The 435,700-nt window shown below is 71.7% G+C and carries 462 protein-coding genes, 5 tRNA genes, 4 pseudogenes and 3 riboswitches (2 of these 474 running past the window's edge); of the genes and pseudogenes, 182 read left to right on the top strand and 289 right to left on the bottom strand.

All coding sequences use genetic code 11. From position 1 onward, the window contains the following. Positions 1-259 carry the final stretch of an acyl-CoA thioesterase gene (locus tag WFK95_RS04640; RefSeq protein WP_336669995.1) on the top strand. 545 nt of this gene lie to the left of the window's left edge, so 259 of the gene's 804 nt are visible here — the last part of the coding sequence; its start codon lies beyond the left edge, outside the window; the stop codon is at positions 257-259. A gap of 89 nt (positions 260-348) precedes the next feature. Beyond that, the gene (locus tag WFK95_RS04635; protein WP_224647041.1) at positions 349-981 is read left to right on the top strand and encodes an SAF domain-containing protein; all 633 of its coding nucleotides are present in this window, start codon (positions 349-351) and stop codon (positions 979-981) included. Positions 982-983: 2 nt separating this feature from the next. On the opposite strand, the gene WFK95_RS04630 is transcribed toward WFK95_RS04635, so the two are convergent. Both WFK95_RS04630 and WFK95_RS04625 read right to left on the bottom strand, forming a co-directional pair. Further along, on the bottom strand, positions 984-1,970 hold the full coding sequence (locus WFK95_RS04630; protein WP_336669994.1) for a PrsW family intramembrane metalloprotease: 987 nt from the start codon (positions 1,968-1,970) through the stop codon (positions 984-986). A gap of 11 nt (positions 1,971-1,981) precedes the next feature. After that, positions 1,982-2,506, bottom strand: coding sequence for a hypothetical protein (locus WFK95_RS04625; RefSeq protein ID WP_336669993.1), 525 nt, complete (start codon positions 2,504-2,506; stop codon positions 1,982-1,984). Positions 2,507-2,575: 69 nt separating this feature from the next. Here WFK95_RS04625 and mscL point away from each other — a divergent pair, with 69 nt between their 5' ends. Further along, on the top strand, positions 2,576-3,031 hold the full coding sequence (gene mscL / locus WFK95_RS04620; protein ID WP_224647046.1) for a large-conductance mechanosensitive channel protein MscL: 456 nt from the start codon (positions 2,576-2,578) through the stop codon (positions 3,029-3,031). Between the two features lie 161 nt (positions 3,032-3,192). Here mscL and WFK95_RS04615 read toward each other — a convergent pair whose 3' ends face one another. From WFK95_RS04615 to mrf, 15 genes are all read right to left on the bottom strand, one after another. Then, a complete protein-coding gene (locus tag WFK95_RS04615; RefSeq protein ID WP_336669992.1) occupies positions 3,193-3,480 on the bottom strand; it encodes a hypothetical protein in 288 nt (95 codons plus the stop codon). A gap of 196 nt (positions 3,481-3,676) precedes the next feature. Continuing rightward, the gene (locus WFK95_RS04610) at positions 3,677-4,378 is read right to left on the bottom strand and encodes an MspA family porin (protein WP_224647049.1); all 702 of its coding nucleotides are present in this window, start codon (positions 4,376-4,378) and stop codon (positions 3,677-3,679) included. Positions 4,379-4,589: 211 nt separating this feature from the next. After that, positions 4,590-5,951: a hypothetical protein gene (locus WFK95_RS04605; protein WP_336669991.1), complete on the bottom strand. Its 1,362-nt coding sequence runs from the start codon at positions 5,949-5,951 to the stop codon at positions 4,590-4,592. Between the two features lie 392 nt (positions 5,952-6,343). Continuing rightward, a complete protein-coding gene (locus WFK95_RS04600) occupies positions 6,344-7,735 on the bottom strand; it encodes a hypothetical protein (protein WP_336669990.1) in 1,392 nt (463 codons plus the stop codon). A gap of 152 nt (positions 7,736-7,887) precedes the next feature. Beyond that, positions 7,888-8,586: an MspA family porin gene (locus WFK95_RS04595; RefSeq protein WP_224647053.1), complete on the bottom strand. Its 699-nt coding sequence runs from the start codon at positions 8,584-8,586 to the stop codon at positions 7,888-7,890. 69 nt (positions 8,587-8,655) lie between these two features. After that, positions 8,656-9,315 (bottom strand): MspA family porin, encoded by a 660-nt coding sequence (locus tag WFK95_RS04590; protein WP_224647054.1) that lies wholly within the window; start codon positions 9,313-9,315, stop codon positions 8,656-8,658. 423 nt (positions 9,316-9,738) lie between these two features. After that, positions 9,739-9,984, bottom strand: coding sequence for a hypothetical protein (locus WFK95_RS04585; protein WP_224647055.1), 246 nt, complete (start codon positions 9,982-9,984; stop codon positions 9,739-9,741). Next, positions 9,984-10,592, bottom strand: a complete 609-nt coding sequence (locus tag WFK95_RS04580; RefSeq protein ID WP_224647072.1) for a MogA/MoaB family molybdenum cofactor biosynthesis protein — start codon at positions 10,590-10,592, stop codon at positions 9,984-9,986. The genes WFK95_RS04585 and WFK95_RS04580 overlap by 1 nt, the downstream gene beginning before the upstream one ends. A 14-nt stretch (positions 10,593-10,606) precedes the next feature. Next, positions 10,607-11,911, bottom strand: a complete 1,305-nt coding sequence (locus WFK95_RS04575) for a trypsin-like peptidase domain-containing protein (RefSeq protein ID WP_224647056.1) — start codon at positions 11,909-11,911, stop codon at positions 10,607-10,609. Between the two features lie 72 nt (positions 11,912-11,983). Next, positions 11,984-13,429 (bottom strand): HAMP domain-containing sensor histidine kinase, encoded by a 1,446-nt coding sequence (locus WFK95_RS04570; RefSeq protein ID WP_224647057.1) that lies wholly within the window; start codon positions 13,427-13,429, stop codon positions 11,984-11,986. Between the two features lie 94 nt (positions 13,430-13,523). After that, positions 13,524-14,210: a response regulator transcription factor gene (locus tag WFK95_RS04565; RefSeq protein ID WP_224647058.1), complete on the bottom strand. Its 687-nt coding sequence runs from the start codon at positions 14,208-14,210 to the stop codon at positions 13,524-13,526. Positions 14,211-14,290: 80 nt separating this feature from the next. Continuing rightward, on the bottom strand, positions 14,291-14,944 hold the full coding sequence (locus WFK95_RS04560; RefSeq protein WP_224647059.1) for a trimeric intracellular cation channel family protein: 654 nt from the start codon (positions 14,942-14,944) through the stop codon (positions 14,291-14,293). Between the two features lie 70 nt (positions 14,945-15,014). After that, positions 15,015-15,188: a 50S ribosomal protein L32 gene (gene rpmF / locus WFK95_RS04555; RefSeq protein ID WP_013127873.1), complete on the bottom strand. Its 174-nt coding sequence runs from the start codon at positions 15,186-15,188 to the stop codon at positions 15,015-15,017. A 74-nt stretch (positions 15,189-15,262) separates the two neighbouring features. Then, positions 15,263-15,526, bottom strand: a complete 264-nt coding sequence (locus WFK95_RS04550; RefSeq protein ID WP_224647060.1) for a type B 50S ribosomal protein L31 — start codon at positions 15,524-15,526, stop codon at positions 15,263-15,265. Continuing rightward, positions 15,523-16,740 (bottom strand): ribosome hibernation factor-recruiting GTPase MRF, encoded by a 1,218-nt coding sequence (gene mrf, locus WFK95_RS04545; RefSeq protein ID WP_224647062.1) that lies wholly within the window; start codon positions 16,738-16,740, stop codon positions 15,523-15,525. The genes WFK95_RS04550 and mrf overlap by 4 nt, the downstream gene beginning before the upstream one ends. A 46-nt stretch (positions 16,741-16,786) precedes the next feature. On the opposite strand from mrf, the gene rpmB reads away from it, so the two are divergent. The 7 genes from rpmB (at position 16,787) to WFK95_RS04510 (ending at position 21,086) form a co-directional block, all read left to right on the top strand. After that, positions 16,787-17,023, top strand: a complete 237-nt coding sequence (gene rpmB / locus WFK95_RS04540; protein WP_068574798.1) for a 50S ribosomal protein L28 — start codon at positions 16,787-16,789, stop codon at positions 17,021-17,023. Beyond that, positions 17,024-17,188: a 50S ribosomal protein L33 gene (rpmG, locus tag WFK95_RS04535; protein WP_013127877.1), complete on the top strand. Its 165-nt coding sequence runs from the start codon at positions 17,024-17,026 to the stop codon at positions 17,186-17,188. It begins immediately after the preceding gene. Beyond that, a complete protein-coding gene (gene rpsN / locus WFK95_RS04530) occupies positions 17,188-17,493 on the top strand; it encodes a 30S ribosomal protein S14 (protein WP_336669989.1) in 306 nt (101 codons plus the stop codon). The genes rpmG (WFK95_RS04535) and rpsN overlap by 1 nt, the downstream gene beginning before the upstream one ends. Continuing rightward, positions 17,493-17,723, top strand: coding sequence for a 30S ribosomal protein S18 (gene rpsR, locus WFK95_RS04525; RefSeq protein WP_224647065.1), 231 nt, complete (start codon positions 17,493-17,495; stop codon positions 17,721-17,723). The genes rpsN and rpsR overlap by 1 nt, the downstream gene beginning before the upstream one ends. Positions 17,724-18,279: 556 nt before the next feature. Continuing rightward, the gene (locus WFK95_RS04520; RefSeq protein WP_224649591.1) at positions 18,280-19,218 is read left to right on the top strand and encodes an AEC family transporter; all 939 of its coding nucleotides are present in this window, start codon (positions 18,280-18,282) and stop codon (positions 19,216-19,218) included. A 138-nt stretch (positions 19,219-19,356) separates the two neighbouring features. Next, positions 19,357-20,328: a hypothetical protein gene (locus WFK95_RS04515; RefSeq protein ID WP_336669988.1), complete on the top strand. Its 972-nt coding sequence runs from the start codon at positions 19,357-19,359 to the stop codon at positions 20,326-20,328. A 155-nt stretch (positions 20,329-20,483) separates the two neighbouring features. Further along, positions 20,484-21,086, top strand: coding sequence for a DUF1707 SHOCT-like domain-containing protein (locus WFK95_RS04510; protein WP_336669987.1), 603 nt, complete (start codon positions 20,484-20,486; stop codon positions 21,084-21,086). Here the strand turns inward: WFK95_RS04510 and WFK95_RS04505 are convergent, their stop codons facing one another. The 4 genes from WFK95_RS04505 to WFK95_RS04490 all read right to left on the bottom strand — a co-directional run bounded on the left by WFK95_RS04505 (position 21,087) and on the right by WFK95_RS04490 (position 25,958). Next, positions 21,087-23,084 carry a vWA domain-containing protein gene (locus WFK95_RS04505; protein ID WP_336669986.1) on the bottom strand — a complete coding sequence of 666 codons (1,998 nt, stop codon included), beginning with the start codon at positions 23,082-23,084 and terminating at the stop codon, positions 21,087-21,089. It lies immediately after the preceding gene. Further along, entirely contained in the window at positions 23,074-24,468 is a 1,395-nt protein-coding gene (locus tag WFK95_RS04500; RefSeq protein WP_336669985.1) for a sigma 54-interacting transcriptional regulator, read from the bottom strand. The genes WFK95_RS04505 and WFK95_RS04500 overlap by 11 nt, the downstream gene beginning before the upstream one ends. A 116-nt stretch (positions 24,469-24,584) precedes the next feature. Then, a complete protein-coding gene (locus tag WFK95_RS04495; RefSeq protein WP_336669984.1) occupies positions 24,585-25,448 on the bottom strand; it encodes an SCO6745 family protein in 864 nt (287 codons plus the stop codon). A 42-nt stretch (positions 25,449-25,490) separates the two neighbouring features. Then, positions 25,491-25,958: an SRPBCC domain-containing protein gene (locus WFK95_RS04490; protein ID WP_224649585.1), complete on the bottom strand. Its 468-nt coding sequence runs from the start codon at positions 25,956-25,958 to the stop codon at positions 25,491-25,493. Positions 25,959-25,974: 16 nt separating this feature from the next. On the opposite strand from WFK95_RS04490, the gene WFK95_RS04485 reads away from it, so the two are divergent. Further along, complete coding sequence (locus WFK95_RS04485) at positions 25,975-26,370, top strand: ArsR/SmtB family transcription factor (protein WP_336669983.1); 396 nt, start codon at positions 25,975-25,977, stop codon at positions 26,368-26,370. 469 nt (positions 26,371-26,839) lie between these two features. Here the strand turns inward: WFK95_RS04485 and WFK95_RS04480 are convergent, their stop codons facing one another. The 6 genes from WFK95_RS04480 to WFK95_RS04455 all read right to left on the bottom strand — a co-directional run bounded on the left by WFK95_RS04480 (position 26,840) and on the right by WFK95_RS04455 (position 33,590). Continuing rightward, the gene (locus tag WFK95_RS04480) at positions 26,840-27,604 is read right to left on the bottom strand and encodes a class II aldolase/adducin family protein (RefSeq protein WP_336670142.1); all 765 of its coding nucleotides are present in this window, start codon (positions 27,602-27,604) and stop codon (positions 26,840-26,842) included. A 154-nt stretch (positions 27,605-27,758) separates the two neighbouring features. Then, a complete protein-coding gene (purH, locus tag WFK95_RS04475) occupies positions 27,759-29,306 on the bottom strand; it encodes a bifunctional phosphoribosylaminoimidazolecarboxamide formyltransferase/IMP cyclohydrolase (RefSeq protein WP_336669982.1) in 1,548 nt (515 codons plus the stop codon). Continuing rightward, positions 29,303-29,917: a phosphoribosylglycinamide formyltransferase gene (purN, locus tag WFK95_RS04470; protein ID WP_336669981.1), complete on the bottom strand. Its 615-nt coding sequence runs from the start codon at positions 29,915-29,917 to the stop codon at positions 29,303-29,305. Before purN ends, purH begins: the two co-directional genes overlap by 4 nt. A gap of 79 nt (positions 29,918-29,996) precedes the next feature. Next, positions 29,997-31,445 carry a cell division protein PerM gene (locus WFK95_RS04465; protein WP_336669980.1) on the bottom strand — a complete coding sequence of 483 codons (1,449 nt, stop codon included), beginning with the start codon at positions 31,443-31,445 and terminating at the stop codon, positions 29,997-29,999. Positions 31,446-31,503: 58 nt separating this feature from the next. Continuing rightward, a complete protein-coding gene (locus WFK95_RS04460; RefSeq protein WP_336669979.1) occupies positions 31,504-32,634 on the bottom strand; it encodes a DUF5336 domain-containing protein in 1,131 nt (376 codons plus the stop codon). Between the two features lie 89 nt (positions 32,635-32,723). Beyond that, positions 32,724-33,590, bottom strand: coding sequence for a LysR family transcriptional regulator (locus WFK95_RS04455; protein WP_336669978.1), 867 nt, complete (start codon positions 33,588-33,590; stop codon positions 32,724-32,726). Positions 33,591-33,667: 77 nt separating this feature from the next. Here WFK95_RS04455 and WFK95_RS04450 point away from each other — a divergent pair, with 77 nt between their 5' ends. Continuing rightward, a complete protein-coding gene (locus WFK95_RS04450; RefSeq protein ID WP_336669977.1) occupies positions 33,668-34,882 on the top strand; it encodes an MFS transporter in 1,215 nt (404 codons plus the stop codon). Between the two features lie 81 nt (positions 34,883-34,963). Here the strand turns inward: WFK95_RS04450 and sucD are convergent, their stop codons facing one another. Together sucD and sucC are read right to left on the bottom strand one after the other, a co-directional pair. Next, entirely contained in the window at positions 34,964-35,866 is a 903-nt protein-coding gene (gene sucD, locus WFK95_RS04445) for a succinate--CoA ligase subunit alpha (RefSeq protein WP_224649577.1), read from the bottom strand. Positions 35,867-35,882: 16 nt separating this feature from the next. Then, positions 35,883-37,046, bottom strand: a complete 1,164-nt coding sequence (sucC, locus tag WFK95_RS04440; RefSeq protein ID WP_336669976.1) for an ADP-forming succinate--CoA ligase subunit beta — start codon at positions 37,044-37,046, stop codon at positions 35,883-35,885. 273 nt (positions 37,047-37,319) lie between these two features. Between sucC and WFK95_RS04435 the strand changes: the two genes are divergently transcribed. From WFK95_RS04435 to WFK95_RS04415, 5 genes are all read left to right on the top strand, one after another. Then, positions 37,320-38,105 (top strand): LppX_LprAFG lipoprotein, encoded by a 786-nt coding sequence (locus WFK95_RS04435; protein WP_336669975.1) that lies wholly within the window; start codon positions 37,320-37,322, stop codon positions 38,103-38,105. A gap of 51 nt (positions 38,106-38,156) precedes the next feature. Then, positions 38,157-38,540, top strand: a complete 384-nt coding sequence (locus WFK95_RS04430) for a DUF4189 domain-containing protein (RefSeq protein ID WP_224649565.1) — start codon at positions 38,157-38,159, stop codon at positions 38,538-38,540. Positions 38,541-38,641: 101 nt separating this feature from the next. After that, entirely contained in the window at positions 38,642-39,904 is a 1,263-nt protein-coding gene (locus WFK95_RS04425; protein WP_224649563.1) for a DUF7373 family lipoprotein, read from the top strand. Between the two features lie 33 nt (positions 39,905-39,937). Next, complete coding sequence (locus tag WFK95_RS04420) at positions 39,938-41,089, top strand: endo-1,4-beta-xylanase (protein ID WP_224649561.1); 1,152 nt, start codon at positions 39,938-39,940, stop codon at positions 41,087-41,089. Positions 41,090-41,213: 124 nt separating this feature from the next. Further along, positions 41,214-42,443, top strand: coding sequence for a DUF7373 family lipoprotein (locus tag WFK95_RS04415; RefSeq protein ID WP_224649559.1), 1,230 nt, complete (start codon positions 41,214-41,216; stop codon positions 42,441-42,443). On the opposite strand, the gene WFK95_RS04410 is transcribed toward WFK95_RS04415, so the two are convergent. From WFK95_RS04410 to WFK95_RS04375, 8 genes are all read right to left on the bottom strand, one after another. Then, a complete protein-coding gene (locus WFK95_RS04410; protein ID WP_224649557.1) occupies positions 42,444-44,306 on the bottom strand; it encodes an acetoacetate--CoA ligase in 1,863 nt (620 codons plus the stop codon). A 4-nt stretch (positions 44,307-44,310) separates the two neighbouring features. Then, a complete protein-coding gene (locus WFK95_RS04405; protein WP_336669974.1) occupies positions 44,311-45,936 on the bottom strand; it encodes an AMP-binding protein in 1,626 nt (541 codons plus the stop codon). A 21-nt stretch (positions 45,937-45,957) separates the two neighbouring features. Next, entirely contained in the window at positions 45,958-46,800 is an 843-nt protein-coding gene (locus WFK95_RS04400; protein ID WP_224649508.1) for an HpcH/HpaI aldolase/citrate lyase family protein, read from the bottom strand. Next, positions 46,801-47,304 (bottom strand): MaoC family dehydratase, encoded by a 504-nt coding sequence (locus WFK95_RS04395; protein WP_224649506.1) that lies wholly within the window; start codon positions 47,302-47,304, stop codon positions 46,801-46,803. Then, positions 47,301-48,449, bottom strand: coding sequence for an acyl-CoA dehydrogenase family protein (locus tag WFK95_RS04390; RefSeq protein ID WP_224649503.1), 1,149 nt, complete (start codon positions 48,447-48,449; stop codon positions 47,301-47,303). The genes WFK95_RS04395 and WFK95_RS04390 overlap by 4 nt, the downstream gene beginning before the upstream one ends. 1 nt (position 48,450) lies before the next feature. Next, complete coding sequence (locus WFK95_RS04385) at positions 48,451-50,457, bottom strand: ATP-binding protein (RefSeq protein WP_224649501.1); 2,007 nt, start codon at positions 50,455-50,457, stop codon at positions 48,451-48,453. A gap of 42 nt (positions 50,458-50,499) precedes the next feature. Next, positions 50,500-52,032 (bottom strand): acyl-CoA carboxylase subunit beta, encoded by a 1,533-nt coding sequence (locus tag WFK95_RS04380; protein WP_224649488.1) that lies wholly within the window; start codon positions 52,030-52,032, stop codon positions 50,500-50,502. 116 nt (positions 52,033-52,148) lie between these two features. Next, a complete protein-coding gene (locus WFK95_RS04375) occupies positions 52,149-52,763 on the bottom strand; it encodes a TetR/AcrR family transcriptional regulator (protein WP_224649486.1) in 615 nt (204 codons plus the stop codon). Positions 52,764-52,822: 59 nt separating this feature from the next. Continuing rightward, positions 52,823-52,991, top strand: a riboswitch (M-box (ykoK) riboswitch). Between the two features lie 289 nt (positions 52,992-53,280). On the opposite strand from WFK95_RS04375, the gene WFK95_RS04370 reads away from it, so the two are divergent. From WFK95_RS04370 to WFK95_RS04355, 4 genes are all read left to right on the top strand, one after another. Continuing rightward, on the top strand, positions 53,281-53,985 hold the full coding sequence (locus WFK95_RS04370; RefSeq protein WP_224649592.1) for an MgtC/SapB family protein: 705 nt from the start codon (positions 53,281-53,283) through the stop codon (positions 53,983-53,985). Continuing rightward, positions 53,982-55,736, top strand: a complete 1,755-nt coding sequence (locus tag WFK95_RS04365) for an ABC transporter permease (RefSeq protein WP_224649484.1) — start codon at positions 53,982-53,984, stop codon at positions 55,734-55,736. The genes WFK95_RS04370 and WFK95_RS04365 overlap by 4 nt, the downstream gene beginning before the upstream one ends. 27 nt (positions 55,737-55,763) lie before the next feature. Next, on the top strand, positions 55,764-57,062 hold the full coding sequence (locus WFK95_RS04360) for an ABC transporter ATP-binding protein (RefSeq protein ID WP_336669973.1): 1,299 nt from the start codon (positions 55,764-55,766) through the stop codon (positions 57,060-57,062). A gap of 195 nt (positions 57,063-57,257) precedes the next feature. After that, a complete protein-coding gene (locus WFK95_RS04355; protein WP_336669972.1) occupies positions 57,258-58,268 on the top strand; it encodes a M23 family metallopeptidase in 1,011 nt (336 codons plus the stop codon). 77 nt (positions 58,269-58,345) lie between these two features. Here the strand turns inward: WFK95_RS04355 and pcrA are convergent, their stop codons facing one another. The 4 genes from pcrA to WFK95_RS04335 form a co-directional block, all read right to left on the bottom strand. Then, positions 58,346-60,769 (bottom strand): DNA helicase PcrA, encoded by a 2,424-nt coding sequence (gene pcrA, locus WFK95_RS04350; RefSeq protein ID WP_336669971.1) that lies wholly within the window; start codon positions 60,767-60,769, stop codon positions 58,346-58,348. Positions 60,770-60,914: 145 nt separating this feature from the next. Next, a complete protein-coding gene (locus WFK95_RS04345; protein ID WP_224649026.1) occupies positions 60,915-62,696 on the bottom strand; it encodes a hypothetical protein in 1,782 nt (593 codons plus the stop codon). Between the two features lie 193 nt (positions 62,697-62,889). Next, a complete protein-coding gene (locus WFK95_RS04340; protein ID WP_336669970.1) occupies positions 62,890-64,662 on the bottom strand; it encodes a hypothetical protein in 1,773 nt (590 codons plus the stop codon). A gap of 209 nt (positions 64,663-64,871) precedes the next feature. After that, positions 64,872-66,692 carry a hypothetical protein gene (locus tag WFK95_RS04335; protein WP_224649021.1) on the bottom strand — a complete coding sequence of 607 codons (1,821 nt, stop codon included), beginning with the start codon at positions 66,690-66,692 and terminating at the stop codon, positions 64,872-64,874. A gap of 43 nt (positions 66,693-66,735) precedes the next feature. Between WFK95_RS04335 and WFK95_RS04330 the strand changes: the two genes are divergently transcribed. Then, the gene (locus tag WFK95_RS04330) at positions 66,736-67,020 is read left to right on the top strand and encodes a chorismate mutase (protein ID WP_068524189.1); all 285 of its coding nucleotides are present in this window, start codon (positions 66,736-66,738) and stop codon (positions 67,018-67,020) included. A 3-nt stretch (positions 67,021-67,023) separates the two neighbouring features. On the opposite strand, the gene WFK95_RS04325 is transcribed toward WFK95_RS04330, so the two are convergent. Continuing rightward, on the bottom strand, positions 67,024-68,151 hold the full coding sequence (locus WFK95_RS04325) for an FAD-dependent oxidoreductase (protein WP_224649009.1): 1,128 nt from the start codon (positions 68,149-68,151) through the stop codon (positions 67,024-67,026). Positions 68,152-68,224: 73 nt separating this feature from the next. On the opposite strand from WFK95_RS04325, the gene WFK95_RS04320 reads away from it, so the two are divergent. The 6 genes from WFK95_RS04320 (at position 68,225) to WFK95_RS04295 (ending at position 73,914) form a co-directional block, all read left to right on the top strand. Then, positions 68,225-68,887 (top strand): TetR/AcrR family transcriptional regulator, encoded by a 663-nt coding sequence (locus tag WFK95_RS04320; RefSeq protein WP_224649007.1) that lies wholly within the window; start codon positions 68,225-68,227, stop codon positions 68,885-68,887. A 95-nt stretch (positions 68,888-68,982) separates the two neighbouring features. Next, positions 68,983-69,780, top strand: coding sequence for a trehalose 2-sulfotransferase (gene stf0, locus WFK95_RS04315; protein WP_336669969.1), 798 nt, complete (start codon positions 68,983-68,985; stop codon positions 69,778-69,780). Then, on the top strand, positions 69,777-70,718 hold the full coding sequence (cysD, locus tag WFK95_RS04310) for a sulfate adenylyltransferase subunit CysD (RefSeq protein WP_224649002.1): 942 nt from the start codon (positions 69,777-69,779) through the stop codon (positions 70,716-70,718). Before stf0 ends, cysD begins: the two co-directional genes overlap by 4 nt. Then, positions 70,718-72,607: an adenylyl-sulfate kinase gene (gene cysC, locus WFK95_RS04305; protein WP_224648991.1), complete on the top strand. Its 1,890-nt coding sequence runs from the start codon at positions 70,718-70,720 to the stop codon at positions 72,605-72,607. Before cysD ends, cysC begins: the two co-directional genes overlap by 1 nt. Further along, complete coding sequence (locus WFK95_RS04300) at positions 72,604-73,515, top strand: formylglycine-generating enzyme family protein (protein WP_443081517.1); 912 nt, start codon at positions 72,604-72,606, stop codon at positions 73,513-73,515. Before cysC ends, WFK95_RS04300 begins: the two co-directional genes overlap by 4 nt. A gap of 18 nt (positions 73,516-73,533) precedes the next feature. After that, entirely contained in the window at positions 73,534-73,914 is a 381-nt protein-coding gene (locus WFK95_RS04295) for a PIN domain-containing protein (protein ID WP_336669968.1), read from the top strand. 22 nt (positions 73,915-73,936) lie between these two features. On the opposite strand, the gene WFK95_RS04290 is transcribed toward WFK95_RS04295, so the two are convergent. The 3 genes from WFK95_RS04290 to WFK95_RS04280 form a co-directional block, all read right to left on the bottom strand. Then, on the bottom strand, positions 73,937-75,349 hold the full coding sequence (locus WFK95_RS04290) for a carotenoid oxygenase family protein (RefSeq protein ID WP_336669967.1): 1,413 nt from the start codon (positions 75,347-75,349) through the stop codon (positions 73,937-73,939). Between the two features lie 110 nt (positions 75,350-75,459). Beyond that, a complete protein-coding gene (locus WFK95_RS04285; RefSeq protein ID WP_336669966.1) occupies positions 75,460-76,890 on the bottom strand; it encodes a sulfatase family protein in 1,431 nt (476 codons plus the stop codon). A gap of 130 nt (positions 76,891-77,020) precedes the next feature. Then, positions 77,021-78,484 carry an NAD-dependent succinate-semialdehyde dehydrogenase gene (locus WFK95_RS04280; RefSeq protein WP_336669965.1) on the bottom strand — a complete coding sequence of 488 codons (1,464 nt, stop codon included), beginning with the start codon at positions 78,482-78,484 and terminating at the stop codon, positions 77,021-77,023. Positions 78,485-78,595: 111 nt separating this feature from the next. Here WFK95_RS04280 and pgi point away from each other — a divergent pair, with 111 nt between their 5' ends. Next, entirely contained in the window at positions 78,596-80,254 is a 1,659-nt protein-coding gene (gene pgi / locus WFK95_RS04275) for a glucose-6-phosphate isomerase (RefSeq protein WP_336669964.1), read from the top strand. A gap of 63 nt (positions 80,255-80,317) precedes the next feature. Here pgi and WFK95_RS04270 read toward each other — a convergent pair whose 3' ends face one another. Then, complete coding sequence (locus WFK95_RS04270; protein WP_224648942.1) at positions 80,318-81,115, bottom strand: IclR family transcriptional regulator; 798 nt, start codon at positions 81,113-81,115, stop codon at positions 80,318-80,320. Further along, positions 81,115-82,173 carry a D-2-hydroxyacid dehydrogenase gene (locus tag WFK95_RS04265; RefSeq protein WP_336669963.1) on the bottom strand — a complete coding sequence of 353 codons (1,059 nt, stop codon included), beginning with the start codon at positions 82,171-82,173 and terminating at the stop codon, positions 81,115-81,117. The genes WFK95_RS04270 and WFK95_RS04265 overlap by 1 nt, the downstream gene beginning before the upstream one ends. A 56-nt stretch (positions 82,174-82,229) precedes the next feature. Here WFK95_RS04265 and WFK95_RS04260 point away from each other — a divergent pair, with 56 nt between their 5' ends. After that, positions 82,230-83,126 carry an NAD(P)-dependent oxidoreductase gene (locus tag WFK95_RS04260; RefSeq protein WP_224648937.1) on the top strand — a complete coding sequence of 299 codons (897 nt, stop codon included), beginning with the start codon at positions 82,230-82,232 and terminating at the stop codon, positions 83,124-83,126. A 3-nt stretch (positions 83,127-83,129) separates the two neighbouring features. Here the strand turns inward: WFK95_RS04260 and WFK95_RS04255 are convergent, their stop codons facing one another. The 3 genes from WFK95_RS04255 to yczE all read right to left on the bottom strand — a co-directional run bounded on the left by WFK95_RS04255 (position 83,130) and on the right by yczE (position 84,854). Continuing rightward, entirely contained in the window at positions 83,130-83,357 is a 228-nt protein-coding gene (locus WFK95_RS04255) for a hypothetical protein (protein WP_224648935.1), read from the bottom strand. A 130-nt stretch (positions 83,358-83,487) separates the two neighbouring features. Next, positions 83,488-84,225 (bottom strand): SDR family oxidoreductase, encoded by a 738-nt coding sequence (locus tag WFK95_RS04250; protein ID WP_224648932.1) that lies wholly within the window; start codon positions 84,223-84,225, stop codon positions 83,488-83,490. Further along, complete coding sequence (yczE, locus tag WFK95_RS04245; RefSeq protein WP_224648930.1) at positions 84,144-84,854, bottom strand: membrane protein YczE; 711 nt, start codon at positions 84,852-84,854, stop codon at positions 84,144-84,146. Before yczE ends, WFK95_RS04250 begins: the two co-directional genes overlap by 82 nt. Positions 84,855-84,915: 61 nt before the next feature. Between yczE and yczR the strand changes: the two genes are divergently transcribed. Then, on the top strand, positions 84,916-86,361 hold the full coding sequence (gene yczR, locus WFK95_RS04240) for a MocR-like transcription factor YczR (RefSeq protein ID WP_336669962.1): 1,446 nt from the start codon (positions 84,916-84,918) through the stop codon (positions 86,359-86,361). An 84-nt stretch (positions 86,362-86,445) separates the two neighbouring features. Beyond that, positions 86,446-87,066: a DoxX family protein gene (locus WFK95_RS04235; protein ID WP_224648925.1), complete on the top strand. Its 621-nt coding sequence runs from the start codon at positions 86,446-86,448 to the stop codon at positions 87,064-87,066. 183 nt (positions 87,067-87,249) lie between these two features. Here the strand turns inward: WFK95_RS04235 and efeB are convergent, their stop codons facing one another. The 3 genes from efeB to WFK95_RS04220 form a co-directional block, all read right to left on the bottom strand. After that, a complete protein-coding gene (efeB, locus tag WFK95_RS04230; RefSeq protein WP_336669961.1) occupies positions 87,250-88,497 on the bottom strand; it encodes an iron uptake transporter deferrochelatase/peroxidase subunit in 1,248 nt (415 codons plus the stop codon). Further along, the gene (efeU, locus tag WFK95_RS04225; RefSeq protein ID WP_336669960.1) at positions 88,487-90,517 is read right to left on the bottom strand and encodes an iron uptake transporter permease EfeU; all 2,031 of its coding nucleotides are present in this window, start codon (positions 90,515-90,517) and stop codon (positions 88,487-88,489) included. Before efeU ends, efeB begins: the two co-directional genes overlap by 11 nt. A 66-nt stretch (positions 90,518-90,583) precedes the next feature. Continuing rightward, positions 90,584-91,456, bottom strand: a complete 873-nt coding sequence (locus WFK95_RS04220) for a DNA-formamidopyrimidine glycosylase family protein (protein ID WP_336669959.1) — start codon at positions 91,454-91,456, stop codon at positions 90,584-90,586. Positions 91,457-91,478: 22 nt separating this feature from the next. Here WFK95_RS04220 and WFK95_RS04215 point away from each other — a divergent pair, with 22 nt between their 5' ends. Genes WFK95_RS04215 through WFK95_RS04205 form a run of 3 tightly spaced genes read left to right on the top strand, consistent with a single transcriptional unit; the run spans position 91,479 to position 93,874 of the window. Beyond that, complete coding sequence (locus WFK95_RS04215) at positions 91,479-92,231, top strand: 3'(2'),5'-bisphosphate nucleotidase CysQ (protein ID WP_224648917.1); 753 nt, start codon at positions 91,479-91,481, stop codon at positions 92,229-92,231. Between the two features lie 4 nt (positions 92,232-92,235). Further along, a complete protein-coding gene (locus tag WFK95_RS04210; RefSeq protein WP_336669958.1) occupies positions 92,236-92,901 on the top strand; it encodes a helix-turn-helix transcriptional regulator in 666 nt (221 codons plus the stop codon). Positions 92,902-92,953: 52 nt separating this feature from the next. Continuing rightward, entirely contained in the window at positions 92,954-93,874 is a 921-nt protein-coding gene (locus WFK95_RS04205; protein ID WP_336669957.1) for a sterol desaturase family protein, read from the top strand. On the opposite strand, the gene cobF is transcribed toward WFK95_RS04205, so the two are convergent. Next, positions 93,847-94,611 carry a precorrin-6A synthase (deacetylating) gene (gene cobF / locus WFK95_RS04200; protein WP_336669956.1) on the bottom strand — a complete coding sequence of 255 codons (765 nt, stop codon included), beginning with the start codon at positions 94,609-94,611 and terminating at the stop codon, positions 93,847-93,849. The genes WFK95_RS04205 and cobF overlap by 28 nt on opposite strands. Continuing rightward, complete coding sequence (locus WFK95_RS04195; protein WP_224648907.1) at positions 94,608-95,231, bottom strand: TetR/AcrR family transcriptional regulator; 624 nt, start codon at positions 95,229-95,231, stop codon at positions 94,608-94,610. The genes cobF and WFK95_RS04195 overlap by 4 nt, the downstream gene beginning before the upstream one ends. 143 nt (positions 95,232-95,374) lie before the next feature. On the opposite strand from WFK95_RS04195, the gene WFK95_RS04190 reads away from it, so the two are divergent. Next, the gene (locus tag WFK95_RS04190; RefSeq protein ID WP_224648905.1) at positions 95,375-96,469 is read left to right on the top strand and encodes a hypothetical protein; all 1,095 of its coding nucleotides are present in this window, start codon (positions 95,375-95,377) and stop codon (positions 96,467-96,469) included. Here WFK95_RS04190 and WFK95_RS04185 read toward each other — a convergent pair whose 3' ends face one another. After that, positions 96,470-97,078 carry a pyridoxamine 5'-phosphate oxidase family protein gene (locus WFK95_RS04185; RefSeq protein ID WP_224648903.1) on the bottom strand — a complete coding sequence of 203 codons (609 nt, stop codon included), beginning with the start codon at positions 97,076-97,078 and terminating at the stop codon, positions 96,470-96,472. Between the two features lie 37 nt (positions 97,079-97,115). Between WFK95_RS04185 and rnhA the strand changes: the two genes are divergently transcribed. After that, positions 97,116-97,559, top strand: a complete 444-nt coding sequence (gene rnhA, locus WFK95_RS04180) for a ribonuclease HI (protein WP_224648900.1) — start codon at positions 97,116-97,118, stop codon at positions 97,557-97,559. On the opposite strand, the gene WFK95_RS04175 is transcribed toward rnhA, so the two are convergent. Continuing rightward, entirely contained in the window at positions 97,556-97,990 is a 435-nt protein-coding gene (locus WFK95_RS04175; RefSeq protein ID WP_224648898.1) for a DUF2510 domain-containing protein, read from the bottom strand. The genes rnhA and WFK95_RS04175 overlap by 4 nt on opposite strands. A gap of 18 nt (positions 97,991-98,008) precedes the next feature. Next, positions 98,009-99,151 (bottom strand): metallophosphoesterase, encoded by a 1,143-nt coding sequence (locus WFK95_RS04170; RefSeq protein WP_336669955.1) that lies wholly within the window; start codon positions 99,149-99,151, stop codon positions 98,009-98,011. 82 nt (positions 99,152-99,233) lie between these two features. Between WFK95_RS04170 and WFK95_RS04165 the strand changes: the two genes are divergently transcribed. Then, positions 99,234-99,310: transfer RNA gene (locus WFK95_RS04165), tRNA-Arg, on the top strand. Positions 99,311-99,318: 8 nt separating this feature from the next. Here the strand turns inward: WFK95_RS04165 and WFK95_RS04160 are convergent. From WFK95_RS04160 to WFK95_RS04140, 5 genes are all read right to left on the bottom strand, one after another. Further along, positions 99,319-100,311: an ABC transporter substrate-binding protein gene (locus WFK95_RS04160; protein ID WP_224648892.1), complete on the bottom strand. Its 993-nt coding sequence runs from the start codon at positions 100,309-100,311 to the stop codon at positions 99,319-99,321. A gap of 82 nt (positions 100,312-100,393) precedes the next feature. Continuing rightward, complete coding sequence (locus WFK95_RS04155; protein WP_224648890.1) at positions 100,394-101,974, bottom strand: VWA domain-containing protein; 1,581 nt, start codon at positions 101,972-101,974, stop codon at positions 100,394-100,396. 31 nt (positions 101,975-102,005) lie between these two features. Next, positions 102,006-102,194 carry an antitoxin gene (locus tag WFK95_RS04150; RefSeq protein WP_224648888.1) on the bottom strand — a complete coding sequence of 63 codons (189 nt, stop codon included), beginning with the start codon at positions 102,192-102,194 and terminating at the stop codon, positions 102,006-102,008. Between the two features lie 10 nt (positions 102,195-102,204). Beyond that, on the bottom strand, positions 102,205-103,317 hold the full coding sequence (locus tag WFK95_RS04145; protein WP_224648875.1) for an MBL fold metallo-hydrolase: 1,113 nt from the start codon (positions 103,315-103,317) through the stop codon (positions 102,205-102,207). 2 nt (positions 103,318-103,319) lie between these two features. After that, positions 103,320-104,054, bottom strand: coding sequence for an enoyl-CoA hydratase (locus tag WFK95_RS04140; RefSeq protein ID WP_224648873.1), 735 nt, complete (start codon positions 104,052-104,054; stop codon positions 103,320-103,322). A 23-nt stretch (positions 104,055-104,077) separates the two neighbouring features. On the opposite strand from WFK95_RS04140, the gene WFK95_RS04135 reads away from it, so the two are divergent. Beyond that, positions 104,078-105,172 carry an NAD(P)-binding domain-containing protein gene (locus WFK95_RS04135; protein ID WP_336669954.1) on the top strand — a complete coding sequence of 365 codons (1,095 nt, stop codon included), beginning with the start codon at positions 104,078-104,080 and terminating at the stop codon, positions 105,170-105,172. 404 nt (positions 105,173-105,576) lie between these two features. Here the strand turns inward: WFK95_RS04135 and WFK95_RS04130 are convergent, their stop codons facing one another. Further along, positions 105,577-106,386: an aldo/keto reductase gene (locus WFK95_RS04130; RefSeq protein ID WP_224650081.1), complete on the bottom strand. Its 810-nt coding sequence runs from the start codon at positions 106,384-106,386 to the stop codon at positions 105,577-105,579. Positions 106,387-106,452: 66 nt separating this feature from the next. Here WFK95_RS04130 and WFK95_RS04125 point away from each other — a divergent pair, with 66 nt between their 5' ends. Continuing rightward, positions 106,453-107,961, top strand: coding sequence for a carboxyl transferase domain-containing protein (locus WFK95_RS04125; RefSeq protein ID WP_224650079.1), 1,509 nt, complete (start codon positions 106,453-106,455; stop codon positions 107,959-107,961). Here WFK95_RS04125 and WFK95_RS04120 read toward each other — a convergent pair whose 3' ends face one another. Further along, entirely contained in the window at positions 107,962-108,486 is a 525-nt protein-coding gene (locus tag WFK95_RS04120; protein ID WP_224650077.1) for a DUF4333 domain-containing protein, read from the bottom strand. 116 nt (positions 108,487-108,602) lie between these two features. Continuing rightward, a complete protein-coding gene (locus WFK95_RS04115) occupies positions 108,603-109,799 on the bottom strand; it encodes an Nramp family divalent metal transporter (protein WP_224650085.1) in 1,197 nt (398 codons plus the stop codon). A gap of 138 nt (positions 109,800-109,937) precedes the next feature. Here WFK95_RS04115 and WFK95_RS04110 point away from each other — a divergent pair, with 138 nt between their 5' ends. Then, a complete protein-coding gene (locus tag WFK95_RS04110) occupies positions 109,938-110,738 on the top strand; it encodes a HugZ family pyridoxamine 5'-phosphate oxidase (protein ID WP_224650074.1) in 801 nt (266 codons plus the stop codon). Between the two features lie 25 nt (positions 110,739-110,763). Here WFK95_RS04110 and WFK95_RS04105 read toward each other — a convergent pair whose 3' ends face one another. Beyond that, positions 110,764-112,416 (bottom strand): hypothetical protein, encoded by a 1,653-nt coding sequence (locus tag WFK95_RS04105; RefSeq protein ID WP_224650071.1) that lies wholly within the window; start codon positions 112,414-112,416, stop codon positions 110,764-110,766. 144 nt (positions 112,417-112,560) lie between these two features. On the opposite strand from WFK95_RS04105, the gene WFK95_RS04100 reads away from it, so the two are divergent. The 4 genes from WFK95_RS04100 to WFK95_RS04085 are packed head-to-tail and all read left to right on the top strand — an operon-like array spanning position 112,561 to position 113,904. Further along, complete coding sequence (locus WFK95_RS04100; RefSeq protein WP_224650068.1) at positions 112,561-112,809, top strand: FitA-like ribbon-helix-helix domain-containing protein; 249 nt, start codon at positions 112,561-112,563, stop codon at positions 112,807-112,809. After that, positions 112,806-113,228, top strand: a complete 423-nt coding sequence (locus WFK95_RS04095; RefSeq protein WP_224650066.1) for a type II toxin-antitoxin system VapC family toxin — start codon at positions 112,806-112,808, stop codon at positions 113,226-113,228. Before WFK95_RS04100 ends, WFK95_RS04095 begins: the two co-directional genes overlap by 4 nt. Before the next feature lie 32 nt (positions 113,229-113,260). Beyond that, a complete protein-coding gene (locus tag WFK95_RS04090) occupies positions 113,261-113,515 on the top strand; it encodes a type II toxin-antitoxin system Phd/YefM family antitoxin (RefSeq protein ID WP_224650064.1) in 255 nt (84 codons plus the stop codon). Next, positions 113,512-113,904: a type II toxin-antitoxin system VapC family toxin gene (locus WFK95_RS04085; RefSeq protein ID WP_336669953.1), complete on the top strand. Its 393-nt coding sequence runs from the start codon at positions 113,512-113,514 to the stop codon at positions 113,902-113,904. The genes WFK95_RS04090 and WFK95_RS04085 overlap by 4 nt, the downstream gene beginning before the upstream one ends. A gap of 116 nt (positions 113,905-114,020) precedes the next feature. Here WFK95_RS04085 and WFK95_RS04080 read toward each other — a convergent pair whose 3' ends face one another. The 4 genes from WFK95_RS04080 to WFK95_RS04065 all read right to left on the bottom strand — a co-directional run bounded on the left by WFK95_RS04080 (position 114,021) and on the right by WFK95_RS04065 (position 117,451). Continuing rightward, positions 114,021-114,380, bottom strand: a complete 360-nt coding sequence (locus WFK95_RS04080) for an FKBP-type peptidyl-prolyl cis-trans isomerase (protein ID WP_224650059.1) — start codon at positions 114,378-114,380, stop codon at positions 114,021-114,023. 51 nt (positions 114,381-114,431) lie between these two features. Further along, positions 114,432-115,724: a citrate synthase gene (locus WFK95_RS04075; RefSeq protein WP_224650057.1), complete on the bottom strand. Its 1,293-nt coding sequence runs from the start codon at positions 115,722-115,724 to the stop codon at positions 114,432-114,434. A gap of 87 nt (positions 115,725-115,811) precedes the next feature. Continuing rightward, complete coding sequence (locus WFK95_RS04070; RefSeq protein WP_336669952.1) at positions 115,812-116,699, bottom strand: aldose 1-epimerase family protein; 888 nt, start codon at positions 116,697-116,699, stop codon at positions 115,812-115,814. Between the two features lie 89 nt (positions 116,700-116,788). Continuing rightward, complete coding sequence (locus tag WFK95_RS04065; protein WP_224650052.1) at positions 116,789-117,451, bottom strand: TetR family transcriptional regulator; 663 nt, start codon at positions 117,449-117,451, stop codon at positions 116,789-116,791. Between the two features lie 113 nt (positions 117,452-117,564). On the opposite strand from WFK95_RS04065, the gene WFK95_RS04060 reads away from it, so the two are divergent. After that, the gene (locus tag WFK95_RS04060; protein WP_336669951.1) at positions 117,565-118,479 is read left to right on the top strand and encodes an SDR family NAD(P)-dependent oxidoreductase; all 915 of its coding nucleotides are present in this window, start codon (positions 117,565-117,567) and stop codon (positions 118,477-118,479) included. 3 nt (positions 118,480-118,482) lie between these two features. Here the strand turns inward: WFK95_RS04060 and WFK95_RS04055 are convergent, their stop codons facing one another. Beyond that, entirely contained in the window at positions 118,483-119,151 is a 669-nt protein-coding gene (locus WFK95_RS04055) for a DsbA family protein (RefSeq protein ID WP_336669950.1), read from the bottom strand. 35 nt (positions 119,152-119,186) lie between these two features. Further along, positions 119,187-120,413, bottom strand: coding sequence for an MFS transporter (locus tag WFK95_RS04050; RefSeq protein WP_224650045.1), 1,227 nt, complete (start codon positions 120,411-120,413; stop codon positions 119,187-119,189). Positions 120,414-120,478: 65 nt separating this feature from the next. On the opposite strand from WFK95_RS04050, the gene WFK95_RS04045 reads away from it, so the two are divergent. Continuing rightward, a complete protein-coding gene (locus WFK95_RS04045; protein WP_224650043.1) occupies positions 120,479-121,891 on the top strand; it encodes an amidohydrolase in 1,413 nt (470 codons plus the stop codon). Positions 121,892-121,904: 13 nt separating this feature from the next. On the opposite strand, the gene pdxH is transcribed toward WFK95_RS04045, so the two are convergent. Beyond that, complete coding sequence (gene pdxH, locus WFK95_RS04040) at positions 121,905-122,525, bottom strand: pyridoxamine 5'-phosphate oxidase (RefSeq protein ID WP_224650083.1); 621 nt, start codon at positions 122,523-122,525, stop codon at positions 121,905-121,907. Between the two features lie 46 nt (positions 122,526-122,571). On the opposite strand from pdxH, the gene WFK95_RS04035 reads away from it, so the two are divergent. From WFK95_RS04035 to WFK95_RS04010, 6 genes are all read left to right on the top strand, one after another. Then, positions 122,572-123,675 (top strand): citrate synthase 2, encoded by a 1,104-nt coding sequence (locus tag WFK95_RS04035; protein ID WP_224650029.1) that lies wholly within the window; start codon positions 122,572-122,574, stop codon positions 123,673-123,675. Between the two features lie 3 nt (positions 123,676-123,678). Continuing rightward, positions 123,679-124,803 (top strand): phosphoserine transaminase, encoded by a 1,125-nt coding sequence (gene serC / locus WFK95_RS04030; protein WP_224650027.1) that lies wholly within the window; start codon positions 123,679-123,681, stop codon positions 124,801-124,803. A 25-nt stretch (positions 124,804-124,828) separates the two neighbouring features. Next, complete coding sequence (sepH, locus tag WFK95_RS04025; RefSeq protein ID WP_224650025.1) at positions 124,829-125,623, top strand: septation protein SepH; 795 nt, start codon at positions 124,829-124,831, stop codon at positions 125,621-125,623. 3 nt (positions 125,624-125,626) lie between these two features. Beyond that, positions 125,627-126,361: a DUF6928 family protein gene (locus WFK95_RS04020; RefSeq protein ID WP_224650023.1), complete on the top strand. Its 735-nt coding sequence runs from the start codon at positions 125,627-125,629 to the stop codon at positions 126,359-126,361. 63 nt (positions 126,362-126,424) lie between these two features. Further along, on the top strand, positions 126,425-126,655 hold the full coding sequence (locus tag WFK95_RS04015; RefSeq protein ID WP_224650021.1) for a hypothetical protein: 231 nt from the start codon (positions 126,425-126,427) through the stop codon (positions 126,653-126,655). Continuing rightward, positions 126,648-127,076, top strand: a complete 429-nt coding sequence (locus tag WFK95_RS04010; protein WP_224650019.1) for a TA system VapC family ribonuclease toxin — start codon at positions 126,648-126,650, stop codon at positions 127,074-127,076. Before WFK95_RS04015 ends, WFK95_RS04010 begins: the two co-directional genes overlap by 8 nt. 229 nt (positions 127,077-127,305) lie before the next feature. Here the strand turns inward: WFK95_RS04010 and WFK95_RS04005 are convergent, their stop codons facing one another. The 3 genes from WFK95_RS04005 to WFK95_RS03995 are packed head-to-tail and all read right to left on the bottom strand — an operon-like array spanning position 127,306 to position 129,701. Continuing rightward, a complete protein-coding gene (locus WFK95_RS04005) occupies positions 127,306-128,580 on the bottom strand; it encodes an MFS transporter (RefSeq protein WP_336669949.1) in 1,275 nt (424 codons plus the stop codon). Positions 128,581-128,616: 36 nt separating this feature from the next. After that, positions 128,617-128,898, bottom strand: a complete 282-nt coding sequence (locus WFK95_RS04000; RefSeq protein WP_224650014.1) for a DUF2537 domain-containing protein — start codon at positions 128,896-128,898, stop codon at positions 128,617-128,619. Continuing rightward, positions 128,895-129,701, bottom strand: a complete 807-nt coding sequence (locus tag WFK95_RS03995) for a TrmH family RNA methyltransferase (RefSeq protein WP_336669948.1) — start codon at positions 129,699-129,701, stop codon at positions 128,895-128,897. The genes WFK95_RS04000 and WFK95_RS03995 overlap by 4 nt, the downstream gene beginning before the upstream one ends. Before the next feature lie 24 nt (positions 129,702-129,725). Between WFK95_RS03995 and WFK95_RS03990 the strand changes: the two genes are divergently transcribed. Next, positions 129,726-130,877, top strand: a complete 1,152-nt coding sequence (locus WFK95_RS03990) for a GNAT family N-acetyltransferase (protein WP_336669947.1) — start codon at positions 129,726-129,728, stop codon at positions 130,875-130,877. 100 nt (positions 130,878-130,977) lie between these two features. On the opposite strand, the gene WFK95_RS03985 is transcribed toward WFK95_RS03990, so the two are convergent. Further along, entirely contained in the window at positions 130,978-131,418 is a 441-nt protein-coding gene (locus WFK95_RS03985) for a MarR family winged helix-turn-helix transcriptional regulator (protein WP_374201354.1), read from the bottom strand. A gap of 55 nt (positions 131,419-131,473) precedes the next feature. Here WFK95_RS03985 and WFK95_RS03980 point away from each other — a divergent pair, with 55 nt between their 5' ends. Next, on the top strand, positions 131,474-131,743 hold the full coding sequence (locus WFK95_RS03980) for a DUF2530 domain-containing protein (protein WP_336669946.1): 270 nt from the start codon (positions 131,474-131,476) through the stop codon (positions 131,741-131,743). Here WFK95_RS03980 and WFK95_RS03975 read toward each other — a convergent pair. Genes WFK95_RS03975 through WFK95_RS03965 form a run of 3 tightly spaced genes read right to left on the bottom strand, consistent with a single transcriptional unit; the run spans position 131,682 to position 135,521 of the window. Then, positions 131,682-132,278: a phosphatase PAP2 family protein gene (locus WFK95_RS03975; protein WP_336669945.1), complete on the bottom strand. Its 597-nt coding sequence runs from the start codon at positions 132,276-132,278 to the stop codon at positions 131,682-131,684. The genes WFK95_RS03980 and WFK95_RS03975 overlap by 62 nt on opposite strands. Further along, positions 132,272-134,791 (bottom strand): sacsin N-terminal ATP-binding-like domain-containing protein, encoded by a 2,520-nt coding sequence (locus WFK95_RS03970; protein ID WP_336669944.1) that lies wholly within the window; start codon positions 134,789-134,791, stop codon positions 132,272-132,274. Before WFK95_RS03970 ends, WFK95_RS03975 begins: the two co-directional genes overlap by 7 nt. A 1-nt stretch (position 134,792) precedes the next feature. After that, positions 134,793-135,521, bottom strand: coding sequence for a DUF3027 domain-containing protein (locus WFK95_RS03965; RefSeq protein ID WP_224649999.1), 729 nt, complete (start codon positions 135,519-135,521; stop codon positions 134,793-134,795). A gap of 86 nt (positions 135,522-135,607) precedes the next feature. Here WFK95_RS03965 and WFK95_RS03960 point away from each other — a divergent pair, with 86 nt between their 5' ends. The 3 genes from WFK95_RS03960 to WFK95_RS03950 are packed head-to-tail and all read left to right on the top strand — an operon-like array spanning position 135,608 to position 138,068. Next, positions 135,608-137,305: an MFS transporter gene (locus WFK95_RS03960; protein WP_224649996.1), complete on the top strand. Its 1,698-nt coding sequence runs from the start codon at positions 135,608-135,610 to the stop codon at positions 137,303-137,305. Positions 137,306-137,307: 2 nt separating this feature from the next. Continuing rightward, a complete protein-coding gene (locus tag WFK95_RS03955) occupies positions 137,308-137,850 on the top strand; it encodes a DUF2771 family protein (RefSeq protein ID WP_224649994.1) in 543 nt (180 codons plus the stop codon). Next, entirely contained in the window at positions 137,847-138,068 is a 222-nt protein-coding gene (locus tag WFK95_RS03950; protein WP_224649992.1) for a hypothetical protein, read from the top strand. The genes WFK95_RS03955 and WFK95_RS03950 overlap by 4 nt, the downstream gene beginning before the upstream one ends. A gap of 3 nt (positions 138,069-138,071) precedes the next feature. On the opposite strand, the gene WFK95_RS03945 is transcribed toward WFK95_RS03950, so the two are convergent. Further along, positions 138,072-139,460, bottom strand: coding sequence for a DHA2 family efflux MFS transporter permease subunit (locus WFK95_RS03945; protein WP_336669943.1), 1,389 nt, complete (start codon positions 139,458-139,460; stop codon positions 138,072-138,074). A 35-nt stretch (positions 139,461-139,495) separates the two neighbouring features. Here WFK95_RS03945 and WFK95_RS03940 point away from each other — a divergent pair, with 35 nt between their 5' ends. Then, positions 139,496-140,110 (top strand): TetR/AcrR family transcriptional regulator, encoded by a 615-nt coding sequence (locus WFK95_RS03940; protein ID WP_336669942.1) that lies wholly within the window; start codon positions 139,496-139,498, stop codon positions 140,108-140,110. Here WFK95_RS03940 and WFK95_RS03935 read toward each other — a convergent pair. After that, positions 140,107-140,532, bottom strand: coding sequence for a cold-shock protein (locus WFK95_RS03935; RefSeq protein ID WP_308011470.1), 426 nt, complete (start codon positions 140,530-140,532; stop codon positions 140,107-140,109). The two genes, WFK95_RS03940 and WFK95_RS03935, sit on opposite strands and share 4 nt — an antisense overlap. A 78-nt stretch (positions 140,533-140,610) precedes the next feature. On the opposite strand from WFK95_RS03935, the gene WFK95_RS03930 reads away from it, so the two are divergent. The 5 genes from WFK95_RS03930 (at position 140,611) to WFK95_RS03910 (ending at position 144,184) form a co-directional block, all read left to right on the top strand. Further along, positions 140,611-140,832 carry a hypothetical protein gene (locus tag WFK95_RS03930; protein ID WP_224649984.1) on the top strand — a complete coding sequence of 74 codons (222 nt, stop codon included), beginning with the start codon at positions 140,611-140,613 and terminating at the stop codon, positions 140,830-140,832. Then, entirely contained in the window at positions 140,829-141,818 is a 990-nt protein-coding gene (gene moaA / locus WFK95_RS03925; protein ID WP_336669941.1) for a GTP 3',8-cyclase MoaA, read from the top strand. The genes WFK95_RS03930 and moaA overlap by 4 nt, the downstream gene beginning before the upstream one ends. Before the next feature lie 4 nt (positions 141,819-141,822). Next, positions 141,823-142,062 (top strand): MoaD/ThiS family protein, encoded by a 240-nt coding sequence (locus WFK95_RS03920; protein WP_336669940.1) that lies wholly within the window; start codon positions 141,823-141,825, stop codon positions 142,060-142,062. 151 nt (positions 142,063-142,213) lie between these two features. Then, positions 142,214-142,375, top strand: a riboswitch (cyclic di-AMP (ydaO/yuaA leader). Between the two features lie 10 nt (positions 142,376-142,385). Then, positions 142,386-143,060: a transglycosylase family protein gene (locus WFK95_RS03915; RefSeq protein ID WP_336669939.1), complete on the top strand. Its 675-nt coding sequence runs from the start codon at positions 142,386-142,388 to the stop codon at positions 143,058-143,060. Positions 143,061-143,263: 203 nt separating this feature from the next. After that, a complete protein-coding gene (locus WFK95_RS03910; protein ID WP_336669938.1) occupies positions 143,264-144,184 on the top strand; it encodes a hypothetical protein in 921 nt (306 codons plus the stop codon). Positions 144,185-144,309: 125 nt separating this feature from the next. On the opposite strand, the gene WFK95_RS03905 is transcribed toward WFK95_RS03910, so the two are convergent. From WFK95_RS03905 to WFK95_RS03890, 4 genes are read right to left on the bottom strand one after another with little or no spacing between them, the layout of a single operon-like run. Further along, positions 144,310-144,750 (bottom strand): molybdenum cofactor biosynthesis protein MoaE, encoded by a 441-nt coding sequence (locus tag WFK95_RS03905; RefSeq protein ID WP_336669937.1) that lies wholly within the window; start codon positions 144,748-144,750, stop codon positions 144,310-144,312. Then, a complete protein-coding gene (locus WFK95_RS03900; protein ID WP_224646929.1) occupies positions 144,743-145,243 on the bottom strand; it encodes a MogA/MoaB family molybdenum cofactor biosynthesis protein in 501 nt (166 codons plus the stop codon). Before WFK95_RS03900 ends, WFK95_RS03905 begins: the two co-directional genes overlap by 8 nt. Continuing rightward, entirely contained in the window at positions 145,236-145,670 is a 435-nt protein-coding gene (gene moaC, locus WFK95_RS03895) for a cyclic pyranopterin monophosphate synthase MoaC (RefSeq protein ID WP_336669936.1), read from the bottom strand. Before moaC ends, WFK95_RS03900 begins: the two co-directional genes overlap by 8 nt. Before the next feature lie 41 nt (positions 145,671-145,711). Further along, positions 145,712-145,906, bottom strand: coding sequence for a hypothetical protein (locus WFK95_RS03890; protein ID WP_224646928.1), 195 nt, complete (start codon positions 145,904-145,906; stop codon positions 145,712-145,714). A gap of 39 nt (positions 145,907-145,945) precedes the next feature. Here WFK95_RS03890 and WFK95_RS03885 point away from each other — a divergent pair, with 39 nt between their 5' ends. After that, entirely contained in the window at positions 145,946-148,123 is a 2,178-nt protein-coding gene (locus tag WFK95_RS03885; protein ID WP_336669935.1) for a helicase-associated domain-containing protein, read from the top strand. A gap of 1 nt (position 148,124) precedes the next feature. Here WFK95_RS03885 and WFK95_RS03880 read toward each other — a convergent pair whose 3' ends face one another. Both WFK95_RS03880 and WFK95_RS03875 read right to left on the bottom strand, forming a co-directional pair. Continuing rightward, the gene (locus WFK95_RS03880; protein ID WP_336669934.1) at positions 148,125-149,336 is read right to left on the bottom strand and encodes an RNA polymerase sigma factor; all 1,212 of its coding nucleotides are present in this window, start codon (positions 149,334-149,336) and stop codon (positions 148,125-148,127) included. After that, positions 149,333-149,695, bottom strand: coding sequence for a YciI family protein (locus WFK95_RS03875; RefSeq protein ID WP_336669933.1), 363 nt, complete (start codon positions 149,693-149,695; stop codon positions 149,333-149,335). Before WFK95_RS03875 ends, WFK95_RS03880 begins: the two co-directional genes overlap by 4 nt. 190 nt (positions 149,696-149,885) lie before the next feature. Here WFK95_RS03875 and WFK95_RS03870 point away from each other — a divergent pair, with 190 nt between their 5' ends. The 4 genes from WFK95_RS03870 to WFK95_RS03855 are packed head-to-tail and all read left to right on the top strand — an operon-like array spanning position 149,886 to position 153,285. Next, a complete protein-coding gene (locus WFK95_RS03870; protein ID WP_336669932.1) occupies positions 149,886-150,302 on the top strand; it encodes a DUF6069 family protein in 417 nt (138 codons plus the stop codon). Between the two features lie 35 nt (positions 150,303-150,337). Continuing rightward, on the top strand, positions 150,338-150,919 hold the full coding sequence (locus tag WFK95_RS03865; RefSeq protein ID WP_336669931.1) for a TetR/AcrR family transcriptional regulator: 582 nt from the start codon (positions 150,338-150,340) through the stop codon (positions 150,917-150,919). Then, the gene (locus WFK95_RS03860; protein ID WP_336669930.1) at positions 150,916-151,617 is read left to right on the top strand and encodes a YqeB family protein; all 702 of its coding nucleotides are present in this window, start codon (positions 150,916-150,918) and stop codon (positions 151,615-151,617) included. Before WFK95_RS03865 ends, WFK95_RS03860 begins: the two co-directional genes overlap by 4 nt. Further along, on the top strand, positions 151,618-153,285 hold the full coding sequence (locus WFK95_RS03855) for a DNA repair helicase XPB (RefSeq protein WP_224646915.1): 1,668 nt from the start codon (positions 151,618-151,620) through the stop codon (positions 153,283-153,285). Between the two features lies 1 nt (position 153,286). On the opposite strand, the gene WFK95_RS03850 is transcribed toward WFK95_RS03855, so the two are convergent. Then, the gene (locus WFK95_RS03850) at positions 153,287-153,838 is read right to left on the bottom strand and encodes an anthrone oxygenase family protein (RefSeq protein ID WP_224646914.1); all 552 of its coding nucleotides are present in this window, start codon (positions 153,836-153,838) and stop codon (positions 153,287-153,289) included. A 38-nt stretch (positions 153,839-153,876) separates the two neighbouring features. Between WFK95_RS03850 and WFK95_RS03845 the strand changes: the two genes are divergently transcribed. Next, entirely contained in the window at positions 153,877-154,521 is a 645-nt protein-coding gene (locus tag WFK95_RS03845) for a TetR/AcrR family transcriptional regulator (RefSeq protein ID WP_336669929.1), read from the top strand. Positions 154,522-154,530: 9 nt separating this feature from the next. On the opposite strand, the gene WFK95_RS03840 is transcribed toward WFK95_RS03845, so the two are convergent. From WFK95_RS03840 to WFK95_RS03825, 4 genes are all read right to left on the bottom strand, one after another. Continuing rightward, entirely contained in the window at positions 154,531-155,682 is a 1,152-nt protein-coding gene (locus tag WFK95_RS03840; protein ID WP_336669928.1) for an HNH endonuclease, read from the bottom strand. A 142-nt stretch (positions 155,683-155,824) separates the two neighbouring features. After that, positions 155,825-157,195, bottom strand: coding sequence for an MFS transporter (locus WFK95_RS03835; protein ID WP_336669927.1), 1,371 nt, complete (start codon positions 157,193-157,195; stop codon positions 155,825-155,827). Continuing rightward, the gene (locus WFK95_RS03830; RefSeq protein ID WP_224646910.1) at positions 157,192-157,776 is read right to left on the bottom strand and encodes a TetR/AcrR family transcriptional regulator; all 585 of its coding nucleotides are present in this window, start codon (positions 157,774-157,776) and stop codon (positions 157,192-157,194) included. The genes WFK95_RS03835 and WFK95_RS03830 overlap by 4 nt, the downstream gene beginning before the upstream one ends. A 26-nt stretch (positions 157,777-157,802) precedes the next feature. Then, positions 157,803-158,084 (bottom strand): hypothetical protein, encoded by a 282-nt coding sequence (locus tag WFK95_RS03825; protein WP_336669926.1) that lies wholly within the window; start codon positions 158,082-158,084, stop codon positions 157,803-157,805. 165 nt (positions 158,085-158,249) lie between these two features. On the opposite strand from WFK95_RS03825, the gene WFK95_RS03820 reads away from it, so the two are divergent. Beyond that, positions 158,250-158,624, top strand: coding sequence for a hypothetical protein (locus tag WFK95_RS03820; protein ID WP_336669925.1), 375 nt, complete (start codon positions 158,250-158,252; stop codon positions 158,622-158,624). A gap of 1 nt (position 158,625) precedes the next feature. On the opposite strand, the gene WFK95_RS03815 is transcribed toward WFK95_RS03820, so the two are convergent. From WFK95_RS03815 to WFK95_RS03805, 3 genes are read right to left on the bottom strand one after another with little or no spacing between them, the layout of a single operon-like run. Next, on the bottom strand, positions 158,626-159,171 hold the full coding sequence (locus tag WFK95_RS03815; RefSeq protein ID WP_336669924.1) for a hypothetical protein: 546 nt from the start codon (positions 159,169-159,171) through the stop codon (positions 158,626-158,628). Continuing rightward, positions 159,168-159,449 (bottom strand): helix-turn-helix transcriptional regulator, encoded by a 282-nt coding sequence (locus tag WFK95_RS03810; RefSeq protein WP_336669923.1) that lies wholly within the window; start codon positions 159,447-159,449, stop codon positions 159,168-159,170. Before WFK95_RS03810 ends, WFK95_RS03815 begins: the two co-directional genes overlap by 4 nt. Before the next feature lie 54 nt (positions 159,450-159,503). Further along, the gene (locus WFK95_RS03805) at positions 159,504-160,406 is read right to left on the bottom strand and encodes a LysR family transcriptional regulator (protein ID WP_336669922.1); all 903 of its coding nucleotides are present in this window, start codon (positions 160,404-160,406) and stop codon (positions 159,504-159,506) included. 109 nt (positions 160,407-160,515) lie between these two features. Between WFK95_RS03805 and WFK95_RS03800 the strand changes: the two genes are divergently transcribed. The 5 genes from WFK95_RS03800 to WFK95_RS03780 are packed head-to-tail and all read left to right on the top strand — an operon-like array spanning position 160,516 to position 164,754. Next, the gene (locus tag WFK95_RS03800) at positions 160,516-161,292 is read left to right on the top strand and encodes a 5-oxoprolinase subunit PxpA (protein WP_336669921.1); all 777 of its coding nucleotides are present in this window, start codon (positions 160,516-160,518) and stop codon (positions 161,290-161,292) included. A 30-nt stretch (positions 161,293-161,322) separates the two neighbouring features. Then, entirely contained in the window at positions 161,323-161,571 is a 249-nt protein-coding gene (locus WFK95_RS03795; RefSeq protein ID WP_211132844.1) for an acetyl-CoA carboxylase, read from the top strand. Then, positions 161,571-162,923 carry an acetyl-CoA carboxylase biotin carboxylase subunit gene (locus WFK95_RS03790; protein WP_224646899.1) on the top strand — a complete coding sequence of 451 codons (1,353 nt, stop codon included), beginning with the start codon at positions 161,571-161,573 and terminating at the stop codon, positions 162,921-162,923. Before WFK95_RS03795 ends, WFK95_RS03790 begins: the two co-directional genes overlap by 1 nt. After that, the gene (locus WFK95_RS03785; protein WP_336669920.1) at positions 162,920-163,789 is read left to right on the top strand and encodes a 5-oxoprolinase subunit B family protein; all 870 of its coding nucleotides are present in this window, start codon (positions 162,920-162,922) and stop codon (positions 163,787-163,789) included. The genes WFK95_RS03790 and WFK95_RS03785 overlap by 4 nt, the downstream gene beginning before the upstream one ends. Beyond that, positions 163,786-164,754, top strand: coding sequence for a biotin-dependent carboxyltransferase family protein (locus WFK95_RS03780; RefSeq protein ID WP_336669919.1), 969 nt, complete (start codon positions 163,786-163,788; stop codon positions 164,752-164,754). Before WFK95_RS03785 ends, WFK95_RS03780 begins: the two co-directional genes overlap by 4 nt. A 5-nt stretch (positions 164,755-164,759) precedes the next feature. On the opposite strand, the gene WFK95_RS03775 is transcribed toward WFK95_RS03780, so the two are convergent. Next, on the bottom strand, positions 164,760-165,158 hold the full coding sequence (locus WFK95_RS03775; protein WP_224646896.1) for a GlcG/HbpS family heme-binding protein: 399 nt from the start codon (positions 165,156-165,158) through the stop codon (positions 164,760-164,762). After that, a complete protein-coding gene (locus WFK95_RS03770) occupies positions 165,151-165,927 on the bottom strand; it encodes an SDR family oxidoreductase (RefSeq protein WP_336669918.1) in 777 nt (258 codons plus the stop codon). Before WFK95_RS03770 ends, WFK95_RS03775 begins: the two co-directional genes overlap by 8 nt. A 119-nt stretch (positions 165,928-166,046) precedes the next feature. Here WFK95_RS03770 and WFK95_RS03765 point away from each other — a divergent pair, with 119 nt between their 5' ends. From WFK95_RS03765 to WFK95_RS03755, 3 genes are all read left to right on the top strand, one after another. Next, entirely contained in the window at positions 166,047-166,622 is a 576-nt protein-coding gene (locus tag WFK95_RS03765; RefSeq protein WP_224646894.1) for a TetR/AcrR family transcriptional regulator, read from the top strand. Positions 166,623-166,786: 164 nt separating this feature from the next. Next, entirely contained in the window at positions 166,787-167,752 is a 966-nt protein-coding gene (locus WFK95_RS03760; RefSeq protein WP_336669917.1) for an alpha/beta hydrolase family protein, read from the top strand. A 74-nt stretch (positions 167,753-167,826) separates the two neighbouring features. Then, positions 167,827-168,339: a hypothetical protein gene (locus tag WFK95_RS03755; RefSeq protein ID WP_224646892.1), complete on the top strand. Its 513-nt coding sequence runs from the start codon at positions 167,827-167,829 to the stop codon at positions 168,337-168,339. 11 nt (positions 168,340-168,350) lie between these two features. Here WFK95_RS03755 and WFK95_RS03750 read toward each other — a convergent pair whose 3' ends face one another. The 3 genes and pseudogenes from WFK95_RS03750 to WFK95_RS03740 all read right to left on the bottom strand — a co-directional run bounded on the left by WFK95_RS03750 (position 168,351) and on the right by WFK95_RS03740 (position 171,575). After that, on the bottom strand, positions 168,351-169,229 hold the full coding sequence (locus WFK95_RS03750) for a PucR family transcriptional regulator (protein WP_336669916.1): 879 nt from the start codon (positions 169,227-169,229) through the stop codon (positions 168,351-168,353). Between the two features lie 430 nt (positions 169,230-169,659). Beyond that, positions 169,660-170,043 (bottom strand): annotated as a pseudogene (locus tag WFK95_RS24750) (GAF domain-containing protein); the annotation flags it as partial. Positions 170,044-170,261: 218 nt separating this feature from the next. Next, positions 170,262-171,575: a phytoene desaturase family protein gene (locus tag WFK95_RS03740; RefSeq protein ID WP_336669914.1), complete on the bottom strand. Its 1,314-nt coding sequence runs from the start codon at positions 171,573-171,575 to the stop codon at positions 170,262-170,264. A 38-nt stretch (positions 171,576-171,613) separates the two neighbouring features. On the opposite strand from WFK95_RS03740, the gene WFK95_RS03735 reads away from it, so the two are divergent. Then, positions 171,614-172,771 (top strand): pyridoxal phosphate-dependent aminotransferase, encoded by a 1,158-nt coding sequence (locus WFK95_RS03735; protein WP_336669913.1) that lies wholly within the window; start codon positions 171,614-171,616, stop codon positions 172,769-172,771. Between the two features lie 13 nt (positions 172,772-172,784). Here WFK95_RS03735 and WFK95_RS03730 read toward each other — a convergent pair whose 3' ends face one another. Then, entirely contained in the window at positions 172,785-173,771 is a 987-nt protein-coding gene (locus WFK95_RS03730; RefSeq protein WP_336669912.1) for an LLM class F420-dependent oxidoreductase, read from the bottom strand. Between the two features lie 61 nt (positions 173,772-173,832). Between WFK95_RS03730 and WFK95_RS03725 the strand changes: the two genes are divergently transcribed. Together WFK95_RS03725 and WFK95_RS03720 are read left to right on the top strand one after the other, a co-directional pair. Continuing rightward, on the top strand, positions 173,833-174,426 hold the full coding sequence (locus WFK95_RS03725) for an alpha-ketoglutarate-dependent dioxygenase AlkB (RefSeq protein ID WP_336669911.1): 594 nt from the start codon (positions 173,833-173,835) through the stop codon (positions 174,424-174,426). Positions 174,427-174,463: 37 nt separating this feature from the next. Further along, the gene (locus tag WFK95_RS03720; protein WP_336669910.1) at positions 174,464-175,189 is read left to right on the top strand and encodes a GntR family transcriptional regulator; all 726 of its coding nucleotides are present in this window, start codon (positions 174,464-174,466) and stop codon (positions 175,187-175,189) included. A gap of 9 nt (positions 175,190-175,198) precedes the next feature. Here WFK95_RS03720 and WFK95_RS03715 read toward each other — a convergent pair whose 3' ends face one another. Next, positions 175,199-175,903: a MerR family transcriptional regulator gene (locus WFK95_RS03715; protein WP_336669909.1), complete on the bottom strand. Its 705-nt coding sequence runs from the start codon at positions 175,901-175,903 to the stop codon at positions 175,199-175,201. A 54-nt stretch (positions 175,904-175,957) separates the two neighbouring features. Between WFK95_RS03715 and WFK95_RS03710 the strand changes: the two genes are divergently transcribed. Next, complete coding sequence (locus WFK95_RS03710) at positions 175,958-177,169, top strand: DUF418 domain-containing protein (RefSeq protein WP_336669908.1); 1,212 nt, start codon at positions 175,958-175,960, stop codon at positions 177,167-177,169. A gap of 6 nt (positions 177,170-177,175) precedes the next feature. On the opposite strand, the gene WFK95_RS03705 is transcribed toward WFK95_RS03710, so the two are convergent. Genes WFK95_RS03705 through murQ form a run of 3 tightly spaced genes read right to left on the bottom strand, consistent with a single transcriptional unit; the run spans position 177,176 to position 180,644 of the window. Next, positions 177,176-178,219, bottom strand: coding sequence for a MupG family TIM beta-alpha barrel fold protein (locus WFK95_RS03705; RefSeq protein ID WP_336669907.1), 1,044 nt, complete (start codon positions 178,217-178,219; stop codon positions 177,176-177,178). A 22-nt stretch (positions 178,220-178,241) separates the two neighbouring features. Continuing rightward, the gene (locus tag WFK95_RS03700; RefSeq protein WP_336669906.1) at positions 178,242-179,723 is read right to left on the bottom strand and encodes a PTS transporter subunit EIIC; all 1,482 of its coding nucleotides are present in this window, start codon (positions 179,721-179,723) and stop codon (positions 178,242-178,244) included. A gap of 21 nt (positions 179,724-179,744) precedes the next feature. After that, on the bottom strand, positions 179,745-180,644 hold the full coding sequence (gene murQ / locus WFK95_RS03695; protein ID WP_336669905.1) for an N-acetylmuramic acid 6-phosphate etherase: 900 nt from the start codon (positions 180,642-180,644) through the stop codon (positions 179,745-179,747). 110 nt (positions 180,645-180,754) lie between these two features. Between murQ and WFK95_RS03690 the strand changes: the two genes are divergently transcribed. Beyond that, positions 180,755-181,642, top strand: a complete 888-nt coding sequence (locus WFK95_RS03690; RefSeq protein WP_336669904.1) for a MurR/RpiR family transcriptional regulator — start codon at positions 180,755-180,757, stop codon at positions 181,640-181,642. Here WFK95_RS03690 and WFK95_RS03685 read toward each other — a convergent pair. The 4 genes from WFK95_RS03685 to WFK95_RS03670 all read right to left on the bottom strand — a co-directional run bounded on the left by WFK95_RS03685 (position 181,639) and on the right by WFK95_RS03670 (position 184,579). Further along, positions 181,639-182,469, bottom strand: coding sequence for an Abi-alpha family protein (locus WFK95_RS03685; protein ID WP_336669903.1), 831 nt, complete (start codon positions 182,467-182,469; stop codon positions 181,639-181,641). The genes WFK95_RS03690 and WFK95_RS03685 overlap by 4 nt on opposite strands. Beyond that, a complete protein-coding gene (locus WFK95_RS03680; protein ID WP_336669902.1) occupies positions 182,466-183,740 on the bottom strand; it encodes a DUF445 domain-containing protein in 1,275 nt (424 codons plus the stop codon). Before WFK95_RS03680 ends, WFK95_RS03685 begins: the two co-directional genes overlap by 4 nt. 159 nt (positions 183,741-183,899) lie before the next feature. Then, on the bottom strand, positions 183,900-184,355 hold the full coding sequence (locus WFK95_RS03675) for a PTS sugar transporter subunit IIA (protein WP_336669901.1): 456 nt from the start codon (positions 184,353-184,355) through the stop codon (positions 183,900-183,902). Next, positions 184,352-184,579, bottom strand: coding sequence for a PTS transporter subunit EIIB (locus WFK95_RS03670; protein WP_068524062.1), 228 nt, complete (start codon positions 184,577-184,579; stop codon positions 184,352-184,354). The genes WFK95_RS03675 and WFK95_RS03670 overlap by 4 nt, the downstream gene beginning before the upstream one ends. 105 nt (positions 184,580-184,684) lie before the next feature. On the opposite strand from WFK95_RS03670, the gene WFK95_RS03665 reads away from it, so the two are divergent. The 4 genes from WFK95_RS03665 to WFK95_RS03650 are packed head-to-tail and all read left to right on the top strand — an operon-like array spanning position 184,685 to position 187,780. Further along, positions 184,685-185,920 carry a PTS transporter subunit EIIC gene (locus tag WFK95_RS03665; RefSeq protein WP_336669900.1) on the top strand — a complete coding sequence of 412 codons (1,236 nt, stop codon included), beginning with the start codon at positions 184,685-184,687 and terminating at the stop codon, positions 185,918-185,920. Next, complete coding sequence (locus tag WFK95_RS03660) at positions 185,917-187,071, top strand: N-acetylglucosamine-6-phosphate deacetylase (protein WP_336669899.1); 1,155 nt, start codon at positions 185,917-185,919, stop codon at positions 187,069-187,071. Before WFK95_RS03665 ends, WFK95_RS03660 begins: the two co-directional genes overlap by 4 nt. 29 nt (positions 187,072-187,100) lie before the next feature. After that, a complete protein-coding gene (locus WFK95_RS03655) occupies positions 187,101-187,370 on the top strand; it encodes a hypothetical protein (RefSeq protein ID WP_224646866.1) in 270 nt (89 codons plus the stop codon). Next, positions 187,358-187,780: a type II toxin-antitoxin system VapC family toxin gene (locus tag WFK95_RS03650; protein WP_336669898.1), complete on the top strand. Its 423-nt coding sequence runs from the start codon at positions 187,358-187,360 to the stop codon at positions 187,778-187,780. The genes WFK95_RS03655 and WFK95_RS03650 overlap by 13 nt, the downstream gene beginning before the upstream one ends. Here WFK95_RS03650 and WFK95_RS03645 read toward each other — a convergent pair whose 3' ends face one another. Genes WFK95_RS03645 through WFK95_RS03630 form a run of 4 tightly spaced genes read right to left on the bottom strand, consistent with a single transcriptional unit; the run spans position 187,781 to position 191,499 of the window. Further along, entirely contained in the window at positions 187,781-188,611 is an 831-nt protein-coding gene (locus tag WFK95_RS03645; RefSeq protein WP_336670140.1) for a PhzF family phenazine biosynthesis protein, read from the bottom strand. A gap of 4 nt (positions 188,612-188,615) precedes the next feature. Next, positions 188,616-189,248 carry an MSMEG_1061 family FMN-dependent PPOX-type flavoprotein gene (locus tag WFK95_RS03640; protein WP_336669897.1) on the bottom strand — a complete coding sequence of 211 codons (633 nt, stop codon included), beginning with the start codon at positions 189,246-189,248 and terminating at the stop codon, positions 188,616-188,618. Positions 189,249-189,298: 50 nt separating this feature from the next. Then, positions 189,299-190,054 (bottom strand): amino acid ABC transporter ATP-binding protein, encoded by a 756-nt coding sequence (locus WFK95_RS03635; RefSeq protein ID WP_304941276.1) that lies wholly within the window; start codon positions 190,052-190,054, stop codon positions 189,299-189,301. Then, positions 190,051-191,499, bottom strand: a complete 1,449-nt coding sequence (locus tag WFK95_RS03630) for an ABC transporter substrate-binding protein/permease (RefSeq protein WP_336669896.1) — start codon at positions 191,497-191,499, stop codon at positions 190,051-190,053. Before WFK95_RS03630 ends, WFK95_RS03635 begins: the two co-directional genes overlap by 4 nt. 161 nt (positions 191,500-191,660) lie before the next feature. On the opposite strand from WFK95_RS03630, the gene WFK95_RS03625 reads away from it, so the two are divergent. From WFK95_RS03625 to WFK95_RS03610, 4 genes are read left to right on the top strand one after another with little or no spacing between them, the layout of a single operon-like run. Then, positions 191,661-192,008 carry an ArsR/SmtB family transcription factor gene (locus WFK95_RS03625; protein ID WP_336670139.1) on the top strand — a complete coding sequence of 116 codons (348 nt, stop codon included), beginning with the start codon at positions 191,661-191,663 and terminating at the stop codon, positions 192,006-192,008. Continuing rightward, positions 192,005-192,490 carry an SRPBCC family protein gene (locus WFK95_RS03620; protein WP_336669895.1) on the top strand — a complete coding sequence of 162 codons (486 nt, stop codon included), beginning with the start codon at positions 192,005-192,007 and terminating at the stop codon, positions 192,488-192,490. The genes WFK95_RS03625 and WFK95_RS03620 overlap by 4 nt, the downstream gene beginning before the upstream one ends. Before the next feature lie 16 nt (positions 192,491-192,506). Next, the gene (locus tag WFK95_RS03615; RefSeq protein ID WP_336669894.1) at positions 192,507-193,280 is read left to right on the top strand and encodes an enoyl-CoA hydratase; all 774 of its coding nucleotides are present in this window, start codon (positions 192,507-192,509) and stop codon (positions 193,278-193,280) included. 20 nt (positions 193,281-193,300) lie between these two features. Then, a complete protein-coding gene (locus WFK95_RS03610) occupies positions 193,301-194,926 on the top strand; it encodes an adenylate/guanylate cyclase domain-containing protein (protein WP_224646860.1) in 1,626 nt (541 codons plus the stop codon). Here the strand turns inward: WFK95_RS03610 and WFK95_RS03605 are convergent. From WFK95_RS03605 to WFK95_RS03595, 3 genes are read right to left on the bottom strand one after another with little or no spacing between them, the layout of a single operon-like run. Further along, the gene (locus WFK95_RS03605; protein ID WP_336669893.1) at positions 194,821-195,360 is read right to left on the bottom strand and encodes a GNAT family N-acetyltransferase; all 540 of its coding nucleotides are present in this window, start codon (positions 195,358-195,360) and stop codon (positions 194,821-194,823) included. The genes WFK95_RS03610 and WFK95_RS03605 overlap by 106 nt on opposite strands. Then, the gene (locus WFK95_RS03600; RefSeq protein WP_224646856.1) at positions 195,357-195,713 is read right to left on the bottom strand and encodes an RNA-binding S4 domain-containing protein; all 357 of its coding nucleotides are present in this window, start codon (positions 195,711-195,713) and stop codon (positions 195,357-195,359) included. Before WFK95_RS03600 ends, WFK95_RS03605 begins: the two co-directional genes overlap by 4 nt. Positions 195,714-195,715: 2 nt before the next feature. Beyond that, a complete protein-coding gene (locus tag WFK95_RS03595) occupies positions 195,716-195,928 on the bottom strand; it encodes a hypothetical protein (protein WP_068524038.1) in 213 nt (70 codons plus the stop codon). A 40-nt stretch (positions 195,929-195,968) separates the two neighbouring features. On the opposite strand from WFK95_RS03595, the gene WFK95_RS03590 reads away from it, so the two are divergent. Genes WFK95_RS03590 through WFK95_RS03580 form a run of 3 tightly spaced genes read left to right on the top strand, consistent with a single transcriptional unit; the run spans position 195,969 to position 198,507 of the window. Beyond that, positions 195,969-196,421, top strand: coding sequence for a SixA phosphatase family protein (locus WFK95_RS03590; RefSeq protein WP_224646855.1), 453 nt, complete (start codon positions 195,969-195,971; stop codon positions 196,419-196,421). Positions 196,422-196,431: 10 nt separating this feature from the next. After that, complete coding sequence (locus WFK95_RS03585) at positions 196,432-196,863, top strand: SixA phosphatase family protein (protein ID WP_224646854.1); 432 nt, start codon at positions 196,432-196,434, stop codon at positions 196,861-196,863. Between the two features lie 9 nt (positions 196,864-196,872). Beyond that, on the top strand, positions 196,873-198,507 hold the full coding sequence (locus WFK95_RS03580) for a dihydroxyacetone kinase family protein (protein WP_336669892.1): 1,635 nt from the start codon (positions 196,873-196,875) through the stop codon (positions 198,505-198,507). Between the two features lie 16 nt (positions 198,508-198,523). Here the strand turns inward: WFK95_RS03580 and mftG are convergent, their stop codons facing one another. The 7 genes from mftG to mftA are packed head-to-tail and all read right to left on the bottom strand — an operon-like array spanning position 198,524 to position 204,901. After that, positions 198,524-199,795: a mycofactocin system GMC family oxidoreductase MftG gene (mftG, locus tag WFK95_RS03575; RefSeq protein WP_336669891.1), complete on the bottom strand. Its 1,272-nt coding sequence runs from the start codon at positions 199,793-199,795 to the stop codon at positions 198,524-198,526. Between the two features lies 1 nt (position 199,796). Beyond that, a complete protein-coding gene (mftF, locus tag WFK95_RS03570) occupies positions 199,797-201,206 on the bottom strand; it encodes a mycofactocin biosynthesis glycosyltransferase MftF (RefSeq protein WP_336669890.1) in 1,410 nt (469 codons plus the stop codon). Next, a complete protein-coding gene (mftE, locus tag WFK95_RS03565; RefSeq protein ID WP_336670138.1) occupies positions 201,203-201,931 on the bottom strand; it encodes a mycofactocin biosynthesis peptidyl-dipeptidase MftE in 729 nt (242 codons plus the stop codon). Before mftE ends, mftF begins: the two co-directional genes overlap by 4 nt. After that, positions 201,928-203,145, bottom strand: coding sequence for a pre-mycofactocin synthase MftD (mftD, locus tag WFK95_RS03560; protein ID WP_336669889.1), 1,218 nt, complete (start codon positions 203,143-203,145; stop codon positions 201,928-201,930). Before mftD ends, mftE begins: the two co-directional genes overlap by 4 nt. Positions 203,146-203,163: 18 nt before the next feature. Continuing rightward, the gene (mftC, locus tag WFK95_RS03555; RefSeq protein ID WP_336669888.1) at positions 203,164-204,462 is read right to left on the bottom strand and encodes a mycofactocin radical SAM maturase; all 1,299 of its coding nucleotides are present in this window, start codon (positions 204,460-204,462) and stop codon (positions 203,164-203,166) included. Between the two features lie 5 nt (positions 204,463-204,467). Continuing rightward, positions 204,468-204,809 carry a mycofactocin biosynthesis chaperone MftB gene (mftB, locus tag WFK95_RS03550; protein WP_336669887.1) on the bottom strand — a complete coding sequence of 114 codons (342 nt, stop codon included), beginning with the start codon at positions 204,807-204,809 and terminating at the stop codon, positions 204,468-204,470. Beyond that, entirely contained in the window at positions 204,809-204,901 is a 93-nt protein-coding gene (mftA, locus tag WFK95_RS03545) for a mycofactocin precursor MftA (RefSeq protein ID WP_114515824.1), read from the bottom strand. The genes mftB and mftA overlap by 1 nt, the downstream gene beginning before the upstream one ends. A 153-nt stretch (positions 204,902-205,054) precedes the next feature. Here mftA and mftR point away from each other — a divergent pair, with 153 nt between their 5' ends. After that, entirely contained in the window at positions 205,055-205,681 is a 627-nt protein-coding gene (mftR, locus tag WFK95_RS03540; RefSeq protein ID WP_336669886.1) for a mycofactocin system transcriptional regulator, read from the top strand. Here the strand turns inward: mftR and WFK95_RS03535 are convergent. The 3 genes from WFK95_RS03535 to WFK95_RS03525 form a co-directional block, all read right to left on the bottom strand. Next, complete coding sequence (locus tag WFK95_RS03535) at positions 205,678-207,111, bottom strand: acyltransferase (RefSeq protein WP_336669885.1); 1,434 nt, start codon at positions 207,109-207,111, stop codon at positions 205,678-205,680. The two genes, mftR and WFK95_RS03535, sit on opposite strands and share 4 nt — an antisense overlap. Before the next feature lie 135 nt (positions 207,112-207,246). Then, complete coding sequence (locus WFK95_RS03530; protein ID WP_336670137.1) at positions 207,247-207,966, bottom strand: 3-hydroxybutyrate dehydrogenase; 720 nt, start codon at positions 207,964-207,966, stop codon at positions 207,247-207,249. A 5-nt stretch (positions 207,967-207,971) separates the two neighbouring features. Further along, complete coding sequence (locus tag WFK95_RS03525) at positions 207,972-209,333, bottom strand: MFS transporter (RefSeq protein ID WP_224646845.1); 1,362 nt, start codon at positions 209,331-209,333, stop codon at positions 207,972-207,974. A 121-nt stretch (positions 209,334-209,454) separates the two neighbouring features. Between WFK95_RS03525 and WFK95_RS03520 the strand changes: the two genes are divergently transcribed. Both WFK95_RS03520 and WFK95_RS03515 read left to right on the top strand, forming a co-directional pair. Then, complete coding sequence (locus WFK95_RS03520; protein WP_336669884.1) at positions 209,455-210,372, top strand: LysR family transcriptional regulator; 918 nt, start codon at positions 209,455-209,457, stop codon at positions 210,370-210,372. A gap of 38 nt (positions 210,373-210,410) precedes the next feature. After that, positions 210,411-213,644 (top strand): DEAD/DEAH box helicase, encoded by a 3,234-nt coding sequence (locus WFK95_RS03515; protein ID WP_224646841.1) that lies wholly within the window; start codon positions 210,411-210,413, stop codon positions 213,642-213,644. Between the two features lie 397 nt (positions 213,645-214,041). On the opposite strand, the gene WFK95_RS03510 is transcribed toward WFK95_RS03515, so the two are convergent. The 3 genes from WFK95_RS03510 to WFK95_RS03500 form a co-directional block, all read right to left on the bottom strand. Then, positions 214,042-214,416, bottom strand: coding sequence for a VOC family protein (locus tag WFK95_RS03510; protein WP_224646839.1), 375 nt, complete (start codon positions 214,414-214,416; stop codon positions 214,042-214,044). Between the two features lie 69 nt (positions 214,417-214,485). Beyond that, a complete protein-coding gene (locus WFK95_RS03505) occupies positions 214,486-215,073 on the bottom strand; it encodes a TIGR03086 family metal-binding protein (protein WP_224646838.1) in 588 nt (195 codons plus the stop codon). A 55-nt stretch (positions 215,074-215,128) separates the two neighbouring features. Next, positions 215,129-215,707, bottom strand: a complete 579-nt coding sequence (locus tag WFK95_RS03500; protein ID WP_224646837.1) for a TIGR03086 family metal-binding protein — start codon at positions 215,705-215,707, stop codon at positions 215,129-215,131. 63 nt (positions 215,708-215,770) lie between these two features. Between WFK95_RS03500 and WFK95_RS03495 the strand changes: the two genes are divergently transcribed. Continuing rightward, on the top strand, positions 215,771-216,688 hold the full coding sequence (locus tag WFK95_RS03495) for a helix-turn-helix transcriptional regulator (protein ID WP_224646836.1): 918 nt from the start codon (positions 215,771-215,773) through the stop codon (positions 216,686-216,688). On the opposite strand, the gene WFK95_RS03490 is transcribed toward WFK95_RS03495, so the two are convergent. The 5 genes from WFK95_RS03490 to WFK95_RS03470 all read right to left on the bottom strand — a co-directional run bounded on the left by WFK95_RS03490 (position 216,685) and on the right by WFK95_RS03470 (position 221,362). Continuing rightward, on the bottom strand, positions 216,685-217,398 hold the full coding sequence (locus tag WFK95_RS03490; RefSeq protein WP_224646835.1) for a FadR/GntR family transcriptional regulator: 714 nt from the start codon (positions 217,396-217,398) through the stop codon (positions 216,685-216,687). The two genes, WFK95_RS03495 and WFK95_RS03490, sit on opposite strands and share 4 nt — an antisense overlap. Before the next feature lie 35 nt (positions 217,399-217,433). After that, positions 217,434-218,381, bottom strand: a complete 948-nt coding sequence (locus tag WFK95_RS03485) for an aldo/keto reductase (RefSeq protein ID WP_336669883.1) — start codon at positions 218,379-218,381, stop codon at positions 217,434-217,436. A 62-nt stretch (positions 218,382-218,443) separates the two neighbouring features. Continuing rightward, on the bottom strand, positions 218,444-219,205 hold the full coding sequence (locus tag WFK95_RS03480) for an SDR family NAD(P)-dependent oxidoreductase (RefSeq protein ID WP_224646833.1): 762 nt from the start codon (positions 219,203-219,205) through the stop codon (positions 218,444-218,446). Then, a complete protein-coding gene (locus WFK95_RS03475) occupies positions 219,202-220,509 on the bottom strand; it encodes an enolase C-terminal domain-like protein (protein WP_224646832.1) in 1,308 nt (435 codons plus the stop codon). Before WFK95_RS03475 ends, WFK95_RS03480 begins: the two co-directional genes overlap by 4 nt. 1 nt (position 220,510) lies before the next feature. Continuing rightward, a complete protein-coding gene (locus WFK95_RS03470) occupies positions 220,511-221,362 on the bottom strand; it encodes a fumarylacetoacetate hydrolase family protein (protein ID WP_224646831.1) in 852 nt (283 codons plus the stop codon). A gap of 175 nt (positions 221,363-221,537) precedes the next feature. Here WFK95_RS03470 and WFK95_RS03465 point away from each other — a divergent pair, with 175 nt between their 5' ends. Next, positions 221,538-221,879, top strand: a complete 342-nt coding sequence (locus WFK95_RS03465) for an L-rhamnose mutarotase (protein ID WP_224646830.1) — start codon at positions 221,538-221,540, stop codon at positions 221,877-221,879. Next, positions 221,852-222,706 (top strand): amidohydrolase family protein, encoded by an 855-nt coding sequence (locus tag WFK95_RS03460; RefSeq protein WP_224646829.1) that lies wholly within the window; start codon positions 221,852-221,854, stop codon positions 222,704-222,706. The genes WFK95_RS03465 and WFK95_RS03460 overlap by 28 nt, the downstream gene beginning before the upstream one ends. Before the next feature lie 9 nt (positions 222,707-222,715). Here WFK95_RS03460 and WFK95_RS03455 read toward each other — a convergent pair whose 3' ends face one another. Further along, complete coding sequence (locus WFK95_RS03455; protein WP_224646828.1) at positions 222,716-223,051, bottom strand: hypothetical protein; 336 nt, start codon at positions 223,049-223,051, stop codon at positions 222,716-222,718. Positions 223,052-223,085: 34 nt separating this feature from the next. Here WFK95_RS03455 and WFK95_RS03450 point away from each other — a divergent pair, with 34 nt between their 5' ends. Beyond that, entirely contained in the window at positions 223,086-223,460 is a 375-nt protein-coding gene (locus WFK95_RS03450) for a YccF domain-containing protein (RefSeq protein WP_224646827.1), read from the top strand. A gap of 15 nt (positions 223,461-223,475) precedes the next feature. Here the strand turns inward: WFK95_RS03450 and WFK95_RS03445 are convergent, their stop codons facing one another. From WFK95_RS03445 to WFK95_RS03400, 10 genes and pseudogenes are all read right to left on the bottom strand, one after another. Then, positions 223,476-223,898 (bottom strand): DoxX family protein, encoded by a 423-nt coding sequence (locus WFK95_RS03445; protein WP_224646826.1) that lies wholly within the window; start codon positions 223,896-223,898, stop codon positions 223,476-223,478. 824 nt (positions 223,899-224,722) lie between these two features. Beyond that, positions 224,723-228,679 carry a DNA-directed RNA polymerase subunit beta' gene (locus WFK95_RS03440; RefSeq protein WP_224651958.1) on the bottom strand — a complete coding sequence of 1,319 codons (3,957 nt, stop codon included), beginning with the start codon at positions 228,677-228,679 and terminating at the stop codon, positions 224,723-224,725. 30 nt (positions 228,680-228,709) lie between these two features. Then, positions 228,710-232,260, bottom strand: a pseudogene (gene rpoB, locus WFK95_RS03435) (DNA-directed RNA polymerase subunit beta). 435 nt (positions 232,261-232,695) lie between these two features. After that, positions 232,696-233,859 (bottom strand): ABC transporter ATP-binding protein, encoded by a 1,164-nt coding sequence (locus tag WFK95_RS03430; RefSeq protein ID WP_224651962.1) that lies wholly within the window; start codon positions 233,857-233,859, stop codon positions 232,696-232,698. Between the two features lie 188 nt (positions 233,860-234,047). After that, positions 234,048-234,440, bottom strand: coding sequence for a 50S ribosomal protein L7/L12 (gene rplL / locus WFK95_RS03425; protein WP_224651964.1), 393 nt, complete (start codon positions 234,438-234,440; stop codon positions 234,048-234,050). Between the two features lie 100 nt (positions 234,441-234,540). Next, the gene (gene rplJ, locus WFK95_RS03420; RefSeq protein ID WP_224651966.1) at positions 234,541-235,071 is read right to left on the bottom strand and encodes a 50S ribosomal protein L10; all 531 of its coding nucleotides are present in this window, start codon (positions 235,069-235,071) and stop codon (positions 234,541-234,543) included. A 564-nt stretch (positions 235,072-235,635) separates the two neighbouring features. After that, a complete protein-coding gene (locus WFK95_RS03415) occupies positions 235,636-236,112 on the bottom strand; it encodes a TIGR04338 family metallohydrolase (protein WP_224651972.1) in 477 nt (158 codons plus the stop codon). Positions 236,113-236,117: 5 nt separating this feature from the next. Beyond that, a complete protein-coding gene (locus WFK95_RS03410) occupies positions 236,118-237,026 on the bottom strand; it encodes a hypothetical protein (RefSeq protein WP_224651968.1) in 909 nt (302 codons plus the stop codon). Further along, positions 237,023-237,769, bottom strand: a complete 747-nt coding sequence (locus tag WFK95_RS03405; RefSeq protein WP_336669882.1) for a hypothetical protein — start codon at positions 237,767-237,769, stop codon at positions 237,023-237,025. The genes WFK95_RS03410 and WFK95_RS03405 overlap by 4 nt, the downstream gene beginning before the upstream one ends. Then, the gene (locus tag WFK95_RS03400; protein ID WP_224652183.1) at positions 237,766-238,584 is read right to left on the bottom strand and encodes a DUF2786 domain-containing protein; all 819 of its coding nucleotides are present in this window, start codon (positions 238,582-238,584) and stop codon (positions 237,766-237,768) included. The genes WFK95_RS03405 and WFK95_RS03400 overlap by 4 nt, the downstream gene beginning before the upstream one ends. A gap of 160 nt (positions 238,585-238,744) precedes the next feature. Between WFK95_RS03400 and WFK95_RS03395 the strand changes: the two genes are divergently transcribed. Continuing rightward, positions 238,745-239,164 (top strand): hypothetical protein, encoded by a 420-nt coding sequence (locus WFK95_RS03395; RefSeq protein ID WP_224652181.1) that lies wholly within the window; start codon positions 238,745-238,747, stop codon positions 239,162-239,164. 86 nt (positions 239,165-239,250) lie between these two features. Further along, the gene (locus WFK95_RS03390; RefSeq protein WP_336669881.1) at positions 239,251-239,619 is read left to right on the top strand and encodes a hypothetical protein; all 369 of its coding nucleotides are present in this window, start codon (positions 239,251-239,253) and stop codon (positions 239,617-239,619) included. Between the two features lie 75 nt (positions 239,620-239,694). Here the strand turns inward: WFK95_RS03390 and rplA are convergent, their stop codons facing one another. The 11 genes from rplA to WFK95_RS03335 form a co-directional block, all read right to left on the bottom strand. Continuing rightward, the gene (rplA, locus tag WFK95_RS03385) at positions 239,695-240,408 is read right to left on the bottom strand and encodes a 50S ribosomal protein L1 (protein WP_224647609.1); all 714 of its coding nucleotides are present in this window, start codon (positions 240,406-240,408) and stop codon (positions 239,695-239,697) included. A 95-nt stretch (positions 240,409-240,503) separates the two neighbouring features. Then, the gene (rplK, locus tag WFK95_RS03380; protein ID WP_068523954.1) at positions 240,504-240,935 is read right to left on the bottom strand and encodes a 50S ribosomal protein L11; all 432 of its coding nucleotides are present in this window, start codon (positions 240,933-240,935) and stop codon (positions 240,504-240,506) included. 70 nt (positions 240,936-241,005) lie between these two features. After that, the gene (gene nusG, locus WFK95_RS03375) at positions 241,006-241,863 is read right to left on the bottom strand and encodes a transcription termination/antitermination protein NusG (protein WP_224647608.1); all 858 of its coding nucleotides are present in this window, start codon (positions 241,861-241,863) and stop codon (positions 241,006-241,008) included. A 42-nt stretch (positions 241,864-241,905) separates the two neighbouring features. Continuing rightward, positions 241,906-242,295: a preprotein translocase subunit SecE gene (secE, locus tag WFK95_RS03370; RefSeq protein ID WP_224647607.1), complete on the bottom strand. Its 390-nt coding sequence runs from the start codon at positions 242,293-242,295 to the stop codon at positions 241,906-241,908. A gap of 74 nt (positions 242,296-242,369) precedes the next feature. Continuing rightward, a tRNA-Trp gene (locus tag WFK95_RS03365) sits at positions 242,370-242,442 on the bottom strand. Positions 242,443-242,589: 147 nt separating this feature from the next. Further along, complete coding sequence (gene hadB / locus WFK95_RS03360) at positions 242,590-243,015, bottom strand: (3R)-hydroxyacyl-ACP dehydratase subunit HadB (RefSeq protein ID WP_068527842.1); 426 nt, start codon at positions 243,013-243,015, stop codon at positions 242,590-242,592. Beyond that, positions 243,002-243,568, bottom strand: coding sequence for a (3R)-hydroxyacyl-ACP dehydratase subunit HadA (gene hadA, locus WFK95_RS03355; protein WP_224647606.1), 567 nt, complete (start codon positions 243,566-243,568; stop codon positions 243,002-243,004). The genes hadB and hadA overlap by 14 nt, the downstream gene beginning before the upstream one ends. A gap of 94 nt (positions 243,569-243,662) precedes the next feature. Beyond that, on the bottom strand, positions 243,663-243,830 hold the full coding sequence (rpmG, locus tag WFK95_RS03350) for a 50S ribosomal protein L33 (protein WP_013125415.1): 168 nt from the start codon (positions 243,828-243,830) through the stop codon (positions 243,663-243,665). A 34-nt stretch (positions 243,831-243,864) separates the two neighbouring features. Beyond that, positions 243,865-243,938: transfer RNA gene (locus WFK95_RS03345), tRNA-Met, on the bottom strand. A gap of 32 nt (positions 243,939-243,970) precedes the next feature. Beyond that, positions 243,971-244,043 (bottom strand) — tRNA-Thr (locus tag WFK95_RS03340). Between the two features lie 134 nt (positions 244,044-244,177). Continuing rightward, a tRNA-Tyr gene (locus WFK95_RS03335) sits at positions 244,178-244,262 on the bottom strand. Between the two features lie 95 nt (positions 244,263-244,357). Here WFK95_RS03335 and WFK95_RS03330 point away from each other — a divergent pair. Beyond that, positions 244,358-244,849, top strand: coding sequence for a YajQ family cyclic di-GMP-binding protein (locus WFK95_RS03330; protein ID WP_224647611.1), 492 nt, complete (start codon positions 244,358-244,360; stop codon positions 244,847-244,849). A 245-nt stretch (positions 244,850-245,094) separates the two neighbouring features. Next, complete coding sequence (locus WFK95_RS03325; protein WP_336669880.1) at positions 245,095-246,069, top strand: type IV toxin-antitoxin system AbiEi family antitoxin domain-containing protein; 975 nt, start codon at positions 245,095-245,097, stop codon at positions 246,067-246,069. 150 nt (positions 246,070-246,219) lie between these two features. Here the strand turns inward: WFK95_RS03325 and WFK95_RS03320 are convergent, their stop codons facing one another. From WFK95_RS03320 to WFK95_RS03290, 7 genes are read right to left on the bottom strand one after another with little or no spacing between them, the layout of a single operon-like run. Then, positions 246,220-247,080, bottom strand: a complete 861-nt coding sequence (locus WFK95_RS03320) for a M48 family metalloprotease (protein ID WP_224647604.1) — start codon at positions 247,078-247,080, stop codon at positions 246,220-246,222. 11 nt (positions 247,081-247,091) lie between these two features. Next, the gene (locus WFK95_RS03315; protein WP_336669879.1) at positions 247,092-248,084 is read right to left on the bottom strand and encodes a polyprenyl synthetase family protein; all 993 of its coding nucleotides are present in this window, start codon (positions 248,082-248,084) and stop codon (positions 247,092-247,094) included. Between the two features lie 4 nt (positions 248,085-248,088). Next, positions 248,089-248,778 carry a demethylmenaquinone methyltransferase gene (locus WFK95_RS03310; protein ID WP_336669878.1) on the bottom strand — a complete coding sequence of 230 codons (690 nt, stop codon included), beginning with the start codon at positions 248,776-248,778 and terminating at the stop codon, positions 248,089-248,091. A gap of 10 nt (positions 248,779-248,788) precedes the next feature. Continuing rightward, positions 248,789-249,943 carry a glycosyltransferase family 4 protein gene (locus WFK95_RS03305; RefSeq protein ID WP_336669877.1) on the bottom strand — a complete coding sequence of 385 codons (1,155 nt, stop codon included), beginning with the start codon at positions 249,941-249,943 and terminating at the stop codon, positions 248,789-248,791. Between the two features lie 38 nt (positions 249,944-249,981). Then, positions 249,982-250,434 carry a DUF3592 domain-containing protein gene (locus WFK95_RS03300; RefSeq protein WP_336669876.1) on the bottom strand — a complete coding sequence of 151 codons (453 nt, stop codon included), beginning with the start codon at positions 250,432-250,434 and terminating at the stop codon, positions 249,982-249,984. Then, positions 250,431-252,101, bottom strand: a complete 1,671-nt coding sequence (gene menD / locus WFK95_RS03295) for a 2-succinyl-5-enolpyruvyl-6-hydroxy-3-cyclohexene-1-carboxylic-acid synthase (RefSeq protein ID WP_336669875.1) — start codon at positions 252,099-252,101, stop codon at positions 250,431-250,433. Before menD ends, WFK95_RS03300 begins: the two co-directional genes overlap by 4 nt. A gap of 21 nt (positions 252,102-252,122) precedes the next feature. Further along, positions 252,123-252,536 carry a MarR family transcriptional regulator gene (locus WFK95_RS03290; protein ID WP_336669874.1) on the bottom strand — a complete coding sequence of 138 codons (414 nt, stop codon included), beginning with the start codon at positions 252,534-252,536 and terminating at the stop codon, positions 252,123-252,125. A gap of 74 nt (positions 252,537-252,610) precedes the next feature. On the opposite strand from WFK95_RS03290, the gene WFK95_RS03285 reads away from it, so the two are divergent. After that, positions 252,611-253,696 (top strand): AbrB family transcriptional regulator, encoded by a 1,086-nt coding sequence (locus WFK95_RS03285; RefSeq protein ID WP_336669873.1) that lies wholly within the window; start codon positions 252,611-252,613, stop codon positions 253,694-253,696. Beyond that, the gene (locus WFK95_RS03280) at positions 253,693-254,958 is read left to right on the top strand and encodes a saccharopine dehydrogenase family protein (protein ID WP_336669872.1); all 1,266 of its coding nucleotides are present in this window, start codon (positions 253,693-253,695) and stop codon (positions 254,956-254,958) included. Before WFK95_RS03285 ends, WFK95_RS03280 begins: the two co-directional genes overlap by 4 nt. Positions 254,959-254,962: 4 nt before the next feature. Here WFK95_RS03280 and WFK95_RS03275 read toward each other — a convergent pair whose 3' ends face one another. Then, positions 254,963-255,223: a metal-sensitive transcriptional regulator gene (locus WFK95_RS03275; RefSeq protein WP_224647595.1), complete on the bottom strand. Its 261-nt coding sequence runs from the start codon at positions 255,221-255,223 to the stop codon at positions 254,963-254,965. Beyond that, complete coding sequence (locus WFK95_RS03270; RefSeq protein WP_224647594.1) at positions 255,220-255,612, bottom strand: DUF302 domain-containing protein; 393 nt, start codon at positions 255,610-255,612, stop codon at positions 255,220-255,222. Before WFK95_RS03270 ends, WFK95_RS03275 begins: the two co-directional genes overlap by 4 nt. Positions 255,613-255,738: 126 nt before the next feature. On the opposite strand from WFK95_RS03270, the gene WFK95_RS03265 reads away from it, so the two are divergent. Both WFK95_RS03265 and WFK95_RS03260 read left to right on the top strand, forming a co-directional pair. Further along, the gene (locus tag WFK95_RS03265) at positions 255,739-256,107 is read left to right on the top strand and encodes a carboxymuconolactone decarboxylase family protein (RefSeq protein ID WP_336669871.1); all 369 of its coding nucleotides are present in this window, start codon (positions 255,739-255,741) and stop codon (positions 256,105-256,107) included. 10 nt (positions 256,108-256,117) lie between these two features. Next, positions 256,118-256,285, top strand: coding sequence for a hypothetical protein (locus WFK95_RS03260; protein WP_224647592.1), 168 nt, complete (start codon positions 256,118-256,120; stop codon positions 256,283-256,285). 7 nt (positions 256,286-256,292) lie between these two features. Here the strand turns inward: WFK95_RS03260 and WFK95_RS03255 are convergent, their stop codons facing one another. Continuing rightward, the gene (locus WFK95_RS03255) at positions 256,293-257,723 is read right to left on the bottom strand and encodes an amidase (protein ID WP_336669870.1); all 1,431 of its coding nucleotides are present in this window, start codon (positions 257,721-257,723) and stop codon (positions 256,293-256,295) included. A gap of 108 nt (positions 257,724-257,831) precedes the next feature. On the opposite strand from WFK95_RS03255, the gene WFK95_RS03250 reads away from it, so the two are divergent. Continuing rightward, complete coding sequence (locus WFK95_RS03250) at positions 257,832-258,491, top strand: TetR/AcrR family transcriptional regulator (RefSeq protein WP_224647590.1); 660 nt, start codon at positions 257,832-257,834, stop codon at positions 258,489-258,491. A gap of 24 nt (positions 258,492-258,515) precedes the next feature. Here the strand turns inward: WFK95_RS03250 and WFK95_RS03245 are convergent, their stop codons facing one another. Continuing rightward, a complete protein-coding gene (locus WFK95_RS03245; protein WP_224647589.1) occupies positions 258,516-258,992 on the bottom strand; it encodes a hypothetical protein in 477 nt (158 codons plus the stop codon). Positions 258,993-259,089: 97 nt separating this feature from the next. Here WFK95_RS03245 and WFK95_RS03240 point away from each other — a divergent pair, with 97 nt between their 5' ends. Continuing rightward, positions 259,090-259,554 (top strand): hypothetical protein, encoded by a 465-nt coding sequence (locus tag WFK95_RS03240; RefSeq protein ID WP_336669869.1) that lies wholly within the window; start codon positions 259,090-259,092, stop codon positions 259,552-259,554. Between the two features lie 90 nt (positions 259,555-259,644). Here the strand turns inward: WFK95_RS03240 and WFK95_RS03235 are convergent, their stop codons facing one another. Next, positions 259,645-260,619 carry an o-succinylbenzoate synthase gene (locus tag WFK95_RS03235; RefSeq protein ID WP_336669868.1) on the bottom strand — a complete coding sequence of 325 codons (975 nt, stop codon included), beginning with the start codon at positions 260,617-260,619 and terminating at the stop codon, positions 259,645-259,647. Between the two features lie 24 nt (positions 260,620-260,643). On the opposite strand from WFK95_RS03235, the gene WFK95_RS03230 reads away from it, so the two are divergent. From WFK95_RS03230 to WFK95_RS03210, 5 genes are all read left to right on the top strand, one after another. After that, entirely contained in the window at positions 260,644-261,570 is a 927-nt protein-coding gene (locus WFK95_RS03230) for a 1,4-dihydroxy-2-naphthoyl-CoA synthase (protein WP_224647586.1), read from the top strand. Between the two features lie 6 nt (positions 261,571-261,576). Then, positions 261,577-261,996 carry an HIT domain-containing protein gene (locus WFK95_RS03225; protein ID WP_336669867.1) on the top strand — a complete coding sequence of 140 codons (420 nt, stop codon included), beginning with the start codon at positions 261,577-261,579 and terminating at the stop codon, positions 261,994-261,996. Between the two features lie 31 nt (positions 261,997-262,027). Further along, positions 262,028-262,477 carry an SRPBCC family protein gene (locus WFK95_RS03220; protein WP_336669866.1) on the top strand — a complete coding sequence of 150 codons (450 nt, stop codon included), beginning with the start codon at positions 262,028-262,030 and terminating at the stop codon, positions 262,475-262,477. Positions 262,478-262,651: 174 nt separating this feature from the next. Continuing rightward, positions 262,652-263,095 carry a hypothetical protein gene (locus WFK95_RS03215; RefSeq protein WP_336669865.1) on the top strand — a complete coding sequence of 148 codons (444 nt, stop codon included), beginning with the start codon at positions 262,652-262,654 and terminating at the stop codon, positions 263,093-263,095. Positions 263,096-263,135: 40 nt separating this feature from the next. Continuing rightward, positions 263,136-263,597 (top strand): hypothetical protein, encoded by a 462-nt coding sequence (locus tag WFK95_RS03210; protein WP_224647582.1) that lies wholly within the window; start codon positions 263,136-263,138, stop codon positions 263,595-263,597. Positions 263,598-263,607: 10 nt separating this feature from the next. On the opposite strand, the gene WFK95_RS03205 is transcribed toward WFK95_RS03210, so the two are convergent. Together WFK95_RS03205 and WFK95_RS03200 are read right to left on the bottom strand one after the other, a co-directional pair. Beyond that, positions 263,608-263,952 carry a VOC family protein gene (locus tag WFK95_RS03205; protein WP_224647581.1) on the bottom strand — a complete coding sequence of 115 codons (345 nt, stop codon included), beginning with the start codon at positions 263,950-263,952 and terminating at the stop codon, positions 263,608-263,610. 138 nt (positions 263,953-264,090) lie between these two features. Beyond that, positions 264,091-265,230: a BTAD domain-containing putative transcriptional regulator gene (locus WFK95_RS03200; RefSeq protein WP_224647580.1), complete on the bottom strand. Its 1,140-nt coding sequence runs from the start codon at positions 265,228-265,230 to the stop codon at positions 264,091-264,093. Between the two features lie 207 nt (positions 265,231-265,437). Between WFK95_RS03200 and WFK95_RS03195 the strand changes: the two genes are divergently transcribed. The 8 genes from WFK95_RS03195 (at position 265,438) to WFK95_RS03160 (ending at position 272,994) form a co-directional block, all read left to right on the top strand. Beyond that, positions 265,438-266,685 (top strand): inorganic phosphate transporter, encoded by a 1,248-nt coding sequence (locus WFK95_RS03195; RefSeq protein ID WP_224647579.1) that lies wholly within the window; start codon positions 265,438-265,440, stop codon positions 266,683-266,685. 12 nt (positions 266,686-266,697) lie between these two features. Then, the gene (locus tag WFK95_RS03190; protein ID WP_224647578.1) at positions 266,698-267,000 is read left to right on the top strand and encodes a hypothetical protein; all 303 of its coding nucleotides are present in this window, start codon (positions 266,698-266,700) and stop codon (positions 266,998-267,000) included. A 10-nt stretch (positions 267,001-267,010) separates the two neighbouring features. After that, positions 267,011-267,322: a DUF3349 domain-containing protein gene (locus tag WFK95_RS03185; RefSeq protein ID WP_224647577.1), complete on the top strand. Its 312-nt coding sequence runs from the start codon at positions 267,011-267,013 to the stop codon at positions 267,320-267,322. Positions 267,323-267,468: 146 nt separating this feature from the next. Then, positions 267,469-267,870, top strand: a complete 402-nt coding sequence (locus WFK95_RS03180) for a DUF3349 domain-containing protein (protein ID WP_224647576.1) — start codon at positions 267,469-267,471, stop codon at positions 267,868-267,870. Between the two features lie 9 nt (positions 267,871-267,879). Continuing rightward, positions 267,880-269,022 carry an o-succinylbenzoate--CoA ligase gene (menE, locus tag WFK95_RS03175; RefSeq protein ID WP_224647575.1) on the top strand — a complete coding sequence of 381 codons (1,143 nt, stop codon included), beginning with the start codon at positions 267,880-267,882 and terminating at the stop codon, positions 269,020-269,022. A 34-nt stretch (positions 269,023-269,056) separates the two neighbouring features. Continuing rightward, positions 269,057-270,202: a DUF3089 domain-containing protein gene (locus tag WFK95_RS03170; RefSeq protein ID WP_224647574.1), complete on the top strand. Its 1,146-nt coding sequence runs from the start codon at positions 269,057-269,059 to the stop codon at positions 270,200-270,202. Positions 270,203-270,304: 102 nt separating this feature from the next. Further along, on the top strand, positions 270,305-272,098 hold the full coding sequence (locus tag WFK95_RS03165; protein WP_224647573.1) for an acyl-CoA dehydrogenase: 1,794 nt from the start codon (positions 270,305-270,307) through the stop codon (positions 272,096-272,098). Positions 272,099-272,118: 20 nt separating this feature from the next. Then, on the top strand, positions 272,119-272,994 hold the full coding sequence (locus WFK95_RS03160; RefSeq protein WP_224647572.1) for a 1,4-dihydroxy-2-naphthoate polyprenyltransferase: 876 nt from the start codon (positions 272,119-272,121) through the stop codon (positions 272,992-272,994). 1 nt (position 272,995) lies between these two features. On the opposite strand, the gene WFK95_RS03155 is transcribed toward WFK95_RS03160, so the two are convergent. The 3 genes from WFK95_RS03155 to WFK95_RS03145 form a co-directional block, all read right to left on the bottom strand. Continuing rightward, positions 272,996-273,553, bottom strand: coding sequence for a LysR family transcriptional regulator (locus WFK95_RS03155; protein WP_224647571.1), 558 nt, complete (start codon positions 273,551-273,553; stop codon positions 272,996-272,998). A 349-nt stretch (positions 273,554-273,902) separates the two neighbouring features. Further along, positions 273,903-275,003, bottom strand: a complete 1,101-nt coding sequence (locus WFK95_RS03150; protein WP_224647570.1) for a PLP-dependent cysteine synthase family protein — start codon at positions 275,001-275,003, stop codon at positions 273,903-273,905. Then, positions 275,000-275,299 (bottom strand): DUF4229 domain-containing protein, encoded by a 300-nt coding sequence (locus WFK95_RS03145; RefSeq protein ID WP_336669864.1) that lies wholly within the window; start codon positions 275,297-275,299, stop codon positions 275,000-275,002. Before WFK95_RS03145 ends, WFK95_RS03150 begins: the two co-directional genes overlap by 4 nt. 177 nt (positions 275,300-275,476) lie before the next feature. Here WFK95_RS03145 and WFK95_RS03140 point away from each other — a divergent pair, with 177 nt between their 5' ends. After that, positions 275,477-275,638, top strand: a complete 162-nt coding sequence (locus WFK95_RS03140; protein WP_074850913.1) for a BldC family transcriptional regulator — start codon at positions 275,477-275,479, stop codon at positions 275,636-275,638. A gap of 84 nt (positions 275,639-275,722) precedes the next feature. On the opposite strand, the gene ccsB is transcribed toward WFK95_RS03140, so the two are convergent. Genes ccsB through hemL form a run of 6 tightly spaced genes read right to left on the bottom strand, consistent with a single transcriptional unit; the run spans position 275,723 to position 281,652 of the window. Continuing rightward, positions 275,723-276,721, bottom strand: a complete 999-nt coding sequence (gene ccsB, locus WFK95_RS03135) for a c-type cytochrome biogenesis protein CcsB (protein ID WP_224647610.1) — start codon at positions 276,719-276,721, stop codon at positions 275,723-275,725. A gap of 2 nt (positions 276,722-276,723) precedes the next feature. Continuing rightward, positions 276,724-278,316, bottom strand: coding sequence for a cytochrome c biogenesis protein ResB (resB, locus tag WFK95_RS03130; RefSeq protein WP_224647568.1), 1,593 nt, complete (start codon positions 278,314-278,316; stop codon positions 276,724-276,726). Further along, entirely contained in the window at positions 278,316-279,101 is a 786-nt protein-coding gene (locus WFK95_RS03125; protein WP_336669863.1) for a cytochrome c biogenesis CcdA family protein, read from the bottom strand. The genes resB and WFK95_RS03125 overlap by 1 nt, the downstream gene beginning before the upstream one ends. Beyond that, on the bottom strand, positions 279,101-279,691 hold the full coding sequence (locus WFK95_RS03120; protein WP_224647566.1) for a TlpA disulfide reductase family protein: 591 nt from the start codon (positions 279,689-279,691) through the stop codon (positions 279,101-279,103). Before WFK95_RS03120 ends, WFK95_RS03125 begins: the two co-directional genes overlap by 1 nt. Next, a complete protein-coding gene (locus tag WFK95_RS03115) occupies positions 279,688-280,317 on the bottom strand; it encodes a histidine phosphatase family protein (RefSeq protein WP_336669862.1) in 630 nt (209 codons plus the stop codon). The genes WFK95_RS03120 and WFK95_RS03115 overlap by 4 nt, the downstream gene beginning before the upstream one ends. 9 nt (positions 280,318-280,326) lie before the next feature. Next, positions 280,327-281,652 (bottom strand): glutamate-1-semialdehyde 2,1-aminomutase, encoded by a 1,326-nt coding sequence (gene hemL / locus WFK95_RS03110; RefSeq protein ID WP_336669861.1) that lies wholly within the window; start codon positions 281,650-281,652, stop codon positions 280,327-280,329. Between the two features lie 125 nt (positions 281,653-281,777). Here hemL and WFK95_RS03105 point away from each other — a divergent pair, with 125 nt between their 5' ends. Beyond that, entirely contained in the window at positions 281,778-281,981 is a 204-nt protein-coding gene (locus WFK95_RS03105; protein ID WP_336669860.1) for a CopG family transcriptional regulator, read from the top strand. Next, complete coding sequence (locus tag WFK95_RS03100; protein ID WP_336669859.1) at positions 281,978-282,346, top strand: type II toxin-antitoxin system death-on-curing family toxin; 369 nt, start codon at positions 281,978-281,980, stop codon at positions 282,344-282,346. The genes WFK95_RS03105 and WFK95_RS03100 overlap by 4 nt, the downstream gene beginning before the upstream one ends. Positions 282,347-282,392: 46 nt before the next feature. On the opposite strand, the gene WFK95_RS03095 is transcribed toward WFK95_RS03100, so the two are convergent. Further along, complete coding sequence (locus WFK95_RS03095) at positions 282,393-283,712, bottom strand: hypothetical protein (protein ID WP_336669858.1); 1,320 nt, start codon at positions 283,710-283,712, stop codon at positions 282,393-282,395. A 180-nt stretch (positions 283,713-283,892) separates the two neighbouring features. Here WFK95_RS03095 and WFK95_RS03090 point away from each other — a divergent pair, with 180 nt between their 5' ends. The 3 genes from WFK95_RS03090 (at position 283,893) to WFK95_RS03080 (ending at position 288,481) form a co-directional block, all read left to right on the top strand. Beyond that, positions 283,893-285,311: a WS/DGAT/MGAT family O-acyltransferase gene (locus WFK95_RS03090; protein ID WP_224647556.1), complete on the top strand. Its 1,419-nt coding sequence runs from the start codon at positions 283,893-283,895 to the stop codon at positions 285,309-285,311. A 2-nt stretch (positions 285,312-285,313) separates the two neighbouring features. Then, positions 285,314-286,804, top strand: coding sequence for a carboxylesterase/lipase family protein (locus WFK95_RS03085; RefSeq protein WP_336669857.1), 1,491 nt, complete (start codon positions 285,314-285,316; stop codon positions 286,802-286,804). A 102-nt stretch (positions 286,805-286,906) separates the two neighbouring features. Further along, entirely contained in the window at positions 286,907-288,481 is a 1,575-nt protein-coding gene (locus tag WFK95_RS03080; RefSeq protein WP_336669856.1) for an alkaline phosphatase D family protein, read from the top strand. Positions 288,482-288,492: 11 nt separating this feature from the next. Here the strand turns inward: WFK95_RS03080 and WFK95_RS03075 are convergent, their stop codons facing one another. Further along, a complete protein-coding gene (locus WFK95_RS03075; RefSeq protein ID WP_336669855.1) occupies positions 288,493-289,872 on the bottom strand; it encodes an aminotransferase-like domain-containing protein in 1,380 nt (459 codons plus the stop codon). Positions 289,873-289,949: 77 nt separating this feature from the next. Here WFK95_RS03075 and WFK95_RS03070 point away from each other — a divergent pair, with 77 nt between their 5' ends. The 3 genes from WFK95_RS03070 to WFK95_RS03060 all read left to right on the top strand — a co-directional run bounded on the left by WFK95_RS03070 (position 289,950) and on the right by WFK95_RS03060 (position 293,609). Then, the gene (locus tag WFK95_RS03070; RefSeq protein WP_336669854.1) at positions 289,950-290,588 is read left to right on the top strand and encodes a pyridoxamine 5'-phosphate oxidase family protein; all 639 of its coding nucleotides are present in this window, start codon (positions 289,950-289,952) and stop codon (positions 290,586-290,588) included. Positions 290,589-290,639: 51 nt separating this feature from the next. Further along, a complete protein-coding gene (locus WFK95_RS03065) occupies positions 290,640-292,613 on the top strand; it encodes an acyl-CoA dehydrogenase family protein (protein ID WP_336669853.1) in 1,974 nt (657 codons plus the stop codon). Positions 292,614-292,688: 75 nt separating this feature from the next. After that, positions 292,689-293,609 carry a tetratricopeptide repeat protein gene (locus WFK95_RS03060; RefSeq protein WP_336669852.1) on the top strand — a complete coding sequence of 307 codons (921 nt, stop codon included), beginning with the start codon at positions 292,689-292,691 and terminating at the stop codon, positions 293,607-293,609. Between the two features lies 1 nt (position 293,610). Here WFK95_RS03060 and WFK95_RS03055 read toward each other — a convergent pair whose 3' ends face one another. The 6 genes from WFK95_RS03055 to WFK95_RS03030 form a co-directional block, all read right to left on the bottom strand. Beyond that, positions 293,611-294,531 carry a MetQ/NlpA family ABC transporter substrate-binding protein gene (locus tag WFK95_RS03055; protein WP_336669851.1) on the bottom strand — a complete coding sequence of 307 codons (921 nt, stop codon included), beginning with the start codon at positions 294,529-294,531 and terminating at the stop codon, positions 293,611-293,613. Next, the gene (locus tag WFK95_RS03050) at positions 294,528-295,238 is read right to left on the bottom strand and encodes a methionine ABC transporter permease (RefSeq protein ID WP_336669850.1); all 711 of its coding nucleotides are present in this window, start codon (positions 295,236-295,238) and stop codon (positions 294,528-294,530) included. The genes WFK95_RS03055 and WFK95_RS03050 overlap by 4 nt, the downstream gene beginning before the upstream one ends. Beyond that, on the bottom strand, positions 295,235-296,230 hold the full coding sequence (locus WFK95_RS03045) for a methionine ABC transporter ATP-binding protein (RefSeq protein ID WP_336669849.1): 996 nt from the start codon (positions 296,228-296,230) through the stop codon (positions 295,235-295,237). Before WFK95_RS03045 ends, WFK95_RS03050 begins: the two co-directional genes overlap by 4 nt. A gap of 88 nt (positions 296,231-296,318) precedes the next feature. Continuing rightward, positions 296,319-297,731, bottom strand: coding sequence for a purine-cytosine permease family protein (locus tag WFK95_RS03040; RefSeq protein WP_336669848.1), 1,413 nt, complete (start codon positions 297,729-297,731; stop codon positions 296,319-296,321). A 160-nt stretch (positions 297,732-297,891) separates the two neighbouring features. Further along, complete coding sequence (locus WFK95_RS03035; RefSeq protein WP_336669847.1) at positions 297,892-298,569, bottom strand: TetR/AcrR family transcriptional regulator; 678 nt, start codon at positions 298,567-298,569, stop codon at positions 297,892-297,894. Positions 298,570-298,574: 5 nt separating this feature from the next. Beyond that, complete coding sequence (locus WFK95_RS03030; protein WP_336669846.1) at positions 298,575-300,740, bottom strand: MMPL family transporter; 2,166 nt, start codon at positions 300,738-300,740, stop codon at positions 298,575-298,577. A 237-nt stretch (positions 300,741-300,977) separates the two neighbouring features. On the opposite strand from WFK95_RS03030, the gene WFK95_RS03025 reads away from it, so the two are divergent. Then, positions 300,978-302,291 (top strand): MFS transporter, encoded by a 1,314-nt coding sequence (locus WFK95_RS03025; RefSeq protein ID WP_336669845.1) that lies wholly within the window; start codon positions 300,978-300,980, stop codon positions 302,289-302,291. An 11-nt stretch (positions 302,292-302,302) separates the two neighbouring features. Here the strand turns inward: WFK95_RS03025 and WFK95_RS03020 are convergent, their stop codons facing one another. From WFK95_RS03020 to WFK95_RS03010, 3 genes are read right to left on the bottom strand one after another with little or no spacing between them, the layout of a single operon-like run. Further along, positions 302,303-302,926, bottom strand: coding sequence for a hypothetical protein (locus WFK95_RS03020; RefSeq protein ID WP_224647529.1), 624 nt, complete (start codon positions 302,924-302,926; stop codon positions 302,303-302,305). A gap of 49 nt (positions 302,927-302,975) precedes the next feature. Then, a complete protein-coding gene (locus WFK95_RS03015; RefSeq protein ID WP_336669844.1) occupies positions 302,976-303,182 on the bottom strand; it encodes a heavy-metal-associated domain-containing protein in 207 nt (68 codons plus the stop codon). A 59-nt stretch (positions 303,183-303,241) separates the two neighbouring features. Next, positions 303,242-304,375 carry a serine hydrolase domain-containing protein gene (locus WFK95_RS03010; protein WP_336669843.1) on the bottom strand — a complete coding sequence of 378 codons (1,134 nt, stop codon included), beginning with the start codon at positions 304,373-304,375 and terminating at the stop codon, positions 303,242-303,244. 35 nt (positions 304,376-304,410) lie between these two features. Between WFK95_RS03010 and WFK95_RS03005 the strand changes: the two genes are divergently transcribed. Further along, the gene (locus WFK95_RS03005; RefSeq protein WP_336669842.1) at positions 304,411-304,887 is read left to right on the top strand and encodes an NUDIX hydrolase; all 477 of its coding nucleotides are present in this window, start codon (positions 304,411-304,413) and stop codon (positions 304,885-304,887) included. 1 nt (position 304,888) lies between these two features. On the opposite strand, the gene WFK95_RS03000 is transcribed toward WFK95_RS03005, so the two are convergent. Further along, positions 304,889-306,616: a GMC family oxidoreductase gene (locus WFK95_RS03000; protein ID WP_336669841.1), complete on the bottom strand. Its 1,728-nt coding sequence runs from the start codon at positions 306,614-306,616 to the stop codon at positions 304,889-304,891. Positions 306,617-306,749: 133 nt separating this feature from the next. Here WFK95_RS03000 and WFK95_RS02995 point away from each other — a divergent pair, with 133 nt between their 5' ends. Continuing rightward, positions 306,750-307,331, top strand: a complete 582-nt coding sequence (locus tag WFK95_RS02995) for a TetR/AcrR family transcriptional regulator (RefSeq protein ID WP_336669840.1) — start codon at positions 306,750-306,752, stop codon at positions 307,329-307,331. 3 nt (positions 307,332-307,334) lie between these two features. Here the strand turns inward: WFK95_RS02995 and WFK95_RS02990 are convergent, their stop codons facing one another. From WFK95_RS02990 to WFK95_RS02960, 7 genes are all read right to left on the bottom strand, one after another. Further along, positions 307,335-307,832, bottom strand: a complete 498-nt coding sequence (locus WFK95_RS02990; protein WP_224651922.1) for a DUF3093 family protein — start codon at positions 307,830-307,832, stop codon at positions 307,335-307,337. Next, on the bottom strand, positions 307,829-308,434 hold the full coding sequence (locus WFK95_RS02985; protein WP_336669839.1) for a hypothetical protein: 606 nt from the start codon (positions 308,432-308,434) through the stop codon (positions 307,829-307,831). The genes WFK95_RS02990 and WFK95_RS02985 overlap by 4 nt, the downstream gene beginning before the upstream one ends. Next, positions 308,410-309,402 carry a porphobilinogen synthase gene (gene hemB, locus WFK95_RS02980; protein ID WP_336669838.1) on the bottom strand — a complete coding sequence of 331 codons (993 nt, stop codon included), beginning with the start codon at positions 309,400-309,402 and terminating at the stop codon, positions 308,410-308,412. Before hemB ends, WFK95_RS02985 begins: the two co-directional genes overlap by 25 nt. 21 nt (positions 309,403-309,423) lie before the next feature. After that, entirely contained in the window at positions 309,424-311,136 is a 1,713-nt protein-coding gene (locus WFK95_RS02975) for a bifunctional uroporphyrinogen-III C-methyltransferase/uroporphyrinogen-III synthase (protein ID WP_336669837.1), read from the bottom strand. Between the two features lie 26 nt (positions 311,137-311,162). Then, on the bottom strand, positions 311,163-312,104 hold the full coding sequence (gene hemC, locus WFK95_RS02970; RefSeq protein ID WP_224651915.1) for a hydroxymethylbilane synthase: 942 nt from the start codon (positions 312,102-312,104) through the stop codon (positions 311,163-311,165). Further along, complete coding sequence (locus WFK95_RS02965; RefSeq protein WP_336669836.1) at positions 312,097-313,434, bottom strand: glutamyl-tRNA reductase; 1,338 nt, start codon at positions 313,432-313,434, stop codon at positions 312,097-312,099. The genes hemC and WFK95_RS02965 overlap by 8 nt, the downstream gene beginning before the upstream one ends. Before the next feature lie 207 nt (positions 313,435-313,641). Continuing rightward, positions 313,642-313,899: a glutaredoxin family protein gene (locus WFK95_RS02960; RefSeq protein WP_336669835.1), complete on the bottom strand. Its 258-nt coding sequence runs from the start codon at positions 313,897-313,899 to the stop codon at positions 313,642-313,644. A gap of 61 nt (positions 313,900-313,960) precedes the next feature. Between WFK95_RS02960 and WFK95_RS02955 the strand changes: the two genes are divergently transcribed. After that, entirely contained in the window at positions 313,961-314,875 is a 915-nt protein-coding gene (locus tag WFK95_RS02955; protein ID WP_336669834.1) for an HAD family hydrolase, read from the top strand. Between the two features lie 108 nt (positions 314,876-314,983). Here WFK95_RS02955 and WFK95_RS02950 read toward each other — a convergent pair whose 3' ends face one another. From WFK95_RS02950 to WFK95_RS02905, 10 genes are all read right to left on the bottom strand, one after another. Beyond that, complete coding sequence (locus WFK95_RS02950) at positions 314,984-315,907, bottom strand: hypothetical protein (RefSeq protein WP_336669833.1); 924 nt, start codon at positions 315,905-315,907, stop codon at positions 314,984-314,986. Positions 315,908-316,094: 187 nt separating this feature from the next. Further along, positions 316,095-317,162 (bottom strand): lysophospholipid acyltransferase family protein, encoded by a 1,068-nt coding sequence (locus WFK95_RS02945; protein ID WP_336669832.1) that lies wholly within the window; start codon positions 317,160-317,162, stop codon positions 316,095-316,097. Positions 317,163-317,166: 4 nt separating this feature from the next. Then, complete coding sequence (locus tag WFK95_RS02940; protein ID WP_224651910.1) at positions 317,167-318,249, bottom strand: NAD-dependent epimerase/dehydratase family protein; 1,083 nt, start codon at positions 318,247-318,249, stop codon at positions 317,167-317,169. Between the two features lie 75 nt (positions 318,250-318,324). Then, positions 318,325-318,426: a 30S ribosomal protein bS22 gene (locus tag WFK95_RS02935; RefSeq protein WP_003402602.1), complete on the bottom strand. Its 102-nt coding sequence runs from the start codon at positions 318,424-318,426 to the stop codon at positions 318,325-318,327. Positions 318,427-318,589: 163 nt separating this feature from the next. Beyond that, entirely contained in the window at positions 318,590-318,835 is a 246-nt protein-coding gene (locus WFK95_RS02930; protein WP_068523814.1) for a helix-turn-helix domain-containing protein, read from the bottom strand. 128 nt (positions 318,836-318,963) lie between these two features. Further along, complete coding sequence (gene proC / locus WFK95_RS02925) at positions 318,964-319,773, bottom strand: pyrroline-5-carboxylate reductase (RefSeq protein ID WP_224651909.1); 810 nt, start codon at positions 319,771-319,773, stop codon at positions 318,964-318,966. A gap of 23 nt (positions 319,774-319,796) precedes the next feature. Beyond that, on the bottom strand, positions 319,797-320,636 hold the full coding sequence (locus tag WFK95_RS02920; protein WP_336669831.1) for a thioesterase family protein: 840 nt from the start codon (positions 320,634-320,636) through the stop codon (positions 319,797-319,799). Between the two features lie 43 nt (positions 320,637-320,679). After that, positions 320,680-321,531 carry a sugar phosphate isomerase/epimerase family protein gene (locus tag WFK95_RS02915; protein WP_224646034.1) on the bottom strand — a complete coding sequence of 284 codons (852 nt, stop codon included), beginning with the start codon at positions 321,529-321,531 and terminating at the stop codon, positions 320,680-320,682. Positions 321,532-321,545: 14 nt separating this feature from the next. Beyond that, the gene (locus WFK95_RS02910; RefSeq protein WP_336669830.1) at positions 321,546-322,838 is read right to left on the bottom strand and encodes a hypothetical protein; all 1,293 of its coding nucleotides are present in this window, start codon (positions 322,836-322,838) and stop codon (positions 321,546-321,548) included. Between the two features lie 161 nt (positions 322,839-322,999). Next, positions 323,000-323,959 (bottom strand): Ppx/GppA phosphatase family protein, encoded by a 960-nt coding sequence (locus WFK95_RS02905; RefSeq protein WP_224646032.1) that lies wholly within the window; start codon positions 323,957-323,959, stop codon positions 323,000-323,002. Positions 323,960-324,007: 48 nt separating this feature from the next. On the opposite strand from WFK95_RS02905, the gene WFK95_RS02900 reads away from it, so the two are divergent. Beyond that, positions 324,008-324,823 carry a hypothetical protein gene (locus tag WFK95_RS02900; protein WP_224646042.1) on the top strand — a complete coding sequence of 272 codons (816 nt, stop codon included), beginning with the start codon at positions 324,008-324,010 and terminating at the stop codon, positions 324,821-324,823. On the opposite strand, the gene WFK95_RS02895 is transcribed toward WFK95_RS02900, so the two are convergent. The 7 genes from WFK95_RS02895 to WFK95_RS02865 form a co-directional block, all read right to left on the bottom strand. Further along, complete coding sequence (locus WFK95_RS02895; protein WP_336669829.1) at positions 324,820-325,506, bottom strand: sterol desaturase family protein; 687 nt, start codon at positions 325,504-325,506, stop codon at positions 324,820-324,822. The genes WFK95_RS02900 and WFK95_RS02895 overlap by 4 nt on opposite strands. Then, the gene (locus WFK95_RS02890) at positions 325,503-326,228 is read right to left on the bottom strand and encodes a FadR/GntR family transcriptional regulator (protein ID WP_224646030.1); all 726 of its coding nucleotides are present in this window, start codon (positions 326,226-326,228) and stop codon (positions 325,503-325,505) included. The genes WFK95_RS02895 and WFK95_RS02890 overlap by 4 nt, the downstream gene beginning before the upstream one ends. A gap of 90 nt (positions 326,229-326,318) precedes the next feature. Further along, positions 326,319-327,008: a response regulator transcription factor gene (locus WFK95_RS02885; RefSeq protein ID WP_224646029.1), complete on the bottom strand. Its 690-nt coding sequence runs from the start codon at positions 327,006-327,008 to the stop codon at positions 326,319-326,321. Beyond that, positions 327,005-328,201: a sensor histidine kinase gene (locus tag WFK95_RS02880; RefSeq protein ID WP_336669828.1), complete on the bottom strand. Its 1,197-nt coding sequence runs from the start codon at positions 328,199-328,201 to the stop codon at positions 327,005-327,007. The genes WFK95_RS02885 and WFK95_RS02880 overlap by 4 nt, the downstream gene beginning before the upstream one ends. 63 nt (positions 328,202-328,264) lie before the next feature. Beyond that, a complete protein-coding gene (locus WFK95_RS02875; protein ID WP_336669827.1) occupies positions 328,265-328,561 on the bottom strand; it encodes a GNAT family N-acetyltransferase in 297 nt (98 codons plus the stop codon). A gap of 98 nt (positions 328,562-328,659) precedes the next feature. Further along, positions 328,660-329,406: a phosphoglyceromutase gene (locus tag WFK95_RS02870; protein ID WP_336669826.1), complete on the bottom strand. Its 747-nt coding sequence runs from the start codon at positions 329,404-329,406 to the stop codon at positions 328,660-328,662. Further along, positions 329,403-329,972: a TetR/AcrR family transcriptional regulator gene (locus WFK95_RS02865; RefSeq protein ID WP_336669825.1), complete on the bottom strand. Its 570-nt coding sequence runs from the start codon at positions 329,970-329,972 to the stop codon at positions 329,403-329,405. The genes WFK95_RS02870 and WFK95_RS02865 overlap by 4 nt, the downstream gene beginning before the upstream one ends. 66 nt (positions 329,973-330,038) lie before the next feature. Here WFK95_RS02865 and WFK95_RS02860 point away from each other — a divergent pair, with 66 nt between their 5' ends. Continuing rightward, positions 330,039-330,881 carry a class I SAM-dependent methyltransferase gene (locus WFK95_RS02860; RefSeq protein ID WP_224646024.1) on the top strand — a complete coding sequence of 281 codons (843 nt, stop codon included), beginning with the start codon at positions 330,039-330,041 and terminating at the stop codon, positions 330,879-330,881. Here the strand turns inward: WFK95_RS02860 and ctaD are convergent. From ctaD to WFK95_RS02840, 4 genes are all read right to left on the bottom strand, one after another. Continuing rightward, positions 330,878-332,587: an aa3-type cytochrome oxidase subunit I gene (ctaD, locus tag WFK95_RS02855; protein ID WP_224646023.1), complete on the bottom strand. Its 1,710-nt coding sequence runs from the start codon at positions 332,585-332,587 to the stop codon at positions 330,878-330,880. The two genes, WFK95_RS02860 and ctaD, sit on opposite strands and share 4 nt — an antisense overlap. A 67-nt stretch (positions 332,588-332,654) precedes the next feature. Next, positions 332,655-333,068 (bottom strand): pyridoxamine 5'-phosphate oxidase family protein, encoded by a 414-nt coding sequence (locus WFK95_RS02850; RefSeq protein ID WP_224646022.1) that lies wholly within the window; start codon positions 333,066-333,068, stop codon positions 332,655-332,657. A gap of 124 nt (positions 333,069-333,192) precedes the next feature. After that, positions 333,193-333,969 (bottom strand): LLM class F420-dependent oxidoreductase, encoded by a 777-nt coding sequence (locus WFK95_RS02845; RefSeq protein ID WP_224646021.1) that lies wholly within the window; start codon positions 333,967-333,969, stop codon positions 333,193-333,195. Positions 333,970-333,983: 14 nt separating this feature from the next. Further along, positions 333,984-335,210: an MFS transporter gene (locus WFK95_RS02840; RefSeq protein ID WP_224646020.1), complete on the bottom strand. Its 1,227-nt coding sequence runs from the start codon at positions 335,208-335,210 to the stop codon at positions 333,984-333,986. Between the two features lie 71 nt (positions 335,211-335,281). On the opposite strand from WFK95_RS02840, the gene WFK95_RS02835 reads away from it, so the two are divergent. Beyond that, positions 335,282-336,181, top strand: a complete 900-nt coding sequence (locus WFK95_RS02835; RefSeq protein WP_336669824.1) for a LysR family transcriptional regulator — start codon at positions 335,282-335,284, stop codon at positions 336,179-336,181. Here WFK95_RS02835 and WFK95_RS02830 read toward each other — a convergent pair. Beyond that, the gene (locus WFK95_RS02830) at positions 336,163-336,936 is read right to left on the bottom strand and encodes a methyltransferase domain-containing protein (RefSeq protein ID WP_336669823.1); all 774 of its coding nucleotides are present in this window, start codon (positions 336,934-336,936) and stop codon (positions 336,163-336,165) included. The two genes, WFK95_RS02835 and WFK95_RS02830, sit on opposite strands and share 19 nt — an antisense overlap. A 36-nt stretch (positions 336,937-336,972) precedes the next feature. On the opposite strand from WFK95_RS02830, the gene WFK95_RS02825 reads away from it, so the two are divergent. The 5 genes from WFK95_RS02825 to WFK95_RS02805 all read left to right on the top strand — a co-directional run bounded on the left by WFK95_RS02825 (position 336,973) and on the right by WFK95_RS02805 (position 340,788). Continuing rightward, a complete protein-coding gene (locus WFK95_RS02825) occupies positions 336,973-337,770 on the top strand; it encodes an ABC transporter ATP-binding protein (RefSeq protein WP_336669822.1) in 798 nt (265 codons plus the stop codon). 292 nt (positions 337,771-338,062) lie between these two features. Further along, entirely contained in the window at positions 338,063-338,647 is a 585-nt protein-coding gene (locus WFK95_RS02820; protein ID WP_224646016.1) for a DinB family protein, read from the top strand. A gap of 75 nt (positions 338,648-338,722) precedes the next feature. Beyond that, a complete protein-coding gene (locus WFK95_RS02815; protein WP_224646015.1) occupies positions 338,723-339,256 on the top strand; it encodes a MerR family transcriptional regulator in 534 nt (177 codons plus the stop codon). 1 nt (position 339,257) lies between these two features. Beyond that, positions 339,258-340,256 carry an aldo/keto reductase gene (locus WFK95_RS02810; protein WP_224646014.1) on the top strand — a complete coding sequence of 333 codons (999 nt, stop codon included), beginning with the start codon at positions 339,258-339,260 and terminating at the stop codon, positions 340,254-340,256. Between the two features lie 121 nt (positions 340,257-340,377). Further along, complete coding sequence (locus WFK95_RS02805) at positions 340,378-340,788, top strand: hypothetical protein (protein WP_224646013.1); 411 nt, start codon at positions 340,378-340,380, stop codon at positions 340,786-340,788. Positions 340,789-340,915: 127 nt separating this feature from the next. Here WFK95_RS02805 and WFK95_RS02800 read toward each other — a convergent pair whose 3' ends face one another. Together WFK95_RS02800 and WFK95_RS02795 are read right to left on the bottom strand one after the other, a co-directional pair. Continuing rightward, on the bottom strand, positions 340,916-342,046 hold the full coding sequence (locus WFK95_RS02800; protein WP_224646012.1) for a YbfB/YjiJ family MFS transporter: 1,131 nt from the start codon (positions 342,044-342,046) through the stop codon (positions 340,916-340,918). 9 nt (positions 342,047-342,055) lie between these two features. Continuing rightward, on the bottom strand, positions 342,056-343,411 hold the full coding sequence (locus tag WFK95_RS02795) for an MFS transporter (protein WP_336669821.1): 1,356 nt from the start codon (positions 343,409-343,411) through the stop codon (positions 342,056-342,058). Between the two features lie 87 nt (positions 343,412-343,498). On the opposite strand from WFK95_RS02795, the gene WFK95_RS02790 reads away from it, so the two are divergent. Next, entirely contained in the window at positions 343,499-344,158 is a 660-nt protein-coding gene (locus WFK95_RS02790; protein ID WP_336669820.1) for a TetR/AcrR family transcriptional regulator, read from the top strand. Positions 344,159-344,162: 4 nt separating this feature from the next. On the opposite strand, the gene nagB is transcribed toward WFK95_RS02790, so the two are convergent. The 3 genes from nagB to WFK95_RS02775 form a co-directional block, all read right to left on the bottom strand. Next, the gene (gene nagB, locus WFK95_RS02785) at positions 344,163-344,942 is read right to left on the bottom strand and encodes a glucosamine-6-phosphate deaminase (RefSeq protein ID WP_224646009.1); all 780 of its coding nucleotides are present in this window, start codon (positions 344,940-344,942) and stop codon (positions 344,163-344,165) included. 66 nt (positions 344,943-345,008) lie between these two features. Further along, entirely contained in the window at positions 345,009-345,509 is a 501-nt protein-coding gene (locus WFK95_RS02780) for a hypothetical protein (protein WP_336669819.1), read from the bottom strand. Beyond that, a complete protein-coding gene (locus WFK95_RS02775) occupies positions 345,506-346,099 on the bottom strand; it encodes a hypothetical protein (RefSeq protein WP_336669818.1) in 594 nt (197 codons plus the stop codon). The genes WFK95_RS02780 and WFK95_RS02775 overlap by 4 nt, the downstream gene beginning before the upstream one ends. Positions 346,100-346,195: 96 nt before the next feature. On the opposite strand from WFK95_RS02775, the gene WFK95_RS02770 reads away from it, so the two are divergent. Next, positions 346,196-347,689, top strand: coding sequence for an MFS transporter (locus WFK95_RS02770; protein ID WP_336669817.1), 1,494 nt, complete (start codon positions 346,196-346,198; stop codon positions 347,687-347,689). On the opposite strand, the gene WFK95_RS02765 is transcribed toward WFK95_RS02770, so the two are convergent. From WFK95_RS02765 to WFK95_RS02755, 3 genes are read right to left on the bottom strand one after another with little or no spacing between them, the layout of a single operon-like run. Further along, a complete protein-coding gene (locus WFK95_RS02765) occupies positions 347,637-348,143 on the bottom strand; it encodes a YbjN domain-containing protein (protein WP_443081523.1) in 507 nt (168 codons plus the stop codon). The genes WFK95_RS02770 and WFK95_RS02765 overlap by 53 nt on opposite strands. A 5-nt stretch (positions 348,144-348,148) precedes the next feature. After that, complete coding sequence (gene mshA / locus WFK95_RS02760) at positions 348,149-349,462, bottom strand: D-inositol-3-phosphate glycosyltransferase (protein ID WP_336669815.1); 1,314 nt, start codon at positions 349,460-349,462, stop codon at positions 348,149-348,151. 24 nt (positions 349,463-349,486) lie between these two features. Continuing rightward, entirely contained in the window at positions 349,487-350,341 is an 855-nt protein-coding gene (locus WFK95_RS02755; protein ID WP_336669814.1) for an alpha/beta fold hydrolase, read from the bottom strand. Positions 350,342-350,661: 320 nt separating this feature from the next. Here WFK95_RS02755 and WFK95_RS02750 point away from each other — a divergent pair, with 320 nt between their 5' ends. After that, positions 350,662-351,633 (top strand): pirin family protein, encoded by a 972-nt coding sequence (locus WFK95_RS02750; RefSeq protein ID WP_336669813.1) that lies wholly within the window; start codon positions 350,662-350,664, stop codon positions 351,631-351,633. Positions 351,634-351,655: 22 nt separating this feature from the next. On the opposite strand, the gene WFK95_RS02745 is transcribed toward WFK95_RS02750, so the two are convergent. The 3 genes from WFK95_RS02745 to WFK95_RS02735 all read right to left on the bottom strand — a co-directional run bounded on the left by WFK95_RS02745 (position 351,656) and on the right by WFK95_RS02735 (position 354,658). Beyond that, entirely contained in the window at positions 351,656-352,396 is a 741-nt protein-coding gene (locus WFK95_RS02745; protein WP_336669812.1) for a DUF305 domain-containing protein, read from the bottom strand. Continuing rightward, positions 352,393-353,946, bottom strand: coding sequence for an LVIVD repeat-containing protein (locus WFK95_RS02740; RefSeq protein ID WP_255603045.1), 1,554 nt, complete (start codon positions 353,944-353,946; stop codon positions 352,393-352,395). Before WFK95_RS02740 ends, WFK95_RS02745 begins: the two co-directional genes overlap by 4 nt. 154 nt (positions 353,947-354,100) lie before the next feature. Beyond that, the gene (locus WFK95_RS02735; RefSeq protein WP_336669811.1) at positions 354,101-354,658 is read right to left on the bottom strand and encodes a PadR family transcriptional regulator; all 558 of its coding nucleotides are present in this window, start codon (positions 354,656-354,658) and stop codon (positions 354,101-354,103) included. A 70-nt stretch (positions 354,659-354,728) separates the two neighbouring features. Here WFK95_RS02735 and WFK95_RS02730 point away from each other — a divergent pair, with 70 nt between their 5' ends. From WFK95_RS02730 to WFK95_RS02710, 5 genes are all read left to right on the top strand, one after another. Continuing rightward, a complete protein-coding gene (locus WFK95_RS02730) occupies positions 354,729-355,148 on the top strand; it encodes a nuclear transport factor 2 family protein (RefSeq protein WP_336669810.1) in 420 nt (139 codons plus the stop codon). 107 nt (positions 355,149-355,255) lie between these two features. Then, on the top strand, positions 355,256-356,152 hold the full coding sequence (locus WFK95_RS02725) for a metal ABC transporter solute-binding protein, Zn/Mn family (RefSeq protein WP_336669809.1): 897 nt from the start codon (positions 355,256-355,258) through the stop codon (positions 356,150-356,152). Then, entirely contained in the window at positions 356,149-356,904 is a 756-nt protein-coding gene (locus WFK95_RS02720; RefSeq protein WP_224645996.1) for a metal ABC transporter ATP-binding protein, read from the top strand. Before WFK95_RS02725 ends, WFK95_RS02720 begins: the two co-directional genes overlap by 4 nt. Then, the gene (locus WFK95_RS02715) at positions 356,904-357,806 is read left to right on the top strand and encodes a metal ABC transporter permease (RefSeq protein ID WP_224645995.1); all 903 of its coding nucleotides are present in this window, start codon (positions 356,904-356,906) and stop codon (positions 357,804-357,806) included. The genes WFK95_RS02720 and WFK95_RS02715 overlap by 1 nt, the downstream gene beginning before the upstream one ends. Beyond that, positions 357,803-358,558, top strand: a complete 756-nt coding sequence (locus tag WFK95_RS02710) for a LamB/YcsF family protein (RefSeq protein WP_336669808.1) — start codon at positions 357,803-357,805, stop codon at positions 358,556-358,558. The genes WFK95_RS02715 and WFK95_RS02710 overlap by 4 nt, the downstream gene beginning before the upstream one ends. Positions 358,559-358,562: 4 nt before the next feature. Here the strand turns inward: WFK95_RS02710 and WFK95_RS02705 are convergent, their stop codons facing one another. Genes WFK95_RS02705 through cysS form a run of 3 tightly spaced genes read right to left on the bottom strand, consistent with a single transcriptional unit; the run spans position 358,563 to position 361,580 of the window. Continuing rightward, positions 358,563-359,171, bottom strand: coding sequence for a TetR/AcrR family transcriptional regulator (locus WFK95_RS02705; RefSeq protein ID WP_224645993.1), 609 nt, complete (start codon positions 359,169-359,171; stop codon positions 358,563-358,565). Between the two features lie 25 nt (positions 359,172-359,196). Then, the gene (gene rlmB / locus WFK95_RS02700; RefSeq protein WP_224645992.1) at positions 359,197-360,162 is read right to left on the bottom strand and encodes a 23S rRNA (guanosine(2251)-2'-O)-methyltransferase RlmB; all 966 of its coding nucleotides are present in this window, start codon (positions 360,160-360,162) and stop codon (positions 359,197-359,199) included. Between the two features lie 11 nt (positions 360,163-360,173). Beyond that, complete coding sequence (gene cysS / locus WFK95_RS02695) at positions 360,174-361,580, bottom strand: cysteine--tRNA ligase (protein ID WP_336669807.1); 1,407 nt, start codon at positions 361,578-361,580, stop codon at positions 360,174-360,176. 95 nt (positions 361,581-361,675) lie between these two features. Here cysS and WFK95_RS02690 point away from each other — a divergent pair, with 95 nt between their 5' ends. Next, positions 361,676-362,935, top strand: a complete 1,260-nt coding sequence (locus WFK95_RS02690; RefSeq protein ID WP_336669806.1) for a hypothetical protein — start codon at positions 361,676-361,678, stop codon at positions 362,933-362,935. A 45-nt stretch (positions 362,936-362,980) separates the two neighbouring features. After that, the gene (rarD, locus tag WFK95_RS02685; protein WP_336669805.1) at positions 362,981-363,904 is read left to right on the top strand and encodes an EamA family transporter RarD; all 924 of its coding nucleotides are present in this window, start codon (positions 362,981-362,983) and stop codon (positions 363,902-363,904) included. A gap of 445 nt (positions 363,905-364,349) precedes the next feature. On the opposite strand, the gene ispF is transcribed toward rarD, so the two are convergent. Genes ispF through WFK95_RS02670 form a run of 3 tightly spaced genes read right to left on the bottom strand, consistent with a single transcriptional unit; the run spans position 364,350 to position 365,967 of the window. Next, on the bottom strand, positions 364,350-364,823 hold the full coding sequence (ispF, locus tag WFK95_RS02680) for a 2-C-methyl-D-erythritol 2,4-cyclodiphosphate synthase (protein WP_336669804.1): 474 nt from the start codon (positions 364,821-364,823) through the stop codon (positions 364,350-364,352). Then, positions 364,820-365,482 carry a 2-C-methyl-D-erythritol 4-phosphate cytidylyltransferase gene (gene ispD / locus WFK95_RS02675; RefSeq protein ID WP_336670136.1) on the bottom strand — a complete coding sequence of 221 codons (663 nt, stop codon included), beginning with the start codon at positions 365,480-365,482 and terminating at the stop codon, positions 364,820-364,822. Before ispD ends, ispF begins: the two co-directional genes overlap by 4 nt. After that, positions 365,479-365,967 carry a CarD family transcriptional regulator gene (locus WFK95_RS02670; RefSeq protein ID WP_068523712.1) on the bottom strand — a complete coding sequence of 163 codons (489 nt, stop codon included), beginning with the start codon at positions 365,965-365,967 and terminating at the stop codon, positions 365,479-365,481. The genes ispD and WFK95_RS02670 overlap by 4 nt, the downstream gene beginning before the upstream one ends. A 282-nt stretch (positions 365,968-366,249) precedes the next feature. Between WFK95_RS02670 and WFK95_RS02665 the strand changes: the two genes are divergently transcribed. The 3 genes from WFK95_RS02665 to disA are packed head-to-tail and all read left to right on the top strand — an operon-like array spanning position 366,250 to position 369,345. Then, positions 366,250-366,843, top strand: coding sequence for a hypothetical protein (locus tag WFK95_RS02665; protein ID WP_224645989.1), 594 nt, complete (start codon positions 366,250-366,252; stop codon positions 366,841-366,843). A gap of 15 nt (positions 366,844-366,858) precedes the next feature. Continuing rightward, the gene (gene radA / locus WFK95_RS02660) at positions 366,859-368,262 is read left to right on the top strand and encodes a DNA repair protein RadA (RefSeq protein ID WP_336669803.1); all 1,404 of its coding nucleotides are present in this window, start codon (positions 366,859-366,861) and stop codon (positions 368,260-368,262) included. Between the two features lie 9 nt (positions 368,263-368,271). Further along, positions 368,272-369,345 carry a DNA integrity scanning diadenylate cyclase DisA gene (gene disA / locus WFK95_RS02655; RefSeq protein ID WP_336669802.1) on the top strand — a complete coding sequence of 358 codons (1,074 nt, stop codon included), beginning with the start codon at positions 368,272-368,274 and terminating at the stop codon, positions 369,343-369,345. Between the two features lie 21 nt (positions 369,346-369,366). Here disA and WFK95_RS02650 read toward each other — a convergent pair whose 3' ends face one another. Next, positions 369,367-370,176 carry a BsuPI-related putative proteinase inhibitor gene (locus WFK95_RS02650; protein ID WP_336669801.1) on the bottom strand — a complete coding sequence of 270 codons (810 nt, stop codon included), beginning with the start codon at positions 370,174-370,176 and terminating at the stop codon, positions 369,367-369,369. 69 nt (positions 370,177-370,245) lie between these two features. Next, a complete protein-coding gene (locus WFK95_RS02645; RefSeq protein ID WP_224645985.1) occupies positions 370,246-370,899 on the bottom strand; it encodes a carbonic anhydrase in 654 nt (217 codons plus the stop codon). A 9-nt stretch (positions 370,900-370,908) separates the two neighbouring features. On the opposite strand from WFK95_RS02645, the gene WFK95_RS02640 reads away from it, so the two are divergent. Genes WFK95_RS02640 through WFK95_RS02630 form a run of 3 tightly spaced genes read left to right on the top strand, consistent with a single transcriptional unit; the run spans position 370,909 to position 373,656 of the window. Beyond that, a complete protein-coding gene (locus tag WFK95_RS02640) occupies positions 370,909-371,829 on the top strand; it encodes an A/G-specific adenine glycosylase (RefSeq protein WP_443081515.1) in 921 nt (306 codons plus the stop codon). 47 nt (positions 371,830-371,876) lie between these two features. Beyond that, a complete protein-coding gene (locus WFK95_RS02635; protein ID WP_224645983.1) occupies positions 371,877-372,806 on the top strand; it encodes an oxygenase MpaB family protein in 930 nt (309 codons plus the stop codon). Positions 372,807-372,816: 10 nt separating this feature from the next. Next, positions 372,817-373,656 carry an SDR family NAD(P)-dependent oxidoreductase gene (locus WFK95_RS02630; RefSeq protein WP_224645982.1) on the top strand — a complete coding sequence of 280 codons (840 nt, stop codon included), beginning with the start codon at positions 372,817-372,819 and terminating at the stop codon, positions 373,654-373,656. A gap of 42 nt (positions 373,657-373,698) precedes the next feature. On the opposite strand, the gene WFK95_RS02625 is transcribed toward WFK95_RS02630, so the two are convergent. Further along, a complete protein-coding gene (locus tag WFK95_RS02625) occupies positions 373,699-374,058 on the bottom strand; it encodes a hypothetical protein (RefSeq protein ID WP_224645981.1) in 360 nt (119 codons plus the stop codon). A gap of 164 nt (positions 374,059-374,222) precedes the next feature. On the opposite strand from WFK95_RS02625, the gene WFK95_RS02620 reads away from it, so the two are divergent. Next, positions 374,223-374,930: a DsbA family oxidoreductase gene (locus WFK95_RS02620; protein WP_224645980.1), complete on the top strand. Its 708-nt coding sequence runs from the start codon at positions 374,223-374,225 to the stop codon at positions 374,928-374,930. A 21-nt stretch (positions 374,931-374,951) separates the two neighbouring features. Here WFK95_RS02620 and WFK95_RS02615 read toward each other — a convergent pair whose 3' ends face one another. From WFK95_RS02615 to WFK95_RS02600, 4 genes are all read right to left on the bottom strand, one after another. Then, positions 374,952-375,521 carry a TetR/AcrR family transcriptional regulator gene (locus tag WFK95_RS02615; RefSeq protein WP_336669799.1) on the bottom strand — a complete coding sequence of 190 codons (570 nt, stop codon included), beginning with the start codon at positions 375,519-375,521 and terminating at the stop codon, positions 374,952-374,954. Continuing rightward, positions 375,505-376,440, bottom strand: coding sequence for an SDR family oxidoreductase (locus WFK95_RS02610; RefSeq protein WP_336669798.1), 936 nt, complete (start codon positions 376,438-376,440; stop codon positions 375,505-375,507). Before WFK95_RS02610 ends, WFK95_RS02615 begins: the two co-directional genes overlap by 17 nt. Positions 376,441-376,514: 74 nt before the next feature. After that, entirely contained in the window at positions 376,515-377,306 is a 792-nt protein-coding gene (locus WFK95_RS02605) for an Fpg/Nei family DNA glycosylase (protein ID WP_336669797.1), read from the bottom strand. A gap of 3 nt (positions 377,307-377,309) precedes the next feature. Further along, a complete protein-coding gene (locus WFK95_RS02600) occupies positions 377,310-378,026 on the bottom strand; it encodes an alpha/beta fold hydrolase (protein ID WP_443081522.1) in 717 nt (238 codons plus the stop codon). Positions 378,027-378,121: 95 nt separating this feature from the next. On the opposite strand from WFK95_RS02600, the gene WFK95_RS02595 reads away from it, so the two are divergent. Together WFK95_RS02595 and WFK95_RS02590 are read left to right on the top strand one after the other, a co-directional pair. Continuing rightward, entirely contained in the window at positions 378,122-378,457 is a 336-nt protein-coding gene (locus tag WFK95_RS02595; protein ID WP_224645976.1) for an antibiotic biosynthesis monooxygenase family protein, read from the top strand. A 62-nt stretch (positions 378,458-378,519) separates the two neighbouring features. Further along, positions 378,520-378,825, top strand: coding sequence for a hypothetical protein (locus WFK95_RS02590; RefSeq protein WP_336669795.1), 306 nt, complete (start codon positions 378,520-378,522; stop codon positions 378,823-378,825). A 93-nt stretch (positions 378,826-378,918) separates the two neighbouring features. On the opposite strand, the gene hsaB is transcribed toward WFK95_RS02590, so the two are convergent. The 3 genes from hsaB to WFK95_RS02575 form a co-directional block, all read right to left on the bottom strand. Further along, complete coding sequence (gene hsaB, locus WFK95_RS02585; protein WP_336669794.1) at positions 378,919-379,470, bottom strand: 3-hydroxy-9,10-secoandrosta-1,3,5(10)-triene-9,17-dione monooxygenase reductase subunit; 552 nt, start codon at positions 379,468-379,470, stop codon at positions 378,919-378,921. 127 nt (positions 379,471-379,597) lie between these two features. Next, positions 379,598-380,401 carry a phytanoyl-CoA dioxygenase gene (locus tag WFK95_RS02580; protein WP_336669793.1) on the bottom strand — a complete coding sequence of 268 codons (804 nt, stop codon included), beginning with the start codon at positions 380,399-380,401 and terminating at the stop codon, positions 379,598-379,600. Between the two features lie 85 nt (positions 380,402-380,486). After that, positions 380,487-381,029: a hypothetical protein gene (locus WFK95_RS02575; protein ID WP_336669792.1), complete on the bottom strand. Its 543-nt coding sequence runs from the start codon at positions 381,027-381,029 to the stop codon at positions 380,487-380,489. Between the two features lie 114 nt (positions 381,030-381,143). Between WFK95_RS02575 and WFK95_RS02570 the strand changes: the two genes are divergently transcribed. Next, on the top strand, positions 381,144-381,893 hold the full coding sequence (locus WFK95_RS02570; protein ID WP_224645971.1) for a potassium channel family protein: 750 nt from the start codon (positions 381,144-381,146) through the stop codon (positions 381,891-381,893). Between the two features lie 38 nt (positions 381,894-381,931). Here the strand turns inward: WFK95_RS02570 and WFK95_RS02565 are convergent, their stop codons facing one another. The 4 genes from WFK95_RS02565 to WFK95_RS02550 all read right to left on the bottom strand — a co-directional run bounded on the left by WFK95_RS02565 (position 381,932) and on the right by WFK95_RS02550 (position 388,136). Continuing rightward, positions 381,932-384,514 carry an ATP-dependent Clp protease ATP-binding subunit gene (locus WFK95_RS02565; RefSeq protein WP_224645970.1) on the bottom strand — a complete coding sequence of 861 codons (2,583 nt, stop codon included), beginning with the start codon at positions 384,512-384,514 and terminating at the stop codon, positions 381,932-381,934. A gap of 285 nt (positions 384,515-384,799) precedes the next feature. Continuing rightward, the gene (locus WFK95_RS02560; RefSeq protein WP_224645969.1) at positions 384,800-385,144 is read right to left on the bottom strand and encodes a histone-like nucleoid-structuring protein Lsr2; all 345 of its coding nucleotides are present in this window, start codon (positions 385,142-385,144) and stop codon (positions 384,800-384,802) included. A 185-nt stretch (positions 385,145-385,329) separates the two neighbouring features. Continuing rightward, positions 385,330-387,462: a lysine--tRNA ligase gene (lysS, locus tag WFK95_RS02555; RefSeq protein WP_336669791.1), complete on the bottom strand. Its 2,133-nt coding sequence runs from the start codon at positions 387,460-387,462 to the stop codon at positions 385,330-385,332. Then, positions 387,459-388,136 carry an FMN-dependent NADH-azoreductase gene (locus WFK95_RS02550; protein WP_336669790.1) on the bottom strand — a complete coding sequence of 226 codons (678 nt, stop codon included), beginning with the start codon at positions 388,134-388,136 and terminating at the stop codon, positions 387,459-387,461. Before WFK95_RS02550 ends, lysS begins: the two co-directional genes overlap by 4 nt. 107 nt (positions 388,137-388,243) lie before the next feature. Here WFK95_RS02550 and WFK95_RS02545 point away from each other — a divergent pair, with 107 nt between their 5' ends. Further along, a complete protein-coding gene (locus tag WFK95_RS02545) occupies positions 388,244-388,849 on the top strand; it encodes a TetR/AcrR family transcriptional regulator (protein WP_336669789.1) in 606 nt (201 codons plus the stop codon). 48 nt (positions 388,850-388,897) lie between these two features. Here WFK95_RS02545 and WFK95_RS02540 read toward each other — a convergent pair whose 3' ends face one another. The 12 genes from WFK95_RS02540 to ftsH all read right to left on the bottom strand — a co-directional run bounded on the left by WFK95_RS02540 (position 388,898) and on the right by ftsH (position 399,215). Beyond that, entirely contained in the window at positions 388,898-389,272 is a 375-nt protein-coding gene (locus WFK95_RS02540) for a rhodanese-like domain-containing protein (RefSeq protein WP_224645964.1), read from the bottom strand. Positions 389,273-389,431: 159 nt separating this feature from the next. Next, positions 389,432-390,265 (bottom strand): type III pantothenate kinase, encoded by an 834-nt coding sequence (locus WFK95_RS02535; RefSeq protein ID WP_224645963.1) that lies wholly within the window; start codon positions 390,263-390,265, stop codon positions 389,432-389,434. Further along, positions 390,265-390,672: an aspartate 1-decarboxylase gene (gene panD, locus WFK95_RS02530; protein WP_336669788.1), complete on the bottom strand. Its 408-nt coding sequence runs from the start codon at positions 390,670-390,672 to the stop codon at positions 390,265-390,267. Before panD ends, WFK95_RS02535 begins: the two co-directional genes overlap by 1 nt. After that, on the bottom strand, positions 390,672-391,604 hold the full coding sequence (gene panC, locus WFK95_RS02525; protein ID WP_336669787.1) for a pantoate--beta-alanine ligase: 933 nt from the start codon (positions 391,602-391,604) through the stop codon (positions 390,672-390,674). Before panC ends, panD begins: the two co-directional genes overlap by 1 nt. After that, entirely contained in the window at positions 391,601-392,551 is a 951-nt protein-coding gene (locus WFK95_RS02520) for a Rossmann-like and DUF2520 domain-containing protein (RefSeq protein ID WP_336669786.1), read from the bottom strand. Before WFK95_RS02520 ends, panC begins: the two co-directional genes overlap by 4 nt. 109 nt (positions 392,552-392,660) lie before the next feature. Then, on the bottom strand, positions 392,661-393,893 hold the full coding sequence (locus tag WFK95_RS02515) for a DUF6779 domain-containing protein (RefSeq protein WP_336669785.1): 1,233 nt from the start codon (positions 393,891-393,893) through the stop codon (positions 392,661-392,663). Between the two features lie 36 nt (positions 393,894-393,929). Then, a complete protein-coding gene (locus WFK95_RS02510; RefSeq protein ID WP_336669784.1) occupies positions 393,930-394,457 on the bottom strand; it encodes a DUF3180 domain-containing protein in 528 nt (175 codons plus the stop codon). Continuing rightward, positions 394,454-394,942 carry a 2-amino-4-hydroxy-6-hydroxymethyldihydropteridine diphosphokinase gene (folK, locus tag WFK95_RS02505; protein ID WP_224645957.1) on the bottom strand — a complete coding sequence of 163 codons (489 nt, stop codon included), beginning with the start codon at positions 394,940-394,942 and terminating at the stop codon, positions 394,454-394,456. Before folK ends, WFK95_RS02510 begins: the two co-directional genes overlap by 4 nt. Beyond that, a complete protein-coding gene (gene folB, locus WFK95_RS02500; protein WP_336669783.1) occupies positions 394,939-395,319 on the bottom strand; it encodes a dihydroneopterin aldolase in 381 nt (126 codons plus the stop codon). The genes folK and folB overlap by 4 nt, the downstream gene beginning before the upstream one ends. A gap of 1 nt (position 395,320) precedes the next feature. Beyond that, on the bottom strand, positions 395,321-396,157 hold the full coding sequence (gene folP, locus WFK95_RS02495) for a dihydropteroate synthase (protein WP_336670135.1): 837 nt from the start codon (positions 396,155-396,157) through the stop codon (positions 395,321-395,323). Between the two features lie 26 nt (positions 396,158-396,183). Beyond that, entirely contained in the window at positions 396,184-396,780 is a 597-nt protein-coding gene (gene folE, locus WFK95_RS02490) for a GTP cyclohydrolase I FolE (protein ID WP_224645956.1), read from the bottom strand. Continuing rightward, positions 396,780-399,215 carry an ATP-dependent zinc metalloprotease FtsH gene (gene ftsH, locus WFK95_RS02485; protein ID WP_224645955.1) on the bottom strand — a complete coding sequence of 812 codons (2,436 nt, stop codon included), beginning with the start codon at positions 399,213-399,215 and terminating at the stop codon, positions 396,780-396,782. Before ftsH ends, folE begins: the two co-directional genes overlap by 1 nt. A 327-nt stretch (positions 399,216-399,542) precedes the next feature. Between ftsH and WFK95_RS02480 the strand changes: the two genes are divergently transcribed. Both WFK95_RS02480 and WFK95_RS02475 read left to right on the top strand, forming a co-directional pair. Further along, complete coding sequence (locus WFK95_RS02480; RefSeq protein ID WP_443081521.1) at positions 399,543-399,962, top strand: DUF2628 domain-containing protein; 420 nt, start codon at positions 399,543-399,545, stop codon at positions 399,960-399,962. A gap of 340 nt (positions 399,963-400,302) precedes the next feature. Further along, a complete protein-coding gene (locus WFK95_RS02475; RefSeq protein ID WP_224645953.1) occupies positions 400,303-400,863 on the top strand; it encodes a LysR family transcriptional regulator in 561 nt (186 codons plus the stop codon). Between the two features lie 22 nt (positions 400,864-400,885). Here the strand turns inward: WFK95_RS02475 and WFK95_RS02470 are convergent, their stop codons facing one another. From WFK95_RS02470 to dacB, 5 genes are read right to left on the bottom strand one after another with little or no spacing between them, the layout of a single operon-like run. Next, the gene (locus tag WFK95_RS02470; protein WP_224645952.1) at positions 400,886-402,199 is read right to left on the bottom strand and encodes an amidase; all 1,314 of its coding nucleotides are present in this window, start codon (positions 402,197-402,199) and stop codon (positions 400,886-400,888) included. After that, a complete protein-coding gene (hpt, locus tag WFK95_RS02465; protein WP_068524691.1) occupies positions 402,196-402,762 on the bottom strand; it encodes a hypoxanthine phosphoribosyltransferase in 567 nt (188 codons plus the stop codon). The genes WFK95_RS02470 and hpt overlap by 4 nt, the downstream gene beginning before the upstream one ends. After that, complete coding sequence (gene tilS / locus WFK95_RS02460) at positions 402,759-403,715, bottom strand: tRNA lysidine(34) synthetase TilS (protein ID WP_224645951.1); 957 nt, start codon at positions 403,713-403,715, stop codon at positions 402,759-402,761. The genes hpt and tilS overlap by 4 nt, the downstream gene beginning before the upstream one ends. Beyond that, positions 403,694-404,740, bottom strand: coding sequence for a zinc-dependent metalloprotease (locus WFK95_RS02455; protein ID WP_336669781.1), 1,047 nt, complete (start codon positions 404,738-404,740; stop codon positions 403,694-403,696). Before WFK95_RS02455 ends, tilS begins: the two co-directional genes overlap by 22 nt. Then, complete coding sequence (gene dacB / locus WFK95_RS02450; protein WP_336669780.1) at positions 404,731-406,101, bottom strand: D-alanyl-D-alanine carboxypeptidase/D-alanyl-D-alanine endopeptidase; 1,371 nt, start codon at positions 406,099-406,101, stop codon at positions 404,731-404,733. The genes WFK95_RS02455 and dacB overlap by 10 nt, the downstream gene beginning before the upstream one ends. 107 nt (positions 406,102-406,208) lie before the next feature. Between dacB and WFK95_RS02445 the strand changes: the two genes are divergently transcribed. Beyond that, the gene (locus tag WFK95_RS02445) at positions 406,209-406,712 is read left to right on the top strand and encodes an inorganic diphosphatase (RefSeq protein WP_068523642.1); all 504 of its coding nucleotides are present in this window, start codon (positions 406,209-406,211) and stop codon (positions 406,710-406,712) included. A gap of 68 nt (positions 406,713-406,780) precedes the next feature. Here the strand turns inward: WFK95_RS02445 and WFK95_RS02440 are convergent, their stop codons facing one another. From WFK95_RS02440 to WFK95_RS02410, 7 genes and pseudogenes are all read right to left on the bottom strand, one after another. Further along, on the bottom strand, positions 406,781-407,455 hold the full coding sequence (locus WFK95_RS02440) for a hypothetical protein (RefSeq protein WP_336669779.1): 675 nt from the start codon (positions 407,453-407,455) through the stop codon (positions 406,781-406,783). A 35-nt stretch (positions 407,456-407,490) separates the two neighbouring features. Beyond that, entirely contained in the window at positions 407,491-408,609 is a 1,119-nt protein-coding gene (locus tag WFK95_RS02435; protein WP_224646036.1) for a tRNA-ribosyltransferase family protein, read from the bottom strand. 282 nt (positions 408,610-408,891) lie between these two features. Beyond that, positions 408,892-410,553 (bottom strand): annotated as a pseudogene (locus WFK95_RS02430) (MDR family MFS transporter); the annotation flags it as partial. After that, positions 410,550-411,026 (bottom strand): MarR family winged helix-turn-helix transcriptional regulator, encoded by a 477-nt coding sequence (locus WFK95_RS02425; protein WP_224645947.1) that lies wholly within the window; start codon positions 411,024-411,026, stop codon positions 410,550-410,552. The gene WFK95_RS02425 and the pseudogene WFK95_RS02430, both read right to left, overlap by 4 nt. A 104-nt stretch (positions 411,027-411,130) precedes the next feature. Then, positions 411,131-411,613 carry a YbaK/EbsC family protein gene (locus WFK95_RS02420; protein WP_224645946.1) on the bottom strand — a complete coding sequence of 161 codons (483 nt, stop codon included), beginning with the start codon at positions 411,611-411,613 and terminating at the stop codon, positions 411,131-411,133. A 23-nt stretch (positions 411,614-411,636) separates the two neighbouring features. Further along, positions 411,637-412,023 (bottom strand): hypothetical protein, encoded by a 387-nt coding sequence (locus WFK95_RS02415; RefSeq protein ID WP_224645945.1) that lies wholly within the window; start codon positions 412,021-412,023, stop codon positions 411,637-411,639. 14 nt (positions 412,024-412,037) lie between these two features. Beyond that, positions 412,038-413,321: an aminotransferase class V-fold PLP-dependent enzyme gene (locus tag WFK95_RS02410; protein WP_336669778.1), complete on the bottom strand. Its 1,284-nt coding sequence runs from the start codon at positions 413,319-413,321 to the stop codon at positions 412,038-412,040. Positions 413,322-413,374: 53 nt separating this feature from the next. Then, positions 413,375-413,486: riboswitch (SAM riboswitch) on the bottom strand. Positions 413,487-413,570: 84 nt separating this feature from the next. Between WFK95_RS02410 and WFK95_RS02405 the strand changes: the two genes are divergently transcribed. After that, positions 413,571-414,356, top strand: coding sequence for an HAD-IIA family hydrolase (locus WFK95_RS02405; protein ID WP_161499513.1), 786 nt, complete (start codon positions 413,571-413,573; stop codon positions 414,354-414,356). Positions 414,357-414,378: 22 nt separating this feature from the next. Here WFK95_RS02405 and WFK95_RS02400 read toward each other — a convergent pair whose 3' ends face one another. Then, positions 414,379-415,545 (bottom strand): RtcB family protein, encoded by a 1,167-nt coding sequence (locus WFK95_RS02400; protein ID WP_336669777.1) that lies wholly within the window; start codon positions 415,543-415,545, stop codon positions 414,379-414,381. 242 nt (positions 415,546-415,787) lie between these two features. Here WFK95_RS02400 and WFK95_RS02395 point away from each other — a divergent pair, with 242 nt between their 5' ends. After that, complete coding sequence (locus WFK95_RS02395) at positions 415,788-416,459, top strand: copper homeostasis protein CutC (protein ID WP_336669776.1); 672 nt, start codon at positions 415,788-415,790, stop codon at positions 416,457-416,459. A 5-nt stretch (positions 416,460-416,464) separates the two neighbouring features. Here the strand turns inward: WFK95_RS02395 and WFK95_RS02390 are convergent, their stop codons facing one another. The 3 genes from WFK95_RS02390 to WFK95_RS02380 are packed head-to-tail and all read right to left on the bottom strand — an operon-like array spanning position 416,465 to position 418,557. Further along, a complete protein-coding gene (locus WFK95_RS02390; RefSeq protein ID WP_336669775.1) occupies positions 416,465-417,670 on the bottom strand; it encodes an O-succinylhomoserine sulfhydrylase in 1,206 nt (401 codons plus the stop codon). A 9-nt stretch (positions 417,671-417,679) separates the two neighbouring features. Further along, complete coding sequence (locus WFK95_RS02385) at positions 417,680-418,093, bottom strand: rhodanese-like domain-containing protein (RefSeq protein WP_336669774.1); 414 nt, start codon at positions 418,091-418,093, stop codon at positions 417,680-417,682. Further along, on the bottom strand, positions 418,090-418,557 hold the full coding sequence (locus WFK95_RS02380; protein ID WP_336669773.1) for an Rv0361 family membrane protein: 468 nt from the start codon (positions 418,555-418,557) through the stop codon (positions 418,090-418,092). Before WFK95_RS02380 ends, WFK95_RS02385 begins: the two co-directional genes overlap by 4 nt. A 145-nt stretch (positions 418,558-418,702) precedes the next feature. On the opposite strand from WFK95_RS02380, the gene WFK95_RS02375 reads away from it, so the two are divergent. After that, on the top strand, positions 418,703-420,091 hold the full coding sequence (locus WFK95_RS02375) for an FAD-dependent oxidoreductase (protein WP_224645933.1): 1,389 nt from the start codon (positions 418,703-418,705) through the stop codon (positions 420,089-420,091). 111 nt (positions 420,092-420,202) lie between these two features. On the opposite strand, the gene WFK95_RS02370 is transcribed toward WFK95_RS02375, so the two are convergent. The 3 genes from WFK95_RS02370 to WFK95_RS02360 form a co-directional block, all read right to left on the bottom strand. Then, positions 420,203-420,418: a hypothetical protein gene (locus WFK95_RS02370; RefSeq protein ID WP_336669772.1), complete on the bottom strand. Its 216-nt coding sequence runs from the start codon at positions 420,416-420,418 to the stop codon at positions 420,203-420,205. Between the two features lie 69 nt (positions 420,419-420,487). Then, positions 420,488-420,868 carry a hypothetical protein gene (locus tag WFK95_RS02365; RefSeq protein WP_336669771.1) on the bottom strand — a complete coding sequence of 127 codons (381 nt, stop codon included), beginning with the start codon at positions 420,866-420,868 and terminating at the stop codon, positions 420,488-420,490. Between the two features lie 75 nt (positions 420,869-420,943). Then, positions 420,944-421,252, bottom strand: coding sequence for a winged helix-turn-helix transcriptional regulator (locus tag WFK95_RS02360; RefSeq protein WP_224645930.1), 309 nt, complete (start codon positions 421,250-421,252; stop codon positions 420,944-420,946). An 80-nt stretch (positions 421,253-421,332) separates the two neighbouring features. Between WFK95_RS02360 and WFK95_RS02355 the strand changes: the two genes are divergently transcribed. The 3 genes and pseudogenes from WFK95_RS02355 to erm form a co-directional block, all read left to right on the top strand. Next, positions 421,333-422,046 carry an SDR family oxidoreductase gene (locus WFK95_RS02355; RefSeq protein ID WP_336669770.1) on the top strand — a complete coding sequence of 238 codons (714 nt, stop codon included), beginning with the start codon at positions 421,333-421,335 and terminating at the stop codon, positions 422,044-422,046. Positions 422,047-422,056: 10 nt separating this feature from the next. Beyond that, a complete protein-coding gene (locus tag WFK95_RS02350) occupies positions 422,057-422,779 on the top strand; it encodes a siderophore-interacting protein (RefSeq protein WP_336669769.1) in 723 nt (240 codons plus the stop codon). Between the two features lie 210 nt (positions 422,780-422,989). Next, a pseudogene (erm, locus tag WFK95_RS02345) lies at positions 422,990-423,712 on the top strand (23S ribosomal RNA methyltransferase Erm); the annotation flags it as partial. Positions 423,713-423,749: 37 nt separating this feature from the next. Here the strand turns inward: erm and purT are convergent. After that, positions 423,750-425,504 carry a formate-dependent phosphoribosylglycinamide formyltransferase gene (purT, locus tag WFK95_RS02340; RefSeq protein WP_336669768.1) on the bottom strand — a complete coding sequence of 585 codons (1,755 nt, stop codon included), beginning with the start codon at positions 425,502-425,504 and terminating at the stop codon, positions 423,750-423,752. A gap of 140 nt (positions 425,505-425,644) precedes the next feature. On the opposite strand from purT, the gene WFK95_RS02335 reads away from it, so the two are divergent. From WFK95_RS02335 to WFK95_RS02325, 3 genes are all read left to right on the top strand, one after another. Further along, positions 425,645-427,048, top strand: a complete 1,404-nt coding sequence (locus WFK95_RS02335) for a sugar porter family MFS transporter (RefSeq protein ID WP_224652148.1) — start codon at positions 425,645-425,647, stop codon at positions 427,046-427,048. A 1-nt stretch (position 427,049) separates the two neighbouring features. After that, entirely contained in the window at positions 427,050-428,000 is a 951-nt protein-coding gene (locus WFK95_RS02330) for a carbohydrate kinase family protein (protein ID WP_224652147.1), read from the top strand. A gap of 265 nt (positions 428,001-428,265) precedes the next feature. Then, on the top strand, positions 428,266-428,637 hold the full coding sequence (locus WFK95_RS02325; protein WP_336669767.1) for a hypothetical protein: 372 nt from the start codon (positions 428,266-428,268) through the stop codon (positions 428,635-428,637). Positions 428,638-428,719: 82 nt separating this feature from the next. Here the strand turns inward: WFK95_RS02325 and WFK95_RS02320 are convergent, their stop codons facing one another. Further along, complete coding sequence (locus WFK95_RS02320; protein ID WP_336669766.1) at positions 428,720-430,006, bottom strand: adenylosuccinate synthase; 1,287 nt, start codon at positions 430,004-430,006, stop codon at positions 428,720-428,722. 83 nt (positions 430,007-430,089) lie between these two features. Here WFK95_RS02320 and WFK95_RS02315 point away from each other — a divergent pair, with 83 nt between their 5' ends. Continuing rightward, positions 430,090-430,734, top strand: a complete 645-nt coding sequence (locus WFK95_RS02315) for a hypothetical protein (protein WP_224652099.1) — start codon at positions 430,090-430,092, stop codon at positions 430,732-430,734. 19 nt (positions 430,735-430,753) lie between these two features. On the opposite strand, the gene WFK95_RS02310 is transcribed toward WFK95_RS02315, so the two are convergent. Then, the gene (locus WFK95_RS02310) at positions 430,754-431,224 is read right to left on the bottom strand and encodes a MarR family winged helix-turn-helix transcriptional regulator (protein ID WP_336669765.1); all 471 of its coding nucleotides are present in this window, start codon (positions 431,222-431,224) and stop codon (positions 430,754-430,756) included. 62 nt (positions 431,225-431,286) lie between these two features. On the opposite strand from WFK95_RS02310, the gene WFK95_RS02305 reads away from it, so the two are divergent. Continuing rightward, a complete protein-coding gene (locus tag WFK95_RS02305; RefSeq protein ID WP_224652096.1) occupies positions 431,287-432,483 on the top strand; it encodes an FAD-dependent oxidoreductase in 1,197 nt (398 codons plus the stop codon). 4 nt (positions 432,484-432,487) lie between these two features. Here the strand turns inward: WFK95_RS02305 and WFK95_RS02300 are convergent, their stop codons facing one another. Beyond that, the gene (locus tag WFK95_RS02300) at positions 432,488-433,678 is read right to left on the bottom strand and encodes an FUSC family protein (RefSeq protein ID WP_224652095.1); all 1,191 of its coding nucleotides are present in this window, start codon (positions 433,676-433,678) and stop codon (positions 432,488-432,490) included. After that, the gene (locus tag WFK95_RS02295) at positions 433,638-434,057 is read right to left on the bottom strand and encodes a DUF3151 domain-containing protein (protein WP_224652094.1); all 420 of its coding nucleotides are present in this window, start codon (positions 434,055-434,057) and stop codon (positions 433,638-433,640) included. The genes WFK95_RS02300 and WFK95_RS02295 overlap by 41 nt, the downstream gene beginning before the upstream one ends. 151 nt (positions 434,058-434,208) lie before the next feature. Between WFK95_RS02295 and WFK95_RS02290 the strand changes: the two genes are divergently transcribed. Continuing rightward, on the top strand, positions 434,209-435,700 hold the 5' portion of the coding sequence (locus WFK95_RS02290) for an Rv0361 family membrane protein (protein ID WP_336669764.1). 551 nt of this gene lie beyond the right edge of the window; the window shows 1,492 of its 2,043 coding nt (coding positions 1-1,492); its start codon is at positions 434,209-434,211; its stop codon lies beyond the right edge, outside the window.

Below are 435,700 nucleotides of genomic sequence, written 5' to 3'. Positions count from 1 at the left end.
GATCTCCGACTCGTTCTTCCCGCGGATCTTCCTGCGCCGCGGCACGTACGTCCCGGCGGGCACCATCTCGCTGACGACCTACTTCCACGCGAGCCCCGCGGAACTCGAGCAGCAGTCCGACGACTACTTGCTCGCCACCGCCCGCGCGGCCCGCTTCGGGCACGGCCATTTCGATCAGTACGGCCAGGTCTGGGGCCGGAACGGCGCGCTGCTCGCGACCACGCATCAGATCGTCTACTACAAGGATCCGCAGGCCTGATCTTCAGGCGTTCTCCACAGGTTCGGGGTTATCCACAGGCGCCTCGTTTCCGACGGTGCCGGGGCGCGGCACCGTCGTAGCCTCCGGGCATGGACTCCTTGCAGCCGACCGGGGCGGAACGGATCCGGGCTGCGCTGCGGCCCGGCTGGGCACGCACGCTGACTGCCCGGCGGGCGGCCGCGGCGGCGCTGGCCGTGCTCGCGCTGATCGTGGCCGTCACCAGCCGCCCGAGTGGCCCGCAGGCGCAGGTGCTGGTGGCCGCGCGGGAGCTGGGGCCGGGCGGCCGGCTCACCGTCGAGGACCTGGCGGTGCGCACCGTGCCCGCGGAGCTCGCGCCGCAGGACGCGCTCACCGGTCCCGACGATGCCGTCGGCCGGTCGGTGACGGGGCCCGTCGGCGCGGGCGAGATCCTCACGGGCCGCCGCGTGCTCACCGACCGCACCGCCGGGTACATCCGGCCCGGATCGCGGCTGGTCCCGGTCTCGCTGCAGGACGCGGCCACGATGGACCTGCTCCGCGCGGGCGACGTGGTCGACGTGGTGGCGCAGCGCAAGGACGACTCCCCCGCGGTGCTGGCCCGCTCGGCGACGGTGGCCGTGGCCGCGGCGCCGCAGGCCACGCGGCAGCAGGCCCGCACGGCGATGCTCGCGATGTCGGAGTCGGAGGCGCACGCCGTGGCGGCCGCGGCGCTCAGTTCCCCTCTGTCGGTGGTCTTCCGGTGAGGTCAGCCGACGCGGTAGGTGAGCTCGCGGATCAGCCACGTCTGCCGCTCCCGCGCGACGTCCGCCGCGGCGGGGCCGTAGTAGTAGCGCAGGTACTGCTCGCCGGCGCGGCGCTGGGCCCGGGTGGGCAGCGTGGCGAGTTCGGCGGGCGGGGCGAGTTTCGCCGCCTCGGGCGTGGTGATGGCGCCCTGCAGCCACCGTCGCTGCTCGAGGATCATCCACCACCAGGCGCCGCCGAGCAGGGTCAGGGTGACGGCGCACTTGAGGAGGATCAGCGCGAAGGCGATCATCGGGTTGTCGCCGCTGGGCGCGTTCCACCAGAAGTGCATCAGGTAGGAGAGCGCCACTGCCAGGGCGGCCAGCGCGGGGCGGCTGCGCAGCAGCGCGAGGCCGAGCGCGAAGAAGCCGGTGTACACCCAGTGCGACTGGAAGCCGAAGAGCGCGCGGAGCAGCGTCACGGTGAGCGCGCCGGCGGCGTCGGACTGGGCGTCGCGCAGCGCGAAGGTCATCGCGTAGGTGAGGTTCTCCACCACCTGGAAGCCGAGGCCCGCGAAGGCGCCGACGGCGAAGATCTGCAGGGGCCGGCGCAGCCGGTCGCGGAACATCACCAGCAGCAAGGCGACGCCGGCGCCCTTGATCGTCTCCTCGTCGAGCGGGCCGACGAGGGCCGCGCCCCAGACGGTGGCGCCGGGATCGTCGAGGACGTCGCTCACGGCGTCGGAGGCGAAGCCGTTGATCTGCAGCGACAGGCCGCACGCGCCGATCGCTCCCCAGGCGAAGGCGAGCGCCCAGGCGCTGCGGACCTGGGCGTGGGAGCGATCGAGCGCCCAGATGATCACCGCGATCGCGGCGGCCGCGAGCACGATGATCGGCAGCGCCACGGCGATGGCGGTGCCGGACTCGGCGAGCCGCGGCACCATGTCGCGCGCGAGCACGTAGCCGCCGCACACCAGGCCGGCCGCGAACACCCACAAGGAGATCGTGGTCATCCGCGCGCGCATCAGACCTCCCGCATCGACTGGACGAGCGCGGTCAGGTCGGGCACGGCACCGTCGGGCGGGCGCAGCGTGAGCACCGTGACCAGCAGTGCGTCCCGGCCGACCACGGCGCACTCCCCCGACCGGCCGCCGCCGGTGGCGGTGCAGCTGCGGCCCGTGAAGTCGGCGCCGCGGAGCTCGCCGGTGAAGCGCGCGTCGACGCCGCCGGCTTCGAACTCGCGCAGGCGGCGCGGGGCGGCGGTGTCGAAGTCGGTCATGCCGGTTGTCAGGCGCACGGACAGCGAGCTGCCGGTGGCGTGGGTGAAGCGCGCGACGTCGGCCCGGCCGGACGGCACCTTCTCCCAGCCCGACGGTGCGCGGAAATCGACTCCGGCGTACTCGTTTCCGACGCGATAGGGCTGGTCGGCGACGGGCGTGTGCGGCGTGGGCACGGCGCGTTCGATCCCGAACCACCCCGCGGCGAGGCCGCCGACGGCCAAGATCACACCGGCCGAAACGCCCGCGTCCACTGCGCGGATTCGATTCATACGGCTAGCATAAGTCCGAAATTGCATCACGCGTCACTGGCGTTACAACCTCACGAAGGACACTCGATCATGCTCAAGGGATTCAAGGACTTCCTCCTCAAGGGCAACGTGCTGGACCTCGCGGTCGCCGTTGTCGTCGGTGCCGCGTTCACCGCGATCGTCACCGCGTTCACCGAGAACATCGTGCAGCCGCTCATCGCCTCGATCGGCGGCGGCAAGGACGTGCAGGGCCTCGCGTGGCAGATCGTCAGCGGCAACGACAAGACCATCGTCGACTTCGGCGCGGTGATCACGGCGGCGATCAACTTCATCCTCGTCGCGGCCGTCGTGTACTTCATCCTGATCCTGCCGTACGAGGCGCTCAAGAAGCGCAGCGGGAGCACCGCCGGTGAGGACGAGGTGGACGTGCTCGTCGAGATCCGCGACCTGCTCGCCGCGCAGGCCGCGCAGCCGCAGGGCGGCGCGCACTCGGTCACCGAGCTTCCGCCCACGGGCCAGTTCCCCTCGCAGAAGCCGCAGATCTAGGCCCAGCTACAACCGAAATCCGGCCTCCCCCACGCGGGGAGGCCGGCTTTCGTTTCCGGTCCGACGGTGCCGTCGGCTCTCGTTCGACTCCACGGCAACCGCATCAAACTCAGCCATCCCCAAGTCGGACCAACGAGAATCCCCTGACACATCGGGCGACGCTACTCACAGCTACCGAACTCCCAGAAGTCGAGAACGTAGTGCTTGAACGCACCGTCAACCAGGGGAGTCCACGTGCCTTCGCTGTTGGTCTCCGTAAACATGCTTACGTCGACCTTCGTGCCCGGCCACAAAGTGGTGGAAGGAGACGCCGTGGAGGCCTCCCAATGGCCAGTCACCATCTTCTTGAGAGTGCACGGGCCGCTGGCGTTCGCTGCTGGCGTTGCGCCCACACCGCCACAAACTGCCAGCACGATAGCGAGTCCCGATGAGATCAGCGCCTTCTTCATCAAACACCTCCGCAGCATGAGTAATTACCAGCGCTATCTTAGCTCTCATCTGCTCGCCTGCGATGAGATCGTGAACTCACGGTCATCGTGGTGTGCGCACTTTCAGACCAAGCGCATCTGGCATCAAGACGAAAGCCGGCCTCCCCACGCGGGGGGCCGGCTTTCGTTTCCGGTCCGACGGTGCCGTCGGCTCACATCAGCCGAGGGTGAAGCGATCGCCCCAGAGGATCACGCGGCCCTTGCTGTCGCCGACCTGGGCGCGGACGATCACGTACAGGCGGGCCTGCGCGTAGCCGGCGCAGCCGTCCACGCCGATCGTCTGGTCGCTGTAGGCGAAGCTGCCACTCGAGCCGGTGAAGTCGAAGCTGGTGGACGGTGCCGCCCAGTCCGGGTCGATCTCGTCGCCCGGCTTCGGCCAGGTCGAACGGTCGTACGTCAGCGACTGTGTACCGATCGAACCCGCCGCGAGCGAGAGGGACGCGCCGGTCGAACCCGTCACCGAGGGTTCGATCGTCGGGCCGTTGAAGCCGACCGAGGCGCCGGACGCCGCCTCGACACCGGCTTCGACGCCGGCCGTTCCGACATCGATCTGGCAGCCCACGGCGTACCCCGCCTCGATCGAGCCGCCGTCGGCATCGGCGCCGTTCACCTTGACGCTGACCGTTCCCGACACCCAGGCATTGCGCGTGGTGGGCAGTGCAACCATGCCGGGCGACAGCTTGGCGCGCTGCCCGGTGACGGAGACGGTGATCGAGCCGGATCCCGCCTTCACCGTCTGCGAGGCGTTCCGCAGCGGGATGACAGTATCGGCGCTAGCCGTAGCGGGCACGAGCAGCGCAGCGGTCACGGCGCCTGCCGTGGCGAGCGCCGCCGCAGCGAGGGAGATTCTCGGGGTCATGTACCCAGTCCTTTCGTACGCCGGCTGAGCTTCGCCGACGATTGAGAGGAAGCTACCAGCCGAAAAACGCCCAAACCGCCCGTGGAAACGCTGAGTTAACACTGACGGGAAGCTGTAACAGAATAGGCACTTTCTGAGGACTCCGGAGGGTTTCGGGCCGCAAACGACGGATCGCCCGCCCCAATCAGGGCGGGCGATCCGTCGGTCGGAGCTATTCGCCGTCGTTCGCCGTCTCGCCGCCGGTGCCGGGCTCGGCTTCGCCGGTCGAACCCGCGCTGCCGGACGGCTGCGAGTCGCCACTCCCTGTGGGCGCGGTCGGCTCCTGCGTCGTCGGCGCAGTCGGCTCCGCGGGCTTCGTCCGGTCGGGGCGGTCGAACAGGTCACGGACGGCGCCGATGAGATCGCGCCCCGTCGCCCCGTCGCCCGTCCCCGAGCCACCGGTTCCCGGGGTCGGCACAGTGGAGCCGGCCTGCGACGAGCCCTCAACCTCGGGTGCGCCCGAGCCTGAGCCGCTGAGTGTCTTGACGAGAGGCTTCGCGGGCTTGGCCCCCGTCTCGGCCGCAACGCCACCGGCCGCCGAGCGGTCGGCCGCGGCGTCGGGCAGGGTCGGCACGCCGGGAACGACGGCGCCGATCGCCTTCAGGTCGTACTCGAGGATCTGCCCCGGCAGCGCGACCACGTTCCCGGCCAGCTCGGTGAGGTAGCCCTGGATCGCCTGCGCCGCGCCGGCGAAGTCGCCCCGGAGCGCCTTCTTGTTCACGGCGTCACTCACCGCCTGGAAGATGTTCGCACTCAGCGGGACGCCGTCCTTCTCCTTCGTCTGCCCCTCCTTGAGCGGCTTACCGTCCGCACCGACGTACTCGCCGGCGTCGTTCGTCTTGTAGCCGACGGTGACGAACGCGGCGAGCCTGGCCTGGTCGAAGTTCTTCAACGGGATCCCCGCGACGGTCAGCAGGCTCCCGACGGTCGGCAGCGCGAACGGGCTCGCATCAGCCGGGGACGCGGCCGCCCGAACCGCGGTCGCGGTCGGGGCCGGCTTGGGGAAGAAAGCCCCCACGTTCAGGTTGATCAACGCCGCCGGGAGGGCGATCACCTTCGAGGCGAGCTGGGCCAGGTAGTTCTGGATCTGCGCCGCGGCGGCAGCGAAGTCACCCTTCAGCGCCACCTTGTTCACCGAATCACTGATCGCCTGGAAGATGTTCACGTTGACCGCCACGCGATTGTCGGCGACGTACTTCGCGTAGTCCGCGTCGGACTCGCCCACCGCCTTCTCCCGAAGCGGCTTATCGTTCTTGTCCACCAACTTGCCGGCGGCGTTCGTCTTGTAGCCCGTGAAGACGAACGCGGACGTCCGAATCAGCTCGAAGTTGCTGAAGGGAAGCGCGAGCACCTTGAGCGGGTCGGGCGCGAACGACTCCAGAGCGGGCAGCTCCGGCAACGCGGCGGCCTGCTGCGCGGAGACGACGGCCGCGGGCGCGGGCGCAGAGGTGGCGGCGACGGCGTTCGCGCCGACCGGGGTCGCGATGATCGCGGCCGCGGTCACCGCGGCGGCCAGCGAAGTGGTGCGCTTCATTGTTGTTAGTTCCCCTCAGTTCAATCTCAGGCGATTCCTACCTGTTCCTGAAAAATAGCACCGCACATGGGGGAAGAAATACGAAGTACGGAAAGTCGGTTGAGCTATCCATTACCAAGCAATAAAAAGAGTTCTGGCCCCTGGGAGCGATACCCACGGTGGCGGCTTTCGACATTGCACCAGCAATTCGCCGACGGTTCCGAAACCGGACAAGGAGACACCGACGTGACTCCTGCGCGAACGACTCTGTCGCGCGTCGGTGCACGTCATTCGGCTGACGAGTGACGCCCCGCCACGCGTATCCGTACCTAGCGCGCTCCGGACTACAGAAAAGCGCATCGCGCGCCCCGGGAAGCCCGAGACGCGCGATGCGCTGATGTGAAGCGGAGCGACTACTTTGCCGTCGAGCCTGCCGATGAATCCGATGCGCTCGACCCCTCCGAGGCCGAGGAGTCCGACGCGCTCGAGTCGCTGGTGGGCTTCGACTCCGCGGCCGGCTTCGACTCTGCAGCGGGCTTCGCATCCGCCGTCGGCTTCGACTCCGCAGCGGGCTTCGCATCCGCCGTCGGCTTCGAGTCGACAGTGGGCTTCGACTCCTCGACGACCGGCTTGGTCTCCGTCGGCGTCGACTCGACCGGCTTGGTCACCGTCGGCTCGGCGGCCGGCGTGGTCACCGTCGGGGTCGACTCGACCGGCTTGGTCACCGTCGGCTCCGCCGCGGGCTTCGAGGTCTCGGAGACCACCGGCTTGGCGGTCTCCACCGCGGGCTTGGCGGCCTCGGCGGTCGGCTTGGTCGTCTCCACCACCGGCTTCTGCGCGACGGCCGTCTTGTCGGCGACGGACGTCACGAGGGACTCGTCGGTGGTAGCGACCGAGGTCCGCGACACCGCATCCGACGATGTGGTGGTCGGCGCGGCGACGCCCGGGGTCAGCGAGGCGATCAGCTTGTCGATCTTGTCCGACGCCGCCTTGATCTGCGCGCCCGGGAACTCGACGATCGTGGTCACCGACTTGGACACGGCGTCGACCACGAGGTTGACGGCATCGCCGAACTTGCCCTGGAAGATCGCCTGGGGGACCGAGGTGAGCAGGCCGTAGAAGTTCTTGTAGATCGACAGTGCCGCCTGGCCGCCGGCGTACGCGGTCGCGACCGGGATGCCCAGGACGTCGAGCCCCGAGGTGATCGGGTTCGGCTTGGCGGCGGTGTCGGACGAGACCGTGGCCGCAGCCTTGGGCGCCTCGGCCGCCTTCGGGCCCGCGCCGGTGGCGATCCAGGTCAGCGAGTCCGTGACCGCCTTCTGGAACAGGCTCGGGACCGAGCCGAACTCGCCCTTGAAGATGGCCTGCGGCACGGAGGTGAGCATCTTGTACCAGATGGTGTAGACGCCCTGGCTGGTCTGCAGGACGCGGTAGACCGCCTGCACCGGAAGCCCGGCGAGGTTGAGGAGATCGGTCACCGACTTCGGCACCGTGGGCAGCTCGACAGCAGCCTGCGAGCTCGCAGCGGAAGCAGCAGCGGTGGCGCCCTGAACGGCCTCGTCGGTGACGACGACGAAGGTGCCGAGCGCGGCCGGAACGGCGGCGGCCGCATTCGCAACCGCGGGAGCCGCGGCGATGTTCTTGAGCACCGCGGCGGGGGTCGCGATCGTGCTCGCGACGGTGGCGGCCGGGGTGGCGGTGGGTGCGGAGGTCGCGGCGACGGCGCCGGAGACCGGTGCGATGGCGACGGCGGCGGCAGCCACGATCGCGGTGACGGAGGTGAGGGAGGTGGCCTTCGTGTTCATTGGTGTCAGCTTCCTTGAGGACGGATGCAGCGCCCGGGATTCATGCAGTACAAGCCGGGCGGCGCCGTGCCCGATTTGTACGTTGGTACCAATCTGTTGAGACACAGAAGGCGGTGCCCGAATGGACACCGCCTTCTAGCGTGTGGTGGCTATCAGCCCAGGGTGAAAGGCTTGCCCCAGAGGAACACCGTCGACTGCGTGTTGCCCGACTTCACCTTGACCTTGGCGAAGAAGCGGGCCTGCGCGTAGCCGGCGCAGCCGTCGACGCCGATGGTCTGCTCGGTGTACGCGAGCGAACCCGAGGAGCCCTTGAACTTGAAGCCGGTGCTCGGATCGGCCCAGTCGGGGGAGATCTCGTCACCCGGCGACGGCCAGGTGGCGCGGTCGTAGGTCAGCATCTGTGTGCCGATGCTGCCCGCGGCCAGCTTGATCGACGCACCGGTGGTGGCGGTGACCTTCGGCTGGATGGTCGGGCCGTTGAAGCCGACCGACGTGCCCGACTCGCCGGTGACGCCGGCAGTCACGCCAGCGGAGCCGACGTCCACCTGGCAGCCCACGGCGTAACCGGCGGCGATGGAGCCACCGTCGGGCTTGCCGCCGTTGATCTTCACGGAGACCAGGCCCGAGACCCACGCGTTGCGGGTGGTGGGCAGGGCGACCATGCCGGGCGAGAGCTTCGCGCTCTGGTTGGTGATGGTGACGACGACGTTCGAGTCGCCCACCTTGTTGGAGACGCTGCCGTTGGGCAGCGGGATGAAGGTGTCGGCGTTGGCCACACCTGTGGAGACGGTGCCGAGCGCCACGCCGGCCGCGGCGGCAACGACGGCGCCGCGGATCGCGATGTTCTTCATTGAAATGACATTCCTTCGGGAATCGCCGCCCCGCAGGGCGGGCAAGAGAGAGTCAGGTCGGTCGGAGAATCAGCCCAGCGAGAACGGCGCGCCGTACAGGAAGCCCTGGATACGGTTGCTGCCCTTGATCTCGACCCAGGTCACGACGCGCGCCTGCGCGTAGCCCGAGCAGTGCTTGATGTCGATGTTCTGGTCCTTGATCGACACGTTGTAGGTGCCGGCCTTGGTGAACTTGATCGAATCCGTGGAGCCGATCTGGTCGCCACGGCCGTAGCCGGTGACGCTCGAGGTCGCGCCCGGGCTCAGCGGAACAGACAGCGTGGCACCCGCGCCACCGAGGCTGGCGCTGGGGCCGCCCGAATCGAGGCCAGCGCCGGGGCCGGTGACCTTGCCCTCGACACCGATCGCGCCGGGGAACTGGCAGCCGACGATGACGCCGACGCCGAGCTTGCCCTGGATGTCCTTGGCGTCGGCGGGAGCCGAGACCGTGACGGAGCCGTTGGACGTGTACCACGCGGTGCGCGACTGCGCCGTGGCCAGCGAGCCCTGGATCGCCGACGAGTTGCCGGTCGACTTCAGGACGACGCTCCAGCCAGCGGGGGCCGGGACGGTCTTCTGACCACTGGGCAGCGGGCCGGCGTTGGCCGATCCAGCCGCGACCGAGGCAGCAGCAGCCACCGCGATCGCAACGACGCCAGCGCGCCCTGCAACCTTGCTCATCTTGCTCATTCGTTCCCCTCACCAGGAATCATGGTGTGACGCTCCGGTAGGAGCGCCGGCCGGCGACTCACCCAGCCGCCCTGCCGAATCCTGCGCTTCGTCTCAGCTCAGGATCACTATCGGTTCCCCGGAAGTCTTCGCTGACCTTCGGTTCTCGCGGAGCATATCCTCAGTTTTCCAGGTCGCGCAACGCTTTCGATCTTCGTAAATGATGAGTTCGTGAACCTTTTCATCGCGATCGCGAATCTCGTACTCATGCGTCGACCTGCACTTCTTAGGTTGCACTCACCGAAAACGGTCATCTACCTGCATGAAACTTAGGGTGGGCTTCGTCCTTAGAGTTCACTCAGATACACCAGAGCCGTAACCTGACCGTTTCACTGGGCGGGCGTGTCCTTAGTCACACTACCCAGGTTTGCGGTTTCAACGACGCTAGCCGCCGTGGTGCGGCGGGCGGTTCTCGCGATACCACCGCTCGGTCGGGTCACCGTCGGACCCGGAACGGCGAGACGCCGCGCCCGGGCGGGGCGCGGCGTCCTTCGATCCTCGGCCGGAGCCGGAATCGGGCAGATCGTCCTTGGTCTGTGAGGGCAGGACGTCCCCGAAGATCCGCGCGACATCGCGCGCGGAGTACTTCCGGGGAGCGGGGCCCTCGGGGGTGGAGCCGGGCTCGGACATCACCGGGCCTGGTCGTCGCCGCCCGCGATGTGGCGGATCACGTGGGTGGCGAGCGGCGTCAGCGTCGCCATGCCGTCGCGGATCGCCGCGCGCGAGCTGGCCAGGTTCACCACCACCGTGCTGCCGGAGACGCCGGCCAGCCCACGGGAGAGGCCCGCGTCGGTCGCGCCCGCGGCGAGCCCCGACGAGCGCAGCGCCTCGCAGATGCCGGGCAGCTTCTTGTCGAGGATCTCCTCGGTGGCCTCCGGCGTCACGTCGCGGGCGCCCACGCCCACGCCGCCGATGGTCACGGCCAGGTCGACGCCGCCGATCACCGCGGTGTTCAGCGCGTTGCGCACGTCCACCTCCTCGGCGGGGACGACGACCACGGCGTCCACCTCGAAGCCGGACTCCTCGAGCAGCTCCGTCACCAGCGAACCCACCGACTTACCCGCGCCGGACGCGCGGGAGGCGCCGGGCTGCAGGTGGTCGTCGACGACGATCACGAGGGCACGGCCGATCACCCCGGCCCCGTCGAGGGCGGCGTCATCGAGGGCCGGCACGTCCAGCACGTCGTCCTCCAGCCACTCGGCGTCCGCTGCTCGGCTCTGGCTCATCTCCGCGGTCATCTTCGACTCCTCCGTCACTTGTCCAACTTATCGAGCGTCACCTGCTTGGTCACCGGACTCGTACTACTCGGGCTATCGAGGTAGGTAACGGTCACGGTAGCCCCCGGCGGGTAGGCGCGCACGGCGCCGATCAATCCATAGCCGTCGCTGATCTGCAGCTGGTCGATCTTCGTCACCAGCGCACCCTTCGGGATGCCGGCCCGACCGAAGGCGCCCGTCGACGAGACCTCCGCCACCAGCGCGCCCGGCCGGCTCACCGAGGCCCGCGGGTCCACCGTGACGCCGACCGCAGCGTGCGTCGCCGAGCCCGACTCCATCAGCTCCTTGCTGATCCGCTGCACCTGGTTCGAGGGGATCGCGAAGCCCAGGCCGATGCTGCCGCCCTGCTGCCCCGTCAGCCTCGAGCCGCCGAGCGTCGCGATCGACGAGTTGATGCCCACCAGCCGGCCCGTCATGTCGACCAGGGCGCCACCCGAGTTGCCCGGGTTGATCGCCGCGTCGGTCTGCACCGAGTTGATCACCGTCGCCTGGTCGGAGTCCTTGCCGCTGGTCGCCACCGGGCGGTTCAGCGCCGAGACGATGCCGCTGGTCACCGTGCCCGCGAGGCCCAGCGGGGCGCCCACGGCCACGACCTCCTGGCCGACGGTCAGCTTGCCGCTGTCGGCGAAGGTCAGCGGCTTGAGGTCGCGCTTGTCCGTCTGGATCACCGCGAGATCGGTGATGGGGTCCGCGCCCACCACGGCGGCGTTGCTCACACTGCCGTCGGAGAAGGAGACCGTCAGCTTGCCGTTCCCGGCGATGACGTGGTTGTTCGTCACGATCTTGCCGTCCGCGCTGATCACCACGCCCGACCCCGACGACTCCGAGGTCCCCGCCTGGTTGTCGATCGACACCACTGCCGGCAGCACGCCCTGCGCCACGTCCTGCACCGAGCCCTTGACCACGGGCGGCGCGTCACCGCCGGACACCGTCACCGTCGGCGACGAATCGTTCCCGCCCCACACGAGGTACGCCCCGGTCACCGAGAGCAGCGACGCGATCAACGCGATCGCCACGCCCATCGCGACCAGCGCACCCATCCCGGGCCCGCGCGCGGGCGTCGTGGTCACCGCGGGCAGGACGCCCGGCCCGGGGTAGCCCGACGGTGCGCCGCCCGGCGCCGGGTAGGCGCCCGAGTACTGCTGCGTGGGCCGGTACTGGCCCTGCGCGGCGGGCTGGCCCGGCTGGCTCGCCTGGCTCTGCGCACCGGGCTGGCTCGGCTGGCCGTACTGCCCGGCCGGCTGCCCCTGCTGATAGGGATTCTGCGGACCCTCGGTCATGGAGCCCCCTCCTTCGTGTTCTTCCCCGCCAAGACTGCATACGCCTTCTGTGAAGTGCCTGTGAGCAGATTGTCACTTCCCCCGCAGCAGGCGCAGGCGGGGTTCCCGCTGCACCACCTGCGGGGCCCGGCCGCCCGCGACCGGGCTGCCGGGGATCTCGAGGCGCAGGAGCGCGCCGCCACCGTCGGCCGTGCCGACCGCGACGGAACCGCCGTGCCGCTCCACCACCTGTTTGACGATCGCGAGGCCCAGGCCGGAGCCGGGCATCGAGCGGCTCGCCATCGAGCGGTAGAAGCGTTCGAAGACCAGCTCCCGGTCCTCCTCGGGGATGCCGGGCCCGCTGTCGGCGACGCTGAGCGCCGCCCGGTCGACGCCGATCTCGGCGAGCTCGACCCGCACCACGGAACCGTCGGGCGAGAACTTCGCCGCGTTGTCCAGCACGTTCACCACCGCGCGGCCCAGGCCGCCGTGGTCGCCGTAGACGTACCAGGGCGCGCTCGTGACGTCGAAGCGGACCGTCGGGCGACGGCGCTCCACGCGCTCGACCGCCTTCTGCAGGATCTCCTCGAGGTCGACCTCCTCGTTGACGGCCTCGGGCGCGTCCTCGCGGGCGAGGTCGACGAGGTCGCCGACCAGCGTGGTCAGCTCCTCCACCTGGGCGAGGACGTCGTCGGAGAGCTCCTTCATGTCATCCTCGGGGATCGGCGGCGCGCCCGGCTGGTTCGCGGCGACGAGCAGCTCGACGTTGGTCCGCAGGCTCGTGAGCGGGGTGCGCAGCTCGTGGCCGGCGTCGGCGACGAGGCGGGCCTGCCGGTCGCGCGACTCGGCGAGGGCCTGCAGCATCGTGTTGAAGCTGGTGGTCAGCCGCGCCAGCTCGTCGCGGCCCACCACGGGGATCGGAGTGAGGTCGTCGGTGCGGGCCACCCGCTCCGCGGCCTCGGTGAGCCGCTGCACGGGTCTCAGGCCCCCGCGCGCGACGGCGGTGCCCGCGATCGCCGCGAGCACGATGCCGCACGCGCCGACCACGACGAGCACCGTGCCCAGCTCGCTGAGCAGGTTCTTCGTCGGGGTGAGGTCCTCGGCGACGATGATCGTGACGCCGTTGTCGAGGCGCCGCGCCATCACCCGGGTGTCGCCCTCGGAGCGCAGCGACTGGGCGAGCTTGCCCGAGATCACGTCGCGCTCCGGCTGCCCGATGGGGACCTGCCCCGACGGGCCCGAGTGGTACGGCGTCCCGTCGGGATAGACGACCATCGTGCGGTTGACGGACATGTCCGGCCGGAACATCAGCATCATCATCACTGTGGTGAACTGCGTGACCGGCGAGCTCATCGCCGGCGCCACTGAGTCCACCTGCTGGTGCAGCCGGTTGTCGACGTCCGCGTACATCGCCCGCTTGACCACGAAGAACGCCGACGCCGCCATGAGCGCCACCGTGATGCCCACGACGGCCGCGGCCAGCAGCGTGACGCGCCAGCGGAAACTGACGTTGCGGGTGACCGGGTTCGGGTCGCGCATGGGACGACGGTCCCGGACCTGCCGGTCGCGGGCCTCCGGGCGGGCGTGCCGCGGCAGAGGGCCGGACGTCGTCGGAACGCGCCCCGTCATCGGATCACGGCGGGGTCTCGCGCAGGACGTACCCGACGCCCCGCACGGTGTGGATCAGGCGGCTCTCCCCCTCGGCCTCCGTCTTGCGGCGCAGGTAGCCGACGTACACCTCGAGCGCGTTCCCCGAGGTCGGGAAGTCGTAGCCCCAGACCTCCTCGAGGATGCGGCTGCGGGTGAGCACCCGGCGCGGGTTGCTCATGAGCATCTCGAGCAGGCTGAACTCGGTGCGGGTGAGGCTGATGCTCCGCTCGCCGCGGAGCACCTCGCGGGTGGCCGGGTCGAGGCTGAGGTCCTCGAACTTGAGCACCTCGTTGTCGGCGCCGGCGTCGGGGGTCGCGCGGCGCAGCAGCGCCCGCATCCGGGCCAGCAGCTCCTCCAGCGCGAAGGGCTTGGGCAGGTAGTCGTCGGCGCCGGCGTCGAGTCCGCTGACCCGGTCGCTCACGGCGTCGCGGGCGGTGAGCACGAGGATCGGCAGGTCGTCGCCCGCGCTGCGCAGGCGGCGGCACACCTCCAGACCGTCGATCCGCGGCATGTTCAGGTCCAGGACCAGCGCGTCCGGGCGGTTGCTCGCGATGTGATCGAGCGCGTCCTGCCCGTCGACGGCGGTGTCCACCTGGTACCCGTTGAAGGTCAGCGAGCGGCGCAGGGACTCCCGCACCGCACGATCGTCGTCGACCACCAGAATTCGCATAGTCCACAGTCTTACCGAAGTCGTGTGTGAATTGGCTTAAGGGGTGCTTGTCGGCACTCGGCCCTGAGCGAACAACCGGTTCAGCGGCGGAAGCCCCGCCTGCACGCCTTGAGGAAGCGGCCGGCCACGTCCTCGGGGGCGACGGGCACGCGCCAGCCCTGCCACAGCGCGAGCAGGCGGAAGCCGGAGGCCAGCACCGCGCCGACCAGGAGCGCGCGGGAGTCGGTGGCGCCCCAGGAGGCGGCGAGCACCGTCGCGCCGGCGCCGGTGAGAGCCGGGATGGCGTAGAGGTCGCGCTCCTGGATGAGCAGCGGCACCTCGTTGACCAGGATGTCGCGCAGCACGCCGCCGCCGAGGGCGGTGGTGATGCCGATGAGCGCGGCGGCGAACGGGCTGGCGTCATGATGCAGGGCCGTCAGAGCGCCGGTGGCGGAGAAGACGCCCATGCCGATCGCGTCGAGCACGAGCACGGAGTTGCGGAGCCGGCCGAACTGCGGGTGGAAGACGAAGACGAACGCCGCCGCGATCGACGCGGTGGTGATGTTCTCCCAGCCCTGGAAGGAGGCGGGCGGGTGGATGCCCAGCAGCACGTCGCGGGCGACGCCGCCGCCCACGCCGGTGAGCGCCGCGAGGGTCCACACGCCGAACAGGTCGAGCCGCTTGCGGACGCCGATGAGCGCGCCGGAGGCGGCGAAGACCGCGATCCCCGCGTAGTTCAGCACCGCCAGCAGCACGTATGCCCCCTCGGATACACCTCAAGAGCGGGTCGGCACCAGGCCGACCCGCTCTTGGGGGAAAGATCAGTTAGCGGCGGTCGAGATCGACCAGGCCCAGCTTCGCGGCGCGCACGAGGCGACGCGGAACCAGGTGGGTGCGGCCGCCGACCTGCACGGCCTGCAGCTCGGGGTTGTTCGCCTTCCACTGCGAGCGGCGAGCATGCGTGTTCGCCCGCGACATACGGCGCTTCGGTACAGCCATGATTCTTCCTAACGGTCCTCGGAACAAGTCTTCGACGCGAGCCCGAGGGCTACCAACGTCACAAGCACTGAAGTCTACCGTCCCGCGGCCCGCCCGCCAAAACGTGCGTACTTCTCCTGGAACTTCTGCACCCGGCCGGCGGTGTCGACGACGCGCTGCTTGCCCGTCCACAGCGGATGCGAATCGCTGGTCACATCCACGACGATCAGCGGATACGTCTCCCCGTCGACCTCGACGGTGCGCGTCGACGTCGCCGTGCTGCGGGTGACGAAGATCTTCCCCGTCGACGAGTCCTGGAACGCGATCGGTCGGTACTCGGGGTGGATTCCCTGCTTCATCGGTTCTCCTTCTGTTCAGCCTCGGCCTCGGTGCCGGGGGTCAGGTCTTCGCACGGGTCGGCGTGCATCTCGCCGAAGGGGTCGTGCCAGCCGGCCCACGCGTCGGGGCCGGCGGCGAACTCCTCGGGGGTCAGCTCGGCCCACCGCAGGGTCTCCGCGATCTGCGCGGGGTCGGCCCCGGCCGCCAGCACCACCAGGTCGGTCCGACGGTCCCCGTACGCCTCGTCCCAGGCCGCCGACGCCATCGCCCACCGCTCGGGCGAGCCGTCGCCGCCGGCCGCGAGCCACCGTCCGGCCGCGCCGACGCGCAGGCCGGCGCCGGCGGACTCCAGCCAGAAGGCCTCGTCGGGCGTGGTGGCGAGCCAGATGCGCCCGCGGGTGTGGACGACACCGTCGAGCAGCACGTCGATCGCCTCGTGGAAGCGGCCGGGGTGCAGCGGGCGGCGGGCACTGAACTCGATCAGCCGGACGTCACCGTCGGGATCGAGGGGCGGACAGCCGGGCAGGAGCGGGCCGAAGGGCTCGATGGGCGCGCGCGGGATCGCCAGGCGCGGCAGCAGGCCGTCGAGCGGGGCGCGCTCGCGGGCGATCGGGGCGCCCGGCGCGAGGCGGCGCAGCACCGCGCGCAGCCGGGCGGGGTCGGGGCTGTCGCCGGTCACGACCAGCAGGTCCGCGCTCTGCGCGTGCCCGACGGCCAGCTGGGCGACGGTGCGCTCGTCGTCGTCCGGCACCGGGAAGCGCTCGCCGAGATCGTCCTCGCCGAGGGCGTCGTCGAGCCAGGTCGCGCCGTCGACGAAGCCGATCGTGCCGGTCACCTCGACGTCGCGCGCGGCGGGGCCGGGCACCGCGCCGACCATCTCCACGATCACGTGCTCAATGGCGTGCCGCACGGCGTCGGCCTCGAGGATCGGGTCGAGCCGCACGACGATGCGCCGGACGCCCACCCGCCGGTGCAGCGTGCGGAGCAGCGGCAGCAGGTCCTCGCGGAGCGTGCACGAGACGCAGCCGTGCGCGAGCTCGAGCAGGGCGACGCGCTCCTCGGCGGTCCCGTCGGGCCGGACGGTGGCCTCCGAGCGCACGACCAGGCCCTCCCTCAGGCCGGACAGGTCGTGATGCACGACGACGGTGCCGGGCTCGGCCAGCTCGAGCGCGCGCTCCTGCCCACCGAAGCCCGTCAGGAGCAGGACCGGAGTTCTCTTGGAAATGATTCCCATTTCCAGTACGTTACCTTATCGACAATCATTCGCAAGAAGGAGAACCATGTCCGCACACTGCCAGGTCACGGGTCGGGCGCCCGGCTTCGGCAAGCGGGTCTCGCACAGCCACGTGCGCACGAACCGCCGCTGGGACCCGAACATCCAGCGCCGCCGCTACTACGTGCCGTCGCTCGGGCGCACCGTCACGCTCCGGGTGTCCACGAAGGGCATCAAGACCATCGATCGCCGCGGCATCGACGCCGTGGTCGCCGACATCCTGTCCCGAGGGGAGAAGCTGTAAATGGCCCGCAACGAGATCCGACCGATCATCAAGCTCAAGTCCACCGCCGGCACCGGGTACACCTACGTGACCAGGAAGAACCGCCGCAACGACCCCGACCGCATGGTGCTGCGCAAGTACGACCCCGTGGTCCGGCAGCACGTCGACTTCCGGGAGGAGCGCTGATGGCCACGAAGGCGAAGATCGCCGCCAACGAGCGGCGCAAGGCCCTGGTGGCCCGGCATGCGGAGCGTCGCGCCGAGCTCAAGCGGGTCATCGCGCACCCGTCGACCCCGGCGGACGAGCGCGCGGCCGCCGTGAGCGCGCTCGCGAAGCTGCCCCGCGACAGCTCGGCGACGCGCGTCCGCAACCGCGACGCCGCCGACGGCCGCCCGCGCGGCCACCTGCGCAAGTTCGGGCTGTCCCGGGTGCGCGTGCGGCAGATGGCGCACGACGGTCAGCTGCCCGGCGTCCGGAAGTCGAGCTGGTGATGGCACGTCGACCCCTGCGCACCCCGCCCGCGCGGCGCGGCCTCGTCCGCGTGCCCGAGGGCGCGCTCGACTACAAGAACGTCACCTACCTGCGCACCTTCCTCAACGAGCGCGGCAAGCTGCGCTCCCGCGCGGTGACCCGGCTCTCGCCGCAGGACCAGCGCGCGCTCGCGCTGGCGGTGAAGAACGCCCGCGAGATGGCGCTGCTCCCCTACTCCTCGAAGAAGTAGCTCCTCACGATGTCGCGTTCTGCGGCGGTACACCTGCACCTGCACACGCGTACCGCCGCAGAACGCCGAATCGTGAGGAACACCCTCGCGGCCGGGCGCACATGCACGGGCGCCGCGTGCGTGCCGGCGAGGAGTGCAGGTGCTCCGCCGCTCTGCTCTCGGATTCTGTCCGGAATGGACAGCGCATCGCCGCGGACAGCGGACGAGTCGCCGTCGTCCCCCGCGCCGCGTCGACGTCCCCCACGCCGCAGTTCCTCCCCCACCCCACCACCGGCTTCCCGGAGGGGACCGACCGTCCCCCACGCCGCGTCGACGTCCCCCACGCCGCGGTTGCTCCCCCACCCCACCACCGGCTTCCTGTGGGGGACCGACCGTCCCCCACGCCGCGTCGACGTCCCCCATGCGGCGCCCGCGCGGCGCTGTGTCGCGACCGGGGAGGCCCGTCGAACAGCCGCGCCGGCCCTGTCCATTCCGGACAGAATCCGAGGGTCGAGCGCCGCGTGCACCGAACCCACCCGCGAGGCGGTGATAGTTCGGTCGCGTAACCTTCTGGCACGTGACTTCCGTGCTGGCAGGCTTCGCCGTGATCGCGATCATCATCGCGGCCGGGTGGCTCCTCGGCCGGTTGGAAGTCCTGGGCGAGCAGCCGGAGAAGCAACTGTCGCTGCTGGTCTTCTACCTGCTGACGCCGGCGCTCCTGCTGCACGCGCTGGCCACCACCGACGTGACCGTCCTCTTCAGCTCGCGGCTGTGGGTGAGCGCGGGGTCGGCGCTCGCGATCGCGGCGGTCTACTACGTGATCGTCCGCGTCTTCTGGCGGCGGACGATGGGCGACGCCACGATCGGCGCGCTCGCCTCGAGCTACGTGAACTCGTCGAACCTCGGCATCCCGATCGCGGTCTTCGTGCTGCACGACACCTCGTACGTGGCGCCGCTGCTGCTCTTCCAGATCCTCGTCTTCTCGACGATCGCGCTCACGATGCTCGACCTCGCCGAGGCCCGCGAACGCACGGGGCCGAAGCAGCCGCTGTGGCGCACCGTCGCGACCCCGCTGCTGAACCCGATCGTCGTCGGCGCGCTGATCGGGCTCACGATCTCCCTGACGCGGTGGCATCCGCCGGAGTGGTTGATGAGCCCGGTGAAGCTGCTCGGCGATGCCTCCGTCCCGATGGCCCTGATCGTCTTCGGGCTCTCGCTCGGCGGCGTGCGGGTGCTCCAGAAGGGCGAGGCGCCCCGCCGGGACATCGCCCTGGCGACCGTGCTCAAGATGATCGCAATGCCCGTACTGGCGTGGGCGATGGCGCGCTTCCTGTTCGGGCAGTCGGGGCACGCCCTGATGGCGCAGACGGTGACCGCCGCCCTCCCGACCGCACAGAACGTGCTGGTCTACGGCTTGCGATACAACCGTGGCGTGATCCTGGCGAGGGATTCCGGGCTTATCACAACGGCCCTGTCGATTCCGGCGATCATGCTGATCGCGGTCCTTCTCACCTGACGAATGTGACGCACGACCCGGTCACATTACGCCTGTGACCCCCGTTTCGGCTTGGGTTGACGAAACTACTCGTGGGTTAATGAACTCACGAGTAGGGCGCTGAACGGCGCACTACGAACCGAACCCAGGAGAGACCCCATGGCTCAGACCGCCGCACAGCGCGCCGTCGACCTGTTCGTCTCTGCCGTTGAGGCCCGCGGGGGCAAGGCAGAGGTGACCACGAAGGGCAGCACGACCCTCGTCACCGTGACCGCAGCCGACGGCCGTACCGAGACGCTCCGCGTGAAGGCCACCACCGGCGACGCATGGCAGGCCCGTAAGACCGAGGCCGCCGCGAAGGCCCCCGTCACCGCGTGGGCGCTCGTCGACCTGTCCGACGGTGCGCCGATCGCGCTCGCCCCGGCCGCCGACTACGCCGCGCACGTGGCGAAGCTCGCCGCCGCGTGGGAGGGCAAGAACCCGGGCAAGGCGCTGACCGCCGGCACCAACCTCGCCGTGACCGCCGACGCCGTCGCCGCGTGGGAGGACGCCTGGGCCGTTCTCGGCCTCGACGGTGCCGCGAAGCCCGCCGCCGCTGAGAAGCCCGCCGCCGCTGAGAAGCCGGCCGCCGCGAAGGCCCCGGCCAAGAAGGCCGCCGCCAAGACGGCGACCCCGGCCGCGAAGAAGGCCGCCCCGGCCAAGAAGGCGCCCGCGAAGAAGGCGCCGGCGAAGTCCGCCGCCACCAAGCCCGCCGCTGCGAAGCCGGCCGCCACCAAGCCCGCTGCTGCCAAGACTGCTGCTGCGAAGCCGGCGGCCGCCAAGACTGCTGCGTCCAAGCCGGCCGCGAAGCCCGCGGCCACCAAGCCCGCCGCGAAGAAGGCGCCGGTCAAGGCGTCCGAGGCCAAGATCACCCCGATCGCCGCGCAGAAGGACGCCGCCTCGAAGGGCAAGGCGCCCGCCTCGATCGACGCGAAGTCCTCGAAGCCCGCCGCCAAGGCGGACGCGAAGGCCGCGCCGACGGCACCGTCGAAGACGGTCGCGAAGGCCGAGGAGAAGGCCCCGAAGAAGGGCCAGCCCTCCGGGATCGCGCTGCTGCTCAAGCGCCTCCCCGTCGTGGGTCGCCTGCTCTGATGCGGCACCGAACACCTCGCTCCCCCGCGGGAGCAGCACCGTCCCCCGGTCCCTCGGACCGGGGGACGGTCGCGTTCCGGGACGAGTGCGCCCCCTGAACGGCGAAGCAGTTTTTGGGAAGCGCGACGCCGGGCGATTCGCCTAGAGTCGAGGGCATGTCCGACGAGTTGGAGCCCCTGCGCCGCGACGTCCTCCGAGCATCCGATCACGATCGCAACCGGGTGGTCGAGATGCTCTCCGAGGCCCTCGGCCTCGGGCAGCTCACGCTTCCCGAGTACGAGGACCGCTCGCACCAGGCGATCGCGGCTCGCACCTTCGCCGATCTCGACCGGCTCGTGGTGGACCTGCCCGCCGTGCAGAACCTCCCCGCGACGGCGGCCCCGGCCTACCGCGCACCGTCGACCGCGCCGGCCGGTGTGCCGCGGATGGGCGAGACCAAGTGGGCCGTGATGTCGGAGACCAAGGTGCGCGGGCCGGTCGCCGTCGGGCCCGAGCACACCGCGATCGCGTTCTGGGGCGGCGTCTCGCTGGACCTGCGGGAGGCGACGATCCTCGTCGGCGACGTGACGCTCAACGCCTACGCGGTCATGGGCGGCGTGAAGATCATCCTGCCGCGCGGCGCGAACGTTCACGTCGAGGGCGTGGGCGTGATGGGCGCCTTCGACCACAAGAATCCGCAGACGGGGGACCCCACCGGTCCCCGGATCGTGGTGAAGGGCTTCGCCTTCTGGGGCGGCGTCGAGGTGGAGATCAAATAGCTACCTGCGCTTGCGGCTGCCCAGATAGTCGCTGACCACGGCGGCGCCGAGCCCGTCCAGGTCCGGCGAGACCAGCCGCCCGCCGACGCGCCGCACCACGGCGGCGAGGAAGCGGGTCAGGCCCGGGTCGTCGCCCAGCTGGAAGACGGTGATCTGCGCGCCCTGCGCGGCAACGGCATCCAGTCCGCGCACCGTCATCGCGATGGTCCGCGGGTGCGGCGGGTAGTCGAAGAAGGGTTCGCCGTCGCGTTCGAGGTGCGCGGTGGGCTCGCCGTCGGTGACCACCAGGAGCACCGGCTGCGCGTTCGGATGCGACCGGAAATGCTGCTGCGCCAGGGCGAGCGCGTGGTGCAGGTTGGTGCCCTGCTCGTACACGCCGTCCAGCCCCGTCAGCTCCCCGACGCTCAGCGTGCGCGCGTACCGCCCGAAGCTGATGAGCGCCAGGTCGTCCCCGCGGAAGCGGGTCGAGATCAGCTGGTGCAGAGCGAGAGCCGTGCGCTTCATCGGCAGCCATCGGCCCTCCATCACCATGGAGAAGCTGGTGTCCACGAGCAGGGCGACCGCCGCGCGGCTGCGCGCCTCGGTCTCGGTGACCTCGATGTCCTTGGCGTCCAGCGTGACCGGTCCGGTCTCGCCGGAGGCGGCCTGGCGGAGCACGCCGTTGAGCACGGTGCGAGTGGCGTCCCAGGGCTCGGTGTCGCCGAAGCGCCATTCCCGGCTCGCGCCGGTGGCCTCGCCGGTGGCGCCGGCGCGGGCGGTGTTGCGCTCCCCTCCGCGGGAGGTCAGACGGTCCGCGACGTCCCGCAGGATCGACTGGCCCAGCTGCCGGATCGCCTTGGGCGACAGGCGCAGCGCTCCGTCGGGGTCCCGGGAGAAGTAGCCTTGATCCTTGAGCGCCTTCTCCAGTTCGGCGAGCGTCCGCGCGTCGGCGACGGCTTCGTCGCCGAGTTGCCGCTGCAGCGCATCCAGATCGATGTCGTCGAGCGCCGCGCCGTTGTGCTGCTGACTCAGTTGCTCGGCAAGGGATTCGAGGTCGGCGATGTCCTGCATGGCCTGCGTGGCGTCGCCGAGGCCCATGCCCTCGCCGCCCTCGAACTCCTGGCTGCCGTACCAGTCCTCGCCCGGGCGGGCGTCCATGAGCTTGCCGGTGAGGTCGCTCAGCGCCTGGGAGAGCTGGGGCGAGCCGAAGGCCGCCTGCGACAGCTCCTCCAGCTCGGCCCGCTGCTCGGGCGTGAGGCTGTTGTAGAGCCGCTGCGCGGCCGCCGAGCGCTGTGCCAGGGCGTCGATGAGCTCGTCGATGTTCCGCGGGTTCTCCGGGACGTACTGGCCGTGCTCGGCCATGAAGTCCTCGAAGTCGTCCTGCGTCGCGGTGCCGGCGTTGTGCTTGTCCAGCAGGGTGTTCAGGTCGTCGAGCATCTTCTGGATCGCCGCGCGGTCCTCGTCGGTCGCGCCCTCGAGGGCCTGCTTGATCCCGGCGAACTGCTGATCGAGGAGCTCGCGGCCGAGCAGGTCGCGGATCTCCTCGTACTTCTGCGCGGCCTCGGGAGAGCGCCACGGGTAGTCGCCCAGCTCGCGCACGGCCTGCGCCGCCGACGGCGGCAGGTTCGAGATGCGCATCTCCTGGAACCGGGCATCGTCGTCCAGCGCCCGGGCGAGCTCCTTGCGCTCCGCGAGCACCGCCTCGTCGAGCAGCTTCTGCACGTCCTCAAAGGTCTTGCCGAGGTTGTTGCGCTGCAACAACTCCTGCCGCCGGCGGTTCGCCAGTTCGGCGAGCTTGTCGAGACCGCGGCGGTTCTCGCCGCCGCGGCGCAGGTACTCCTGCAGCGCGCGGCGCGGGGAGACGCCGCTCATCACATCGCGGCCGATCTCGTCGAGCGCGTCCCGTAAATCCACCGGCGGCGCCAACGGATCGGGCCCGCCGGTGTAGCGGCGGTACCGGGCCAGGTGCCCGCGCCGTCCCTGCCGGTCGCGCCCCGCGCGCGAGGACCTATCCGCCATAGACGGTCTGGCCCTCCTCGTCGGACTCCTTGCCGATCCGCCGGGCCAGGTACAGGCCCTCGAGCGCGAACTCGGCGGCGGCGGCGCGCTCCCCCGGCGACTCGGCCTCGAGGCGGCGGTAGACCTCCGCGAGGACCGGGACCTCCGGGAGCGCGGACAGCAGCTCGGCGGCGGTCACGTCGTCACCGGTGACGATCGGCCCGCCCGCCTCGATGGCCTCCACGAGCGGCCCCAGATCGACGCCCAGCAGGTACTCGCCGATCGTCTCGGCCGTCGCGCGACGCAGCAGGTGCACGAGCGTCGCGATCTCGCGCCCCTCCTCGCCGGCCTCGAACTCGACCTTGCCGCGCAGCACGTCGGGCACCGTCATCAGGTCGACGGGGCGCGCGACGGGCAGGTCCTCGCCGCCCACGGCCGCGCGGTGCAGCGCCGCCGCGGCGATGGTCTCCTGCGCCGCGATGGCGAACCGGGCGGAGACGCCGGACCGCTGGTCGACGGCGGGCGATTCGCGCAGCTCGCGGGTGAACCGGGCCAGCACCTCGGTGAGGTACTGCGGCACGGAGGCCACGACGTCGGCCTCCTGCTCGATGACCGCGACCTCGTCCTCGAGGTCCAGCGGGTAGTGCGTGCGGATCTCGGCGCCGAAGCGGTCCTTCAGCGGGGTGATGATGCGGCCGCGGTTGGTGTAGTCCTCGGGGTTCGCGGACGCGAGGAGCAGCACGTCCAGCGGCAGGCGCAGCGTGTAGCCGCGCACCTGGATGTCGCGCTCCTCCATCACGTTCAGCATCGCGACCTGGATGCGTTCGGCCAGATCGGGCAGCTCGTTGACCGCGACGATGCCGCGGTGCGCCCGCGGGATGAGGCCGAAGTGGATGGTCTCGGGATCGCCGAGGCTGCGGCCCTGCGCGACCTTGACCGGGTCGACGTCGCCGACCAGGTCGCCGACGGACGTGTCCGGCGTCGCCAGCTTCTCGGAGTAGCGCTCGTCGCGGTGCTTCCACGCGACGGGCAGCTCGTCGCCCAGCTCCTGCGCGCGCCGGATGGAGGCGGGCGTGATCGGGTGGTACGGATGCTCGCCGAGCTCCGCACCGTCGATCACGGGCGTCCACTCGTCGAGCAGGCCGACGATGGTGCGGATCAAGCGCGTCTTGCCCTGGCCGCGCTCGCCGAGCAGGACCACGTCGTGGCCGGCCAGGAGGGCGCGCTCGAGCTGCGGGATGACGGTGTCGTTGAAGCCCTGGATGCCGTCCCAGGGATCGGTGTCGGCGCGCAGCGCGGCGAGCAGGTTGTTGCGGAGTTCGTCCTTGATTCCGCGGTAGACGTGGCCGGAGGCCTTGAGTTCGCCGAGGGTGGCGGGCAGCGTGTCGGGGCGTGCAGTGCTCACGCCGTCAACGCTACGCCGATCCGCGGCCCCCGCCCTAGCGAGTACGCCCGCAGCGAAACCGGGAATAGACGCTCGCGTCGGCGGGGTTGCCGAGGGCGGCGCCGCGGGATCGGCGGCTACTTCTTCGTCGTGCCGGGGATGACGCCCGCGTCGATCACGGCCTTGGTCAGCGGCCGGATGCGGGTGATCAGCTCCTCGGTGCCGGGCCCGAAGGCCGCCGCTGTGATGGCGTCGGTTCCGGCCTCGATGTCCAGGTAGACGCCCATGCCCTCGACGGTGAGCCGGTGCTCCTCGGCGTCGCCCTCGACCAGGCCGCGCTCGGTGAGGCGCGCGACCGCGTCGCCCCACTCCTGCTCGCTGTAGCCGCGGGTGATGCGGAAGAACCGGCGGCCCATGACGCGGCGGCGCACGTCGGGATCGGGCAGGTCGGCCTCGTGCAGGACGCCCGCCTCCAGGCCCGTCAGACCGTGCCGGATCAGCTCGGCGAGGTGGTTGTCGCCGCGCCATTCGCGGAGCACCGAGAGGTGGCGCCAGAGCGCGAGGGCCGGGTCGTCGGGGACCGTCGACGACGCCCAGGCCGCCGCGAGCGTCCGGCCGGCCAGGGGCAGGTCGGCGACGACGGTGCCGAATCCGTCGGCGAGCGCGCGCACCTCGGCCGGGTCGATCCCGGCGAGGATGGTGCGGTACTGCTCCGCGAGCATCACGTAGCGGCGCTCGTCGATCTCGGCCAGGCCGGCGTCGACGGCGACCGGCCAGGCGGCCTCGATCAGCGACGGCGCGAAGTTGTAGAAGGCCGCGGCGACGACGGCGGCGTGCGCCTCGCCGATCGGTGCGGCCCGCGCGCCCACGTAGAAGGCGTGCTGGTCGATCCCCAGGTCGCTGACCGCGTCCCGGATGCCCGGGTTGAAGTAGGCGACCACGTGGAAGGGTTCGACCGTCTCGTAGGCGGTCCGGGCGAGGGCGACGGCGTTGTCCGACATGCCCTCACCCTGTCAGGGCGGGCGCGGGATGTCGACGGTGGGCTACTTGTAGAAGCCCTCGCGCAGGTTGATGCCGTGCTCGACCCAGGCCTTCATCGCGGCGAGCATGCCGGTCCAGCCCATGCAGTTGCCGAACGCGCCCTTGGCGCCGTCCTCGGTCGCGGTCCACGCCGACTCGGTGATGGTGACGAGCGTGCGGCTGTCGTCGTCGATCGGCGCGAATTCGAAGGTCGTGGTGGTGTGGCCGTCGCCGGCGACGGCGTTCTCGGCGTCCCAGCGGATCACGATCTTCGAGTGCGGCGTCGCCTCGACGACCTGCACGGGGAAGGCTCCGGGGAAGTCGGCGAAGTCCCAGGTGACCTCGGTGTTCGGCTCCAGTCGGCCGCGGGCGCCGCCGGTGGTGAAGTACTTGGACAGCTGGTCGGGGTCGGCGACGGCCTCGTAGACCTGCGCAGTGGGGCGCGCCACGTAGCCGGAGACGGTGAAGGAGAGTTCTTTGAGTTCGGACATGTGATAAAACTACAACATGTCTGACGGTGATCGCAAGAGCGATGTCGAAACTCCCGGCGCGGCGGTGGCGGGGGCCGCGACGGGCGGCGCGGCAGCAGCGCCCGACGACGTTGCCGACGATCTGGTCTTCAAGGCGCTCGCCAACGCGACCCGTCGCCGCATGCTCGACGTGCTCAAGGAGTCGCCCCGCACCACGGGCGACCTGTGCGCGCAGTTCCCCGACCTCGACCGCACGACGGTGCTGCAGCACCTGCGCGTCCTCGAGCGCGCGGAGCTGGTGATCGGCCGCAAGGTCGGCCGCGAGCGACACCTCACGCTGGCGCCCGTCCCCATCAAGCGCATCCACGACCGCTGGATCGGCGAGTACGCCCGCGCGGCGGTGTCCCTCCTCGACGACCTCACCCGCGACTGAGTCCGGCGACGTCGACGGGGCTCGGCAGGCGCGGCGGCGGAGGTCCGGCGGGACATACGAGTCCCGTCAGCCGGCGATGCGTCTGGCGCATCCCCTCTGACCTGCGCGAACGGAGGCAAGCCATGCACCGGCCGCATACCTCGGTGCGACGCCCCTCGGGGACCGAGGGCCTACCGCGCAGCCCACCGCGGACGAAGGCCACTCAGCCGTCGCGCACCGGGGCACACCTCGCGCCTGCGCTCAGTCGAGCCCTCCACTGCCGGGGCACGACGCACGCCCGCACCAGTTATGCGGCGCTCGCATAACTCGATCGGAAATCAGCTGGTCACACCCCATGCGTGCAGCGCATGGCTGTTCGGCGGAGTTGGTCGTCTACTGCCTGATGCTCGGCGACGACGCGCTGCGGGTCGGCGTCGTCCGGCAGCACACCCGCGCCCCCGAACTCGTTCTCGACCCGCCGAGCGGCGGTCTACTCGAAGACGTCGGGCGAGGAGGCGACGGTCTGCTCCCACAGCGGGCGGAACTGGAACCAGCCGGCGATGTCGCCGCCGACCTGCGAGTGGGTCAACCGCGCCGTCGCGGGATCGATCTCCTGCGGCTCCCCCGCCGCCATCGCGAGGAGCTGCGCCTGGCAGGAGCGCTCCATCGTCACGAACCACCAGGCGGCCGAGGACACCGACCCGCCGACGGTGATGAGCCCGTGGTTCTTGAGGATCGCGGCCTTCGCGTCGCCGATCGCCGCCGCGACCCGCTTGCCCTCGAGGGTCTCGTTCACCACGCCGGCGTAGTCGTCGTAGATGCCGTGGTCCTCGTAGAAGGCGCAGGCGTCCTGGGTGAGCGGCGCCAGTGGGATGCCCAGCGACGAGAAGGCCTTGCCGTGGACGGAGTGCGCGTGGGCGGCGGCCACGGCGTCGGGCCGCGCGTCGTGCACCTGCGCGTGGATCACGAACGCGGCGCGGTTCACGGGTCGCCGGCCGTGCACGACGACACCGTTGTGGTCCACGCAGATCAGGTCGGAGACGCGGATCTGGTTGAAACTCATGCCGAACGGGTTCACCCAGAACAGGCCCGGATCCTCGGGGTCACGCGCGGTGATGTGCCCGGCCACCCCCTCGGAGAAGCCCAGCCGGCCGAAGACGCGGAAGGCCACGGCGAGGTCGCGCTTGCGCTGCTCGCGCTCCTCGTCGACGGACAGCCCCATGGACGGCAGGGGCAGCTCGGCGTTCTCGGGCATCGGCCCGACGGCGGCCTCGAGCAGCGGTAGATATTCGGCCGGAACCTGCATCGACATCTCCTCCGTGCGATCGCCGCGGGCACGACGAGGGGGCGGAAACGGCGAACGCCCCCGGGGTCAATGATTCACCCCGGAGGCGTTCGCTACGCGCGGATCAGTGGAAGAAGTGGCGTGTCCCGGTGAAGTACATCGTCACGCCTGCCTCGACGGCCGCCTGGACGACCTCCTTGTCGCGGATGGAGCCGCCCGGCTGCACGATCGCCTTCACGCCCGCGTCGATGAGGATCTGCGGGCCGTCGGGGAACGGGAAGAAGGCGTCGGACGCGGCCACCGAGCCCAGTACGCGGTCGCCCGCGCGGGTCACGGCGAGCTGCGCCGAGTCGACGCGGTTGACCTGCCCCATGCCCACGCCCACGGACGCGCCGCGGGAGGCCAGCAGGATCGCGTTCGACTTCACGGCGCGGCAGGCACGCCAAGCGAACTCGAGGTCGGCGAGGGTGGCCTCGTCGGCGGGCTCGCCCGCGGCCAGCGTCCACTCGTCGGGCGAATCGCCCGCGGCGTCGATGGCGTCGGACTGCTGCACCAGCAGGCCGCCGGTGATCTGCTTGATCTCGGTGCCCAGCACCGGCGGCTCGGCGAGCAGCACCCGGATGTTCTTCTTGCGCTGCAGCACGGCGAGCGCACCGTCGGCGTACGAGGGCGCAATGATGACCTCGGTGAAGATCTCCGAGACCTGCTCGGCCATCTCCAGGCTGACCTCGCGGTTCGCGGCGATCACGCCGCCGTAGGCGGAGACGGGGTCGCAGGCGTGCGCCTTGCGGTGCGCCTGGGCGACGTCCTTGCCGATCGCGATGCCGCACGGGTTGGCGTGCTTGATGATCGCGACGGCCGGCTCGTTGAAGTCGTAGGCGGCGCGCCAGGCGGCGTCACCGTCGGTGTAGTTGTTGTAGCTCATCTCCTTGCCGTGCAGCTGCTCCGCCTGCGCCAGCCCGGACTTCGCGCCGCCCACGTACAGCGCCGCGCCCTGGTGCGGGTTCTCGCCGTAGCGGAGCACGGCCTCGCGGGTCCAGGTGCCGCCCATCCACGACGGGAACTTCTGGTCGGGCTCGGGGGCCACGACGCTCGTCATGTACGAGGCGACGGCCACGTCGTAGTCGGCGGTGTGCCGGAAGGCCTTCGCGGCGAAGGACTTACGCTGCTCCAGCGAGAAGCCCCGGCGGGCGCTGTCGATCACGTCGCCGTAGTCGTCGGGCGAGACCACGACGGTCACCGACGGGTGGTTCTTCGCGGCGGCACGCACCATCGACGGTCCGCCGATGTCGATCTGCTCGATGCACTCGTCCTCGGAGGCGCCGGAGGCGACGGTGTCGGTGAACGGGTAGAGGTTCACCACGACCAGCTCGAACTTCTTCACGTCCAGCTCGCGCAGCTGCTCGAGGTGCTCGGGCAGGCGGGTGTCGGCCAGGATGCCGGCGTGGATCTTCGGGTGCAGGGTCTTGACGCGGCCGTCGAGGCACTCGGGGAAACCGGTGACGTCCTCGACGCGGGTCACGGCGACACCGGCGTCGGCGATGGTGCGCGCGGTCGAGCCGGTCGAGACGATCTCGACGCCCGCCTGGGCCAGGCCGGTGGCCAGCTCCACCAGGCCCGACTTGTCGTACACGCTGATGAGCGCGCGCTTGATCGGGATGTTGCTGCTCATGGAATGGTGACCTTTCGTCCATCCGTGCTGTAGCCCTGGCGGGCGACTGCGGCGACGACCTCTGTCAGAAGCCGGCGCTCAACGACCTTGATCCGTTCGTGCAGGGTCTCCTCGGTGTCCCCCGGCTGCACCGCGACCGCCTCCTGCGCGAGGATCGGTCCGGTGTCCAGCCCCGCGTCCACGAGATGCACAGTGGAGCCGGTGAGCGTGACTCCGTACTCGAGGGCGGCGGGAACGGCGTGGGCGCCCGGGAAGGCGGGCAGCAGCGCGGGGTGCGCGTTGATGACGCGGCCCCCGAACGCGGCGAGGAAGGCGGGGCCGAGGATCTTCATGAAGCCGGCCGCGACCACGAGGTGCGGCTCCAGCTCGGCGACGGCGGCCGCGAGCGCCTCATCCCACGCCGCCCGGTCCTCGTACGCCTTCAGGGGGACCTCGGCGGTGTCGATGCTCCCGGCCGCGGCGACCTCCAGCGCGCGGCAGGTGCGGTCCGCGACGACGCCGACCACGGCCCCCGGGTAGCCGGGCTCGGCCGCCGCGGCGAGCAGCGCCTCGAGCAACGAGCCGGTGCCGGACGCCAGCACGACGATCCGGGCGGGCGCGCACGGCGGCACGACCGTGGGGCTGGGCGTGGTCAGGATGCACTCCTCGCAGAGGGACGATTCGGCAACAGCCTAGCGCCGCCCCGTCGGGCTACTGCCCGAAGGTGTAGCTGTCCAGTTCCTCGATGTCTGCTATGTCGCGCTCGCGCTTCGAGGCGGCGGGCCCGGCGGCCTGGCGGGACACCGGCCGCACCTCCTCGGTGGGCTGCTCGGCGAGGGCGTCGAAGTCGCCGGTGTCGGCCGCCTCGTCCTCGGGTTCGCGCTGCTCGTCGTCGTGATCGCCGCGCTCGGCGGGCTCGATCTCCACGGTCACGCCGTCGTCGATCACGTCCGCCTCGTCGGCGTAGGTGGTGTAGCCCGACGGTGCCTCCTCCTCGGCCCGGCGCGCGGCGCGCACGGCGCGGGACTCGCCCGCCTGCTGCAGCACCAGCGCGGCGAGCACGCCGACGAGGCCGATCCAGCCGAGGGTGAAGCCGAGGACCTGGAGCAGGTCGGCGCCCGCGTAGCCGAAGCCGCCGAGCTCGCCGCCGGCGAGGAAGGCCGCGGCCGCGAAACCGGTCGCGGTGAGCGCGGCGGTCGCGGCGACGGCCGTCACCGTGGGCCCGAGGTCGAGGGAGCGGGCGGCGCACCGTCGGCCCACCTGGACCGCCACGAAGGCCGGCACCGCGAGCAGCGGCAACAGGTACCAGGGCGACGGGCCCTGGGGCAGCACCGCGAGGATCGGCACGCCGGGCGCGCGGCCGGGGACCGCCGAGAAGACGCTCATCGAGATCGGACCCAGGTCCACGGTCGCGCCGAGCGGCAGGGCTGCGGCGGCGATCACCGCGTTGGGCAGGTACAGCAGCGAGAGCAGCACCAGCGACACCATGCCGACGGCGTCGTTGCCGGAGCGGACGAGCTCGAAGACCGTCTCCCAGCGGATCACGAGACGCACCACGACGATGGCCAGGCCCACGGCGCCGAAGGTGAGCAGGGCGCGGCCCGCGAGGCGGGCGCAGTCGTCGACCCAGGAGGGGATCCGGAGGAAGCGGGCGACGTCGCGCCAGTACGCGGGCGCGAGGCCGATGAGGGCGGCCCCGAGGTGGACCGCGACGGTCGCGACGAAGGCGGTGAGCGGCGGAGGCGTGCCGATGGTGAACCGCCCGGCGGCGTCGTTGACGACGGCCAGCGCGATGGCGGTGAAGAGGGCGGGGCCGGCGATGGCGCAGAGCAGGACCGAGCGCAGATCAGCGAGCGGGCGGCCCTCGCCGCCGGCGCGGCGCGCGGCCCGGGCGACGCCCACGACCAGCGCGGCGGTGGGGATCAGGGGCAGCACGCCGAGGGTGATGTCGCTGATGGTGACCGGCACCTGGTGCACGGCCAGCCACAGTCCGGCGACGGTCGGGGCGATCGCCCCGAGCCCCGTCGACGTGGTGAGCAGGACCACCACGCCCACCAGCAGGGTGGACACGAGGGTCACGAGCGACGGCCCGAAGGCCATCACGAACAGCGGCCGGGTCTCGCTCTGGCCCGGCCCGGCGGCGCGCGCTGAGTCGATCATCTTCACCACTGTGACATCGCAGTGGCCGATGTTGTCTCAGGCGCGCCGCTGGCGGGGACTACTGCCCCTGCGGCTTGTTCTCGTCGTCCGACGAGTGCGAACCGTACTGCGGGGTGGACGGGCTGCCGAAGGCCTGCGTGCTGGCCGTGGAGGCCTGGCCGAAGGCCGTGGTCACCTCGTCGGGCGACGCCGAGGCGCCCGGGTTCGACGGTGCCGACGGGAAGCCCGTGGTGGCCGGCGCCGCGGGGGTCGACGGCGTCGAGGCCGGCGCCTGGTAGCCCGACGAGGCCGGCGCCTGGTAGCCGCCGTAGGACGGCCACTGCGACTGGGCGGCCTGCTGCTCCTGCTGCACCGGGGCGGCGGCGGGGGCCGCCGGGTTCGACGGCGCGGACGGCGCGTCGGTGGCGGCCGGAGCGACGGTGGCGGACGCGGCGGCGTCAGCGGTGGCGGTCTCCGCAGCGGCGGCCACGGCGGCCGGGTTCTTCACGATGCCCGCGTCGACGAGCACCAGCACGACGGCGGCGGCCGCGGTGAACAGCGAGAAGACCAGCGCGATCCAGTACCCGTAGACCAGGTTCTCCCAGGTGAAGAGACCGAAGAGAAGCGAGATGAAGCCCGCGACGGCGAGCGCGGCGGCCGGGGTGCGGCCCGTGTTGCCCTTCGAGATCAAGCTGAGGCCGGCGGCGACGCCCGCGGCGAGCGCGAGGGTGAGCGCCGTGAGCGGCGGGCCGGTGAAGGCGTTGACGGCACCGTCGAAGGTGCGGCCGAGGATCTCGGTGCTGGAGTCGCTGAACGTCAGGAAGCCGAGGAGGAAGGTGATCACACCCAGCGCGGCGGTGGCGATGGACAGCACGAGCGCCAGGTCGAGCGGCTTCGACGGCGCGGCCGGGGCCTGCGGGAAGCCGCCGTACTGCTGGCCGTAGCCCTGCTGCTGCGGGTAGCCCTGGCCGAAGCCCTGCTGGCCGTAGCCCTGCTGCGAGTAGTCCGGCTGCTGGCCGTAGCCGCCCTGCTGCGCCGGCTGGCCGTAGCCGCCCTGCTGCGCCGGCTGGCCGTAGCCGCCGCCCTGCTGAGCCGGCTGGCCCGGCTGCCCGTAACCCTGCTGGCCGTAGCCCTGCTGCGAGTAATCCGGCTGCTGCCCGTAGCCCCCCTGGCCCGGCTGCTGCCCGTACCCTCCACCTGAGTAGGTCATGATTCTTCTCCCCGAAGGTCGACGAGGCTCACCACGGAGCCAGTACGCCACCACCCTATACACGGAGTCCGACGTCAACGGGATTCAACTCATTGAGTGTGATGATCCATGACAGTCAACAGGGCCCTGGCCGCGGGGCTGAGCAGCTTCGAATGGACCAGCAGCTGGGAGCGGGTGGGGCCGTCGACGAGCGGCACGACGGCGAGCCCGGCACCGTCGGGCACCGTCTTCCGCGCGGCCATCCCGACGCACAGGCCCGCCGCGATGAGCTCCAGCATGGTCTCGGACCGGTCCACCTCGAAGGCGACGGTGCGCCGCACGCCCGCCCGCTCGAAGGCCTGATCGGATTCGGCGCGGCCGGCGCCGCCCGCGGGGTAGTCGGCGTACGGGCGGTGCGCGGTGGAGGCGAGGGTGAGCGGACCGTCGACCCGCTCGGCCTCGGGGACGACGAGGACGAGATGGTCGACGGCGAGCCTCCGGGCGACGACGCCCGCCGTCGAGAAGCCGTCCGGCACGCCGAGGAGCGCCAGGTCGACGGTGCCGGTGCGCACGCCCTCGATGAGGACCTCGCTCGCGCCGCTGCGCAGCCGGACGGTGGCGTCCGGGTAGGCGGCCCGGTAGGCGCGCAGGACGTCGACCACGTCGAAGACGGTGAAGGTGGGGATCATCCCGACGGTGACGGTGCCGCGGACCCCGCCGAAGGTGGCGGCCACCTCGTCGGCCGCGCGTTCGGTGGCCGCGAGCGCGGCCCGGGCCTGCGGCAGGAAGGCCTCCCCCGCGGCCGTGAGCCGGACGGACCGGTTGGTGCGGTCGAACAGGCGCGCGCCGAGTTCCTTCTCCAGCGCCGCGATGCGGTGGCTGAGCGCGGACTGCACGACGTGGCAGCGTTCGGCGGCCCGCGTGAAGTTCAGCGTCTCGGACACCGCGATCACGTACCGCAGCTGCTGCAGCTCCATCGACCATCTCCCAGACAGATCATTCCATCGAAATCATACGTTGGACTCATGATGAGCGGGAGCAGAGACTGGAAGCCATGACCACCACCGCTCCCCGCACCGCGACGTCGGCCCCCGGCCTCCTGCGCCTCATGGCCCTGGCGACGGGGCTGTCGGTGGCGGGCAACTACCTCGCGCACCCGATCCTCGGACTGCTTCAGGAGCGGCTCGGCATGTCCGAGACCGCGGCCGGGATGCTGGTCACCGCGGCGCAGGCCGGCTACGCCGTCGGGCTCGTCCTGCTGGTGCCGATGGCCGACGCGGTCCGCCGCCGCCCGCTCGCGCTCGCGCTGCTCCTGATCACGGCGGCCGCGTTGGTGGCGGCCGGGGCCGCGCCGTCGGGCGGGGTGCTGCTGGTCGCGGCGACGGTCGCCGCGATCACCTCGGTCGGCGCGCAGGTGATCGTTCCCTACGCGGCCGAGCTCGCGGGGCCGGAGCACCAGGCCCGCGCCGTCGGCATCGTGATGAGCGGGCTCGTGCTGGGCACCGTCGTGAGCCGCTTCCTCTCGGGCGTGCTGTCCGACCTCGCGGGCTGGCGCACGCCGTACCTCGTGCTCGCGGCGCTGCTCGTCGTCGTCACCGCCGCCCTGTCCCGGGCGCTCCCCCGCCGCGATCCGGGCCGGCCGGGCCTGACCCCGTCGGGCTACCGCGCGCTCCTGGTCTCGATGGCCGGGCTGGTGCGCGAGCTGCCGGTGCTGCGGCTGCGGGCGGTGCTGATCGGCCTCGCGCTCGGCTCGTTCATGGTGCAGGGCGCCGCGGTGACCTTCCTGCTCGCCGGCTCGCGCTACGGCTGGACGCCCGCCGCCATCGGCGCGATCGGGCTGCTCGGCGCCGTCGGCGCGCTCTCCGGCCCGACGATCGGGAAGTTCGTGGACCGCGGCCACGGGGCGGTGCTCACCGCGGGCGGCCTGGGCCTGCAGGCGACGGCGTGGCTGCTCATGATCCCCGCGGGCGGCGCGATCGGCCTGCCCGCCCTCATCGTGGGGCTGGCACTCATGGGTATCGGCCAGCAGGCGGCACTGAATTCGTCCCAGGCCGTGGTCTTCTCGCTCCGACCCGAGGCGCGCGGCCGCATCAACGCCGTGTTCATGGGCACGTTCTTCCTCGGCGGCACCCTGGGTTCCGCGGCGACCGCCGCGCTGTGGCCCCTCGCCGGCTGGACGGGCGCATGCCTGCTCGGCGCGGGCCTCGCCGCAGCGGCGCTGGTTCTGTACCTGGTGTTCCGGGGCGTCGAGCGCGCACCGTCGGCCTAGGCCGGGCACCGTCGGGCCGGAGAAACGGGACGACCCCGCCTCCTTGACGGGAGGCGGGGTCGTGGACCGAATGCGCTGCGGTTACAGCGACTGCAGGATCTCGCGGGCGAGAGCGGCGGTCTCGGAGGGCGTCTTGCCCACCTTGACGCCGGCGGCCTCGAGGGCCTCCTTCTTCGCGGCGGCCGTGCCCGAGGAGCCCGAGACGATGGCGCCGGCGTGGCCCATGGTCTTGCCCTCGGGAGCGGTGAAGCCGGCCACGTAGCCCACGACGGGCTTGGTGACGTTGGCCTGGATGTACGCCGCGGCGCGCTCCTCGGCGTCGCCGCCGATCTCGCCGATCATGACGATGAGCTTGGTGTTCGGGTCCTTCTCGAACGCCTCGATGGCGTCGATGTGGGTGGTGCCGATCACCGGGTCGCCGCCGATGCCGATGGCGGTGGAGAAGCCGAAATCGCGCAGCTCGTACATCATCTGGTAGGTCAGCGTGCCCGACTTCGACACGAGGCCGACGGGGCCGGTGCCGGTGATGTTGGCCGGGGTGATGCCGACGAGGGCCTCGCCCGGGGTGATGATGCCGGGGCAGTTCGGGCCGATGATGCGGGTCTTCTGGCCCTTCTCCACGTTGTAGGCCCAGGCGAACGCCGAGTCCTGCACGGGGATGCCCTCGGTGATGACCACCAGGAGCGGGATCTCGGCGTCGATGGCCTCGACGATGGCGTCCTTGGAGAACGCCGGCGGCACGAAGGCGATCGAGGTGTCGGCGCCGGTCTTCTCGATGGCCTCGGCCACGGAGCCGAAGACGGGCAGCTCGATGGCGTTGCCGTCCTTGTCGGTGTGCGAGACGGTGGTGCCCGCCTTGCGCGCGTTCACGCCGCCCACGACGTTGGTGCCGGCCTTGAGCATCAGCGCGGTGTGCTTGGTGCCCTCGCCGCCGGTGATGCCCTGGACGATGACCTTGTTGTCCTTGGTCAGGAAGATAGCCATTTTTCTGTTGTCTCCCTTACTTGTTCGCCAGCTCGGCGGCCTTGTCGGCGCCTTCGTCCATGGTCTGCGCGAGCGTCACCAGCGGGTGGTTCGCGGCGGCCAGGATCGCCCGGCCCTCCTCCACCTTGTTGCCGTCGAGGCGCACGACGAGCGGCTTGGAGGCCGAGGCGCCGAGGGTCTCGAGGGCGCCGACGATGCCGTTGGCGACCGCGTCGCACGCGGTGATGCCGCCGAAGACGTTGACGAAGACGCTCTTGACCTGCTCGTCACCGAGGATGACGTCGAGGCCGGCGGCCATCACGGCCGCGGACGCGCCGCCGCCGATGTCGAGGAAGTTGGCGGGCTTGACGCCGCCGTGGTTCTCACCGGCATAGGCGACCACGTCGAGGGTCGACATGACCAGGCCCGCACCGTTGCCGATGACGCCGACCTGACCGTCGAGCTTGACGTAGTTGAGGTCGTTCTCCTTGGCCTTGAGCTCGAGCGGGTCGGTGGACCCGGCGTCGGCGAAGGCCGCGTGATCGGGGTGGCGGAAGTCGGCGTTCTCGTCGAGCGAGACCTTGCCGTCCAGCGCGAGGATCTGGTCGTCCGGGGTGCGGACGAGCGGGTTGACCTCGACCAGGGTGGCGTCCTCGGCGACGAAGACCTCCCACAGCTTCTGGATGGTCACGGCAGCGGCGTCGAGCACCTCGGCGGGCAGCTTGCCGGCCTCGGCGATCGCGCGGGCGGTGGCCAGGTCGACGCCCTTGGTCGCGTCCACGGCGATCTTCGCCAGAGCGTCCGGGTTCTCCTCGGCGGTGACCTCGATCTCCACGCCGCCCTCGACCGAGCACATGGCCAGGTAGGTGCGGTTGGCGCGGTCGAGCAGGAAGGAGATGTAGTACTCCTCGGCGATGTCGCTCGCCTCGGCCACCAGCAGCTTCTTGACGACGTGACCCTTGATGTCCAGGCCGAGGATGTCGTTCGCGTAGCGCTCGGCGTCGTCCGGGGTGGCTGCGTACTTGACGCCGCCGGCCTTGCCGCGGCCGCCCACCTTGACCTGCGCCTTGACCATCACGGGCTTGCCGACTTCTTCGGCAATCGCGCGTGCATCGGCGACGTTGTCCGTCACGCGGCCCGGCGAGGTCGGTACGCCGTGCTTGACGAACAGTTCCTTCGCTTGGTATTCGAAGAGATCCATCAGCTCACCATCTGTCTGGTTACTCGGTCCACCCGCATTCTTCACGGGTCCGGGGTCGACTCTATGCCTCCGCGAATCCGCTCGGGCGGCGACCCTTGTTCAATGACGTATCTCACTTGACCTGCGGTTATCAGTCATCGCAACCTACCCGTCGGTAAGTTTTTGGATCGGCCCAGGCAAAGGACCCCCGAAGTCCGCTTCAGGCGGTTGCAAGCGCCGGTTAAGCCCGGCCATCGAAACTCTCCTCAGTCCTACTGAAGGAGAACCACACCCATGAAGCGCACTTCCCGCCCCGCCCTCATCGCGGCCTCGGCAGCCGTCGCGCTGAGCGTCGTGCTCACCGGCTGCTCCGACAAGGGCACGTCGACCACCGGCTCCGAGACCACCGCCGGCGCGAACGCGTCCACCACCGACGCGCCCGCCCTGCTGTCCTCCGCCGCCGCGTCGGCCAAGAAGGTCACGAGCGCCCACTTCACCGTCGCCGTGGGCGGCAAGGTGCAGGGCCTGCCCGTCAGCAAGGTCGACGGTGACCTCCAGGTCAAGCCGTCCACCCAGGCGCAGGGCACCGCGATGATCCAGCCCGGCAACGCCGAGGGCAAGTTCACCTTCATCGACGGCCGCATGTACGCCTCGCTCTACGGCGACAAGTACGCGGACTACGGCGACGGCGCGTCGATCTACGACGTCTCCGCCCTCTTCGACGAGAGCAAGGGCATCCCCAACATCCTGTCCAAGGTCACCGGCGCGAAGGTCGCCGGCACCGAGACGATCGACGGCCAGGAGACCACCAAGATCACCGGCACGGTGCCCGCGACCGAGATCGCCACGATCACCGGCTCCCGGGTCGATCCCGCGAAGAGCGTCCCCGTTCCCACGACGCTGTGGGTCCAGAGCTCCGGCGACAAGCAGCTCGTCCGCATCGAGGTCAAGCCCTCGACCGAGGGCACCATCACCCTCACGTTCTCGAAGTGGGGCGAGAAGGTGTCCGTCACCAAGCCCGACGTCGCCCCCGAGGAGACCCCCAGCAACCCGGGACCGGGCGAGAGCCTCCCCCGCTGACGACCCACTGAAACACCCTCTCCCCCCCAGAACCCCGAGAAAGGCACCACCATGAAGACGTTCACCACGAAGGCGTTCGTCGCCGCCGTCGCCACCGCGAGCATCGCGGGCGGCATCCAGGTCGCCGTCGCGACTCCCGCCGCCAACGCCGCGGTCAACTTCGGCGCCATCGCCGTCGCCAGCAACGGTGCTACGGGCCGGTCCTGGGACTACGCCAGCCCCGGCGCCGCCGAGCGGGCCGCGCTCGGCTCGTGCGGCTACGCCAGCTGCAAGGTGCTGGCCTCCTTCTCCAACGGCTGCGGTGCGGTCGCCCAGAAGCCGGGCTGGTTCCAGGGCGGCACGGGCCGCTCCATCGGCGCCGCACGGTCGAGCGCCCTCGCCCGCAACGGCGGCGGCTCGATCCTGGTCTGGCAGTGCACCTCCGGTCACCTCTGACCGGTCACATAGTGCAGGGGCGGCACCGTTTCCGACGGTGCCGCCCCCTCGCATCCACAGATCCTGGTCCGTCTATGACCGAGCATTGGGAGACTTGGGCAGTGAAGAGATCGCACCCCGTCGGGCCTCCCGACCCCCGTGTGAAGCGCCGACTCGCTGCCGTCCTCGCACTGTCGCTCGCGGCGAGTACGGGATGCACCGCGACGATCGGCGGCGAAGCGGTACCGGATCCCGCCGCGACGAAGATCGACACCGGCAACTTCCCCACCACGCCGCGAACCGTCGCCGCGGTGACGCCCGGGGACGCGTGGCAGCAGGAGGCGCTCATCATGGCGGACTCCGTGGTGGCACCGTTCGACATCCGGCCGACCCTGTCGAAGCGCGCAACCGCCATTTCCATGCTCACCGGCCCGATCACCCTAGTCGCCGGCTTCGGCGACGACGGAAGCTCGAAGTCGCTGGCACTCATTCCGACGGACAAGGTGATCGCCCTCGGCGGCTTCGGTTACCAAACGGGATTCCTCGCCACCGCTGCTGACTCCACCACCAACCCGACCGCGTTCCTCTCCATCGGGCTCCTCCGGTTCTACTCACCGGAATCCGCGACACAAGCGCTCGCCATCATGCGCGACGACAAGACAACTGCTCCGGCGGGTCTCGACGCCGTCGCCGACGCCGTCCCGGTCTCAGCCGGCGACAGAGCTGGGCTGCAACGGGTGACGGTCGCCGCCCGTCGGGGCAATCTCATCGCCCTCACCGCGGCGGCCGGGCCGACGGCCGTCGAAGCCGGCGCACTCGCGGTCGAAGCCCTCACCGCCCAGGTCGCGAAGGCCACGTCGTACCGGCAGAACGGGGTCCTGTCTCCCACCGCGGTGCCGTCGGTTCCCATGGACAAGGACGGGATCATGTCGCGCACGCTCGCAAGCCCGGCCACCGACAACGCGGTCTTCGGTCTCTCGCCACGTGTCGCCTACTTCGAGGGCTACTACTCCCGGCGCACGCGGTACATGGTCAACCTGCTGCCCGAGTGGCTGAACAGCGCCGAGGCGAACGGGATCGACCTCATCGCGGAGACGAAGTCCGCCGTGGTGATGCGCGCCCGCGACCACGACGCCGCGGTCGCCTTCGTCCGGAACAAGGGGAAGGGCGGCGGCGTCGACACGTCCGCGAACGTCTTCTACACGCCCGGCATCCCCCGCGACAACGTCCTCTGCGGCCGGGAATCGAACGCCGACAAGACCAAATACACGTGCTACCTCATCCTGGGCCGGTGGACCGTCCAGGTGCACCAGTCCACCCTGCAGCTCGCTCAGCAGGCGATCTCCGCCGAGTACCTGATCAACAAGGCCGCCGGCGAGAACTGACCGGACGCCCTCGCCCTCGGTACGCTCGCGGTAGTGACGCCCAGAACGCTGTTCCTCGGCCTGCTCGCCGTCGCCCTCACCGTGACGGGCTGCGGCAGCGCGCAGGAGCCCGCGCGACCGTCACCGTCGTCCGACGGTGCCTGCCCCCTCCCCGCGCCGGCGCTCCGGGACCTCGTCGCGGCGCAGGGCAAGACGATCGGCACGGCCTACCGCTCCATCTTCGCCGCGGGCGATCCCTGCTACGACGCGATCGCCGGGCGCGAATTCGGTTCGCTGACCACGGAGATCGGCACCATGACGAACACCGTGGCGCCGGAGGCGGGCCGGTTCGACTTCCGCGAGGCCGACGCGGTCGCGGACCTCGCGCAGCGCCACGGCCAGGACTTCCAGATCCACTCCCTGATCTGGGATCCGCTCGACCAGCAGGCGTGGGGCATCGTCCCCGAGTACGTGCGAAACCTCTCCGACCCGCAGCGGCACCGGTTCATGGCCGACCTCGTCACGCGGGTCGTGCAGCGGTACGCGGGCCGCGCGAGCGCGGTCACCGTCGTCAACGAGCCCTTCGACCAGCGCGGCGGGCTGCAGCGCAACGCCTGGTGGCGCACCACTTCCAGCGAGCGGTACATCGTGGACGCCTTCCGCGCGGCGCGGCTGGCCGCGCCGTCGATGAAGCTGTACCTCAACGAGCACAGCGCGGAGACGGTGAGCGACAAGTCGACTGCGCTGCTGGCGCTGGCGACGAGGCTGCGCGCCGAGACCGTGGAGGTGTCCGTCGATGGGCGGACCGAGCGGCGCCCGCTGCTCGACGGTGTCGGCTTCCAGGCGCACATGCTGGGCGGAGCGGATCAGCAGCCGAGCACCGACGACATGCGGAAGAACCTGCGGCGCTTCACCGACCTCGGCCTCGATATCCGGTTCACCGAGCTGGACGTCCGGATCCCCACGGACACGGGGCGCGCCGCCGAGGCCGACCTGCAGCGGCAGGCGCGCGTGTACGCGACGATGGCCGGCCTGTGCCGCGAGCTGAGCCGCTGCACCGGGATGACGGTCTGGGGCTTCACCGATCGTCGCTCGTGGATCACCGACTACCCGGACACCTTCTCCGGCTACGGCAGCGCCAACCTCCTCGACCGGAACTACGGCGCCAAGCCCGCCTGGGAGGCCCTGCGCGCCGCCTTCCGCTGACCCGGTTCCTACCTGACCTGGCCCGTTCCATCGGTACTGTTGCGATTCGAACACGATCCGCCGCTCGCCGGGCCTCCGGCCCCTCGGCCCGACATACTCGGTGTCGTCGGGTTCGGGGGCGATCATGGAAGCACGTAGCGGAACGGCGACGGCCGCCGTCGCGCTGGTCGTCGGGCTGCTCTCCGCCTGTTCGACGGTGGTCGCGGGCACGCCGGTCGCCGAGACCACCGTGTCGAAGGTGGACCCCGGGAACTTCCCGACGACGCCGCGCGCTGTCACCGCGCAGTCCGCGGCCGACGCGTGGCAGCAGGAGGGGATGATCATCGCCGACGCGGTGGTGGCGCCGTCGGACATCCGGTCGGACCTGACGGTGGCGGTATCGGACGAGCCAGAGGCCGGGGCCGGTCCGCTGCTCCGCGTGGGGCAGCTCATCGAGCGGGACAGCGCCCGCGGCATCCGGACCGGCGGGATCCCTCCCCGGATTGCAGCGAACCTGGAGCTCAACACCAGGTTCGACGCCGGGTTCGCGACCGCCGCCGGCGACTCCTCCACCGCCCCGAAGACGCAGCTCGCGGTGGCGCTCCTCCGCTTCACCACCGACGACAGCGCCGAGAAGGCCATGACGACGCTCCGGGCGGACATTCCGCCGCCCGCCGCGCTTGCGCGGATCCCCGGCGCGGTCGTGGTGTCGAGCACGACGGCGGGCGGGCTGACCAAGACGGCGGTCGCGGCGCCGGTGAACAACCTCATCTCGCTGGTCTGGGCCACCACCCGGGGCGCCGGCAGCGAGGAGCTCGCGATCAAGGGCCTCGCGGCCCAGGTCGAACGGTCGCGGACGTACGTCCCGACGGTGCGACTCTCGGGGCTCACCGTGCCGGCCGTGCCGATGGACAAGGACGGGATCATGTCGCGCACGCTGGCCTCGCAGAACGATTCCCGGACCCGGACCGCGTTCGGCTTCTCGAGCGGGTTCGAGCTCGGCGACGGCTATTACTCGCCGCGCACCCGATATCTGATGAACCGCCGCCCCGACTGGCTCGCGTCCGCGACCCGGAACGGCGTCGACCTCGTCGGGAACACGGCTCGCACGACGGTGCTGCGGGCCCGGGATCCCGCGGCCGCCAAAGCCTTCCTCTCCGAGACCCGCGCCGACCCGACCGCCACCGCGTACGACGTTCCGGGGTTCTCCCGAGACCAGGCGGGCTGCGACTCCATCACGCACCCCACTCAGCCGTACTCGTGTTACGTCACCGTCGGGCGGTGGGCGATCCAGGCGACCTCCACCTCTCTCGACCTCGCACGCCAGTCGATCTCCGCCGCGTACCTGATCAACAAGGCCGCCGGCGAAAAGTGATCACCAGGCGTGCGCGCGGCCCTGCTCCTCGTACCAGCCGAGCAGGTCCGGGTCGTCGACGGACTTGGGGTCGACGTTGACGTCGCGGCCGGCGAGCATGCCGGTCACGGGGATCTCCAGCTTCTTCCCCGTCTTGGTGTGCGGGATGCCGGGGGCGAGGATCACCTCGTCGGGCACGTGCCGCGGCGAGAGCCTCGCCCGCACATCCGCTCGGATTCGCGAAACCAACTCGTCCGTCATCTCCTTGCCCGGGACGAGGGTGAGGAACATGGGCATCCAGTACTTCGCGTCCGGCCCGTCGACGCCGACGACCATGGCCTCGGCGACCTCCGGGACGGCCTCGACGACCTCGTAGATGTCGGCCGAGCCCATCCGGATCCCGTTGCGGTTCAGGGTCGCATCGCTGCGACCGTGAATGGTGATCGACCCGCGGTCGGTCAGCTCCACCCAATCGCCGTGCCGCCACACATTCGGTGCGATGCCGTCGGTCCACTCGTGCTCGAAGTACGCCGCGCGGTACTTGGCGTCGCCCGGGTCGTTCCAGAAGTTCGTCGGCATCGACGGCATCGGCACGGTGATCACCATCTCGCCGACCTCGTCGATCAGCGGCGTCCGGTCCGGCGCCCACGCCTCCAGGGCGCAGCCCAGGTAGCGGACGGTCAGCTCGCCGGGCACGTGGGGCACCGAGGCGGTGCCGCCGCAGAAGGCGCTGCACACGTCCGTACCGCCCGACACGGAGCTCACCGGCAGTCCGGCGGCGACGTGCTCGTCGACCCAGGTGAACAGGTCCGGCGCCAGCGGCGAGCCGGTGCTGCCGATCGTCTTGAGCACCAGCGCGTGCTCGGCGCCGGGGTTCAGGCCCGCCTTGCGGGAGGCCTGCAGCTGGCCGGGGCTGGTTCCGAAGAAGGTGACCTTCTCGTCCTCGCAGACCTGCCACAACCGGTCGGCCGTCGGGGCCAGGGGGTGCCCAGAGAAGGTGACGATCGTCGCGCCCACCAGCAGGCCGGCGATCTGGTAGTTCCACATCATCCACGACAGCGCGGTGTGCCAGAAGAAGACGTCGCCCGGGCCGATCTCGTTGTGCAGGCCGATCACCTTCACGTGCTCGACGAGGATGCCGCCGTGGCCCTGCACGATGCCCTTCGGCTTGCCCGTCGTGCCCGACGAGAACAGCACCCACAGCGGGTGATCGAACGGCACCTGCACCGGGTTCAACGGCGGTGTGGAAGCCGTCGGCTCCGGCAGCTCCGTGATCACGTGCGACGCCGGGACCCCCAGCAGCCCGGCGAGTTCGGCGGTGTCCGCACGCTTGTCGACCCGCTTGTCCCCGAAGGCGTAGCCGTCGCGGGCGAAGAGCACCTTCGGCGCCAGCTGAGCCATCCGGCCGGCCGCGCCCTCCGGCGCGTAGTCCTGCCCGCAGCCGGACCAGACGGCGCCGATCGACGCCGTCGCCAGGAACGCCAGCACCGCGAAGGGCTCGTCCGGCAGGTACGCGGCGACCGTGTCGCCCACGCCCACGCCGAGCGAACGCAGCAGCTCCGCGATCGCGGACACCCGCGCGGGCAGCTCCGACCACGGGATCTCCACCCGCGCACCGTCGTCCGACAGGCCCACGATCGCGGCACCCGGGAGCGAGGAGAACCGCAGCACCCGATCGACGTAGTTCAGCTCCACCTCCGGGAACCAGCGGGCGCCGGGCATCTCCCGCGCCGCCAGCACCGGTCCGGTCCGCTCACCGAGCTCGAAGAAGTCCCACACCGCGCCCCAGAACGCCTCGGGCTCGGACACGGACCACTGGTACACGGCGTCGTAGTCCCCCGTGGGGACGCCGGCGGACTCTGCGAAGCGATCGATCGAATGCACCCCGTCAGCCTTCCAGACCGAGCAGCGTCACGGACTCTTCTCGCATCTGCACCTTGCGAATCTTTCCCGATACCGTCATAGGGAAAGCCGATACCACGTGCACGTAGCGGGGGATCTTGTGGCGGGCGATCTTCCCGTCGGCGAAGGCCTTGAGATCGTCGACGGTGAAGGAGTCCACTCCCTCCCGGAGCTGGATCCAGGCCATCAGCTCCTCGCCGTACTTCTCGTCGGGCACGCCGATCACCTGCGCGTCGAGGATGTCCGGGTGCGTGTAGAGGAACTCCTCGATCTCGCGCGGGTAGATGTTCTCGCCCCCGCGGATCACCATGTCCTTGATCCGGCCGGTGACCCGCACGTAGCCGGCCTCGTCCATGGTCGCAAGGTCGCCGGTGTGCATCCACCCGTCGGCGTCGATGGCCTCGGCGGTCTTCTCCGCGTTGTTCCAGTAGCCCTTCATCACGGAATAGCCACGGGTGCACAGCTCCCCGACCTCGCCGCGGGGCATCACGGTGCCGTCGATCGGGTCGATCACCTGGATCTCCAAGTGCGGTCCCACCCGCCCGACGGTGCCGACGCGCAGCTCGAGCGCGTCGTCGACGCGGGTCTGCGTGGACACCGGCGAGGTCTCCGTCATGCCGTAACAGATCGAGACCTCGGTCATCCCCATCCGGTCGACCACCTTGCGCATGACCTCCTCCGGGCACGGCGAGCCGGCCATGATGCCGGTGCGCAGGCTGGACAGGTCGTAGGTGTCGAAGGTCCCGAGGGCGAGCTCCGCGATGAACATCGTGGGCACGCCGTAGAGGCTGGTGCACTTCTCGGCGGCGACGGCGGCGAGCGCGTCCTCCGGCACGAAGGCGGGCCCGGGGATCACCATGGCGGCGCCGTGGGTGATGGCCGCGAGGTTGCCCATCACCATGCCGAAGCAGTGGTAGAAGGGCACGGGGATGCAGATCGAGTCCTGCTCGGTGTAGTTCAGCAGCTCACCCACGAGGAAGCCGTTGTTGAGGATGTTGCCGTGGGTCAGCGTGGCGCCCTTGGGGAATCCCGTGGTGCCCGAGGTGTACTGGATGTTGATCGGGTCGTCGGCGCGCAGCTCGTCGCCGAGATCGGCGAGGGCGTCGAGCTCGTCCTCGGTGGGCGCGGCGAGGTAGGCGTCCCACGCCGGGGTGCCGAACTCCACCACGTCGCGGAGCTCGGGGGCCTCGGGCCGGGCGGTCGCGAGCATCGCCGCGTACTCGGAGGTCTTGAAGCGGGTCATCGTGAACACGGCGACGATGCCGGACTGGTTCAGCGCGTACTCCAGCTCGCGCTGCCGGTAGGCGGGGTTGAGGTTGACCAGGATGACGCCGGCCAGCGCCGTACCGAACTGCACGACGACCCACTCCGGGGTGTTGGGCGCCCACACGCCCACGCGGTCGCCGCGGCGGATCCCGTTCCGCAGCAAGCCCGCCGCGAACGCGCGGGAGTCGGCGAGCAGCTCGTCGTAGGTCCACCGGCGGCCCGAGGGCACGTCGACGAGGGCGGTGCGCTCGCCGAACCGGTCGGTCGTCATCTCGAGCTGGGCGCCGATCGTGGCGGTGAGCAGCGCGGGCTCGGCCTCGCCGCGATCGTAGGACGGGGTGGTCATCTCTTCACTCCTACTGATTCTTCAGTCGGCCCGGGCGACGATCGCGCGGGCCTGGGCGAGCAGCGGCGCGTCGATCATCTGACCCCGCACCTGGTAGACGCCGTTGTTGCCGGCCTCGGCCTCGAGCACCTCGCGGGCCCAGGCGATCTCGTCGTCCGTGGGCCGGTAGGCCGCGCGGATCACGGCCGCCTGCGAGGGGTGGATGCAGACGGTGGCGGCGAAGCCGAGCGCCACGGCGTCCTCGGCCTCCGCCGCGAGGCCCTCGGTGTCGGCGATGTCGATGTGCACCGCGTCGAGCGCGAACTTGCCGTGCGCGGCGGCCGCGAGTCGGGTCGCCGAGCGGACGTGCCGCGGGACGTCGCGGTAGGTCGCGTCGGCGAAGCGGCTGGACCGCCCGCCCATCGCGGCCACCAGATCCTCCGCGCCCCACATGAGGCCGATGCACCGCGGATGGGCGGCGATCTCGTTGACGTTCACCGCGCCCAGGGGCGTCTCGATGAGCGCGATCACCTGCAGACCGTCGACCTGCGCCAGCTTGTCCAGCTGGTGCGCCGACTCGGTCTTCGCGAGCATGACCACACGATAGGCCGTGCGGCGCAGCGCCTCGATGTCTTCTGCGAAGTCGTAGGTGCCGAAGGCGTTCACCCGCACGATCGTCGTCGCCGGGTCGAGATCGCCCGCGATCAGGGCCTCGCGAGCCGCGGGCCGATCGTCGGCGGTGACGGCGTCCTCCAGGTCGATGATCACCGCGTCGGCGCGCTCGGCCGCCTTGGCGTACCGCTCGGGCCGGTCGGCGGGGCAGAACAGGATCGCGGGGCCGGGCGGCTGCCAGGCGGGCGCGTTCAGGTCATCGTGGTGGAACATCTACGCCCCCTCCCCCGACGGTGCCCGGCGCACCAGCGTGGACCGCTCGGCCACGGCGACGACGGCACCGTCCTGGTTGCGCGCGACGTGCCGCAGGTTGACGATGCCCTCGCCCGGCCGCGACTTCGACTCCCGCTTGCCCGTGCACAGCGTCTCCGCGTACAGGGTGTCGCCGGCGAACACCGGCGCGGGGAAGGCGATCTCGGAGAAGCCGAGGTTCGCGACGAGCGTGCCCTGGGTGAGCTGCGCGACGGACAGGCCCACCAGGGTGGAGAGCGTGTACATCGAGTTCACCAGGCGCTGGCCGCCGAAGCCGGGCTGCTGCGCCGACCAGTGCGCGTCCAGATGCAGCGCCTGGGTGTTCATGGTCAGCTTGGTGAACAGCATGTTGTCGGCCTCGGTGACGGTGACGCCGGGCCGGTGCTCGTAGAGCACGCCGTCCTCGAACTCGTCGAACCACAGGCCGCGCTGAGTGACCCGCCGCACGGGCTCCTGCTCGCTCACGAATTCAGCCCCAGCGAACGCGCGATCAGCATGAGCTGGACCTCGGTGGTGCCCTCGCCGATCTCGAGGATCTTCGAGTCGCGGTAGTGCCGCGCGACGGGGTACTCGTTCATGAAGCCGTAGCCGCCGTGGATCTGGGTGGCCATGCGCGCGTTGTCCATCGCCGCCTCGGAGGAGATCATCTTGGCGATGGCGGCCTCCTTCTTGAAGGGCTTGCCGGCCAGCATGAGCCGCGCGGCCTCGTAGTAGGCGACGCGCGAGGTGTGCGCCCGCGCCTCCATCCGCGCGATGGCGAAGGCGATCGACTGGAACTCGCCGATCGGCTTGCCGAAGGCGTTGCGCTCCTTGGCGTACTTCACCGACTCGTCGACGCAGCCCTGCGCGGCGCCGGTGGCGACGGCGGCGATGGCGATGCGGCCCTCGTCGAGGATGGAGAGGAAGTTCGCGTAGCCGCGGCCCTCCTCGCCCAGCAGGTTCTCCGTCGGCACGCGCACGTCGGAGAAGCTCAGCGGGTGCGTGTCGGAGGCGTTCCAGCCCACCTTGTTGTACGCGGGCTCCACGGTGAAGCCGGGCGTGCCGCTGGGCACGATGATGGTGGAGATCTGCTTGCGGCCGTCGGGCTTGGTGCCGGTCACGGCGGTCACCGTCACCAGGCTGGTGATGTCGGTGCCGGAGTTGGTGATGAACTGCTTGGAGCCGTTGATGACCCACTGATCGCCGTCGCGCTTGGCGGTGGTCTGGGTGCCGGAGGCGTCCGAGCCGCAGCCGGGCTCGGTGAGCCCGAAGCCGGCGAGGTTCTCACCCGCGGCCAGGGAGGGCAGGTACTTCTGCTTCTGCTCCTCGGTGCCGAACTTGTAGATCGGCATGGCGCCGAGGCCGACGCCGGCCTCCACCGTCATGGCGACCGACTGGTCGACGCGGCCGAGCTCCTCCAGCGCGAGGGCGAGGGCGAAGTAGTCGCCGCCCATGCCGCCGTACTCCTCGGGGAAGGGCAGGCCGAACAGGCCCATCTGGCCCATCTGCTTCACGACCTCGTACGGGAAGGAGTGCTCCTCGTCGTGCTTGGCCGAGACGGGCGCGACCACCTGGTTCGCGAAGTCGCGCACCGTGTCCCGCAGGTCGGCGTAGTCCTGGGTCAGTTCCATGTCAATTCTCTTCCGTTCCGGTAGCCGTGACGCTCGCGAGCACCTGGGCCGCGGTCACCTTGTCTCCTGCGCGCACCGCGATGGACACCACGCCGTCGTGCGGCGCGGTCAGCGGCTGCTCCATCTTCATCGCCTCGATGATCACCAGGGTCTCGCCCTTGGTCACCGTCTGGCCGTCCTCGACCGGGACCGCGACGACGGCGCCCGGCATGGGGCTCACGACGTCGCCGCCGTGGGCGCCGTCGCGGTCCTTCGACGTGGACTTCGCGAGCGGCAGCTCGTACGTGCCGTCCTCGCCACTGACCCAATAGGTTCCGCGGTCGAGAGCGACGGTGACCGGCGTCGAGAAGCCGTCCACCACCAGCCGCTCGCCGACGATCCGCGCCGTGCCGGAGCTGTCGAGCGTGGATCCCTCCAAGGTCCCGCGCACCGTGACCGCGTCCCCGAGTACCGAGACGTGGACCTCGCCGGTCTCCTCGGTGCCGGCGAACCGGACCACGGTGGGCTGCGCGCCCCCGATGCGCCAGCCGGTCTCCGTGCCCCACGCGCCCTCGCCACGGGATGCGGCGACCGCGGTGAGCGCCGCCGCGGCGTAGGCGCGGACCGTCGGCTCGGGGCGGGTGTAGGTGGGCGCCAGGCGATCCAGCAGCTCGGTGTCGAGCTCCCCCGAGACCACGTCGGCGTCGGCGAGGACGAACCGGCAGAAGTCGACGTTGGTGCGCAGGCCGGTGAGCTGGGTGCCGGCGAGGGCCTCGTCGAGGCGGCGCAGGGCCTGCTCGCGGTCGTCGGCGTGCACGATCACCTTGGCGAGCATGGGGTCGTAGTCGCTGCCGACGACGCTGCCGGCCTCGATGCCGGTGTCCACGCGGACGGGGCCGCGGCGGTCGCTGCGCGGATACCGCAGCGCCGTCACGGTGCCGCCCGTGGGCAGGAAGCCGGCCGCCGGGTCCTCCGCGTAGACGCGCGCCTCGACGGCGTGCCCGGTCAGCACGATGTCGTCCTGGGACAGCGCCAGCGCCTCCCCGTTGGCGACGCGGATCTGCTGCTCCACCAGGTCGACGCCGGTCACCAGCTCGGTGACGGGGTGCTCGACCTGCAGGCGGGTGTTCATCTCCATGAAGAAGAACTGATCGGGGCGCTTGGCCGAGACGATGAACTCGACGGTGCCCACGCCGGTGTAGCCGACGGAGCGCGCGGCATCGCACGCGGCGCGGCCGATCTCGGCGCGGGTGGCCTCGTCGAGCAGGGCCGACGGGGCCTCCTCGATCACCTTCTGGTGGCGGCGCTGCAGCGAGCACTCGCGCTCGCCGAGGTGGATCACGTTGCCGTGCTTGTCCGCCAGTACCTGCACCTCGATGTGGCGCGGGGTGTCGACGAAGTGCTCCATGAACAGCGTGTCGTCGCCGAAGGCGGCGGCCGCCTCGCGGCGCGCGGCGGCGACCGCGGCGGGCAGATCCGCCGGGTTCTCGACCCGGTGCATGCCCTTGCCGCCGCCGCCCGCACTGGGCTTGATGAGCACGGGGAAGCCGATGCCCTCGGCCGCGCCGATGAGGTCGGCGTCCGTCAGGCCCGGGCGGCTGATGCCGGGGACCACGGGCACGTCCCGCTCGACCACGGCGGCGCGCGCGGTGATCTTGTCGCCCATCGTCTCGATGGATTCGACGGGCGGGCCGAGGAATTCGATTCCGGCATCGGCGAGCGCCCGCGCGAAGGCGGCGTTCTCGGAGAGGAAGCCGTAGCCGGGGTGCACCGCGTCGGCGCCGGTGACGCGAGCCGCCTCGACCACCTTGTCGATGCGCAGGTAGCTCTCGGTGGCGGCCGCCGGGCCGAGGCGCACGGCCTCGTCGGCGAGCCGCACGTGCCGGGCGTCGGCGTCCGCGTCGGAGTACACCGCGACGCTGGCGATGCCGAGCGTGCGCAGCGTATCGATGACGCGGCAGGCGATCTCGCCGCGGTTCGCGATCAGGACCTTCTCGATTTTCTTGCCACGTGCCACATCAGTGCGCATGTCGGTTCCTCTTGTTTCGTGCCCTCTGCTCATGGACATGCGTCACATCCGGAAGACGCCGTAGGAGACCTCGGCCAGCGGCGTCCGGGACGCCGCCTCGAGCGCGAGGCCGAGGACGGTGCGGGTGTCGGCGGGGTCGATCACGCCGTCGTCCCACAGCCGGGCCGTGGAGTAGTAGGCCTGCGACTGCCGCTCGAACTGGTCGCGCACGCCCTGCTTGAACTCCTCCATGCCCTCCTGCTCGCGGCGGACGGAGCCGAGCGTGTCGGCGGCCTGCGGGCCGCCCATGACGGAGATCCGGGCGTTGGGCCACATCCACAGGAAACGCGGCGAGTAGGCGCGGCCGCACATCGAGTAGTTGCCGGCGCCGAAGGAGCCGCCCACGATCACGGTGAACTTGGGGACGCGGGCGCAAGCGACGGCGGTGACCATCTTGGCGCCGTGCTTGGCGATGCCGCCCTCCTCGTACTGGCGGCCCACCATGAACCCGGTGATGTTCTGCAGGAACAGCAACGGGATCCGACGCTTGTCGCACAGCTCGATGAAGTGCGCGCCCTTCTGCGCGGCCTCGGCGAAGATCACGCCGTTGTTGCCGATGATGCCCACCGGGTGGCCGTGGATCCGCGCGAAGGCGGTCACCATGGTGGTGCCGAAGAGCTCCTTGAACTCGTCGAACTCGCCGTCGTCGACGATGATCTCGATGAGCTTGCGGACGTCGTAGCCGATCTTCGGATCGGTCGGCACCACGTCGTAGAGGTCCGTCTGCGGGCGGCGGGGCGGCAGCGCCGGGCGCACCTCCCACTGCCGCTCGCCGACGGGGCCGAGGCGCCCGACGATCTGCCGGACCTTCTCCAGCGCCTCGTCGTCGGAGTCGACCAGGTGGTCGGTGACGCCGGACTTGGTGGAGTGCATGAGGCCGCCGCCCAGGTCCTCGGCGGAGACGTCCTCGCCCGTGGCGGCCTTCACCAGCGGCGGACCCGCGAGGAAGATCGTGCCCTGGTCGCGGACGATGATCGTCTCGTCGCTCATGGCCGGCACGTAGGCGCCGCCCGCGGTGGAGCTGCCGAGCACGGCGGCGATCTGCGGGATGCCCGCGGCGCTCATGGTCGCCTGGTTGTAGAAGATGCGGCCGAAGTGCTCGCGGTCGGGGAAGACCTCCTCCTGGTTGAGCAGCATGGCACCGCCCGAGTCCACGAGGTACACGCAGGGCAGCCGGTTCTGCATCGCGATCTCCTGCGCGCGCAGGTGCTTCTTCACGGTGACCGGGTAGTAGGTGCCGCCGGAGACCGTCGCGTCGTTGGCGACGATCATCACCTGCCGCCCGGAGACGGTGCCGATGCCGGCGACGGCGCCCGCGGAGGGGGCCTTGCCGTCGTACATGTCCTCGGCCGCCAGGGGCGCCACCTCGAGGAACGGGCTGCCCGTGTCCAGCAGCCGCCGGATCCGCTCGCGCACCAGCAGCTTGCCGCGGCCCTCGTGCCGGGCGCGTGCCCGCTCACCGCCGCCCTGCGCCACCCTGTCGAGCCGTTCACGCAGCTCGGCGACGTTCGCCTCGTGTTCCTCGCGGAATGTCACGCCCGCTCCTTTGGGTTATTCACCATTAACTGAAAATGAGAATATGTGAGCCCGGCCACCGTGTCCAGTCTTACCCGGGGTAGCTTCCGCGCGGCGGATTGCGCGGGTTGGTCGGGCTAGACGCCCAGAGCGGCGAGCGCCTTGTCGCGCAGCAGCGCGCGCAGCCGGGGCTGCGGCAGGGCCGGCAGGCTCGGGGCGGCGTTGATCAGGCCGAAGACGGCGTGCACGACGGCGCGGTTGTCCACCGGATCGCCGCCGAGCGCGGTGAGCGCGTCGGCCCACAGCTCCACGTACTGCCTCTGCAGCCGGCGCACCCGGCGCGCCGACTCCGGCGCGAGCGACCACATGTCGCGGTACTGCACGCGGATGAGATCCGGCTCGGAGGCGGCGAAGTCGACGTGGAAGTCGACGAGGTCGCGCAGCGCCTGCCGCGGATCGTCGGCGCGCTCCTCCGCGACCCGGCGGCCACCGTCGTACAGGTACTCGGAGATCTCCACCAGGAGGGCGGCGAGCACGTCCTGCTTGCCCGCGAAGTGGCGGTACATGGCCGGGCCGGAGACGCCCGCTGCCGCGCCGATGTCCTCGAGGCGCACGCCGGCGAAGCCGCGCTCGGCCATGAGCGCCGCCGCCGCGGCGAGCAGCTCGCGGCGGCGCGCCGCCTTCGCGCGCTCGCGCGCCGTCCCCGCCTCGAGCCCTGCCGCGCCGGACCGGCGGGTCGTCGGTACCTCCATGGCGGGCCACACTACTCGGCTTGCAGCGCTAACGACCCCGTGTCATGCTTGTTCCGCAAGGCGCCAATCGTTCGCTGAGGCTCCTTCGCGGAAACAGGCCAGCGACCCCGAACGTCGAGAGACGCCCCGGGTCAGGACAGGCGCATCCGGCTTAAGGGTGCTCCCCGATTGGCTCCCGTTCACGGGTTCACGCCGCGAAGTGCTGAAGGTCTGACGTGGAGGGGCGCACTTTCTCCACCCTCCCTCCCGGCGCGCGGAAGTCGAACCGACGGAGGTGATGCAATGCCCGACGACAGTCGTAGTCGATCGCTCGGCGCTTCCCGCATCACCGCGGGAAGCCGCTGAGCGCACCATGATCCGGGCCGGAGGCCCGCCCCGCCGACGACGCACCGTCGGCGCCCTCGCGTCGCCTCCGTCCCACTGACACCTCCACACCCCACTCCGCCGCGCTCCCCTGGGCCGCGGCGCAGTGGCGCGTGCCCGGACGAGGGGAATCACCATGCACGCCACCACGAACATCGACCAGCTCGACATCCTGCTGCGCATCGTCGCGGGCGTCGGCTTCGGCACCCTGATCGGACTCGAGCGCCAGTACCGCGCCCGCATGGCCGGCCTGCGCACCAATGCGCTGGTCTCCGTCGGCTCCGCGCTCTTCGTCGTCCTGTCCGCCTACGGATTCGAAGGCGGCGACCCCACCCGGGTCGCGGCGCAGATCGTCTCCGGCATCGGCTTCCTCGGCGGCGGCGTGATCCTGCGCGACGGCCTCACCGTGCGCGGGCTGAACACCGCCGCCACGCTGTGGTGCTCCGCCGCCGTCGGTGCGCTGTCGGGCGCGGGGATGTACGTCCCCGCCGCGATCGGCACCGTCGTCGTGATCGGGGTGAACACCGCGCTGCGCTCGGTCGGGCACGCCGTCGACCGCGCGCCCGACAACGGCAAGGAGGCGCCGAGCCGCTACGAGTTCGTCGCCGTGACGCGCGACGAGAACGAGGCGCACGTCCGCGTGATGCTGGTACAGGCCCTGAGCCGCACCGTCTTCCACCTGCAGTCGATCAGCAGCGTCGACACCGCCGACGGCAAGGTGGAGGTGCGTGCCACCCTCGCCGCCGACGGCCGCGACGACCGCGCGCTGGAGACCGCGATCAGCCAGCTCAGCATGGAGCCGTCGGTGACGGCGGTGCGCTGGGACGCCCTGCCCGAGCGCGAGGAGGAGGACCTGTGAGCACGCTGACCGCTCCCCCGCTCGGCGGCCGGCGGACCGAGCGCGACGGTCGCCGCTCGATCGTCGCCGACGTGCTCGTCGTCGCCGGCGCGGCCGCGCTGATCTGGCTGACGATCCGCGTCGGCCAGGGCATGGGCGCGCCGATCGACCTGGCGCACAGCACCGCCCGTGTCGACACGGACCCGGCGAACCTGCCCTACTACGCGCTGCGTTCCCTGCTGCGGATGTTCCTGGCGCTCGCGGCGTCGATCGTCTTCACCTTCGGCTACGCCCTGCTCGCCGCGCGGTCGCGGCGGGCCCGCGCGGTACTACTGCCGCTGCTCGACGTACTGCAGTCCGTGCCGATCCTGGGCTTCCTGTCAGTGACCGTCACCGTCTTCCTCGCGCTGTTCCCCGGGTCGACGCTCGGCCTGGAGTGCGCCGCGGTCTTCGCGATCTTCACCTCGCAGGCCTGGAACATGACCTTCGCCTTCTACCAGAGCCTGATCAGCCAGCCGCGCGAGCTCGGCGAGGCCGCCCGCGACCTGGGACTGTCGCGCTGGCAACGGTTCTGGCGGCTCGACGTGCCCGGCGGCATGATCCCGCTGGTCTGGAACGCCATGATGAGCTTCGGCGGCGGCTGGTTCTTCCTCACCGCCTCGGAGGCCGTCTCCGTGGCGGGCGACGAGTACGCCCTCCCCGGCATCGGCGCCTACGTCGCCACCGCCTCGTCCGACGGTGACCTCGCCCGCGTCGGGTGGGCGATCGCGGCGATGATCGTGGTCATCGTCGGGGTGAACCTGCTGTTCTGGAGCCCCCTGACGGCCTGGGCCGAGCGGTTCCGGCTCGAGGACTCCGCCACCGGGCGCGTCCCGCGTTCGGCGGTGCTCACCCTCCTGCACCGCTCGCACGTCACGGACGGGGTGCGCCGCGCCGCCGCCCCGGTGATCACGGGGCTGGACCGGGCCTTCGCCGTGTTCGGCCGGACCGGGACCGCGGCGCCCGCGGACCCGCGCCGCACCCGCCTCGGCGACCTGGCGTTCGGCACCGTCGTCCTGGCGGTCCTGGCGTACGGCCTGTGGCGGGCGCTCGAGGTGATCCTCCGCGACGCCGGACTCGCCGAGGTGGGGCACGTGCTGCTGCTGGGCCTGGCCACGATGGCGCGGGTCGCGGTCGTCATGGTGTTCGCGACCGTCGTCTGGGTGCCGATCGGCGTGATCATCGGCCGCAGCCCGCGCCTGACCCGCGCGCTGCAGCCCGTCGTCCAGGTGTGCGCGAGCTTCCCCGCGAACTTCCTGTTCCCCCTGGTCACCGCGGTCCTGGTGGCGTGGAACATACCGCTCGACCTGGGCGGCGTCGTGCTCATGGCGCTCGGCACGCAGTGGTACATCCTGTTCAACGTGATCGCCGCGGCCAGCGCGATCCCCGGCGACCTGCTGGAGGCGGCCGACGACATGCGGCTGCCCCGGCTGCTGACGTGGCGGTACGTGCTGCTGCCCGGCGTCTTCGCCGGATACGTCACCGGCGGGATCACCGCCGCCGGCGGCGCCTGGAACGCCTCGATCGTCGCGGAAGTCGTCTCCTACGACGGCGAGACCCACCACGCCTACGGGCTCGGCGACTACATCGCGCAGGCCACCGCGGCCACGGGACCCGACCACACCTCCCATCTCCTCCTCGGGATCGTCGTGATGTGCCTGTTCGTCGTGGGCACCAACGCCGCCCTCTGGCGCCGCCTCTACCGCACCGCCGAGCGCCGCTACTCCCTCTAGTCACCCCTTATTACTAGGAGCCGTTCCATGACCACCACGCTCGCCACCCCGCTGATCCGGCTGCAGGGCCTCACCAAGAGCTTCGAGGGCGCCCACGGCGACACCCTGACCGTGCTCGACGGCATCGACCTCACCATCGAGCACGGCGAGATCGTCGCGCTACTCGGCCGGTCCGGCTCGGGCAAGTCCACGCTGCTGCGCATCATGGCGGGGCTGATCCCCGCGACGTCCGGCACCGTCGAATCCGACGGTGCGCCGCTGTCCGGGCCCAACCCGGCCACCGCCATGGTCTTCCAGTCCTTCGCACTCATGCCCTGGCTGACCGTCCAGGACAACGTCGAGCTGGGCCTGACGGCCCGGAACGTGCCGCGCGCCGAGCGCCGCACCCGGGCGCTGGAGGCGATCGACACCATCGGCCTCGACGGCTTCGAGTCCGCGTACCCGCGGGAGCTGTCGGGCGGGATGCGGCAGCGGGTCGGCTTCGCCCGGGCGCTGGTGCGGCAGCCGGACCTCCTGCTCATGGACGAGCCCTTCTCCGCCCTCGACGTGCTGACCGCCGAGAACCTGCGCGGCGAGCTGGTGGAGCTGTGGGGCGGCGACGGCTTCCCCACCCGGAGCGTCTGCATCGTCACGCACAACATCGAGGAGGCGGTGCTCCTCGCCGACCGCGTCGTGGTGCTCGGCTCCAAGCCCGGCCGCATCGTCCACGAGACCCGGATCGACCTGCCGCGCCCGCGCACCCGCACGGCGCCGGAGTTCGAGGCGATCGTCGACCGGCTGTACGGGGCGCTGACGGGCCGCGACGCGGAGATCGAGCACGAGCCCGACCCCGTCGAGGCGACGCCCATGAGCCGGCCGCTCCCCGACGCCACCGTCGACGGCATCGCCGGCCTGCTCGAGCTCGTCGCCGCGCACGGCGACCACGCCGACCTCCCCGACCTCGCGGCGGACCTCAACTTCGAGCTCGACGACATCATGCCGCTGGTCGACGCCGCGGCCCTGCTCGGCTTCGCCGAGGTGAGCGGCAACGACATCGTGCTCACCGACATCGGTCGCACGTTCGCCTCGGTGCCGCTCACGGAGGCCAAGGAGGTCTTCGCGCGGCAGGCCGCCGAGCGGGCCCCGCTGGTGCGGACGGTGCTGCGGGCGCTGCGGACGGCGCCCGCCGGTGCGCTGCGCAGCGGCTTCTTCCTGGATCTGCTGCGGCGGGGCTTCGGCCCGGACGACGCGGAACGCCAGCTCCGGCTGGCCGTCGACTGGGGTCGGTACGGCGAACTCTACGATTACGACGCGGACGGCGGCCGGATCCTGCTGGACCAGCAATGACACATAGTGACCTGAGGCTTTGTGATCTCATTGTGACCAAGCGCACATTCGACCGAACCGCCCCCCTAGAGGTTGTCTCGCCGCAATCATTTCGTTATCGTCGACGGGACGCGGATCACGAAGCGGTCACGATGAGGACATCGTCGGATCACCACGTGGTCCGAAGTGCGGTTTTACGGTTGGAGTAGGCGAGATATGACACGGAGTCGCGAGAACCACGTGCGCTGGCAAGGCGGCACGCAGGTCCTCGATGATGAGTCGATCACCGCGATCATCCCGCTGGATGAGCTCGAGGCCCGTCTCGACGAGGCCTATTCCGAGACCTGGACCGACGCGCCGGACGACACCGGCCTGGTCTACCGCCCCTCCAGCTCCGAGGTCACGCAGGACCTCATGATCCCCGAGGTGCTGTTCACCGGGGACACCGAGCTCGACGCGCCCGAGCTGGACGAGATCGAGGACACCGCACTCCTCGGCTCGCCGGAGGCCGCCCCCGAGCTGCTCCCCACGCCGGTCCGCAAGGGCGGCAAGCACCGCGTCCCCACCGCTCCGCACGCCCTCAAGGGCCGTGCCGCCCTGCTCGCGCTCGCCGCGGGTGCCAGCGTCGCCGGCGCCGCCGTGGTCAACGCCGCCGGTAGCGAGGGCCCGTCGACCTCGCAGCAGCCGATCGTGCCGCCCGCCGCGGGCCCCGAGGCCAACGCCGGCCGTCAGGCGCCCCTGCCCGCCGCGCAGGACACCGAGCAGTTCACCGCCGGTCTCGCCGGCGGCAAGGCCCGCAAGGACGCGGACGACAAGCGCATCATCGACTCGATGCGCCCGAAGGTGACCGCACCCGTGAACGGCGCCACCCTCACCTCGAACTTCGGCACCCGCTGGGGCGCCATGCACGGCGGCCTCGACCTCGCCGCCCCGCTCGGCACCCCGCTGTTCGCGGCCGCCGACGGCGTGGTCACCGACGCCGGCCCCGCCTCGGGCTTCGGCATCTGGATCAAGATCCGCCTCACCGACGGCACCGTGCTGGTCTACGGCCACATGTACAACGTCAACGTCCAGGCCGGCCAAACGGTCAAGGCGGGCGACCTCATCAGCTGGGTCGGCAACAACGGCTACTCCACCGGCCCGCACCTGCACTTCGAGGTGCACGGCGCCGGCGGCGCGAAGCTGGACCCGCAGAGCTGGCTCGCCGAGCGCGGCGTCCGCGTCTAAGACTCCCCACACGCTGAAAGGCGCCCCGGATCACCGGGGCGCCTTTCGCGTTGTTCGGGGCGCTCGCGCCGTTCGGGCTAGAGCTTCTCCATCGGCAGGCCGCCGAAGGTCATCAGGGTGACTGTGCCCGACGAGCCGAAGTCGAAGGTCGCGCGCTCCATCGGACCCGCGCCCGTGACCGCGGTGACGGTGCCGAGCCCGAATGAGTCGTGCGAGACCCGGTCGCCCACGGCGAGCGAGAGCTTGTTCGCACGCCGCGTGGGCCTGGGCGCCCGCTTGGGGGTCCAGCCACCGTCGGACCGCTGCTCCCGCCCGCCGTACGAGCCCCCGCCCTGGCCGCCCCAGGACGGTCGGTCCTGCCCGAAGACCCCGCGCGAGCCGCCGAACTGGCTGCGCTTGGGCTCGAGGCGGCGCCACGAGATGAGGTGCTGCGGGATCTCGGCGAGGAACCGGGACTCGGGGTTCTGCATCGGATCGCCCCAGGTGGCGCGGACCATCGCGCGGGAGAGGTAGAGGCGCTCGCGGGCGCGGGTGATGCCCACGTAGGCGAGGCGCCGCTCCTCGGCGAGCTCCGCCTCGTCGCCCAGCGCGCGCATGTGCGGGAACTGCCCGTCCTCCCAGCCGGTCACGAAGACCACCGGGAACTCGAGGCCCTTCGCGGTGTGCAGGGTCATCATGGTGACGACGCCGGCCTCGCTGTCGGGCACCTGGTCGGCGTCGGCGACCAGCGAGACGCGCTCCAGGAAGGCGGCCAGGGAGCCGGGCTCCGGCGCGCCCTCGTCGACGACGACGTCGGTGAAGTCCTGCGCGGAGAACTCCCGCGCGACGCTGATCAGTTCCTCGATGTTCTCCAGGCGCGCGCCGTCCTGCGGGTCCGACGAGCCCTCCAGCTCGGCCCGGTAGCCCGTCTTCTCGACGACGGCGTCGAGCAGATCGCCGAGGTCCTGATCCTCGTCGGCCGCGGTGCGCCGCAGGTCGGCCATGAGGCCCGCGAAGGCGGCGATCGCGTTGCGCGAGCGCGGGTTCAGCATCACGACGGTGCCGTCGACCGCGTCCTCGATGGCGGTGCTGAACGTGCCCCCGCGGTTCTCGGCGTGCACGGTGAGGCAGGCCTGCGCCCGGTCGCCGATGCCGCGGCGCGGGGTGTTGACGATGCGCTGCAGGCTGACGGTGTCGTTCGGGTTGTCGATCGCGCGCAGGTACGCGACCAGGTCGCGGACCTCCTTGCGCTCGTAGAAGCGCACGCCGCCGACCACCTTGTAGGGCACGCCGTGGCGGATGAAGACCTCCTCCAGCACCCGTGCCGCGGTGTTGGTGCGGTAGAAGACCGCGACGTCGCTGTACTTGACGCCCTTGTCGGCCAGCGCGTCGATCTCCGAGACCACGAAGCTCGCCTCGTCGTGCTCGTTGTCGGCCACGTAGCCGGTGATCAGGTCACCGTCGCCCTGGTCGGTCCAGAGCTTCTTCTCGCGGCGGCCCGCGTTGCGGGAGATGACCGCGTTGGCCGCGGAGAGGATGGTCTGGGTGGAGCGGTAGTTCTGCTCCAGCAGGATGGTCTCCGCGTTCGGGAAGTCCCGCTCGAACTCCTCGATGTTGCGGATCGTGGCGCCGCGGAAGGCGTAGATCGACTGGTCCGCGTCACCCACCACGCACAGCTCGCTGGGCTCCACGCCGTCGGCGTCGGTCTCCAGGCCCACCAACTCGCGGACCAGCACGTACTGCGCGTGGTTGGTGTCCTGGTACTCGTCGACCATCACGTGCCGGAAGCGGCGGCGGTAGTACTGGGCGACGTTGGGGTGCGACTGCAGCAGCGCCACCGTCTCCCCGATGAGATCGTCGAAGTCGAAGGCGTTCGCGCCGCGCAGGCGGGCCTGGTACGTGCCGTAGACCTCGGCGACGGTGACCGCGAAGGGCTCCCCCGTCTTCGCCGCGTCCGCGGAGGCCTGCTCCGGATCGATCAGCTCGTTCTTCAGGTTGCTGATGTGGGTGGCGAGCGCCCGCGGCGCGAACTTCTTCGCGTCCAGCCCCATGTCCTTGACGATCATGGTGAGCAGGCGGCGGGAATCGTCCGCGTCGTAGATGGAGAAGTTGGAGTTCATGCCCGGCAGCAGGCCGGCCTGGGCGCGGAGGATGCGCACGCAGGTGGAGTGGAACGTGGAGACCCACATGATCTTGGCGCGGTTGCCGATGATGCCGGCGACGCGCTCCCGCATCTCCGCCGCGGCCTTGTTGGTGAAGGTGATCGCGAGGATCTGGCCGGGGTGCATGTTGCGGGCGGCCAGCAGGTAGGCGATGCGGCGCGTGAGCACCGCCGTCTTACCCGAGCCCGCGCCCGCGACGATGAGCAGCGGAGATCCCTCGTGCAACACCGCGGCGCGCTGCTGCGGATTCAGCCCCTCGAGCAGTTCCTGGCCGCGCTCCTGCCGCTCCACCTGCGCTGCTGGGCGGGAGAAGGGCTGACGCTGGCGGAGTCCGGACTGCTGCGGTGCTGGGTTACTCATCTCCCGTCCAGAGTAGCCGGGACGACCGACAGGTTTCGCAGCCGCGCGCCGGGGGCGGGCGTGGGCGCCGGGCACGAACAATCGAAGCGTTCTGCGATGTTCCGTCGCGGGGACCTCGCAGAACGCTTCGAAAGGTGTGTCGGCGTCAGGCTGCCGCGGGGGCCGCCTCCGCAGTGTCTGCGCCGGCCGACGCCTCGGCATCCGTCGTGTCTGCGCCGGTGGCGTCCTCGGATGCGGCGCCCTCGGCAGCGGCGGAGTCGTCCGTCGCCTCCTCAGCGGGGGTCTCCGCAGGCGTCTCCGCGGCCGGGGTCCCCGTCGCCGGCGCCTCGGCGGCCGGGTTCCCGGTCGCCGGGGTCCCGGTCGCCGGGGTCTCGACCGGTGCCTCGGTGGTCGGCGTACCGGCCGCCGGGGCGTCCTCGTCGGTCACCGTCGGAGTCGAGGGCTGCGCACCGCCCGTCGACGGGGCGGGCGAGGCCTCGTCGACGGTGTCCGCCACGGCCGCCTTCGCCGGCGCATCGGCCAGGGTCGTGGCGTTGCCCGCGTCGGCGGTCTTGCCGGTCAGCCCGTCGAGGAAGCCGGTCCCGACGCCCAGCAGGCCCGGGAGGAGGCCGATGGTGAACGGGTTGTCCGAGAACAGCGCGTCGCTGCCGGCGGTCAGTGTGCTCCCCAGCCCCGCCACCGCGGCGTTGATCGCCGCGATCGGGTCACCCGTGCCGAGCGCCTTCACGACGTTCTCGAGGCCGGTGAAGACCGTCGACGGCAGCACCCGAGTGGCGTTGTAGAGCCCGAGCGTCAGGTACAGCAGCGGCTCCGCCGCCCCGTCGAGTCCCTTGCCCAGGGGACCCAGGAACGGGTTGATCTTGTCGCCGGTCTGGAGGACGGCGCCGCCGAGCTCGAGCAGCGGCGCGGCCAGGATGCCGTGGATGACCTCGTAGGAGTCGGCCCACTTGCCGGCCGGAACGCCGGTGAGCAGGGTGCTGACGATCCGCTGCACGCCGTCGGGTCCGGCGAGGTTGGTCGCGATCCGGGTCAGCGTATCGGTCCAGATCCCGCCGATCGCGCCGAAGTCGGGCAGCGCGGTCGGCGACGCCGCGAGCGTGGACGCGGATGCGGACGTGAAGGTGACCTTGTTGCCCGTCGGCAGCGTGAACGGTCCCGCGCTCGCCCAGTCGGACCCGGCGATCCCGCCGATGATCGTCGGGACCAGGTTGATCAGGCTGGGGATCGCACCCATCTCCCCGAACAGCGCGCCGATCACCTTCTCGCTGACAGCGGAGGCCGTGCCGAACAGCGAGGTCAGCGCCGCAGCGGGACCGCCGGTGCTGAGCGCCTTGAGCGCGGCGGTGACACCGTCGGCGAGGAGCGCCGGCACCTCGACGCCCGCCTGGAGCGGGCCGAAGGCGAGGCCGATGAGCGGGATCAGCGCGGCCTTCAGCCCGTCGCCGATCGGCCCGAGCTGACCGCCGATCGCGTCCATCACCGGGAGCAGGCTGATCGTGGGGGTGAGGATCGCGCCGGTGATGGTGGTCGCGAAGGTCGTCCACGCGTAGCCCAGATTCCCCGCCGCGAGATCCTTCTGGATGCTCTCGAGGTTGTCGAACAGGTTGTTCCCGAGGTAGTCGAAGAAGGCCTTGCCGGCGTCGCCGGCCGCACCCGCGACGGTGCCCGCGGTGGCGAGTTGGTCCTCCACCAGCTTCGTCAGGCCGGTGACCGGGTCCGTGACGAACTTCAGGCCCATCGCCGTGGCCCAGTTCGCGACGGCACTGGCGGCGCCGCCGAGGTCCTGAACGATCGGCGGGAGCGACGGTGCCGTCACGGCACCCATCGACGTCGCGACCGGTGCGACCGCGATCGCCGCCGCGGCGGCCATGGCGACGGCGGGTGCGGCGTAACGACGGTGGGAGGACCGAGGATCTGCTGCGAGCATGGAGAAACACCCTTCAACTGGAGTGAGCCGGATCACACAAGAACCGGACGAACGGAACATACGCCCACGTCGTGGATTTTCGGACGGCTTTCGAAGAAGCTTTGCGACACCACACGTCCATCTGTCTCAATGCAGTCTGCACGTTTCTGAACACACCAGGTCACGCGATGTTTCTCCGCCTGATACGGAACCGTCAGGCGTCGGCGGAGACCTCCGCGCCCGTCGTGGAGTCGGAGGCGCCCTGCTCGACCTCGGCGCCACCCGTCGGGGCCTGCTCCTCAGCCTCCGCCGGGACCTCCGTGGTGGGCTCGGCGGGCGCGCTCGGCTCGGCGGGCACCGACGGCTCCGCCGGAACCGTCGGCTCCGCGGGCTCGACGGGGGCGGCGGGCTCCGCCGGGGTGACCGGCTGGGCCGGGGTGACCGCCGCATCGTCGTCGACGACGGTGCCGCCGGCCGCCGGCGTGACGACCGCCGGGACCGACGCATCGACGGCTGCGGACGTCACGGGCGCGAGGGCCGTTTCGGCGGTCGTCGCGACCACGTCCGCGGCGGGCTTCGCCGAGTCCGCGGCGGGCGCTGCGGGCTTGAACGCGTCGAGGATGTTCTTGCCGATGTTGGCCAGCCCCGGGAAGACCGCGTTGTCGAAGGGGTTGTCCTTGGCGACGAACAGGCGATCGTTGAGGAACGTGGTCAGAGCGCCGATGTCGGCCGTCAGCCCGGTGAGCGCCTTGGCCGGATCACCGGACAGCAGCGCCGTCACCAGGTTCTGGCCGATCGCGACCACCTTGCCCGGGGTGTCGAAGAGCACCGCCAGAGCGGAGTTCCCGAGCCCGATGAAATCCGCCTGGGAGTTCGTGAGGCCGACACCGATCGGGCCGAGGTACGGGTTCACGAGATCGGTGATCGGCATGATCCCGCCCAGCAGGACGATGATCGACAGCGCCTTGGCCTTGTCGGCGACGTCGCCGATCGCGCCGGCCGGATCACCCTTGCCGAGCTTGCCGAACGCGTCGGTGATCGTCTTCACGACGCCGGGGGTCCACTCGTCGCCCTTGACGCTCGAGACGAACATCTCGAAGCCCGCCTTCCAGGCGTCGAACAGCGTCGCGAAGTCCGGCATCCCGAGCGCCGGCGCGGAGGCGACGGCGGCGCGGGCGGCCATGGCGTCGGCCTGCGCGGAGGCGGGCAGCTTGGGGATCAGCTCACCGAGCACCGCGGAACCGGCCTTGACCAGGTTGGGAATCAGTCCCGTCGCCGCATTGGTGACGTTGGCCTCGAGGAACTTCCCGATGCCCGCGACTCCGGACGAGACGGCGGCACCGATCTTGGTGACGTCGCCGGAGAGCATCGCCTTGACGATGGCCTCGCCCGCGGCGAGCACCTCGTACGGCAGGCGCGTGGTGAGCGCGAGCGCGGACTGGCCGAGCGGGATCAGGTACGGGAAGGCCGCGTCCAGCCCCTTGCCGAGCGCCCCCAGCTTCGGGTTGAACTCGCCCGAGATGGGGAACAGGACGGCCATCATCCCGATCATCGCGGTGGTCTCGACCAGGCTGCCGATCGTCCGGTACGCGCCGGCGACGCTGCCGGCCTTGAGCGCCTCGAGCGCCTGCTCGAAGGACTTCTGCACGCCGCCGCCGAACTCGCCGGCGAGGCTGGCCTGGACCTGCTTGAAGGCCTCCTGCAGCGTGTTCGCCAGGAAGGTCACGTCGCCCCAGCCCCACGTGGGGGCCGCCGCGGCGGCAGCGACGGGCCCGGCGGCGCGGGGCAGGAGGTTCGCAACCGAGCCTGCGACCTGCGTCTGCAGGTTCACGAGCTTCGCCGGGTTCACCAGGACGGTGGACGCGGGCGCGGTGACGGCGCCGACGGAGGCGGTGATCGGCGCGACGGCGATCGCGGCCGCGGTGACCATGGCGAGGGAGGCGCCGGCGTAGCGGCGCGGGACGGATCGACGGACGACGGCTTGCATTTCAGGCAGCACCCTTCGGCTGGAGTGAGTCCGATCACAGAAGATTCGGACCAGCGCACCATACAACCCACACCGTGGATATACGTCCGAATTCGCGGAACTCTGCGACATTGGACGTTGATGTGTCGCACCGTTGAATCCACGCTGCGGGCAAATGCCAGGTGAGGGCGTATCCGCTCGCCGCAAGCAGCCGGAGAGGCTCGCAGGGGTCAGGACGCCGGGACCAGCAGGCCGACGGGCCCACTACCCACGCAGGCGACGAGGCCCGGGGTCTCGGCGCGCGCGATCAGGCCGTCGCCGGTCCCCGTCACCCGGGCGTAGACGGTGTGCGCGCCCCTGCGGACGGGCACTCGGACCGGCGTGGCGCCGCGCTGCTGCTGCAGCACGACGACCCCGTCGGACGAGGCGAGGTAGTTGAACTGCACGACCCAGTCCCAGAAGGCGAGCGGGCCCTCGTAGGCCAGGGTCGCGGGGGCGGCGTCGTCGACGCGGGTGCCGCACGGGAAGGGGCCGAGCGGCAGGCTGCGGACGCGCGTGACCTGCCCGGGGCGGAAGCGACCCTGCTGGTCGACGACGGTCGCCTCCCCCGCGTGCTCGGCGAACCGCGGGTGCGCGGGCTGCGTGGCGAGGATCCGCGAGAGCCGATTGTTGGGACCGGCGAGCCGCGCCAGGATGTCGCCGTGGACCTCCTGGTCGAGCACCTCGCGATCCGCGTACGCGGCCGCCCCCGCGCGCAGGTTCTGCAGGTAGGGGCCGGTCGGATTGTCGTGCCACAGGGGCGCGAAGCGGACGGCGGAGACGGTGCCGCTGAGCGCGAAGGCGATCACGACGGCGGCCCACAATCGCCGGTCGCTCGGGAATCCGGCGACTTTCGACCTCAGGAGGCCGAATCTGGCCTCGTGACCCCGGATTCGGCCGGTTTCACAACGAAGAACGATCGCCGCAGCCAGGGTGAGCACCCACGCGAAGTCGGCGAAGTAGCGCAGGGAGAGCGGCAGCAGCGCCGACGTGTACTCGGAGCTGCGCAGGAAGAAGACCGTCGACGAGGCGCCCAGGAAGTAGGCCCCGGCCGCACCCCAGGCGGCGAGGCCGCGCGGCGCCCGCCACCAGGTCGCCGCGAGGATCGCGGCGATCGCGAGCAGCCCCACGACGGTGATCGACACGTCGGTGACCACGAGCGGCGGCCCCGGATTCTCGCGCCGCCACGTCCACGGCCCGCCGACCGCGGCCGGCGCGAGCACCGCATTCACCGACCGCCACAGCACACGGGCAGTGAACCCGACGGTGTGCGTGCCCGGCCGCGACGCCGTGACCGACAGCCACAGCACCACCCACGCCGCGACCACCAGCGCGAACGCCGCCCACAGCCAGCGGCCGCGGCGCAGCACCGTCCGGACCGGTCGACGGTGCCCGCGCACGTACGGCAGCAGGCAGGCCGCCGCGAGCGCGACGAACGGGATGACCAGCGCCTTCTCGAAGAAGAGCAGCGAGACCAGCAGCGCCGCCACCGCGTACCCGCCGGACCGCCGCCGGCCGCGCAGGTACCGCACCGTCTCGGCCACGACCACCGCGAGCCCGATCTGCAGCGGCAGCGCGTTGAGCGCCGACGCCCACCACGCCGTCGCCGTCAGGGTGAGCGGGCTGAACAGAAGGAAGACGAACGGCACCAGGACCACCGGGCGTCGGCCCGCGACGATCACCAGCGTGCGCAGGGTGAGCACCGAAGCCGCCAGCTGCAGCACCAGGATCGACGCGGCGGCCACCGGCCAGCTCAGCGGCGCGACCTTGGTGGTCACCGCGGCCGCGAACAGCGTGCCGGGCATGAAGTGGCCGTCGTAGTCGACGAACCAGGCGCCGAGGTCGGTCAGCGGGCGCGACGCCCGGCCGATGAACGCCACGTCGTCCCAGTAGAAGTTCCCGCGCGCGAGCACGTACCCGCGGACCGCGAGCTGCCCGACGAGGAGCAGCGCCGCGCCGATCCACAGCACGCGCCGCGAGGCGGGCACGGTGGGTGGGCTTGCGGCAGGCACGGTGCTCGATGGTAGATCCCACGGCTGTGGAAAACTTGAACCCATGAGCACACCGGACGACACCGGCGCCGAGACGCCGCTCGCCGACGAGGAGATCCAGGCCCTCCGCGAGGAGATCGACCGCCTCGACGCCGAGATCCTGGCCGCGATCAAGCGCCGAAGCGAGGTCTCGCAGATCATCGGCCGCACGCGCATGGCGTCCGGCGGCACGCGGCTGGTGCACTCGCGCGAGATGAAGGTGCTCGAGCGGTTCTCCGAGCTCGGCCGCGAGGGCCACACCCTCGCGATGCTCCTCCTGCGCCTGGGCCGGGGCCCGCTCGGCCGGTAGCCGTCAGGCCCGGCCGACCCCCGCGAAGAAGTCCAGCAGGCCGTTCGGCGCGTCGCCGCCGAGCATCATCGTCGCCATCTCGTCCGCGTCCGCCGCGGACTGCTCGGCACGGACGAACATCTCGCTCTCGTAGGCGGTGAGGGCGGCGTCGAGGTCGCCGGGGTTCTCGACGATGTGCCGGGCCAGCTCGGCACCGTCGAACAGCGCGATGTTCGCGCCCTCCCCGGCCGGCGGGCTGACGTGCGCGGCGTCGCCGACCAGCGTGACACCGGGGACGCGGTCCCAGCGCAGCCCGACGGGCAGGGTGTAGAGCCGCCGCGGCACGAGCGGCGTGTCCGATTCGCCGATGAGGCGGGTCAGCTCCCCCGACCAGCCCGGGTACTCGGCGAGCACGCGCTCGGCGGCCGACGGTGCCGACCAATCGATTCCGTCCGCCCACTCCTCGGGCACGTGCAGCTGCGCGTAGGTGTGGACGATGTCGCCCGCCTCCGCGTGCGTGCTGATCCCGCGGCCCGGCGCGAGCGCGAACATCGCGCCCTCCCCCACGAGCTCGGCGATGCCGGGGTGGCGGCGCCGGACGTCGTGCAGGTAGGTCTCGACGTAGGTGGTGCCGTAGTACGACGGTGCCGCGTCCGTCACCAGGGCGCGCACCTTGGACCAGGCACCGTCGGCCCCGACCAGCAGCCCGGTCTCGACGACGGTGCCGTCGGCGAACGACAGCTCGTGCCGCCCGCCGCCGAGCGCGCGCACCGCGACGACCTTGGCGCCCCAGCGGATGGCGTCGGCCGGCAGGGAGTCGATGAGCAGCTGTCGCAGCTCGCCGCGGAGGACCTCGGGCCGGCCGCCGTCGCCGTCGTCCGGGAGGTCGAGGAGGACGGTGCCGTCGCGGCCGAGGGCCCGGGTCGCCTCGCCGCCCTCGTGGATCAGCGCGCGGAACTGCGCGGTGAGGCCGGCCGCCTCGATCGCGGCCTGGCCGTCGGCCTCGTGGATGTCGAGCTGGCCGCCCTGCGTGCGCGACATGGGCGTCGGCTCGGCCTCGTAGATCACGGCGTCGATGCCGTGGACGTGCAGGACGCGGGCCAGGGCGAGGCCGCCGAGCCCGGCGCCGATGATCGTGATGGATGCCTGCATGGCGCTCCCCTTTCATTGGAACAACGTTCCATACGAGTTTGGAACATCGTTCCATTCGTGTCAAGATGGAGCCGTGCCACCCCGCAGCCGCCGCACCGACGCCCTCTCCCGCGACCGCATCGTCGACGCCGCGATCGGCCTGCTCGACGAGAGCGGCGCCGACGCACTGACCTTCCGGGCCCTCGCGACCGCCCTCAACACGGGCAGCGGGGCGATCTACCACCACGTCGCTGGCAAGGACGAGCTCCTCGCCGCCGCGACCGACGCCGTCCTGCGGCCGATCCTCGCCGCGCCCACGGGCGGCTGCGACCCCCGCGAGACGATCCGCGGCCTCGCACTCACCCTGTTCGACACGATCGATGCGCACCCGTGGCTCGCCGCCCAGGTGATGGCCAATCCGGGCCGGGCGGCGAACCTGCTGCTCAGCGAGCGGATCGGCGGCGCCGTGCTGGCGATGGGCACGCCGGAGGAATCGCTGTTCGACGCCGCCACCGCGATCGTCGGCTACGTGCTCGGATCGGCGGCCCAGAACGCCGCCAACGCTCGGTCGGACCTCGCCCGCAGCGGGCCCAGCCGCGAGGAGCTGCTGGGCGGCGTCGCGGCCCGCATCGGGCAGTTGCAGCCCGACGAGTTCCCGTACCTGCACCGCATCGCCGCGACCATGGCCGATCACGACGACCGCGCCCAGTTCCTCGCCGGACTCGACCTGCTCCTGGCCGGCATCGACGCCCTGTAGCGAACGCACCACATCGGCCGCGATCCGTCAAGGATCACGTTCACAGTGCCATCGAACCCCAGGTCGGAAGGCCTTTCTGCGCCAGACTGGCGGGCATGCCCAGCCCTGACGACTATCTCGTGTGCGCCAGCCAGCGCAGCGGGAGCACCCTCCTCGTGGAGTCGCTCGCGGCCACCGGCGTCGCCGGGCGGCCGCAGGAGTTCTTCCAGTACTACCCGTCCTCGTCGCTGTCGCCGCAGCCGCGCGAGTGGTTCGCCGGCGTCGACGATCCGTCGCTGATCGACCTGCTCGACCCGACCGACCCCGGCACCGTCGACCCGCGCGGCCCCGCGCAATGGCGCGACGACGTGCTGCGCGAGGGCCGGACCCCGAACGGCGTCTGGGGCGGCAAGCTCATGTGGAACCAGACGCCCGTCCTCGTGACCCGCACCCGCACCGCTTCGGGTTCGGTACGGACGGCCATCCGCTCGCTGTTCGACGGTGCCGACCCCCTGTACGTGCACGTCCACCGGCCCGACGTGGTCGCCCAGGCCGTGTCGATGTGGCGCGCCGTGCAGACCCGGGTGTGGCGCGACGACCCCGATCACGACCGCGAGCGCGACGAGCGCGCCGTGTACCGCGCCGAAGGGATCGCCCACCTGGCCGGGATCCTGCGCGAGCAGGAGCGGTCGTGGCGGGCGTGGTTCGCGTTCGAGGGCATCACGCCGCTCGAGATCGACTTCCACGAGCTCACCGCCGACCCGCAGAAGACGACGGCGCGCGTGCTGGACGCGCTCGGGCAGGACCCGCACCTTGCTCCCCCGCCGCCGCTCAAGCCCCAGTCGAACGACCGCTCCAAGGAGTGGGCGGAGCGCTACCGCGCCGACGCCGCCGAGAACGGATACCCCCTATGAGCACCGTGACACCCGAACCGATCGCCGCCGTCGACGAGCTGCGCGTCCTCGAGGCCGAGGCGGTGCACATCATCCGCGAGGTGGCCGCCGAGCTGGAGCGGCCGGTCCTGCTGTTCTCGGGCGGCAAGGACTCCATCGTGCTGCTCCGCCTGGCGGAGAAGGCCTTCCGGCCCTCGCCGCTGCCCTTCCCGATCCTGCACGTGGACACGGGCCACAACTTCCCCGAGGTGATCGACTTCCGCGACCGCCGCGTGGCCCCGACCGCGGAGAACCCCGACGGGATCGAGCTCATCGTCGCCTCGGTGCAGGAGTCGATCGACACGGGCCGGGTCGCCGAATCGACGGAGTCCTCCGGCTCGCGGAACCGGCTGCAGACCCGCACGCTGCTGGACGCGCTGGAGGCCGGGAACTTCGACGCCGCGTTCGGCGGCGCCCGGCGCGACGAGGAGCGGGCCCGGGCGAAGGAGCGGGTGTTCAGCTTCCGCAACGAGTTCGGGCAGTGGGACCCGCGGGCGCAGCGCCCCGAACCCTGGTCGCTCTACAACGGACGCATCCGCCGGGGCGAGTCCGTCCGGGTGTTCCCGCTGTCCAACTGGACCGAGCTCGACATCTGGCGGTACATCGAGCTCGAGGGACTGGAGTTGCCGCCGATCTACTACGCGAGCGAGCGCGAGGTCTTCGAGCGTGACGGGATCCTGCTCGCCGTCTCGGAGTTCACGCAGCCGCGTGCCGGGGAGGTCCCGGCCCGCGAATGGGTCCGATACCGCACCGTCGGCGACCTGACCATCACCGGCGCGGTCCGCAGCCGCGCCACCGAGATCCACGACGTGATCGCGGAGATCTCCGCCGCCACCGTCTCGGAGCGCGGCGAGACCCGCGCCGACGACCGGACATCGGCCGCGGCCATGGAGGACCGGAAGAAGGAGGGGTACTTCTGATGACGGACGTACTGGCACCACCGACCACGCGGCAGCTGCTGCGCCTCGCCACCGCGGGCTCCGTCGACGACGGCAAGTCGACGCTCATCGGCCGCCTGCTGCACGACACCGGCAGCCTGCCCACCGACCACCTGGACGCCGTCACCGACGGCGACGAAGTGGACCTCGCGGCGCTCTCCGACGGCCTGCGCGCCGAGCGCGAGCAGGGCATCACCATCGACGTGGCCTACCGCTTCTTCTCCACCGACACCCGCAGCTACGTGCTCGCCGACACCCCCGGCCACGAGCGCTACACCCGCAACATGTTCACCGGCGCGTCCAACGCGCACGTCGCGATCCTGCTGGTGGACGCGCGCAAGGGCGTGTTGCGCCAGACCCGCCGGCACGCCCGCATCGCGACACTGCTCGGCGTGCCGCACGTCATCGCCGCCGTGAACAAGATCGACCTCGTCGACTTCTCCGCGGAGCGGTTCGCGGAGGTCGAGGCGGAGCTCGCCGAGCTCGCCGTCCGGCTCGGCCTGGGCGCGATCCCCGCGATCCCGCTGGCCGCCAAGCTCGGCGACAACGTCGTGCACCGCTCGGCGCACACGCCCTGGTACGACGGCCCGACGCTGCTCGAGCATCTCGAGGCCGTGCCCCTGCGGGCACCGTCGGCGGTCGCGACCGAGCTGCGCCTCCCGGTCCAGTGGGTCTCCCGGCCCACCGCCGAGCGGCGCCGACGGTACGCCGGCCGCGTCGCCGCCGGCACGCTGACCGTGGGCGACGAGGTACTCGTCCTGCCGTCGGGCAGCAGGTCGACGGTGACCGCACTCGACACGCTCGACGACGACCGCGCGACGGCCGTCGCGCCGCTGTCGGTGTCCGTCGAGCTGGCCGACGACATCGACGTGGGCCGCGGCGACGTGCTCATCTCCGGCGCCGACGGCGCGCACCTGCCGGTGAACGCCCGCGAGCTGGAGGTCACCGTCTGCTGGCTGGCCGAGAAGCCCCTGCGGGCCGGGGACCGCGTGGCGCTCAAGCACGCCACGGCGACGGTGCGCGCCACCGTCCAGTCGCTGGAGCGGCGCCTGGATCCGGAGACGCTCATCGAGCAGGTGGGGCCGAGTGAGCTGGCGCTCAACGACATCGGGACCGTGACGCTGCGGACCTCGTCGGTGGTGGTGGCCGACCCGTACGCGCAGAACCGGGACACCGGCGCGCTGATCCTCATCGACGAGGCGAGCAACGACACCGTCGGCGCGGGCACCATCACCGAGGCCCGCGAGGTGGTCCCCGGGCAGGCGACCCGCAACGACATCCGCTGGCACCCCAGCTCGTTGGGCCGCGCGGAGCGCTGGGCGCGGACCGGGCAGCGCGGCGCGACGGTGTGGTTCACGGGGCTGCCGGCGTCCGGCAAGTCGACGGTGGCGGTCGCCCTGGAGCGGGCGCTGGTCTCGCGGGGCCGCGTCGCCTACCTCATCGACGGCGACAACATCCGCCACGGGATCAGCGACGACCTGGGCTTCTCCCCCGGCGACCGCGCGGAGAACATCCGCCGCGTGGGGCACCTGACGCGCCTGTTCGCGGACGCGGGCGTCATCTCGATCGCGTCGCTGGTCTCGCCGCTGCGGTCGGACCGGGACATCGCGCGGGAGCTGAACCTCGCGGCCGAGATCGACTTCCTCGAGGTGCACGTCTCCACGCCAGTGTCGGAGTGCCGCAAGCGCGACCCGAAGGGCCTCTACGCCCGCGCGGACCGCGGCGAGCTCCGCGGCCTCACCGGCGTCGACGGGCCGTACGAGAAGCCCGAGGACCCGGACCTGCGGTTCGACACCACCGGCGCCGACACCGACGAGCTCGCGCAGCGGGTGATCGCGTTGCTCGTTCGGCGGGGAATACTCGAGGAGTGAACTGCTGCACGCCCGAGGGCCCGGATCTGCCGCCGCACGCCGGCGCGGCGCCGGGCGGCGGCGCGCACCCGATCGCGCAGGCGCACGTCCCCGCCGGGGCGTTCGCGATGGGCGACGCGCACGGCGACGGCTACCGCGCCGACGGCGAGCTCCCCGTGCACCGGGTCGTGCTGCCGGGCTTCGCGATCGACGCGACGACGGTGACCGTCGCCGCGTTCGCGGCCTTCGCCGACGCGACGGGGTACATGACCGACGCGGAGCGCTTCGGTGCCTCCGCGGTCTTCCACGCGAGCGCGGCGGACCCGTCCGCGGCGGTGCCGGTGGTGGGCACGCCGTGGTGGCTGACGGTGCCGGGCGCGACCTTCCGCGCGCCGGGCGGGCCGGGCACCGTCGGACTGGACGACCATCCGGTCGTGCACGTCTCGCACGCCGATGCGCTGTCCTACTGCGCGTGGGCCGGCCGGGCCCTGCCGACGGAGGCGCAGTGGGAGTACGCGGCGCGCGGCGGCCTCGACGGGGCGCGCTACCCGTGGGGCGACGAGCACCCTGTGCCGGGCCGGGACTGCAACGTCTTCGTCGGCGCCTTCCCCGAGCCCGACGGCCCCGTCCGGACGGTGCCGGCCGCGTCGTACGCGCCGAACGGCTACGGCCTGTACCAGGCAGTGGGGAACGTGTGGGAGTGGTGCGCCGATCGGTATTCCGCTCGCTACTACCGGGTTTCGCCGGAACACTCGCCCGCCGGGCCGGACCGCGGGACCGCCCGGGTGCTGCGGGGCGGCAGCCACCTGTGCCACGACTCGTACTGCTACCGCTACCGCGTGGCGGCCCGCAGCCACAACACCCCGAGCTCGACGGCGAGCAACATCGGATTCCGCACCGTGTCCGATTCCGATATCGTGATTTCATAGATCCGATATACGCCGGCGGTGCGATGGTCGAGGATCCAGACCGGCGAGATCACCACCACCGCACTGGAATCGTTCACGACGGGCGGGAACTTCCTCGCAGCATGCGCACCGCAGCTCCTCGAGGCCCTCTACTCCACACGTTCTCCTCGTGAATGGGAGTCGGAGTACGCCGCCAAATGGGAGTTCCTCGATGTGCTCCACCCCGGCATCGAAACCCACGCCGTCTCCGTGGAGTTGCAGCGTCGCCTCTGGCGTTCCGGCACGGTGCGCTCGGCCGGCCCCGTCGACACGATGATCGCCGCGATCGCCATCCGGCACGATGCGGTCGTCGTGCACCGGGACAGCCACTACGAGCGGATCGCGGAGGTGGCGTCCGAGTTCCGTCAGGTACGGGTGTAGGCCGGGCGGCCACGGCGCCGGGTCAGGCCCGGGCGACGCGGTCCGTGAAGCTCCCGTGGAATCCGGGGAAGAAGCCGGTCGGGCCGGTGGCACGCGCGATCGGACCCGCGTCCACGTGCCGCGCGTCGAAGACGTGCAGCCCGGTGCGCGACGCGTCGACGTCGGTGACCAGGGTGAGCAGCCATCCGTCGTCCTCGGCGGCGCCGTCGACCGCGGGCACGAACAGCGGCTCGCCGACGGCGTGGCCCGGGTCGTAGGCGAAATGCTGCTCGGCGCCGGTGTCGTGGTCGATCTTGTACACCCCGTTGGTCGCATCGGGCGCCGCGTCGAGGGTGGCGTAGTAGCCGTAGGAGTAGGGCCTGCCGGTGCGGCGCTGATCGTGCTGCGGCAACTCCAGCCGGTGCTCATTGAGGTCGCGCACCGTGACCCCCGCGGGCGTGATCGTCACGCGCGCACTGCATCCGCCGATGTTCTCCGTGGTCGTGCGGAACTCGCGCGCCGGCAGGAAGAAGTCGTCGGGATCTGCATATCGCACGACGTCCACGTGGACGTCGCCGCGCTCGTCCTCGAAGGCGTTCGTGATGTGGATGTACATCAGGTCCTCGTCGAGGACCTGCTCGATGGGCGCACCGCCGTCACGGGGAACGAGGACCACCCGGGTGGGCCGGTCCGAGTGCCACCGGGCCGCCTGCTCCTGCGGCACCTGCAGCGCCGCAACAGGATCGACCGTGAGCGGGGAGATCAGGAAGACGAGGAAGCGCTCGGTGATGGAGAAGTCGTGCTGCACGTGGAGCGCGGTCAGAGGCACCGTCGCGAGCACCGTGGTCCGCCCGTCCGGCCCGGTGCGGAAGCACTTGAGCCCGACGGGGAGTCGCGGCAGGAGGCCGGGGACGAAATCGAGACCGAAGTTGAACATCTCGCCGGTGACCGGGTCGATGCGCGGATGCGGGGAGAACCGGCCGAAGGTCGACAGCGACCCGTCGAGCGTGCACACGCCGACGGTCGCGAGGGTGTCCGGGTCGAGTTCCCAGGGCTTCCCCGCGTCGGACAGCGCAAGCAGGCGGTCGGCGTGCATGACCGCGTGCGTGTTGGCGGCGTCGGCGGGGAGCTTCAGGTTGCGCCACCAGCCCGGGACCGTGTTGCCGATGCCCTTGATCCGCGCGCCCTTCCCGGCCTCCTCCTGGCGGTACTTCGGCGTCCGCACGTAGCGGGACCGGAACCGGACGCGCCCCTCGTCGAGCACGTACTGCGAGACCATGCCGTCGCCGTCGAAGGGGTGCCGGGCGACGAAGCCGCCGGCCTCGAACCGGACCGGCCCGTTGCGGTACAGGGTTCCCCGCAGTCCCGCGGGGAGCGCGCCGTCGACGTCCAGCTCCTCCGCGACGGGCGTCTCGGGCGGACTGGTCCGATACAGGTCTCCGACGGTGATCGACATGGCTCTCCCGGGGTCCGAACGACTGTCGATACGATTAAATCACTAGTTGTATCAACTGTGCGGCGGAACGGGCGAGCACGAGGGAAGAACGCGGGTGGATCCGCGGCCCGTCACCGACCGGCGGCACGCGCCTCCGCCGGGGCGGCGTGCTCGGTCGGCACGAGCTCGCGACGCTCGCCCTGCGGGCGGCGCGACGGCAGCGGAACCTCGTCGGCGTCGGGCTCCGCGCGGCCGGCGAAGAACGCCGCCATGAAGGCCTCGGCGATCGCGGTGCCCTCGGCCTCGGTCGGCAGCACGTCGCCGGTGTCCTCGCGCCAGGTCGCGAGCACGCCGGCGAGGCGGCGGGCCACCCACTGGTAGGCGGGCTCGTCGACCACGTTGCGCCGCTCGTACGGGTCCACGACCAGGTCGTACAGTTCCCGACGGGGCCGCGGCGCGGCCGTCTCGTACGGATCGAGCGAGGCGGCGGAGGAACTGTCGGCGATGTCGAGCGGCAGCAGCAGCGCGGGCCGGTCGGCGTAGTTCTCGATGTAGCTGAACTGCTTGGTGCGCACGGCGCGGATCGGGTCGTACGCGTCGTGGTAGGTCTTCTGCGTGAACAGCCCGGCACGCACCTGCTCCCCCGTGGGCTCCAGCAGCTCCGCCGCGTGGGTCTCCCCGTCGACGTCCTCCGGCAGTGGCAGGCCGAGCAGGTCCAGCACCGTCGGAGTCAGGTCGACGCCCGAGAACAGGTCGTCGTAGACGCGGGGTGCGAGCCCGAGGGAGCGAGGCGGGCGCGCGATGAAGGCGACGCCGGTGCCCTCGCCGTAGAGGGTCGACTTCGCCCGCGGGAACGCGAGGCCGTGGTCCGTGATGAACAGGATCCAGGTGCTCTCGGCCAGCCCCAGTTCGTCGACGGTGTCGAGCAGCCGCCCGACGGCGGCGTCGGCCTGCGTGATGCTGCCGTGCAGCCCGGCGAGGTCCTCGCGGACCTGCGGGGTGTCCGGAAGGAAGCCGGGGACGCCGATCGCGTCCGGGTCGGCGGGCTCGTACTGGTCGACGGGGTACGGGCGGTGCGTCTCGAAGAAGCCCGCCGTGAGGAAGAAGGGCTCCTCATGACCGACGGCGTCGGCGAGCCACTCCTGCGAGCGCGCGACCACGTAGTCGCACAGCGAGTCCGAGACGTCGGCGGTGTCGAACCCGAGGCGGGTGGGGTCCGCGCTCTCGTGCTGCATGCCGAACAGGGCGCTGCGGTACCCCGCCTCGCCGAGCAGCGACGGCAGGGTGCGCACGTGGTCGCGGTACTCGAAGCCGTGGTGCGCCAGCCCGACGAGGCCGTTGCGGTGCGGGTGCAGGCCCGTGAACAGCGACCCGCGCGCGGGCGAGCAGAGCGGCGCCGTCGCGTGCGCGTCGGTGAACCGGATGCCCTCTGCCGCGAGGCGGTCCAGGTTCGGGCTGACCACGCCCTCCGCGCCGTAGCAGGTGAGGTGGCGGCCCAGGTCGTGCCAGTGCACCAGGATCACGTTCTCCCGGGTGCCGCTCCCCGCCTGCTTCTCCACCATCCCTCGACGTTGCCACAGCTCACCCCGCCGCGGCGAGCTTTGCGATCACCCCGACTGCAATTGAACGACGTTCTGGAGAGGAAACCCGCAGGTCAGGTTCTCCAGAACGTCGTTCAATCGGGGAGGGGGGTCACTGCAGGGCGATGTAGCGGGTCTCCAGGTACTCCTCGATGCCCTCGCTGCCGCCCTCGCGGCCGAAGCCGGAGGCCTTGACGCCGCCGAAGGGGCCGGCGGGGTCGGAGATGACGCCGCGGTTCACGCCGACCATGCCGGCCTCGATCCGGTCGGCGACGCGCAGCGCGCGGTCCAGGTCCTTGGTGAAGATGTAGGCCGCCAGCCCGTACTCGGTGGCGTTCGCGGCGGCGACGCCCGCGTCCTCGTCGGCGAAGGCGACGATCGGCGCGACGGGGCCGAAGACCTCCTCGGTGAGGATCCGGGCGTCGGCGGGGACGTCGGCGAGCACCGTCGGCGGGAAGAAGTGGCCGGGCCCCTCGGGCGCGACCCCGCCGAGCCGCAGCGACGCGCCCTTCGCGACCGCGTCCTGCACCAACTCGGAGACGGTGGCCTGCTGGTCGGCGGAGACGAGCGGCCCGATGGTGACGCCGTCGTCGGTACCGCGGCCCAGGACGTACTTCCCCATCCCGTCGACGAGCTTCGCGGTGAACTCCTCGACCACGGACTCGTGCACGTGGAAGCGGTTGGCGGCGGTGCACGCCTCGCCGCCGTTGCGCAGCTTGGCGAGCAGCGCCTGCGCGACGGCGTGGTCGACGTCGGCATCGTCGAAGACGACGAACGGCGCGTTGCCGCCCAGCTCCATCGACGTGCGCAGGATCCCGGGCGCCGACTGCGCGACGAGCGCGGCGCCGACCTCGGTCGAGCCGGTGAAGGTGAGCTTGCGCAGCCGCGGGTCGGCGAGCAGCGGGCCCGTCAGCGCGCCGGACTTCGAGGTCGGCAGCACGGAGATCACTCCGTCCGGGACGCCCGCGTCGCGCAGCACCTCGGCGAGCAGCAGCATCGTCAGCGGCGTGAGGCCGGCGGGCTTGACCACCATCGTCGCGCCGGCGGCGAGCGCGGGCCCGATCTTGCGGGTACCCATGGCCAGGGGGAAGTTCCACGGGGTGATCGCGAGGCACGGCCCGACGGGGGCCTTGCTCACCAGGATCCGTCCGGTGCCGGCGGGCGCGGGCGTGTACCGGCCGGCGATGCGCACGGCCTCCTCTGAGAACCAGCGGAAGAACTCCGCGCCGTACTTGAGCTCGTTGGCCGACTCGGGCAGCGCCTTGCCCATCTCCAGCGTCATCAGCAGGGCGAAGTCGTCGGCGCGGGCGTGCAGTCCCTCGTACGCCGCACGCAGGATCTCGGCGCGCTCGCGGGCGGGCGTCGCGGCCCAGGCCGGGCCCGCGGCGACGGCCGCGTCGAGGGCCGCGGCTCCGTCCTCGGGCGTGGCGTCGGCGACCTCGATCAACACCTCCTCCGTGGCGGGATCGTGCACCGGAAAGGTTGCGCCCGAACTCGAATCGCGGAACACCCCGTTCACGAAGATCCCGGTGGGGATGCGGTCGAGGAGGTCACGGACGCGCTGCTCGGTTGCCATACCGCCACCCTAGCTCCGCGCCGAGGGCGCGCGCAGGGCCTTGTCCCGGCGCCCGCTGTGACCTCGTCCGTGAACCGCCCGCGGCGGCGCTCCGGACACTAGGCTGACGCCATGAGCGACAGCGACATCACCGCGTCCACCGCCTGGCGGAACCTCGTCGATCACCACCGCGAGATCGCCGGGACCACGCTGCGGGAGCTGTTCGCCGCCGACCCTGACCGCGGCTCCGACTTCGTCTTCGAGGTGGGCGATCTCTACATCGACTGCTCCAAGCACCGCGTCACGCGCGAGACGCTCGGCCTGCTGACCGCTCTCGCCGACGAGGCCGGGGTCGCCGCCCGGCGCGACGCCATGTTCGCGGGCCAGCACATCAACTCCACTGAGGACCGCGCCGTCCTGCACACCGCGTTGCGCGCACCGTCGAGCCTGGACCTGCAGGTGGACGGGCAGGACGTGACCGGCGACGTGCACGACGTGCTGGAGAAGATGGGCGCCTTCAGCGACGAGGTGCGCTCCAAGCGGTGGCGCGGCGCGACGGGCGAGCCCATCACCGACGTGGTGAACATCGGCATCGGCGGCAGCGACCTGGGCCCCGCGATGGTCTACAAGGCGCTGCGCGCCTACGTCCAGCGCGGCCTCACCTGCCACTTCGTCTCCAACGTCGACCCGGCCGACATCTCGGCCACGCTGGCGCAGCTCAACCCCGCGACCACCCTGTTCATCGTCGCCTCGAAGACCTTCTCCACGCAGGAGACGCTCACCAACGCGCACGCGGCGAAGGCCTGGCTGCTGGAGAAGCTCGGCGTCGGCGAGGAGGCCGTGGCGAAGCACTTCGTCGCCGTCTCCACCAACGCGGAGCGGGTCGCGGCCTTCGGCATCGACACCGCGAACATGTTCGGCTTCTGGGACTGGGTCGGCGGCCGCTACTCCGTGGACTCGGCGATCGGGCTGTCGGTGATGATCGCCGTCGGCCCCGAGCGGTTCGCCGAGTTCCTGGCCGGATTCCGCACCGTCGACGAGCATTTCGCGACCGCGCCCGCCGAGGCGAACGCGCCGCTCATGCTCGGGCTGATCGGGCTCTGGTACTCGGACTTCTTCGGCGCGCAGTCCCGCGCGGTGCTCCCGTATGCGCAGGACCTGGCCCGCTTCCCCGCCTACCTGCAGCAGCTCACCATGGAGTCGAACGGCAAGTCGGTGCGGGTGGACGGCACGCCCGTCACCGTCGACACCGGCGAGATCTTCTGGGGCGAGCCGGGCACCAACGGCCAGCACGCCTTCTTCCAGCTGCTGCACCAGGGCACGCGGCTGGTGCCGGCGGACTTCCTCGGCTTCGCGCAGTCCACCGACGACCTGCCCACCACGGACGGCGTCGGCACCATGCAGGACCTGCTGATGAGCAACCTGTTCGCGCAGACCAAGGTGCTCGCCTTCGGCAAGACGTCGGACGAGATCGCCGCGGAGGGCACCGATCCGGCCGTGGTGCCGCACAAGGTGATGCCCGGCAACCGGCCCACCACCACGATCCTCGCGCCCAAGCTCACCCCGTCCGTCGTGGGCCAGCTCATCGCGCTCTACGAGCACCAGGTGTTCACCGAGGCCGCCGTCTGGGGCATCAACGCCTTCGATCAGTGGGGCGTCGAGCTGGGCAAGGTGCAGGCCAACGCGCTGCTGCCCGTCATCGCGTCCGACGGTGCGCCCGCCGCCGACCTCGACTCGTCGACCGACGCGCAGGTGCGCTGGTACCGCGCGCAACGCGGCCGCGCGGTCTGAGCCGCGGGGCGGGACCGCCGGGGCTGGACCGCCGGGCCGGGCCGCCGGGTTAGGGCCGCCGGGCTAGGGCCGCTCCGTCGCCGCCCGCTCGCGCCACGGATTCGTGAGCCGGGCGGCCGCCTCGGCCAGCGCAGTCGTCACGGCGGCGACACGCGCATCGTCGAGCTGCTCGGTGGGGACGGCGACGCCCAGGCCCAGCGGCGGGTCGCCCGGCGCCCACGCGGGCAGGGCGACGGCGATGCCGGTAAGGCCCAGCGTGCCGCGGCCGGGGTCGATGGCGTAGCCGCGCTCGCGGACGCGGGCCAGCTCCGCGCGGATCGCGGCGTCGGTGATCTCGGTGCCGTCGACGGCGCTGCGCGCGGGCACGGCGGTCGCGAGGATCGCGTCGAGTTCCTCGTCGGGCAGGCTCGCGAGCAGGGCCTGCCCGGACGCCGTGAAGACGGCGGGCAGCCGCGAGCCGAGCGGCGTGCCGAACCGGTAGGGCACCCGGCCCTCGTGCCGCGCCAGGTAGAGGGCGTGGGCACCATCGAGCATGGCGATCTGGACCAGCTCGCGGTGCAGCACGGGCGACGCGGAGATCACCGGGAAGAACTCGCGGACCTGGTTGAACTGCAGCGCGTACGCGCCACCGATCTCCGCGGTACGCCTGCCCAACGAGAAGCCGCCGGGCACGCGGCGGATCATGTCGCCGTCCTCCAGGGCCTGGCACAGGTTGGCGCAGGAGGACTTGGCGATGCCCAGGCCGCGGGCGAGGTCGCTGAGGCTCAGGGCCGGGCTCTCGGACTCGGCGAGCAGCGAGAGGATGCCGATCGCGCGGGTCACCGCGGGCGCCGGGGCCCGCGGGCCCTCCGGGGAGGCCATCAGTAGAACTCCACCGTGTCGACGACGTTCGCCATCGGCGCACCGTCGAGCAGGGCGGTCGCGTTGCGGGCGAAGAGGCGGGCGATGCGGGTGCCCTCCTGCCGGCTGAGCGCCGCGGTGTGCGGGCTGGCGAGCACGCGGGGATGGCCCCAGAGCGGGCTCTCCTGCGGGAGCGGCTCGGTCGCGAAGACGTCGAGGGCGGCGAAGCCGACCCGCCCGTCATCGAGGGCGGCGAGCAGCGCGTCCTCGTCGATGACGGTGCCGCGGCCCACGTTGGTGAGCAGGGTGCCGGGGCGCAGGCCCGCGAGCAGCTCGGCGCCGATCAGCTTCTCCGTGGCGGCGGTGCCGGGCAGGGTCACGATGATGGCGTCGGCCTGCGCGGCCGCCTGGGCGAGGTCGTCGAGCGGGATCACGCGGTCGACGTTCTCTACGGGGCGGCCGCTGCGGGAGGTGCCCCAGACCGTCGATCCGCAGGCCTTGAACCGGGCGGCGGTCGCGGCGCCGATGCCGCCGAGGCCCACGATGAGCACCGTCATCTCGTCGAGGTGGCGCATGGCCCAGCGCTCGGCGGGCCAGTGCCGGGCGGCCTGGTCGGCCTCGAGGCGGCGCAGGTCCTTGGCGCCCGCGAGGATCCCGAACAGGGCGAACTCGGCGAGGGTGGAGCCGTGCACCCCGGCGCTGGTGGTGAAGGCGACGCGCTCCAGCTCGGCCGGGGTCAGGCCCGCGGCGCGCACCTGGGCGCCGCCGCCGGCCGCGGTCGCGTGCACCCAGCGCAGCGACGGATTGGCGCGGACGGTCGCGGCGAGCCGGGCGGGGCTGACGTCGGGGAGGCCGAACAGGGCGTCGGCGCCGTCGAGCAGAGCGGTGAAGGCGGCCTCCTGCTCGGGACTACGGGTGAAGGCGGGGTCGGGGTCGCCCTCCCAGTCGGCGTCCCACCGGGAGGGTTTGTTCAGTGAGTGGTCGCGCAGCAGCTCGACGCGGGGCTCGAGCCGCTCGATGAGCAGGCAGTCGTCCTCGGGCAGGTCGACGGCGAGGGCGGCGCGGAGCGTGGAGGTCATGCGGCGAGTCTAATCAATCGGCCAACATATTGAACGCAATTCGCTAGGTTGGACGAATGACGGAGGTTTCGGCCCCCTTGAACGGGGTGACGGTCGGCGTGATCGGACTCGGCGCCATGGGCGCCCCCATGGCGCGGCACCTCGCCCGCGGCCACGGGAGCGTGCACATCACCGCGCGGCGCTCGCGCCCCGACCTCGTCGCCGACGGTGCCGTGCAGCACGACGGCGCCGCATCGCTCGCCGCCGTCGCCGACGTCGTGCTCCTCATGCTGCCAGATCTGCCCGAGGTGGAGGAGGTGCTGGCGGGCGGGCTGCTCGCGGGCGACCGCCCCCTGCTGCTGCTCATCGGCTCCACGTCCTCCGCGCCCGGCGTCCGAGCCCTCGCCGAGCGCCTCGACCGCGAGACCGCGGGCCGGGTCCGCGTCGTCGACGCCCCCGTCTCGGGCGGCGACGACGGCGCGATCGCCGGCACGCTGTCGATCATGCTGGGCGGCACCGAGGAGGACTGCGCGCTCGCCGCCGCGGTGCTGGCGCCGTGCGGCACGCCGGTGCGGCTGGGGCCGCTCGGGGCGGGGCAGGTCGCGAAGGCCTGCAACCAGCTGGTGGTCGCCGCGACCATCGCCGCCCTGGGCGAGGCGACGGTGCTGGCCGACCGGTCGGGCATCGACCTCGGCACGATGTGGGACCTGCTCGGCGGGGGCTACGCCGCCTCGCGCCTGTTGGACACGCGCAAGGAGAAGCTGGTCACCGGCGACGACACCCCGTCGGGGATGGCGAAGTACCTGCTCAAGGACTTGAAGTCGGGGGCGGAGGTCGCCGCCGCCACGGGCACGGAGGCGGCGCTGCTGCCCGCCCTGTTGGCCGAGTTCGAGGAGATCGTCGCCGCCGGGCTGGGCGAGCGCGACATGTCCGTCACCCGGCGGTTCGTCGCCGAGCGGAAGCCGTCGGAGTAGGGCTCACGGCTCCTTGGGGATCTGCCAGGTGCCGTTCGCGTTGCAGCTGAGCACGAAGCCCTGGCTGCGCTCGAGCGCGAGCTTGCCGACGTTGTAACCGGCGCAGCTCTCGCCGATGCTGCCCCGGGCGTAGTCGCTGATGTCCGGGTCGGCGTGGACGGGGGCCGCGGCGACGATGAGCGCGACTCCGGCTGCGGAGGCGATCGTGGCTGTCTTGATGAATGTGCGCATTTCGCACCACCTTTCGTCCCTGCTAACGCTAGGAACTTCGGTGTCGCGGCACATCCGGGCCGGGCCCCCACGTTTCGGGGCGGCGCCTCAGGGGTGGGCCCCTAGTCCTTCCGGGGGATCCGGTCGGGGCTCAGATCAGGCGGCGGGTGACCTCGTCCGGGGCGTGCCGCAGCACGGCACCGATCGGCGCCCAGGGCCACGGCGGCACAGCGGCCTCGCGCGGCGCTCGGTCGATGGCCTTGACGATGGCCTTGACCCCCTGATCGAGCGGGACCATCAGCGGCGTCTTGAGGCCGTCAGTGATCGCCGTCTCGATGTAACCGGGCTTGATCACGGTGATCTTGATCGGCCCGTTGGGGAACTCCGCCTGCATGCCCTGGCCGAGTGCACTGAGGCCCGCCTTGCTGGCCGCGTACGCCGTGCCCGCACCGGGGTGCCCGCGCTCGCCCGCGATCGAGGAGACCAGGACGAGGTGGCCGTGGCCCTGCGCGCGGAAGATCTCGAGCACCGCCTCGGCCTGCGCGAGGGCGCCGGTGAGGTTGGTCTGCACCGTCTCGATATTGGCCCTGGCATTGCCGGTACCGACCGAGGCGCCCTTGCCGATGCCGGCGTTGATGATCGCCCGGTCGAGGCCGCCGAGCCGCTCCGCGATGTCGGCGATGGCGACGGGCACGGCGTCGAAGTCCGTGACGTCGAGCCGGCCGACCTCGACGGCGCCGGCCTTGGGGCAGGCGGTGAGCTCGGCGCGCAGGGCCTCGAGCCGGTCGAGGCGGCGGGCCAGGAGCCCTACGTCCTCGCCGCGCTCCGCATACGTCCGAGCCATGCCTTCGCCGAGACCGGAGCTGGCTCCGGTGATGAGGATCCGCATTCGCCCACCTTAGCGACTGCATCGTCTCCGCCGCCGTGTTCGCCGCGGGCGAGCGCCGGGCCGCCGAGTCCGGTCTTCGCGAACAGCTGGATCAGCGGGCCGACGCCCACCGCGTACAGCACGGTGCCGATGCCGAGGGTGCCGCCGAGCAGGAAGCCCACGATCACGACCAGGACCTCCATCGACGTGCGCACCACCCGCACGGAGCCGCCGGTGCGGGCGACGAGCCCTGTCATCAACCCGTCGCGCGGGCCGGGGCCCATGCCGGCCCCGATGTAGAGCACCGTCGCGAAGGCGTTGAGGACGATGCCGCCCAGCATCATCGGGACCGCGACGACCAGCGCGGGGTTCTCGGGGAACAGGGGCGCCATGGTGTCGAAGGCGACGCCGATGACGATCACGTTGGCGACCGTGCCGAAGCCCGGCTTCTGCCGGATCGGGATCCACGCGAGCAGCACGAGCGCGCCGACGACGATCGACGTCACCCCCACCGACAGGCCGATCTTCTCCGCGAGCCCCTGGTGCAGCACGTCCCACGGCATGTTGCCGAGGCCCGCGCGCAGGATCGCGACCATCGCCGTGCCGTACAGCCACAGGCCCACGAACAGCTTCATGAGTCGAATCATCATGACACTCACTCTGACGCCAAGTGGCATGGCAATCCATAGCCAGTTCTGAGATACTGGCCTCATGTTCCCCTCAACTGGCACTGTCGGCGCGGCCGCCCTGGTCCGCCAGCTCGGCTCCTGGAAGCCCGACGGTCCGCGCCCGGCCTACCTCGCGCTCGCCGAGGCGCTGCGCCTGCTGGTCCTGGACGGACGGGTCCCCGTCGGGACCGCGCTGCCGAGCGAGCGCGCCCTGGCCGCACACCTCGAGGTCAGCCGCACGACCGTGACCACCGCGTACGCCGAGCTGCGCGACAGCGGGCACCTGCAGTCCCGGCAGGGCGCGCGCAGCGTGCTCTCGCTGCCGCACGCCGTGCCCGCCGAGCCCGCGGACACCGGCCCCGAGGCCGACCTGATCCGGCTGAACATCGCGGCGCCGTCGGCACCGGACCAGATCGTGCACGACGGCTACCGGCACGCGCTCGAGTGCGCGCCGCCCTACCTCGCGGGCATCGGCCTCTACCCCGGCGGCGTGCGGGCGCTCAAGGAGGCGATCGCGCGGCGGTACACCGACCGCGGCCTGCCCACCGCGGAGGAACAGATCCTCGTGACCTCCGGCGCCCAGCACGCGTTGCGCGTCGTGCTGGACACGCTGGTCCATCCGGGCGACCGCGTCGTCATCGAGCAGCCGACGCACCACGGCACCATCCTCGCGCTGCGCCGGCACAATGCGCGGCCCGTCGCCGTGGGGCTGCACCCGGAGCACGGCTGGGACCTCGACCAGCTCGAGGCCGTCGTGAAGCAGCAGAATCCGCGGATCATCTTCACCATCCCCGACTTCCACAACCCGACGGGGCTGCTGCTCGACGAGGCCGGGCGGCGGCGGCTCGGCGAGATCTCCGCGCGCTACCGGGTGCCCGTGGTGGTCGACGAGACGATGGCCGAGCTCGCGCTCGACGTTCCCGCTCCCCCGCCCGTCGCCGCGTTCGCGCCGCGCGGCGCCCGGATCATCACGCTCGGGTCGGCGAGCAAGACCATCTGGGCGGGCCTGCGGGTCGGCTGGATCCGCACCGAGACCTCGCCCGACTCGCTCACCGCCGCCCGCTACGACATGGACCTCGCCGGCGCCGTCTTCGAGCAGCTCGCGGCCGGCTACGCCCTCGACCACCTCGCCGACTTCCTCCCCGGGCGGCTGGATTCGCTGCGAACGGCGCGGGCGGTCGCGCTGGACGCGGTCGCCGAGCACCTGCCCGGCGCGACGGTCTCCCCCGGCGTCGGCGGGCTGTGCCTGTGGGTGACGCTGCCGCGGCCCGTCGGGACCGCCACCGCCGCGGCCGCCGCGGGCCTGGGGGTGCGGATCGCCGCCGGCTCCGCCTTCGGGGTCGACGGCGCCCTCGAGCGCAACATCCGCATCCCCTACTCCCTGCCGCCGGACCAGCTCGCGCAGGCCATCGAGCTGGTGGGAACGGCGTACCGTCGGGCGACGGGCGGCGCGACGATGCCCGACCTCGAGGGGCAGCTCGTCGTGTGAAGTGGACCACTCCCGGGAATCCTTGGGACCGCGGTCCGGTTGAACGCCTCAGAACCGACGACCTCCGCTGGAAGGGACCCCGACATGGGACAGAACAACACCGCACGTGACCTCGGGCTCCTCGCCCTGCGTACCGCCGTCGGCGGCGCCCTCGCGTACCACGGCGCGCAGAAGCTCTTCGGGGTGTTCGGCGGCCACGGCCTCGAGGCCACCGGGCAGGGCTTCGAGTCGATGGGCTTCGCGCCCGGCAAGCCGAACGCCGCCCTCGCCGGCGCGGGCGAGCTGGCCGGTGCCGCCCTCGCGCTCGGCGCCGCGACCCCGCTGGCCGCGGCCGGCGGCGTGGGCGCGATGCTGGTCGCCGCCGAGGTCCACCGCCCGCAGGGCTTCGCCGCGCAGGGCGGCGGCAACGAGTACCCGATCACCCTCGGCGTCGCCGCGGCCGCGCTGGCGCTGACCGGCCCCGGCAAGTACTCGGTCGACCACCTGCTGGGCGACCGCCTGAACAAGCCGTGGATCGCGGCCCTCGCGCTGGGCGGCGCCGTCGCCGGCGGCGCGGTCACCATCGCCCGCCGCAACGCCGTGCTCGCGCAGGCCGAGGCCGTGTCCCAGGAGATCGAGGACGAGGCCGCCGAGGGCGACTTCCTGCTCGGCGACTACGACCCGGAGACGGGCACGAACGACGGCGCGGACAAGCTCATCAAGTAGTCCCCGCCGCCGCGGCACTCACCGGCCGCGAAAGAGCGAATGCCGCCGGACCCCTCACCCAGGGTCCGGCGGCATCGTCGTCTGTGCGCGGGCGCGCAGCTCAGAAACTCCAATTCTGCGGGACCGCACGTGTTCCAGCGCACGCGCGACGCCGCAGAAGGCGACATCGTGAGGAGCCCGGCCTCAGCGGAACAGCCCGGCCCCCAGGAAGTCGTCCGCACCCCGCACCCCGGGGACGGCGAAGAAGTAGCCACCGCCGAACGGGGTCACGTAGTCGGTGAGCGGCTCGTCGATCAGGCGCTTCTGCACCTCCTCGAACTGCGCCTCGACGTCCTGCTGGAAGCACAGGAAGACGTGGCCGCACGCCATGTTGCCGTTCATGTCCAAACCCAGGTCGTAGTTGTACGACCGGCGCACCAGGCGCTGCTTCTCCGTCTTCTCCCCCTCGCGCGGGTTCGCCAGGCGGATGTGCGAGTCCATCGGGATCACGTCACCCTCGGGGTCGGCGGCGTAGTCGGGATCGTCGGTCTCGGCGGCACCGTCGAGCGGGGCGCCGGAGTCGCGGCGCCGGCCGAACATGCCCTCCTGCTCCGCGATCGAGACGCGGTCCCAGAACTCGACCATCATCCGGATCAGCCGCACCACGAAGTAGGTGCCGCCGGTCGCCCACGCGGGCTCGCCGCCGCCCGTCACCCAGATCAGCTCCTCCGCCTGCGATCCGACGGGGTTGGCGCTGCCGTCCTTGAAGCCCATGAGGTTGCGCGCCGCGCCCTCGGGCCGCGGCGGTGCGCCGTAGCCCTGCATCTTCCACCGCAGCTGCATCGCGCCGCGGGTGTGCTTGGCGATGTCGCGCAGCGCATGGTGCACGGTGTCGGGGTTATTGGCGCAGAACTGCAGCACCAGGTCGCCGTGCATCTGCGCGGCGTCGGGCTGGTCGTTGGGGAAGACCGTCATCGGCTTGAGCTTCGCGGGCTTCTTCCCGCCCAGCCGGAACCGGTCGTCGAACAGCGACGAGCCCACGCCGAGCGTGATCGTCAGCCCGTCGGCGGGGACCACGGGCCCGAGCACCGCGCTGTCCGCGGGCGGCTTGCCCACGCCCAGGTTCGCCGGGGTGCCGCCCGCGGTGAGGAAGCGCGCGCGGTCGGTGATGGTCCGCAGCAGCTTCTCCAGGCCCGCGCGATCGGTGATCACGTCGAACGCCGCGACCATGAGGGCCGCCTGCTTCTCCGCCGGGGCGGGCGTCAGGATGCCGGACTGGTGCTCGCCCTCGAACGGGTAGGAGTCGCGCACCGTCGGGCCCGAGGACTGCGCCGCGTCGCTGCGCGCGCCCCCGGCCAGCACGCCGCCGACGGCGGCCACGCCCACGGCGCCGACCGCCGCGCCCTGCAGGAACTTCCGCCGGCCGGTGCCGGTCGTCGTCTCATCGCTCATGCTTGGGGATCTCCAGGAGGTTGGGCACGGCGGACAGGGTCTCGAGGGCCTGCCCGACGGTGCCGTTGATCTTCTGCCGCAACGCCAGCGGCGGAGCCTCGAGCGGCGGGTAGGTGCCGTCGGGCCGCTTGACGGCGTCGAGGGCCTTGGTGATGTCGTCCAGCTCGCGACGAGCGGTGGACACCAGGTCCGGGACGCGCGGCGCGAGCAGCGGCTCGAGCACGCGGAGCACGGCGCGGGTGGCCTCGACGTCGGCGGCGGTCGCGGCGTAGCCGGCGTGCGCCCCCTGGTCGCTGACACCCGTGAGGTGGTCGCGCAGCGCATCCTCGAGGATCTCCTGGGCGCGCTTGGTGAGCGTGATCGGGTCACCGGCGATGTCGTCGGTGCGCAGGTCGGCGCGGACCTTCGTCAGGCCCTCGAGGGTCTTGTCGACCTGCGCCGTCAGCGCCGCCGACGGTTCGCCGGTCCACAGCCCGTACTCGATGCGCCGGATGCCGGAGAACTCCGGATCGCGGACCCCGTCGGCGAAACCGTCGGGCAGGCCCGCGACGGCCGTCCCGGCCTCGCCGAAGCTGTTGTACGAGGCGCCGACCTTCTCCCACGCGGTCATGGCGTCGAGCCACGCCGCCTTGGCGCCCGCGGTGTCGCCGCCGCCGAGCGCGGCCTTCACGCGGTTCAGGGCGGATTCGACGGCGGGGAGCACCGTCAGCACGTAGTCCTGGTACTTCGCGTTGGCGCCGTCGAGATCGTCCTTGGTCACGCGCGCGACGGCCTTCGGAGCCGCACCGCCGCCGGTCACGGTGAACTGCTCGGAGCGGGTCTCCTTCTGCCCTGCGAGGTAGCAGACGAACTGGTAGCTCCCGCCCCCGAGCGTCGCCGACAGGTCGGCGGTGGTGGCCGGGCCGAGGGTCTCGATCTCGCCGACGACGGCGTCGCCGCTGTCGACCAGGGTGATCTCGCCGGACTTGCCGGACTTGTTGGTCACGGTGATGCGCTGCTGCCCGGCCGAAGCGCCGCTGAAGCCCTTGGCGCAGTCCGCCTCGGTGACGGTCACCGCGCCCGCGGCGGCGGGCTTGGCCGGCAGGATCGCGATGATCAGGCCCGCGACGAGCAGCGGCACCAGCACGACGACCGCGGCCGCGAGGCCGGTGCGCGTGCCCGCGAGGCGCGCGGCCCAGGCCTCGAAGCGACCCTTCTCGCCCGGCGTCGCCGGTGCGGGCTTCGTGCCGAGGAAGATCCCCAGCACGACCACCAGGTAGGCGAGCCACGCGAAGACCTGCAGCACCGTCATCTTCGGCGCGAGGTTGGTGATGCCGCCGATCAGCGCCACCCACCACGAGTCGGTGCTGATGCTGCCGGACAGGTCGAACGCGATCCAGGTGCGGCCGGGCAGGATGCCCGCGTTCTGCAGGTCGCCGAGGCCGTAGGCGAGGACGCCCGCGGCCACGACGATGAGCAGGATCGCGGTGTACCGGAAGAACGTGGCGAGGTTCAGCCGCACGGCCTGCCGGTAGAGCAGCACGCAGATGCCGAACGCCACCGCGAGGCCGAGCGCCGCGCCGACGGCGGGGCCCACCGCGTCGCCCGAGGCGCGCGCCGCGGTCCACAGGAACAGCGTGGTCTCCAGGCCCTCGCGCGCGACCGCGAAGAACGCGGTGAGCACGAGCGCACCCGCGCCCAGCACCATCGCGGTCTCGACGTCGGCGCGCAGTTCCTTGGACAGCGACGCCGCGGTGCGCCGCATCCAGAAGATCATCATCGTCACGAGCAGCACAGCGAGCACGCTCAGCGTGCCCGCGACGACCTCGCGTACCGTGGCCGACAGCTCCGACGTGGTGAAGGTCAGGATCGCCCCGAAACTCACCGACAACGAGGCCGCGCCCAGCGCGCCCAACCACACCGGCACCCGCGAACCGCCCGACTTCTTCACGGCGGCGAGCAGGATGCTCACGATCAGTCCCGCTTCCAGGCCTTCACGCAGGCCGATGAGGAAGTTCGGGACGGCATCACCCCAGTTCATGCCTAGAAGGTAAGGCACGCCTTCAATCGACTATGCAGCGATGCCTAACCTCAGGGCGGTTTGGGCTCATTTCAGCAGTTTCGACATCCGACGGTCCGCCAGCACCTTGCCGCCCGTCTGGCACGTGGCGCAGTACTGGAAGGAGCGGTCGGCGAAGGAGACCTCGCGCACGGTGTCGCCACAGACCGGACAGGGGCTGCCGGTGCGGGCGTGCACCTTCATCCCGGAGCGCTTCTCCGCCTTGAGGGTGGCGACGTGCTGCCCGACGGACCGCTCGACCGCGTCCTCGAGCTCGGACCGCATGGCGGCGTACAGGGCGTCCGCCTGCTGCGCATCCAGGGACTTCGCCGCCGCGAAGGGCGAGAGCTTCGCGGTGTGCAGGATCTCGTCGGAGTAGGCGTTGCCGATGCCCGCGATCGTGCGCTGGTCGCGGAGCAGCGTCTTGAGCTGCGCGCGCGAGCCGGCGAGGATCGCGCCGAACTCGTCGCGGGTGACGGCCAGCGCGTCGGGGCCGAGCGTCGCGACCATCTCGATCTCCTGCGGGTCGTGCACGATCCACACCGCGAGCCGCTTCTGCGTGCCCGCCTCGGTGAGATCGAAACCCTCGCCCTCCGGCCCGACGTGCACGCGCAGCGCGATCGGCGACTTCCCGCCGGGTCTGAGCGGCGTCGGCGAGAGCTTCTCCGACCAGCGCAGCCACCCGGCGCGGGAGAGGTGCACGACGAGGGAGAGATCCTCGTCGCCCTTGCGCGCATCGAGGATGAAGTACTTGCCGATCCGGCGCGTGCCGGTGACGGTGGCCCCGACCAGGTCGTGCGGGCCCGGCGCATAGGTCTTGAGCACGGACAGCGCCGCCACGTCGACCCGCCGGACCTGCGTGCCGACGGCCTTGGCGCCCACGTAGTCCGCGATCGCGGTGATCTCGGGAAGCTCCGGCATACAGCCACTCTAGGGTGGGGGTATGACCTTCTTCGGCCGTTCCGACGGTGGCGCCCTGTCCGACATCGAGCTCGCGGCCGAGATCGCCGACGGTGCCGGGCGGATCCTGCAGTCCATCCGGCACGGTTCCCTGCTCGACGACGGGGTGCTGGGCGACACCGGCGACCGGCTCGCGCAGGCCTGGATCGCCCGCGTCCTGCGCCGGCACCGGCCGAACGACGCGGTGCTCTCGGAGGAGGCGCCGGACTCCACCGAACGGCTGTCGGCCGAGCGGGTGTGGGTCATCGATCCGCTCGACGGCACCCGCGACTACGCGGCGCACCGTCCCGATTACGCCGTGCACGTCGCGCTCACGCAGGGCGGGCAGCCGGTGCACAGCGCGGTCTCGCTGCCCGCGATGGACCGGGTGTTCCGCTCCGACACCGTCACCGCGCCGACGGGCGCGCTGACGGGCAACCTCGCCCTCTCGCGCAGCCGCGCGACGCCCGGCATGTTCCGGGTCGCGGAGTCGCTGGGCCTGCAGCCCGTCTCGCTGGGTTCCGCCGGGGTGAAGACGATGGCCGTCGTGACCGGGCAGGTCGACGTGTACCTGCACGCGGGCGGCCAGTACGAGTGGGACTCCTGCGCCCCCGTCGGCGTCGCGCGGGCCGCGGGCCTGCACTGCTCGCGCCTCGACGGCAGCGAGCTCACCTACAACAACCCCGACCCCTACCTCCCCGACCTGGTGGTCTGCCGCCCGGAGCTGGCGGAGAAGGTCCTCGACGCGCTGAACTGAGCGCATGAGCGGGTGGACGGGGTCGGTGCACCTCGGCGTGGGCGCGCTCGCCTACGACGGCGCCGTCGGCACGACGGGGCGGCACCGGCACGCGGCGTGGCAGCTCCTCGCCCTCAGGTCCGGGACGGTCACCGTCACCGTCCAGCCGCCCGACGGTCCGCCGCACGTCCGGGAGGGGCTGACCGCCTTCGTGATCCCGGCGGGCACCGTGCACGCGATCGGCCCGGTCGCGCCGGGCGCGGCGGGGCTCACCGTCTACCTGGATCCGGACGCGGTGCCGGCGGACCTCCCCGAGGCGCCCACGGAGGCGGAGCTGCGGGCGCTGGCGACGGCGCGGGACGGGCTCCGGCCTGTGCATCCGTACGTGCGGTCGGCGCTGGACGTGGTGGCGCGGCGGCGATCCGAGCCCCTGTCGCTGACCACCGTGGCGGCGGAGATCGGGGTGTCGGCCTCGCACCTGAGCCGGCTGTGGCGCCGCGACCTGGGCCTCGCCTTCCCGGCCTGGGTGCGCTGGTCACGCCTGCGCGCGATGGCCGAGCGGGTGCGCGACGGGGCGTCGATCACCGACGCCGCGCACGCCGCGGGCTTCGCGGACGGGGCGCACGCCAGCCGGGTGTGCCGGGAGATGTTCGGCCTGTCGCCGCAGCAGTTGCTGGCCGCCCTCGGCTGATCCGATCGATCCGTACAAGCCCGGCGGCCGGTCCCGCGGCGAGGCTGGACGCATGAGAAACCTTCTCCGCTACGGCTATCCACTGCTCATGCTCGTCGGCGTAAACGGCACGATCATCGCGCTCGCCGGATCGGGCGCCCCGAAGCTCACCCTGATCGGCGTGGTCCTGGTCGCGATCGCGCTGTCCTTCACCGCCGAGCGCGTCATCCCCTACGAGCGGGCGTGGAACCGCTCGCATGACGACGCAAGCCGCGACGTGGCGCACGTGCTGGTCAACGAGTCGCTGATGCTGGCCTCGCTCGCGGTGATCCCGCTGGTCGCGGCGCTCCGCGGCCCGGGGTCGTGGTGGCCGCACGCGCTGCCCTTCTGGGCGCAGGTCCTGCTCGCGGTGCTGGTCGCCGACCTCGGGATCACCGTGGTGCACATGGCCAGCCACCGGTACGGCTGGTTGTGGCGGCTGCACGCGGTGCACCACAGCGTGACCCGCTGCTACGGGCTCAACGGGCTGATGAAGCACCCGCTGCACCAGACGCTGGAGACGATCGGCGGCGTCGCGCCGCTGCTGATCCTCGGCATGCCCGTGCCGGTCGCGTCGGCGCTGGCGGCGATGGTCGCGGTGCAGTTGCTGCTGCAGCACTCCAACGCCGACTACCGCGTCGGGCCGCTGCGGTCCGTGCTGGCGCTCAACGAGGGGCACCGGTTCCACCACCAGCGCGAGGCCGGGGCGGGCGACGTCGACTTCGGGCTGTTCACCTTGCTCTGGGACCACCTGTTCGGCACGTACGTCCTCGATCGCCGCCGCCGGTTCACCAGCGCCGACCTCGGCATGGCGGCCAAGCCCGACTACCCCACGGGTTACGGCGCGCAGCTCGTCGTGCCGTTCACCGCGGCGGGCGGCTGCGGGGAGATGGGCCCGCTGCCGCGCCGGACGGTGCGCGACCGGCTTCAGTCGGCGGGGCGGCGGAGCAGGTAGACGTCCATGATCCAGCCGTGCTTCTCGCGGGCCTCGGCGCGAGTGCGGGCGATCAGGTCTCCCACCTCGCCGACGGGGCCGTCGAGGAGGATCTCGTCGGGCGTGCCGAGGTAGGCGCCCCAGTAGACGTGGTCCGTCGGTTCGGCGGTCTCGCGGAAGGTGCAGTCCGCGTCGAGCATCACGACGGTGTTGCGGCCGTCGTCCTCGTGCAGGCGGCGGCCGGTGGTGATGTGGATCGGCTCGCCCACTCGGTTGAGCAGGATCGCGTGCGCGGCGGTCAGTGCCTGCACGCTGGTGATGCCGGGGATCACCTTCGGCGCCAGCGGGAGTGAGTCGGCCACGCGATCCAGAACTCGCAGCGTCGAGTCGTACAGCGACGGGTCGCCCCACACCAGGAAGCCGGCGTTCCCGCCCTCGGGGACGTGCTCGGCGATCGCCACGGCCAGCGCGGCGGCCCGGGCGTCGTGCCAGTCGGCGACGTGGGCGGCGTAGGCACCGTCGGGCCGCGAGGCGCCGCGCTCGGCGGACCGGTCCCGCGGCGGGTCGGGCACGAGCACGACGGGGGTGTCCGGCGCGTGCCGGTCGACGATCTCCTGCCGGATCCCGGTGAGCGTGCCCGCGTTCGGCTTGTCGAGGACGAACAGGGCGTCGGCGGCGCGCATCGCGTCGATCGCGCCCACGGTGACGTGCCCCGGGTCGCCGGCGCCGATGCCGATGACCAGAGCGGTGCGGGTCACGCGATCGGCTCGCTGTACATGTTGAGCGTGGCGGTGAGCAGGTCGATGCGGTTCTGCTTGAGGGTCTCGTTCTCCGGGTCAATCACGCAGTACGACGCGGTGCCCTCGTGCACGGCGAGCAGCGCGTAGCCGAGCGCCTCGGGCGCGGTGACCCGGCGGCCGGCCGCCTCGAGCACGTGCATCACGGTGGGGATCATATTGGCGAGCAGCATCTGCTGGGCGTCGCGGACCGTCTGATTGAGCTCGGGCGTGCGGGTGCACAGCGCCACGAAGTCGCCGTTCACGCGCTGCCAGCGCTCGTTGACGGGGATCGCGCGGACGGCCATCTCGATGAGCTTGCCGTAGTCGGCGCCCTGGACGACGTAGGTGTCGACGACCTTGGCCATGACGTCCATGATCCACTGCACGTGGAACCGCCAGACCTCGATGAACAGCTCCTCGAGGCTGGTGAAGTTGGAGTAGAAGGCGCCCCGGGTGAAGCCGGCCGCCTCGCACACCATGGTGACGTTCGTCGAGCCGTAGCCGTGCTGCGCGAACACCAGGTACGCCGCCCGGATCAGTCGCCGACGGGTCTTCGCGCGACCCCGGGGATCGTCCGTCGGTTGCAGCGCCGCGGTCATCCGGCCGTCCCCGTGGGACAGAATGTGCGTCGCTGTTCCATCGGCTCAGTGTACCCGTCGGTAGCCTCGGCTTCAGCGGTACTTCAGCGACCGCCAACCGCGACGACCTAGCGTTGTGGACATCACGTCGTAGGAGGTCCGCAATGCCCGATTCACCGCCCGCATCCGCATCCGGCGCGGCCCGGATCGCCGGGCTCGTCCTCGCCGTGGCGGGCGCCGTCGGCCTCGTCGTGGCGGCCTTCCTCACGTGGTTCACGGTCACGGCCAGGGCGCCCGAGGGCGTGCCGGGAGGCCTGCTGTCCTCGCTCGAGGCCCGGGTCAGCGGGATCGGCGCGGTCACCATGCCCGCGTTCGGCGGGGTCGACGTCTCGTCGTCCGTGCCGAACGACGTCGCGTGGGGCGGATGGGTCGCCGTCGGGCTCGCAGTGGCCGTCGTGTTCCTCGCGGCGGTCGCGGCCCTCGGGCCCGCCGGACAGCGACGCCTCGGCGCCGCGGGGGCCGTCGTCGTCGGCGTGGCCGGGATCGCCCTCGGCGTGTACGCGGCGGTCGTCCCCGTCGGCACGCAGACGGTGGCGGTCGAGGGCGTGAGCGTGCAGGTCGACACGAAGGCGGGCGTCGGCCCCTACGCCGTGATCGTCGCCGCCGTGGTCGCGACGCTCGGCGCCCTCGCACTGCTCCTCGCCCGACGGTCCGCCCCCGCCACCGTCGCGCAACCCGCGCCGCAGGCACCGCAGTTCCCGGCGTCGCCCTTCGGTCCCGCCGGCCAGACGTCCGGCGGTCCGATGACCGGCGCTCAGCAGCCCGGCGGCCAGATCCCGGGCGCACAGCTGCCCGGCGCCCCGCTGCCCGGGGCGCCGCTGCCGGCCGCGCCGATGCCTCCGCAGCACGCGCCGCAGCCACCGTCGAACCAGCAGTACCCGCCCGCGGACGGGGGCTGGGGCCGCCCCGTCGCGCCGCCGATGCCGGCGCACACGCCTCCCCCGCTCCCCGCCCCGGCCGCCGTGCCGGACGAGCAGACCCGGACCGCCGTGGCGCCGGTGGCGCAGCGCCGGCCGCAGCCCGACTGGGACCGGAACTGGCCCGGCACGGTGCCGCCGAAGCCGGGTCCGGTCACCCCGTCGGAGCAGCACACGCAGGTCGTGAAGCGGCCGCCGCGCCCGGTGAAGGTCTCGCCCAGGCCCGAGACCGAGGCGATCCCGCGCCGCGACCCGCGCTTCGACAGCCCGACGCAGCCCTGATCAGCCGGCGTCGCCCTCCAGCTCGGCGACGCGGGCGCGCAGTCGGTCGATCTCGGTCTGCAGCTCGGCCTCGCGCTCCGCGGCGACCTTCTGGTACGCCGCCCCGAGCTGCTTGATGTACTCGCGGTCGAAGCGCGGGATGATGCTGCGCTGGCAATTCCAGTCGAAGGCCTCGACGGCGATCTCGATGACCCGGCGGTCCGCGGTCTCGCGCACCGTGCCGCGCCCGAAGACCTTGAGCCGCACGCGCCGCGGGTAGTCGACGAAAAACATGGCGAGCCGGTCGTCGTCCGCGAGGTTGCCGAGGGTGACGAACTGGTTGTTGCCCGGGATGTCGATGAAGCCGAGCCGCCCCGTCGCGGGGTCGTGCTGCACGAAGCCCGCCGGGCCGCTGCGGTACTGCAGGTAGGGCCAGCCGTGCGGGGTGACGGTGGCGAGGCAGAACTGGTCGGCGCGGGTGATCATGAGCAGCTCGCGGTCGGTGAGGGCCTGCGGGCCGTCGTCGCCCCGCTCGAGCTGACGGCCGTACGCGACGTAGCTGCCGTTGCGGCGCTGGCGTTCCAGGGCGTCGTCGCCGAAGACCAGGTGGTGGTAGTGATTGTTCGGCACGGCTTCACGGTAGCGCGCACCGCTAGGATGGCTCCTCGTGGCGGACGAGATCGTGATCTACACCGACGGCGCGTGCTTGGGGAATCCCGGGCCGGGAGGCTGGGGCGCGGTGCTGCGCTTCGGCGAGCACCAGAAGGAGCTGTACGGCGCCGAGAAGGACACGACGAACAACCGCATGGAGCTCATGGGCGCCATCTCCGCGCTCGAGGCGATCACGCGGCCGATGCCGGTGGTGCTCTACACCGACAGCTCGTACGTGAAGAACGGCATCACCAAGTGGATCGCCGGCTGGAAGCGCAACGGCTGGAAGACCTCCGCCAAGCAGCCCGTGAAGAACGCCGAACTGTGGCAGCGCCTGGAGCAGGCCGCCGCGCAGTACGAGATCGACTGGCGCTGGGTGAAGGGGCACGCGGGCAACGAGGGCAACGAGCTCGCCGACCAGCTGGCCTCGCGCGGCGCGCAGGAGGCGCGGGACGCCTAGTCGCGCTCCGAACGTCGAGTTCTGCGACGACGGACAGGTCCCTGCGTGCCTCCGTTCCCGGAGAACGCGACGTTGGGAAGCAGGCGACGCTTCACGGGTCGTTGCGCGGGGCGCAGCCTCGGCGGCGCATCGGCCGTGCGGGCGCGGACCTTCGCCGAGGTAGCGCCGGGTGACGCGAACCGGCGGGTCCACTTCGTGCCGTTCCACCAGCGCATCCGCGCGGCGTCCTCGGGGTCGGGGTACCAGCCCGCGGGCGCGACGGGCGGCGGCAGGTCGACCCGGCGCGGCAGCGACAGGCCCGCGGGGACGCGGGTGGCGGGGAGCTTGAGGACGGGCACGCGACGGGCGGCGGTGGATTTGCGGCGGGTCCGCGCCGACGGGGCCACGCTCACCGTCACCGGCCCGACCTCGGTACTCGCGCGGATCGCCATACCCGGATCATGCCCCGGTCAGGCCGCGCTCAGCTCCAGAATCGCGATCTCCGGCGGCGCGGCGACGCGCACGGGCGGCCCCCACGCGCCGGCGCCACGGCTGGTGTAGACGGGCATCCCGTCGACGGATTCGAGCCCCTGCAGCGCGGGCTGCTGCAGCCGGACGAAGTACCGGAAGGGCCAGATCTGGCCGCCGTGCGTGTGCCCCGCGACCTGCAGGTCCGCGCCGCGCTTGGCGAACTCGCGGCCCTGCAGCGGCTCGTGCGCGATGGCCACCGTGAAGGCCGCGGGATCGACGCCGGCGAAGGCCGCGTCGTAGTCCACCTCGTGCGGCGCCTTGCCCGTCCGGTCGTTGGCGCCCACGAGCGTGACCGTCGCGCCGTTCCGCTCGAGCCGCGCCGAACCGTTGGTCAGCGGGACGACGCCGACGTCGCGCCAGCGCTGCACCCAGTTCACGACGTCGCCGGCGTAGTACTCGTGATTGCCGGTCACGGCGAAGACGCCGAGCGGGGCGCGCAGGTCGCGCAGCGGCGTCAGGTCGTCGCCGATCTGCGCCACCGTGCCGTCGATGAGGTCGCCGGCCATCAGCACGAGGTCGGGCCGCTGGGCGTTGGCCCGGTCGACGACGCCCTGCACGAAGCCGCGGCTGCGCACCGGGCCGGCGTGGATGTCGGTGATGAGCGCGACCTTGAGCGGGCCGAACGCGGCCGGCATCGAAGCGAGCTTCACTTGCGTGTGCGTCACCCGCGGCGTCGCGGCCTCGACCAGCCCGTACAGCGTGGCGGCGACGGCGCCGACCACGCCCACGAGGGCCACGGCGCGACGGAGCGGCGCACCGTCGACCCCGGGGCGGACGAGCCGCACCAGCCGGGTGAGCACCCACAGGACGCCGAGGACGAGCAGGGTGAGCAGCAGGTAGAAGATCGTCGCGAGCCACGTGAGACCGGCGGCGCTGATCCAGCGGACGCGATCGGGGGCGATCACGCCCGCGCCCGCGAGCAGGCCGACCGCGCTGCACGCCGTGAGGACCACGGCCACGGCGACGGCGACGTTCCCGGCGATGCGCGCCGGCCGGGTCGTCCACCGCCGGACCACGCGACGCTGCACGAGAGCCAGCGAGCCCAGCGTGACGACCAGAAGTACTGAGATGCCGATCGGCACGCGGCCAACCCCCTCGTGATGCTGCAAACTCGGACATCCGAATGTACCCGGCGGGCTCCGCGTGGCTAAACTCGTGCCGCACGCCCTCGTAGCTCAGTCGGATAGAGCGGATCTCTCCTAAAGATCAGGTCGCAGGTTCGATTCCTGTCGGGGGCACCAGTACGCGGTTACCGCCCGGAGATCCAGGACGGGATCGCAGGCCCCTCGACCCCGAACGCGGCCGCGATGTCCGCGAGGATCGTGTACGCGCCCTGCACGCTCACCGAACTGATCCACTCCCGGTCCTCGACCGTGACGACCTTCGGGACCAGAGACGCCCACAGGGGGTTGCGTTCGAACTCGCCCCGCGCGTCGGCGGCCTTCGCGCCGTTGGTCGCGACGAAGATCCTGGTACCGTCCGCCATCGGGATCTGCTCGGGGCTGATCTCCACCATGAGCTCGTCGACGTCCTGCGCCGCGGGCCGCGCGAGGCGCGCGTCTGCGATCACCATGCCCGTGAACGACTTCCGGCCGTACAGGCGTGTGGGCCCGCTGGTCACGAACCGCACGACGGAGATCGTCGCCTGCTCCCCGGCCTTCGCGCGCACCGCGCGCCCGACCTTCGCGGCTTCTGCCTCGTACTGGGTGAGACGCTCGGCGGCCAGCGACTCCTTGCCGAGGCTCTTCGCCAGGAGCGCGATGTTCTCTCGCCAGGTCTGCCCGGTCGTCTCGCTCATCACGGTCGGCGCGATCGCGCTGAGCTGCGAGTACTGCTTCTCGTGGCGGACCTTGGCGCTGACGATGACATCGGGGTCCAGCGTGGCGACGCGCTCCACCGAGGGCGCCGTCAGCGGGCCGACGCTGACCGCGCCCGCACCGAAGCTACGCGACGCGCCCAGGTGCTCGGCGAGGCCGCCGCCCTCGGTGCGGTAGTCGGTGTACCCGACCACCTGGGTCTCGAGCATCAGGGCCTGCTCGACGTAGGAGTCGTCCAGCGCGACGATCCGCTGCGGCTGAGCGGGGATGGTCGTCGTCCCCATGGCGTGCTCGACGGTCCGCGGGAAGCCCGCCCCCGGCGTACCGCTGCCCGCGGACGGGCCGGTCGGCGAGGCGCTGCCGCAGGCGGTGAGGGTTCCGATGGCGAGCGCGGCGATCGCGATCCGCACGAGGGACGACTTCATGGGCGGGCTCCGTTTCCGAACACGTCAGACGATGAGGGGAGCCTATCCTAGGTAGTCCGATATGCCCGACCGGTCCGGAAGCCTACTTCGCGCGCTTGGCGACCGCGTTCACGAAGTCCGCGAGCATCTGCTGCTCGGTGTCGGCCGACTGCGCAGTGCCGCTGGTGGCGTCCGCGATCCGCTTGAGGGCGGGCAGGTCGGCGTCCTTGCTGATGCCGACGGTGTGGATGTTGACCGGCCGCGCCGGGTCCACCAGCTTCTTCAGCTCCGCCACCAGCTGGTCGAGGGTGGTGCCGCCGTTCTTCTCGTTGCCGCCGTCGCTGAGCAGGATCAGCGAGTTCGAGTAGGCGGGGTCGAAGTCCTTGACCGCCTGCCGGTAGGCGGCGAGCGTCGTGTCGTAGAGGCCGGTGCCGCCGCGGACGCGGCCGGGCAGCGAGTTCACGCCGTCGAGCAGCAGCTGCCGCTGGGTCTTGTCCCCCCGCTTGTCGGAGAGGCGCGCGGTAGGGACGACCTCGGTCCAGTCCTTGCCGCCGTTCGTGGCGAGGGAGAAGGTCCACAGGCCGACGGCGTTCGCGTCGGGGATCTGGGTCACGACCTTGGTGAAGCCCGACGCGAGCATCCCGATGCGGGTGGTGTCGCCCACCTTCTCGTCCATCGAGCCGGAGGTGTCGACCACGACGAGCGCCTTGAGCGGCACCGCGAGGGTCGAGTAGGCCTGCTCGGCGTGCGCGAGCCGGGTCCGATCGGGGTCGGGGAGCGCCGTCACCGCGCCCACGCCGCCCGACGGTGCCTCCGCCAGCGCGGTGCCGCGCAGGCCGTCGCGCGCGAGGGCGGCGAGGCCGTCGCCGGAGGTGAAGGCCGCGGCGAGGCGCTTGCCGGCGTCGGTCGCGGCGGCCTGACGCTCGCCGGTGGCGGCGACGGCGAGCAGCAGCTCGTCGCGCGGGGCACCGGTCTTGGGGACGACGGCGGCGAGGTCGCCGCGTCCCTTCTTCGCGGCGAGGTAGGCGTACTCGGGCACGACCACGACGCCGCCGTCGGCGGCCGCGGCCGTGACGGGATCGCCGTCGACGCGCTTGGCGGCCTGGGCGTACTGCGCCAGGACGGCGTTGAGGGCCTGGTCGTCGCCGCCGCCGGGGCGGGTGGACTCGGCGACGGCCGCGACGACCGGCGCGTCGGCGTAGGGGGAATCGGCCGTGACCGCGCGGATCGTGGCCTGCGTCATGGCCTCGGACCAGCTCGCCGGCTGCGGGACCGCGGCGCCCGCCAGGACGATCGGGGAACCGGCCACGACGGTGGTCGGCAGGTCGCGGCCGAGCTGGGCGGAGACCGCCTCGGCGCGCGAGCGCGACGGGGCGAACCACAGGTCGGCGGCGCCGGCCTGCAGCCGACCCGCGGACTCGCGGTCCGGCGCCTCGGCGACCGCGATGGTGGTGCATCGATCGGAGGCGAGCGACGCCTGCGAGCGGAGGGCCGGAGCGAGCGCCGGATCGGCCATCACGGTGACGGTGCTCGACGCGCCGCAGCCCGCGAACTTCCCGCCGACGATCGCGACGATCCCGGCGACGAGCACCGCGACCAGGCCTGCTCCGACGAGAAGCCGCGCGACGTTCCTGCCGCGCGGCTTCTCCGCGGCCGGTTCACCCGGCGCGTAATGACGACCCATGAGTGCGGTGTCGCCCTTTCTGAAGGTTGAACTACTGCTGCTGGTCCTGCTGGCCCTGCTGGCCGCCGGCGAACTTCTTCGCGGCGTCCTGCGCCTTGTCCACCTGCGCGGAGTACTTGCCGCCGGTCTTGCCGTCGATGAAGTCGCCGGCCTTGTCGATGACGCTCGGGTTCTTCCCCAGCGCCTGCTTGGCCTTGTTCGCGAGATCCTTGAAATCCATGCGTGCCAGGCTAGCGGACCGTCGACCACCAGTCGTGCGTACCAGGCATGATCGCGCCCGCGGGGCCCGCGCCGGCACCGTCGACCCGGCCGCCCGGCATGGGGATGATCGTGGCGACCCCGGCCTCCTCCGCGGCGGCGAGGAGCCGCTCGACGGGCTCGGACCAGTCGTGGAAGGCGAGGTTGAACGTGGCCCAGTGCACGGGTACGAGCGGGGCGCCCGGCTTGGCGATCATCGCGTGGATCGCGACGGCCTCCTCCGGGTTGGTGTGCACGTCGGGCCAGAGGGGGTCGTAGGCGCCGATGGGCAGCAGCGTGAGGTCGAACGGGCCGAAGTGGTCGCCGACCAGCTTGAAGCGCTCGGTGAAGCCGGTGTCGCCGCCGAAGAAGACGGAGTGCTCCGGGCCGACGAGCGACCAGGACGCCCACTGCGTGGAGTTGCGGGTGAGGCCGCGGCCGGAGAAGTGCCGGGCCTCGGTGCACACGACCTTGACGCTCTTCCCGTCCCTCGTCAGCGTGTGCGCCTGGTCCCAGTCCAGCTCGACGATCCGGTCCTCGGGGACGCCCCACGCGCGCAGGTGCCCGCCCACGCCGACGGGCACGCAGAAGGGCACGTCGCGGTCGCGGGTGAGCTCGTCGATGGTGGGCAGGTCGAGGTGGTCGTAGTGGTCGTGGCTGATGATCACCGCGTCGATGTGCGGCAGCGCGCTCAGTGCCACGGGAACGGGGTGCAGCCGCGCGGGGCCGATCGTCGGCGACGGCGACACCCGCTCGCCCCAGACGGGGTCGGCGAGGATCCGGAAGCCGTCGACCTCGATGAGCACCGACGAGTGCCCGAACCAGGTGACGGCCAGGTCGGAGGGCTGTTCCGGGCTCGGGTCGGCGGCCAGCGGGATCGGGCCCGACGGTGCCCCCACCCCGTGCCGGGCCCGGCCCACGACGCCGCGCGCGATCTTGGCCGCGTCGAACCGCTGGTGCGGGCTGTCCGGATCGGTGTTGGTGTACACGGTGTCCACCTGCGCGCCCATCGACCGCTTCAGGCCGCTCGCGGCGCGGATCCCCGCGGCGCCGGCGATACCGGCGGCCGCGCCCGCGGCGAAGGTGACGACGTTCCCCAGCCGCATGATCAGCGACCCGTGAAGCGGGGCTCGCGCTTCTCGATCCGGGCCATGATGGCCTCCTTGAGGTCCTCGGAGTCCCACACCGCGTGCAGGCGCTCGATCTCCTCCTCGGTGGCCGGCTCCAGCGCGACATCCGACTTGAACAGCGCCTTGTAGTTCTGCAGCGACAGCGGGGCGAGCTTCGCGATGCCGCGGGCGAACTCGAGCGCCGCCTCGCGGTCGCCGATCGCGTTGGCGAAACCCAGGTCCAGCAGCTTCTCGGCGCCGATCTTCTGCGCGGCCATCAGCACACCGCGGGCGTGGCCGCCGCCGACGAGGTCCTCGAGGCGGCGCAGCGTCCACTTGTCGATGGTGACGCCGAGCTTGGCGGCGGGGATCGCGATCGTCGCGCTGGGATCCAGCACGCGCAGGTCCGCGAGCATCGCCATCTGCACGCCCGCCCCCACGGCCGGCCCGTTGACCGCGGCGACCAGGATCTGCTTCATCGCCTCGACCCGGCGGTAGAAGCGGATGACCCGCTCCATGAAGTTCTTGTCCAGCACCGCGCCCGATCGCAGATCCGCCCCCGCGGAGAACACGGTGCCCTGCCCCGTGAGCACGATGACGAAGACCCCGTCGGCCTCCGCGCGGTCGAACGCCGCCTCCAGGCCGTCCATGATCTCGGGGTTGAGAGCGTTCCGCGCTTCCGGGCGCTGGAACTCGATGACGGCGACCTTCTCCTCCAGCGTGTAACCAATCATGGCAGGCAATCTACGCTACGGGGGTGAAGGATGTCGTCGTGGTCGGTGCTGGCCAGGCCGGTCTCTCGGCCGCCTACTTCCTCCCCAGGTTCGGTATCGAGAATTCTATTGTTCTCGATCACAACGCCGGTCCCGGGGGCGCGTGGCGGCAGCGCTGGCCGTCGTTGACGCTCCGCTCGGCGAATCACGTCCATGACCTGCCGGGCTGGGGTCTGCAGGACGCGCTGGGCACCGACTGCGATGACGTCCCGGCCGCCACCGGCGTCGCGCAGTACTTCGGCGACTACGAGAAGCGGTTCGACATCGACGTGCACCGGCCCGCCCACGTCGCCTCGGTCTCGCGCTGCGACGAGGGCTACCTCGTGGCCGGGCACGGCGCCGAGGGCCCGTTCGAGTATCGGACCGCCGCGGTCATCAACTGCACGGGCACGTGGGACCGGCCGTTCTGGCCGACGGTGGCGGGCGCACCGTCGTTCCGCGGGACCCAGTTGCACGCGCACGACTACCGCACCGCCGAGCCCTTCGCGGGGAAGCGGGTCGCCGTGGTCGGCGCAGGGATCACCGCGGTGCAGCTGCTCCTGGAGATCGCCGAGGTCGCGGAGACGTCCTGGTTCACCCGCCGCGAGGTGCAGTGGGACACCACGCCCTTCGACCCCGACAAGGGGCGTCGCGCCGTGGCGCGCGTGGAGGAGCGGGTGCGGGCGGGCCTGCCGCCCGGCTCCGTGGTCTCGGTGACCGGACTGCCCATAACCGAAGCCATGCGCCGCGGCATCGAGGCGGGGGTGCTGGTCCGGCGCCCGATGTTCGCCTCCCTGACGCCCGACGGTCCGCTGCTCGCCGACGGAACGCTCGTGCCCGCGGACGTGATCCTGTGGTGCACCGGCTTCCGCTACTCGATGGACCACCTCGCGCCGCTGAACCTGCGCTCCCCCGGCGGCGGCATCGTCATGACCGGCCGGCTCGCGACCGAGGTCGCCGGCGAGCCGCGGCTGCACCTGCTGGGCTACGGCCCGTCCGCGTCGACGATCGGGGCCAATCGCGCTGGGAGGGAGGCGGCGAAAGCGATCGCCGAGGTCGTCGGCGGGGCGCTGGGTACGGGCCGGGCGGGGCGGGGATGACGCGGCTCGCTTAGACGTCGGACCGCTCGCCTAGCGGCTCGGGGCCTCCGATGCGCTCGACCGCGTCTTCCCCACCCCACCCTCGTTCGTTCGTAGTCGCGTCCGGTACGGCCGTCGTCTCGCGTGGGCCTTGGGGACCAGGGGGTCGTTTGCGGGCGGCTCTCCGATTGTGTCCGAGATGGACAAGGCCCCATCTTTCGAAGGGGTCTGCGACGTTCGGCGTCGCATTCGTCGCAGAACGCTTCGAGAAGTGTCGGTGGGTGTGGTGGCGCCGTGGCGTGGCGTCGCCCCCGCGCCGCGTCAGCAGGGGCGTTGTCCGATTCGGACAGGATCCGAGAGTCGGCCGCAGGGCACCGTCGGGCCCCGGGAGCCGCAGCGCGGCGCCCCGGGGCCGGACCGGCGGATCAGCGCAGGTTGAACGTGGCCGGATCCGGCCCGATGCGCTTGCCGGGCAGCGCGCTGATGCGGGCGACCTCGTCGTCGGAGAGCGTGAAGCCGAAGACGTCGAAGTTCTCCGCGATGCGGGCGGGCGTCACCGACTTGGGGATCACGACGTTGCCGAGCTGCAGGTGCCAGCGCAGGATCGCCTGCGCCGGGGTCACGCCGTGCGCGGCGGCGACCTCGACGACGGCGGCGTCGGTCAGGGATTCGCCCTGGCCCAGCGGCGACCAGGCCTCGGTGGCGATGCCGTGCTCGGCGTGGAAGGCGCGCAGCTCGTCCTGCGGCAGGCCCGGGTGCAGCTCGATCTGGTTGATCGCCGGGGTCTCGCCGGTCTCGTCGATCACGCGGCGCAGCGCCTCGACGGTGAAGTTGCTGACGCCGATCGCCTTCGCGCGACCGGAGTCGCGGATCTGCTGGAAGGCCTTGAAGGTGTCGACGTAGCGGTCGTACTCGGGGACCGGCCAGTGGATGAGGTAGAGGTCGACGTAGTCGGTGCCGAGCCGCTCGAGCGAGGCGTCGAAGGCGCGCAGCGTCTCGTCGAAGCCCTGATCCGAGTTCCACAGCTTGGTGGTGAGGAAGACCTCGTCGCGGGCGAGGCCGCTCTCGGCGATCGCGCGGCCCGTGCCGGCTTCGTTCTCGTAGACCTTCGCCGTGTCCACGCTGCGATAGCCGACCCGCAGGGCCTCGGCGACGGCGTCGTGCGCACCGTCGTCCGACACCTGCCAGACGCCGAAGCCGAGCTGGGGGATCGAGGTTCCGTTATTGAGCTTCACGTTCGGTACGGTCATGGCCCGAACAACGCGGCCGGAGGGCCGGGTGTTCCCAGTAACCTGAATTCCATGGCGATCACCGCGCAGGACCTCATCGATGCGATCCTCGACCGCGGCACCTTCACCAGCTGGGACGGCCCGCTGCCGGACGTCGCGCCGGACGCCGAGTACGCCGCCGCGCTGGAGCGCGCACGGGAGCGCTCGCACCACGACGAGGCGGTCATCACCGGCGAGGGCCGCATCCGCGGGCAGCGCGTCGCGCTCATCGCGTGCGACTTCGCGTTCCTCGGCGGCTCCATCGGCGTCGCGGCGGCCGAGCGGATCGTGACCGCGGTCGAGCGCGCGACGGCTCTGCGGCTGCCGCTGCTGGCGACGCCCACGTCGGGCGGCACGCGGATGCAGGAGGGCACCGTCGCCTTCCTCCAGATGGTGAAGATCTCCGCGGCGGTCACGCTGCACAAGCAGTCGGGCCTGGCCTACCTCGTCTACCTGCGCGATCCCACGATGGGCGGGGTGTTCGCGTCGTGGGGCTCGCTGGGGCACGTGACCATCGCGGAGCCCGGCGCGCGCATCGGATTCCTCGGGCCGCGCGTCTACGAGGCGCTGCGCGGCGAACCCTTCCCCGACGGGGTGCAGACCGCCGAGCACCTCTTCGAGCGCGGCCTCATCGACGGCGTGGTGCCGCTCCGCTTCGTCCGGCTGCTCGCGCATCGCACGCTCCGGGTGCTCGCGGGCGCGCAGGACGCCGACCCGCTGGCCCCGCACCTCGGCGTCCGCGAGGAACTCGACGCCGCCGACGACGGCACGCCCGCCTGGGACTCGGTGCGGATCAGCCGCGAGCCCGGGCGGCCCGGCGTGCGCGCCTTCCTCCGCCACTCCGCCACGGACCGGCTGCCGCTGTCGGGCACCGGCGAGGGCGAGACCGACCACACGCTCCTGCTCTCGCTGGCGCGGGTGCAGGGCTATCCGTGCGTGGTCGTCGGGCAGGACACCACGCGGGCCGAAGGCGCGGCGCTCCCCCTTCTCGGCCCCGCGGCGCTGCGCGCTGCCCGCCGCGGCATGCGGCTGGCCGCGGAGCTGAACCTGCCGCTCGTCCTCGTCATCGACACCTGGGGCGCGGCGCTCTCCCCCGAGGCCGAGGAGGGCGGGCTCGCCGGCGAGGTGGCGCGCAGCCTCTCCGACCTGGTCACCCTCACGGTCCCGACGGTGTCGGTCCTCCTCGGGCAGGGCACGGGCGGCGGCGCGCTGGCGATGCTGCCCGCCGACCGGGTGCTGTGCGCGCAGCACGCGTGGCTCGCGCCGCTACCGCCGGAGGGCGCGAGCGCGGTGATGTACCGCGACGCCGACCACGCCGCCGAGATGGCGGACCGGCAGCGGATCCGCGCAGCCGACCTGCTCGCGGACGGCATCGTCGACCGGGTGATCCCGGAGCGACCGAATGCGGCCGACGAGCCGACGGAGTTCTCCCGCCGCGTGGGCCTCGCAGTGAGCGACGCCCTCGCGGAGCTCTCCCTCATCCCCGATCCGATCCGGATCAGCCGGCGGCTGGATCGCTACCGCTTCCTGGGCGGCCGCTGATCAGTTCCCGACGGTGACGCCCCACTGCACGCGGGCGGAATCGACGGTGGTCACCGTCACGGTCACGTCGTGCCGGTGACCGCCGGCGTTCATGACGCAGCTCTGCCGGGCCCCGACGGTGCCGGCGAGCGCGCCCGCGCAGCTCACCGAGTCGACGCGCCGACTCCGCTCGAGCACCTCGTGGGTGCGCCGCTCGAGCTCGCCGATGGCCACCCGCCGGCCCGACTGGGGCACACCGGCGACCGTCGAATTCCACTGCACCCGATCACCGTCGACGTCGGTGACCTTGAGGGCCACGGCGAACTGCTCGCCGTCCCGGGTCAGGACGCAGGACTGCGCCGCCCCCACCTCGGCCGCGAGTCCGCCGTCGCAGTGCAGGTCGTCCGACGGTGCCGCCGCCACCTGCTGGAGGGTGCCGTTTTCGACCTGCTCCTGAGCGACCTCGGTGGGCGAGAGCATGGTCCAGCACGCGGCGATCGCGACGCCGGCACCGCCGACGACGACCGCCAAAGCCCGCAGACCCATCGCGACTCGTTTCCGTGACTAAACTCCGCCTTCACGACATGTGAATTGCGTTTATTGAATCACGGTGCAGTTGCGATCTCAACACGGAAGTGATCCGTGTCGCGCTTAGGCGCGTGTCAGCCGGTGACGGTGAGGTAGATCAGCGCGACGTTGAGGGCGACGATCAGCGCGCCCGCGGCCGCGGACGCCCAGCGCAGGGGCGCCCGGTCGGCGAACTCCCCCATGAGGGCGCGGTCGGAGGTGTAGCGGCGCAGCGGCAGCAGCGCGAAGGGGATGCCGAAGCTCAGCACCACCTGCGAGATGATCAGCGCCTCGGTGGGCGGCACGCCGAGCGCGAGCACCCCGATCGCGGGGATCATCGTGACCAGCCGGCGCACAACGACCGGGATCCGCTTGTGCAGCAGGCCCGCCATGATGGTGCCGCCCGCGTAGCTGCCGACCGAGGTGGACGCGAGGCCCGAGGCGAGCAGGCCGACGGCGAACAGCCCGGCGACGACCGGCCCGAGCGCGTCCCGCACCGCGGCGTGCGCACCCTCGATCGAGTCGGTGCCCTCGACGCCGTAGAGGCTCGACGCGGCGAGCACCAGCAGCGCGATGTTCACCGCGCCGGCGATGATCAGGGCCAGCACCACGTCGACCCGGGTCACCTTGAGCAGCCGGCGCGCCCGCTCGACGGCGCCCTCGGCGGGCGGCGTGCCGTGCCGGTCGACGACCAACGCGGAGTGCAGGTAGATCGCGTGCGGCATGACGGTCGCGCCCAGCATCGACGCGGCGAGCAGTACCGTCTCGCTGCCCTGCAGGCGCGGGACGAGCCCGCTGAGGAAGGCGGCACCGTCGGGCGGCGCGGCGATCAACCCCGCGACGAAACCGACCACGATGATCGCGAGCATGCCGATGATCACCAGCTCGAACCGGTACTGGCGGCGGCCGTCGGCGAGCGTGAGCAGCAGCGTCGAGATCACGCCGACGATGAGACCGCCCCAGACCAGGGGGACCCCGAAGAGCAGGTTCAGCGCGAGCGCGCCGCCGATGACCTCGGCGATGTCGGTGGCCGCGGCGACCAGCTCGGCCTGGCCCCAGAACGCGAGGCGCGACCGGCGCGGCAGCCGCTCCCCCAGGACCTGCGGCAGCGAGCGGCCCGTGACGACGCCGAGCTTGGCGGACTGGTACTGGATCATCACTGCCATGACGTTCGCCAGCACCAGCACCCAGACCAGCAGGTAGCCGTACTTCGCGCCCGCGGTGACGTTCGCGGCGACGTTGCCCGGGTCGACGTACGCGATCGCGGCCACGAAGGCGGGTCCGAGCAGCATCAACGCGCGAACGGGAGGGCGCTTCGTCGGCACGACGGTATCGGTGAGCACGATAGAAGGTTAAGCGAATACAGAGTTTCGGTCAACCGAAACCTTGGGTGCCGCGTGCCGGGACCAGGCACGTCCTAGGCTGCTCCCATGACTGCTCGCGACCACGGCGACCCCGGCGACGCCCCCACCATCGCCCCGCCCCTGACGGACGTCGCCGAGCCCCGGCGCCCCTCCGCCGCCGAGGAGGCGCGCACGGTCGCCTCGGCCGGCAATACGGCGACCCTCGGCAGCCTCTCCGCCGACGGTGGCCCCTGGGCCTCGCTCGTCACGTACGGACTGCTCGGCGGCGACCCGGTGCTGTGCGTCTCGCACATGGCCGAGCACGGCCGGAACCTGGCGCGCGATCCCCGCGCGAGCGTCTCGATCGTGGCGCCCGACGCCTCGTCGGACCCCCTGGCGAACGCGCGGATCACCCTGGCGGGCACCGTCCGCCGGCCCGAGGGCGAGCAGCTCGCGGCGGCCCGGGAGGCGCACCTCGCGGCCGTGCCCGCGGCGAAGTACTACATCGACTACAGCGACTTCACCGTGTGGCTGCTCGAGGTGGAGCGGGTCCGTTGGGTGGGCGGCTACGGGCGGATGGACTCGGCGTCGAGCGCGGATTACGCCGCCGCCGAACCGGATCCGGTCACCCCGCACGCCGCGGGCGCCGTGCGCCACCTCAACGACGACCACGCCCCGGCCCTGCTGGACATGGCCCGGCAGCTGGGCGGCTACCCCGACGCCACCGCGGCGCGCTGCGAGCGCGCCGACCGGTACGGCCTCGACATCCACGTGGACACCCCGCGCGGCTGGGCCGTCACCCGCGTCGGCTACCTCGCCCCGCTGGACGCGCCAGCCGAGCTGCGGCAGGCCACCGTCGCCCTCGCCCGCCTGGCGGCCGGGCGGTAGCGGACCCACCGCCCCGGCACCGGCGTCAGTTCGCCGGGGCCGGCGTGGTGGTCGTCGGGACCGGCACGGCGACGGTCGGCTTCGGCGCCACCGGCTTCGGGGCGACGGTCGTGGTCGGCACCGGCGCGACGGTGGTGGTGATCCGCGGCGGGGTGATCACGGGCGGCTGTGTCGTCGGAGGCTTCGTGACCACCGGCGCCTGCGTCGTCGGGGGCGCCTGCGTCGTCACGCGCGGCGGAGCGATCGTCGTGGTCGGGACCGGCGCGACGGTCGTCGTCGGCGGGGCGACGGTGACCGGCGGCGCGACCGTCGTCGGCGCGACCGTGGGTGCGACGGTGGGCGCGACCGTCGGCGGCGCGATGGTCGTCGGCGGGATCGTCGGCGCCGCGGTCGTCGGCGCGACCGTCTGCGGGGACGTGCCCGGCGGAACCGTCTGCGGCGAGGTCCCGGACGTCGCGGTCGGGGCGGCGGTCGAGGTCTCCGTCGGGCTGGTCACCGTGCCTCCCTCAGAGGTCCCGGCGCCGACGGGGGCCGACGTCGCGGCGGTGGTGCCGCCCGTCGCATCCCCGGCCCGGCCCGCCGTGGTGGTCGCGGCGGTGGTGGTCGGGCTCGCGACGGCGACGGAGACGCTGGTGCCGATCGCGTCCTCGACGGACGCGCGGCTGCCGGCCTGGACGGTGGCGCCCTGCAGCGCGGCGGCGACCGGCGCGGTGACCGTGGCGTCGGTGTTCACGTTGCCGGGGACCGCCTGGCCGGGAAGCGCGACGATGGGCGCGACCTTCGCCGAGGTCGGCAGCGGCGCGAGCACCACGCCGGGCGCGACGGGCGCGGTCACGGTGGTCGTCGTGGTGGTCGTGGTGGTGCTCGTCGACGTGACGGTGTACACCGGCGCGAGGATGCGGCCCTGGTCGCGCACGTCGACGACGCGGCCGGGCGTGACCGCCCAGACCGGGTAGAACGGGTCGGTGAAGCGCGGCGGGACCCGGCGGTACGGGTTGCTGAAGATGTTGATCGTGATGGACACCGAGATGATCGGCTGCGGCCGGGGGCGGGTCCAGCTGCGCGGGTAGATCCAGATCACGGGGACGTCGGCGTGGAAGCCCGGGTCGAACCAGGGTCGCGGGTAGCCGGGCCGGAGCCACGGGCGGGGCTGGTCCGGGGTCCACGGGCGCACGCCGAGCTGGCGGCCGTACAGCGTCCAGCAGGTCTGCGTCTGCTGCTCGATCCCGGCGATCCACGATCCCCAGCGGCCCGTCTCGCAGATGGACCGGTAGGCGTCGATCTGCGGCTGCGTGTACTGCCACGGCCGCGTGTTCACGGGCCGCGACATCGGCGCGGGCGGGGCGGGCTGCGGCGCCACGACGAGCCCCGGCACCGCGGGCGCCGGCGGGTAGTAGACGGTGGTGTTGTTGCTGGTGGAGGTGATGGTGCCCTGCGGCAGGCCCGCGTTCACCGCGGCCTGCGCGGGGATCGGGTCGCCGACCATGGTGACGTCCTTGGGCGGCACGACCACGCCGTCGGTCTGGAAGGCTCCGGGGTTCGACGTGTACTGGTCGCCCGTCACCGGGCTGAACGCGACCGGCGAATCCTCGCTCGAGGAATCCTTGCCGCAGCCCGCGACCAATCCCACCACCGAGAGCGCCGCGACCGCCGCAGCTGAGACCCTGACCCTGTTCATCTGTCCTCCGACCCCGCTCGCCGGCGCGAATCGCGGCGATATCCACCCATTCTTATCGGCCCGACGACCCGCGCGCCATCGCCGGGACAGGATCGGGACCGATTCGAGACCGACAGCGATGACAGCATTGCTAGCATTGCTGTCATGGCGACGCTGACGATCCGCAACCTCCCCGACCGGGTCCGGGACCGGCTCCGGGTCCGCGCCGCGGAGAACGGCAGGTCGATGGAGGCGGAGGCGCGCATGATCCTGGAGGAGTCGCTGATCGAACCCGGGAAGGTCGATCTGAGCTGGGTGGAGGCGATCATCGAGGTGGGCAACGAGTTCGGTGGGATCGAGCTGGACATCCCCGCGGACGCTCCTGCCGAGGTCCCCGATTTCACAGACCTATGATCATCCTCGACACGAATGTCATCTCCGAACTCATGCGCGGCGAGGCGAAGAGCGATCGCCGCGTCGTGGAGTGGGCGCGGGCCCTCAGCGAGCAACCGGTGTCGACCGTGATCAACCACGCCGAGATCTTGTCCGGGTTGGCCGTACTTCCCGCGGGCAGGCGTCGAGCGCAGCTCCTCGCACGGGCCGAGAACATCTTGCTCAATCTCGGCCCGGCTCTGCCCCTCACGCCGGATTGTGCGGGCGCGTACGCCGCGATCGTCGCCGAGCGAAAGGCAGCGGGGTCGCCCATCGGTCAGATGGACGGCCTGATCGCCGCCATCGCCCGGACCACCGGTGCGGCCATCGCGACGCGGAACATCAGTGACTTCGACAGCCTCGGCCTGCGCCTCGTCGACCCCTGGACCGCGGAAATCTAGACAGAGGTAGATAAATGCGTAGCCTGGAGACCATGAAGAGCATCACCGTCGCCGAGCTGCGCCAGAACCCCACGGCCGCGCTGGCGGAGGTGGAGAACGGCGAGACCTACGAGGTGACGCGGCACCGTCGAGTGGTGGCGCGGCTCGTGCCACCCGAGCCGGCCATCGAATTGATCCCCCCGAAGAAGCGCGGCGGCGCCCGGCTGTCCGAACGTCCGGGTCCCGTCACGAACCGCTCGGTCGCGGAGATCGACGAGCTCCTCCGCGAGATGCGTGAGGACCGATGACGTTCTACTACCTCGACACATCCGTCGCGATCCACGCGCTACTGCGCACTCCCGGGGCGCTGGAATGGTTCGACGCGGTCTCCGCGGATCCCGAGTCGACGATCATCTCGTCCCGGATTCTGCAGACGGAGCTCACCCGCTACCTCCGCCGGGAGTCCGCCGAGGTGGCGGCCCGGAGCCAGATCCTCGACCACGTCTCCGCGATACCGCTGTCCGAGGCGATCCTCACCTCGGCCGAGTCGATCGCCGAGCACGTCCGCGCACTCGATGCGATTCATCTCGCGTCGGCGATGGTCGGCGGGTCGCGGACGGTGGTGGTCACGCACGACGCACGGATGCGAACGGTCGCGGAGGCGAACGGGCTCACCGTGCTGGACCCCGTGGCCTGAGAAACGCAAGAGCCCCGCACCGTCGAACGACGGTACGGGGCCCTGAGCGCAGAACTGTTACTTGACGCCGAGCAGGTCATCACGGGGACAAGGCCCCGTGCTCGACGAACGTCGAGCTACTTGACGCCGAGCAGGTCGATGACGAAGACCAAGGTCTTGCCCGACAGGCGGTGGCCGCCGCCGGCGGGGCCGTAGGCCAGGGCGGGCGGGCAGATCAGCTGGCGACGGCCGCCGACCTTCATGCCCGGGATGCCCTCCTGCCAGCCGGCGATGAGGCTGCGCAGCGGGAAGTTGATGGACTCGCCGCGGCTCCACGAGGAGTCGAACTCCTCGCCGCTGTCGAACTCGACGCCCAGGTAGTGGACGTCGACGACACTGCCGGGCTGGGCCTCGGCGCCGTCGCCCACGACGATGTCCTTGATGACGAGCTCGGTGGGCGCGGGGCCCTCGAGGAACTCGATCTCGGGCTTGGTCATAGAGACTCCTTTGATCAGGCGGTGCAGATTGTCGCGCCGGATGGGCGGCATCTACGCGCCGGGGTAGTCACGGGCGGTCGAGCCCGTGTAGATCTGCTGAGGACGGCCGATCTTGGTGGTCGGGTCCTCGTGCATCTCACGCCAGTGGGCGATCCAGCCGGGGAGCCGGCCGAGCGCGAACAGCACCGTGAACATGCGCGTCGGGAAGCCCATCGCGCGGTAGATCAGACCGGTGTAGAAGTCCACGTTCGGGTAGAGCTTGCGCTCGATGAAGTAGTCGTCGTGCAGCGCGACGTCCTCCAGGCCCTTGGCGATGTCGAGCAGCTCGTCGGACACGCCGAGCAGCTCGAAGATGCGGTCCGCGGTCTGCTTCACGATCGCCGCACGCGGGTCGTAGTTCTTGTAGACGCGGTGCCCGAAGCCCATGAGCTTCACGCCGTCTTCCTTGTTCTTGACCTTGTTCATGAAGGCCGTGGTGTCGCCACCGGAGGCCTTGATGTCGTCGAGCATCTCGAGGACGGCCTGGTTGGCGCCGCCGTGCAGCGGGCCCCACAGGGCGTTGATGCCGCCCGAGATCGACGTGAACAGGTTCGCGTTCGACGAGCCCACCAGGCGCACCGTCGACGTGGAGCAGTTCTGCTCGTGGTCGGCGTGCAGGATGAGCAGCATGTCGAGGGCCTTGACGATCTCCGGGTCCACCTCGTAGGGCTCGGCCGGGAAACCGAAGGTCATGCGCAGGAAGTTCTCCACCAGCGACAGCGAGTTGTCCGGGTAGAGGAAGGGCTGGCCGACCGACTTCTTGTAGGCGTACGCACAGATCGTCGGGAACTTGGCGAGCAGGCGGATGGTCGAGAGCTCGACCTGCGCCGGGTCGTTGTGGTCCAGCGAGTCCGGGTAGTACGCCGAGAGGGCGTTGACCGCCGACGAGACCACCGGCATCGGGTGCGCGTTGCGGGGGAAGCCGTTGAAGAACAGCTTGAGGTCCTCGTGCAGCAGGGTGTGCCGCTGGATCTTCGCGGTGAACTCGGCGAGCTGCTCCGGGGTCGGCAGCTCACCGTGGATCAGCAGGTAGCTGACCTCGATGAACGTCGACTTCTCCGCGAGCTGCTCGATCGGGTAGCCGCGGTACCGCAGGATGCCCTGGTTGCCGTCGATGTAGGTGATCGCGGACTTGCACGAGGCCGTGTTGACGAAGCCGTTGTCGAACGTGCTGTAGCCCGACTGCGCGAGGAACTTACCGAGAGCGATGCCGTCTGCACCCTCGGTCGCCTTGACGATCGGCAGCTCGATCTGGCCGCCGGGATAGGCGACCGTAGCGTTCGCGGTGTTGTCATCAGTGGACAATGTTCGTATCCCCTCGCTGTGGTCGGCGGATAAAAGCTACCTGGCTAGAACCTAGCGGTATCGCGGTTCCGCGAGGAAATCGGGCCGTCACCGGATGCCCCATTCGGTGCCCCACCGGGCGCCCGGAGCCAGCCGGATCACGTCGGTTCCGGTGTGGAGGGCGTTGCCGGGGGCGGACATCGGCTCCACCGCGAGTGCCCGGCCGCGGCCCGGGTATCCCTTGCCGTTGACCGGGTCCGCGATGAACACCTGGGCCCACGGCAACGACGGTGCCGTCCACAGTTCCGCCGCCCCCGACGGGCCGCGGAGCACGGTGGTCCGCGCCACGTCGGTGAAGGGAGTGTCGATCTGCACACCGTCGAGCGAGCGCGGGGCGCGGTAGTCGTACTCCGTCCCGTCGACGGTGCGCGGCGGACCGTCGGGCAGCAGGCGCCCGTCGAGGGGCTGCCAGCGCCCGGCCCCCAGCTCCAGGGTGCAGGCGTCGACGGGGTCGTCCCCGACGCGGAGGTAGGTGTGGAAGCCGACGGCGAGCGGCAGGTCCGCCTCGCCGTCGTTGCGGGCCTCGAAGGCGCAGGTCAGGCCGCTCTCCGCGACGCTGTACCGGATCCGCAGGTGCAGGTCGAAGGGCCAGCCGGGGTGGCGCCCGACGTCGAGGACCAGCGTGACGGCGTCCGATGCGACCTCGACGTCGTCCCAGTCGACGCGGCGCACGAGGCCGTGGTCGGCGGTGCCGGTGACGTCGCTGGTGACCGCGAGGCGGTGGACCTCGCCGTCCCAGGTGTAGATGCCGTCCTCGGTGCGGCCGGGCCAGGGGGCGAGCACGAGCCCCGCCGACAGCGGCGGCTTCGCGCCGAGCGGCCACTCCTCGGTGAGGGCGACGCCGTCGCGGCGGAGGCCGCGCAGGCCCGCGCCGGTCCGCGCGATCTCCGCGACGTAACCGCCGGCGGCGATCGTGAAACCGGGTTGCACCGACATGGGCGCAATAGTACGGGCGGGGACGGGTGCGGCGAGCGGCGTCCGCCCGACGGCCGCCGGATGCAACCCCTCGCAACGTCGGAGGGACCTCAGCGGGCCAGCGTCCCGGCGATCACGGTCGCGACGGCGGACTGCAGCGCGGGCACGAGCTCGACGCGGAAGACGGCGAGGGCGGGGTCCACCAGGTAGGCCGACTCGCACAGCCGCGACTGCTCGGCCTGCGCGTAGACCGCGCCGGACAGGGTGAGCATCAGCGAGCCCACCGCGGGAGCGTCGCCCCCCAGCTCGGGGATCGCGCGGGTGATGACGCCGGCCAGGGTGTCCAGCCCGGCGAGGGCCGCGCGCTTGAACCGCACGATCGCGTCGGTGGAGACGTTGCGCTCGAGCACCGAGGCCTGGGCGGAGACGAGGTCCAGTAGGTCGGGGTGCGCGGCCGCGACGCGGGCGTAGACGGCGGCGAAGGCCTCGGTCCGCTCCGCGAGGGGTGCGCCGTCGCGCGCCTCGGCCGCCCACGCATCGTCGAGCTCGACGATGCAGGCGGTGGCCGAGCGCATGAGCACCTCGAGCAGAACCTCCTCGCGGGACTCGAAGTAGCGGAGCACGTTCGATTTCGCCAGGCCGACGCGCCGGCTGAGCTCGCTCAGGGTGAGGGCGGCGACCGGCATCTCGCAGAGCATGCCCGCCGCCGCGGCCATGATCGCCTCGCGCCGCTCCTGCCGCTGCTCCGCGCTGCGCGCCCGTTGGAATCCCACGGACCGATTTTACAGACCGCCGGTCTATTGACACCAGAACGGTGTTCTTTTACCGTGGAGGCATTCAACAGACCGGCGGTCTCTTAACCGTCGGGGACCACCGAGGAGCAACCATGAGCTGGACCGAGAACGACGTACCCACCCAGGCCGGACGGGTCGCCGTCGTCACCGGCGCCAACACCGGGCTCGGCTTCGAGACCGCCCGGGCGCTCGCCCAGAAGGGGGCCGAGGTCGTCCTCGCCGTCCGGAACACCGACAAGGGCGCCGACGCCGCCCGGCGCATCGCCGCCGTCGCTCCGGGCGCGACGGTCCGCGTCCAGCGCCTCGACCTGGGCTCGCTCGCCTCGGTCCGCGACGCTGCCGCGGAGCTGCGCGAATCGACCCCGCGGGTGGACCTGCTGATCAACAACGCCGGCGTCATGTACCCGCCGAAGCAGACCACCAGCGACGGCTTCGAGCTGCAGTTCGGCACCAATCACCTGGGCCACTTCGCCTGGACCGCCCAGGTGCTCGACCTGCTGCTGGACGTGCCCGGTTCGCGCGTGGTGACCGTCGCCAGCATCGCGCACCGCATCCGCGCGGCGATCCACTTCGACGACCTGCAGTGGGAGCGCTCCTACGAGCGGGTCGCCGCCTACGGGCAGTCGAAGCTGTCGAACCTGCTCTTCCACTACGAGCTGCAGCGCCGCCTCGAGGCCCGCGGCGCCGAGCGCGGCACCGTCGCGCTGGCCGCGCACCCCGGCATCGCCGACACCGAGCTGGTCCGCAACCTCCCGGCAGTGCTGCAGAAGGCGCAGGCCTTCGCGCCCCTGTTCTCGCACGACGCGGAGCACGGCGCGCTCCCCCAGCTCCGGGCCGCAACCGATCCCGGCGCGCTCGGCGGCCAGTACTACGGCCCCGACGGCCTCGGCGAGCGCCGCGGCGCCCCGAAGGTCGTGGCGTCCAGCGAGCAGTCCTACGACCTGGACCTGCAGCGCCGCCTGTGGTCGGTGTCGGAGGAGCTCACCGGCATCGCCTTCCCGGTGTGACCCTCAGCCCAGGATCTTCTGCAGCCAGCCGGAGTCGGTGAGCGCGACCTGCGCGCCGTCGTGCAGCACAGTCGGGGTGCCGGTGCCGCCTGCCGCGGTGAGCAGCTTGAGGTTCGCGGCGCCCACGGCCTTGCCGTCGATACCGGTGGAACCGTCGCGGATCTTCGTCACCGCGGTATCGACGGTGCCGGACGCGCCGGCGATGGTCGCGATCTCGGCGTTGGTGAGGTCGCTCGAGCCGCCCTCCTGGGGCTGCGAGAGGAACATCGACGTGAGGAAGCCGAGGGCCGCGTCGGTCCCGCCGGACCGGCCGACCTGGAGGAAGGCCGCCAGCGCCCGCGAGGAGTAGTCCCCGCTCGCGGACTGCCGGTCGAGGAAGCTCACCGGCCGGTACTCGACGGTGAGCCGCCCGCTCCGGACGGCGGCGGTGATGTCCGTGCCGTACGTCGTCTCGGAGTTCTTGCAGGCGGGGCACAGGAAGTCCAGGTAGACGGTGATCGTCGGGCCGCCGGTGCCGACGCGGACCGCGCCGTCGTCCGACCCGGCCGTGGCGCTCGCCCCGCCCGACGGCGCCGCCACCGCCGTGCCCGCGACGGTGCGCGCGCACCCGGACAGGGCGAGCAGCGCGACGAGCACGGCCACGACGACGGAGATCCCCCGGTGCATCCTCATGCGCCGAGGATACGGCCGGTCCCGCGTGACACGGGTCAGCGCGTGACGCGGTACCGGACGAAGGCGGGCACGGCGAACGCGGCGAGCACCGTGAAGACGATGACGAGCACGCCGCCGCCGGCCGCAGCCATCGCGGCGCCGGCGGAGGCGGCGGCCGCGCCGTGCAGCGCGTCGCCGATCCGCGGCCCGCCCGCGACCACCACGACGAAGACGCCCTGCAGGCGCCCGCGCATGTCGTCGGTCGCGGCCTGTTGGAGCATCGTGGTGCGGAAGGCCGCGGAGAACATGTCGGCAGCGCCGCCCAGCGCGAGCAGCACCAGCGCCGCCCACAGCCAGCTGAAGTGCGCCGCGACGCCGAAGCCCCCGATCGCCAGGCCCCACAGCACGATCATCACGATCACGGCGAGACCCTGCCGGGAGACGCGCGACGTCCAGCCCGAGAGCACGCCGCCGAGCACGGCGCCCACCGACATCGCCGCGAACAGCGCGCCGAACACCCAGCCGCCCTCGATCGGGTCGCCGAAGTTCTCGTGCGCGATCTGCGGGAACAGGGCGCGCGGCATGCCGAAGACCATCGCGATGATGTCGACGACGAAGCTCATGAGCAGCACCTTGTGGCCCGCGAGGTACCGGAAACCGTCGATCACGGAGCTCAGCCCCAGCGACTGCCCCTTGTCCTCCGCCTTGATCGACGGCAGCTTCCACACGGCCCAGAGCGTGACCATCAGCGACGCCGCGTCGAGGGCGTACAGCCAGTGCACGCCGATGATCGGGATGAGCGGCGCGCCCAGCATCGGGCCGGCGATGGCGCCGAACTGCATCACGGTCATGTTGAGCGAATTGGCCGCGGGCAGCTGCTCCGGCGGCACCAGGCGCGCGTAGATCGCGGACCGGGTCGGCTGATTCACGCCGAAGAAGGCCTGCTGCAGCGCGAAGGCGCCGAGGATCAGCCAGACGTTGTCGGGCAGCAGCGCGAGCATCAGGGCGGTGCCCGCGAGCCCGAGCGTGGTGCCGATGATCACCAGGCGCCGGTCGAGCGCGTCGGCGATCGCGCCGCCCCACAGGCCGAAGATCACCAGCGGGACCAGGCCGAAGACGCCGGTCAGGCCGACGTACGCCGACGAGCCGGTGATCGCGTAGATCTGCGCCGGCACCGCGACCGCGGTGAGCTGCGCGCCGATGACGGTGACGATCCCGGTCCACCACAGTCGCCTGTAGTCGGGGTTCTTCAGTGGCCGTGTGTCGGCCAGGAGTCTCGGCACCTGAAAGATCCTACGACTTCCTCAGGATCTCCCGCGATTCGACGCACACCGCTACCGTGGCGCCGATGAGGCTGGCCCGCGCTCGCATCGACGGCGACGCCCTCGTGGACGTCGACGTCGCCGGGGGCCGGATCGCCGCGCTCTCCCCCGCCGGCTCCACGCGGCCCGCGGGCGACGTGCTCGACCTCGACGGCCGCCGCCTGATCCCCGGCCTGTGGGACGAGCACGTCCACGTGCGCACCTGGGCCGTCTCCACGCGCCGCATCGACGTGCGGTCCGCGACGGGCCCGGAGGAGGTCGCCGCGCTGGTCCGCGCCGCGTTCCCGGACGCGGAGCCGGGCCTGCCCGTCGTCGCCGTCGGCATGCGCGACGGGCTGTGGGGCGGCGCACCGTCGCGCCTGCTGCTCGACGAGATCGCGCCGGAGGTCCCCGTCATGGTCGTCTCCTCGGACCTGCACAGCTCCTGGTCGAACGCGGCGCTCGGCCGGCTCCTCGGCGTCGACCTCGACGACACCGGGATGCTCCGCGAGGCGGCGAGCTTCGCCGCGGCCGTCCGCGTCGAAGCACTCGTCGCGGACCGCGCCGACGGGTGGGTGATCGAGGCGCTCGCCGGCCTCGGCCGACGGGGCGTCGTCGGCCTCGTCGACCTGGATTTCGACGATGCCGTCGGCGCCTGGGAGCGACGCCCCGCCCCGCCCGTGCGGGTCGACGCGGGCGTCTACCCGCAGCACCTCGACGCGGCGGAGGCCCGCGGCGCCGGCACGGGCGCCCCGATCAACGGCCTCGCCCGGGTGGGCCCGCTCAAGGTCATCACCGACGGTTCCCTCGGCACGCGCACCGCGTACTGCCACGCGCCGTACCCCGGCACGGCCGATCGCGGCGTGCTGGAGGTGCCGCCGGAGCGCCTCGTCGAGCTGCTGCGCCGCGGCGCCGCGCTGGGCCTGGCCCCGGCCATCCACGCCATCGGCGACGCGGCCAACGCGCTCGCGCTCGACGCCTTCGCCGAGGCCGGGGTCCGTGGGCGCATCGAGCACGCGCAGCTGCTCACCGAGGCGGACCTCGGCCGGATGGCGGAACTCGGAATCGGGGCGTCGATCCAGCCGGAGCACATGCTCGACGACCGCGGACTGGTCGCGCGGTTCTGGGGCGACCGCGCGGGCGACGCCTTCCGCGTCGGCTCGCTCGTGGCCGCGGGCGTCGACGTGGTCTTCGGCTCGGACGCGCCGGTCACGCCGCTGGACCCGTGGTTCGCGGTCTCCGCCGCCGTCACCCGCAGCCGCGACGGGGATCCGCCCTGGCAGCCGTGGGAGGCGGTCGACGTGGAGACCGCGCTGCGGCTCTCGGCGCGGTCGCGGATCGCGGTCGGCGAGCCCGCCGATCTGGTGGCCCTCGGCGCCGACCCGACGCCGGAACGCCTGCGCACCATGCCCGTCGACCTCACGCTCGTGGCCGGCGGGATCACCCACACAGGGCTCTAGGGCTCACAGGGCCCTAGGGCTGCAGGCGGAACGGCGCGTAGTCGGGCGCGACGAGCCGCACCCGGTTGTGCACCCGGTTCTCCCGGCCCTGCCAGAACTCGACCACCTGCGGCGCGATCCGGTAGCCGCCCCATTCCGGCGGCACCGGCACGTCCTGTCCCTCGAACCGGGCCTCCACCTCGGCGAAGCGCTCCGCCATCGCGGCGCGGGAGGCGACCGGCCGGGACTGGTCCGAGGCCCACGCCCCGAGCTGCGAGCCCCGAGGCCGCTCGGCCCAGTAGGCGGCGGTCTCCTCCGGGGTGACCTTGGTGACGGCGCCGCGCACGTGCACCTGGCGGTGGATCGCGATCCACGGGAAGGTCACGGCGGCAACGGGGTTCGCCTCGACGGCGCGGGCCTTGTCGGAGCCGTAGTTGGTGTAGAAGACCACGCCGCGCTCGTCGAGGCCCTTGCACAGCACGGTGCGGGTGGCCGGGAGCCCGGTCTCGTCGACGGTGGCGAGCACCATCGCGTTGGGCTCCGGCGCGCCGGCGGCGACGGCCTCGTCGAACCAGGACCGCCACAGCGGCACCCACCCGGACGCCAGGTCCTCGGGCTGCAGATCGAAGGAGTCGCCGTCGTACTTCTCGCGCATCGCCGTCAGGTCCACGAAGCCGAGACTACTCATTAGGCTGCACAGCATGACTGAGATTCCGGGTGGGCTCGAAGGCGTCGTCGCGTTCTCCACGGAGATCGCGGAGCCGGACAAGCAGGGCGGGGTACTGCGGTACCGCGGCGTCGACGTGGCCGACCTGGTGCGCGACCGGGTCACCTACGGCCAGGTGTGGGGCCTGCTGGTGGACGGCGAGTTCGGCAACCCGCTGCCCGCCGCGGAGCCCTTCCCGCTGCCGATCCACAGCGGCGACGTCCGCGTCGACGCGCAGGCCGGCCTCGCGATGCTGGGCCCGCTCTGGGGCTTCGAGCCGCTGCTCGACATCGACGACGCCACCGCCCGCGAGAACCTGGCGCGCGCCTCGGTGATGACGCTGAGCTTCGTCGCCCAGTCGGCCCGCGGCCTGGAGCGCCCGGCGGTGCCGCAGCGGATCATCGACCAGTCCCCCACCATCACGCACCGGTTCATGACCCGCTGGCACGGCGAGCCCGACCCCGATCACGTGCGCGCCATCGACGCCTACTGGGTCGCGGCCGCCGAGCACGGCCTCAACACGTCGACGCTCACGGCGCGGGTCATCGCCTCGACGGGGGCCGACGTCTCGACGGCGCTCTCGGGCGCGGTCGGCGCGCTGTCGGGCCCGCTGCACGGCGGCGCACCGTCGCGCGTGCTGCCGATGCTCGACGAGGTGGTCCGCACCGACGACCCCCGCGGCGTCGTCGCTGCGCGGTTGGACCGCGGCGAGCGGATCATGGGCTTCGGCCACCGCATCTACCGCGCCGAGGATCCGCGGGCCGCGGTGCTCCGCGCCGTCGCGCGCGACCTGCAGGCGCCCCGCTACGAGGCCGCCGCCGCGCTGGAGCGCGAGGCGAACGCCCTGTTCGCCGAGCGCCGCCCCGACCGCGCGATCTCGACGAACGTCGAGTTCTGGGCGGCCGTGATCCTCGACTACGCAGGCGTCCCGCCGCGGATGATGCCGGCGATGTTCACCTGCGCGCGGACCGCCGGCTGGTGCGCCCACATCCTCGAGCAGAAGCGCGCGAACAAGCTGATCCGCCCGTCCGCCCAGTACATCGGGCACGGCCCGCGGCAGCCCGAGGACGTGCCCGGGTGGGACACCATTAGGATTTAGGGCATGACGATCGAGATCCCCGCCGCGCTCAAGCCCGTCGACGGCCGCTTCGGCTGCGGCCCGTCCAAGGTCCGCCCCGAGCAGCTGCAGTCGCTCGTCGATACCGGCGCCTCGGTGTTCGGCACCAGCCACCGCCAGGCCCCCGTGAAGAACGTCGTGGGCCGCGTGCGCGAGGGCCTGAAGGACCTCTTCTCGCTCCCCGAGGGCTACGAGGTCGTGCTCGGCAACGGCGGTACCACCGCCTTCTGGGACGCCGCCGCCTTCGGCCTGATCCGCGAGCGCAGCCAGCACTTCACCTACGGCGAGTTCAGCAACAAGTTCGCGAGCGTCGCCAAGGGCAACCCGTTCATCGGCGATCCCATCGTCGTCTCGAGCGACCCGGGCTCGGCCCCCGAGCTGGTGGCCGACGGCACCGTCGACCTCATCGGCTGGGCGCACAACGAGACCTCGACGGGCGTCGCGGTGCCGGTCAGCCGCCTCGCGGGCAGCGAGAACGCGCTCATCGCGATCGACGCCACGTCGGGCGCCGGCGGCCTGCCGGTCAACGTCGCCGACACCGACGTCTACTACTTCGCGCCGCAGAAGTGCTTCGCCGCCGACGGTGGCCTCTGGGTCGCCCTCATGAGCCCCGCCGCCCTGGCTCGCGTCGAGGAGATCAAGGCCTCGGGCCGCTACACCCCCGAGTTCCTCTCGCTGCCCATCGCGGTGGACAACTCGAGTAAGAACCAGACCTACAACACCCCCGCCCTGGCGACGCTGCTGCTGTTCGCGGACCAGATCGAGTGGATGAACGGCAACGGCGGCCTGGACTGGACCGTCGCGCGCACCAAGGATTCGAGCGACCGGCTCTACCAGTGGGCCGAGGCCAGCGAGTTCGCGACGCCCTTCGTCACCGATCCCGCGCTGCGCAGCCAGGTCGTCGGCACCATCGACTTCGACGAGAAGATCGACGCCGCCGCCGTGGCCAAGACGCTGCGCGCGAACGGCATCGTCGACACCGAGCCGTACCGCAAGCTGGGCCGCAACCAGCTCCGCATCGGCATGTTCCCGGCGATCGATCCCGAGGACGTCACCGCTTTGACCAAGTGCATCGATTTCGTGGTCGAGCGCGTGTCGGCCGACGCGTAGCGAATCGAACAACTACCCTTGCACCATGCAGGAGCTGCGGGTTGTGGGACTGGACGACGACGGGACGTCTGTGGTCTGCGAAGGCCCCGCAGGACGTTTCCGCCTGCCGATCGACGACACCTTGAAGGCGGCCGTGAGCGGTGAACTAGGAAGCGGCACCCAGACCGAGCTCGAGCTGGGCGCCGACCTCTCCCCGCGGGAGATCCAGGCCCGCATCCGCGCCGGCGCCACGATCGAGGAGATCGCCGAGTTCACGGGCGCCCCGAACCACCGGATCAAGCGCTTCGCGGGCCCGGTGCTGCTGGAGCGTTCGCGCGCGGCGGAGATGGCTCAGCTCGCGCACCCCGTGCGCGGCGACGGCCCGATGCACGCCACCCTCGCCGAGGTGGTCCGCTCCGCCCTGGCCGAGCGCGGCCACGCCGACACCACCGAGTGGGACGCCTTCAAGGGCGCCGACAACCGCTGGGTGGTCTCGATCAGCTGGAGCGTCGGTAAGTCGCGCAACCAGGCGCACTTCCGGTACGCGCCGGGCGCGCACGGCGGCACCGCCAGCCCCGTCGACGAGACGGCCCGCGGTCTGCTCGATCCCGACGCGCGGCAGGGCCTGCGCAGCATCGACCGGTCGGCCGACGAGCCGCTGCGCGCGGTCCCCGGCCCCGTCGATCCGAGCCGGGTCGTGGAGGGCACCGTCGAGGAGCGTTCCGAGCGCCGTCCCGCCCAGGCCCCCGCGGCCGCGGTGGGCCAGCACGGCCGCCGGCATCCGGAGATGCCGTCGTGGGAGGACGTGCTCCTCGGCGTCCGCGGCGGGAAGAACGGGTAGGTCGTGGGCGCTACAGCTGCGACGCTCTGGTTCCTCGACGTCGCGGAGCCGAAGGGCATTCTGGCGATCGTCGGCAGGCCCGACGAGGCCGCGTCCCGCGCGATCGCCGAGCAGGTGCTGGGCGAGCCCGTCGTCGGGCGGCCCGAGTCCCTCGCCCGCGCCGCGGATCCGCTGCCCGGGCACGTCTACGTGGCCGCCTGGGGTGGGCTGACCGTGGTCACCCACGCGGGCCTGCGCGTGGACAAGCCGAGCGAGCTCGACGAGTCCTGGTGGAACCTCGTGCCCGCGCATCGCGCGTTCCTGCTGGTCACGGCCCCGGAGCGGGCCGTCGGCGGGTTCGCGCTGCGCGCCGACGGTGCGCCCAAGCGCTCGTTCTCCGCGCACCCCGTCGACATCCTCGAGGACGAGGGCCTGCCCGAGCTCTTCGAGGGCCCCTTCTGGGCCGGCGAGCACCCGCTGTCGTACGCCGAGGGCGTCACCCCGGACCCGCGGGCCCTGCCCTTCCACCCGATGGAGTTCGCGGAGCAGGCGAACCGGGAAATGCTCGGCTTCCGGTACACGCACCCCCTCGCACCGACCGACCTCGACCCCGCGCGGATCCAGGTCATCGACTTCGTGCCCGCCTCCCAGCAGCAGGTCGTCCAGGCCCAGGCCGACGGTGCGCCGCAGCCCCCGGTCGAGCAGCCCGACCCCGGCTACGAGGACCGCGGCAAGGTCCGCAGCTTCTTCGGTTTCTGATCCTGGCTCAACCGTGTGACCAGTTCGATGCGTGATGCGTGATGCGCGCGTATCCTGATCTCTATGAGGACGACGCTCGACATCAGCCCCCGCGTTCTCGCCGCTGCGCGAGCGCGGGTGAACGCCGGGCTGAACACGAGCATCGGGGATGCAGTGTCGTACTTGGCCACCGTTGGACTCGAAGGCACTGCGACGAGCCCTGAGCCGTCCCGTCGCGGCCTGGTCCTGCTCCCGTCGGCGCCCGACCATGTCATCACCAACGAGATGGTCGAGGACGCGATGCTCGATGACTGAGCTCGAACTTCCGGATGTGAACGTCCTCGTCGCTCTCGTCAGCGCCAATCACGTCCATCACGACACGGCTCGCGGCTGGTTCGAGTCCACCGCACGCTTCGCCACCACACCGATCACCGAGGCCGGGCTCGTCCGGATGGCGCTGAACCGGGCCGTCATGGGGACCGCCGTCACTGCGCAGCAGGCGCTCGCGTCGCTCGCCTCCCTGCGCGCGGACGAACGTGCCGAATTCGTGCCGGACGACTCATCGCTCGCCGGCCCGTCCATCGATCTCGTGGGTCTCGCCGGCCACAAGCAGGTCACCGACCTCCATCTCGTGAACCTCGTAGCGCAACACTCGGGCGTGCTTGTCACCCTCGACACCAAGATCCGGCCCGTTCTCGCACCCGACGACCAGTCCCTCGTCCACGTCCTCCTCTGAGCCCGGGCCCGCAGCTTCTTCGGTTTCTGATCGCGGCGCGGTAGCCAGGAGTGCGGCTGCGGGGAGCGACGTTCCTTTTCGCGGTGGCCATGCCGAAACGGCATAAGCACGTCGGTGCGGCCCTCGCTCACCCGGCGAGCGCCTTGTTCGCGTTCGAGACTCCGACGAGGAGCGCGACCTCCCTCATTGACCAGGCGTTATGCGTGCGTCGCATCGCTGTTCCGCGCGACTACTGCTCCCCGCGCACAGCCGCCTCCCCGACCGTCGCCGTCCGCGCGCCGTCCTCCCGCAACGCCTCCGCGGCGGCGGACCGTCGCAGCGCGTAGGCGCCGCACAGGGCGCAGGTGACGGCGGAGACCACGCCGCCTACGAGCAGCGGCGCAGCGGGGGTGGTCACGTCGGCGATGGCGCCGAGCAACGGCGCGCCCAGGGGCGTCCCGCCGAGGAAGGCCAGCATGTAGATGCCCATCACGCGGCCGCGGTACTCGGGATCCACCGACAGCTGCATGATGCTCATCGCGGAGGTGGTGAAGGCCATCTGCAGCAGCCCGACGAGCATCAGCAGCACCGCCACGAGCCAGAACCACGGCGCCAGCCCCGCCAGCACCGAGGCCACGCCGAAGGCGCAGCCGCCCACGAGGCAGGTCCGCAACGACGCCATGCCCGTCCGCTTCGCGGCTAGCAGCGCCCCGGTGAGCGTGCCGACGGCGAGCAGCGTCGACAGCAGGCCGTAGGCGTCGGCGCCCAGGCCGAAGCCCTGGCGCGCCAGCAGCGAGAGCGCCAGCGGGAAGTTGATGCCGAAGGTGGAGACGAAGAAGACCGCGATCATCACGAGCGCCAGCTCGCGCCGCCGACGCACGTAGGCGAACCCGGCCCGCAGCTGCCCCCGCGCGCGCGGCACCGGCGGCGCGGGGAACAGCTCGCTCGCCCGCATGAGCAGCAGCGCCGCGACGATCGCCCCGGTGAACACCGCGTTCACCGCGAACACCCACCCCGTGCCCACGCCTGCGATGAGCAGGCCGGCGATCGCGGGACCCACGATCCGCGCGGCGTTGAAGACCATCGAGTTGAGGCCGATGGCGTTGGGCAGCAGCTCCGGCCCCACCATCTCGATCGTGAAGGCCTGCCGGAAGGGCCCGGCGATCGCCGTCACGCAGCCGAAGACGAAGGCCAGCACGAAGACGTGCCACAGCTGCACCACCCCGGTGAGCGTGAGCACCGCGAGCACGGCCGCGCACGCCGCCGCGGCGGTCTGGGTGAACATGAGCACCCGGCGCTTGTCGTACCGGTCGGCGAGGAGGCCCGCCCAGGCGGAGAGGAACAGCGTGGGCCCGAACTGCAGGGCCATCACCACGCCGAGCACCCAGCCGCGGCCGTGCGCGAGGTCGAGCACCAGCCAGTCCTCGGCGACGCGCTGCATCCAGGTGCCCACCAGGCTGACCGCCTGGCCGCCGGCCCAGAGCCGGTAGTTCCTCGTTCGCAGGGAAACGAAGACGCTCGGCACTCGTCCGATAGTAGTCCTAAGTTTTCCGGCGGGGTCTCAGACCAGCCCGCTGGAGAGGGCCACGACGGCCGCGAGCCAGGCCAGCACGATCGCCCCCGCGAAGCCCGCGCAGAAGAACCGCGCCACCGGCCGCCGACGGTACGCCGACAGCACCGGCACGGCCCCCGCGGTGCCCAGCACGAGCAGGAACAGGCCCAGCCACCGGTTGATCGCCATCACCCCCACGAACAGCCCGGAGAGCACGCCACCCGCGAGCATCGCCACCACCGCCGCGACGGCGGTGCCGGTGATCCACGGGGTGTAACGCGGCGCGGTCATGTGCGGGCGCGCTCGTACAGGGCCAGCGCCGCCGCGGTGGCGACGTTGAGCGAATCGGTGCCGCGCGACATGGGGATCCGCGCGCGCACGTCCGCCGCGGCCATCGTCGCGGCGTCGAGCCCCGGCCCCTCCGCGCCCACCAGGTACGCCACCCGCGACGGGTCGCCCGCGACGGCCGAGGCCACCGTCGCCTCCCCCGACGGGGTCAGCGCCACCGTCCGGAATCCGTGCTCCGCCAGCACCCCCAGGCCCGAATCCGGCCACCCGGGCGCGGGCAGGTGCGCGAACGGCACCAGCAGCACGTGCCCCATCGACACCCGCACCGCGCGCCGGTAGAGCGGGTCCGAGCACCGCGGCCCGAAGAGCACCGCGTCGGCGCTCAGGCCCGCGCCGTTGCGGAAGATCGAGCCCAGGTTCTCGTGGTCGTTGACGCCCTCGAGCACGACGACGGTGCGCGCGCCGTCGAGCAGTTCCCCCGCGTCCAGCGGCTCCGGCCGGCGGGCGGCGGCGAGCACCCCGCGGTTGAGGTGGAAGCCCACCACCCGCGCCATGAGTTCCGCGGTCACGAGGTAGCGCGGCACGTCCGGCGCCCGGCCCTCGAGGCGCGCCAGCTTGGACTCGACCCCCATGATCGCGTGCGGCACGAAGCGCGAGGCCAGCATCCGCTCCACCACCGGCACGCCCTCGGCGAGCACGATTCCGCGCGCGAGGTCGGGCCGCTTGTCCGCGGCGGACAGGTCGCGGAAGTCGCTGAGCCGCGGGTCATCCGCGTCGTGAATCGGATAAATCGGTTGCGCCGGCACCCCACCAGCCTAATATCGAACTACGTGATCGAGATCCGTACCGCGACCGAAGCCGACTGGCCCGAGATGTACGCACAGGACGTGCACGCCTTCGGCTCCCCCTTCGAAGCCGAAGCCGCCCCGCTCATCCGGCGCACCCTGGACCTGGACCGGTTCGTCGTCGCCCGCGACACCACCGACGGCGCGCTCGTCGGCGTGGCGGGCTCCTTCGCCCTCACCCTGACGGTGCCCGGCGGCGCGCAGCTCGACGCGCCCGGCGTCACCTGGGTCTCGGTGGCGCCCAGCCACCGCCGCATCGGCGTGCTGCGGAAGATGATGGACGAGTTGCACTCCCGCTACCGGGCCGCGGGCAACGCCGTCGCGATCCTCACCGCGAGCGAGGGCACCATCTACGAGCGCTTCGGCTACGGCGTCGCGACCATCGTCGACGAGGTGACGATTGCGCGCCGCACGGCCCGGCTGCGCACCCCGCTCCCCGGCCCGCTGCGCACCCGCATCACCGACGCCGCGGCCGCGCGCGAGGCCGTCGAGGACCTGTACCGCCGCTGGCACGCCGCGACGCCGGGATCGGTGTCCGCGGAGCAGTTCTGGGAGCTCTTCCACGCCGACCCGGAGTGGGCGCGCTGGGGTGGCACGGCCCGCCGGCTCCTGCTGCACCCGGACGGCTTCGTCGCCTACCGGGTGGACGAGAAGGACCGCGCGCAGCTCGACGACGTCCGGGCCCTCACCGACGAGGCCGCGGCCGACCTGTGGCAGACGGTGCTCGGGCTCGACACCTTCGACGAGGTGACCGCCGACCTGCCGCCGGATCACCCGCTGCGGGAGATGCTCGTCGATCCGCGCTCGGTGAAGGTCACCGACCACAAGGACCGGCTGTGGCTGGCCTTCCTCGACGTGCCCGCCGCCCTCGAGGCCCGGACCTACGAGTACGACGGCGATCTCGTGCTGGGCGTGGACGGCGCCGCGTACCGGCTCACCGTCGACGGCGGCGTCGCGCGCTGCCGGGCGACGAAGGAGGCACCGTCGGTCTCGCTGAGCGGGCCGACGCTCGCCGGGCTGTACCTGGGGGCGGTGTCGCCGAGCACCCTGGCGCGCGCCGGCCGGATCGCGGGCGACTGGAAGGCTCTGGGGATTTTCGTCACCGCGAGTCGGCCGGAACTCGGGACCTCGTTCTGAAAATTCGGCGTACGCCGCGATTCAATGACGGTTAAGGAACGGCCCTATCGGAATCAATCCGATAGGGCCGTTCGCTATTCGATCGGGAATCCGGGTGGATTCAGCTTTGCTTCTCTTCGGCGGCAATGAGGCCGTTGAGAATTCCCACCGCGTCGCCGAGCGTCGCGCGCTGCTCGGGCGACAGCTCGTCGAGCTTGCCGCGCAGCCACGCCTCGCGGGCCGCGGCCTCGCCGGTGATGACCTGTTCGCCCTCGTCGGAGAGGCTGACGATCACCTGGCGGCCGTCGGTGGGGTGCGGGGCGCGCCGGACCAGCCCCAGGTCGGCGAGGGACGCGATGACCCGGGTCATCGACGGCGGCTGCACGCGCTCGCGTGCCGCGAGTTGCCCGGGCGTGAGCGGCCCGTCATTCGCGAGCGCGTTGAGCGCGGAGAGCTGCGTCAAAGAGACGAGCGAATCGCGACGCCGGCCGCGGAGGTGGCGGGCGAACCGCACGGTGGCGAGAGCAAGCTCTCCCGCCAGCCGATCGTCATTGTCAGTCACGGCGTTAGAGTACATCTGAGAAGTGCAATTGCGCGCATGAACCCCGGGAGTAACGATGAACCTTCAAGGGAACGAGCCGGGAAACACCGTCACGGCACCCGAACTCCCCCGCGCCGCGACCGAGCCCCGGCCGGTCGTCATCGCCGGGACCGTTGCGTTCGCAGTGGCCCTCGTCATCGCCCTGCTCGCCCGCGGGACCTTCGGCGACGCGTGGATCGTGTGCGCGTGCGGCGTCGGCGTGGGGGCGTTCGGGGCCACCGTCCTCACCCTGCAGCGGCGGGCGGCCCTGCGCGGCGATCGGGGAGCACAGCGCGGCCTCGTGTGAGCCGCAGCACACCCAGCCCCAGAGCGACCACGAGCGCGCCGATCGCCCACCCCGCCACCACGTCGAGCAGCCAGTGCGCGGCCAGGTACACGCGGCTCAGGCCGATGGCGAACGTGCCGAGGAGCGCGGCCACGAGCGGCCACCGTCGGCCCGTGAGCGCGCAGGCGGCCACGGCGAAGGTCCCGAGGACCACCATCGAGTTCAGCGCGTGCCCGGACGGGAAGCTCTCCGACGAGATCACGACCAGCCTCGGCGGGATCGGCGGCCGCTCCCGCCCGAAGAGGGATTTGAGCACGACCATCAGCCCGAGACCGAACAACTGGGTCAGGCCGCAGTACAGCGCCCAGTCCGATCGCTTGAGGCGCACCAGCAGGTAGAGGAACCCCGCGATGCCGATCGCCCACATGGACGCGGTGTTGCCCACCGTCGTGATCACGCGCATCGCGGCGGTCAGCGGCCCCTCACGGATCGAGAGCATCCAGTCGAGCGCACCCTGATCGACGGGATTGGGCCATGCGTCGCCGTCGGTCACCACCGTCTCGACTGTACGTGGAGCACGCCGTCCGCCACGACGTACGGGACGCGGCGCTCGGCCCCGCCGACCACGACCACGAGCTCGTCGTGGACGTGCACCTCCGCCGCGTCGGGCAGTTCCCCGAGGGCCTGGGCCAGGGTGACGCCCGGGTGCGCGCCGCGCGCGAAGCGGTCGCCGGCGCTCGGGATCTCGACCGGCTCGGCGCCCGCGAGGGGAAGGTCCAGCGTGTCGGCGAGGTCCGCGGCCACGTCGAGCCCGCCGAAGACCAGCCCCGACGCGGTGAACCGCGCGCACGGCACGTCGAGCACCGCGGCGTCCTCGGCGTCGAGCACCTCCCCGTCGATGCCCCGGACCCGGGCGGGGAGCGCCGCGAGCCGGTGCCCCGCGATCGCCCGGTGCGCCGCGATCACCACGGCGGGCGACGGGGTGCGCGCGGGGTCGGCGAGCGCGTCGGCGAGCACCTGCGCGTCGGCGTCGGTGCGGACGGCGTGCAGCAGCGCCGCCCGCAGTCGCGGCGCGGCGGGGTGCGTGCACGGGTCCAGCAGCCCGGCGAAGGCCTCGTAGTCGGGCGGCCGCACCCGGCCCAGATCGGTGCGGGTGTGCAGCCACCAGGCGGTGTAGCCGTCCGGATCGTCCAGTACGCCCGGCAGTTCCGCCAGCAGCGCGTACGCGGGCTCCCAGTGCTCGACCAGATCGAGGTCGCGGACCGCGATCAGCTCGTCGGGCTCCCCCGGCAGCTGCGACCACCACTCGTCCGCGCCGTCGAGGCTCTCGTCGGGCTCGGTCGGCAGGGGCTCGCGGAGCACGCCGAAGGACCAGCCGACGCCGATGGCCCGCAGCGCCTCCGCGGGGTACCGCGCCTCGAAATCGGGGTCGACGGTGCCGTACGGGTGGTCCTCTCCGAGCACCGCGCGCAGCGGCGCGGCCGCGGCCAGCAGCTCGTCCGCGGGGTACAGCGCACCGTCGTCGCCCGGGACGGGGAGCAGGCCCAGGAAACCCGGCCCGACGGTGCCCTCGCCGATCAGGCCGAGCACGGCCGCGGTGAGTTCGAGGTCCGCGTCGGTGGCGCCGGCCTCCCAGTCGATGCGGCCCACCTCCTCGCGCAGCGCGGGATCGCCGAGCAGGTCCGCGGGGCTCAGCCGCCGCGCGCCCGCCCGCTCCAGCAGCGGGTGCGCCGCCGCGGGGTGCACGATCCGCGCCCAGGTGACCAGCGCCAGCGCATCGGCGTCGCCGGCCACGAGGCTCGCGCCGCGCGCCCCGGTGACCACGCGGCCGTCGGCGAGCGGGACGGGCAGGGCGCCCAGGTCGTCGGCGGAGAGCCGCGCGGCGTCGAGGGCGGCGTACAGCTCGCCGTACCAGGCCGGATCGCGGTCGCGCGGCACCGCGTCGGCGAGGTCCGCCGCGGTCAGCTCGCGGGCGCCGAGCGCCACCAGGCGCGCCGCGTCCGGCGCCGACGAGTACTCGGGCGGGACCAGCGGAAGCGCCTCGCACAACAGAGTATTCAGCTCGGCGGTGAGCCCGGGCAGCACCGCGGCGCGGTCGGGGCGCAGCCGCGCACCGTCGGGCCCGGGGACCCAGGCGTGCCCGCGCAGCTCGTCGTCGATCGCCTCCCGCAGCAGGGCGTCGACGGGGCCCGCCGGCGGCCGGCGCGGCGGCAGCAGCGGCATCGGGTCGGGCTGCGCGGCGACGAAGGCGGCGTAGCCGCGGGCGGCGAGCGCGACGTCCGCGCCGGGGTGCAGGCGGCGCCGGTCGGGCGTGGTCGGCAGGTCGGCGATGACCCGCACGGGCAGGGTCAGCGGCTCGTCGGTGCGGGTGGGCGCGTGCAGGAACCGTGCATCGGCGCCGATCACCCAGCGCGCGTGCGGCCCGTGTCCGGTGACGAGGTCGGGGGTTTCGAACCGCTCGTCGCCGACGGTGACCGCCGCGAGCGCGGGCAGGTCCAGCAGGAGGTCCGCGGCCTGGTCGGCGAACTCGGCGAGCAGCGCGGGGTCCGCGCCGACGAGCACGACCTCGGTCGCGAAGCCCGCGCGCGGCGGCGCGGCGACGGGGTACGGCAGGCGCATCGCGGCGACCTCGTCGAGGCCGGAATCGGCGCGCGAGCGCTCCGCGGAGAAGGCGATGCCGCCGCCCGTCGACCGGATCTCGACGTGGTCGGTCACCGTCAGGACGGCGGCGAAGCCGACCCCGAACCGGCCGATGGAGGCACCGTCGGACTTGGGCGAGACGCGCAGCGCGGCGAGGGAGGCGACCCCGGACTTCGACAGCGGTGCGCCGGTGTTGGCGACGTGCACCCCGTCGGCCTCGGCCCAGACGGCCAGTTCGCCGGGGATCCCGGCGGCGGTGGCGGCGTCGGCGGCGTTCTGCGCCAGCTCGACGGCGACGCGGTCGCGGTAGCCGACGGTGACCAGGTCCCGCTCGGCGGCGAGGTCCTCGGCCGCGCGGGTGGGTGAATCGCGCCACGCGGCGAGGGTCGCGCGGCGCAGCGCGGCGGTACCGAACGGATCGGCGGCCATGTCAGGCCTGCTCGGCGGGAACCTTCTCGACGGCGCCGTCGTCGTAGGGCTCGTACGCGGGGCTCCCCTGGCCCGACGGTGCCGTGACCGAGGAGTGCGCGCCGCAGCCGTAGTGCGCGTGCACGACGCGGCCGTCGGCCGAGTACTCGTTGCCGCAGGCGCCGAAGGCCGCGCCCAGCGCGCCGGCCAGCGGCAGGAAGAAGGCGCAGTCGCCGCAGTGGTAGCGGGTGGAGCGGGCCATCTCGGACTCCGGGCCGAAGTCGCCGGCCAGCCAGCGCTCGGCGGCCTCGATCCGGCCGATCCGCGACATCACGCGCTCGAGGTTCACGCCGATCTCGCCGGCGACGTCGTCCACGGCCGGGTCGCCGGACAGGGCGTGACCGGGCTCGATGCGCACGTCGTTCTCGCGGGGCGGCAGCGTGTCGCCCGGGGCGAGGTCGCCCGCGCGGATCCGCTCCTCCCACGGCACCCACTCGGGGGCGGTGAGCGAACCGGGGCCGGGCAGCAGCGCGGTCTCGGAGACCGTCAGTTCCCCGCCGGGCGTCGCTGCGATCACCGCGCACCATTGCCAGCCGCGGTACGCGGGTACGTCGGCCTCGAAGTAATGGGCCACCGCGAACTCGTCCTCGACCACGGTGGCGACGTGCGCGCCCACCCGGGCGCCCTCGTCGGCCTCCAGTACGGCGCGCGCGAGGTCGACCGCGGCGCCTGACTGCAATGCGGAACTCACCCGTCCGATTGTGCCGGATGGCGGGCGCGCAGGTGCAGCCGGGCGGCACACGCCCCCGAAGACGGCACCGCCGCGGATGCGGAACAATGGTCGGTGTGAGCGGTCATCCGGGGCAACAGCAGTATCCCCCCGACGAGCCCCGGCGCCGTCCGGGGTCGACGCCGCATGCCCACAGCGGGCAGTCCGTGCGGCAGGGGGCGGGCGGCGATGCGCGCCCGCAATACACCTCCAACCACCACCTACCCCCGCTCGAGGACACCCCGTCCGCCGCCGACCGGCGCGCGGCCGAGGACGAGCAGCGGCGGATGCCGCGCAAGATCACGGTCACCCGGGTGGCGGCGATGCGCAGCCGCGAGATCACCGAGGCCGGGATCGCGAAGTGGCATCAGGCCACCAAGGCCGACGGTGCCGACAAGTCCGGCCTGACCGCCCTCACCTACCCGGTCATCCTCAACAACGCGGTCGACGCCGCGATGATGGTGGCGCTGGCGAACACCCTGTTCTTCGCTGCGGCGCAGGCCGAGTCGAAGTCGAAGGTCGCCCTGTACCTGCTGGTGAACATCGCGCCCTTCGCGATCATCGCGCCGTTCATGGGGCCGCTGCTGGACCGCATCCAGCACGGGCGCCGGGTGGCGCTGGCCGCGTCCTTCGGGATCCGCGTCGCGCTGGCGGTGCTGCTCATCACGAACTGCGAGTACGACCCGATCGCGAACACCGTCAACTTCGATCCGTGGGTGCTCTATCCCTGCGCGCTCGCGATGATGGTGATGAGTAAATCCTTCTCGGTGCTCAAATCCGCGGTGGTGCCGCGGGTGATGCCGCCGTCGATCGACCTGGCCCGGGTGAACTCGCGGCTCACCCTGTTCGGCCTGGTCGTGGGCTCGGGCGTGGGCGGCGCGATCGCCGCGGGCGCCGAGTTCGGGCTCAGCCGGATGCTGCACATCCCCGGCGGCATGTACGCGCTCATGGTGTTCGCGGTGCTCGGCGCCGTGATGTGCATGCGCATCCCGAAGCGGGTCGAGAGCACGGCGGGCGAGGTGCCCACCACCCTCTCGTACACGGGCGCGATGGCGCGCGACGCGGAACGGCAGGCGGACCGCGGGCAGGACACGGAGAGCGGGCGCGCGAAGCTCGGCGCGGCGTTCAAGAACCTGCGGGTGCCGCTCGGCCGCAGCGTGGTCACCGGGCTGTGGGGTAACACCACCATCCGCGTGCTCACCGGCTTCCTCACGCTCTACATCGCCTTCTACAGCAAGGCCGAGCAGGCGGCGGGCGGTTCCGCCACCGAGTCCCTGCTCATGATCGGCGCGGTCGGCGCCGCCGCGGGCATCGGCAACTTCATCGGCAACGGCATCGGCGCCCGGCTGCAGCTGCCGCGGCCCGCGCGCATCGTCGTGCAGGCGACGGTCGCGGCCACCGTCGGCGCGATCGTCGCGGCGGTCTTCGGCAACCTCGTCGTCATCGCCGCCGTGACCTTCGTCGCGTCCGGGGTGTCCGCGCTGGGCAAGGTCTCGCTCGACGCGTCCATCCAGGACGACCTGCCCGACGAGTCCCGCGCCTCCGCCTTCGGCCGGTCCGAGACGGCGCTGCAGCTCGGCTGGGTCGGCGGCGCCGCGCTCGGCGTGCTGCTGCCGCCGACGCTGTGGATCGGCTTCGCGACCGTCGCCGCGATCATGGTCGTCGGCACCGTGCAGACGGTGCTGACCTACCGCGGCGGCTCGCTGATCCCGAACTTCGGCGGCAAGCGGCCGGAACACGTCCCACCCACGATGAACGGTGTCTGAAGATGATCAAGCCCAGCCCGAAGCTCCTCCTCGCCGGCGCGGTGTTCGCCGTCGCCGCGGCGGTGCTGTTCGCCTTCACGATCGTCGCCGGGCTCGAGAAGCGGGATGAGCCGAAGCCCCGGCCCACGCTGCAGGCGACCGTCGGGGACCGCATGCTCAACGTCGCTCCGATGCAGTTCTGCACCAACGTCCAGGCGTCGGCGTGCGACACCGCGCAGCGCCCGGTGAAGCTGCCGGTGGAGTTCGGCCAGGCGATCGTCATCTCGCTGCCCGAGTACATCACCGAGCGCCCCTGGTTCCTGACGGTGCAGCGCTACGACGCGAAGCGCGGCCAGGCGAAGCTCGACACGATCACCCACGTCGATCCCGCCGAGGCGACGCTCGTGCTCAAGTCGACCGAGGACCTGTGGGTCGCGGCCGTCGAGATCAACGTCCCGTCGCAGTACCAGGACGCGTCGGGCAACCTCATCGCGCAGGCGGTCTGGGGCATCGACACGACGCCCGACAGCGTCTCCAAAGACTTCGCGCTGGTCCAGAAGCCATGACCGGCGGCGAGAGCGTCATCCTGCTGTTCGTCATCGCGGGCACGCTGGCGCCGATCGTCCTCGCCGTCGTGGTCCGGCGCCGGCAGAAGTCGGGCCGCTGGCGCGGCGGCTTCACTCCCGGCTACGACCCGACGACCGACAACTGGGCGACGCGGGTGAACGACCCTCCGCCCGCGAATCCCGACCAGTCCGAGATCCGCGACCGCCGCGAGTTCTGAGCCTCACCCGGTCCGGTCCGCCCGCCCCGGCAGGCGGAGTGCGGGGACGACGCCGAGCACGGTGACCGCCGCCATCACCCAGAACGCCGGGTGCAACGCGGCCTCGGCGGGGCCGTGGGCGAGACCCGCGTGCAGGACGACGGCCACCGCCGCGACGCCGATCGCGCCGCCGAGCTGCTGCGCGCCGCGGGTGAACATCGAGGCGTGCGGGAACTGATCGCGCGAGAGCCCGGTGTACGCCGACGACAGGATCGGGACGAGCACCGCGCCGAGGCCCAGTCCGCGCGCGAACAGCACGAGCGCGAGCACGACCGGGCTCGTGCCGGCCGTGACGAAGGCGAAGGGCACCGTCGCGGCCGCCATCAGCGCGATCGCCGAGACGGCCACCGGACGCGGACCGAAGCGGTCCACCAGCCCGCCGACGAAGAACCGCGGCACGAACGCCCCGACGGCCTGGGGCGCGAGGAGCAGGGCCGTCGCGAGCGCGCCGTCGCCGCGGACCGTCTGCCAGTACAGCGGCATCAGGAACATCGTCCCCATGAGCGCGCCGCCCACAGCGAGACTCGCCAGCGTCGACGCGGCGACGGTCGGGATGCGCACCAATCGCACACGCACGAGGGCGCGGTCCCCCACCCGCGCCGCATGCACCCCGAACGCCGCGATCAGCGCCGCCCCGGACACCACGAACAGCAGAAGGACGCCCGACGTGCCGCGCTCCGCCAGCTCCGCGAGCCCGTAGAAGGTGAGGACGATCCCGGGGGCGAGCAGCGCCAGGCCGGTGCGGTCCAGCGGCGGAACGGCGCTCGTCGGCGCATCGTCCGGCAGCACCCGCAGCGCCGCCACGACGGCGAGCAGGCACAGCGGGACGTTGATCGCGAACATCCAGCGCCAGTCCGCCCAGTGCAGCAGCGCGCCGCCCACGACGGGGCCGATCAGGGGCCCGAGCGCGATGGGCACGCCGAGCGCGGCGGTGACCCGCGCGACCGAGCCGCCGCCGGCCGCGCGCACGGCGATCGTCTGCATGTTCGTCATCAGCACGCCGGCGGCGGCGCCCTGCAGCGTGCGGAAGACGATGAGGCTCACCGGACTCCAACTCGCGGCGCAGAGCGCGGAGCCGACGGCGAAGACGACGAGCGCCGCCACCCACAGGCGCCGGCCCCCGAGGCGGGCGTCGAGCCATCCGCACAACGGGATCGAGACGACGAGCGCGAGCAGATAGGAGGTGCTCACCCACTGGATGGTGGCGATGTCGGCGCGCAGGTCGAGCACCAGCGTGTGCACCGCGATGGTCAGCATCGTCGTGTCCAGGATCGGGGCGAAGACGCCGACGACGAGGGTTGCGATGAGGGCGCGCATCGAGCGCGTCGAGGTCGCCACATTAGATACAGTCACGTATCTAATGTGCGCCATGTTGATAAGATACGCAAGTGGACTCAAAGTCGGATGCGCCGCGCACCCGCCGACGCGGCGCGGCGCTCGAAGAGGCGATCCTGGACGCGGCGTGGGACCAGCTGACGGAGGGCGGCTACGGCGACTTCACCCTGGAGGCCGTCGCCGCCCGCGCCGGAACGTCGCGGTCGGTCTTGTACCGCCGCTGGCCCGGCCGGGTGGAACTGCTGCGCGCCGCGTTCGCGCACCTGGGCGGCACCCCCGTCGCACCGCCGCCCGCGACCGGCTCCCTGCGCGGCGACGCGATCGCGCTCCTCACCGCCATGTCCGACCACCGCGTCGAGCTGATGATCCTGCTGCAGACGCGCCTCGGCGGGTTCTTCGCCGAGTCCGGCGACTCCCCCGAGGACGTGCGCGAACTCATGGTCGGGCCGCGTGCCGGGTCGATGCAGGAGGCCGTCACCCGGGCGATCGGGCGCGGCGAGGTCGACCCGGCACGGGTCACCGACCGGATCGTGCGCCTACCCGCCGACCTGGTGCGACACCAGATGGCGATGACACTGCGCCCCGTGCCGCCCGAGGACATCGCCGAGATCGTGGACGACTGCTTCCTGCCGCTGCTGGCGACCCGAGCGGCCGGAGCGGGGACCTAGGAGTCCAGCTCGCGGGCGATCTCGCGAAGCACCTTGGCGATCTGCTCGGAGGCCTTGCGGTCCGGGTAACGGCCCTTGCGGAGCTCGGGCTGCACGCCCACGTCGAGCAGCTGGATCATGTCCTCGATCAGCACGTTCAGGTCCTCGGCAGGCCGACGGTTCGCCGCCGGGCGACGGCCGCGCTGGGCGCCCGCGGCGGCGCCGCGCGAGACGCTGGGGGCCGGCTCGAGCACGGTCACCGTCAGCGCCTGCGGGCCGCGACGTCCGGCGGCCATGCTGAACTCGACGCGCTGCCCCTGCTTGAGCCCGTCGGTACCGTCGGGCAGCGCGGAGGAACGGACGTACACGTCCTCCCCGCCCTCCTGGGAGAGGAAGCCGAAGCCCTTGTCCGTGTCGTACCACTTGACCTTGCCGGTAGGCACCGTCATCACCCGCTCTGCACTAAGAACAACAAAACGCGCCCCGCGAACGGCGGGACGCACTGCGACTAGTCTAGAGGAATGGGCAAGTTCGTTTCCGTCGCCGTCTCCGCCGCGATCGCGCTGTTCGCGATCGGGCTGATCGCGATCGCAGCCCTCTTCCTGACGCCGCTCCTCGCGGACGGCACCACGGCCCCCACCTGGGTGTACGCCCTCACGCCGCTCGCGCCCGTCGGATTCCTCGTCGGCGTGGTCGCGGTGATCCTCGGCGGCCGCGCCGGAGACGGCGAGCCCCGGCCATGAGGCCGCTGGTCGACCGCTACGGGCGCGTCGCACGCGACCTCCGGGTCTCCCTCACCGACCGGTGCAACCTGCGGTGCACCTACTGCATGCCCGCCGAGGGCCTGCCCTGGCTCGCCAACGACCACGTCCTGACGGGGCCGGAGATCGACCGGCTCATCACCATCGGCGTCCGCGACCTCGGAATCACGGAGATCCGATTCACCGGCGGCGAGCCGCTGCTGCGCGCCGACCTCGACCGCATCGTCGCGCACGCCGCGGCGCTGGAGCCGCGGCCCGAGATCTCGCTGACCACGAACGGGCTGTCGCTGGCCCGGCACGCGGCCAAGCTCGCCGGGGCCGGCCTGGACCGCGTCAACGTCTCCCTCGACACCGTCGACCGGGAGGCGTACGCGAAGGTCACCCGGCGCGATCGCCTCGACGACGCCCTGGCCGGCCTGCGCGCGGCCGCCGACGCCGGCCTCACCCCGGTGAAGGTCAACGCCGTCCTCGGCCCCGGGCGGCTCGACGACGCGCGCCCCCTGCTGCGGCTCTGCCTCGACGCGGGCTACGAGCTGCGGATCATCGAGCACATGCCGCTCGACGCCGACCACACCTGGGACCGGAACACCATGATCACGGCCGAGCACATCCTGGCCGAGCTGCGCCGCGAGTTCACCCTCACGCCCGACGGGGAGCCGCGCGGCAGCGCGCCCGCCGAGCGCTTCCTGGTCGACGGGGGTCCGTCGACGGTGGGCGTCATCGCCTCGGTCACGCGGCCCTTCTGCGGCGACTGCGACCGCGTGCGCCTGACGGCCGACGGCCAGATCCGCACCTGCCTGTTCGCCGCCGACGAGACCGACCTCAAGCCGCTGCTCCGCGGCGGCGCGCCCGACGAGGAGATCGCCGACGCGTGGCTCGCCGCGATGCTGGGCAAGCAGGCCGGCCACGGCATCGATGACCCGTCCTTCCTACAGCCCGCCCGTCCCATGAGCGCGATCGGGGGCTGACGGAGTGCTGATCCGCTATTTCGCCGCCGCGCGCGCCGCGGCCGGCGTGCCGGAGGAGACCGTGCCGGTGCCCGACGGCGCGACGGTCGCCGATGTCGCCGACCTCCTCGCCGCGCGCCACCCCGAGCTGGGCCGCGTGCTCACGCGCTGCAGCTTCCTGCTCGACGAGGTGGCGGTGCGGGACGTCGCGGCGCCCGCGGCCGGCGCGATGCTCGACGTGCTGCCGCCGTTCGCCGGCGGCTGATCCGTACGCGTACACCGAGTGACATCAGTCACACATCGCAAAATCACGGTCCGGTAACGGTTGGGCCACGGGGCGGGTTCTGTTACCGTCGCTGAGGGCCGCAGCAGCAGCCACCCGATCGTCCGCAGCGCAGAGCTTCGTCCAGCGTCCGATTCGGGAAATGCACCACGATCTACACCTGGACGAAGGCGGAGGAACCATCCGCGGCCGCAAGGCCGCAGGGCACACGCCCTAGGGGTCAAGCCGGGCAACCGGCCGAGCAGCCTCTCGCTCGAACCCGACAGCTAACTTCGCACGCGCGTAGAGAGGAAAGACTTCACACGATGACCGGTCGTCACCGCAAGCAGTCCACCACCAGCCTGAGCGCCGCGAAGATCGCGGCCGCGGGCGCGATGCTGGGTGGCGCGGGTCTCGCGCTCGCCGCCCCCGCCGCGAACGCCGCCCCCGATTCCCAGTGGGACACCGTCGCCGCGTGCGAGTCCGGCGGCAACTGGGCCATCAACACGGGCAACGGCTACCACGGTGGCCTGCAGTTCAGCCCGTCCACCTGGGCCTCGTACGGCGGCACGCAGTACGCCCCCACCGCCAACCAGGCCAGCCGCGCGCAGCAGATCGCGATCGCCGAGAAGGTCCTCGCCGGCCAGGGCAAGGGCGCATGGCCCTCCTGCGGCACCGGCCTCGGCTCGCCGACCCCGCGCACCGTCTCCCCGACGGACACCGGCGCCACCAAGCCGGTCGCGAAGCCCGTCAGCAAGCCCGCCGCCAAGCCGGCGACGAAGCCCGTCGCCAAGCCGGTCGCGAAGCCCGCTGCCAAGCCCGTCGCCAAGCCGGCGGCGAAGCCCGTCGCCAAGCCCGCGGCGAAGCCCGTCGCGCAGGCCGGCCAGTCGGTCAACTCGCAGTACATCAACCAGGTCATCTCGCAGGCCCAAAGCGGCGGCCAGCAGGTCGACCCGGCCGTGCTCGCCATGCTGCAGCAGGCCGCGGCCAAGGGCTACTGAGCCCACCCGCACCACGTACGTCCCGAGAGGGGTCGCCGGCATCACGCCCGGCGGCCCCTTTCGGCGTTCTCGGCCCGAAATCTTGCGCGCACGACGACACCCGAGGACCACAGATACAGATCGTTTTGCATTCGCACACGATCTGCTAGGTTCACATCGGTCGTATTCGTGAACGCAAAGTTCAGCAGGGAAGAGAGCTACCGATGATCGCTCGCCACCGCTCCTCGCGCGCCGTCGGCACAGTCGCCGCGGTCAGCGCACTGATCGCCGCCGCGGGCCTCGTCGTCGCAGCTCCCGCCGCAGCCGCCCCCGGCTGCCCCTGCAGCCCCACCGTGCCCGTCCCGACCCCGGGCGCGCCCGCGAAGCCCGTGGCCGCGAAGCCCGCGCCCGCCAAGCCCGCAGCAGCCAGGCCCGCGGGCGTGCCGGGCGGCACCGGCGCCGTGAACGTCCCCGGCGTCGGCGCGGTGGCCGTTCCCGGCCTGGGCGGCGTCGGAACCGGCACGGGCGTCGTCGCGCCCGGTGGCCGCACGGGCGGCGCGGCCGTTCCCGCCGGCGTCGCCGTGCCCGCCGGCATCGGCGGCGCGACAGTCCCCGCCGCCACGGGCTCCACCCGCCCCGCCGGCACCGGCGCCGCGGCCGTTCCCGCGGGCACCGGCGCTGCGAACGTCCCCACGGGTCGCGTGGGCGGCGTCCCCGTCCCCACCGGCATCGGTGGCGTGGCCGTCCCCGCCGGCATCGGCGGCGCAGCGATCCCGGTCGTCGGCGGCACGGCCATCCCGGCCGGCATCGGCGGCGCAGCCATCCCCGCCGGCATCGGCGGCGCGGCGATCCCGGTCGTCGGCGGCACGGGCTTCCCGATCGCCACGGCGAACGGCATCGGCAGCACCGGCGGCGTCACCACGAACGGCGCGGGCGCGCGCGGCGTGGGCAGCGCGGCGGGCGTCGGCACGAACGGCGTCGGCACGGGCGCGGGTGCGCGGGGCATCGGCAGCGCGGCGGGCGTCGGCACGAACGGCATCGGCGCGCAGGGCCTGACGGCCTCGGTCGGCATCCCCGGCATCGTCGTCCCGGGCTCCGGCGTCACGCCGGTCCGCCCCGTCGTCCCCGCGACGCACCGGCGGTAGCCCGCCGGTCGCCCCGGGCGCCTCGACGCCCCCTGATCACCCGAGCTCGTGCGGCCCCACAAAGGTCGGCGCGGGCCCGGATCCGGTGACCACGTAACGAGAACCGGCACCGAGTGGGTCGGCGGCTACGCGCTGCCGACCCACTCGTCTGTTCCGTCCCGGAACAGCTGGTGCTTCCACACGGGCAGCGCCTCCTTGACCGCGTCGACGACCCTCGCGCAGGTCGCGAACGCCGCCGCGCGGTGATCGGCCGACACCGCGACGACGAGCGCCGCATCGCCGATCGCGAGCGGGCCCACGCGGTGCGACACCGCGACCGCTCGCACGCCCTCGGCGGCGTCCGCCTCGCGCTGCACGACCTCCGCGATGACGCGCTCCGCGGTGGGGTGCGCCGAGTACTCCAGGCCCGTCACGCCACGGCCGCCGTCGTGATCGCGCACGGCGCCGATGAAGCCCACGACCGCGCCGGCCTCGGGCCGCGTCACGGCCGCCTCGTGGGCGGCCAGGTCGATCGGCTCCTCGGTCACCCGGGCGAAGACGACCTCCGCCGTGGGCTTGTCAGCCATGGTCGCCGCCGCGGATCTGGTCCAGCGCGTGCGCCAGGACGCCGTCTAGCACGGCGAGGCCGTCGCGGACCCCGCCCGACGAGCCCGGCAGGTTCACCACCAGCGACGAGCCGGCGACGCCCGCGAGCCCGCGGCTGAGCACCGTCGTCGGTACGTCCGGCAGGCCCGACGTGCGGATCGCGTTGGCGAGGCCCGGGATCTCGAACGTGAGCGCGCCGCGCGTCTCCTCGGGGGTGCGGTCGGAGGGCGTGAGTCCCGTGCCGCCGGTGGTGAGCACGACGGCGTCGCCGCGGCGGACGGCGGAGCGGATCGCGGCGCCCACCTCCTCGCCGTCGGGCACCACGACGGGCCCGTAGACCTCGAAGCCGCGCTCGCCGAGCCACGCCGCGATGGCGGGCCCGGTGGTGTCCGCGCGCTCGCCGAGGGCGGCACGGGTGGAGGCGACCACGACGGTGGCGCAGCGGTCGCGGGACGGGCGGAGCGGTTCAGTCATCTGATCTCTCCCAGTGGCCGGTCTTGCCGCCGTCCTTGGTGAGCACGCGGACGTCCGTCATGACGGCGGCGGGGTCGAGGGCCTTGACCATGTCGTGCAGGGTCAGCCCGGCCACCGCGACGGCCGTGAGCGCCTCCATCTCGACGCCCGTCCGGCCGGTGCAGCGCACGGTGGCGGTGACGGCGATCTCCGCGCCCGACGGTTCCAGGTCAACGGTCACGCCGGAGATCGGCAGCGGGTGGCACAGCGGGATCAGGTCGGCCGTGCGCTTGACCGCCATGATGCCCGCGATGCGGGCGGTGGCGAGCACGTCGCCCTTGGGGACCGCACCGTCGGCGATCGCCGCGACGACGGCCTCGGTGGTACGGAAGGTCCCGGCCGCGACCGCCGTGCGGGCGGTGACGGCCTTGCCGGACACGTCGACCATGCGGGCGGCACCCGCATCGTCGACGTGTGTCAGCTTGTCGGTCAGCGGTTGATCCGGGTCGACGGGTGCACGTACGGGATGTGCTGCTGGGGGAACTCCAGCTCGCCGAACGGCGACATCGCGCCGACCACCGGGGCGGCCAGCTCGTTCACGGCGTGCTCGGCGTGGCCGTCGGCGGCCTGCGGCCAGCCGTTGTCGACGTAGCCGGGCTTCTTCGCATTCGAGGTCTCAGACACGCCGCTATTCTGACATGCCCCGGTGTCTAGGCTGTATCGGTGAGCAGTAATACGTCGTCGACGGGGCCCGCGGCGTGGCTGCGCGAGCGCACCGACGCCGAGATCGCGGCGCTGCTCGACGCCCGGCGCGACGTCGCGACGCCCGTCCCCGCCGGTTTCGCCGTGCTGGCGAGCCGCCTGAACAGCCCGTCGTCGCTGGGCCGCGTCGCAGAGCGCCTCACCCTGCCGGACCTGGCCGTCCTCGAGCTGCTCCTCGCCGAGCCGCTCGACGCCGACGCCCTCGCCCGCCGCCTCCGTGGCCGCGCGCTGAAGAAGCAGGTGCTGGCGTCGGCGGACAAGCTCCGCGGCCTGGCGCTGGCCTGGGGCGACGACGTCCTGCACACCACGGCCGCCGCCCGCGAGGCGCTGCCGTGGCGCTCGACCCAGCTCACGACGCCGCCGGACCTCGACGCCATCGACGCCGCCCTGGCCGCCGCGGGCCCCGACGAGCGCGCCCTGCTGGACCGCCTGGCCGAGGGCTCTCCGCTGGGCCGCACCGCCGCGGCGGGCCCCGGCACCTCCCCCGACCACCCGGTGCAGCGCATGCTGGCCTCGGGGCTGCTCGCGCGCGTCGACCACCAGACCGTCGAGCTGCCGTGGGAGGTCCGCGCTCGCTTGCGGGGCGAGCTCCCCCTGGGTGCCTCCCTCAAGCCGCCCGTGCTCGACGGTCCGCCCGTGCCCGGCGCCGACGGAGCCGGCGCGGTCGCGGCACTGGAATTGCTGCGGCACGCCGACGACGTGCTCGACGTGCTGGGCGCCGTCCCGGCGCAGCGGGTGAAGGCCGGCGGCATCGGTATCCGCGAGTTCCGTCGCGTCGCGAAGGCGGCGGGCCTCGCGGAGGACCGCGCCGCCCTCCTCCTGGAGCTCCTCGCCGCGGCCGCGCTGATCGCCGAGGGCGAGCTCGACGGCGAGGAGGATTCGGTCTTCGCCCCGACCGTCGCCGTCGACGAGTGGCTGCGCGCCGCGCCCGCCGACCGCTGGGCGCTGCTCGCCCGGACGTGGTTGGAGCTGCGCCGGCAGCCCGCGCTGATCGGCACCCGCGGCGAGGAGGGCATCGTCGGGCCCCTGCACCGGGCGGCGCGCAGCACCGTCGCCCCGCAGGACCGCGCGGCCGTGCTCGAGGCCCTGGCCCTCGCCCCGCCGGGTGCCGCGCCCGCGGCGCCCGACCTGCACGCCGCCCTCCGGTTCGCGCACCCGTCCTGGTACCGCCGGCTCACGCTGGACGCGGTCGCCGACATCGTCGCACAGGCGCAGGTGGTGGGCCTGGTCGCCGGCGGCGCCCTCACCTCCGCGGGCCGCGCGGCCCGCACCACCGACCCCGCGCAGGCCATGGCCGCGGCGCTGCCGAAGCCCGTCGAGGAGTTCCTGCTCCAGGCCGACCTGACGCTGACCATTCCGGGTCCCACGACGCACGACTTCGCGGCGGCGGTCGCCCTCGTGGCGGATCTCGAGTCGGCGGGCGGCGCCGCCGTGTACCGCGTCACGGACGCCTCGGTGCGCCGCGCGCTCGACGCCGGCCGCACGTCTGCGGAGGTGCACGCCTTCTTCGTCGCGCACTCGGTGACGCCCGTGCCGCAGGGCCTGACGTACCTGGTCGACGACGTCGCGCGGCGGCACGGCGCGCTCCGGGCGGGCGTCGCCGGTTCCTTCCTGCGCTCCGACGATCCGGCGCTCGTCGCCGCGGTCCTCTCCTCCCCTGCCGCGGAGGCACTCGCGCTGCGGGCCGTCGCGCCGACGGTGCTCATCGCCCAGGTCCCGCTGTCGGATCTGGTCGCAGGGCTCGCGGCCGCCGGTTTCAACGCCGCCGCCGAGGACTCGCGGGGCGTCGTCGTCGACCTGCGGCCCGCCGCGATCCGCCTGCCGTCGCCGCGCCCCCGTCCCCCGGCCGCACAGCCCACGCTCGATCAGCTCGCCGACGCGGCGGTGCAGATCCGGCGGCAGGACGCCCCGTCGGACGACGGTCCCCGCACGTCCGGCCCGGAGCTGATGGCGCTGCTGCAGTCCGCGGCGGGCGAGGGCACACCGGTGCGGCTGGGCTACGTCGACGCGAACGGGGTGTTCACGCGGCACGTCGTAGTGCCCGAGTCCGTGCGGCACGGGCAGCTCGCCGCGCTCGACGGTGACGCGACCCGCCGGTTCGCCCTGCACCGCGTGACCACCGCGGAGCCGGTGGAGTAGCTCAGACCAGCTCGCCGCGCTTGCGGGTGAGGTACGCGCGCTCGGCGGAGTTGCCGGTGGCCGCGATCGCCGCGTCGTAGGCGTCCTTCGCCTCCGCGGTGCGCCCGAGCTTCCGCAGCAGGTGCGCCCGGGTGGCGTGCCAGGCGTGGTAGCCGTCCAGCGGCAGCGGATCGACCAGCGCCAGCGCGACCTCCGGCCCGTCGAGCTCGGCGACGGCGATCGCCCGGTTGAGTCGCACGATCGGGGATGCGTCGATCATCAGCAGCTGGTCGTACAGTGCCACGACCTGCGAGTAGTCGACGGTGTCGGCGCTCGGGGCGTCGGTGTGCACGGCGCCGATCGCGGCGAGGATCTGGTACCGGCCGGGGTGGTTGATCGCGAGGCACTCGCGGACCAGACCGTGCCCCTCGGCGATGGCGGCGCGGTCCCAGCCGGCGCGGTCCTGCTCGTCGAGCGGCACGAGCTGCCCGCCGCGGACCCGCGCCGCGCGGCGGGCCTCGGTGAGCAGCATCAGCGCGAGCAGGCCGGTGGCCTCGGGGTCCTCGGGCAGCAACGCCCGCAGGAGCCGGGCGAGCCGGATCGCCTCCCCGGTCAGCTCCGCGCGGATCGGCTCGCCCTCGCCGGTGGCGAGGTAGCCCTCGTTGAAGACGAGGAACAGCACCGTCAGCACCCCGTCCGTGCGGTCGGGCAGGTCGGCGGCGGCCGGCACGCGGTACGGGATGCGGGCGGCGGCGATCTTCTTCTTGGCACGGGTGATGCGCTGGCCCATCGTGGTCTCGGGCACGAGGAAGGCGCTCGCGATCTCCGGCACCGTCAGGCCGCCGAGCAGGCGCAGGGTGAGGGCGACCCGGGCCTCGGGGGCGAGCGCCGGATGGCAGCAGGTGAAGATCAGCCGCAGCCGGTCGTCGTCGACCGCGCCGGTGGGTTCGGGGTCGGAGTCGTCGTGGATCATCTCGGCCGCCCTGTGTTTGGCGTCGCGCCGGCTCTCGCGCCGGATCCGGTCGATCGCGCGGTTGCCCGCGGTGGTGGTGAGCCAGGCGCCGGGGTTCGGCGGGATGCCGGACTCGGGCCACCTCTCGGCGGCGGCGAGGATCGCCTCGCCCGCCGCCTCCTCGGCGATCGTGATGTCGCCGAAGCGGCGGACGAGCGAGGCGATGACCCGGCCGTACTCCTCGCGGAAGACCCGGTCGAGCGCGGTGCCGGCGTCGGTCACGCCAGCCCGTCGAAGGCGCGGACCTCGACGGTGCCGCCGCAGGCCTTGGAGCCCTCGGCGGCGAGCCGCAGCGCGACGTCGAGGTCGGGGGCGTCGACGACCCAGAAGCCGCCGATGAGCTCCTTCGACTCGAGGTACGGGCCGTCGGTGATGATCGGCTTGTCGCCGCGGCCGTCGACGACGGTGGCGGTGGTCGCCTCGGCGAGCCCGCCCGCGAACACCCAGTAGCCGTCGGTCTTGAGCTGCTCGTTGAAGGCGTCGGTCCGCGCGAAGGCCTCCTCCATCGCCTCCTTGGTGCCGTAGTCGCCGAACTCGCTCCGCTCGACGGGGCCGTGCACGGAGAGCAGGTAGTGCGTCATGGTGGTTCCTCTCGGTCGTCGGGCGGCCCCGGTGGCCGCCCTTCACCCTCACTACGAACGCAGGCGTACCGATACGACACCACCCCCGGAAGCTCTTCGCAGCGCCGATGTCGAAATCCGTCGGCCCCGTTCGTGGAAGGGGTAGGACGCGCCCACCCCGGGCACCGTCACCACCGCTGAGGAGCACGCCATGAGCACCACCGCCACCACCACCGCGCCCGCCCGCACCGACCGCCTGCCCGTGTGGAAGCACGGCATCGGCGCCGCAGTCGTCGCGTCGGTCGCCACCACCGCGATCGCCGCGGTCGCGTCCGCCGCCGGCGTCACCTTCGCCGGGCCCGACGGTTCCGCCATCCCCCTGCTCGGGTTCGCGCAGCTCACGATGATCTTCTCGCTGATCGCCACAGGCATCGCCGCGGTGCTCGCGCGCCGTGCGCGGCACCCGCGGTCGACATTCGTCCGCACCTGCGTGGTGCTGCTCGTGCTGTCCGTGGTGCCGGACGTGACCTTCGGCTTCGACGCCGCGTCCGCCGCCGTCCTGATCCTCACGCACGTGGTCGCGGCCGCGATCGTGGTGCCGGTCCTCGCCCGGCGGCTCGCCGATTAATTGACTGATTGCTCAGTTATAGATAGCCTCGGGGCATGGCCCGCACCGTCGACCCCGCGCTCACCGCCCGCCGCCGCGCCGCCATCCTGGACGCGGCGGCCGCGGAGTTCTCCGCCGCCGGCTTCGAGCGCGCCCGCGCCGCGGACATCGCGACCCGCGCCGGAGTCAGCTCCGGCACCGTCTTCTACTACTTCACCGACAAGGCCGGCCTGTTCCGCGCGCTCTTCGACGCCGACATCGAGCGCAACACCGCACTGCGCGACCGGGCCCTCGCCGAGGCCGATCCGCGCGTAGGCGTCGCGATCGTGGTCGACGCGCTGGCCGAGTCCGCCGTCGACCCCGTCGCGCCCGGCCTCGTCGCCGAGGTCATCCGTCGCGTCCCCGCCGACCCCGCGCTGGCCGAGATCGTCGTCACCGCGGACGGCCTGGTCCGGGGTGCGCTCGCCGAACTCATCGCGCGGGGGCAGGCCGACGGCGCCTTCGACCCCGGCCTGGACCCCGCCCACGCCGCCGCCTTCCTCGTCTCGATGACCGACGGCGCGCACCTCGCGGACGGCGACGTCCGGCCCGACGTGCGCCGCGCCGCCCTCGCCTACCTGCGAACGGAGAACGCATGACCACCACCGCCGCCCACTCGACCACGATCGGGGTCTCCCGCACGCTGCAGCTCGCGACGGTCTCCGCCACCACGGCCCTCGGCGCCGTCCTCGGCCTGATCGTCCGCGGCCTCGTCGGCTGGTTCGAGCGCACGCTCGACAGCTCGCCCGGTCCCTTGCGCGTCGCCGCCCAGCTGCCGGTGGGCGTGGCCGCCGGGATCCTCACCGTCGTGGGCCTGGTCGGCGGCATCATCCTGGTCGCGGCGTGGCAGCACGAGGTCGCGGCGCTGACCGTCGCCGACGACCGCGTGGAGCTCGCCGCGGGCGGGCACCGCCGGTGGATGGCGCGCGACGAGATCGGCGAGGCCTTCCTCGGGCGGGGCGGGGAGCTGACCTTCCTGGACCGACGGGGCCGCCTCCTCGCCGCCGCCGGCACCGACGGGGTGCCCAAGACAGGGATCGCCCGGGCGCTCACCGACGCGGGGTATCCGTGGCGCGGCGACACGGATCCGTACGAGGCCGAGTACACGCGCTTCGTCGATGGCCGCGACGAGGCCTCGCCCGAGGTGGTGGCACTGCTCCGCGAGCGCGCGGTGGCCCGCGCCGAGAAGCGGGCGCCCACCGCCCGCGACCTGCGGCTGCGCCTCGGCGAGGCCAGCGTCGTGGTTCGCGACAACGGCGATGAGCAGGAGTTCCGCCCGGCGCGGCACAATGGATAGATGACCGACGGACCCCTCATCGTCCAGTCCGACAAGACGCTCCTGCTGGAGGTCGACCACGAGCTGGCGGGCGCCGCGCGCGCCGCGATCGCACCCTTCGCCGAGCTCGAGCGCGCCCCGGAGCATGTGCACACCTACCGCGTGACGCCGCTGGCGCTGTGGAACGCGCGCGCCGCGGGGCACGACGCGGAGCAGGTGGTGGACGCCCTCGTCAGCTTCTCCCGCTACCCGGTGCCGCAGCCGCTGCTGGTCGACGTGGTGGACACCATGAGCCGGTACGGCAGGCTGCAGCTGGTGAAGAGCCCGGTACACGGCCTCACCCTGGTCTCGCTGGACCGGGCGGTGCTGGAGGAGGTGCTGCGGCACAAGAAGATCGCCCCCATGGTCGGCGCCCGCATCGACGACGACACCGTCGTGGTGCACCCGTCCGAGCGCGGCCACCTCAAGCAGCTCCTGCTCAAGGTGGGCTGGCCCGCCGAAGATCTCGCCGGGTACGTGGATGGAGAGTCACACCCCATCGCGCTGGACACCGAGTCCGACCCGTGGGAGCTGCGCGACTACCAGAAGGTCGCGGCGGACTCGTTCTGGTTGGGCGGTTCCGGCGTCGTCGTGCTGCCCTGCGGCGCGGGCAAGACGATGGTCGGCGCCGCCGCGATGGCGCGGGCGCAGGCCACGACGCTGATCCTGGTTACGAACACCGTCGCGGGGCGGCAGTGGAAGCGGGAGCTCCTGGCGCGCACCTCGCTCACCGAGGAGGAGATCGGCGAGTACTCGGGCGAGAAGAAGGAGATCCGCCCGGTCACCATCGCCACGTACCAGGTGCTCACGCGGAAGTCGAAGGGCGAGTACAAGAACCTCGACCTGTTCGACTCGCGCGACTGGGGCCTGATGATCTACGACGAGGTGCACCTGCTGCCCGCACCGGTCTTCCGGATGACCGCCGACCTGCAGTCGCGCCGGCGGCTCGGCCTCACCGCGACGCTGGTGCGCGAGGACGGCCGCGAGGGCGACGTCTTCTCGCTGATCGGGCCGAAGCGCTACGACGCGCCGTGGAAGGACATCGAGGCGCAGGGCTGGATCGCGCCCGCCGACTGCGTGGAGGTGCGCGTGACCCTCACCGAGAACCAGCGCATGCAGTACGCGACCGCCGAGCCCGACGAGCGGTATCAAATGGCATCCACCGCCCCGACGAAGGTCGCGGTGGTGAAGTCGATCCTGGAGCGGCACAAGGGCGCCCCGACGCTCGTGATCGGCGCCTACCTGGATCAGCTGGAGCAGCTGGGCCGCGAGCTGGACGCCCCCGTCATCACCGGTTCGGTGAAGAACAAGGAGCGCGAGGCGCTGTTCGACCGGTTCCGCTCGGGCGAGATCTCCACGCTGGTGGTGAGCAAGGTCGCGAACTTCTCCATCGACCTGCCGGAGGCCTCCGTCGCCGTGCAGGTCTCGGGCACGTTCGGCTCGCGACAGGAGGAGGCGCAGCGCCTAGGCCGGCTCCTGCGCCCCAAGCACGACGGCGGCACGGCGCACTTCTACTCCGTCGTCTCCCGGGACACCCTCGACGCCGACTACGCCGCGCACCGCCAGCGCTTCCTGGCCGAGCAGGGCTACGCCTACCGCATCGTCGACGCCGACGACATCCTCGGCCCCGCCATCGGCGAGGCCGGCTGACTCACCCCGGACGGCCGCGACCGCCGGCGAGCGCGGTGAGCCCCGCGGCGCACAACAGGAGTGCGAGCCCGCTCGCGACGGTGCGGGCCTGGTTGTAGGCCTGCCAGCGCGGCGAATACTCGCGCCAGACCTCCCCCGCCGCAGCGCGATCCGTCGGCACGTCGACCGCCGCCAGCGCCTCGTTCATCGGCACACTCACTGCGAGCGTCACGGCCAGGCCGCCCAGGCCGTAGACCAGTGCGGCCAGCGCGAACATCGTCGCCGCCCTGCGCGAACCGACCGCCAGGGCGAAGCCCGCCGTGACGAGCGCAACCACAGGTGTGAGGAAGAACGCGGGGAAGAACACCGCGTTCCGGACGGACGCGTTCATGGCCTGCATCGCTGCGATCGCGACCCGCGGGTCCGCGTCGTCGAGGCCCCACATCGTGGAGCAGACCCAAGCGAAGAAGAAGCCGAAGATCGCCCCCGCCAGCAGAATCGTGGCCCACGCAGCACCCAGCTCGACCCTCCGTGGTCGCGACGAAATAATCGAACCAACAAGTACGTTATTCATGAGCCAATATTCGAACTGATGCGTTCTATTGTCAATGGGTGACAACCCCGACACCCCGGCGCGGCCGACCGCCCAGCGGCACCGCTCCCGCCCGCCGAGAGGCCGTCCTCGACGCGGCTCTCGCTCTGCTGATCGAGCGCGGCTACGCAGCCGTCACCATGCAGGCAGTGGCCGAACGGGTACGCGGGTCGAAGGAGACCCTCTACCGGTGGTTCGACGACCGGGACGGCCTCTTCGCCGCGATCATCGAGCGCAACGCCGATGCGAGTGTCGGGACGCTCGTCGGCGTCCTGTCGAGCGCCGCGTCACCGAACGGCACGCGTGAGGCGCTCACGTCCTACGCCCGAGCGCTCCTCACCTTGCTGACCAGCCCAAGCTCCGTCGCACTGAATCGCGCCGCCATGGGCAACGAACGACTCTCCCGAACACTGTTGTACGGCGGACGACATCGCGCGGGCCCCGCCGTCGAGCAGTTCCTCAAGGCCGCACATACCGCCGGGATCATCGACGCACCCGACCCGACCGTGGCGTTCGGAGAGCTCTACGGACTGACCGTCCGCGACACCCAGATCCGGGTTCTCCTCGGCGAGAAGCCGCCAACCAAGGCCGCGATCGATCGCCGCGCCACGGAGGCCGTCGCGCAGTTCCTCCTCCTCCACGCCCCGCGGGACGACGCGCTGTAGCCCGGCCGGCTACGCCGCCTGGTCCGGGGCGGTGGACCGGTGAGTGTGTCCGCTTTGTGTTCGGGTGTCGACGGTGTGCCGCCCGCTCGGATCCTCGATGACAGTGCTGCTCCAGCCGGTGGCTTCCTTGGCGTAGTTGCAGGCCGCGCACAGCCCCTGCCCGTTCTCGAAGCTGGTGGGACCACCCGCTGCGTGCGGGACGACGTGGTCGGTGTGCGCGATCGGAGCGTCGCAGTACGGGGTGCGGCAGTACCGGTCCCGTGCCCGGATCATCTCCGCGAGCCCGTCGGGGAAGCAGCGCTGCCGTGAGTCCATGCCGACGACCGCGCCCGACTCGGGCGCAAGGTAGAGGCGTTTGACCCAGGCGACGCCGGCGGCGGTGGCCCGGCCGATGAGGTTGCGGGCGATCTCCGCCGGCACCGTCCCACCGCCGTCGAGGTGCGCTGTCCCGGGGCGGTCACCGAGGAGGACGGTGGCGGGCATCGTCAGGTTCACCATAACGGGCTGCCCTTCGGTGGCCTCGCGCCCGGTGAGACGGGCGAAGGCGGTGTCGGCCATGATCTGCCCGCGGGTCCGCAGGTCCGCGCCGATCCCGATCAACGTTGCGGCATGCTTGCGCAGCGCCGCGTAGATGCCGACCCCTTGAGCGACCGGTAGCAGCACCGACACCCTGGCCATCCCTTCGGGGAGTGGGCGGATCGTGACGGTGCGGTCCTTCTCGGCGGACGCGTTCCGATCGACCGTCGCCTGTGCGTCCAGCCGGTAGGCGACCTGCTCGACCCTCGCGGCGAGTTGCTTGAGGCCCATGCCCGCGAGCGTCGCCGGATCGGCGCACAACTGCGTATCCGCACTATGGCGATCGGAGGCGTCCAGGTGCGCAAGGCCGCCGATGATCACCGGGATCGCCTCCGGCGTGAGGTCACCGTCCCGCAACCGGGCGCGGGTGTTCGGCATCGTCTTCTCCAGCTCGACCGCCCGATTCACAAACCTCGCGGCTGTGTTCGGCGACAAATGCATGGCCAACCCGACCTCCGCCGCCACGCCCTGCTGCCACCGGTCCTGCGGCAACCCCGCCGCCACCCGCTCGCACGCCCGCTCCCGCAGCAACTCCGCCGCCAACCGGTACTGCTCGAACACCGTCCGGCAACGCTGCCGCTCCATCGAACGCAAACGCTCCGCAACACCACCATCAGGCGGCCGATCACCATCTACACCAACGTCTTGGTCCATGAACTCACGCTACGCCGACCCACCGACAAGTTTTCGATATCGCAACGGCACATCGAACGATGATCGAGAAGAGTCACGCCGCGCGCACCGAAACAGCTCCTCTGCGTGCACTCATCAGGATCACTGCACTCGCCACCGCCGGCACCGTCGACCACAGCGCGACGGCGACGTACCCGCCCTGCGCGGGCAGGAGCGCACCGTCGGGCGTGGCGCGCGCGAGGAGGAACCCGGCGAGGGCACTGCCGATGGAAAAGCCTACAGCCCTAGCGATCTGGTTGACCGCCATCACGCTCGCGGTCTCGGACTGCGGCGTCCCGTCGAGCACGAGCCTCGGCATCACGGCGGAGGCACCGCCGACGCCGAGCCCCAGCACGGCCAGCGCGACCAACACCGCGACCAGATCGTCCCGACCGACCGCGAACACCACCGCGGCCGCCACGACCAGACCCGACGACGCCGCGAAAGTCCCACGCGGACCGAGCCGGACCACACTTCGCGGAACCACTTTCCCCGCAACGAAACCGAGCACGGAGAACGGGATGAGTGCGGCGCCGGCGGCGACGCCGGGGAGCGCGAAGCCGTACGGCGCGCCGTCGGGCACCTGGACGTACCGCGTGAGATCGCTGAACAGGAGATACATTCCGATACCGGCGACCAGCATCGCGAGGTTCGCGACCGCCACTGTCGGGCGCGCCACGAGCCGCAGATCAACGAGGGGCTCGTCGACCCGCAGTTCGACGATCACCCACGCCGCGAGCACCGTGACTGTACCGGCGAGCACGCCGACCACCGCGGCCGGCAGCCCCCACAGCGCGGGTTCCGCGACCAGGAACAGGAGGCCGAGTGTGCCCACGCCGAGAAGCAGCGCCCCGGGCACATCGATCCGCGGGCGCGGACCGGGCTCGTCGACGGGGATCGCACCCCATGCGACCGCGAGCGCGACCAGCGTGATCGCGAGGCCGGTCCCGTAGGCGGCGCGGAGGCCGAGCACCTGGTCCACGAGACCGATCAACGGGTACCCCACGCCGATGCCGACGGTGGAGGCGACCGACAGGGAGGCGATGGTGCTCGCCGCCCGATCCTGCTGGAGCGTGCTGCGCGCCACGCTGACCAGCAGCGGCACCAGTGCGATACCCACGCCCTGCAGCGCGCGCCCGACGAGGAGCGCGGCGAACGGCAGGGGGAGCACCGTCAGCACCCCACCGACCGCGACCACGCCCAACGTGCCGAGGATCGTGCGCCTGCGCAGTGGACCGGCGCCGAGCCGGCCGAGCACCGGCCCGGCGATGGCGCCCGTGAACAGCGTGATCGTCAGCGTCCATTGCGCGGCGCCCAGCGGCACGTCCTCCGAGCGCGCGACCGCGGTGATGAGCGGCGCGCCCACGCTCCCGATCACTGCCGCGCAGAGGGCGACGGTGACCAGCGCGCAGGACAGCCGGTTCACGACGACGCCGGCCGGTTCGTCGCGGTGGTGACGTGCTCGAACAACCCGGGCCGGATCAGGGTGCGGACCCCGTCGGCCCATGGTTCGTCGATCTCGGCCACGTCCAGCGCGGCCCCGGCGTTGAGCAGCATGCCGAACGCCAAGAAGGTCTTGACGGTGACGGGATCGAGCCCGGTGCCGTCCGCGGTGGCGCCCCACAGGCGTGCGAAGCAGCCGCGCACGACGTCCCGGACCTCGGAGTCCCCGCACGCGGCGAAACCCTGCAACTGGAGGCGGAGCGCCGTGTCGTCGGCGAGGTTCTCGTAGTACTCGGCGCCCATCCGCGCGAGCGCCTCGATCCCGACGGTGCCCTCCCCCGCTTTCGCCATCGCGTCGACGAGGCCGGCGAAAGCGCCGGTGACGAGTTCGAGGAACAGAGCCTTCTTCGTGCCGAACATTCGGAAGACGTAGGCCTGCGTGATCCCCGCCTCCCGGGCGATCTCGTCGATCGACGCACCGTGGAGGCCGTGCGCGCCGAACTCGCGCGCGGCGATGCCGAGTATCTGCGCCCTGCGTTCTGGTCCGCTCATCCGGGTGCTCACCCGGCCAGATTAGTAATTACTAACTACTAATCACAACCCTCCGGACACGGATCGCCGACCACGCGGACGTCGCCGGCCTCCCCGACCACGTCCAGCGGGCGACAGGGGCACCAGCCGCCTCGGGTCACGGGCGGACGGGCGCGGCCGGCCACGATGCTGCCGTGCAACGTCCCGTCGGCGCCCCAATGCAGGATGTCGTGCGTCCACGGCTCGAGCAGGATCTGGTGCCGCTCGTACATCTCGACGTGGTTCCGCCGGAACTCGCCGAACCGCGCAGCCAGCGCTGCCAGGTAGTCGTGGAATCGCATGGTCACCCGCCTTTTTCACTCGATCGCAGCATCTCCCACGATCCTCGGCGACGGCGCCCGGTTGGTCCAGCGAGTATTTCTACCGCCATCCGGTGGCGTTACTGAACGGTCTACCCTGGGGGCGTCCACCCGAGCAGGGAACCCCCAGAACGGAGAAGACACACCATGTTGTTCAGTCGATCGATGGCGAGCGCGGCGGGAACCGTCGCCCTCCTCGCCGCCGCCGCGGGTTGCGCCGACGACGGGGCCGGGTCCGCGCCCACGACGCCGTCGACCATGACCGTCACGGAATCGTCTACACACGAGCAGAACCCGCCCGCGCAGACGGTGCGGCCGACGAACACCGTCACCGCGCCGCCCACCCGCCCCGTTCCGACGACGCCGCGCCCCACCAAGCCGACTGGCCCGGGCAGCGAGTACGACGTGACGTGCACCGGCGGACCCGACGAGGGCACGATCTGCACCAACCCCAACCATGGGGCCGGCGACGATCCCTACGGAACCGGCACTGCGGCCCCGACCACGACGAAGCCCCGCTGAACTACGCGGCTACGTCCTCCGCGTCCGCATCGGGCCGGGTCCAGGCGAGGATCATCGCGGGCGTCGTCATGCCGATGAGCAGCGCGACCAGCGTGAACAGGCCCGACGCGTAGTGCCACGCCGTGTTCCCGTCCGGCTGCGCGACCACGGAGGTGATCACCGTGTACGCGACAGCCAGGAGCACCAGGCCCGAGGTGACCGAGAAGCCGATGGACCGTGCCTCGTTGCGCTGCTCGACCTCCCACTCGTCGAGCGCCGCGGCGGGCGCGTCACCCTGCCTGCCCGAGACGATCTGAACCGTGATCCAGATCGGGAAGAGCAGCAGGCACGCGGGCAGCCAGAGCAGCGGTGCGTTGGGCACGTCGAAGTGGCAGAGGACCGCGACGACGAACATGAAGAGATAGTCGACGAGCAACCCGGCGACCAGCATTCGTCGCCGGGGCCTCGTGCGCCACGACGGCAGCAGGGTCGAGAAGCGCTCCTCGTCCTCCCGGAACTTCCGGGCGCGGCGCTCCTGGTAGCGGGTGATCATGCTCGTGGTCGTCATCGTGCTCCGCCTCTCTCGTTGCGTCCGTACAGCTCCGCCGACAGGGGCCCGAATTCTCTGCGGGAGAACACCGCCTCCACCGGCAGGTCGAAGACCGCGCAGAGACGGAAGGCGAGATCGAGGCTCGGGTAGTGATCCCCGCGCTCGAGCGCGCCCACCGTCTGCGGGTTGACGTCGATCGCCGCCGCCAGCTCCTTCCGGCTCATCCGGCGCTCGGCGCGCAGGACGCCGATGCGATTGAAGATGGGGAGCGAACCCTCCCGCTTCACCGGACTCATGCAATCTATTGTTGGGAAAACCCAACAATCTGTCAAGAGCGCCGACGCGATGCCCTACCCGAGCGCCGGCGTGCAGAACAGGCGGTAGAAGTAGTCGTGCAGTGCCGCCATGCCGGGGGAGAACTCCCGGCCCCGCGCCCACGCCAGTCCGATCCGCATGTCCGGCACCGGATCCCGCAGCAGGGTTGTGTCGATCCTCCGCCCCTCCAGGGACCACGGGCGGTAGACCATGTCGGACAGCACCGTCACGGCGTTGCCGTTCGCGACCACACTGCGGATCGCCTCGATGGACGAGGTCCGGATCAGCACGTCCATCGGGCGATCACCCCAGTAGGCACGGGTCGTCACGTCGGCCTCGTCGACGGTGAGCAGCGCGTACGGGTACTGCTCGACGTCCGCGAGCCCGACGCGGTCGCGCCCCGCGAGCGGGTGCGTGGGAGCCATCCACAGGCGCCGCCGCGAATGCACGAAGGTCTCGTGCTCGAGCCTCTCGTCGTCGGCGACGTTCGACGTGAGCAGCAGCCCGAAGTCGAGATCGCCCGCGACGACCGCCTCCTCGATCGCCGCCCGGTCCTCCTCGCGCCAGTCCACCTTGAGCCCGGGATGGAGCACGGCGAGGCGCTGGACGTGCTGCGGCAGGAAGTACCCCATCACCGTGTACGAGACCCCCACCCGGACCACGCCCTCGACGTGCGAGTCCGCCGCGGTCACCGACTCGGCCTCCTCGAGAAGGTCGAGGATCTGGCGCGCCTTCGGTAGGAGCGCCTCCCCCGCGGAGGTCAGCGCCACACCCCGCGAGGTCCGGTGGAGGACCTCGGTGCCGAGTCGCTGCTCGATCTGCTGCATCGCGGTGGTCACCGACGACTGGGAGACGAACAGCTCGCGCGCCGCGGCGCTGACCTGCCCCGCCTCCGCCACCGCGACGAAGTACCGCAATTGCCGTACCGACAAGCCCACGATCGCCTCCCGTTATCGATTTCCCCGATATTCAAGCATCGCATGTTTGTTCTTCCCAATACCGGAATCGGCTCGTAGCGTCATGACGGAGATCACACGAAGGAGAGCCGTGACGACCACGACCGATATCAACTGCGATATGAGCGAGGGCTTCGGCGCCTGGATGTTCGGCGACGACGTGGACGCGACGATGATGCCGCTCGTGAGCTCGATCAACGTCGCGGCGGGCTTCCACGCCGGCGACCCCTCGACCATCGATCGCACGGTGCGCCTCGCCCATGAGCACGGCGTCGGCATCGGCGTCCACCCCGGATTCCGGGACCTCGTCGGATTCGGCCGGCGCCACATCGACGCCTCGCCGCAGGAGCTGGTGAACGACTGCGTCTACCAGCTGGGAGCGGTCCGCGAGTTCATCGCGCTCCACGGGCTCGCACTGCAGCACTTCAAACTGCACGGCGCCCTCTACATGCACGCGGCGCGCGACGCCGCCTTCGCCGAGCTGCTCATCGACACCCTGCAGCGGATCGACCCCGAGCTACCCGTCCTCGTGATGTCGGGCTCGGTCATCGAGGCGGTCGCCCGGGACCGGGGCCGGCCCGTGATCCGCGAGTTCTACGCCGACCGGCACTACGGTCCCGACGGCCAGATCGTCTTCACCCGGAACGTGGGCGCCCTATCGCCCGACGACGTCGCCGCCAAGGTGCTGCGCGCCTGCCGCGAGGGCACCGTCGTCGCGGTCGACGGGACCGTCGTCACCGTCCCGTTCGAGTCCATCTGCATCCACAGCGACACCCGCGGCGCAATCGATCTGATGACCAGCGCCCGCGCCGCCCTCGACGGCGCCCACATCACCGTCCGGTCCTTCGCGGACCAGCCCACCGACTGACGATCCCGGACACGAAAGAGAGCCCCCACCATGACCATCCACGACGTCCCCGCACCGCTTCCCGGGACCTTCTACCCGCGGGAATCCCCCAGTAGCCCGCCCTTCGTCTCGGTCGGCGAGGCGGTGGCCGTCGGCGACCAGATCGGGCTCATCGAAGTGATGAAGATGTTCAATCCGATCACCGCCGAGGTGGCCGGGACCGTGGTCGAGATCCTGGTCGGCGCTGAGGATCCCGTCGACGTGGGCGACGTGCTGCTCCGGATCGAGGTGGCCGACTGATGCCGGAGATCAAGCGACTCCTCGTCGCCAACCGCGGCGAGATCGCCGTCCGCGTGATCCGCGCGGCGCAGGAGATGGGCATCGTCGCCATCGCCGCGTACAGCGACGCCGACGAGTCCTCGCTCGCGGTCCGCATCGCCGACGAGGCCGTCAACATCGGTGGCGCGCACGCGAAGAAGAGCTACCTGAACGCCGTGGCCCTGCTCGAGGCCGCGAAGAGCACCGGCGCCGATGCCGTGCACCCCGGCTACGGCTTCCTCTCCGAGAACGCCGAGTTCGCGCGGGCCGTCACCGATGCGGGACTGGTGTGGATCGGGCCCGACGCCGGGACGATCGAGCGGATGGGTCACAAGGCGCAGGCCATCGCCACCGCCCGCGCCGCGGGAGTCCCCGTGGTGCCGGGCAGCGACGGGCTGCTGACCAGCGCCGACGAAGCCGTGGCGGTCGCAGGAGCGATCGGCTACCCGGTGTTGCTCAAGGCCGCGGCCGGCGGCGGGGGCCGCGGCATCCGCATCGCCGGCACGGACGAGGAGGTGGCGCAGGCCTTCGCCGACGCCCGGCAGGAGGCCGAGGCCGCGTTCGGCGACGGCGGGATCTACCTGGAGAAGTTCATCTCCCGCGCGCGCCACATCGAGGTCCAGATCCTCGGGGACGGCACTGACGCCGTCCACTTCTTCGAACGTGACTGCTCGCTGCAGCGCCGCCGCCAGAAGGTCTGGGAGGAGGCACCGGCCGCCATCCTCGACGAGGCGACGCGGCGCGCCCTCTGCGAGTCCGCCGTCGCCCTGACCCGAGCAGTGGGCTACGTCGGAGCCGGGACGATCGAGTACCTCTACGATCCCGATACCCGCGCGTTCTACTTCATCGAGATGAACACGCGGATCCAGGTGGAGCACCCGATCACCGAGGAGATCTGCGGCGTCGACCTGATCCGCGCCATGATCGAGGTGTGCCAGGGCGATCCGCTGCCCTATCGCCAGGACGACATCGTCCGACGGGGCCACGCCATCGAGGTGCGGATCAACGCCGAGGATCCGGCCCAGGGATTCCGTCCGGCCCCGGGCACCGTCGAGACCGTCTCCTGGGCGCAGGGTCCGGGCGTCCGCGTCGACTCGATGGCCTACTCCGGCTATCGGATCCCGCCGTTCTACGACTCGCTGATCGGGAAGCTGATCGTGTGGGCGGAGACGCGGGAACAGGCGCTGTCCCGGCTGGAGCGCGCGCTGCGCGAGACCGAGATCGTCGCACCCGCCACCACACTGCCCTTTTTCGAGGAGCTCCTCGCGGAGGACGACGTGCGGCGCAACGCCCTGCACACCACCTGGATCGAACAGCGGACGGAGAACCAGTGAGCACTCGCTACACCCTGGGCGGCGACGAGCATCTGTTCGTCGAGCTATCCGAATCGATGTCCCTGGACGCCTTCTTCCGCGGCATCCTCATCACGCAGGAGCTCGCCGAGCGCGCCCTCCCCGGTGTCACCGAGATCTGCCCGGCCAACGCGTCCTTCCAGGTGCGTTTCGACCCCGACGTGCTGCCGGTCGCCGATCTGCGCGCGGAGTTGGAGTCGATCGAGGCGGGCCTCGGCGCCCGGGATCCGGTGCTGGACACCCGCATCGTCGAGATCCCTGTGCTGTACAACGATCCATGGACGCACGAGACCCTGATGCGCTTCCGCGATCGACATCAGGATCCGGACTCGACCGACATCGAGTACGCGGCGCGGATCAACGGCTACCACGACGTCGAGCGGTTCATCGAGGCCCACTCCGGCACACCGTGGTTCGTGTCCATGGTGGGCTTCGTGGCGGGCCTGCCCTTCACGTACCAGATGGTGGAGCGGGAACGGCAGATCCAGGTGCCCAAGTACCTCCGCCCCCGCACCGACACGCCCAAGGGCACGCTCGGCTACGGCGGGGCGTTCTCCTGCGTCTACTCGGTCCGTGGTGCAGGCGGCTACCAGATGTTCGGTGTCACACCCGTTCCCATCTACGACCCGGATCAGCGTGCTCCGCACCTGCGCGACTTCATGATCTTCTTCAAGCCCGGCGACGTCGTGAAGTTCCGGCCCGTCGATCGCGCCGAGTACGACGCGATCCTCACCGAGGTCGACGCCGGGCGGTACGCGCCGCCCACCGCGCCGATCCGGTTCTCCCTCGCCGAGTTCACCACCGACCCCACCGGCTACCCCGCAACGCTCCTGGAGGCCCTCCCGTGACGATCGAGGTCATCAAGCCCGGCCTGCTCAGCTCAGTCCAGGACCAGGGCCGCAGCGGCTACTACCACCTGGGCATCCCGCCGTCGGGCGCGATGGACCAGCAGTCCTTCCGCGCCGCGAACCTCCTGCTCGGCAACGAGGAGACGGCCGCCGTCCTCGAATGCGCCCTGATGGGGCCCGAACTCCGGTTCGGCGAGAACTCCCACATCGCGGTGACGGGCGCGGCCATGACGCCCAAGCTCGACGGTGTCGACCAGCCGCTCAACGCCGTGGTGGCGGTACAGGCCGGGCAAACCCTGTCTTTCGGGTTCGCGACCGCGGGCGCCCGCGCCTACCTGGCGATCGCGGGCGGGATCGACGTCCCCGAGCGCCTCGGCAGCCGCTCCACCTACGCGCTCGGCGCACTCGGCGGCCTCGCCGGTCGCAAGCTCGAGCCGGGCGACGTGCTGCCGATCGGCACGGCCCGGCCGGCCCCGCGAGCGGGCCGCGAGCTGCCGGCCGAGCTGCGGGTGCCGCTCGCGAAGGAACACGTCCTCCGGATGGTCCCGGGGCTGTACGACTACCGCGTCACCCCGGACTCCATGGCGACCTTCCTCGCCGAGACCTGGACCGTGGGCTCGGAGGCCGATCGCATCGGCTACCGCCTCAAGGGCGGGACGCCGCTGGAGTTCGTCGACCGGGAGCCGCCCTTCGGCGCGGGCGACGACCCGTCGAACATCGTCGACGCGTGCTACCCCATCGGCTCGATCCAGGTCCCGTCCGGCCAGGAGCCCATCGTCCTGCACCGGGACGCGGTCTCCGGCGGCGGCTACATGATGATCGGCACGGTGATCAGCGCGGACATGGACCTGATCGGGCAGATGCCGCCGAACACCAAGGTGCGCTTCGACGCCGTCACCCTCGACGACGCGCTCGCCGCCCGGGCAGACCGGGCACGGCGCCTCGACGCGATCCGCGCGCTGTAGCCGCCTCAGGCGACCGCGGCCTCCGCGATCGCGGCATCCTGCTCCGGGGCACCGCCGGAGACGCCCAACCCGCCGATCAGCCGGCCGTCGGCGTCGACGATCGGCACGCCACCGCCCACGAGGAGCAGGCCTCCGGCGTGGATGTGGTCGAAGTGCAGCGCCGGTTGCCCGATCTGGATCGGCGCGGCGAGCCCGGCCGTCGGGGCCTCGAACATCACCGAGGTCCTGGCCTTGGCGACGGCGAGCTCGTTGGACGCGAGCCACGCCCCGTCGGTGCGGGCGAAGGCGACCAGGTTCGCGCCCTTGTCGAGCACTGCGAAGACGGCCTTGACGCCCGCCTCCCGGGCGGCGCGATCGGCGCCGGCGATGAGTTCCTGTGCGTGCGCGAGTGTGATGTCAGGCATTCTGCGTCCACTCCCTGTCCTGCCACTGCTTCGCGGCGTCGATGGTCGCGAGCGGCCGCATGGTGCGGTACAGGTGCTCGTCGGCGGGAATGATCTCGACCATGGCGTCGATCATCTCCTGCGGATCGGCCTGGTCGGCGAGGCTGTCGCCGAAATCGGGCATCGGCACGACCGCGCTCTCGGCGTCGTACCACTGCACATAACTCTCGGCCCCGGTGTCGTTGAAGCCGGTACCGAAGACGCCGGGGTTGACGGTCGCCACCTGGACGCCGTGCGGCGCGAGCTCCGCCTTCATCGAGCCGGCGATCGCCTCGATGGCGTGCTTCGTCGCGCAGTAGGCACCGAGGAACGGAACCACGAGGATCCCGCCCATCGAGGAGGTCCACACGACCTTGCCCGACTTCCGCGCGACCATCTTCGGCACGATCGCCTGCACCAGCGCGAGGTGACCGAAGATGTTGATCTCGAACGACTCCCGCACTCGGGCCAGGGGAACGTCGACCATCGATCCGCCCTCCATCACGCCGGCGTTGAGCACCAGCACGTCGGGGTCGTAGGTCGCGGCATGCGCGATGTCGATCTCGTCGGTCAGGTTCAGCTTGATCACCTCCAGCCGCACGCCCGCCTCGGCCGCGGCGGCGCGCAGGCTCCGCACCTGCGGCCAGGTCTCCGCGGCGGCGACCACCTCGTGTCCCTGCCGCGCCAGCTCGAGGGCTGCGCCGGCACCGAAACCCGAACTGGCCCCGGTGATCAGAATCTTCTTCGGCATCGTCTCTCCTTCGTTCCACCCACACGCCGCGGGCATCGTCTCCGAGAGTGCAGCACCGTCCATCGTTTGTCAATAACCAGTTAGTTACGTACGTACCGAGAGGGCGGTACTCTCCTCCTGTGCCACCCGACGCGACGGAGACGAAGCGGCGGATCCTCGACGCAGCGCGCCGGGAGTTCGCCGAGTTCGGGCTGGCCGGGGCACGTATCGACCGCATCGCCGAGCAGGCGTCCGCGAACAAGCGCTCGATCTACGTGCACTTCGGCCCCAAGGAGGACCTGTTCGACCTGATCGTCGTGGACGCCCTCCGCACCATGGCCGACGCGGTCCGGTTCGACGCCGACGACCTGCCCGGTTACGCGGGCCGGCTGTACGACTACCTGCTCGCCGAGCCCTCCACTCTGCGGCTCTCGACGTGGGCGAACCTCGAACGACCGTCGGCCACGGACGACGAGGGCACCACATACCGCGAGAAGGTCGACGCACTGCGGCCGCGCTATGGCGACGGCGCCGTCGACGCGCTCGTACTCACACTGGGTCTGGTCACTGCGTGGCTCGCCGCCTCCCCCGCACTGACCTCCCTCGCCGCTGCCGACGACGCCGCCGTGGGCGCCGCCGAGACGCGCCGAGCGATCGTCGTCGCGGCGACCGCGGCGGCCACGACGGCCGTCCACCGGGCAACGGATTCACCGTAGACGGCCGCGGGTGGTCTGATCCACCACCCGGACCGTTGCGCAGTGTGCGCCTGCGCTACTCACGAAATTTGCACCAGCACAATATGTCTCGCGATGGCGGGTGGGGCTACCGCGGCGGTTAGCATGAAGCGATCCGAGCCGCTCGACACACGAAACGGAGCGTAATGCCGCCCCCTCCACACACTTCGGTCGGTCGTCGACGCTGGGCGGCGGCGATCATCGTCGCCCTGATCCTCGTCGCCGCCGCAGTGGTGGCGCTGCGGGGCCGCACCGCCGGTGACACCGACTCCCCCGTCCCCACCGGCCGCGCCTCCGTGTCGACGCACCAGTATCTCAGCGTTCCCGACGTCGATCCGGAAACGCTGAGCGGCTTCTTGTTCCGTCCGTCGTCCGAGGCTATGAACGGGGCGCGACCCACGATCGTCCTGATCCACGGCGGCGGATGGATCAAAGGCGCGACTGCCGAGTACGTGCGCCCCGCGGCGCAAGCGCTCGCCGCACGTGGTTTCGTGGTGTGGACCCTGAACTACCGCCGCGCGGGCGACGGTGGCGGCTGGCCGGTCACCTTCACCGATCTGGCTGCAGGCGTCGATCATCTGGCCCGCCTCCAGGAGTCGGTACCGGAGATCGACCTGAGCCGCGTCACGGTCGTGGGGCACTCCGCGGGCGGACAGCTCGCGGCGTGGACAGCGGGCCGCGGAACCCTTCCCGACGGCGCTCCCGGAGCACGACCGACGGTCCGGCCCCACGCCGTCGTCTCCCTCGCCGGCGTGCTCGACATGCGGCTCTCCCTCACGAAGAACGACCACGTCCTGCGGGTCATGGGCGGCACTCCCGAACAGTTCCCCGATCGCTACCTGCTGGTCGATCCGCTCGAGCGGATGGATCCGCGAGTCCCGGTCGTGGCGATCACCGGCACCGACGACACAGTCGTGCCACCCCGCGAGGCGGCGGAGTACGTCGAGACCCTCCGCCGGAATGGCGGCAGCACAGCCCTGATCGAGATCCCGCAGACCGGGCACGGGGAGCTCGTCGACGTCCACAACGCGTGGTGGCCCATGATCGCGAGCGCGATCGCCACCGTGGCCGAGCACGGCCCGCGGGCAGTGCCCGCCGGCACGGGCGCCTGATTCCGGCGGGAGTAGGTGGTCATCGAGTCCGTCACCGATCCACAGCACAGATCCGAACCATCGAAGGGAACACCATGGTGCGCAAGCACTCCACCGCGATGATCGCGAGCATCGCTGCACTCGTCCTCGTCAGCGCCGGCTGCTCGAACGATTCGAACCCGGCCTCGACGACGTCCTCCGCGACACCGTCGAGTTCGGCGGCCGCGACGCATCACCAGGCCCCCGCGACAGGACAGCCGGGGAAACCGGTGACGGGCAACGGCGGCAACGCCGGTCCGACGAGAACCGTCACCCAGCCCCCCGGACCGGCGCACACGGTCACCAAGCCCGCCCCGGCCAAGCCGGGGACACCCGACAACGGCGGCACGTACGACGTTCCGTGCACCGGCCCCGATCAGGGCACCGTCTGCACCAACCCGAACCACGGCGCCGGCGACGACCCGAACGAGAACGGCACGGCACCGACGACCACCCCGAAGGTCCGCGACGACGATCCGGGCGGAAAGCCCTGCACCACGGGCATGGGTGTGGCCGGGACCTACGTCTACTCCGACGACACCAACAGTTGGGTCTGTCAGATCGGCTGACTCCCGGGCGCTCAGCGGCCCCCGTCGGCGCCGCCACGGGCGAGGCCGTGGAGGTTCAGGGCGATCCGGATCGCGAGCGAATCCGGATCGCCCTGCCACCTCGGCCCGAGCAGGTCGGTGACGCGCCGGAGTCGCTTGATGATGGTGTTGGGGTGAAGATCCAGCGCCCGCGCCGTCGCCGCTGTGTTCATGTTCTCGGCGAAGAAGACGCTCATCGTTCGAACCAGCTCCGACGATCCCTGGCAGTCGAACTCGACGACCGGTCCGATGGTGTCGTCGAGGAAGCGCACCACCGAATCGACTGTCACGGATCGCAGGAGTGGTAGGTGCGAGGGGAACTCATCGACGTCGAAGGCACCGCTCGTCCGGCCGAGTGACTGCAGCAGCCCGAGTGCGGCGTCTGCCGTGCGGTACGCGTCTGCGAGCCCACCGGCGAGGGGATCGCGCACGATCGAGGCACAGACCAGCAGCGCGATGCCCGTCCGGCGCCGCGCGGTGCCCATCACCTCTTCGGCGGCCCGCTTCGTCTCCTCGCCGGCGGTGATCGTCACCAGCCGGTCGTCGACCACCAGGACGGGGTCGCTCGGCGGACGGCCGGCGCGCAGCGCGCCCGCGACCCGCTCCGGGTCACTCCGGGGTGGCAGTGCCGCGACCGTGACCACCTGGTCGGCCGAGAGGTCGAACCCCATCCGCGCGAAACGCACCCGCGCGTCGTCGTTCAGCGGCCCATCTGCGGTCAGGAGGCCGCGGAGCTGGAAGGCGTCGACGCCCTCGGCGAGGGCATCGACGCGCGCCGGCGGGCGCACGGCGACGAGCGCGAACAGGGTCACCAGCCGGTGGATCGCACGGACGTCCGCCTCGTCGGCAGGGCGATCGAAGAGGGCGAGCACCGCCCCCAGGTACCGGCCCCCCGCGACGGCGGGAACGAAGAGCGAAGCCGTCGCCGTGCTCGACGATGCGGTGCTCCTCAGTCCTGCGTACGTCGGCGATGCCGTCCAGGATCCACCGGTCCCGGAGGGGATCCAGATCCGACCCCTCCGGGGCTGCCGCGACCGCCCGGTCGCCGACGTCCACGCCGAGCGCGGCCACGACGCCGTCGCAGGTCCCGACGATCGCGTCGACCACCTCTGTCCGGCCGGCGCCGTCGAGGATCCGCGTGAGCAGGTGGTCGTGCGCAGCGACGGCGCGCGCCAGCCGGTTCCGGGCGGCCGCGACACCGGACAGCGCCGCCTCCAGTTCCGCGTGGGACACGGCGCGCCGGATCACCGGTGCAGTGGCGTGGGCGATCTCCGCCAGTCTGGTCATGTCGCCCTCGTCGAACATGTCCCTCGCGCGGCCGTTGGTGAACACCGCACCGATCGCCCTTCCCCCGGCCACGAGTGGGGCGCACATCGCGGAAACGACGCCGTCCGCCCGGCACGCGCCGTCGAGGAGCTCGTCGTGCTCGAAGGACCGGTCCGCGGCGTAGTCGCCGGTGCGGACCGGAAGGAACTGTTCCGCCGCTCGTCCCCAGAGGCCGTGCCCGTGCGGCGCGCGGCCGTACCGGAACTCCGGCGAGATCAGCCCCGTCGACGCCGCGATCGCGAGGTCGCCCGTCTCCACCGAGGCCAGCGCGACGAAGACGATCTCCGCTCGCGGGACCGCGCGGGCCGCGGCCTTGACGAGGGCACGGCATGCGTCGTCGACGCCTTCGGCGGCGCTCACCTCGCGGACGGCGTCGACGAGCGCCCCCAGCGTCGCGATGCGTCGCGCGCCGCTGTCCACCTGCCGTGTCACCACTCATCCCCCCGCTCACTCCGCGTCCGTCCCGGAGCGTAGGACGGAAGTCGCATCAGGGCATCGTCCGATTCCACCACCACGACGGGGATCCGGTGGCAGTATTCACCACTTGTTGTGCGACGGGGCTACTCTGCGGGCGCGCGTCACCGCCCCAGCGAGCGCAGCGCCGACGCCGCGGCGTGCCACCCGACCATGCCGTGCACACCCGGAGCGCCTGCGGCGGAGGAGCACAGATAGACGCGGTCGGTGAGGCGGTACGGGTCCACCAGCTTCGGCCGCCGCACCAACTGCGCGGGCACGGCGGCGCCGGCGGCGATGTCGCCTCCGACGAGGTTGGCGTTCACCGCCTGCAGCCCCGCGGGGCCGACGGACCGCGTCTCGATGATCCGCTCCCGCACCCCGGGCGCGTGCCGCTCCACCTCGGCCACGATCGATTCGGTGAGATCGCCGGGGAAACCGTTGGGGCAGTGGGCGTACATGGACACCGGCGCCAGCGAACCGGCGCAACGCGACGGGTCCGCCAGATACTGCTGCGATAGGATGATCACGGGCCGCTCGGGCATCCGCCCGCGATTCACCATGAGCTCCTTGCGCGCGATCTCCCGCGCCGTGCCGCCCAGGTGGACGAACGCGGACCGTCGGAGTTCCTCATGCGCCCAGGGGATCCCGCCGTCGACCACGAGGTCCACCTTGAACGCGGCGGGCCCGAACCGCCACTGCCGGGCGCGGCGCTGCAGCCACGCGGGGGCGCGATCGCCGAGCAGGTCCCGCGCCGCGGGCAGGCCAGTATCGAGCACCACGAGGTCGGCGTCCGGGAGCGTCGTCACGCGCTCCCCCGTGCGGATCCGCCCACCGTGCGACCCGACGACCGCGGCGAGGGCGTCCGAGATCCGCTGGGAGCCGCCGATCGGCACGGGCCAGGGCCGCACACCGGAGAGCAGGTACCCGATCGACGACGTCATCGGCAGGTGCTGTGGGGAGATGGAATGCGCTGCGACGCCGGCGAAGACGGCGCCACCGGTCCGCCCGAGCGCAGCGGCGGTGACCGATGCCGGGAGCGCGAACCGCGGGCCCCACCGCGTCGCGACCACCGGGTGCCGCGGCACGTCCGTCATGGGGCCGAAGAACGCCGGCATCACCTCGGGTCCGCAGTCCGGCACGTCCGCCAGGGTCCCGATCGCGTCCGCGGGGGCCGGCGAGAGCGGGTGCCCCACGTCGATCGGCGCGGTCCCCCAGTCGATGTCGACGCCGACGTCCCGCAGCGCGGGCGAGGCGTACGCGAGGGGGTGCCCCGTCGAGAACCGGTCCACGACGGTGCCGCGCAGCGTGTCCGAGCGGCAGGCGCCGCCGAGGGTGGTCTCGGCCTCGAGCACCGTCACGTCGAGGCCCGCGCGGGCCAGCGACGCGGCGGCGGTGAGCCCGTTGGGGCCGGATCCGACGACGACGGCGGAGGTCATACCCCCACCGTAGCCGCGCGGGCCACTAGGCTGCGGGGATGCGCACCGTCCGACGCCTTCAGCCCTTCACGTCGACGATCTTCGCGGAGATCTCGGCCCTCGCCGTGGCGCACGACGCCGTCAACCTGGGGCAGGGCTTCCCGGACACCGACGGACCCGCCGGCATGCTGCTGGCCGCCAAGGCCGCCATCGACGGCGGCCTCAACCAGTACCCGCCCGGCGACGGCCTGCCCTCCCTCCGCCGGGCGGTAGCGGACCAGGTCGAGCGGGACTACGGCCTGCGCTACGACCCCGACGGCGAGGTACTGGTCACCGTCGGCGCCTCCGAGGGGATCGCGGCCGCGGTGCTGGGCCTCGTCGAGCCCGGCCGTGAGGTGATCCTCATCGAGCCCTTCTACGACTCCTACGCCGCGACCGTGGCGATGGCGGGGGCGCAGCGGGTCGTCGTGCCGCTCGTCGAAGACGGCGGACGGTACGCCCTCGACCCCGACCTGCTGCGCGCCGCGGTCACGGAGCGGACCGCGGCGATCATCGTGAACTCGCCCCACAACCCCACCGGCACGGTGCTCTCCGACGCCGATCTGCAGCTCATCGCCGACGTGTGCGTCGAGCGGGACCTGCACTGCTTCACCGACGAGGTCTACGAGTACCTGCTCTTCGACGGCCGCGCGCATCGGCCGCTCGCCGCCTTCGACGGCATGCGGGAGCGCACGGTCCGGATCTCCGGCGCCGCCAAGGCCTTCAACGTGACGGGCTGGAAGGTCGGCTGGATCACCGCGCCGCGCGAGCTGGCCGACGCCTGCCGCGCCGCGAAGCAGTGGCTCACCTTCACGGGCGCCGCGCCGCTGCAGCACGCGGTGGCGCACGCGCTGGAGCACGAGTCGTCGTGGCTCGAGAAGCTCGCACCTGACCTGCAGGCCAAGCGGGACCTGCTCACCGACGCCCTGGTGGAGACGGGGTTCACCGTGCACCCGTCGGAGGGCACCTACTTCGTCGTCGCCGACGCCCGGGGTCTGGGCTTCGACGACGCCGGCGCCCTCTGCCGGGAGATGCCCGCCCGGATCGGCGTGGCCGCGGTGCCCGTCAGCGCCCTCGCCGACGATCAGGCGCGGTGGGGGCACCTCCTGCGCTTCGCCTTCAGCAAGGAGGAGTCGGTACTGGTCGAGGGTGCACGGAGGCTCGCCGGATTGCGATGACTCCGCGGCGGGCTCAGGAGAACGCCGGGATCACCTCGCGCTCGAAGAGCTCGAGTCCCGAGGTGTCGTAGGCGATCTCGGGGAAGTAGCACACGGCGTAGGTCATGCCCTCGGCCTCGAGTCGCTTGAGGTTGGCGACGATGTCGCCCGGCGTGCCCACGCCCGGCATGCCGAGGTAGGCGCCCATCTCGGCGTCGACCCCTGCCTCCGGCACGTGCTCGAGCAGCCGGTTGCGGGTCTCGTCGAGGCGGGTCTGCACGTCGCGGGCGGCCTCGCCGATCACGATGTTGTAATTGGCGGAGCGGGTGATGGCGTCGAAATCGGTGCCCACGTCGGCGCAGTGCTTCCGGAGCACCTCCGACTTGTGGGCGAAGCCCTCGAAGGTGCCGTCGAAGTTGGTGTACTGCGCGTACTTCGCCGCGATCCGCAGGGTCTTCTTCTCGCCGCCGCCCGCGACCCACAGCGGGATGCCGCCGTCCTGTAACGGCCGCGGCTCGCAGATGGCCCCGTCCACCTGGTAGTACTTCCCGTCGAGCGTGGCCGAGCCCTCGGTCCACGCCTGCTGGAGGATCTGCACGCCCTCGTCGAGGCGGCCCAGCCGCTCCCCGGCCGACGGGAAGCCGTAGCCGTAGGCCCGCCACTCGTGCTCGTACCAACCGCCGCCGATGCCCATCTGCGTGCGGCCGCCGGAGATCAGGTCGACGGTGGCCGCGACCTTGGCCAGGTAGGCCGGGTTGCGGTAGCCCATGGCGGTGCACATCTGGCCCAGCTTCACCCGGCTCGTGGTCGCGGCGAGGGCGGACATCAGCGTCCACGCCTCGTGCGTGGCCTCGCGACTCGGGACCGGGGTGGTGTGGAAGTGGTCGTACACCCACACCGAGTCCCAGGGGCCGGCGTCGGCCCGCTGGGCGAGGCCGTTCATGACGGACCAGTGGTCCGCCGGATCGATGCCGACGAGGTCGAAGCGCCAGCCTTGCGGGAGGAAGAGTCCGAATCGCACGCCTCCAACCCTACGGAGACCGCGCCGAACTTGTCAGTCGGTCCTCGTATCGTCGCGGGCGATGCAGGATTCGCTGTTCGACGATGCCGCACCGCTGGCCCCGCACCGCCGGGAGCTGTCCAACGGTGCGTGGCTCGAGGTGCGCGCGGGCTGGCAGGCGGAGCCCGACGAGCTGTTCGCCGCGCTGGCGCGCGACGTGCCGTGGGTCGAGGAGCGCCGCCGCATGTACGAACGCACGCTGCCCGTGCCGCGGCTGCTGCGCTACTACGGCGACGGCGCCGCCCTCCCGCACCCCGCGCTGGGCGCGGCGATGGCCGAGCTCACGGAGCTGTACTGGCCGGACCTGCACGAGCCGTTCACCTCCGTGGGGCTGTGCCTCTACCGCGACGGCGCGGACTCGGTGGCCTGGCACGGCGACACCATCGGCCGCGGCGGCACGCACGACACGATCGTGGCCATCGTGTCCCTCGGCGCCGCCCGCCCGTTCCTCATGCGGCCGCGCGGCGGTGGCGCCTCCACGAAGCTCACGGTGGGCCACGGCGATCTGCTCGCGATGGGCGGCTCCGCGCAACGCACCTGGGAGCACGCGGTGCCGAAGGTGCCGCACGCCGGTCCGCGGATCAGCGTGCAGTTCCGCGCCTCCGGGGTCCGATAGCCCCACTGGTCATGACCTGGTGTGACAAGATGGGTCGATGATCGCGGACGGCCCGATTCCGAAACACGAGCAGCTGCGGGCGCTCCTCGAACAGCGCTGTACGGACGGGCTCGAGCCCGGTTCTGCGCTCCCCAGTGAGCGGCAGCTCTGCGAGGAGTACGGCGTCTCCCGCATCACGGTGCGCGAGGCCCTGCGCCAGCTCGTCGCCGAGGGCACGCTCGTACGGATCCGCGGCAAGGGCACCTTCGTCGCCGACCGGCCCGCCCGCTCACGGCTGCACCTCGCCTCGTTCCACGAGGACATGCGGCGCCTGGGCCGCAACCCGTCGACCGTGGTCCTGCAGACGGAGCTGCGGGTACCGCCACCGTCGACCACCTCGGCCCTGCAGATCCGGGCGGCCGACAAGGCGTACCACGTGAAACGGCTGCGGCTCGCCGACGGCGTGCCGATCTCCGTCGACGACGCCTGGTACCCGCAGGCGATCGCGCCCGGCCTGGACGCGCACGACCTCACGCAGTCGATCTACACCCTGCTCCGCACCGAGTACGGCCAGGCCATCGACCGGGCCGAGCAGTCCATCGGCGCCATCTCCTCCGACGGCGAGCTGGCCCGCGTGCTCGGCATCGCCCCCGGCACGCCGATTCTCGCCTTCGACCGCGTCGCCTTCGCAGCAGGCACGCGCGTCGAACACAGCTACTCCTGGTACCGCTCCGACCGCTACCAGGTGCAGATGACGGTCACGGAGACCGCCGACGCGCCGTAGCCGCGCGGGTCACTCGTCCAGCAGCGCCGCGGCGCGGGCCAGGGCGCGCATCTGCGCCGGGTTGTACAGCTCGAGGAACGCGGCGCCCAGGGCGCGCTCCGCGGCGTCCCGCCCGCGGACCGACGCCGCATTCGGGTCGGCCATCCACGGGAAGCGCGCGTGCTGCTCGCGGATCGTCGCCGCGAGCCGGCCGGCCACGTCCTCGATCGCCGCCTCGTCGGCGTCGGGCGGCAGCGCGTCGAAGAGCTCGTCGGCGTCGGACGACTCCGCCATGAGCGCGCCGAGGTCGCCGAGGGCGGCGTCGTCGAAGACACCGCCGAGCACCGTCGCGAGGGCGCGGTCGCGATCGGAGAAGGACTCGGCCACGGCGTGGAAGGCCGCGGGGGTGTCGAGCGGGGCGTTGTGCTCCAGGGCCGTCGCGAGCTCCGCCCGGGTGCGCTGCAGCCGCGCGATCCGCTCCGCGAGTTCGCCGTCCAGCGCACGGATCGCGGTCGGCAGGTCCTCCGCGGCGTCGGTGTGCATCGCGGCGAGCGGGACGCCCAGCTCCTTGAGGCGGGTGATCCGCAGCAGCCGGACGAGGTGCGCGACGCCGTACTGCTTGTAGCCGTTGGACCGGCGTTCGGGCTCGTCGAGCAGGCCTATCTCGTGGTAGTGGCGGACCGCCTTGACCGTGGTCCCGGCCAGTTCGGCCAGCTCACGCGTGCTCCAGGGCATGCGCTCGAGCGTACGGCTTGACCGTGCCCTTGGGGCAACGTTTACGGTCGCATCATGACCACGTCCCCGGGCACCGACTCCCCCTCGCCCGTCGCCGCTCCCACCTCCGTCACCGGCCGCCGGAGCATCGCTCCCGACCTCGCACGCGGCGTCATGCTGGTCCTCATCGCCGTCGCGAACGTGCCGTACTTCCTGTGGGGCCGGCCGACGGGCACCGGTGCGCACAGCGCCGACGGTTCAGTCGCCGATCGCGTCGTACAGACCGTCGCGATCACCGGCATCGACAGCCGCGTGTACCCGATGTTCGCCTTCCTCTTCGGCTACGGCATCGTCCAGCTGTACACCCGCCAGCTCGCGGCGGGCACGGAGCAGCGCGTCGCCCGCCGGATCCTGCGGCGGCGGCACTGGTGGATGCTGGCGTTCGGCTTCGTCCACGCCGCGCTGCTCTGGTACGGCGACATCCTCGGCGCCTACGCGATCACCGGCCTCGTCCTCGTGTGGCTGTTCCTCCGGCGATCGGACCGGGCCCTCGCGATCTGGGCGTCCGTCCTGGTCCTGCTCTCCGGCGCATTCTCCGTTCTCACAGTGGTAGCTGCGGCATCGGTGGATTCGGGCGGCACGGCGGCCGCGACCACCGACGCGAACGCGATCCCGGAGTACGGAGCTGCGATGGCCGAGCGCGTCACGACGTGGGCCGAGATCATGATCCCGACGGTGGTGTTCGGATTCATCGTGCCCGCCGCGGTCCTGCTCGGCATGCTGGCCGCCCGGCACCGCGTCCTCGACGCCCCCGCCGCGCATGCCGCCCTCCTCCGGCCGTGCGCCGTGGTGGGCCTCGCGATCGGCTGGGGCACGGGACTCCTCCTCGCCCTGCAGAACCTGGACGCCCTTCCGTTCGGCCCGACGGCGGACTGGGTCCTGCTGGCCCTGCACACGCTGGGCGGGCTGTTCGGCGGGCTCGGGTACGTGGCAGTGTTCGGCCTGCTCGCGATCCGCCTGGAACGGGGCGGCGCCGGGGCGTTCGCGACCGCGGTGCAGGCGCTGGGCAAGCGGTCGATGAGCGGCTACCTCGCGCAGTCGGTCGTCTTCTCGCCACTCCTCGCGGCGTGGGGGCTGGGCCTCGGCCAGTACCTGTCCAGTTGGTCGGCGACGCTGCTGGCGGTCGCCGTCTGGGCCGCGACCGTCATGATCGCCGTGCGGCTCGAACGCGCGGGCAGGCGCGGCCCCGCCGAGACCCTGCTCCGGCGCCTGGCGTACCCGCGGTAGGCGCAATCACTCCTCCGCGGGCGCGACGACGAAGCGGACGGTCTGCCCGGGCCGCAGCAGGTCGACGAGATCGACGTAGGGCCCGGCGATCTCGGCGACCCGCACCTGCGCGGCGGTCAGCGGACGGTCCTCGCGCATCAGGTGCACCTCGCCGTGGTACCGCCCCATGGACGCGACGTCCACCTGAAGACTGCCGCGTGATCGCCGCGTCCCGTTGACCGCGTCCGGCGGGACGGGGCCGCCGCGCGTGCCCTCGATGCGATGCGATGCCGCGGTCCCCTCCGGCCGGAGACGCAGCGGACCGTCGAGCAGGTGCCGCATCGCCCCGGGGACCGAAGCGAGCGGCACCACGATCTCGCCGTGCCGCTCACGGCGTTCGATCCACTCCTCGTGCTGCGGCAGCACCGTCCCCTCGGCGCAGGCCACCCCGGTGTCCGGGCAGGCCGCGAGCACCCGCGCGTGGTTGACGTAGGCGTTGGCGTGCCGGTGCGATTCGAGCGTCGGCAGCCCCAGGTGCAGCGGCGCCCGGAACTCGCGCTCCCCCGGGATGAACGTCACCACGTCGTGACCCCGCCCGCGCAGCAGCGCGTTCTGGCCGGCGAAGAAGTCCTCGGCGAGGCCGGTCTCCGGACGCGGGTAGTAGTTGTGCCAGCCCACCGGGTCGAGGCCGGCGAGCTCATCCAATTCCTCCGGCGTCACCGTGCTGGCGTTGACGGCGATCCGGAAGGGCCCGGCGGCCGCGATGGCGCGCACCTCGTCCGGGGAGAAGCCGAAGTCGATGCGGACCGTCGTGACGCCCCAGGCCCGGAGCATCCCCAGCCCCGCGAGATCCACCCCGAGCAGAGCGAGGGCCTTCGGCGAGACGTCGGCGCAGAACTCGATGCCGAGCTCGCGGTGCAAGCCCGCGAGCTCCGCGCCGAACGCCCGCAAGCCCGAGCTCTCGGGGATGTGCAGAGAGGTGAACACGAGCCCCCGGCCGGCGCGGGCGGCGGCCACGGCCACGCTCCGGCGCAGCGCGGGATCGTCCGTGGGATAGAGCGAGTGCAACATGATCGTCCCTCCGGTGCGCGGCTCAGGCCAGGCGCGATTCCATCGACTCCTTGAAGCCGAACAGGTAGGTGAGCACGAAGCCGGCCAGCGCTCCGACGGCGATGCCCCCGAGGTACCAGAGCCACCCGCCCGCCGAGATCACGCCCGTCATCAGAACCCCCGACAGCCCGATGGTCTGGGCACCGAATCCGCCGCTGACCTCCATCCCCCAGGCCACGAAGGCACCACCGAAACCGGCACCGAGACAGGCCGTGATGAAGGGATAGAACAGCGGGAGCGAGACGCCGTAGATGAGCGGCTCGCCGATGCCGACCAGGCCGAGCGGCAACGCGCCCTTGATGATCCGCTTGAGCTTCGGGTTTCGGGTCTTGAGCCAGATCGCGATGGCCGCGCCGTCCTGCCCCGCGCCGGCCATGGCCAGGATGGGCAGCAGCGGCGTGTAGCCGAGGTCCGCGATCAGCTGCACGTGCACCGGCGTCAGCCCGTGGTGCAAGCCGAGCATCACCAGCGGCAGGAACAGCGCCGACATCAGGAAGCCGCCGAAGACGCCGCCCTGCTCGAGCGCGAAGTCGACGAGGAACCAGGTGACCCCGCGCATCACGAGCGCCGCGATCGGCATGATCACGAACAGGCTCACCACCGCGCCCACCAGCACGGTGAACACGGGCACCACGAACAGGTCCAGGCTCGCGGGAACGCGTGCGCGCAGCCGCTTCTCGATCGCCGCGAACAGCCACGCCGTGGCCATCACGCCGATCACGCCGCCGAGGCCGGGGCTCAGCTGGCCGACCACGGGGATCGTCAGCGGGACCGCTTCGGCGCCGGTCTTGGGGTTCGCCGCGATGCCCGCGAGCGCGGGCAGGTAGGGCAGGCCGCCGGCGACGAAGCCGAGCACCGGCGAGCCCCCGAACTCCTTGGCCGTGTTCAGGCCGACGATCAGGTTCAGGCTGCCGATGAGGAGCGTTCCCATGGCCGCGAACACCAGGAACCACGGATTGCCCGTCACCGAGGGGTCGATCAGCTTCCAGATGTTGGCGATCGCCGCGATGATGCCGCAGGCGATGAAGCCCGGGAAGAGCGGGATGAAGATGTTGCCGACGTGCTTGAGCGCGACCTGCAGGCGGCTCGTCTGCCGTGCCTTCACCTTCGCCTGCGTGCGGGTCGCCAGGGAGTCCAGCTCGGCCTCGCGCACGTCGTCGGCCACCTTGTCGAGCGCCACGACGACGTCGGACTCCGAACCGGACTCCGCGGCCCGAGCCGCGGCGAGCACGTCCCCGAAGCACTCCCGCAGGCGTTCGGCGTGGCCCGGGCCCACGACGATCTGCAGCTGGGGGCCGTCGACGACGCCCTGCACGCCGTCGAGGGCGCGGATGCCGGCGACGTCGACGGCCGCCTGGTCCTCGACGTTGATCCGCAGGCGCGTCATGCAATTGGTGTGCGAGGCGACATTGCCGGTTCCGCCGACGAGCCGCAGAACCTTCTCGCCGAGTTCGGTGTAGTCCATCAGAGCAGTCCTCCCTACGGATCAGGATTCGGTGGAGCGGATGGCGACGCGGACGAGGCCGTCCGCGTCGGCGAGGCGCCGGCGGGCGGTCGGGGCGTCGACGTCGGCGAGGATCATCACGATCGCGGTCTTGGCGTGTCCGTCAGCCGCGGCGGAGGCCGCGCGGGCGGCGGCCTCGTCGGCGCCCGTGGCCTCGCGGATGATGCGGACCACGCGGCCCGCCAGCTTGACGTTGCTGGGCGCCACGTCGACCATCAGGTTCGAATAGGCCTTGCCCGTCCGCACCATCGCGGCCGTCGAGATCATGTTGAGGATCAGCTTCTGGCTGGTACCGGCCTTGAGGCGGGTGGAGCCGGTGAGCACCTCGGGGCCGTTGTCGACCTCGATGGCGACCTGCGCGTGCGCGGAGATCGCGGCACCGGGGTTGCAGGAGAGGGCCACCGTCGACGCCCCGACCGCCCGCGCGTGGTCCAGGCCCCCGATGACGTACGGCGTTCGGCCGGACGCCGCGATGCCGATCACGACGTCGGCGGGAGTCACGCCGAGCGCGACGAGATCGTCCCGGCCGCGTTCGGCGGAGTCCTCGGCGCCCTCCTCGGACCGGAACATCGCCGCGTCGCCGCCGGCGAGGACCCCGACGACCACGCCCGGCGGGACGCCGAACGTCGGGGGGCACTCCGCCGCGTCGAGCACGCCGAGCCGGCCGCTGGTGCCGGCGCCCTGGTAGATGAGCCTGCCGCCGGACCGCAGCGCCGTCACCGCGAGCTCGACGGCGCGCTCGACCTCCGGGAGGACGCGGCGCACCGCGTCGGGGACGAGCCGGTCCTCGTCGTTCATGGCCGTGAGCAGCTGTTCGACCGTGAACTCGTCGAGCTCCATGGTCCGGCTGTTCCGGCTCTCCGTCGTGGCGATCTCGTGCACGGCATCCCTTCCGCTCCGGCGATGACGAAAGATTACACACGAACGAGCTCATGCGAAGATAATTTTCAGAACTGCTGTGGAATACTCGCCGAGACGCTGGAGGGGGAGCTGTGGACGGCACCATCGACCGCATACGATCCGTCGTTCCGACCTTGCGCCCGGCAGAGGCCAAGGTCGCCGCGACGGTGATCGGCGACCCCGAGCGCGCGGTCGCCGCGACGATCACCGAGCTGGCGGCGGCCGCCGGCGCATCGCAGGCCAGCGTCGTCCGGTTCGCCCGCGCGCTGGGGTTCGGCGGCTACCCCGATCTGCGGATCGCCCTGGCGCAGGAGCTGTCCCGCCGCCAAGTCGAACTCGAACGGTCCGACATCGCCGAGGGCGCCATCAACGACGCGGACGACCTCGCCACCGTCGTCGCCAAGATCGCCTTCCACGAAGCCCGCTCCCTCGAGCAGACCGCCCGCCTGATCGACCACGACGCCCTCGAGACCGTGGCACAGGCGATCGCCGAGCACGGACGGTGCCACGCCTTCGGCGTCGGGGCCAGCGGCCTCGCGGCGCTCGACCTCTCCCAGAAGCTGCAGCGCATCGGCCTGTCCTGCCAGTACTCGCCGGACACGCACATGCAGCTCGTCCACGCGGCGCTCGCGACTCCGGACTCCGTCGCCGTCGCCGTCTCGTTCAGCGGGACCACCGTCGAGGTGCACCGCGCCCTGCAGCTCGCGACCCAGCGCGGAGCCCTCGGCGTCGCCGTGACCAACGCCCCCGAGTCCCCCCTGGGGCGGGCGGCCGACCGCCTCCTGCTCACCGTCGCGCAGGAGTCACCGCTGCGGGCGGCGGCCCTCGCCAGCCGTCTCACACAGCTCGCCGTGGTCGACTTCCTGTTCGTCCGCGTCGCCCAACTGCGCTACGGCGACCTCGAATCGGCTCTCGCGATCACCCGGGAGGCCGTCCATCCCCAGCACCTGCCGCCGACGAGCGGAGCCCGCGCGACCTAGTCCGCGAAGCCGGACGACGGGGAGAAGCAGGTGGTGTAGAAGGCGCGGCCGAAGGGCGTGATCTCGATCCGGCGGCGAACGGTCTTCGCATACCGGCCCGCGCTGCTCAGCGCGTCGAGCAGCTGGGGCTGCACCTGCAGCAACTCGTAGCGCCGCACGTCGACCTGCTCCTTGGAGAACCAGATCAGGCCCAGGCGGTGCAGGTTGCCGAGGTACTCGGCGATCCGGTCGGGGTTCCGGCAGCCGGCGACCTCGGGGATCATCGACACGCCGGCGGCCACCGTCTCGGCGCCCACGCCGAACGGGCGGTTCGTGCGCACGTCGATGGCGGGCTGCGCACCGTCGTTGAAGAGCAGCCGCAGGATGCGAGCCTCGTCCGGGCACAGCTCCTGCAGAATGTGCTCGTAGGCGGGGTGGGGCGTCTGCGCGCCGGCGGGCTCGGCGGACTGCGCGAGGAGCCGATCGCCCGTGCGGCGGAGCTCGTCGGGAGTGGCGACGGGCTCAGGGGCCTGCTCGAGCAGCTCGTCCACGACCTCCCCGTGCACGACGATGCGCGGCGCGACCTCGGTGGTCAGCGCGACGTCCACGAGGTGACCCGCCTCGCTCACGAACTGCTGCGTGAGGCGCTGCGCCGAGCCGCCGAGCTCCCGGGTCACGCTGAAGGCGGAGTTCGAGACGCGCCCCAGCCGGCCGAGGAGCCCGCCGGACTCCTGCTTCTCCGCCGCGGCGACCTCGCCGCCGTCGCGGACCGCGAGCTCGCGGTTCTCGTCGACGACCTCGTCGTCGGAGGCCGCGGAGGAACGGGACTTCTCACTCACGTCTGTCACACCCCGAATATCGCTAGATGGAGGAACCCGGCGAACGAGCCGAGCACCGCGCCGTGCAGGAACAGCAGCCACTCATCCTGCTTGATCGCCGATCGGAGCAGCTCGCTGAGGTCCTCCGGGCTGAGCTTGCTCATCCGCTCGATCACGAATTCGCGCACCTTCGACTGCTGCTCGGCGACGAACTTCGGCTCGCTGACCGTCGCCTCGGCGACCTTGAGCGCCTCCGCGCCGACCAGCTGCGGCACCCGGTCGTAGGCCTCGGAGCCCACCGACAGCTTGACGAAGCCGCGGGCCCACCCGGCCGCGTTGTCGATCGAATCGCGCAGCACCGACTCGACGGTGGCGCGCGTGCGGTCGGACCGCGGGCCGTGCAGCAGCTCGTCGCAGATGTTCTCGATCGTGATGACCTTGTCCGCCATGACGATGGCGTACTGTTCGCCGATCTCCTTCTTCCGCTTGAGGAACAGGCCCTGCTTCCACGGCACCCACCAGGTGGGGTGGATCGGCTCGAAGATCATCAGGATGCCGATGTAGTTCACCACGTAGCCGATCACGATCCCGCCCAGCGGGAGCAGCCACCAATACGGGAAGAAGTGCAGCAGCGCCACGAGCAGGAAGCCCATGGGGAAGCCGAAGTAGAAGCCGAAGTTCTGCATGAACTTCAGCTCCTTGCGGCCCATGTTGTAGAAGATGTCCTTCAGTACCGAGGGATTGTTCGTGAGGTACCGGATCACCAGCAGCTTGGCGTCGATGTAGTCGTCGATGTTCTCGCCGATGGTCGACGTGATCTTCCGGACGTCCTTGGGCAGCGAGGCGGACACGCGGCGGAAGACCAGCAGCTTGACGTCCTCGGGGAGCGAGTACCACAGGCGCGGGTTCTCGCGCTGCATCACGGATTCCACGATCGACGGGATCATCGGCAGCGACGCCCGAGTGAGCACCTCGGAGACGTGTTCCGGATCCATCACCTCGTAGAACTCGGCGATGCTGCCCACCTTGTTGAGCGACTTGTCGACGGCGATGCTCGCCATCTTCTCCGCCCGCGAGGGCACGATCCCCTGCCAGCCGACGCGGCCGTCGGGCATGATCGCGGGGATCACCTGGACCCGGCGCGGCAGCAGCGGATACAGGGTCGCCATCCCGGGCACCTTGACGCCGTAGAACTTCTTCGGCTCGAACAGCATGAGGATGCCGGTCCAGTTGGTGATGTAGCCGATGATGCCGGTGAATAGCGGAACGGTGATGAGGTGCTGGATCAGGTTCGCATCCATCGCACGCCTCCCTCAGCGAGGCGTCCCGTCGAGCTCACCACAGGCCATCCACCTTTCCCCAACCGACAACATTCGCGCTCACGCTACTCAAGATAGTGAGAGGATTACGCCTCCATTCGATCACTGTGACCAGATGAACACGCCGGAGCGACGTGTCATTCACACAGTAAAGATCCAATCCCCCGCGGCCACATCACGTTCTTCAAGATTCGCAATGGACCCGGGTTGGGAATCCATCACCACGACGGGGCAGATCGCGCTGAGGCCTCGGTCGCGAATGCCCGACGGGGAGAAGGAGATCAGCGGATCCCCGGCGGCGACTTTGGCCTTCTCCGCGGCCAGCAGCGTGAAGCCCTCACCATTCAGGTTCACGGTGTCGATTCCGACATGCACCAGAACACCGATACCGCCGTCCGCGAGCACGATCGCCGCGTGCGGATGCAACTTCAGTACCGTCCCCGCCACGGGCGAGACGACGACGGCCTCGGCACCGTCGGCGGGCACGGACGGTTCGATGGCGACCCCCGAGCCCACCATCTCGCCGGCGAAGACCTGATCCGGCACGGCCGAGAGCGGCACGAGCCGCCCGGCGACCGGTGCCAGCACCTCGGTCACAGGAGGTCCTGCACTTCCTCGGCGAGCGCGTCCGCGGTCGGGCCGACGACGACCTGCACGGCCGAGCCCGCGACCATCACGCCGTGCGAGAGCTTCTTGAGCGCGGCCTGGTCGACGAGGCCGGTGTCCTTGACCTCGCAGCGGAGGCGGGTGATGCAGCCCTCCACCTCTTCGATGTTGTCGGCCCCGCCGAGCCCGTTCACGATGTCCTGCGCCTTCGACATTCCTGCCGCCTTTCGGAGAGGTTCGGGAAAACCGACTCACGCCGGGCCGAACTGGTTATAACCTGTCGTCAGCCTAGTGGACTCGTCCCTCGACAGGAGCGAAAAATGAGTTCCTCATCCGGATCCGGTATATCAGCACGACGGCTCGATCTGAGCGGTCTCCAGAAACTCGGCCGCAGCCTCATGCTGCCCATCGCGGTACTGCCCGCGGCGGGCATCCTGCTGCGCCTCGGCCAGGACGATCTCCTCGGCAGATTCGACTCCATGAAGACCGTCGCCGCGGTCATCGGCGGCGCGGGCAACGCGCTGTTCGCCAACCTCGGCATGTTGTTCGCGGTCGGCATCGCGATCGGCTGGGCCAAGAAGGCCGACGGTTCCACCGCGCTCGCCGCACTCGTCGGCTATCTGTCGTTCCAGGCCGTCGAGAAGGCCATGTCGCCCGTGGTGCTCGCGGGCAAGCTCGACAAGGACGACAAGCAGGCGCTCGTCGAGTACGGCGTGCTGGGCGGCATCGTCATCGGCATCATGTCGGCGATGCTCTGGCAGAAGTACTACAAGACGAAGCTGCCCGACTACATCGGCTTCTTCTCCGGCCGCCGCCTGGTGCCGATCCTCACCGCCTCGGGCGCGATCGTCGTCGGCGTGCTCATGTCCTTCGCCTACCCGCTGTTCAACGCCGGCCTGACCAGTCTCGCCAACTGGGTCGCCGAACACTCCGTGGTCGGCGGCGGCGTGTACGGCACCGTCAACCGCCTGCTGCTGCCGCTCGGTCTGCACCACATCATCAACTCCGTGGTCTGGTTCGTCCTCGGCGACTACCAGGGCGCGAACGGCACCGTGGTGCACGGCGACATCGCCCGGTTCATGCAGGGCGACCCCACCGCGGGCACGTTCATGACCGGCTTCTTCCCCATCATGATGTTCGGCCTGCCCGCCGCGGCGTTCGCCATCTACCGCTGCGCCAAGCCCGAGAACCGCAAGGTGGTCGGCGGCATCATGCTGTCCGTCGCGCTCACCAGCTTCATCACCGGCATCACCGAGCCGCTCGAGTTCTCCTTCATCTTCGTGGCCTGGCCGCTGCTGCTGCTCCACGCGCTGCTCACCGGCAGTTCGCTCCTCATCGCGAACTGGCTGGACATCCACCACGGCTTCACGTTCTCCGCCGGCGCCATCGACTACGTGCTCAACTTCGGGCTGGCGAACAAGCCGCTGCTGCTCATCCCGATGGGCCTGGTCTACGCCGTGATCTACTACTTCTCGTTCAGCTTCATCATCAAGCGGCGCAACCTCAAGACCCCCGGTCGCGAGGACGAGGACATGGAAGCGGAGGCCACGGCTTGAGCGAGCTCCTGCGCGGCACCGTCGTCACGCCCTCCGGGGCGATCGACGACGGTGTCCTGGCCCTCGCGGACGGCCGGATCGCGGAGGTCGGACCCGCGTCCGCCTTCCCGGCCGCGACGCTGCCGGCACCGTCGGAGCGCGTCTACCTGCCCGGCATGATCGACGTGCACTGCCACGGGGGCGGGGGCTTCGGCTTCCCGGACTCGGACGCCGACGGTGCCCGCGCGGCCGCCGCGCACCACCTCGGCCGCGGCACGACGACGCTGCTGGCCTCGCTGGTCTCCGCGGCGCCGGAGAAGCTGCTCGAGCGGATCGCGACGCTTGCGCCGCTCGTGGACGACGGCACCGTCGCCGGGCTGCATCTGGAGGGCCCCTTCCTCGCGCAGGAGGTGTGCGGCGCGCAGGACCCGCGGTACATCATCGACGGCGACCCGGCGCTGCTCGCGTCGCTGCTCGACGCCGCGGGCGGCCGGATCTCCTCGATGACCGTCGCCGCCGAGACCGCGCACTTCGCCGACCTGGCGCGGCAGCTGTCCGCGGCCGGCGCCGTCGTGTCCGTCGGGCACACCGCCGGCGACTACGACACCGTGGCCGCCGCGCTCGGCACCCCGGACGGCCCGGTCAGCATCACGCACCTGTTCAACGGCATGCACCCGATGCACCACCGGCACCCCGGCGCCGTGGGTGCCGCGCTGCAGGCGGCGGGCGAGGGCCACGCGGTCGCGGAGATCATCGGCGACGGGGTGCACCTCGCCGCCGGCACCGTCGCGATGGTCTTCGCGACCGTCGGGCCGGACCACATCGCGCTGGTCTCCGACGCCATGCAGGCCGCCGGGATGCCCGACGGCCAGTACTCGCTCGGGCCGCTGGAGGTCACCGTCGGGGGTGGCGTCGCGCGCCTGACCACGCCCGACGGGACGCCGGGCGCCATCGCCGGCGGCACCTCGTCGGTGCTCGACGTGGTGGTGCGCGCCGTCCGGCACTCGGGGGTGTCGCTCGCCGACGCCGCGCGCGCCGGGGCGACCACGCCCGCCCGACTGCTGGGCCTGAAGGACCGCGGCGAGCTCGCCGCCGGCCTGCGTGCCGACGTGCTGGAGCTCTCCGCCGATCTGGAGCTCCTGCGGGTCCTGCGCGCCGGCGAGCAGGTGTAACACCTCGTTCTCCGGTGTTACACTCGGGTATGCCCACGACCCGACCGCGCCACGCGATCACGGAGACCCCCGAGGTCACGCGAGCGCTGGAGATCGCCCGACGGCGGTGGCCGGCGCACGCCGAGAGCCCGTCGCGCCTGCTGCGCGAGCTGATCGCCGCAGGTGCGGAGGCCGTCGAGGAGTCGTCGGACAGCGAGATCGAGCGGCGCCTCGCGGTCGCGACGCGACTCGCGGGCAGTCGCACGAAATGGTTCCCGGACGGCTACCTCGAGGAGCTGAGGTCCGAGTGGCCGGAGTAGTCGTCCTCGACGCGAGCGTGCTCATCGCGTTCTTCAAGGACGACGATCCTTTCCACGGCAAGGCATCCGCTGTGGTGCTCGGCGCGATCGGCCGGGGCGACGAGATCGCCGCGAGCGAGTTGACCGTGGCCGAGTACCTCGTGGGCGCAGTCCGCAGCGGCGAGGTGGGCAGCGCCGAAACGGAACTCGCGGATCTCGGTCTCCGACGACGTGACCTTCCCCCGTCCTTCGCCCCGCGCCTGGCGCGGATCCGGCACGACGCGCGCGTGAAGCTCCCCGACGCCGCGGTGATCCTCACCGCCGTCGACGCGGCAGAGGACGGGACCGGCGCGGTGGCCGTGGCGACCTTCGACGCCCGGCTGCGCGCCGGGGCGGCGACGTACGGCATCGGCTCGGCGATCGAGGATTGATCACGCCAGATTGAGCTCGCCGCGGATCGTGGTGCTCGTGGCGCCGCCGATCCAGATCGTGTCGCCGTCCCGTTCGACGTGCACGCGGCCGCGGCGGCCGAGCGCGGTGCCCTGGGACGCGGTGTAGCGCTCCGGCAGCTCACCGGTGCCGATCAGCCACTGCGCCAGACCGGCGTTGAGCGAGCCCGTCACCGGATCCTCCGGCACCGCGAGGGACGGGCAGAAGGCGCGGACCTCGACGTCCGCGTCGCCGCCCGCCGGATACCGGCCCACCACACCGACGTTGAGCTCCCCCATCGCCGCGAAGTCGGGCCGCACAGCGAGGACCGCGTCCGCGTTCCGCAGCCGCGCGGCCACCCAGCCGGGGCCGTTGTCCACCCATTCGGCGGCGAGGATCTCTCCGGCCGGGACTCGCAGGCCCGCGGCGATCCGGTCGACGGTGTCCGCGTCCGCGGGGCCGCTGCGGACGAGCGGCGGCGCGGCGAAGGCGAGCGTCGACCCGCGGCGCAGGCGCACCAGGCCGGCGCCGCACTCCTGCACGACGGTGCCGGCCGTCGCCGGGACGCCGCCGTCCTCCAGCCACGCGTGGGCACTGCCCAGCGTCGGGTGCCCGGCGAAGGGCAGCTCGCCGCCGGGTGTGAAGATCCGGAGCCGGTAGTCGGCCGCCGGGTCCGTCGGGCGGAGCAGGAAGGTGGTCTCGCTGAGGTTGGTCCAGCGTGCGAACGCCGCCATCTGCTCGTCGGCGAGGTCGTCGGCGTCGTGCACCACCGCCACCGGATTGCCCATGAGCGGTTCGGAGGAGAAGACGTCGACCTGGCGGAAGCGGTGCATGCGTTCAGTAGAGCTCACGCCCGTATCCCTCTCCGTAGTAGCGGTCCAGTTCCTCGAGCGAGTCGTCCGGGCGCTCCAACGTTTTGGCGATCACGGCGCGCCGGGGCACCCCGCGGTCGTCGTCCGTCGTCGCCCAGGTCGACGGGTCCCACGCCTCCGAGCGGAGGAAGGCCTTGCTGCAGTGGAAGAAGACCTCGTCGATCGCGACCTCGACGATGAGCTGGGGCAGCTTCTCCCCCACAGCCATCCGGGGTGCGTAGGGCGCGTCGGCGAGCACCGCCGCGGTTCCGTTGACGCGCAGCGTGTCGCCGCGTCCGGGGATGACGAACTCGAGCGCGATGCGCGGATCGACGAGGAGGTTCCGCAGGCCGTCCACGCGGCGGTTCCCCGGCCGGTCGGGCAGCGCGATCGTCCGGTCGTCCAGCACGAGGACGCCGCCCGCCGGATCGCCCTTCGGCGAGACGTCGAGCCCACTCGGGCCCGACGTGGCGACGAAGTAGAGCCGCGCGGCCGCGAGGAACAGCCGGTGCACCTCGTGCAGTTCGGGGCGGGCCTTGTCGCGGATCCGCGGGATCGGCTCGGGCACCACGGCCCGGAGCTCCGCCTCGGTGGTCACCGGTCTGCGTGCATGCGCCATGTCGTCGAGCGTAGAGACCCGTGCGGTGCGCCCGCGACCCGGTTTCCGCCCTACAGCGGGCGCAGGATGCGGTCGAGGAACTCCCGCGTGCGCGCGTGCTGCGGGGCGCCGATCACGTCGGCGGGGCGGCCCGCCTCGAGGACGGTGCCGCGGTCGACGAACAGCACCTGGTCGGCGACCTCGCGGGCGAAGGCCATCTCGTGCGTCACCACCACCATCGTGCGGCCCTCGGTCGCCAGGTCGCGCATCACGGTGAGGACGTCGCCGACCAGCTCGGGGTCGAGCGCCGAGGTGGGCTCGTCGAACAGCACGACCCGTGGCCGCAGCGCGAGGGCCCGCGCGATCCCGACGCGCTGCTGCTGCCCGCCCGAGAGTTGGTGCGGGTACTTGTCGGCGTGGTCCTTCAGCCCGACCCGCGCGAGCAGCTCCCGTGCCTCCGCCTCGACCTCGGCCGCCGGGCGCTTCTGCACGACGACGGGCCCCTCGGTCACGTTCCGCAGCGCGGTGAAGTGCGGGAAGAGGTTGTGCGACTGGAAGACCATCGCGCTCTGCGCGCGGTAGCGCGACAGTTCGGCCTTGCCGGGCGTGCCGGCCCCGAAGTCCACCGTCGCGTCGCCGACGGTGACGGTGCCCCCGTCCGGCAACTCGAGCGCGTTGAGCGAGCGGAGCACCGTCGTCTTCCCGGATCCGGACGGCCCGATGATGACCGTGACCGTGCCCTCCGGGACGGCGAAGTCGATGCCACGCAGCACCTCCACCTCGCCGAAGGACTTGGTCAGACCGCGCACCGAGATCAGGTCGGTCATCGCGCCACGTACCTTTCGAATCGGTTCTCGAGGTGCGACTGCAGCACGCTCAGCAGCTGGCAGACCACCCAGTAGTAGCAGGCGGCGACCACGTACATGACGAGGAAGTCGAACGTGGGTGCCGCGGCGATCTGCGCCTGCCGGAACACCTCGGTCACGAGGATGGTGGACGCCAGCGAGGTGTCCTTGACGAGCGAGAGCAGCGTGTTCGCGAGCGGCGGGGTCGCGGTGCGGGCGGCCTGCGGCAGGATGATCCGGCGCAGCGCGGTGCTGTAGTCCATACCGATCGTGGTGGCCGCCTCCCACTGCCCGCGCGGCACCGCGCCGATCGCGGCGCGGATGATCTCCGCCGCGTAGCCGCCCACGTTGAGCGAGAAGGCGATCACCGCCGCGAAGAAGGGATCGAAGACCAGGCCGAGCGCGGGCAGGCCGTAGAAGATGATCACCAGCTGCACCAGCAGCGGCGTGCCGCGGATCACCGAGATGTAGACCGTCGCCAGCGCGCGGAGCAGGCGCCGGGCGGACATCCGCGCGAGCGCGACGGCCAGCGCGAGGACGAGTCCGATCGCGAAGCTGATCGCGGTGAGCGGCAGGGTCTTCGTGACCATGGCCTCCAGCAGCGGAACCAGGCTGCGCCGCACCAGGTCCCAGGTGGTGGACTGCTTCGGCGCGGCACTGTCCGCGCCGAAGTACTTCTGCGAGATCCGTTCGGCGGTGCCGTCGGCTCGGATCTCGGCGAGGCCGCGGTTGATCGCCGGCATGAGCCCGGATCCCTTGCGGGCCGCGAACACCGACTCGGACTTGTCGGGGGTCTCGGCGGCGATCTTCACCGGCGCGGTGTGGTTGACCGCGAGGTAGTTGCGGATCACGCCCGTGTCGTTGACCACTACGTCCACGCGGCCCTGCGCGAGCAACGTCGCCGCTTCGGTGAATCCCGCGACCGGCTCGATCCGCGCGCCCGCCTTCTCCGCGACGCCGGACCAGCTGCTCGTGGAGCTCTGGGCGGCGAGCCTGCCGCGGATGTCGTCCAGGGACTTCACCGCATCGTCGTCCTTGCGGACCAGGATCGATCCGCTCGCCGTGCTGTACGAGTCGGACAGGTCGTACTTGGCGGCGCGGGCGGGACTCGCGGCGACCTGGTTCGCCACCAGGTCCAGCCGGTTCGCCTCCAGCGCGGAGAACATCGAGTCCCAGGGCGTCTCCACGAACTCCACCCGCATCCCGGCCTTATCGGCGATGGCGGTGATCATCTCGACGTCGTAGCCCGTGAGCTTCCCGGCATCGTCGTGGTAGCTGTACACCTGGTAGACGCCCTCGGTGCCCACCCGCAGGACCCCGCCCGACGGCGGCACCGGGTCGGCCTGCGCCGGCAGCGGCGCGACGACGAGCAGCATCGCGAGCAGCACGAGGAGGACGCGGGGCGCGGTGCGGACGGCTGATCGCATGCGTCGTTCTTAGCACCGGCATCGGCCCTGCGCGCCGCGGACCGTCATGTCGAACCTTTTTCAACTCAGGGGTTGAACAACGGGAGGAGAGGGCGTACCGTCGTATTCAACAGATTGGTTGAACACGAAGGGGGTGCACCACGAACGACGACACCGACGACCTGTCCAAGGCGTTCGCGGCACTCGCGGACCCCACGCGGCGCGACATCGTCGCCCGCCTCTCGGACGGCGACGCCACGCTCACGGAGATCGCGGAGCGCTACGACGTGAGCATCCAGGCCGTCTCGAAACACCTCACGGTGCTCGAGAACGCCGGCCTGATCAGCAGGACCCGCCGCGCCCAGGCGCGGCCCGCCCACCTGGAGGCGGAGGTCTTCGACCTCATGAACGGGTGGATCGAGCGGTACCGGCGCCGCGCCGAACAGCGCTACCAGCGCCTCGACGCGGTGCTGGCCGAATTGAACGCACAAGAGAACCCCAACCCCACCGAAGAAGGAGCAGCATCATGACCATCGTCAACGCCGAGGCCGCCATCGAGGCCTCCGCCACCCTGCCCAGCATCACCATCACCCGCGACTTCCAGGCGACCCCCGCGCAGTTGTTCCGCGCGCACACCGACCCCGAGCTCTACGCGCGCTGGGTGGGACCGTCGGACATCGCCACCGAGATCGTGCACTGGGACGCGCGCACCGGCGGCAGCTGGGCGTACAACAACACCCGTGGCGACGAGCGCTACTCGTTCCACGGCAGCTTCCACGACGTTCGAGAGGACCGGATCGTGCAGACCTTCACCTTCGACGAGTGGCCCGACGCGGTGTCGCTCGAGACCATGACCTTCGAGGACCTCGGCGACGGCCGCACGCGGATGCACTCGGTCTCGCTGCTCGACAGCTTCGAGAGCCGCGACGGCATGCTGGCCAGCGGCATGGAGAAGGGCGTCAACGACGGCTACGCCAAGCTCGACGAACTTCTCGCGTCCGGCGAGGTGTAGTCGTTACCGTCGAGGGATGACGGACGCCGCACCGATTCGCACGCACGTCGCCGGCGGCCTGGGGGTCCTCACCCTCGGGGCCGCCGGGCGGCGTAACCCCCTCTCGCTCGCCACGATGCGGGCGGCCACCGCCGCGCTGGGCGCCTTCGACGCCGACCCCGCGGTGCGGGTCATCGTGATCCGCGCCGAGGGGCCGGCGTTCTCGGCGGGCCACGACCTGAGCGAGATGGTCGGCCGCACCCTCGACGAGGAGCGCGAGATCTTCGTCGCCTGCACCGACCTCATGGCCGCGGTGCACCGCGTGCGGCAGCCCGTGATCGCGCAGGTGCAGGGCATGGCGCTGGCCGCCGGCTGCCAGCTCGTGGCGACCTGCGACCTGGCGATCGCGACCTCCGACGCGCGGTTCTCGACGCCCGGCGTGAAGATCGGGCTGTTCTGCTCGACGCCGATGATCCCGCTCACCCGGGCCGTCGGCCGCAAGCGCGCGATGCAGATGCTGCTGACCGGCGAGATGATCAACGCCGAGACCGCGGTCGAGTGGGGCCTGATCAACGCCGCCGTCCCCGCCGACCAGCTCGAGGCGACCGTCACCGGCCTGGCGCACCGCATCGCGGAATCCAGCGGCGCAACGCTGGCGATCGGCAAGCGCGCCTTCTACGACCAGGTCGATCGGACCGAGCCGGACGCCTACGCCGCGATGGCCGAGGTGATGGCGACCAACGCGATGATCCCGGACGCGCAGGAGGGTATGACGGCGTTCCTGGAGAAACGCGCCCCCGTCTGGCGGTGATGACCCGGTAACTTAGCAGCATGAAGCTGCCCCGGCTCCGCGCCGACTACGGTTCGATCCTCCTGGGGTCGGCCGACGACAGCTCCCGCCTGACCCGCGTCCGGGTGCAGCTGGTGATCACCATCGGCGTGGTTGTCGCCAACCTCATCGGCGTCGGCCTGGCCATCGCGCTGGCCACCGTCGGCATCCCGGAGCCGTCGATCCCGTGGGACGCCTGGTGGATGAACTACCTGGTGGTGCCGCTGTACATCGGGATCGCCTTCGTGCTCGGCGCGACGATCGGCACCGTCCGGCTGGTCCGGTCGCTGCGCTGGTCGATCCGCCGCGAGGAGCCGAACGCGGCGCAGGCGAAGGCGGCGATCGTCGGGCCGTGGCGCCTGACCGCCCTGGAGGCGCTGCTGTGGGGCGTCGGCACCGTCGTGATGACCGTCGGCTACGGCGCCATCAACCCCGACCTGATCCCCAAGATCGCGCTGGTCACGGGCCTGTCCGGGGTCGTCGTGTGCGCCATCTCGTACCAGATCACGGAGTTCGCGCTGCGCCCCGCGGCCGCGGCGGCGCTGGAGGCCGGGTACCGCGCACCGCGCAAGGGCCGGCTGCGGATGCGGGCCGCCACCGCCTGGGCGATCGGCTCGGGCGTGCCGATCCTGGGCATCTTCCTCGTGGTGCTGTTCGGCACCTTCCGCGACGACACCACCAAGCTCGACATCTTCGTCGCCGTCGCGGCACTGGCCGCGATCGCGCTGCTCACCGGACCGCTCATCAGCCTGCTCAACATCGACGCCCTGATCGCGCCCCTGCGCGTCCTCGGCGGCGCGATCCGCCGCGTCCGCGACGGCGAGACCGACGTAGCCGTGCGCATCTTCGACGGCTCCGACATGGGCGAGCTGCAGGCCGGGTTCAACGAGATGACCACCGGCCTCGCCGAGCGGGAGCGGCTGCGGGACCTGTTCGGCCGGCACGTGGGCCGCGACGTCGCGGAAGCGGCGCTCGGCTGGGGCGTCCAGCTCGGCGGTTCCGAGGAGGTCGTCGGCGTGCTCTTCATCGACGTCGTGGGCTCGACGACGCTGGCACGGCAGCGGCCCGCGACCGAGGTGGTCGAGCTGCTCAACCGGTTCTTCGAGGTCATCGTGACCGCCGTCGAGGAGAACGACGGCCTGGTCAACAAGTTCGAGGGCGACGCGGTGCTCGCGGTCTTCGGCGCGCCGCTGCCGCACCCGGATCCGGCGGGCGGGGCCCTGCGCACCTCGCGGCTCATCGCGGACCGCCTGCCCGCGGCGGTGCCGGACCTGCGGGCCGGGATCGGGGTCTCCTACGGCGTGGTCGTGGCGGGCAACGTCGGCGCGATCGAACGCTACGAGTACACCGTGATCGGCGACCCGGTCAACGAGTCGGCGCGCCTGTCCGAGGTCGCCAAGCGCGACACCTCGCTGCCGGTGGCGTCCGAGCCGGCGATCATGGGCGCCCGCGAGGCCGAGTCGCAGCACTGGCGGTTCACGGACGAGCTGGAGCTGCGCGGCCGCGACGAGAACACCCGCCTCTACTCCCCCAGGGAGTCCTCGAGGACGAGCACGTCGTCGACGAAGGTCGTTCCGCCGACGGTGAACTCGCGCACCCCCGCCGTCACGAACCCCGACTTGGCGTAGAACCGCTTGGCCCGGGCGTTGTCGGCGTTCACGCCGAGCCACACGGGCAGGCCCGCGGCGTCGGCGCGGACGGCGTCGAGCAGGGCGCGGGCGACCCCGCCGCCGTGGTGGTCCGGGTCCACGTAGAGCTTGGACAGGTAGGCCGACGGTGCGCCGCGCAGCGCCGCGGGCCCCTCGTCGTGCGCGCCGTGCAGCACCAGGACGTACCCGACGGGGCCGTCGGCACCGTCGACCACGAGGACCCGGTGGTCGGGATCGGCCAGGTGGCGGTCGAACTCGGCCTCGCTGAGGTGCGTCGCCACGAAGTCCGCGACGTGCTCGCGCGCCAGCGTGGGCGGGCACGCCAGCGGGAAGGTGCGTGCCGCGAGCGCGGCCACGGCGCCGGCGTCGCCGGGCGCCGCGCGACGCACGCGCGCCTGCATCGGCGCCGTCATTCGCGCCCCAGCAGCCGGTCGGTCTCGCGTCGCTCGCGCTTGGTGGGGCGTCCCGCACCCCGATCGCGCTGCGGCATGGACAGCACGATCTCCCGGGGCGGGGGCGGCGGGCTGTGGTCGAGGTAGCAGGTGGCGGCGACGGGCGCGCCGACCCGCTTGGGGATGAGGGTCGCGACCTCGACGATCCGCTCCCGTCCGGCGAGCCGCAGCCGCACCTCGTCGCCCACCACGATGTGCTGAGCCGGTTTGGCGGTGGCGCCGTTGACGCGCACGTGCCCGCCACGGCAAGCCGTGGCGGCGGCCGACCGAGTCTTGGTCAGCCGCACCGCCCACAGCCAGGCGTCGACCCGCACGACTACCGGGCGCGCAGCAGCCGCGACAGGCCGACGGCGCCGAGCACGCCGAACGCCACCAGCAGGAGCAGGCCGAGGCCCGCACCACCGATGAACCAGCCGACGGCGACGACCACCAGCGCGGGCGCGGCCATCGCCGCGACCATCCCCGGGTGCTGCTTCACGACGTCCAGCGCGGCCTTCTTGCGCGCGGGATCGAGCTCTTTTCCAGCCATGTCACCAATGTACGCATTCCCGGCAGGGCAAGATCGGGGCATGACGGTGCTGGCGCTCATGCGACACGGCGAGTCGGGCGTGTCGATCCCCGACGAGGCCCGCCCGATCAGCGCGAACGGTCGCGACCAGGCCCGACGGTCCGCGGCCTGGCTCGCCGAGCAGGGCCTCGAACCCGGTCACGCGCTCGTCTCGTCCGCGCGGCGCACCGTCGAGACCTTCCACGCGATGGACCTGCGCTGCCCGATGACGGCGACCGAGGAGCTCTACGAGTGCCCGGGCCGCCGCGTGCTGGACGAGATCAACGGCGTCCCCGGCGACGTCGACGTGCTGCTGGTGGTGGCGCACTTCCCCGGCCTCCCCGAGGCGGCGGCGCAACTCGACCCGGGCGCGGAGCTCCCCGGCTTCGCGCCGGGCACCGTCGTGCTGCTGGACCTCGACGACGGCCCGGCGGCGCCCGGTTCGGGACGGATGCTGTCCTGGTTCACCCCGTAGGGTGTCCGATATGGACACCCTGATCCTGCTGCGGCACGGCAAGTCCGCCTACCCCGACAAGGTGAAGGATCACGACCGCCCGCTGGCGCCGCGCGGCGTCCGGCAGGCCGGGCTCGCCGGCAAGGCGATCCGCCGGTACGGGCACGACGTGGACCTGGTGCTGTGCTCGACCGCCGAGCGCGCGCAGGCGACGCTGGAGCGGGCCGCCGTCGACGCGCCGGTGCGCCACCTGCCCGCGCTGTACGGGGCGACGGGCGCCGAGATCCTCGACATCGTGGAGGCGGAACGGGGCGACGCGACGACGGTGCTCGTGGTGGGCCACGATCCCGGGCTCGCCGAGGCGGCGCAGATCCTCGACCCCACCTTCACCTTCGCCAAGTTCCCCACGTCGGCGTTCACGGTCATCCGGGAAGGCCACGCGGAGTTGCACATACCTCGCTAACGTGAAGCCGTGACCCATCGCGCGCGCTTCGAGAACTCCGCCGGATCCCTCTTCACCGACGGGCTGCGGGGCGTCCTCGCGGCCCACCCCGACGCGGCCTGGCACGACGCGGGCTTCGTCGCCCGCCGCACGCCCCGGGCCTCCGGCGTCGCCGTCGTCTCCGGCGGCGGCTCCGGGCACGAGCCGATGCACGTCGGGCTGATCGGCGCGGGCATGCTCGACGCGGCCTGCCCGGGCCTGATCTTCACCTCCCCCAACGCCGTGCAGGTGGCGGCCGCGACCCGCGCGGTGGACACCGGTGCGGGCGTCGTGCACGTGGTGAAGAACTACACCGGCGACGTGATGAACTTCGCCGTCGCCCGCCGCCTCGTCGGCGCCCCCGACGGCGACGCGCCGGCCGTCGCCACCGAGGTCGTGCTGGTCGACGACGACGTCGCCACCGAGGACACCTCCGGCCCCGGGCGGCGCGGCACCGCGGCCACGGTCATCGTGGAGAAGATCTGCGGCGCGGCCGCCGACCGGGGATCGTCGCTCGCGGAGGTGGCCGCGGTCGGCCGCCGGGCCGCGGCGCGCGCCCGCTCCATGGCCGTCTCCTTCTCCGCCTGCAACGTGCCGGGCTCCGACGCCCCCTCGTTCGACCTGCCCGCCGGGCACATGGCCTTCGGCGTCGGCATCCACGGCGAGCGCGCCCGCGACGAGCGGCCCGCGACCGCCGCCGAGGAGATCGTCACCGACCTGCTGGCGCGGATCCTGCCCGGCACCGGCCTCGGCTCCGGCGACCGCGCGCTGGTCGTCGTCAACAACCTGGGCGCGGTCACCGACCTGGAGACCGGCGTGCTCTTCGCCGAGGCGGTCAAGCAGCTCGGCGAGCGCGGGATCGAGGTCGCACGCTCGCTGGTCGGGCGGCTCGTCACCGCCCTCGACATGGCCGGCGCCTCCCTCACGGTGGTCCCCCTCGACGACGAGCTCGTCGCGCTGTGGGACGCGCCGACGTCCGCGCCGGGCTGGCCGAACGCGGCCACGGCGCCGTCGTACCTCGACCCGCTCGCGCAATCCCGGCCGGACGACTCCGCCGACAGCGGCGAGCCGAACGTCTGGCTCTCGGACTTCGTCGGCCGCGTGCAGCGGTCGGTGGACGAGCTGACGGAGCTGGACCGCAAGGCCGGCGACGGCGACTTCGGCACCAACATGGCCGCGGCGCTCGGCCACTTCCCGCTCCCCCTCCGCGGCACGGACGGGGAGGTCCTCGACGCGATGTCTACGTCGTACCTGGTGCGCGCGGGCGGCACCTCCGGCGCCGTCTTCGGGACCTTCTTCACCGAGCTCGGCCGGGCCCTGCAGGCCGACGGTGCCGGCTTCGCGCGGGGCGTGCGCGCCGGGCTCGACGCGGTGGTCGAGCTGGGCCGCGCCCGGGTCGGCGACAAGACGGTGGTGGACGCGATCTCCCCCGCCGCCGATGTGCTCGACGGCGGCGGCTCGCTCGCGGACGCGGCGGCCGCGGCGGCGCAGGGCGTGGCGGCGACGGCGGACAGCACCGCCTCGCGCGGCCGGGCCAGCTACCTCGGCGACGCCGTGATCGGCGTGCCGGATCCCGGTGCGCTGGTGATGTCCTGGCTGTTCGAGGCGGCGGCCGCCGGCCGGTAGCTTCCCCGCTCCTTGATCATTCGGCGCGGATCGTCTCGGCGATCAGCGACGCCGCGGCGAGGATGCTCGCGTGCGGGCCGCTCCGCAGGAGCTCGGGCAGGACCGAGCCGTCGACGACCCGCACTCCGTCGACGCCGTCGATCCGTCCCCCGGCATCGACGCGCTCCCCGAGCGGCAGCGTTCCCCAGGCGTGCGAGGACACGCCGACGACCGGATCGACGACGATCGAGCCCGGCGCCACGACGTCCGCGAACGCGGGCGAGCCGAGCATGGCGACGACCTGGTCCACGCCGCGCGCCATCCGCGCCCGGGACTCCGCGTCGGGCTCGCCGAGGTCGAGGGCGCCGCTCGGCGCGAGCACGCCGCGGGTCGGGCGACTCATGTCGGCGATCCCCACCGGTACCCCGCGACGCCCCACGCCCGGGATGTAGGACGCGAAGTCGTCGCCGTAGCAGCGGAGTTCGAGTCCGTCCGCGGTGTGGAGGACCGTCTGCAGGAGCGGGACCCGCCGCAGGGGCGCACGCGGGGTGAACCGGACGATGCGCTCGGGATGCTCGAACGTTCCCAGGGGCCCCGTCCACGGCGACAGCAGGGCGCCCGACCCCAGCGTGCCCGCCGCGAGAACGATCTCGGCGGCATCGATCCGCCCCGCCGTCGTGTGCACTCCCACGATCGCACCGCGGGCTTCGATCAGCGCGGTCGCGGTGGCGCGAAGGAGCGTGGTGCCGCTCGCCGACGGCGGCAGCGCGTCGGCCGCGGTCCAGCGACCGCCGTCGTGCCGGTTGGACCGGACGCGGTTGAGCCCGGTCCCCGGCCACGGCGCAGCCGACGACGAATCGAGACCCTGCGCGCGCCAGTAGGATTCGAAGCGCTTCGCCACCGCTCCCAGTTCGGCGTCCGCGAACTCCGAGACCCGCATGAAGCCGCCTCCGGCGGCGCCGCCGTCGACGCGGTCGAACGCCACGGCGATCCCCTCCTGCGGCCACGGCCACGCCGCGTAGTCGCTCCGGTGACCGCGCAGGAAGTAGCCGCCGTTGACGACGGCCGAACCACCCAGCCCCCTGCCGCGCACCACGTCCCGACCGCGGGACTCGCGGTACCGCCGGACGCGGTCACCGCCGAGGGGCAGAGCGGTGAGACGCCGCGTGGCGGCGGCGGGCGTGGCGATCGGCCCGCCCTCGAGCAGCACGACATCCCGGTCGCCGCTCAGGGCCTGCGCGATCACCAGGCCGGCGCTGCCCGCCCCCACGACGACCGTGTCCGCGGTGAGCCGCGCGCCGCCGGCCATGTCAGCGGGTGATCCTGGGCCGAAGGGCCCCGATCTCGCCGCGCGCCACGGCCCCCTGCCAGACGCCGAGGCCGTAGGCGAGGTCGTCGAGGCGGTGCAGCACGGCCCACGTGACGGGGTCCGGGTGCGGGGCCGACGGTTCCCGGCGCACCGCGGCCGCCCACGTCACGACGGGTTCCACCGCGGCCGCGATCAGCACTCGCCGCCGGAACCGCCGCGAGAGGAGCGCCGCCGCCGCGGTAGCCGGCCAGTAGTGCCGGAGCAGCGCCGCGAGCCCCTGCTGGGCGCCGAAGTACGCGGCGCGGGCGGTGATCCGTGCGGCGACCGCGTCGGCGCGGGGGACCTCGCGCAAGCGGCCGCGCAGGCGCACGAAGGTCCAGCCGTGGATCGCCGCGGCGCCCGCGAGCCCCGTCCGGGTCCCCGACAGGACGCCGACGGCCGCGAGCGCCGCCGGGACCGAGGTGACCACCGGCGCGGCGTGCGCGCCGTGCCTGCGGGCCAGCTCCGCGGCGCCGGTGCCGTAGAAGCGGCGCCGGCCGAGCAGCGCCCGCGCCGTGATCCGGTGGTCGTGCCCCACCCGCGCGGCGGGCTCGTACCGCACCGTCCACCCGGCGGCGGCGAGGCGCCAGCACAGGTCCACGTCCTCGGCGACCCGGAGGTCGTCGTCGAACCCGCCGACGGCCTCGAAGGCGGTGCGCCGGACCAGCATCGCCGCCGACGGCACGTAGGCGACGGGGTTCCCCGGCCGTGCCGCGCCGGGCCGCGGCCCCATGTCCAGGCTGGAGTGCAGGCCCGCGTACCGCGCAACGGGTCGCGTCCACGGCGCACGCTCGAGGCCGACGACGCGGGGCGCGGCCACGGCCACCGTCGGGTCGGCGAGCCGTGCGCGGAGCACGTCGGCCCAGCCGGGCCGGGGCACGGTGTCGGCGTCGAGGAAGGCGACGAGGTCGGTGGCGACGAGTGCGGCGCCGCGGTTGCGGGCGTGCGCGGGTCCGCGGTTCTCCTCGAGACGGAGGAGCCGCACGGGGTCGCCGGGCACGCGGATCGGGACCGTGGAGCCGTCGTCGACGACCACGACCGGCAGGCCGGGCAGTGCGCGCAGCAGGCGGTCGACGCCGGCCTGATCATCGCGGACGGGGACCACGACGGTGATCTCCGCGGCCCCCTCCTCGGCGGCGGCGATCGGCGCGGCGACACCGGAATCCAGCAGCCGCCGGGCGAGACCCGCGGTCGCGGCGTCGCCGACGGTGACGGTGCCGTGGTCGTCGATCAACCCGGCGGCGGCGGACGACAGGGTCAGCAGCCGCATCGGCGATCCGCCGAGCAGGTGCCGCGGGCCGGGGCGCAGGCACGCCGGGTCGAGGCGGACGGCGAATCCTCCCGGCAGGAGCGCGGATCCGGGGCCGATCACCGCAACCGCCCGTCGTCGCCGACGGTCCACCGGCCGAGTGCGCCGACGAGGCGGTCGACCGCGCCGGCGAGCAGCTCCGTGCCGCGCGCGGCGGTGGCCGCGGTCGGGTCGCCGAGCACACCGTTCGGCGCGACCGCCGCCACGCCGCCGGCGCGCAGCCGGTCCAGGAGCTCACCGATCGGCGCCGTCTCCCCCGGCTCGATCCGGTCCCCGTGCACCGTCGCCGGGGCGTGCGCGAGCAGCACCGAGGTCTCCGTCTCCCCCGCGTGGGCGTCGCCGCCCGGGAAGACGCACGGGAACCACGCGGCGTCGCGGCCCTCGTAGCGCAGCAGCGCCGTCGCGGCGCGCAGCGCGTCGAGGTTCCCGCCGTGCCCGTTGACGAAGGCGATACGCGCCGCCCAGCGGGACGCGCTGCGCCCCAGCTCCACCAGCACGAGTTCCAGTGCGGCCGTGCCGATCGAGACCGTGCCCGGGAAGTCCTCGTGCTCGCCGGACGCGCCGTAGGGCAGCGCGGGGGCGAGGACGACGGCACCGTCGGGCCCGGGTGCGGAGGCGAGCCTCTCGACGGCGCGCCGCGCGATCACGGCGGCGACGCGGGTGTCGGTGTCGAGCGGCAGGTGCGGGCCGTGCTGTTCGACGGAGCCGACCGGGACGACGAGCACCGACCCGGCCGGGGGAACCTCCGGCCAGGTCAGCGAATTCAGCTCGGTCGCCACGGGTCTCAGCCGCCGAAGGAGCGCTCGAAGCCCTCGGGGATGATGAGATCGTCGCGGCTGAGCTCGGCCACGTCGGCGCGGCCGAGCCCCATCATCGTCGAGTCGACGCCCATACGGAGCAGGTCGAGCACGTTCTCGACGCCCGCCTGGCCGTTGGCCGCGAGGCCGAACAGGTAGGCGCGGCCGATCATCACGGCCTTGGCGCCGAGGGCGAGGGCCTTGACCACGTCGGCGCCGCGGCGGATGCCGCCGTCGAGCAGCACGTCGACGTCGCCCCCGACGGCGTCGGCGATCGGGCCGAGCACGCGGATGGTGGCGGGCGTGCCGTCGAGGTTGTTGCCGCCGTGATTGGAGACGGAGATGGCGGTGGCACCGATGTCGACGGCGCGCTTCGCGTCGTCGAGCCGGGTGATGCCCTTGACCATGAACTCGCCGCCCCACTGCTCGCGCAGCCACTCCAGGTCCTCCCAGGTGGGCGGCGGGGTGTTCATCCACTGGTAGTAGGCGCCGAAGAAGGTGGGGCCGGTCTCGCCGCGATCGACCAGGTTGGGCGCGGTGAGGTCGGGCACGATGATCCGGCCGTCGCGGATCCAGTCGAGGGCGTAGCGCGGCCTCGCGGCGATCTCGGGGGCGAGCCGCGCGAGCGCCTTGAGGTCCACCTTCTCGGGGATCTCGGGGCTGCCCCAGTCCCGCCCGATGTTGAACACCCAGTCGGTGGTGACGATGAGCCCCTGGCAGCCCGCCTCCTTGGCCCGCTGCGCGCGGGCCAGGATGTCGTCGCGGCTGCCGAGCCAGTAGATCTGGAAGAAGATCTGCCCGTTGACCTCCGTCACCTCCTCCACCGGCTTGCTGGCGAAGCTGGACAGGCCCATTGCGGTGCCGCGGGCGGCGGCGGCGCGGGCCACGGCGACCTCGCCGTCGGGGTCGACGGCCTGGACGCCCGTCGGGGAGATCATCACCGGGAAGGACAGCTCCTGCCCCATCACCTTGGTGGTGAGGTTGCGCTCGGCCTTGGCTCCCACGACGTGCGGGGCGAAGCCCAGTTCCTCGAAGGCCTCGGTGTTGTCGGTGACGGTGACGCCGCCCTGGGTACCCGCCACGAGGGACGAGTAGACCGTGCGCGGCAGGCGCTTGCGGGCGCGGTTCTGCGCCTCGTGGACGGTCTCGAACCAGGGATTGCGGCGCCACGGGTTGCGCTCGGCGAGTGCGGAGAGTCGGGACATGGTGGTGTTCCTCGGGTTTCAGGAGCAGCCGGATGCGGACCGGGCGGTGGCGGGGGGTAGAACGGGGCTCGGCGCGCCAGGCGCCACGAGCGACGACGATGGCCGCGGAGAGCTTGTGGGGGCGAACCCGGCGAGGGGGTTCTCGTCGCAGTCGCGCGACGGCGGCCGGGTCATCAGCGTGAGCGGCACGCCGCGCGAGTGGTCCTTGTTGGCAGTGGGTTTCGTGCGCTCCCCCGCCAGCAGCGATTCGCCGTAGCCCTGCACGCATTCCGGGTCCGGCCCGTCCATCGGCAGGCCGGTGAAGAACTTCGCGGCCATGCAGCCGCCGCGGCAGGAGTCGAAGAAGCTGCACTGCGTGCACGCGCCGGCGCTCTGCGGCTCGCGCAGGGAGCGGAACAGCTCGGAGCGCTGCCACACCTCCTGGAAGCCGCCGTCGCCGGTGACGTTGCCCGCCAGGAAGTTCTCGTGGATCGCGAAGGGGCAGGCGTAGACGTCGCCGACGGGATCGATGAGGCACACGACGCGGCCCGCGCCGCAGAGGTTGAGGCCGGGCAGGGCGCCGGCACCGTCGTTCCCGCCGAACGCGGAGAGATGGAAGAAGGAGTCCCCGGTGAGCACGCCGTCGCCGTGCGCGACGAGCCAGTCGTACAGCTCGCGCTGCTGCTCGGGCAGGGGGTGCAGGTCGTCCCAGACGTCGGCGCCGCGGCCCGACGGGCGCAGGCGCGTGATGCGCAGGGTGGCGCCGTACCGGTCGGCGAGGGCCTTGAACTCGTCGAGCTGCGCCACGTTCTGCCGGGTCATCACGACGCTGATCTTCGCGTCGCGGAAGCCCGCCGCGGAGAGGTTCTCGAGGGCCGTGATCGCCATGGCGAAGGAGCCGGCGCCGCGCACGGCGTCGTTCACCTCGGCGGTGGCGCCGTCGAGCGAGATCTGCACGTCGACGTAGTCGGAGGCGGCGAGGCGCTGCGCGACCTCCGCGTTGATCCGCAGGCCGTTGGTGGAGAACTTCACGCCCACCTGGTGCGCGGTCGCGTAGTCCACGAGCTCCCAGAAGTCGGGGCGCACCGTGGGCTCGCCGCCGCCGATGTTGACGTAGAAGACCTGCATGCGCTGCAGCTCGTCGATGATGGCCTTGCACTGCTCGGTGCTGAGCTCGCGGGGGTCGCGCTTGCCGGAGCTGGAAAGGCAGTGCACGCAGGCGAGGTTGCACGCGTAGGTGAGCTCCCACGTCAGGCAGATGGGGGCGTCGAGGCCGCGTTCGAACTGGTCGACGAGGCGGCCGACCGGGGCGGGGCGGGGCCGTTCGAGGGTGGTCATGTCTCTCACTCCTGGTCGGTGGCCGGGACGATCATCCCGGAGCGGGCGAGCGCGCCGAGCGCGTGGAGGTACAGGGGGCGGTCGTCGGCGGCGATACCCGCGGCGTCGAGCGCGGCTGCGGCGCTCGGGTGCTCGTGCAGGGACCGCACCACGTCGACGACGACGAGGTTCTTGAGGAACGACAGCTTCCGGGTGCCGAAGTGGTAGAGCAGCGCGCCGAAGGGCTCGGGCCGGACCGCGACGCGGGGGTTGATCGCCCAGGGGGCGTCGGGGTCGAAGGACACGGTGGGGGCGTCGGCCCCGGCGGCCGTGAGGCCGCCGGGAGCCGGCGCGTGCGCGGTGGTCATCAGTACACGCCGCACATGCCGTCGATGGATACTTCCTCCACCAACGATTCCGTCACGAGCTCGTCCTGCGTCGCAGTCTCCTTGTCGGACATGTGAACCAACCTCCTCATGCTTGCTGTTGTGGTTCCCGTCACACAGTAATGGCACTCGGTGCAAAATCATAGGGATTCGACGGAATCGGTCCTGACGTACGATCGCGCACAGCCCCCGACCGGCGGGAACTCACGAGAAGAAGGCAGGCGACGATGCCCCCTCGCGGACGCAGCGGACCGCTCGGCGGGCGCCCCTCCGCGACCACCCGGGGCCACCTGAGCGGCGTCGCGATCGACCTGTTCATCGAGAACGGCTTCGACGAGACCAGCGTCGACGACATCGCCGCCGCGGCGGGCATCGCCCGGCGCACGCTCTTCCGCTACTACCCCTCGAAGAACTCGCTCGCCTGGGGCGAGTTCGACGACCATCTGGAAGGCTTGCGCGGGCTGCTGGACGACGCGGCCGGCACGGGCACGCTCGGCACCGAGCTGCGCGACGCCATCGTCGCCTTCAACCAGGTGCCGGAGTCCGAGCGCGAGCACCATCGCCGCCGGATGCACCTGCTGCTGACCGTGCCCGCGCTGCAGGCGCATTCGATGATCATGTACGCCGACTGGCGGCAGGTGATCGCGGAGCACGCGGCGCGGCGCCTCGGCCTGTCCCCCGGCGACCACACACCACAGACGATCGCGTGGATGGCGCTGGGCGTCGCGCTCTCCGCGTACGACCAGTGGTTGCAGCGGCCCGACGCGGACCTCGAGGCGCTCCTGCGCACCGGCGGCGAGCTGCTGATCGCGGCCGCCGATTCCTCAGCGGGAACCGGCGGGGCCGCGAGCTAGGCCTTGGCGGGCAGCGGGCGCGCGCCCGCGGGGCCGGCGAAGACCGTGCGGCCGAGGCCCTGCCAGACCAGCAGCACCGCGCCCAGGGTCACCGAGACGGCGCCGGCGGGCACGTCGAGCGGCCAGTAGAAGAGCGCGCCGATCACGATCATCGCGACGCCGATGCCGATCGACACATTCAGGCTCTGCTTCGCCATCGGGATCATCTTGCGCCCCGTGGTCCACAGGCTGACGGGCGTGCGGCGCAGCACCTCGCTGATCGCCACGGTGAAGAACGCGGTCACGATGAACGTGCAGATGGTGAGGATCGGCGCGTAGACGTCGAACCGGAAGCGCTGGATCGTGGGCGCCAGCTCCTGTAGCGCGAAGGCGTGCACCAGGAAGATGCCGAAGGACCGGTCGGAGGCGGTCTTGAGGAACTTGTCCCAGAAGGAGCCCGCGGTCCGGTAGTCGGACCAGCAGGTGCCGGCCGCGTAGAGAGCCAGGATGATCATCACGAACATCACCGCGGCGTAGGGGCGGAAGACGTTCGCCGCGTCGGTGGGGAACATCCCCTCCATGCTGGTCTTGTAGCCGTACGCGATCAGCGTGACGATGACGACGCCGATCGCGATCGTGATGACGCGACCGCGGAAGCGCGAGAACCAGGCCCGCACCTCCTCGATGTGCATGGCCGCGATGCAGCCGAGCAGCGTGAAGAACTGGTACGGGAAGATCGTCGCCGGCAGGTGGTTCCACAGCTTCGCGAGGAGCCCGAAGTTGAACATCTCCGGGCGCGCGGTGGTCATGTAGTGCAGCAGGATCAGGTGGAAGACGAAGCTCGCCGCCAGGACGTACTTGTGATAGCCCATGGTCCAGCGCAGGAACTTCAGCAGGAACGGAAAGATCAGGTACACCTGCATCGTCACGAAGACGAAGTAGAGATGATACCAGGCGTCGCCGGTGAACAGGTCGTACGCCAGCACCTTGAGCGCGGCCTTCGTCGACTCCCAGGTCTCGAAGGTGCGCGAGATGTTCGAGAACGCCGGCGGCCACATCACGTACATGTGATAGAGCCAGTAGAAGATGCTCCAGGTCAGGAAGGGCAGGCCCACCGCCTTGTACCGGCGGCGCCAGAAGTCGATCGGGTCCAGCTTGCGGTCGCGGTACTGGTACACCAGCACGAAGCCGGTGAGCGCGAAGAAGGCGTTGCGGGTGTAGTGGAAGATCGTCTGGACCGCGTTCGAGGCGACGCTGAACGGGAACGTCGTGCCCGAGACGCAGTGGTCGAAGATGACGCCCGCGAAGGTCACGATGCGCACGATGTCGAGCTCGAAGAGGTGCCCGCCGGCGCGCTTGGGCTTCGACGGTGCCGCCGCAGGCTCGGGCCGCTCGGGCGCGGGCGTCGCCGCCACGGGCTCAGGCGTCGGCTCGACGCCGCGTTCGCTCATCGTCTGGTCCACACCCACTGATCAACAATCCTGACTACACCACAGCAATACCTGGTCACAGGCCCTTCGTACGGTAGCCGTTGCGACTGCGCCACTCCAACTCGAGGAGCGCACTCCCAGGAGACTGCCAGGGGATCAGTTCGCGGTCCAGCCGCCGTCCATCGTGTAGGCGGCGCCGGTGACCATGGCGGCGCCGGGCGAGCACAGCCACGCGACCAGGCCCGCTACCTCGTCGGGCTCGATGAGCCGCTTGATCGCGGGGCGCGCGAGGAAGACCTCGTCGGTGACCTGCTGCTCGGTGATGCCGTGCGCGGCGGCCTGCTCGGCGATCTGCTTCGCGACCAGTGCGGTGCGCACGTAGCCCGGGTTCACGCAGTTGCTGGTGACGCCGTGCTCGCCGCCCTCGAGCGCAGTGACCTTGGACAGGCCCTCCACGCCGTGCTTGGCCGCGACGTAGGCCGCCTTGTACTTCGAGGCCCGCAGCCCGTGCACCGAGGAGACGTGCACGATCCGGCCGAAGCCGCGCTCGTACATGCCCGGCAGCGCCGCGCGGGTCAGCAGGAAGGGCGCCTCCAACATCAGCGTGAGGATCCGGTGGAACCAGGCCGGGTCGAAGTCCTCGATCGGCGCGACGTGCTGCACGCCCGCGTTGTTGACGAGCACATCGACGTCCAGGCTCAGGTCCGCGAGGGCGGCCGTGTCGGTGAGGTCGAGCTCGAGCGCGGTGCCGCCGATCTCCGCGGCCAGCGCCGCCGCGGCGGCGCCGTCGCGATCGACGACGGTGACGGCGGCACCGTCGGCGGCGAGGCGGTGCGCGACGGCGGCCCCGATCCCCGCCGCGCCGCCGGTCACCATCGCCTTCACGCGCGGGCCCCGGTGGCCTGCTCGGCCTGCAGGGCCGCCCGGTCCTCCTCGTCGATCGTGGCGAGGTCGATGCCCTTGGTCTCGCGGACGAAGAAGACCGCGAGGAAGGTGATGCCGCACGCGAGCGCGAGGTACACCGCGACGGGCACCGACGAGCCGAAGTCCTTGAGCAGCTTGGTCGCGATGATCGGCGCCAGCGAGCCGGCGACGACCGAGGTGACCTGCGCCGCGACCGAGACGCCCGAGTAGCGCATCCGGGTCGGGAAGGACTCCGCCATGATCGCGGGCTGCGGCGCGTACATCAGGGCGTGGAACATCAGGCCGATCGTGACCGCGGCGACCACGACCACGCCGTGGCCGGTGTCGAACATCGGGAAGGCGAAGAAGCCCCAGGTGGCGGCGAGGGCGGCGCCGACCCAGTACACGGGGCGGCGGCCGACGCGGTCGGTGAGCGCGCCCGCCAGCGGCATGACCGCGAAGTGCACGGCGTGCGCGATGAGCAGCCACATCAGGATGTCGGAGGTGTCCATCTTCACGACGGTCTTGAGGTAGGTGATCGAGAAGGTGACCACGAGGTAGTAGAAGATGTTCTCGCCGAAGCGCAGGCCCATCGCCGAGAGCACGCCGCGGGGGTAACGCTTGACGACCTCGACGACGCCGTACGAGACGGCCTTCTCCTTCGCGATCTCCTGCTGGGCCTCCTTGAACAGCGGCGACTCGTCGACCTGCGTGCGGATGTAGTAGCCCACCAGCACGATCACGGCCGACAGCCAGAACGCGACGCGCCAGCCCCACGCGAGGAAGTCCGCCTCGGACAGCGCGTTGGTCAGGATCAGCAGCACGACGGTGGCGGCCAGGTTGCCGCCCGGAACGCCGGCCTGCGGCCACGACGCCCAGAAGCCGCGGGACTTGTTCGGGCTGTGCTCCGCGACGAGCAGCACCGCGCCGCCCCACTCGCCGCCGACCGCGAAGCCCTGGATGAAGCGCAGGACCACGAGCAGGAAGGGCGCCCAGTAGCCGATCTGGTCGAAGGTGGGCAGGCAGCCCATGAGGAAGGTCGCGACGCCGACCATGAGGATCGAGACCTGCAGGAGCTTCTTGCGGCCCAGCTTGTCGCCGAGGTGGCCGAAGACGATGCCGCCGACCGGGCGGGCCGCGAAGCCCACGGCGTAGGTGACGAAGGCGGCGATGATCGCGTCGTACTCGCTCGCGCCGGCCTTGAAGAAGATCTTGTTGAACACCACCGTGGCAGCGATGCCGTAGAGGAAGAACTCGTACCACTCGACGACCGTGCCGGCCATCGACGCGGCGACGATCTTCCGGAGCCCGCGCGGCTGCTCCAGGTCGGTCTGCGTCATATCCACTCCTTGTGCGACGGATCACGGCGCCGAACGGATGTGACGCACGCCATGCTCAACGCAGTATGTATGGATAAAATCGCACACACAATGCCCACATCCGCGGATCGGATCTGCATCCATGCACACTCCTGAGCCGAGCGCCGACGGCCTGCTCACCCTGCTGGCCGTCGCGCGGACCGGCCGGTACACCGCCGCGGCCGACCTGCTGGGCATCAACCACACCACCGCCTCGCGCCGGGTCGCGGCCCTCGAGCAGGCGCTCGGCGGGCCGCTGCTCGCCCGCGGCGCCGCCGGCTGGGAGCTCACCGAACTGGGCCGAGCGGGGGTGAGCGCCGCCGAGCGGATCGAGGCGGTGCTGCACGGCCTCGACGCCGACACCGCCGACGACCTGCACGGCAAGGTCCGCATCGCCGCGACCGACGGCTTCAGCGCCCGCGTCGTCGCGCCCGCGATCGCGCAGCTGGGGCGGGCGCACCCGCGGCTGTCCGTCGACCTGCTGACGGTGACGCGCCGCGCACCGTCGACCCGCTCGGGCGTGGACGTCGAGGTCGTCGTAGGACGGCCCGAGACCTACCGGGTGGAACCCGAGCTGCTCGCGCCCTACCGGCTCGGCCTGTACGGCTCGCGGGAGTACCTCGCCGCCGACGGGGCACCGCAGCGACCCCGCGACCTGGCCGGGCGGCCGCTCGTCTACTTCATCGACTCGATGCTCACCGTCGACGATCTGGACCTCGCGCGGGTGCTGGTGCCCGACATGACCGACCGGCTCAGCTCGACGAACGTGCTCGTCCACGTCGAGGCCACCTGCGCCGGCGCCGGGCTGGGCCTGCTCCCCTGCTTCCTCGCCGACGCCCGGCCCGACCTGGTGCGGGTGCTGCCCGACGACGTCTCCGTGCAGCTGGAGTACTGGATGGTGGTGCGGCCCGAGGCCGCGCAGCGGCGGGAGGTGGCCGCGGTCGTCACGGCGCTGCGCGCGCAGGTGGACTCGATGCGCGGCGTCCTCCTGGGCGTTCCCGGACCCGGCGCACGACCCTGACGGCGTTCACCGAGCCGCGCTAGACTGTCCGCTTGACCATGAGCGCATCGACTGCCGGCGGAGGGCCCTCGTTCACCCCCGAGGACCTGATCGGCTTCTTCGGGGGGCCGACCGTGCGTCGCGCGGGCGAGTACGTGGGCACCGGCCTCATCGGCGACCTCGAGTGGGACGACGAGAAGCGCCTCGTCACGGGCGTCGTCGCCGGATCCCGCGAGTACGACACGCAGGTGTGGATCGAGCCGGGCGGCTCCGGCTGGCGGCCCGTGCGCAGCCTGTGCACCTGCCCCGTCGCCCTCAACTGCAAGCACGGCGCGGCCCTGCTGCTCGAGCTCACCGCGGAGGACATCGAGGAGAGCGACGCCCCGCAGCCGGACCCGTGGGAGCGGCAGCTCGCCGCCCTGCTGCCGGAGGCCCCGCGGGCGAGCGCCGCCGTGCTGCCCGTGGCGCTGCAGTTCGAGGTCGACGAGCGCGGCGTCGTCTCCGGACAGCGCCTGCAGGTGCGACTCGCGACGCCCGGCATGCGCGACGGCTCGTGGGTCGCGGGCGACGTGCGGTGGCGCACCATCGCCACCGCGCCGCGGGTCGCGCCCGCGCAGCGCGACGTCCTGGCGCCGCTGGCGCAGCTCATCACCTGGTCGCTGTACGGCGTGGACGCCTGGGCCGATCTCGGGATGGTGGACACCCCGCTGTTGTGGGACCAGTTGCGCGCCGTCCGCGACGCGGGCGTGCCGCTGCTGAGCAAGAAGGCGCGCGGCACCGTGGTCCTCGGCCCGCCGACGCGACTCGGGCTCGTCACCCGCTCGGTGGACGGGAGCGTGGAGCTGGACCGGGAGGTCGATTTCGGCGACGGTCCGCGGACCTTCACCGGCGGGCTGCTCGGCGCGCACCGCGCCCTCGGTGTCTTCCAGCAGGACGGCGACGTGCTGCGCCTCGCGCCGCTCGATCCGCCGCTGTCCGCGCAGCACACCACCGCGCTGCGCCGGTTCACCCCGGTGCAGGTGCCCGCCGAGGCGGTGCCCGAGCTGCGCGAGAAGTACCTGCCCTACCTGGCGGCCGTCGCGCCCGTCCGCGACCCGGACCAGCTGGTCGGCGAGGTCGAGGTGCTGGGCCCCGAGCTGCTGTGCACCGCCCGCTACTTCCCCGAGGCCGCCGAGCTCGAGGTCGACTGGAAGTGGCGCTACACCGTCGGCGGCGAGACCCGCGACTTCGTCCTCGGCCGCGAGCCGGCCGGCCTCGCCGACGCCGTCGGGCAGCAGCGGGTCACCCGCGCGATGGCCGTGGCGCTGCGCGAGGCGGCCGTCGGCGTGGACCACTCGCAGGGCTTCTACCGGGGCACCGAGGCCGCGGTGTGGCTGGCCGAGGTCGCGCCCGTGCTGCGGTCGGTGCCGTCGGTCGTCGTGGAGGTCAGCGACGACCCCGGGTTCCGCTGGGCGCAGGGCTCGGCGTCGGTGTCCGTGCGGGTGCGCGGCGACTCCGACAACCCGTCGACGGACTGGTTCGACCTCGAGGTCGCCGTGGAGGTCGACGGCGAGGAGGTCCCGTTCCGGGACGTCTTCACGGCCGTCGCCGCGGGCCACGACACCCTCGTCACGCCCGGCGGCGTGTTGGCCCGCATCGACGGCGAGCGCTTCGACCGGCTGCGGGAACTGATCGGCGAGGCGCGGGACCTGCCGGCGCGGGGCGCGCGCCGCGCGGCACGGACCGGCGCAGGCTCCGACGACCGCGGGCTGCGGATCAGCCGGTTCCAGGCGGGCCTGGTCGACGACCTCGCCGACCTCGCGGACGCCACCGACTTCGACGGTGACTGGTCCCGCAGGGTGGGCGCCCTGACCGCGGGCGACCTGGCGCGGCAGGAGGCACCGTCGACCCTGCGCGCCGAGCTCCGGCCCTACCAGCGCGACGGCCTGGACTGGCTGTCCTTCCTGTACGACAACGATTTCGGCGGCATCCTCGCCGACGACATGGGCCTCGGCAAGACGGTGCAGACGCTCGCGCTGATCTGCCGGGCGCACGAGCGCGCGCCGGGGCGGCCCGGGCCGTTCCTGGTGGTGGCGCCGACGTCGGTGGTGGGCAACTGGGCCGCCGAGTGCAAGCGGTTCGCGCCGCACCTGTCGGTGGCGGTGGTCTCCGAGACCTCGCGGAAGTCGGGCACCTCGATCAGCTCGGTGGTCGCCGGCGCGGACCTGGTGCTGACCTCGTACACGCTGCTGCGGCTGGACGCCGAGGAGTACGCCGCCGTGTCGTGGGCGGGCGTGATCCTCGACGAGGCGCAGTTCGTGAAGAACCCGCGGTCGAAGGCCTTCGCCGCGGTGACGCTGCTGGACCGGCCGTTCACCCTGGCCGTGACCGGCACCCCGATGGAGAACCACCTCGAGGAGCTGTGGGCACTCACCGCGCTGACGGTCCCGGGGCTGTTCCCCGGGCGGTCGTGGTTCGCGGAGGAGTACCGGCGGCCCATCGAGCGCGGCGGCGACGACGACCGCCTGGCCCGGCTGCGGCGCCGCGTGCGGCCGTTCATGCTGCGGCGCACCAAGGACCTGGTCGCGAAGGACCTGCCGGAGAAGACGGAATCCGTGGTGCAGGTGGAGCTCTCGGAGGAGCACCGGCACACCTACGACCGCGTGCTCGCCGATCAGCGGGCGAAGTTGCTGGGCCTGCTGGACGACTTCGAGGGCAACCGGTTCGAGATCCTGCGGTCGCTGACCATGCTGCGGCGCCTCGCGCTCGACCCGTCGCTGGTGGACGAGGAGCTGGCGGTGGAGGACGTCGCCAAGCTCGACTTCCTGGTGGAGAAGCTCGACGAGCTGCTCGAGGAGAAGCACGCCGTGCTGGTGTTCAGCCAGTTCACCGGCTTCCTGCGCAAGGCCGCCGAGCGGCTCGACGAGGAGGGCGTCGAGTACGCCTACCTCGACGGATCGACCACGGACCGGCCCGCGGCGATCGAGAAGTTCACCTCCGGCGAGGTCCAGGTCTTCCTCATCTCGCTCAAGGCCGGCGGCTTCGGCCTCAACCTGGTGCAGGCCGACTACTGCTTCCTGCTGGACCCGTGGTGGAACCCTGCCGCCGAGGCGCAGGCCATCGACCGCGCGCACCGCATCGGGCAGACCCGCAGCGTGATGGTCTACCGGCTGGTGTCCGCCGACACCATCGAGGACAAGGTGATGGCGCTCAAGGAGCGCAAGGCAGCGCTGTTCGAGTCCGTCGTCGGCGGCGAGGGCGGCTTCGACGCGCGCCTGGCCGCCTCCGACATCCGCGCGCTGTTCGAGGACTGAGCGGCTGCGGCTGCGGCTGCGGCTGCGGCTGCGGCTGCGGCTGCGGCTGCGGCTGCGGCTGCGGCTGCGGCTGCGGCTGCGGCTGCGGGGCGATCTTCGCTCCGAACAGCCATGCGTGTCACGAATACCCATGAACACGCAGGTCAGAGGCGATATTCGAGCGATCACCCATGCAAGAAACCGCATACCCCGAGCTCGCGCGGCGGCGGGGCTCGCGACCACATGTGAGCGTTCGTCCCCCGCGCCGCCCCGAACCGCGGCTCCGGCGTTCGCTCCCCCACGGCACGCCGTGCTCCTCATGAGGGCTCGGTCGTCCCCCGCGCGGCGCCGAATCCCCCACCAGACACCGACTCCCCATGCGCGCGCGGACAGCGGCGGGCAACGGATTTCCGCGGGGTCAGGCGGCGGTGAGGGCCTCGAGGGCGTGGCCGTCGGGCGAGCGGAAGTAGACGCCGCGCCCGCCGAAGCGGTGGTTGATCTCCCCGACGCCGGAGCCGTCGGGCTGGGCGTAGAAGCCGAGGCCGCGCGCGGTGATGCGCGCGAAGATCTCGTCGAACTCCTGCTCGGAGACGAGGAAGGCGTAGTGCTGCGGGTGGACGGGCCCGGGCACGGTCATGACGTCGAGCACCACGGCGTTGGCCAGGCGGACCTGCTGGAAGTGGCCGCCGCCCACGTCCACCGGAGCCTCGAGACCGAGCAGTTCGGTGAGGAACCGCGCGGTCTCGAGGTTGTCGGTGGCGGCGACGATGGTGTGGTTCAGTTCGATGCTCATGTTTTCGACGGTAGGACCTCAACCGGCGTTCATGTCAATGGCTCACGACCCACGCGGCGCCGACGGTGCTCATGCGCCCCAGCCGATCGCGCTGCGGCCGTTCCAGTTGGCGAGGCGTTCGGTGGGGCCCGTGCCTTCGCGGGGCTCCACGACGGGGCCGAACGGGAACTCCGGCATCGCACGCAGTTCCGCCGGGATCGCGACCCGCGCCACCTCGAGGGCGGCCACGGCGACCGCACCGTCGGGGATCTCGGCCGGCTGCCCGGTGGCGACGGCGATGTCCCACCCGTGCACCAGCGCTTCGTTGACGTAGGTGGCGAGGGCCTCGGAGCCGGACGCCTCGCCCCACGGCGCGGTCACCACCCCGTCGAGCGGGGCGCCGGCCCACGCGGCGAGGCCCCGCGCGCGGGCGTCGGCGTAGGTCGCGGCGTCGTGCTCGGGCACGAGGTTCGGCAGGCCGGCGACGGTGCTGCTCTCCGCGAGCGCGATCACCTGCAGGCAGTGAGCGGTCAGGTGCCCGGCCAACGCGCGGACGTCGAGCTCGCCGGACGGCGTGGGCCGTCCGAGCTGGTCGGCGGTGAGACCTTCCAGCAGGGACTGCACCCACGCCGTGGCGGCGGAGTAGGCGGGACGGGGATCAAGGGCGATGTCGGTCATGCCCGCCAGTCAATCCGCCCCAGATGCCAGTTCCTGACCTCAATACGCCGCGACGTCAGGCCGCGGGCCAGTGGTGGCCGTTCCAGTTGGCGAGGCGCTCGGTGGGGCCGGCGCCCTCTCGCGGCTCGACGACGGGGCCGAAGGGCACGTCGCCCCCGCGGAAGTCCGCGGGGAGCACGCTCTTGACGACCGCGAGCACGCCCTCCGGCAGCGCCGGCTCGGGGAACTCGGCGGTCTGGCCCGTGGCCACGGCGAGGTCCCAGCCGTGCACGAGGGTCTCGTTGACGTACATGCCGAGCGCCGCGAAGCCCGGCACGACGCCCCAGGGGACGGCGACCTCGCGCTCGAGCGGGGCGACGTCCCACGCCGCGAGCGCCCGCTCGCGGATCGCGCCGTACGTGGCGGCGTCGTGCTCCTCGGCGCGGAAGGGCTGCCCCTCGACCGTGGCGACGGTCGCCAGCGCCTCGGCGCGCATCACGACGGCGATGAGGTGTTCACCGAGGGCGCGGACGTCGAACTCGTCGCACGGCGTCGGCAGCGCGAGCTGCTCCTCGGTGACAGTGGCGAGCAGGGACTGCACCCAGGCGGTGGCGGCGGCGTAGGAGGGGCGGGGATCAGTGGCTGTGTTGGTCATGGGAGCGATTCAACCGGCCTAACATGACACCTTCTGTCATGTTCTCCTGGCATTCTGAGATCCATGCGCGCCGACCGCCTCCTGTCCGTCCTCATGCTGCTGCGGCACCGCGGCACCATGACGGCCGCGCAGATCGCCGCGGAGCTCGAGGTCTCCACCCGCACCGTGCTGCGCGACGTCGAGGCGCTCGGGGTCGCGGGCGTCCCCGTCTACACCGATCGCGGGCGCGGCGGCGGCATCCGCCTGCTCCCCGGCTACCGCACCGACCTCACGGGCCTCACCCTCGACGAGGCGAAAGCCCTGCTCGCCGGGGCGCCCGACTCCCCCGCCTTCGCGGGCGCCATGCGGAAGGTGGCGGCGGCGCTGCCGGAGGCGCACCGTCGGGAAGCGGCGGCGGCCGCGCAGCGGATCCACGTGCGCCCCGACGGTTTCGCCCGCGCGCCCGAGCCCGACCCGCACCTCGGCGAGCTGCAGCGCGCCGTCATCGACGGGCTGCGGGTGCGGGCGACGTACCGGCCGCGCGGGGGCGACGCCACCGAGCGGACGCTCGACCCCGTCGGTCTGATCCACGCGGGTCAGGCCTGGTACCTGATGGCCCTGCGGAACGGCGAGCGGCGCACCTACCGCACCTCGCGGTTCTGCGCGGTGACGGTGCTCGACGAGGCCGCGCACCGCCCGGAGACGGTGGACCTGGCGGCCGAGTTCGAGGACTCGCGCGCGTCCTTCCGCTCCGGGCACGACGCGGTGGTCGTCGAGGTGCGCGCCGACGAGTACGGCTGGACCAAGCTGTCCGGGTTCGGGACGGTGGTCACGCCGCCCGGGCCCGACGGTGCCGGCACGCTCGGCTTCAGCGACTTCGGGCGCGCGGTGTGGACGCTCTGGGGCGCGCTGCCGCACATCGAGGTGACGGGCCCGCCCGCGGTCCGCGCCGCGCTGGCGTCCCGGCTCGCCGAGGCGGCCGCGGCGCTCGGAATCGGCTAGGACGCGTCGTCGGCCATCGCCCGCCGGATCCAGCCCTCGACGCCCGCGATGTGCACCGTCGCGCACGCGCAGGCGACGTCGGCCTGCCCGGCGACCAGGGCCTCGTAGATCTGCCGGTGCTCCGCGATGGTGCGGGCGCGCGCGTCCTCCTGCTCGGTGCCGCGCCAGATCCGGGCGCGCAGGGTGGGCGCCGAGAGACCCGCGATGAGCGCCCGCAGCACGGGGTTCCCGGACGCCTCCGCGATGGTCTGGTGGAACAGGATGTCCTGCTGCACCAGTGTTTCCACGGAGGCGTCGGGCCCGCCGAGCGACAGCGTCTCCTCCAGGATCGCGAGCCCCTCGGGGGTGATGCGGTGCGTCGCCATCGCGGTGGCCGCCGGCTCGAGGATGCGGCGCACCTCGAAGAAGTGCAGCACCGAATCCTCCTGCTGGAAGTCGACGACGAAGCCCATCGTGTCGAGCAGCAGGGTGGGTTCGAGGCTCGTGACGTAGGTGCCGTCGCCCTGGCGGACGTCGAGGATCCGCAGCATCGCGAGCGCGCGGATCGCCTCGCGGAGGGAGTTGCGGGAGAGCCCGAGTCGCGCCGCGAGGTCGACCTCGCGCGGCAGCCGGCTCCCGGCGGGCAGCTCCCCGTCGGTGATCATCGCCTTGAGCTTGAGGATCGCGTCGTCCGTCCGCGAGATCCGCCCGGCACCCTCGTTGGTCGGCATCGGTCAATCCTAGCGGCGGGACGGTTCGGACGGCCTCACAACGCGGCCTCGAGATCGGGCCACAGCGCATCGGGGGGCGGCGCCGCCAGCAGCGCGAGGTCGGCTCGGACCTCGTCGGCGGACCGCATGCCCAGGAGCACCGTCCGCACAGAGGGGTGGCGCAGCGGGAAGTGCACCGCGGCGTGCGGCAGCGTGGTGCCGTGGGCCCGGCAGACCGCCGCGAGCCGGCGCGCCCGGTCGAGCACCGCGAGCGTGGCCGGCGCGTAGTCGTAGGTGGCGCCGGGCCGCGGATCCGCGGAGACGGTGATGCCCGAGTTGAAGACGCCGCCCGCGGCGACGGAGACGTCGCGTTCCAGGCACGCCGGCAGCAGATCGTCGGCGGCGCTGCGGTCGAGCACCGTGTAGCGGCCGGCGACGAGCACCACGTCGAGATCGGTCTCCCGGACGAACCGGGTCAGCATCGCCGACCGGTTCATCCCGGCGCCGTACGACGCGATGACGCCCTGTCGGCGCAGCTCGTCCAACGCCGGGAAGGCGCCGTCCATCGCCTCCGCGAAGTGATCGTCGGGGTCGTGCACGTAGACGACGTCCACGCGGTCCCGGCCCAGCCGCTCCAGGCTCGATTCGATCGAGCGCAGCACGCCGTCGCGGCTGAAGTCCCAGACGCGCTCCACGTCGGCGGACACGGCGAAACCCTCCGCGTCGGCGCCCTCGGTGTCGACGGGCGCACCGCTGTCCGTCTTCGGCCGGTCGGAGGCGGGGCGGAGGAGGCGGCCCACTTTGGTCGAGAGCACCACGCCGGTGCGGTCGCCCAGTGCCGCACCGAGCCTGCGCTCGGAGAGGCCCAGCCCGTAGTGCGGGGCGGTGTCGAAGTAGTCGACGCCCGCGGCGGCCGCGGTACGCACGGCGGCCGTCGCCTCCGCGTCGTCGACCGCGGTGAACAGGTTCCCGATCGCCGCGGCGCCGAAGGACAATGGCGCCACCTTCAAGCCCCCGCGCCCGAACGGTCGGGCGGGAGCGAGGGACGCGTCGTCGCCGGACACGGTCACCGCCGGGGCGGTAGTCGAAGGCCGCTCATCCCGCCGTCGACGGCGAGCGAGGTGCCCGTGGTGGCGGAGGCCGCGGGGCTGAGCAGGTAGCAGATCGCGTCCGCCACTTCGGCATCCGTCACCAGACGGCCGGTGGGCTGCCGCTGCCGCAGCTGTTCGGCCTCGGCCTCCGGATCCGCGGCCGCGTCCAGCAGGCGTCGCACCCACGGGGTGTCGACGGTGCCGGGATTGACGCAGTTGAACCGGATGCCCTCGCGCACATGGTCGGCTGCCATGGCACGCGTCATCGCCTCGACCGCTCCCTTCGAGGCGCTGTAGAGCGCCCGGCCCGGCAGGCCGGCGGTAGCGGCGATCGAGCACGTGTTGACCACGGCGGGATTCGTCGAGCCGCGCAGGTGGGGCAGCGCCGCGCGGGTGACCCGCACCGTGCCGAGGACGTTGACGTCGAGAACCTTCCGCCAGTCGTCGAGCGCCCCCGCCTCGACGGTGCCCTGGGCGCCGATCCCCGCGTTGTTCACCAGGCCGTCGATCCCGCCCAGGTACTCGGCCGCGGTGGCGACGGCGGCGGCCACCGAATCATCGTCGGCGACGTCGCACGCGATGCCGAGCGAGTCGGGCGGCGCCTCGTCGGGCTGCAGGTCGAGCACGGCGACGACCGCTCCGCGCACCATGAGTTCCTCCGTCGTCCTGCGGCCGATCCCCGAAGCGCCGCCCGTCACGATGGCTCGGAATCCGGCGAATGCGTCTGCGTTGCTCATTGTGCTCCCTTCCATGCCTCCCCGTCGGGGAAGCCGAACCGCACGAGCGTCTCCGGCCGGATCTGCGCCGAGAAGCCGGGCTTCGCGGGGGCCGCGTACGCCCCGTTCACGATGCGCACCGGGTCGAGGAAGTGCTCGTGGAGATGATCGACGTACTCGATGTTCCGGTCCGCGAGGGTTCCCGAGACCGCAACGAAATCGAACATGGCGAGATGCTGCACCAGTTCGCACAGGCCGACCCCACCCGCGTGCGGGCACACGGGGATGCCGAACTTGGCCGCCAGCAACAGGATCGCGATGTTCTCGTTGACGCCGGCGACGCGGGTGGAGTCCAGCTGGACGACGTCGATCGCCTCCGCCTGGAGGAACTGCTTGACCAGCACCCGGCTGTGGGCGTGCTCGCCGGTGGCGATGCGCACCGGCGACACCCGGCGCCGGATGGCGGCGTGGGCGAGGACGTCGTCGGGGGCGGTGGGTTCCTCGACCCACCACGGATCGAACTCGCGCAGCCGCTCGATCGCCGCGACCGCGTCGTCGACGTCCCACCGCTGGTTCGCATCGACGGCGATCCGCACCTCGTCGCCCACCACCGCGCGGGCGAGGGCGAACCGCCGGACGTCGTCGTCGACATCCGCGCCGACCTTGAGCTTGATCTGCGTGAAGCCCTCGGCCACCGCCTCTTTCGCGAGCCGCGTCATCTTCTCGTCCGAGTAGCCGAGCCAACCGGGCGAGGTCGTGTAGGCGGGGTAGCCGTTCGCGCGCAGCGCCACGGCGCGTTCCGCCCGGCCCGGCTCCGCCGCCGTGAGCAGGGCGAGGGCATCGTCGGGCGTGAGAGCGTCTGTGAGGTAACGGAAGTCGACGAGGTCGACGATCTCCCGTGGGCTCAGCTCGGCGAGCAGCTGCCACAGGGGCAGGCCGGCGCGCTTGGCGCGCAGGTCCCACAGCGCGTTCACCACGGCACCGATCGCCATGTGCATGACGCCCTTCTCGGGGCCGAGCCACCGCAGCTGGGCGTCGTAGACCAGTTCGCGGTAGACGCCGCCGAGGTCGCCGAGGACGGCGTCGACCCCGCGTCCGAGCACGTACGGCGTGAGGGCTTCGATCGCGGCGCGCTGGACGTCGTTGCCGCGGCCGATGGTGAAGACGAAGCCGTGCCCCTCGAGGCCGTCGCCGGCGTCGGTGCCGAGGATCAAGTAAGCGGCCGAGTAGTCGGGGTCGACGTTCATCGCGTCGGAACCGTCGAGCTCGGCCGAGGTCGGGAAACGCACGTCGAGCGTGCGGAACTCCGTGAACACACCGGACATCTCAGGCCTCCCCGAGGACGGAGCGATGACCGCCGAGCAGATCGATGTGCGTCTCGATCACGTCGCCGCGGCGCAGGTAGGGCTTGGGGTCCGGATAGCCGAAGGCCACGCCCGCGGGCGTTCCGGTGTTCACCACGTCGCCGGGCTCGAGGACCATGAAATGACTGAGGTAGCGGATGATCTCACCGACCCCGAAGATCATCTGCGCCGTGTTGGCCTCCTGGCGGACCTCGCCGTTGACGGTGAGCCGGATGTCGAGGCGCTGCGGGTCGGGTACCTCGTCGGCGGTGACCAGCTCCGGGCCGAGCGGGTTGAAGGTCTCGCAGTTCTTGCCCTTGTCCCAGGTGCCGCCGCGGTTCATCTGGAAGTCGCGTTCGGAGACGTCGTCGGAGACGGTGTAGCCGGCGACGCACGCGAGACCCTGAGCGGCATCGTCGAGATACCGTGCGGTGCTTCCGATCACGACGGCGAGCTCCACCTCGTAGTCCGTCGCGACCGAGCCGCGCGGGATCAGCACCTCATCGTGCGGGCCGACGATCGTGCCCGAGGTCTTGAGGAACATCACCGGCTCCGCGGGCTCCTCGTGCTGCGTCTCCTGCGCGTGGGCGAGGTAGTTCACGCCGATGCAGACGACCTTGCCCGGCCGGGCGACCGGGGCGCCGACCCGGAGCCCCGTGGGGTCGAACTCCGGCAGCCGGCCCGCCCCGAGGGCGTCCGCGAGCAGCCGCTGCGCGTCGCCCAGCGTGCCCGGGTGGTAGTCGGCGACGACCGACGATGCGTCGTACCACCGCCCGTCGCCCGTGGACACGATCGGACGCTCGGCGCCCGCCTCCCCGACTCGCCGCAGTCTCATCGGCTTCCTTCCGCATTCATAGCGATGGGTCCGACCGGTGTCGGACACCTCCCACGACCGCGCCTGAGCGCTGTGTCATGAGTCACACCTATCGACTGTAAACATCGGAGGTCTTGCGGTCAACTAGTCGCATCGTGGCCCACCGTGACCTAGACTGACCGAAGGTTCCCGAGTAGTGATCGGAGGAATGGTGCCGGAGATCATCGCCCTGCACACGCGCCTCAAGGCGGGCGCCGAGGAGGAGTACGACCGGCTGCACGCCGTGATACCCGCCGAGCTGGACGGCGCGCTCCGCGACGCCGGCGTACGCACATGGCGGATCTGGCGCGACGGGCGAGAGCTCTTCCACCTCGTCGAGGTCGACGACTACCGCGCCATGCGACAACGGCTGGCCGAGCACCCTGCGAACGTGCCCTGGCAGGCGCGAATGGCGGAACTGCTGGACGTACCCGACGACTACTCCGGTGACGACCGCGGCATCCCGCTGGTGTGGGCACTCCCCCTCGGGCCCGCATGATCGTCGACGCCCACCACCACCTGTGGGACCGCGCGCGGCACGACCACCGTTGGCTGGACACGCCAGGGCTGGAGGCGATCCGGCGGGACTTCACTGCCACCGACCTCGCCGCGGCCGCCGCGGGCGAGGTGCGAACCACGGTCGCCGTGCAGACCCTGAACTCGTCGGCGGAGACCTACGACCTGCTCGCCGCCGCCGCACCGGTGGGCGCAGTCGTCGGATGGGTGGACCTGATCTCGTCGCGGTGCGGTACGCGCCTGGACGAGCTCGCCGCCGCCCCCGGCGGCAGCCGACTGCGCGGCCTCCGGCACCTCGTGCAGGACGAGCCCGACCCGGGGTGGCTCGTCCGCCCGTCCGTGCTCCGCGGACTCGCCGCCGCCGCTGACCGTCGCTTCGCCGTCGACCTCCTGGTGCGCGGACCGCAGCGCGCCGCGGCACTCGAGGCGACCCGCCGGCTGCCCGACGCGTCGTTCGTGATCGACCACGCGGGGAAGCCGAACATCGGTGCGGGCGAATGGGAGCCGTGGGCGGCCTGGATCACCGCCATGGCGGCGCTCCCCAACGTCGTGTGCAAGCTGTCGGGGCTGGTGACCGAGTGCCCGCCTCGGCCGTGGAGCCGATCGCTCATCGAGCCCTACGCGCGGCACGTACTCGCCTCGTTCGGCGCGGACCGCGTGATGTTCGGCTCCGACTGGCCGGTCTGCCTGCTGCAGGCCTCGTACGCCGAGGTGCTCGGGCTCACCGTCGAACTGCTCGACGGTGCGTCGCCCGCCGAGCGCGACGCGGTGCTCGGCGGGACCGCGCGGCGGGTGTACCGGCTGGCGTGACCCGGCCCGTCAGGCCAGGGCGACCCGGACGACGGTGCCCTTGTCCCCGCTGGTGGCGACGGCGCGGCCCGCGCGGTCACCGTCGGCGAAGTGGAGCGTGAGGTCGGCGCCCTCGCCGAGGAAGTTGCGCCACCACTGCTTCTGCTCCGGCATGGCGACGCCGATGACGACCTCGTCGCCCTTGCGCTGGTACGCGACCGGCAGCGAGAAGGGCTTGCCGGACTTGCGGCCGGTATAGCTGATGGTGACCATCGACTTGCCCAGCGCCGGCCCGACGACCGGCAGGGACAGCAGCGGCGTGAAAGCGGTGTTGAACAGCTTGGCTCCGCGTTGGAAGAGGTTCATGACACCACGGTAGCCGCGTCGGCATACTGGGGTGGTGAAGCTGATCCTCAACATCATCTGGCTGGTGCTCTGCGGGTTCTGGATGGCCGTCGGGTACGCCGTCGCCGGGATCATCTGCTGCCTTCTCATCGTGACGATCCCGTTCGGGCTGGCGTCGTTCCGCATCGCCAACTACGCGCTGTGGCCGTTCGGGCGGACCGTCGTCGATCGCCCCGGCGCCGGCGCGGCGTCGCTGGTGGGGAACATCATCTGGCTGCTCGTCGCGGGCATCTGGCTCGCGATCGGGCACATCCTGACCGGAATCGCACTGTGCCTGACCATCATCGGCATCCCGCTGGCCGTCGCGAACTTCAAGATGATCCGGCTGTCGCTGCTTCCCTTGGGCTCGGAGATCGTGCCGACCTCGTAGCCCCGGAGGCCGTGGTCAGCGGCCGAGGATCGCGCGGCGCAGGTCGGGGCGGCGGAGGATCATCGCGAGCCAGATCAGCAGACCCACGTAGACGCCGGAGAGAACGAAGCCCGCGATCGGCTGCTCCGCACGCAGGTTGATCGCGACGGCGCCGCCGAGGTAGCCGGTGAGATAGATCGCGCCGATCACCGCGGTGCGCGGGATCGTCCACAGGACGACGCCCACGAGCAGCACCAGCCCGATGACCAGGATGTGCTTCTCCTGGAAGCCGAGCTTCAGCGTGCCGTCGATGACGGCCTGCGGCTTCGTCAGCTTGCCGACGACGTCGAAGACGAGGAAGGCCCAGACCAGCACGGTGATCACCATGCCCGCGATCCAGGACTTCGAGCGGCCCTGCGCGGCGGAATCTGCGGTTGCGGGTGCGACGTCGGCGGTCATGAGAGGCTCCTCGGTTCGGTGTTCACGGCGTGAACATCAGCAATGTTCACACCGTACACACAACCGATCGGTTGCGTCAATAGGTCGGCGGTGCGGTGTGCGGTGTGGGAATCGGCGTCCGGTGTGGGAGAGCCGGCTCCTCGTGGGGGAATCGGCGTTCCGTTTGGGAGAGCCGGCTCCTCATGGGGGAATGGGCGCCGCGAGGGGGACGACGCCTCCCCCACCGCACGAACGGCGCCTCATGGAGGGGACGGACCGCCGGGGCCGCGAATCGGTGCGGAGCGGGGGACGGAATGCGGCGCGGGGGACGAACACGCCGCGTGGGGGACGACGCCTCCCCCATGGGAAGCCGGCCGTCTCATGGGGGACCGACTCTCCCCCACGCCCCGTCGACGCCGCGCGGGGGACGACGCCGGCGACTCCGGTTCCCAGCGGGTTCGGCGGACGATTCGCAGGTCGCCGCCACCGAGACCGCAAACAATCGCGCCGAATTTGCGCACGCCGGAGGTACTCACTGCCGATACTCGCGAACGCTGCCGACTACCGGCAGCGCCGGCAGTCATGGGCAGCGCCGACAGTCAATCGGCGGTGTCGGGCGCCGACTGCCTAGGAGGGATGGGGTGGGAGGACGCTGCGAACGATTCTGCAGCCCCCGAAGCGCTAGCGAAGCGGGGCGAAGCCTAGTGAGCAGCGGCCTCCCACCCCAGCCCGGCCCTGAGCAGCGACGCCCCCGCCCGGCCCGGCCACCAGTCACCGTCGGACAAACGAAAACGGCCCCCGACCTGCAAAGCAGATCGGGGGCCGGATTCGGCTAGCTACTCAGATCACCGGTAGCCGTCGGAGAAGCCGTAATCGTCGAGCGGCACCGCGGCGCCTGACGGGGCGCCGAACGCACCCTCCGGGCCGTAGTACTGGTCGTCGAAGGTCGGCACCGAGTACGCGGCCGCGCGGGCCTCCTCGGTGGGCTGCACCTGGATGTTCCGGTACTTGTTGATGCCCGTACCGGCCGGGATGAGCTTACCGATGATGACGTTCTCCTTGAGGCCCACCAGCTTGTCGGAGCGGGTGTTGATCGCGGCGTCGGTGAGCACGCGGGTGGTCTCCTGGAAGGAGGCCGCCGACAGCCACGAATCGGTCGCGAGCGAAGCCTTCGTGATACCCATGAGCACCGGACGGCCGGCCGCGGGCTCGCCGCCCTCGGCGACGACGCGACGGTTCGCGGCCTCGAACTCGGCGCGCTCGGTGAGCGAGCCGGGCAGGAACTCCGTCGAACCCGAATCGATGATCGTCACGCGACGCAGCATCTGCCGCACGATGGTCTCGATGTGCTTGTCGTGGATGGACACACCCTGCGAGCGGTACACCTCCTGGACCTCGTTGACCAGGTGCACCTGCACCTGACGCGGGCCCATGACGCGCAGCACCTCGTGCGGATCGGCAGCGCCCTCGAGGAGCTGCTGGCCCACCTGCACGTGGTCACCGTCGGCCAGCAGACGCTCGGAGCCGTCCTCGTGCTTGAACACGCGGAGGCGCTGGCGCTTGCTGATCTTGTCGTACACGACCTCTTCGCTGCCGTCGTCCGGCGTGATGGTGATCGTGTAGAACCGGTCGTCGTCCTCCAGGCGGATGCGGCCGGAGGTCTCGGCGATCGGGGCCTTGCCCTTGGGGACACGGGCCTCGAACAGCTCGGTGACTCGCGGCAGACCGCCGGTGATGTCGTCACCGACGCCACCCTGGTGGAAGGTACGCATCGTCAGCTGGGTACCGGGCTCACCGATCGACTGCGCGGCGACGATACCGACGGCCTCGCCGATGTCGACGAGCTTGCCGGTCGCCATCGAGCGGCCGTAGCAGGTGGCGCAGACACCGGTGCCGGTGGTGCAGGTGAGCACGGAGCGCACCTTCACCTCCGCGATGCCGGCCTCGAGCAGCGCCTCGATCTGGGGGTCGCCCAGGTCGTGGCCGCGCTCGACGACGACGGTGCCGTCCTTGGCGACCGCGTCCTCGGCGATCGTGCGGGCGTACGCCGAGGTCTCGACGTGCGCGTCGCGGATCAGCGAGCCGTCGGCCTGAACCTCCGCCAGCGGGACGACGATGCCGCGGCTGGTGCCGCAGTCGGTCTCGCGGACGATGACGTCCTGCGAGACGTCGACCAGACGACGGGTCAGGTAGCCCGAGTCGGCGGTACGCAGAGCGGTATCGGCCAGACCCTTACGAGCGCCGTGGGTGTTGATGAAGTACTCCAGCACCGTCAGGCCCTCGCGGAAGGAGGACTTGATGGGACGCGGGATGAACTCACCCTTCGGGTTCGTCACCAGGCCCTTCATGCCCGCCAGGTTCCGCACCTGGGTCATGTTGCCGGTGGCGCCCGACTTCGGGATCATCGTGATCGGGTTGTCTTCGGGGTAGAAGTCATCGATCGCCTTACCGACCTCGTCGGTGGCCTGCTTCCAGATCTCCACCAGCGCGTCGCGACGCTCACCCGAGGTGAGGGCACCGCGGGCGTACTTGCGCTCGATGCCGTCGGCCCGCTCCTCGTAGCGGTCGAGGATGTCCTTCTTGCTCGGGGGAACGAGCACGTCGGACATCGAGACCGTCACGCCCGAACGCGTGGCCCAGTAGAAGCCGGCGTCCTTGAGCTTGTCGACGGTCTGCGCGACCACGATCATCGGGTACCGCTCGGCCAGGTCGTTGATGATCACGGCCTGACGCTTCTTCGGCATCTGCTCGTCGATGAACGGGTAGTTCGCCGGGAGCAGCTCGTTGAACAGCACGCGACCCAGGGTGGTCTCGGCCGTCCAGGCCTGACCGCGGGTCCACGCACCGTCGAACAGCTCCGCCTCGACGTCGGCCGCCGGGCGCTGCTGCGTGAGCCGCACCTTGATCGGCGCCTGGATCGACAGCTCGCCCAGGTCGACGGCCATGATGGCCTCGGCCGGGGACGAGTACACGCCGGTCTCGGGCTGGTCCTTGGCGGCGGCCGTGTAGTGGCCCTTCGCCTCGGGCTTCTCCGTGGTCAGGTGGTACAGACCGGTCACCATGTCCAGACGGGGCATGGCGAGCGGGCGACCCGACGCCGGCGACAGGATGTTGTTCGAGGACAGCATCAGGATGCGGGCCTCGGCCTGCGCCTCCGCGGACAGCGGGAGGTGCACGGCCATCTGGTCACCGTCGAAGTCGGCGTTGAAGGCCTCACAGACGAGCGGGTGCAGCTGGATGGCCTTGCCCTCGACGAGCTGCGGCTCGAAGGCCTGGATACCCAGGCGGTGCAGCGTGGGGGCACGGTTGAGCAGCACGGGGTGCTCGGCGATGACCTCTTCGAGGACGTCCCACACCTGCGGGCGCTGCCGCTCGACCATCCGCTTGGCCGACTTGATGTTCTGCGCGTGGTTGAGATCCACCAGACGCTTCATCACGAAGGGCTTGAACAGCTCGAGCGCCATCAGCTTCGGCAGACCGCACTGGTGCAGCTTGAGCTGCGGGCCCACGACGATGACCGAACGGCCCGAGTAGTCCACGCGCTTGCCGAGCAGGTTCTGGCGGAACCGGCCCTGCTTGCCCTTGAGCAGATCGGACAGCGACTTGAGCGGGCGGTTGCCCGGTCCGGTGACCGGACGGCCGCGGCGGCCGTTGTCGAACAGCGCGTCGACGGACTCCTGCAGCATCCGCTTCTCGTTGTTGACGATGATCTCGGGCGCGCCGAGGTCGATCAGTCGCTTGAGGCGGTTGTTGCGGTTGATCACGCGACGGTAGAGGTCGTTCAGGTCGGACGTGGCGAACCGGCCACCGTCGAGCTGGACCATCGGGCGCAGCTCCGGCGGGATCACCGGCACCGCGTCGAGGACCATGCCCAGCGGCGAGTTGCCCGACATCTGGAACGCCGCGACGACCTTGAGCCGCTTGAGGGCGCGGAGCTTCTTCTGCCCCTTGCCCGAGCGGATGGTCTCGCGCAGCGACTCGGCCTCGGCGTCGATGTCGAAGTTCTCGATGAGCTTCTTGATCGCCTCGGCACCCATGGCGCCCTTGAAGTACTCGCCGTAGCGGTCCTGCAGCTCACGGTAGAGCTTCTCGTCGACGATCATGTCCTTCGGCGCGAGCTTGACGAAGGTCGTCCAGATCTCGTCGAGCTCGTCGATGGCACGGCCGGCGCGATCGCGGATCTGCCGCATCTCGCGCTCGCCGCCGTCCTTCACCTTGCGGCGCTGGTCGGCCTTGGCACCCTCGGCCTCGAGGACGGCCAGGTCGTCCTCGAGCTTCTTGGCGCGGTTCTCGAGATCCACGTCGCGCTGATCCGCGAGCACCTTCTTCTCGGAGGTGATCTCGGCCTCGAGCGTGGACTGCTCGTTGTGGCGCTGCTCCTCGTCGACCTCGGTGATCACGTAGGCCGCGAAGTAGATGATCTTCTCGAGATCCTTCGGCGCCAGGTCCAGCAGGTAGCCCAAGCGCGACGGGACGCCCTTGAAGTACCAGATGTGGGTGACGGGCGCGGCGAGCTCGATGTGGCCCATCCGCTCACGACGCACCTTGGCGCGAGTGACCTCGACGCCGCAGCGCTCGCAGATGATGCCCTTGAAGCGGACGCGCTTGTACTTGCCGCAGTAGCACTCCCAGTCGCGAGTCGGGCCGAAGATCTTCTCGCAGAAGAGTCCGTCCTTCTCGGGCTTGAGCGTGCGGTAGTTGATGGTCTCGGGCTTCTTGACCTCGCCGTAGCTCCAGTTACGGATGTCATCGGCGGTCGCCAGACCGATCTTCAGTTCGTCGAAGAAGTTAACGTCGAGCACTTCTCTCCTAATTCGTCCGGTTGGCGGGGGCTAGTTCGCGAGGTCTTCGGCGGAGGCGTTCTCGTTGCGCGAGAGGTTGATGCCGAGGTTGGCAGCAGCGCGCTCGAGGTCCTCGTCGTCGCCGTCGGCCATCTCGATGGCGGCACCGTCGGACGACAGGACCTCCACGTTCAGGCAGAGCGACTGGAGCTCCTTGAGGAGCACCTTGAACGACTCGGGGATGCCGGGCTCGGGGATGTTCTCGCCCTTGACGATCGCCTCGTACACCTTCACGCGGCCGACCACGTCGTCCGACTTGATGGTGAGCAGCTCCTGCAGGGTGTAGGCGGCGCCGTACGCCTGCATCGCCCAGCACTCCATCTCGCCGAAGCGCTGTCCACCGAACTGCGCCTTACCACCCAGCGGCTGCTGCGTGATCATCGAGTACGGGCCGGTGGAGCGGGCGTGGATCTTCTCGTCCACCAGGTGGTGCAGCTTCAGGATGTACATGTAGCCGATGGCCACCGGGTACGGGAAGGGCTCGCCCGAGCGACCGTCGAACAGCGTCGCCTTGCCGTCGGCGCCGACCATGACGTCGCCGTCGCGGTTGGCCAGGGTCGAGCCCAGCAGGCCCGCCAGCTCCTCATCGCGGGCACCGTCGAACACCGGCGTCGCGGTGTTGGTGTCCTTGGGCTGGCTGTACATCTCCTCGGGGAGCGCGGACGCCCAGTCGGGGATGTTCCCGTTCTCGTCGCGCACGTCCCAGCCGGTCTTGGCGACCCACCCGAGGTGCGTCTCCAGGATCTGGCCGATGTTCATACGACGGGGCACGCCGTGCGTGTTCAGGATGATGTCGACCGGGGTGCCGTCGGGCAGGAAGGGCATGTCCTCGGCGGGGAGGATCTTGCCGATGACGCCCTTGTTGCCGTGGCGGCCGGCCAGCTTGTCGCCGTCCTGGACCTTGCGCTTCTGGGCCACGTACACGCGGACCAGCTCGTTCACGCCGGGGGCCAGCTCGTCGTCGTCGTCGCGCGAGAACACGCGGACGCCGATGACCTTGCCGGTCTCGCCGTGGGGCACCTTGAGCGACGTGTCGCGGACCTCGCGCGCCTTCTCGCCGAAGATCGCGCGGAGCAGCCGCTCCTCCGGGGTCAGCTCGGTCTCGCCCTTCGGGGTGACCTTGCCGACCAGGATGTCGCCGTCGCGGACCTCGGCGCCGATGCGGATGATGCCGCGCTCGTCGAGATCGGCCAGCACCTCATCGGAGACGTTCGGGATGTCCCGGGTGATCTCCTCGGCGCCCAGCTTCGTGTCGCGGGCATCGATCTCGTGCTCCTCGATGTGGATGGACGTGAGCACGTCCTCCTCCACCAGGCGCTGCGAGAGGATGATCGCGTCCTCGTAGTTGTGGCCCTCCCACGGCATGATCGCCACGAGCAGGTTCTTGCCGAGCGCCATCTCACCGTTGTCGGTGCAGGGGCCGTCGGCCAGGACCTGGCCGGCCTCGACGTGCTGGCCGGCGTTGACGATCGGACGCTGGTTGGCGCAGGTGCCCTGGTTCGACCGCGCGAACTTGCGCAGCTTGTAGGTCTTGCGCGTGCCCTCGTCGGCCATGACGGTGATGAAGTCGGCGGAGACCTCCTCCACGACGCCCGGCTTCTCGGTGATGACGACGTCGCCGGCGTCGACCGCGGCGCGCAGCTCCATACCGGTGCCGACCAGCGGCGACTCGGAACGGACCAGCGGCACGGCCTGACGCTGCATGTTCGCACCCATGAGGGCACGGTTGGCGTCGTCGTGCTCGAGGAACGGGATCATCGCGGTCGCGACCGAGACCATCTGGCGCGGCGAGATGTCCATGTACTCCACGGCGGAGACGGGGACGAACTCGACCTCGGAGCCGCGCTTACGCACGAGCACCTTGTCGTCGGTCAGGCGACCGTCGGCGTCGGTGGTCGCGTTCGCCTGCGCGATGTAGTAGCGATCCTCCTCGTCGGCCGTCATGTAGACGATCTCGTCGGTGGTCTTGCCCTCCGTGACCTTGCGGTACGGGGTCTCGATGAAGCCGAACGGGTTGACCCGCGCGTACACCGACAGCGAACCGATCAGGCCGATGTTCGGGCCCTCAGGGGTCTCGATCGGGCACATGCGGCCGTAGTGCGACGGGTGGACGTCGCGGACCTCGAGGCCGGCGCGCTCACGCGACAGACCACCGGGGCCGAGCGCCGACAGGCGGCGCTTGTGGGTCAGGCCCGACAGCGGGTTGTTCTGATCCATGAACTGCGAGAGCTGCGAGGTGCCGAAGAACTCCTTGATCGCCGCTGAGACCGGGCGGATGTTGATCAGGGTCTGCGGGGTGATCGCCTCGACGTCCTGCGTGGTCATGCGCTCGCGGACGACGCGCTCCATGCGGGACAGGCCCACGCGGAGCTGGTTCTGGATCAGCTCGCCGACGGTGCGCAGGCGGCGGTTGCCGAAGTGGTCGATGTCGTCGACCTCGACGGGGACCTCGACGCCGTCCGGCACGGTCATGTAGGTGAGCTGCTCCGACGGTGCCTCGTGCAGGCGCACGAGGTACTCGATCGTCGCGACGATGTCCTCCTCGGTGAGCACCAGCGGCTGCGTGCCGTCGGAGTTCGCCGGGAGACCGAGCTTCTTGTTGAGCTTGTACCGGCCGACGCGGGCCAGGTCGTAGCGCTTCTCCTTGAAGAACAGGTTCTCCAGCAGGGTCTGCGCCGACTCCTTCGTGGGCGGCTCGCCCGGGCGCAGCTTGCGGTAGATGTCGAGCAGCGCCTCATCGGTGCCGGCCGTGTTGTCCTTCTCGAGGGTGGACCGCATGATCTCCGAGAAGCCGAAGCGCTCGAGGATCTGCTCCGTGGTCCAGCCGAGCGCCTTGAGCAGCACGGTGACGGGCTGGCGGCGCTTGCGGTCGATGCGGACACCGACGGTGTCGCGCTTGTCGACGTCGAACTCGAGCCACGCACCGCGGGCCGGGATGACCTTGACGCTGTGCAGCGGCTTCTCGGTCGACTTGTCGATGTTCTCGTCGAAGTACACGCCCGGGCTACGGACGAGCTGCGAGACGACGACGCGCTCGGTGCCGTTGATGATGAACGTGCCCTTGTCCGTCATCATGGGGAAATCGCCCATGAAGACGGTCTGCGACTTGATCTCGCCGGTGTTGTTGTTGATGAACTCGGCGGTGACGAACAGCGGCGCCGCGTACGTCATGTCCTTGTCCTTGCACTCCTCGATCGAGGCCTTGACCTCGTCGAAGCGCGGATCGGAGAAGGAGAGAGACATCGAGCCCGAGAAGTCCTCGATCGGCGACAGCTCAGCGAGGATGTCCTCCAGACCGCCGGTGGGCTGTGCCTCGCCGCGCGCAGCGGCCTTCTCCCGCCAAGCGGGCGTACCGACGAGCCAGTCGAACGAGTCGATCTGCAGGTCGAGCAGGCCCGGTACGGGAAGCGGCTCGGAGATCTTCGCGAACGACACGCGCTTGGGCGCTCCGGGCACCACGGCGTCGTTCTGATCGTTCTGAGTCTGGCTGGAGACGGAGACTGCCAAGATGCGTCCTCTGCTGTGACTAGTAACGTTGCCAAAATTGTGCTGACGGCAACCCGCAGAGTACGGCCCCAATCGAGGGCGAATATTCAGATGGGCAGGAGGCAGCCAGCGCAACGTCCAACATTAACAGAGGAATGACCACCCCGCAAGGGGCAGTCCAGACTAAGCCCCGAGGGGCTTGGGCGCAAGCATGACGCGCGCCGTTCTTCGAACACCGGCATCGTCGGTCGGCTGCGCCGTCGGCCCCGGCCGCGGGCTGGCTGCCGTGCGGGCCGGAGGCACCCGAGAGATGCTCTCACGTGGACACGAGCACATCGCGTCCTGCCGATAACTGTGACCCGAATCCGCGCGGACGTCAAGCGAAACCGCCGATTTCCTTCGAATATCGGGGCCGACCCCACCCCGGAGACGCCGACACCGGCCCGGGAAGCGTTCCCGGGCCGGTGTCGGCGGTTGCTACGACGGTGCGGTCAGCGCCCGTCCTCGACCTTCGGCAGGTGGTCGGTGGGGTTCTCGTCCGCCTGCGTCACCGGGTAGGCCGACGTCGGCGCCTCGTCGCCGGCGTACTCCTTCTGGATGGAGACGGGGGCCGTCTCGGGCGCCTGCTCGTACTGCTGGGCGGCGGCCACGGGGACCGTCGCGGCGTAATCGGCCGGGTCGTCGCCGAGGTCCTTGCGGATGGCGATCTGCGCCTTCTCCGGCAGGGTCGGCAGGATCTGGCGGACGCGGGCCCGGCGGCGGGCGTCGCCCTTGCGGGGCGGCATGCCCGGGGTGGGCTGCATCTGCGGGGCGATCTCGTCCGGAACGTCGACGCCACCGTCGGAGTGGCCGCCGGCGACGCGGGCCATCTCGGCCTCCATCTGCGCCGAGTCCTTCTCCTCCGACATGCCGATCGGGCCGATCATCGAGCCGGAGAGGAACTGCTTGACCACCGGCTCCTCGGAGGTGAGCAGCACCTCGCGGGGGCCGAACATCACCAGGTGCTTGAGGAAGAGCATGCCCATGTTGTCCGGCACGGTGCGGGCGATGTTGATGTTGTGCGAGACGATCAGCGTCGTGCAGTCGATCTGCGCGTTGATGTCGATCAGCAGCTGGCTGGTGTAGGTGGTACGCACCGGGTCGAGGCCGGAGTCCGGCTCGTCGACGAGCATGATCTTCGGGTCCATCACCAGCGCGCGGGCCAGGCCGGCGCGCTTACGCATACCACCCGAGATCTCGCCCGGGAGCTTGTCCTCGGCGCCGATCAGACCGACCATCTCGAGCTTCTCCATCGTGATCTGACGGATCTCGCTCTCCTTCTTCTTCGTGTGCTCACGAAGCGGGAAGGCCGTGTTGTCGTACAGGTTCATCGAGCCGAACAGCGCGCCGTCCTGGAACAGCACGCCGAACATCTTGCGGATCTCGTACAGCTCCGACGACGTACAGGTGAGGATGTCCGTGCCGTCGATGATGATCTCGCCCTCCTCGGGGCGCAGCAGACCGATCAGGGACTTCAGGAACACCGACTTACCGGTACCCGACGGGCCGAGCAGAACCGAGACCTCGCCCGCGGGCAGGGTCAACGAAACGTCGGACCAGATGTTCTGGGACCCGAACGACTTCGTCAGGTTCTTGGTAGTTACTTCGACACCCACTGTCGAGACCTTTCGTCGCTTCCAGGTGTGGCTCGCGCCACAGACCGCTGGGAGCACAGTACCCCAGTACCCGCTGGTGGCGGTACCGGACCTGTTCTATTCGGACGGGGCGGCACCGTCGGAAAACGAGAACCGCCCCGTCGCACTGGGCGACGGGGCGGTTACAGCACTGACGTGCGGTTCGGTTATTACTTGACCGAAACCGACGCGCCGGCCTCCTCGAGCTTGGCCTTGGCAGCCTCGGCGGCGTCCTTGTCGACCTTCTCCAGGATCGCCTTGGGGGCGCCCTCGACGAGGTCCTTGGCCTCCTTCAGGCCGAGGCCCGAAACCAGCTCGCGGACGACCTTGATGACCTGGATCTTCTTGTCGCCGGCGCCATCGAGGATGACGTCGAACTCGTCCTGCTCGGCAGCGGCGTCGGCGCCGCCGGCGGCGGGGGCCGCACCGGCAGCCGCGACGGCGACCGGAGCAGCGGCGGTGACCTCGAAGGTCTCCTCGAAAGCCTTCACGAACTCGGAGAGCTCGAGCAGGGTGAGCTCCTTGAACTGGTCGAGCAGCTCGTCGGTGGTGAGCTTCGCCATGGTGGCGTCCTTCCGTTAAGTCTTGCTCGCTGATCCGCGAGGCAAGGGTGGTGGTTCTCGGGTGCGGAGCACCCGAAGGGGGTTCGCTGGATCAGCGGTATTACGCGGCAGCCTCTTCGGCGGCCTTCTTCTCCTGCAGCGCGGCGGCCAGGCGGGCCACCTGCGAAGCGGGAGCGTTGAACAGGCCTGCGGCCTTCGCCAAGTTGCCCTTCATGGCACCGGCGAGCTTGGCCAGGAGCACCTCGCGCGACTCGAGATCGGCGATGCGCTCGACCTCGGCCACGGACAGCGCCTTGCCGTCCATGTAGCCGCCCTTGATGACCAGGGCCTTGTTGTCCTTGGCGAACTTCTTGATCGCCTTGGCGGCCTCGACCGGCTCACCCTCGATGAAGGCGATAGCGGTCGGACCCACGAACAGCTCGTCCAGTCCCTCGACGCCGGCGTCCTTGGCGGCGAGCTTGACCAGGGTGTTCTTGGCGACGGAGTAGGTAGCACCTTCTCCGAGCGAACGACGCAGCTCGGTGATGGAACCGACCGACAGCCCGCGGTACTCGGTGACCACGGTGGCCGTGGACTTGGAGAACTGCTCAGCGATCTCAGCGACTGCTGCGACCTTCTCGGCGTTTGCCATACTTCGCCTCCTCTCTACGTGTCATCCGTCTTTGGAGGCCTTGCCCTGAAACGACGAGAACCCCGGCGCAGGGCGCACGGGGTTCATGATGAATCCTCGTCCTCCTGCGTGGGTCGCCGGCTCGGGGCCGGACCTTCGATCAGGCTTGCGCCTGACGACCGACGGTCTTCGGTGGAACGGTCCGGTTGTCACCGGATTCCAAGGGACCAGAGTACCGACGGTGCGCGGGTTCGCCAAATCGTGGTTCGACGGTGCGCTGCGCCCGGGCCGGGTCGGTCGTCCCCCGCGCGGCGCCGAATCCCCTGCAGCCGGGACTCGGCCGCGGCGTATCGCACCCCGCCGTGTCGAATCCCCCGCTCAACGTTCCATCCCTCACCAGACACCCAATCCCCACCCCAGGATTCGGTCCCCCACCGGGCGCCGTGCGTGTGGCGGGGGCTCGGTCGTCCCCCGCGCCGCGTTCGCGCCCCCACCAGACGCCAACTCTCCCCCACTGGACGCCGTGCGTTTCGTGAGGGGGCGGTCGTCCCCCGCGCGGCGCCGAATCCCCCATGAGGCGCCGCCTCAGCCGACGGCGACGCCGGATTCGGTGTAGACGATGCGCAGCGCCAGGCCGGCCTCCGGGCCCAAGACCTGGGCGGCGAGGTCGACCAAGGCGGCGGTGAACGACGGGCCGTGGGCGGCGCCGTCGGCGCCCGAGGACGCGACGACGTGGTGCGCGAGCTCATGCAGGACGACCAGCTCGCGGAGGGCCCAGGCACCGTCGCGCCCGGCGGGGACGGCGACGACCGGGCCGGCGGGACCGCTCTCGTAGTGCGCGCCGGCGGCGCCCGCGCGGGCCCGCACCCGGACCGCGCCGGGGCCGAGGACGCGGTCGGCGTAGGCCTGCACCGAGTCGACGGAGGCGAAGCGGGCCTCGGGCGGCAGCGTCAGCGGCACTCCCAGCACGTCGACGGTGCGCCCCGCCCCCGCGTGCTCGAACAGGCCGCGGACCAGCTCCTCCGCGCGATAGACCGCGGCCCGCTGCGCGTCCCTAGCCAGCGGGGCTACACATCCTTGGCGACCTTGAGCTGCTCGATGATCGCCTTGCCCGTCGCGGCCATGTCGTCGCGGCCGATCGGGATGACGAGCATGGCGTAGGTCTGCGGCGCGGAGGCGATCACGATGACCGTGACGTCGTCGCCCGCGACGGTGAGCTTGTCGCCCGTGACCAGGATCTTGCCGGTGACCTTCGCGGCGGGCACGCCGTCGACGGTGATCGACTCCGCCGCCGACTGCTCGACCCGCTTGGAGGTCACGCTGTTGTAGCCGGCGCCGTCCGCGATGCACTGGATCATCCGCGAGGCGGCGTCCTTCGGATCCAGCTTCGAGTTGAAGTTGGTCTGGCCGACCTCCGCACCGGCCTGCCAGGGCTGGCCGTCGCCCATCGACTTCTGCAGGCCCGCGGCGGCGATGCTCTGCGCGTACACGGTGTAGCTCTCCTGCTCCCAGCCCGGCGCGGCGGCGACGGGGAAGGACAACGGGCCCGAGGCGACGCGGTCGGTGATCGGCGAGGCCAGCCCGGTGCCGGGCACGCCGCAGTCGCCGCCCGTGCTGGGTGTGACGGAGGTGGGGCCCGCGCTCGGCGCGGCGGTCCGGTCGCCCTCGTCGGAGCCCGAGTTCACGACCAACAGGACCGCGGCGATCGCCACCGCGATCACCAGCACCACCGCGATGCCGATCGCGGCGTACAGGCCGGTGCGGTTCGGCTTCTGCGGCGGCTGCCCCTGCCCGGGGTACTGCTGGCCGGGGTACTGGTAGCCCTGCTGCGGGTATCCCTGCTGCTGGTAGGGCTGCTGCTGCCCGTACGGATTCGTCTGCTGCCCGTATCCGTACTGGTAGCCGCCCTGCGCGTACGGGTCGGGCTGCGCGTACGGATCGGGCTGCTGTCCGTTCGGATCCTGCGGGTTGCTCATACGTCCCTCGCCACCTTGAGCTGCTCGAAGACCTGCTGGGCCACCGCCGCGAGGGCGGTGTCCCCGATCGGGGTGTCCGACTCGAAGTATGCCTGGGGCGCCGAGTCGATGACCACAACAGTAACCACGTCGCCCGGGATCGCGAGGCCCTCGCGACTGACGAGGATGCGGCCGACGACCCGCGCGGCGGGCACCCCGTCGACGGTGATCGCCTCCGGCCCGGTCAGGCCCTCGAGCCGCGGCCGGTAGGAGTCGTACCGGCTACTCGCGACGATGCACGGAATGATCCGGCGCGCGGCCTCCGCGACCGGCACCTTGGGTGCGAAGGTGGTGAGCCCCACCTCGACGTGCGCATCCCACTTGTGCCCGGTCACCGTGGTGCGCAGCCCCGCGGCCTGTGCGCCGGGCGCGAAGAGTTGGTAGACCTGCCGAGTCCACCCCGGCGCCGCCGCCACCGGGAACGACACCGGGCCCGAGACCACGCGGTCGGTGATCGGCGTGGTCGAGCTGGAACCCGGGAGCCCGCAGGCGCTCGCCTTCCCCGAGGCAGCCGGCGTGGAGCCCGCCGTCGTCGACGAGCCGCCGGCGCCCCGCACCATCAGCACCGCCGCGAGCGCGACGAGCAGCACGACGGCGACCACCACGCCCCCGATCGCCCACCACAGCCCCGCGTTCCCGCGCGACGGTGGCGGCGACGCCGGCGGTGGTGGCGGGGCGGGCGGCAGCGGCGGGTACGGATTCACGACCGGCCCTGCTCCAGCGCGCCGCGGCCCCCGCTCAACTCGGAGTGGGCGCCCAGGCGCGCGGACCGGCCCGCCCGATCACCCGCGCGGCGGGCACCGTCGGAGTAGCCGGCCGACGCGGAGGACCCGCGCCACCGGCCCCGCGCCGTGGACTCGCCCTGGTAGAACGAGGCGAGTTCGACCTCCTTGTCGCGCAACGCGACCGCGGTGCCCGGCTCGCCCCGCTCCGTGGCCTGCGCGGTGGCCTCGGCCCGGGCCTCGGCGAGGCGCGCCCCGATCCGGGCGGCGAAGGCCGACTGGAAGTTGATCCGGGCGGTGACCCCCGAGACCGGCTTGGTCTCCACCCAGCGGCGACGGGTGCGCCGGTCCTCGTAGAGCTGCTGCACGGTCTCCGACTTGTGGGCGCCCGAGCGGAGGTAGGCGTCCGACGCGCGGACCATCTGGATCACCAGCGAGGCGTACAGCGCCTCGCACGCGTCGACGTCCTCCGCGAAGCCGTAGGCGAAGACGAAGGTGGAGTTGGAGGCCACGTCGCACCGCACGTCGTTCGACTGGGCGATCGCGACGAAGAGCTCGACGAAGGTCCGCAGGCCGCGCCGGCCCGCCTCCCCGATCCGGACGGTGCGCTGCTCGGGGACCGCGCGAGCCCGCTCCGCCCCGCGCTGGTGCGCGCGGGCGACGGCGAGGTCGATCGACGCGGCCGTGGCGAGCCGCTGCGCGGCCTCGGTGAACGTGGCGGCCTCGTGCTCGTTGTCGGTGCCCTCCGCCTGCCGCAGCAGCGCCCCGATGCGGGCGAGCAGCCTGTCGTCGTCCATGCGCGCGACGATACCGGCGCGCACCGACACGTTCCCGCGCCCGCCGCCACGAGCCGCCCGTCCGTGTTCCCGCGGGAGCCAAGCGAGCGACAAGGGACCACCATGCCCCGATGAATACCGTCGACGTCAGTCGCCCGGATCCCCGTCGAAGGAGACGTCAGTGTCGGTTCACCCTCCCGCACCTGGTCGGTACCAGCGGTACCCGCACTACCCGCAGCACGGTCGGGCGTTCGCGCAGCCCGGAGGGTTCCCGCAGCAGTCCTACGGCCGGCCGTACGCCCCGATCCCGCCCCGGCCGCGCCCCGCCGGCGATCCGGGCACGATCGCCGCGGTCGTCGGCCTGGTGATGTTCTTCGTCGTCGCGCTGCCGATCTTCGTGATCGGCACGGCGATGGAACTGAATCCGGTGATCACGCTGTCGTCGACGACGGCGACACTGATCCTCTCAGTCCGCGCGTTCTGCACCTCGAAGCGGTACGGCCACACCAACGTGATCGCCGTCATCACGATGACCCTGTGCATGCTGCTCCTGCTGTCCGGGCTCGCGTCCGCCCTCATCAGGCTCCTGCTCATCCTCTGAGCCCGGTCCGCCGCACGCCGTCCTTCCATGCGCTCGACTACGCTCGACGCACACCGATATCCGCAGCGACAAGGGGAGCGTTCACGATGTCGACGCCCAACGATCCGTACGGTCACGACCCGTACGGGCAGCCACCGTCGTACCCCGCCCAGCCCTACCCTGCCTACCAGCCCTACCCCGGCTACCCGCCGCCGCAGGGCCTGCAGGATCCGGACCAGGCGATGGGTATCGTCGGTCTGGTCCTGACGGTGTTCGGCTGCTATCCCGTGGGCCTGCTGGTCAGCTGGATCGCCCACCGGCAGTCGCGGGACCGGGGCTACAAGAACACCATCGCCACGGTCGGCATGATCATCGGCGGCGCCCTCACCGCACTGACGCTGCTCGCGCTCCTGGCCTACGGCGCCGTCTTCCTGCTCTTCTTCCTGGTCGCGAGCTCCGGCAACGCGCTGCTCTGACCCGGATACGACGAAGCCCCCGGCCGCTCGAGGAGCGATCGGGGGCTTACGTCAGACCCGATGAGGTCTAGAGGCTCAGGCCTCGTCCTCGGTGAGGTTGCTCACACGACTCGGATCCACCTGGATGCCCGGTCCGGTGGTCGTCGAGACGGTGACCTTCTTCAGGTACCGGCCCTTGGCCGCCGACGGCTTCGCGCGCAGGATCTCGTCCAGCGCGGCGCCGTAGTTCTCCACCAGCTGCTTGGCGTCGAAGGACGCCTTGCCGATCACGAAGTGCAGGTTCGACGCCTTGTCGACGCGGAACGTGATCTTGCCGCCCTTGATGTCGCCCACGGCCTTGGTCACGTCGGGGGTGACGGTGCCGGTCTTCGGGTTCGGCATGAGGCCACGGGGGCCGAGCACGCGAGCGATGCGACCGACCTTGGCCATCTGGTCCGGGGTGGCGATCGCGGCGTCGAACTCGAGCCAGCCGCCCTGGATCTTCTCGATCAGGTCCTCGGCGCCGACCTCGTCGGCACCCGCGGCCTTGGCCTCCTCGGCCTTGTCGCCGACGGCGAAGACGATCACGCGGGCCGTCTTACCGGTGCCGTTCGGCAGGTTGACGGTGCCGCGCACCATCTGGTCGGCCTTGCGGGGGTCGACACCGAGGCGCATCGCGACCTCGACGGTGGCGTCCTGCTTGGTGGAGGAGGTCTCCTTGGCCAGCGACACAGCCTCGAGCGGGCTGTACAGCTTGTCCTTGTCGACCTTCTCGGCAGCGGCCTTGTAGGCCTTGCTGTTCTTGCTCATGAAAACTCTTTCGTTTCTTGCCCGGCTAGTGGGCAGTGAGTGGTTCTGCGGGCCGAGCGGGCCCTCCCACGGGACGCACGAGGCGTCCCGGCGACTTACTCGACGGTGATGCCCATCGAGCGAGCAGTACCGGCGATGATCTTCGCGGCCTGATCGATGTCGTTCGCGTTCAGATCTTCCTTCTTGGTCTCGGCGATCTCGCGCACCTGATCCCAGGTCACCTTGGCGACCTTGGTCTTGTGCGGCTCGCCCGAGCCCTTCTGCACGCCGGCTGCCTTGAGCAGCAGCTTGGCGGCCGGAGGAGTCTTCAGCTTGAAGTCGAAAGAACGGTCCTCGTAGACCGTGATCTCGACCGGGATGACGTTGCCACGCTGCGACTCGGTCGCGGCGTTGTACGCCTTGCAGAACTCCATGATGTTGACGCCGTGCTGGCCAAGTGCGGGACCCACGGGCGGAGCAGGGTTGGCCTGCCCGGCCTGGATCTGCAGCTTGATGAGCCCGGCGACCTTCTTCTTCTTCGGGGGCATCCTCAGTTTCCTTTTTCTTCACCCCACGCCCTTGCAGCGGGCGCGGGAAGTCTTCACGCGGCGAACCGCGTCAGCTGATCTTCTCGACCTGGTTGAAGGCGAGCTCGACGGGCGTCTCACGCCCGAAGATCGACACGAGCACCTTGAGCTTGCGCTGCTCGGCGTTGATCTCGCTGATGGACGCGGGCAGGGTCGCGAACGGGCCGTCCATGACGGTGACCGACTCGCCGACCTCGAAGTCGACCTCGACCGCGGGGCCCTGCGAGGCCGCGCCACCGGAACCGGCGGCACCGTCGGACGCGGCACCGGCCTTGTCCTTGGCGGGCTTGGTGCGCGCGCTCTCGGGCAGCAGGAACTTCACGACCTCGTTCATCGTGAGCGGCGACGGCTTGCTGGTCAGGCCGACGAAGCCCGTGACACCGGGGGTGTTGCGGACCGCGCCCCAGGACTCGTCGTTGAGGTCCATGCGCACCAGGATGTAGCCCGGCAGCACCTTGCGGTTGACCCGCTTCTGCTGACCGTTCTTGATCTCGGTGACCTCTTCGGTGGGGACCTCCACCTGGAAGATGTAGTCGCCGACGTCGAGGTTCTGGACACGGGTCTCGAGGTTCGCCTTGACCTTGTTCTCGTAGCCCGCGTAGGTGTGGATCACGTACCAGTCACCGGGGGCCGTGCGCAGCTGCGCCTTGAGCTCCTCGACCGGGTCGATCTCCTCGGGCTCCTCCTCGGCGACGATCTCTGCGCCATCGCCGGGCTCGTCCGCACCGAGGACGCTCTCCTCGACCTCGATCAGGGCCTCGTCGTCGGCCTGCTCGGCCTGCTCGGCGGCGTCCTCGGCCTGCTCGACCTCGGTCGCCGCGGCAGCGTCGTCGACCAGGACGTCCTCAACGGCGTCCAGTTCTGCCTCGTTGTGCTCCGGGGTGCTCACAGCGCCGAAGTTCCTTCCGTCTCGTCTACTCGTGTGGTCCGGCTACTTGCCGAACGCCCACAACATCAGCTTCGCGAAGCCGAGGTCGAGGAGGCTGATCATCGCGGTGAGGACCACCACGAAGACCAGCACGATGATCGTGTAGTTGATCATCTGGGACCGGGTCGGCCAGATGACCTTCCGCAGCTCCGCGACGACCTGGCGGATGAACAGCCAGATGGCGGCGAACGGATTGCGCGACTTCTTCTCGGCCGCGGACTTCTTCGCGACGCCGGACTCGACCGCCGAACTGGGCTCCGGCGCCTCGGCCAGCGCCGTGCGGCCGCCACGGCCGCTCGAGCGCTTACCGGAAGGGCGGGCCTGCTGGGCGTCTTCGGCGGCGCTGTCGCCGGCGGCTTCGCCGGTGGTCGCGTCGTCCTTCTCGTCGCTCACGCACTTCCCTCCGCTGGATTTTCAGCGGGCGTCGGCCCGCCGATGTCGACAGCCGGGCCGGGGCCCGCGCTATGCAGGGGCGACAGGACTCGAACCTGCGACCTGCGGTTTTGGAGACCGCTGCTCTACCAACTGAGCTACACCCCTTTGCGGAGCCTTCCGGCCCCGCACCCGCACCGTTCGAAGGGCGCGCTTTCGCACGCCCGCCGTTTTGTGCGGACAGTTCAGTGTACGGCACATCGGTGCCGCACCTCAAAACGCACCGGTCATGCGGCCCGAGCGGGCCGCGGACCGTCAGGCGAACTGGACGGTGGCGACCGGCTTGCCGAAGATCTTGCGCTCGCCCTGCTTGACCGTCAGGAAGACGACGCCCGTCTTGGTCTCCTCGTCGAGCGACTTGATCTTGCCCGAGTAGAGCAGCTCCGCCTTCTGGTCGGCCGGGACGTACACCGGCGCGGTGAAGCGGACGCTGTACTCCTTGAGCGCGCCCGGGTCGCCCAGCCACTCGGTGATGTAGTTCGAGCCCAGGCTCATGGTGAGCATGCCCTGCGCGACGACGTCCTCCATGCCGGCCAGCTTCACGATGTGATCGGACCAGTGGATGGGGTTCGGGTCGCCGGTGACGCCGGCGTAGTTGACGAGATCGCCGCGGGTCAGCTCGAAGGTCCGCTCGGGGAGCTCCTCGCCCACCGTCACGTCCGCGAAGTTACGAAGTGCCATACATCATCACCTTTTCCATTGCGCCGACGAACGCGGCGTCCTCGTCCTCGCCCGACCGGCCGGCCAGCGTGGTCCACGAGGTGACCAGGTGATTGCCGTCCTGGTCGGAGATCTCGTTGCGGGTCACGATCAGGTCCACACCCGCGGCCTGCTTGAAGGCGTCGAAGTGGACGTGCGTGGTCAGCGTCATGCCGGCGAGGATCGGCGCGTGGAACTGCACCTTCTGCTCGGACTGCACGACGGGGCGACGGCCGTAACCGACGATCGCGTTCTCGAACAGCGGACGGTGGGCGATGATGCCGATCAGGGAGAACATGATCGGCGGTGCCACGAGGTCCGTGTAGCCGGCGGCCTTGGCGGCCTCCACGTCGTGATGAACGGGGTTCAGCAGCTGGCTCGCGTTGGCGAACTCCCGGACCTTCTCGCGGCTGACGTAGTACTTCTCGTCGTACTCGTAGTTGTAACCGACCGCGGCGCGCGTGCGCTCCGCGACTTCTTCGGGGCTGAGCTGCTCGGTGACCGGTCCACCCGGCACATCGATGTCCTTGCTCACGTGACGAACCTACCTATCGTGAATGGGCTGAAGGGCAGTATGCCAAAAGGGAGGGCATCCGCTGTGGATGCCCTCCCCCTTGTCGACGTCTACGTCAGCGCGACTCTCGGTGCGCCTGGTGCGATCCGCAGTTCGGGCAGAACTTCTTCAGCTCGAGGCGATCGGGATCGTTGCGACGGTTCTTCTTGGTGATGTAGTTGCGGTGCTTGCACACCTCGCACGCCAAGGTGATCTTGGGGCGGACATCTGTCGATGAAGCCACGACGGTCCCTCTTTCGCAAATCTCTTGTCAGTTGTAGCGGTGGGGAGGCTCGATCTCCCGACCTCACGATTATGAGTCGTGCGCTCTAACCAGCTGAGCTACACCGCCCTGAGCTATCAGCACATTGCACTGGTCTAGCGAGCCCCCTAACGGAATCGAACCGTTGACCTTTTCCTTACCATGGAAACGCTCTACCGACTGAGCTAAGGGGGCGAGTCCTCGAGGCACCGTCTCCGGCGCTCCAAGAGCCTCAACGAGATTACACACTGCGGCCGAGATCATCCAAATCCGCAGGTCAACTCGTTATCACTGCGGCCTCCGACGTCCAGGACGCCGAAGGCCGCAGCTGGTGGCACGTGTAGGATTCGAACCTACGTAGGCTAAGCCGACGGATTTACAGTCCGCTCCCATTGGCCGCTCGGGCAACGTGCCTTGCACCGCCTGTGAAGGCAGCGGAGAGAAGACTACAACGCCCCCGTGGGGGGCACGCAAACCCGCAGGTCAACATCATAGGAGTGCAACAGAAGATGGCCGATTCGTCGTTCGACGTCGTGAGCAAGATCGATCGCCAGGAGGTCGCCAACGCCCTCAACCAGGCCTCGAAGGAGCTGAGCCAGCGGTACGACTTCCGCGGCACGAACACCACCGTCGAGTTCTCCGGCGAGGACAAGGTGGTGCTGACCTCCGACGCCGAGGAGCGGGTCAAGGCCGGCCTCGAGGTCTTCCAGGAGAAGCTCATCAAGCGCGGACTGTCGCTCAAGGCCTTCGACGCCGGCGACCCCGTCGCCTCCGGCAAGACGTACAAGATCACCGGCACCCTCGTCGAGGGCATCACCAGCGAGAACGCCAAGAAGATCAGCAAGCTCATCCGCGACGAGGGCCCCAAGTCGGTCAAGGCGCAGATCCAGGGCGAGGAGCTGCGCGTCTCCAGCAAGTCGCGCGACGACCTGCAGTCCGTCCAGTCGCTGCTCAAGAACGCCGACCTCGACATCGCGCTCCAGTTCGTCAACTACCGCTAGGTCCCCAGGTCCGACGGCGCACCGTCGCGCCGGGTGGTGCGACGGTGCGCTCGCGGCCGGGCCTCCTCCGCGCCCGGCCGCCCATGATCCTCATCACGCCGACGGCCCCCACGCCGCGTCAACGCCGCATGGGGGACGTTTGATCCCCCGCTAAACGCCGTCCCTCCGATGGGGGACGTGATCTCCCCCACGCCTCGTCGACGCCGCGTGAGGGACGAAATGTTGGGGATACTCACCAGTAGCCTGTGGAGGAAGCGGCTCGCAGCGCGGCTGGGCGGCGAACGCGGCGGTTCAATGCCTCCATGGGGGAACTACTCACACGCGCGTATCTACTCGCCACCGGCCGCAGCAGCCCGGACATCAGCCGTGCAGTCGCGGAGGGGGAACTGATCCGGCTGGCCAGCGGCGTCTACACGACGCCGGGCGACCGTCCAGCGCACGCGGTGTATCGCCTGAAAGTCCTCGCGACGGCGATGACCTGCAGGAACGCGGTCAGCTTCGAGAGCGCGGCCGCGTTGCACGACATTCCCTTCCTCCGTCCGAGCCGTACCGACGTGCACTTCACCGTCGATCGAGTCCACGGCGGAGGGAGGCGGCCGGGTGTCCACGTGCACCCGCGTCCACTCACCGACGCCGAGATCACCCACGTCGACGGTGTCCTGGTGACGACTCGGGCCCGCACCGCGATCGATGTCGCGATGACCGGCGACCTGATCCGCGCCGTCGCCGCGATCGACAGCGTCCGCCTGATCCGCCGTTTTCCGTCGGTGAACGATCCGGCGCCCGTCGGGGTCGAGGAATTGTCCGCGACCCTCGACCGCCTCGGCCGGCGCCGCGGATCCGCAACGGCGCGACGCGCCCTGGAACTCTCCGTGGACTGCGCCGAATCGGCAGGCGAGTCCTGGTCACGGATGCTGATGATGGCGTGGGGCATGCCGATGCCCCGGTTGCAGACCTCCTACCGCTTCGGCGGGCGGGAACACTTCGTCGACTTCGAGTGGGGGTCGCTCGTCGGCGAGTTCGACGGATCGGGCAAATACGGCGACCGCGATGCCGAACGGGCCGCCTCCCTGGAGGCGGAGAAGGAACGCCAGGCGCTGTTCAGCACTCACGGCATGGAAGTGGTCCGATGGGGCTGGTCGAACCTCACGAACGACGCGCTCCTACGCCGCAAACTGAGCAGCGCGTTCGCCCGGCACGGCATCGAGTGGGCGGCATGACCGGGACATCGTCCCCCACGCGTCGTCGACCACGCGTGGGGGACGGCATCTCCCCCACCCCGCGACCGACTTCTCATGGGGGACCGGCCGTCCCCCGCGCGGCGTCGACGTCCCCCGCGTGACGTTGACCTGCGAAGCGGGACCGTCGGGCTACGACGTGAGGGCCTGCAGACGCTCGACGCGGCGGTCGACGGGCGGTTGCGTGCGGAAGATGCGGCCCATGCGGTCGCTGTCGAGGAACGGGCAGACCAGCATGGTGTTGGCGTGCACGGCGATCTCGGGCTCGGGCGGCAGGGGTGCGCGGGCGGCACCGTCGGACACCTTCTCCAGGGCGCCGGCCAACGTGGACGGCGACCCGGTCAGCAGCGCGCCCGTGTGGTCGGCGCGGTAGTCGACGGTCCGCGAGACGCCCAGGCGGATCAGCGCGCCGGCGATGGGCGCGAGCACCGACAGCATGGCGTCGACGACCCGGCTGCGCCGCGCGCCGCCGTCGCCGAAGCCGAGGAGGTAGCCGAAGCCGGCGAAACCGCAGATCACGGCGCCGAGCGCCCCGGCGACGGAGGCGGTCAGCGTGTCCCGGGAGCCGATCCGGGCGAGCTGGTGCGCCAGGACGGCCCGCAGCTCGTCCTCCGAGAGCAGCTCCAACAGCCCGATGGTCACGCACACCGCGGAGTGCGTCGGGCCGTGGCCGGTCGCGAAGGCGGTGGGCGCCGCGGTGGGCGAGACGTAGATCGCGGGCATGGGCAGCCGCGCGGAGGTCGAGAGTTCCCGGACCAGCCGGAACAGCGCGGGTTGCTGCAGTTCGGAGACGCTGCGCGCATGCATGGCGCGCAGCGGCAGCGACGGCCCGCTGACGTACAGGTAGGCGCACACGCCGGCGGCGAGCACGATCGAGAGCACGAAGGCCGTCTGCCCGAAGACCGCGCCGGTGGCCATGAGGAAGCCCGCGACCAGCGCCAGGAGCAGCGCGGTGCGGATCTGATTGCCGGTCCTACTCCCCAGGCCCTGCACTTCGGGGGTCCTCAGCCCAGGCGGGCGACCGTGAAGGTGACCAGGGACTCGAGGGACGAGCGGGGCTCGGACTCGGGCAGCTCGGCCAGCTCGGCACGGGCCTCGTCGGCGTAGCGGGCCAGCGTGGCCTGCGCCTCCTTCATGCCCGCGGAGCGGCCGAGGAGCTCGATGGCCTCGTCGACCAGCGCGTCGTCGGTGACCGGGCCCACGAGGATCTCGCGCAGCCGATCGGCCTCGGGGCCCTCGTCACGCAGCGCGTAGAGCACCGGCAGGGTGAAAACGCCCTCGCGCAGGTCGGTGCCGGGCGTCTTGCCGGAGTCCTGGGCGATCGAGCTGATGTCGATGATGTCGTCGCTGATCTGGAACGCCATGCCGATGGCGGCGCCGATGCGGTACATCCGCTGCGCCGTCTCCTCGTCGGCGCCGCCGTGCAGCGCGCCGAGCAGGCCGCAGGTGGCGATGAGGCTGCCGGTCTTGCCCCAGATGGTGTCGAGGTAGTGCTGCACCGGGTCGCCGTCGCCGGCGCCCTTGAGCTCGAGCATCTGGCCCGTGACCAGCTCACCGAAGCACTTCGCGATGACGCCGACGGCGCGGGGGCCGAGATCGGCGCCGTACGCGGAGGCGCGGGCGAAGAGGAAGTCGCCGGCGAGGATCGCGATCGAGTTCCCCCACCGCGCGTTGGCCGACGGTGCGCCGCGGCGCGTGTCCGCCTCGTCCATCACGTCGTCGTGGTACAGCGTCGCGAGGTGGGTCAGCTCCATCGCCGCGGCGGCGGTGATGACCTGGTCGGACGGGGCTCCGCCGATCCGGCCGGAGAGCACCGTGAACATGGGCCGGAAGCGCTTGCCGCCGGCCTGGAAGAGGTGCAGGGCCTCCTCGATCACGCACCCGTCGGCCTCGGCGATGCCGTCGGCGATGACCTGCTCGACGCGGGCGAGGTCCGCGCGGATCCCCGCCGCGAACTCGTCGGATCCCAGCGAGACCCCGGCTACCGTCTTCTCCACGTGTTCAGCCTAGCGGGCGGGTCGCGGTGTGCAGCGCGACGATGCCGCCGGTCAGGTTCGTCCAGGCCACGTCGCCCCAGCCCGCCTCGCGGAGGAGGTCCGCGAGCTCGGCCTGCGCCGGCCAGTTCCGGATCGACTCGGCGAGGTAGGTGTAGGCCTCCGGGTTCGACGATCCCTTCGCCACCACCTGGATGGCCTCCAGCGCGACCTTCTCGTACAGCGCGCGGAAGGCGCCGTTGGTGGGCGTGGAGAACTCGCACACCACGAGGCGGCCGCCGGGGCGCACGACGCGCGCCATCTCCCGCAGGCCCGCGACGGTGTCCTGCACGTTGCGCAGGCCGAAGGAAATGGTGGCGGCGTCGAAGGAGTCGTCGGCGAGCGGCAGCGCCATGGCGTCGCCCGCGACCATCGGCACCCGGCGGAAGGAGCCGGCCTGGAGCATCCCCGTCGAGAAGTCGCAGGCCGCGACCCACGCGCCGGAGCGGGCCAGGTCGACGGTCGAGACGCCGGTGCCGGCGGCGAGGTCGAGCACGCGGTCCCCGGGCTTGAGGTCGAGCGCGCGCCGGGTGCGGGCGCGCCAGTACCGGTCCAGCCCGCCCGTCATGAGCGTGTTGGTCCGGTCGTACCGGCGCGCGACACCGTCGAACATCGACGCGACGTCGCCCGGTTTCTTGTCCAGAGAGGCCCTTGCCATGCCCCGAAAGCTACACGACGGCGCGGACCGAGCGGCCCGCCGCAGGTCCGGCGATCACGCTCTCGTAGTGCCCGAACAGCTGGTCGCAGAGGGCCGGCCAGGTACGGGCCAGAACGGACTTCCGGGCGGCCTCCCCGAACCGGGCGCGGAGCGCGGGATCGGCCAGGGTGTCGATGACGCCGGGCAGCAGCTCGGCGAACTCCGCGGTCGGCAGCAGGTAGCCGTTGCGGCAGTGCGCGACGAGGTCGCGCGGCCCGCCCTGGTCGGGCGCGATCGACGGGACGCCCGACGCGAGCGCCTCCTGCACGGCCTGGCAGAAGGTCTCGTGCTCGCCGGCGTGCACGAAGACGTCGAGCGAGGCGTACGCGGCGCCGAGGTCCTCTCCGCCGAGCTGCCCGGTGAAGACCGCGTGCGGTAGGAGCTTCTCCAGTCGGGCGCGCTCCGGGCCGTCGCCGACGATGACGAGCTGCACGTCGTCGCGGTGCGCGAGCCCGGCGAGCCGCTCGACGTGCTTCTCCGCGGCGAGCCGCCCGACGAAGCCGACCACCAGCCGGTCGGGGCGGTCCCCCAGCCAATCGGCGCGCAGCGCGGCGGAGCGGTGCGACGGGGCGAAGCGCTCCGCGTCGACGCCGCGCGCCCAGGTCTTGACCCGCGGGATGCGGTGCGCCTCGAGGTCGGCGACGGACGCCGACGACGGGGCGAGGGTCAGGTCGCACTGCTTGTGCATCTGCCGGGTCCACCACCAGGCGGCGCGCTCCAGCGGGCCGAGCCCGTAGGAACCGGCGAACCCGGCGACGTCGGTCTGGAAGATCGCGACCACGGGGATGCCGAGCCGCTTCGCCGCGGCGAGGCCGCCCGCGCCCAGGAAGTAGGGCGAGGCGAGGTGCACCACGTCGGGGCGGAAGTCGCGCAGCACGTCGACGATGAGCATGTTCGGCTGCCCGATCGGCAGCGACGAGATCTTCGGCAGCATCCGCGCGGGCACCCGGTACACGGGGAACCCGAGGTGCTGCGTCGGCGCCGGCTCCTCGCCAGCGACCGCATCGGGCGCGATGACGATCGCCTCGGCACCCGTGCGGCGGCAGTGCTCGAGGACGCGGAGCACCGAGTTGGTGACTCCGTTGACGTTCGGCAGGAAGGACTCGGCCACGATCGCGATACGCACGTCAGCAGTGTCGCCCGGGGCGGTGACCGTGAGGTTCCCTACCGGTCGACGGTGCGCGGAACGTCAGGTGAACTCTCACCCCGGTGATAGCCGGCGGCGATGAGCAGCATGATCGCCCCCACCACCAGCCACGTCCCCGAGGCGACGGACGCGGCGGGCAGCACCGCGACGGCCGCGGACCGTCCGGCCACGCGGACCAGCTCCGGATCGGAGCGGCTGTACTCGACCTGGATGCGGTCGCCGACGTTGAGCTCGCTGGGGTAGAGAACGCCGAGCGGAGGATTGTGGTTGACGCCGTCGGTCGTGTAGAAGCTGATCGTCGAGCGACGGGGCCCGGCGGAGAGCACCTCGGCGGTCGCGGTGCCGCGGTCGGCGTCGATGGTGCGGTCGTCGCGCCAGGCGGCCGCGACCAGCACCACGCAGAGCCCGGTGATGAGGATCGCCGCGCTCAGCAGGACGATCTGCACGCGCCGCAGCGCGGTGCGGCTCACGCGCCCTCCCCCGCGGCCGGGCCGCTCGACGCCGCTGCGCTGATCCGCGCCCGCATCCCGGCGTGCAGCGCGCGCAGGCCGGTGCGCTCGGTGCGCACCTCGACCACGCGCAGGCCGTCGGCGCGGGTCGCGGCGGCGAGGTCGTCCAGTTCGGCGCGCACGTACTCGACGCCGTAGGCGGCGCAGAGGGAGCCGATGTCGGTGCCGTGCGGGGTGCCGAAGACGCGGGCGGCGGCACCGTCGTACTCCGCCCCGGAGTACCGCTCCTCCCCCTGCTCGAGGAGGTTGAAGATGCCGCCCCCGTTGTCGTTGGCGACGACGATGGTGAGGTTGGCCGGCCGCGGCTCCTCGGGGCCGATGAGCAGGCCGGAGGCGTCGTGCACGAAGGTCAGGTCGCCCATCAGCGCGACGGTGCGCCGGTCCGGGTGGGCGAGCGCGGCGCCGACGGCGGTGCTGACGGTGCCGTCGATGCCCGCGACGCCGCGGTTGGACAGCACGCGGACGCCGGACGGGACGTCGCCGGCGAGGGCGACGTCGCGAACCGGGTTGGACGCCCCGACCACCAGCTGGTCGCCGGTGCGCAGGGCCGCGCAGACGGCGCGGGCCACGTGCAGGCCGGTGACGGGCTCGGCGTCGAGTCCCTCGGCGACGGCCTCCCGCGCGGCGGCGTCGGCGTCGGCGCAGCGCTGCAGCCAGGCAGCGTCGGGCTCGCCGACCGGCAGGACCCGGGTGCCCGTCGCGGCGACGTTGCCGGAGACGTCGGGCCAGCGCGGCCCCGTCGTCACGGCGTAGACGGTGACCTCGGGATCGGCGAGCAGGGCGCTCACCTCGCGGTGCAGGGTCGGGCGGCCGCAGATGATGGCCTGCCGCGGCTTGAGCGCGGGCAGGGCCCACGGGTGCAGCGCGTTCTCGGGGTGCGGGGCCGTCGGCTCGGCGACGGTGGGCAGTCCGGCGAGCGCGGGGTTCTCGCCCGCCCCGTGCCCGGAGATGACGACGGTGTCGGGGGTCAGGTCGATCGGCAGCGGCACGTCGAGGGTGGCGACGGGCGCGACGGTCCACGGGCCCCCGTCGGGCCGGCCGTGCGCGAATTCGGGCGACGGGTCGTCGGGCACGAGCGGCTCGCGCAGCGGGATGTCGAACTGGACGGGGCCGGCGTTGCCGGTGCGGGCGCCGCGGGCAGCCGACAGCGCGCGGCAGACGGCACTGCGCCACTGCGAGTTGCGGTCGAGGCCGGGCTCGGCGAGGCCGAGGGACAGCGACGCGCGGACCTGGGTGCCGAAGATGCCGAACTGCTCGACGGTCTGGTTGGCGCCGGAGCCGAGCAGCTCGTAGGGCCGGTTCGCACTGACGACCAGCAGCGGGACGCGGGCGTAGTTGGCCTCGTAGACGGCGGGCGCGAGGTTCGCGACGGCGGTGCCGGAGGTCATGATGATCGCGACGGGGCGGCGGGCGGCCGCGGCGAGGCCGACGGCGAGGAAGCCGGCGGTGCGTTCGTCGATGCGCACGTGCAGCCGCAGCTCACCGCGCGCGTCCGCCGCGTGGACGGCGAAGGCGAGCGGAGCGTTGCGCGAGCCGGGGCACAGCACCACGTCGGTGACGCCGCCGCGGACCAGCTCGTCCACGATCACGCGCGCCTGGAGCGTGGACGGATTCGGCGGCTTCTGCATGCGGACCACCTTACGACCGCATCACCCGTCGGCCAGCTTCGCCAGGACCGGACCGGCCAGGAGCAGGAGGTCCCGTTCGAGGTCGGTGAGCCGTTCCGCCATCGCCGACGCGAGCCAGGCGTTGCGGATCGCCCGGTCCTCCTCGATCACGGCGCGGCCCGCGTCGGTCAGCTCGACGTACTGCCGCCGACGGTCCGCCTCGTCCCGGCGCCGGCGCACCAGCCCGGCATCGGCGAGGGCGTTGAACGCGGGGGTGAGGGTCTGCGCGCGGACGTGGTGCGCCTCGCCGAGCTCGGCCGGCGTGGCCGGTCCGCCGCGGTCGAGGCTGCCGAGGATCAGGTACTGGGTCTCGGTGAGCGGGCCGGGCCGGCGATGGGCACGGATCTCGCGACTGAGGGAGTGCACGCCGTAGCGGAGCTCGCTGACATCGGACATAGCAAGAGTTTACTTCATACTTTTGCGCATTTCGCGAGTTGCACGACGTCTTCTACAAGCAGATACTTGTCGTCATGCGAAGCGAGCTGACGAGATGGACGGGCCTGACCGTCGCCTCCTGCGCCCTCTCCGCCGCGCTGATCGCGGCCGGCGTGCCGAGCGCGCCCCTGTTCGCCGCGCTCGTGTGCGCGGTGGTCGCGGCACTCGCGGGCCGCGCGCCGGGCCCGATTCCGCGGCCGGTGCAGCTCGGCGCGCAGGGCGTCCTCGGCGCGTACATCGGCACGCTCATGCAGGCCCACACGGTCGCGGCGCTGGGGTCGCGGTGGCCGGCGGCGTTGCTTGTCGGCTTCGCGACGCTGCTGCTGTCCGTCGGCGCGGGCGCGCTGCTGGGCCGGCACCGCGACACGGACTCGATCACCGGCTCGCTCGCGCTGGTGGCGGGCGGCGCGTCGGGGCTGGTCGCGATCGCTCGCGAGCTCGGCGGCGACGAGAAGGTGGTCGCGGTCGTCCAGTACCTGCGCGTCGGGCTGGTGACGGTCTCGCTGCCGCTGGTCGCGGCGTTGTATCCGCATACGCCGGGATCCTCGTCGGTCGCCTCGGGCCCGGAGCGCGCCTGGTGGTTCGACCTCGGCTTCACCGCAGTGTGCGTCGGCGGCGGCCTCGCCGTCGGGCTGGCCACGAGGCTGCCCGCGGGCGGCCTCCTCGGCCCTCTCGTGGCCTCCGCCGCACTGTCGCTGTCGGGCGTCGCCGCGGGCGCGACGGTGCCGTGGGGCCTGGTCGCCGCGGGCTACCTCGTGATCGGCTGGCAGGCGGGCGTGGGCTTCACCCGCGAGTCGCTGCGGTCGATGGCGCGGCTGCTGCCCTGGGCCGTGCTGCTCATCGTCGGCGTCGGGATCGGCTGCGCGGGGCTGGGCTTCGCGTTGTCCGCGATGACCGGCGTCTCCGCACTCGACGGCTACCTCGCGACCACGCCGGGCGGCATCTACGCGGTGCTCGCCGTGGCCGCCTCGTCGAACGTCGACATCACCTTCGTCGTCGCCGCGCAGCTCATCCGCGTCCTGCTGATGCTCTTCCTCGCGCCCGCCGCGGCCCGCGCCTTCCAGAGGTGGCGCGCGAGGCGCGAGCACGACCGCGCGAACACTGCTAACATCGCGGCATGACTGCGGGTACCAGGGAATTCGACCTCATCGTCTTCGGCGCGACCGGCTTCGTCGGCGTGCTGACGGCACGTCACCTCGCCAAGCACGCGCCCAACGGCGTACGGATCGCGCTGGCCGGCCGCACGCAGGCCAAGCTGGAGAAGGTCCGCGCCGAGCTGGGCGAGCGGGCGAAGGACTGGGGCGTCGTCGTCGCCGACGTCGACAAGCCGTCCACCCTCGACGCGATGGTCGCCCGCACGACGGTCCTGTGCAGCACCGTCGGCCCCTACGCCCTGTACGGCGAGACGGTCGTCGGCGCGTGCGTCAACGCCGGCACGCACTACACCGACCTCACCGGCGAGGTGCTCTTCGCGCGCCGCTCGATCGACAAGTTCCAGGAGCAGGCCGCCGCGAACGGCACGAAGATCGTGCACTCCTGCGGTTTCGACTCCATCCCGTCGGACCTCGGCACGTTCCTCGTCTACGAGAAGGCCCGGGCCGACGGTGCCGGCACCCTCGGCTCCACGACGCTGGTGATCCGCTCGATCCGCGGCGGCGCGAGCGGCGGCACCATCGCCTCCGCGATCGGCCTCGCCGACGAGGTGAGCGCCGACCGGGACGCCCGCCGCGTCGCCGGCCGCCCGCACTCGCTGAGCGTCGACCACACCCGCGAGACCCCGAAGCAGCCCGGCGACCTGTCCGTCGTCGACGCCAAGACCGTTGACCCGTCGCTGTCCGGGTCGCTCGCGCCGTTCTTCATGGCCAGCTACAACACTCGCGTCGTGCGCCGCTCCAACGGCCTGCTCGACTTCGCCTACGGCCCCGACTTCACGTACCGGGAGACGATGGCCGTGCCCGGCCCGGCGCTGGTCTCCAAGGTCGGATCGCACCTCGTGCAGGGCGCGCTCGCCGTGGGCATGGCGGCGCTCGCGATCAAGCCGCTGCGCCCCGTGCTCGACAAGATCCTCCCCTCGCCCGGCGAGGGCCCGAGCGAGTCCTCGCAGGCCAAGGGCTCGTTCATTGCCGACGTCTACACCCGCACGACGAGCGGCCGCCGCTACCGGTCGACCATCGGCGCGAAGCTCGACCCCGGCTACAGCGGCACCGCCGTCATGCTGGGCGAGTCCAGCCTGGCGCTGGCGCTCGACGGCGACACCGCCCGCGGCGGCGCGACGCTCCCCGACCGCGCCGGCGTCCTCACCCCCGCCGTCGCGCTCGGCGACGTGCTCGCGGATCGCCTGCGCGCGCAGGACTTCACCGTCACCGTCGAGGAGCTGACCTAGCCTTTCAGGCCAGCGCGAGGAACAGCTTCTCCAGCTTCTTCTGGTCGACGTTCTCCGGCCCCTCGGTGGCGATGCAGTGCTGCAGGCCGGTGGCGACGAGGGCGTAGCCACTGCGGCCGAGCGCCTTGTTCACGGCGGCGAGCTGGGTGAGCACGTCCTCGCACTCCTCCCCCTCCTCGAGCATGCGGATCACAGTCGCGAGGTGGCCGTGGGCCCGCTTGAGGCGGGTGACGATGGGCTTCGTGCCCTCCTCCGGGAGCTTCATGCGCGGAGCCCGTCGAGCATGCCCGCCAGTCGCTCCCGCGCGTCCGCGGCGACGCCGGACAGCGCTGCAGTGCCGGTGAATTCGGGCATCACGTTCGGGTCCATCACCTCGACGAGCGCGCCCGCGCCGTCCGCCGACACCACGACGTTGCACGGCAGCAACGCGGCCACGCGCGGGTCGATGTCGAGCGCCTCGTGCGCCAGCTGCGGCCGGCAGGCGCCGAGGATCACCTTCGGCGGCACGTCGACGTCGAGCTTCGCCTTGAGCGTTGCCCGCAGGTCGATCTCCGTCAGCACGCCGAAACCGGCCGCCGCGAGGCCCTCGCGCACGCGCGCCACCGCCTCGTCGTAGGGCGCGTCGATCGCTGCGCTCATCGTGAATTCCGCCATGGGTCCGTTCCTTCCGTCGCCGACGCGACCGTCGAAGTCGCCGTCCCACCCATCGTGGCACATCCCCCCGGGGGGATACTAGGTTCGTGACGAACATCCCCCCAGGGGGTTACCGGAAGGACGACGATGAGCACCCACGACCACCCCACCGACGGCGCCGCGACGCTGCGCGCGCTCCAACCCCAGCACCGCGACCTGCGCCGCGCGATCCCGGACGTCTACGCCGGTTTCGGCGCCCTGAGCAGCGCCGCCTTCGCCGACGGCGCGCTCGACAGGAAGACCAAGGAGCTCATCGCCTTCGCCATCGGCGTGGTCGAGGGCTGCGACGGCTGCATCGCCTCGCACGGTCAGGCCGCGGCGCGCGCGGGCGCCACCGAGCAGGAGGCGGCGGAGGCCATCGGCGTCACCTTCCTCATGCACGGCGGCCCCGCGACGATCCACGGCGCGCGGGCCTTCGAGACCTTCCGCGGCTTCGTCGCCGGCGCGAACGCGTAAGGTCCGGCCCATGTGCAGTGCGATCACCTGCCGCGTGTGCGGCAAGACCACCTGGACCGGCTGCGGCTCCCACGTCGACGCCGTCCGCGCCACCGTCCGCCCCGAGGACTGGTGCGACGGTCACGCGGCCCCGTCGGGCGCCGAGCAGCCCGCCAAGCGCGGCTGGTTCCGCCGCTAGCCGATCACTACCCGTCGATGCGCGCGAAGGGGCGCAGCTCCTCCACCTCGTAGGCGAGCTCGAGCAGCGTCGCCTCCATCCCCGCCGGACCCGCGAACTGGGCGCCCAGCGGAAGCCCGGCATCGTCGAACCCGCACGGCACGGAGACGGCCGGGCCGCCCGAGACGTTGTTCAGCGGCGTGATGCCCACCATCGCGATGGTGCGGGACATGAACTCATCGAAGGGCAGCGCCGGGTCGAGGTGGCCGATCCGCGGGGTGGTGCTCGTCATCGTCGGCGAGAGCATCGCGTCCACGCCGCGCTCGACGAACATTCGCTCGTAGTTCCCGGTCACGGCGCGCAGCCGCGCGATCGCCCCCGGGATCGACGGTGCGCCGAACAGCCCCGACCGCAGCAGGCTGCGGGTCACGGGATCGGTTGCGCCGAACCGACCCGGCGTGACCGCCCCGGTGACCGCGACCTCGAGCCCGGCGAGGAGCCCCCAGTAGTGCAGGAAGTCGTCGACGAAGCCGCCGTCGATCCGTAGGTCGGTCATGCTCAGTTCGATGATCTCGTGCCCCTGATCCGTCAGCTCGTCGGCCAGGGTCCGGACCGGCGCGAGGCACTCGGCGGCGATGCCGAATTCGGTGACCGACTCGGTGACCAGCCCGATCCGCCGCCGCCGGCCGGGCCCGCGCACGTGCCCGACGGGCGGCAGCGCGGGGTTCCGACGGTGCCGCTCGGCCGCGGCGAAGTACCGCGCGGTGTCGCGGACGGTGCGCGTGAGCACGCCCTCGCACACCACGTTCACCGGCAGCACCGCGAGTGCGGGCAGCTCGGCGAGCCGGCCGCGCGTGCCCTTGAGCCCGACGAGGCCGTTCAGCGCCGCGGGGATCCGGATCGACCCGCCGCCGTCGTTCCCGTGCGCGATCGGCAGCGCGCCCGAGGCCACGAGCGCCGCGGAGCCCGACGACGAGCCGCCCACGGTGTAGTCGGTGTTCCAGGGGTTGCGGGCGGGCGCGCGGTCGGCGAACTCGGCGCTCGCGGTCATGCCGAACTCCGGCATCACGGTCGAGGCCAGCACGTTCACGCCGGTCGCGGCGAACTGCTCGCCCACCGGCCCGGACCGCTTCGCGGGCGTCGCGGGCAGGGCCGCCGAGCCCATCGTGGTGGGCAGGCCCGCGAAGGCGGTGTTCTCCTTGATGGCCGACGGGACGCCGTGGAACGCCGCGTCCGCCGGGGCCTGCGGCCCCGTGCCGCCCTCCGGCAGCCACCAGCGCACCGCCCGCGTCGCCGGGTCGACGGTGCGAATCCGCTCCGTCGCGGCCGTCGCGGCCTCGGCGACGCCGAGCGTGCCGGCGGCGATCGCCTCGGCCACGCCGGTGGCGTCGAGGGTGCCGAGGGCGTCGTCGGTGAAGGCGTTCGCCCGCGTGCCGGCCTGAGTGATCTCCGTGGTCATGGCTGCTCCTCCGGCGCGCACGCCGAGTTTGTACAAACTTACAGAAATGGACGATAGCCCGAGTCTGGAACTTTGTACAGACTTCGCTCGCGGCCTAGACTGCGGGGCGTGGAGGAGCGCAAACACCGGCGGAGCACGCTCGAACGCAGGCGCGCGCTCCTCGAGGCGACGGTCGAGACGGTCGGCGAATCCGGGTACGCCTCGGTGACCCACCGCGCCGTGACCGCCCGCGCGGGCCTGCCCACCACGACGATCGGCTACTTCTTCGCGTCGATCGACGACCTCACCCACGAGGCGATGCGCACGTTCGTGGCGGAGGAGTTCGAGCGGCTCGACGTCCTGGCGGCGTTCCTCGCGAACACCTCCGCGAGCCCCGACGAGGTGATCGCGGCGTTCGCCGCGTCGTCCGAGGCGCGCGGCAACGAGTCCCTCGCGCTCGTCGAGGCGTACCTGCGCGCGGCGCGCGACCCGGCCTCGCGCGTGCTGGTCGAGGAGTACCTGCGCGCCGCCGACGCGGTGGCGCAGGGCGCGGCCGCGCTCGCCGGCGCCGAGATCGATCCGGAGACCGCGCGAGGTGTGGTCGCGCTCATCAACGGCTTCACGGTGCTCGACTCCGCGCTGCCCGAGGCCGCCGACATCGCCGTCAAAATGCGCGCGCTGCGCACGATGCTGATCGGCGCGCTGTTCGAGAAGGGCCACGAGGACGCCGCCCGCGCGCTGCGCGACCGCGCCGACTCGCCGGCCCCGGGCCGGCCGGACTCGGGCTAGAAGGCTCGGGCTAGAAGGCTCGGGCTAGCTGGGCTCGGGCGCGAGCGTGCCCGAGCTGTCGCCCGCGGCGATGCGGGCGGCCATCCGCTCCTGCGCCTCGCGGATCCCGCTGGCGTAGGCGGGGTCAATCGCGGAGTCCAGAGCGAAGTCGAACTCCCGACTGGTCTGCAGCCGATCCGCCGCGTCGGTGAAGCGGCCCTGGCGGCGGTACCCCTCGGCCAGATTGAGATGCAGCGACGGCATGAACCCGGCGACGCTCAGCGACGGGTGGATGGCCTGCAGCTCCGCGTCCGAGACGTGCGCCGACTCCGCGAGCGCGACCTCGTCCCACTCCACCTCGGCATCCAGTTCCTCCTGCACGTCCGCGATGTAGTGCGCGGCGATGCACCGCGCCGGATGATCACCCGGCGCGATCCGCGCCCACGTGGCCTCGAGCTTCTGCTTCCGCTCGGCGGGCTCCCCCGTCATCGCGGCGCCGAGCTCCGTCATCAGGTTCTCCATGACCCGCACCCTAGCGCCCAGCACCGACAGGAAACCCGCAGCGGACTCCCGCCGCGAAATCCCCCGGCAGCGGCATGCGTAGGACTACAAAGAAACGATGAGACGCACACTGGTGGCCGTCCTGTCCGCGCTGCTGCTCGCGCTGGTGGGTGCGCCGCCGGCGCAGGCCGCCGACGTCGAGGCCGCGATCGCGCGCGGGATGACGCTCGTGGGCACCGACACCTTCGGCGAGTACGGCTGCGAGGACTTCGTCGACTTCGCCTACGGCAAGACCACCGCCACCGGCATCCCGCGCGACCACGCCCGCTCCTTCTACGAGGGACTGAAGGCCAAGGGCCTCGGCCACTCCTCACTGCCCGCGCCGCGCGGCGCGCTCGTCTTCTCGCAGAGCGACTACGGCTACCACGTGGACATCTCGCTCGGGAACGGCACGTATCTCAGCGGCGGCGTCCAGGGGCTGTCCAACGGCTGGGGCGACGGCTCGCAGATCCAGATCATCCCGGAGCCCGACATCGCACCCAACTCCAGGCTGCTGGGCTGGGCCTACGCCCCCTGGAAGTAGCCCGCAGGGCCGGCGCCTCACGATGCCGACTTCTGCGGCAACGGACGTGCGCAGGCGCACCTCTACCGCACCAGAACCCGACATCGTGAGCTACACGGCGAGCGCGTGGCACCGTCGGAGACGATCGAGCCACCAGTCCCGGCGCTCCCCCGTCACTTCGACCGCCGCCAGCTGCGCCTCGGTCGGCGCGACGGCCCGCACCCGCAGCGCGCCGTCGACGAGCGGATGCTCGCCGAGGTCCGCGGTGAAGAAGCCGCCCGTGCCGAGGCCCGCGGCGTTCCCGTCGGAGATGCACGCCGCGGCGGCGATCCCGGCAGACAGCCCGACGGCGGTGTCGAGCGCGGAGGAGACCGTCACCCGCACGCCCGCAGCCGCTTTCAGTGCGTCGGCCACGTCCAGCACTGCCCGGACCCCACCCAGCGGCGCCACCTTCACCACCGCGACGTCGGCCGCGCCGAGCTCCGCGACGCGCATCGGATCGTCGGCGCGGCGGATGGATTCGTCGGCGGCGATGTCGCAGGCGCCGCCCAGCCGGCGGCGCACCTCGGCCAGATCCTCGACGGTGGCGCAGGGCTGTTCGGCGTAGTCGAGCGGGCCGCCCTCGAGCAGCCGGGCGATCGCGCGCTCGGCCTGATCCACGGTCCAGCCGCCGTTCGCGTCGACGCGGATCGCCCGGTCGGGCATCGCCTCCCGCACGGCCGCCACCCGGGCCAGGTCCTGCGCGAGCGTCTGTCCCGTCTCTGCCACCTTCACCTTCGCGACCCGGCAGCCGGGGAACCGCGCCAGGATCTCGGGGACCCGGCTCGGCCCGACGGCGGGCACGGTCGCGTTCACCGGCACCGCGTCGCGCAGGGGCTCCGGGAAGCCCGCGTACGCGGCCTCGATCCCGGCCCGCAGCCAGAGCGCGGCCTCGGCATCGTCGTACTCGGGGAAGGGGCCGAACTCGCCCCAGCCGGCGGGCCCCTCGAAGACGACGGCCTCGCGGGCCGTGATCCCGCGGAAGCGCACCCGCATCGGCAGGCGCACCACGCGCGCCGCGGCCACCAGTTCGTCGACGTCCACCACGACCCCAACAGTAGAGTCGGCTGCGTGACTTTCAACCCCGAGCTGTGGCAGCCGGTCCCCGGATTCGAGGACCTGACCGACATCACGTACCACCGGCACATCACGCAGGGCACCGTCCGCGTGGCCTTCGACCGGCCGGAGGTGCGCAACGCCTTCCGCCCGCACACCGTCGACGAGCTGTACCGCGCGCTGGACCACGCACGGTGCACCCCGGACGTGGGCGCGGTGCTGCTCACCGGCAACGGCCCGGCGCCGAAGGACGGCGTGTGGTCGTTCTGCTCGGGCGGGGATCAGCGCATCCGCGGGCGCTCCGGCTACCAGTACGCCACCAGCCACGACTCCGACGTCGAGGCCGCGACCGCCGACGGTGTCGACGAGGCCCGGGTGAAGGCCGAGGGCGGCCGCCTGCACATCCTCGAGGTGCAGCGCCTCATCCGGTTCATGCCGAAGGTCGTGATCGCGCTGGTCAATGGCTGGGCCGCGGGCGGCGGACACTCCCTGCACGTCACCTGCGACCTCACGCTCGCGAGCCGCGAGCACGCCAAGTTCAAGCAGACCGACGCCGACGTGGGCAGCTTCGACGCCGGCTACGGCAGCGCCTACCTCGCCAAGCAGGTGGGCAACAAGTTCGCGCGCGAGATCTTCTTCCTGGGCGACGTCTACAGCGCCGAGGACATGCACCGCATGGGCGCCGTGAACCGCGTCGTCGACCACGACGAGCTCGAGAACGTCGCGCTCGAGTGGTCCGCGAAGATCCTCGGTAAGAGCCCGCAGGCGCAGCGGATGCTCAAGTACGCCTTCAACCTCCCCGACGACGGGCTGGTCGGGCAGCAGCTCTTCGCCGGCGAGGCGACGCGCCTGGCGTACATGACCGACGAGGCCGTCGAGGGCCGCGATTCCTTCCTGGAGAAGCGCGCCCCCGACTGGTCCCCCTTCCCCTACTACTACTGAGTCCCGGTGGCGCAGTGCGTGTTCTGCGCGATCGTCGCGGGTGAGGCGCCCGCGGCGATCGTCGCCGAGACGGACGAGGTGATCGCCTTCCTCGACGTCCGCCCGATGAGCGAGGGGCACACCCTCGTGGTCCCGAAGCGGCATGCGGCGCGCCTCGCCGACCTCGCCGCCGACGACGGCGCGCGGATGTTCGCGCTCGGGCACCGTCTGGCCCGGGCCGCGCGCGACGGCGAGGTCCGGGCCGACGGGGTGAACCTCGTCGTCAACGACGGCCGCGCCGCCTTCCAGACCGTCGATCACGTACACCTGCACGTGATCCCGCGGTTCGCGGGCGATAAGCGCGCCGTGCTCGGGCGCTTCCTCCGGCGCAAGCCGCGCACGTCCGACGGTGCCGCCACCCTGCTGCGCGACGCCCTGCCGGACTGACACCGCACGCCCGTCCGCGTATCGTGCTCGCATGGACGTGGACGTGGTGGTCGAGCGCGTGATTCCCGTTGCGCGCGAGCGGGTCGCGGAATTCGCGGGCGACCCGTCGAACGCCCCGCGGTGGTACGCCAACATCCGGTCCGTCGCCTGGCGGACGGAGCCGCCGGTGCGGCTCGGGTCGCGGATGGACTTCGAGGCGCGGTTCCTGGGGCGGCCGCTGGCTTACACGTACGAGGTGACGGAGCTCGTCGCGGGCGAGCGGATGGTGATGCGCACCGCCGACGGTCCCTTCCCCATGGAGACCACCTACACCTGGGAGACGGTGCCGGGCGGCACGCTCACGCGGCTGCGGAACCGCGGCACGCCCAGCGGTTTCGCGCGGGTCGCCGCGCCGGTCATGGCGCGGGCGATGCGGTCCGCGATGACGAAGGACCTCGACCTCTTGAGCCGACTCCTCGTCGACGACGATCCGCACGCCTGACGTGTGTGCGATCGTGACCGCTGAGCGGGCACGATCCGCACCCACCTCAGGGTCGCACGGGGCAGCGCACTGCCGGCCAGCAGCATTTCAATGCCTTCGGTAACGAATTCGATCGCCCCCCGATAGTCAGGTGTCAGAGACGACGCACCTTCGACATCGAGGAGCACTGATCACATGACCGCACGCACCACCCGCATCGCCCTTGCCGCCGGCGCCTGCGCCGCGCTCGCACTCGGAGCACTGCCCGCCGCCGCGAACGCCGACACAACCGTCCGGTTCGACGGCTGGGTCACCACGCCCGGCTTCGCTGATCCGATGCCCTTCCCCACCGTGCACTACACCGGGACCGTCGACGCGAAGGGCTGGATCACCGTGCGCCCCGACTGCATCAAGGGCGCGCTCGGCGGCCCCGCCGCGCCGTGCGTCGACAACCCCGGCACCCGCGCGCAGATCGCGACGCGCACCCTGAGCTGGTGGAACGACGGCAAGCGCTACGGCGGCGAGGTCAAGGCGCGGCCCGACGGGTCCTTCACCACGCTGATCGGCGAGAAGAAGGTCACCTTCACCGTCGGTGGGCCGGGCACCGTCGGCAAGGCGATCGGGCGCTACTCCGCCTGACCCCTTCCCGCACGCGCCCGCACCGGGTAGCTTCGGAATTATGGGAATCATTTCCATTAGCACCGAGCTACCGCTGTCGGCCGCCCGCGCCCGGACGATGGCCGCGACGCCCGAGGTGATGCTCTTCGTCCTCGCGCCCGTGTTGTCCTTCGATATGGCCGGGGCCCCGCCCGCGGGCGTCCCGGTGGAGGTGGGCTTCTCCGCGCGCGGCCGGGTGCACTGGCTGGGCGTCCTCCCCAGTTGGACGCACGAGATCATCGTGCGGCGGCTCGACGAGCTCGAGATCTACACCAACGAGCGCGGCGGACCGATCCGCGTGTGGAACCACCGCCTGACCTTCGATCCGCTCGGGCCTGGCCGGTGCCGCTACACCGACGCGATCGAGATCGAGGACGGCGTTCAGGGTCTGCTCACAGGCCTGTTCGTGCGCGCGATGTTCCGGCACCGTCATCGACGGTGGCGCGTCCTCGCCTCGACCGTCGCGGCGATCGACGCCTCCTAGCGGAAGAGAGTCAGCCGTGGGCGCGCTGGTGCCGCGGCTGGTACAGCCCGATCGCACCACCGCCGGGGAGCGTCAGCGACGTGAGCAGGCCCCACCCCTGGTCGGTGATCGGCGCGGTCTCGACGCCCCTGGCCTGCAGCGCCGCCACCTCCGCCTCGACGTCGTCGCACATCAGGTACAGCTCCTGCTTCGGCGGTCCGTCCGTGGGATGGACGGCGACCTCCGACGCGGGCAACGGCAGGATCAGCCAGCCCTGGCCGGCGTCGACCCCCTCGACGCCGAGGACGTCGCGCAGGAAGGCGCGGTCGGCGTCCGCGTCGCCGGAGTAGTGGATGATGTGCGCCCCGTTGATCATCCGCCCACGGTAGCGCCGAACCTTCGGTGCATCTCTGCGACGACACGCCGTCGCGCCACCGCAGAGTCCCACCGAATGTCCGTTTTGGCCAAGACGGTCACGATTGCATAGCGCGCGGATCGCCCTGCTACTCCTCGATTACTCCTCGATCACGCGGAAGACGTAGGTCGTCCTGCCCAGGGTGAGCTCGTCACCGTCGGACAGGGGGAGCTGGCCGGCGACGCGACGCTCCCCAACATAGGTGCCGTTGGAGGACTGCAGGTCGCGGACGGCGAACCCGCTGACGGAGCCGGTGATCACGGCGTGCTCGCGCGAGACCTTGGTGTCGTCGATGCTGATGTCGTTGTCGGGGAGGCGGCCGAGGCGGACCTCGCCGCGCACCGGGTACTCGGTCCCGTCCTCGGCGGTGAGCGTGCCGCGGGGGCCGGCACCGTCGATGGTCACGTCGGTCTCGGTCTTCTCGAAGGCCCGTCCGTCCCCCGGCTGCGCGGCGGGCCGCGCGACGGTGAAGGCCAGCTGCTCCTGCCGCAGCACCTTGCCCTCCAGCTCGACGAGGGCCGGCGTCGGATCGGCGCCCAGCTCGTCGGCGAGGGTGCGGCGCAGGTCGCGCGCGGCCTCGAGGGCGTCGGCCTGGCGACCGGTGACGTACAGCGCGGTGATGAGCTGCCCCCACAGCGGCTCCTGCAGCGGGTGCTCGGAGACGAGGCGGCGCAGCTCGCCGATGACCGACGCGGCGCGGCCCGCGGCGATCTCCGCGTCGTACATCGCGGACTGCACGGCGGCGCGCTCCTCCGCCATGCCGATGGCGAAGTTGTCCGCGAACTGCAGGCCCCGCAGGTCGGCGACCGCGTCGCCGCGGAACTCCGAGAGCGCGGAGGCGAAGGCCAGCGAGGCCCGGTCGTACCGGCCGGCGGCGGCCAGCTCGGCGCCGCGGCGGCGGGCCGAGTCGAACCGGCCGATGTCGGACTGCTCCGGGTCCAGGTCGAGGCGGTAGGTCGAGCCCGAGGTGACCAGCAGGCCGTCGAGGCCCGAACCGGCGCCCGGACCGCGCAGCGCCTTGCGCAGCCCGCTGACGAACACCTGCAGGCTGGCGCGTGCCGAGGCGGGCGGGTTGCCGTCCCACACCTGCTCGCTCAGGGAGTCGACGGTGACGGCGCGACCGCGGTTCATCACGAGCAGCGCGAGCACCGAGCGCGGCTTCACGCCCGACACCTCGTTCGGCGCGCCGTCCACGGAGAGCGACACCTGGCCCAACACGCGGATATCCAAAGACGCCATGCGCAAATAGTAGTCACGGCCCGTCAATCGTCCCGCGGTAGACCGCAAGATCCGCGCAAAACGGACATGACCAGGGGATTCTGAGAGCGCGCTGAATGAACATCTGGTGAACGCTCGCCGGACGAACACGAACCTGCAGGTCAGAAGGATGTCGAGCCCGTCTCACCCGTTTGGTGGAACGGGCCCCTCGGCCTCACTATTTTCACCATGAACAGCGAACTCATCATCCTGCTGTTGGTGATCGTGACGGCCCTCGCCTTCGACTTCACCAACGGCTTCCATGACACGGGAAATGCGATGGCCACCTCCATCGCGACCGGCGCCCTGAAGCCGAAGACGGCCGTCAGCCTCTCGGCGATCCTCAACCTGGTGGGCGCCTTCCTGTCCGTCGAGGTCGCTCTCACCGTGACCAACGCGGTGATCAAGATCCAGAACAAGGACGGCTCGCCGAAGCCCGAGCTCATCGAGAACGGCGGCCGCGCGCTGCTGATCATCGTGCTCGCCGGCCTCATCGGCGGCATCATCTGGAACCTGCTGACCTGGCTGCTCGGCCTGCCCAGCTCCAGCTCGCACGCGCTGTTCGGCGGCATGATCGGCGCCGCGATCGCCGCCCTCGGCGTCAGCGGCGTCGTCTGGAACGGCACCGCCAAGCTCGACGGCGTCATCGGCAAGGTCGTCCTCCCCGCTCTGTTCGCCCCGGTCGTCGCGGGCGTCGTCGCCGCGGTCGGCACGTACCTGGTGTTCAAGATCGTCGCCGGCGTCGCGGAGCGGTTCACCGAGGAGGGCTTCCGCTGGGGCCAGATCGGCACCGCCTCGCTCGTCTCGCTGGCGCACGGCACCAACGACGCGCAGAAGACCATGGGCGTCATCACCCTCGCGCTCATCGGCTACAGCCAGGGCAACCCCGGCAGCAGCGACAGCCTCCTGTTCTGGGACGACACGCACGGCGTCCCGCTGTGGGTGAAGTTCTCCGCCGCCGCCGCGATCGCCCTGGGCACCTTCCTCGGCGGCTGGCGCATCATCCGCACCCTGGGCAAGGGCCTGATCGAGATCAGCTCCCCGCAGGGCATGGCGGCCGAGGCCTCGTCGGCCACGATCATCCTCGTGTCGAGCCACCTCGGCTTCGCCCTCTCGACGACGCACGTCGCCACCGGCTCGATCCTCGGCTCGGGCGTCGGCAAGCCGGGCGCGACGGTCCGCTGGAACGTCGCGCTCCGCATGGTCGCCGCCTGGGTGATCACGCTGCCCGCGGCCGCCCTGGTCGGCGCGGTGATGTACTTCGTGGCCGCGAAGATCCCGACCCTGGCCGGTCCGATCGTCGCCTTCGCCATCCTGTGTGCGCTGTCGGGCTACATGTACTGGCGCGCCCAGCAGCAGAAGGTCGACTCCAACAACGTCAACGCCGAGTGGGACGACGAGACCAACGCGGTCGCGCCCACCGAGGCCAAGGTCTAAGGGGACCAGAGCATGCATACGATTTCCCTCGCCCTCGACGCTGTGTGGAAGGTCCTCCTCGTGGGCCTCATCCTCGGCGCCGGTCTGCCCGCCCTCTTCGCTGTGGGGGTCCGCGGCCTCGCGATCGGCAACGGCCACGAGCGGGAGGACGGCAGCGTCCACAAGCCCAATCCGATGGGCAACGCGCTCGCCGCGATCGCCTTCCTCATCGTCATCGTCGCGGTCGTGCTCGGCGTCTCGATGATCGTGGCCTCGGGCTTCAAGTACGAGCTCACGTTCGACAACATCTACCCGTGGTTCGAGAAGAAGAAGTAGGGGCGACCGCATGACCACCGAGAACTCCCAGGACAGCGTCCTCCAGCAGGTCCTCGACTGGCTCCGCGCCGGTTACCCCGAGGGCGTGCCGCCGAAGGACTACTTCCCTCTGCTCGCGCTGCTCACCAAGCAGCTGTCGGAGACCGAGGTCGACGCGGTGATCGGCCGTATCCTGGCCCAGCGCCCCGACGAGGTCCACAAGGACGAGATCGAGGCCGCGATCACCAAGGTGACGCAGGCCGAGCCCAGCGACGAGGACCTGCGCCACGTCGCGAGCAAGCTGGCCGCCGGCGGCTGGCCGCTCACCGGTTTCGCCAGCTGAAACACGTTCTCTTCGCTGTCGCTCACCCGAGCCGCGAGCGGCCCCCTATTCTGGAGTTCAGATAGGGGGCCGTTCCCGTATCGGTATCCGTATCGGCAGCACAACCGCGCCCCAGGGCGCACCCTCGCACCGGAGGTGGGGTCTTCATGAGTTCGAGTCCGAGTCCGGGCTTCCTGGCCAGGATCGTCGACTGGCTGCGCGCCGGCTATCCCGACGGCGTGCCCAACACCGACTACCAGCCGCTCCTCGCGCTGCTCGACCGGCAGCTGACGAAGGAGGAGCTGCGGGAGGTCACGCGCGAGCTGATCGACGACGCGCACCTCTCCCCCGAGGGGCTCGAGCCCATCACCCGCGTCGACGCGGGCGTCGCCATCAGCGGCCACACCCACGAGATGCCGCTGGAGAAGGACATCACCCGCGTCCGCGAGCGCCTCGAGCGCAAGGGCTGGCCCTTCGACGACGCCCCGCTCAACCCGGAGGGCTGCCCTCGGAACGGGCACGGCCCCGACGACCCGGACGCGCCGGGCCGGCCGGACCCCGCGCAGTAGCCTCGACCCGTGAACCTCGAGCCGCTGCCGATCGACACCGTCGAATCCGCCCTGCCGCGGCTCACCGCCCTCCTGGAGGGCACGGCGCCCGCGTGGCTGCCCGTGCCCGCGCACGATCCGCGCGAGGCCGCCCGGCTCACGGACGCGCTCGCCGCCGGGTCCCCGATCGACGAGCGCGTCGCCCTCGTGGTCGCGACGTCCGGCACCACGGGCACGCCCAAGGGCGCCATGCTCACCCGCGAGGCCCTCGCCGCCAGCGCCGCGGGCACGCACGCGCGGCTCGGCGGGCCCGGGCAGTGGCTGCTCGCGATGCCGCCGCACCACGTCGCGGGCGTGCAGGTGATGCTGCGCTCCCTCGCCGCCGGCCACGCGCCCGCCCAGCTCGACGTGCGCGCGGGCTTCGACCCCGCCGCCCTCGGCCCCGCCCACGCCACGATGACGGCGGACCGTCGATACGTCTCCCTGGTCCCGACCCAGCTGGTCAAGGTCCTCGCCGACCCGTCCGCCACGGAGGCCCTGGCCCGGTTCGACGGGGTGCTCATCGGCGGCGCCGCCTGCCCCGCCCCCGTCCGCGAGGCGGCGCTCGCCGCCGGCATCCGCATGGTCCGCACGTACGGCATGAGCGAGACGGCCGGGGGCTGCGTGTACGACGGTGCGCCCCTGCCGGGCGTCGAGATCCGCCTGGACGGCCCGGAATCGCGCGTCGTGCTCGGCGGCCCGACGGTGGCCCTCGGCTACCGGAACCTGCCCGAGCACCCCGCCTTCGCCGATCCCGGCTGGTTCCGCACGGACGACGCCGGGACGCTCACGGACGGCGTCCTCGCCGTCACGGGCCGGCTCGACGAGGCCATCTCCACCGGCGGCCTGACGGTCCTCCCCCAGGTCGTCGAGGCCGTCCTGGCGCGGGTGCCCGGCGTCGCCGAGGTCGCCGTCTTCGCGCAGCCCGATCCGCGGCTCGGCCAGCGGGTGGCCGCGGCGGTCGTGCCGGGACCGGGCGCGGAGGTCACCGTCGAGCTGCTGCGCGCGGCCGTCGAGGCCGAGCTGGACCGGACGGCGGCGCCGCGGGCGCTGTACCTCGTCGACGAGCTGCCCCGTCGCGGGCCGGGCAAGGTCGACCGGTGCGCGCTCGTCGACCGATTCTCGAAATACTGAGAGAATTTCAAAACTCTCGGTATATGGTCTGCGCATGATCCTTCGGCGCGCCCTCCGGCGACTGGCAGCGGTATCGGCGACTCTCGCGCTCGGCGCGGGCCTGGCGGCGGGCGCGGCCCAGGGCGCACCGTCGACGACGTGGATGTGCCGGCCCGGCACCGCGAACCCGTGCACCCTCCCCACCGACACCACCGACCTCGGCACCGGGAAGACGACCCCGGCCCGGAAGGTGACCGACGCCGAGAAGGCGGTCGACTGCTTCTACGTCTATCCGACGGTGACGAACCAGGTCGCGCTCAACGCCAACCCCGTGCGCATGCCCGAGGTCGACTCGATCGCCCGGTTCCAGGCGGCGCGGTTCGGGTCGATGTGCCGCGTCTTCGCGCCGGTCTACCCGCAGATCACCCTCACGGGCCTCGCACCCACGATGCTGATGCACCTGAAGCCGGTCGTCGACACCGCGTACGAGTCCGTGCGGACGGCCTGGCGCGAGTACCTGGCGCGCGACAACGGCGGCCGCGGCGTGGTCCTCATCGGGCATTCACAGGGAACGATGATGCTGCGCAAGCTGATCCGCGAGGAGATCGACGGCAACGCCGCCGTCCGGAACCGCCTCGTCGGCGCCTTCCTCATGGGCGGCAACGTGACCACCGCCGCGGGCCGCACCACCGGCGGCGACTTCCAGAACGTCCCGCTGTGCACCCGCCGCGGGGAGTTCGGTTGCGCGGTCGCCTACTCCACGGACACCGCCGCGCCCGTGATCTCGATGTTCGGCAACACCGACCTCGACCTCCTCTCCCAGACGATGGAACTCCCGGTCGGCGCGGGCAAGCACATCGCCTGCACCGACCCCGGCCCACTCTCCGGCGACTGGAGCCCCGTCGGCGTGACGGTGCCGAGCGAGCGCTACGCCTTCGGGATCATCTCCGTGCTCATGGACTACACGACCTTCCCCGAGGCGCTGCCCACGTCGGCCAGCACCTGGACGGTGAGCAGGAGCCGCGGCGTGGGGAGCTGCTCGGAGGTCAACCGGCACAGCATGTACCGGATCCGGCTGACGGTGCCCCAGCCACTCAACGAGCTGCCGCTGATGGGCACGCACCTGCTGGACGTGAACTTCGGCCTGGACCGCCTGGTCTCGATCGCGGCACAGCAGTCGGCGGCGTGGCGCGCGCGATGATCAGAGGTTGACCGACGTCACAAATATTCACGGTTGAAGGAATTTCGGGTAAGGTTACCGCCGAGTAAGATCGCTCCGCAGTACCAGCCCGATCGGAGAACCGTGAAGCAGAACATCGCAGCGCAGACCCCGCTGCTCAACCCCCGCGACGTCGACTTCCTGCTCTACGAGTGGCTGAACGCGGAGGAGCTGACCAAGCGCGACGCCTTCGCGGAGCACTCGAAGGAGACCTTCGACGCCGCGCTCGACCTGGCCGCCGACATCGCCGTGCAGAAGCTGTCCAACCACTACAAGGACGCGGACGCCAACGAGCCGACGATCCAGCCCGACGGCACCGCGAAGACGCTGCCCGCGACCAAGGCCGGGCTCGACGCGATCAACGAGGCCGGCTTCACCTTCGCCGAGCTGCCCGCCGAGGAGGGCGGCATCGGCCTGCCCTCGCTGATCAGCAAGGCCGCGTTCGCATGGATGCAGGCCGCGAACGTGTCGACCACCGTCTACTCGGGCCTGACCCTGGGCAACGGCAACGTGATCCGCTCCTTCGGCACCGACGAGCAGAAGCGACTCTTCCTCGAGCCGATGATCGAGGGCCGGTTCACCGGCACCATGTGCCTCTCGGAGCCCGACGCCGGCTCCGCGCTCGCCGACATCAGCGCCAAGGCCGAGCCCCGCGACGACGGCAGCTACGCCATCACCGGCACCAAGATGTGGATCACCGGCGGCGACCACGAGATGTCCGAGAACATCGTGCACCTGGTGCTCGCGAAGGTCCCGGGGGCGCCGGACGGCGTCAAGGGCATCTCGCTGTTCATCGTGCCGAAGTACCTGGTGAACGACGACGCGTCCGTCGGCGAGCGCAACGCCGTCACCCTGGTGAGCCTGAACCACAAGATGGGCAACAAGGGCACCACCAACTGCCTGCTCTCGCTCGACGGGGCCACCGGCTACCTGGTGGGCACCGAGAACCGCGGCCTCGTGCAGATGTTCCAGATGATGAACGAGGCGCGCGTGGCCGTGGGCCTGGCGTCGTCGTCGATCGGCTACACCGGCTACCTGCAGTCGCTCGAGTACGCCAAGACCCGCGTCCAGGGCCGGCCCGTCACCGCCCCGACGGGGCCGCAGGTCCCGATCATCGAGCACCCCGACGTGCGCCGGATGCTGCTCGCGCAGAAGAGCTACGTCGAGGGCGGGCTGGCGCTCGCCCTGTTCGGGGCGCGCCTCGTCGACGACGCGAACACCGCACCGTCGGAGGAGGAGCGGACCGCCGCCGGGCAGCTGCTCGACTTCCTCACCCCGATGATCAAGAGCTGGCCGAGCGAGTGGGCCACGAAGGCCAACGACTACGCCATCCAGATCCACGGCGGCTACGGCTACACGCGCGAGTTCAACGTCGAGCAGCTCTACCGGGACAACCGGCTCAACGCGATCCACGAGGGCGCCAAGGCGATCCACGGCCTGGACCTGCTCGGCCGCAAGGTGCCGCAGCACGGCGGCGCCGCCTTCGGGGCGCTGCTGGGCCGGTTCGAGGCGACGGCCGCGCGCGCCGACAAGGTCGAGGAGCTCGCGCCGCACGCCGCCGCACTGCGGGCCGCCGCCCAGCGCGCGGTCGAGATCACGATGGTTCTCGGCGGCACGGGCGACCCCGCGCTGTCGCTGGCGAACGCCACCTCCTACCTCGACGGCCTCGGCCACGTCGTGGTGGCGTGGCTGTGGCTGGACCAGGCGCTCGCGACGTACGCCGAGGACGGCACGGCCAAGGACGAGGCCTTCTACCGCGGCAAGCGGGCGGCCACGCAGTACTTCTTCGTGTACGAGCTGCCCAAGGCGTACACCGAGTTCGACCTGCTGGCGAAGCTCGACCGCACGACGCTCGACCTGGACACCTCGGTCCTGTAGCGACTGCATAGGCTGGGCGCATGGCAACCGCAGCGCAGTGGCTCGAAGGGGCCCGCCCCCGCACGCTCCCGAACGCGATCGCCCCGGTGATCGCGGGTACGGGGGCGGCGGGCTTCCTCGGCGAGGCGGTCTGGTGGAAGGCGCTCCTGGCGCTGGTGGTCTCGCTGTCGCTGATCCTCGGCGTGAACTTCGCCAACGACTACTCCGACGGCATCCGCGGCACCGACGACGAGCGCGTCGGCCCGCTGCGGCTCGTCGGGTCCGGGCTGGCCTCCCCCGCCGCCGTGAAGCGCGCGGCGTTCGCGTGCTTCGGCGTCGGCGGGGTCGCCGGCGTGGTGCTGTCGCTGACCTCGGCGCCGTGGCTGATCCTCGTGGGCCTGGCGTGCGTGGCCGGGGCGTGGTTCTACACCGGCGGGAAGAAGCCCTACGGCTACCTCGGCTTCGGCGAGATCGCGGTGTTCGTGTTCTTCGGCCTGGTCGCGGTGCTGGGTACCGAGTTCGTGCAGGCCGGGCGGATCGACGCGGCCGGTGTGCTCGCCGCGTGCGCGGTGGGCTCGTACAGCTCGGCGGTGCTCGTCGCCAACAACCTGCGCGACATCCCCACCGACCGCGAGTCCGGCAAGATCACCCTCGCCGTCCGCCTCGGCGACTCCCGCACCCGCGTCCTGTTCTCGGTCCTCGTCGCCGTCCCGACCGTGCTGGGCCTCGCCCTCGCCGCCGTCGCCACCCCGTGGGCACTCCTCTCCCTCGCCTCCGCTCCGCTCGCCGTCCGCGCCGCGCTGCCCGTGACCCGCGGCGGCCAGGGCCCCGCGCTCATTCCCGCGCTCGCCCAGACCGGCCTGGCGATGCTCGTCTGGTCCATCGGCGCCGCGGTCGGGCTGTTCCTGGGCGCGTAGCTCAGCCGAGGAACGTCAGGAAGGCCCGCACGGTGTCCGACGGGGCCGGCCGATTGAGCAGCTCCACACGGTCCAACCGGGTGAGTCGGATGACCTCGCCCTCGAGATCGTGCTTCTCCTGCCGATCGAATCGCTCGACGGCGAACTCGGCCCGGCCCGCGCGCACCGCTCCGAGCGGATCGTCGTCGAGGACCAGTTCGGCGCGGACGGATTCGGCCCGGTTCCAGCGGACGATCGCGCCGTCGAGGCGGTCCGGAATCGGGACGCCCTGGCGGTGGACGAACCTGAGGCCCGCCGCAGCGGCACCGCCACCGAGGGCAGCGAGTTCGTCGTACGCGGCGACGATCCGCTCGATGAGGGTGATCGCGGTCCGGGCGCCGGCGGCGAGCTGCGCGCCCGACGTGCCCCGCCGGAAGAGCTGCATGCCGACCATCTGCTCCGTCGCGGCGACCGCCCTCGTCACGGTCGATTGCGCCACGCCGTGCGCCCGCGCCGCCTCGTGCATGCTGTGCGTGCCGGCCACGGCCGCCACCAGTCTGAGTCGTTCGATATCGGACATGTCGGGACGGTAACTCCCACCCCTGACAGAAAATCGACGGCCGAGGGCCGACCTCATCGTCCGGACCCGGCGTGGTTCTTCACATCCGCGATGCGCCACGCGCATCACGGATACCCGCAGGTCAAGGATACTTTTTCTGGTGGGTGATGCACGAGGCGCATCACCCTTGTTCGCTCTGTCGGAACATCGCGACGTCGCCGCGCCGCGGACGCGACGCCCGGAACGAGCGGCGATGCGTTCCGCGCATCACCACCCTGATAAACACCCTTTTGACCTGGGAAAACAGGGTGATGCGTGCAGCGCATCCCTCGCGCGCATCGCTACCGACCGATTTCAGGCGCGGCCGGCACTACTCCCGCCAGGACCCGTCGGCCAGGAAGCGCTCGACGGTGAGCGTGGGCGGGATGAGGTCGAAGCCGCGGGACTGCACCCAGGCGTCGTCGAAGTAGGTGTCGAGGTAGCGGTCACCGTCGTCGGCGAGGAGGGTGACGACGCTGCCGGACCGGCCGGCCTGCAGCATCTCGGCGATCACGCCGAAGGCGCCCCAGAGGTTGGTGCCGGTGGAGCCGCCCACGCGGCGGCCGAGCATCGACGAGGCGATCCGCGCCGCGGCGATCGAGCCGGCGTCGGGCACGCCCACCATGCGATCGACGATCTCCGGGATGAACGAGGGTTCCACGCGCGGGCGGCCGATGCCCTCGATGCGGGAGGACTGCCCCGTCTGCACCGTGCAGTCGCCGGCGACGTAGCCGGGCAGGAAGCTGGAGTTCTCCGGGTCCACGACGCAGAGGCGGGTCGCGTGCCGGCGGTAGCGGATGTAGCGGCCGATGGTCGCCGACGTGCCGCCGGTGCCCGCGCCGACCACGATCCACGCCGGCTCCGGGTGATCCTCGAGGGAGAGCTGCGAGAAGATCGACTCGGCGATGTTGTTGTTGCCCCGCCAGTCCGTCGCGCACTCGGCGTGGGTGAACTGGTCCATGTAGTGCCCGCCGCGCTCGTGCGCGAGCCGCGCGGCCTCGGTGTACACCTCGTCGGCGCGGTCCACGAAGTGGCACGTGCCGCCCTCGCGCTCGATCAGCGCCACCTTCGCCGGCGACGTCGACTTCGTCATCACGGCGATGAACGGCAGGCCCAGCAGCTTCGCGAAGTACGCCTCGGACACCGCCGTCGAGCCCGACGAGGCCTCGATCACCGTCGTGCCCTCGCGCACCCACCCGTTGCACAGGGAGTACAGGAACAGGGATCGGGCCAGACGGTGCTTCAGGCTGCCCGTGATGTGCGTGGTCTCGTCCTTGAGGTACAGGTCGATCCCCGCGCCCCGCGCCCACTCCTCCAGCGGGAAGCGCAGCAGGTGGGTGTCGGCGCTGCGGCGCGCGTCGGCCTCGATCAGCCGGACGGCGTTGTCGACCCAGGACCGGTCCGCGGACCGGTCGTGAACGACGGTCGTCACTCGTCCACGCCCTGCAGCCGCCGCCGGAAGTCGTCGCGATTCTCCTTGCGCGCCTCGTCGATCACGGCGGCGCTCTCGTTCACCCGGGTACGCAGCTTCTTGCCGAGCACCATCGACAGCGGCAGGGACACCACGAGCGCGAACAGGAACACGGGAACGGGCGGCACCTCGTCGAGGAACAGCATGCCGAGCCCGTAGAGCACCGCGAAGACGACGACGACGAGCCCCAGGCGGAACAGCGTATAGAAAAAGATGTCGCGTGCCAGCGCCCGCTTGGCCGTACCCGTATCGGTCATGACCAAGAGCTTACTCCCCGTCCGAAATACGACTTTACCAATTCTTGGCACTCGGATAGAGGTTCGAGTACTCGGGCAAATCGCTGCATACTGGGCATCATGACCACGGCACACCCGAACCTCGCCCAGCGCGCAGCGGACCCCCGGGCCGCTGCTCCCCGTCAGCCCGAGCGACTCATGACCCCAGGCCAGGTGGCCGCGCTGTTCAACGTGAACCCCAAAACGGTCACCCGATGGGCCGGTGCGGGCCTTCTCGGCTCCGTCCGCACGCCCGGCGGGCACCGTCGCTTCCGCGCATCGGAAGTCTTTGCTCTGTTGAACCAAAACACCACGGCGTAGCCCCCGCACACGACGAAGGGCGCCGCTCCACCGAGATCCTCGGCGGGGCGGCGCCCTTGTCGTACGCGGGTACCCGGCGCGGACTCAGCCGGCGTAGGAGTGCAGGCTGCCCGTCGCGAAGTAGTTGATGATGAACAGGTTGAAGACGATCACGGCGAAGCCGAGGATGTTCAGGTAGGGCGCGGCCTTGCGCCACACCGACGTCGCCCGCGCGTGCAGGTACGCCGCGTAGAGGACCCACGCGATGAACGAGGTGGTCTCCTTCGGGTCCCACCCCCACGGTCGGCCCCACGCCGCCTCGGCCCAGACAGCGCCGCAGATCACGCCCGCGCTGAACAGCGGGAAGGCGACGATCACGGTGCCGTACGCCACGCGGTCGAGCACCTGCGTGGACGGGATGGCCTGCAGCAGCCGGCCGCCGACGCCGGAGGTGACGGAGACGGAACCGTCGGGCAGCTCGTACCGGCGGCGGATCAGGTACAGCAGGCTGGCGACGCCGGAGACCAGGAAGATGCCGGCGCCGATCGACACGATCGAGACGTGGATCGCGAGCCAGTACGACTTCAGCGAGGGCACCACGGGGCCGGCGGTCGTGTACAGCACGCCCTCCGCGACGAACATGAAGATCAGGATCGGGACCAGCACGAAGCCGAGGATCGGACGGGCCTCGGGCTTGCGCAGCAGCACCAGCGAGGCCAGGACCGCGCCCGCGCACATGATGGACATGAACTCGTACATGTTGCCCCAGGGCATGCGGCCCGTGGCGACGCCGCGCAGCACGATCGAGGAGACGTGCACGAGCAGGCCCGCGACCACCAGGGCGTAGCCCATCCGGCCGATCCGCTCGGACTTCGTGCGACGCGGACCGTCGTCGACGACCCGCCCGGGGGTGGAGTCGGTGGCGATCGGGCCGCCGCCCGCGGCGACGAGTTCGCGCTCGCGGTCGCGCGCGGCCGTCGCGTCCACGCGCGACGTGGCGAGCTCGATGACCATCAGGACCAGCGCGAGCGCGTAGATCCCGGTCGCGCTGGTGAACAGCACGTCGGCGAAGTTCGCCAGGTCGACGTTCGTCTCGGTTCCCATGGTCACGCCACTTTCTCACCGTCGGGACCGACCAGGCGGTCGGCCAGTGCTTCGAAGTCCTCGGTCCATCCGGCCTCGTCGGTGCGGGCCAGTCCGGCGATCTCCATCACGGTACCGCCGCCCTCGCGCGGGGTCAGCCGCACGAACACCCGCCGGCGCCGCACGGTGAGCGAGACGATGAGCCCGCCCAGCATCCCGATCGCGAAGACCAGCGTCCAGTTCTGCGCCGGGTTGTGGCTGACCTGCAGGGCCGCGAAGTTCGTGACCCCGTCGAACCGCACCTGGGTGCCGTCCTCGATCGTGGTCGACTGCCCGACGGTCAGGTTCACGCGCGCCTTCTTCGACAGCCGGCCGGAGTCGATCTGATCGCGGCTGAGCGAGAAGATGTTCTGCGGCTTGCCGGTGTCGAGGCCGGTGTCGCCCTGGTAGATGTCGATCGCGACGGCCGGATCGTTCGGCGCGGGGAACCGCGAGGTGAGCAGCGTCCCGTCGAGCTGCTTGGTGGGGGCGAGCAGCCCCTCGATCCCGATCTGCTTGGTGCGCCGCTCGTCCTCGGTGGGGTACAGCGCGGCCGGCGGGTCGAAGCGCAGGGCGCCGGAGGAGAGGAAGTTGATCTTGTCCTGCGGCGCGAACTGCATGGTCTGCGTGCGGACGGCGCCGTTCGGGTAGGTCACGGTGAAGGTGCCGGCGTAGCCGTGGCCCAGCATGTAGACCCGCACGCCGTCCATCCGGAGCGGCTTGTTCACCTCGATGTCGTACTTCTTCCAGGTTTCGGTCTGCAGCGCCTCGCCGTCCTGGTAGGAGGCGATCGTGCGGAACATGTCGGGCTGCGCGTTCGGCAGGAAGGTGGCCTGCACCTCGTCGGCCTTGAGGCAGAAGGGCGCGAGCCCGGTCCCGTCGACGAGGTTGCCGGCGCGGAAGTTGTCGTAGTTCGACGAGGTGTTGCAGAAGCCGTCGTCGCCCGCGATCACGATGCGCGAGCCCTCGTAGGAGAACTGCTGGCCGACGCCGATCGCGATGAGGATGCCCACCAGCGAGATGTGGAAGACCAGGTTGCCGGCCTCGCGGAGGTAGCCCTTCTCGGCGGAGACGGTGACGGTGCCCTCGGCCTCGTTCGCACCGCCGGGGCGGGAGATCTTGCGCCAGCCGCGCAGGCCGGCGAGCACCGTCTGCGCGGCGGCCTCCGGGTCCTGGTCGCTCTCGCGGGTGGTGTGTCGCGGCAGCCGGGACAGGTTGCGCGGCGTCGCGACGGGCGGGGTGCGCAGGGCGCGGAAGTGCTCGAAGCAGCGCGGCACGATGCAGCCGACGAGCGAGACGAACAGCAGCGCGTAGATCGACGTGAACCACACCGACTTGAAGACGCCGAAGAACTGCAGCTTGTCCATGATCTCGCCGAGCGTCCCGTGGTCGTCGATCCACTTCGCGGTGGCGGCGGAGTCGACGTCGCGCTGGGGCAGCAGCGCGCCGGGCATGGCGGCGACGGCCAGCAGGAACAGCAGGACCAGCGCGGTCTTCATCGACGTGAGCGAGCGCCACGTGTTGCGGACCGCGGCGAGGGCGCGGCGGGGCGGGGACTGCTTGACGGGGGTACTCATCAGATCGGCATCACTGTGTTCGAGACGAAGAGGCGGCGGACGAGGTCGATGAACTCGGCCCAGTAGCCGGTGACCAGCGCGACGCCGACGGCGATCATCAGCACGCCGCCGAAGATCTGGATGCGGCGCGAGTTGCGGCGCAGCCACCCGACGGCGCGGACGGCCACCGTCGACCCGAGGGCCAGGACGATGAAGGGCAGGCCGAGCCCCGCGCAGTAGGCCACGATGAGGATCGCGCCGCGGGCGGGCTCGGCGTCGGTGCCGACGACGATGGACAGGATCCCCGCCAGCGTCGGGCCGATGCACGGCGTCCAGCCGAGCGCGAAGACGCCGCCGAGCAGCGGCGCGCCCGCGAGGGTGGTCCACTGCCGCGGCGCGAACCGGACGTCGCGCTCGAGCATCGGGACCAGGCCGATGAAGGCGAGGCCCATGACGATGGTGACGACGCCGCCGATCCGCATCAGGGTGTCGGCGTTGAGCCGGATCGACGTGGCGAGCCCGAAGACCGACATCGTCATCAGCAGGAAGACGGCGGTGAAGCCGGCGACGAACAGGATCGCGGCGCCCATGACGCGCCACCGGCCCGCCCGCACGCCCGCCTTCGCCTCGTCGACGGTGGCGGCCGGGGCCTCGGCCCCGACGAGCCCGGCCAGGTACGACAGGTAGCCCGGCACGAGCGGGACGATGCACGGCGAGGCGAACGACACGAGCCCCGCGAGCAGGCACGCGCCGAGCGCGAGCAGCAGCGGGCCCGAGACGGCCGCGGTGGCGAAGGCCTCTCCCATCAGCCCTCCCCCAGCACCTTCTCGATGGTGTCCGTGAGTTCCTTCTCGCCGACGGTGGTCAGGTAGGACGCCGCCACGCGGTGCTGCCGGTCGAGGACGAAGGTCATCGGCACGACGGTGGTCGGGTACTGCTCGCCGATGGCCAGCAGCGTCTTGCCGGGCGGGTCGTAGATCGACGGGTAGGTCAGGCCCTGCGAGCCGATGAAGTCGCGGGCGGCGTCGTCGCCAGCGGTCTCGCGCACGTTGATGCCGAGGAACTGCACGCCCTTGTCCTTGGTGGCGACGAAGGTGCGCTCGAGCTCGGGCGATTCGAGGCGGCACGGGGCGCACCAGCTGCCCCAGACGTTGATGACGACGACCTTGCCGGCGTAGTCGGAGAGCTTGATCGTGGTGTTCGGGTCGGTCACGCTGCGCCCGGACAGGTTCTCGACGGTGCTGCGCTGCCCGGGCTCGTAGAACTGCCGGACCTTGCCGCCGGGGGCGATCACGCCGCCCTTGGCGGCCTGGTCGGAGAGCTGGACGCAGCCGGACGCGCCGAAGGCGACCGCGCCGGCGACCACGAGGGCGGCGGCGCGGCGGGCGAGCCTCACGCGCCGCGCACCAGCGGGTCGGTGGCGCCCGCCGGCTCGGAGTACACGATGTCGACGAGCTCGTCGCCGTCGTAGACGAGGCTGGTGAGCGAGGCGAGGGAGCACTGCCGGTTGCGCGGGTCGTGCCAGAGGCGCTTGCCCTCGAGCTGGCGGCGCAGGGTCACGACGGGCAGCTGGTGGCTCACGAGGACGGCCTCGTGGCCGCGGGCCCGGTCGCGCGCGATGTCGACGACGCCGACCATGCGGTGCGCAATCTGCAGGTACGGCTCGCCCCACGACGGGGTGAAGGGATCGCGCAGCTTGGCCCAGTGCTTGGGCTGGCGCAGGGCACCGTCGCCGACGGCCACCTTGAGGCCCTCGAACTGGTTACCCGCCTCGATGAGCTCGTCGTCGGTGATGATCGGCAGCCCGTGCGACGCGGCGATGGGGGTCGCGGTCTCCTGGGCGCGCTGCAGCGGCGAAGCGAATACGGCGGTGATGTCGTGGTCGGCGAGCGCGTCGGCCACCGTCTGCGCCTGCGCCCGGCCCTTCTCGGACAGGCAGAACCCGGGGAGGCGGCCGTAGAGGATGCCGTCGGGGTTGTGCACCTCGCCGTGCCGCATGACGTGCACGATCGTCTGGGTCATCTGGGTCTCCTACTGCGTCGCCGCGGCGGCGGCGCGGGCGGCGGCGGGCAGCGCCGCCTCGATGGATGCGAAATCGTCGTCGCTGAGCGCGGCGGAGACGAACCACGCCTCGAAGGCGCTGGGCGGCGGGTAGATCCCCTGCTCGAGCAGGGCGTGGAAGAAGGGCGCGAAGCGGAAGGTCTCGGCGCCCTTGGCCTGGGCGTAGTCCTTGACGGGCCCGTCGGTGAAGAAGACGGAGACGAGGTTGCCCGCGTACTGGACGTGGTGCCGCACGCCCTCCGCGGTGAGCGCGTCGCCGATGAGCCCGCCGAGGCGGATCGAGTTGGCGTTGAGCTTGGCGTACACCTCGTCGGTGGCGTGCTGCAGCGTCGCGAGGCCCGCGGCCACGGCGACGGGGTTCCCGGACAGCGTGCCGGCCTGGTAGACGGGGCCGAGCGGCGCGAGGTGGCCCATCACGTCGGCGGAGCCGCCGAAGGCCGCGGCGGGCAGCCCGCCCGACATGACCTTGCCGAAGGTGAACAGGTCGGCGTCCACGGGATCGAGGCCGTACCAGCCGGCCTTGCTCACGCGGAAGCCCGTCATGACCTCGTCGAGGATGAGGAGGGCACCGTCGGCCCTGGTGATCTCGCGCAGGGCCTCGTTGAAGCCCGGCTGCGGCGGGACGGCGCCCATGTTGCCGGCGGCGGCCTCGGTGATGACGGCGGCGATCTGCCCGGGGTACTGCGCGAAGGCCTCGCGCACGGCGGCGAGGTCGTTGTAGGGCAGGACGACGGTGTCGGCCGCCTGCGCGCCCGTCACGCCAGGGCTGGTGGGAAGGCCGAGCGTGGCGACGCCGGAGCCGGCGTCGGCGAGCAGCGCGTCGACGTGGCCGTGGTAGCAGCCGGCGAACTTGATGATCTTGGCGCGGCCGGTGACGCCGCGGGCCAGGCGCACGGCGCTCATGGTGGCCTCGGTGCCGGAGTTGACCAGGCGCACCCGCTCGACGGGGGCGACGCGGGCGATGATCTCCTCGGCCAGCGCGATCTCGGCCTCGGTGGGAGCGCCGAAGCTCAGGCCGGTGGTGGCGGCGCGCTGCACGGCGTCGACGACGGCGGGGTACGCGTGGCCCAGGATCATCGGTCCCCAGCTGGAGACGAGGTCGACGTAGCGGTTGCCGTCGGCGTCCACGAGCTGCGAACCGGAGGCCGAGACGATGAACCGCGGGGTGCCGCCGACGGCCGAGAAGGCGCGCACCGGGGAGTTCACCCCGCCGGGGATGGAGCGGGCCGCGCGCTCGAAGAGGGCCGCGCTGGCCGGGGCCGCTGTGTCGCTACCGGGGGCGATGGGGGAACTCACGACCTCCAGTGTCCCAAACGAGCGCAACTCGTCAACTACAGGGTGTAGGAGTTCAGCGGAAACCGCCCCGTTGGGCCGCCCGAAAGGCGATACCACTTCGATACCACCGCGCGTATCGTCGGGGTATGGCCATGACCCTCCGCCTCACCGACGACGACGACGCCGCCCTCACCGCACTCGCCGCGGCGGAGGGGGTGAGCAAGCAGGAAGCGGCTCTCCGCGCGATCCGCGAGAAGTCCGCGCGCCTGGACCGCGACTCCGAGGTCCGCCGCCTCACGCGGGACGCGGTCGCGCGCTACGGCCCGCTGCTCGACCGGCTCGCGCAGTGACGGCCCACCTCGACCTGGAGCTCCTGCTCACCATCATCGACCAGGCCGGATTGCCCGGCGTTCGGGATCACGGCCTCCTGGAATCGGCGGCGCTGCGCCCGCAGACGTCCGTGTTCGGCGACGACGCGTATCCGACGCTCGACGAGCAGGCGGCGGCGCTCCTCGAGTCGATCGTCCGCAACCACCCGCTCATCGACGGGAACAAGCGGCTCGGCTGGCTCGCGACGGTCGTCTTCTACGGCCTCAACGGCGTGACGCTGGACGCCCCGGAGGACCCCGCCTACGACCTCGTCATCGGCATCGCCGAGGGCCGTATCGACTACCACGCCAGTGCCCGCCTGCTGGCGTCATGGACCACGTCGTAGTCGGGACGCGATTTCCTCGCCGTTCGCCGCGGAACGGCCGGTCGACCTACAGGACCCGCTGCGTGTCGGCGTAGATCCCGTCGCCGAAGGAACGCACCGAGACCATGCCGCCGAACCGGTCGCGGTACTCGCGCGACCACAGCGGCTGCGGCCCCTGTCCCCACACGGCCAGCGTGCGCGGCAGGGACCCCGTCGCGACGGCGACGCGCGTCCCGTCGGTACCGACGGCGACGCCCTGGTCCTTGGGGCCGAACCGGAATCGCGGGCCGGGTTCGCCGGTATAGGCGTCGAAGGTCTCGTTCGCCGCCGCCGGGTCGGCGCAGGACCCGGCGTCCTGCACGGGCAGGCTCACGATCACCTTCGTGCCGACGCCCTGCACCCCCTCGGCCCGCCCGCACCGGTCCGCGGCATCGGGCAGCGCACGGCTCCACAGCTGGGCGCCGTCGTTCGGGCTGAACGCGGCGACCTCCGGCCGGTCCGCGTGGATGAGGACGGGAACCGATGGAACCCGTCCGTTGCTGGTGGCCAGCAGGGCGGTGCTACTCATCGCCCTCCAGCCCTCGGGCGCAGCGGCCACCGTGCGGCCCCGCGAGTCGTAGATCTCGGCCCGACGGCCGTCATCGAGCACGAGTCCGCCGGCGTACCCCGCGACGGTCGGCCGCGCCACGTCGAACGTCCGGCTCAGTACCTTGCGCCCGTCGTCGAGCGCGTACGCCTCGACGGTCGTCCGCCCGGAATCCGAAGCGCTGCGGGTGGCCACGACGCCGGCCCCGGGGAGGAGTTGGACCCCGCGCACCGTGGCGTCCCAGACGGTGCCGCCGTCGGCGCCGAGCACGCGCACCCGCGTCCCGGCCTCCGACCCTGCGGGGAGTCCGACCACGAGGTAGGTGTCGTCGGTGGCGTCGACCACCGAGCTCCCCGGTATCCCGTCGGCGACCGGGGTCAGGTCGCCGGTCTCGAGGTCGATCACCGCGAACCGTCCTGCCAGGTCCTGCTCGGCGCAGAGCGCCGTCCGTCCGTTGCCCGCGACCGCGCAGCTGTCCACGTCGAAGCCGATTTCGACGACGTGCCGCGCGACGCCCGTGGTCGCGTCGACCACGTCGACCACCTGCTTGAACGCGGTGCGGGGCTCTCCCGGATCGACGAACCTGGCCATCAGGACATGCCGCGCGTCGCCGGCGATCGGTCCTCGCAGCCGCTGGTCCGGGCCCGGGTTCGGCGGTGTGTAACTCCACTTCGGTGCGGCCGGAGCGGCGGCCAGCGAGACGGTCTCGGCGGTCGCGGACACGGGCGGCACCGGCTGCCGTGGTTCCTCCGCCGGAGGGCGGGAGCACGCCGTCAGCCCGACGGCCACGACGAGCGGCACGACGACCGCCCCCAGCCTCGCTCGCCGTCGTACGGATCGTCTCGGTCGCAGCATCGTCGGACCCCTCGCCCTCGATCTCCCCTGCCGACATCATGCCTGCGTGCGCGGCGCGCCGCGGGACTTCTATAGTGGAACAGGTTCCACTTCCGGGGCCGCGCCGCGCACGGTAGGAGTAGAGCCATGGAACGACTCAGCGGACTGGACGCCTCCTTCCTGTATCTGGAGTCCCGGTCCCAGCTCATGCACGTGAGCGGGCTCCTCGAGCTGGACCCCGCCACCGTCGAGGGCGGCTACCGGTTCGAGGACCTGCGCAGCGAGCTCGCGCGGCGGATCACGGCCATGCCCGCGTTCCGGCGCAAGCTGCACGACTCCGTCGCCAACCTGGACCATCCCGTGTGGGTGGAGGACGAGTCCTTCGACATCGAGGCGCACGTGCACCGCATCGCGGTCCCCGCGCCGGGCGGCGAACAGGAGCTCGCGGACCTGTGCGCGCACATCGCCGGCCAGGCGCTGGACCGCAGCAAGCCGCTGTGGGAGATGTGGGTCATCGAGGGCCTGGCCGACGGCCGGATCGCGATCATGATGCGCATGCACCACGCGGGCGTCGACGGGGTGACCGGCGCCGGCCTCATGGCCCAGCTGTGCTCACTGACCCCCGAACCGCCCGCGCTCGACCCGGCGATGGTGGACAAGTCGACGGGCGGGGCGCCGCTGCTCGCCCTCGCCGCCGACGGGGCGAAGAACGTCTTGCTCCGCCCGCTGTCGCTGGTCTCGCTGCTGCCGCGCACCGTCCCGGTCCCGGTGCGCTGGTGGACCCGCTCGCGCCGCGGCGCCGCCATGCCTGCCCCGTTCAGCGCGCCGCGCACCTCGCTCAACAGCTCGATCACCGGCCACCGCGCGATCGCCTTCGCCTCCGTGCCGCTGGCCGACGTGAAGAAGATCAAGGACCACTTCGGCGTCAAGGTCAACGACGTCGTGCTGGCGGCCTGCTCGGGCGCGATGCGCGAGTTCCTGCACGACCGCGGCGAGCTTCCCGAGCAGCCGCTGGTCGCGATGATCCCGGTCTCCGTGCACGAGGCGGAGATCGGCGCGACGCTCACCGAGGGCACCAACAAGGTCACCGGCATGTTCACCCGGATGACCACGGACGTCGACACCCCTGTCGCGCGACTGGAGGCGATCCGCGAGCGGGTCGCGACGAGCAAGGAGCACCACGGCGAGCTGGACGACAACCTGCTCCGCTCCTGGGCGCAGTTCGCGCCGGCGTCGATCATGCAGCTCGGCGCCCGGCTCTACGGCGACAACAACCTGCCCGAGCTGCACCCCGTGATCTACAACCTGGTGATCTCCAACGTGCCGGGCCCCGACATCCCCCTGTACTTCCTGGGCGCGCGGATCCACTCGATGTACCCGCTGGGCCCGGTCTTCCACGGCGCGGGCCTCAACGTGACGGTCTTCTCGCAGGAGGGCACACTGAACATCGGTGTGATCGCCTGCAAGAAGCAGGTGCCCGACCCGTGGCCGATCGTCCGCGCCTTCGAACGCGACATGGCGGCGCTGGTCGCGGCCGTCGACGCGGCGGGCACCGAGGAAGGCTGACCATGACCGACGGCCCGCGGGTGCGTATCGACAGCGGAGAGATCTCCGGCCGCGACCAGCGGACGGTGCACGCCTACCGCGGCATCCCCTACGCGCAGCCGCCCGTCGGGCCGCTGCGTTACCGGGCGCCGCAGCCCCTCGAGCCGTGGGACGGGGTCCGCGCGGCGACGGAGTTCAGCGCCGCCGCGCCGCAGAACAAGAAGTACACGCTGGTCGGCTTCCGCGAGTACCAGCCCACCAGCGAGGACTCCCTCACGCTCAACGTGGTCGCCCCCGCGCGGGAGGCCACGACGCCGCGCCCGGTGATGGTCTTCATCCACGGCGGCGCCTACCTCATGGGCAGCTCGGCGACGCCGCTGTACTACGGCAACTCGCTGGTCGAGCGGGGCGACGTCGTCTTCGTCTCGATCAACTACCGCCTGGGCGCCCTCGGCTACCTCGACCTGACGGACTTCTCCACCGACGAGCGCCCGATCGACGGGAACCTCGGCCTGCGCGACCAGGTCGCGGCCCTGCAGTGGGTGCACCGCAACATCGCGGCCTTCGGCGGCGACCCCGACAACGTCACGATCTTCGGCGAGAGCGCCGGCGGCAACGCCGTCACCACGCTGCTCGCGACGCCCGCGGCGCGCGGGCTGTTCCACCGCGCCATCGCGCAGAGCTCGGCCCCCGAGCTCACCGTCGACGCGGTCACCGCCCGCGGCTGGGGCAAGCGCTTCGTGGAGATCGTCGGCGGGCCCGAGCAGATCGACACCGCCACCTCCGAGGAGCTGGGCCGCGCCGGCAACCGCCTCATGGGCGAGCTCAACCGGGAGCAGCTGGGCGTGGTGCCCTTCGGCCCCACGGTCGACGGTGACTACCTCCCGGAGGATCCGGAGGTCGCCATCGCGGCCGGACGGGGCGCGCAGGTGCCGCTCATCATCGGCACCAACCGCACCGAGGCCACGCTGTTCACGAAGATGCCCGGCATGGGCAAGCCGTCGGCCGAGCGCGCCGCGCACACCGTCGGCGGCACGCCGGAGGCCTTCGCCGGGCTGGCCGCCGCGTACCCGGGCTTCCCCGACGTCGCGTCGCTGAACCGGATCATCGGCGACTTCATGTTCTGGGCGCCGTCGCTGCGGATCGCGCAGGCGCACGCCAAGCACGCGCCGACGTACTTCTACCGCTACGACTTCTCCCCGAAGACGCTGGACCTGCTGGGCTACGGCGCGACGCACGCCTCCGAGCTGATGGCCGTCTTCGGCGTCTACCACGGCACGACGGGGTGGGTCCTCGGCGCGCTCGGCGACCGCCGCATCGCGATGCGCGTCTCCGACGGCATGCAGCGCGACTGGATCACGTTCGCGCGCACCGGCCGTCCCGCCGGCGAGTGGCCGACGTACAACGGCACCTCCCGCGCGACGCTGGTGATCGACGACCGCAACCGCGTCGTCTACGACCCCTCCCCCGAGATCCGTCGCGCCTGGGACGCTTTCGAGGCCGCCCGCCGCTGAGCGGTGCCCCGACGGCGCCGGCGCCGCGCGCCCGGCGGCGCGTTCACCGGGTGCTCATGTCGGCGACGTGCCCACGACACCCCGAGCGGGCACGGTGCAGGCATGCCCTCACCTTTCGTTTCCCGTCGTATCTTCCTCCTCGGCACCGCGGGCGCGGCGGCGCTCGCGGGCGCCGGCTGCGCACCGGGCGGCGATCCCGCCGCGAGCTCCTCGCCCAGCGCCACGCCGCGCGGCGACCTCTTCGCGCTCGGCGTCGCCTCGGGCGATCCCACGCCCGACGGTGCCGTGCTCTGGACCCGGCTCGCCCGCGACCCGCTGGCCGACGACGGCATGGGCGGGATCCCGGCGCGCACCTTCCCCGTGCAGTGGGAGGTGGCCGAGGACGAGCGGTTCTCGAAGGTCGTGCAGCGCGGCGACGCGACGGCGGCGCCCGAGGCGGGGCACAGCGTGCACGTCGAGCTGGCGGGCCTGCGCCCCGGGCGGGAGTACTTCTACCGCTTCCGCGCCGAGGGCGCGCTGTCGCAGACCGGGCGCACGCACACCACGCCGGAGCCCGGCGCGATGACGCCGCTGGCGATGGCCTTCGCCAGCTGCTCGCAGTACGAGCACGGCTACTTCACGGCGTACCGGCACCTCGCCGAGGAGCGCCCGCAGCTGATCCTGCATCTCGGCGACTACCAGTACGAGTACGCGGCCGGCGGCTACGAGCTCAAGACCGGGAACGTGCGCGACCATCGCGGCCCGGAGACCGTCACGCTGGCGAACTACCGACAGCGGTACGCGCAGTACAAGTCCGATCCGGACCTGCAGCTCGCGCACGCCGCCGCGCCGTGGGTGGCCGTGTGGGACGACCACGAGGTCGACAACAACTGGGCCGGCGAGGTCTACGAGAAGCCCGAGAAGCCGCAGCCCGACTTCCTGGAGCGGCGCCGCGCGGCGTTCCAGGCGTACTACGAGAACATGCCGCTGCGCCGCGCGCAGGTGCCGAACGGGCTGTCGCTGCGCCTGTACCGGCGCGTGCAGTGGGGCGACCTCGCCACCTTCCACATGCTGGACACCCGGCAGTACCGCGACGATCAGGTGGGGAACGACAAGGTGCCCGCCACCGACCCGGAGAACCGGAATCCCGCCCGCAGCCTCACCGGCGCGGAGCAGGAGCGCTGGCTGCTCGACGGGCTGCACGCCTCGCAGGCCCGCTGGGACGTGCTGGGGCAGCAGGTGATGTTCGCACCGATCGACTACGACCCCACCGAGGCCGCCGGCTACAACCCGGACGCGTGGGACGGCTACGTCGGTTCGCGCGACCGGGTGATGGACGGCTGGCAGGCGGCGGGCACCCGCAATCCCGTGGTGCTCACCGGCGACGTGCACACCCACTACGCCAACGACATCCGGCGCGGCGACGCCGTCGTGGCCTCCGAGCTGACGGCCACGTCGATCACCAGCGGCGGCGACGGCTCCGCGGAGCACAGCGAGAAGGAGCAGGCGCAGCTGCGCGACAACCCGCACATCCGGCTGCTGCGCAACCAGCGCGGCTACATCAGCACCCGGATCACGCCCGAGACCATCCGGGCGGATTACCGTGTGCTGCCGTACGTCTCGAAGCCCGGGGCGCCGGTGGAGACCGCGGCGTCGTTCGACATCCGCGACGGGGTACGCGGCCTGCAGCAGGTCTGACGCGGCCGGCGTCAGGCGCCCAGCAGCGCGATGACCGCCGCGGCCCGCGTCTCGGGGATCAGCGCGAACGACAACAGAAGCGCGGTGTCGGCGACGTCGCCGTCGGTCAGGGCGTGCTCGGCGAGGGTCGACACGCGGTAGCGGTGCCGGGCCAGCGTCGCCCGCGCCGCGGCGAGCGCCGCCGCGGAGCCCATATCCACGGTGAGGTGCAGCCCGGCATCGGCGCCGAGGACGAGCGCGTCCGGCAGGTGCTCGGCGAGCGCCCGCCGGACGGCGGCACGCCGCGCCCCGTAGGTGCGGGCCGCCCGCGCTACGTGGGCGTCCCAGGCGCCGGAGTCGAGGAAGTGGGCCAGCATCGAGGCCGCGGCGCCGTCGACGCCCGCGCTCGATCCGTGCCCCGCGTGCGGCAGCCCGCGCAGCGATTCGGGGACAGCGGTCCACGCGAGCCGCAGCTGCGGGGTCAGCGCCTTCGAGGCGGTGCCGAGGTAGACGACGTGGTCGGGCGCCAGGGTCTGCAGCGCGGGCAGCGGCGCCACGTCGTAGGAGAACTCGCCGTCGTAGTCGTCCTCGACGATCACGCTCCCCGTCGCCCGCGCCCAGTCCACGAGGTCGAGCCGCCGTGCCATCGAGAGCCGCACGCCGGTCGGGTACTGGTGCGCCGGCGTGGTGTAGACGAGGCACCGCCGGCGCGGCAGCCGATCGACGACCAGTCCGTCCGCGTCGACGGGCACGCCCACGACCTCGCCGCCCGTGGCGCGGAAGGCGTCGAAGGCCCGCCGGTAGCCGGGCGTCTCCACCGCGATCGGAGTGCCGAGTTCACCGGCGATCGCGGTCAGGGCCGGGTTCACGCCCGGGAACAGGCGCAGATCGCCGGGCGCGGCCCGCACCGCGCGTCGGCGCCGCAGGTGCACGGCGAGGGCGTCTTGAAGCGCCGCGACGTGCGGCGCCGCCGACGTCGTGGGCTGGAGCGCGGTCGCGTGCCGCCACGACCGCCGCCACCGCCGCTCGTCGATGAGGGACACGTCGGGCACGCCCGGCACCAGGCTCGTATCCCAGGTCTCCGACGGTGCCTCCTCCGCGCGCCGCGGCGCGGGCGCGGCGTGCATCGCGTGCGCGAACCGGTCGGTGCCCGGGGCTATCCGGGTGCCGCTGCCGGGGACCGTGGCCGTGACGCCCATGGCGGCGAGGGTGTCGTAGGCGGCGATCACCGTGTTCCGGGCGACGCCCAGCCCGGCGGCGAGGGCCCGCGAGGAAGGCAGCAGGTCGCCGGGGTGCAGGGCGCCGCGGTCGAGGCCGTCGATGACCACGTCGACGATCGCGCTGCCCGAGAGCGCGCCTCCGTGCGCGAGCGCGGACCAGAAGTCGGGGAGGGACGCGGGCGGGCGGGGCATCGCTCTAGAATACTGGTTCACTAGATCTCCTGATTCTGGATCTTCTGCAGCGCCGGTATCCGCCCCAGGATGGACGCATGGACAAGCTCACCCGGTACCCCCAGCGCGGCGGCGACCGCCGCCTCCTCGACGAGATCCTGGACGACGGCGTGGTCGCCGTGCTGTCGACGGTGGCCGACGGCCAGCCGTGGTCCGTGCCGATCGCCTACGCCCGCCTCGGCGACCGGATCGTGCTCCACGGCTCGACGGGGGCCGGCGCGCTGCGACACGTCGCCGCGGGCGCCCCTGCGACGCTGACGGTGACCCACGTCGACGCGCTGATCGTGGCCGACACGGCCTTCGACCACTCGATGAACTACCGCTCGGCGGTGCTGCGCGGCGCGCTCACGTCGGAGGCGGTCGACGGCGCGGAGCTGCTCGGGGCGTTCACCGACAAGCTGCTCCCCGGGCGCAGCGCGGAGCTACGCGCGAACACCCGCAAGGAACTCGCCGCGACCACCGTGCTCACCTTCCCGATCACCGCCGACAACTGGATCGCCAAGGCGCGCACCGGCGGAGCCTCGTCGAGCGAGGGCGGCTGGTCCGGCGTGCTGCCGCTGCGGAAGGGCTATGCGCGCGTCGAGCCGACGCCCGGCCAGGAGCTCCCGGTGCCCGCTTCGGTGCGGGCGGCGCTCGAGGCGAGCGAGGACGGGGCCCGCTGCGCGCCGGTCTCGTGATTCCCCTCTCGGAACCGACACGAATCGCCCGCGCTGGGTACGGTTGAGGCCATGAGTGCTCCGACCTCGCCGGCATCGTCGCCCGAACTGACCGCAGCGCTGCGCGCCATCCTGGACGGCCGGTGGGCCGCCACGAGGGACGTGGTGCGCGAGCAGATCCAGGACGGGAACGTGGTCCCGCAGGCCGGGCTGAGCCTCGACGAGTACCGCGAGCTCATGCTCGGCCAGATGAAGGCGATGGTGCCGCTGGGCTTCCCGGCCGACGGCTTCAAGACCGAGCACGGCGGCACGGGCGACGTGGGCGCCGCGGTCACCGCGATCGAGACCCTCGGCTACGGCGACCTCTCGCTCATGGTCAAGGCGGGCGTGCAGTGGGGCCTGTTCGGCGGCGCCGTGGAGAACCTGGGCACCGACTACCACCACGACACGTACGTCAAGGGCCTCATCGACCTCGACGTGCTGGGCTGTTTCGCGATGACCGAGACCGGGCACGGCTCCAACGTGCAGGAGCTGGAGACCACCGCCACGTACCTGCCGGAGACGGGCGAGTTCGAGATCCACTCCCCCACCTCCAGCGCCCGCAAGGACTACATCGGCGGCGCCGGGAAGCACGCGCGCTGGGCCTCCGTCTTCGCGCAGCTCATCACCGGCGGCCCGGGCGAGGAGCCCACCGGCCGCGGCGTGCACTGCTTCGTGGTGCCGATCCGCGACGAGAACGGCGACGACCTCCCCGGCGTCACCACCTCCGACTGCGGCTACAAGGGCGGCCTCCCCGGCGTGGACAACGGCCGCATCGTCTTCGACCGCGTGCGCATCCCCCGGCGCGAGCTGCTGAACCGGTATGCGGACGTCGCGGAGGACGGAACCTATTCCAGCCCTATCGAATCCGATAACAAGCGCTTCTTCACGATGCTCGGCACCCTGATCCGGGGCCGCGTCACCGTGGGCGCCGCGGCGGGCGCCGCCGGGCGGCTCGGCATCACCCTCGCCACCAAGTACGCGCTGGTGCGCCGCCAGTTCGACGCGCCCGGCGGCGACAACGAGCTGCTGCTCCTCGACTACCGCACGCACCAGCGCCGGCTGCTGCCGCTGGTCGCGCGGGCCTACGCCTTCGCCATCGCGCAGAACGAGCTCACGGCGGAACTGCACGAGCTGCAGACCGGCGACCCCGACGCGGTGGACCCCGCCTACGCCCGCGAGATCGAGGGCAAGGCCGCCGCGATCAAGGCGGGCCACACCCGCCTCGCGTCGGACGCGATCAGCGCGGCCCGCGAGGCCTGCGGCGGCGCCGGCTACCTCTCGGAGAACCGGCTTCCGTTGCTGCGCGGCGACATCGACGTGTTCACCACCTTCGAGGGCGACAACCTCGTGCTCACCCAGCTGGTCGCCAAGGAACAGCTCACCGCCTACGCCGGCGACGTGCAGGGCCTCGACGCGGTGGGCTGGGTGCGCTTCGTGGCGAACATGGCCAAGGACGTCGTGCTGGAGAAGACCGCCGCCCGCCAGGTGGTGCAGACGCTGCTCGACGACTCGGACGAGGACACCGAGGAGAGCGAGCTCACCCACCCGGGCACCCAGCTGCGGCTGCTGCGCAACCGCGAGGACCACCTGCTGCGCACTGCCGCCGCCCGCATGCGGCGCGCGAAGGAGCCCGACGAGGACCCGCTCGAGGTCTTCACCGAGACGCAGGACCACCTGATCAAGGTGGGCGACGCGCACATCGAGCGGATCGTGCTGGAGGCCTTCGTCGACGCGATCACCGACGTCCAGGACCGCGAGACCCGCGACGCGCTCAAGCTGATGCGCAACCTGTACGTGTACTCGCTGCTTGAGCGCGACCTGGGTTGGTACCTCATGCACCGGCACATCTCGGTGGAGCGCGCCAAGGCGATCCGCCGCGGTGTGAACGAGCTGTGCGGCAAGGCCCGCCCGCTCGCCGAGTCGCTGGTCGACGCCTTCGGCATCCCCGCCGCCGCGCTCGCCGTGCCGATGCTCGACCCCGCCAACAGCGTCGCCGTCCGCTAGCCGGCCGTCCCTCGGGGCCGCGGCGAGTCCGTCGCACCGCGCTCGCCCGGCCCCGCGGCGTCGTACTGTGACGCCATGGCCTCGCAGTCCTACGCCGATCTGCGCCGCGCGCTCGATGACCCGCGCACCGATCCGCGGCTGGTGTTCCACCACGCCCGCGAGCTGTCGGGGGCGTTCGTCCGGAACGAGCACCTGCTCGGGCTGCTCCCGCCCGACGCGCCGCAGGTCATGATCGCCGGCTTCGAGCGAGCGGGCGCCGCGGGCGTGGGCGACGCCTACCTCGAGCTCGCGGCGCTGTACGTCACGGGCGGGACCTGGCAGTCGCCGCTCCTCCCCCAGGACGACGACCGCGCCATCGACCTCTACCGGCGCGCCGTGGCCGGCGGCGTCGACGAGGCCCCCTTCCTGCTCTCGCGCGCGATCTACCGGGCGGACCGCGCCGAGCTCGCGCACGACGCCTGGCGCAGGGCCAAGGCCTTCCAGGTGACCCACGCGGACCGCCTCGACGCCCTCGTCCACGCGGCCTACCTGCTGCAGGCCGGGTTCGGCGTGCCCGAGAACCAGGACGCCGCCGGGGACTTCTTCGCGGAGGCCGCCGGGCGGGGCAGCGCCGACGGTGCCTTCGAGCTCTCGCTCCGCGCGCACCAGGGGCTCGGTGTGCCGCAGGACGACCAGGAGGGGCTGCGCTGGACCCGCCGCGCCGCCGAGCTGGGCAGCGCGCGGGCTTCCTACAACCTCGGCGCCGCGTACGCCACCGGCCGGTACGGCCTCGTCCGCGACGCCGAGGAGTCGCTGCGCTGGTATCTCCATGCGGCGGAACAGGACCACGGCCTGGCGGCCTTCACCGCCGGCGTCATGCTGCTCACCGGCGACGGCGGCCTCCGGCCCGACCCGCAGCGCGCCGCCCGCCTGCTCGGCGACGCCGACCACCTGCTGGGGGACGGCGTCGTCGAGATGCGACTGGGCGCGATGGGGCTCGAGCGCCCGCGGCCCTGACCTACAGCGGCAGCAGGATGTCCTTCACCCGCGGGTCGGTGCGCAGGAACTCCTGCACCGCGGGATCCTTGAACGCGGCGACGAGGTTCTTGATGTTCTCGGTGTCCTTCCACCGCGTGCCGATGGTCAGCTGGCCGGCGAACTCGTCGGGGGCGGGCGGCGCGAAGATCTCCTTCTCGATGCTCACCCCCGCGGCGAGGTAGTACTCGGTGTAGCCGACGGCGGCGTCGAGGTCGGGAAGTGCGCGGGTCTGCGCGGCGAAGTCGAGCAGGGTGAACTGCAGGTTCTTCGGGTTCGTCGCGATGTCCTTGACGGTGGCCTGCCACTTGTTGACATCCGGCTTGAGGGTGATGAGCCCCGCGCGCTCGAGGAACCACAACCCCTGGGCCTCGTTGGCCGGGTCGGAGTACAGCGAGACCTTCGCGTTCTGCGGCAGCTGCTGCGGGTCGGTGTACTTGTCGGAGAACAGCCCGAAGCCCCACCGGAAGACGGGCGTCGCGGCCTCCTCGCGGAAGTCCGGGTTCGCCTGCAGGACCTGCCCGAGCCACAGCTTGTGCTGGTAGACGGTGGCCGCCACCTCGCCCTCGCTGACGGCGCGGTTGATCGTCGTGGAATCGGCGAGTCCCTTGAAGGCGACGGTGATCCCGTGCCGCGGGGCGACGTCCTTGGCGATGAACTCGATGAGCGCCTGCTCCGCGGCGTTGCCCTCGGTGGTCGCCACGAGCAGGGTCGCGCCGGCGGTCTCGTTCGCGGTCTTCGCGTCGGAGCCGCCGAAGGCGCGCCAGCCCACGAAGCCGGCCACCACGAGCACCACCAGGACGACGACGCCGATGATGAGGGGCCGGCGCGAGCCGCGGGTGGTGAAGCCGTGGTCGTCGTCGGCGGGAGCCGCTGCCGGGGTGGGGGTTTCGGTGTCGCTCATGCGAGGGCCTTTCGGAGGACGGTCTGTTCGGGGGTGAGGTGGCGCACGAGCGCGTCGCCGACGAGCTGGATCGTGGTGACCACGACGATGAGGACCACGATGGTCGCGATCATGACGCCGTGGTCGAAGCGCTGGTAGCCGTACGTCACGGCGACGTACCCGAGGCCGCCCGCGCCGATGGTGCCGGCGATCGTCGAGTACTCGATCATGGCGATGGTGTTGATGGTGAGGCCGCCGACGATGCCCGGCAGCGCCTCGGGGATCTGTGCGCCCCAGATGATCTGGGCGTTCGAGCCGCCGGAGGCCTTGGCGACGGTTACCACGTCGGGCGGCAGCGCCCGCAGGCTGTTCTCGACGATGCGGGCGAAGAAGGCGATGCCCGCGATCGACATCGGCACCACGGCGGCGGCGATGCCGATGTTGGTGCCGGTGAGGAACCGCGTGAACGGGATGATCGCGGTCATCAGCACGAGGAAGGGCAGCGACCGACCGATGCTGATGACCCACGTGAGCGGTTGGTGCAGAGCGGGTCTCGCGAGCAGGCCGCCCGGCGCGAGGTTGTGCACCAGGGCGCCGAGCGGCACGCCCACGACGAGCACGATCACCATGACGAGCCCGACCATGATCACCGTGTCGCGGAGCGCGGGCAGCACCAGGTCGGGGATGTCGCTGAGCGGCACCGTGATCCCGGAGGCGAGGTAGGTCATGCCGCCACCGCCTCGCGCGCGCCCGCGTCGGTGCGCAGCCCCAGGGCGCGCGCCGAATCCAGGACGCGGGACAGGTCACCGTCGTCGATCCCGACGGTGACCGTTCCGACGGTGACGCCACCGACGGCCTGCACGGACGCCGAGAGCAGCGCGACCGCGGCCCCGGTCTCGAGGGTGACGCGGCTGAGCCAGTCGGCCGGCACCGTCGTGTCGTAGGTCAGGCGCACCGTCGTCTGGCCCGACGGTGCCGTCGCCGCGGGCCCGGCGGACCGCAGGGCCCCGCCGAGCACCGATCCGGGGTCGGTGAGCAGGTCGACGAGGGCGCCCTGTTCGGCGAGGACCCCGTGGTCGAGGCGCGCGGCGCTGTCGGCAACGCGGACGATGGTGTCCATCTCGTGCGTGATGAGCACGACGGCGAGGTTCAGCTCGTCGCGCACGTCGCGGAGCAGGTCGAGGTACTGCGCCGTGGCCTCCGGGTCGAGGCCCGACGTGGCCTCGTCGGAGAGGAGCACCTTGGGTCGCAGCGCGAGCGCTCGGGCGATCCCGACGCGCTGGCGCTGACCGCCGGAGAGCTGGTGCGGGTAGTGGCCGGCCTTGTCCGCCAGCCCCACCCGGTCGAGCAGCTCGGCGACGCGCGCCCGCGTCTCCCCCTTGGTGACGCCCAGGTACTCCAGCGGCAGCGCGACGTTCTCGGCCGCGGTGCGGCGGCGGAGCAGGCTGGACGCCTGGAAGACGGTGCCGATCCGGCGGCGAGCCGCCCGCAGCTGCCCCTCCGGCAGCGCCGTCAGGTCCTGCCCGCCGATCACGACGGTGCCGCTCGTCGGCCGCTCCAGCAGGTTCAGGCACTGCGCGAGCGTCGACTTGCCGGCGCCGCTGGGGCCGACGACGGCGAAGATCTCGCCCGCGGCCACGGTGAAGCCCACATCGCGCAGCACGGGCGTCGCCGCCGCGCCGGTCCCGTAGGTCTTGGTGAGGTTCCGCACCTCGATCATCTGTCCTCCTCGGGTGTGAGGAGAACAGTGCGGCACGCGGCCCGGCGAGAGAACGGTTGCGGTCACCCTGATTCGGGACCGCCCCGACTCAGGAGTCGGACGCGGGGTAGATCATCTCGGCCGGCGCGCGGGACGTGCGCTTGGCCAGCGGGTAGTAGATCGCCGCGGTGCCGAGCAGCCCGACGATCCACGAGATGTCCGCCCCGCCGAGCATGTCCGTGACGGGCCCCGTGTACATCTTCTGCGCGAGGAACGGGATCTGGATGACGATGCCCGCGGCGTACGCGAACAGCGCCGCCCACTGCCACGATCCGTACCGGCCGGCCGGGTCGTAGAGCGCGGGGATGTCGATGCGCTCCTTGGAGATCACGTAGTAGTCGATCAGGTTGATGGCGCTCCACGGGGTGAACACCATGAGCAGCACCAGCACGAAGTTCTTGAAGTTCTCCAGGAAGTCGGCGCTCGCGGCGATCGCGATGATCACCGAGACGGCGACGAAGCCGACGATGTACAACGTGCGGGCGAGCGAGGAGATCCGCGAGCCGCCGCCGAACGCGGTGACGGTGGTGAGCACCGACATGAAGCCGCCGTAGGCGTTGAGGACGTTGACCGTCAGCTTGCCCACCACGATCACGAGGTAGACGACGGCGGCCGCGGCGGCGGGTCCGGCGAGATCCCCGAGGAAGCCGACCTGGTTGCTCAGGAAGGCCTTCGAGGCGCAGGCCGCGACGAGGGCGCCGAAGGTCATCGAGATCTGCGAGCCGATCACGCTGCCCGCGAACGTCGCCCAGAAGGTGGTGCGCTCCGGCGTCGACCGCGGCAGGTAGCGCGAGTAGTCCGCGACGTACGGGCCGAAGGTGAGCTGCCATCCGGCGCCGAGGGAGATCGCGAGCAGGAAGGTGACGATGTCGAAGCCCTTGACGCCCACCACGGCGCCCACGTCGTACGCGGAGAACAGGCGCACCATCAGGTACCCGATGCCGACGATCCCGACCACCGTGGCGATCCGGCCGACGATGTGGATCAGCCGGTAGCCGACCACCGCGACGACCGCGGTCAGGGCGCCGAAGATCACGATCCCGACGGCGGGCTCGTCGACCCCGATCAGGCGGTTGATCGCCTGCCCGGAGAGCACCGTCCCCGTGGCCGCGAAGCCGAGGTACATGAGGATCACCAGTACCAGCGGCACCGCGGCGCCCTTCACCCCGAACTGCGCGCGGCTGGAGATCATCTGCGGCAGGCCCAGCCGCGGGCCCTGTGCCGCGTGCAGCGCCATGACGGCGCCGCCGAGCACGTTGCCGATCAGCACGCCGATGATCGCCCAGAGCGCGTCGGCGCCGAAGACGACGGCGAGGGCACCGTCGACGATGGCGGTGATCTGCAGGTTCGCGCCGAACCACAGTGTGAACTGGCTGCGGGGCGTGCCGTGCCGCTCGGAGTCCGGCACCACGTCGATGGTGCGGCGCTCCCGCAGCGGCGCCTTCGCATTCGTCGTCGACATCTCGGTGGTCCTTCGTTCGGGAGCGGGGAACTGCCGTGCGGCAGTGACGAGGATCACCCCGGTCGAACGTATCGTGCTGTCTATACAAATGTTTGTCAAGCCGCTTGCAGCTGCGAACGAGCAGGTCACGGACGTTGTCACCCGAAAGAGAACGTGCGGTTCAGCCGCCGCGGAGCTCCCGGACCAGGGCGAGGGCGGCGGCACCGTCGGGCAACTCGTCCATGCCCGCGGTGAGGGCGATCCCGAGGCACGCGCCGCTGATCACGCGGTCGGCGTACTCGATCGGATCGCCCCACGGCAGGAAGGGTTTGGCGACGAGCAGCGAGGCGACGCCGTGCACGACGGTGAGCATGCGCAGCGCGATGGGCTGCGGATCGCCGGGCGGGTAGTACCCCTCCTCCTGCAGGTCGCGCACGTTCTGCTCGAGGTGCGCGAACGCCGCGGTGGTCAGGACGACGTCCACGTCCGAGGCGTCGTCCGACGGGGTCATCGCCGCCAGCCGGTACAGCTCGGGCGTGGCGAGGGCGAAGCGCACGTAGGCGAGGCCCTGCGCCCGCGCCGCGTCGAGCGGGGTCGGGGCGCCGGCCTCGGCCTCGCTGAGCGCGTCGTCGAGTTGCCCGAGGTACCGCGCGACGACGGCGGTGAGCAGCGCGTCCTTGTCGGGGTAGTGCAGGTAGATCGACGGCGACGTGACGCCGGCGCGCTGCGCCACCGCGCGGATCGAGACCGCCTCGGCGCTGCCCGTCTCGATGAGCAGATCCGTGGCGGCGTCGAGGATCTCGGCGGCGAGCCGCTCCCCGTCGCCGCGCTTGTTGCGCCGCCGTCGTCCCTGCTCCATGGTGCTTACGATTCTCGCAGACCGACGCGGTCGTACAGCCGCTTCATCGGAGCCGGCGCCCACCAGTTCCACACGCCCGCCACGCGCATGAACGCGGGCACGAGCAGCATGCGGATCAGGGTGGCGTCCAGCAGCACCGCGATCATCATGCCCACGCCGAACATCTTCATGAAGGAGACGCCGGCGAAACCGATGGCGGCGAAGACGATCGCCATGAGCAGCGCGGCGGCGGTCACCACCCGGCCGGTGCGGGTGATGCCCATCGCCACGGCCTCGTCGTTCGCGGCGTGGTCCTTCGTCTCCGAGTGGTCCCAGAACTCCTTGATGCGGGAGAGCAGGAAGACCTCGTAGTCCATCGAGAGCCCGAAGGCGATGCAGAACATGAGCACCGGCATGTTCGCGATGATCGCTCCGGTCACCGTCGTGTCGAGCCCGCCGAGCCAGCCCCACTGGAAGATCGCGACCAGCGCGCCGAACACCGCCGACAGCGAGATCACGTTCATCACCAGCGCTTTGAGCGGCAGCACGAGGGAGCCGGTCAACAGGAACAGCAGGATGAAGGTGGTCACCGCGATCACGGCGAGGACCGTCGGGAGGGTGTCGAGGATCGACTGCACCGAGTCGCGGTTGAGCTGCGCGGAGCCGCCGAAGGTCGGGGGCGCGGGAGCCTGCACCTCGTGCAGCCGGTCGAGCTGATCGGACGCGGCCTGCGACAGCGGGTCGAGTTTCGACGAGACCAGCAGCAGCGCCGTGCCGTTCGCGGCCCGGGCGGTCGGGTCTCCATCGGCCACGCGTTGCCCGCCGAGGTACGTGCCCGACGGGGCCACCACCGCGCCGGTGTCCGGGACCTGCGAGAGGCGCACGGCGTAGTCGGCCACGGCACCGTCGTCGACGGTGCTGGTGAGGACGACGCTGACCTGCCCCGAGGCGTCCTCGGCGAAGTCGGAACGGATGGTGTCGCCCACCTGGTGCGAGCTCGACGACGACGGCAGGACGCGGTCGTCGGGGAAGCCGAAATGGATGCTGAGGAAGGGGGTTCCGAGGATCAGCAGGAGCGCGACGAGGGCGAGTCCGATGGGCACGGCGCGGCGCAGGACCGCGCGGGTCAGCCGGTAGAAGAGGCTGTCCTGCGGCGCGGGTTCCGCGCGGCGGCGGCCGATCCTCAGCGCGTCCACGCGGTCGCCGAGCACCGTGAGGATCGCGGGCGTGAGGATCAGCGTGGCGAGGGCCGCGAAGACCACCACCGCGACGCCGGCGTAGGCGAAGGAGCGCAGGAAGTACATGGGGAAGATCGCCATCGCGGCGAGCGAGAGCCCGACGATGACCGCGGAGAAGAGCACGGTGCGGCCGGCGGTGTTCATGGTGCGGCGCAGGGCTTCCGCGCGGTCGCTGCCCGCGGCCACCTCCTCGCGGTAGCGGGAGATCACCAGCAGCGTGTAGTCGATCGCGAGCGCGAGCCCCATCGCGGTGGTGAGGTTGAGCGCGAAGATCGAGACGTCCGTGAACGTGGTGAAGGCGCGCAGGATGCCGGTGGTCGCGATGATCGCGGCGATGCCGATGAGCACGGGGATCGCCGCGGCGACCAGCCCGCCGAAGACCCACACCAGCACGAGGAAGGTGATGGGGATGGCGACGGCCTCGGCGAGCAGCAGGTCGCGCGAGGACTGGTCGTTGATCTGCGCGTAGCTGTAGGCCTGGCCGCCGGGGGTCATGGTGACCGATGGGGGCGGCTGCGGCAGGTCGCCGACGATGGCCTTCGCGTTGAGCGGGGCCTGGGACTCGCCGCCCGCGATGGCGGCGACGATGAGCGCCGTGCGCTTGTCCTCGCCGAGCAGCATCGGCGTGGGCGTGCTGAAGCCGTCGACCACGCTCTCGACGCGGCCGTCGGCCTTGAGTCGGTCGACCAGGCCGCGGCCGTAAGCGCCCGCGGCGGCCTCCTGGCCCTCGGGGATCGAGACGGCGAGCACCAGCGGCAGCCCGCCGCGGTGGAAGTCGTCGGCCATGCGGTCGTAGGTCTGCATCGCCTCGGCCTGCGGGTCGACGTAACCGCCGGCCTGCAGTTTGTCGGCGACACCGACGCCCGCGAGCCCGAGCCCCGCCAGCAGGATCACGGCCAGCAGCAGCACGGCCTTCGCGCGGCGCGCGACGAAGCGGGTGAGTGCGTCGATCATCGTGCGTCCCCTTCTAGTTGTATTAACGACGTTAAGTTAACAGTGTTAATACATCGCGCGTCAACCACCCACGGTCGGAAGCGCGAACCCGTCCACCTCGAGGCCGATCGCAAATCTCGAGATCCCATGGACTCGACTCCGGGCATGTGGCACTATCTCGTCAACCAAATACTTACCGACCGTTCGGTTGATTAACCATTCTCCCGTCCACAGCACCGTCGACCTCGAGGAACACCTATGACCACCATGACGGCCGACGACCCCGTCGCCTACCGCAGAGAACAGAAGAAGATCCTCGCCGGCACCCTGGTCGGCACGTCCATCGAGTGGTACGACTTCTTCATCTACGCCCAGGCCGCCGGGCTCGTGCTCAGCCCGCTCTTCCTCAAGCCGCTCAACGAGGAGAACCCCGGCCTGGCGCAGATCATCTCGTTCGCCACCGTGGGGATCTCGTTCCTCTTCCGACCGGTCGGCGCCATCGTCGCGGGCCACCTGGGCGACCGGATCGGGCGCAAGAAGGTCCTCGTGCTCACGCTCGTCCTCATGGGCGTGGCGACGGCCCTCATCGGCCTGCTCCCGACCTACGCGTCGATCGGGATCGCGGCCCCGATCCTGCTGATCACGCTGCGCATCGTGCAGGGCTTCGCGGCGGGCGGCGAGTGGGGCGGCGCGGCCCTGATGGCCGTCGAACACGCACCGACCCACCGGCGCGCCTTCTTCGGCTCGTTCCCGCAGATCGGCGTTCCGATCGGCCTCATCCTCGCCACCAGCGTGCTGTTCGCCCTCCAGAAGATCCTCGGCCGGGACGCTTTCCTCGAGTGGGGCTGGCGCATCCCGTTCCTGGCGTCGGTGCTGCTCATCGTCGTGGGCTGGATCATCCGCCGCACCGTCGAGGAGTCCCCCGTCTTCCACCACATGCAGGAGACCAAGAAGGGCTCCGCCGCCCCACTGCGCCAGCTGTTTCGGTCGAACAGCAAAGAGGTCATCGTCGCCGCCCTCAGCTTCATCTCGGTCAACTGCGCCGGATACCTGCTGATCGCCTTCTTCATCTCGTACATGAGCAAGTCACTCAAGGTCGGCCTCGACGGGGTGCTGATCACCACCACCCTCGCGGCCTTCGGATGGTTGGCGTTCGCCCTCGTGGGAGGCCTCCTCGCCGACCGGATCGGGCGCGTCCGCACCTTCCAGATCGGCTACTCGATCATCCTGCTGTGGTGCATTCCGATGTGGTTCCTCATGGACACCAAGTCCCTGGGCTGGTACTTCGTCGCCGCGTTCGTGCTCTCGATCGGCCTCGGCCTGGCCTACGGACCGCAGGCGGCGCTGTACTCGGAGCTCTTCCCGGCCGCGGTCCGGTACTCGGGCGTCTCGATCGCCTACGCCATCGGCGCGGTGCTCGGCGGCGCCTTCGCCCCGACCATCTCCGAGTGGATCCTGCGGACCACCGGCGAGTCCTGGCACATCGGGATCTACGTCGGCATCGTCACGATCATCTCGCTGATCGCGGTGAGCTCGATCAAGGACAAGCGGGGCGTGGACCTGAACTCCTAGCCCGGAGCTCCTCAGACCCCGCCGAGGCGGTTCTCGCCGAGGGAGTGCACGAACCGCGGGCCGAGGAGTGCCAGCTCCCGCGCGTAGGTCTCGGACCAGCCGCCGAAGGGCACGTGCGCGAGGTACTCGTTGCGGAAGCGCTCGTCCTCGGAGACCTCGGTGACGCAGAAGTCGGGGATCGCGAGGTCGACGACGGGTCCGCCGCGCTCCACCTCCGCCATCACGAGCGGCGCGTTGGCGCCGAGGAAGTCGTCGACGATCCAGCCGTCCTCGCCGAGCCACATGGAGTAGCGGACCTTGGCGACGACGTGCTCGGCGCGGCGCACGATCTGCCCGGCGACGAGGGCGTCGAGTTCGCGCTCGGCCTCGTACCGGGTGCCGCTCACGGCGGGCCCCTTGGCCGTCATGGTTCCGGTGGTCACGCCCTCGAGGGCGTCGACCAGCGCGCCGGGATCGTCGGTCAGTTCCGACGGTGCGGGGCCCTGCACGCGGACCCGGACGGCGTAGCCGTCGGCGGCGAACAGGTAGGCCTGCACGATGAGGGTCGGCGTGGGGTCGAGGGCAGCGGCCTCGGGGACCTCGCGAACGAAGAACTTGCGCTCGAACTCGAAGTCCCCGAAACCCTGCTCAGACATGCCCCCACCGTAGCCGGTCGGGGCGGCGATCCGCGCGAAGCGGGACCGCTCAGACCAGCGTGTAGCCGGCCTCCTTGACCGCGGCCTCGACGGTGTCGCGCGTCAGCTCGGCGTCGCTGGCGACGGTGACCGCGCCGGTCTCGACGTTCACCTCGACGCCGGTGACGCCGCCGATCTCCGAGATCTCCTCGCGCACCGAGGACGCGCAGTGCCCGCAGGTCATGCCGGTCACGGTGTAGGTGGTCTCCACTGCCATATCTCGCTCCTTCAACACTGGCGCGATCGCGGATCGTCGCGCACCGTCGACTATACCCCCTAGGGGTATTGGGTCGCCATCGCGGCCGTGCAGAACCGCTCGATCGGCCCGCCCTCGGCGGGACCGGCGAGCTGCACCTGCCCGAGCCACACCGCGATCCTGCCCGAGTCCGGGTAGAAGTAGAACGCCGTGCCCGATCCGCCGACCCAGCCGTAGCGCCCCGGCACGCTCCACGGGCGGGCTCGATCGACGTCCACCGCGCCGCCGTAGCCCCAGGCGGCACCGTCGAGGAAGACGTTGCCCGGCTGGGGCGGCACCTGCACCGACGTCATCGCGGCGACGGACTCCGGCCTCAGGACGCGCACCCCGTCGGACTCCCCTGCGCCGCGCACCATCCGGCCGAAGCGGAGCAGGTCGTCGACGGTGGAGAGCAGGCCGCCGCCACCGGATTCGAAGACCGGCTCGGCGAGGAAGGCGCCGTCGGCGGGGTCGACGATCGCGAGCCCCTCCGGCGTCGACATCACGGCGTCGCCGAGCCGCGGCCGCATCGCCTCGGTCGCGCGGAAGGCGGTGTCGGCCATACCCAGCGGGTCCAGCACGGCGTCGCGCAGCACCTCGCCGAGCGTGCCGCCGGCGGCGCGGGCGAGCAGCACGCCGAGGAGGTCGGCGCCCGTGTTGTACGTCCACCCCTCCCCCGGCTGGTGCGCCAGTGGCAGGCGCGCGGCGGCGGCGAGCCACTCGTCGGGCGGCGGGGTGGCGAGCGGGTCGGCGGGGCCCTGGCGCAGGGTGCCGAACAGCTCCTGCATCAGGGGCGCCCCGAAGTCGGAGACCATGCCGAGGCCGCCGGTGAACGAGAGCAGGTGCCGCACGGTGATGGGGCGGACCGCGGGGACGGTGTCGCCGAGCGGGCCGCTCGGGTCGCGGAGGACGCGGGGTTCGGCGAGCTCGGGGAGCCGGCGCGCCACCGGGTCGTCGAGCCCGATCACGCCCCGTTCCACCTGCACCAACGCCGCTGCCGCGAGGATCGGCTTGCTCAGGGAGGCGATGCGGAAGACGGTGTCGCGGGTCATCGGGACGCCCGGCGCGCGCTCGCCCCGGGCGGCGACCTCCAGGCCCGCCGGGTCGTCGAAGGCCGCCACCGCGCCGGGCAGCGGGCCGCTCGCGATCTCCCGCTCGATCAGTTCCTGCAGCACGGCGCCTCCTGGATCGGGTACGTACCCTCACAAGCATGCCCATCCCCGAGTACGTGCGCAGCATCCGCGAGAAGATCGGCACTGACCTGCTCTGGCTGCCCGGCGTCGCCGCGGTGGTCGTCAACGGGTCCGGCGAGGTGCTGCTGGGCCGCCGCGCCGACACCGGCGAGTGGGCCTCGATCGCGGGAATCCTCGAGCCCGGTGAGCAGCCCGCCGAGGCGATCATCCGCGAGATCCGCGAGGAGGCCGGCGTCGACGCCGAGGTGCTGGACCTGCTCGCGGTCCGCACCGACGAGCCGGTCCGCTACCCGAACGGCGATGTGGCGCAGTACCTCACGCTGCTGTTCCTGTGCCGCTACGTCGCCGGCGAGGCGCACGTCGCCGACGACGAGTCGCTCGAGATCGCGTGGTTCCACCCCGACGCGCTGCCGTCGATGTCGGTGCGGCAGACCGAGCGGGTGCGCCGCGGCCTCGCCGCCCTGCGCGGCGACACTCGCCCGGCCTGGCAGTGACTCAGACGACGTACAGCGGGAGGCGGAGGGCGCCGGGAGCGGTGGCGGGCACGACCGGGTGCCGCGGCGCGACCGGCGCGATGCGGCGGTAGGGCACGCCCTGCGGGGCGCGCTGATCGGCCTCGCCCTTGTTCGGCCACAGCGCCGCGGCCCGCTCGGCCTGCGCGGTGATCGTCAGCGACGGGTTCACGCCGAGGTTCGCGGACACCGCGGAACCGTCGACCACGCTGAGCGTCGGGTAGCCGTGGACGCGGTGATAGGCGTCGATGACGCCGGTGGACGGGTCCGCCCCGATCGCGCAGCCGCCCAGGAAGTGCGCGGTCATGGGGATGTTGAAGACCTCGCCCCAGGTGCCCGCAGGCGCGCCGCCGATCTTGTCGGCGATGCGCCTGGTCGCCTCGTTGCCCAGCGGGATCCAGGTGGGGTTCGGCTCGCCGTGGCCCTGCCGCGACGACATCTTCCGGCCGAACAGGCCGCGCTTGGTGAACGTGGTGATCGAGTTGTCGAGGTTCTGCATGACCAGCGCGATGATGGTCCGCTCGCTCCAGCCGCCCACGAGCAGCACGCGGAGGAAGGCCAGCGGATGCCGCACGACGGTGCCGAGGAACTTCAGCCAGCGCGGAACGCGGCCGCCACCGTCGGTCATCAGCGTCTGCAGCATGCCCATCGCGTTGGAGCCCTTGCCGTAGCGCACCGGTTCGACGTGGGTGTCGCTGCTCGGGTGGAAGGAGCTGGTGATCGCGACGCCGCGGGTGAGGTCGAGCTCCTTGTCGACGGTCATCCGGACCGCGGAGAGGATGGACTCGGAGTTGGTGCGGGTGAGCACGCCGACCCGGTCGGAGAGCTCGGGCAGCGAGCCCTTGTCGCGCAGCCGGTGCAGGAGCTGCTGCGTGCCCCACGTGCCGGCGGCGAAGACCACGTGCCGCGCGGTGTAGGTGCGGCGGCGCTTGCGGACCTTCGCGCCGGAGCGGACCGTCGTGACCGCCCAGCTACCGTCGACCAGCCGGGTCACGTCGGTCACCGTCGTCAGCGGGTGCACCTCCGCTCCCGCGCGCTCGGCGAGCCCGAGGTAGTTCTTGACCAGCGTGTTCTTCGCGCCGTGGCGGCAGCCGGTCATGCATTCGCCGCACTCGATGCAGCCGGTGCGGTCGGGTCCGGCGCCGCCGAAGAAGGGGTCGGGCACCGTCTTCCCGGGCTCGCCGAAGTACACGCCGACGGGGGTCTGGATGAACGTCTCGCCCGCGCCCATGTCGTCGGCGACCTGCTTGACGATCTCGTCGGCCGGCGTCATATGCGGGTTCTGCACGACGCCCAGCATGCGGCGGCCCTGGTCGTAGTAAGGCGAGAGCTCGTCGAACCAGTCGGTGATGCCGGCCCACTGCTCGTCGGCGAAGAAGGAGGCTGGCGGCTTGTACAGCGTGTTCGCGTAGTTCAGCGAGCCGCCGCCCACGCCCGCCCCGGCCAGGATCAGGCAGTCGCGCAGCATGTGGATGCGCTGGATGCCGTACAGGCCGAGCGCCGGCATCCAGACGAATTTGCGGAGGTCCCAGCTGGTCTTCGCGAAGTCCTGGTCGGCGAATCGCCGACCGGCCTCGAGGACGCCCACGCGGTAGCCCTTCTCGGTGAGGCGGAGGGCGGTGACGGACCCGCCGAAGCCGGATCCGATCACCAGGACGTCGTAATCGGTACCGGACTTCGACGGCTTCTGCGGTGCGGCTGAGCTGGACATGGCGTCTCCTTCGGTCCTCCTCGACGGGGCGGTCGCCGAGGTGACATGAATCACTGTCATGTTCCATTTGATTACACTTATGCCGGTTCTGTCAACCATGCGGACAATCGTCGGCAACATGTACGCTGGGTGCATGAGCGCTCCCGCGAGCTTCCAGACCGAGGTCAAGCAGCTGCTGCGCGACCGCGCGCTCGATGCGGCCCGCGCGCTGGTCGTCGACCAGGGCTGGGACGCCGTGAACATGTCGCTCATCGCCAAGCGCGTGGGCGTGAGCCGCACCGCGCTGTACAAGGAGCTCGGCGCCAAACAGGACCTGGCCACGGCGCTGGTCCAGCGCGATGCGGACCGTTACCTCGACGCGGTGACGGCCGCGATCACGACCGCCGAGACGACCGTCGCGGGCCTCGGCGCGGGGGCCCGGGCCGCGCTCGTGCACGGAGCCGACAACACACTGCTCAAGTCGATCCTGGCCGGCGTCCCCGGCGCGGGCGCGGAGCTGCTGCCGCTGCTCACCACCGACCCGGAGCCGGTGCTCGGGCGGGCCATCGGCGCGGTGCGCGCGGCGCTCGACGCCCGGCCGGACGGTGCCGCCGTCGACGATGCGACGGTCGAGGTGTTCGTGCGGCTCACCGTGAGCCACCTGCTGGCGCCGCGCGGCACCGTCGACGAGGCGGCGGCGCAGATCGAGCGCACGGCCGCCGCCCTCATCGGCTGAGGATCAGCTCCCGGACCGGGCGGCGAGCAGCGGCTCGAGGGCCGCGCGCAGCGCGTAGTCGTTGCGCGCCCACGCCTGGACGGTCGAGCCGTCGGCGAGCTGGATGCCCATGCCGTAGCGGCGCCGCGGCACGGTGCTCAGCCGCCCCATGGCGCGCGCCGAGGACCACGCCGGGAAGTCCTCCGGCTTGGCCTTGCGCGGGTGGTCGGGGGACTTCCCCGGCAGGATCCGCGCGATGTCGGCGACGGGGATCGTCTCCTCGCCGCAGCGCAGTTCCTCGGGGGTGATCGCCATCGAGACGTGGGTGCGCCCCGCGGTCACCTGCAGCCACACGAAGCCCTGCGTGGCGAGGCCCAGCAGCAGCCAGATCCACCACTCCGAGGTGCGGCCGGCGAGCAGCCACTGGGTGAGGATCATCGCCACCGTCGCCAGGGGCACGATCAGCAGCCAGACGCGCGACAGCCCCCGCTCGGCGTAGAGCGGGGACGCGGGCGCGGTCACCGGCGGGCCGCCGTGGAGCCCGGCTTGAAGTACTCGAGCGCGTCGCGGCTGTTGGCCGCGATCATGGCCCCCACCACGGCGATCGCCGCGAGGATGGCCGGGACGGCGACCGCGCCGTTCCCGGAGAAGAACGCGAGCACGCCCTGCACCAGGACGAACGCGGCGACGAACTGGAGCACGAGCCGCGCCCAGCTCTGCCCGCGCCACAGGAAGTAGACCAGGCCTGCCGCCACGGCGACGCCGACGACCACCATGACGATGGCGAGCACGAAGGTCGTGGTGTCGTACTGCTCGAAGGTCTTGTACTGCTCGCGGGAGGTGCGGGCGATGATGCCGTCGCCCTCGCGCATCCGGTCGAACTGCTCGCGCAGCTCGTCGGAGCCGCGGGTCGAGATCGCCTGCGCGACGCGGGAGATCGCCGAGGCGATGATGACGAAGATCCACAGCTGCACGGAGAGCTTCACGTCGTCGGGCCGGGGGCCGCGCTGGGGCTTCGGGACGGGCGGCGGCGCCGGCCACGTGGGCGGCTGCGGGCCGGGGCCGGGCCAGACGGGGCCCTGGTGGTGGAACTGTCCGGTCACCACTGCCCCCGGTTCAGCCATCCCGCGGCCTCGGTGGCCCAGTAGGTCAGCACGATGTCGGCGCCGGCGCGGCGGATCGACAGCAGCGACTCGCGGATCGCGGCGTCGCGGTCGATCCAGCCGTTCTGGGCGGCGGCGGTGATCATCGCGTACTCACCCGAGATCTGGTACGCCCCCACGGGAACCGGCGACGCGGCGGCCACGTCGGCGAGCACGTCGAGGTAGCTCATGGCGGGCTTGACCATCACGATGTCGGCCCCCTCGGCGAGGTCCAGCTCGAGCTCGCGCAGCGCCTCGCGACGGTTCGCCGAATCCTGCTGGTACGTCCGCCGATCGCCCTGAAGCGACGAGCCGACGGCCTCGCGGAACGGGCCGTAGAACGGCGACGCGTACTTCGCGGTGTACGCGAACAACGAGACGTCCTGGTGCACAGCGGCATCCAGCGCGGAACGCAGCACCCCGATCTGGCCGTCCATCATCCCCGACGGTCCCAGCATGTGCGCCCCGGCGTCGGCCTGCGCGACGCCCATGAGGGCGTACCGCTCCAGGGTGGCGTCGTTGTCGACGCGCCCGGCACCGTCGAGCACGCCGCAGTGCCCGTGCGAGGTGAACTCGTCCAGGCACGTGTCGGCCATGATCACGATGTCGTCGCCCAGGTCGTCCCGCAGGGCACGCAGGCCGCGGTTGAGCACCCCGTCGGGGTTCCACGAGGCGCTGCCCTCGGCGTCCTTGTCGGCGTCGTCGGGGACGCCGAACAGCATGATCCCGCCGACGCCCTCGCGGACGGCCTCCTCGGCCGCGGCGCGCAGCGAATCGGGCGTGTGCTGGACGACGCCCGGCATCGACGAGATCGGCAGCGGCGCGTCGATCCCGTCGCGCACGAACATCGGCAGCACGAGCTGCCGCGGCTCCACCGACACCTCGGCGACGAGCCGCCGGACGGCGGGCGTGGTGCGCAGCCGGCGGGGCCGCACGTGGGGAAAGGTCATGCCTCCCAGCCTACGTAAGCGTCAGGACCGCGAGCGGCGCGGCTTCTTCCGCGGCGGCGGCAGGGCGCCCTCCGCGCGGAGCCGGGACGCGTGCGCCGCCAGGGCCTCGACGAGGTCCTCCACCGACGCGGTCTCCGGCTGCACGTCCACCCGCAGGCCGAACTCGATCGCGGTCTCGGCCGTCTTCGGGCCGATGCACGCGACGATGGTGCGGGCGTGCGGCTTGCCGGCGATGCCGACCAGGTTGCGCACCGTCGAGCTGGAGGTGAAGCAGACCGCGTCGAAGTCGCCGGACTTGATCATCTCGCGGGTCGAGGCGGGCGGCGGCGCGGCGCGCACCGTGCGGTACGCGGTCACGTCGTCGATCTCCCAGCCCCGGTCGCGCAGGCCCTCGGCGAGGGTCTCGGTGGCGATGTCGGCGCGCGGCAGCAGGACCCGGTTGACCGGGTCGAAGACGTCGTCGAAGGGCGGGAAGACCTCGAGCATGCCCAGGCTGGACTGCTCGCCCGTCGGGATCAGCTCGGGCTCGATGCCGAAGGCGCGGACCTTGGCGGCCGTCTGCTCGCCGACGCAGGCGATCTTCACGCCGGAGAAGGCGCGGGCGTCCAGGCCGAACTCGATGAACTTCTCCCACACGGCGCGCACGGCGTTCGTCGAGGTGAAGACCACCCACTGGTAGCGGCCGTCGACGAGGCCCTTGACCGCGCGCTCCATCTGCGCGGGGCTGCGCGGCGGCTCGACGGCGATGGTCGGGACCTCCATCGGGATGGATCCGTGGGCGCGCAGCCGGTTCGACATCTCGGCGGCCTGGTCCTTGGTGCGGGGCACGAGCACGGTCCAGCCGTACAGCGCGCGCGACTCCCACCAGGAGAGCTTGTTCCGCTGGCCCACGACCTTGCCGACGGTGACCACGAGCGGGCCGGGCAGGCCCGCGCCGGCCTCGTTCAGCGTGGCGAGGGTGGCCTCGACGGTCTTCTGCTTGCAGGTGGAGCCCTGCGCGGTGACGGCGACCGGGGTCTGCGGCGCGAGGCCGTTCTCGACCAGCGCGGAGGCGGTGTCGGCGAGGTGCTCGGCGGTCGCGCTCAGCACCAGGGGCGACGGGGCCGCGGCCAGCGCCGCCCAGTCGACCTCACCGCGCACGTCGGCCTCGGTGTGCGCCGAGCCCAGCGCCATGCCGGCGTAGGTGGGGACGGCCGTCGCGGGCGCGAGGCCCGGGACGATCTCGAAGGCGATCTGGGTGCGGGCGACGGCGTTGACCTCGGCCAGCACCGCGTCCGAGGACAGCGGGTCGCCGGCGACGAGGCGCACGACGTCCTCGCCGTGGCGGGCCTGCGCCAGCAGGGTCTTGGCGACCTCGGCGGGCTCGCCCAGTGCGGGCACGACGGTGGCGGGGTTGCGCACGGCGGGCTCGCCCTTGCGGCCCTTCGCGGCGGCCGTGTCGGCGGCGTCGTCACCGGTCTCGACGGGCTCGGCCGGCAGCGCGGTGCCCACCATGTCGAGCACGGTCTGCGGAACGTCGGGGTCGGTGTAGACCGTCCGGGCGCCCGCGATACTCTGCTCTGCACGCAGGGTCAGCAGTCCCGGATCGCCCGGGCCGGATCCCACGAAGGTGATGCGGCCCGGTGCCACCGCCCGGCCCCGGGCGGGCTTGTTCGTCTTCGCGGCGACGCGGGTGGACACCGTGTCGGTGTCGGCTGCCGTGTCGGCCTTCGCGGACTGTGCAGTGCGGCTCATGTATCGGCTCCCAGTAGTTGCGGGTGCTACGCGAGCAGGTCGCGTGCGCCCAGGTCGAGCAGCTCCCGTGCCAGCGCGATGCCCAGCGCGCCGGCTTCGCCCACCGGACCGACCACAGAGGCGCGGACCGAGTCGGAGCCGTCCGCTGCGAGCGCGATGCCACGCAGCGACAGCTCCTCGAAGATCCGACCGTCGTCGTCGAGGGACTCGACGACTTCCGCGATCGCACCGACGGGCGCGGTACACCCGGCCTCCAACTCGGCGAGGAGGGCACGCTCGGCGGTGACCGCCGCACGCGTGACCGGATCGTCCAGGCCGGAGAGCACGGAATGCAGTTCCGCATCGTCGCGTCGGCACTCCACCGCGAGTGCGCCCTGAGCAGGCGCCGGCAGCATCTGCACCGGATCCAGCGCCTCCGTCACCTCGTTGTGGCGACCGATCCGCTTGAGTCCGGCGAGGGCGACCACGATCGCGTCGAGTTCGCCGTCCGCTACTTTGCGTAACCGAGAGTCAAGGTTGCCTCGTAGGGGGCGGATTTCCAAACCCAGACCCAGTGCGGTAAGCTGGCTGGCTCGTCGCGGGCTGGAGGTACCGATCACGGACCCCGCCGGCAGCTCCCCCAGCACCAGGCCGTCGCGCGCCACGAGGGCGTCGCGCGAGTCCTCACGGGGCGGCACGGCGGGCATCGAGAGCCGGTCGTCGGGCGCGGTCGGCAGGTCCTTGTAGGAGTGCACGGCCACGTCGACCTCGCGGTTCGCGAGCGCGTCGCGCAGCGCGGAGGTGAAGACGCCGACGCCGATCTTCTCGACCGGCTCGGAGCTCAGGTCGCCCGGCGTCTGCACGATGACGAGCTCGGCGGGATGCCCGGCGGCGATCAGGGCGTCGCGCACGGTGCCGGCCTGCGTGGTCGCCAGCAGCGAGCCGCGCGTGCCGATGCGAATGGGCTGCGGAACGGTGGGGTCAGACACTTCGGTCGTCGGATCCTTCGGTCGCGGAGACGGCGCCCGTGGCGCCCGGCTTGAGTTCGAAGAGCTCGCGCAGCGCCTCCGCGTAGGAGTCGCCGCCCGGGGTGGCGGCCAGTTGCTTGACGCGCACCGTCGGGGCGTGCAGGAGCTTGTCGACGACGCGGCGCACCGTCTGCGCCACCTCGTCACGGTCCGTGCCCTCCAGGCTCGGGAGGCGCGAATCCAGCCGCAGCAGTTCGGCTTCCACCACCTCGGCGGCGCGCCGGCGCAGGGCCGTCACCGTCGGGGTGACCTCGGCCGAGCGCTGCGCGGAGAGGTACTCGGCGAGCTCGTCGGAGACGATGCCGCGGGCCTTCTCGGCGTCCTCCTCCGCGGCCTGCGTGCCCGGCTCGCGGGAGAGGGCGTCGATGTCGATGACGGCCACGCCCGGCAGCCCGGCGACGGCCGGGTCGACGTCCCGGGGCAGGCCGAGGTCGCACACCACGAGATCGGTGTCGACGGTGCGCTGCGCCAGCGCCGAGTGCACGTCGGCGAGGCTCACGACGCTGCCGACGGCGCCGGTGCAGGCGATGAGCACGTCGGCGTCGGCGAGGGCGACGACGAGGTCGTCCATGCCCACACCGCGGGCTGCGGTCACGCCACCGTCGAGGGCCGCCTGCGCGAGGCGATCAGCCTTGTCCGGGGTGCGGTTGGCGACGGTCACGTCGACGGCGCCGGCGCGGGCCAGGTGGGCGACGCCGAGGCCGCCCATGGCGCCCGCGCCCACGACGACGGCGCGCCGCAGCGAGCCGCCCTGCGCGCCGAGGATGGCCTGCGCGCGGTCGAGGGCGACGGAGACGACGGAAGCGCCGGCCTTGTCGATGCCGGTGTCGGTGTGCACGCGCTTGCCGACGTGCAGGGCGCGCTGCGCGAGATCGTGGACCACGCGGCCGGCGACCTGGTGCTCGTCGGAGGCGGCGTAGGCGCCGCGGATCTGGCCGAGGATCTGCTGTTCGCCGACGACCATCGAGTCGAGGCCGCTCGCGACGGAGAAGAGGTGCTGGACGGCGGCCTCGGAGTAGCGCACGAAGGCGTGCTTGCTGAGCTCGTTGATGGTGAGGCCGGATCGGGCGCTCAGGACGTCGGAGACGGCTTCCAGGGCGGGGTGGAAGGCCTCGACGACGGCGTAGATCTCGACGCGATTGCAGGTGGTGACGACCATGACCTCGTCGATGTGGGGCGACTCCATGAGCTGCGCCAACACCTTGGGACGATCGGTCTCGGTGATCGCCAGTTTCTCGAGGACCGACACCGGCGCGCTGCGGTGCGACGCGCCGAACAGCAGAACCGACACCCTCGCTGCTCCTTCGAAGATCTTGACGGGTGAACTACAGTCCGTAGTTTCCCGTTAAGGCACGGTACCCCGCATCCCCTGAAATGGGAAAACGCGCACAGCCTCACCTCACCCGTGCAGGTGACGGCAGGTCACCCGCGAGGGTCGTTCAGCCCAGGATATCCGCCCGCAGCTGCGGAATGTCCGCTTCGAGCAGCCGCGGACCACTCAGGGGCCGAGTTCCGCGCGCAGCCCTGCGGCGTCCACGTCCCAATAGCTGTGCATGGCGCCGTCGAGCAGGACCACCGGCAGCATGTCGCCGTACTCGCCGCGGTACTCGGTGTTGCCGGGCGCGTCGACGTCCAGTTGCCGGTAGTCGACGGGGCGGTCGGCGGCGCGGAGTTCGACGACGAGCGCGGTGAGCTCGTCGTGGGCGCGGGCGCACATCCCGCATCCCTCCCTGGTGAGCAGCGTGATCACGGACATGTGCCGAGTGTCCCACCCCGAGCGCGGCGCGCGCCGCTAAGGTTGAGGGGAGATCACGCACGTGGATCACGCGAGTGGGGAGGTGCCCTTGTCCGACCAGGCCAGCGCCGACGAACAACGGCAGAGCGCGGCGGGCGAGGCGAGCGCCGACGCCGCCCATTCGCTGCTGCTCGAGAAGGAGGGCCGCGAGGACGGCCAGGTGCCGCCGGACCTCACCGCGGCCGCCTTCTTCGACGTCGACAACACGATGGTGCAGGGCGCCTCGATCGTGCACTTCGCCCGCGGCCTCGCCGCGCGCAACTACTTCTCCTACTCCGACCTGGCCTCGGCCGTGTGGGCGCAGGCCAAGTTCCGGCTCACGGGCAAGGAGAACAGCGAGGACGTCGCCGCCGGGCGCGAGAAGGCGCTGTCCTTCATCGCCGGCCGCTCCACCGAGGAGCTCAAGGCCGTCGGCGAGGAGATCTACGACGAGATCATCGCCGACAAGATCTGGCCCGGCACCCGCGCGCTGGCGCAGATGCACCTCGACGCCGGCCAGCAGGTGTGGCTGGTGACGGCCACCCCCGTCGAGCTCGCGCAGACCATCGCCGACCGGCTCGGCCTCACCGGCGCCCTCGGCACCGTCGCGGAGTCGCAGGACGGGGTGTTCACCGGCAAGCTCGTCGGCGACATCCTGCACGGCCTGGGCAAGGCGCACGCCGTCCGGTCGCTGGCGATCCGCGAGGGCCTGAATCTCAAGCGCTGCACCGCCTACAGCGACTCCCACAACGACGTGCCGATGCTCTCCCTGGTGGGCACCGCCGTCGCCATCAACCCCGACTCCGACCTGCGCGACGTCGCGCGGGTGCGGGGCTGGGAGATCCGCGACTACCGCACCGGCCGCAAGGCCGCCAAGATCGGCGTCCCCACCGCCATCGGTGTGGGCGTCGCCGTCGGCGGCGCCGCCGCGCTGATCAAGCACTTCAGCGACGACTGATCCCTCGAGTTCGACGGTGCCTCCCCTGGCCGTCGACCTCCGCACCGGGGCGGACCGCGGTCCACAGTTCGGTTCTGCTTCTTCATAGCGTTGCAACGTTATGAAGAGTCAGGACCGATAGCGGGAGGCTCCGTCGAGCAGCAGACCGAAGGGCCCGAGTGCATCGTGCAGCTTGTTCCGGAGGCGGTCCGGCTCCTTGCAGGCATCCCAGTCCCAATGCGTCGGGTACAACTTCCGGCCCATCAGCAGAGTGTCGCGCTGGATCCGCTCCTCCGACGTGAAGCCCTTCTTCTGCTTCCCCTTGCCGTCGAACTCGCCGACCACGCGCTCCGCCCACAGGAAATCGACGCGCGCCTCGAGAGCACCCGCCTCGTTGAAGAACTCCCGCTGCAACTCGGGGCGTGGGATCTCGGGCCACTTGAGCATCAGCGCGCGACTGCGGGACTCGCCGACCGACTCCGACAGCGGCGACGCCTCCTCCACCGCTGCGAGCAGATTCGCCATACCTCGCCGTCGACCGAGCCTGCCGATCGCCGCCTGCAGTTCGTCCCTAGTGACGCCCATCCGCAGGGCCGCGTCCAGCGCGCACACCGCACGCACGAAGTCGCCCGCCAGCGCGAGATCGAGCGCCGTCCGCGCGATCGACGTGACCGTCACCCCGTCGACCACGACGACGTCCTCCGCGTCGAGTCGCCGGACATGCAGTCTGCGCCGCCCCCGCTTCGTTCCACCTCGCACACCATCGCACGTGAAATCGACTGTCTGCCAATCGGAATTGAGAATCATCATTCCGAGAACCACAGCCGCGGCCGCATGGCTCAGCACCACCGACTCCCCTGACCGCTGCGCCGCGGCCAGCGCGCTGATCCGCAGTTCCTCCCAGGGCGGCAACCTCGCACCCAGGTGATAGGAACCACGCCATACCCGAGTCATCTGGTTCTTCTGTCGCCACGCGCGGATCTGCCGATCCGTCGCACCCACGACGAGCAACTCGTCGCGATGCCGGAACTCGACCGGCTTGTCCTCCGTCATGTACACCCCCGTCGGCGCCCCCACGCCGTTCGATGCATTCTCGCTCACGCACGGGATTCCCGTCGCCGTTCGCGACGTCACGCCCTCCCGCTATCGGTCCTGCTTCTTCATAACGTTGCAACGTTATGAAGAAGCAGAATCGATCTGTGGACCGCGGTCCGCGCCGGGAGGGGCGGCACCGTCGGACCTAGAAGTCCTGGAAGATGTTCTTCCGGCGCGCGAGGATGCGGTAGAGCGACTGCTGGATGGTCTCGCGAACGTTGTCGGTGAGCTCGAAGACCACCATGGGATCGTCGGCGTCGGCCTCGGTGAAGCGGTCCGTGGCGATGGGCTCGCCGAACTCGATGTGCCACTTCGACGGCAGCGGCACCATGCCCAGCGGGCCGAGCCACGGGAACAGCGGCGTGATCGGCGCGTAGGGCAGGCCGAGCAGCCGCGCGACGGGCTTGACGTCGGCGAGCATCGGGTACGTCTCCTCGGCACCCACGATGGACACCGGGATGATCGGGACCTGCGCGCGGATCGCGGCGGTCACGAAGCCGCCGCGGCCGAAGCGCTGCAGCTTGTACCGGTCGCGGTAGAGCTTGCCGATTCCCTTGAAGCCCTCGGGCCACACGGCGACGAGCTCGCCGCGGGTGAGCAGCGCCTCGGCGTCCGCGTTGCAGGCGACGGTGGCGCCCATCTTGCGGGCGACCTCGCCGATGACCGGGTACTCGAAGGCCAGGTCGGCGGCGAGCAGGCGCAGGTGCCGCTGGTCGGGGTGGTTGTCGTGCACCGCGACGGCCGACATCAGCCCGTCGAGCGGGATCACGCCTGAGTGGTTCGCCACGAGCAGGGCGCCGCCCTCGCGGGGCAGGTTGTCGGCGCCGGTGGTGTCCACGCGGAACCACTTGTCGTAGACGGGCCGCAGCGCCGGCAGGAAGAGCGCGTCGGTCAGGTGCGGATCGAAGCCGAAGGGATCGATGTCGTAGTCGCCGGTGAGCCGCTCACGGACGAAGGCGGCACCGTCGACCACCGATTCCGCGGCGCGCTCGCGCCAGCCCGGCCCGGGCTCGCCCGGCTGCGCGGCGGCGATGTAGTCGGGGTTGAGGGCGTGCACCGTGGCCTCGCGACGCGGCGCCGACGGTGCCGGGGTGCCGGTGAGCGCGGACGGGTGCCGCTGCTGCGCGCGCTCGCGCCCCTCGGTGCGAGCGGTGTCGATGGACACGGGCAGCTGCAGCACCTTCGCGTGCTGTGAGCCTGAAGCGTTGGTCATGTGTCTACCGTCCAGCCGTGCCGTACTCGGAGTCGATTCCCGCGAACCGTCGTGCCAGCGAGGCGACCCGCTGCTCGACGCTCAGAAAAGAATCCACACCGATTGTAGGTTCTGTGCGCCCGTGGCGTGCGGCGTCTTCCATCGCCTGCCGCGTGGTGAAGCGCGGCTCGAAGCCGAGTTCCCTGCGCATGCGCGTCGTGTCGAAGGCGTTGCCGAAGCTGAGGTAGGCGAGCTGCACCTTGTCCGTGTGGCCGCGGCCGCGGCCCCGGATCGCGGCGACGGCGGGCCCGAAGGCGGGCTTGACCACCGGCAGCGGGACCCGGCCGGACAGCCTGATGGCCTGCGACATGGAGATCGCACCGTCGCCGGCGATGTTGTACGTGCCCGGCTTCCCGGCCACCACGGCGTGCTCCAGCGCGCCCAGGGCGTCGTCCTGATGCAGCAGCTGCAGACGGGCGTCGCGGCCGATGATCGACGGCACGAGGGGCCGCTCGAAGAGCGAGCCGAGCAGGGTCTCGATGTTGGGTCCGAGGATGGGCGCGAGGCGCAGCACCGTGAGGTCGATGTCCGTGCGGCGGCGGGCCATACTGCGGGCGTAGGCCTCGGCGTCGAGCAGGTCGCGCGGGTGGCCGCTGGCCGCGGCGCCGCCGACCAGGTCCTCGGTGATCAGCGCGGGGTTGCGCGACCGGGAGCCGTAGACCTGCGTCGCCGAGCGCATGATCACGCGCTTGACCGTCTCCGACTTCTGGCACGCGGCGAAGACCCGCATGGAGCCGAAGACGATCGCGTCCTTGGTGGACCCGGACGGGAAGTGGTTGTCGGTGACCGAGGTGGAGCAGTGCACCACCGTGTCGACCTCGTTGGTCGCCATGATCTTGCCGAAGATGTGGCTGCGGTAGTCGACGCGGATGAACTCCGCGGGCTCCATCCGCCGGTGCATCGCCTTGGTCGGCGGCACGGCGTCGACACCGATCACGCGCTCGATGTCGGGACGCTGCGCGAGCCGGCGCACGAGGTAGCCGCCCACGAACGTGGACGCGCCCGTCACCATGACGACGCGCGGCGCAGTGACGACCGACTCACTCATTACTGAAGGGTAACCGGAAACACGAAAGCCCGCCCAGATCCTGGGCGGGCTCTCATGAAAGTGTGACCAGAAGGCCTACTTGCCGAGCTTCCTACGCTGCACCCGAGTGCGGCGGAGCAGCTTGCGGTGCTTCTTCTTCGACATGCGCTTGCGGCGCTTCTTGATCACTGAACCCATGGGTTCCTCACGTCTCTCTATCGAATTGCCATGTTCGGTGCGCGGCGGCCGGGTACGAGTGAGCCCCCGCGTCCACGCAGCAGGCTTCTACTTTACCCGTCGCGGCGGCCCAGGCGAAATCCGCCCGTACCCGCCGCTCCTGCCGACACTCTGCGACGGGGCTTTAGCCCGCGTCGAAGAACGAGGTCTGCAGGTAGTCGTGGACGGCCTTCTCGTGGACCCGGAACGACCGGCCCACGCGCACCGCGGGGAGCTCCCCGTTGTGCACCAGGCGGTAGACCGTCATCTTCGACACCCGCATGAGGGTGGCGACCTCGGCCACCGTCAGGAACGACGAGCCGGCTGCCTGGGGAGCCTGGGCTCCGGCACCGATCTCAGCGGGCTTGGTGTTCTTGTTTGCAGACGCCATGTAATCCCTAACCTCCGGCACATGTCGCGCCGCCGGCTTCCCCTCCGGCGGACCTGACACGCACGTGCTTCGAGCAGCTTAGCGGTACCAATGGGAATAATGCGACGGGAGTGAGCTAACCGAACCTTCTAGGCGAGACGCCCGAGCTCGGCCGATCGCTCCGCGCAGGCCCGCGTCGCCGCGTAAAACGCAGGTCGGAGGCCATTTTTCTCCAGCTCGCGGATCGCGGCGGCCGTCGTACCGCCCGGAGAAGTCACCGCCGCCCGGAGCTCGACGGGCGACGTGGAAGTCTCAACCATTAGTGCACCCGCGCCCGCGATCGTGTGCGTCGCGAGGGTCGTCGCCTGGTCCCGGGTGAGCCCCAGATCCACGCCCGCGTCGATCATCGCCTCCGCCACGAGGAAGGCGTACGCGGGTCCGGAGCCGGACAGCGCGGTGAGCGCGTCGAGCTTCGCCTCGGGCACGACGAGGGTCTTCCCCACCGCCTCCATGACCTCGCGCACCAGCGTCACGTGCGCCTCCGTCGCCTCGCGGCCGCCGGAGATCCCGCTCATCGACCGGCCGACGAGCATCGCCGTGTTCGGCATGACCCGCACGACGGGGGTCCCGGCGGGAAGGGCCGCCTCGTAGACGGTCGTCGGGACACCCGCGGCCACCGAGGCCACGACGGCGCCGGGGCGCAGCGCGGAGGCCACGTCGGGCAGGATCGCGGTCACCACGTCGGGCTTGACGGCGATCACCACGAGGTCCGCCCCGTCGACCGCCTCTGCGACGGTGGTCACCGTCGACACCCCGTAGCGCTCGGTGAGCTCGCCGCCGCGGCCCGCGTGGGGCTCGGCGACCGTGAGTGCCGCGGGCGCGTGCCCGGCGGCGATGAGGCCACCCAGCAGGGCCTCGCCGATCCGCCCGCCGCCGATCAGCGCGATACGACCATCCATGTCAGTTCTCCTCTTCCGGGACGTCAGTTCTTCTCGGGCTCGGGGGTCCGGGGGCCGCGGGGCATCATCGCCAGCTGGCGGGACGTCGCGACGACGTGCCCGGACTCGTCGACCAGGACGTGGTCCTCCTCGAACCACCGCTGCCCGACGACGGGCGCGGACGCCCGGAACCGCAGCCAGCCGTTCACGGGCTCGCGCCGGACGGACGCGGTCAGCGTGATGGTCGGCGCCCAGCCGATGCCGCCGAGGTTGGCGACCACGGGCAGCGAGATGTCGGTGGCGAGCAGGGCGAACAGCCCCGAGAGCGGCTCCTCGCGCAGCCGCACCCAGCCGCGGGTCTCGGCGGGGCCGGTGCGGCCCTCGATCACCGGCAGGGTCGAGGCGTCGTAGTGCACCTCGGCGACGCGGCCGACCTTGAAGATCTTGGCGGCGGGGTGCTCGGGGTCCCAGGCCAGCGCGTCGGCGGGCGGGGTCGGCGGCATCGCGTCGATCGGGAGGGGCTCGGCGTAGCGCTCGTCGCCCTCGTCGCGCCGCGCGAGGGTCACGGCCGCCTGCACGTAGACGCGGTCGCCCTGCACGGCCTCGACGTTCACGAACGAGGTGGTGCGGCCGCGCTTGCGCACGTCGGTCCGCAGCTCGACGTGCCCCGGGTCGGGCGCGCCGAGGTACTCGGCGGAGATCACCACGGGCGTGACCTCGGGGTCTCCCCCGTCGTCGAGGTAGGCGGCCTGCGCCGCCGAGGCGATGACGGCGAGCAGCGCCCCGCCGTGCACCTTGTTGCCCACCGACCAGGTGGGATCGATGTCGGCGGTGTACCCGCCGGGGGCCTTCGCGACGGAGACGAGGTCCGCGAACAAAGCCATCTGTGCGCTCTCCTTACCGGGGTACCCGTGCGGGTACCCGACGTCAGGCTGCCGGATCGGCGCGCAGGTGCTCCCGCGCGAATTCCAGCGCCTCCGTGAGCATCGCACGGCGCTCCTCGGGGGTCTTCGCCGAGCCCGTCGCGATCTCGAGGATCACGTGCCCGTCGAAGCCGGACGCGGCGAGCCGGCGGCACACCTCGGCGGCCGGCTGGGTGCCGTGACCGGGCACGAGGTGCTCGTCGACGGCCGCGCCGAGGCCGTCCGTGAGGTGCAGGTGCCGCAGCCCGTCGCCCATCCGGTCCATCAGCTCGAGGGCGTCGACGCCCGCGGTGGCGGTGTGCGAGAGGTCCAGCGTGTAGTTCGCGTAGCCGACGTCCGTCGGGTCGATCGACGGGGCGAAGGCCGAGACCGCGGTGCCGGGGTGACCGCGTCGCTTGAGCCGCTCGACGGATTCGCCGCGGCGCCCGAAGAAGGCGTCGAGCCGCATCGGGAACATGTTCTCCACGGCGACGGCCACATCGCTGTCGTCCTCGAGCTCGCTGACGAGGTCGACGAAGTTCTCGGCGTAGCGCCGCTGCCACCGGAACGGCGGATGCACGACGACGGTGCTCGCGCCGAGGTCCTCCGCGGCCGTCACGGCGCGGCCGAGTTTCGCCATCGGATCGGGGCCCCACACGCGCTGGCTGATGAGCAGGCAGGGCGCGTGGACCGACAGCACGGGCACGTCGTAGCGCATGGACAGCCCGGCGACGTTCGCGATGTCCTGGCTGGCGCCCTCGTGCCAGACCATGAGCTCGACGCCGTCGTAGCCCGTCTCGGCGGCGTACCGAAAGGCGTCCTCGAGCTTCTCGGGATAGACCGAGGCCGTCGACAGTCCGACCGGTATCCCGCTCACGTCGCCGAGAGTACTCAGTTGGAGCCGAGCGCCATCAGCAGCGGGCCGAAGGTGATCACCAGGCCCACGAACAGGGCGAGCCCCAGGGTGAGGTAATCGGTGGTCTTGCGCAGGTAGTGCGTGAAGGTCACGATGCCGATGATCACGATGAACGCGAGCACGACGGTCAGCGCGATGGTCGGCCAGCCGCCGCCCCAGTTCCACAGCTTGAAGAAGCCGTAGAACAGGCCGGCGCCGGCCGCGAGGCCGAGCACCACCTCGGCGGCGAGCGCGGCCCAACCGCGTCCCTTGCCCGTCGCGGCGTCCTTCTCGTCGGCGTCCGCGTCGTCGTCGCCCGGCTTCGCGAGGAAGTCCGGGGTCTCCTCGGCGCGCGCGTCGTCGATCTGCTGGGCGCTGAGCGCCGCGGTGTCGGGCGCGACGGGCGCATCCAGGTCCACGTCCGGGGTCGGCACGGCGACGGGCTTCACGTCGACGGTGTCGTCGGCCTCGATCTCGGCGAACCGGGACTGGCGCTCGCGGACCTGGGCGGTGTTGAAGTCGGCGGTCGCCATGATCGGGGCCTCTGCCTGATCCCAGCGCGACCACGCGTAGTCGCGGCCGTCCTCCGCCTGGGGGGCGTCGGCCTGCGGGGCGTCGGTCTGCGCGGCATCGGCAGCCGGCGCACCGTCGGCCAGCGCGGCAGCGGGTTCCGCGGCCTGCTCGGCCACAGGCTCGGCGGCGGGCTCCTGCGGCGCCTCGGCCGCCCGGGAGCCACGGCCCCAGCGGAGCAGCCCACCGCGCCGGCCCTCGGGCTGCGCAGGCGTCTCGTCCACCGCCGGCGCCTCGGGCTCCTGCGGCGCGCTCTCCTGCGGTGCAGGAGTTTCGACGGGGCCGGGGGCGGCCACGGCGGCGGCGAGGAAGGAGGAGGTGATCGGCTCGTCGTCGTCCTGGTCGGCCTGCTCCGCCGGGGCGGCCTGGTCGGCCGGCTCGGGCGTGGCGGGCGCCGCGGGCTCGGGCTCGACGACCTCGGGGGTCACGACCTCGGGCTCGTACGCGGCCTGCTGCGCAGGAGCGGCCGGTGCGGGCTGAACCGCCTGCGCGGCGGGTGCCTCGGGCACGGCCGACACCTCGGGCTGCTCGGCCGGGGCCTCGGTGCCCGGTGCGGGCTGGTCGTCGCGGATGACGGGGATCTCACCGGTCAGCTCGGCGACGGTGATCGAGTTCTCGCCGCCGCGGTGGCGTCGGCGGCGTCCGCCCGCGGGTGCGGGTGGAGTGCCGCCCTCCCTGGCGAGCAGCTCCGCCAGCGAAATCCTTCGCTCCTCGCTCATGCACGTCACCGTCCTGTGGCTCGTCGGCCTCGTGGGCCCCGCGCGTGCCGGAAAGTTCACACCCGCCACTCACGCCCTGTGTGGTCTCAGAAGATTCTACTTGTACACCGTCGCGCAACCGTGGCGGCACACGCGGCGGTCCGTTATGTTACTTCGCGCCTTTAATGGGCTTTACCGCTGCTCTCCGGGGTGAAGCCCGCCTGGGTGTCCAGATAGCGGAGGATCACGCCCTCGCGCAGCGCCCACGGGCAGATGTCGAGCTCCTCGACCTTCATCGCCCGCATCGCGGCCTCGGCGACCAGCGCGCCGGCCACGATCTGGCCCGCGCGGTCGGAGCTCAGCCCGTCCAGCTCGCGGCGGTCGGACTCCGTCATCCGGCTGATGAAGGCGATCAGCTGGCTCAGCCCGCGCGCCGTGAGCGTGCGCTTGACGCGCGGCCCGGCGGAGGAGGGCGCCGCGCCCGTCAGGCGGGCGAGGGTGCGCATCGTCTTCGACGTGCCCGCCACCAGGTCGGGCGTGCCGACGGCCTGCAGTCGCGCGGCGGCGGGGGCGATCTCGGCGTCGAGCCAGTCGCGGAGCATGGCGACGCGGCGGCGCCCGGGCGGATCGTCGGGCAGCCACTCGCGGGTGATCCGGCCCGCGCCCAGCGGCAGCGAGAGCGCGACGTCCGGCTCCTCGTCGACGCCGTTGCTCATCTCGAGCGAGCCGCCGCCGATGTCGATGTTGAGCACGCGACCCACGCTCCAGCCGTACCAGCGGCGCACCGCCAGCGCGGTGAGGCGGGACTCGTCGGCGCCGGAGAGCACCTCGACGTCGACGCCCGTGGCCTGCTTGACGTGCGCGAGGACGGTGTCGGTGTTGCTGGCATCGCGGACCGCGGAGGTCGCGAAGGCCATCACCTCGGAGCAGCCGGAGCTGCGCGCGATCTTCGTGAACTCCTCGACGGATGCGACGAGCGCATCCTCGCCGGCCTGGCTGAGCCGACCGCTCGGCTCGATCTTCTCGGCGAGCCGCAACGTGGCCTTGGTCGAGCTCATCGGCGTCGGGTGCGCGCCCCAGTGGGCGTCGACCACGAGCAGGTGCACCGTATTGGACCCGATGTCGAGGACTCCCAATCTCACCCCGTCAATCTAGACCCGACTACGGTGGCCCCTGTGACCGACCTTCCGATGCCCGGCCTGCGGCGTCCCGTCCCGGAAGTCCCCCTGGACTTCCCGCGCGAGTGGCTGGAGTTCACCGACCCCGCGGATCCGAGCCATCTGATCGCGGCGGATCTGACCTGGCTGCTCTCGCACTGGACGTGCGTCTTCGGCACCGAGTCGTGCCACGGGATCGAGCCGGGCCGGGACACGGACGGCTGCTGCAGCCACGGGGCCTTCCTCTCCGACAACGACGACAAGAAGCGCCTGAAGAAGGCCGTCGCGAAGCTGACGGACGACGACTGGCAGTTCCGCAGCAAGGGATTGGGCAAGAAGGGCTATCTCGAGGAGGACGACCTCGACGACGAGCCCGCGCTGCGCACGCGCCGGTACGAGGGCGCGTGCATCTTCCTCAACCGGCCGGGCTTCCCTGGCGGCGAGGGCTGCGCCCTGCACGCCATGGCCCTGCGGACCGGGGTGGAGCCGCTCACCGTCAAGCCCGACGTCTGCTGGCAGCTGCCGGTCCGGCGCACTCAGGAGTGGGTCGAGCGGCCAGACGGCGAGCAGATCCTGCGCACGACGATCGGCGAGTACGACCGACGGGGTTGGGGCGCAGGCGGACTCGACCTGCAGTGGTACTGCTCCGGCTCCCCCGAGGCGCACGTCGGCGCGCAGCAGGTGTGGCAGAGCTACGCCCCCGAACTGACCGAGCTACTGGGCGAGGAGGCGTACGCCGCGCTGGCCCGCGAGTGCGAGGCGCGCCAGGGCAAGCTGGTCGCCGTGCACCCCGCCACCGCCGCGGCGACGGAGCGGCAGAACTTCGACATGAAGTACGTGGAGCTCTAGGCGATCTCGTCCAGGCCGTGCAGGTTCTTGGCGGTCGGGCTGGTGTCGACGGTGCCGGGGTCCGGATAGGTGCCCAGCACCCGGTCGGAGGTGCCCGCGGTGGTGACCGAGAACCAGTAGTGCTCGTTCTTGAAGTGGTGCAGACGGTGACTGCGCCAGACCGCCTTGTAGGCGCGGCCGCGCGGCTTGTAGTCGGTGTGGACGAGGTAGTGGGTCCACTCGTAGCCGAGCAGGAAGACCGCCTCGACCAGCATGAAGGTGAGCGTCGCGTGCACCGGGGCGCCGATCAGGGCGCCCACGCCGAGCGGCGCGGCGACACCCAGGCCGACGATCCCCCAGGGCAGCGCGCGGGTGGGGATGAACACGAGATCCACGTCGCGGGGCGCGGCGTGGTGCCGGCGATGGTCGCGCGCGAGCAGCGTGTCCACCGTGATCGGCCCGACGGTGCGCGGCCGCCAGTGCAGCACGAAGACGTGGATCACCCACTCCAGGAACGGGAACAGGGCCGCGAAGACGAGCGGCGCCCACAGGTCGGCGAGCCCTCCCCCGCCGACGGCGATGCGCGCTGCGACGGTGCCGGCCAGGAAGGCCAGGATCATCCACGGCGTGGGATGGCGCAGGAACTCGCGGCCGGCGTCGCCGAGTGAGAATCCGCGGCGGGCCGCGCGATCGGTCGTGGTCATGACTGCTCCATCCGGTCGAGGAATCCACCGAGCACGCCAGTGGCGCCGCCGAGGACGGCCAGCGCGGCCGTGCGGGCGGCGGTGGCGTCGCCGTCGAGGACGGCGGCGGTGAGCGCGCGGTAAAGATCCGCGGGCTCCGCGGCCGCGACGGCGTCGGCGAGCACGCCGAGCAGCGGCTCGTAGACGCGCCGCATGCCGTTGAAGATGAGGGTCATCGCGATCGAGTCGGCACCCCGCACGAGGTGCTCCCAATAGGCGAGGGCTGCGGCCTGCTGCTCCGCGCCGGAGCCGGCGCCCTCGATCGCGGCGAGCGCCGCGGTCAGCGGGCCGGCAAGCGCGTCGGCCGAGCGGGCGGCCGCCTTCTCGGCGATCCACGGCCCGAGGTACTCGCGGACCTCGAGGACGCTGCGGACCACGGACGGGTCGACGACGGCACCGTCGGGCGCGGCGACGAGCAGGTGCGGCAGCAGGTCCAGCCCGCCCGTGCGGGTGATGTCGTTGACGACGGCACCGTCGCCCTGCCGGACCTCGACGTGGCCCGACGTGGCGAGGCGGGCGATGGCCTCGCGGACGACGGGGCGAGAGACGCCGAGGACCTCCGCGAGCTTGCGCTCGCTGGGCAGCCGCGAGCCGACCGGCGCGGCACCACTGACCAGCTGGTTCAGCAGCTGCTCGTGCACCTCGTCGGCGGCGGACCGCTTCGTGACCGGGCTCAGTTCCATGCCGGAACCGTAGCGCCACCCGGTCCGGTGGTCAAGTGGTATTACCAGTGAATCGAAGGACCGTCGCGGAACGCGACGGTGATGCCGGGGCTAGGGCTCGAGCTTGTAGCCGAGGCCCCGGACGGTGACCAGGTGCTTCGGGTTGGCCGGGTCCGCCTCGATCTTGCTGCGCAGGCGCTTGACGTGCACGTCGAGCGTCTTGGTGTCGCCCACGTAGTCCGCGCCCCAGACGCGGTCGATGAGCTGCCCGCGAGTGAGCACGCGGCCGCTGTTGCGCAGCAGGTACTCGAGCAGGTCGAACTCCTTGAGCGGCAGGGTCACCGCGTCTCCCCCGACGGTCACGACGTGCCGCTCGACGTCCATCCGGACGGGACCGCCCTCGAGCACCCCGTCGTCGAGGCCGTCCGCGGCGGCGGTGTCGGCGCCGCGGCGCAGCACCGCGCGGATGCGGGCGATGAGCTCCCGTGCGGAGTAGGGCTTGGTGACGTAGTCGTCGGCGCCCAGCTCCAGGCCCACGACCTTGTCGATCTCGCTGTCGCGCGCGGTCACCATGATGACCGGCACGGACGAGCGGGCGCGCAGCTGCTTGCACACGTCGGTGCCGCTCATGCCGGGCAGCATCAGGTCGAGCAGGACGATGTCGGCGCCCGCGGAGTCGAAGTGCCGCAGTGCCTCGACCCCGTCGCCCACGACGGTGGTCTCGAACCCCTCCTTGCGGAGCAGGAACGCGAGAGGGTCGGCCAGCGATTCCTCGTCCTCGACGATCAGTACGTGTGTCACCGCAGTACATCCTCACTGTGGTCATCGCGCTCTGCAGGGTCCGGCCCGGACTCGACCGACGCCGGCAGCACCAGCGTGAAGGTCGAACCCATGCCCGGTTTGCTCCAGAGCCTAATGGTGCCGCCGTGGTTCGCGGCGACGTGTTTGACGATCGCGAGACCGAGTCCGGTCCCGCCCGTCATCCGGGACCGCGCCTTGTCGACGCGGAAGAAGCGCTCGAAGACGCGCTCCTGGTCTTCGGGGGCGATGCCGATGCCCCGGTCGGTGACCGCGATCTCGACCGACGCGGCACCGTCGGGCCCGGTGGCGGGCCGCAGGCGGCGGCTGATCGAGACCTGGGTGTTCTGCGGCGAGTAGGCGATCGCGTTGGAGATGAGGTTCGACAGCGCCGTCAGCAGCAGGGTGTCGTCGCCGCGGATCTCCAGGCCGGAGGGCTCGTCGACGATGAGCGAGATGTTGTTGGCCTCCGCGGAAACCTGGGCGCGGGCCACGGCTTCGCCGACCACGTCGTCGACCTCGACGCTGCCGAGGTCGGGCAGCTTCTCCGCGCCCTGCAGGCGGGAGAGCGCGATCAGCTCGTTGACCATGTTGCCCATGCGGGTGGACTCGACGAGGACGCGGGAGCCGAAGTGCCGCACCGCCTCCGGGTCATCGTCGGATTCGAGGAGCGCCTCGGCGAGCAGGCCGATCGCGCCGACGGGGGTCTTCAGCTCGTGCGAGACGTTCGCCACGAAGTCGCGCCGGGTGGCCTCCATGCGCTGATTCTCGGTGTCGTCGTCGGCGTAGACCACGGCGTACCGCTCGTCGGGTTCGGTCCCGACGATGAGGTCCACCCGGCAGCGCACCGCGATGCTCGCCCGGTCGGACCGGCGGGACACCGTCAGTTCGACGGTGCGCGGCGCCCCGGTCTCGAGCACCAGGGAGGCGGCCTGCCAGACGCGATCGTCGAGGAGTTGCTCGCGGACGAGGGAGAACTCCTCGGCGCGGGGATTGCAGGCGATGACGTCGCGGAAGCGGTCGACGACCACGAGGCCGGTGGGCGACTCGCGGATCACCGCGCGCTGCAACTCCGCGACCGTCATGCGGGTCGGACCGACGGGTTCGGCGGTGATCACCCGCTGCCGGACGCGCCGCGCGAGCCATCCGATGAGGGCGCCCGCCAGGGCGGACACCACACAGAGGGCCACAGTCACGCGGTCAGTGTACCCAGGTTCTCCGGCGATTCTTCACATCGGGAACGACTGGTGAACAACGGGTTACCGGTCGGCGGCCACCTCGACAACGGAGGCGTACTCGGGGTGCTTCGTCACGTAGTTCGCGACGTAGGAGCACACCGCGCGGGCCCTCTTGCCCGAGTCGACGACGTCGTCGAGCGCAGCCTTGGTGAGCACCGCCGCATAGCCGTTGCCGCCGTACTCGGCGTCGACCACGGTGTGAGTGAGCAGGCGCACCTCCACCTCGTCGACGTAGTCGAGGTAGCCCGCCTGCTCGCCATCGACGGTGAGCACGTAGCGCTCCTGTTCCGGGGAGTGGGTCACAGTCACGTCAGCCATGTGATCCAACCTATCCTCTGCGTGGCCCCGGAGGCTGAGGAGAAACTTAGGGGGCGGTACCGATTCGCTCGGTACCGCCCCCGTCGCCGATCGTGGGACTACTTGGCGCCCTGGTTGGCGACCGCGGCGGCGCCCGCGGCGGCGGCCTCTGGGTCCAGGTAGGTGCCGCCCGGGTTGGCGACGGCGCCGTCCTCGTTGAACGAGTAGGTCAGCGGGATGCCGGTGGGGATGTTCAGCGCCGCGATATCGGCGTCGGAGATCCCGTCGAGGTGCTTGACCAGCGCGCGCAGCGAGTTGCCGTGCGCGGCCACGAGCACCGTCTTCCCCTGGGCGACCTGCGGCTCGATGACAGCCTGGTAGTAGGGGATGAAGCGCTTGACCACGTCGAGCAGGCACTCGGTGAGCGGCACCTGCGGCAGGTGCGCGTACCGCGGGTCGCCGGTCTGGCTGTACTGGTCGTCCGCGTCGATCGCGGGCGGCGGGGTGTCGTAGCTGCGGCGCCACAGCATGAACTGCTCGTCGCCGTACTTGTCCTTGGTCTCGGCCTTGTTCAGGCCCTGCAGCGCGCCGTAGTGCCGCTCGTTGAGGCGCCAGTCGCGGACCACGGGGATCCAGTGCCGGTCGGCCGCGTTCAGCGCGATGTTCGCGGTGGTGATCGCGCGACGCAGCAGCGAGGTGTAGAGGATGTCGGGCAGCAGGCCGGCCTCCTTGAGCAGCTCGCCGCCGCGGGCGGCCTCGCCGCGCCCCTTCTCGGTCAGCGCCACGTCGACCCAGCCGGTGAACTGGTTGGACGCGTTCCACTCGCTCTCGCCGTGACGGAGCAGGATCAGGGTGCCGTAGGTCATGCGCCGTAGTTTAACGCCTGCCGGATCGGCCCACGCAGGTCCGCGAGGCTCTCGGCCTCGGTCTTCGCGGGCCCCAGCGACCGGGCGCCGTACAGCCGGTCGAAGAGCAGGCCCTCGAGCAGGCTGACCAAGTCGGCCGCCGCCCGGTCGGGGTCGACGGTGCCGAGCGCCGCGAACAGGCCCGTCGCGAGCGGCACCGAGAACAGGCAGGTGGCGAGGTCCGCCTCGAGCCCCTCGGCCTGCGCGTCCGGTGCCAGCGCGTAGCGGGCGAGCGAATCGCGCCGACGGTCCGTGAGCAGGTGGTGCAGCTGGCGCGCCGTCACGTCCGCCGCGGTGTCCCGGTCGACGGTGCGCGGCACGTCGGCGTCGAAGGCCGCCCGCGACCGCTGCCGGAGATGCTCGATCGCGGTGCGCAGCAGATCGGAGCGGGTGCGGCAGTAGTACGACGTCGATCCCTTCGGCAGCCCCAGCCGCTTGTCGACGGCGCCGTGCGTCACCGCCCGGTTGCCGCCCTCTGCCGCGAGGTCCAGCGCCGCCTCACCGATCGCGGTCCGCCGCTCGTCCACGGTTGCCCTCCATCCACTCGATCCTCTATAACAATAGAGCACTCTACTTTTATAGAGGGAGACGACATGGACGACCTGATCGGCACCGTCGACGACACCGCGCGCTGGGTCGCGCACCACCGGGCCATCGAATCGGCGCGCCCCGACGCGCTGTTCCACGACCCGTTCGCCGCGCGGCTCGCGGGCGCCGAGGGCGCGGCGATCGCGGAGGGCGCCGCCCCGGCCGCGGGCGGCGGCGACGGCTGGTACCTCACCGCCCGGACGGTGCTGGTCGACGAGGCGGTGGCCGCGTCGATCGCCGACGGCTGCGACACCGTCGTCAACCTGGGCGCGGGCCTCGACGCACGGCCGTACCGCCTCGACCTGCCCGCCGACCTCGAGTGGCTCGAGGTCGACCTCCCCGCGATCCTCGACCACAAGGCCGCGATCCTCGCGGCGGAGATGCCGCGATGCCGGCTGCGCCGGGTGCCGCTGGACCTGGCCTGCGACGGCCTCGCGGACCTCCTGGCCGGGCTCGCCGGCCGTCGGATCCTGGTCCTGTCCGAGGGGCTGGTCATGTACCTCTCCCCCGACGATGCCGACACCCTCGCCGACGCCCTGCTCGCCGCACCCGTGGACCACTGGTGCCTCGATCTCGGCTCTGCGGGTGTGGGATCGGTGATGGCGGAAAGGAACCGGGGCATCCTGCGGCACGCGCCGTGGCGCTTCCTCCCCGCGGACGGAGTCGCTCACTTCGAGGACCGAGGCTGGGCGGCCGACCGGATCGACTCGTTGTTCGTCGCCGCGGTGGAGCTAGGACGCCTGGACTCGCCGGAGGCGCACCGTCTGGCCGCGGGACCGCAACCGGACCCGCGCGCCCCTGGCGACGCACCATGGAGCGGCGTCGTGACGCTCTCCCCGGCTCGCTAGCGCGCGGTGTGCTTCTCCGCCCGCATTCGCTCGACCATGTGCGGGTAGTGCAGCTCGAACGCGGGGCGCTCGGAGCGGATGCGCGGCAGCTCGGTGAAGTTGTGCCGCGGCGGCGGGCAGCTGGTGGCCCACTCGAGGCTGTTGCCGAAGCCCCACGGGTCGTCGACCGTGACGACCTCGCCGTAGCGGTAGCTCGTGAAGACGTTCCACACGAAGGGCAGGACCGAGGCGCCCAGGATGAACGCGCCGACCGTCGAGATCTGGTTCAGCGTGGTGAAGCCGTCCGTGTCGAGGTAGTCGGCGTAGCGGCGCGGCATGCCCTCGGCGCCCAGCCAGTGCTGGACCAGGAAGGTGGTGTGGAAGCCGATGAAGGTGAGCCAGAAGTGCCAGCGGGCCAGTCGCTCGTTCAGCAGGCGTCCGGTGGCCTTGGGGAACCAGAAGTAGATGCCCGCGAACGCCGCGAAGACGATGGTGCCGAACAGCGTGTAGTGGAAGTGGGCGACCACGAAGTAGGTGTCTGAGACGTGGAAGTCGAGCGGCGGGGAGGCGAGGAGCACGCCGGTGAGGCCGCCGAAGAGGAAGGTCACGAGGAAGCCGATCGAGAACAGCATCGGCGACTCGAAGGTCATGTTCCCCTTCCACATCGTGCCGATCCAGTTGAAGAACTTCACGCCCGTCGGCACCGCGATCAGGAACGTCATGAAGCTGAAGAAGGGCAGCAATACCGCGCCGGTGGCGTACATGTGGTGCGCCCACACCGCCATCGAGATCGCCGCGATCGCGAGTGTCGCCATCACGAGGCCGCTGTAGCCGAAGATCGGCTTGCGGGTGAACACCGGGAAGATCTCGGAGACGATGCCGAAGAACGGCAGGGCCAGCACGTACACCTCCGGGTGACCGAAGAACCAGAACAGGTGCTGCCACAGGACCGCTCCGCCGTTCGCGGGGTCGAAGAGGTGGGCACCGAACTGCCGGTCCACCTCCAGCCCGACCAGTGCGGACGCCAACAACGGGAAGACCATCAGCGCGAGCACGCTCACCACGAACATGTTCCACGTGAAGATCGGCATCCGGAACATCGTCATCCCGGGCGCCCGCAGACAGAGGACTGTCGTGACCATGTTCACCGACGCGAGGATCGTCCCGAGCCCACCGACCGTGAGCCCCATCAACCACAGGTCGCCGCCGACGCCCGGGCTGTGCGCGGCATCGGAGAGCGGGGTGTACGCGGTCCAACCGAAGTCGGCCGCGCCGCCGGGGACCATGAAGCCCGCGGACGCGGTGAGGCCGCCGAACAGGTACAACCAGTAGCCGACGGCGTTGAGCCGGGGGAACGCGACATCGGGCGCGCCGATCTGCAGGGGCACGAGGTAGTTGGCGAAGCCGAACGCGATCGGGGTCGCGTAGAGCAGCAGCATCACGGTGCCGTGCATGGTGAACAGCTGATTGAACTGCTCCGTGGAGAGGAACTGCAGGCCGGGCTCCGCGAGCTCGCCCCGCATGACCAGGGCCATGAGGCCGCCCACGAAGAAGAACAGCATCGAGGTGACGATGTACATGACGCCGATCGTCTTGTGATCCGTGGTGACGACGACGTCGCGGATCCAGCCGCCGGCGGGCCTGCCGCGCGCGGGTTCGGGGCGCACGGCGCGAAGCCGCCGCTCGGGTGCCACGTCCGTGGCGGTCGTCTCGGTTCCACCGTCCATGGATCGATCGTCGGCCGCGGGAGCCCCCCGCGGCAGTGGCGGACGTCCCGACCGATGTCCCGGCGGCTCAGGACCAGGTGCGGCCGAAGCCGCGGGCGCTGACCCGTTCCGCCAGGACCTCCACGACCTCGTACTTGCCGTCGTCGATGAAGGGACGCAAGGAGAGCGCGTCCGTGACGGACAGGGCCGACGAGTCCGTGCGCACGCGTGCGGGCCCGCGCACGATGACGCTCCAGGCCTGGTCCCCGCCGACCTCGTCCACCTCGAAGGCCACCTCGCGCGCCACGACGGCCGAAGCGAGCTTGCTGCCCGGCCCGGTCCGGAACAGGACGTTGCAGCCCTCGCCGAGCACGTAATTCACGGGGAAGATCTCGGCATCTCCCCCGAGCGCGATCACGATGCGCCCGACGTCCTTGCGGCGCAGCAGCTCGATCGCCTCCGCACGATCGAGGACGGTGGTGCCGGCGGTGAAACGTTCCATGACTCGCTCCTGGGGTCGGGGCGGGCGGGTGCCCGCCGTCCCAACCTCACCCCGTCCGGCGGCGCGCCACCAGGGACCTTCGTCCGGCCGCACGTCCCGGGACCGCCGGGAGCGGAGGCCTCGCCTACTGCGAGTCCCGCCAGCGCAGCAGGGCTTCGATGATGGTGTAGTCGAAGCCGGGCGCGGAGAGCTCGGCGGTGAACTGCGTGGCCCCCTCGGCGACGAGCTGGTCGGCGAAGGCGAGGGCCTCGTCGGGGCCCGTGCCGCGCGGGATGGCGATGTTGTGCGCGATCTCCTTCGGGTCGCGGCCGATCTTCGCGCACGCCTCGGCGAGCACGGCCGACTTGTGCCGGTACGTCTCCAGGTCCACGAAGTAGTGCCACACCGACGCGTACTGCGCCACCAGCGGCAGCGTCTTCTTCTCGCCGCCGCCGCCGATGAGGATCGGGATATCGCGCGTCGGAGCGGGATTGAGCTTGGCCCACCGCTCGGTGATCCGCGGCAGCGCGGCGCCGAGGTCGTCAAGGCGCGAACCGGCGGTGCCGAACTCGTAGCCGTACTCGTCGTAGTCGCGCTGGAACCAGCCGGAGCCGATGCCCAGGATCAGACGCCCCTTCGAGATGTGGTCGACGGTGCGCGCCATGTCGGCGAGCAGGTCGGGGTTGCGGTAGCTGTTGCAGGTGACCAGCGCGCCGATCTCGATCCGCGAGGTCTGCTCCGCCCAGGCGGCGAGCATCGTCCAGCACTCGAGGTGCGTGCCGTCGGGGTCGCCGGAGAGCGGGAAGAAGTGGTCCCAGTTGTAGACGACGTCGACTCCCAGGTCCTCGAGCTTGGCGACGGCGTCGCGGAGCTGCTGGTACTCGGTGAAGTGCTGGGGCTGAAGTTGGACTCCGATGCGCATGGCATCGACGCTACTCAGCGCTCCGCGGACGCGCTGGCCGAACCGGGAAGGACCGCGACGACCAAGACGAACGCCGCGGCGATGCCCACCCCGACCGCGGCGGCGATGCCCGCCCAGCCGGCGGCGGCGAAGGCCAGCCCCGCCGCCGCGCCGACGACCGACGAGCCCGCGTAGTAGCAGAACAGATACCCCGACGAGGCCTCCGCGCGATGCTCCGTCGCGAGCAGCCCGACCCAGCCGCTCGCGACGCTGTGCGCCGCGAAGAAGCCGGCGGTGAAGACGACCATCCCCGCGAGCACGGCGGGCGTCGAATCCGGCAGCGTGAGCACCAGACCCGCGCCCATCGTCGCGATCGAGGTCAGGAGCACCCGGCGGCGGCCGATCCGGTCCGCGAGCCGGCCCGCCGCACCCGAGGAGACGGTGCCAGCGAGGTAGATGAGGAAGACCAGCCCGACGACGCCGGGCGCGAATGCGAAGGGCGCGGCCAGGAGCCGGAATCCGAGGAAGTTGTAGACGCTGACGAAGCCGCCCATCAGCAGGAAGGCGAGCACGAACAGCGTCGCGAGCTCCGGCCGGCGGAGGTGGCCGAGCATGCCGCGCACCGTCGTTCCCACCGAGACCGGCTTCGGCACGTGGAACCGCGACGCCGGCAGGGTGCGGATCATCACCACCGTGAGCACCGCCGCGGCGACGGCGAAGAGCTCCATGGCGCCGCGCCAGGCCATGACGTCGAGCCCCACCGCCGTGACGACGCGTCCGAGCAGCCCGCCGATCGTCGTGCCCGCGACGTAGCGGCCCATCGCCCCGCCGAGGTCGCGCCCGTCCACCTCCTCGGCCAAGTAGGCCATGGCGACGGCGGGCACGCCGGCGAGTGCGATCCCCTGCAGCGCACGGAGTCCCAGCAGCATCGGGAGCGTCGGGGCGAGCGGGATCAGGAGGCCCAGTATTACGGCCGCGACGGCCGACACCGTCATCACGCGGGTCCGGCCGAAGCGCTCGGACAGCGCGCTGACGGGGATGATCGCGAGCGCGAGCAGCCCGGTGGTGACGGAGACCGCGAGCGCGGAGACGGCCGGCGCCGAACCGAAGACCCGCGTCAGCTCGGGCAGCACGGCCTGGGTGGAGTACATCGAGCCGAAGGTCGTCAGGCCCGCCACGAACAGCGCCAGGGTGGTCCGACGGTACGCGGGGGTCCCGGCCCGGAGCGGCGCGGTCTCGGCGGTCTCGACGGTGGCGGTCATGGGGCCCACCCTGCCCCCGCGGCTCCGATGTGTGAAATGCATGAATATGTCGATCCTGATAGAAAGAACGCATGACCCCAGCTGGTAGGCCCGTTCCGAGCACGTCGGACGACCTCGCGCGGTTCATCACACTCGCCGAGACCCAGCACATGACCGACGCCGCGGCGGCGCTGCGGATCACCCAGCCCACGCTCTCGCGCACCCTGGCGCGCCTGGAGGCGGACATCGGGGCGCCCCTGTTCGACCGGCGGCACGGGCGCCTCGTCCTCAACGCGAGCGGCGAGATCTACCTCGACCACGCGCGCCGCGCACACGCCGAGCTGGAGGCGGCGCGGGCGCAGATCGCGGACCTGCGCAGCCCCTCGCAGGGCACGATCCGGCTCTCCTTCCTGCACTCCTTCGGCGTGGCACTGGTGCCGCGGCTCGTCTCCGGCTTCCGGGAGCGGGAGCCGCGGGTGACCTTCGAGCTGTCGCAGTTCGCCGCCGGGACGGTCACCGAGCGGGTGCTCGCCGACGAGGCCGACCTCGCGATCGTCTCGCCGCGGCCCGCCACCAGCGCCGTCGCCTTCGGGCTGCTCGCGGTGCAGCGCCTGGCGCTGGCCGTGCCGGCCGGCCACCCGCTGGCGGAGCGCGCGTCCGTGCACCTGTCCGAGGCGGCCGACGCGGACTTCATCACCATGCACCCCGAGTTCGGCCTGCGCCGCATCCTCGAAGAGCGCTGCGCCGCCGCCGGATTCCGGCCGCGGATCGCCTTCGAATCGTCCGAGTCCTTCACCGTCGCCGGCCTGGTCGCGGCCGGCCTCGGGGTGGCGCTGCTGCCCGTCGACGAGGACCCGCTGTGGCCACCCGGTCTGGTGCTGGTGCCCATGTCCGGGCCCGCGCCGACCCGCGAGGTGGGACTCATCTGGCGGCCCGACACGGCCCTACCACGCGCGGTGCGCGCCTTCCGCGACTACGCGCTCGACTCCTGATCCCGGGTCGCCACGACGAAGATCCGACGGAAGGGCAGCACCGTCCCGAAATCCTTGGGCGGGTAGGCGGTGTTCAGCTCCGCCTTGTACCGGGCGACGAAGTCCGCGCGCTCGGCACCGTCGAGCCGCGCGAGCACCGGGCGCGCGCCGGTGCCGGAGATCCACTCGAAGACGGCGTCGGGGCCCTGCAGCACGTGTTGGTAGGTCGTCTCCCAGGCGTCGACCGCCCAGCCTGGGCGCTGCAGCGCCGCAAGATATTCGGCGGGATCGCGCACGTCGATGCGGCGGAAGTCGGTGATGCCGTACTCCGTCGCCAGGCGCCACAGGAGGGCGTGCGAGGGCGCGTCCTGATTGCCGGGCACCTGGAAGGCGAAGGCGCGGGCGGCACCGTCGGCGGTGGCGGGCAGCAGGTCGATGTGCCGATCGACCCACTGGTACATGGCGTTCGAGACGATCACGTCGGGGCGCTCGCCGTCGGGGCGCCACGCGGCGGCGTCCCCGACCGCGAAGGTCGCGCGCGGATCGGCGACGTCGGCGCGGGCACGCTCGATCATCTCCTCGCTGGAGTCGACCCCGTGGATCGCAGCGTCCGGCCAGCGGGCGCGCAGCGGCGCGACGTCATTGCCCGGGCCGCAGCCGAGGTCGACGACGGTGCGTGCGTCACCGGGGATGCGGGCGAGCAGGTCGAGGAACGGGCGAGTGCGCTCGTCGCCGTAGCGGAGGTACTGGGATGGATCCCACCGGTGAGAAGTCATACAATCATCCAATCAATTTGAGTGGAGAGGTGGACTGTGACTGATACCGCGACGAACGATCCGCACGTGCTGAGCATCGACCACGTGGACCTGGTCCGCACCGGTCGCAACCTCCTCGACGACGTCTCCCTCACCGTACGCCGGGGCGAGCACTGGGTCCTGCTGGGCGCGAACGGCGCCGGGAAGTCGACGCTGCTCGGCCTGTGCGGCGCGGTCACCCACCCGACCCGCGGCACCGTCGACGTGCTCGGCAAGCGCCTCGGCCGGGTGGACATGCGCGAGCTGCGCACGCACATCGGGCACGTCAACCCGCGCCACCGCCTGGACGAGCCGCTGACGGTGCGCGACGTCGTGATCACCGGCGTGACGAACACGCCCGAGTTCCCGCCGCGCTGGGCGCCGACCGACGCGCAGCGCACCCGCGCGGAGGAGCTCGTCGAGACGCTCGGGATGGCGCGGCACGTGGAATCGCGCTGGCCCACCCTCTCCCAGGGCGAGCGGGGGCGGGCGCTGATCGCGCGCGCGCTCATGGGCGAGCCCGATCTCCTCCTGCTGGACGAGCCGGCGACGGGGCTCGACCTCGCCGCCCGCGAGCGCCTCCTGACCACGGTCGACGGTGCGCGGCGCGCCCACCCCGAGCTCGCGTCGATCCTGGTGACCCACCACTTGGAGGAGATCCCCGTGACCACCACGCACGCGGTTCTGATCCGCGACGGCCGGATCACCGCGGCGGGCGCCGTCGACGACGTGCTGACCACCGACGCGATCAGCCACGCCTTCGACCACCCGATCACCATCGCGCGCCAGGATGGGCGCTGGACAGCCCGGTCGTAGCGCGCCGTTCGTTCGATTCGCGTTCGATATCGTTATCGATTCGTGATCTGGTGATCGATTTTCGGCGCTAGACTGGGGGCATCCTTCCACGGAGGTGCCGGATGTACAGCGACGACGAGTACGAGCCGTTCGAACACTGCGTGTGGCTGGAGGTCGCCCAGGAGGAGATCGCCGCCCGTGCGCTCGCCGATGCGATCGCCGCCGAATACGAACAGCAGGACGCGATCGAGGCGGATGTCAGTGGTCCGCGCTTGACTGGGGACGTCCCCCTCGATCCCGTCAGGAGTTCTTCATGCCCTTCATGGCACCCCCGGCCGATTCCGAGCGAGCCGGGCTCCGTGGCTTCCTCACGCAGCAGCTCGACGGTCTGCGGCACACCGCGTTCGGTCTCACGGAGGCGCAGATCCGGCTCTCGCCCGCCCGCAGCACGCTCACCGTAGGCGGGCTGCTCAAGCACGTCACACTCACGGTCAACGCCTGGTCCGCGCGCGCCGAGGCCGCGCCGGAGCTGTTCTCCGATCCCCGGCTGGACGCCATGGCCGAGGGCGATGACTTCCGGCTCGGGGAGGGCGAGACGCTCGCGACCCTGCTCGCCGCCCACGACGCCGCCACCGCACGCGTCCTCGCCGTCGCAGACACCGCGAATCTCGACGCCGTCGCTCCCGCGCGCCCGGCGCCGTGGTTCCCCGACGGCTTCGAGGGGTGGACGGTGCGCTGGATCCTGCTCCACGTCATCGAGGAGGTGGCCCGCCACTCCGGCCACGCCGACATCCTCCGCGAGGAGATCGACGGCGCCACCGGATACCCACTCATCGCCGCGGCCGAGGGCATGGGCGACCTGGGCTTCGTCCGGCCCTGGACACCTGAGCGCGACTGACACAGCACCGACGGATCCGGGCGCCTGCGAAACGGTGTTGACTTCGAGTGCGCTCGAAGGCTTAGCGTTGCTCACGTGGTCGCACACACGGAAGAACTCGCATCCATCGTCCGCTCGCGCGGGCCGCTGCCGAGCGCGGCGGAGATCCTCGCCGGGCCGGCCCAGGAGGGGCCGCTCACCGTCGCCGAGATGGCGGAGCTGGTGGGCGTCTCGGGCCACACGCTGCGCTACTACGAGCGGGTCGGCCTGGTCACGGTCGACCGGGACGGCGCCGGGCACCGTCGCTACGGGCCGCAGGCGATCGCGCGGGTCATCTTCCTGACCCGGCTCCGCCTGTCCGGCATGCCGATCGCCGACATCACGGAGTACGTCCACCTCGTGGACGGCGGCGACGCCACGATCCCCGCCCGCCTCGCACTCCTCACGGCGCACCGTGCCCGCACGGCCGCGCAGATCGAGGAGCTGCAGTACTCGCTCGCGGTCATCGACTACAAGATCGCCACCTACGGCGGCGGGCTCGGCGACTGCGTCGCCGGCGCACCGGCCACCACTCCCGACACCGCGGCGGCCGGCACCGTCGCAGCCCACGAACTCGACCTGAAGGACTGACATGCTCCCCACTCGCACCCTCGGCGACCTGCGCGTCTCCGCCCTCGGCCTCGGCTGCATGGGCATGAGCCACGCCTACGGATCGGCCGATCCCGACGAGGCTCGCGCCACCCTCGAGGCCGCGCTCGCCGCCGGCGTGACGCTCTACGACACGGCCGACATGTACGGCAACGGCGCCAACGAGGAGTTCCTCGCCCCCTTCGTTCAGGCGCACCGCGACGAGATCGTGCTCGCCACCAAGTTCGGCTTCGTCAACGACGAGAACGCAAGGCCGATCGGCCTCGACGGCCGCCCGGAGCGGGTGGCCGGGTGCGTCGACGGCTCGCTGCGCCGCCTCGGCGTCGACGTGATCGACCTCTACTACCTGCACCGCGTCGATCCGCAGGTGCCCGTCGAGGAGACCGTGGGCGCGATGGCCGAGCAGGTGGCGGCGGGCAAGGTCCGCGCGCTGGGGCTGTCCGAGGCGACCGCCGAGGACATCCGCAAGGCCGCCTCCGTGCACCCGATCGCCGCGCTGCAGTCGGAGTACTCGATCTTCACCCGCGACGTCGAGGACGGTCCGCTGCAGGCCGCCCGCGAGGTGGGCGCCGGCCTGGTGCCCTTCAGCCCGCTCGGGCGGGGCCTACTCACGGCCGACCGCAAAGCCGTCGCCGCGGCGCTGGGCGGCGACGACTTCCGCCAGTCGATCCCGCGCTGGCAGGGCGAGAACCTCGAGGCGAACCTACGGCTCGTGGACCGGATCGACGCCATCGCCGCCGACCTCACCGCCTCCGGTGCCGGGGCCGACGGTGCGCCGGTGACCGCCGCGCAGGTCGCGCTCGCGTGGGTGCTGGCGCAGGGCGAGGACGTCGTGCCGATCCCGGGAACTACGCGGCGCAAGCACCTCGGCGACAACCTCGGCGCCGCCGCCGTCGCGCTCACCGCGGACCAGCTCGCCGAGCTGACCGCTCTGTCGGCCGTGGGCAGCCGCCTCCCGCAGCGCACGCTGCAGCAGCGCTGATACTCCGGCGGTCGGCCCGCGCCGCCGCAGTGCGGGCCAACCGCCGGGCAAGGCGACACCAAGGGGTCGCGGGAATCGTGGAGTTCGGCAAGAAGATCCGTGCTGACCTCCAGGAGAATCGATGCATCCCCATCCGACGAAGGCCGGGGGCCCGACGGGCCGGATCCGGCTCCACTGCCGGCGGGGCCGACGCGGGTTCTGGCAGCGGTTCGACCTCGTGAACCGCATCGCCGACTTCCTCTGGACCCGCGACCCGACGGATCTCATCGACCTGGGCGGCAACGGTCCCGACGTCTGGGCCACCGTGGACGGGCTGGTCGAGCAGTGGCCGCTGGCGACGATGTGGAGAACGAACACGCTGACGGTGGAGGCGGGCGATCGATTGCTGCGCGTCGCATGCAACACGGACACGGTCACCTTCACCTGGCAGTACCTGCCCGTGCGCGTGCTCCCCGGCCAGACAGTGGACGTCTACTACGCCGCGCCTCCGGCCAAGAACAGGCCCGCCTCGCTCGGATTCGTGCCGGCCTGACGCGGGGCATCCCGGTGCCGTCGGACCTCACGCGCGCGGAGGAGGTACTCGGCGTACCCGCTGAGATGTGTTCCCCAGCGGCGCGACCTCCGCGGAATCACAGGGGTGCGCCGCTGGGCGGCACAGGTCAGCGGATGCCCGGAGTGGCGGCCCGATCCGGCGCCGTCCAGCGGGCGAAGGCGGCCAGCGCCGCGGAGGCGACGAGCACGCCACCGGCGGTGAGGAACGCCGCGTCGTAGCCGTCGCCGAGCATCGGCGCGACGACGAGCGGGCCCACGATCTGGCCGATGCCGTACCCCGCGGTGAGCACGGCGGCCGACCGGGGAATGCCGATCCGCGCGCCCGCCTCCATCGACAGTTGCACTGCCCCGATGAAGGTGCCGCCGAACAGGACCGCCGAGACGGCGGCCGCCGCGGGACCGTGGACCAGGGCGGGCAGCACCGCGGAGACCACCTGCAGCAGCAGCGCGATCACCAGCAGCGATTCCGCGGAACGGTACCGCCGCAGCCGCGCCCAGATCAGCGGCGAGACGGCGGCCGCGAGACCGACGATCACCCACGCCGCGGGCCCCTCCCAGGGCCGCCCGCCGACGGCCACGGCGGCGACGAGGAAGGTGCCGAGCACGATGTAGCCGAGCCCCTCGAGGAAGTAGCTGATCCCGAGCGCCCACCCGGCCACACCGGGCCGGGGCGCGGGGGCACCGTCGGGCCGTGCGACGGGGCCGGACGCGCCCGGCGGGAGCCCCCACGCGAACAGCCCGAACAGCGCGGTCGCCACCGCGGCCACCCACCACAGGACCTGCCAGCCGACGACCTCCCCCAGCGCGACGACCAGCACGCCCGACGCGGCGATCCCGACACCGACGCCGCAGAAGGCGACGCCCGCCGCGGCGGTCCCGGCCACCGCGCCGGCGCAGTAGACGAAGACGACGGCGCTGGCGAGCCCGGCGATCAGCCGCACGCCGGACCACAGCGGCACGCTCACGGCCAGCACCATCGCCACCTCGCTGGCGACCAGCGCGAGCAGCGAGGCCCGCAGCAGTCCCCGGCTGCGGGCCAGCCGCGGTTGGACCGCCAGCGCCAGGGCGCCGAGGAAGTAGCCGAGGTAGTTGAACGTGGCGACGACCGCGGTGGAGCCGGGCGAGATGCCGGTCTGCTCCTGCATGAGCGGCAGGATCGGCGTGTAGACGAACCGCCCGAGTCCCATCGCCGCCGCGAGTCCGGCGAGGGCGCCGAAGCCGAGCTGCCGCGTATTCACTACGCCATTCTAACGAGCGGGGGATTCCTGCTTCGCGGGCAGGAGGAGCGCGAGGGCGAAGGCCGCCGCGACGAGGCCCGCGCTCACCAGCAGCGCGGAGCGGTAGCCGGGGAGGACGGCGCCGTCGCCGTTCACGGCGGCGGAGACGGTGACCAGGATCGCGAGCCCGAGCGCACCGCCCACCTGACGGAAGGTGTTGAGCGCACCCGAGACCATGCCCGCGGCCGCGGGCGCCACCGCGGCGGTCGCGACGTTCGGCAGCGGCAGGAAGACCATGCCGATGCCGACCGAGGTGACCAGCGACGGGATGAGCACGGCGGTGAGGAAGCCGCCGTCCGCGGGGAGCGGCGCGAAGAGCAGGAAGCCGACGGTCGCCAGCGCCGTGCCGATCGTCACCACCCTGCGGGCGCCGATCCGGGGCACGAGGCGCGACGCGACCTGCACCGCGACCACGATGCCGAAGGAGAAGGGCAGGAACATCAGTCCGGTCTTCGTCGCCGAATAGCCCAGGCCCATCTGCAGATACAGCGACACGAAGTAGAAGGCGCCGAACTGGCCCGCGACCACGAAGGCGAACACCAGGCACGGGACCAGCACGTCGCGCCTGCCGAGCACGTGGAAGTCCAGCAGCGGCACCGTCGTTCGGCGCTCGACGGCCACGAGGGCGGCGAGCAGCACAGCGGCGACGACGAACCAGCCCAGCGTGTGCGCGCTGCCCCAGCCGTTGTCGGTGGCCGCCACGATGCCGTAGACGAGCACCGTCAGGCCCGCGGTGGCGAGCGCGCCGCCGGCCCAGTCCGTCCGACGGTCCACCCCCTCCACCGGCCCGGGAGCGGCGTACGAGAGGGCGAGGCCGAGCGCGGACACCACAGCGCCGCAGGCGATGACGGTGCGCCAGCCGAAGGCGTCGGTGAGGACGCCGGAGAGCACCACACCCACGGCGCCGCCGACCGACGCGCCGATCGCGATGGCGGCGAAGCCCTTCGCGCGCTGCGCGGGCTCGCGGAAGGTGAGCGCCACGGAGGTGATCGCGGCGGGCGCGATCGCGGCGGCGCCGACGCCCTGCAGCACCCGCACCGCGATCACCTGCCAGGGCTCGTGACACAGGTAGGCCGCCAAGGAGGCGACGGTGAACAGCGCGAAGCCGAACCGGAGCAGCGCCCGCGGGCCGAACCGGTCGGAGAGCCGGCCGGCCAGGAGGAGCAGCCCGCCGAAGACGATCGCGTACGCGTTGACCACCCACGACAGGCCCTGTGGGGTGAAGTGCACGTCGTCCCGGATCGCCCGGAGCGCGACGTTGGTGACGGAGGCGTCGAAGGCGACGAGGAACTGGGAGAGCGCGGCGAGGAGGAGCGCCGCCCGCACCGGAGGCTTTTGTGTATCTAATAACATAAATTGAAAGGGTAGCCTCAGCAGTAGGCGTTCACAAGACCTCTCCGACAGAATGTGGGCATGCGCCAGATCACGCCGCGCCGCGGCCGCCCGCCCAGCATCACGCGGGAGAAGATCGTCGAGCGGGCCCTCGTCGTGCTCGATGAGGCCGGCGTCGACGGGCTCACCATGAAGGCGCTCGCCGGCGACCTGGGCGTGACCACCATGGCTCTGTACCGCCATGTGGACGACAAGGAGAACCTGCTCGCCCTGGCGCTCGACGCGATCGCGGAGCCCTTCGCGGCGATCACCTTCCCCGACGAACCGCACGCCTGCATCCGGATGGCGATGACGACGCTCTACGAGTCGCTCACGGCGCACCCCTGGGTGCCGGAGGCGCTCATCCGGCCGCAGCGGATCGGCCGCGGCGCGCTCCTCCTCACCGATGCCGTGATGGGCGCGGCGTACGAGCTCACGGGCGACCGCGCGGCCGCGCTCGCCGCCTACCGCGCGCTGTGGAGCCTCACCCTGGGCAGCGTGCTCTCGCACCTGCGGCAGCGCGCGGAGGGGACGCCGCTCACCCACGAGCGCATGGACGAGATCGTCGGGACGATGCCGCGGGACACCGTGCCGAACCTGCGGGCGAGCGCGGAACTGGATGCGAAGCCCGCCACCGTCGACGACTTCGCCGTGACCCTCGCGGCGCTGATGGCGGGCCTGTTCGGGCCCGAGGGGTCCTGAGTTCCTAGAAGGGCTGGTTCGCCGGCTTGTTGGCCAGCACGTGCACGTAGTAGTCCTTCAGCCGCAGCCGCGACGCGGCGGCCTCGTCGATGACGACGGTGACGTGCGGGTGGAACTGGAGCACCGACGCGGGGTTGATCGCGGCGACGGGCCCCTCGACGGTGGCGGCGATCGCCTCGGCCTTGCCCTCGCCCGTGGCGAGCAGCAGCAGGTGCTCCGCCTCGGAGATGGTGCCGAGCCCCTGCGTGAGCACGTGGATCGGCACCTCGTCGATGGAGGCGAAGAACCGCGCGTTGTCCTCGCGGGTCTGCGTGGTGAGGGTCTTGATCCGGGTGCGCGAGGCCAGCGACGAGACCGGCTCGTTGAAGCCGATGTGCCCGTCGGTGCCGATGCCCAGCAGCTGCACGTCGACGCCGCCCGCGGCCTTGATCGCGTCCTCGTAGCGCTTCGCCTCGGCGGCGATATCGGCGGCCGTGCCGTCCGGGCCCTCGACCTTGGCGTCGGGGATGTCGACGTGCGAGGTGAACTCCTTGCGGATCACCTCGCGGTAGCTCTCGGGGTGCCCCTTCGGCAGCCCGACGTACTCGTCGAGGTTGAAGGAGACGCAGTCCTTGAAGCTCAGCCCCTCGTCGCGGTGGCGGCGGATGAGCTCCTGATACGTGGCGAGCGGCGTGGAACCGGTGGCCAGCCCCAGCACCGCGGGGCCGCGGCGCACGTGCTCGGCCACGATGTCGGCGGCGGTGACGGCGACGTCGGCGGGAGTCGGACGGATCACGATTTCCATGCGGCCATCCTAAGGGGCGTGACCGCGGGATACCCGCAGATCAGCCAAACTGGTCATAACCAAATTTCAGGCGTCGCGAGCACGCCCCCGCAGGCCCCCGATGAGCAGCACCAGGCCCGGCCCGCCGACCAGCAGGGCGAAGCCGAAGGCGCCGAAGATCCCGCCGAGCAGGCGCGTCATGTCGGGGCGCTTGCCGAGCGCGACCTCCGTGTAGCCGGGGGTCGGCGGGCAGCTCGCCGTGACCGCACCGGTGCCCGTGTCGAAGACGCGCAGCACCATCCGGTTCTCCACCGTGACGCCCCCGGAGACCTCGCGCAGCGGGATCGGCGCACCGTCGGGCCCGGTCAGCACGCACGACGGTGCGCCCTCCTTGGTCCGCGTGGCCGCCAGGACCGCGTACTCGGCGCCGGCCGGGAGCTCGACGGCGTGCGGCGCAGCGTCGAGGGGGACGGTCTGCGCGTCGAGCCGGAACTGCGGCAGGGTGAGAGTGAGGACGAGGAGGATCGGCACGACGATCGCCGCGAGGATCATCGCGGCGCCGGCCCGGAGCTTCGCGGTCGGACTCACGCCTTCGACCTCCGGACCGCGGTGACGAGGACGCAGAGGAACCCGGAGAGCCCGAGAACACCGCCGAGCGCGAGCGCGCCGAAGATCGCCCCGATCATCGGGCCGAAGCGCGGGTACTTCCCGACCTCCACGTTCTGCCTCACCCCCTCGGGGGACTCACAGGTCACGACCACCGTGCCCGACCCGGTGTCGAAGCGGCGCAGCATCTTCCATCCGCCGACCGTGGTGGTGCCGGCGAGCGGACGCAGCTCCACCTCGGCGCCCGCGCCGTCGACGGCGGTGCACGCCGGGTCGCGCTGGCTCAGGTACTCCGAATTGGCCGTGTAGATCGCGTAGTCCGCGTTCGCGGGGAGAACGACGCCGTGCGGCGCCCCGTCCGCGGGAACGGACCGGCGGTCGAGGTCCCACGCGGGGACGACGATCGTGAGTGCGATGACCAACGGCCCCACGACCGCGGCGACGAGCAGGGCGATGCCGACCCAGATCCCGGCTCGGCCGGGACGCGGCCGGGCGGGCCCCGCCGCGAGTCCCGGCGCCGGGCCCCCGGGGCCCGGACCGAAGGGCGGAAAGCCCGGATTCGGGTAGTTCATGGCTCCACATTAATGCACGTCACAGTGCCCCCGGCGGGGGTGACGCTCGCCGCATCCGGTTGCTAGAGTTGTATTCTGCAACTACCGTCGTGCGGCATGACAGACATGCTCCGAAAGACCCGCGCCGGGGCCCCGTCGGACGGGATCCTCATCGCCGTCCTGTGCCTCGGCGGACTCCTCGCCTCCCTCATGCAGTCGCTGGTGGTGCCGCTCGTCGGCCAGCTGCCGCACCTGCTGAACACCTCCGCCGACAACGCCTCGTGGGTCATCACCTCCACGCTGCTGGCCTCGTCGGTCGCGATGCCGATCGCCGGCCGTCTCGGCGACATGTACGGCAAGCGCCTCATCCTGCTCACCAGCCTGCTGAGCCTCATCGCGGGCTCGCTGATCTGCGCGCTCTCGCACACGCTGCTGCTCACCGTCGTGGGCCGCTCGTTCCAGGGCTTCGCGATGGGCCTGGTGCCCGTGGGCATCTCGCTCATGCGCGACGAGCTGCACGCGAAGAAGATCCCCGGCGCCGTCGCGCTCATGTCGGCGATGCTCGGCGTGGGCGGCGCGATCGGTATTCCGTTCGGCGCCTATATCTCCGAGCACTTCGACTACCACACGCTGTTCTGGTTCTCGCTCGCGCTGGGCGTCATCACGCTCGGCCTGGTGTACGTCGTAGTCCCGGAATCGCCGAACCTCAACCCGGGCAAGTTCGACGTGGTCGGCACCGTCGGCCTCAGCGTCGGCCTGGTCTCCGTGCTGCTCTCGATCACCAAGGGGCAGAGCTGGGGCTGGACCTCGGCGGCCACGATCGGCTGCGCCGTCGGCGGCGTGCTCGTGCTGCAGGCCTGGGGCTGGTGGGAGCTGCGCACCCGCGAATCCCTGGTGGACCTGCGGATCTCGGCGCGCCGCCCGATCCTGCTGACCAACCTCGCCTCGATCATGGTCGGCTTCGCGATGTTCTCGCTCATGCTGACGATGCCGCAGCTGCTGCAGATCCCCGAAGCCTCCGGCTACGGCCTCGGCCTGACCATGCTGAACGCGGGCCTGTGGATGGTGCCCGGCGGCCTGGTCATGATGGCACTCTCCCCCGTCTCGGCGCTGCTCACCAAGCGGATCGGCGCGCGCCTGACGCTCGCGATCGGTGCCACCATGTCGGCCGTCGGCTACTTCGCGCTGCTCGGCCTGACCGACGCGACGTGGAAGATGTCGCTCGGCTCGATGATCGTCTTCGGCGGTGTGGGCGTGGCGTATTCGGCGATGCCCGCGCTCATCATGGGCAACGTCCCGGAGACCGAGTCCGCCGCCGCGAACGGCCTGAACTCGCTCATGCGCTCCATGGGCACCGCGGTCGCCTCGGCCGTGATGGCGACGGTGCTCACCCGCACCACCATCACCCTGGGCGCCGGCACGCCGAGCGCCGTCGAGCTGCCCGCGGAGTCCGCGTTCACCAGTTCCTTCGTGATCGCCGGCATCGTCGCCGCGGTCGCGGCCGTTGTCGCGCTGGCGATCCCGCGCTCGCGCACCGTCGCCGACGGCGCCGAGGAGGTCAGCGCTCCGGAAGCTCCGGAAAGTCTGGCAGCAGGTGCTCGAAGGGCTTGAGGTTCCACAGCGGTTCGCCGCGGGAGACGCGCCAGTCGAACTCGCGGCGGATCGCGGTGGAGAAGCCCATCTCCAGCAGGATGTTGAAGTCGCCGTCGGCGGCCTCCAGCACCTGCCCGAGGATCCGGTCCAGCTCGTCCTCGGTGAGCTCGGCGAACTTGCCGGTGAGGTAGATGTCGCCGGCCTTGTCGAGCGTGTACGCCACCCCGTAGAGGCGCCGGTTGCGCTGCAGCAGATAGCGGTACACGCCCTCGAAGTTCTCGTCGACGTGCCGGCAGACGAAGGCCTCCACCCGCGCGCCGTGCGTGCCCAGCGTGAGCAGGGTGGTGGTCTTCAGCTTCTTCTCGCCGGGCAGCTCGATGACGAAGTGGGCGGCGTCCGTGCCGGTCTCCTCCTTGCGCGTGAACTCGAGTTCCCGCTCGGTGAGGGCCGTTTCGACCTGCTCGGGGGTCATCGTGGTCATACCCGCGCTCCTGTTCTGCGTCGCCGGCGACGCACCGTCTGCGCCGCCTCGCTCCGCGCCTGCATCGCCTTCCCGTAGCTCTCCAGGAGGCCGTCGGCCGTGCGCGCCCAGGAGAACTGCCGGGCGTGGGCTGCGGCACCGTCGGAAAGCCGCTGCCGCAGCGCGGGATCCGCGGTGATCTCGTCGAGCACAGCGGTCCACACCTGGGGCTCGTGGCCGTCGACGAGGCGGCCAGAGACACCGTCGGCGACGGCGACCGGCAGGCCGCCGACCTTCGCGGCCACGACGGGCGTGCCGCACGCCTGCGCCTCGACGGCGACGAGGCCGAAGGACTCGGAGTAGCTGGGCACGACGACCACGTCGGAGGCGCGGTAGACCTCGGCGAGCCCGGCGGGCGGGCGCGGCGGGCCGAAGGTGACCGCGTGCTCGATGCCGAGCTCGCGGGCCAGCGCGATCAGCGCGTCCGGGCGCTCCAGCCCGGTGCCGGACGGTCCGCCGATCACCAGCACGCGGATGCGGCGCTCCGGGTGCGCGTGGATCAGCGGCGCGGCGGCGCGCAGCAGCAGGTCGGGCGCCTTGTGCGGCTGGATGCGGCCGACGAAGGTGAGCACCAGCTCGTCGGGCGCGATGCCGAGCTCGGCGCGCTCGGCGGCCCCGTCGCCGGGGGTGTAGGTGTTCAGGTCGGCGCCCGGGTACACCACGTCGATGCGGCCGGGCGGCACGTCGTGGATCCGCGCGAGCTGGCCGGCCTCGACCTCGGTGTTGACGATGAGCCGGTCGGCCTCGTCGGAGACCTGCTGTTCGCCGATGAGTCGAGCCTGCGGCTCCGCGGTGTCGCCGACAGCGAGGGCGTCGTTCTTCACCGCGGCGAGGGTGTGCGCGGTGTGCACCAGCGGCACGCCCCAGCGGTCGCGCGCGAGCCAGCCGACCTGGCCGGAGAGCCAGTAGTGCGAGTGGATCAGGTCGAAGTAGCCGGGCTCCTCGCGGGCCTCGGCGCGCTGCACGCCCGCGGCGAAGGCGCACAGCTGCGCGGGCAGGTCCGTCTTGTCCAGGCCCTCGAAGGGCCCCGCGACGATGTTGCGCACGCGGATGCCGGGCGCGGCCTCGACGATCGGCTGGTCGGCCGAGGCGGTGGCGCGGGTGAAGATCTCGACCTCGATGCCGCGCTTCGCGAGCTCGAGGGAGGTCTGCCAGATGTAGACGTTCATCCCGCCGGCGTCGCCCGTCCCGGGCTGGGCCAGCGGCGACGTGTGCACCGACAGCACCGCGATCCGGCGCGGCACGGGGGCCGCGGACTTCCCAGTAGGCACGTCGTCCAGCTTAACCCCGGCCGATCAGGGCGCCAGTTCGAGGAGTTCGCGGGCGCTGCGAGCGGGATCGACCACGAAGGGGGCGTGCCCGCCGCCGTCCCACCAGGACAGGGTCGCGTTCGGCAGGATCCGGGCGTGATGCTCCGCGGTCGACGGCGCCACGACCTCGTCGTCGCGGCCGTGCTGCACCAGGACCGGGAAGGTCCAGGCCGCGAGGTCGGCGTCGTGGTCGACGGTGCGCCGGAACAGCCCGCCGCGCACGGCCGGAGGCGTGGACAGCGCGATACCGAACTGCTGCTGGGCGACGGGGCCGAGCGCGTCCTGGTCGAAGCCGTGCGGCAGCATCCGCAGCTTCGCCAGGGCGGTGATGGCCTTGCCGGGGTGCGCGGACAGCGCTGCCGGGAGGGCGGCGTTCATGGAGTCGCCGGTGACGCCGCCGGGGAACGGGCCGGTCTCCTTCGAGCCGCCGATGGACGTGATGGCGCCGATGAGCCCGACGGCCGTGACCCCGTCCGTGCCGTGGGTGGCGAGGTGGTCCGCGATGACGAGGCCGCCGTAGGACCAGCCGACGAGGATCACGTCGGTCAGGCCCAGGTCGCGGCGGATCACCGCGAGGTCGTCGGCGAAGCGCTCCGTGGAGTACGGGTGGTCGGAGTCCGGGACCGAACTGCGCCCGTGGCCGCGGTTGTCCACGGCGACCACGCGGTGCCCGGCGGCGGTGAGCGCACCGACGAACGGCGCGCCCCACGAGTCCGAGCTCGCCGACCAGCCGTGGACCAGCAGGAACGCCGGCTTCGCCGGGTCGGCACCGTCCGCGTAGTCGGCGTAGAAGATCTCCGTGCCGTCGTACGAGACGGCCAATCCCACTGATCGAGTCACGGCTCCGACACTAGCTGGCACGCCCCGTGGACCGTCTCGAGTCCGGTGCGGCCGCCGTCCGAGGGCCATTACGCCCGCGCGGGGACGCGGGCCGTGCGGCACTCGATCCGGCAGCTATGAAAACGTGACCGCTGGTGCCAATCCGGACATTGCGGCATGCCTGAATCGTCACCAGCGGTCACGTTTTCATAGTCGCCGGACTGCACCCCACTACCGGCCGGACGCACGACGTCACGCCGTGCCACCTCATCGCGGAATTAATCGGACCACGGTCCGGTTGATGGTAGTGTCAGCGTCACCAGCCAATCGAGGAGGACGACATGCCCGCCGTCACCGCAGACACCCTGACCCTGCCCCGCATCGCCGCGGCGGCACCGTCGGACACCGAACGCCCCGTCCGGAAGATCACGACCGGCCCCCGCGGCCACGAGGGCGAGGGCTTCCCCGTCGTCCGCGCCTTCGCCGGCGTGCACCCGCGCGACCTGGACCCGTTCATCCACATGGACCAGATGGGCGAGGTCGAGTACGAGCCCGGCGAGCCCAAGGGCACGAACTGGCACCCGCACCGCGGCTTCGAGACCGTGACCTACATGATCGACGGCCTGTTCCAGCACCAGGACAGCCACGGCGGCGGCGGACTCATCCAGGACGGCGCCACCCAGTGGATGACCGCGGGCTCCGGCATCCTGCACATCGAGACCCCGCCGGCCGAGCTGGTCGAGTCGGGCGGCACGTTCCACGGCATCCAGCTGTGGGTGAACCTCCCCAAGTCGGAGAAGTTCACGACGCCCGCCTACCAGAACCTCGAGGGCGGCCAGACCACGCTCGTCACCACGCAGGACGGCGGCGCGCTGATCCGCGTCGTCGCGGGCGAGGTCGACGGGCACGCCGGCCCCGGCTCCACCCGCACGCCGATCAACTTCGTGCACGCGACCATCGCGCCCGGCGCCGAGGCATCGCTGCCGTGGAACCGCGACTTCAACGCGCTGGTCTACGTGCTGAGCGGCAAGGGCACCGTCGGGCCCGTGGGGCACCCGATCCACCAGGGCCAGCTCGCGCAGCTCGGCCCCGGCGACCGGATCACCGTGGCGGCAGACGAGTCGCAGGACTCGCACCGGCCCGCGATGGAGGTGCTGATCCTGGGCGGCCGCCCGATCCGCGAGACGGTCGCGCAGTACGGCCCCTTCGTGATGAACACCAAGGCCGAGCTGATCCAGGCGCTCGAGGACTACAACGCCGGCAAGTTCGGTGTGATCCCGCCCGACGCGCTCATGCCGCACGTCGTGCGCTGACCGGGCTCCGGCTCGGCCGGCGTCAGGGGTAGGGCAGCGAGGTCGCGTTCCGCGCGGTGAGCTGGACCAGCATCATGCTGATCTCGTCGGACTGCCCCTTGGCCATGGCAGTGGCGCGCTGGCGGACCGCCGGCGCGTCACCGCCGCGTTGCGCGTACCCCGCCATGTCGACGCCGCCCTGGTGGTGGCGGAGCATCAGCTGCAGGAACCGAACCTCCTGTTGCACACCCGACGCGGTGGTCAGCGCCGTGAGCTCCTCGCTCGTCGCCATCCCGGGCATGGCGTGCTGCGTCGTCGGCGCGGCCGACGCCGAGCTCGACGTCGCGGCGGGCATCGCGTGGCCGCCGTGGCCACCCGCCGCCGCGCTCGTCGTCGCGCCCGTCGACGGTGCCGCGGACTCGTCCGTCATCCAGGCCATCGGGTTCGGGTTCTGCAGCGGCTCCCCCAGCACCTCGAGCCAGCCCATGAGCACGCCGATCTCCCTGCTCTGCGAGAGCTGGATCTGCGTCGCGATGCCCCGCACGTCCGCGCTGAGGTCGGGCCCCAGCAACTCGACCATCTGCAGCGCCTGCTGGTGGTGCGCGATCATGTCCTGCGCGAAGCCGATGTCGGCGGCGCTGAGCCGCTGCGGCCCGCCCGGCTGCTGCTCGGGCTCCGCCGGCTGGGCGCCCCTCCCGATCAGGACGCCGATCGCGACCGCCAGGGCGATCGCCAGCACTGCGGCGGCCGCGCGCACGGACCGCCGTTCCGTGAATCCCGTCATCGTGGCGAGTACACCTTCGGGTCGATGCGCAGCCGCAGGAAGCCGTTGTCCATGCAGCTGACCATGAGTTCGTTGCCGCGGAACTCCGGCGGCGACATGCACCAGTCGGCCGAGAGATCCGCGCCCAGGAGCCTGCTCTGATCGTTGATGATCCCGTTGACCGGGGCCTGCCCCTGCAGGATCGACCGCGCGATCGACAGCGTGCCCATGATCGGCGGCGCGATGATCGAGCCGAGCAGGGCGTGCGTCGAGTTCGGCAGCTGCAGGTTCTTCCCCGTCTGCGCCGGCGGATTGAAGTAGGCGATCTCGCGGATCCGGTCGGGGTCGCGGATGTCGAAGACGCGGATCCCGGACTGGATCCAGCCGCACGCCATGGCCGTCGGCTGCTCCGGCCGGTCGACGGAGCAGTAGTGCGCGTCGTAGCCGAAGACGCCGTTCGACGTGGCGCTGGACGCCCACTTCGTCGCGTTCTTCGGCAGGTTGATCTCGAGCTTGATCTGATTGCGGAGCTTGAGGTCCTTGAGATCGGTGAGAGCGAGCAGCTTCACGCCGCCCGATCCGGCCTCGTCGACCACGTAGACGTGGGGCTTGCCGCCGTAGGTGACGTAGATGCTGTGCTGCGTGATGTTCCCGTCGAGCCAGAACTTGCGACCCACGTGCGGCACCGGCGCGGTCACGACCGTGCGCGGCTTGCGGTCCTGGATCGCCGAGACGTCGATGACGGTGATGCCGGCGAGCGTGGAGGCGTACAGCTGCCGACCGTCGGGCGAGAAGCCGATGCCGTGCCCCTCGATCCCCGTGATGCCCGACCAGACGACCATCGGATTGGCGGGGTCGGTGATGTCGACGGCGCTGAGATGCCCCGCGATCGGCCCGGACGCCCAATACGTCCGCCCGTCGGGCGAGAAGTCGCCCTCGTGGGTGGTGATCGGGATCGGCATCGCCAGGTTCGAACCGGGGCCCGGGTTGAGCAGCCGCGGCCGGGCGCAGTCTGTCGCGACGTCGTAGATCGCGATGTATCCGAATCCCGTCAGGAACGGGACGGAGGTGCCGATCAGGAGTCCGCGTTTCGCGTTGACCTTGAGCGACTCCCACGTCCCGGTGACCATGCCGAGCTCGTTGAGGACCGCCGTCTGCTTCGGGTTCTTCGGGTCGGAGTTGTCGACGACCCGCACGCCGGGGCCGCGGCCGCCGGCGAAGTTCGTCGGGAAGGTCGTGGAGATGTACGAGCAGTTCTTGTAGCTCGGGCTGACGATGCCAGCACCGTCGCCCTGGTACTGGCCGACGAGGTCGATGTTGCAGTTGTAGCCCTTGGTGCTGCGCCGGTTCTTGCGGTCCTCGAGCGGGACGTCGCCCTGGATCCCCGTTTCGACGCGGTCGCCCTCGCGGCAGTCCGCACGCGGGACCGCCTTCTCCCATCGGCCGGTCGCGGGGAAGTACGACGGGTCGGCCTGCGCCACGCCCGGCGCGCCCGCCACCCCCACGGCCACGAGCAGGCCGGCCAGCAGGCAACGCAGCAGGGCCGAGGCCCTCACACCGGTGGTCCTCATGCATCCTCCGCATTCCCGCAGGTCCCGGGCGATCCGGCGCGGGATGCGCATCGCATTCACACCCCTACACGGGTTGGTCCTGCAGGCATCCTAAGGAACGGTGATTAACTTTTCCGCTGAAACCGGAAAATGCCGAGCACCGCGTCACTGCGCGTCAGGCGATCCGGGCACGCAGCACCGGCAGCGCCAGCTCTGCCCACGCGACGTTCTCCCGCTCGAAGGACAGCCCGCGCAGCAGCGTGAGATACGGGCCGCCGAGGTGCACGTCGGCGAGGAGCTCGGCGCGGCCGCGGTCGCCGAGCCAGGTGCGCTCGATCCGCTCGTAATAGGCGAGCTTGGCCGCGGCGGCGTCACGGAGCGCGGCCACGGCGTCGCACACCGCGGCCGGATCACCGACCTCGACGGCCTGTACCCGCACCATCAACTCGTCGCGGATCGCGGTGGCGCGCGGGGTGGTCGCGGTGAAGGCGGCGAGCTCGGCGCAGCCGGCGTCGGTGAGCCGGAAGACGCGCTTGTTCGGCCGCTTCTCCTGCTCGACGATCCGCGCGACGATCACCCCGTCGGACTCCATGCGCTCGAGCTCCCGGTAGAGCTGCTGCGGCGTAGCCACCCAGAAGTTGGCGCGGGCACCGTCGAACTCCTTGGAGAGGTCGTACCCGGAGGCCTCCCCCAACACCAGCAGGGTCGAGGAGATCGCGTGCCGCAGCGCCATGCCTTCCATTCTAGTCAATTAGTTGCCTATACTCGTGGTTACCTACTCAACAAATTTACTAGGAGTTGCCATGCGTGGGTTCCGTGCCGCCGTCGAGGCCCGCGACGGCGGGGCCTTCGACGGCCTGCTCGCCGACGACGTGACCTTCACCAGCCCGGTCGCCTTCAAGCCCTACGAGGGCCGGCACATCACCGCGGCGATCCTGCGCGGCGTGCTGCGCGTCTTCGAGGACTTCCGCTACGTCCGCGAGATCAACGACGGCGACGACCACGCGCTCGTCTTCGAGGCCGCCGTCGACGGCAAGAAGATCACCGGCTGCGACTTCATCCACGTCAACGCCGAGGGCAAGATCGACGACTTCATGGTGATGGTCCGCCCGCTCTCCGCCGCGCAGGCCCTGTCCGCCGCCATGGGCGCGCAGTTCGGCGCCATCGCCGAGGAGGCCACCGCGACCGCGCAGGCCGAGGCCGCCGGAACAGCCGGGGCCTGACCGCAGCGGATGCGCTGATACATGCGCATCCGCCTATTCGACAGTGCAACCGCGTCGCCGCTACTCTAAATGACAACGATTCCCATTGCTGTCAGAGGAGCCCGCCCGTGCGCAACCGCCTTCGTCTCACCCGGGTCGCCGGCGCCGTCGCCGTCGCGGCCCTCGCGCTCACCGCGTGCGGGACGTCCTCCTCGGACGCCGGCGACGGCAAGCCCGCCGTGGTGGCGTCGACCGACGTCTACGGCGCGGTCGCGCAGGCCGTCGCGGGCGGCGACGCCACGGTGACCTCGCTGTTCGCGAACCCGACGGGCGACCCGCACGAGTTCGAGCCCTCCGCGCAGGACACCCTCAAGGTCAAGAAGGCCGCGGTGCTCGTCTACAACGGCGGCCACTACGACGCCTACATCGAGCAGGCCGCCGAGGGCGCCGCCGCCGCGAAGGTCGACGCGGTCTCGCTGCAGGACCCGAAGGGCGAGAACGAGCACGTCTTCTACGACCTGCCCACCATGCAGAAGGTCGCGACGGCCGTCGCGAAGGCGCTGGCCGAGAAGGACGCCGCGCACCGCGAGGGCTACGAGAGCCGCGCCGCGGCCTTCTCCACGAAGCTCGACACCGTCATCGGCCAGGCCCGCGCCATCGGTCGTGCCAACCCCGGCGCCAAGATCGCGGCGACCGAACCCGTCGCCGGCTACCTGCTGGCGCTCGCCGGCCTGACCGACGCCGCGCCCGCCCGCTATACCGCGGCCATCGAGTCGGGCACCGACCCGGCGCCCGCCGACATCGCCGCCGCGAACGCGCTGGTCAGCGGCAAGCAGGTGCGGGCCGTCGTGCTCAACGCGCAGACCGAGAGCCCCGTCACCGCCGCGCTGGCGAAGACCGCCGAAACCGCGGGCGTGCCCGTCGTCAAGGTCACCGAGTCGCTGCCCGCGGGCGTCGATGACTACATCGCGTGGCAGGCGAGCAACGTCAAGGCGCTCTCCGACGCGCTCGCGCCGCGCCCGTGAGCGCACCGTCGGACCCGGTGATCCGCCTGCGGGACGCCGGGCTGCGCTACGGGGACCGCACCCTCTGGGACGGTCTCGACCTGGACATCGCGCCCGGCGAGTTCGTCGCCGTGCTCGGCCCGAACGGCGCCGGCAAGACCTCGCTGCTGCGCATCCTGCTCGGCCAGAGCCACCTCTCCGCCGGATCGGTCGAGGTGAACGGCCGGATCGGCTACATCCCGCAGCAGCGCGCGCTCGACGGGGCCGTGCCCCTGCGCGGGCGCGACCTCGTGGGCCTGGGCTTCGACGGTGCCGCCTGGGGTCTCGGCCTGCGGAACCGTGCCGCCCGACGGTCCGCCGTCGACGAGGCGCTCCGGCAGGTCGACGCCGAGGCCTTCGCCGAGGCGCCCATCGGCTCGCTCTCCGGCGGCGAGCAGCAGCGGCTGCGGGTGGCGCAGGCCCTGGCCTCGGACCCGACGATCCTGCTCTGCGACGAGCCGCTGCTCTCCCTCGACCCGGGCAATCAGCAGCTGGCCGTCTCGCTCATCGAGCGCCGCCGCCGCGAGCACGACACCGCCGTGCTGTTCGTGACGCACGAGATCAACCCGGTGCTCCCCTACTGCGACCGCGTCCTCTACCTGGTGGACGGGCGGTTCGAGGTGGGGCCGACCGCCGAGGTGATGACCTCCGAGCGGCTGACGCGGCTGTACCGCACCCCCGTCGACGTGCTGCACGTGCGCGATCGGCTGGTCGTGGTGGGAGGGGATCACTGATGGACCGGCTCGAGAACCTGACGAACTTCTCGCTCACCTGGGAGCTGCTGCAGCAGCCCTTCGTGCAGCAGGCGCTGCTCGCGGCGGCGCTGCTCGGCGTGCTGGCCGGGGTGATGGGCCCGCTCATCGTCTCGCGGCAGATGGCCTTCAGCGTGCACGGCACCTCCGAGCTGTCGCTCACCGGCGCCGCCTTCGCCCTGCTCATGGGCTGGAGCGTGGGTTCGGGCGCGCTGCTGGGCGCGCTCGTCGCGGGCCTGCTGTTCGGCCTGCTCGGCGTCTACGCGCGTGAGCGGGACTCGGTGATCGGCGTGATCATGGCCTTCGGCCTGGGCCTGTCGGTGCTGTTCCTGGCGCTGCACGAGGGCCGGCAGGGCACCGCGTTCGCGCTGCTCACCGGGCAGATCGTGGCCGTCGGGATGAGCGGGGTGACGCTGATGGCGATCACCACCGTCGTGGTGCTGCTGATCCTCGCGTTCATCTACCGGCCGCTGCTGTTCCTCTCGACCGATCCCGACGTGGCCGCCGCGCACGGCGTCCCGGTCAAGACGCTGTCGGTGGTCTTCGCGATGCTCGTGGGCGCCGCCGCCGCGCAGGGCGTGCAGATCGTCGGGGCGCTGCTGGTGATGAGCCTGCTCATCACGCCCGCCGCCGCGGCCGCACGGGTCACCAGCTCGCCCGGCAAGGCGACGGTGCTCTCGCTGATCTTCGCACTGGTCTCCGCCGTCGGCGGCATCATCCTGTCGCTGGCCCCCGCGCTGCCGGTGTCGGTGTTCGTCACGTCGATCTCCTTCGTGATCTACCTGGTCTGCCGCCTGCTCGGGCAGCGCGGCCGCCGCGGCACCGTCGCGCCCGTCGACGCGCCCGCGCACGACTGCCAGCACGCGCTACCGTCGAGGTCGTGAGAATCGACCTCAACGCCGACTGCGGCGAGTCCTTCGGCGCCTGGCGCCTCGGCGACGACGCCGCGCTGCTCGACGTGGTGACATCGGCCAACGTCGCGTGCGGCTTCCACGCCGGCGACCCCACGACGCTGCGGGAGACCTGCGCCGCGGCGGTGGCCAAGGGCGTGGCGATCGGCGCCCAGGTGGGCTACGCGGACCTGCGCGGCTTCGGCCGCCGGTCCATGGACGTTCCCGCCGCCGACCTCACCGCCGACGTGATCTACCAGATCGGCGCCCTGCAGGCGATCGCGCGGAGCGTGGGCGGCACCGTCGACTACGTCAAGCCGCACGGCGCGCTCTACAACCGGATCGTCGCCGATTCCGTGCAGGCGGAGGCCGTCGTGGAGGGCGTGCTCGCGGCCGCGCCCGAGCTCCCGGTCCTCGGCCTCCCCGGCTCCGCCTTCCTCCGCATCGCCGCCGAGCGCGGGCTGCGCACCGTGCGGGAGGCCTTCGCCGACCGCGCCTACCTGCCCGACGGTGCGCTCGTCCCGCGCTCGCGGGAGGGCTCGGTGCTGCACGACCCCGACGAGATCGCCGCGCGGGTGCTGCGCATGGTCGGCGACGGCACCGTCGAGGCGATCGACGGCACCGAGGTGCAGCTCACCCCCGATTCCGTGTGCGTGCACGGCGACAACCCGTCGGCCGTCGCCGTCGCGCGACGCCTGCGCACCGTGCTCGACGGTGCCGGGGTGACGATCGCGCGGTTCGCCTAGCGCCTCAGTCCGCGAACCGCTTCGGCGCGGTGGCGACGAGGCGGACGCAGTGGTCGACGAGCCGCTCCCGCGTGACGTCGAGCCGCCCGGCGATGAACTCGGTGAACAGCGTGGTCAGCGCGCCGACGAGACCCATCGCGACGAGACGCCGGGTCGTTCCGTCCACGGAGGAGGGCAGCGCGCCCGCGACCACGTCGAAGAATCCCGGCATGCTGCCGAGGCCGCGCTCGGCGAGCGAGGGCTCGCGGTAGGGGCCGAGCAGGAGCACCCGCCCGACGTCCGGCCTGTCGACGACGAACTCGACGAAGGTGGTGACCGAGCCCTCGGCGACCGTGACCGGGGACACGGCCTCGCCGTCCGGTGCAGCGGCGTAGGCATCGCGGACGCCGCGGACCAACGCGTCCTGTGCGCGGCCGCTGACGTCGTCGTAGACGGCGTGCGCGAAGCCGTCGCGCGTGCCGAATGCCTCGTAGAAGTAGCGCTCGGTGATCCCGGTGGAGCGGCACACGGCGCGGACACCGAGCGCCCCTGCCTCCGGGCCGCCGAGGAGCGCGATGCCGGCGTCGAGCATCTGTCGGCGCCGGCTCTCCTGCCGCTCCTCGAGTGAGGTCATTCGTTCAGGCTAACGCAGATGATCTTTACTGACGACGCTGTCGCGCGAACTCGGCCAGGACGACGCCCGCGGCGACCGAGGCGTTGAGCGACTCGACCGACGACGCGATCGGGATCGACAGGATCGAATCGCAGTTCTCGCGCACCAGGCGCGAGAGGCCCTTGCCCTCGGAGCCGACGACCACGACCACGCCGGTGTCGGCGCGGTAGTCGTCGAGGTCCACGTCGCCGCCCGCGTCGAGCCCGACGACCTGCAGGCCTGCGGCCGCGTAATCGGCGAGCGCACGGTTGAGGTTGGGCGCCTGCGCGACGGGCAGCCGGGCCGCCGCGCCCGCGGAGGTGCGCCAGGTGACGGCGGTGACGGCCGCGGACCGTCGACCCGGGATGACCACGCCGTGCCCGCCGAACGCGGCCGTCGACCGGATCACGGCGCCCAGGTTGCGGGGGTCGGTGATGTTGTCGAGCGCGACGATGAGCGGTGCCTCGCCGCGATCCTGCGCCCGGGCGAGGAGGTCCTCCGGGTGCGCGTACTGGTACGGCGGCACCTGCAGGGCGACGCCCTGGTGCAGGCCGTTGTCGCTGAGCCGGTCCAGCTCGCCCTTCTGCACCTCGAGGATCGCGATGCCCGTATCGGCCGCGATCTGCACGGACTCGGTGAGCCGCTCGTCGTTCTGCGAGCCGATCGCGACGTACAGCGCCGACGCGGGGACGCCCGCGCGGAGGCACTCGACGACGGGGTTGCGGCCGAGGACGTACTCGGGGCCGTCGTCGGCGGCGCGGCCGGCGACCTTCGGACGGCGCTGCGGCGTGGTGGACGCCTTCGCCGCGGCCCGCGCCTTCTTGTGCGCGGGGTGGTACGGGCGGTCCTTGGCGGCCGGCGTCGCGCCGCGCCCCTCGAGCCCGCGGCGACGGACGCCGCCGGAGCCCTGGACCTGCCCCTTCTTGGTGCCCGCCTTGCGGACCGCGCCGCGGCGCTGCGAATTGCCTGCCATCAGTCCGTCTCCTACTTGTTCGTCTTCAGGGTCCAGGCGGAGCCGTCGGCACCGTCGGTCACCTCGATACCCGCGGCGTGCAGCCGGTCGCGCGACGCGTCGGCCTCCGCCCAGTTCTTCTCCGCCCGGGCGGCAGCGCGCCGCTCGAGCTCGGCCTGCACCAGCACGCCGAGGGCGTCCATGGCGTGGCCGTCGCCGGCGTTCTCCGTGACCCAGTGCGGGTCCAGCGGATCGACGCCGAGGATCGCCGTCATGGCCCGCACCGCGCCCGCGAGCCGCCGCGCCTCGTCGAGGCTCCCCGACTCGAGCGCCGCGTTCCCGGCCCGCACGGTGCCGTGGACCTCCGCCAGTGCCGACGGTACGCCCAGATCGTCGTCGAGCGCGGCGGCGAAACCGTCGGTCCACTCGCCGACTGCCACCTCCCCCGCCCGTTCGACGGTGCGCCGCACGAACGCCTCGATCCGGCCGTAGGCCGTGACCGCCTCGTCCAGCGCGCCCGCCGAGTACTCCTGCATCGACCGGTAGTGCGCCGAGCCGAGGTAGTAGCGCAGCTCGACGGCGCGGTACTGCGTGAGCAGGTTGGGGATCGAGACGACGTTGCCGAGCGACTTGCTCATCTTCTCGCCCGACATGGTGACCCAGCCGTTGTGCAGCCAGTAGTTCGCGAACGGATCGCCCGCGCCGTGCGCCTGCGCGATCTCGTTCTCGTGGTGCGGGAAGACGAGGTCCATGCCGCCGCAGTGGATGTCGAACTGCGCGCCCAGGTAGCTCGTCGCCATGGCGGAGCACTCGAGGTGCCAGCCCGGCCGGCCGTCGCCCCACGGGGAGGGCCAGCTGGGCTCGCCCGGCTTCGCGGCCTTCCACAGCGTGAAGTCCAGCGGGTCGCGCTTGCCCTCGGCGAGGGTCTCGCCCTGCTGCACGTCGTCGACCTTCTGCCGGCTGAGCTCGCCGTAGGTCGGGAGGCTGCGGACGGAGAAGTACACGTCGTTGCCCGTGCCCGACGGCGCGGCGTAGGCGTGGCCGCGCTCGATCATCCGTTCCATGTACGTGACCATCTGGGTGATGAACCCGGTGGCCCGCGGCTCCGCCGACGGGGGCAGCACGCCCAGGGCGTCGTAGGCGCGGGTGAACTCGCGCTCGTGCGTCGCGGCCCACTCCCACCAGGGCCGACCGGCCTCGGCTGCCTTGCGCAGGATCTTGTCGTCGATGTCGGTCACGTTCCGCACGAAGGCCACGTCGAGGCCCTTCGCGATCAGCCAGCGACGCAGCACGTCGAAGGCCACGCCGCTGCGGATGTGGCCGATGTGGGGAACGCCCTGGACCGTCGCGCCGCAGAGGTAGATGCCCGCCTTACCGTCCACGAGGGGCACGAAGTCACGGACCTCGCGGGTCAGGGAGTCGTAAAGGCGCAGCGTCACGGGTGTTGATTCTACGTGGACGCCGTACGGCGGTCCCGCACCCGGCGCTCGCCTGGCTACTAGCATGCGCAAGTACCGACCGAAGGAGTGCGCCGATGGAAGGCGACGTCGTCTTCTCCCCTGGGGAACAAGCAGACCTGCGCGCGCACGGAATCGTGCTGTTCGAGGGACGCGTCATCTTCGACGCCCGGCCGCCGATGACGGATCGCGAGCTCGAAGTCGTGCAGTCCGTGTGCGCCGGTCCCCTTCCGGACGGATTGCGGGCGCTCTGGCGTACGACAGCCGGTGGCCGACTCGACTACGACCTCCCACTCACGATGGCGGGCAACGCCGAGTCCTTCGCGTGGAGTGAACTGTTCTACAACGGCAGCGACGGCTACTACGACTTGCAGGGCTGGATCGATCACGAGCTGGAAATCACCTACGAAGTGACGGAGGCACAACAGTCCGGCACCCTCCTCGACTTCCTTCCCTTCGGGGGCAGCAATTACTACGCGCGCGTGTACGCCATCGTCGCTCCCGACCATCCTGCGCGCGGAGGAGTCATCGCCTGGCAGGAGGCCCTACCGCCCGCGTGGCGCCACCGCTTGCACGAGGACGCGGTGGCTACCGTGGCGAGCACCGTCGAGGCGGCATTCGCAGCCCTGCACCTAGCCGAGGATCCTCTTGCACCTGTCGATGAATTCTTCACTGGCCAGGCGCTGCTCGAGTACGTGGATGAGCGCCACGTCGAGCACGGGCTGGCCGCTGACCTGGCGCACAGGGTAATCGCCTTCTACCGCCGCGCGCTCCTCGACTGGCGCACGCCTCTGGCTGAAGGCACGCTGCCCCAGCGACCTGTTCTCGCCCGCACGGCACTGCGGCACGCCGTAGCCACGGACGACACCGACCTGGTGACATCCCTGGTCGACGCCGGCGTCTCCCTCGCCGGTCCCCTGCACGGCAGCGCACTCGCGATCGATGTCGCGCTCGGCTCGGGCGCCTTCTCCGCGGCGAAGGCGTTGGCACTCGCGGGAGCCCCGGTCGCGGCCGATGCGCTGGTCAACGTGGACCAAGCGATCGATCCCGAGTCGGTGCGCACATTGTTGGATCGCGGCGCAGGCGCCGACGTGCGCACGATGGCTCGACTCGTGGCCTGCGGCGCCCTCGAGAGCGCTCGGTTGATCGGCCGAGCCTGCGGAATCGACGAGGACCACCATGTGCGTCGCGCTTTCGACGAGGCCCGAGCCGCCTTGCTGGACGAGCTCGAGACCGCTCTGTCGCGGGCAACAGACCCGACCAGCGGCTACGCGCACTACCTCGGGGTGGAGGGACTCTCGCTGCGGGTGAACGAGCTGCGGCGATGTGAGCTCTGACCTCGACACCGGGACGTCGACCGGGCGGATAGGTAGGATCATTCGGTGGCCGATCGCGACGTCTCCGAGGTGACCCGCGGCACCGCCATGGGCATCGCCGCCTACCTGCTCTGGGGCCTGTTCCCCCTGTACTTCGACGCCCTCAAGCCCACCGGGCCGTGGGAGATCCTGGCCCACCGGATCCTGTGGACGCTGGTGCTGTGCGGCGCCGCGCTGCTGATCCTGCGCGACCTCGGCTGGATCCGGCCGGTGCTGCGCCAGCCGCGGCTGCTGGCCGGGGTGACGATCGCCGCGCTGCTCATCTCCACCAACTGGATCGTCTACATCGTGGCGGTCACGTCGGGCCACACGTCGGATGCGGCGCTCGGCTACTTCCTGAATCCGCTGGTCACGGTGGCGCTCGGCGTGGTCGTGCTGCGCGAGCGGCTGCGGCCGCTGCAGTGGGTCGCGGTCGGCATCGGCGTCCTGGCGTTCGTCTACCTCGCAGTGGTGGCCGGGACCTTCCCCGTGACGGCGCTCGCCCTCGCCTTCTCCTTCGGCCTGTACGGACTGGTGAAGAACAAGGTCGGTGTGCACCTGAACGCGCTGCAGGGCCTGACGCTGGAGACCGCGATCCTCGCGCCGATCGCCGCGGCGGTGCTGGTGGGCATCGCCGTGTGGGGCGGCGGGCTCGACTTCGCGCGCCACGGCGCCGGCCACGCCGCGCTGCTCGCCTTCGCGGGCGTCGCCACCGCGGTGCCGCTGCTGCTCTTCGCCGCGGCCGCGCGCCGGATCCCGCTCGTGACCGTCGGGTTGATCCAGTTCGCGACGCCGATCATGCAGCTGCTGTGCGCGGTGCTGTTCCTGGGCGAGCACGTCTCCCCCGAGCGCTGGATCGGCTTCGGCATCGTCTGGATCGCGCTGCTCCTGCTCACGGTCGACACCGTGGTGACGCTGCGTCGCGCGCGGGCCGGCCGGCTCGCGGCGTAGCTCGACGGCTGCACCCCCTGCGGTTCGTGTGTAGCTCTGCGCAGCCATGCGCGTGACGCATACCCCCGCAGCGCGGTCAGATCGACGCGGGCGGGACCGTGATGGCGTTCAGCGGGGGACCGAACGCCGCGCGGGGGTCAGCCGGTCCCCCACCGCAAGCGCGGCTTCTGGTGGGGGTTCGAACGTGGGATCCGCAGATCGGCGCCGCGCGGGGGACGACAGCCGACGGGGCCACACACCGGGACCACCACGCGGCACGAGTGACACAGCGGGTCGCACCACGGGGTATCGCGCCCGCCAGACGGAGGGGCATGCGTGCCGCGCACGGCAGGCCGCAGCAAAATGCGGCCGACCTGCATATATTCAGGCCATGCGCGCGACGCATGGCCTCTGCGATCGACACACATCCCGCCCCGGTGGGCGCCCGTGACGTGCCGTCCCGAGCTCAGCCCGCGGCGTAGACCAGGGCCGTCGCCATGGCGGCGACGCCCTCGCCGCGGCCGGTGAGGCCGAGGCCGTCGGTGGTGGTGGCGGAGACGGAGACCGGGGCGCCGAGCAGCCCGCTCAGCACCTGCTGCGCCTCGTCCCGCCGCGGCCCGACCTTGGGCCGGTTCCCGATCAGCTGCACCGCGGCGTTCCCCACGACGAAGCCGGCACCGGAGAGCAGCCCGCGCACGTGCGTGAGCATCTGAGCGCCCGTGATCCCGACGTTGTCGGAGCGCCCCACGCCGAAGACGGTGCCCAGGTCGCCGAGGCCGCCGGCGGAGAGCAGGGCGTCGCACAGGGCGTGCACCGCGACGTCACCGTCGGAGTGGCCGGAGCAGCCGTCACCGTCGAAGAGGAGACCGAGCATCCAGCACTCTCGGCCCGGCTCGAACGGATGGACGTCGGTGCCGATGCCGACGCGGGGAATGATCATCTCTGCTCCTGCACAAGGACTTCCGCGACCCGCAGGTCGAAGGCGGTGGTGATCTTCATGGCGAGGGGATCGCCCGGAACGGTGACGACGGTGCCGCCCGCGCGCTCGACGAGGCCCGCGTCGTCGGTGGCGAGCGCGCCGGGCGCGGCGTCGTAGGCCGCGCGCAGCGCCGCGGCGGTGAAGCCCTGGGGCGTCTGCACGGCGCGCAGGTCGGCCCGGTCGACGGTGGCCTCGACGGCACCGTCGGGCCCGACCCGCTTGATGGTGTCGGCGACGGGCAACACGGGGATCACGGCGGAGGCTCCGGCGCGCAGCGCGGCGACCACCCGCTCGATCATCGGGCCGGGCGTCAGCGGCCGGGCCGCGTCGTGCACCAGGACCAGGTCGGCCGATCCCGCGGCGGCGAGGCCCGCGCGGACGGAGTCGGTGCGCTCCGCCCCGCCCACGACGACGCGTGCCCGCGGCACCAGCTCCCGGGCCCGCTCGATCATGTCCGGCGGCACCATCACGACCACCTCGTCGACGGCCCCGGACGCCAAAAGACCGTCCACTGCCCTTTCGAGCAGTGAACGGTCTTTCAGAGTCACGAAGGCCTTGGGGATGTTCAGCCCCAGGCGTGTCCCCTGCCCAGCGGCGGGGACCAGCGCGACGACGGTCAGGAGGCCGCCGCCAGCGCCTCGTCCAGACGGGACTCGGCGTTGCCGTCGTCCGTCGCCTCGGCGAGCGCGAGCTCACCCACGAGGATCTGGCGGGCCTTCGTCAGCATGCGCTTCTCGCCGGCCGACAGGCCACGATCCTGCTCCCGACGCCACAGGTCGCGAACGACCTCGGCCACCTTGTTCACATCGCCCGACGCGAGCTTCTCGAGGTTCGCCTTGTACCGGCGCGACCAGTTCGTCGGCTCCTCGGTGTGCGGCGCGCGCAGCACCTGGAAGACCTTGTCCAGGCCCTCCTGGCCGACCACGTCACGAACGCCGACGACCTCGGCGTTCTCAGCGGGAACCTTGACCGTCAGATCACCCTGTGCGACCTTGAGCACGAGGTACTCGCGCTCACGTCCACCGATGGTCTTGATCTCGATAGCTTCGATCAGTGCGGCACCGTGATGGGGGTAGACAACGGTGTCTCCGACCTTGAAAATCATCTGATCCTTGCCCCTTTCGATATGACCAGGATAACACGGGGCGAATTCGGGCTGCGAGGCAACGTCGCAGGTCAGGACTCGTCCTGGGCTTGACAAACGAAGCCGTGGATGTTCTCCGCAGGTTCCGGCAACCGGCGGAGTGCACGACGGCGCGTAGTACTCGCGCCCTACTTGCCGCCCGGCGGCACGGGCCGACCCGCCTTCTACTACGCTGCGTGGTGACATACTCAGCACCGTCCGCACGCGGGTGTCGCCGCGCACGGGGAGGAAACTGGAGGAACCGTGTCCGCACGCACCGTCTCGACCCGCCGCACCGCCACCACCGTCGCGGGCGCCCTGCTCGCCGCCGGCGCCCTGCTCTCGGTGTCCGCCTGCGGCGCGGGCCAGATCTCGCAGACCGCGAACCAGGTGGCCGCGATCAACGGCGCCAACCAGACCTTCGTGGATCAGAAGATCACCCTCAGCGACGTGCACGTCCTGTACCCGGTGTCGGGCAGCCAGGGCAAGCTCGCCTTCGTGCTGACCAACCTGAACGCGCACCAGGGCGACAAGCTCAAGGGCATCTCGGACGAGAAGGGTCGCTTCGCCACCATCGGCGGCGACACCACCCTCGCGCCCAACGGCTCGCTGTACGGCACCGCCCCCGCGGGCAGTGACACGAAGGCCGCCGGCATCACCCGCCTCACGGTCTCCGTGCCCGTCGACGCGAACTGGCGTCCGGGCCTGACCAACAAGCTCTGGTTCCACCTCGAGAAGGCCGGCTCGCTGCCGATCGACGTCCCGATCGACGCCGGCGCCGCCCCCGCCTCCGCCGCTGGCATCACCCCCACCGAGGGTGGCGAGCACGGTGCGGGCGAGGGCACCGGCGGCCACTAGGCCCCTCGGTACTTCATGGCACGAGCCAAGGTGCAGTACACCTGCACCGAGTGCGGCCACACCGTGGCCAAGTGGGTCGGCCGCTGTCCGTCGTGCGGCGCCTGGTCCACGATGGAGGAGGGCGCGCCCGCCCGCGCCGCGGGCTCCGGCCCGGCGGCCAACGTCGGGCTGACGCTCCCGAAGACCCCCGCGGTCCCGATCACGAAGATCGACCCGAACTCGACGCGCGCGCTGCCCGTCGGCATCGGCGAGCTCGACCGGGTGCTCGGCGGCGGCATCGTCCCCGGCTCCGTGATCCTGCTCGCGGGCGAGCCCGGCGTCGGCAAGTCGACGCTGCTGCTCGAGGTCGTGCACCGCTGGGCCACCACGGGCCGCGGTAAGTCCCTGTACGTCACGGGCGAGGAGTCCGCGGGCCAGGTGCGGCTGCGCGCCGAGCGCACCGGCGCCCTCTCGGATCAGCTGTACCTCGCCGCGGAGTCCGACCTCGGGACGGTGCTCGGCCACGTCGAGCAGATCGCGCCGACCCTCATGGTGGTCGACTCGGTGCAGACCCTCTCGGCGTCCGGCGTCGACGGGGTGCACGGCGGCGTCACCCAGGTCCGCGCGATCACGACGACGCTCACGTCGCTGGCGAAGGCCTCCGGCATCGCGGTGATCCTCGTCGGCCACGTCACCAAGGACGGCGCCGTCGCCGGCCCCCGCTCGCTGGAGCACCTCGTGGACGTGGTGCTCAGCTTCGAGGGCGACAAGCACTCCACGCTGCGCATGGTGCGCGGCATCAAGAACCGCTTCGGCGCCTCCGACGAGGTGGGCTGCTTCGAGCAGCGCGAGTCCGGCATCGTCGAGGTCACGGACCCGTCGGGCCTGTTCCTGCACCACCGCGACCAGGCCGCGGCCGGAACCGCGGTCACCGTCGGCCTCGACGGCAAGCGGCCCATGCTGGGCGAGCTCCAGGCGCTCGTGACGCCCACTCCCCTGCCCTCGCCGCGGCGGGCCGTCTCCGGCCTGGACTCGGCCCGGGTGGCGATGATCCTGGCCGTGCTGACCAAGCACGGCCGCATCGAGAACCTGCCGCAGAAGGACGTCTACGCGGCGACGGTCGGCGGCATGAAGATCACCGAGCCGGCGGCCGACCTCGCGCTGGCGCTGGCCGTCGCGTCCGGCGCGGTCGAGAAGGCGCTGCGCCCGAACACCGTCGTGCTGGGCGAGGTGGGCCTGGCCGGCGAGGTGCGACGGGTGACCGGCCTGGAGCGGCGCCTCGCGGAGGCCGCCCGCCTCGGCTTCACCCACGCCATCGTGCCGCCCTCGCCCGACGGGCAGAAGCTCAAGGTCGACGGCATCCACATCGGCGAGGCGGCGACGCTGGCCGACGCCCTCCGTCTGGGCTCCCTGGCGCCGAGCGGCAAGAAGGAGCGCTAACCTACCGCTATGGACCTCGAAGCCGCGTTCGGCGGGAACGCGTCGCTCCGCGACACCGTGATCCGGGTGGCCCCGGGCACCGGGCTGCGCGACGGGATCGAGCGGATCCTCCGCGGCCGCACGGGCGCGCTCATCGTGCTGGGCTACGACGACGCGGTCGAGGGCATCTGCGACGGCGGCTTCCACCTGGACGTCGAGTTCGCGCCCACCCGCCTGCGGGAGCTGGCGAAGATGGACGGCGCGGTGGTGCTCTCCACCGACGGCAGCCGGATCGTGCGGGCGAACGTGCAGCTCGTGCCGGATCCCGCGATCCCCACGCAGGAGTCGGGCACGCGGCACCGCTCGGCCGAGCGTGCCGCGATCCAGACCGGTTACCCGGTGATCTCGGTGAGCGCGTCGATGTCGATCGTGCACGCCTACGTCGGCGGGGTGCGGCACCTCGTCGACGACGCGGCGCCCATCCTCTCCCGCGCCAACCTCGCGATCGCCACGCTCGAGCGGTACGCCCACCGCCTCGACGAGGTGCTCACGCAGCTCTCCCGCGCGGAGATCGAGGACGTGGTGACCGTCCACGAGGTCGCGCTCGTCGTGCAGCGACTGGAGCTGGTGCGACGCCTGGCCGTCGAGATCGAGCAGCACGTGCTGGAGCTCGGCACCTCGGGCCGGCAGATCGCGCTGCAGCTGGAAGACCTTTTGGGCGAGTCGATCTCGCTCCGCGAGCCCGTACTGCGCGACTACCTCGGCGACGGCGACTCCGTGGACGCCGCCGTCGCCCGCATCGACACGCTCAGCGATGCGGACCTGCTCGCCGCCACCACCATCGCTGCGGCCCTGGGCTTCTCGGGCACCGTCGAGGCGCAGGACGAGCCGGTCTCACCGCGCGGACATCGCCTGCTCGGCTCGATCCCGCGGCTGCGCCCCTCGCAGGTCGAAGCACTGGTCGCCACGTTCGGCTCGCTGCAGACGCTGCTCGCCGCCTCCGCCGCCGATCTGCAGGCCGTCCCCGGTATCGGGTCCGACGGTGCGCGGCAGGCCCGCGAGGGCCTCTCCCGCCTCGCCGAGGCCTCGGTCGAGCGCTTCTGAGCCGCTGCGGGTTCCGCGCGGCTAGTTGCCGGTGCCGGTTCCCGCGTCGGCGCCGGCCTCCGGCGTGGGCGCCGCCCGGACGATGTTGAAGGTGACCGGCGCGCTGCGCTTGGCGCCGAGCTGCGCGACCACCTGGTAGGCGCCGGGCGCGACGGGGACGCGCTGCGCCTGGCAGCCGGGCGCCGAGGTGGTGCCGGCCCACTGCAGCTTGTAGCGCAGCTGCTGGCCGGGCTGCAGCACCTCGTTCTTGATCCCGGGCTGGAAGGTGCAGTCGAAGTTGGTCCACAGCTGCTTGCTGCCGTCGAGGGTGAGCACGATCAGCTGCTGCTGGCCGGAACCGATGTCGCGCGAGCAGGCCACCGGGCCGGCGTTCGTCACGGTCGCCTCGAAGGTCGGCTGCTCGCCGAGCGCGTACGTCGGCTTGTCGGCGCCGACCACCACGGAGATGTTGGCGTCGGGGCAGGGGCCGCCGGCGACGACCGCGCCGGGCGTCGGGACGCCGCCGCCCGAGGAGCTGGCGGAGGCCGAAGCGGAACCCGAAGCCGGTGCGCCGGACTGGGGCGCGCCCGAGCCGCCGGCCCCGCCCGTGCCGCCGCCGTTGTTGTTCCCGGCGGAGGGGTCGGCACCGTCGGGCGCCTGCGACGGGGGCAGGTCGGACGTGGTGACCGGCGTCGACGAGGTCGCCGCCGCGTTCTGCGACGAGTCCTTGCCGCCACCGACGAAGACGATCAGGAGCACCACGACGAGCACCGCGAACAGCGCCAAGACGGCGGCCAGCACGCGGCGGCGCCAGTAGATCTCGGGCGGCAGGGGTCCGTTGGGCTCAAGCACGCCTCAACCGTAACGTTTCCCCGACCTCACGCCGCTGACCTGCGGCGGCGTGTCACGAATCGGTACGGATCACTCCGGCCGGACGGCCTGGAAGGGCGACGTGGCCGCCTCGCCGATGTCGCCGACGGAGCCGCGCAGGTGCACCTTGCCCTCGGCGAGCTCGTAGGTGAGGCCGACGATCGCGACCCGGCCCTCCTCGACGCCCTTGGCGATGATCCGCGAACGCTCGATCAGCAGCCAGCTGGTCTCCATGACGTGCTGCGCGGTGATGTCGTTGACGTCCGACAGGCCCTCGCGGCGGCCGGCGAGCACCGACGGGGTCAGCCGTTCGACGATGTCGCGGATGTAGCCGGGCGGCATGGTGCCGGTGTCGATCGAGTTCACGGTGGCCGCGACGGCGCCGCAGCTGTCGTGCCCGAGGATCGCGATGAGCGGCACCTTGAGCACCTCGATGGCGTACTCGATCGAGCCGAGGACGGCGGCGTCGATGATGTGGCCGGCGGTGCGGACCACGAACATGTCGCCGAGGCCCTGGTCGAAGATCACCTCGGCGGCGACGCGGGAGTCGCCGCAGCCGAACAGCACCGCGGTGGGCTGCTGTCCGCTCGCCAGTTCCGCCACGCGGCTGGCGCCCTGGTTCGGGTGCGCCGGCGCGCCTTCGACGAAGCGCTGGTTGCCTTCACGGAGGGCGCGCCAGGCGCCGGGAGGAGTCGAGGTGGGCATGGGTCCATAATGCACTTCGTGACGTCGACGCGAGACACCGGAGCGGATTCTGTCCCGGATTTCACACCGGTGCTGGGCTGGTTCGACGCCGCGGAGCGCGACCTCCCGTGGCGGGCGCCGGACGTCGGCGCGTGGGCGATCCTGGTCAGCGAGGTGATGCTGCAGCAGACGCCCGTCGTGCGGGTCGAGCCCGTCTGGCGCGCCTGGATGGAGCGCTGGCCCACGGCGGCCGATCTCGCCGCCGCCACCGGCGCCGACGCCGTGCGCGCCTGGGGCAAGCTCGGCTACCCGCGCCGGGCGATGCGGCTGCACGCGTGCGCGCAGGCCCTCGTCGAGCGGTTCGACGGCGCCGTCCCCGCCGACGTCGACGAGCTGCTGTCGCTGCCCGGCGTGGGCGACTACACCGCCCGCGCGGTGGCGTGCTTCGCCTTCGGCCAGGACGTGCCGGTCGTCGACATCAACGTGCGGCGGGTCCTCGCCCGCGCCGCGGACGGCGACTCGGACGCGGCGGCACCGTCGGCCAAGCGCGACCTGGCGGCGGCGACGGCGGCCCTGGAGACCGTGCCCGCGGACCGCCGGACGCGGCTCTCGGCCGGGCTCATGGAGCTGGGTGCGCTGGTCTGCACCGCGCGGTCGCCGCGCTGCGGCGAGTGCCCGATCCACGCCGACTGCGCCTGGCTCGCGGCCGGGGCGCCGGCGGGCACCGTCGCGCCGCGGAAGGTGCAGAAGTACGAGGGCACCGACCGACAGGCGCGCGGGAGGCTCCTCGACGTGCTCCGCGGGGCCGACGGTGCCGTCCCCCGCGCCGCGCTCGACCTGGCGTGGGAGCGCGATCCGGCGCAGCGCGACCGCGCGCTGGACTCGCTGCTGGTGGACGGGCTGATCGAGCAGACGGGGGACGGACGCTTCGCGCTCGCCGGCGAGGGGTGACGGATGTTTTTATTCACAGCTGTAGGAATTGGTGATAGATTCGAGCCATGAAGCTCTCAGACGGCCCGCTGCGCGTCACCGACCAGGGATTCTTCGGTCCGGACTCGCCCACGTGGAAGGTGTGGGCCTCGCCCACCGCACTCATCGGTTTCCAGCGCTCGGTGGTGCTGGAACACTTCGACCCGAACCTCACCGCCGCGGTCGCGGACTCGGCGGGGATCTACACCGACCCGTTCGGCCGGCTCGACCGGACGCTCGCCTACTTCCTCCTCGTCGCCACCGCGGATTCCAAGACCGCGATCGAGGCCTCCGAGCACCTCATGGACGTGCACCGCAAGGCCACCGGCATCGAGCCGATCACCGGCAAGCGGTACAGCGCCAACAACCCGGCCTCGCAGCTGTGGATCCACGTGACCGGCTGGCACTCGGTGCTCAAGTGCTACGAGATGTACGGTCCCGGGCCGCTCACCGCCGACGAGGAGGCGCGGTACTGGCGCGACTGCGTCGTCGCCGCGGAGCTGCAGACCTGCGACCCGGCCGACGTGCCCACCTCGCGCGACGAGGTGCGGGAGTACTTCGCGCGCGTCCGGCCGACGCTCGCGCTCACCGAGCGCGCCCGCACCGGCATGCACTACCTGCTGCGCCCGCGGGATCGCGGCGCGCGCCTGCGGATGGGCGGCGCGCTCATCGCTCCCGCCACGATCGCGACCCTGCCGGCCTGGATGCGCGAGATGGGCGGCTTCGATCAGCCCGGCGTCGTCGACGTCGCCTATCCGCTCGCCGTGCGCCTCGCGGTCCGCGCCGCCTCGGCCCAGCACGCCGCGGGCACCGTCCGGCTGGGCGGGCTGGTGGCGCCCATGACGGGCGGGATCCTGCGCCGCCACTTCGCCCAGAGCGACGAGCCCGCGGGCATCGTCACGCCCGCGCAGGCGCGGGAGCGGTACGGCCGTGGGGCACGCGCCGCGACCGCCTCGTAGGCTGGCCGCCATGACCACCTATGTAGTGACCGGCGCGAACGGCGGCCTCGGCGAGGTCGTGACGCGCAGTCTCGCCGCCACCGGCGGCCGCGTCGTGATGGCGTGCCGCGACGTCGCGGGCGCCCAGCGCATCGCCGACGGCATCGACGGCGACGTGACCGTCGAGCAGCTCGACCTCGCGGACCTGGACTCGGTGCGCGCCTTCGCCGACCGCACCGCCGAGGTCGACGTGCTCGTCAACAACGCCGGCCTGATGAACATCCCGCTGCGCCGCACGAAGCAGGGCTTCGAGATGCAGTTCGGCGTGAACCACCTCGGGCACTTCGCCCTCACCGGCCTGCTGCTCGACCGGCTGACGGACCGCGTGGTCGCGGTCTCGTCGGTGGCGCACCGGCAGAACTACCGCTGGCGCATGGACGACCCGAACTACGAGAACCGGAAGTACCTGCGCACCGAGGCGTACGGGCAGAGCAAGCTCGCGAACATGATGTTCGCGCGCGAGCTGCAGCGCCGGTTCGAGGCCGCGGGTTCCGAGAAGAAGGCGTACTACGTGCACCCCGGCGTCTCGCCGACCGGGCTGTTCGCCCGCACGGACACCCCGCTGGATCTCGTGATGAAGCCCGCCGTCGCGATGCTGGCGAACCCGCCGGCGAAGGCCGCGCAGTCGCTGATCCTGGCCGCGACCGATCCTGACCTCGACCCGCACCCGTGGTGGGGGCCGACGCAGCTCTTCCAGTCCCGCGGCCCGGTGGGCAAGTGCTCCAGCACCGCGGTCTCGAAGGATCAGGCCAAGTGGGCCGAGTTGTGGGCCGTCTCCGAGAAGCTCACGGGCGTCACCTACGCCGTGTGAGGACGCGGGCGGTCACATGGCATGGACATGCGACCGCCCGCGTCACCGGACGTCGATGAACTGCGGCCCTCCGCCGCAGGACGGTCGGCCGTTCGGGCTCCCGCCCTGGATGGATCCACCGATGCGGACCGAACACGAGGCGGTCGCGTGCCACACGCCGGGAGCGAAGATGCCCGCCGACGTGAGACTCCAGGACTGCGCGTAGAAACTCCCGTCGGAGTACGGCTTCCCTAGGCAGTACCGCGCGCCGCCGTACCCGGGAGCCTGTCCACCCTGGCACCAGTTCACCGCGCCGTTCGGGAAGTACGGATTCCGCGCCGCGTTGGCGGGCTGCGCCGCACCGGCGAGGACCGCGGCCGCGAGCAGAGCCACCGCGGTACCGCGAGATACGAGACGTTGCATGTCTTCTCCCATCCGATCAAGTCGAATCCCATGATCGCGGCCGGGCGACGACCCGACAACGCCCACGGGTGAGATTCCCCTGATCAGACGACACGGGGAGTACCTCCACCCGTTCGTGACGCGGAGCACGGAATCACCGCGGGCCGCCGACGGTTGAAGCTTTCATGCGCGTGGACGTCTGGACCGATATCAACTGCCCCTTCTGCTACATCGGGAAGGCCCGTTTCGAGGAGGCGCTCGCGGATTTCCCGCAGCGCGACCAGGTCGAGGTGATCCACCGCTCCTACGAGCTGGACCCCACCGCCGGCGATTCGGAGCCCGTCATCCCGCGGATCGCCGCCAAGTACGGCATCAGCGAGGCGCAGGCCGCCGCGAACGAGCGCGGGCTCGGCGCGCAGGCGCAGCAGCTCGGCCTGCCCTACCAGGTCGACGGCCGCGACAGCGGCAACAGCTTCGACATGCACCGCCTGCTCCATTGGGCCCTCGAGCTCGGCCGGCAGGAGGCGCTGCTCGACGCGCTCTACGCGGCGAACTTCGCCGAGCCGACGCCCGCCTTCGGCAGCCGCGACCGCCTCGTCGCCATCGCCGAGTCCGCCGGGTTCGACGGTGCCGCCGCCCGCGCGGTGCTCGACGACCCGTCCGCCTACGCGGACGCGGTCCGCGCCGACGAGGAGACCGCCAAGCGGATCGGCATCGGCGGCGTCCCGTTCTTCGTCTTCGACGGCAAGTACGCCGTCTCCGGCGCCCAGCCGCCCGAGGTCTTCACCGAGGCGCTGACGAAGGCCCGCGGTGAGGAGCCGCTCACCGTCATCGGCGGCGACGACGCCGAGGCGTGCGGTCCCGACGGCTGCGAGCTGCCGCCGCGCGACTGAGTCCCGGGCCCGCGACCGGGCCTACGGCGCGGTGAGCCGCCGCACGGCTGCCGCGAGCGCATCGTCGTCGAGCATGACCTCCACGGCCTCGCTGCCCCCGGTGAGGATGTCGCCGTGCACGAGAGCGAGCACCTCGAGGAGCAGCGTCGGCGCGGGCGTCGCCGCGGTGACCGCGCCCGCATCCTGTGCGGCCTGGAGGGCGGCGATCTTCTTCGCGTTCGAGTCCGACGTGAACTCCAGCTCCAACAGCTCCCCCGGGCACTCGAGCGTGTGCCAGAGCACGAGCCGCATCAGCTCGGGGTGCGCACGGTTGAAGCCGCGCAGCCGCACGGCGTAGCCGGGCAGGTCCTCGGCGGTGAAGGGCACCGTCTCCAGCAGCTCCGCGACGCGGCCCTCGATGACGGCGTCGAAGAGCTGCCGCTTGTTGCCGAAGTAGGCGTAGATCAGCTGCTTGTTGGCCTCGGCCGCGGCGGCGATCCGGTCGACGCGCGCGCCCGCGAGCCCGTGCTCGGCGAACTCGACGGTCGCGGCATCGAGGAGCCGGGCACGGGTCGCGGCGGCGTCGCGCTGTTGCTTAGGCGCGGGCGGCATCGCGCGGCAGGTCGGTTCCGGTCACCTCGGCAGCGTACTTCCACAGCTTCGCGGCGACGTCGGCGTCCCGCATTCGTGCGTTCTTCTTGGTCACGCCCGGCGCGCCGACGAGGCCGAATCGTCCTTGGGGGCCGTAGTATTCGCCGTTGCGGGCCTGCGGATCGCTCGCGGCGAGCAGCAGCGGCTCGGCGCCCTGCTCGGGCTGTTGCGAGGGCAGGAAGCGGCCGGCGAAGCGGGTGACCACGGACTCGCGCTCACTGCCCGCGCCGAGGCTCGCGCCCGCGGTCTGCAGGTTGGTCTGGGTGTACCCCGGGTGCGCGGCGTCGCTGAGCAGGCCCCAGCCGCGGCGCTCGCTCTCCGCGGCGAGGTGGTTCGCCATGAGCAGGTCGGCGAGCTTCGACTGGCCGTAGGCGCGGGTCGGGGAGTACTTCCGCAGCGACTGCGGATCGTCGAAGTCGATGCGGCCGAAGTTGGCGACGCCGGAGCTCATCGTCGTGACGCGCGGCGCCGCGGACTGGAGCAGCACGGGCAGCAGGAGGTTGGTGAGCGCGAACGGGCCGAGGAAGTTCGAGCCGAACTGCAGCTCGAAGCCGTCGGCGGTCTCGAAGCGCTCGGGCGGGGTCATGACGCCCGCGTTGTTGACGAGGACGTCGACCGCGACACCGTCGGCGACGATGCCGTCGGCGAAGGCCCGCACGGACGCCAGGTCCGCGAGGTCGAGGCGCCGGACCGCGAGGTCGGCACCGGGTACCTCCGCCAGGATCTCCTGCCGCGCGGCCTCCCCCTTCTCCGGCGTGCGGACCGCCATGATCACGGTCGCGCCCGCCGCGGCGAGCCGCTTGGCCGCCTCCTTACCCGTTCCGCTGTTCGACCCGGTGACCACGAAGGTCCTGCCCGACTGATCGCTGACCTGGTACATCTCGTTCTCCTTCGATTCAACTAACTGGTTAGTTGAAAGATTAGAGCCGATTCCGCCAACTGTCAACCAACTAGTTAGTTAGCGGATTGCGGCTGGCAGCGCGGGCACCACCAGATCGCCCGCTCCGCCTCGCCCGAACCGCCGAGGGAGCCCGCGACGATCGCCGTCCCACAGCGCAGGCAGGGGCGCCGCGCGCGGTCGTAGACGAAGGCGTGCATGCCGTTCCGGTCGACGCCCGTCGTCACCCGACGCGTGCGCCCGAGGTTGGCCCGCAGCAGCCGCGCGGCACCGTCGGCCCAGGCCAGCGGGTCGCCGCACTCCCCGACCGGCGTCGCCGGATGCGCGCCGCGCAGGAAGCAGAGCTCGTTGCGGTAGACGTTGCCCACCCCGGCGAGCACGGTCTGGTCCAGCAGCGCGAGCCCGACGGGGCGCTCCGGCTCGGCCGCGAGGTTCGCCGCGGCGCGGTCGGCGTCCCAGTCGGGGCCGAGCGGGTCGGGCCCGAGCCGGGCGAGGGCACCGTCGGCCTCGGCGGGCGTGAGGATCTCGAGCGTTCCGAGGGAGAACCCGACCACCTGCGCCCCGTCGACGGCGAGCACCGCGCGGGCGGTGTGCGCGGGCCGGCGCCAGCGCTCGCCGGGACGGGACACGTGCCACTCGCCCTCCATCTTCAGGTGGCTGTGGATCACGGCGTTCCCGGCGACGATCAGCAGGTGCTTGCCGCGCGCGGTCACGGCGCTCACCTCGCGCCCGGTCAGGTCGACTGTGGCGTACCGCGGCACCCGAATGTCGCAGGCGGTGAGCACCTTCCCCTCCAACACCGGCCGCAGCCGCGCGGCCAGGTTGTGGACGGTGTCGCCCTCGGGCACCGGTCAGTCCAGCCCGGAGAGGAACGCCTCGACGGCGCCGCGGTACACGCCGGGCGCGTCGTCGTGGACGAGGTGGCCGGCACCGTCGACCTTGAGGTAGCGCAGGTCGGGGCCGGTGTAGGAGCGGACCATGCGCTCGCCCACCCCGGGCGGCACGACGGTGAACTCGGCCTCGACGAGCAGGGTGGGCGCCTGCACGGCCCGCCACTGCGGCCAGTGGTCGCGCGGACCCCAGTGGTCGGCGATGGCGCGGAAGACGTCGAGTTCGCCGTGGAGCGCACCGTCGTCGAAGGCCTCGTAGAAGTAGCGCCCGGCGACCGGCCCGAACAGCGCCTCGCACTCGGCCTGCGAGGCGAAGCGGTCGGGCCAGCTGGCGAACCAGGGCGCCCAGGTGTCGGTGGACTGACCGGTGAACTCGGGCGACATGTCCTCGACGACGAGCGCGCGCACGAGCTCGGGGTACTCGGCGGCGGTGCACCAGGCGTGGAGGCCGCCCATGGAGTGCCCGATCAGCGTCGCCGGGCCCTGGTCCAGGCAGGTGAGGATCTCGGCGACATCGGCGACGAAGCGGTCGGTGCTGATGTCGTCCGGCGGCACGGGAAAGCCTGGGCCGCGGTGGAATTCGGCGTCGAAGGTGAAGACGCGGCCGTAGCGGCGCAGCCACGGGATCTGCCGGCGCCAGGTGCGGCCGCGGCCCATGAGGCCGTGCAGCAGCACGATCGGTCCGGCTCCTTCGCGGCCACCCCAATCTCTCAGGCCCACACACTCATCCACGCGGCCCAACCTACCGGGTCGGGCGACGGTATCGTCGGGTCATGTCGGTAGTGAAGATCAACGCCATCCACATCCCCGAGGGCGCGGGCCCCGAGCTCGAGAAGCGGTTCGCCCAGCGCGCGCACGCGGTCGAGAACTCGCCCGGCTTCCTGGGCTTCCAGCTGCTGCGCCCGGTGAAGGGCGACGACCGCTATTTCGTGGTCACGCAGTGGGAGTCCGAGGAGGCTTTCGCCGCCTGGCGCGACGGCCCGGCCCGCGAGGCCCACGCCGGCGAGCGCAACCCCGGCGGCGGCGAGGGCCGCAAGCCCGTCGCCTCGGGCGCCGACCTGCTCGAGTTCGAGGTCGTCCTCGACGTGCAGGGCAAGGCCGGGCAGTAGCCGCACGGGATTCGCACGAGATCGCGTCGCGGCGCCGGAACCTTCCGGCGCCGCCGCGGTTCGTGTGCGAGGACCTGGCCGCGCCGGTTCCGCGCACCGTCCGGCACTGGCTGCGCCTGACGGACGACGAGGTAGCCCCGGCGGTGCTGTCCACCGACGGCGAGACGCGGGTCGAGTGGTCCTCGCTGTGGCCCGACCGCCCGGACCTGCGCGTGGTCTTCACCGTCGAGCCCGGCGGCGGCGGCTCCGACGTGCAGTGGGTCCTGTACGCCGAGGACCCCGTCCCGGGGCCGGAGTACATCCGTCACGTCGCCCGACGTATCAGCACCCTCGTCTTCGTCGACCTCCGGTACGCCTACGGCCAGTAGGGGTGGTCGTAGGTCGCTCCGCGGAGCCATGCGCGTGACGCATCGCCTCTCACGGCAACACGCGCCCCCACACCGGCAGCCGGCGCCCGAGCGTCAGAGCCAGGCGCCGGAGTCCCAGGTGAGGAACGACTCCAGGCTGGCCGCGGGGTGCTGCTGCGGGTGGTTCGTGGAGAGGTACGCGCCGCGGTAGAACAGGAGCGGCTTCGCGTCGTCGACGTCGCCGAGGTGATGCACCCGGCCGATCGCGATGTGGTGGTCTCCCCCGTCGAGCACGTTCTCGAGCGTGCAGTCCATCCACGTCAGCGAGCCGTCGATCGTCGGGTTGCCGAGCGGCGAGGGCGTCCACTGCAGGCCCTCGAACTTGTCGTCCACCGACCGGCCGAACGCGGCGCTCACGGACTCCTGCTCCTGCCCCAGCACGGAGACCGCGAACTTCCCCGACGCCTCGATGTGCTTCCACGTCCGCGAGGTCTTCATCGGGCAGAACAGCACCAGCGGCGGGTCCAGCGACAACGCGGCGAACGACTGGCACGCGAAGCCGACCGGCTTCTCCTCGGCGTTGGACGTCGCGATGATCGTGACGCCGGTGCAGAACTGCCCCATCACATGTCGGAACGTGCGCTGATCGAATCCGGCCTCGGTCATGCTGCCAACCTACTCCCGCCGTTTCCGACGGTGCGCGCCACACCACCGCCCGGCACGCCCCGCGGCCGGGTCCACCGAGCCTGCGCACGGCAGACGCCGAGCGCCACCGATCCACTCGGCGTGATCCTTACCCGCGGCAGCCCAGGACGATCGCCCGCGCGACCGGGGTGAGTTCCTCGTCGGGCCGGTCCAGGTCGGCGGGCGCCCCGAGCAGTGCGGGCTGCGCGAGGAACCGGGCGCCGCGTCCCGGCCCCGGCAGCAGGGCCTGCGCGGCGTGCACGAGGAAGGGGTGGCAGAGGTAGACGTCGCCGGCGTCTCCCGTCGCCCATGCCTCCGGCAGCCCCTCGGTCGCGGCGAACTCAGGGATGAGCGCGCCCATCTCCGCCCCCTCCTCCCCGTAGGGCTGCAGCATCTTCGCCATCGCCCGGTGCGAGCCCACGCGCAGCCGCGTCGGGGCGTCGTCGTCGCCGATGTCGGAGAACAGGTACAGCATGAGCAGCGCGCGACCCTTGCTGCGCACGTTGACCCGCCAGTGCAGGAAGGCCTCCGGCTGTTCGCCCGGAAAGCTGGCGTCCACGTGCCAGCCGTCGTCGCCGGGGCCGTCCTCACCGGGGCCGTCCTCACACGGGAAGCGCACCGGGAAGGTGCCGATCGAGACTCGCGGCGCCCACTTTCCGGCCCCGGCCAGACGGTCCGCCGCCTCCGCCACGAGCGGCGACGCCGCGGCCTCGCGGAAGGGCTCCTCGCCGTGCTCGCCCAGCCTGATCACGGGCCGGTCCCAGGTCGACGGGTCGTCCCGGTCGATGCCCGACGGTGCCATCTCCGCCCACAGGACGTCCCGGGCCGCGGCCGCCGTCGTGGCGCTGAACGCCCCGCGGACCGCGGCGTATCCGTCGCGGACGAAGTCCTCCACCTGTTCGTCGGTCAGCACACTCCGAGTGTGGTTCCCGGCCGATCCGGGCACCAGCGAATTTCGGACGGGCCCCCACGCGCCATCCGGCCGCCGCTCGCGCGCCCTATGGCGCCTCCGACTCCTCCGCCACGGGGCGGACCTCGCATAGGACGACCCCGACGAGCGCCGCCACCATCGCGACGGCGGCCGCCCGGTCGTGGATCACCGGGACGGGGACCGCGCTCGCGGCGATCCCCGCGATCAGCGGGATGGCCGCCCTGCGCAGCGCGCGGCCGGGCGGGTCCGTGCCGAGACACCAGATCAGGGTCGCGAGGGCCATGAGGCACGACATCCCGATCCCCACGGCGGCATCGCGCCACCCCCAGTGCCCGCCCGTACCTGCGTGGTGCGGGCCGATCGTCACCGCCAGCAGGATCACGAGCAGGATCAGGGCGAGGCCCGCCGCGTAGCAGATCGCCAGCGCGGACAGCCGCGACGGTCGGCGGCAGTGCAGGACCGTGGCGGCGACGAACAGGACCACGCCCACGAGGAACAGGGAGCCGCCGAGATCGTCCTCGTCGACGACGATCCCCATGGTGGCGAGCGCGGTCAACGATGCGAGGACCAGCAGCACCCTGGACGCCCACCGCCGCACGACCCAGCGCATCGCCCACCCCCACCCTGAACTCCAGATACCGATGCGATGCTATTGCATACTGCACGGATCGCAACGCGCGCGGTTCCCCAGCGGAGACGGCCCTGCTCGGAGTACCTTTCGCCGGTGACCCGCAGGCAACTCTGGGAGCGCCGGACGAATCCCGTGATGATCGCCCTGGCACTGGCCTTCCTCGCCGTCTACGCGGTGCAGGTGCTCGACGTGGCGCCGAGCCCGCTGATGCGCCACCTCGTGGACTGGACCGACATCGCCATCTGGGCGGCCTTCGTCGCCGACTACGCGATCCGGGTGCGGCTGTCGACGGACCGCTGGCGGTTCGTGCGGACGCACCCGATCGACCTCCTCGCGATCGCGCTGCCGCCGTTCCGCCCGCTCCGGGCACTCCGTGCCGCACCGCTCCTCCTCGGCGGCCTGCACCGATCGCGGCTCACCCGTGCACGCCTCGCGGTCTTCGTCGGCACCACGTCCGTCCTGGTCGTCTTCCTCTGCAGCCTGGCCTTCCTCGACGCCGAGCGCGGCGCCCCGGACACCAAGGTCACCGGCTACGGCGACGCCCTGTGGTGGGCGGCCGTCACCGTCACCACCGTCGGCTACGGCGACGTCTACCCCGTGACCACGGAAGGCCGGTTCGTCGCCCTCCTGCTCATGGTCGTCGGCATCGGCCTCATCAGCTTCGTGATCGGCACCGCGACCAGCTGGGTCGTCGACCAGCTCAAGGCCGTCGACGCGAGCGCCCGCCGCACCGACCGGGAGGTCGACGAACTCACCGCCGAGGTCCGCGCCCTGCGCGAGGAGATCGGCCGGCTCAGGGACGGCACCGTCGAGAACGCGAAGAGCCGCCACCCCGAAGGGTGACGGCTCCTCGATGGAACTCTGTCGGTTGCGCTGGCGCGCTACGCGGTCTCGCCGGGCGTCGTCGCGGACGAGGCGTCGGCCACCAGGGCGGGAACGCCGTCGTCGGACTTCTCCAGGTCGATCGCGGGCTTGGGCTTGCCGGCGAAGGTGAACTTCGCGTCCTCGCCCTTGCCCTCGCCGTCCCAGCCCTCGACGTCGACCTCGACGATCTGGCCGGCGCCGATCTCACCGAACAGGATCTTCTCGGACAGCGCGTCCTCGATCTCCCGCTGGATGGTGCGGCGCAGCGGCCGGGCACCGAGGACCGGGTCGAAGCCGCGCTTGGCGAGCAGGGACTTGGCCTGGTCGCTGACCTCGAGCCCCATGTCCTTGTTCTTCAGCGCGGTGCCCACCCGGTTCAGCATCAGGTCGACCATCTCGATGATCTGATCCCGCGTGAGCTGGTGGAAGACGACGATGTCGTCGATGCGGTTGAGGAACTCGGGCCGGAAGTGCTTCTTGAGCTCGTCGTTGACCTTCTGCTTCATCCGGTCGTAGTTGCCGCCGTCCGAATCGCCCTGGGTGAAGCCGAGGCCCACCGCCTTGGAGATGTCGGACGTGCCCAGGTTCGACGTGAAGATCAGCACGGTGTTCTTGAAGTCGACCGTGCGACCCTGACCGTCGGTCAGGCGGCCGTCCTCGAGCACCTGCAGCAGCGTGTTGTAGATCTCGCTGTGCGCCTTCTCGATCTCGTCGAAGAGCACCACGGAGAAGGGCTTGCGGCGCACCTTCTCGGTGAGCTGGCCGCCCTCCTCGTAGCCCACGTACCCGGGAGGGGCACCGAACAGGCGCGAGGCGGTGAAGCGGTCGTGGAACTCGCCCATGTCGATCTGGATGAGCGCGTCGTCCTCGCCGAACAGGAAGTTCGCGAGCGCCTTCGAGAGCTCCGTCTTACCCACGCCGGACGGGCCGGCGAAGATGAACGAGCCCGACGGGCGCTTCGGATCCTTCAGGCCCGCGCGGGTACGACGGATCGCCTTCGAGACGGCCTTGACGGCGTCCTCCTGGCCGATGATCCGCTTGTGCAGCTCGTCCTCCATGCGGAGCAGACGGGTGGTCTCCTCCTCGGTGAGCTTGAACACGGGGATGCCGGTCCAGTTGCCCAGGACCTCGGCGATCTGCTCCTCGTCGACCTCGGCGACCACGTCGAGATCACCAGCGCGCCACTGCTTCTCGCGCTCGGCGCGCTCGCCGATGAGCTGCTTCTCCTTGTCGCGCAGCGACGCGGCCTTCTCGAAGTCCTGCTCGTCGATGGCCGATTCCTTCTCGCGACGCGCATCGGCGATCTTGTCGTCGAAGGCGCGCAGGTCCGGCGGCGCGGTCATCCGGCGGATGCGCATGCGCGCGCCCGCCTCGTCGATGAGGTCGATCGCCTTGTCCGGCAGGAAGCGGTCGTTGATGTACCGGTCCGCCAGGGTGGCGGCGGCGACCAGCGCGCTGTCCGTGATGGAGATGCGGTGGTGCGCCTCGTACCGGTCGCGCAGGCCCTTGAGGATCTCGATGGCGTGCTCGACGCTCGGCTCGCCCACCTGGACGGGCTGGAAGCGGCGCTCCAGGGCGGCGTCCTTCTCGATGTACTTGCGGTACTCGTCGAGCGTGGTGGCGCCGATGGTCTGCAGCTCGCCGCGGGCCAGCTTCGGCTTGAGGATCGACGCGGCGTCGATCGCGCCCTCGGCGGCACCCGCGCCGACGAGCGTGTGCAGCTCGTCGATGAACAGGATGATGTCGCCGCGGGTGTCGATCTCCTTGAGGACCTTCCGCAGGCGCTCCTCGAAGTCACCGCGGTAGCGCGAGCCGGCCACCAGGGACCCGAGGTCCAGGGTGTACAGCTGCTTGTCCTTGAGCGTCTCGGGCACGTTGCCGTTGACGATCGCCTGCGCCAGGCCCTCGACGACGGCCGTCTTGCCGACGCCGGGCTCGCCGATCAGCACCGGGTTGTTCTTGGTGCGCCGCGAGAGCACCTGCATGATGCGCTCGATCTCCTTGGACCGGCCGATGACCGGGTCCAGCTTGCCCTGGGCCGCCGCGGCGGTCAGGTTCCTGCCGAACTGATCCAGCACGAGGGAGGTCGACGGGGTGCCCGCCTCACCACCCGAGGTCCGGGCGCCGGCGCCGGCGGGCTCGCCGCCACCGCCCTCCTTGCCCTGGTAGCCCGACAGCAGCTGGATGACCTGCTGGCGGACCCGATTGAGATCGGCGCCCAGCTTCACCAGGACCTGGGCGGCGACGCCCTCGCCCTCGCGGATCAGGCCGAGCAGGATGTGCTCGGTGCCGATGTAGTTGTGGCCGAGCTGCAGCGCCTCGCGCAGCGACAGCTCGAGCACCTTCTTGGCACGCGGCGTGAAGGGGATGTGACCCGACGGGGCCTGCTGGCCCTGCCCGATGATCTCCTCGACCTGGCTGCGCACACCCTCGAGGGAGATGCCCAGCGATTCGAGGGCCTTGGCCGCCACACCCTCACCCTCATGGATCAGACCCAGGAGGATGTGCTCGGTGCCGATGTAGTTGTGATTGAGCATCCTGGCTTCTTCTTGCGCCAGGACGACGACGCGGCGAGCGCGGTCGGTGAACCTCTCGAACATGGCCATTTTCCTCACATCCCGGTTACTTCGGGGAACGGCCGAGGCCGAACCCGCAGATAGCCGTCTGCATCAACGTCTTCTCACTGTAGTTCGGACCGGTCAGCGGTGGTGTCGGCAGTGCCCCGCAGCCGGGGCCCGCAGGCCCCGTCGCCCACTGGTCGGATCCTGATACACCAGGTCAAACGCGCCCCCGGCGGGTTTTGATCCCCGTTCCGCCGTGAGCGAAACGGCCCTGGATACGACTCACCCCGGCGCACCGGGCGCCGGGGTGGGGTCGAACGGGCGTCAGTTCGCCGCGTTGTAGGCGTCGATCACGTCCTGGCTGATGCGGCCGCGGTCGTTGACCTTCAAACCGGACTTGCGGGCCCAATCGCGGATCGCGGCGCTCTGCGAGCGGTCGATCGGCGTACGGCCGCGCGGGGCGGCCAGGGCACGCGTACCGCGCTTGCGGCCGCCGGCCCGGCGGGCGTTCTCGACCCATTCCTCCAGGGATCCGCGCAGCTTCGCGGCGTTCTTGGACGACAGGTCGATCTCGTACGTGACGCCGTCCAGGCCGAATTCCACGGTCTCGTCAGCGGTCTGCGTATCGTCCACGTCGTCGACCAGCGTAACGGTGACCTTGCGCGCCATAGTTTTGGCCCCTTCTCGAAGTAATGGTTCCATTGCGTCGTTCAAATCGAGTGTATACACACTATTGACATTGTTTCGATTCGAGGCGTCGGAAAATTTGTCGCGATACTGTAACGATCGCGACCGAGAAGGTGCCGCATTCCGGTTGAATCGCGCCGGCCGGCGCGCAATTCACCGATTCGGTACTACTGGAACGACACCAGCGCACGCACCCGTTCCACACCGATCGCGAGCAGCAGCGTGGGCAGCCGCGGACCGGTATCGCTACTCACCAGCAGGCGGTAGAGCAGGACGAAGAATGCGCGCTGCGCTGCGGCGAGTTCCTTATCGCCCTTGACGATCTGATCCGCGCCCAGCCCGCGCTGCACCTTCGCGACGCCGTACACCTGGTGCGTGATTCCGGCGAGCGTCCAGTCGTCCTCGAGCCGGCCGAGCCCGGCAGGGGCGGGGGTGCCGGAGCCCTCCAGCAGCAGCCGCAGGCCCTCCCGCTGCTCGTCCGTGAGGGACGCCAGGAGCTCGGCGTCCGGTTCGCTCCGGACGACGGTGCGCTCCTCCGCCGGCATCTGCTCGGCCACCCAGGCGGTGGCGCGGTCCAGCCGCGGACGCAGCGGCGCCAGCTCGTCCAGCGGCTGGTCGGGCTCGAGCGCGGCCAGGATGCGCAGGGTCTGCTCGTCGTCGCCGGTGGTGATGTCGACGACGGAGGCCAGCGTCTTGTACGGCACGGGGCGGGGCGTCAGCGGCAGCTCTCGCAGCTGCTGCGACCTCGTGTCCAGCACGGACACCGCCCGGGCGTGCGCCGCGATGTCGCCGGGCTGTGCCTTGTCGCCGGCCGTCTTGCGGACCAGCGCGTCCCACTCGTCGTAGGTGCGGGGCAGGTCGCCGTCCAGCGCCACGTCGAAGGACTGATTCGGCTTCTTGCGCCCGTACAGCCAGCGCAGCAGCGGCGGCTCGAGGTAGCGCAGCGCGACCGCGGCGGTCGGCACCCCGCCCTTCGAGGACGACATCTTGGCCATGCCGCGGATGCCGACGAACGCGTACATCGGGCCGAGCGGCCGCTTCCAGCCGAAGATCGGCGCCACGTCCTTGCCCACGGCGAACGACGACCCCGGCGATTGATGATCGACACCGGAGGGCTCGAAAGTGATCTTCTCGAAGGCCCAGCGCATGGGCCAATCGACCTTCCACACCAGTTTCCCGTCGGTGTGATCGCGAAGAATCACCGTTTCCGTGTGTCCGCACCGGCAAACGTAGGTGAGCTCGGTCGAATCGTCGTCGTACGCCGTTACCGTGGTGAAATCGGTCCCGCACACCGAGCAGTAGGGCTTGTACGGGTAGTAACCGGAATCACCCGATCCGTCCGCTTCCTCCGCCGCTCCCGACGCCGCATCGGCGTCCGATTCCGTGTCCGTTTCCGATGCATTCCCGTCCGCCGCTGGTGTTTCTCCGCGGTCGAGCGTCCGATAGCGCTCGAGGATGGAATCAATGCGCCCGCGTTGCGCCATCGCGTGCAGCACCTGATCGACATATGCACCAGAGGTGTACATCTGCGTCTGGCTGATTCCCCGGTACTCGACGCCCAGATCCTCCAGCGCGCCCTGCAATTCGCGCCGGAAATGCTCGGCCCAGTTCTCCGCATCGGAGCCGTGCGGCGCCGGAACGCGTGTCAGTGGTTTACCGATGTGCTGCTCCCAGGAGGAATCGACGCCGGGGACGTTCGGAACCTTGCGGAAGCGGTCGAAGTCGTCCCAGGAGATGATGTGCTCGACCTGCAGGCCGCGGCGGCGCAGCTCGTCGGCCACCAGGTGCGGCACCATCACCTCGCGGAGGTTCCCCAGGTGGATCGGCCCCGACGGGGAGATCCCCGAGGCCACCTTCACGGGTGTCCCGTTCCGCTCGGCGAAGGCCACGGCCTCATCCGCGAGGCGGGAGACCCAGTCGTCCAGGGGTGCAGTCACGGGCGCAGCATTCACGGGTGGTGATCCTACCGCTCGGCCCCGGTCACTCCGGATTCGTGATCCGCGCCGGACCACACCGCCCAGGATCATCGACAGCGCGAGCATCCGGCCCGCCGTCACGGGGTCCCGGTGCACGACGATGCCCAGCGTGATCGCGCCCAGCGCGCCGATGCCCGTGAAGACGGCGTAGGCGGTGCCCACCGGCAGGGTCCGCATCGCGCGGGCCAGCAGGTACACGGCGAGCACCCCGAGCACGATGCACAGCACCGTCGGCCACAACCGGGTGAAGTTCGCGGTGGGCTTGATCGTCTGCGACCACGCGATCTCCACGAGGCCCGCGAGCCCCAGGATCAGCCAGCTCATCGGACGACCTCGCCGGCGCCGGCCCGGCCGCGATCGGTCGCGAGCCGGCGCAGGTCCGCGACGGCGGCGGCGTGCGAGGCGTCGTGCGCGTCGCGCAGGTGCGCGAGCGCGGGGTCGACGCGGGAGTTGGCGAGCTCGCTCGCGACGAAGACCGCATCGGTCACACCGAAGTGGCCGGCGAAGAAGTCGCGCAGGTACCGCTCCTCGTGGTCGAAGGGCTCGCGCGGCGCACCGGGCGAGTAGGCGCCGCCGCGGGCGGAGGCGACGACGAAGGTCCGGGGCGCCAGCGACATCCGCGGGAAGGTGATCTGGTCGAGCCAGGCCTTGAGCGAAGCCGGCACGGAGAAGTTGTACATGGGCGTGCCGATGAGGATCACATCGGCGGCGAGAACCTCGTTCAGCAGCGGTTCCACGACGCCCCAGGCCCGCCGTTGTTCGGGCGTCCGGGCCAGCACGGACAGCCGCGCCGGGTCGGTCTCCCCCGCGACGAGCGCCGCGTCGCAGAGCTCGGTCCACGCCTCGTCGATGAGGGGAACGGGGTCGGCCGCGAGGTCGCGGTAGGTGTAGGCGCCGCCGGGGTGGGCGACGCGCCAGGCCGCGGCGTAGTCGGCGCTGAGCTCGCGGCTGATCGACGCGCGCCGGGCACTCGCGTCGAGGTGCAGGAGGTGGGTCATGGCATCGCCTTCCGTTAACCGGACACGTTGTCCGCTTGTAGTGATCGAACGGTAGCGCACAAGCGGACAGCTTGTCCATATCAAGATTCGTGGCTAGATTCGATGCCATGCGGATCGGACCGGACCTCCTGGCGGGCACCCCTGACGACGGGGCCGCGCCGCCCGTCGAGCGGGCCGACGCCGCCCGCAACCGGCAGAAGGTACTCGACGCGGCCGCCGAGCTGTTCGCGACGCGGGATCCGCGCAGCGTGACGATGGACGACATCGCGAAGGCCGCCGGCGTGGGCCGCGGCACCCTGTACCGGCGCTACCCCGACCGCGGCGCGATCGCGGCCGCGCTGCTCGACGACCACGAGCGCTCACTGCAGGAGGCGATCCTGCGCGGCGACCCGCCGCTCGGTCCGGGCGCGCCGCCCGGGGACCGCCTGGCCGCCTTCTACGCGGCGATGGTCCGGCTGCTCGGAACGCATTCACACCTGGTGCTCGGCGCCGAGACGGGGGGCGCGCGGTTCGCGACGGGGGCCTACGGGTTCTGGTTCGCGCACGTCCGCGCCCTGCTGACGGAGGCGGGGATCGACGATCCGGAGGCGATGGTGGACGCGGTCCTCGCGCCCGTCGCGGCGGAGGTCTACCTGCAGCAGCGCGAGCGCGGGCTGTCGCCGGAGCGGATCAGCGCCGCGCTCGACGCGCAGGCGCACCGGTTGCTCGGCTGAGCGCAGGCGACGGCACCGCGCCGACGGCCGGCGGCCGGCGGCGGAGCCTCAGGCCTCGTGGGCGGCGAACTGGGCGAGCGCCCGCTCGTAGGCCTCGGACGCGCGACCGCGGCCGGCGCCGGGCGTGATGCCCAGGGTCAGGGCCCGGAAGCCACCGTCGACTGACGAGGCCTGCACGCCCCGGTCCCGGAGGCGGGTGGCGATCGCGGCGGCGGTGGCGCCGTTACCGCTGACCAGCAGCCACTGGGCGTCGGGGCCGGCGGCGGCCAGGCTGGTGGGGAGGCCGGGGACGAGCCGGGCGGCGACGGCGGCCGCGTCGAGGGCGACGGCACCGGGGAGGATTCCGTCGCGGTTGCGCTCGGACTGGTCGCGGACGTCGACGACGATCTGGCCGGTGGCGGGGGTGAAGTGCACGGGGTGCATCGGAGAGTCTCCAGGAGGGAGGCGGAGCGAGGAGGGCGCGTCCGGGCAGCGAAAAGGGGGTCGGGTTCCTAGCGGACCCGACAACACTCCATGCAGCTGCGCACCTGGCTCATGACAGCGAAGCTAGCACCCCGCAGCAACCGGCGGCAAGGGTTCGAATCACGAGTGACGCGAATCCCGCGCGCGCCTGTCCCGCTGCGCCCGGTTGGCTCGCTCCCGCAGGTACACGGCCCGCAGGCCCTGCAGCGTGAGGTCGGCGCGATGGTCGGTCACGGTCGCGCACTCGGAGGCGATGCCCTCGTCGAAGCCGCCCGTCGCGACCACCCGGGCCCCGGGGGCCACCTCGAGCGCGCGGCCGACGAGCGCGTCGACCATGCCCGCGAAGCCGTAGATGATGCCCGACTGCAGCGCCTCGACGGTGTTCTTCCCGACCACCGACCGCGGCGCGACGAGCTCCACCCGGCGCAGCGCGACGGTCCGCTCGGCGAGCGCGTCCAGCGCGCTCCCCACGCCCGCGGCGATCGCGCCGCCGAGGAACTCGCCCTTGGCGCTGACCACGTCCACCCGCGTGGACGTGCCGAAATCCACGACGATGCACGGGGTCCCGGCCGCTCGGCCGACCAGCTCGAAGGCGCCGGCGGCGTTGGCGACGCGGTCGGTGCCGACCTCGCGCGGGTTGTCGACGAGCAGCGGCACGCCGGTCTTGACGCCGGGCTCGAGGATCACGGGCTCGGCCGCCGGGTAGTAGCGGGGCATCACGGCGCGCAGCGAGCGCAGCAGCTCGGGCACCGTCGACAGCACGGACACGCCCGTGACCGCGGCGGGTTCGACGCCCGCGCCCGTGAGGAAGCCGCGCAGGATGAGCGCCAGCTCATCCGAAGTCATCCGCGGGTCGCTGCGCAGCCGCCAGGTGCCGAGCAGCTCCTCGCCCTCGGCGGATGCGAACAGCCCGACGGTGACCGAGGTGTTGCCGGCGTCGATCGCCAGCAGCATCAGATCCTGCCCGTGACCAGGCCGAAACCGTCGGGCACGTGCGCCGCGTCGGCGGTGAGCTCGACGGGCTTGTTGTCGGAGTCCACGAAGACGACGCTGGGCGCGTAGGTCCTCAGCTCCTCCTCGTTCAGCTGGCCGTAGGCGATGAGGATGACGATGTCGCCCGGGTTCACGAGATGCGCGGCGGCGCCGTTGATCCCGATGACGCCGCTCCCCCGCTCGCCGGCGATCGTGTAGGTCTCCAGCCGGGCGCCGTTCGTCACGTCGACGATGGCGACCTGCTCGCCCTCCAGGAGGTTCGCGGCGTCCAGCAGATCGGCGTCGACGGTGACCGAGCCCACGTAGTGCAGGTTCGCCTCAGTCACCGTGGCGCGGTGGATCTTGCTGGTCATCATGGTGCGCAGCATTATTCGGCCTCCACTCCATCGATCCGGCCCGCTCGCTCCGCTTCCGGCGCCTCTAGGAACCCGGTACCGATGGCGATGCCCACGTTGTCGAGCAGGCGGGTGTTGCCGACCTTCGCGGCCACCAGCAGGCGGCCGTCGCCCTTCTCCGGCGCGACGCCCAAGTCGGGGGCGCGCAGCTCCAGGTACTGGACCTCGATGCCGGGGCGCGAAGCGAGCACCGCGTTCGCGGCCGCCAGGATGGCGGGCTCGCCGCCCTGCGCGGCGTAAGCGCCGGCGAGCAGCGCCGCGGAGAGGGCGGTCGCGGCCTCCCGCTCGTCCTCCGAGAGGTAGACGTTGCGCGAGCTCATCGCCAGGCCGTCGGCCTCGCGGACCGTCGGGACGCCGACGATCTTCACGTCTATGTTGAGGTCGGTGACCATCTGCCGCACGAGAACCAGCTGCTGGTAGTCCTTCTCGCCGAAGTAGGCGGTGTGCGGGCGCACGATGTTGAGCAGCTTGTTGACCACGGTCAGCATGCCCGCGAAATGCGTCGGGCGGCTGTCGGCCTCGAGGCCCACCCCGGCGGGACCGGGCTGGATCGTGGTGCGCGGGCCGTTCGGGTACATGTCGGCGGCCGACGGTGCGAAGACCAGCTCGACGCCGGCGGCGCGCAGCTTCTCGACGTCCGCGTCGAGCGTGCGCGGGTAGGCGTCGAGGTCCTCGTTCTCGCCGAACTGCAGCGGGTTCACGAAGATCGAGACCACGACGACGGCGCCGTTGAGCTTGGCGGCGTGCACCAGCTCCAAGTGGCCGGCGTGCAGCGCGCCCATGGTGGGCACGAAGGCGATCTGCCGGCCGGTGGACTTCAGCGCGCTGGTGACCTTGGTCAGCTGCGCCGGGTCGTGGTGCACCGTCAGCTGGCCGGGGGTGTACGGACGGGTGGGTGCGCTCATCGGTTGTCCTTCTCGAGGGCGGGATCGATCATGGCTGAGGTTCCGGATTGAGCTGCCGCGCGCCGGGATTGGGCGCGGTAGGCGTCGGTGATGGCGGGGTCGACGGTGTCGATCGCGGCCAGGTGGCGGGTCACGGCCGCGGCGTCGCCGCGGGCGGCGGGCCCGGTGAGGGCGGCCGCGCCGCTGCGCAGCGCGTTGTCCAGGGCGGCGCGGGCCAAGGGCGCGAGCATCCGCTCGGCGAGGTCGCCGGGCGGTCCGCCGACCGTGTCCAGGCCCACCCCGCCGGCGAGCGCGGCGCGCAGCGCGACCACGGCATCGTCGACCAGCGCGACCAGGTGGTTCGCGCCGTGCGCGAGGGCCGCGTGGTACAGCGGCCGGGCCGATTCCGGCACCCGGACGGGCTCGGCACCGATCTCCAGCGCGATGGCCTGGCCCACGGCGTGCCCGATCTCGTCGGCGGCGGTGATCCCGATGCAGCAGGTGGCCAGCCGGGCGGTGTCGTCGGGATCGTCGACGAAGGTCATGGCGGGGTGGAAGGCGATGGTGGTGCAGCCGAGCCGGGCGAGCGGTGCCAGCACGCCGACGCCGAGCGCTCCGGAGGTGTGCAGCACGATCGCCGACGGATTGATCCGCGCCGCGAGATCCTCGACCAGCGCTGGGAGCTCGGTGTCCGGCACGGCCAGGATGAGGAGCTCGGCCTTCTCGGCGATGACCGCGGGGGCGTCGACGCGGGCCTCGGGCAGGCGGTGCGCGGCGCGGGTGCGGGAACGCTCCGACGGGGCGGATGCGGCGGTGACGATGTGGCCGGCCCGTTCGAGGGCGGCCCCCAGGGCGGTGCCGACGCGGCCGGCGGAGATCACGCCCACGGACAGTCGCGCGGGGGTGGGGGGATTGGGGATGCCGGACAACTGATCCACGGCATCGGGCGAGTCCGAGAACTCGGGCATGGGCGTACGCCTCCAAGGGTTCGTTCCAGTCCCGCTCCGCGGGTACCAGACGTTCAGGAGAAGGCTATGCCCGCGCGGTCCCGCGGGCAACGGCGTGTGAGCTAGATCATCACTCCGGCTTGCGCCGACGGCCGCCGCTCGAGCGCTCGGTGTCGGCGTTCATCCGGGCGATCAGATCCGCGACGGTGCTGCCCGACGAGTGCTGCCCGGCGTGACCCGTCTCGACCTGCTGCTCCTGCCGGTCCTCGGGCGCCTGCTGCGGCGGCGTGCGCTGCTGATCCTGCGCCCACGGCCGCCCCTGCGCCTGACCCGGCTGCTGCGGGCCCTGGAACTGCGGAGCCTGCGGCGGCGCGGACTGGAACGGGGAGTACGGCGCCGCCGGGGACACGGTCGGCGGGGTCGCCGGGACGTCCGGCGTGTACGGGCGCGGCGGCAGCGGCGAGCGGTAGCCGGACTGCGGCGCGAGCGGCACGAAGGGCTCGTCGTCGCCGGCCACGTGGTCGACGTGCTCGACGTCGACGGGCGGCTGCGCATCCGGCGTCGCCGCGGCGGCGGGCGCGGCGGGGGCCGCGGGCGGCTCGTCGGTGACGACGTGGAAGACGGTGGTCGGCGACTCCTCCTGCGGCCGGTCCGCTGCGGGATTGCTCACCGGCCCGGACGGCACCGTCGGACCCGAGGGCCCGGGCGGGACGGGGGCGGCGGGCACGTCGGTCACGTTCGCCTCGTCGATCGGCTCGCCCGCGACGGACGCCGCGCCGTAGTAGTCGTCGACGGCCGCGGCGGCGGGCTCGGGCACGCCGGCGAAGTCCTGCTGCGCGCGGAACCGGTCGTCGTCCTCGAAGACGGACTTGGCCCGCTGGGCGTCCAGGGCCCGCTGCTCCGCCGCGGCGTAGAGCTCGGTGTACGAGGGGCCCAGGTCGCGGCCGAGCAGCTCCTCGAGGTTGGCGCGCAGCGCCAGGACCTCGGCCTTGAGGGCGGTCAACTCCTCGTTGGACTCGCCCTTGAGCTCGGCGCGGATGTCGCGCTCGACCTGCAGTTCGTACTCGCGGCGCGCGCTGATCTCGCGCTCGAGCTGCAGCCCGTAGACGGTCTTGAGGCCGCTCTCCTTCGACTCCGCGGCGCGCAGGTCGCGCGAGTACCGCGCGATGAGGAAGGCGGCGATGACGAGGCCCCACACCAGCAGGATCAGCGAGACCAGGCCCCAGCGGCGGTCCTCCGAGAACACCCACATGCCGGTCCCGACGACCGCCAGCAGGATCACCGCACCGAGCATCCACTGCCCCGCACCCGAGGAACGTCGCGGGGCGCGCTTTCGTGAACTCGGGATAGGCGGTTGCGTCATATCCGCGACCTTACCTTTTACCTGCGGTCGGATTCCTCAGGCTGGCGATGTGTCGGCGGGCTGGTCGTCGGGATCGTCGGGTGTGCGACAGCAACGCTCGAGCCACAGCGCGGCGGCCAGGAGCAGCATCGCCCCGGCGGCGCCGATCCAGGCGCCCGGCCGGTCCGCGTGGGTGGCGGTCAGGCTCGCGCCCTCGGTGAGGAGGAAGACGAGCATCCCGCCGAAGAAGCCCAGGGCCACGGCCCCGAGGTAGGCGGACGCCTTGGCGAGCGCCACGGCGCGGGCCACCGCGATCGGGTGGATCCGCCCGGGCCCCCAGCCGACCTCGCCGCGGCTCAGCCGCGAGCGCACGAGCTGCGCGATGTACAGATCCGCCGCGGCCACGCCGTACAGCAGCGCGCCCGCCCACACCGGAACGACGGGCACCACGTTGCGCACCAGCAGGTACGAGCCCAGGCCCACGCCCAGCACGATCACCACCAGCTCGACCCAGCCGGTCGCGCGCACCGTCGGGCCGCCCGGCTCCTCGGGCTCCCGGCCCACGCCCTTCGACGGTCCGCTCACAGGCGCGTCACCTCCGCGGTCTCGTCGGCGGGCAGGGCCCGCAGCAGGTCGTCGACGGTGCCGTGCCCGGGCAGCAGCGCGTCCGGATCGGCGTCCCGCCAGGGGATGAGGACGAAGGCGCGCTCGTGCGCGCGGGGGTGCGGCAGGGTCAGCTCGGGGTCGTCGGAGAGCACCGGCTCGTCGCCCTCCCAGACCGCGATCACGTCGACGTCGAGGGTGCGCGGGCCCCACCGGACGTCGCGGACGCGCTGCGCGGCGGCCTCCCGCTCGCGGGCGAAGGCCAGCCAGCCGGCGGCGTCGCGCGCGGGATCGTCGACGAGGACGGTCGCGTTGACGAAGTCGTCCTGCTCGACGCCGCCCCACGGCGGGGTGCGGTACAGCGCCGAGGCGCGGACCAGGGCCGGGCCGAGGGCGTCGATCGCGGCCCGGACGGCCACGTCGGCGGCGCCGAGGTTGGCGCCGAGCGAGAGGACGGCGCGGCTCATGGCACGCTCCGTGCGCCGGAGCGGGACCGCCGGGCCGTCACGGCAACGTCGGCAAAAGATAACGGAATCGGGGCGGACGGCTTGTGCACCGTGACCTCGACGGCGTAGACCTTCTCGTCGGCCGCGATGTCGTCGGCGATCTCGGCGGCGACGGTCTCGATGAGGTTGCGCGGCTCCCCCGCGACGATGTCGTGGGCGCGCTGCGCGAGCGTTCCGTAATCGACGGTGTCGTTCAGGTCGTCCGAGGCCGCCGCGGGCCGCGAGTCGACCCACAGCACGAGGTCGATGACGAACTCCTGCCCGTCGCGGCGCTCATGCTCGAAGACGCCGTGATTGCCCCGCACCCGCAGGCCGGTGAGTTCGATCCGATCCGCCATCTCAGGCACCGTCCTTCTCGCTCGTGACCGGGGCCCCGCCCCGGTGCCAGGCCCCGGCCACCGCGATGGCGTCGGCCGTCGACCGCACGTCGTGCACGCGCACGCCCCACACCCCGGCCTGCGCGGCGAGGGCGGAGACCGCGGCGGTCGCCACCTCGCGGCCCGCCGGTTCACGGCCGCCGAGGAGCTCGCCGAGGAAGCGCTTGCGGGAGGCGCCCACGAGGACCCGGAAGCCGGTGTCCTGCAATGTCGGCAGGCCGCGCAGCAGCTCCCAGTTGTGGGCGGCGTTCTTGGCGAAGCCGAGGCCGGGGTCCAGCACGATCCGCTCGGGGGCGATGCCCGCGGCGATCGCGGCGTCGGCCTGGTGCAGGAGCTCGTCGCGCACCTCGGCGACGACGTCGTCGTACTCGGTGATCTCGTGGTGGATGCCGGCCCACACCGGTCCGGGCGCGCCGGGCGAGGGCCGCCAGTGCATGAGGATCCAGGGCGCGTCCGAGTCGGCGACGACGCGCGTCATGTCGGGGTCGGCCCGGCCGCCGGAGACGTCGTTGACGATCGCGGCGCCGGCGTCGAGCGCGGCGGCGGCCACGGAGGCGCGCATGGTGTCGACCGAGACGGCGATGCCCTCCGCGGCGAGCGCCGAGATCACGGGCACCACGCGGTCGCGTTCCAGCTCGGCGGGCACGCGGTGCGCGCCGGGCCGGGTCGACTCCCCGCCCACGTCGACGATGGCGGCACCGTCGGCCACGAGCTCCCGCGCCCGCGCGACGGCGGCGTCGGGGGCGAGGTAGCGGCCACCGTCGGAGAAGGAGTCGGCGGTGACGTTGACGACGCCCATGATGAGCGTGCGGCCGGGCTGCTCCGTCACCGGCGCAGGATCAGTTCGAGCGCCTCGGCGCGCGAGGTCGCACTGTCCTTGAACGCGCCGCGCACCGCCGAGGTGGTGGTGCTCGCGCCGGGCTTGCGGATGCCGCGCATCGCCATGCAGAGGTGCTCGGCCTCGATCACGACGATCACGCCGCGCGGGTCGAGCTTGCGGACCAGCGCGTCGGCGATCTGCGCGGTGAGCCGCTCCTGCACCTGCGGCCGCTTGGCGTACAGGTCCACGAGGCGGGCCAGCTTGCTCAGGCCCGTGACCCGGCCGCTGGTGCCGGGCAGGTAGCCCACGTGCGCGACGCCGTGGAAGGAGACCAGGTGGTGCTCGCAGGTCGAGTACATCGGGATGTCCTTGACCAGCACCAGCTCGTCGTGGTCCTCGCCGAAGGTGGTGTTGAGCACCTCGTCGGGGTCGGTGTGCAGCCCGCCGAAGACCTCCTTGAAGGCCTTCGCGACCCGCTCCGGGGTCTTCTGCAGGCCCTCGCGGTCCGGGTCCTCGCCGACGGCGATCAGCAGTTCGCGGACCGCGGCGACGGCGCGCTCGTGGTCGAACGGGGCCACGGCAGCCCCGCTGTCCTTGCCCATCAGCTCTCGCTCGATCGGTCCGGGCCGGACTGCTCCCCGCCCTGCTGCTCCGGCCCCTGCGGACCCGCGCCCTGGGAGCCCGCGCCCTGCGGCGGCTGGCCCTGCGGGGGCCACCCTGGCGCCGACCAGCCCGCAGGGGCGCCGTAGTCGGGGCGGCTGCCCTGCTGCGGCGGCTGCTGGCCGTACTGCCCGCCCTGCGGCTGCCCGTAGCCGGGCGCCGGGTACTGCGGGCCGGGGTAGGCCTGCTGGCCGCCCCACTGGTAGCCGGGCTGGCCGTAGGCCGGCTGGGGCTGGCCCTGCTGGCCGTAGCCCGACGGTGCGCCGGGCGTGGGCCAGGGCTGACCGGCCGGCGCGGGCGCGCCCCACTGCCCGTTCTGCCCGGCGTGGCCGTTCGGCGCGGGCTGTGCGGCGGCGAGGGCCGCGGCCTTCTCCTGCTCGGCCTTGTGGCGCTCGGCCTCCTCGTCGACGGGCGGCCAGGGCTCGCCCTTCTCGATCGCGATCTCCTTGGGAGTCTTGATCGGGGGCTTGGTCGACGGGACGCGACCACCGAAGTCGTCGAACTGCGTGATCACGGGCCGCTTCTCGACGGACGCGAAGATCCGCTCGAGATCCTTGCGGACCAGCGTCTCCTTCTCCAGCAGCTCGCCGGCGAGCACGTCGAGGACGTCGCGGTACTCGGTGAGGATCGCCCAGGCCTCGGTGTGCGCGGCCTCGATGAGCGAGCGCACCTCCTCGTCGATCTGCGCGGCGACGGCGTCGGAGTACTGCGCGCCGCTGCCGAAGCCGCGGCCCATGAACGGATCGCCCTCGTCCTGCCCGTACTTCACGGCGCCCAGGCGGGCACTCATGCCGTACTCGGTGACCATCGCGCGGGCGATCTTCGTGGCCTGGTCGATGTCGCTCGACGCGCCGGTGGTCGGCTCGGCGAAGACCAGTTCCTCCGCCGCGCGGCCGCCCATGGCGAAGATCAGCCGGCCGATCATCTCGTTGCGGGTGTACATGCCCTTGTCGTTCTCGGGCACGGCCAGCGCGTGGCCGCCGGTGCGGCCGCGAGCCAGGATGGTGACCTTGTACACCGGGTCCAGGCTCTTCGTCGCCCACGCGGCCAGGGTGTGGCCGCCCTCGTGGTACGCGGTGACCTTCTTCTCGTGCTCGCTGATGATGCGGTTCTTGCGGCGCGGACCGCCCACCACGCGGTCGACGGCCTCCTCGAGCGTCGGCGCCGTGATGACGGAGCCGTTTTCGCGGGCCGTGAGCAGCGCCGCCTCGTTGACCACGTTGGCCAGGTCGGCGCCGGACATGCCGGGGGTGCGCTTGGCCAGGCCGTCGAGATCGGCGTCGGGGGCCAACGGCTTGCCCTGGGCGTGCACCCGGAGGATCGCCTTGCGGCCCGCGATGTCCGGGTTGGTCACGGGGATCTGCCGGTCGAAGCGGCCGGGGCGCAGCAGCGCCGGGTCCAGGATGTCGGGCCGGTTGGTGGCCGCGATGAGGATGATGCCCTGGCGGTCGCCGAAGCCGTCCATCTCGACGAGCAGCTGGTTGAGGGTCTGCTCGCGCTCGTCGTGGCCGCCGCCCATGCCGGCGCCGCGCTGGCGGCCGACGGCGTCGATCTCGTCGACGAAGATGATGCAGGGGCTGTTCTCCTTGGCCTGCTCGAACAGGTCGCGCACGCGGGAGGCGCCGACGCCGACGAACATCTCGACGAAGTCGGAACCGGAGATCGTGAAGAAGGGCACGCCGGCCTCGCCCGCGACGGCGCGCGCGAGCAGCGTCTTACCGGTGCCGGGCGGGCCGTAGAGCAGCACGCCCTTCGGGATCTTCGCGCCCAGGGCCTGGTAGCGGGCCGGGTTCTGCAGGAAGTCCTTGATCTCGTAGAGCTCCTCGACCGCCTCGTCCGCGCCGGCGACGTCGGCGAAGGTGGTCTTGGGCATGTCCTTCGTGAGCTGCTTGGCCTTGCTCTTGCCGAAGCCCATGACGCCGCCGCGGCCGCCGCCCTGCATGCGGTTCATGAGGAAGAAGAACAGGCCGACCAGCAGCAGGATCGGGAGCAGCGTGAACAGCAGCATCGAGATCCACGGCGATTCCTGCGTCACGTTCGTGGTGTACGTGACGGGCTTGCCGTCGGGGTTCTGCGCGTCCTGCACGAGGCCGAGGATGTCGCGCGAGGTGCCCGCGGGGTACTTCGCGAAGACCTTCGTCGAGCCGTCGGTGCCGTTCTCGCCGTCGACGGCCTTCGCGAGCGTCACGCGCAGCGTCTGCTCGCGGTCGTCGATCTGGACGTCGGTGACGTTCTTCGCCTCGAGCTGCTGCACGACCAGCGAGGTGGACGCGGGCTTGTAGTCCCGGTTGCTGCCGCCGACCATGGTGAACGCCCAGACCAGCAGGACGAATCCGGCGATGATCGCCAGCGTGCGGATGAGTGATTTCCGTTTCATATGGCTTCGCCTCGCGGCTCGTCAGTCCTTCTTCTTCCGGCGCGCGGCGGGCCGCGCTGGGTCGACTTCCCAGGCTACCGTGCAGCGTCGCGACCGGGCCGGTCGCGTGGGTGCGCCCTGAGCGAACAACGTCCGTTTCGTGAAGTTTAAGCTGCTCCGGTGACCGACAACAGCGCACCGCCCCCGTACCCGTCCGGCCCGGAGGACCCCTACGGCCAGCAGCAGTACGGACAGCAGCCGTACGGGCAGCAGCAGTACGGACAGCCGAACCCGTACGCCCAGCAGCCGTACCCCGGTCAGCAGCCGTACCCCGGTCAGCAGCCCTACCTGGGGCCGGCCTCGGTCGACGTGCCGGAGCGCTGGCGCAGCCGGTTCGACTTCTTCGCCCGCTACGGCCAGCCCGCGTCGTCGCCGGAGGCCACCGCCGCCTTCAAGCAGCTGTCGTTCGGGCAGCGCTTCCGCCTGGGCTTCAACGGACCGGCGTTCTTCTTCGGCCCGATCTACTACGCGATCAAGGGCCCGTGGCGGAAGGGCCTGAGCCTGTTCGGCATCGCGGTGGGCATCGTCGTGCTCATCGGCCTGGTCGAGACCGCGCTGGACTTCACGTTCCCCGCCGTCTCCTACGGCATCGCGACCGGCCTGCTTTACCAGAGCGTCGCGAACTGGGCCTACTTCCTCCACGTCACCCGCGGCAGCACCAGCTGGAACCCCTTCGAGGGGACACCCATGTTCCGCAAGCGCACCTGACCAGCCCTCGGGTGGTGGGCGCCTGACCGCCGGGCGGGTCGACAGCACGCGACGCCGCAAGCCCCTCAGGACTGCGACCCCGGCTCGAACGTGCCGTCGGCGCCGTAGCCCGATACCGCTCACTCCTGTCCATACAGAAAATGAATATTCGCAGGTCCGGACAGCCACCACGGCTCCCACCAGCGACTATTCATTTTCTGTATGGACACCGCGCAGAAACACCCACGTCTTCCGCGTCACTCGTCCGTCGACCGCCCCTGCCGTTCCGCGCCGCAGCACCCCCTTGCAACCGCAGCGATTCGACCGCGCAGGTCAGGCTGCCCGACATAGAGTCGCGCGCATGTCTGAGATCGACCGGTTCCGGCTGGTTCTCGCCGTCGCGCGCAGCGGAAGTATCAGCGAGGTCGCGCAGCTGACGGGGCTGTCGCAGCCCACCGTCACCCGTGCCGTGAGGGCGACGGAACGGCTCGTCGGATTCCCCTTGTTCCACCGCACGCCGGACGGGACCCTCCCCACCGGCGACGCCGCCAAGGCGTTCCGGCGGATCGAAAGCATCCTCGAGAACTACGACGCCCTCGCCTCCCTCGACGACTCCCCTGTCACCGTCCTGCGGTTCGCGTACCGCGAGGGCGAGCTCCCCACGATCCTCGACAGCGCGATGGCGCACTGGAACCGCGAGAAGATGCTGCCCGCGAAGCTGATCGAATGCGCGGACCCTGTTGCAGAGCTGCGGGCCGGCGGCGCCGAGTTCGCTGTCGCGCCCTACTCGGGAACGCCGTTCCCCGACGGGCTCGACCACCGGCCGCTGCGGATCATCCGCACCGCGCGACTCGACCTGGTCTACGCCGCTGCGCCGACCGGTCCGATCGACGAGTTCCTGCAGGCCCTCGCCCTCGCGTGACGGGCCCTGCGGCGACCCGCCCTCAGACCTCGATCTTCGCGGCCAGCGCGAGCAGGTCCGCCTCGCCGCCGGGGCGGGCGACGAGCTGCACGCCCTCGCCGAGGAAGGGCACCGTCATCGCAGGCCAGCCGACGAGGTTCCACAGCGGCGGGTACGGCGCGTAGGCGAGGCTGGGGATCGCGCTGGCGGCCCAGGGCAGCTCGGCGTACCGGCGGGCGGGCGCGGGCCGGCGGGCCAAGGCGGGCGTCACGAGCACGTCGACGCCCTCCGCGGCGAAGAACCGCTCGAGCGAACTCTCGAGCCGGGCCGCGTCGGCGGGCCGGACCAGGCCGCGGCGCGCGACGGCCCGGCCGAGGGCGGCGTGCCGGCGAGTGCGGGCCTGCAGGAGCAGAGGGTTCGCCCCGCGGGCGACGATGTCGTCGGCGTCGGTCGCGGCGGCGGCCGCCCACCGGGCGAGCAGCGGCAGCGGCGACGCGGGGTACGGCACCTTCACGTCGCGGACCGCGTGCCCGCTCTCGGCGAGCCGATCCGCGGCGCCGCGCACGGCCCGCGTGATCGCGCGGGAGGTGAACGTCAGGGCCGTGGGCCGATTGAGGCCGAGCCCCACGCGCAGGCCGGCGCCGTCGCCGACGGTCGCGAGCTCGGGGCGCCCGGCGAGCACGGACAGGCCGAGGGCCGCGTCCTCGACGGTGCGCGTCATCGGCCCGTTCTCGGACATGCCGAACCAGTTCGTGGGCCCGAGCTGCGCGGGCACGACGCCGCGGCCGGGCTTGATCGCGACGATGCCGGTGCAGGCCGCGGGGCCGCGCAGCGAGCCGAGGCCGTCGTTGCCGTGCGCGAGCGCGACATGGCCCGCGGCCACGACGGCGGCGCTGCCGCCGGAGCTGCCGCCCGCGGTGCGGCCGGGCCGGTGCGGGTTGCCGACGACCTCGCGGGCGTCGTCCGTCATGGCCCACAGGCAGAGCTCGGGGACGCGCGTCAGGCCGACCACGACGGCGCCGGCGGCGCGCAGCCGCTTCACCACGGGGTGGTCGGCCTGCTCGATCGGCAGCCCCGCGCCGCAGGCCTCGGAGACCCCGTCGAGCGTCCGGTGGCCGGAGACGGCGACGTTGTCCTTGATCGCGATGGGCACGCCGGCGAGCGGCAGCGAGTACCGGTCGGACCGCGCGTCGACCGCGGCGGCCTCGGCGAGCGCCTGCTCGGGGCGCAGCACGCGCCAGCCGTGCACGGCGGCGTCGTCACCGATGCGGGCCAGCGCCTGACGGGTGGCGTCGACGGCGGTGAGCCGGCCCGATCGCACCCGCTCCGCAGTGGCCGCAGCGGTGAGCAGGGTCATTCGCTGTAGACCTTGGGCTCCAGCACGCCGATGTACGGCATATCGCGGTAACGCTCGGCGTAGTCCAGGCCGTAGCCGACGACGAACTCGTTGGGGATGTCGAAGCCGACCCACTTCACGTCGACCTCCACGCGCACGGCGTCGGGCTTGCGCAGCAGGGTGACGACCTCGAGCGAGTTCGGCTGCCGGGTCGCGAGGTTGCGCAGCAGCCAGCTCAGGGTGAGGCCGGAGTCGATGATGTCCTCGACGATGAGCACGTCGCGGCCGGCGATGTCGCGGTCGAGGTCCTTGAGGATCCGCACCACGCCGGAGCTCGACGTCGACGAGCCGTAGCTGGACACCGCCATGAACTCGAGCTGGGTGGGCACGGGCAGCGCCCGGGCCAGGTCGGTCACGAACATGACCGCGCCCTTGAGGACGGTGATCAGCAGGAGGTCGGTCTCCCGATCGCCGTACTCCTCCGCGATCTGCGCCGCGAGCTCCGCGGTCCGCTGCTTGATCTGCTCCTCGGAGAGGACCACCGAGGCGATGTCTCCCGCGTACAACTCACCAGTGCCGTTCACCACGCTCTCAGGATGCCACCTGCCCGCTGCACTTGCAGCCGCCGCCCCGCACTTCCGCCCGGGATCGCCGTCGGGCCCTGCCCGCGCCAGTCGGTGACGAGGGCGTCGACGGCCGCGAGGTGGGCGGCCGTGAGGGCACGCGCGCCGCACCCGGCGAGCCAGGTCCGCAGCACCCGGACCCGCAGGGCCGCAGGCAGTCCCGCGATCTCGTCCACCGCCAGCTCGGGGCCCGACGGTGCCGGGGCCAGCGCGTCGAGCGCGTCGTTGTCGGCGCGCAGCGAGGCGGCGGTGCGGGCGAGGGACTCGGCCACTCCCCCGCCGAGCACGTCCTCGAGGAGCGGCAGTACCTCGCTCCGCACCCGCACGCGGGTGTACCTCGGGTCGAGGTTGTGCGGGTCCTCCCACGGGGTGAGCCCCAGCTCCGCGCACGCGGCCCGGGTGTCGGCGCGGCGCACGCCCAGCAGCGGGCGGCCGTACGGCGTGGCCCAGGCCGCCATCCCGGCGAGCGAGCGCGCCCCGCTGCCCCGGCCGAGGCCCAGCAGCACCGTCTCCGCCTGATCGTCGAGGGTGTGCCCGAGCAGCACCGGGGCGCCGTCACGGGCGGCGTCGAGGGCTGCGTACCGGGCTACGCGGGCGGCGGCCTCGGGCCCGCCGGCACCGTCGACCACGACGGGGAGGACGTCGGCCCGGCGCGCCCCGAGGTCGCGGGCGGTCGCGGCGGCGGTCGCGGCCACGGCGGCGGAGCCCTCCTGCAGTCCGTGGTCGACGACGAGGGCGATCACGTCGAGGCCCTCCGCGAGAGCGCCGGTGAGCAGGGCGAGGGAATCCGAGCCGCCGGAGAGGGCGACGGCCACCGTCGGGCCCGATCCGTGGGCGGCGTGCCAGGCCCGGACCGCGTGCCGCACGCGCAGCGCCGCCGGCCCGGGGCGGCTCACAGGACCCGGGCGATCCATCGCTGCGGCTCGTCGAGCTCGTCGGGCAGCGGCAGCGTCTCGGGGCCGGTCCACACGCGGTTGAACCGCTCCATGCCCACCTCGGCGACCACGGCGTCCACGAACTTCTTGCCCCGCACGTACTGCGCGATCTTCGCGTCCATGCCCATCAGGGCGCGCAGGAGCCGCTGGAACGGGTTCGACGGTGCCGCGCGCCGCCGGTCGAAGGCGGCGCGGATGGTCGCGACGGTGGGGATCACGGCGGGCCCGGCGGCGTCCATGACGTGGTCGGCGTGGCCCTCGAGCAGGGTGCCGAGCATGAGCAGCCGCTCCACCGCGGCGAACTGTTCTGGCGGGGCGGCGATCTCGAGCACGCCGATGATGCCGCTGTTGCGGGCGCCGCCGGACAACGCCCGCCGGGTGCGGGCCAGGAGATCGCCGACGGAGCCTGCGCCGGCCGTCCCGGCGAGCGCGGCGACGTTCTCCCGCATGTAGTCCCGCAGCCACGGATTCGCGGCGAACTGCACGCGATGGGTCACCTCGTGCAGGCACACCCACATGCGGAAGTCCTCGGGCCGCAGCCGCAGCGCCCGCTCGACGGCGAGCACGTTGGGCACGACGAGCAGCAACTCGCCGCCGGCGACGCCGAACGGGTCGTACTGGCCCAGAACCGATCCGGAGACCATCCCGAGCATGGCACCGGCCTGCACGCCCGCGAGGCGGGCGCCGAGGCCGGGGTGCCCCGCATCGTCGGGTTCGATGAGCGCCTCCATCGACCGGGCGGCCGCAGAGACCCATGCGCGCCGGTCCACCGTGCGGGCGGGCGGCACCGCTCCCGGGGTGACGAGGCCGGTGACGCGCAGGACGTGCTCCTCCGCGGCGACGGCGTCCGCGAGCAGTTCCTCAGCGGCGCGCTCGCGCGTGTAGGCGGTGGTGGCGGGGCCGTCGCCGAGGACGCCCGCCACCCGGCGGCCGGACGCCGCGGCGAGCGCCCAGTCCACCTGCGCGCGTACCGACTTCGGCTCGTCCATGGCGATCAGCGGCACCCGCAGCCGCGAAGCGCGGCGGTCACGGCGTCCATGGCGGGCCGGGCCACGTCGACCGGCGTACCGGAGGACATGAGCGTGAAGGTGAGGACCGCACCGTCGCGCCCGGGGACGTAGCCGGCGAGCGTGGAGACGCCCGACAGGCTTCCCGTCTTGGCGCGGACGTAGCCGGCGCCGAGGCGGTTGACGGTGGTGTACCGGTCGGCGAGCGTGCCGGTGGCGGCGGCGACCGGCAGCAGGTCCAGCAGGGGGCGCAGCTGCGGCTTGCCCGTTCCGGCGGCGGCGGTGACGATGCCGTCGAGCATCGTCGCGGGGATGCGGTTGGCGTTGGACAGGCCGCTGGTGTCGGAGAGTTCGACGCCGGTGAGGTCGAAGCCGGCGTTCCGGAGCGCCCCGGTCACCGCGCGGGCGGCACCGTCGAAGGAGGCGGGCTGGTTCGTGGCGAGCGCGACCTCGCGGCCGATGGCCTCGGCGAGCACGTTGTCGGAGTGCACCAGTGCGTCGTGCAGCCGGGTGCTGAGCGGGGCGCTGCGGACGGCGGCGAGTTGCGTCGCGCCCTGGGACGCGGTCCCCTCGGCGACGGCGGTCGGCGGCAGGCCGAGCGCGGCGGCGAGGGCGCGGCCGGCGGTCAGCGCGGGGTCGGTGACGCGGGGCGAGTAGTCCTCGGCCGGCCGGATGCGGCCGGAGTCGGCGATGAGCGACTGCAACGGGGTGATGTCGCCGCCCGCGATGTCGGCGCGCTCCCAGCCGCGGGCGAAGTCGGTGCCGGTGAACAGCGAGGTGTCGACGACGACCTTGGTGACCGTCGTGCCCGCGCGGCGGATCTGCGCGGCGAGGTCGGCGATCTTCGGCGCGTCCGTGAAGAGCGACGGTCCGCCGGCGCGCAGCGTCGGATCGCCCGCGCCGACGAGGACGACCTCGCCGGGGACGGCGCCCGCGACCACGGTGGTGGTGATCCGCTTGTCGGCGGGCAGGGTCAGCAGCGCGGCGGCGGCGGTGAGCACCTTGGTGGTCGACGCCGGGGTGCGGGGGCGGGTGGCGTCCCGCTGCCACAGCACCTGCCCGGTGCCCGCGTCGGCGATGACGCCGGTGAAGTCGCCCAGGTCGGGATTACGCAGGGCCGCCTCGATCTGGGCGGTGATCCCAGCGGCGCTCGGCGCGACGGTGCCCGCGACCTGCGCGATCGCGGGACTGTAGGGCGCCTCGGCGGGGCGCGGCGGCACGGTGTCCGCCACGGCCTGCCGGTCACGGTAGACGCCGTACCCCAGGGTGGCCGCGACGGCGCCGCCGACGACCAGCGCCAGCACGACCACGGTGATCGCGAGGCGCAGGAGGGTCCGTCGAATCCGCGAGCGTCGCACCGCACCACCCTAACGGCAGCCCGGAACCGGGAGCGGAGTGAGCGGGTCGGACCGGGTTCGCAAAGGGTATCCTCGTCGTGCATGGTTGACGCGAGCGAAGGGAAACAATGAGCGTCGAATTCGAGGTCACCGTCGAGATCGCCAAGGGCTCGCGGAACAAGTACGAGGTGGACCACAAGACGGGCCGGCTCAAGCTGGACCGTTATCTGTACACGGCCTTCGGCTACCCCACCGACTACGGCTACATCGAGGACACCCTGGGTGAGGACGGCGACCCGCTGGACGCGCTCGTGCTGCTGCAGGAGTCGGTGATCCCCGGATCGCTGGTCGACTGCCGCGCCGTCGCGATGTTCAAGATGGAGGACGAGAAGGGCGGCGACGACAAGGTGCTCGTCGTGCCCGCCGGCGATCCCCGCTGGGACTCGGTCCAGGACATCGGCGACATCGACAAGTTCGAGTTGGACGCCATCGAGCACTTCTTCGTCCACTACAAGGACCTCGAGCCCGGCAAGTTCGTCAAGGGCTCGACCTGGGTGGGCAAGAAGGAGGCCGAGGAGGAGATCGCCCGGTCGATCGCCCGCGCCGAGACCGCCGGGTCCGACGCGCACTGACACCGTGAGACGCGAAGCGGCGGCGAGGATCTCCTCGCCGCCGCTTCGCGTCTGTCCGGGCTTGCGGGCTACAGCTTGCCGGCGACGCGCCCCAGGATCTCCTCGAAGCCGGCCTGGTCGATCTTGCCGTCGGCCCCCGGGTTGGCGGTGACCATCGCGACCACGCCGCCCTTGCTGAAGTAGGCGGTGCGGGCGCCGGCGGACTGCCCGCTGATCGTGCGGGTCATCTCGAGCACGAAGCCCGTGCCGCCGACGTTCGCGGGCAGGTCCTTGCGGACGGCGGTCTGGGTCAGCGCATCGCCGTACTTCACGGTCGCGCACTCCCCTGTGCCGGCGGCCTCGAAGACGTCCAGGCGCGCCGAGCCCGGCAGCAGCGTGACGCCGTAGACGGCGGCGTCGCCCTTCGCGATGTTCTGCTGGACGCCGAACTTGATCGTCTCCACGACCTCCTGCTGCGCGGCGACGTTCTTGTCCTTGCAGGCCGCGGGCGTGATCTGCGCCGCCTGCACCTGGCCGACGGAGTTCATGGCGCCCTGGAAGGCGTCGTCGCTCGACACGGTGGTCAGGGTCAGCCCCGCGGGCAGGTCAGCCTGGGCGAGCGCCTTCGACGGCACGTCGACGTCCGGGGCGGCGGACGACGGTGCCGTCTCGTCGCCGCTCCCGCCGCAGCCGGCGAGCAGGAGGCCCGACGCGGCGAGCGCCGCGAGGATGCCGAGGGAACGGGTCTGGTCACTGCGGCGCAACGGCTTTCTCCTGCCGATCGGGGTAGCGGATCGGGCTAGACCTTACCGAACCGCCGCAGGAACGACGCGGTGAAGGCCGGGTAACCCCCGTCGCGGATCGCGCGGCGCGCGGCCGCGGCGAGGGACACGAAGAAGTGCTCGTTGTGCAGGGTGCACAGCGTCACGGCGAGGCCCTCGTTCGCGGCGAAGAGGTGGTGCACGTAGGCGCGGGTGAAGGCGTCCGTCCGGTTGGGCCCGCCCGGGCGCCCCTCGGCGGGATCGAGCGGCCGGAAGTCCGCGCGCAGCGCGGGATCGGTGACGTCGAGGACGCCCGTCGAGGTGTAGACGCGGCCCTCGGCGCCGGCCCGCGCGGGCTCGGTGCCGTCGAGCAGGTCCACGCCCGCCTCGATCGCGGCCAGCAGATCCGCCGGGCCGGTGATGCCGCCGAGGTAGCGCGGGCGGTCCGTCTCGAGCTCGCCGACGACGGCGCGCAGCAGCGCGGTCTCGTGGGCGGGGGCACCGACGCCCTCGATCCGGTAGCCGCCGAAGCCCAGTCCGCCGGCCCGCCGATCCTCGTCCGCGAGCCTGCGCAGTGCGCGGGCCGCGGACCGTCGACGCTCGGGGTCCGCGCCGCCGGTCACCACGGCCCACAGCGAGAGGGCGTCGTGCCGGTCCGCGGTCTGCCAGGCGTGCTCGGCGAGGGCCCGGCGGGCCCAGCGCTCGGTGCGCGCGGGGTCCTCCGCGTCCGCGAGGGCGAAGGCGACGTCGAAGCCCATGCGGTGCGCGAGGCGGACCGTCTCCTCGGGGTCCCAGCGGTGTGGCGAGCCGTCGAGGCGGCCGCGGAAGGCGATGCCCTCGTCGGTGATCCGCGTCTTGCGCTGCTCCGCGACGGCGGCGACGCCGGTGTCGGCGATCGTGGGCGCCGCCCAGGCCATCGCGGCGCCGATGCCGCCGGCGCCCTCGATGACGTCGACACCGGGCTGCAGGTACAGCTCGTGCAGGTCGACGGTCAGCGCCGCGGCGCCGAGGTCGGTCAGCTCGCGCGGGGTGAGGCCGGCGATCGCGCCGCGGCTCGCCACCGGCACGTAGGCGGGCGTGGCGATCTCGCCGCGGGGCAGCACCATCCGGCCCGATCGGGCCCCGCCGGGACCGGTGGCTTCGACGGCGAAGCGCACGGAGTCGGTGGTGCCGGAGGCGCGCAGCCGGGTGTTGCCGGCGATCGCCCGGTAGCCGGTGCGCAGCTCGGCGAGTTCGGCGGCGAGCGAGGCGTTCTGGGCCCGGAGCTCGTCGATCTCGGAGCGGGAGGCCGCGGCCTGCGCGGGCGTGGGCGGTGTGGGGACGGGGCCGGTGGGCGGTTCGGTCACGATCTCCTCCGTCGCTGCTGTGCCCGCCACGGATGCCGCGGCGGCGCTGATCTCCGCGGTCTCGATGCTGTCAGGCGTCGCGGCGGCGCCGGCCTCTGGGGTGGTCGCCTCGATGGCCGGGGCGGTGCGCAGGGGCACCGCCTTCCAGAACAGTACGAGGACCAGGCCGATCGCCGCCAGCACGGTGACGGCGAGGAAGACCACGTCCATGGAGTCGGCGAACCCGGCCTTGAGCGGGTGCACCAGGGTGTCGGGCAGCTTCTGCAGCGCGGAGGTGTCGGACATGACGTCGCTGACGGCGCTGGAATCGCCGTGCACGAGCTTCGTGGCGAAGTCCTGCGCGGCCGGGCCGTCGTGGCCGGCGGCGGCGCGCTGGACGGCGGCCGTGTACTCGGGGTCCGCGGCCGCATCGGTCATGCGGCTGCTCATCTTGTGCGGCATCTGCGAGAACAGCACGGAGAGGAAGACCGCGACGCCCAGCGTGCCGCCGATCTGGCGGAAGAAGGTCGCGGCGGCGGTGGAGACGCCCATGTCGCGCGGCGGCAGGATGTTCTGCAGCGCCAGGGTGAGCGGCTGCATCAGGTTGCCGAGGCCGAAGCCGATCACGGCCGCACCCGCCATGACGTAGCCGATCTGCACGTCCGCGCTGATGTAGTGCATGCCGAACATGCCCGCGGTGAGCAGTACCGCGCCGATGATCGGGAAGACGCGGTAGCGGCCGGTGCGGGAGATCACCTGGCCGGCCAGGATCGAGCCGAGCATGAGGCCCGCGACCATCGGCAGCATGAGGAAGCCCGCCTTCGTCGGGCTGGCGCCGCGGACCACCTGGAAGTACTGGGGAAGCAGCGAGATCCCGCCGAACATCGCGGCGCCCACGACCATCGAGATGAGCACGCCCTGCGCGAAGATGACGTTCTTGAAGATGCGCAGCGGGATGATCGCGTCCTCGCCCATGTACTTCTCGATGGCGATGAACGCGACGACGCCGACCGCACCGATGGCGTAGCAGGCGATGGCCCGCGTCGAGCCCCAGCCCCACTCCTGGCCCTGCTCGGCGACGATGAGCAGCGGGACCAGGCCGACGGACAGCGCGACCGCGCCGAACCAGTCGATGCGGACGCCCTCGCGGCGGGTGTGCGGCAGGCGCAGCACGCGGGAGACGACGGCGAGCGCGACGATGCCGATCGGCACGTTCACCAGGAAGACCCAGCGCCAGCCGGCGATGCCGAGGATGTTGTCGGCGCCCGAGAACAGGCCGCCGAGCACGGGGCCGAGCACCGAGCTGGTGCCGAACACGGCGAGGAAGTAGCCCTGGTACTTGGCGCGCTCGCGGGGCGGCACGATGTCGCCGATGATGGTGAGCGCCAGCGACATCAGGCCGCCGGCGCCGAGGCCCTGGACCGCGCGGAAGGCGGCCAGCTCGTACATCGACGTGGCCGTGCTGCACAGCAGGGAGCCGATCACGAAGACCGTGATGGCGAACATGAAGAAGGGCTTGCGCCCGTAGATGTCCGACAGCTTGCCGTACAGCGGGGTGACGATCGTCGAGGTGATGAGGTACGCCGTGGTGACCCACGCCTGCAGCTTGTAGCCGTTGAGATCGTCCGCGATGGTCCGGATCGCGGTGGAGACGATCGTCTGGTCGAGCGCGGCCAGGAACATGCCGGTCATGAGCCCCGACAGGATGTAGAGGATCTGCTTGTGCGTGAGGCCCGCGCCCGCGGTCTCCTCCTGCTGGACCGTCGCGGCGGTCACTCGCCTTCCCGCATCAGCTTGAGGGCCTGCTCGAACTGCACCAGCGCCCGGTTCCCGAGCGTCACGAACTGGTCGATCTCCTCGTCGGTCCACTGCTCCATGAGGGGCCGGAGCTTCTCGTTGCGCTGCTGCCGGATGAACTCGACCTTGGCCTCCCCCGCCTCCGTCGCGGAGACGAGCGCCGCCCGGCGATCCGAGGGATCGGCGGTGCGCTCGGCGTAGCCCAGGTTGGTCAGGGTGGTCACGTACCGGCTCGCGGTGGACGGGTCGGTGTGGATCTGGTCCGCGAGCACGGACGAGCGCATGGGCCCGCCCTTCACCAGGGCGAAGAGCGCGGTGTACGCCGCCAGTTCGACGCCGTCCGGCGCGACCGCGTGCCGCGTCATCACGGCGTGCCGCTCCTTGAGCCGGGTGAGCTCGGCGATCACGCCGACGATCCCCTCGATCCGGTCCGCCCGTTCCTCGTCCGTCATCACGCCTCCGCAGGTCCCGTCCGCCCACGTCGCCGTGTTCGGACATGCAAAACTACGTGCAGCCTACAACTATTAGGAGAACTAGTCGACTCGGGCGAACCGGCCTATGCCGCCGATGTCGTGACGATTCTGGCACCCGTGAGCGCCACGAGCGCGGCGAAGTCGGTGCGGAAGATCGTGTCGTGCGTCCCGGCCGCGGCGTACAGGTCCGGATAGCCGGCGAGCGACTCGTCGATGACGGTGACCACCGGCCGCGGATGCCCGACGGGCGAGACGCCGCCGATGACCTGGCCGGTCGCGGCGGCCACGTCGTCCGGCTTCGCGCGGGTGATCGCGCCGTAGCCGAGTCGAGTGGCGAGGCCGTCGGTGTCCACGCGGTGCCGCCCGCTCGAGAGGACGAGCAGCGGCGCACCGTCGGCCAGGAAGACGAGGCTGTTGGCGATCGCGCCCACCTCGCAGCCGAGCGCCGCCGCGGCCTCCGCGGCGGTCTTGGCACCGTCCGGCACGAGGCGGACGGTGTCCGGGTGCCCCGCGGCGGCCAGGGCCGCGCGGACGGTCTCGGTGCGGGCGGAGTACTGCTCGGTCACGCCGATCAGTATGCCCGCCCCCGCTACGCGGCGAGCAGGGTGGCGATGAGGTCCTTGGTGCGCGCCCCGCCGACGGGGCGCAGCACGACGGCGTCGGCGACCTCGGCCGCGTAGACGTCCTCGATCAGGGACTTCAGGCCCGACGGGGTGCCGATGTACGTGATGCCCTGCGGCGCGGCGCCGCTCGGGGCGTAGCTGGCGCGGGCGTCGGCGGCGCGCTCGTCGATCACCACGTCGACCTCGAGCGCGACCGCGCCCGGCTCCCGCCCGGCGCGCTCGGCCTCGGCGCGCAGGTAGCCGCGCTCCCGCTGGGCGATGCGCAGGTCGGCGGCGCGTACGCGGGTCAGGTGCGAGGCCTCGGGCTCACCGTCGACGGTGACCACCAGTGCGGGGCGGGAGACGGTCGTCATGGATTCCTCCGGGTTCAGTTCGCTCGTGCGGACAGGTCTTCGAGGGCGCGCGCCAGGCGGCGCACGTCGTGCTCGCTCGTGCCGAGGCCGATGCTCGCGCGGACGGCGCCGTCGTAGCATCCCAATCGGTTAACGACGGGGTGGGCGCAGAACTTCCCGTCGCGCACGCCGATCCCGTGCTCGGACGAGAGGAACTCGGCGACCTCGCGGGGCGTGCGGCCGTCCACGGTGAAGGCGACGATGCCCACCCGCTCGGTGGAGTCGGCCCAGATCTTCAGCGTGCGGACACCGTCGATGCCCTCGAGCGAACGCAGCAGCAGGTCGGTGAGGAAGCGCTCGTGCCGGGCGATGGCGTCCTCGCCGAGGCGCTCGATGGCCTCGCACGCGGCGGCGATGGCGACCGCGCCCAGGACGTTGGGCGAACCGGCCTCGTGCCGCGCGGGGCCGATGTGCCAGGCGACCTCGACGGACTTCGAGACGGGCGTGCCGATCACCTCGTAGCTGGCGCCGCCGCCGCAGCGGACGGGCTCGGCCTCGTCGAACCAGTCGGCGCGGCCGACGAGCACGCCGGAGCCGAAGGGCGCGTACAGCTTGTGCCCCGAGAAGGCGAGGTAGTCGACGCCGCTCTCGCGCAGCGAGATCCGACGGTGCGGGACCAGCTGGGCACCGTCGACCGCGATGCGCGCGCCGTGCCGATGGGCGAGCGCGGCGAGCCGGCGGATCGGCAGCACCTCGCCGGTGACGTTGGACGCGCCGGTCACGCTGACCAGGGCCGCGGGGCGCGCGCGGAGCTCCTTCTCGAGCACCTCGAGGGTGCCCTCGATCGACAGCGGAGCGGAGATCACGCGGGCCCCGATCCGCTTCCACGGCAGCAGGTTCGCGTGGTGCTCGCAGTCGAGGACCACGACCTCGCCGGGGACGCAGCCCGCGAGCAGGTTGATCGAGTCGGTGGTGTTGCCGGTGAAGATCACGTGGTCGTCGGCGCGGGCGCCCACGAACTCGGCGACGACCTCGCGGGCCCGCTCGTAGCGGGAGGTGGAGCGCTGCGAGAGGTAGCCGGCGCCGCGGTGCACGCTCGCGTACTCGCCCAGCGCCTCCTGGACCGCGGCCTGCACCTCGACCAGGGCCGGCGCGCTCGCGGCGTAGTCGAAGTTGGCGTAGCGGACCGTCGCGCCGTCGGTGAGCGGGGCGTACTCGTCGGCGCCGGTCACGGCGGCGAGGGGGCCCAGCGACAGCGGGGTGCTGCGGACCGTCGGGGTGAGGCAGACGGCGGTGCGCTCGGTGGTGGCGATGCTCATGAGAGATGTCCTTCGGTATGAGGACGCACGGCACCCGTTTCCGACGTGCCGCGAATCCGCGCTTGCCGCACTCGTTCGGTGCGGCCAGGTCGTCACCCGGAGCACCCCACCGCGGAGGAGGGTTGCCGACCAGCGAGCCGGGGCTTGTCGCTGGCACTCATGACCTGCGTCGAGAATGCCCTGTCGTGGCGCCCGTCGTCAAGGTTCGAATCACGGCGACGCGAAACCGCCGGGAGTAGATTCGCGGGCATGAGCGAGTGGACGTACCTGATGGACATGGACGGGGTGCTGGTCCACGAGGAGCACCTCATCCCCGGCGCCGACGCGTTCATCGCGGAGCTGACGGCCGCCGGGACGCCGTTCATGGTGCTCACCAACAACTCGACGCGCACGCCGCGCGACCTGCGCGCGCGCCTGGTCGCCACCGGGCTCGACATCCCCGAGTCGCGGATCTGGACCTCCGCGCTCGCCACCGCGAAGTTCCTCCAGGATCAGCGGCCGAACGGCACGGCCTACGTGGTCGGCGAGTCGGGCCTGACCACGGCGCTGCACGACGCGGGCTACGTGCTCACCGACAACGATCCCGACTACGTGGTGCTCGGCGAGACCCGCACGTACTCGTTCGAAGCGATCACCACGGCGATCCGGCTCATCGACCGCGGCTCGCGCTTCATCGCGACGAACCCGGACCCGACGGGGCCGTCGCGCGACGGGCTGCTGCCGGCGACCGGTGCCGTGGCCGCCCTGATCCGCGAGGCCACGGGCCGCTCCCCCTACTACGTGGGCAAGCCGAACTCGCTGATGATGCGGTCGGCGTTGCGCGCGCTCGGGGCGCACTCCGCGGACACGCTGATGATCGGCGACCGGATGGATACCGACATCGTCTGCGGCCTGGAGGCGGGCCTGCGCACCATCCTCGTGCTCACCGGCATCTCCACCCGCGAGTCGGTGACCGCCTACCCGTACCGCCCTACCCGCACCATCGATTCCGTCGCCGACCTCGTCGGTCACACGGAGGACCCGTTCCCCGGCTGAGAGCACCCAGCCGGGGAACGAGTCACTGCCCCTTGACGTTGACGATCTGACGCAGGACGGCGCGGACCGTGACCAACTGCTCCGCGTCGGCCATCACCCGGTCGATCGGCTTGTAGGCCTGCGGGATCTCGTCGATGAAGTCGGGGCTGTCGCGGAACTCGATGCCCGCCATGGCCTCCCGCAGCTGCTCGTGCGTGAAGGCCCTGCGCGCCGCGGACCGGGAGTACTCCCTGCCCGCGCCGTGCGGCGAGCTGTTCAGCGACGGGGCGAAGCCCTTGCCCTCGACGATGTACGACGCGGTGCCCATCGAGCCCGGGATGAGGCCGAGCTTGCCCTCGGTGGCCTCGATCGCACCCTTCCTCGACACCCACACTTCCTTGCCGAAGTGCTTCTCGCGCTTGGTGAAGTTGTGGTGGCAGTTGATCCGCTCGGCCTCCACGACAGGTGTGCCCACCCACTCGCCGAGCTGCCGGATCACCCGGTCCATCATCTCCTCACGGTTGAGCAACGCGAAGTGCTGCGCCCACGTCAGCTCGGCGATGTACCGGCGGAACTCGGGCGTGCCCTCCACGAGGTAGGCCAGGTCCGGATCCGGCAGCTCGATCCACCACTGCTTGCACAGGCGCGTGGCCACGGCGATGTGGTGCTGGGCGATCTTGTTGCCCACGCCGCGAGAGCCGGAGTGCAGGAACGCCCAAACCCGCTGGTCGGCGTCGATACTTAGCTCTGCGAAATGATTTCCTCCGCCGAGCGTGCCCAACTGAAGCTTCCAGTTCCCGGCGTACTGGGCCGGGTTGAAGTCCGCCCGCTCGGCGAGCGTCTCCAGCTCCGCGATCCGGGGCTCCGCCGTGGCCACGACCTTCTTGTTGTAGCGGCCGGGCGAGAGCGGGATCGCTCGCTCGATGGCCTCGCGGACCGTCGCGCGGTCGTCGGGCAGGTCGGCCAGCGTGAACTGCGTGCGGACCGCGATCATGCCGCAGCCGATGTCGACGCCGACCGCCGCGGGGATCACGGCGCCGAGGCTCGGGATGACCGAACCGACGGTGGCGCCCTTGCCCAGGTGGGCGTCGGGCATCAGCGCGATGTGAGGGTAGATGAACGGCAGCTTCGCCGTGGTGACCGCCTGCTCGCGGGTCTTCTCGTCCAGGATGGACGCCCACGAGACCAAGGACTTGCTGATCTTCTCCATGTCTTTCTCGTCTCGATGTGATGGTCACCGGTCCGAGAAGCCATGCGTCTGACGCATGGGCACCGAGCCGGCGGTGAAGCGACGGCCCGGGTTGCCGCAGGTTATGCGGGCACGCCGAACCGACGGCAGTAGCACTGCCGCAGCGATTCGGGGAGCCTGCGCATATCCATGCACGGCAGCGTATTCGGCCGCAACACTTCGGTCCATCGGATTTCCAGCGGCGCCTTTGGGAGACTCATTTCATGGCACTGCTCGAAGTGATCGCCCTGGATGCACGCGATGCCGTCGCCGCCCAGGAGGGCGGGGCGGACCGGGTGGAGCTGGTCGCGGACATGGCGGCGGACGGGCTGAGCCCCTCCCCCGCCACCGTCGCAGAGGTCCGTGCCGCCGTGGACATCCCGGTGCGCGTGATGCTCCGGCTCGTCGACGGATTCGCGCCCGGGGACCTCGGCGCGCTGCTGCGGCGCACCGTCGAGCTGAGAAGCGCTGGGGCGGAGGAGTTCGTGCTCGGCTTCCTCACCCCCGACGGCGCCGTGGATCCGCCGGCCGTGACGCGGGTCGTCGAGGCGATCGACGGCGCGCCGTGGACGTTCCACCGCGCGATCGACCACTGCGCGGACCGCTCCGCGCTCCGGGCCGCAGTGGCGGAGCTGCCGGGGCTCGACGGCTTCCTCACCGCGGGGGCGACCTCCGGCGTCGATCACGGCATCGCCACGCTGGTCGCGGAAGCGTCTGGACCGCAACGGATCCTGGCCGGCGGCGGCCTGCGCCTCGATCACCTGCCGCCACTCATGCAGGCAGGAATCGACGCCTTCCACATCGGCAGTGCCGCGCGGCCACAGGGGTGGATGTCGCCGGTGTCAGCAGAGGCCGTGCGGACGTGGCGCGCCGCCGTCGACGATCAGAGGCCCTGAGTGGCTCAGCCCAGGGCCTGATCCAGATCGGCGATGAGGTCGTCGACGTTCTCCAGCCCCACGGACAGGCGCAGCATCGAATCGGTGAGCCCGATCTTCGCGCGACCCTCCGGCCCCGTCGCGCGATGCGTCGTGGTGGCGGGGTGGGTGATCAGCGACTTGGCGTCGCCGAAGTTGTTGGAGATGTCGATGACCTGCAGCCGGTTGAGGAACTCGAAGGCCCGCGCCTTCCCTGCGGCCGAAGCGGAATCGGCCAGCTCGAGGGTGATCACGGTGCCGCCGGCCTTCATCTGGGCCTTCGCCAGCTCGTGCTGCGGGTGCGAGGGCAGGAAGGGGAAGAGCACCTTCGAGACGCGGGGGTCGGCGTCGAGGAACTCGGCGACCTTCTGCGCGTTCGCGCTCACGCGCTCGGCCCGCAGGTCCAGCGTCTCCAGCGCCTTGAGCAGCACCCAGGCGTTGAACGGCGCCATCGCGGGGCCCGTGTGCCGCATCAGCTGCTTCACCGGACCGTCGATGTAGTCGAACCGGCCGAGGATCGCGCCGCCCATGACGCGGCCCTGGCCGTCCATCGTCTTGGTGGAGGAGTGCACGATCACGTCGGCGCCCATCCCGAGCGAATCCTGGTAGCCGACCGGCGTGAAGCCGGCGTCGAGGACGACCTGCGCGCCCGCGGCATGCGCCAGCGAGGCCACGGCGCGCACGTCGACGAGCCCCTGCATCGGGTTCGCGGGGGTCTCGAAGAAGACGGCCTGGGTGGGGACGCTGAGCGCCTCCTCCCACTGGGCGAGGTCCTCGCCGTCGACGAAGACGGTCTCGATGCCCCAGCGCGGCAGGATCTCGTTGCACACGACGTAGCAGGATCCGAACAGCGAGCGGGCCGCGACGAGGCGGTCGCCGGCCTGCAGCAGCGCGCCGAGCGCGGTGAAGACGGCCGACATGCCGGAGGCGGTGGCGAAGCAGGCCTCGGCGCCCTCCAGGAGGCGCAGGCGCTCCTGGAACATGGCCACCGTCGGGTTGCCGTAGCGCGAGTAGACGAACCGGTCGATGTCGCCGTTGAAGGCGGCCTCTGCGGCCTCGGCGCTCTCGTAGGTGTAGCCCGAGTTCAGGAAGAGCGCCTCGGAGGTCTCCTCGTAGTTCGTGCGCAGGACGCCGCCGCGCACCGCGTACGTCTCGGGCCGCAGGCCGTCGGGCAGGGGGCTGAACTCCGTCATGGCTTCAGCCTAGAACTGCCGCCAGGGCAGGCCGTCGGCGCGCCAGCCCGCGACGCCCCGATGTCCGAGTGCGTCGATGGGGCCCTCGAAGCCGTCGAGGACGTTGTAGGCGCGCTGCACGCCGGCGGCGGTGGCGGTCTCGGCGGCGCCGATCGAGCGGTGGCCGGAGCGGCACAGGAAGACGACGGGGGCGTCGTCGGTGACGCCCTTGGCGCGGAGCTCGTCGACGAACGTCGGGTTGAGCGCACCGTCGGGGTAGCGCTGCCACTCGACGAGCACGGGGTTGCGCCCGACCTGCGAAAGCTCGGGGATGCCGACGTAGTTCCACTCGGCCTCGGTGCGGCAGTCGACGAGGATGGCCGCGGGGTCCTGTTCGAGCAGCTCCCAGGCCTCGCGCGGCGTCAGGTTTCCGGCGTAGTTCACGAGCACTTCTTCCACTTGCCGTCTTCGCGGACGAACTTCGCCTGTTCGGTGCGCTCGCCGGCCTTCTCGTAGGTCACCGTGAGATCGGCGGACGCGGAGTCGCCGTTCACGGTGAGGTTCTTGACGCCCTTCTCGTCCAGCTTCGCCTCGCCCTCGCGCTCGACGACGGCCTTGCGCGCGTCGGGGAAGCCGGCCTCCTTCGGGAACTCGGCGGCGGACCGGTCCTTGGCGCAGGTGTTGGCGACGAGGTCGGCGTACCGGCCCTTGTTCAGGGCGCCGTAGTACTGGCCGATCGTGACCTGGACCTGCGCGGAGTCGCTGAGCCGCTCGTCGGACGGGCGGATGACGTTCCACAGCAGGACGCCGCCGATGAGGACGACGGCGACCACGAGCGCGATGATGAACGGGGTCGCCGTGGTGCGGCGTTCGGGCGGCGGTCCGGCGGGGGCCTTGTCTGCGCTCACTGAAGTCTCTACCCTCTGCTACTAGAACACGTTCCAGTTCCTTGGATGGGTGGGATGGACCACCCGCACTAGGAACAGTTGATAAGTCCGCACTAACCTGGTGGGGAACTTCAACCGCGTATGCAGACAAGGTAGCCGACTTCACATGACCGAACAGAACCGCCCGTTGCGCGTCGCGATCGTGGGCGCGGGCCCCGCTGGTATCTACGCGGCGGACGCCCTCATGAAGTCCGACGAGGCGAAGGACCCCGGCGTCAGCATCGATCTCTTCGAGAAGATGCCGGCACCGTTCGGCCTGATCCGGTACGGCGTCGCCCCCGATCATCCGCGGATCAAGGGCATCATCACCGCGCTGCACAAGGTGCTCGACAAGCCGCAGGTCCGCCTGCTCGGCAACCTCGACTTCGGCAAGGACTTCACCCTCGAGGACGTGCGCCGCCACTACGACGCGGTGATCTTCTCCACGGGCGCCGTCGCCGACCGCAACCTGGAGATCCCCGGCATCGACCTGGAGGGCAGCTACGGCGCCGCCGAGTTCGTGGCCTGGTACGACGGGCACCCGGACTTCTCGCGCGAGTGGCCGCTCACCGAGGAGAAGGTGGCCGTCCTGGGCGTCGGCAACGTGGGCCTCGACGTGGCCCGCGTGCTGGCCAAGACCGCAGACGAGCTGCTCCCCACCGAGATCCCGCCGAACGTCTACGAGGGCCTCAAGGTCAACAAGGCCAAGGAGGTGCACGTCTTCGGTCGCCGCGGCCCGGCGCAGGTGAAGTTCACTCCGCTCGAGCTCAAGGAGCTTGACCACTCGCAGACCATCGAGGTCGTCGTGAACCCCGAGGACATCGAGTACGACGAGGGCTCGGCCAAGGCCCGCCGCGAGTCGAAGATCACCGACCAGGTCGCCACGATCCTCGAGAACTACGCGATCCGCGAGCCGAACAACCGCCCGCACAAGCTGTTCATCCACCTCTTCGAGTCGCCCGTCGAGATCCTGGGCGAGAACGGCAAGGTCACGGGCCTGCGCACCGAGCGCACCGAGCTCGACGGCACCGGCAACGTCCGGGGCACCGGCAAGTTCACCGACTGGGAGCTCGGCGCCGTCTACCGCGCCGTCGGCTACCTCTCGAACGACCTGCCCGAGATCCCCTTCGACGACCAGGCCGGCGTCATCCCCAACGAGGCCGGCCGCGTCATCGACGCAGGTCAGCACATCACGGGCGTCTACACCACCGGCTGGATCAAGCGCGGCCCCGTCGGCCTCATCGGCCACACCAAGGGCGACGCCAACGAGACCATCGCGTGCCTGTTGGAGGACTTCCACGCCGGCAAGCTGAACGCCCCGTCGGACCCGTCGACCACCGGCGTTACCGACTGGCTGGACGACCACGACACCCCGTACACCACCTGGGACGGCTGGTACCGCCTCGACGAGCACGAGCGCAGCCTGGGCGAGGCCGAGGGCCGCGAGCGCGTGAAGGTCGTCGAGCGCGGCGACATGCTGGCCGCCTCGGAGCCGGGCAAGGTCCAGCAGGACTAGTCCCGAGCGCACGTACGACGGTGCCGCCGTCCCGATTTTTCGGGGCGGCGGCACTTTTCGCTCACGATGATTCTAATTCGGTCGCGCGGTGACTCCTCGCCGCGCGGGCGCTCAGTCCGGTCGCGCGGTGACGGTGACCGTCGTGGTGCGCGTCGTCGTCGACGTGGTGGTCGTGGTCGACGTGGTGGTCTTCGTCCGGGTGACCGTGACGGTCTCCGTCCGCGTCGCGTCGCGCTGGACGACGCAATCATCCCGCGCGGCGGCGCCGCAGTCCGCGCCCGCGGGCCCCGCGGTGAGACCGCCCCGACCGTCACCAGTCCCGCGCACGCGCCGATGGCCGCAATCGCTCGTTTCATCGTTCTCCTCCTCCTCGTCGGCCGCGACGGGCCGACGCATTCATTCCCAGGTGAATCCGTAGGGGCCGTGCGTACAGGACTGGAGCCCGCCCGGGCCAACGCGCTGGGCTCCGACCGCGGTGCACTTCTCGCCGCCGGGGAAGGCGGGCTTGACGATCCAGATCCCGCCGGAGCAGGTGAGCCGTTGCCCCGGTGCCGTCTCTCCGATGGTGCACGACTTCCCTGGGCTGGGCGGCGTGAAGTCCCGCTCCCACGTCCCGAATCGGCACTCGTAGCCGGGCTTGGTCTCGAACATCCGGCACTCCGAGCCCGTCGACGGGTCGGCGGATGCCGCCCCCATCCCGACCACCCCGGGCACCAGAAATGCCATCGCGAGCGCCGCGAGCGCAGCACGGGAAGTCCGAATCGTCCGCTTCTGCATGCGCAACATCCTAAGCGAGCGTCATGACCGGGGCGTTGCTATCGGCCGGACAGTTCGCGGGGCGACCTGTGCTGCTCAGTCGGCCGCCCAGTCCCAGACGGGCCAGAGGGCGCGACCGAGGGCCTCGCCGCGAGGCGTGAGTTCGTACTGCTTGTCGGGGAGCTTGCGGGCGATGCCCTTCTCGACGAGCTGCGCGAGCCGGGTGGCGAGCACGCTGGAGCTGCAATTGCCCATGCGCCTGCGCAATTCGAGGAAGCCGAGCGATCCCGGCTCAAGCTCCCAGACGATGCGCAACACCCAGCGCTGACCGAGCAGGTCCATCGCAGCGACCGCCGCGGGATCCGGTTCCTCGCGGCGCTGCGGCACCACATCGCGCACTGACACGAGACAGAGCCTACTTGCGCTTCTGAAATCGAAGCGTCATGCTGGCGGCAGTTCTAAATCAGAAGCATGGAGGTTCAGCGATGGCGGTCGTAGTGGTGACCGGGGCGTCCCGCGGGGTGGGCGCCGAGACGGCGGTGGCGCTCGGCGCGCGCGGGCACGACGTGGTGGTGAACTACCGCGAGAAGGAACGCCGGGCGGAGAAGGTGTGCGACCTGGTCCGCGAGGCCGGCGGGCGGGCGATCGCGGTGGGCGCGGACGTGACCGCGGCCGATGGACCGGCCCACCTCCTCGATGCGGCCGTCGCCGCGTTCGGCCCGATCGACGCGGTGGTCCTCAACGCCTCCGGCGGCCTGGAGCTCGGCGCCGACCAGGACTACGCGATGCGGCTGAACCGGGACGCGCAGGTCGCCGCGGCCCGCGCCGCCGCGAGCCGCTTGCGGCCGGGCGGACGACTCGTCTTCGTCACCAGCCACCAGGCCCATTTCTCGGAGACGCAGCCGGTGCCGGCCGGCTACGAGCCGATCGCGGCCAGCAAGCTCGCCGGGGAGCGGGCCCTGCGCGCGCTCGCCGCGGAACTCGGCCTCGACCTGCGCGTCGTCTCGGGCGACATGATCGAGGGCACGATCATCGTCCGGCTCTTGGAGCGCCGCGACCCCGCCGCCGTCGAGGAACGGCGCAGCCACGGCCCCCTGCCGACCGTCACCGAGTTCGCCGCTGCGATCGCAGGCACCGTCGACACCGACGATTCCGTGGCGCACACAACATATGTAGGCGGTCAAGACTATTTAGGGTAGCCTCAGCTTTATGGGTAGAGGAGTGACCGGCCTGATCCTCAAGGCGATGCGGGCGGACGACTACGTTTTCACGGTGCTGTCGACGGAGGCCGTCAGCGAGCACTATCACCGCATCCGTTTCGACGGCGGCGACTTCCTGCAGGACAACCCGTGGTTCCCGACCATGTGGGTGCGCCTGTGGGTGCCGAAGAGCGGCGCCGCGACGACCGACGCGGACGAGGGGACGCTCGTGCAGCGCGGCTACACGATCGTCGCGCCGGAGGGCTCGGAGTTCACCATCGAGTTCGCGATGCACGACGGTCCCGCGCCCAGTTGGGCCCTGGACGCCGAGCCGGGCGACCGGATCGCCGCCACCATGATGGGCGCCGACCTGACGGTCCCGGAGGAGCCGGCACCGTCGGAGTACGTGCTCGTGGGCGACGCCGCGTCGATCCCCGCGATCAACAGCATCCTCGGGACCGCGCAGGCCCCGTGCCGCGTGTACCTGGAGTACCAGCACGACGCCGAGCGGGAGCTCCCCGTGCAGAGCGAGGCCGTCACCTGGGTGCCGCGCGAGAACCGCGGCGCCACACTGGTGTCCACGGTCGTCGGCGCCGGGATCGGCGCGGACGCCTTCCTCTTCGTCGCCGCCGAGACCAAGGCGACGCGCGAGATCACCAAGGCCGCCAAGCGCGACTTCGGCCTGGCGAAGGACCGGATCAAGTCCCAGGCCTATTGGCTGCAGCGCGGATAATCCATTGGCACCCCGCCGCTACGGCGCCTAGGGTGCACCCCGTGAGTTCTTCGGCAGCAGCCGCCGCGGCAGCGGCGGCAGTGGTGGACCGCGGCCGCGCGTAGCGGCGGCGGAGCCTCCCACACCATCTCGGCTTCACCGCCCCAGCATCCTTCCGCTGGGCGGCGATTCGCGCTGCCCGGGTGATCCTCGACCCGGAGAACTCCCTTCATGCCCACCCATCACGGGGGCCGTCATGAGCACGGCCAGAACTTCCTCACCGACGATGCCGTCATCGGCCGATTCGTCGACCTCACCCGCCGCACCGACGGTCCGATCCTCGAGATCGGTCCCGGCGCAGGCGCATTGACCGATCCACTCCTTCGCCTAGGACGACCGCTCACGCCCGTCGAGATCGACGGCGGGCACGCCCGACGCCTGCGCGCGCGACACCCGGAGGCGACCGTCGTGCACGGGGACTTCCTGCGGCACCGGCTACCGGCGGAACCCCATGCGGTGGTGGGGAATCTGCCCTTCCACCTGACCACCGCCGTGCTCCGCAAGCTGCTGCACGCGCCGCACTGGACCGGCGCGGTCCTCGTGGTGCAGTGGGAGGTCGCGCGCCGTCGGGCCGGTGTCGGCGGCGCGACGATGATGACCGCGCAGTGGTCGCCCTGGTACGACTTCGGCCTGGCCGGCCGGGTTCCCGCCGCGGCCTTCACGCCCCGTCCGTCCGTCGACGCGGGACTACTGACGATCGCGCGCCGCAGCACGCCCCTCGTGCCGGTGGCGCGCCGGCGCGACTACGCCGCCTTCGTGCACGCCGTCTTCACCGGCCGCGGCCACGGGCTGCCCGAGGTCCTGGCGGGAGTGGCACCGCGGCACCGTCGGGCGGAAGCGCGGAAGTGGGCGGCCCGACGGGGCCACCGCGGCGCGCCCCTCCCCCGCGACCTGGCACTCCCGAGTGGGTGGAGGCCTTCGAGCGGTTCGCCTAGTCCTGCGGGCGCTGCGGCGGGAGACCCATGGAGGTGGGCGGGTTGTGGTCGTACTCCTCGGTCTCCGGAGTCGCCGGGGGCGTCGGAGGCTTCGGACGCGTCGCAGTCTCGCCGGTCGGCTGGCGCGGCGCGGGCTGGATCGGGCGGGGCGGCGCGGGGCGCCGGCCCGCGACGGGGTGCATGCTCGTCGGCGCGACCGGCTCGCCGGGGCCGGCCGGCGGCGGGGCCACGCGCGACGAGGGCTGCTGCGGCGGCACGACCGGGGAGGCCGCGGTCGGCGGGGCCGGCGGCACGACGGGCGATGCCGCGGTCGGCGGGGCCGGCGGCGGGGTGGGCTGCGGCGGCGCCTTCTGGATCGGGATCTGCTGGGCCGGGGGCTGCTGCGCCGGAGTCGGCTGGGCGGGCCGCTGCACCGGCATCGCCCGGGTCGACGGGTCGTCGAGCGGCGGCTGCGGCCGCTGGATCGGCACGGCCGTGGTCTCGGGCGCGCCCTGCTGGAACGGGTCCGCGCTGTCGACGACGACCACCCGGCCGGCCGCCTCGGCGGCGTTGGCGCGCGCCACCTCGACGGTGTCGGCGGTCGCGACGGCGACGCCGAGGCGCCGCTTGGCGTAGCCCTCGGGCTTGCCGAACAGGCGCAGGTCGCTCTCGGGCACGTCGAGCGCGCGGGAGACGCTGTCGAAGGCGACGGAGCTGCTGTCCTTCGTCCCGTAGATCACCGCGGACGCGGCCGGCGACATGAGCGAGGTGTCCACGGGCAGGCCGAGGATCGCGCGGGCGTGCAGCTCGAACTCGGAGAGCCGCTGCGACCCCAGGGTCACCAGGCCGGTGTCGTGCGGGCGGGGCGAGACCTCGGAGAAGTAGACGTCGTCGCCCTTGACGAAGAGCTCCACGCCGAACACGCCGCGGCCGCCGGTGCCGCCGTCGCCGAGGGCGGTGGTGATGCGGCCCGCGACGGAGGTCGCCGCGTCGTAGGCGGCCTGGCTCATCGCCTGCGGCTGCCAGGACTCGACGTAGTCACCGTCGGACTGCCGGTGCCCGATGGGCTCGCAGAACCGAGTGACCACCTTGCCGCGCTCGGCGTCGTAGACGCGCACCGTGAGCAGCGTGATCTCGTAATCGAAGTCGACGAAGCCCTCCACGATCACCCGCTCGTTGCGGACGCGACCGCCCTCCACGGCGTACTGCCAGGCACCGTCGAGCTCCTCGATCGAGCGGACCACGGACTGGCCCTTGCCCGAGCTCGACATGACCGGCTTGATCACGCACGGGAAGCCGACCTCCCGGGAGGCGGCGCGCACCTCGTCGAGCGACGAGGCGAAGGCGTACGGCGAGCACGGCAGGCCGAGCTCCTCGGCGGCGAGCTTGCGGATGCCCTCGCGGTTCATCGTCAGCGCGACGGCCCGCGCCGTCGGGATGACCTCGGCGAGGCCCTCCTCGTCGACGGCGACCAGGGCCTCGGTGGCGAGGGCCTCGATCTCGGGGACCACGAAGTCCGGCTTCTCCGCCTCGATGACGCGACGGACCTCGGCGGCGTCGGTCATGTCGATGACGTGGCTGCGGTGCGCGACCTGCATCGCGGGCGCGTTCGCGTAGCGGTCGACGGCGATCGTCTCGACGCCCAGGCGCTGGAAGGCGATCACCACCTCCTTGCCCAGCTCGCCCGAACCCAGCATCAGCGCCTTCGTGGCGCCGGAGGTGAGCGCCGTGCCGATCCGGGGGTTGCCGCCGGTGTCGCTGAGGTTCGTCATGGGGTCCATTCTGGCAAACGCGGCGTCCCGCGGTGCGGCTGCCGACCCGTCGATTCGCGTTTGCTTCCGATCGTTCTGCGGTGGTGAACGTTTCACTTGTTATCGCTCGGGGTGCCGCGGGAGGCGCCTACGTTCGGGGGATGAAGGCACTCGTGATCAGGAGCGCCGTCGTCGCGGCGACCGGCGGACTCATCTTCGGATTCGACACGGCGGTGATCTCCGGCGCCGAGGAGCAGATCCAGGAGCAGTTCCACCTGTCCGACGCCGCGATCGGTTTCACGGTGACGACCGCGCTGATCGGCACCATCGTCGGCGCGATCGTGTCCGGCAGGCTCGCGGACAGGTTCGGCCGGAAGAAGGTGCTGTACGCGATCGGCGTGCTGTACGTGGTGAGCGCCGTGGGCTGCGCGCTGGCGCCCACGTCGTCGGTGGAGGTGCTGCAGGCCTTCCGGTTCCTCGGCGGCCTCGGCATCGGCGCGTCGAGCGTGTGCGCCCCGATCTACACCGCCGAGATCGCGCCGCCGAAGTTCCGCGGGCGGCTCGTCGGCCTCGTGCAGTTCAACATCGTGTTGGGCATCCTGGTGGCGTACGCGTCGAACGCGATCATCCGCACCGTCCTGAGCGACGACCCCAACGCCTGGCGCTGGATGCTCGGGGTGATGGTGGTGCCGGCGGTGCTGTTCCTCGTCCTGCTCCCGACGGTGCCGGAGACGCCCCGCTGGCTCGCCGGTCACGGCGACCTCGCCGGGGCGCGCGCCACGTCCGAGCGGCTCTGCTCCACGCCGGCCGAGGCCGACGCGCAGATGGCGGAGATCCAGGAGACGCTCGCCGCCGAGCAGGGCGAGAAGACGAAATTCTACACCCGCGGCCACCGCAAGGTGATCCTGCTGGCCGTCGCGATCGCCTTCTTCAACCAGATGTCCGGCATCAACGCGATCCTCTACTACGCGCCGCGCGTGATGCAGGACGCCGGCGCCAGCACGAACGCCGCGTACCTGATGTCCGTCGCGGTGGGCGTGATGAACCTGGTCGCCACGACGGCCGCGCTGACCGTGATCGACCGGCTCGGGCGCCGCCGGCTCATGTTGGTCGGCTCGGTGGGCTACCTGGTCTCGCTCGGGTTCATGGCCGCCGTGATGTTCTACTACGAGAGCGACGGCCGCTCGTTCGACAGCACCTCGTCGATCCTGGTCCTGCTGGGGCTGATGGTCTTCATCGCCTCGCACGCCTTCGGCCAGGGCGCGGTGATCTGGGTGTTCCTCTCGGAGATCTTCCCCAACAGCATTCGCGGCCGCGGGCAGGCGCTCGGTAGCCTCACGCACTGGGTGTGGGCCGCCATCACGAGCTTCGCGTTCCCGCCCATCATCGGCGCCTTCGGCGGCGGCGTCGCCTTCTCGATCTTCTTCGGGTTCATGCTGCTGCAGCTGCTCTGGGTGATAAAGGTGATGCCGGAGACCAAGGGCATTCCGCTCGAGGAGATGGCCGAGCGGCTGGGCCTCGAGGCGGAAGCCACCGCACCGGCACCGGCCACGAAGGGGAACTGAGATGACCGATCGGACGCTGTGCCTGGGCGAGGCACTCGTCGACGTCGTACTGCGCGACGGTGCCGAGCCGTCCGAGCACGTGGGCGGCAGCCTGTTCAACGTCGCGTGCGGGCTGGCGTCGCTGGGGGATCCGACGTCGATCCTGTCCTGGTGGGGGCGGGACGTGCGCGGGCACCGGATCGCCGAGACCGCGGCCCGGTCGGGCGTAGACGTGGTCCCCGGGTCCGACGGTGCCGCCAACACCCCGCTCGCGTACGCGCACGTCGACGCCGAGGGGCGCGCGACCTACGAGTTCGACCTCACATGGGAGGTGCCGCCCGTCGAATCGCTCGAGCGCTACGGGCACCTGCACACGGGCAGCTTCGCCGCGACGCTCGCGCCGGGGTCCGACGGCGTCGCCGACGTGGTGCGCCGGATCCGGGACCACGCCACCGTCTCCTACGACCCCAACATCCGTCCCGCGCTGATGGGCACGCCCGCCGACGTGCTGCCGCGGGTGATGGAGATGATCGCGCAGTCCGACGTGGTCAAGGCCAGCGACGAGGACATCGCCTGGCTGCACCCCGACGAGCCCGTCGAGGACGTGATGCGCCGCTGGATCGCGGCCGGCCCGGCGATGGTGGTGCTCACCCGCGGGCCCTGGGGCGCGTACGCGCTGCTCGCCGGCAACCGGGACATGCTGCACGTCGACCAGCTGACCGTCGAGGTGGGCGACACCGTCGGCGCGGGCGACTCCTTCATGGCCGGGCTGGTATCCGGGCTGCTCGACGCCGGCTACCTGGGCTCGCGGTACGCCGCCCGACGGCTGCGGGCCGCGCAGTGGAGCGATGTGCAGCCTGCGCTGCACCGCGCCGTTATCACCTCCGCGCTGACCGTGAGCCGGGCGGGCGCGTACGCACCGTCGATGGACGAGGTGCTCGCGGTGCGCGCGCAGGACCCGACGCTGCGCTGACGGGCGAGGAGCGGACCGGGCCGGGGGTGCGTGGTCGGCCGCACCAGCGATGCGCGCAACGCATCGCTCGATAGTCACTGGTCAGCGGTTGTTCATCGGGAGAAGGTGATGCGGCAGGCGCATCACCTTTCAGCGCGACACGTCCCCACCCGACCGGGTCACGGACCCTACGGTTCGCAGCGGTCTGCCAGCGAATCCGCAGCTACCCGGATCATCATCGGTTCCAGCGCGGTCGCGGTGACCGCACCGACCGAAGCGAGAACCCATGACCGAACCCACCGATCCGCAGCCGACGCCCACCGCGCCGATCCCGCCCGCGCCGGCGACCGCCCCCGCAGCCGCAGCCCCCAGCCCGGCCCCGCAGGAGGCCGCACCGTCGACGACCGGACCGTCGAGGAAGCTGCTCATCGCGGCGATCGTCTTCGGGCTCATCGGGATCAGCGGCGTCAGCTTCACCGCCGGCTACTGGGTCAACGAGGCCACCGGCAAGCACAAGGGGCACTCGATGCAGCAGCGCGGGCCCGGCGGCCACGAGGCCCAGAAGCGGGGACCCGGCCGCGGCGAGGGCCCGCGGATGTACCGCGTGACTCCGACCGCCGCCCCCTCGGCGACGCCGACCCCGGCTCCGACGCCCTAGGACGCGTCAGAAACCGAGCCTGAGCGGAGCGACGATGGAAACGCCTCGCCGCGGCCTCGAACAGGCTCGGTTTCAGAACACCTCAGACGATGGCGCGGCGGACGATGGTCTCGTCGCGGCCCGGGCCCACGCCGATGCAGGAGATGTGCGCGCCGGAGAGCTCCTCGAGCCGCAGCACGTAGTCCTGCGCGTTCTTCGGCAGGTCCTCGAACGTGCGGCACTCGGAGATGTCCTCCCACCAGCCGGGCATCGTCTCGTAGATCGGCTTCGCGTGATGGAAATCGGTCTGGTTGGGCGGCATCTCGTCGTACCGCACACCGTCGATCTCGTACGCGACGCAGATCGGCACGTTCTCCATCGAGCTGAGCACGTCGAGCTTGGTGAGGAAGTAGTCGGTGATGCCGTTGACGCGGGTCGCGTAGCGGGCGATCACGGCGTCGAACCAGCCGCAGCGGCGCGCGCGGCCGGTGGTGACACCCACCTCGCCGCCGTGCTTGGCGAGGTACTCGCCCCACTCGTCGAACAGCTCCGTCGGGAACGGGCCCGAGCCGACCCGGGTGGTGTACGCCTTGAGGATGCCCAGCACCGTCGTGATGCGGGTGGGGCCGATGCCCGAGCCCACCGACGCGCCGCCCGACGTGGGGTTCGACGAGGTCACGTACGGGTACGTGCCGTGGTCGACGTCGAGCAGGGTGCCCTGCGAGCCCTCCAGCAGGATCGTCTCGCCGCGCTCCAGCGCGAGGTTGAGCTCGAGGCGGGTGTCGGCGATGCGGTGCTTGAAGCTCTCGGCGAGCTCCAGCGTCTCGTCGACGACCTGGCGCGCGTCGAGCGCGCGGCGGTTGTAGATCTTGGTGAGCACCTGGTTCTTGAACTCCAGTGCCGCCTCGACCTTCTGGGTGAGGATCGACTCGTCCAGCACGTCCTGCGCGCGGACGCCGACGCGGGCGATCTTGTCCTGGTAGCAGGGCCCGATGCCGCGGCCTGTGGTGCCGATCTTCTTGTTGCCGAGGAAGCGCTCGGTGACCTTGTCGATGGCCACGTGGTACGGCATGAGCAGGTGCGCGTCGGCCGAGAGCAGCAGGTTCGACGTGTCGACGTCGCGCGCCTCGAGGCCGTCGAGCTCGGCGAGCAGGACCGACGGGTCCACCACGACGCCGTTGCCGATGACGTTCTTCACGCCGGGGGTCAGGATGCCCGACGGGATGAGGTGGAGCGCGAACTTGTCGCCGTTCGGCAGGACCACCGTGTGGCCGGCGTTGTTGCCGCCCTGGTAGCGAACCACCCACTGGAGCTTCTCCCCCAGCAGATCGGTGGCCTTTCCCTTACCTTCATCGCCCCACTGGGCGCCGATCAGCACGATCGCAGGCATGGACGATCTCCTTCCGGCTCGCTATTCACCTTCGGAATCACCTGGATAACGTCGAGCCGTGCCGCAACCTTACAGTAGGTGCGGTGAGCTCCGTGACCCAGAGCACCGTCGTGGTGCGCGCCCCCGATGTCCGTATCCCGGGCAGCCTCCGCGACCTCGAAACGATCACCGTCGACCTCGACTCCGCCAAGGCGGAACTGAAGCAGAAGCTGACGTTCCCGAAGCGGATCGTGGTCGCGGGGCCCGATGACCTGCTGGCGGCGGTGATCGCCCGGCTCATGGCATCGGAACGGCTCGACGTGGAGGTGGCGTACGTGCCCACCGAGAACTCGCACGCGTCGTCCATCTATCCGCCGGGCGACCCGCTGACCGGCACGCCCCGCGCCGTCCCCCTGATCCGCGACGATCGCGGCTTCGTCCTGGTGGGCAAGGCCAAGATCACGGGCCCCGACGGTGGGCCGCTGACCGGAGAGACCTTCGTCGACTCGGAGAAGCTGTTCACCGGACAGGCGAAGGCCGTGATCGTGGAGCCCTTCGGCGCGGCCGGCGAGACGGGCGGGGTCCGCGCCCGGCTCGCGAAGGGCGTGCGCCGACGGTGGCTGTCCGGTCGCGCCGCGCAGACCGGCGGGCTCGAGCTCGTCGTGACCCGCGACGGCCGCACCGACTCCAGCGTCGTGACCCGCGCGACGTTCTACCGCAACACCGACGACTGGCTGCTCATCAGCTGACGCGGACGCCACTCGGCCGTCAGTCGACGGCGGGCGGCTCGGCACGGAGCAGCACGGTGTGCGCCGCCTGGTGCGCGGCGGCGACCCGCATGAAGCGCACCACCGCGGCGAGCTCATCGTCGGTGAACCGCTCCAGCACGTCGGCGCCGGCCGAGGCGAGCATGGGCCCCATGGCCGCCCCCACCCGCTCCGTCAGCCGCGGCGTGGCGCGCACCAGCACCTTGCGTCCGTCGTCGGGGTGCGGGTGCCGCGTCACGTAGCCACGCTTCTCCAGGCGGTCGACCATCGTCGTGACGCTGCCGGTCGTCAGGCCCAGCGCCGTCGCCACGTCGCGGGGCGAGACTCCGTCGGCCCCCAGCACCAGCTCCAAGCAGGCCAGATCCGTCGAGCCGACGCCGAGGACCCGCGCCACTTCCCGATCGAAATCGCTCACCGAGGCCTGATAGGCCTGCACGGCGGGACCCACCTCCGCCGCAATATCGCTTGACATTCAAGCTACCTCCTCGCATGATTGCTTGATAATCAAGCTATATCGATCTGTGGGAGAACACCATGAAGGCTCTCATCATCGGCGCCGGTGTCGCGGGTCCCGTCGCCGCCATGGCCCTCGCGCGCGTCGGCGTCGACGCCGAGGTCTTCGAACGCGACGAGCAGGACGCGGCCCAGCGCGGCGCGTGGCTCACCCTGCAGGCCAACGGTCTCGACGCACTGCAGGCGATCGACGCGGCCGGCCCGCTGGAGGGCGTCGGCTACCCCGTCGAGACCATCGCCTTCGTCAGCGGCAAGGGCCGCGCTCTCGGGCGGATGCCGCTCGCGGCCCGCCGCCCCGACGGCCTGACCTCGCTGATGATGCCCCGCGCGACGCTCTACTCCGCCCTCGCGGAGGAGGCGCGCTCCCGCGGCGTCACCGTCAGGCACGGGGCCGAGCTGATCACCGCCACCGTCGACGCCGACGGCGTCACGGCGCATTTCGCGGACGGGACGACGGCGCGCGGCGACGTCCTCATCGGCGCGGACGGCATCCACTCGCCCGTGCGCACCCTCATCGACCCGGCCGCGGCCGCGCCGCGCTACGTCCCCGTGCTCAACCTGGGCGGGTACATCCCCGACTTCACGGTCGACGTGCCGCCCCGCGAGTTCCGCATGCAGTTCGGGACCCGCTGCTTCTTCGCCTGGATGCCCACGCCCGACGGCGGGACCGTGTGGTTCGCCAATCCGCCGGCGCGGACCGAGCCCGAGCGGGGCGTGCTGTCCGGCGTCGACGACGCGGAATGGCGGCGTCGCCTGCACGCCCTCATGGACGGCGACGCCGGCCCGGCGGGCGCGATCATCGACGCCGCGCCCGGCCCGCTCGTCGGGTGGGCGACCTACGATCTGCCCGTCGTCGACCGGTGGCACGACGGGCGCGGGCGCTTGGCGCTCATCGGCGACGCCGCGCACGCCACCTCCCCTGCGGCCGGGCAGGGCGCCGCGATGGCCCTCGAGGACGCCGTGATCCTCGCGCAGTGCATCCGCGACCGGGCCACCACCACCGAGGCCTTCGCCGCCTTCGAGGGACTGCGCCGCGCACGCACGGAGCGGATCGTCGCCGAGGGGCGCCGCGCGTCGAACTCGAAGGCCGCCGGCCCCGTCGGCCGCGTGGTCCGCGACCTGGTCCTGCCGGTCATGTTCCGGCGCGCGGCGAAGGACGACGGCCGGTCCCTGACCTGGCTGCAGGGGCATCACATCGACTTCGCCGCCCCGGTCTGACGCGCTACTCGGGCGGCTTCGGCGCGTCCTTCTTCTTCGGCACCTCGCGCATCTGCGCGACCGCCGACGTTCGGGACAGGCCCGCGACCTGCAGCAGGTCGACGATCGTCGATCGCAGCTGCCCGTAGATCATCACCTCGTTGAGCGATTCGCTCTCGGAGATCTCGTGGTGCATCGGCAGCGCGTTGGCGCGCCGCGCGGCCGACCGGAGCACGCGGGCACCGTCGGCCTGATCCGGGTGCGCGCCCGGCTCGGCGAGCACCACGTCGCGCATCGTCTTGAAGGACTCGGCGAGCCGGCCGACCTCGGTGACCAGGGCGGGGTCGATCCGCTCGCCGCTCTGATTCGAGGCGAGCGCGCGACGGGCCATGACCCGCACGTTGCGCACGGCGTTGTCGAGGGGATCGGCGATGGCCTGGAGCTTGTCCATCCGGGGCCGCGAGCTCCAGAACATCGGCGAGACCTTCGCGATCTCGAGGCCGCCCGCGAGGTCGTTGGTGAGCTGGTCCAGGTCGGGCTGGGTGGCGCGGGCGGTCTCGAGGGCCCATTCGAGCGAGGAGATGTCGCGGTCGGTGAGGCCCGCGGCGATCGAGGCGACGACGCGCCGCATCGTGTCCAGCACCTTGGCGGCGTCCTTGCGCGGCCGCCGGGCGGGGTTGTTCGGGATCAGCGCCGCGATCACGACGCCGACGAGGCCGCCGATGAGCGCGTCGAGCATCCGGGTCCAGCCGCCCGTCGACCCGGGCGGGATCAGGGTCGCGACGAGCACCGCCGACGACGCGGCCTGCATCGGCACGAGCGGGCCCCGGTCGGCGAGCACCGCGACGGCCATCGCGATCGCCACGACGAGGGCCAGCTGCCAGGGCCCGGTGCCGATCACGGAGATCAGCAGGTCGCCCACGCCGATGCCGACGGTGACGCCGCCGACCAGCTCCAGCGAGCGGCGCAGCCGCTGCTGCAGGGACAAGCCCAGCGAGATGATCGCGGCGATCGGGGCGAAGAAGGGCGAGACGTGCCCGATCACGTCGTTCGCGATGAACCAGGCGATGCCTGCGGCGACCGCGCACTGCAGGATGGGCAGTTTGGCGTTCCAGAGCCGCTTGGTGCGGCTCTGGATCACCTGCGGCAGCGCGTTGTGCCGCCGGAGGAGTCGGCTACGCGCCGAGTCCGAGGGCGCCGGCGGCTTCGGGGTCACAGTCGTTCAACAGATCCAGGCAACGGAGGTACTCGTCTTCCTCGCCGATCGACTGCGCGGCGCGGGCCAGCGCGGCCACCGCCCGCAGGAAACCGCGGTTGTTCTCGTGGCTGTAGGGCACAGGGCCGAAGCCGCGCCAGCCCTGGCGGCGCAGCTGGTCGAGACCGCGGTGGTAGCCGGTGCGCGCGTAGGCGTAGGCGGTGACGGCCTGGCCCTCGTCGAGCGCGCCCTCCGCGAGCACGGCCCACGCCAGCGACGACGTGGGGGTGTCCGCCGCGACCTCGACCGCCGGGCGGCCCTGGTTCAGCTGGAGTTCCGGCTCTTCGTCGATGTCGAGCAGGACCGGGGGCGGGCCGAGGAGATCACCGAAGGACGTCATTGCTCCAGTCTTCCATGCTGCGCCCGGCGGAGGGTGGACGACGTGCGTGCCCGCTCGACGCGCCGGTCACCGCGGGTGCGCGCCCGCTAGGGTGTCAGGTGTTCCGTGTGCGGCGCGCCGCCGCGGAGGAGGACGGTTCACGAACGAGGGGATGGCGGAAGCGATGGCGCGGGATGACAACCGGGGACCTCTGTCGCGACTTCGTGACCTGCGCGGACGCCTCGCGGCGTGGCCCGCGGCGCCCCTCCACGATCACCCGGAGACCGCCGGCACGCTCGGCAGCGCGCCCTCCGACGCCGTGATCCCCTCGCAGTCCGACTCCCTCGCGCAGCTCGTTCAGGACGCCGCCCCCGCCCCGTCGCCGGGAGAGGCCGAGACCACCGTCATCCCCGTCGACGGTGCCGCCGCGTCCGCCGCGGAGGACTCCGGCAAGTCCACGGACTCGAGCGAGGCCGGGGACACGCCGTCCGACGCCGAGACGCGGGTGCTACCCGCCGCGGGCCGCGCGCTGGTCGACGAGGACGCTCCCGCCGAGTCCGAGGACGGGGCCGCCGAGGACGACGCCTCCGCGACCGAACCCACGGACGACGCCGCAGCGGACGCCGCCGGCGACGCGAGCGAGGAGACCGCGGACAAGAGCACACCGGACTCGCCGCTGCGGACCGTCGGGCCGGTGGTGACCACGTCGCCGGGCGCCGACGACACCGAGACCACCGTGCTGCCCGCCGTGCAGCGTCCGAGCTCCGCCGAGACCACCGCCATCCCCGTACAGGCCCGCCCGGCCGAGGAGACTGCCGCGGAGCCCGTCGAGGATGAGGCGAGCGCTGACGAGGTCGTCGCCGACGAGGCCGCGCAGGAGACGGATGAGGCTGCGGCGACGTCCGAGGCCGACGTGAATGACGAGGCCGACGAGACCGCCGCCGACGACGACACGGACGAGGATCGGGTCGCGGCCGACGAGGTCGTCGACGCGGACACCACTGACGATGAGGACAGCGCGGACGGCGCGGAGGCCGCTGACGGATCCGACGGCGCAGACGCAGCCGACAGTGCGGACGGCGCGGACAGCGCGGACACTGCGGACGGATCCGACGACGACGCCGAGGCCGACGGTCCGTCGGTCGCCGCGGCGGCCGCCGGGGTCGCGGGTGCCGCTGCCGTCGTCGCCGGAGCAGCCGCGCTCACCGGCGACGATCGGGACGACCAGGACACTGCCACCGAGGCCGACGCGGCCGCGGACGACAGCGCCGCAGAGGACGAGGTCGCCGACGACGCGGAATCGGCCGAGGACGCGAGCTCGACCGAGAACGACGACGAGCCCGAGGCCGCCGCGGAGGGCGAGGCGACGGCCGAGAGCGCGGAGGACGCCGGCGACGATGCATCCGTCGCCGAGGACACCGCCGAGGACGGCGACGAGGCCTCCGCCGACGAGCAGGGTCCCGCCGCGGAGGACGGGACCGCCGGGGACGAGTCGGACGCGACCGACGACGCGGACGACACCGCTGAGGCCGCGACGACGGCGATCCCGGCCGCCGTGCGACCGGACCAGGCGGTCATCGATACCGAGCAGAACGAGCTGCCGGACGCGACGCCCGCGACCGAGGCGATCCCCCTCGCGCCCCTCTCCACCCCCGCGGCGACGA

This window comes from Tsukamurella sp. USMM236, assembly GCF_037148755.1.
Classification (GTDB): Bacteria; Actinomycetota; Actinomycetes; order Mycobacteriales; family Mycobacteriaceae; genus Tsukamurella.
The sequence above is the reverse complement of the archived record's forward strand: the minus strand, read 5'-3'. Positions and strand labels throughout refer to the sequence as shown.

What these genes read in the sequence shown, in the direction of transcription:
- WFK95_RS04635 (WP_224647041.1), top strand. Translation starts at nt 349, where the DNA reads ATGGACTCCTTGCAGCCGACCGGGGCGGAACGGATCCGGGCTGCGCTG.
- WFK95_RS04630 (WP_336669994.1), bottom strand. Translation starts at nt 1,970, where the DNA reads ATGACCACGATCTCCTTGTGGGTGTTCGCGGCCGGCCTGGTGTGCGGC.
- WFK95_RS04625 (WP_336669993.1), bottom strand. Translation starts at nt 2,506, where the DNA reads ATGAATCGAATCCGCGCAGTGGACGCGGGCGTTTCGGCCGGTGTGATC.
- mscL (WP_224647046.1), top strand. Translation starts at nt 2,576, where the DNA reads ATGCTCAAGGGATTCAAGGACTTCCTCCTCAAGGGCAACGTGCTGGAC.
- WFK95_RS04615 (WP_336669992.1), bottom strand. Translation starts at nt 3,480, where the DNA reads ATGAAGAAGGCGCTGATCTCATCGGGACTCGCTATCGTGCTGGCAGTT.
- WFK95_RS04610 (WP_224647049.1), bottom strand. Translation starts at nt 4,378, where the DNA reads ATGACCCCGAGAATCTCCCTCGCTGCGGCGGCGCTCGCCACGGCAGGC.
- WFK95_RS04605 (WP_336669991.1), bottom strand. Translation starts at nt 5,951, where the DNA reads ATGAAGCGCACCACTTCGCTGGCCGCCGCGGTGACCGCGGCCGCGATC.
- WFK95_RS04600 (WP_336669990.1), bottom strand. Translation starts at nt 7,735, where the DNA reads ATGAACACGAAGGCCACCTCCCTCACCTCCGTCACCGCGATCGTGGCT.
- WFK95_RS04595 (WP_224647053.1), bottom strand. Translation starts at nt 8,586, where the DNA reads ATGAAGAACATCGCGATCCGCGGCGCCGTCGTTGCCGCCGCGGCCGGC.
- WFK95_RS04590 (WP_224647054.1), bottom strand. Translation starts at nt 9,315, where the DNA reads ATGAGCAAGATGAGCAAGGTTGCAGGGCGCGCTGGCGTCGTTGCGATC.
- WFK95_RS04585 (WP_224647055.1), bottom strand. Translation starts at nt 9,984, where the DNA reads ATGTCCGAGCCCGGCTCCACCCCCGAGGGCCCCGCTCCCCGGAAGTAC.
- WFK95_RS04580 (WP_224647072.1), bottom strand. Translation starts at nt 10,592, where the DNA reads ATGACCGCGGAGATGAGCCAGAGCCGAGCAGCGGACGCCGAGTGGCTG.
- WFK95_RS04575 (WP_224647056.1), bottom strand. Translation starts at nt 11,911, where the DNA reads ATGACCGAGGGTCCGCAGAATCCCTATCAGCAGGGGCAGCCGGCCGGG.
- WFK95_RS04570 (WP_224647057.1), bottom strand. Translation starts at nt 13,429, where the DNA reads ATGCGCGACCCGAACCCGGTCACCCGCAACGTCAGTTTCCGCTGGCGC.
- WFK95_RS04565 (WP_224647058.1), bottom strand. Translation starts at nt 14,210, where the DNA reads ATGCGAATTCTGGTGGTCGACGACGATCGTGCGGTGCGGGAGTCCCTG.
- rpmF (WP_013127873.1), bottom strand. Translation starts at nt 15,188, where the DNA reads ATGGCTGTACCGAAGCGCCGTATGTCGCGGGCGAACACGCATGCTCGC.
- WFK95_RS04550 (WP_224647060.1), bottom strand. Translation starts at nt 15,526, where the DNA reads ATGAAGCAGGGAATCCACCCCGAGTACCGACCGATCGCGTTCCAGGAC.
- mrf (WP_224647062.1), bottom strand. Translation starts at nt 16,740, where the DNA reads ATGGGAATCATTTCCAAGAGAACTCCGGTCCTGCTCCTGACGGGCTTC.
- rpmB (WP_068574798.1), top strand. Translation starts at nt 16,787, where the DNA reads ATGTCCGCACACTGCCAGGTCACGGGTCGGGCGCCCGGCTTCGGCAAG.
- rpmG (WP_013127877.1), top strand. Translation starts at nt 17,024, where the DNA reads ATGGCCCGCAACGAGATCCGACCGATCATCAAGCTCAAGTCCACCGCC.
- rpsN (WP_336669989.1), top strand. Translation starts at nt 17,188, where the DNA reads ATGGCCACGAAGGCGAAGATCGCCGCCAACGAGCGGCGCAAGGCCCTG.
- rpsR (WP_224647065.1), top strand. Translation starts at nt 17,493, where the DNA reads ATGGCACGTCGACCCCTGCGCACCCCGCCCGCGCGGCGCGGCCTCGTC.
- WFK95_RS04515 (WP_336669988.1), top strand. Translation starts at nt 19,357, where the DNA reads ATGGCTCAGACCGCCGCACAGCGCGCCGTCGACCTGTTCGTCTCTGCC.
- WFK95_RS04510 (WP_336669987.1), top strand. Translation starts at nt 20,484, where the DNA reads ATGTCCGACGAGTTGGAGCCCCTGCGCCGCGACGTCCTCCGAGCATCC.
- WFK95_RS04505 (WP_336669986.1), bottom strand. Translation starts at nt 23,084, where the DNA reads ATGGCGGATAGGTCCTCGCGCGCGGGGCGCGACCGGCAGGGACGGCGC.
- WFK95_RS04495 (WP_336669984.1), bottom strand. Translation starts at nt 25,448, where the DNA reads ATGTCGGACAACGCCGTCGCCCTCGCCCGGACCGCCTACGAGACGGTC.
- WFK95_RS04490 (WP_224649585.1), bottom strand. Translation starts at nt 25,958, where the DNA reads ATGTCCGAACTCAAAGAACTCTCCTTCACCGTCTCCGGCTACGTGGCG.
- WFK95_RS04485 (WP_336669983.1), top strand. Translation starts at nt 25,975, where the DNA reads ATGTCTGACGGTGATCGCAAGAGCGATGTCGAAACTCCCGGCGCGGCG.
- WFK95_RS04480 (WP_336670142.1), bottom strand. Translation starts at nt 27,604, where the DNA reads ATGCCCGAGAACGCCGAGCTGCCCCTGCCGTCCATGGGGCTGTCCGTC.
- purH (WP_336669982.1), bottom strand. Translation starts at nt 29,306, where the DNA reads ATGAGCAGCAACATCCCGATCAAGCGCGCGCTCATCAGCGTGTACGAC.
- WFK95_RS04465 (WP_336669980.1), bottom strand. Translation starts at nt 31,445, where the DNA reads ATGATCGACTCAGCGCGCGCCGCCGGGCCGGGCCAGAGCGAGACCCGG.
- WFK95_RS04460 (WP_336669979.1), bottom strand. Translation starts at nt 32,634, where the DNA reads ATGACCTACTCAGGTGGAGGGTACGGGCAGCAGCCGGGCCAGGGGGGC.
- WFK95_RS04455 (WP_336669978.1), bottom strand. Translation starts at nt 33,590, where the DNA reads ATGGAGCTGCAGCAGCTGCGGTACGTGATCGCGGTGTCCGAGACGCTG.
- WFK95_RS04450 (WP_336669977.1), top strand. Translation starts at nt 33,668, where the DNA reads ATGACCACCACCGCTCCCCGCACCGCGACGTCGGCCCCCGGCCTCCTG.
- sucD (WP_224649577.1), bottom strand. Translation starts at nt 35,866, where the DNA reads ATGGCTATCTTCCTGACCAAGGACAACAAGGTCATCGTCCAGGGCATC.
- sucC (WP_336669976.1), bottom strand. Translation starts at nt 37,046, where the DNA reads ATGGATCTCTTCGAATACCAAGCGAAGGAACTGTTCGTCAAGCACGGC.
- WFK95_RS04435 (WP_336669975.1), top strand. Translation starts at nt 37,320, where the DNA reads ATGAAGCGCACTTCCCGCCCCGCCCTCATCGCGGCCTCGGCAGCCGTC.
- WFK95_RS04430 (WP_224649565.1), top strand. Translation starts at nt 38,157, where the DNA reads ATGAAGACGTTCACCACGAAGGCGTTCGTCGCCGCCGTCGCCACCGCG.
- WFK95_RS04415 (WP_224649559.1), top strand. Translation starts at nt 41,214, where the DNA reads ATGGAAGCACGTAGCGGAACGGCGACGGCCGCCGTCGCGCTGGTCGTC.
- WFK95_RS04405 (WP_336669974.1), bottom strand. Translation starts at nt 45,936, where the DNA reads ATGACCACCCCGTCCTACGATCGCGGCGAGGCCGAGCCCGCGCTGCTC.
- WFK95_RS04400 (WP_224649508.1), bottom strand. Translation starts at nt 46,800, where the DNA reads ATGTTCCACCACGATGACCTGAACGCGCCCGCCTGGCAGCCGCCCGGC.
- WFK95_RS04390 (WP_224649503.1), bottom strand. Translation starts at nt 48,449, where the DNA reads ATGGAACTGACCCAGGACTACGCCGACCTGCGGGACACGGTGCGCGAC.
- WFK95_RS04385 (WP_224649501.1), bottom strand. Translation starts at nt 50,457, where the DNA reads ATGCGCACTGATGTGGCACGTGGCAAGAAAATCGAGAAGGTCCTGATC.
- WFK95_RS04375 (WP_224649486.1), bottom strand. Translation starts at nt 52,763, where the DNA reads ATGGAGGTACCGACGACCCGCCGGTCCGGCGCGGCAGGGCTCGAGGCG.
- WFK95_RS04360 (WP_336669973.1), top strand. Translation starts at nt 55,764, where the DNA reads ATGACCACCACGCTCGCCACCCCGCTGATCCGGCTGCAGGGCCTCACC.
- WFK95_RS04355 (WP_336669972.1), top strand. Translation starts at nt 57,258, where the DNA reads ATGACACGGAGTCGCGAGAACCACGTGCGCTGGCAAGGCGGCACGCAG.
- pcrA (WP_336669971.1), bottom strand. Translation starts at nt 60,769, where the DNA reads ATGAGTAACCCAGCACCGCAGCAGTCCGGACTCCGCCAGCGTCAGCCC.
- WFK95_RS04345 (WP_224649026.1), bottom strand. Translation starts at nt 62,696, where the DNA reads ATGCTCGCAGCAGATCCTCGGTCCTCCCACCGTCGTTACGCCGCACCC.
- WFK95_RS04340 (WP_336669970.1), bottom strand. Translation starts at nt 64,662, where the DNA reads ATGCAAGCCGTCGTCCGTCGATCCGTCCCGCGCCGCTACGCCGGCGCC.
- WFK95_RS04330 (WP_068524189.1), top strand. Translation starts at nt 66,736, where the DNA reads ATGAGCACACCGGACGACACCGGCGCCGAGACGCCGCTCGCCGACGAG.
- WFK95_RS04325 (WP_224649009.1), bottom strand. Translation starts at nt 68,151, where the DNA reads ATGCAGGCATCCATCACGATCATCGGCGCCGGGCTCGGCGGCCTCGCC.
- stf0 (WP_336669969.1), top strand. Translation starts at nt 68,983, where the DNA reads ATGCCCAGCCCTGACGACTATCTCGTGTGCGCCAGCCAGCGCAGCGGG.
- cysD (WP_224649002.1), top strand. Translation starts at nt 69,777, where the DNA reads ATGAGCACCGTGACACCCGAACCGATCGCCGCCGTCGACGAGCTGCGC.
- cysC (WP_224648991.1), top strand. Translation starts at nt 70,718, where the DNA reads ATGACGGACGTACTGGCACCACCGACCACGCGGCAGCTGCTGCGCCTC.
- WFK95_RS04290 (WP_336669967.1), bottom strand. Translation starts at nt 75,349, where the DNA reads ATGTCGATCACCGTCGGAGACCTGTATCGGACCAGTCCGCCCGAGACG.
- WFK95_RS04285 (WP_336669966.1), bottom strand. Translation starts at nt 76,890, where the DNA reads ATGGTGGAGAAGCAGGCGGGGAGCGGCACCCGGGAGAACGTGATCCTG.
- WFK95_RS04280 (WP_336669965.1), bottom strand. Translation starts at nt 78,484, where the DNA reads ATGGCAACCGAGCAGCGCGTCCGTGACCTCCTCGACCGCATCCCCACC.
- pgi (WP_336669964.1), top strand. Translation starts at nt 78,596, where the DNA reads ATGAGCGACAGCGACATCACCGCGTCCACCGCCTGGCGGAACCTCGTC.
- WFK95_RS04270 (WP_224648942.1), bottom strand. Translation starts at nt 81,115, where the DNA reads ATGGCCTCCCCGGAGGGCCCGCGGGCCCCGGCGCCCGCGGTGACCCGC.
- WFK95_RS04265 (WP_336669963.1), bottom strand. Translation starts at nt 82,173, where the DNA reads ATGACCTCCACGCTCCGCGCCGCCCTCGCCGTCGACCTGCCCGAGGAC.
- WFK95_RS04260 (WP_224648937.1), top strand. Translation starts at nt 82,230, where the DNA reads ATGACGGAGGTTTCGGCCCCCTTGAACGGGGTGACGGTCGGCGTGATC.
- WFK95_RS04255 (WP_224648935.1), bottom strand. Translation starts at nt 83,357, where the DNA reads ATGCGCACATTCATCAAGACAGCCACGATCGCCTCCGCAGCCGGAGTC.
- WFK95_RS04250 (WP_224648932.1), bottom strand. Translation starts at nt 84,225, where the DNA reads ATGCGGATCCTCATCACCGGAGCCAGCTCCGGTCTCGGCGAAGGCATG.
- yczE (WP_224648930.1), bottom strand. Translation starts at nt 84,854, where the DNA reads ATGATGATTCGACTCATGAAGCTGTTCGTGGGCCTGTGGCTGTACGGC.
- yczR (WP_336669962.1), top strand. Translation starts at nt 84,916, where the DNA reads ATGTTCCCCTCAACTGGCACTGTCGGCGCGGCCGCCCTGGTCCGCCAG.
- WFK95_RS04235 (WP_224648925.1), top strand. Translation starts at nt 86,446, where the DNA reads ATGGGACAGAACAACACCGCACGTGACCTCGGGCTCCTCGCCCTGCGT.
- efeB (WP_336669961.1), bottom strand. Translation starts at nt 88,497, where the DNA reads ATGAGCGATGAGACGACGACCGGCACCGGCCGGCGGAAGTTCCTGCAG.
- efeU (WP_336669960.1), bottom strand. Translation starts at nt 90,517, where the DNA reads ATGAACTGGGGTGATGCCGTCCCGAACTTCCTCATCGGCCTGCGTGAA.
- WFK95_RS04220 (WP_336669959.1), bottom strand. Translation starts at nt 91,456, where the DNA reads ATGCCGGAGCTTCCCGAGATCACCGCGATCGCGGACTACGTGGGCGCC.
- WFK95_RS04215 (WP_224648917.1), top strand. Translation starts at nt 91,479, where the DNA reads ATGACCTTCTTCGGCCGTTCCGACGGTGGCGCCCTGTCCGACATCGAG.
- WFK95_RS04210 (WP_336669958.1), top strand. Translation starts at nt 92,236, where the DNA reads ATGAGCGGGTGGACGGGGTCGGTGCACCTCGGCGTGGGCGCGCTCGCC.
- WFK95_RS04205 (WP_336669957.1), top strand. Translation starts at nt 92,954, where the DNA reads ATGAGAAACCTTCTCCGCTACGGCTATCCACTGCTCATGCTCGTCGGC.
- WFK95_RS04195 (WP_224648907.1), bottom strand. Translation starts at nt 95,231, where the DNA reads ATGACCGCGGCGCTGCAACCGACGGACGATCCCCGGGGTCGCGCGAAG.
- WFK95_RS04190 (WP_224648905.1), top strand. Translation starts at nt 95,375, where the DNA reads ATGCCCGATTCACCGCCCGCATCCGCATCCGGCGCGGCCCGGATCGCC.
- WFK95_RS04175 (WP_224648898.1), bottom strand. Translation starts at nt 97,990, where the DNA reads ATGGCGATCCGCGCGAGTACCGAGGTCGGGCCGGTGACGGTGAGCGTG.
- WFK95_RS04160 (WP_224648892.1), bottom strand. Translation starts at nt 100,311, where the DNA reads ATGAAGTCGTCCCTCGTGCGGATCGCGATCGCCGCGCTCGCCATCGGA.
- WFK95_RS04155 (WP_224648890.1), bottom strand. Translation starts at nt 101,974, where the DNA reads ATGGGTCGTCATTACGCGCCGGGTGAACCGGCCGCGGAGAAGCCGCGC.
- WFK95_RS04150 (WP_224648888.1), bottom strand. Translation starts at nt 102,194, where the DNA reads ATGGATTTCAAGGATCTCGCGAACAAGGCCAAGCAGGCGCTGGGGAAG.
- WFK95_RS04145 (WP_224648875.1), bottom strand. Translation starts at nt 103,317, where the DNA reads ATGCGGCTGGGGAACGTCGTCACCTTCGCCGCGGGCGCGGCCGCCGGT.
- WFK95_RS04140 (WP_224648873.1), bottom strand. Translation starts at nt 104,054, where the DNA reads ATGATTGGTTACACGCTGGAGGAGAAGGTCGCCGTCATCGAGTTCCAG.
- WFK95_RS04125 (WP_224650079.1), top strand. Translation starts at nt 106,453, where the DNA reads ATGGCGATCACCGCGCAGGACCTCATCGATGCGATCCTCGACCGCGGC.
- WFK95_RS04120 (WP_224650077.1), bottom strand. Translation starts at nt 108,486, where the DNA reads ATGGGTCTGCGGGCTTTGGCGGTCGTCGTCGGCGGTGCCGGCGTCGCG.
- WFK95_RS04115 (WP_224650085.1), bottom strand. Translation starts at nt 109,799, where the DNA reads ATGCTGCTCGGACCCGCCTTCGTGGCCGCGATCGCGTACGTCGACCCG.
- WFK95_RS04110 (WP_224650074.1), top strand. Translation starts at nt 109,938, where the DNA reads ATGACTGCTCGCGACCACGGCGACCCCGGCGACGCCCCCACCATCGCC.
- WFK95_RS04105 (WP_224650071.1), bottom strand. Translation starts at nt 112,416, where the DNA reads ATGAACAGGGTCAGGGTCTCAGCTGCGGCGGTCGCGGCGCTCTCGGTG.
- WFK95_RS04100 (WP_224650068.1), top strand. Translation starts at nt 112,561, where the DNA reads ATGGCGACGCTGACGATCCGCAACCTCCCCGACCGGGTCCGGGACCGG.
- WFK95_RS04095 (WP_224650066.1), top strand. Translation starts at nt 112,806, where the DNA reads ATGATCATCCTCGACACGAATGTCATCTCCGAACTCATGCGCGGCGAG.
- WFK95_RS04090 (WP_224650064.1), top strand. Translation starts at nt 113,261, where the DNA reads ATGAAGAGCATCACCGTCGCCGAGCTGCGCCAGAACCCCACGGCCGCG.
- WFK95_RS04085 (WP_336669953.1), top strand. Translation starts at nt 113,512, where the DNA reads ATGACGTTCTACTACCTCGACACATCCGTCGCGATCCACGCGCTACTG.
- WFK95_RS04080 (WP_224650059.1), bottom strand. Translation starts at nt 114,380, where the DNA reads ATGACCAAGCCCGAGATCGAGTTCCTCGAGGGCCCCGCGCCCACCGAG.
- WFK95_RS04070 (WP_336669952.1), bottom strand. Translation starts at nt 116,699, where the DNA reads ATGTCGGTGCAACCCGGTTTCACGATCGCCGCCGGCGGTTACGTCGCG.
- WFK95_RS04060 (WP_336669951.1), top strand. Translation starts at nt 117,565, where the DNA reads ATGAGCTGGACCGAGAACGACGTACCCACCCAGGCCGGACGGGTCGCC.
- WFK95_RS04055 (WP_336669950.1), bottom strand. Translation starts at nt 119,151, where the DNA reads ATGAGGATGCACCGGGGGATCTCCGTCGTCGTGGCCGTGCTCGTCGCG.
- WFK95_RS04045 (WP_224650043.1), top strand. Translation starts at nt 120,479, where the DNA reads ATGAGGCTGGCCCGCGCTCGCATCGACGGCGACGCCCTCGTGGACGTC.
- pdxH (WP_224650083.1), bottom strand. Translation starts at nt 122,525, where the DNA reads ATGCGCGAGAAGTACGACGGCGACTCCTTCGATCTGCAGCCCGAGGAC.
- WFK95_RS04035 (WP_224650029.1), top strand. Translation starts at nt 122,572, where the DNA reads ATGACTGAGATTCCGGGTGGGCTCGAAGGCGTCGTCGCGTTCTCCACG.
- serC (WP_224650027.1), top strand. Translation starts at nt 123,679, where the DNA reads ATGACGATCGAGATCCCCGCCGCGCTCAAGCCCGTCGACGGCCGCTTC.
- sepH (WP_224650025.1), top strand. Translation starts at nt 124,829, where the DNA reads ATGCAGGAGCTGCGGGTTGTGGGACTGGACGACGACGGGACGTCTGTG.
- WFK95_RS04015 (WP_224650021.1), top strand. Translation starts at nt 126,425, where the DNA reads ATGAGGACGACGCTCGACATCAGCCCCCGCGTTCTCGCCGCTGCGCGA.
- WFK95_RS04010 (WP_224650019.1), top strand. Translation starts at nt 126,648, where the DNA reads ATGACTGAGCTCGAACTTCCGGATGTGAACGTCCTCGTCGCTCTCGTC.
- WFK95_RS04000 (WP_224650014.1), bottom strand. Translation starts at nt 128,898, where the DNA reads ATGACCGCGCCGCGTTACACCCCGTGGATCACCGGCACCGCCGTCGCG.
- WFK95_RS03980 (WP_336669946.1), top strand. Translation starts at nt 131,474, where the DNA reads ATGAACCTTCAAGGGAACGAGCCGGGAAACACCGTCACGGCACCCGAA.
- WFK95_RS03970 (WP_336669944.1), bottom strand. Translation starts at nt 134,791, where the DNA reads ATGGCCGCCGATCCGTTCGGTACCGCCGCGCTGCGCCGCGCGACCCTC.
- WFK95_RS03960 (WP_224649996.1), top strand. Translation starts at nt 135,608, where the DNA reads ATGGTCGGTGTGAGCGGTCATCCGGGGCAACAGCAGTATCCCCCCGAC.
- WFK95_RS03955 (WP_224649994.1), top strand. Translation starts at nt 137,308, where the DNA reads ATGATCAAGCCCAGCCCGAAGCTCCTCCTCGCCGGCGCGGTGTTCGCC.
- WFK95_RS03950 (WP_224649992.1), top strand. Translation starts at nt 137,847, where the DNA reads ATGACCGGCGGCGAGAGCGTCATCCTGCTGTTCGTCATCGCGGGCACG.
- WFK95_RS03930 (WP_224649984.1), top strand. Translation starts at nt 140,611, where the DNA reads ATGGGCAAGTTCGTTTCCGTCGCCGTCTCCGCCGCGATCGCGCTGTTC.
- moaA (WP_336669941.1), top strand. Translation starts at nt 140,829, where the DNA reads ATGAGGCCGCTGGTCGACCGCTACGGGCGCGTCGCACGCGACCTCCGG.
- WFK95_RS03915 (WP_336669939.1), top strand. Translation starts at nt 142,386, where the DNA reads ATGACCGGTCGTCACCGCAAGCAGTCCACCACCAGCCTGAGCGCCGCG.
- WFK95_RS03910 (WP_336669938.1), top strand. Translation starts at nt 143,264, where the DNA reads ATGATCGCTCGCCACCGCTCCTCGCGCGCCGTCGGCACAGTCGCCGCG.
- WFK95_RS03905 (WP_336669937.1), bottom strand. Translation starts at nt 144,750, where the DNA reads ATGGCTGACAAGCCCACGGCGGAGGTCGTCTTCGCCCGGGTGACCGAG.
- WFK95_RS03900 (WP_224646929.1), bottom strand. Translation starts at nt 145,243, where the DNA reads ATGACTGAACCGCTCCGCCCGTCCCGCGACCGCTGCGCCACCGTCGTG.
- moaC (WP_336669936.1), bottom strand. Translation starts at nt 145,670, where the DNA reads ATGGTCGACGTGTCCGGCAAGGCCGTCACCGCCCGCACGGCGGTCGCG.
- WFK95_RS03875 (WP_336669933.1), bottom strand. Translation starts at nt 149,695, where the DNA reads ATGACGCACTACCTGCTCTCCGTGCACGGCCCCGTCGAGCGGAGCGAG.
- WFK95_RS03870 (WP_336669932.1), top strand. Translation starts at nt 149,886, where the DNA reads ATGAGCACCACCGCCACCACCACCGCGCCCGCCCGCACCGACCGCCTG.
- WFK95_RS03865 (WP_336669931.1), top strand. Translation starts at nt 150,338, where the DNA reads ATGGCCCGCACCGTCGACCCCGCGCTCACCGCCCGCCGCCGCGCCGCC.
- WFK95_RS03860 (WP_336669930.1), top strand. Translation starts at nt 150,916, where the DNA reads ATGACCACCACCGCCGCCCACTCGACCACGATCGGGGTCTCCCGCACG.
- WFK95_RS03855 (WP_224646915.1), top strand. Translation starts at nt 151,618, where the DNA reads ATGACCGACGGACCCCTCATCGTCCAGTCCGACAAGACGCTCCTGCTG.
- WFK95_RS03850 (WP_224646914.1), bottom strand. Translation starts at nt 153,838, where the DNA reads ATGAATAACGTACTTGTTGGTTCGATTATTTCGTCGCGACCACGGAGG.
- WFK95_RS03840 (WP_336669928.1), bottom strand. Translation starts at nt 155,682, where the DNA reads ATGGAGCGGCAGCGTTGCCGGACGGTGTTCGAGCAGTACCGGTTGGCG.
- WFK95_RS03825 (WP_336669926.1), bottom strand. Translation starts at nt 158,084, where the DNA reads ATGCGATTCCACGACTACCTGGCAGCGCTGGCTGCGCGGTTCGGCGAG.
- WFK95_RS03820 (WP_336669925.1), top strand. Translation starts at nt 158,250, where the DNA reads ATGTTGTTCAGTCGATCGATGGCGAGCGCGGCGGGAACCGTCGCCCTC.
- WFK95_RS03815 (WP_336669924.1), bottom strand. Translation starts at nt 159,171, where the DNA reads ATGACGACCACGAGCATGATCACCCGCTACCAGGAGCGCCGCGCCCGG.
- WFK95_RS03810 (WP_336669923.1), bottom strand. Translation starts at nt 159,449, where the DNA reads ATGAGTCCGGTGAAGCGGGAGGGTTCGCTCCCCATCTTCAATCGCATC.
- WFK95_RS03795 (WP_211132844.1), top strand. Translation starts at nt 161,323, where the DNA reads ATGACCATCCACGACGTCCCCGCACCGCTTCCCGGGACCTTCTACCCG.
- WFK95_RS03790 (WP_224646899.1), top strand. Translation starts at nt 161,571, where the DNA reads ATGCCGGAGATCAAGCGACTCCTCGTCGCCAACCGCGGCGAGATCGCC.
- WFK95_RS03775 (WP_224646896.1), bottom strand. Translation starts at nt 165,158, where the DNA reads ATGCCTGACATCACACTCGCGCACGCACAGGAACTCATCGCCGGCGCC.
- WFK95_RS03770 (WP_336669918.1), bottom strand. Translation starts at nt 165,927, where the DNA reads ATGCCGAAGAAGATTCTGATCACCGGGGCCAGTTCGGGTTTCGGTGCC.
- WFK95_RS03760 (WP_336669917.1), top strand. Translation starts at nt 166,787, where the DNA reads ATGCCGCCCCCTCCACACACTTCGGTCGGTCGTCGACGCTGGGCGGCG.
- WFK95_RS03755 (WP_224646892.1), top strand. Translation starts at nt 167,827, where the DNA reads ATGGTGCGCAAGCACTCCACCGCGATGATCGCGAGCATCGCTGCACTC.
- WFK95_RS03740 (WP_336669914.1), bottom strand. Translation starts at nt 171,575, where the DNA reads ATGACCTCCGCCGTCGTCGTCGGATCCGGCCCCAACGGGCTCACCGCC.
- WFK95_RS03735 (WP_336669913.1), top strand. Translation starts at nt 171,614, where the DNA reads ATGCGCACCGTCCGACGCCTTCAGCCCTTCACGTCGACGATCTTCGCG.
- WFK95_RS03725 (WP_336669911.1), top strand. Translation starts at nt 173,833, where the DNA reads ATGCAGGATTCGCTGTTCGACGATGCCGCACCGCTGGCCCCGCACCGC.
- WFK95_RS03720 (WP_336669910.1), top strand. Translation starts at nt 174,464, where the DNA reads ATGATCGCGGACGGCCCGATTCCGAAACACGAGCAGCTGCGGGCGCTC.
- WFK95_RS03715 (WP_336669909.1), bottom strand. Translation starts at nt 175,903, where the DNA reads ATGCCCTGGAGCACGCGTGAGCTGGCCGAACTGGCCGGGACCACGGTC.
- WFK95_RS03710 (WP_336669908.1), top strand. Translation starts at nt 175,958, where the DNA reads ATGACCACGTCCCCGGGCACCGACTCCCCCTCGCCCGTCGCCGCTCCC.
- WFK95_RS03705 (WP_336669907.1), bottom strand. Translation starts at nt 178,219, where the DNA reads ATGTTGCACTCGCTCTATCCCACGGACGATCCCGCGCTGCGCCGGAGC.
- WFK95_RS03700 (WP_336669906.1), bottom strand. Translation starts at nt 179,723, where the DNA reads ATGGACTACACCGAACTCGGCGAGAAGGTTCTGCGGCTCGTCGGCGGA.
- WFK95_RS03680 (WP_336669902.1), bottom strand. Translation starts at nt 183,740, where the DNA reads ATGGATGCGAACCTGATCCAGCACCTCATCACCGTTCCGCTATTCACC.
- WFK95_RS03670 (WP_068524062.1), bottom strand. Translation starts at nt 184,579, where the DNA reads ATGTCGAAGGCGCAGGACATCGTGAACGGGCTCGGCGGGGCCGACAAC.
- WFK95_RS03665 (WP_336669900.1), top strand. Translation starts at nt 184,685, where the DNA reads ATGAGTTCCTCATCCGGATCCGGTATATCAGCACGACGGCTCGATCTG.
- WFK95_RS03655 (WP_224646866.1), top strand. Translation starts at nt 187,101, where the DNA reads ATGCCCACGACCCGACCGCGCCACGCGATCACGGAGACCCCCGAGGTC.
- WFK95_RS03645 (WP_336670140.1), bottom strand. Translation starts at nt 188,611, where the DNA reads ATGCACCGCTTCCGCCAGGTCGACGTCTTCTCCTCCGAACCGCTCATG.
- WFK95_RS03640 (WP_336669897.1), bottom strand. Translation starts at nt 189,248, where the DNA reads ATGGCGCATGCACGCAGACCGGTGACCACCGAGGCGGAGCTCCGGGCC.
- WFK95_RS03635 (WP_304941276.1), bottom strand. Translation starts at nt 190,054, where the DNA reads ATGACCGACCTGATCTCGGTGCGCGGTCTGACCAAGTCCTTCGGCGAG.
- WFK95_RS03630 (WP_336669896.1), bottom strand. Translation starts at nt 191,499, where the DNA reads ATGCGATCAGCCGTCCGCACCGCGCCCCGCGTCCTCCTCGTGCTGCTC.
- WFK95_RS03620 (WP_336669895.1), top strand. Translation starts at nt 192,005, where the DNA reads ATGACCATCGTCAACGCCGAGGCCGCCATCGAGGCCTCCGCCACCCTG.
- WFK95_RS03615 (WP_336669894.1), top strand. Translation starts at nt 192,507, where the DNA reads ATGACGGACGCCGCACCGATTCGCACGCACGTCGCCGGCGGCCTGGGG.
- WFK95_RS03610 (WP_224646860.1), top strand. Translation starts at nt 193,301, where the DNA reads ATGAAGCTGCCCCGGCTCCGCGCCGACTACGGTTCGATCCTCCTGGGG.
- WFK95_RS03605 (WP_336669893.1), bottom strand. Translation starts at nt 195,360, where the DNA reads ATGACGGCGCCGATGCAGGCGCGCGTGCGTCGCGCGGCGCCCGGCGAC.
- WFK95_RS03595 (WP_068524038.1), bottom strand. Translation starts at nt 195,928, where the DNA reads ATGGCTGGAAAAGAGCTCGATCCCGCGCGCAAGAAGGCCGCGCTGGAC.
- WFK95_RS03590 (WP_224646855.1), top strand. Translation starts at nt 195,969, where the DNA reads ATGACGGTGCTGGCGCTCATGCGACACGGCGAGTCGGGCGTGTCGATC.
- WFK95_RS03585 (WP_224646854.1), top strand. Translation starts at nt 196,432, where the DNA reads ATGGACACCCTGATCCTGCTGCGGCACGGCAAGTCCGCCTACCCCGAC.
- mftG (WP_336669891.1), bottom strand. Translation starts at nt 199,795, where the DNA reads ATGGCCGGCGGCGCGCGGCTCACCGCGGACACGGTCGTCGTGGGGGCG.
- mftD (WP_336669889.1), bottom strand. Translation starts at nt 203,145, where the DNA reads ATGTCCCGACTCTCCGCACTCGCCGAGCGCAACCCGTGGCGCCGCAAT.
- mftC (WP_336669888.1), bottom strand. Translation starts at nt 204,462, where the DNA reads ATGACCACCCTCGAACGGCCCCGCCCCGCCCCGGTCGGCCGCCTCGTC.
- mftB (WP_336669887.1), bottom strand. Translation starts at nt 204,809, where the DNA reads ATGACCACCGCGCACGCGCCGGCTCCCGGCGGCCTCACGGCCGCCGGG.
- mftA (WP_114515824.1), bottom strand. Translation starts at nt 204,901, where the DNA reads ATGTCCGACAAGGAGACTGCGACGCAGGACGAGCTCGTGACGGAATCG.
- mftR (WP_336669886.1), top strand. Translation starts at nt 205,055, where the DNA reads ATGCCCCCTCGCGGACGCAGCGGACCGCTCGGCGGGCGCCCCTCCGCG.
- WFK95_RS03535 (WP_336669885.1), bottom strand. Translation starts at nt 207,111, where the DNA reads ATGAGCGAACGCGGCGTCGAGCCGACGCCTGAGCCCGTGGCGGCGACG.
- WFK95_RS03530 (WP_336670137.1), bottom strand. Translation starts at nt 207,966, where the DNA reads ATGGTGACCGGCGGCGCGGCGGGGATCGGGGCCGCCGTCGCGCACCGC.
- WFK95_RS03525 (WP_224646845.1), bottom strand. Translation starts at nt 209,333, where the DNA reads ATGACGCAGACCGACCTGGAGCAGCCGCGCGGGCTCCGGAAGATCGTC.
- WFK95_RS03520 (WP_336669884.1), top strand. Translation starts at nt 209,455, where the DNA reads ATGCACACTCCTGAGCCGAGCGCCGACGGCCTGCTCACCCTGCTGGCC.
- WFK95_RS03515 (WP_224646841.1), top strand. Translation starts at nt 210,411, where the DNA reads ATGAGCGCATCGACTGCCGGCGGAGGGCCCTCGTTCACCCCCGAGGAC.
- WFK95_RS03510 (WP_224646839.1), bottom strand. Translation starts at nt 214,416, where the DNA reads ATGAGCATCGAACTGAACCACACCATCGTCGCCGCCACCGACAACCTC.
- WFK95_RS03505 (WP_224646838.1), bottom strand. Translation starts at nt 215,073, where the DNA reads ATGACCGACATCGCCCTTGATCCCCGTCCCGCCTACTCCGCCGCCACG.
- WFK95_RS03500 (WP_224646837.1), bottom strand. Translation starts at nt 215,707, where the DNA reads ATGACCAACACAGCCACTGATCCCCGCCCCTCCTACGCCGCCGCCACC.
- WFK95_RS03495 (WP_224646836.1), top strand. Translation starts at nt 215,771, where the DNA reads ATGCGCGCCGACCGCCTCCTGTCCGTCCTCATGCTGCTGCGGCACCGC.
- WFK95_RS03490 (WP_224646835.1), bottom strand. Translation starts at nt 217,398, where the DNA reads ATGCCGACCAACGAGGGTGCCGGGCGGATCTCGCGGACGGACGACGCG.
- WFK95_RS03480 (WP_224646833.1), bottom strand. Translation starts at nt 219,205, where the DNA reads ATGAGCAACGCAGACGCATTCGCCGGATTCCGAGCCATCGTGACGGGC.
- WFK95_RS03475 (WP_224646832.1), bottom strand. Translation starts at nt 220,509, where the DNA reads ATGTCCGGTGTGTTCACGGAGTTCCGCACGCTCGACGTGCGTTTCCCG.
- WFK95_RS03470 (WP_224646831.1), bottom strand. Translation starts at nt 221,362, where the DNA reads ATGAGACTGCGGCGAGTCGGGGAGGCGGGCGCCGAGCGTCCGATCGTG.
- WFK95_RS03455 (WP_224646828.1), bottom strand. Translation starts at nt 223,051, where the DNA reads ATGAACCTCTTCCAACGCGGAGCCAAGCTGTTCAACACCGCTTTCACG.
- WFK95_RS03445 (WP_224646826.1), bottom strand. Translation starts at nt 223,898, where the DNA reads ATGACCGCCGACGTCGCACCCGCAACCGCAGATTCCGCCGCGCAGGGC.
- rplL (WP_224651964.1), bottom strand. Translation starts at nt 234,440, where the DNA reads ATGGCGAAGCTCACCACCGACGAGCTGCTCGACCAGTTCAAGGAGCTC.
- rplJ (WP_224651966.1), bottom strand. Translation starts at nt 235,071, where the DNA reads ATGGCAAACGCCGAGAAGGTCGCAGCAGTCGCTGAGATCGCTGAGCAG.
- WFK95_RS03410 (WP_224651968.1), bottom strand. Translation starts at nt 237,026, where the DNA reads ATGAGCAACCCGCAGGATCCGAACGGACAGCAGCCCGATCCGTACGCG.
- WFK95_RS03400 (WP_224652183.1), bottom strand. Translation starts at nt 238,584, where the DNA reads ATGGACGACGACAGGCTGCTCGCCCGCATCGGGGCGCTGCTGCGGCAG.
- WFK95_RS03390 (WP_336669881.1), top strand. Translation starts at nt 239,251, where the DNA reads ATGTCGACGCCCAACGATCCGTACGGTCACGACCCGTACGGGCAGCCA.
- rplA (WP_224647609.1), bottom strand. Translation starts at nt 240,408, where the DNA reads ATGAGCAAGAACAGCAAGGCCTACAAGGCCGCTGCCGAGAAGGTCGAC.
- rplK (WP_068523954.1), bottom strand. Translation starts at nt 240,935, where the DNA reads ATGCCCCCGAAGAAGAAGAAGGTCGCCGGGCTCATCAAGCTGCAGATC.
- hadB (WP_068527842.1), bottom strand. Translation starts at nt 243,015, where the DNA reads ATGGCACTTCGTAACTTCGCGGACGTGACGGTGGGCGAGGAGCTCCCC.
- WFK95_RS03330 (WP_224647611.1), top strand. Translation starts at nt 244,358, where the DNA reads ATGGCCGATTCGTCGTTCGACGTCGTGAGCAAGATCGATCGCCAGGAG.
- WFK95_RS03310 (WP_336669878.1), bottom strand. Translation starts at nt 248,778, where the DNA reads ATGGCAAGGGCCTCTCTGGACAAGAAACCGGGCGACGTCGCGTCGATG.
- menD (WP_336669875.1), bottom strand. Translation starts at nt 252,101, where the DNA reads ATGCAGAAGCCGCCGAATCCGTCCACGCTCCAGGCGCGCGTGATCGTG.
- WFK95_RS03290 (WP_336669874.1), bottom strand. Translation starts at nt 252,536, where the DNA reads ATGTCCGATGTCAGCGAGCTCCGCTACGGCGTGCACTCCCTCAGTCGC.
- WFK95_RS03285 (WP_336669873.1), top strand. Translation starts at nt 252,611, where the DNA reads ATGCGAAGCGAGCTGACGAGATGGACGGGCCTGACCGTCGCCTCCTGC.
- WFK95_RS03280 (WP_336669872.1), top strand. Translation starts at nt 253,693, where the DNA reads ATGACTGCGGGTACCAGGGAATTCGACCTCATCGTCTTCGGCGCGACC.
- WFK95_RS03275 (WP_224647595.1), bottom strand. Translation starts at nt 255,223, where the DNA reads ATGAAGCTCCCGGAGGAGGGCACGAAGCCCATCGTCACCCGCCTCAAG.
- WFK95_RS03270 (WP_224647594.1), bottom strand. Translation starts at nt 255,612, where the DNA reads ATGGCGGAATTCACGATGAGCGCAGCGATCGACGCGCCCTACGACGAG.
- WFK95_RS03265 (WP_336669871.1), top strand. Translation starts at nt 255,739, where the DNA reads ATGAGCACCCACGACCACCCCACCGACGGCGCCGCGACGCTGCGCGCG.
- WFK95_RS03260 (WP_224647592.1), top strand. Translation starts at nt 256,118, where the DNA reads ATGTGCAGTGCGATCACCTGCCGCGTGTGCGGCAAGACCACCTGGACC.
- WFK95_RS03255 (WP_336669870.1), bottom strand. Translation starts at nt 257,723, where the DNA reads ATGACCACGGAGATCACTCAGGCCGGCACGCGGGCGAACGCCTTCACC.
- WFK95_RS03245 (WP_224647589.1), bottom strand. Translation starts at nt 258,992, where the DNA reads ATGGAGAACCTGATGACGGAGCTCGGCGCCGCGATGACGGGGGAGCCC.
- WFK95_RS03240 (WP_336669869.1), top strand. Translation starts at nt 259,090, where the DNA reads ATGAGACGCACACTGGTGGCCGTCCTGTCCGCGCTGCTGCTCGCGCTG.
- WFK95_RS03220 (WP_336669866.1), top strand. Translation starts at nt 262,028, where the DNA reads ATGGACGTGGACGTGGTGGTCGAGCGCGTGATTCCCGTTGCGCGCGAG.
- WFK95_RS03215 (WP_336669865.1), top strand. Translation starts at nt 262,652, where the DNA reads ATGACCGCACGCACCACCCGCATCGCCCTTGCCGCCGGCGCCTGCGCC.
- WFK95_RS03210 (WP_224647582.1), top strand. Translation starts at nt 263,136, where the DNA reads ATGGGAATCATTTCCATTAGCACCGAGCTACCGCTGTCGGCCGCCCGC.
- WFK95_RS03205 (WP_224647581.1), bottom strand. Translation starts at nt 263,952, where the DNA reads ATGATCAACGGGGCGCACATCATCCACTACTCCGGCGACGCGGACGCC.
- WFK95_RS03200 (WP_224647580.1), bottom strand. Translation starts at nt 265,230, where the DNA reads ATGGCGTCTTTGGATATCCGCGTGTTGGGCCAGGTGTCGCTCTCCGTG.
- WFK95_RS03195 (WP_224647579.1), top strand. Translation starts at nt 265,438, where the DNA reads ATGAACAGCGAACTCATCATCCTGCTGTTGGTGATCGTGACGGCCCTC.
- WFK95_RS03190 (WP_224647578.1), top strand. Translation starts at nt 266,698, where the DNA reads ATGCATACGATTTCCCTCGCCCTCGACGCTGTGTGGAAGGTCCTCCTC.
- WFK95_RS03185 (WP_224647577.1), top strand. Translation starts at nt 267,011, where the DNA reads ATGACCACCGAGAACTCCCAGGACAGCGTCCTCCAGCAGGTCCTCGAC.
- WFK95_RS03180 (WP_224647576.1), top strand. Translation starts at nt 267,469, where the DNA reads ATGAGTTCGAGTCCGAGTCCGGGCTTCCTGGCCAGGATCGTCGACTGG.
- WFK95_RS03170 (WP_224647574.1), top strand. Translation starts at nt 269,057, where the DNA reads ATGATCCTTCGGCGCGCCCTCCGGCGACTGGCAGCGGTATCGGCGACT.
- WFK95_RS03160 (WP_224647572.1), top strand. Translation starts at nt 272,119, where the DNA reads ATGGCAACCGCAGCGCAGTGGCTCGAAGGGGCCCGCCCCCGCACGCTC.
- WFK95_RS03155 (WP_224647571.1), bottom strand. Translation starts at nt 273,553, where the DNA reads ATGTCCGATATCGAACGACTCAGACTGGTGGCGGCCGTGGCCGGCACG.
- WFK95_RS03145 (WP_336669864.1), bottom strand. Translation starts at nt 275,299, where the DNA reads ATGACCGATACGGGTACGGCCAAGCGGGCGCTGGCACGCGACATCTTT.
- WFK95_RS03140 (WP_074850913.1), top strand. Translation starts at nt 275,477, where the DNA reads ATGACCCCAGGCCAGGTGGCCGCGCTGTTCAACGTGAACCCCAAAACG.
- ccsB (WP_224647610.1), bottom strand. Translation starts at nt 276,721, where the DNA reads ATGGGAACCGAGACGAACGTCGACCTGGCGAACTTCGCCGACGTGCTG.
- resB (WP_224647568.1), bottom strand. Translation starts at nt 278,316, where the DNA reads ATGAGTACCCCCGTCAAGCAGTCCCCGCCCCGCCGCGCCCTCGCCGCG.
- WFK95_RS03125 (WP_336669863.1), bottom strand. Translation starts at nt 279,101, where the DNA reads ATGGGAGAGGCCTTCGCCACCGCGGCCGTCTCGGGCCCGCTGCTGCTC.
- WFK95_RS03115 (WP_336669862.1), bottom strand. Translation starts at nt 280,317, where the DNA reads ATGACCCAGACGATCGTGCACGTCATGCGGCACGGCGAGGTGCACAAC.
- WFK95_RS03105 (WP_336669860.1), top strand. Translation starts at nt 281,778, where the DNA reads ATGGCCATGACCCTCCGCCTCACCGACGACGACGACGCCGCCCTCACC.
- WFK95_RS03090 (WP_224647556.1), top strand. Translation starts at nt 283,893, where the DNA reads ATGGAACGACTCAGCGGACTGGACGCCTCCTTCCTGTATCTGGAGTCC.
- WFK95_RS03085 (WP_336669857.1), top strand. Translation starts at nt 285,314, where the DNA reads ATGACCGACGGCCCGCGGGTGCGTATCGACAGCGGAGAGATCTCCGGC.
- WFK95_RS03080 (WP_336669856.1), top strand. Translation starts at nt 286,907, where the DNA reads ATGCCCTCACCTTTCGTTTCCCGTCGTATCTTCCTCCTCGGCACCGCG.
- WFK95_RS03075 (WP_336669855.1), bottom strand. Translation starts at nt 289,872, where the DNA reads ATGCCCCGCCCGCCCGCGTCCCTCCCCGACTTCTGGTCCGCGCTCGCG.
- WFK95_RS03070 (WP_336669854.1), top strand. Translation starts at nt 289,950, where the DNA reads ATGGACAAGCTCACCCGGTACCCCCAGCGCGGCGGCGACCGCCGCCTC.
- WFK95_RS03065 (WP_336669853.1), top strand. Translation starts at nt 290,640, where the DNA reads ATGAGTGCTCCGACCTCGCCGGCATCGTCGCCCGAACTGACCGCAGCG.
- WFK95_RS03060 (WP_336669852.1), top strand. Translation starts at nt 292,689, where the DNA reads ATGGCCTCGCAGTCCTACGCCGATCTGCGCCGCGCGCTCGATGACCCG.
- WFK95_RS03055 (WP_336669851.1), bottom strand. Translation starts at nt 294,531, where the DNA reads ATGAGCGACACCGAAACCCCCACCCCGGCAGCGGCTCCCGCCGACGAC.
- WFK95_RS03050 (WP_336669850.1), bottom strand. Translation starts at nt 295,238, where the DNA reads ATGACCTACCTCGCCTCCGGGATCACGGTGCCGCTCAGCGACATCCCC.
- WFK95_RS03045 (WP_336669849.1), bottom strand. Translation starts at nt 296,230, where the DNA reads ATGATCGAGGTGCGGAACCTCACCAAGACCTACGGGACCGGCGCGGCG.
- WFK95_RS03040 (WP_336669848.1), bottom strand. Translation starts at nt 297,731, where the DNA reads ATGTCGACGACGAATGCGAAGGCGCCGCTGCGGGAGCGCCGCACCATC.
- WFK95_RS03035 (WP_336669847.1), bottom strand. Translation starts at nt 298,569, where the DNA reads ATGGAGCAGGGACGACGGCGGCGCAACAAGCGCGGCGACGGGGAGCGG.
- WFK95_RS03030 (WP_336669846.1), bottom strand. Translation starts at nt 300,740, where the DNA reads ATGATCGACGCACTCACCCGCTTCGTCGCGCGCCGCGCGAAGGCCGTG.
- WFK95_RS03025 (WP_336669845.1), top strand. Translation starts at nt 300,978, where the DNA reads ATGACCACCATGACGGCCGACGACCCCGTCGCCTACCGCAGAGAACAG.
- WFK95_RS03020 (WP_224647529.1), bottom strand. Translation starts at nt 302,926, where the DNA reads ATGTCTGAGCAGGGTTTCGGGGACTTCGAGTTCGAGCGCAAGTTCTTC.
- WFK95_RS03015 (WP_336669844.1), bottom strand. Translation starts at nt 303,182, where the DNA reads ATGGCAGTGGAGACCACCTACACCGTGACCGGCATGACCTGCGGGCAC.
- WFK95_RS03005 (WP_336669842.1), top strand. Translation starts at nt 304,411, where the DNA reads ATGCCCATCCCCGAGTACGTGCGCAGCATCCGCGAGAAGATCGGCACT.
- WFK95_RS03000 (WP_336669841.1), bottom strand. Translation starts at nt 306,616, where the DNA reads ATGTCCAGCTCAGCCGCACCGCAGAAGCCGTCGAAGTCCGGTACCGAT.
- WFK95_RS02995 (WP_336669840.1), top strand. Translation starts at nt 306,750, where the DNA reads ATGAGCGCTCCCGCGAGCTTCCAGACCGAGGTCAAGCAGCTGCTGCGC.
- WFK95_RS02985 (WP_336669839.1), bottom strand. Translation starts at nt 308,434, where the DNA reads ATGGCTGAACCGGGGGCAGTGGTGACCGGACAGTTCCACCACCAGGGC.
- hemB (WP_336669838.1), bottom strand. Translation starts at nt 309,402, where the DNA reads ATGACCTTTCCCCACGTGCGGCCCCGCCGGCTGCGCACCACGCCCGCC.
- WFK95_RS02975 (WP_336669837.1), bottom strand. Translation starts at nt 311,136, where the DNA reads ATGAGCCGCACTGCACAGTCCGCGAAGGCCGACACGGCAGCCGACACC.
- WFK95_RS02960 (WP_336669835.1), bottom strand. Translation starts at nt 313,899, where the DNA reads ATGTCCGTGATCACGCTGCTCACCAGGGAGGGATGCGGGATGTGCGCC.
- WFK95_RS02950 (WP_336669833.1), bottom strand. Translation starts at nt 315,907, where the DNA reads ATGACGGAGGACAAGCCGGTCGAGTTCCGGCATCGCGACGAGTTGCTC.
- WFK95_RS02945 (WP_336669832.1), bottom strand. Translation starts at nt 317,162, where the DNA reads ATGACCAACGCTTCAGGCTCACAGCACGCGAAGGTGCTGCAGCTGCCC.
- WFK95_RS02940 (WP_224651910.1), bottom strand. Translation starts at nt 318,249, where the DNA reads ATGAGTGAGTCGGTCGTCACTGCGCCGCGCGTCGTCATGGTGACGGGC.
- WFK95_RS02935 (WP_003402602.1), bottom strand. Translation starts at nt 318,426, where the DNA reads ATGGGTTCAGTGATCAAGAAGCGCCGCAAGCGCATGTCGAAGAAGAAG.
- WFK95_RS02930 (WP_068523814.1), bottom strand. Translation starts at nt 318,835, where the DNA reads ATGGCGTCTGCAAACAAGAACACCAAGCCCGCTGAGATCGGTGCCGGA.
- proC (WP_224651909.1), bottom strand. Translation starts at nt 319,773, where the DNA reads ATGGATGGTCGTATCGCGCTGATCGGCGGCGGGCGGATCGGCGAGGCC.
- WFK95_RS02920 (WP_336669831.1), bottom strand. Translation starts at nt 320,636, where the DNA reads ATGGCTTTGTTCGCGGACCTCGTCTCCGTCGCGAAGGCCCCCGGCGGG.
- WFK95_RS02910 (WP_336669830.1), bottom strand. Translation starts at nt 322,838, where the DNA reads ATGAGCGAGGAGCGAAGGATTTCGCTGGCGGAGCTGCTCGCCAGGGAG.
- WFK95_RS02900 (WP_224646042.1), top strand. Translation starts at nt 324,008, where the DNA reads ATGCCCGGCCTGCGGCGTCCCGTCCCGGAAGTCCCCCTGGACTTCCCG.
- WFK95_RS02895 (WP_336669829.1), bottom strand. Translation starts at nt 325,506, where the DNA reads ATGACCACGACCGATCGCGCGGCCCGCCGCGGATTCTCACTCGGCGAC.
- WFK95_RS02890 (WP_224646030.1), bottom strand. Translation starts at nt 326,228, where the DNA reads ATGGAACTGAGCCCGGTCACGAAGCGGTCCGCCGCCGACGAGGTGCAC.
- WFK95_RS02875 (WP_336669827.1), bottom strand. Translation starts at nt 328,561, where the DNA reads ATGGCTGACGTGACTGTGACCCACTCCCCGGAACAGGAGCGCTACGTG.
- WFK95_RS02870 (WP_336669826.1), bottom strand. Translation starts at nt 329,406, where the DNA reads ATGACCTACGGCACCCTGATCCTGCTCCGTCACGGCGAGAGCGAGTGG.
- WFK95_RS02860 (WP_224646024.1), top strand. Translation starts at nt 330,039, where the DNA reads ATGGACGACCTGATCGGCACCGTCGACGACACCGCGCGCTGGGTCGCG.
- ctaD (WP_224646023.1), bottom strand. Translation starts at nt 332,587, where the DNA reads ATGGACGGTGGAACCGAGACGACCGCCACGGACGTGGCACCCGAGCGG.
- WFK95_RS02850 (WP_224646022.1), bottom strand. Translation starts at nt 333,068, where the DNA reads ATGGAACGTTTCACCGCCGGCACCACCGTCCTCGATCGTGCGGAGGCG.
- WFK95_RS02845 (WP_224646021.1), bottom strand. Translation starts at nt 333,969, where the DNA reads ATGCGCATCGGAGTCCAACTTCAGCCCCAGCACTTCACCGAGTACCAG.
- WFK95_RS02840 (WP_224646020.1), bottom strand. Translation starts at nt 335,210, where the DNA reads ATGACCGCCACCGTCGAGACCGCCGAGACCGCGCCGCTCCGGGCCGGG.
- WFK95_RS02835 (WP_336669824.1), top strand. Translation starts at nt 335,282, where the DNA reads ATGACCCCAGCTGGTAGGCCCGTTCCGAGCACGTCGGACGACCTCGCG.
- WFK95_RS02830 (WP_336669823.1), bottom strand. Translation starts at nt 336,936, where the DNA reads ATGACTTCTCACCGGTGGGATCCATCCCAGTACCTCCGCTACGGCGAC.
- WFK95_RS02820 (WP_224646016.1), top strand. Translation starts at nt 338,063, where the DNA reads ATGCCCTTCATGGCACCCCCGGCCGATTCCGAGCGAGCCGGGCTCCGT.
- WFK95_RS02810 (WP_224646014.1), top strand. Translation starts at nt 339,258, where the DNA reads ATGCTCCCCACTCGCACCCTCGGCGACCTGCGCGTCTCCGCCCTCGGC.
- WFK95_RS02805 (WP_224646013.1), top strand. Translation starts at nt 340,378, where the DNA reads ATGCATCCCCATCCGACGAAGGCCGGGGGCCCGACGGGCCGGATCCGG.
- WFK95_RS02790 (WP_336669820.1), top strand. Translation starts at nt 343,499, where the DNA reads ATGCGCCAGATCACGCCGCGCCGCGGCCGCCCGCCCAGCATCACGCGG.
- nagB (WP_224646009.1), bottom strand. Translation starts at nt 344,942, where the DNA reads ATGGAAATCGTGATCCGTCCGACTCCCGCCGACGTCGCCGTCACCGCC.
- WFK95_RS02775 (WP_336669818.1), bottom strand. Translation starts at nt 346,099, where the DNA reads ATGAACTACCCGAATCCGGGCTTTCCGCCCTTCGGTCCGGGCCCCGGG.
- WFK95_RS02770 (WP_336669817.1), top strand. Translation starts at nt 346,196, where the DNA reads ATGACAGACATGCTCCGAAAGACCCGCGCCGGGGCCCCGTCGGACGGG.
- WFK95_RS02765 (WP_443081523.1), bottom strand. Translation starts at nt 348,143, where the DNA reads ATGACCCCCGAGCAGGTCGAAACGGCCCTCACCGAGCGGGAACTCGAG.
- WFK95_RS02750 (WP_336669813.1), top strand. Translation starts at nt 350,662, where the DNA reads ATGCCCGCCGTCACCGCAGACACCCTGACCCTGCCCCGCATCGCCGCG.
- WFK95_RS02745 (WP_336669812.1), bottom strand. Translation starts at nt 352,396, where the DNA reads ATGACGGGATTCACGGAACGGCGGTCCGTGCGCGCGGCCGCCGCAGTG.
- WFK95_RS02740 (WP_255603045.1), bottom strand. Translation starts at nt 353,946, where the DNA reads ATGAGGACCACCGGTGTGAGGGCCTCGGCCCTGCTGCGTTGCCTGCTG.
- WFK95_RS02735 (WP_336669811.1), bottom strand. Translation starts at nt 354,658, where the DNA reads ATGGCGCTGCGGCACGCGATCTCCTCGACCCTGCTGGTGTTGGGGGAG.
- WFK95_RS02730 (WP_336669810.1), top strand. Translation starts at nt 354,729, where the DNA reads ATGCGTGGGTTCCGTGCCGCCGTCGAGGCCCGCGACGGCGGGGCCTTC.
- WFK95_RS02715 (WP_224645995.1), top strand. Translation starts at nt 356,904, where the DNA reads ATGGACCGGCTCGAGAACCTGACGAACTTCTCGCTCACCTGGGAGCTG.
- WFK95_RS02705 (WP_224645993.1), bottom strand. Translation starts at nt 359,171, where the DNA reads ATGACCTCACTCGAGGAGCGGCAGGAGAGCCGGCGCCGACAGATGCTC.
- rlmB (WP_224645992.1), bottom strand. Translation starts at nt 360,162, where the DNA reads ATGGCAGGCAATTCGCAGCGCCGCGGCGCGGTCCGCAAGGCGGGCACC.
- WFK95_RS02690 (WP_336669806.1), top strand. Translation starts at nt 361,676, where the DNA reads ATGGAAGGCGACGTCGTCTTCTCCCCTGGGGAACAAGCAGACCTGCGC.
- ispF (WP_336669804.1), bottom strand. Translation starts at nt 364,823, where the DNA reads ATGATCATTCCCCGCGTCGGCATCGGCACCGACGTCCATCCGTTCGAG.
- WFK95_RS02670 (WP_068523712.1), bottom strand. Translation starts at nt 365,967, where the DNA reads ATGATTTTCAAGGTCGGAGACACCGTTGTCTACCCCCATCACGGTGCC.
- radA (WP_336669803.1), top strand. Translation starts at nt 366,859, where the DNA reads ATGGCACGAGCCAAGGTGCAGTACACCTGCACCGAGTGCGGCCACACC.
- disA (WP_336669802.1), top strand. Translation starts at nt 368,272, where the DNA reads ATGGACCTCGAAGCCGCGTTCGGCGGGAACGCGTCGCTCCGCGACACC.
- WFK95_RS02645 (WP_224645985.1), bottom strand. Translation starts at nt 370,899, where the DNA reads ATGCCCACCTCGACTCCTCCCGGCGCCTGGCGCGCCCTCCGTGAAGGC.
- WFK95_RS02640 (WP_443081515.1), top strand. Translation starts at nt 370,909, where the DNA reads ATGCACTTCGTGACGTCGACGCGAGACACCGGAGCGGATTCTGTCCCG.
- WFK95_RS02635 (WP_224645983.1), top strand. Translation starts at nt 371,877, where the DNA reads ATGAAGCTCTCAGACGGCCCGCTGCGCGTCACCGACCAGGGATTCTTC.
- WFK95_RS02630 (WP_224645982.1), top strand. Translation starts at nt 372,817, where the DNA reads ATGACCACCTATGTAGTGACCGGCGCGAACGGCGGCCTCGGCGAGGTC.
- WFK95_RS02625 (WP_224645981.1), bottom strand. Translation starts at nt 374,058, where the DNA reads ATGCAACGTCTCGTATCTCGCGGTACCGCGGTGGCTCTGCTCGCGGCC.
- WFK95_RS02620 (WP_224645980.1), top strand. Translation starts at nt 374,223, where the DNA reads ATGCGCGTGGACGTCTGGACCGATATCAACTGCCCCTTCTGCTACATC.
- WFK95_RS02615 (WP_336669799.1), bottom strand. Translation starts at nt 375,521, where the DNA reads ATGCCGCCCGCGCCTAAGCAACAGCGCGACGCCGCCGCGACCCGTGCC.
- WFK95_RS02610 (WP_336669798.1), bottom strand. Translation starts at nt 376,440, where the DNA reads ATGTACCAGGTCAGCGATCAGTCGGGCAGGACCTTCGTGGTCACCGGG.
- WFK95_RS02595 (WP_224645976.1), top strand. Translation starts at nt 378,122, where the DNA reads ATGTCGGTAGTGAAGATCAACGCCATCCACATCCCCGAGGGCGCGGGC.
- hsaB (WP_336669794.1), bottom strand. Translation starts at nt 379,470, where the DNA reads ATGACCGAGGCCGGATTCGATCAGCGCACGTTCCGACATGTGATGGGG.
- WFK95_RS02575 (WP_336669792.1), bottom strand. Translation starts at nt 381,029, where the DNA reads ATGCGCTGGGTCGTGCGGCGGTGGGCGTCCAGGGTGCTGCTGGTCCTC.
- WFK95_RS02565 (WP_224645970.1), bottom strand. Translation starts at nt 384,514, where the DNA reads ATGTTCGAGAGGTTCACCGACCGCGCTCGCCGCGTCGTCGTCCTGGCG.
- WFK95_RS02560 (WP_224645969.1), bottom strand. Translation starts at nt 385,144, where the DNA reads ATGGCGCGCAAGGTCACCGTTACGCTGGTCGACGACGTGGACGATACG.
- lysS (WP_336669791.1), bottom strand. Translation starts at nt 387,462, where the DNA reads ATGAGCTGGCTGATCCTGGGGCTCGCGGGCCTCGTGGAGATCGCGTGG.
- WFK95_RS02550 (WP_336669790.1), bottom strand. Translation starts at nt 388,136, where the DNA reads ATGACCCACCTCCTGCACCTCGACGCGAGTGCCCGGCGCGCGTCGATC.
- WFK95_RS02545 (WP_336669789.1), top strand. Translation starts at nt 388,244, where the DNA reads ATGCGGATCGGACCGGACCTCCTGGCGGGCACCCCTGACGACGGGGCC.
- WFK95_RS02540 (WP_224645964.1), bottom strand. Translation starts at nt 389,272, where the DNA reads ATGCACCCCGTGCACTTCACCCCCGCCACCGGCCAGATCGTCGTCGAC.
- WFK95_RS02535 (WP_224645963.1), bottom strand. Translation starts at nt 390,265, where the DNA reads ATGCTGCTGGCGATCGACGCCGGCAACACCTCGGTCACCGTCGGGCTG.
- panD (WP_336669788.1), bottom strand. Translation starts at nt 390,672, where the DNA reads ATGCTGCGCACCATGATGACCAGCAAGATCCACCGCGCCACGGTGACT.
- panC (WP_336669787.1), bottom strand. Translation starts at nt 391,604, where the DNA reads ATGAGCGCACCCACCCGTCCGTACACCCCCGGCCAGCTGACGGTGCAC.
- WFK95_RS02520 (WP_336669786.1), bottom strand. Translation starts at nt 392,551, where the DNA reads ATGCCCGAGTTCTCGGACTCGCCCGATGCCGTGGATCAGTTGTCCGGC.
- WFK95_RS02515 (WP_336669785.1), bottom strand. Translation starts at nt 393,893, where the DNA reads ATGACGCAACCGCCTATCCCGAGTTCACGAAAGCGCGCCCCGCGACGT.
- folK (WP_224645957.1), bottom strand. Translation starts at nt 394,942, where the DNA reads ATGAGCCGCGCCGTCCTCTCGCTCGGCGCCAACCTCGGCGCCGCCGAC.
- folB (WP_336669783.1), bottom strand. Translation starts at nt 395,319, where the DNA reads ATGGCGGATCGGATCGAACTCACCGGCCTGCGGGTGCGGGGCAATCAC.
- folP (WP_336670135.1), bottom strand. Translation starts at nt 396,157, where the DNA reads ATGGGCGTCGTCAACGTCACCGCCGACTCCTTCTCCGACGGTGGCCGC.
- folE (WP_224645956.1), bottom strand. Translation starts at nt 396,780, where the DNA reads ATGGGCAAGGACAGCGGGGCTGCCGTGGCCCCGTTCGACCACGAGCGC.
- ftsH (WP_224645955.1), bottom strand. Translation starts at nt 399,215, where the DNA reads ATGAAACGGAAATCACTCATCCGCACGCTGGCGATCATCGCCGGATTC.
- WFK95_RS02475 (WP_224645953.1), top strand. Translation starts at nt 400,303, where the DNA reads ATGTCTGAGATCGACCGGTTCCGGCTGGTTCTCGCCGTCGCGCGCAGC.
- WFK95_RS02470 (WP_224645952.1), bottom strand. Translation starts at nt 402,199, where the DNA reads ATGACCCTGCTCACCGCTGCGGCCACTGCGGAGCGGGTGCGATCGGGC.
- tilS (WP_224645951.1), bottom strand. Translation starts at nt 403,715, where the DNA reads ATGGATCGCCCGGGTCCTGTGAGCCGCCCCGGGCCGGCGGCGCTGCGC.
- WFK95_RS02445 (WP_068523642.1), top strand. Translation starts at nt 406,209, where the DNA reads ATGAGCGTCGAATTCGAGGTCACCGTCGAGATCGCCAAGGGCTCGCGG.
- WFK95_RS02425 (WP_224645947.1), bottom strand. Translation starts at nt 411,026, where the DNA reads ATGACGGACGAGGAACGGGCGGACCGGATCGAGGGGATCGTCGGCGTG.
- WFK95_RS02415 (WP_224645945.1), bottom strand. Translation starts at nt 412,023, where the DNA reads ATGACGACCGTCTCCCGCCCCGCACTGGTGGTCACCGTCGACGGTGAG.
- WFK95_RS02410 (WP_336669778.1), bottom strand. Translation starts at nt 413,321, where the DNA reads ATGAGCATCGCCACCACCGAGCGCACCGCCGTCTGCCTCACCCCGACG.
- WFK95_RS02405 (WP_161499513.1), top strand. Translation starts at nt 413,571, where the DNA reads ATGAGCGAGTGGACGTACCTGATGGACATGGACGGGGTGCTGGTCCAC.
- WFK95_RS02400 (WP_336669777.1), bottom strand. Translation starts at nt 415,545, where the DNA reads ATGGAGAAGATCAGCAAGTCCTTGGTCTCGTGGGCGTCCATCCTGGAC.
- WFK95_RS02395 (WP_336669776.1), top strand. Translation starts at nt 415,788, where the DNA reads ATGGCACTGCTCGAAGTGATCGCCCTGGATGCACGCGATGCCGTCGCC.
- WFK95_RS02390 (WP_336669775.1), bottom strand. Translation starts at nt 417,670, where the DNA reads ATGACGGAGTTCAGCCCCCTGCCCGACGGCCTGCGGCCCGAGACGTAC.
- WFK95_RS02375 (WP_224645933.1), top strand. Translation starts at nt 418,703, where the DNA reads ATGACCGAACAGAACCGCCCGTTGCGCGTCGCGATCGTGGGCGCGGGC.
- WFK95_RS02365 (WP_336669771.1), bottom strand. Translation starts at nt 420,868, where the DNA reads ATGCAGAAGCGGACGATTCGGACTTCCCGTGCTGCGCTCGCGGCGCTC.
- WFK95_RS02355 (WP_336669770.1), top strand. Translation starts at nt 421,333, where the DNA reads ATGGCGGTCGTAGTGGTGACCGGGGCGTCCCGCGGGGTGGGCGCCGAG.
- WFK95_RS02350 (WP_336669769.1), top strand. Translation starts at nt 422,057, where the DNA reads ATGGGTAGAGGAGTGACCGGCCTGATCCTCAAGGCGATGCGGGCGGAC.
- purT (WP_336669768.1), bottom strand. Translation starts at nt 425,504, where the DNA reads ATGACGAACCTCAGCGACACCGGCGGCAACCCCCGGATCGGCACGGCG.
- WFK95_RS02335 (WP_224652148.1), top strand. Translation starts at nt 425,645, where the DNA reads ATGAAGGCACTCGTGATCAGGAGCGCCGTCGTCGCGGCGACCGGCGGA.
- WFK95_RS02330 (WP_224652147.1), top strand. Translation starts at nt 427,050, where the DNA reads ATGACCGATCGGACGCTGTGCCTGGGCGAGGCACTCGTCGACGTCGTA.
- WFK95_RS02325 (WP_336669767.1), top strand. Translation starts at nt 428,266, where the DNA reads ATGACCGAACCCACCGATCCGCAGCCGACGCCCACCGCGCCGATCCCG.
- WFK95_RS02320 (WP_336669766.1), bottom strand. Translation starts at nt 430,006, where the DNA reads ATGCCTGCGATCGTGCTGATCGGCGCCCAGTGGGGCGATGAAGGTAAG.
- WFK95_RS02310 (WP_336669765.1), bottom strand. Translation starts at nt 431,224, where the DNA reads ATGTCAAGCGATATTGCGGCGGAGGTGGGTCCCGCCGTGCAGGCCTAT.
- WFK95_RS02305 (WP_224652096.1), top strand. Translation starts at nt 431,287, where the DNA reads ATGAAGGCTCTCATCATCGGCGCCGGTGTCGCGGGTCCCGTCGCCGCC.
- WFK95_RS02295 (WP_224652094.1), bottom strand. Translation starts at nt 434,057, where the DNA reads ATGACGTCCTTCGGTGATCTCCTCGGCCCGCCCCCGGTCCTGCTCGAC.